This is a genomic window from Paenibacillus sp. FSL H8-0332, from assembly GCF_037963835.1.
Lineage (GTDB): Bacteria > Bacillota > Bacilli > Paenibacillales > Paenibacillaceae > Paenibacillus_AQ > Paenibacillus_AQ rhizoplanae.
On sequence record NZ_CP150145.1, the window covers coordinates 1728832 to 2190204 of the forward strand.

Consider the following 461373-nt stretch of genomic DNA (forward strand, 5'->3'; position numbering starts at 1 on the left):
AGAAGCAGCATTCGTATCAGGATTGGTTGTCATGGGATGGGGTATGGGAATTAATTAACGGCAAAGCCTATAATATGTCTCCAGCGCCTACAGCCCTGTACCAGTATGTTGTAGGAGAGCTATATTTTGCATTGCGTACGCACCTGGAAAATAAGAGCTGTCATGTGTTTGTCGCTCCGTTCGATGTGTTCTTCAGCGAGGATGATTCTGCTGCAATGCCCGATCATGTCGTCCAGCCCGATCTGTCGGTGGTCTGCTCTAAGGATCAGATTACGAAGAATGGCTGTCACGGCGCGCCCACAATGATTATCGAAGTGTTATCTCCGTCAACGGCTCTTAAGGATTTCAATGAGAAGTTCAATCTGTATCAGAGATATGAGGTTCAGGAATATTGGATCGTCGATCCCGGCAATCGGACGGTTCATGTGTATGCGCTGCAGGATGGCGTATATCAGGTGAGGGACTTATATTCGGAGCAGGATACCGTGCGGTCAAATGTGTTTAAGGATTTCCAGCTGCCGCTGGGCAAACTGTTTGACATGGAAATCTGATACGACAAGTAGAAACGGCTTCGTCGTCCTCTTAAAGGACGGTACCGTTTCATAAATTCTATATTTTCAAACAAGCCGCAGCGTAATTGCACATAGCAACTACACTGCGGCTTATTGTGCGAACCCATACTTTCCTTTACATAAACTTCCGCTGCACCTTCTTACCGTCATAGGTAAAGAGGGCTTTTTTGTCTTCGACAACAGTCTGGAGATGCACGGTACGGCCCCAGAGGGCGTAGATATGCGGGAGGGTACGCTCCAGATATTTCAGATCCAGCTCGATACTCTCATAACGGTGGGCGATCAAGAGTTCGCCGTTCCGCTCATAATCGGCATCCTGGATGACGAGGTAAGGGGAACCCCCGTTGACCCGGGCCAGCACCAGCTGGTCGCGCACATTCTCCCACGCTTTATCGGTAATTTTCCACTCCGGGCCTTTTTTCTCGAATACATAGAGGTCCAGGTCGTTCACCAGCTCCTTCGACAGATAGCTGCGGATGAAGGAGAGGTCGGAATCCAGCTCGCGCACCTCGAACATTTTGTCCCGGTCCCAGCGCTTCTCAATGTCCTCGAAGATCTTCAGCCCCAGGTAATACGGGTTCAGGCTCTGGCGGGAAGGCTGCACCACGGACGAATTCAGCTTTGCGTACTCGACCGTCTCCTCAGACGTCAGGTCCAGCTCGCGCATGATCCGCTGATGCCAGTAGGAGGCCCAGCCTTCGTATTGATAAGGTGCTTGCTGATTTGAGGTTTTTCGGTGTAAAAAAAGGAAAAAAGTCCTAATATGTCGAATGGTTACCTGTGAAATCTAAAAAAGGTGGGCAAATAGATGCAATATTACGGTGCAAAATGGTGGAAATTTGACTTTCACACGCATACTCCAATTTCAATTGACTATGGGAAGGGGCCTGAGCAGATATTATTGAAAGCTCGAACTCCTCGGGAATGGTTAATGGACCATATGACAAAGGAAATTGATTGTGTTGCTGTAACTGACCATAATTCAGGTGAATGGGTTGATACACTGAAGCATGAATTAATTTGTATGAGAGAAGAACAAGTAATAGGGTTTAGAGAAATTGTTATTTTTCCTGGTGTAGAAATAACAGTTCATGGAAATATTCATCTTTTAGCAATATTCGATCCTTCTGAGTCTTCGACGCACATTAGTAATTTGTTAAGCAGATCTGGATATAATGGAACCTTAGGCGATTCGGATGATTGCACGGAGAAGTCCTTTAATGAAGTAGTTGACATTATACACAATATGAAAGGTCTTGCAATTCCAGCTCATGTTGATATTGTTCGTGGATTATTTCACGAGCAAGAAGGAAACTCGTTGAAGAAATGCCTATCCGTAGATGGGTTACTTGCTATCCAAGTATGTGATTTGAATTATCAAAAACCCCAGATTTACATTGACACAAAAATAAATCTTTCAGAAATAGCAGGTTCAGATAGTCACTGCCCTGCACATGTTGGATCAAGCTTTACCTGGGTTAAAATGGAGTATCCAAATTTAGAGGCGTTACGTCTAGCATTGCATGACGGAGAAGATGGTGTAATTCATAGTCAAAAAGGCATAGTTAATCCTAATGATCTCCAACAGAGATTTTTTATTCAGTCAATTGAAGTAATTCACGGTTCTAAAGCAGGGAGATCACAACCTTTAAAAGTTAATTTTAGCCCATGGCTCAACACTGTAATAGGTGGGCGTGGTTCTGGGAAATCAAGTATTATAGAATACATGAGGCTTCCACTTAATAAAATTACAGGTTTGCCAAATAAAGTTAATGAGGAGTTCAAAGAGTTTAATCAAGTTCCTAAGGAACGTGGCAAAACAGGAATGCTAACTGCAAATACAAGAATAAGAATTGAAATGCAAAAAGATGGTCGTAGTATAGCCTTAACTTGGCATAACAATAATATCATAGAGGAACATAGGGATGATTCTGGAGAATGGGTACAAAAATACGAAAGTAGTAATATTGATGCACGGTTTCCGATACGAATCTTTAGTCAAAAGCATCTTTATTCTTTAACTGAAGACCCTAATCATATTCTAAGTATCGTCGACCAGCAGTTTAATAAGTCTGCATGGCTTGAAAAGAAAGAAGAATTAACTCAACAGTTTCTACAGGCTAGAAATAAACAAAGAGAATTAACATCAAAAATTAGTACAAAGGGAAATTTGAAGTCGGAGTTAGATGATGTTCTTGCGAAAATGAAAATCTTTGAGGATTCAGGTCATAAGCAACTACTTGAAGAATATCAACAAACACAATCTCTGAACGAAAAAATTAAATTGGAATTAACTAAAGTAGATAAATCCATAAAGGCTATTGAAGTTGCTCTGAATGACATTTCTGAAGAAATATTTATTTCTGAAGACTTTCAAGCACTGGGAAACGATTTAAGTCCTCTTTTAATAAAAGCAAATGATTATAAAAAATTAGTGTCACAGATCAAAATCGATTTAGCTAACTTAAAAGAATTAAAAATTACATTGACTCAAACATCGGAAACTATTCCTTGGCAAGCTAGCCGAATTGAACAAGAAGAAAAATATAATCAGTTTGTAAAGCGATTAGAGGAAAGTGGGGAAAAGAACCCTAATGCTTACAGGCTACTTGTGTTAAGACAAGGAGAACTTAAGGAAAAGATTGATGAGATAGCAAAAATTGAAGAACAACTAGGTTTACAAAATGAAGAAATAAAAGCTATATATAATAATATTGAGTTACATGAAAAAAACCTAAGGGCTGATAGAGAGCTAGCAATTAAAAAATGGCAAGGAGCGAATCAGAATATTCGAATTCACTTGAGTATTATGGGGAATTCTAATAACGCTGAACAACAGTTTAGAAGTATTATAAGGAAGTCAGGAACTGAGTTTACAAAAGATATTTTAGAAAGAGATGATGAAGGTAATTCAATAGGTGGACTAGTGTATGAGCTTCATAAAAGTGATAAACCTTGGGAAAAACGTCGTCAAATCATCACGAATGTAGTTAGCGTATCAGATCAAGATAATAAGGGCTTTGGGAAACCCTTCGTGAAACATTTGCTTGGTCAGATTAGTACTACTCCAGAAGATACTGACAGAATGTTTTTATGGTATCCTGAAGATAAAATAATCTTAAAATTAGTGGATAATCGAAAAGAAGAGGATATTGAAACGGGATCTGCTGGGCAAAGAACCGCAGCAATGTTGTCATTAATGTTACTTCTTGATGATTCTCCAATAGTAATTGATCAGCCTGAGGAAGATCTTGATACAAAACGCATTACTGATCTTGTTGTAACTAGTTTACGACAATTCAAGAAGAAACAACAAGTTATCGTTATAACTCATAATCCTAATATTCCTGTAAACGGGGCAGCTGAAAATATAATTCAAATGAATTTTGCAGGTGGTCAAATTCAAAAGCAAATAAGTGGTGCTTTGCAGAAAAATGATATACGGGAAGCGGTTTGTGAGGTAATGGAGGGTGGTAAAGATGCATTGGATAAAAGATATTATAGAATTTCTAGAGCTCTAAAAAGGTAATACATAATTAACTGCCGATAAGCTTATCGGCAGTTAATTTAATTTGAATACAATAACTGGTGTGGAATAGGCAGATTTTAGAATTGAAGTGTTTTTTTCATGATATGCATAATAGGTCCCTATTTTATCAGAGTAAAATTGATTTGCTTTACCATGATTTTCCCATCGAGAGATTTGTTGAATAAGCTTTTTTTCAAGTAGTTCTTTAATTTCGTTTTCTAATAAATCTATATACATAAATACTCACTCCTTGTGAAATATTTTTTATTCATTTGAATTCTGATCTCTAATATGGAATTGATTTTAATTTTATTAAATGAGTTTAGTAATACATTATTTACCCATTTTTTATACATATGCTATTAAATTATCAATCAGCACCAATTCTATATCGCCCCCCCCCCAATACCGTTACCTTCGAAACCAACGTCCATAGCAGTACCTTAGCCTCCTCAACAGTTAGCACATTTATCGCATCAAGTACCGTCTTTATTTTGCTCTCAAGCATTTCCTTCAGCTCTTCCACGTGTATTTTCTCTACCTGTTCATTCGAACTCTGATTCTCCTGAATAATCCTCTCCATCCGCTGCTTCTCCTCGTTTAAATCCTACAACTCGATCAATCCAGCAGTATAAGCTTCGACCTTTCGCTAATAACGGTTTTTAGCAGCGGTGAATTGTTGATCTCTACGGCTGCTCTGGTTGCTGCGGGCTTTCTCAACAAGATGAGGAACCAGGTCAAGGCTAAGTGAATCAGACAAACCTGCTAACCCCTGCAAAAACCAGGACTCCACTTCGTCAGCCTTGTACTGCTTGCTCGTGTATGTTCCTTTGTTCTTATTCGTAGAACAGCGGTAGACGCGATAACGTCGATCTCGTTAACCTGACCAGCCAATGCTCAACCCCGATCCGCATTTTGAGCATTTCAGTATGCCTCCGAGAAATGGGAGCTGGTCGGGGCGCGGGGGCAATGCTCGGTCTGTTCATTTTGTTCTGCACTCTTTCCCAAGTGTTTTTGTCGATAATTACGGGTAAGCAATCATCAATGACAATCCAATCTTTATTGTCCTTTATGGTTCTTTTCTTCATGCTTGAATCCACACGATTCCATACAAAAGTACCTTTATAGACAGGGTTGGTAAGCAGTAGTTTAACGGAACGAATCGACCATTCTTTATTGTGCCTGGAAGGGATAGCCTCTTCGTTCAGTTGTCTGGCAATAGCGAAGAATCCCATTCCTTGATTGAGGTATAGATCATACATTTGCCGCACAGTTTTTGCCTCAGGCTCATGGATGACAAGTGTTTTCTCTTCAAGACGATATCCATATGGACTCTGGGTCAGCCATTTGCCCTGGTTGGCAGCATGGAACATATTATCCAGTACACGCTCTCGAATGCGTTCATGTTCAAATTCCGCGACAGCACCAAGCACCTGAAGTGTTAAACGGCCTGATGGCGTGTTTGTATCGAACGATTCACTGATCGAAATGAACGCGACTTGTTGCTGCTGGAACATATCGATCAACGTAAGCAAATCGAGCAGTCGGCAGCTCATCCGATCCAGTTTGGTGACCATAACTTTTGAGATTTCGCTATTCTTATGTCATCAACTGCTTGAGCTGAGGGCAGTATTTGCTTTTTGTGGAGTAGCCATAGTCAATCAGTAATAGGATTTCGCTGTAGATCACTCATAAAAATAGAGTCTAGCCTCTGTGAGGCATAGACTCTCTAAGAAATATTTTATTATCACTAACTCAACTTTCGCAGAGTCAAAATTGAGTTGACCCCAAGCCGGTGTTAAGGTGAAGCTGGTTTAAGTAGCGATCTTGCCAACATAGAAAAACACCGCTTCCTTTGGTAAAGTGAGATTGTCGAGATCCACTAAACCACAGAAGAGGTGTCCCTTCCATGATAAAACAAAAGTCGTCCCTAGATCAACTCCCACCTGAAATGAGACCTGCTTTTCAGGAACTCGGTGTCTTGAAGCACTTGAGAAAAGCAGGATTCAAAAAGACGTTTGGTTATACCTGTTCCCATCTATTTATGCTCGTTTTTGTCTTGCTTTTTCATCAGAAGAACTGGTTTCGTCTGCTCGAAAGTTCCAAAGGTGAAGCGTTTCCTGGCAAAGATGCCGTCTACCGGTTTCTGAATCACAGCCAATTTGCTTGGCGGCGTTTCTTGACTTCACTCAGCAGCGACACCGTTCAGCGAGTCGAAACCTTGACCTCCGTCACGCGAACTTCCGTGTTCATCGTCGACGATTCCATGTTTGAACGAAATCGCAGCAAAGCCGTAGAACTTCTGGCTCGGTTCAAGGATCACGCCACCGGTGCTTATTATAAGGGATTTCGTATGCTGACTTTAGGCTGGTCGGACGGCCATACGTTTCTCCCTTTGGACTTCGCCTTGCTCAGTTCCGTGAAGGCTGGACTAACCGGTATTCATCCGGAAATCGATAAGCGATCCTCTGGGTACAAACGCCGAAAAGAAGCTCTTCTTTCGGCCCCACATCTGGTTTCTGAACTGCTGGATCGGGCCATCGCCTCGGGTGTTTCTGCGACTTACGTACTCATGGATAGCTGGTTCACTCATGCGCCCTTAATCGGGCGAGTGGTGGAACGAGGTCTTCATGTCATTGGCATGGTGAAAAACGACAACAAGCGATATCTCGTTCATGGCAAGCGGGTCGATCTCAAAGGTCTTTACCGATCCGCTACACAAGTGCAAGGGAAGCAGCGGAATATTTTGCGTCAGATTCATACGGAACTGGTTCCTGGTATTCCGGTCGTTGTGGTCTTTGTTCGCCATCGCTCCAAGAAAAACGAGTGGCTCGCGATTCTATCGACGGATCTCACACTGACGGCACCGGAAATCATTCAAATCTACGCTTTACGCTGGGATATCGAAGTCTTTTTTAAATGCACGAAATCCTTGCTACGCCTGCAAAAAGAGTTCCAAGGTCGTTCGTACGATCTGCTCATTAGCCATACCACCATTGTCTTTTCCCGTTATATACTGCTGGCTTGGCAGCATCGGCAAAGTACCGATCAACGGACGCTCGGTGGACTGTTTTATTTGCTTTGCGATGAAGTGGGTACCTTGGATTGGGCAGTAGCTTTACAACAACTGGTGGAATTGATGAACGAGATCGCCAATCAAGTCGGCAAAAAGCTATCCGCTATGATTAAAAGTCAACTCCAGCACTGGATCGCCGCTCTGCCCAATTACATCAAGGCGTACTTGCCGATTTCAGGCTGCGAAAGTTGAGTCACTAAAAACTACCCTTTACATAAACTTCCGCTGCACCTTCTTGCCGTCATAGGTAAAGAGGGCTTTTTTGTCTTCTACGACAGTTTGCAGATGTACGGTACGGCCCCAGAGGGCGTAGATATGCGGGAGCGTCCGCTCCAGATATTTCAGATCCAGCTCGATGCTCTCATATCGGTGGGCAATCAAAAGTTCGCCGTTCCGCTCATAATCGGCATCCTGGATGACGAGGTACGGGGAGCCGCCGTTCACCCGGGCCAGCACCAGCTGGTCGCGCACATTCTCCCACGCTTTATCGGTAATTTTCCATTCCGGGCCCTTTTTCTCGAATACATAGAGGTCCAGGTCGTTCACCAGTTCCTTCGACAGATAGCTGCGGATGAAGGAGAGGTCGGAATCCAGCTCGCGCACCTCGAACATTTTGTCCCGGTCCCAGCGCTTCTCAATATCCTCGAAGATCTTCAGCCCCAGGTAATACGGGTTCAGGCTCTGGCGGGAAGGCTGCACCACGGACGAATTCAGCTTTGCGTACTCGACCGTCTCCTCAGACGTCAGGTCCAGCTCGCGCATGATCCGCTGATGCCAGTAGGAGGCCCAGCCCTCATTCATGATCTTGGTCTCCATCTGCGGCCAGAAATAGAGCATTTCATCATGCAGCATAGTCATAATATCGCGCTGCCAGTCCTCCAGGGCGGTGGAATACTGCTGGATGAACCAGACGATATCCTTTTCCGGCTCCGGGGGGAAGGTGCGTTTGCCGGCGGTTTCCGGCACTGGCGGGACGTCAGTACTCTTCTCCAGATCCCACAGCTCACTGTAAGCATTAGCCGGTCCAGGCCCGCCGGGAGGGGAGTCCTTACGCTCCTTCATCTTGGCTTCGAGCAGATGGGTCTTGCCCAGCTTGCGCGGCTGAATCAGGCTGGGATCGATATGCTCCTGGATGGCGAGCACCGAATCTATGAAGCCCTCGACCGTATCAGTGCCGTAGGTGACTGAATAATCATTGATCCGGTCGGCAGTGGCTGCCATGCTCTCGACCATATCCCGGTTGGACATGGAGAAGCGCATATTGTTCTTGAAGAAATCGCAGTGCGCCAGCACATGTGCAACAATCAGCTTGTTCTGCACCAGGGAGTTGCCGTCGAGCAGGAAGGCGTAGCACGGATTAGAGTTGATCACCAGCTCATAAATTTTGCTCAGGCCGAAATCGTATTGTGACTTCATCTTGTGAAACGTCTTGCCGAAGCTCCAGTGTCCGAACCGGGTAGGCATCCCGTAGGCACCGAAGGTATAAATAATATCCGCAGGACATATCTCATAACGCATCGGATAAAAATCGAGGCCGAACCCGGTAGCGATCTCCGTAATCTCGGCAATCGCCCGTTCCAGCGCCTTTATCTCATCATCACCGGGCATGCATCCATCTCTCCTTCCAGCTTGTGAACCGTTCTTCCTATGTATATGGGCGGAGGGGAGGGAGTATGATGGGGGATGCGTGGAGCGTGAGAGGCAGAAGAGTTATTGTACAAAAAATAGCCTAACCCACAGCGAATACGCTAAGAAGTTAGGCTATTTATTCGTTCTGGATATTGTTCAGTAACTGGGCGAACTCCTCTTCGCTGTCACTGTAAGTGGAAATTCCATCTCTGCGATCCTTTTGAGCTTGTTGAAGTTGAGAGAGAACACCTTCATCTTTGAAGATAACCGAAGTTAGCTTCTTTTGTTCATCTGTAAGTATTCTGGTCATTCGAGCCACTCTTAGTCTACTAAAATCACGAATCTCAACCTTCAATTCTTCACTTCCGGTATGTGACACAATCACGCCGTCCTTAGATTGTAGCAGCTCCTTAGTCGCTTCTTGGGGGTCTTGAATAGCACGGATCAGTGCGACTTCATCAACAAATTTAGTGTTACCTTCGGTATGTGATGCAAGGATTTGCAGCTTGACGTATTGATCGGGATAAATCTTACGAACCTCTTCCCATTGCATGGCTGGCACCTCCAATTTGGTTTGTCCTTATATTGTATCAGAATATTATCCATACAAAGCTCTCCAAAACGATGTACATCGTTCATGGAGAGCCTTTTTGCGTAAGCCCCTTGGGAGATTCGAAGCCATAAGAAGCACTAAAGAAAAAAACAAAAAGCAAAAGAAGCGGAGGGGAAATTTGGAACTGTAGGAGCGGTAGCGACCGCCTTTGTCACCGGATTTCACCCGCGAACAGCGGCTTAAATCAAGAAATCTGGGGGCAACAGCGGCCGGAAGTCCAAATGTTCACCGCAGTGACGATGAAGCTTCAAGTTCAAGTCTTAAGTGCGTCTTATAGCCTAAATCTTCATTATTCCGCTTCAGTGTAGAATATTTTAAGCAGCATATTCTGCGGATAATTTCCAAAGTGCTCCCCGAAAATAGTAAGTCCACCTTTGTTCTTAGAGTGATCATCAATACCAATCTTCAACCGGATGAAGGGGGAATCTTCGATCTTTAGTTGGGCAAGGGTAACCGATGATATTTTTTGACCGTCTATTCCCGTATCTTTCTTGGTGACTCTTAAATGCTTCAAAAGGCCATACTGGCTTAGTTCGTTATCCCACCAGTTTGGTGTTAATTTCCCGCGCACATCTGAGAAATTCCCCGGAGCCGTCCAGGTGCCTAAAAAAACGTCGTTGATATAAAAAGCGATATCACTGGGCCAATTATTGTTGGAACCAGGAAACTCGGAAGAGAGCTCTAAGGATAACTCTAATAATTCTGCTGTGAAATTTCGGTTGAAATCATTCGGAATCATATATTCAACGAAGCCCTCCGCAAACCAAAGTAAAGAAGCATCAATCCGGTCATTGGAGACGAAGGTTCGTTGATCATCTAACTTTCCGATGACTTTCGCCTGGCTGGCTAATCCACAAGTAGGGGTGACTGAAAAATTAGAATAGTATCCCAGCTTGATTTCATTAGTAATTACATTAAAAGGAAGATGGAGCTTCTTCGGTAAGTTGAGGGCAATATGATCCACAGCAAGAATGAAATTCTTCTTTCGGCTATCTGTAACCTCTAAATTGTCCTGGAGCTTGATGATCTTGGCGTCCTCCAGTAACCGGATATGGCGTGATACGATGGCTTTGCTTAAATTTAGCTTTTTGGCGAGCTCACTGACCGTAAGCGGTGTATGTAACAATAGTTTGAGAATGGAAGCTCTGGTGTCAGAGGCCAGTGCTTTCAAAACAGAAATACCATTCTCATCGAGTTCTAAGAACATAAATACCTCCTCATCGGGATCAATCTAGCTTCTAGCGGCTGCCTAACATTATAACATATTGTTAACTTTTTTGTTAACAATAATAGGTCCAGTTGAGCGCTGATTTATTATTGTATACCACAAAGTTGAAAATCACGAATAACGTTGATTCAGGCTTGAAAGAACGCTTTCATCATGATAGTATTTGCTTGCTTGTAAAGATGGTTTACTGTAAAAAACGCAAAAAAGTTAACTATTATTGTTGCAGACTAATAGGGTAGGAGATGAAGCTGGATGACACACAGGATGGAATATCCGCGTCCACAGTTAGTTAGAGACGCATGGCTTAACTTAAATGGAGCATGGCAATTTGAATTTGATGATAAGAATGTTGGAGCTGCACAGCGCTGGTTTGATCCAAGTGAGAATTTCAGTCAGACCATTCAAGTTCCCTTTGCTTTTCAGACCCCTGCAAGCGGGATACACGATACCACTTTTCATGACTATGTCTGGTATAAGCGCAATTTCACACTCGATCCGGACTGGTATCAGAAGCGTGTGATATTACATTTTGGAGCGGTAGATTATAGAGCCTGGGTGTATGTAAATGGTCATTATATCGGCATGCATGAGGGAGGACATACTTCATTTTCTTTTGATATTACGCATGCCTTAACCGGACAGGAGGAGCAGGTAACGGTTCATGTGGAAGACCCTTCAACGGATGAGACTATCCCCCGGGGCAAACAGTTCTGGGTAGAGAAGCCGGACAGCATCTGGTATACCCGCACGACAGGGATTTGGCAGACCGTGTGGCTGGAGGCGGTGAACCCTGTTTATATTCATCGGGTGAAGTTTGAGCCCGATGTAGATCGGGGGGGCATTGGAATAGAAGTTAAATCTGAGGGATATGGATCAGAGGAATTAGATGTGGATATTCGTATTTCTTTTCGGGGAGTCCCTGTTATTCAGGATCGAGTACGATTGCTGCAGCCCATAACACGTAGAACGGTAGATCTGTTTGGCTTGAAAATCTTCCGGACAAACTTTCATAACGCCGGCTGGACCTGGACTCCGGAAACTCCCAATTTGTTCGATGTTGAAATGAAGCTGTACGATCATGCGGTTGAGGTGGATTGTATACGATCGTATTTTGGCATGCGGAAGGTTCATACAGAGAACGGTATGGTCTATCTGAATAACAAACCTTATTATCAAAAGCTTGTACTCGACCAAGGGTATTGGCAGGAAGGATTGCTTACTGCGCCCACGGATGAACACCTGAAGCAAGATATTGAATTAGCCAAAGAATTAGGGTTCAACGGTTGCCGTAAGCATCAAAAGGTAGAGGACCCGCGGTTTTTATACTGGGCAGATCGTATAGGGTTCCTTGTATGGGGAGAATGTGCTGCCAGCCCCTCCTACAATAGTGATGCTGTAGCCCGGTTAACCAAAGAATGGATTGAAATTATTGACCGTGACTTCAATCATCCGTCTATTGTGGCCTGGGTTCCGCTTAACGAGAGCTGGGGAATTCCGATGGTGAAATCGAATAAGCAGCAGCAGTATCACAGCTTAGCCATGTATAGTCTTATTCATTCCTTGGATGATACCCGGTTAGTGATCTCGAATGATGGCTGGGAAATGACACAAACTGACCTTTGTGCGGTTCATAATTATCAGCATGGCAGAGCAGATGAGACCGATAAGTATGAAGAATTCAAGCGGATTCTGTCCACGAAGGAAACGTTGCTTGCTTCCAAGCCGTCCGCCCGCAGTGTATATGCAGATGGTTATGAGCATCGGGGAGAGCCAATCCTTTTAACTGAATTCGGCGGGATAAGCTATAAGGCTGGCGCTGACGATGGCTGGGGATATACCAGCGCACAATCCTCAGAGGATCTTGTTCTGGAATATGCAAGAATCATGAAGGCGGTATACGCTTCTAAGATTATTTATGGTTATTGTTATACGCAGTTGACCGATGTGGAGCAAGAAATTAACGGTCTATTGGCCTATGATCGGACACCCAAATGCGATACGAAGTTAATTAAAGAAATTAATAATCAATGGCATCTGCGGACCATTTAACCGGAACATATTGAATGACAAGGAGCTTGGGAATCCATGACAAATGAAATTTTGCTTCAAAAAATTGGGCTGGTAGTAGATAAGCTGATGAATCTGGGCGGCAGTGACTATGAAAAGGATAAAACCGTGGTTCAGGCCGATACAAGAGTAGGGATTGTGCAACGGGATTTCGGAATTGAAGAATGGGACTGGCCGCAGGGCGTCGGTCTGTATGGTCTTTACAAGCTGCAGAAGGTTTACGGCGATACGCGTTATATGGAATTCTTTCAGAATTGGTATTTCCGTAATCTGGAGGCGGGACTGCCTTCCAAAAACATTAATACGACAGCTCCTTATTTGCCTTTGGTGCTGCTCCTGGATCAGCTGGAGCCTTCCAGCGAACTGGAAGAGCTATGCCGGGAGCATGCGGATTGGCTCATTCATGAGTTGCCCAAAACCAAAGAAGGCGGCTTTCAGCATACGGTCACTGCCATTGGCAACCGGGATGGAATTCACCTGCACAATGGACAGTTATGGATTGATACGCTTTTTATGGCGGTTCTGTTTCTTAACCAGGCGGGGCGCAAGTTTAACCGGCCGGAGTGGGGGCATGAAGCTGAACACCAGATTTTGCTCCATATCAAGTATTTGTTCGACAAGCATACCGGCCTGTTCTTCCACGGCTGGAGCTTCGAGCGTAATGATAATTTCGGCAGCATCTTCTGGTGCCGCGGCAATTCCTGGTTCACCTATGGGATCGTCGATTACCTGGAAGCCTGCCAGGATTCGATTAGCCCGGGTATCCGGAAGTTTCTGATTGATACGTATACGGCTCAGGTCAATGCCTTGGTATGCCTCCAGGCAGCTTCCGGTCTGTGGCATACAGTCCTGCAGGACCCGTCCAGCTATGAAGAGGTATCCGGGTCGGCCGCTATTGCCGCAGGTATTATCAAAGGCATCAAGGCCGGTATTCTGGATTCTTCCTATCAGGCTGCGGCAGACAAGGCCATTCAATCGGTATGTCAAAATATTAGCGGAGATGGAACCGTGCTGAATGTGTCGGCCGGAACCGGGATGGGAATGGATAAGGATCATTACAAGAACATTAACCTCATGCCGATGGCATACGGACAGTCCCTGGCTCTTATTGCTTTATATGAAGCGTTAAAATAAACTGCAAAAAGCCTAATCCTTGAGCATGTACGCCAAAGGATTAGGCTTTTTTTCACTTGTCTCCTGGAGCCGGTTACCCGTACACCCGCACCCCAATGATCTATGTTAAGATTACATTAATTCATACTTGAATATTTAACAATTATTCGACGAACGGGGAGAGATAAGTAATGACCGACTTTACAGCGATTCGAGAGCTGTTCCGCATTACGGAACCGTGCGGATTCGATAATGAATCGTTAACGCCGTGGATGGAACGCTACGGGCATATTCCGCAGGTGTTGCGGGCGTACTATACGGAGCTTGGGGCCCACTCTGCATTGAACGCGACTCAGGATTTTCTGGTTCAGCCTCACAATTTTCCGCGTTATATGGAAGAAGACTATTGCATCTTTTATACCGAAAATCAAGAAGCCTGCGTGTGGGGAATCCGTGCAGCGGATATGAAGCTCGATAATCCTCCCGTCTATGTGCGCAGCGGAGAGGAATGGGAGCGCCTGCGTTCGTCTGTTAAGGAATTTTTGCTGGCCATGGCCCATTTGCAGGCAGTGCTGGCGATGGAGTATAGCAGCGAAGAATATTGGGATATCGATGAGGCTGTTGCAGAGCGAATTGAGCAGAACTTTCCATCCCGCCTAGCCGATTCAGATTTGTACACGGGCGTGCGCTTTTTTGGCCGGCCGGGTGAATTGATTGTGATTATGAACAACAACGGGGGCCATCTGCTAATGTTCGCGGCCGAAGACGAGGAACGCCTTGATGAATTGTACAACCTCTTTGAGCAGTGGACGGAGCAGTAATCCCCGCCCCCCGGCAAAAGTCCCGTATACGCCAAACAAGGGCCTGACCACAGTCAGGCCCTGCTTAGCATACATCAAACCGTTTCCATTCTATTTGAACTGGAACCAAGTTAAATTGGCAACTGTGGTTGAATCTGATTTCACAAAAGTAACATATACCGTATGAGTTCCTACCGCTGTCCCGGCATTAAGCGGGATATTCTTGAGGGACCATGTCTGCCATCCGCCTGTGCTTTCTGCCGTCCAAGAACCCAGCATAGGGCCTGTAGGACTGTCCAAGTGGAATTCTATCTTTCCGCCGGAGTTAGCGGATGCAACCTTCATATCAATACTTGTTTTAGCTGTACTGCCAAAGTCTACATTTTTAAATGCTATATAGTCGCCATTACTGCCTCCACCCACATCCAGCCCTCCGTCCGTGCTTGACTCATAGGACATAACACCTGAACTAAGGTTATAGCCTTCCGCTTCAAATTTCAATGTGTTGAATTTTGGCTCTGCAGCATAGCTGTTCGTATCTGTTATTTTCAAATCTGTCAAATTATTTACCGCAACTCCACCGACGCGAACATTGTTTAATGTCACTCCGGAGACCGTAGATGTGTCATTCCAACCCTTCATTATTGAAACTTCACCCAAAGCGCGTAAATTGATATTATTATAGACCACATTTTTGATCGGACCAGTTTTTGCAGAAAGATCAAACCATCTGGAGTGAACACCGGATCTTGGCCAGAAACCTTCTACATCTATATTGTCGAATACGATGTTCTGTGCTGCTGGAGTTCCATAGAGATGACCTACCGCTAAAGCGCGCCAGCACCGGTATACATAAGAGTTTTTAACAACGATGCCATCCTGAAGCTGTTTCACTCCATCTCCAACCTTGAATGCTCCACATCTGCTCCAGGCCAAAGCATCATCCACCACTACATTTGACTGGTTTTCAGGAGTTCCCGGCCAGTTTGCAGCGATATCCGTAGTGGCTACATCCCAGGTCTTAAAGGAGTAGGTGTCATCCTCTGATACTGCAACAGTGTGCTTGATGAGTACATTCTGGCTCTCTTGAATGTCTATGGCATCATTCTCATAATCAAGTTCATTGTTGTTGAAGTGCTTGGTATTCTGGAAGGTTACGTTATTAGATCTTGTAACGATTGTAGCCCAGCCACCGCTGTCTCTGATGGTTATGCCGTCAACTGTGAAGTTGCTGCATTGCAAGGGTACAAGAATATTGTTCAGATAATTGTTTGTATTTCTCATATAATGGCCATTGCCGTCAATCGTTCCCCTGCCGTATATCTTAATATTGTTTGCATTGGTTTCGGTATAAATAAACCAGGTTCCATCCTTATTCAGAGAATTCTTATGGAAATGGGTAGTGTAATCGCTTGGATTTCCTGAACCCCTTATAACAGAACCACCCTCCAGATAAATCGAAACATTGCTTTTTAGAACAAGGTTTCCGCTCTTGTACACGCCGGCTGGAACGTATACTATACCGCCGCCTGCTGCGTTAGCCGCATTAATGGCGTTTTGTATGGCAGTTGTAGCCAAAGTGGCACCGGTACTGTCAGCACCGTACCCGGTTTTAACATTGTATATCCCTGTACCGGATGAAGCCGGAACATTGGTTTCAAGAGCATCTGCCGCAATCACCAGATCCTTCAGGTTATTGATTTTAACGATAAGATAGGTTGGTGATGAAAGTGTAAAGGTAAGTGTATTTCCGCTCTTGGCTGCAGTGATTCCCAAAGCTTTGGGGGAAATATTATAGGTATTGATTGGCTCACTTGCTGTTATTGTGATTGTAGTCGTACCTGAAAAAGAGAAATTACAATAATTATAGTTTACAAATACCTCCGAAGTGTCGATTACCGGTATATTGGTAGAGTCTGCTGTTACCGTGTATTGACTGGTCGTGGTATAGACCGACGGTAACGGATAGCTTACAATTGTACCCGCCGCGCTTGCGTTCAAAGGAAAGACAGGTAACAGATTGGCCATACAAAAAATTAATAATGCACTTAATAACCTTAACTTCCTTAACATAAATGAACACCTCTTTCATATTTTTTAGAAAATACTATTTATCCCTCCTGTATTCGCTTACAACCTGATTATAGTTTGATAGGCGCATCCGGATAAGGCGGGTAATCCCACATTAAGGGCAGATTTCTGCAGCAGCTTTATGCAGAAAAGGGAGGCAATCTCCGCCCTGCGGAAATCCCTCCCCTGCTGATTCTTATTCTTTTCCAAGATAATGCCTGAAAGCGATTTAACCGTACACCCGCACCTCAATAATCTCTGCATATTCACTGCCGTTAGTCTCCAGGACCACGACCCGCAAGCGGCCGGTGGCCGCAGCTTCGTTCAGCGTGTGTACCCGCTTGCGCTTGTGGTTGCCCTGAGCTTCTGTAACCACCGTCCATTCCCCGCCGATATGGGCTTCGATCCGGTAATCCTTGACCAATGTAGGCAGGATCTCGGCTTCTGTGATATGGTGATGCAGGTTGATCAGATCCTCGTTGACATCGTCATTGAAGGTGATGTGTACCTGACAGATGGTAACGGGTTCGTTCCAAGTCAGTTCCAGCCACTCCGGCTGGCCGGAGGACATCCGGTCAGAGGACCACTGATGCGGCCCGCCGTAAGGACGGAGGTAGCCATCAATCACTTTGTCTGCGGCGAAGGCGCTCGTAGGAGCAGACAGGCGTAGGCATGGGGCTTTGTGGTCATACTTCTTTTTGTCCCATTGCACTACGGGCTGTGCAGGCGGATTCTCGCCGAAGTCCCGCGAGGCTGCGGGGGTCTCGCTATGCCTGTAGGCGAGTATTCCCGAAGCGGGCTCATCTGCCATATGCAGCGACAGTGAAGGATTGGCCTTGACGATCAGGAATGCGTTGCGCGGTGACTCTGGCTGCCACTGAACCGGGAGCTTCACCCACTGGGCGGCTCCGGCCTGAACGGGAGCTGATACAGACTGGATTAACGAATAAGGAATATAATTCTCGGGCCGTCCGGTCTCCCATAGCTCTACCGTCAGCTCTGCGGCTTCGGCCGCATCGATCAGCAGTTCAATTCCGTCCAGCCCCGGATCGGCCGCAACGGTGATGCCGATGTTTGCTGTGAGCGGGACGCTGAACGCGGATTGCTCCACACAGAACCGGCTCCGCTCGCTGGAAGCGCTGAGCGCGGCCTTCAGCGCCAGATCGGCATCATCCTCGTTGCGTAGCCCGAGGACGGAAGCGTCCTGGCGCAGCATCGTCTGCTGCAGCTCGTTCAGGTGGGCCGCATGCAGTTCGCGCGGCGATATTCCCTTGGCGGCGCAGAGTGCCGCGCCGATACCGGCGGCCTCGCCGATGACCGCGCAGGTAGCCATGACGCGGGTCGTGCCGAACGCGACATGCGAGGCGCTGATGTCGCGGCCGGCCATCAGCAGATTGCTGACGTTCACCGAATACAGCGAACGGAACGGGATGTGATAGCTGCCGTCCGAATACATATGCTTCGAGCCTGACTCTGTAGCGTACACTCCCTGCGGCGGATGCAGGTCAATGGACCAGCCGCCGAACGCCACGCGGTCCGGGAATTCGCGCTGGGCTAGGATGTCGTTCTGATTCAGGACATAATCGCCAATGAACCGGCGGTACTCCCGCTTGCCTGGAGTTGAACCGACCCATTCCAGCGTCATGTTGTCAGCGTCGAATTTGCCGGAGTTCTTAATATAGTCCCAGATCCCGTAGATAACAGACCACAGCTCGTCGCGGATGGCCTCATTGTCATGAACGGTGTCCTGCTCGCCGCCGAATTCGATCCACCAGTAGGCACAGCCGTTGTCGCCGCTGCGGATGATGCGGCGCTCGGCAATAGCGGTTTGTGTAATATCCTTTGCCATGGCTGGAGCGATATATTTGACCGGATGGCCTGCGTCCTTGGTATAGAAGAGCAGTGTGCTGCCGAGCGTAATATCATCTGCGACCAGCGGCGCCCATTCCTCATTATATTCTTCGCGTGCTTCACGGCCCAGCCGGTATGCTGCACCTGCCAGGAAGCCTACCAGGCCATCCCCCGTACAGTCCAGAAAGACCGCGCTCTCAAAAGTAATTCTCCGCTCTGACCCCATCATCCACCCGGTCACGGACCGGATGCTCCGCTGGCCGCTGCCATCCTCGTAAGCATCGACCTCATGTACATCCGTGTTCAGAAACAGCTGAATGTTCGGCTCGGCCTTAACCGCTTCAAGCACAACCATATCCCAGAGATACGGATTGCCGTCTTTGTTGCGGTACTGGTTCTCCACAAATAGCTCCCCCATAATTCCCGTTTCACGGGCATATCGGTGAATGCCGTGCGAGGTTGCGCCGCATACCCATACCCGCACCTCGCTGCTGGAGTTACCGCCGAGTACCGGACGGTTATTAATCAGTGCCACACGCTGGCCCAGCCGGGCTGCTGCAATCGCCGCGCATACTCCTGCCAATCCGCCGCCTACCACTGTTACATCCGTGTTGACCGTTTCACTACGCATTGTTGAATCTCTCCTTTGGTGTATGTTAATATATCCGTAGTTTCATGATAAAATAATCGATAATCAAATGACATGCATATAATTTCTTGATCTATATACTTTATTTCAAATGATAATGCAACCTAAGGAGAGTCAGACATGCGCATGTATTGGTCGGTTCGTCCGGCAGCCCACATCTATTGGGAGCAGAAAAAACAGTTCCTGCTGGAGCACGACACCTATCCCGTGTGGACCTTATTTGCGGTTGAGCAGGGACAATTCGCTTACCGCTTCGGAGACCACGAAGGGGAGGGCGGGTTCGGGGACATCATTGTATGTCCGCCGGGGACAACCTTTTACCGGAGAACGCTTAGTCCGTTGACCTTTCATTTCATACAATTCGAATGGGAGGAAGAGGAGGGACCGGAGGACGCCGCAACGCTTGGAGGCAGATGGACTGTTAGGGATGTGGAGCGTTTGAAATCTACCTACCGCTATATGCGGAGTATCGGAAGAGGGATTCAGGAGGAGCCGGGTTATAGCCGGATGAAGCATATGGTGGAGGATCTCTGGAGGCTGCTTGAAATCGAGCGCAGCAGCGCGGCCGAAGAGCTGATCTCTGGAGAGACAAGCCCGGGTCCGCAGATGCAGCAGGCACGGCAATGGCTGCTGGAGCATGCTTGCACCCCCATGACTCTACAGGAGCTGGCAGGTATCCTTAACATTACACCGGTACAATTAACGCGGCGTTTCAGAGCGGCCTATGGAACAGCCCCCTCAGACTTCGTAACCGGACTCCGGCTCAGACGGGCCTGCCAGCTCTTGGAGGATTCCAAACTGCCCATTGAACTGATCGCCCAGCAGTGCGGTTACGAGAACGGCTTCTATCTGAGCCGGGTGTTCTCGGCGAAGCTGGGATTAACGCCATCCCGGTACCGTAAGCTGCACCGCGTATAATTAATAACGATTGGCGGAGAAATTAAATTTTGCCGCTCCAGAGACCTATTCGCTCTATGTGAGGAAGTAAGGCTGAATCGTTGTAGTAATATATGGGTATGTAGATGGAATAGGGAGGGGGAATTGCATGCTTAAGCATTGGCATAGGCTGTTCTTGCTGGTTGCAGTATTCTTATTGATTGCTGGCTGCGGCCCTACGAAAGCAGATGTCATTGATCAGCTAGTGTCCAAGGAAGAGAATGTACTCCACTTGCATATGTTCTCCAATTCACGGGATTGGGATGATGAAGTAAATGAGGTGCTTAATTCCGAGCCTGCGCTTGTGGAGCATATCCCGCATGTGACTGTGCATACAGAGGAGAAGAAGCTGAAGTGGCTGGAATTACTGGGACTGGAAGCAAAACGGCCCGTAATTGTGATTTTTGATCATGAACAAATGGTGTATCACACAAGTGAGCCTGAACAGTTAAGAGAGTATGCTAAGACGCTTGATTAAAACAATCTGATTCATTCATTTCAGCGAACTACAACGAGAGTGAATTCTACTTCCATAGTGCAGCGACAGTAAGGGATGTTATCCGTCCCCTGCTGTCGCTGTTTCTGTTTGCAGGACAAGGAAGTATAAAAAACAGGAAAAAGAACATAGAAAGCGCAAGAAAATTAAACTTATACGAACTATAATTGGTTATGCTTACCTATCGGAATGTATGCCAGTGCAGGCGGGGCATCATCCTGCGCCATGCCGCAGGTTGAAGCTGGACCGGATCAGGCTGCAGACGCAGGAGGAGCCGCAGGTACAGATGCATAAGTGCAGTGATGTTGAGCTTCTCCGTTCAGGAGAGCTGGCCATCACAGAGCATTAAGCAGAGGTACGGGGCGGACCGGATACTACCCTCCGGACTCCGGTGCAGGCTGCGCCCCCGCTTCTTTACGGTACTGGAGCGGGGTCAGGCCGGTTGATTTTTTGAAAGTTTTATTGAAATGGGACAGATGCTCGAAGCCGACTGCTCCTGCAATCTCCTGGATTCTGGCGGGGGTTCCGGCCAGCAGACGCCGGGCCTCGCGGACCCGGATATGGACGATATATTCCCGGAAATGAAAGCCGGTCAGGCGATGAAATACCCGGCTCAAATAGGAGGGGCTGATGAAAAAGTCCTTAGCGGTCTCCTCCAGCGTAAGCGCTTCCCGATAATGGGCACGGATATAGGTGGCGACCTCGGTTACCAGATGGTGCAGCGGATGGCGGGTGCCGCCGGCCTGGGCCGTGCTCTCCGAACGCTGGAGCAGAATCATCAGCTCGGTCAATAGCGCGGTGACACAGGCTTCGTAGAAGGGCCGCCGGATGCGGGATTCCTCCTGCATGCGGTTCAGCAGGGACTCCGCTTCATTCTGCTCGCGCAGGGTCAGCCTGAACAAGCGGTAGCGGTGGTTCTGGAACCACTGCTGCTCATCCCTCAGTGCCGGAGGCAGCAGCAGCGGGTCATAGTTGATCAGAATCCGCTCGAACTCGGCCTTCTCGGAGCTTGCTGTGGAATGGAGCTCGCGGCTGGGAATCAGAATCAGTTCGCCTTTATGAACCGTAACCACCCGGTCGTCCACAAAATATACACGCTCCCCGTCCGTCAGATAATACAGCTCAGTCTGTTCATGGCTGTGGGGGCGCGGCATCGCAGTGATGCCTTTGCGCTTCATATGCTGGATGCTGAAGCGCCCGTCTTCAAGATAATATTTGGGATTAGGGCCAGATACGCTGTTCATACATCTCCTCTTCTCCTGCAAGCCGTTACGGTTATTATAGAATACATTCAGGTTGCCTTGAAAGGAGCCGTCCATGTTAATTATAGTCTCGAAGAATGCCGGAGAAGGATTCAGCAGTCTGCAGGGGGCGCTGGATTCCATTCCGCCGGGGGAGATGCAAGCCGTAACCATACAGATTAAGCCCGGGATCTATGAGGAAAAGGTTACGGTCGCCCGCGAAGCCCCGCCCATGTCGCCTTCATCCGCACGGTGATGGACGGCTCGGTGACCGGCGAAGGCTGGCATAACTGGGGGCAGCCGGACCGGGAGCAGACCAGCCGCTATGAAGAGTATGGCAGCAGCGGCCCGGGCGCTTGCCCGGAAGGCCGGGTGGTGTGGTCACGCCAGTTAACTGCGGAGGAAGCCGCACAGTACCGGATTCTGTCTGTGCTGGACGGCTGGCATCCTGAGGGCTATTAATCGCTTGGACCGCGGTTCACCCATACCCATTAACAGGATTGGAGGATTTCCCTGATGGAATCACTTGAACAATATATCAATCAACTGACGGCTGCTGCACCGCGAAGCTCTGCCTTCAGCGCAGAGCTTCCATTCGGACAATGGCGGGCTTCTCTTACCGCCGGGTTCATAGAGCGGCTGGGCAGATTTCCCGCTCAGAGGGCGGCGCTAGAACCGGTACAGCTGGAGCGGACAGTCTGCAGCGGATATATCCGCGAACGGGTCGAGATTACCACCTATGAAGGACTGCGAATGGCTATGTATCTTTTGCTCCCGGAGCAGCCGCTGTCAACGCCCTGCCCGGCTGTGCTGGCTATTCACGGGCATGGCTACGGCAGCCGCGAGATCACCGGCTTGAATTCAGACGGGTCGGAGCGGACGGGGGACCCGGGTCTGCATAAGGATTTTGCCGTCTCCCTGGTGAAGCAAGGCTTCGTTGTTGCGGCTCCCGAGGTACTCGGATTCGGAGACAGGCGTCTGGCTGAGGATCTTGCCAGCGGCGAGCCTGGACAGAATTCCTGCTTCCGCCTGTCCGCGGCGCTGCTGATGACAGGGCAGACGATGGCAGGCTATCGCATCTATGAGACGATGCGGGCGCTGGATTATCTTCAGGAGCGGGAAGAGGTTGACGGGGAGCGGATCGGTATTATGGGCATCTCCGGCGGCGGGCTGGTGGCGGGCTTCACGGCTGCACTGGATGAACGGATCAGCAGTGCGGTGGTCAGCGGCTACGCCAATACGTTCGCAGCCAGCATTCTCACCCGGCATCATTGTCTGGATAATTATATTCCGGGCATTCTGCTGGAAGCAGAGATGCCGGATCTGCTGGGCCTGATTGCTCCGCGCGGGCTGTTCCTGGAGGTAGGGGACGCTGATCCGCTGTTTGGTCCCGCCGCCGCGAGGCAGGCGCTGGACCGGCTGGAGCAAATCTATGCGGCAGAGGGCCATGGCGGGCGGCTTGCGGCGGATTTTTTCACAGGGGGTCATGAGATTCATGGGGAACCGGCGTATGCCTGGCTGCTTAAGCAGCTTGCCGGTCCGCAGGAGTAGGGTAACAGGTAGCGTAGACGACAGGAGGAATAGAGATGTCTATATCAGAAGCAGTAAGCACAGGCTTATCCCGCAGAATTGCGGATACCTTCATCGGTCAATGCAATGAACAAGGGGAGCACGAGTATGTAATGGAGCGCTGGGCGTATGTCCCCGGCATGCTGCTGATGTCAGTGGCCCGGGCCGGGGTGCAGCATAGCGAGCCTGAGTACCTCTCCTTCATGCAGCGGCATATGGACAGCTTCATCGGGGAGGACGGGGTCATCCGCTCCTATTCGCTGGAGGAATATAACCTGGATCAGATCAACCAGGGCAAGAATCTGTTCTGGCTGTACCGTCAGACGGGTGAGCAGCGCTACGCGGAAGCCGCCCATCTGCTGGCAGCGCAGCTCATCGGACAGCCGCGGACCTCCGAAGGCGGCTTCTGGCATAAGAAAATATATCCCTTCCAGATGTGGCTGGACGGATTATACATGGCTTCGCCGTTCCTGGCCGAATACGGGGCGGTCTTCGGGCGTCCGGAGCTGATCGATGAAGCCGCCCGTCAGCTGCTGCTGATTGAGCGCAGAACCCGTGATCCGCGTACCGGCCTGTTCTATCACGGCTGGGATGAATCCGGGGAGCAGGAGTGGGCGGATTCCTCCACCGGATTGTCCGCACATTTCTGGAGCCGGGCTATGGGGTGGTACGCGATGGCCGCTGTGGACTGTCTGGAGCACTTCCCGCTGACCCATCCGAAGCGGGGAACGGTGATGGGGATTTTTCAACGGATGTGCGGTGCGCTGGTTGAGGTGCAGGATCAGGAGAGCGGCCTCTGGTATCAGGTGCTGGATCAGGCGGGACGCAAAGGCAATTACCTCGAAGCGACAGGCTCCTGCATGTTCGTCTATGCGATGGCCAAAGCCCTGCGGCTGCGTTATCTGGAGCCTTCCTTCAAGGCGGCGATGCTTCGAGGCTACGAGGGAATCCTTAAGCATCTGGTTACCGAAGATGAACAAGGCGTTCATCTGCACAAGATCTGCCACGGGGCAGGGCTCAGCAAAGACCGCAACGGCTCCTACGATTACTACATTTCCGAAGCGGTTGTATCGGATGTACCTATGGGTGTAGCGCCGCTGCTGCTGGCTTCTCTTGAAGTGGAGAGGTATGCTGCCGGGCAATAGGCTGTATGACCTCAAAGTATACCTGCATACGGATGGGGAGACCAAGCTTAGGCGCAGGGGAATCAGGGATGTGGCTGAGCGGGGGACGGATATCCGGTACCTAATGAAGTCTCATGAGCAGCGTAGAATTCAGTATGAATTAAGCATCCTTTATATCCAAAAGAATGATAAAAAGCTGCGGCTCCATCTATCCTGATTTCAGTGGACAGACGGGGCCGCAGTTTTATGCTTTAGTGGCCGCAACCGCTGCTGCATACTTCTCTATCTGCTTCTTGTGATGCTTGTCGTGTGAGATGAAATCTCTCAGATACTTGCAGATGCTGAATTTTTTGCCGTCTCCATCCCGATGATTCTGTTCAAGAGCCGTATCGCTTAATGAGGCTGCAACTTCTATAATCTTGGTCCGGTACAGGACGAATAGGCGGATGGCTTCCTGCCGGGTCACTGTCCTGGCGTATAGAACCGCATTGGCATTGAATGCATTGAAGTCCATATGCGCGGCTGTCAGCGGCAGGCCCTCTTTGATTTTGACCAGAGCCTCCACATAAAAGTATTTGTCCCACAGCATGATGTGGCAGAGGACATCCTTCAGGGACCATTTTCCGGCCTCCAGCGGAGCCTCCCAGTCTGCATCTTCCATGCTGTCCAGCGATTGAATATAGGGGATGAAGGATTCGAATTCAAGAATGAGCTGCTTGTTGGTTTTGGCTGCCATGATCATACCACCTTGTCTGTCAGATTGAATAAGAGTTTATATCATTCATTATAATAGGAGGAACTGGACCACGGCCTGTCAGGTTCATAGAATCCATAGACTGTATGATATGACTAGAACCCGGCACGGACAGAGGGTATAATTTCAAATAGAAGGTAAACATAGATGATTACGGGAGGTTCATTATGCAACAGAGGGTGCTGCTGATCGAGGATGATGAAGCGATCAGCGAAATGGTCCATTCTTATCTGACCAAAGAGGGCTATGAGGTGGAGATCGCATATGACGGGGATGTGGCGGTGAGCAAGTTCATGGGCGGTCATGCTTACGATCTGGTGCTGCTGGATCTGATGCTTCCGAAGCGTAGCGGCACAGATGTGCTGCAGATTATCCGCAGCGGCAGCCTTGTGCCGGTGCTGATCATGTCGGCGAAGGACAGCGATGTGGATAAGGCGCTGGGGCTGGGCTTCGGCGCGGATGATTATATTACCAAGCCATTCTCGATGATTGAGCTGGCGGCCCGGGTGAAGGCAGCGATCCGCCGCGCGGGGTATGCTGCATCTGGAAGCCAGGCTGCTGCCGGGAGCGGAGCGCAGGGCAGCGGGGAGTCGCAGGCAGAGAAGCCGAAGGGTATAGAGCTACGCGGACTGAGTGTGGACCTGGATAATTTCTCCGTGCGGAAGAACGGACAAGAGCTGAAGCTGACCGCCAAGGAGTTCCACATTCTGAAGCTGTTCGTGAGCAGTCCGGGCCGGGTATACACCAAGGCGCAGATCTACAGCCATGTCTGGGATGAGGATTATTTTGGCGATGAGAATGTAATTAATGTACATATGCGCAGATTGCGCGAGAAAATCGAGGATGACCCCTCCCATCCAGAGTATATCAAGACGCTGTGGGGGATCGGCTACAAGCTGGGGGATGTGCTGCTGTGATCATCCTGTTGCTGGTTCTGCTTGTGCTGTTGCTTGTGGTCACTACGCTGCAGTTCCTGAAATCACGGCAGCATGCCCGCCAGTTGGACTACATTCACCATAAACTGGAGAGCATCATAGAAGGCGGATCGCATGAGCGGCTGCTGCTGATGAGCAGCAGTCCGCAGGTGCAGCAGCTCCTGACCGATCTGAACCGGCTGCTGGATGTCAATCATCAGGGAGCGGCCAAGCGGAGCAAGCTGGAGCAATCCATGCGCGGAATGCTGGCGAATGTGTCGCATGATCTGAAGACGCCGCTGACGGTGGTGCTGGGCTATATTGAGACGCTGCTGCATGATGAGATGGTATCCAAGGAAGAGCAGGAACGTATGCTGCGGACGATCCATACCAAGGCCGGTGAGGTCATTGCCCTGATGAACCGGTTCTTCGATCTGGCGAAGCTGGAGTCGGGGGACCGGGATATCCCGCTCTCGCGGGTGGAGCTGGGCGAAATCTGCCGCCGGAATATTCTGGCCTTCTATGATCTGCTTAGTGAGAGCGGCACGGATGTGCAGATCGAGATCCCGGAAGAGCTGCTTCATATCATGGGCAACGATGAGGCGCTGGACCGGATTCTGACGAATCTGCTCTCCAATGCTATTACCTACGGTAATGCAGGGGGAGTGCTGGGGCTGAAGCTCTACCCGGACGACGGACGGGTATGCATAGAAGTGTGGGACCGGGGCAAAGGCATTGCCGAAGGCCACGAGGACCAGGTGTTCGAGCGGCTGTACACCCTGGAGGATTCGCGCAACCGCGACTATCAGGGCAGCGGCCTGGGGCTGACGATTACGAAGCGGCTGACCGAGCAGATGAACGGCACCATTTCCCTGAGCAGCCAGCCGTATGTGCGTACGGCGTTTAGGCTCTCTTTTCCCAGACAGTCCTTCTGAAGCTTCTTAAGAATTAAGTAAGATTTCAGTAAGAAAAAAGCAAATTCCGCCCTGTAGAATAAATACCAGGAAGAACAAGAAGAGGCTAAAGGGGATAACGGAAAATGACAACGATACTCCGGACATGGGAATTGACCAAGGTCTATGAGGATAAGGAAATTGTGAGCAGTGTGAATATGGAGATTAAGCAGGGTGAAATTTACGGATTCCTGGGACCGAACGGCGCCGGCAAAACAACGGTGATGAAAATGATCACGAATCTGGTGAAGCCGACGACGGGCGAGATTGAATTTGCCGGGGAAAAGATGACCCACCGCTCTTACGACATGCTGAAGCGCATGGGCAGCATTATTGAATACCCGGTGTTTTACGACAAGCTGAGTGCCCGCGAGAATCTGGCGCTGCATGGGGAGTATATGGGCTTTTATGATACCAACGCGATAGAGGAAGCACTCGAATTGGTGAAGCTGAGAGGGGTGGACAGCAAGCCGGTGAAGAATTTCTCCCTGGGGATGAAGCAGCGGCTGGGCATTGCCAGAGCGGTCATGACCAAGCCGGAGCTGCTGATCCTCGATGAACCGATCAACGGGCTGGACCCGCTTGGAATCAAGGAGCTGCGCGAGGTATTCCGTATGCTGAGCCGTGATTATGGCATGACCCTGCTGATCTCCAGCCACATTCTGGGTGAAATCGAGCAGATTGCCGACACGATTGGCGTAATTCGTGAAGGGGTGCTGGTGGAGCAGGTGGCAATGGATACCATCCGGAGTCAGCAAACCCAGTATATAGAGCTGGTGACTAGCGAGTGCACGAAGGCTGTCTTCATTCTGGAGGGGAAGCTGGGCCTCCGCAATTACAAGGTGCTTGACCCGCGGACCATTCGTGTCTATGAGGACATCCCGCAGCTTGAGCTGAGCCGGGCCCTGTCCGCAGGAGAGGTGGAGCTGGAGAGTATGAGCAAGAAGCATCATTCGCTGGAGGATCATTTCATGGAACTGATGGGGGGCGTTAACCATGCTTAAGTTAATCCGGCTGGAGCTGCGCAAGAGTAAATTCACTTTTCTTAAGGGTGTGCTGATTGCAAATTTGGCCATTCTGGGCTTCATGATTCTCATTGCTTTTACGGGCATGGATGAAGGAGACTTCGGGACGTATGGCGATTTGTTTCAAGGGGTATCTGTTTTTGTAAAAGCGACCTATATTATCTTCGCCTCCGTTCTAATCAGCAAGCTGGTCATCGACGAGTATAAGAATAATACAATTACAGTGCTGTTCATGTATCCGGTACCGCGTAAAATGCTCATGGCGGCCAAGCTGATTATTGTCTTTCTGTTCACCTTCCTTACTATTTGGCTGTCTAATATAGTGATCAGCGGTATTCTCGCAGGTGTTGGTTATTTCCTGCCTGACCTCATTCAGGGAACGCTGACGATGGATCTGGTCATGACCTACTTTATGCAAGCCGGAATGGATGCGCTCTACGCGGCCGGTATCGGACTGATTCCGTTATACTTCGGGATGCGCCGCAAATCGGTGCCGGCTACAATTGTCTCCGCCGTCCTGATCGTGATGCTGATCTCCTCCGGCTTCGGGAACGGAAGCTTCCGCATGGGTGACCTGCTCGGGATCTCGGTTAGCCTGGCCCTGGCTGGGGCAGCGGTTGCTTACCTCTCCATCCGCAATATCGAGCATAAGGATGTAAGTTGAAGTCGCTGGAATCGAAGCTGATATTCTCTTAGAAATGCAGTGAACAGTGCGGTCCTTCTACAGGACTTGCACTGTTTCTGTCGTTGTGCAGGCAGCCCCATTGCTATGTTTTTCTGGCGACCGCTAACGTTTTTTTTGCTATAATAGTAACTAATTCAGAGAATTCTACATAATCAGAGCGTTTCTGCAGTCTTCGGACGCTAACTATAGCAGGGTTGAAGGAGCAGCGGAGGAGGTGGGCTATGCTTAAAGACTGGGCTTCTATTCTGGACAACGCGCTGTCAGGCGAAAGTGCTTATAGAGCGTTGTTCGATCATCATCCGGACTTCATCATTGTGCTGGACAGGCAGGGCCGGTACAGGGACAGTAACCGGATATTAACTGCTGAGGAGGCAGGCAGACTGAAAGAATGCCGGATGCATCCGCCCGGCGAGGCATATTTCGCATCTGCCCTGGCCGGGATTACATCGAGCTTCGAGCTGGACGCGGAAACAGCGGAAGGACATGAAGGGACGGGCGGCGGTGCTGGCGGGGTTGAGGGTGTGGTAAGTGCTGGTGTTACTGTACGTTATGTGCCGCTTCACACAGACGAAGGCATTGCTGGTTTATTCGCTATCCTCCATGATCCCGGGAACCGTCCGCTTTCTAGTCTGCTGCATAGCTGGGTCAGCATGAGCAGCAGCCATGCGGCAGGCGCTGAGCGGAAGGTGCAGGCAGGAGACGGGAATTTTGCTTATGCGGATGAAGTGGCCGCCACGAAGGATGACGATGAGCTACCGCAGGCTGAATTCGTCTTCGAGATGGCTGAGGACAAACGGCTTAGCCTGATTCTCAATTCGGTCTCTGCCGGAATCTTCGGTCTGGACACGCTGGGCCGGACCATCTTCATTAACCGAGAAGGGGCGGAAATGCTGGGCTATGAACCTTCAGAGCTGAGCGGGCTGCCAATGATGGAGATGATCCATTACATGCATGGAGGCGCGCCCCGCCATTCTCCGCTGGAGTGCCCTATCACGCTTACCCTGCAAGACGGAGTTACCCGCAGTAAGGCGGATGAAGTCTTCTGGCGCAAAGATGGAACCAGCTTCTTCGTGAATTACCGGATCGCGCCGCTGCTGGACAGAGGCATGATCTGCGGTGTGGTCATTTCCTTCAGCGATATTACGAACGAGCGGGAGATTCTCCGCGCCAAGGAATCGGCAGAGCGGGCCGCACAGGCGAAGTCGGATTTCCTGGCGATGATGAGCCATGAGATCCGCACGCCGATGAACGGAATGATTGGTATGGCCGACCTGCTGCTGGAGACCGAGCTTGCGGAGGAGCAGCGCAGTTACGCCGAGATTCTGCGCAGCAGCAGCTACAGCCTTCTGCAGATTCTCAATGACATCCTCGATTTCAGCAAGATGGAGGCCGGCAAGATGCCGCTGCAATCCGAACGCTTCGATCTGCGCGAGATGATTGAGGGCGTCATTGATCTGTTCACTCCGAAGGCGGAGGAGAAGAAGCTCTCCTTGCGTTGGTGGGCAGATACCAGTGTGCCGGACATCGTCACGACCGATCCGAGCAGGCTGCGCCAGATTATCGTCAATCTGGTCGGCAACGCGCTGAAATTCACCGATCGGGGCAGTGTCACCTTGTCCGTCAAAAACATTCCGCTGCCCGCCTCACCGGAATATCTGCTGGAGTTCTCGGTCCGCGATACCGGCGTAGGCATTGCCGACAGCAAGCTGAATCTGCTCTTCCAGTCCTTCTCCCAGCTGCATCCGTCCATTAACCGCAAATATGGCGGGACCGGACTGGGTCTTGCCATCTGCAAGCAGCTCGTAGAGCTGATGGGCGGAACGATCTTCGTGGAGAGCGAGGAGGACCGGGGATCGATCTTCCGGTTCATGCTGCCTTTTATGAAGGAAGAGGCGGAGCTGGAGCCGGAGTTACTCTCCTGAGGGTTAACCGGAGCCGGGGGCGGAAGCTTACTTGTGTTCTCAACTATCGAGCCAGACAACCCGTTCCCAAGATACAGTGGGAACGGGTTATTTCTGTTCGTTGTATCCACTTTATCGCATGGGCTTCGCAAATAATTGGATTTCTGCTTGTTGCATTATAAGCGGAGTATAGTAAATTCAGAAAGTGCCATTTCCAAATTCTTCTTATAAGGGGGAGTAACATGCAAGAGCAGATGTCACGTACGAATAAGGCGGCTTGGGAGACAAAAGCCTATCAGGCTTGGACACAGTACCATGGTTCACCTGAGGAACTTGCAGTACGACTGCAGCAGGACTCCGCACATACGCTGCGGTATTGGCTCAAGTACACGGGCGATCCGTCAGGCTTGAAGGTGCTGAATCTGCTTGGCTCTCACGGCAGGAAGGCTATTTGCTTCGCTTTGCTGGGGGCAGAGGTCACCGTCGTGGATATTTCGGAAGAGAACCGCTTATACGCCTGTGAAGTAGCGGAGGCAGCGGGGGTGAAGCTGAATTACCTCTGTGCAGACGTCATGAATATCCCCGAAGAAGAAGCCTTGGGAACGTTCGATGTGGTGCTGATGGAGTTTGGGATTTTGCATTATTTCACTGATTTGAATGCGGTGTTTGCCTTGGTCCGCAGACGGCTTAAGGCAGGCGGAAGGTTATTACTGACCGACTTCCACCCGTTCGCCAGGGCATGGCTGACCACTGAGACGCTTCAACATCCCACCGGCAATTATTTCGACGATTCGCTTAGAGAAAGTGAAGTTGCATTCGCCAAGCTGCTTCCTGAAGAGGAGCGCTCCGGCCTAGGACAAGTGGTGGTGCGGAGCTGGACGCTGGGGGATATCCTGACCTCTGTCGCTTCTCAAGGGTTATATATTCGTACCTTTGAAGAAATCAAGAGTGCCGAGGACCCGAGATTCCCTGAATTCTACACGCTAGTTGCAGATGCTGCTGAGGCGAAGCTTCGCCCGTTAAATCCCGATACAACAACTTAATACAAACCTATGCAAAAGAAAAACAGCAGGCCCCCGGCAGGAGACTTGCTGTTTCTTGTTGGCACAATGTAACCGAAAAACCGACCACAATGTGCGGCGCGGAGGCACGGGGGCCCACCCACTCTAACGCATATACATGAGACCCACCGTAGCAGGTCCGCAGTGACTCCCGATGACACAGCCGGCATGAATGACGGCGATTTCCTCAACGCCGGTCTGCGCGCGCAGCGCGGTCTCCAGAATCTTGGCATCCTCTTCTGCCAGCGTGTGAGCAATAATGAGCAACTCCTTGTCCATATCGGCAGCATTGGCCAGCGCATGGTGGAGCATCTGCTCTACCGCTTTCTCCTTCTTGCCACGGATGCGGGCAACGGGGACAATGGCTCCGTCCACCAGCCGGAGAACCGGACGGATCTTCAGCAGGCTGCCGATGAAGTTCTGCATCCCTGAGCAGCGGCCGCCCATGTATAAGTAGTCCAGCGTATCGACCACGAATTCCGATTCCACCCGGTTACGGGCTTCGGTAATCATTGCTGCGATGTTGGCAGCGCTCTCGCCTTTGGCTGCGGCACGGGTAGCCTTCATGACCAGCAGCGCGATTCCGCCGCATAAGGTCTCAGAATCTACGACATGCACCCGGCCCTCCGGGAATTCACCCGCTGCCAGCAGTGCATTCTGATATGTAGAGGATAACGAAGAGGACAGACTGATATAGACAATATCATGGCCGCTGCTGATCGCGGGCTGGAACGCGGCGATGAAATCAGCAGGGGAAGGCGCAGCCGTCTTAGGCAGGGCACCGCCCGCAGCAACCCGGCGGTAGACCTCTTCAGGGGTGATTTCGACCCCGTCCTTGAAGGTACCGTTGTCAAAAACAACATATAATGGCACAATGCCGATATCATATGTGTCCTTCCAGCCTTGCGGCAAATCGGAAGTGCTGTCTGAAAAGATTTTTACGATAGACATGAATATCTCCTTCACCGATCTCGGATGAGAATATACTAGATTAAGAAAACTATAATCTGTTTATTATACCAAGCTTGGGAAGAATCTCAAAACAAAAAAACAGCTCCACCGTCCATGCAGACAGCGAAGCTGTTCCAGGATACTACATCCAGCCTTGATTCTTATTTCTTCATCACCGGAATCCATACTTCACAGACATAATCCTCAGCTGACGTATCACCTGGCGGGTATAGCTCGATCTCAGGTCCGCCGGTATGCTCGTAGCCGGTTCCGGGGAACCATTCCTGATAGATCCGCTGCCAAACCCCTTGAATCGCATGCGGCAAAGCACCCTCTGACCGGAAGACCGCCCAGCTGGCGGCCGGCACGATTGCTGTCTCATACCCTTGTGCATCCGTCTCCGGCGTTCCTTCCACTCCGATCCAGTAGGTCAGCATTTCCTTCTCCATATCCATACACATACAGATACCAAGCCATTCGCGGGAAGACGCAAGCTCGATCAGCTTATCGGAAGTGCCGTCCTCATTACATTCGTCCCAGAACTGCGGGATTCTGCGGAAATTCTCCCCGTCACGGGTAGTTACCTCCATTGATTTGCCGATAACGGTAAAAGCTGGTTTATCCACGATTTTGTAGTCCATGTCCTGATCTCCCTTCAATGATAGATGGAACGAGATGCGGGGGAAGGCTTTGAGCTGGACGCCAGACTTACGCGCTGCTGAAGGGGTAATCCCATGGGCTTTGCGGAACGCCTTGGCGAAGGACTCCGGCGAGTCATATCCGTATTTCAGCGCCACATCCAGTACACGGACCTTGGATACGGCCAGTTCCTGGGCGGCCAGCGTCAATCTGCGTTTACGGATATAGTCGGCCACGGTGAAGCCGGTCAGCATGCTGAACATGCGCTGGAAGTGGAACGGTGAGACAAAGGCCACCTCAGCCACTTCCTCGATGCGCAGCGTTTCAGTCATTTTCAGCTCCATATAGTCCAGTGCATTCTTCATTTGGATCAGCCATTCCAAGATCCCCATCTCCTTCTGAGTTCATCCTATCATGCCACCGCACAGATGTTCCTGTTATTCTCTGCTCATTAATGACAGGTCATGCGTTCTATCCACCTATGATGTCATATTTGAAGGGGATTGTCAGCCTTCGTTACACTACCCGATCCGGCAGACTCTGGCCTCGTAAGGGCGGAGGGTACTGCGGTCCATGGCTGCGGGCTCCTCTGAATAATTACCGATGATCGTTCCGGTGACCGCATTCAGCTCGTCCGGCAGATCAACGGTCTGGGGAGTATCGCAGAAGTTGAGCAGAATCAGCCACTTTTCACCTTCCAGGGTGCGGGTATAGGCATAGATATATTCATGCTCCGGCAGCAGCAGCTCATAATCGCCGTAGACCATAATCGGATGCTGCTTGCGCAGTCGAATCAATTCCTGATAATAGTAAAATACCGAGTCCGCATCAGCCAGCGCCTGCTCCACATTGATCTCCGTATAGCGTGGATTGAGCTTCAGCCACGGGGTTCCGGTGGTAAATCCGGCATTCGCTGAAGCGTCCCACTGCATCGGGGTACGGGCATTATCGCGGCCTTTGGTATGAATCGCCTGCAGAATAGTATCGTGATCCTCGCCGCCTTCGGTCACCTTTTCCCGGTACATATTGAGGATCTCGATGTCCTTGTAGTCTTCCAGCACAGGGAATTTCACGTTGGTCATGCCGATTTCCTCACCCTGATAGATGTAGGGCGTGCCTTTGAGCGTGTGCAGCAGGGTAGCCAGCATTTTGGCCGATTGTACGCGGTACTTGCCGTCATCTCCGAACCGTGAGACCATCCGCGGCTGATCATGGTTGTTGAGATATAGACTGTTCCAGCCCTTGTCTGCCAGACCGACCTGCCATTTATGCAAAATATCCCGCAGTCCCTTCAGTGTCCATGGCACCACATTCCATTTGCCGCCCGGGCCGGAATCTACGTCCATATGCTCGAACTGAAACACCATTTGCAGCTCATGGCGGTCTTCGTCTGTATAGAGAATGGCATCCTCTACCGTGGCTCCCGGCGTCTCTCCGACGGTCATTACGTCATATTTAGAGAGAACCTCACGGTTCATCTCCTGCAGATACTCATGGACCCGGGGGCCGTTCATATAGTATTCGCCACCGCCCGCCAGCTCACCCGGGGCCAGGTCCTCATGCTGGACGGAAGGCAGGCCTTCCACCTTGGAAATCAGGTTAATGACATCCATCCGCAGTCCGTCCACGCCTTTATCCAGCCAGAAGGCCATCATCTTGTAGAGCGCCTCCCGCAGCTGGGGGTTCTCCCAGTTCAGATCCGGCTGCTTGCGCGAGAACAGGTGCAGATAATATTCGCCGGTGGCCTCATCCTGCTCCCAGGCCGGGCCGCTGAAGATGGAGCTCCAGTTGTTCGGCAGCGCGCCCTCCGGTCCGCCCGGACGCCAGATGTAATAATCGCGGTAGGGATTATCCTTGGAGGAACGGGATTCCGCGAACCAGGCGTGCTCGTCCGAGGAATGGTTGATCACAAGGTCCATCATCAGCTTCATGCCTCGTTCATGCAGTCCGGCGAGCAACTCTTCCCAGTCCTTCAGCGTGCCGAATTCGTCCATGATATCTTCATAGTCGCTGATGTCATACCCGTTGTCATCGTTCGGTGATTTGTAGACCGGTGACAGCCAGACGACATCGACGCCCAGCTTCTGCAGATAATCCAGCCGGGAGAGGATGCCCTGCAGGTCGCCGATACCGTCTCCGTTGCTGTCCTGGAAGCTGCGCGGGTAGATCTGGTAGACTACGGCTTCTTTCCAAAAGGTTCTTTTCATTTGGGTGGGCTCCTTTGAGTGATATTTGAAATATTTGACCGGAAAATGGGATCAGCGGCAGTCTCAGCTCCGAGAAAATTTGGAGTTCCGGCCGCTGTTGTCCCCAGATTTCCTGATTAAACCGCTGATGGCGGTAGAAATCCGGCGACAAAGGCGGGCGCTATCGCTCCTACACTTCCAAATTTCCTCTCCGCTTTTCCTGCTGATTCCATTTTCAATAATAAATTTCAAAAAAGCCCCGAAGAAGCCAAATATCTTCGGGACTGATAAAATTACACTGTGACGGAAGCGCCCCCGGCACTGACAGTGCCTAGTCCGTTCACCGTATACTCCTTGCCGTGAATGGTGAGGGAGGCTGGAACCTCGGTTTCGTTACTGACGGTAACCTGTACATCGGTAACTGTAACTTTTAGGCGGGAGCCCCGGAACATGATTTTGAAGGAATAAGAGGTCCAGTGTCCCGGGTTAGACGGGTTTAGAACCAGCCGGTCATTCAGCACGCGAAGTCCGCCGAAGCCATGAACAACGGACATCCATGTACCCGCCATGCTGGTTGTATGGCAGCCGTCCTCCGTATCGTTATTGTAATTGTCGAGATCCAGGCGTGAGGTCCGCAGGTACATCTCATACGCCTTCTCCTTGTAGCCCAGCTCACTGGCCAGAATGGAATGGATGCAAGGGGAGAGGGAGGACTCATGCACGGTGATCGGCTCGTAAAAGTCGAAGTTGCGCTTCTTGGTCTCCAGATCATAGCGGTCGCCGAGGAAGTAGAGTCCCTGAAGCACATCTGCCTGCTTGATGAAGCAGGAGCGCAGAATCCGGTCCCATGACCATTTCTGGTTCAGTGGCAGGTTCTCCGGCAGCACATCCTTGACCTGAATGATCTCCTTGTCGAGGAAGCCGTCCTGCTGGAGGAAGATCCCGCGTTCCTCGTCAGCCGGATAGTACATTTTGGCGATAATCTCACTCCACTTGGCCGTTTCGCTCTCCAGCAGCTCTAACTTGTCGGCCAGCTCAGCGTAACGCGAACCCTCATTCTCCTGCACATAGGCCAGAGCCTCAAGCGTGTATTCCATCGTCCAGGCGGCCATCCGGTTCGTGTACCAGTTGTTATTGACGTTATTCTCGTATTCATTCGGGCCGGTGACGCCCAGCATCACGTATTTGTCCTTATGCGCCACATAGTTCACACGCTCCTCCCAGAAGCGCGCAATCTCCACCAGCACCTCCAGGCCGTATTGGCCCAGATAAGCCTTGTCGCCGGTATAATTCACATAGTTATAGATGGCATAGGCAATCGCGCCGTTGCGGTGAATCTCCTCGAACGTAATCTCCCACTCGTTGTGACACTCCTCACCGTTCATCGTGACCATCGGGTAGAGCGCGCCTTTGCGGTAGCCGAGCTTGCGGGCGTTCTCCTTGGCCTTCTCCAGGTGCTTGTAGCGGTAGATCAGCAGATTGCGGGCAATCGCGGAGTCGGCGGTACTGAGATAGAACGGCACACAATAAGCTTCCGTATCCCAGTAGGTGCTGCCGCCGTATTTTTCCCCGGTGAAGCCCTTCGGTCCGATGTTGAGCCGGTCATCCTCGCCCGTATACGTCTGATTCAGCTGGAAAATATTGAACCGGATCGCCTGCTGCGCCGACACATCGCCCTCAATAATAATGTCGCTCTCTTTCCACTTGTCGCCCCAAGCCGCAGCCTGTTCGGTCAAAAGCGCCACAAACCCCGCCTCCCGCGCACTTTGCAGTGCCGACCCGGCGGCATCCACGAGCTGTCCCAGCCCGTAATTGCGGGAGGTAACATTCGCAGCATACTTATAAATAACCAGCTGATCGCCGGATTGTACCGGAACATTCACTGTACTGCCCACATATTTGTCCTGCTCCAGCACCTCTGGTTCGGCCGCAACCGGCTCCCCATTCAGCAGAATGTCGAAGACGAAGGCGGAGGTGACATGGAAATCAAGCTTTTTGGTCTTCAGGGTCAAATGTCCGCCTTCTGGTCCGGCCTTCTTCTCCACCTCGTTCCAGAACTTCTCGTCATAGTTGGAATCCTTGTTCTTGATATCGCCGTCCAGGTAGGGGGTTACGGTAATATTCCCTGCGAAATTGAGCGGAGTGAGCGAATAGCGGATCGCCCCGATCTCATGACGGACCATGCTGACGATCCGGATGCTCTCTACCTTGACTTCTTTGCCGTCCTGGGTGGTTGCGGTGAAGCTGCGGGAGAGGGTGCCTTCCTTCATATTGAGTACCCGGCGGAACTCTGTAACTGTGCAGGCAGCCAGATCCAGCGGGGTTCCGTCCAGCTCGATGTTAATTCCGATCCAGTTGGTGCTGTTGAGCACTTTGGCAAAATACTCCGGGTACCCGTTCTTCCACCAGCCGACCCGTGTCTTGTCAGGATAATAGACTCCGGCCATGTAGCTGCCTTGCAGGCTGGGTCCGCTGTATTGCTCCTCGAAGTTGGCTCTGCCGCCCATGTATCCGTTCCCGATACTAAATACGCTTTCGGAAATCTCCTGGGTCTGCGGATCAAAGGACTCTTCGATAATGGACCATTCATCAATTTTTAGGTATTGTTTCATTGTTTTGGCTCCTTTTAGGTGGGGGATGATGATATAAAATGAACTGAGCCTGTGGCATTAAAATCATGGTGACTCCATCGCCACTGCGCGGAATGTTTGGACTTCCGGCCGCTGTTATAATCAGATTTCTCTATTAGTAAGCGATATACAGCGGATGAAATCTGATTATAAAGGCGGACGCTTCCGCTCCTACAGTTCCAAACTTCCACTCCGCAGCTTCGTCCCCATAATTTTAATGATCATTTTCAGTTCTTTTATAAAGAGTAGGGCAGAAGAGAAGGACTCCTATTACACAGCAGATGTTAATATTCGTTAAACAACGGAAAAAGATTCCCGGAGCGCCGCAACACTGATCTGCTGCAACGAAGGGATGACGAGGGTTGCGGCACCCAGTGTCTCGGGTGAGCCGATGCCTACGCTGCGCATACCGGCACGGGAAGCGGCCAGGATACCGGCTGCGGCATCCTCGAAGACGACGCATTGTGCGGGATCGGTGTCCAGAGCCTTTGCACCCAGCAGGAAGACCTCCGGGTCCGGCTTGGCGGCGCTGGTATGCGTGCCGTCGATGATAGCATCGAAGTATGGGGTCAGGCCGGTATTGTTCAGGATGGTCATCGCGTTCTTACTGGCGGAGCCGAGAGCTACCTTGATACCGGCTGTCCGGCATTCCTGCAGGAATGCCAGGGCGCCGGGCAGAATCTCCGAGCTGTCCATCTTGGCGATATACTCGACATAGCGGTTATTCTTCTGCTCGGCGAGCCGGGCTTTCTCGGCTTCTCCAAGCTCAATGCCGCCGACCTCCAGCAGGATATTCAGGGACGCGGCCCGGCTGACACCTTTGAGCCGTTCATTATCCTGCTCGGTGAAGACGAATCCGAGTTCCTCGGCCAGCTCCCTCCAAGCAATATAATGGTACCGGGCCGTATCTACGAGAACGCCGTCCAGATCGAACAGGCAGGCTTTGATTTCTGACATGTTGAACCTCCTACAATGATTAGTGAACAATTAGATGTGGTTATCGCGCCATGTGGGCAAGAATCCTGCAAAATATGCAACATCTCTCTGTGAATCGTGCCCTGCAGGCGGAAATCCTGCACAAAATGCAACAATCGGTGAAAGCTGTGTGCCAAAGGGGCAAGAATCCTGCAAAATATGCAACATTTCTCTGCGAATCGTGCCCTGCTGGTGGAATTCCTGCAAAATGTGCAACATTTCCTATGCACCCGAGGGCCGAACAGTGAAAACTAAAAAAGTGTGTATCAGCCCCAGCCTCACCGCCAGCAGTCGCAGGCGGGAATCCCCCTACCAGCAACATTCTAAACTTTAGCGCAAACGTTTGTACAAAGCTCCAAAAAATAAATGAAGCGTAAGTCTGCTCCATTCATTTTCTTGTACATGCCTTAATTTCCCGGAGTATGCATAGAGGACTCCCGTACGATTAGACGGTGGGGAATAACAAAACGGTTCGTATACCCGTCCTGATTATCCGGCTTCTGGATGTTCTGGATCAGAACCTGTGAGGCCGTATAGCCAAGATGATAAATTCCGATATCAATACTGCTGATCGGAGGACTGGACAGCTCGGAGAGCGGGATATTGTTGAAGCTGACAATCGCCAGGTCCTCGGGGACCTTGTACTTCAGCTCGTTCAATCCGCGGAGTACGCCGAAAGAGACCATATCATCCACTGCGACAAGCGCTGTCGGACGGTTCGGAAGATTCATGAAGAAGGACATCGCCCTATAGCCGCTATCCTGCAGGAACTCGCCTTCGACGATCCATTCATCCTTCATCGCAAGACCCTTGCCCTGCATGGCTTTGCGGTAACCCTCCAGCCGGTCGCACGAGACGATGAGGTTCGGCGGGCCGCTGACGAAGCCGATGCGTTCATGTCCCATGGAGATGAGATGATTCGTCGCATCATAGGCGGCCATGATATTATCATTGTCCACTGACAGAATATCTTCGTAGCGGTCACTCCGTCCTACCAGGACAAAGGGATAACCGCCTGACTGCAGAAAATCGATCACCGCATCGTCTTTACGGGAATATAGCAGAATAACACCGTCCACGCGGCGTCCCTTGAGCAATCGGGAGACAGCTTCAAGCTCTTCCTTCTCATTCGCCCCGGAGCTGATTAGCACATCATAGCCGGAACGGCTGGACTGAGTGACGATCCCGCGGATTAATTCCATAAAAAACAAATTGGAGAACAGCTCTTCGGCCGGTTTAGGAAGAATGATGCAGATACTGTTAGTGGTCTTGGATACTAAGCTTTTGGCCATCATATTCGGGGTGTAGCCCATTTCTTCCATAATCACTTTGACCTTGCGGGAAGTTTCTAAGCTGATTCTGGGATGGCCTGACAACACCCGGGACACCGTGGAGGGAGAGACCCCCGCTTTCTTGGCAACGTCCTTAATGGTAACTGTCATAGAAACCTCCTAATGGAACCGTTTGCTTTACACTGTAATATTAATCGAAGTGGGGATGATTGTAAATAGTGAAACCTCGCATAGGGCGCAATCCCCGTGGGTTACACGTTCTGAGCATCACGCGGCGATACGGCTTAAGCTATTGTGCATCTGGAAGTGGAGCAGAGGTGTATGCAAATCTGTGCAATTAACAAGGGGATTTTGTGCGAATTTAGTGCAAATAGAGTAGAGTGTGGCTGATCAATCTTTAAAAAGTAAGCAGTTGAACATTACTCTTCCGGAAGATTAGCAAGTTCAAAAAAATCAACAGACCCTATAAATACTCATTATATTAAGGACACAACAGAATTGGTTCTATTGTGTCCAGTACTAAGTAGTAGCTCTGCTTCAAAATACAAACGTTTGCGCCAAAATTTTCTGAATCAGCTTATAAGAGAGCGGGCAGAGTTTAGGACATGCTGGCCTGAAGCACGGCGAAACCGTATGCCGGCAGCCGCAGTGACAGCTTGCCTCGTTCGGCGCGGAGCGCTTCGCCGGTCCACAGATTCTCCCAATTACGTTCCTGGACGTCCAGCCGGAAGGTCTGCACCGTCTCCTCCGTATTGATCAGCACGATGATCAGATCATCGCCCTGACTGCGCTCGTATGCCAGCTTACTGCCTCCGGCTCCGGCTTCTAGGAAGGTGAAGCGTCCGGTACGCAGCGCCGGGTGGCTGCCGCGGATCTCAATCAGCTTACGGTAAAAGTTGAACAAATCGCGGTCCTGCCGCTCCGGGTCCCACTCCATGCATTTCCGGCAGTCGGGGTCGCCTCCGCCATCCATTCCGATCTCGTCCCCGTAGTAAATGCAGGGCGTGCCCATGAAGGTGAACTGGAACAGCGCAGCCAGCTTCATGACATTCTTATCGCCCTCTGCCACTGTCAGCAGACGCGCCGTATCATGGCTGTCGAGCAGATTGAAGGCAACCTCGCTGGCCTGGAGCGGATACCGGGACAGCTGTCTGCCGATCGAATGGGCGAAGCCCTCGGCATCCAGTGTGCCGTAGACGAAGAAGTCGAGCACCGCGTCCGTGAACGGATAGTTCATGACGGCATCGAATTTGTCGCCTTCCAGCCAAGGGGCCGATTCATGCCAGATCTCGCCCAGAATGTAAGCCTCAGGATTGGCACGCTTCACTACTTTGCGGAAATCACGCCAGAATTCATGATCCACCTCGTTGGCCACATCCAGACGCCAGCCGTCAATGCCAACTTCCTTGATCCAGTATTCGGCGACCTTCAGCAGGTATTCCTTGACCTCAGGATGCTCCGTGTTCAGCTTCGGCATTAGCGGCTCGAAGGCGAAGGCGTCATAGGTCGGGATATTGTTCACGACCTGGAGCGGATATTCGCGGATATGGAACCAGTTCTTATATTCCGAATCCTCGCCCTTCTCCAGCACATCCACGAATGGGGCGAAGGTACGTCCCGCATGGTTGAAGACCGCGTCCAGCAGCACGCGGATGCCGCGCTCATGACAAGCATCGACCAATCTTTTCAGCGTGTCCACATCACCGAAATGCGGATCGACCTGCATATAGTCCTCTGTGTCATATTTGTGATTGGTGGTGGCAGTGAAGACCGGTGTGAAATAAATGCCCGTAATGCCCAGCTCCGTCAGATGGTCGAGATGATCTATGACACCCTGCAGATCTCCGCCGAAGAAATTATCCGGCCGGGGGGTTCCGCCCCAAGGCTCTACATTATCAGGACTTATGTCAGGATTGCCGTTAGCGAACCGTTCCGGGAAAATCTGATAAAACACCGCATCCTTGACCCAAGCCGGAGGCGTGAAGACATCACCGCGGCTTATGTAGGGGAATTCAAACAGCCGGTTAGGATTCGCGGGACGCTCCTTCTGGAAATCACTCTCTGTCATCCAGATCCGTTCTTGGCCCTGCTGCAGCAGGAAGCCGTATTTCAGCCTGCGGTAGAGCGGAACCGATTCGCATTCCCAGTAATCGAACATCGCATCGGAAGTGAACAGGGTCATCGGAATCAATTCCTTGGTGGTGTCCCAGGCATATTTATCGCCCGCCCAGGCGAAGACCTCAGTCAGATCCCCCTTCTTGGCCCGCAGACGCAGGTGGATGGTGTTGTGATCATAGGCGTACGACCAGTTCAGACGGGGACGATGATACACGGCTTCTAATAACATATTAATTCCTCCTAGATTTAGTTTGGCTATATAGATTGAACTTAGAAATTTAAATTAAGGGAAAAGTGGCGGAGGGGAATTTTGGAACTGGAGGAGCGGTAGCGACCGCCTTTGTCTGCGGATTTCGACCGCGAACAGCGGTATAAATTATGAAATCTGCAGACAACAGCGGCCGGAAGTCCAAAACTTCTCTGGAGTCACGGCTAATCCCAAAACATAAAACCAGTAGTTCAATTTATATAGATTACGCACCCGATTCAGCACATGGCAAAAAGGCACAACCCCCGGATAATTATGCCGAGGTTGTACCTGAGAAGGAACAGTGCCTTTAGATTGGTGAAGAATGAGGTGTTTCATGATGGTTTGGATTATAGCACGGAACAAAATGAGGTTCAAGAGTTTTGTACAAACAGTTGCACAAAGTTTTAGGAGCGGGAAACCGATTTCCAAAGTCTGTAAATTGATAATATTTAGCAATCATACAACATTATTCGTCTAAATACGACAAAATATGCAGAATTGAATTTTGAAATCGAAGTATATCAAAGTTATTTAAAGAAATCATGCGATAAAGAGAGTGAAGGTAACATTATCCATATATAATGGCGAAATATTAGCGAATATTCTATGTGCAAACGTTTTTACAACTGCAAGTCTGCTGATGTATTATGAATTCAGGAATGAAGCGCTTTCTGAACTGGGCATAACGTATTCGGAAGAGACAATGGGAGGAAATAGAATTATTTTTGAATCCTCTGAAATCGTTTGCGCAAAGAAGGGAGCATTATCGTCAAGTTAAAAGAAGCATCATCGTCAAATTAAGTGATATACACACACAGGAGGGGTTAAAGGAATGGATCTCAAAAAACTTATGGTTCTCACCGCAGCGTGCTCCATGGCAATCTCAATTACGGCGTGCGGCTCAAACAACAATGGGGGAAATGCAGCAGCGACGAATGCTCCTGCGGATAATGCAGCGGCTACAGACAACGCTGGTGCCGGCGGCGCAAACACACCGGCAACCGATGAGATCGTTCCTGAAGAGGGCGCTTCACTGGTCATTTGGGAGAGTAAAGAAGAAAGACAGTTCGCCGAAGAGATCGCCAAGCAGTTCACTGCCAAGTATAACGTCCCTATCAAAATCGAAGAGGTGGCCCCGCCCGATCAAGTCGGTAAGCTTACCCAAGATGGTCCTTCGGGTTTGGCCGCTGACGTTGTCGTCATTCCTCATGATAACCTAGGCAAGGCGGCAAGCGCGAGTCTGGTGCTCCCTAATGATCTTTTCGCGGAGCAGACCAAGGCTGAGAACACGGAGGCTTCCATCGTAGGCTCCTCTTATGATGGTGAATTGTACGGGTATCCGAGAGCGGCAGAGACCTATGCACTGTTCTACAATAAATCTCTGCTGAAGGAAGCTCCTAAATCCTTCGACGACGTCATTGCCTTCAGCAAAACGTTCACCGATAAAGCCAAGAACAGATACGGCATTATGTGGGAAGTCGGCAACATGTACTTCAACTATCCGTTCATCGCCACCACCGGCGGTTACCTGTTCGGCAAAGACGGTACCGACAAGGATGATATTGGTCTGAACAATGAAGGCGCGATCAAAGGCCTGACGGAATTTGCCAAGCTGAAGGAAGTATTGCCGATCAAGAGCGGTGATATTAATCCGGACATCAAGCGCAGCTTGTTCAACTCAGGCGATGTAGCAATGGACATTACAGGACCATGGGAGCTTGCCGGTTACAAAGAAGCGCTGGGCGACAACCTCGGCATCGAGCCGGTTCCTACCATTGACGGTAAAACCGCGATCACCTTCTCCGGAATCAAAATCTTTACAGTCAACGCGTATACGCAATATCCGAATGCCGCTAAACTGTATGCCCGCTTTGCTTCCGGCAAAGATTCGCAGCTTACGCTCAATAAGCTGATCGGTTCTGTGCCGACGAACAATGAAGCGCTGCAGGATGCGCAAATTACTGGTGATCCGTTCGTATCCGCTTTTGCTGAGCAAGCCAAGAATTCACAGCCGATGCCTTCGATTCCTGAAATGGGGAACGTCTGGAGCCCGGTGAACGCAGCACTTCCGGCAATCTGGGATAACAACACTGATCCTAAGACTGCGATGGACAAAGCTGTAGAACAAATCAAGGACCTGAACAACGGGGCTACTGCCCAGTAATTACACAACCATGAGCTTACAGTGGAATTCAAGCCGCCCGCCGCAAAGCCTTGCAGCGGGCAGTTTCCTTGAATTCGGCACGGAGAGGAGAACGGAAGGGAAATGCAGCGACACAAAGCGAAAGCTGGGATACTGTCGGCCATTTTTATGGGACTGGGACAAATATATAACCGCCAATTCATCAAAGGGCTAATGTTCATAGCTGTAGAAGCTGTAGCACTTATTTATTTCATTAGCAATTTGGGAAGAGCCTTCTGGGGAATGACCACACTCGGTGAATCTCCAAGCCGTCTGGAGAAGGTAAAAGGGATTGCCAAGATGGTTCCCGGAGACCATTCCATCGTCATTCTGATTGAAAGCCTGATTACCCTGCTGTTCTTTGTGTTATTCCTGATCGTCTGGTACATGAATATTAGGGATGCCTATAAAATCGGAGCAGAACGCGAAAACGGCCGTCCATCGCATACATTTAAGCAATCCGTACGTTATATACTCGATTACAAATTCGCCCAGAGCTTCTTGCTGCTCCCGGGTATGGGCATTCTGTTCTTCACTATTATGCCGATCTTCTTTATGATCATGCTGGCTTTTACCAACTATGCCGCACCGAATCACATTCCTCCGGCCAAGCTGGTGGATTGGGTGGGCTTTGAGACCTTCCGCAATCTGCTGGTGCTAAAAACCTGGAGCCATACCTTTTACGGTGTACTTACCTGGACCATCATCTGGGCGGTTCTGTCAACCATAACTACTTATTTCGGCGGGATGCTGGTCGCCCTGCTGATCAACCAAAAAGGTATCCGCTTCAAGGGCATGTGGAGAATGCTCCTGATCATTCCTTATGCCATTCCGCAGATGATCTCCCTCCTCTTGATGCGCAACCTGTTCAACGGGCAGTTCGGCCCGATCAACCAGTATCTCGGCTACTTCGGAATGGGTGGATTGCCTTGGCTGACCGATCCGTTCTGGGCCAAGGTTACAGTAATCGTGGTGAACATGTGGGTAGGTATTCCGGTGTCCATGCTGCTGATTATGGGGGTGCTGACCACGATTCCCCGCGATATGTATGAGGCTGCTGAAGTCGACGGGGCAACGAATTATCAGAAATTCCGGATTGTCACGCTGCCGATGATCCTGTTCTCTACCGCCCCTACGCTGATTATGCAGTTCGCCGGCAATATCAATAACTTCAATGCCATCTTCCTGCTGACGGGAGGGAACCCGGTGAACGGGAACTATCAATACGCCGGTTCGACGGACCTGCTCGTCACCTGGCTGTATAAGCTGACGCTGGATCAGAACAAGAATAATATGGCGTCCGCGATAGGGATCATCCTGTTCATTATTGTTGCCGGGTTCTCCCTGTACAACTACCGCCGGACCAAATCATTCCAAGAGGAGGACATGATTCAATGATCATCGGACGCAAAGCTGTCAACTTTATTCGTCTGGGCTTAAGCTACATTGTTCTGGTTGCACTGGCGATTGCTGCAATCTATCCGGCACTCTGGATTCTGCTTGCCTCCTTCCGGCCGGGTAAATCCTTGTACAGCAAGACGCTGATTCCTGAGCAGTTCACACTTGCTCATTATAAGGAGCTATTCACCTCACCGGTGTATATGTTTGGAACCTGGTATGCAAATACGCTCAAAATAGCGGTATTCTCGATGCTGATCGGCGTGGTGCTGACGCTTTTGACCAGCTATGCCTTATCCCGGTTCCGGTTCAAAAGCCGCAAGACAACGATGTCGACGCTGCTGATTCTCGGGATGTTCCCGGGCTTCATGAGCATGATTGCCATCTATCTGCTGCTGAAGGAGTTCAACCTGCTGGATACCCATCTGGCCCTGATTATCGTGTATGCGGCCGGAGCGCCTCTCGGAGGGACACTGATCGCCAAAGGCTTCCTGGACACGATTCCGCGTTCGCTGGATGAAGCGGCACGGATTGACGGGGCGAGCAACTTCGGGATTTTCACCCGGATTATCCTGCCGTTGTCCCGTCCGATGATCACGTATATAGCGCTGACCCTGTTTGTCGGCCCGTGGGTGGACTTTATCTTCGCCAAGCTGATCCTGCGGACCAAGGAGAACTGGACGGTCGCGGTGGGCATGTGGGATATGGTCAATACGATGCAGAATTCCAATTTCACACTGTTTGCGGCGGGTGCAGTGCTGATCTCTGTACCGATTATGATTCTGTTCGGCTTCCTGCAGCGCCTGCTGGTTGACGGTCTGACAGCGGGAGCCAGCAAGGGATAGGAAATAGTATTAGACAATGTATGTACGAATAACGGGTGCGGCCTTGAAGCAGTTCTGAGGGGCTGCACCTTTCTTTTGTGGAGAAATCGTGATCTGGATGATAAGGGGAGAATGTAATGCAACGGCGGCGATTTATTAATTTCAGCTCAGTTGGCGTCAAGTTATTCGTAATTCTGTTCTGTACTATTGTCCTGTTGTCCTCAGTTCTGGGCTTAACCTCCTATTATGCGGCAAAAGGGATCATTACCGATGAGGTGGCAGCTGCCTCCTCACAATCCATTGTCCAGGCGGCGGACAAGCTGGATTTCCTATTCGCTGAATATGAAGCGCTCTCCAGGCAATTTGCTGTAGATCCGGCGCTAAAAGCTGACATGGAGACGGTTAATCTTCCAACCGCCGGTACGGTTGCGCGGGGTGCAGCAGAGGATCGGATACGCCGCAAGCTGGACTCCGTCAGAGGATCGGATGAGCGGCTGCTTGGTGTCCGGCTGGTCTCCAGAAGCATGGTAGACGCCGAATCCTATAAATCTACGGGAATTAGCGGCGTGCGGAGTGATGAAGGTATCCTTGCCCGGATGAAAGAGATTGATAACGGCAAAGGTGAGCCTGTCTGGTTCCCTGTACGTGCCAAGGGTTTTTTTGACGCGTACAGCCAGTCCTCTCTGACAATGGGCCGTCTGCTGCGGAATATTCAGAAACCGGCCGCCGAGTATTATATGCTGATTGAGGTGAAGGGAAGCGCGCTGACGGGTGTGTTGTCTAATCTGCATATCGGGCTTGCCGGGGAGATCCGCATCCTTGATCCTTCGGGCCGGGTGGCATACGGTGCTGACAACGCACTGCTCGGGCAGCCTTCTTATATACATACTCCAGAGATGAAGACCGGGGTACAGGAGCAAGAGCAGCCCGGGGCGTTAAAGGAAGGAGGAAGGGAGCATTCGTTCACTGCCGGGGATGAGCAGGGCAATCCTCAACTGGTAGTCTATCAGCCGCTGGCTACAGCGGACTGGACGCTGCTGGGGTATGCGCCGGTGAGCGACTTCACTAAGTCTGCCGACAGGCTGCTCTATATTACCTTCCTGGTAGTATTGGCAGCAGCGCTTATTGCTCTGGTCATCGGCTATGTTCTGGTGCGGCTCATCGGGCGTCCGCTCGGCAAGCTGGCCCGTCTGATGGAGGAGGGCGAGCAAGGCAACCTGCAGGTGCGGACGGACTTCAAGGGCCGGGATGAGATCGGACGGCTGGGCCACAGCTTCAACCGGATGATGGAGCAGATCTCCCTGCTTGCGGGCCGGAGCAGCAGCTCTGCTGCTGAAGTGCTGGCCACCTCGGAGCAGCTTGTCGCAGCTTCGGGAGCGATCAGCGGCCAGGCCAGCGAGGTAGCCGCTGCGACCGGTGAAATCGCAGGCGGAGCTGCCAGTCTGGCGGCTGAAGCGGAGAGCAGCAACGCCAAGGTGGAGCTAATGAGGGACAAGGCGAACGAAGTGGCCGGGACGAATGCGGTCATGGCTGCTTCGGCAGTGAAGGTCATGGAGGCCAGCGACCAGGGAGCGGAGCGGATGAAGAAGCTGGTTGCACAAAGTGAGAGCGTCCTGAAGATGATGGACTTGATTCAGGAGAATTCAGCCATGCTGCGGGACAGCACAGTGCTGATCCGCAGCATCCTCTCCCCGATGATTGCCATGAACAAGCAGACGAATATCCTGGCACTGAATGCATCCATTGAAGCTGCACGTGCAGGAGCCGCCGGCAGAGGGTTCATTGTCATTGCCGATGAGATCCGGGGGCTGGCCAATCAATCCAGCCAGTCGATCGCCTCCGTCTCCAGAATTACGGAGGAGATCAGCAGCCATATTGAGAACACCGTCCAGGTTGTCAGTGAAGCAGCACCGATGTTTGACAGTCAGCTGGCTTCGGTCCGGGAATCCTCACTAATCTTCGGGAGCGTAAGGGCCGAGATGGAGGTGTTCAGCGGAGTTCTGAACCAGTCCTCGGCGGCTGTCTCCGAGCTGGCCGAATACCAGCAGCAGCTGGGACAATCCATGGCCAGTGTGATCTCGGTGGTGCAGCAGACCAGCGCCTCTACAGAAGAGGTAGCGTCCATGTCCTCACAGCAATTTACGGTCAGCAGAGAGCTGGTCGAGCTGTCGGGCAAGCTGGAGACGCTGGCAGAGAATCTGAAGCAGTCGATGATTTCTTTTCAGGGCTAAAGGGATAACAGGATGAAGGTGGAGCCGGTGAGGAAGCGTATTGCGGGAACCGGCGCTTTTTTATAAGATGGATGAGGTTAGATTGCAGGATATCCTGAATATTGAAGGTGATGTCGTGGACAAGCATTTATTTCTGAACGGCGGAGGTCCGCCATTTACCCGTGGACTGGCACGGAGGTTCGTAAGCACGATGGCAGCAGCCACAGAACCTGTCGCTGTGTTATTTGAAGAAGGAGAAGACTGGCCGGACTATATGGCTGCTTGCATGCAGCCGCTGGCTGACGCGGGGATAGCCGAATTCTGTTATCTGCCGCTGAAGTCTACTGAGGTGAATACGGCTATAGAGTGCCTCCGGGCCTGCGGCGGGATCATCATCGGGGGCGGGGATACGGATCTGTATGCCGACCTCATTGTGGATACCCCTATCGGTGAGGTGATCCGGCAGCGTTATGAGTCAGGAATACCGGTTGCGGGATTCTCGGCAGGAGCCTTAATTAGCCCGGAGCGGTGTGTAATTTCTGCCAAGGATAATGAGAGCAGACAATTCAAACACCGCAAGGGCCTCCATCTGATTCCAGATCTGCTGCTATCCGTCCATTTCACCCAGTGGGATGAGGAGGAGCATTTACGGACGGCGGTCCGTACCCTCGGCGAGCTGCCGAATTACGGAATTGACGAAGAGACCGGCATCTACCTGCTGAATGGCCAGCCCGAAGAGATAGAGGGCGGCGGGGTGTATAGTCTGGTGAATGGAATATTGACAACAATCCACCCAGGATGATGAACGGGAGCAGAGGGCGCGAGCCTTCTGCTCTTGTTTTCTGCGCCGGGAAGTCTGGGCCGAATGTATGCGAAAAACAGGCATGACAAGACAGAGGCCTTGTCACCCCCAGGAATGAAAATAAGTGGGTGGCATCCGTCGCATCCATTCTAAAAGATGCTGTAGTCGTCAACACTACATATACAAATCAAAGGGCGGAAGCGGTTACTGGGACACACCCCGTGCGAAAAACCGTTCTATTGCGCTTTTCGAGCATCGCCTATTGTAACCCCCCAAAAAGTACGTGTATTAAATTACACTCACTCGAGCGCATGATTTGTAAGCTGACGATGGAGGATGATTGGAATGGATGCTGTACGTATGTGTTGCGCCGGTCTGGACGTGCACCAGGAAACCGTTGTGGCCTGCGTGTTAAAAGGACCGATCGAACAGAAACCACAATGTCACCTGAAAACCTTTGGGACGACAACCCGAGAATTGTTAGGACTGCAAGATTGGCTGAGTGAACACGGCTGCCTTGAAGTGGTGATGGAGAGTACCGGCGTGTTTTGGAAACCGGTATGGAACATCTTAGAGGGCAGTTGTGATCTTGTCTTGGCCAACGCCCAGCGGGTAAAGAATATGCCGGGTCGAAAAAGTGACACGCAAGACGCGCGCTGGTTAGCGCAATTGCACCGTTGCGGGCTCATTGAAGGCAGTATGGTGCCAGAACAGGACATCCGGGATTTGCGAGATTTGACCCGTTACCGGAGTAAGATGGTGCAGGCGGTGACGGCGGAGAAAAACCGCATTCACAAAATCCTGCAGGATGCCAACATCAAGCTAACCACCTTTATGTCCGATCTATATGGGGTTTCAGGACGGGGCCTGCTCCAGAAGATCATGGACGGCGAGGTCGTAGACGAAGTGACCGTTAAAAACCTGGTCAAAACCCGTTTGAAAAAGAAAGTTCCGCAGTTGCTAGACGCGCTCAATGGCAAGTTGCGCCGTCATCATCGGGAGATGATTCGAGACCACTGGGACCACTTGGTCTATTTGGAGAAACGGATCACGGAGCTGGAAGCTCGAATCGAGGCGAAGGCAGAACCGTACCTGGAGAGGATTGAACAAATTGACTCCATTCCAGGAATTGAGCGGACGTCTGCCGTGACCATCTTTGCCGAAGTGGGGCCGCATGTCGCGGAAATGTTCCCGAGTGATGCGCAGTTTGCATCATGGGCGGGAGTGTGTCCAGGGAACAACGAAAGCGCGGGAAAGCGAAGAAAGTCAAAAACGATGCAAGGGAACAAGCATCTGAAAGGGGCCTTGTGTCAGGCGGCTTGGGCGAACGCTCGCTCCTCGAACCGGATCGGCCAATTCTTTCGACGAATTCGTAAGAGACGAGGAGATAAAAAAGCAAACGTCGCCACCGCACATTTGCTGATTCGAATCCTCCATGCCCTGATGCGGGAGAAAAGGTCATACCAAGAAATAGACGTCTCACTAGGCGATGAGACGTCCAAGAAAAACCCGTTGGATAGGTACGTGAAATATATCCAGCAGTTAGGATATAGCGTGCAATTAAATCCTATCCAATAGTCTCCCCTTTTTCAAAAAAAACGAAACGTTATTTTGGGGCGGTGGGTCTTTTTTTGTCAAAATCCAGTCTGCGGCGCATTTTCCGATACTTTTATTTTCGTATTAAACCGAACACATTTTGTTGGCTAGAGGCGCGTGGGCTAGTGGACGGGGAGGGGGTTAACCCGCTGCTTGTCCTGCCTGCGCTCACGCGATACACTTGTGCTATCAATACTCAATACTGGCAGAGGGGAGGCGGGCGGAATGCCGGAGATGACCGGGAGTCTTTTTGAGCAGGGATTGCTGGAGCGGGATTATAGCCCGCACTTTCTGGCTTACTATTATAAGCAGTGGAGCAATTATACGATGGCCTATCATCACCATAACTCCACGGAAATTATGTATCTCATCTCAGGCAGCTGTGTGGTGGAGGTGCGGGATGAAGCGGGCGGCGACACGCCCTTCCAGCTGAAGCGGGGAGAGATGATTCTGCTGGATGCGGAGGTGCAGCACCGGCTGATCGTGGAAGAGGGCTCCTCGTGCCGGATGCTGAATGTGGAATTTGCTTTTACCGAATATGGGGGCGTAGTTCCTTCCATCGGCAGCTTGGCCCGGGAGGAGGAGGTGCTGGCAGAGCTGCTGCGGCATCCGTTCGACAGTCTGGTGTTGTCCGATCAGGAGGAGGTCTTCCATGTACTGAAGGCGCTGGTGCTGGAGCTTGATCAACGCGGGCGGAAGGGGAGCAGCATGGTACACCTGCTTTTCGCGGAGCTGCTGCTGCGTCTGGCCAGGCTGCGCATGGAGTCGCTCCCGTCCAGCCAGCAGACCTCACAGCTCTATGTGCGGCGGGCCATCGAGTTCCTGCATCAGAATTATGACCGGAGCATTCAGGTTAAGGAGGTTGCGCTCTCCGTGAATGTCCATCCGGGTTATCTGCACCGCATCTTCAGGACGCACACAGGGCAGACCCTGACTGACTACTTGAACCAGCTGCGTATGGAGAAGGCCCGCATGCTCCTGGGACAGGGCGAAATTCCGGTAGCGGAGATTGCCGACTATGTGGGGATCAGCAGCAGGCAGTATTTTCATCTGCTATTCAAGAAATATTCCGGCTGTACTCCTATCGAATACCGCAACTCTGTTGATCGCCATTACTGGAGTGAAGAATAGCTTCATGTTCAATCCGGGATGGGGATGGTGTGCACAAAGTTAGGATTGTTGACACTATAGCGGCAAAATGGTCATGATATTGGTTACGCTTCCGGCAGCCTCCTTGTTACAATGGACAGGAATCAACAATTCATTGCCGGAGGATGATAACGATGTCTTTTAAAGTAACCTTTATCGGGGCGGGCAGTATCGGGTTCACCCGCGGACTGCTGCGCGACCTGCTGACTGTGCCGGAATTCCGTAATATCGAAGTTTCGTTCATGGATATAAACAGCCATAACCTGGACATGGTCACCGAGCTATGCCAGCGGGATATTAAGGAGAATGGTCTGAATATCACCATCTCTTCCACCACGGACCGCAGGGAAGCGCTCGAAGATGCCAAGTACGTATTTTGTACTATCCGTATGGGGGGCCTGGAGGCCTTCGCTACCGATGTGGATATTCCGCTGAAGTATGGCGTGGATCAGTGTGTGGGAGATACGCTGTGCGCAGGCGGGATTATGTACGGGCAGCGCGGGATCGCGGAGATGCTGGAGATCTGCCGTGATATCCGTGAGACAGCTGCACCGGATGTATTGCTGCTGAATTACTCGAATCCGATGGCTATGCTGACCTGGGCCTGCAATAAATACGGCGGTGTGCGGACGATCGGACTCTGTCATGGCGTACAGCATGGTCATCAGCAGATCGCCCAGGTGTACGGTCTGGAGAAGTCGCAGGTGGACATTATCTGTGCCGGGATCAATCACCAGACCTGGTACATTTCTGCGAAGCATGAAGGCAAGGATCTGACGGCGGGTCTGCTGGAGGCCTTCGAGCAGCATCCCGAATACAGCCGCACCGAGAAGGTACGGATCGATATGCTCCGCCGCTTCGGCTATTACAGCACGGAATCGAATGGTCACCTGAGCGAATATGTACCTTGGTACCGCAAGCGCCCGAGCGAGATCATGGATTGGATCGATCTGGGCGTGTGGATTAATGGGGAGACGGGCGGCTACCTGCGGGTCTGCACGGAAGGCCGCAACTGGTTCGAGACGGACTTCCCGAACTGGATGAAGGACCCGGCGCTGGAGTACATCCCGGAGAAGCGGGGCGAGGAGCATGGCTCGTTTATCATCGAAGGGCTGGAGACAGGACGCGTGTACAGAGGCCACTTCAACATGGTGAATAACGGCGTGATCTCCAATCTGCCGGATGATGCCATTATTGAAGCGCCGGGCTACGTAGACCGCAACGGCATCTCGATGCCGCTGGTCGGCGACCTGCCGCTCGGCCTGGCGGCAGTCTGCAACGTTAGCATCTCCGTGCAGCGCCTGGCGGTGGAAGCGGCTGTGCATGGCGACGACAAGCTGCTGCGCCAGGCATTCATGATGGACCCGCTGGTCGGCGCCGTCTGCAATCCGAAGGAGATCTGGCAGATGGTTGACGAGATGCTGGTGGCTGGGGAACAGTGGCTGCCGCAGTACAGCGCAGCGATTGCTGAAGCGAAGGAACGGCTCGCCTCCGGTGATCTGATCCCGACGAATGCCGGCAACGAAGGCGCCGCCCGTCTCAAGGTGAAGTCAGTAGACGAGATGATGCAGGACCGCGAGGCCGCGAACAAGAACGCCGGAGAGTCTGATAAGGGTAAGGATCGTGAGAAGGTGCAGTAAGCGGAGCCTAGCATAAGCCTAACGAAGCAAAATAATCATGCCATGAGCCTCTCCTGGAAGGGAGGGGCTTAATTTTTGTATAGGTGTAGGTTTGGCGTGAGTACACGTGGACCGGGTGTAAGCGAAAAACCGCTCTTCTTGCCATGATCGGGGAAATAGGTGGATTTTAGGCACTTGCTAACGAACGAATGGACGATATTCCGACAAGAGTTGGAAAAACAACACTTAAATGTTTACATATCTCCCGGTAGCAGCAAAATCGGCGATAGCAGATGCTGATTTTCCACTTAATTCCCTATAATCGTTAGAAGGTGATGAATTAAGCTGCATTTTTCCAATTGTTATCTGCCGTAGCTTTCGGTCTTATTACCCGTAGGGTGATTCTGTTCTGATATTGATGAATGATAAAGGGAATACAATGATCGGAACGAATTATAAATTATAGAAATATAAAATCATCTGTCGAAGGGGAATAAGGAAATTGAAGAAAAAAATACATATGGCAAATGTGCTGTACCTCCTGCTGATTACTCTGCTGGGCGTTGCGATGACCGCTAATACAGTATCCGCAGCAACAGCAAGTGAGACTGCAAAGGGAATTCGTGTATATGTGCAAAATAAGGAAATCCATCCTCTTGCGGCTTCGGTGATTCAAGGAGGAAGTGTGTATGTTGAATTCCGCAGTGTGGTGCAGGCTTTGGGCTTTAAATTCAAGTATGATGCTGCGGGCAAGCAGATTACAGCTACCTCAGAGGATGCTTCCTTTAAAGTTGATCTCAAAACGAAAAAAACATTCGTAAATGGTTCTCTGTACACCTATGATTCGAACATTCCGATGGTTATTGGTTCGGGTGCGGATGCCCTGGTCGCGCTCTCGTTGTATAGTGAGACTGACTATATTAGTGCTGACTATGATAAGACGAACAAAATAGTTAAAGTATACGAGGATCTGCAAGGCAAGCCTAAAAAGGCGGACCTGAAAAAAATGCAGGCACTAATTAAAGCCCATTATCAGACTCTGGATGGCTTTAAGTCGATCGACATGCTTGAAATGAAATCGTGGGGAGAGTATACAGTAATGCTTTCTGATGTTTCCTTTCGTAAGACAGAAACTGAACTTCTGGACCGGATTGAGCATGTAACATTGGAAATGGAGCATAAGCCCGATGCCAGTTGGACGATACATAATATAGAAATCAATAATACAGAATATCTAAACTATACTTCATTGATAAATAAAGAGTTAAGCGTTCCGGCCGCAGATAAAATGGCCATTCGTGAGTTGCTCGCTGCTTATTCTAAAGCTATAAATGATAAAGATGTGGATGCGGAACTGGCACTGCAAGACCCTGCCAAGCTAACGGCCGACTATGAGCAGGGTCTCAGGGATCTCCGGGAATGGTCTACTCGAAAGTTTGATCTGGAATATACTGAAGAACAGGCTGTCATTGTCTCTTATTCGGCAAATCAAGCAGTTGTTTATTGGGTCTGTACACTTCAAGCTAACAACGATCCATCGAAGTTTAAGGAGCGGCTCTACTCACTTACTTCTGTAGTTAAAAATAAGGATAGATGGTATTTTGATTCAAATGAAGAAGTTGCACTCGGTAGGGAGGTTATCAAGTAGTTATTCTGCGCATCCTCTCACTCCCGAATCAGCTTCTCCTGCTGCAGCCGGAGGATCTTGCGGCGGACCGGCAGGCTGAGCCACACGAAGAACAGGCCCAGAATCACAACGGACACTCCCACGGTAAGGTTGATTTTGTAGATGTTAGAGGAAGTATTGAGCATAATCAGCATGATATTTAAGGAGCCGATGATCAGCTCAAGGAATGCGAGGGACAGATAGACTTTGTAGATTCGCTGATAGTGTTTGATTTTGGAATCTGCATCGGTATAGATCTGGAAGGGGCCTTCCGAGGCCTTCCTTCTGAAGAACACCCAGCGTTGGTTCATAAATGCACGACTGGCCTTGGTAGGGGTACCGGATGGCACACGCTCGGCTCCGGTCTCCTCCATGAATTGCAAGTAGCCGGCCGCCTCCTTCGGGTCCTGCTCAAGCAGCTCAATCCGGTAAATATACTCCCCCTTGGCGCTCTCTTCGAACACATAACGGGCCCAAGAATGCTCCACCAGTGCCAATCCCTTAGCCGACATTTCATTCAGCCACGCTTCTTCCTTCTCGAAATCCATGAAAAATTTGCGCACCACCTGACTCATTACACTTCGCCTCCCAGTAGCTTTCTTCCATTTGTGAGCAGCTCGTCAAGCCTTGTCATTTCACTCTGGACTATCAATTTGCCTAGCTCCGTAATCTGGTATTCCTTCTTGCGGGAATCTACTCCGCCTACTAGCAGCTCAATCCAGCCCCGTTCCACAAGCGTACTTAACGCCCCGTATAACGTGCCTGCCCCCAGCTCCACACGCTGATTGCTCAGCAGCTTCACATTCTGCATAATGCCGTAGCCGTGCATCGGGGTGAGCAGGGACAAGAGGATATAATAGACGCCTTCGGTCAGCGCCCCGTATTCATTGTTGCCGGACAATGCCATCACCTTCCTTATCGTGCATCTTTGTGTCTCGTCGTTATACCATCTGACGTTATACCATCTATCGTTATATCGTCAACCGATACATTTATTATATCGTCTGACGATATAAGAGTCAACAGGCTTTTGCAGCCATATCTGATTCCGCGCACCAAAAATCCCCCGCCCGCCGTTCGCACGGTTTGCAGGGGATCGTTCTAACACTATGAAGCTGCGCGCTGTACTCACTCAGGCTTCGATTGCCTTTTTACCGAAAAAAGCCTTCAGCGCCAGATACACTTCCTTCTTATCCTTAATCACATAATGCATGAACTGCTCCTGCTTCAGGTGGCGGTAGGCGGACATCAGGGTGCTGCTGCGGTTGTACTGGTTCACCTCACCGTAGCCGAACATATTGCTGCGCTTCAGCAGCTCGCCGATCAGCTTGACGCAGCGCTCATTGTCGGAGGTCAGATTGTCTCCATCTGAGAAATGGAAGGGATAGATGTTGTATTTGGCAGGCGGATAGCGGCTGTCGATGATCTCAATTGCTTTCTGGTACGCCGAGGAGCAGATCGTCCCCCCGCTCTCGCCCCGGGTGAAGAAGTCATGCTCGCTGACCTCCTTGGCTTCCGTATGATGGGCCAGGAACACAATATCCACCTTCTCATACTGGCGGCGCAGGAAGCGGGTCATCCAGAAGAAGAAGCTGCGGGCGCAGTATTTTTCAAAAGTGCCCATGGAGCCCGAGGTGTCCATCATGGCAATAATCACGGCGTTCGAGTGGGGGATCGTGATGTCATCCCAGGTTTTGTAACGCAGATCATCGGGGCTGATGCTGTGTATTCCAGGATTGCCGCTGCTGGCATTGCGCCGCAGATTCTCAAGCAACGTACGCTTTTTGTCGATGTTCGACATCATGCCTTTTTTGCGGATATCGTTGAAGACAATGGATTTGACCTCAATTTCTTCTTTATCCTTCGGCTTCAGATGGGGCAACTCCATGTCCTGGAACAGAATATCCTCCAGATCCTCCAGATCGACCTCGGCTTCAACGGTATCTGCGCCGGGCTGATCGCCCGCTTTATCTCCTTTGCCCGGCTGGGCCGACTGGGAATCGCGCCCGAGGACATCACCCACCTGGCTCTCCCCGTCCCCCTGGCCGACATGCTTCTGCTTGCGGAAATTATAGATAATCCGGTATTCATCCAGACTGCGGATCGGCACCTTCACAATCTGCTTGCCGCCCGACAAAATAATGTTCTCTTCAGTAACCAGATCGGGCAGATTGCCCTTGATGGCTTCTCTGACCTTTTGCTGGTGACGCTCCTGATCCTGATGGCCTTTGCGGTGAAGGGACCAGTCTTCTTTGGATACGACAAAAGCGTATGGACCGGACGGCTGGAACAAGGATGACCACCTCCCATGAACTGTATTATTCGGTATTGTCACTATTGAGACTGAGACTAATGCAGCAGGTTGTAACTAAAGTATATTCAGGGAGATGGGGGATATGTGAGCTGGATTATTCACTGATTTCTTCAATGAGCAGCTTATAGCTGTTGGAACGGGCTTCACCGGAGTACCGGCGTCCGTCGATGGTGAATAGATACAGGGCGGCCGTAGAGCCTTGAAGATCCTTGCCCATATAATCCGTATTTATTTTGATAAAATAAGTGAGTGTGACGGTCTGCCCCGCTTCCAGCGTTCCTAGAGCAACTGTTCCGCTGTATGGCGTACCGGGTACAGTGATGGCGCTTATCGTAACGATATCGGGATCAATGACGGTACCCTGCGGTACAATTCGGATCACCGAGACCTCAGCCGGGTAATTCCCGCTGTTGGACACGTAAATGTTGAATTCCGCGATGCTGCCAGGCTCGACCACCGGCGGCTCTCCCTCAATCTGAATCGAGATGATGGGCGTGAACAGTAAGGTGGTTACCGCATTGGAGCGGGAGACCTGCCCTACATTGCGTCCGTCCGGCAGGGAGAATGTATACTGGACCACTCCCTGATTCTGAATGGCCGGCGTCTGGCGGATATCGGTGGCACCTGGAATAGATACGAGAAAATCAACCACCCTAACAGCGCCTGCCCGTAAGGTGCCCAGCGGAATTCCGTTCCCGGGGCGGACGCCTCTCTGGGGAACCCCGTCGATACGGACGCTGTCCCAGACGAACAGTACGCCTGCCGGCACGGCGTCCGTCAGCAGCGCGTTCACCGCCATATTACCGCTATTCTGTACAGTGAACTCGTACCGCAAGTTGTCACCGGGCGCCGCGCTGTAGACATCAACCTTCAGCCTTACCGATAATCCGGGCTGGATGACCGTAATCTGAACCGTGTTGCTTGCGGTGGTATTCCCGCTGTCATTAGCCACATAGGATACCTGGGCCTGCGCCTGTAATACCGAGCCTGGTGGACTCGAGCTCACCCGGACACGGTAGCAGACCTCGGAGGCTGCCCCTCCAGGAAGCGAACCAAGCCCGACACCTGAAGCCGGGTCGGCCTCAGGCTGATAGATCCCGCCTGCGATAACACTTCCGGGAAGGAAGGAAGTACCTTCCGGAACGGGAAGCGTAGCAATGACTGCGGTCAGCGGCCGGGTGCCTTCATTCCTGAGCTGTAGGGTATAGGTGACGACATCCCCAATGAAGGTAGTAGGTGTGCTGGCAGAGAGCAGTGTGGACAACTGGTAGGACAGAAGGGAGACACTGACAGGATTGGAGCGGATATCCGAGCTCACCGTTCTCCCTTCCGGAGTGGTGAAGGAATACGTGCCAACCGCTCTGTTGTCCAGGACAAGCGAAGGCGGGAGTGAGACTATAATGACCTGGAAAGCGATGGTGACCCCTGAATGCGGAACAAGAGTCCCCAACGGGATGCCGGAAGACGGTGTAACCCCCGGAAGGGGCACTCCGTCTCTAAGCACACTGTTGGCTATGAAGGATACTCCCGGGGGAAGAACGTCAATAATTGTGAGCACTGCCGGTGTATTGCCGCTATTCCTGGCAGTAACGGTATAGACCAGCGTATCTCCCAGGGAGGCGCTCAAGGGAGCCGCTTGTTTGAGCAGGGATAGAACCGGACCTACAACGGACGTATGGACGGTATTGGAATAGGTAATAGTGTCATTCCCTTCTGCGGAGCTGTACCGTACCATGGACTGATTGCTTACGACAGGCTGAAGCCGTGAGCCGTCTGTCATATGACAATGACCTGAACCTGGAAGGTTACCGTAGAAGAAGCTCCCGGAGCAATGGTTCCGATCACTACACCGGAGGCCGGGTTCGCACCAGGACGCGGAACACCGTCCACAGTCACACTGCCTGCTACGAATTGGCTGCCGGCCGGAATCGGGTCAACCAGCACGACGTTGTTGACAGGAACAATACCGTTGTTCGTCACAACGATGGTATAGGTAATGATGTCGCCGACTACGGCATCAATGGCCGGAGTGCTCTTGAGGGCTGTTACATCCGGGGAAGAGACCGGAATGACCAGCGTGTTGGACAGTGCAGAGCCTGAGAGCAGACGGCCATCCGGCGGAGAGTAGGTGAAGGTGGCGGAGGCCTGGTTCACGAGCTGCTGCGGCGAAGGCAGGGAAGCTACCGTAACCTGCAGAGTAACGGTCATCGTGACAGTGGCGCCAGCTGCTACGGTCCCCAGATTGATACCAGTAGTCGGATCTGCACCCGGAACTGGCTGGCCATTGACCAGTACACTGTTCGGAATGAATACGGCTCCCGCCGGGATAGAGTCGGTTAAGGTGACGTCGGCTGCAAGATTGCCTGTATTGGTCACGCTGAGGGAATAAGTGACGGTATCCCCGACCGTTGCATTGGCGGTATCTGCACTTTTCAAGATGCCGATAATCGGCTGGAAGACCGGAGTAACCAGCGAATTGGAATAGGAGGCGCCGGAGAATGCACCGGAGGTGAAGCTCACCGAAGCCTGGTTGCTGAGCGTGGCCGGATTAGGCAGCGTGTTGACAACAATGCTGAAGGTGACCAGGACCGATGCGCCCGGTGCCACGGTGCCCAGAGCAATACCATTGGCAGGATTCGCCCCCGGCAGCGGAGTGCCGTCAACGACTACGCTGCCGGGGACAAAGGAAGAGCCGGCCGGAATCGGGTCGCTCAGTACAACATTATTGATCGGCGCTATGCCGCTGTTGGTAACGCTTATGCTGTATGGAACGGTATCTCCCACGACTGCATCGGTTACTGTAGAGCTTTTGACAACCAGTACATTGGGCGAGGATACGGTAATCTGATTGATGTTCGAGCTGGCCGACTGGTTGAAGGTCCGTCCGTCCGGCAGTGTGTAAGCAAAGGCGATGATCGCCTGGTTGCTGAGCTGCTGGCTGGCAGGAAGTGTATCTATGACAACAGAGAACACGATTTGCAGTGTGGCACCCGCAGCGACCGAGCCCAGCGGGACACCTGAGGCGGGATCAGCGCCCGGTGCAGGGAAGCCGCCAATCAGCACACTGTTTGGAACCAGCGTTGTACCGGCGGGGATGGTATCGGTCAGAGTGGCGGTTGCCGCATAGTTACCTGAATTGCTGACATTGACAGTATAAGTAATCGCATCCCCGACCGTTGCATTTACCGAGCTTGAGCTCTTGGCGGCAGCGATAATCGGCTGGAAAACCGGAGTGGTCACAATGTTTGAGAAGGCCACGCTGGACAAGGCCCCGGAAGTGAAGCTGACCGAAGATTGATTGTTAAGCACTTCTGAACCCGGGAGGGATGTAACGGTTACGTTGAATGCTACAGTGACAGAAGCGCCCGGAGCGATACTGCCAATCGTCACCCCGGTAGCTGGCGAAGCTGCCGGACGGGGAACACCGTCTACCAGCACACTGCCCGGAACAAAGGCGGTACCGGCAGGCAGTGCATCCGTGAACACCACATTGTTAACGGTAGTGATGCCGTTATTGGTCATCGTTACCGAATACGTAATGGTATCCCCAACATGGGTTGCGGTGGTTGCGGTGGTTTTGACAACCGCCAGGTTGGGGTTCGAGACGGGGATGGTCAGGGTGTTGGTGGGCACTGAACCTCCCAGGGTTCTTCCGTCAGGCAAGGTGAAGCTGTAGGCAACGGTTCCCTGATTCACCAGCGTTTGCGGTGAAGGCAGTGAAGTGATGATTACGGAGAACGATACAGCAACGCTTGCACCCGGGGCGATGGTTCCGGCCGCAATTCCGGCGGCGGGACTCGCCTGTGGCAGAGGCAGCCCGTTAATCAGCACACTGTTCTCTTCAAAGGTAGTCCCGGCAGGAATATTGTCGGTTAAGGTCAGAATTGCTGCGTAGTTGCCTGAATTGCTGACCGTTATCGTGTAGGTTACGGTATCGCCGACTGTTGCATTGGCGGTATTGGCCGTTTTGACCGCAGCGATATTGGGCTGGAAGACAGGCACCGCCACGGGATTGGAGAAGGTGGAGCCTGTAAAGACACCGGAGGTATAGGTTACAGTAGCCTGATTATCTATCGAGGTGTCTGCCGGTACCGAAGTTACCGTAACGCTGTAGGAGACTACGGCGGAAGCGCCGGATGCCAGTGTGCCAATGGCGATCCCTGTTGAAGGATGGGCATTGGGGAACGGCACGCCATTTACAGATACGCTGCCCGGCACGAAGGCTGCCCCATCCGGTGTTGGATCACTGAGCACTACATTATTCACCGGGTCTATTCCGTTGTTCGTGATGTTAACGGAATAGGCAATGGTATCGCCGAGTGCCACTGAGGTGGAAGACGTACTCTTCACGACCGCCAGATTGGGGGCGGAGACAGCGATCGTTACCGTATTGGAGACGGCGCTGCCGCTGAGCAGCCGGCCGTCAGGCGGTGTGAAAGTATAGGTAGAAGCTGCCTGATTGACAAGCTGCTGCGGTGAAGGCAGGGACAAGATGAAGACCGTGAAGCTGACAGACACACTTGCCCCGGGAGCGACGGTTCCGACCGTGATTCCGGTATCCGGTGCAGCCCCTGGCTGAGGAAAACCGCCGACAATGACGCTGTTAGGGTCAAAGGTAGTACCAGCCGGGATATTGTCGGTTAACGTAACATTGGCGGCAAGGTTACCGGTATTACTGACCACAACGGTATAGATGACCGTATCGCCAACTGTGGCGTTCAGGTCACTGGCGCTTTTGACAAGGGAGATTTGCGGCTGTGTGACCGGTGTGGTGGTAACGTTAGACGATGAAGAGCCGGAGAAGACCCCGGAGGTGAAACTGACGGTGGACTGGTTGTTGACCTGTGAAGGAATCGGCATGGTTATTCTCACCTCGAATGTGACGGCAACGGAGGCTCCAGGCCCCAGGCTGCCGATTGGGATACCGGCGGACGGAACTGCCAACGGCTGGGAGATGCCGCCGACAATTACGGTTCCGGGAAGGAACGCTGCATTCTCTGGCAAGGGATCGCTGAGAATGATGCTGCTGACAGAAGTAATGCTGTTATTCGTCAGCACGGATGTGAAGGTAAGAATGTCGCCAGTCACGGCATCAATGGCATCGACGCTTTTGACAACACTGACATTCGGTGCCGAGACGGGAACTGTAAGTGTGTTCGACACTGCATTAGCGCCAAGCTGACGCCCATCCGGCAGGGAGAAAGTGAAGGAAGCCGCTGCGGTATTGGGCAACTGCTGGTTCGGGGGAAGTGCAGTAACCGTAACAAGGAAGCTGACAACGACGCTGTCTCCGGGAGCAAGCGGCCCCACCGGAATGCCGGTTAAGGGGCTGTACCCCGGTAGCGGCGTCCCGCCTATACTTACGCTGTTGGTCTCGAATACCGTCTGCGGCGGCAGGGCATCGGTCAGATTCAGGAGCGCAGCGATATTGCCGGTGTTGCTGGCCAGAATGGAGAAGGAGAGCAAGCTGCCGACAGAGGCCTGCGCAGGGCTTGAGCTTTTAACAAGTCCGATGACTGGAATGAAGACCGGGGTAGACACTGTATTGGACAGGGCTGCTCCGCTGAATGAGCCTGACGTAAAGGACGCGCTGGCCCGGTTGCTCAGTTGAGGCGGGCTTGGAATAGAGTTCGCATTAACCTGGAAGGCAACGATGCTTGTGGCGCCCGCAGCGAGTGTTCCGAGAGCAATCCCGGCATTTGGATTGGCAGAGGGCACGGGAGTCCCGTTGACGGTGACGGTTCCCGCAACAAAGGCACTGCCTGCCGGATCCGGATCAGACAGCACTACATTGTTAACCGCTACGCCGCTGGGGTTGGATACCGAGACCGTGTAGGTGAGATATTCGCCTACAGCCACTGAGGTGAGATTGGCATTTTTGAGAATCGTGATGTTGGGAGCTGAGACTGGAATAGTCACCGTATTGGATACACTTCCGCCGGACAGAGAACGTCCGCTGGGCAACTGGTACGTATAGGTGCTGCTGCCCTGGTCCGTCAAGGTTGCCGGTGACGGCAGGGACTGGACAGTAGTCAGGAAGGTTACGGTCAAGGCGGCTCCCGGTGCTACGGACCCGAGCGGGATTCCGCTCACCGGAGAATCTGACGGACGGACCACGCCGTTCACTGTGACGCTTCCGGCGACGAAGGCAGACCCGGCAGGAATCGTGTCGGTTAAGGTTACCGTTGCAGCGAGATTGCCGGTGTTCTGGACCTGTAGCGTGTATTGAACATTCCCTCCAACCGTGGCACTGCCGGGGCTTGCGCTTTTGACGATGCCGATTACCGGCTGATATACAGGAGTCAGGGTGGTATTGGACTGCGTAAGGGCATTGAATGCCCCTGAGCTGTACGACACCGATGACTGGTTGGCGAGCTGGCCGCTTCCCGGCACAGAGGTGACACTCACCTGGAAGGTTACCGTTACGCTGGCCCCCGGGGCAATGGTGCCCACGGATATCCCCGAAGCCGGATCTGCGGCAGGCCGGGCGGTTCCCGCCACCACCACGCTTCCAGGCACTAGAGTGCTGCCTGTGGGTATCGGATCAGAGAGCACAACGTTCGTGATGGCGACGATTCCGTTATTAGTAACCACAGACGTATACTGCAGGGTATCGCCTACGGCGACATCCGGGAAGCTGGCGCTTTTGACAAGGGCAACATTCGGCAGTCTAACCGGTATGGTGAGCGTATTGGAGGCAGCCGTACCGTTCACGGTTCGCCCGTCAGGAACCTGAAAGGTATAGGCGGCTGTAGCCTGGTCCACCAGCTGTGGGGGAGAAGGCAGACTGTTCACCAGTACACGGAACTGAACGGTAGAGCTTCCTCCCGCCGCGATGGTGCCGATGGCTATCCCGGCGGTGGGATTACCCGCCACAGGCGTGCCGTTTACCGTGAAGCTTCCCGGAATATAGGAGCTGCCGGCAGGAATGTTATCCGTGAGCGTAGTAGTGGCGCCGATATTGCCGGTGTTGGAGATTTGCAGGGTATATAGAACCTGGTCTCCGACGGTTGCGTTGGTAGTATTGGCGCTTTTGACAATGCCGAGAACGGGAGAATATACCGGCAGCGATTGTGTATTGGATGGAATGACTCCGCTGACAATCGGGCCTCCGGCCACACTCTGGAAGGTGAAGGCAGCGTTAGCCGTGTTGGGCACAAATTGCGGATTCGGCAAGGAAGTGACTCTGGCTTGATAAGTAACCGTTATGGAAGTGCCCAGAGTAAGTGAACCCAACGGGATGCCGGAGGTTATATCATAAGTCGGCCTGGCAACACCGGCTACCACCACGCTTCCTATGACAAAAGTAAGACCTGCCGGTAAGATGTCTGACAATACAACACTGGCTGCGCTTGCCGTGCCGGTATTGCTGACTGTTACAGTGTAGGTGACCAGATCACCAACGATGGTACCGGCGACATTTGCGCTTTTGGTCAAGGAGATCTTGGGTGCATTGATGTCAATTTGCAGTCCGTTGGCGTTAACAACATACGCATCACCTGAAGTAGTCAAGGTCAGGAGAGCAGAGGACTGGTTATTGACCAGGCGTGCAGAGACATCCACATTCGTGATATCCCAGCCCTGCCGCCCGCCGACAATGTTGGAGCCCGGACTGCCATTGGTCTGGTTGCGGGTACCGAACGTGCCGGTCGTATTCAGATTGCCGGTATCATTGTTAATCTGCGAGGCGAAGAAGTTGCCCGCAAAATTGTTCGGCCCGGAGAGGGCGGCTTGAGTGGTGGAGGTAGGGCCGAAAAGCGCCTGGTCGCCCGAGCGGTCGGCATCTCCTTCCTGGGCGCTAAACTGGATACGTCCGCCTAGCGCGCCGGTAACAGGTGTGGCGAAGCCGGTAATGGTGGTGACCACCGGCGCCGAGGAGGCTTGGACAAGGACAGCACCTGCGCGCAGAGACATGTTGCGGAAGGGCAGCGACGGATTCTGGTAGATGACGGCAAGTGTCCAGCCGGCATGGTTGGCAGTGGAATCACCGGGAATTACGATAGTCCCGACTACACCGCCAGTGACATAGGTTCCGGCACCGGAAGCTTGAATGATGCTGGTGACATTGGCGGTACGGACATACGCGAGTGCCCCGCCGCCCAGATTCACCGAATTGGCTGTGGCTGAATCAGGGGTTACACTGACCGTGTTCCCGAGCGGTGCAGTGAAGGATACAGGGTTGTTGATTGCCGCAGTGAGATTGACGTTGCCGTTAACATAAGAACCGCCCCAGATTAACTCGGCATACAGAACCGTGCTTCCGGCAGGGAGTACTAGAATTGCTGCTGAACTGTTGCTCTGATATAGACTGGTAGTGCCAGCAGGATAAGTGCCGTATACAGAAGCTGTATTGATCGTAGAGAAGCCTCCGATACTGTCCTGTGTACCCGGTACACCGGCAATTTCAGAGCGGCTTAGTCCAAGCGTGTTGCCTGTGAAAGTGATGGCGCCTGTTGCATTAACCGTAGACCGAACGACTAGAGGAATAATTTTCACCTCCTTTTGAATAGAAGCTCTGACAGCCAAAAAAAAGCAGACCGGCTCCTGTGTGGCCGATATGCCATCTTGCTTGTGCTGTATTAGGCTATGTTCCGTTTTAGGCAATCTTGTATGTCCATTCCGAATTTTATAACATATATTTCCTGTTCTGCAGCCGAAGCCGGCGCTCTAGTAGTGCCCGTGGTTCAGGCAGCACCCTTCGGCTCATCGCCTCCAGTTCTTCATTGGTAATCTCCCGCTTAATGACGGCAAAGTGATACATAATTTCATGAATGACATTGGACTGCAGCATCCTCAGAACCTCCAGCTCCTCCGTATCATACAGATTGTCGTCAAAGGGATATTGATAGAACAGCTCCATCCGCAGCAGTCTGAAGTCAAACGGTGGCACCGGCGCGGGATAATCCGGGATCTCCGGGCACAGCGGGCTCTGATAGGGCTGGAAGAAGCGGCCGGTGAAATACCGGGGGGTATATTCATCGAACTTTTGCTTAAACATAGGGTTGGAGGCATGCGGGAAGCTATGGGCATAGGGTGCGAGAATACACACAACCGCTTGGTGCGTGCTTATTCTATAAATCTCTGACATCGCTGCAAACAGATCGTTCACATAAGGCATCATCCGACTGGCCATCACGAATTCGGCCGTATTGTCGGGCAGGGGGATTCCTTCGCAAATATCGCAGACGATATCCACTCCGGGGTACTGTGTACGGTCGATTCCCAGATACCCGGATTCTTTGCCCGGGCCGCAGCCGATATCAATTCTCAAGGATACCACTCCTTCAAATGCTGAATAAGGCTCTTCACTATTGTATTAGTCCGGCGCTTCTGTGCGTACGGCTGATGCCCAGCCCGTAACGGCAAGTTTACAATACCCGGCTTGCGGGGTAATCCTTAGGTAAGGTAAGCAGCACGCAACAAACAGAGGAGGTACACATCATGAGACTACAACGTACGGTACCCGCTATGGCAGCAACGGCTCTACTAATGCTCAGCCTAACGGCTTGCGGCGGGAACAGCCCGGCTGAAGCCCCTGGAGAATCTTCCTCAGCAGCAGCAGGCTCTCCGGGAATCCCTGTACAGACGGCGGCGGTACCTCTCGCCAGTCCGGTGCTGAAGCCTAGTTCTTCCGCAGCCGCAGAGTCAGAGAAGATTCAGGGCTCAGGCACTTATGTCGGTCAGATGGACACCCATTCCGTAGAGATTATGACAGAAGAAGGGCCGACGGCCTTTGAACTCGGTACAGGCACGGCGGATGCGCCGGAGCTGCTTGAGATGGATGATCCCGTGGTATTTACCTATGTGGAAAAAATAGTCGGAAATGATCCTGTCGTGATTCAGCGGATATTGTCCAGTCTGACCAAAGCGGACTGATTAGGCAGTGTGCCCGGAACCAGGACTGCAATGGCGGAATACCCCATGGGTATCCTCCTGTTGCAGTCTTTTTTGCTGTCTTTGAATCCGGTTCCAAAGGTTATTTTTTTGTAACCGGTTTTGAGAGAAACTTTTTCCGCCCAGCTTGCGTCAAAGAGATAGAAAAATGAGAGATGTTTCCTATCCGGGAGGGTGAGCTTGTGAAAAAGTTATGGATTTCGATTGTAGCAGGATTATTGGTAATTCCCATGTTGTTTCAGGCTCCGGCCCAGGCAGCAGCTCAACCCATCAGAATTATTATTGATGGAGTGACCTTGTCCACAGACCAGCCGCCGGTAATGGTGAACGGACGGACCATGGTACCGCTGCGGGCCATCTTCGAAGCCTTCAATGCCGACATCAAGTGGAATCAGAAGACACAGACAGTAACAGCTTCCCAGAACGATACAACGATTGTACTGAAGATTGGCTCCAAGATCGCAACCATCAACAACAAGGCAGTCAGCCTGGATGTGCCGGGCCAGAATCTGAAGGGCCGCACAATGGTGCCTACCCGCTTCGTAAGTGAAGCGCTCGGCCGCGAGGTCGGCTGGAATCCGGCTGCGCAGATTGTCACGATCACCACTCCGGTTCCGGTAGGCGGGAATGCGGCTCCGGTATCGGGAGTAACCGCTCAGGATATCAGCGATTATGGAGACGGCCGGGATCTGCAGGTCAGCTTCAACCGTGCGGCCGACGAATCGCTGGTGGATCAATACCGAGTGCTTGTCGCCAAGACCGGTACTTCACTGAACCTGTCGTCTGCACTGGCAGTAGGTTCCAATAACTACTCCGTTGTTCTGGTAACAGGAGCCAATCCTGTTGTGAAGCTGAACGCTGCCGCCAGAACGATCGACGGTGACCTGATTAAGAATAATCAGGGATATTCCGCATACGTAGTAACATTCGGCAAAGGCAATAATACCAGTGCCCTGTCCAGTGCGTCTGCGCCCATTACACTGCAGAACAAGACGGTTCCGGCACTGGGCACGGTCCAGGCAAAGGATACCAGTGATTACGGAGACGGCCGCGATCTCTCCGTCAGCTTCAACAAGCTGGCCGATGAGAGCAAGATAAGCACGTACCGGATCTTCGTGGTCAAAGCGTCGAATTCCCAAGTGTTTGATCTGGGCAGAGCAAGTGTAGTCTCCAGCAGCAATTACACGCAGATCAACAAGACGGGGAATAACATCAGCATGAATCTCTCTTCCGGCTCCAGGGATACAGATGGCGCGCTGATCAAGACAGGCGTTGGCTACAGGGTGTATGTGCTCGCGGTTGACAGCAGCAATGCAGCGAATAATGTGCTGTCACCTGCTTCAACGGCCCTTACACTCAGCAATGCAGGGGTATCCAACCTGAATGTAACCGATGTGAATGATTATAATGACGGGCGGGATTTGAAGGTTACCTTCAACCATGCCTCAGACGAGACCAATATCAGCCAATACCGCATTTTGGTTGTGCCTACGAACTATTACAGCAGCTTCAGCTTAAATGATGCGAATAACGTATCCAGTGCGAATTATACGGCGGTAAACACATCAGGAACGTATACCGAACAGATTCTGAACTCCTCCAGCAGAGATGTGCGCGGGTCCCTGATCAGGAACGGGACCAGCTACAAAGTGTATGTGCTCGCGGCAGGTAACTGGAACAATTCAGGCTCGAATGTGCTATCCGCTGCTTCAACGGCGATTACGCTGGTGAATACCTCCGGCCTCAGTGCCATATCGAATCTGAGTGTGAGTGATGTGAACGATTATGGAGACGGCCGTGATCTGAGAGTATCGTTCAATCATGCCGGAGATGAATCCTACATCAGCCATTACCGGATTTTGGTTGTGCCTACGAACTATTACAACAGCTTCAGCTTGTCGGATGCGAATAATGCGGGGAATTATACTACCGCAGGTACATCCGGGGACAGCACCAATCAGGTGCTTGATGCCTCAGCCAAAGACGTACGCGGCACAGCCATCAAGCCGGGAATCAGCTACAGGGTATACGTATTGACTGTCCGAAACGGCAGTTACCAGGGAACTAACGTATTGTCAGAAGGATCAGCAGCCCTTACCTTATCGGCTAAGCTTCCCGTCACCTCCGTGACGAATGTGACCTACGGTATGGATAACGGCAAAGTTGTGGTTAACTTCACCAAGTCCGCCCGTGAGTCGAATATCTCCGAATACCGGGTATTCGTAGTCCCTTCCAAGCAGAGCTTCGGTACGGCAGAAGCCCTTGGTGTGCAGTCTTCCTACTACAGTTCGGCAGTCCCTAATGGAAGCAATCTCTCCATTGCGGCGGCAGCCAGGGATACTAACGGTAACCCGATTGTCAAAGGCACCAAATATAAGGTGTATGTGCTTGCTGTAGCCAACGGTTCAGGAGTGCAAAACGGCGGACTGTCCGATTCGAGCGAAGAATTCGAGATCTAAGGTTCAATCCTGCTTATTAATGTCTGCACAACTAAAAACACAGCATGTCCCGGTTCAAGGGATATGCTGTGTTTGCTGTACACCAGTTATCAGGACGCTCCGGCATTCACCAGAATAACGGATAGGAGAAGCATGAACAGGAGCAGGAAGCCGGCGTTGATGATGGTGCCGATGACAGCGAATACCTTGCGCCGTTTGCGCAGGGTCAGACCGATAATGCCGGTAACCGCCCCGATGACGTTCACCGCAACAAGGATAAGCACGGACAAGCCCAGATACATGATCGTTTCTGATGCATCGGCAATCAGTTTATTATGCTCATTCATGAGCGAAGACGCTTGTGATCCTACATACACGAAGGTAATAGCGTAGCAGATCAAGGTAAGCAGAGCGATTACGAACGAAGCGATACCGGGACCGGAGTGCTTATAATCGCGTTTGTTCTCCTGGTATACATAATCGGGGTTCGTGTCTTGTTCGGGAGGTGAATGATAGTCCATGGGCTGCACTCCTTGGGATGTAATAGGTTACTATTACTTTTCCATAACATGGCTCTAAATGCAAGTCTTCAGGGCATAAGCTATGCAGGACCTGCGGCTGGCAATAGACAGAGCAGATACGTTAAGATAGGAGAAGTTCAACTCAGGGAAGGAGCTGTGTATCCATGCAACGAATATTGATAGGCTGGGGAGCCTTGCTGGGGATGCTGTCCGTTGCCATCGGCGCGTTCGGATCGCATATCCTGAAGCCAGTAATCAGTGAACACTACCTGCAGGTGTACGAGACGGGTGTCCAGTATCATATGTTCCATGCGCTGGCGCTGATACTTATCGGGCTGACGGCAGGCCAGTGGGGCGAAAGTGTACGTCTGCGCTGGGCAGGGCGGCTGATGATTGCCGGGGTGATCCTGTTCTCAGGCAGCCTGTACATCCTAAGTATTTCCGGTATCAAGGTTCTCGGAGCGATCACTCCGCTGGGTGGCGTATGCTTCATTGCGGGCTGGATCTGCTTGGCTGTGGAGGCATTCTCGCGCAAAAAGTGAAATGCGGCAGGAGTAGTGGATTCGCCGCAATAACCTTAAGACAAAGAAGCACCCGCCCCGGGGAACCCGGAGCGGGTGCTTCTTTGTCTTACAGGAATTCATCGATTTCATTAAGCATGAAGGTGTAGACCTGCTTCTCGTCCACATGGTATACACTTAGCGAATTCTCCGTTTCGTCAAAGTTCAGAATACGGCAGGGCATGGATACCTGCTTGCCATGCCGGTTCGCCCGCAGCCGGACGAGCTGGTTATTCTGAATGTATAGCCTGATTTTGCCGAATACATCAGCGGGTGTTTCTACGGGTGCTGCTGGCGGCTTCTTCGCTACAGGCTTCTCCGCAGGCTTGGCTGCTGGAGGGTCTGCCGGCTTGTCCGGCAATTTCACCGCCACCGGAGCGGGTGTGTAGGTGTCGTTCTTCAGAGCCATCTTAGCCGACTTCAGCAGATGGTCAATGGCTCTTCCAAGCTCCAGCCCGGAGTTGATGTTGAAATCAGTGACTTTGTCGCTGGCATTCAACACTTCAAGCAGGAACTGCAGCGCAAGCGGGTTCGTACGGGCATTAATCAGGATGTCGACATTGAAAAGATAGTTGCCGTCGGTGTGTTGTAGTTTCTTATCCATTAATCCCCCAGCGTAATCGTTAGTCACGATTTCTTTAATTAAATTAGTATATAAACTATATCATTTAATTAGCGGAAATTATATACCCCCCTGTATAGAAATAAGGACTTACGGCCCTCTTATTTATCCGGGAACTAGGACCATCGTCCACACGCGGCCAGAACCGGAAGCATAACCTACAACGTAAATGCGAAAAAGGGAGGTGCTGCAAAAATGGTAACGTTAGAGCCCGTACAGGTGGGCGATCATGTTCTTGTAGGTGTGGAGGTCAAGCTGCCCAAAACTACGCTGCTCAGCATCAGCACAAGCAAGGGTTACATCATGTGCGGAGCGCTGGATATAGGGCTGCTGAATGAAGTGCTGAGTGACCGGCAGATTATTGCCGCAAGGGCTGTCGGGGTGCGTACGCTTCCTCAGCTACTGGCCGCGCCGCTGGAGTCTGTAACTATAGAAGCGGAGAAGCTGGGAATTGTGCCGGGCATGAGCGGTGCAGAGGCCTTGCTGCTAATGATGTAAGTGCATAGAGGTGAGATGTCAGGCAAGGAGCCACCGGGCCCCTTGCCTGACTTTATTCTGCCTTTGAACCGTGTATTTTAGCATAACTGGCGCTCGCTTGGTTCATCCTACGGATTAGGACAGAAGCTTGCAATCGGCGGATGGGGAATAAGGCTTGTCCGGCGTCAAGCTTGTTTCGCGCTCCAGGCAAAAGGGTAAATGAAGAATAGACAACTGCAAGGCCGGACAATGGACAAGCAGCCGGCTAAATTCATGGATAAGGAAGGGATCAACTCATGGCTAAAGCATCAAACAAAGTAAACACAAGCTCATTGGAACAGGTACTTAACCGTCAGGTGGCCAACCTGAACGTATTGTATGTGAAAGTGCATAACTATCACTGGTATGTGAAGGGTGAGCAGTTCTTCGCCCTGCATGTGAAGTTCGAAGAGCTGTACGATGATATTACACTCAAAATGGACGAGGTGGCTGAGCGCCTGCTGAGTATCAAAGGCAGCCCTGCAGCAACTATGAAAGAATATCTGGAGCTTTCTACCATTCAGGAAGCTACAGGCAAAGAAGATGCCCGCGGTATGGTTCAGGCACTGATCGAGGATTTCGCTACAGTAGCGGAAGAACTGACAGAAGGCATCGAGCTGGCTGAAGAAATCAGCGACCAGCCGACAGCGGACCTGTTCATCAAGATCCGTACGGACCTGGAGAAGAACCAGTGGATGCTGCGCGCTTTCCTGGGCTGATTGCCGGATAATTAGCAGAATAATTTCAACTATAGGAATAAAGTCTCCCTGGAGGGAGACTTTATTTATTTTCCAATGATAAGGATTTCATTTGGAACGAATGCCGTCCTTTAAAAGGACAGCGTAGCCGTTTCTACTCGAAGTCACTAAGAGTTAGGTGAAGCGTTGTATTCTCATCAATCATCATTTGAATGAATTTCAGTGAAGCCTGCATCTCCGGTTCCGAGAATTCACTCATTTTCTCGATGAACTTTTGCTCCAGGTTCTCGTGCATCCGGGCGTGGAGTTCAAAGAGCTGTCTGCCTTTAGGAGTAAGGCTGAAGTAGATTTCTTTCTTGTTGTCATTCATCCGGCTCCGCTTAATGCAGCCATCCTGGAGAAGCTTGGCGCTGATCTTAGTGATGCTTGCCTTGGACAATTTCATGGCCTCTGCAATGGTAGTGCTGTTCACAGGCTCGTGCTTGCCGATACAGTCGATGACATGAATACTGGTCAAGCTGGTTGAAGTGAGAGTAATTCCGTGCTTCCGTGTGAGATCCGTAAATGCATCCATTTCGGTTGCAAAGGTCTCTTCAACTAAATGGGAGAGGTGGAGAAACCGATCATACAGCAGCCGCTTAAGTCCTTCAGAAGAATGCATAGGGCTTAACATCTCCTTTCTGTAGAAGTATCTTTATTCTAACTCGAAATTATTAACGTGTAAACTAACTGTACAGACAAGTTATTTATAATAGAACACTGGTTTTAAATTAAATGAAACCATTTGACATCGTATTTCATTCAAAATATAGTTAACTGGTAAACAATATTAATTATTGGACACCAAACGATATTTTGGGGGGATGAAGATGAAGGATGTGTTCACTACCGTTAGAGAACGGCGGACTATTAGGAGATTCAGCGCTGCACATGTTGAACAAGAACGGATTGTTGCCCTGCTGAACGAAGCAGCTGGCTTATACGAGGCTGAAGGAACGCCGCACTGGCGCTGTCTTTACTTTGGCACCCCTGAGTCCCGTGAAGAGCTGACTGAATCCATGACCGCGAAGGTGACGGGCAGCCGTCTCGGGAAGCTCCTTCCTGCCCCAATGATAGAGCTTCTGAAAAAGCAAATCACGGGGACTCCCGCTCATGTGATCTTCATTGCCGAGTCCGCCGGCACAGAGCGGGAGCGGGACGAGAATTACGCCGCGGTCTGCAGCATCATGCAGACTTTTCAGCTTCTGGGATGGGAACAAGGACTGGGTATGCTGTGGTACACAGATCCCGTGATTCTAAGCGAATCATTCTATAAGCTCATCGGCTGGCGTGAAGGAGAGAGGTTTGCCGGGATTTTGGAAATAGGCTACTTCGACAAAGTGCCGCGAGGACGAAAAAGAACACCGCCAGAACGGAGCTGGACTACCATCGGTGAAGACAGCAGCCAGCTTGCGGACACCACCCCTTTCTCCGCGTACAACGTCCTGAGGCTGCTGAACGAGGCGGTCTGGGCGCCGAATGACGGCATGAGAGAACCTTGGCGGTTCATCTATGTGACGGGGGATAAGACAGAGGCAACAGGCAAACAGCTGTTCTCTGAAGAGGCACCTTCACCGCCATTCCTTCTGGTCGTAGCCAGAGAAGAGACGGACCCACACAAGCAGAACGAGGATTATGCGGCGGTGTGCAGCTTGATACAGAATTTTCAACTGCTGGCCCAGTCCGAAGGGTGGCACATACGCCGCAGGATTCCAGAATGGAGCTATGACCGGAAGCAGTGTGAGTCCTTCGGGCTTCGTCCACTGGAACGGATCGTCGCAGTGCTTGAAGCAGGGGAACCTAAGCGATATTCAAATTCCGGGTTTCGTTCTCCCGCAGTGAAGATAACCATTTATTAATTTGATTAAAAAGGGCCGATGTAATAAAATTAGTGAGAATCATTGATAATCATCCTGATTCACTTTATAATAATTATAATGTGATATAAAATCTAATTGCTTGTAATCAGGGTTAACCTGTGACAATACAACTTTCTGATTTCGCAAATCGATCAATGGAGGGAATAATAATTATGGCAGCAGATTTTGTCATTGAGGGACTGAAAGCGACGATTGAAGGAAAAGAAATTCTGAAGGGGATCAACCTTCAGATGAAGGGCGGGGAAATTCACGCCGTGATGGGACCGAACGGTACTGGTAAAAGTACACTGGCCTCAGCTCTGATGGGTCATCCCAAGTATGTGGTTACAGAAGGTACAGCTACGCTTGAAGGTGAAGATCTGCTGGAGATGGCAGTGGATGAGCGCGCCCGCGCCGGTCTGTTCCTCGGCATGCAGTATCCAAGTGAAATCAGCGGAGTGACGAACTCCGACTTCCTGCGCAGTGCGATTAACTCGCGCCGTGAAGAAGGCAGTGAGATCTCACTGATCCGCTTCATCCGCCAGATGGAAGCCAAGATGAAAGAACTGGATATGAACCCTGAATTCCTGCACCGTTATCTGAATGAGGGCTTCTCCGGCGGGGAGAAGAAACGTAACGAAATTCTGCAAATGATGATGCTGGACCCTAAGATCGTCATTCTTGACGAAATTGACTCCGGCCTTGATATCGACGCACTCAAAATTGTTGCCGATGGTGTGAACACCATGCGCAGTCCGGAACGCGGATTCCTGATCATTACCCACTATCAGCGTTTGCTTAATTACATCAAACCTGACTATGTGCATGTCATGATGCAGGGACGGATTGTCAAATCCGGCGGCCCTGAGCTGGCCCACAGACTGGAAGCAGATGGTTATGAATGGATTAAGGAAGAACTCGGCATCGAAGACGAAACTGTAGGACAAGAAGCTTAGAAACGCTGGAAGGAGGAAACCACTTATGACGACGCAAACCATTCTTCCCGTGGATGCACAGCAGCTCAGCGCATGGTCGCAGAGCAGCGGCGAACCGGGCTGGCTGAAGGACAGCCGTTTGAAGGCTCTGGAGCTTGCCGCAGGGCTTGACCTGCCGAAGCTGGAGAAGACACGGATTGACCGCTGGAATATCAACAACTATGGAGAATTTAAGACAAGTACGGCTTTTGCATCACTTAGCGAAGCGCCGGCCTCCATTGCGGGACTGATTGAGGGGCAAGAAGAAGGCAGCCTGATTATTCAACGGAATTCAGGGGCAGTATATGCCCGTCTGGCTCCGGAGCTGGCTGCGCAAGGCGTGATTTTCACCGATTTGCAGACTGCAGTCAGAGAGCATGGAGACCTGGTTCAGCGTTATTTGCATAAGGCAGTATTGCCTGAAGAGCATTCTATCGCAGCACTGCATGCAGCCTTATGGAACGGCGGGGTATTCCTCTATGTTCCGAAGAATGTCGTCATCGAGTCTCCGCTGCAGGCGGTCCTGCTCACGGATGACGCTGAAGCTGCCTTCGTACCGCATATTCTGATTGTTGCCGATACTAACAGTTCGTTGACCTACGTGGATAACTACGTATCAGATAAGACTGAAGCGGGTCTGCATAACGGCGCCGTTGAAGTATTCGTAGGTGCAGGTGCCACTGTAAGATACGCTACTGTACATCAGCTGGGGCAGGATACTACGGATGTGACTTACCGCCGCGCCGTTGTGGAGAATGACGGCACCATTGAATGGATTATCGGTGAGATGAACTATGGTGATACGGCCAGCGACACCAAGTCGATCCTGAAGGGCAACGGATCGAGTTCGGATGCGAAGGTAATCGCTGTAGGCTCCGGTTCGCAGAAGCTGAGCTATACTACTCAAGCCCAGCACTTCGGCAGAAACACACCAAGTGACATGATTACCCGTGCTGTGATGCGGGATTCGGCGACTTCGATTATTAACGGAATCACCAAGATCGAGAAAGGCGCCACCAGAGCTGACGGACAGCAGACGGAGAAGGTTCTGATGCTAAGCCCTAAGGCACGCGGTGACGCTAACCCGATTCTTCTTATAGATGAAGATGATGTAACAGCAGGCCATGCCGCTTCCGTAGGACAGGTCAATTACGAGCAAGTCTACTACCTGATGTCCCGGGGAATATCGCGGCATGACGCAGAAACACTGATCATTTACGGCTTCCTTGCTCCTGTAGTGTCGCAAATTCCACTGGAGGGACTGCGCAATCAGCTCCAATCTCTTGTGGAAAGGAAGTTAGGCCAATGATTAGCAGCATAATCCGGGAGCAGTTTCCCATACTGAATCAGGAGATTAACGGCCATCCGCTGGTCTACCTGGACAGTGCGGCAACTTCCCAGAAGCCGCGTCAAGTCATTGACGCGGTCAAGTCTTATTATGAATGGGATAATGCGAACGTGCACCGCGGGGTTCATACCCTGGGAAGCCGGGCAACCGATGCTTATGAAGGCGCCCGGGAGAAGCTGAAGAATTTCATCAATGCCCGCAGCGTGAAAGAGATCATCTTCACACGCGGTACAACGACTGCGCTTAATATTGTAGCTTCCTCGTACGGCCCTTCCGTCCTGAAGGAAGGGGATGAGATCGTGATTACCCAGATGGAGCATCACAGCAATTTCATTCCCTGGCAGCAGCTGGCCAAGAACACCGGGGCAACCCTGAAATTCCTGCCGCTGCAGAAGGACGGGACGATCACACTGGAGGATGCCGAGCAGACGATTACCGCTCAGACCAAGATCGTAGCCATAGCCTATGTATCCAATGTCATGGGGGTTACCCATCCTATCAAAGAGCTTGCAGCGATTGCCCACCGGAACGGCGCAGTAATCGTTGTGGACGGGGCGCAGAGCACACCGCATATGAAGGTGGATGTGCAGGACCTGGACTGCGATTTCTACGCATTGTCCGGGCACAAGATGCTTGCACCTACCGGTATCGGTGCGCTCTATGGCAAGAAGGCACTGCTGGAAGCCATGGAGCCGGTTGAATTCGGTGGCGAGATGATCGATGATGTCGGGCTGTATGAGTCCACCTGGAAGGAGCTGCCGTGGAAGTTCGAAGGCGGAACACCGATTATTGCGGGTGCCGTCGGCTTAGGGGCAGCGATTGATTTTCTCCAGGAGGTCGGTATGGATGAGATCCACCGCCATGAAATGCAGCTTGCCGCTTATGCGGAGCAGCGCCTCTCGGAGATCAGCGATCTGACGATCTACGGTCCCCGCAACCGTCAGGTGGGGGTAGTTACCTTCAACCTTGGGGATGTCCACCCGCATGATGTAGCCACAGTACTTGATGCCGAAGGCGTTGCTGTACGTGCGGGACATCACTGCTGCCAGCCGCTCATGCGCTGGCTGGAGGTTAGTTCCACTGCCCGGGCCAGCTTCTACCTGTACAATACAGAACAGGATGTAGATTTGCTGGTTCAAGCTTTAATCAAGGCAAAGGAGTACTTCAGCTATGAACTTGGATGACTTGTATAGACGCGTAATTATGGATCATTACAAAAATCCCCGGAACCGTGGTTCATTTGAAGATGACGCTCTGAAGATTGAGCTGAACAACCCTACCTGCGGCGACCGCATTACGCTTCAGCTTAAGGTGGAGGACGGCGTCGTCCAGGATGCCCGTTTCAGCGGCGAAGGCTGTTCCATCAGTATGTCGTCGGCTTCGATGATGACGGAAGCGGTCAAAGGCCAGACGATAGCGCATGCGCTTGAGATGGCGGACAGCTTCTCCTCTCTGATGAAGGGTGAAGAAGCGGATTTCGGAGACTACGAAGATATTGAAGCCTTGTCCGGTGTGAACAAATTCCCTGCGCGGATCAAGTGTGCCACTCTGGCCTGGAACGCGCTTCGCAAAGGTATAGATACGAAAGAAGCTCAGCAATAACATTACAAACGAGGAGGCTGACACCATGGCTAAGAAAGCGCCTGATATGGAGGAATACCAGTATGGATTCCGTGACGAGCACAAGTCGATATTTCAGTCTGGTAAAGGACTCACGGAAGAAATCGTCCGGGAAATCTCCGCAATCAAAAACGAACCGGAATGGATGCTGGAATTCAGGCTGAAATCCCTGGAGCAGTTCCGCAAGATGCCAATGCCACAGTGGGGCGGCAATCTGGATGATCTGGATTTCGAAGATATCCAATATTATGTTAGACCTTCAGAGAAGCAGGGCAAGACTTGGGAAGAGGTTCCTTCCGAGATCAAAGAGACCTTCGACAAGCTGGGGATTCCGGAAGCGGAGCAGAAGTTCCTGGCCGGCGTCTCTGCACAGTATGAATCCGAGGTAGTCTATCACAGTATGCAGAAGAACCTTGAGGATCAGGGTGTAATCTTCACGGATACCGATTCTGCACTGCGTGATCATCCTGAGCTGTTCAAGAAGTTCTTCGGTACGATCATTCCGCCGGCTGACAACAAGTTCGCCGCACTTAACAGTGCCGTCTGGTCCGGGGGCAGCTTCATCTATGTTCCGAAGGGCGTGAAATGTGAAGTTCCTTTGCAGGCCTACTTCCGCATCAACTCTGAGAACATGGGACAATTCGAGCGTACGCTGATTCTGGCAGATGAAGACAGCTTCGTGCATTACGTTGAAGGCTGTACTGCCCCGATCTACAGCACGAACTCTCTGCATAGTGCAGTGGTTGAGATTCTCTGCATGAAGAATGCCCGTGTCCGTTATACAACGATTCAGAACTGGGCACCGAATATCTACAACCTGGTAACCAAACGTGCGGTTGCCGAAGAGAATGCCACCATGGAATGGGTAGACGGCAACATCGGCTCCAAGCTGACGATGAAATATCCGGCGGTGGTTCTTAAAGGCCGTGGAGCCAAGGGTTCTGTATTGTCCATCGCAGTAGCGGGCAAGAACCAGCATCAGGATGCCGGCGCCAAAATGATCCACTTAGCACCGGATACCACCTCAACCATCGTATCCAAGTCGATCAGTAAGCACGGCGGGAAGGTCACTTACCGTGGACTCGCCTCCTTCGGCCGTAAGGCAGAAGGCGCGAAATCCAATATCAAATGCGATACGCTCATTCTGGATAACGAGTCCACCTCGGACACGATTCCTTACAATGAGATCATGAACGATAACATTGTGCTTGAGCATGAAGCTACCGTCTCCAAGGTGTCTGAAGAGCAGCTCTTCTACCTCATGAGCCGCGGCCTCTCCGAAGCCGAGGCCACCCAGATGATTATCATGGGCTTCATCGAACCGTTCACCAAAGAGCTGCCGATGGAGTACGCAGTTGAGATGAACAGATTGATCAAATTTGAAATGGAAGGAAGCATCGGGTAACCTGAAGCTTCTTCCATTCATCCAGTAATATCCTGCGCGTGTCCACAGAATCTTGACGCAATCTGGTCGAGGATCTGCGGGCACGTTTTTTTATACGGAGCTTGTGATTATTATACATAATATCCCTTTATACAGGTGGCTTAAGGACTCTTCGCAAGCGCTGAATCTTGCTATATCTTAATTGAGCAGTATTTGCGAGGAAATAGCAGCAATTAAAACGAAGGGCGTCCTTTTCCGCCTGCTTAGGCCCTGTTCTTTCCGAAAAGAGAGGAAAACGGAGGTTTATCCCCTTTGCCGCATTAAATTATGGATGATAAACTGCTTAAAGTCCCTAAATTGAAAGCGTTAAAAAAAGGTGGGTTAAGATGTGGAAGGTTGCTGAATGGGACTAAGTTTATGCTTACGAAGGCTTTACTTCGTAAAGCTTTAAGGAGGAGAGATATGGATGTTCTCAGGCAACTGCGGGGCTTTTATCGGGAGAAGCTGCACTATTTGATTCTATCGATTGTATGTTTGGCGGCCGCAACTGCAGTGGGGCTTATTACCCCCAATTTGTTAAGGAGATTGATCGATGATGTTATTATTCCCCTAAAGTTTACTGAGGTGCCCGTTCTCGCTCTCAGTGTGCTTGCTGTCATTATCGTCAAGGCGTGCCTGCAGTTTGCCCATGGATTTTTCGGCGGACGGCTGGGGAATTTCCTGGCTTACCGGCTGCGCAATGCCTGCTATGAGAAGCTGCAGTTTCTGTCCTTCCGGTATTATGATACGGCGAAGACAGGTGACCTGATGTCCCGGCTGACCGGGGATTTGGAAGCAATCCGGATGTTCATCGGCTTCGGATTTGCCCAATTGCTGAACGTGTTTTTCATGGTTCTGTTCGGCTCCATTATGATGTTTACCATCAACTGGCAGCTGACGCTGGTTACTCTGATCACTATGCCGTTCCTGGCTGGAGTAGCACTCAGATTTGAATCCAAGATTCATCCGGCCTTTCAGGAGATGCGCCTGGCGTTAAGTTCCCTGACAACGGCAGTACAGGAGAATGTCACCGGTGTAAGAACGGTCAAATCGTTTGCCAGAGAGGCCTACGAAGTTGAGAAATTCTCACACCGTAATGAACGTTATAAAGACAATCAGATTTTTGCAGCCGAGCTGTGGAGTAAATTCTTCCCGTTCATGGAGCTGCTGGCTTCGGTCAGTGTAGCGATCCTGCTGGGTGTCGGCGGTACGCTGGTTATCAACAAGCAGATGTCGCTGGGTGAGCTGGTTGCGTTCTTCAGCCTGATCTGGTACATCATCGGCCCGGTCTGGGGACTAGGGTTCCACATCAACAACTATACCCAGTCCAAAGCCTCTGGTGAACGTGTGCTGGAAGTGCTGAATCAGACAATCGATGTCCGGGATCAAGAGAATGCCCGCGAGCTTGTACAGGCAGAAGTGAAAGGTGAGGTGGAGTTCGACCATGTCACCTTCGCTTACGGGAACAAAATGCCGGCGGTCAAGGATATTCATTTCCATGCCGAGCCCGGTGCGGTCATAGGATTCCTTGGCGGAACAGGGTCCGGGAAGTCCACCATCACCCAGCTTATGATGCGGGCTTATGATGTGAATCAAGGAAGTATCAAGCTCGACGGAGTGGATATCCGTGAATTCCAGGTCCGCAGTCTGCGCTCGCAGATATCGACGGTATTCCAGGAGACCTTCCTGTTCTCGTCGTCGATCCGCAATAATATTTCTTATGGACTCAAAAATGTCAGCATGGATGAGATCATCCGTGCCGCCGAGCTGGCGAAGGCGCATGACTTCATTATGGAGATGCCGGAAGGCTACGATACCGTAGTCGGTGAGCGGGGAATGGGTCTCTCGGGCGGCCAAAAGCAGCGGATTGCCATTGCCCGCGCACTGCTGAAGAATCCGCGGATTCTTATTCTGGATGATGCAACCAGTGCGGTTGATATGGAGACGGAGCATGAGATTCAGGCCGGATTCCAGGAGGTTATGCGCGGACGGACGACCCTGATTATTGCCCACCGCATATCTTCTCTGCGTCATGCCGATCAGATCATTGTGATGAATGAAGGGAAAATGGTCCAGCAGGGCACCCATCAGGAACTGATCGCCGTCCCGGGACCTTATCAGGATGTGTACCGGATTCAGTACGCCGATTATTTAGCCAGGGATAATGAACGAGAGGCGGGTGATCCGGCATGAACCTTCAGACCTCCAAGAAGACCGCAGAGGGCGCAGTAGAGACTGACAATAGTAAAGTGGAGGAACAGACGCTTGAAGAACGGTTTATCTATAAAGATGATGATGTGATAGACAAGGCTTTTGACTGGAGGCAGTTCACCCGCTTGTTCGGTTATATGAAGCCATACGCGAAGCAGATGCTTCCGCTTGTCTCCATTATGATGATTCTGGGCACCATTACCAAGCTTACGGTTCCGTTCCTGACCAGTATGGCGATTGATAAAGCCATTGCTCCAAAAGACGGAAACACCAGCTTGACGCTGCTCTATACGTTAACGGCAAGTGTGATCATCCTGTATCTGATCCAATGGATCGCCGGCGTATACCGGATCAAATATACGAATGTGATCGGCCAGCGGGTGATTTATGACCTGCGCTCGGACCTGTTCCGGCATATCCAGAAGCTGTCCTTCAACTTCTTCGATAAACGGCCTGCAGGCTCGGTACTGGTCCGGGTAACGAATGACATCAACTCCCTGCAGGACTTGTTCACGAACGGCGTGGTCAATCTGATGATTGACTGTGTGCAGCTGCTGGGCATCATGGTTATTCTGCTGCTGATCAACTGGAAGCTGGGGCTGGCGGTGATGGTTACCGTTCCCATTATGTTCCTGATCTCGACTAAGCTGCGGCAGAGAATCCGAATCGCCTGGCAGGATGTGCGGATGAAGAATTCCCGGATCAACTCCCATCTTAACGAGTCGATACAAGGGATTCGCGTAACGCAGGCCTACACCCAGGAAGAAGAGAATATGCATTATTTCGATGCCATGAATATGGACAGCCGGAAGTCCTGGAACAAAGCATCCGCTATGAACCAGGGGTTCGGCCCTATTATTGAAGTTACCGGCGGCTTCGGAACGATGATTCTTTTCTGGTTCGGGGCTTACCTGATTCAATCCGGAGAGCTTACCATTGGTACTCTGGTGGCCTTCAGCAGCTATGTCAGCAACTTCTGGGACCCGATCAACCGGCTGGGACAGATGTATAATCAGCTGCTGGTTGCGATGGCTTCCTCCGAGCGGATCTTCGAGTATCTCGATGAGCAGCCTGCGGTTCAGGATAAGCCGGGAGCAACGCCGCTATCCAAGATTCAAGGGGATATTCACTTTAATAATGTAGTGTTTGAATATGAGAAGGGCCGTGCGGCACTCAAAGGCATCAATCTGGATGTCAAAGCAGGCCAGTCCATCGCTCTTGTAGGGCATACCGGCTCCGGCAAAAGCACAATCATCAACCTGATTGGCCGGTTCTATGATATTAAGAGCGGCCACATTACGATTGACGGCCGGGATATCCGCGAGGTTACTCTCCAGAGTCTGCGCGAACAGATCGGGATTGTATTGCAGGATACCTTCATCTTCTCGGGAACGATCCGCGACAACATCCGCTTCGGGCGGCTGGATGCAACCGACGAAGAGATCGAAGAGGTCGCCAAGGCCGTAGATGCTCATGATTTCATCACCAAGCTGCCAGGGGGTTATGATACCGAGGTAGAGGAGCGCGGCAGTGCACTGTCCATGGGGCAGCGTCAACTGCTGTCCTTCGCCCGGGCGCTGCTGGCTGATCCGCGGATTCTGATCCTGGATGAAGCGACAGCCAGTATTGATACCGAGACGGAGATCAAGATTCAGGAAGCGCTGAAGCTGCTGCTTCAGGGCCGGACCTCCTTCATCGTTGCCCACCGGCTCTCCACCATCCGCCATGCGGATAAGATCGTGGTGCTGGATCATGGCGAGATCAAAGAAGAAGGCAACCATGCCGAGCTTACCAAGCACGACGGCATCTATAACGGTTTGATTGAAGCGCAGTTCCGCTTCTTATAGAAGCACATGCAGCAGCCTGTCCCCGATGTGAGGGAGGGGCTGCTTCTTTTTTTATTATTTAAGCGCTACCCCGGCCGTTTGCCGGACCTGCCGCTTACCCGGACCTCCAATAGTTGTGCGCTAATCTCCTGCTGCCAGGCGGTGTCTTGTGTATCAGCTGCCAGCAGCCCTTCCATATGGAGGCGTGCCATCTCCCAGCAATAGACAGTGTTGATATGCAGACAGTGCTGAAGCTCGTCTTGTTCAGCCGGAGCCAGCGGCCGCTTCAGACTCAGAGTGTACAGTTCAGCCAGGCGCTGATGAACCGCAAGCATAATTATCTCCTCCTTGTATTACTGTCTGCTTTTAGCGTGACCCTGAAGATGCGGTTTCAAACCAGAATGATGTCTAATTTGAATATTCAAATCATTAGAATAAATAAAGTTCTTGAAATCGCTTTTATTTATGCTACAATAGCAGTAATACAGGATTGTGACCGGTAACGCGGGCAATGCCTAAGCTGATGCGAGTATCATTTTATGAATGATATTGGGATCAACTTAGGCTTTTTTTGTACAAACTAAGCGTCAGGGGGTGAAATAGAGATGATTATCGAAAAGGTGCTGAACAATAATGTGCTCCTGACCAAGAACCAGAAGGGCAAGGAAGTTATTGTGATGGGCAGAGGAATTTCCTTCAATAAGGTTGCGGGTGATTATGTTGATCCTGCCAAGGTGGACAAGATTTTTCTGCTGAACGAGAATGAATTCACAGCCCGGCTGACCGAGCTGTTGAATGATATTCCGGTGGTTCATCTGGAGCTGGCGAGCGGAATCGTAACCTATGCCAATGAAGTGCTGCGCACGGAACTAAGCGATAATCTCTATCTGACGCTGACGGATCACATTCATTTCGCGCTGCAGCGTTTCGAGAAGGGAATTTTGCTGAAGAATGCGATGCTGTTTGAAATCAAACGTTTTTACAAAAAGGAATTCGGGATCGGGCTGGATGCATTGAAGATGATTGAGGAGACTACGGGTCTTGCGCTTGGTGAAGATGAAGCCGGGTTCATTGCCCTGCATCTGGTCAACGCCAGAATGGATGGCACTGAGGTAAGGTCTACCATTAAGATGACGGAGATCGTTCAGAATATTCTGAACATCGTTACCTATCATTATAAGGTGGTACTGGATGAGAATTCGCTGAATTACTCGCGGTTTCTGACCCATCTGCAGTATTTTTCCATGCGGATTTTGAAGAAGGAGACGAACAACAGCGGTGAGGAGTTTCTGTATAACCAGGTGAGGCAGACCTATGTCAAGGCTTTTGAATGCGTGGGCAAGATCAATGAATATCTGGAGAAGACCCATGGACAGAGCTTAAGCAAGGATGAATACGTCTATCTGACCATTCACATCCAGCGTGTAACGGACCGCAATAGTCTGGAGTAACGCGTAACATCAACAACCATCCTCTATAATTTCATATTTTCATCGGGCAGGGTGTAACTGGTAATGCAGGCAAAACCTGAACTGATGGCAAAATAGCGTGTACGGACGCCTCTTTTGCCTTGAGTTCAGGTTTTTCTTGTTTGCAGAGGGGAAAGATAGAACATTGCTGGCACAAATCGCCTCTGCAGCGATGCTTATAATACAGATTGTCAAAAAGGAGCAAACTCACATGAGTAACAAAGACTTATCCAAACAAATCATTACACTCGTTGGCGGAGAAGGGAATGTGAATTCCGTCTTCCATTGTGCCACACGTTTAAGATTCAAGCTGAAGGATAACAGCAAAGCCAATAAAGCAGCGCTGGAGAAAACTCCGGGAGTCATTACAGTAGTGGAGAACAGCGGGCAATTCCAGGTGGTCATCGGCAACAATGTCAGCCAGGTATTCGAGCAGATTATGAAGGAAACCTCACTTCAGGATGCGGAGAAAAGCGGCAGCGACGAGAGCTCGGAAAGCACCGGAGTTCTGGGCAAAGCGGTGGACATCATTTCGAGCATTTTCTCACCGATTCTGGGTGCACTGGCCGGGGCAGGGATTCTCAAAGGCTTGCTGGCTCTGATTCTGTCCCTGAAGTGGATTGACGCCACCAGCGGAACTTACATGATCCTTAATGCAGCTGCCGACAGCGTATTCTACTTCCTGCCTGTATTCCTGGCTGTTACGGCAGCGCGTAAATTCAAGGCGAATCAGTTCGTGTCCATTGCTATCGCCGGAGCCTTGATCTATCCCGCTGTCGTTGCGGCCGTAGGCTCACCTGACCCGCTGCACTTCCTGGGGATCAAGATTGTTCTCATCAATTATTCCTCCAGTGTAATCCCGATTATTCTGGCGGTATGGGTACAATCCTATGTGGAAAAATGGTTCCGTTCCTTCATTCATGAGTCGGTCCGGAACATTCTGGTTCCCATGTTCGCACTGCTCATTGTTATTCCGCTTACGTTCCTGGCCTTCGGACCTGTAGGTTCACTGATCAGTGACGGACTCGCTTCCGGTTATACTTGGCTCTACAATCTCAGTCCGCTTGTGGCCGGAGCCATTGCCGGGGCGTTCTGGCAGGTATTCGTTATCTTTGGTGTACACTGGGGCTTCGTGCCGATCATGCTCAGCAACATTGCTACAATTGGACACGATACGATGCTGCCGATTCTCAGTGCAGCAGTGCTGTCACAGGCCGGGGCAGTCTTCGGCGTATTCCTGAAATCGAAGAACCCGCAGCTTAAGGCGCTCGCCGGTTCTTCTACACTATCTGCAGTCTTCGGGATTACTGAGCCAACAATTTATGGAGTCACTCTGAAGCTCAAAAAACCGTTCATCTACGCCTGTATCTCCGGCGCTATCGGCGGTGCAATTATTGCAACAGGCGGCGCAAGAGCATTATCCTTCTCGCTGCCGGGTCTGCTGGCCCTGCCGACGTATTTCGGCACAGGATTTGTCTGGGTAGTCATTGGTATACTGGTAGCATTTGTATTGTCCGCTGTACTGGTGTTAGTTCTTGGGTTCAAGGAGCCTGAGACAGAAGCTGCGGCATCGGTTAACCCAGGCGGAACCTCGGGTACGACTACACCGACGCTGATTGATAAAGAACTGGTTGTAAGCCCGCTGGCCGGAACGCTGCAGCCGCTCGACACCCTGCCTGACGAAGCTTTTGCTTCCGGCGCTATGGGCAAGGGCATTGTCATTGAGCCTTCTTCAGGCATCTTGACCAGCCCTGTGAACGGTACGGTAACTACTGTATTCCCGACAGGCCATGCCATAGGCATCACATCGGATAGCGGCGCAGAGCTGCTGATTCATGTCGGTGTTAATACCGTGAAGCTTAAGGGTCAGCATTTTACCAAAAAAGTGAAGGAAGGCGACAAGGTGGTCAAGGGTCAGCTATTGCTTGAATTTGACCTCGAAGCCATCCGTGCAGCCGGATTTGTAACCGCGACACCGGTGATTGTGACCAACTCGGCACAATACCTCGATGTGCTTAAGAGCACAGGAACGGAAGTGCCTAGCGGCGAACTGCTGCTCACACTCATCCGGTAAAATTATTGGGGTTATAACTACTGTCATATTACCCGCGAATAAGGGCTGTCCCGGCTTGGCCAATTAATGGCTCACTCGGGACAGCCCTTTTGTGTGGAAAATGCTCAGGTAAAGCTACTCACTACTCCATATAAATCTCAACGACGGCAATTTTGCGTTCGCGTGACAGGTCAAGGAACTTGCCTTCGCTCTGCACAAGCGGACGGAAGACATCCAGCGGATTGTTCATCACGATGACACCCATATCACCGGTGCTCAGCAGGACGCGCTTTCCGATGAAGTTAGGCATCAGATGATTGATGAAGGCCTGGACCGGTTTGCCGTTCAGCTTGCCGAAGCTGAGGGAGTTGATCTCGCGCAGCACGGAAATCAGCTCCTGCTTGGACTGATAGACCCGGTTAGTGGTCATGGCACTGTAAATATCCGCAACGGCTGCAATCTGGGCGTAAGGGTGAATATCTGTCTTAGTCAGCTGCCGGGGATAACCGGAGCCGTCCTCACGTTCATGATGCTGCAAGGCAACCAGAGCTGTGAAAGGATCATTCATGGAATTCTGTATGATTTCGTACCCGTATACCGTATGTAATTTGATCTCTTCGTATTCAGCAGGCGTTAATTTGCCGGGTTTGTTAAGAATCGCAGGGGAGATGCGGCATTTGCCGATATCAATCAGGTATCCCGCACGCCCGATCTCATAACACTCTGCCTTGGAATAGCCGAGCCACGTAGCCAGATAATACGAAAGCATGCCAACCTGAAGGGAATGGTTATAGGTATAATTATCCTCCCGGTCCAGCAGCAGCAGGAGTGTTACAACATCCTTGTGTTTGTCTAGCGAGGATAAGGTCGGCTGAAGAATATCATCCACTACGGACTGATTGAAGCTGCCCTTGCTGAGCGCTTCCATATATAGAGACTCAAAACCGTCAATCGTGGTATCGAAGCTGCTGGTTGCGGCCTGAATGATTGAGGTGCGGCTGGAAGGGGCGGGCTCTTCCTGTACCGTGTCAATATCCACATAATCAACGCCGTGCTGTATCAGCTTGGCGATTTCCTCCATTTGCAGCCGTGATCCCTTAGGGAGTACATGCAGCCCGCGAGAACTGAAGGTATCCATCCGCAGATGATCACCCGGTTTTAGATCCATTACGTGTACTCTCAATGACTAGGCCACCTTACTATAGCAATTTTTTACAGCATAGCAACAAAGGCCGCAATATTCAATGGTGTAAGAGTACTGATTGTTGCTTGCGGATTGTGCAACCCGCTGGTCCTACCTTGCTCTGAAGCTGTGCAGATTCGCGGAAGGAGAGCGGTGAGGTTAACCGCCGGATACGGGGGGAATGAAGGCCACCTCGGAGCCTTCGGTAATATCCGTATCATCAGGCGCATATTCCTGATCAACGGCAACCAGGGATACAGCGATCTGCGGCGCGGCAGCGGGATAGGAGGCGGAGAGGAGTTCCTTCAATCTGCCGGCTGTCAATGGGGACTCGTGGGCATGGAAGACCAGCGTAGAGGAGCCGATGATTTCGGCCAGCCCGGCGAACAGCCGGATGGATAGATGCATGCTTCATTCACCCTTTCTGGACTTAAGCTAAGGACAGCTAATAATGATTACAATATACCATATTGAGTCTGAAAATGTTATGCTAACTCTAGAACAGCACAAGCCTGCCGCTTACTCTATAAACGGCTGTACAAGTGGGAGGGAAGCCAGCTTATGAAGCCTGGGCCGCAAAGATTAACCATTATTCATACCAATGATATACATAGCCACTTTGAAATGATGAGTCCGCTCGCGGCTGTGATATCAGCCATGAAGACTGCGGCAGGCGAGGAGCCGGTGCTGCTGCTAGATATCGGCGATCATATGGACCGCGCTGCTGTCGAGACGGAAGGCACGATGGGACAGGCCAACATCGATATTATGAATCTGACCGGATACGATGCGGTCACCATCGGTAACAACGAGGGCCTCACCTTCTCCAAAGAGATGCTCTCAGCCATATTCACAGGCATCCAGTGTCCTGTAGTATGCTGTAATTTCCTGGAGTCCGCAACGGGTGAGCCGCCGCACTGGATGCAGCGCCATGCCATTCTGGAAAAGGACGGAATCAAGATTGGGCTGACCGGTGCTACGGCAGCGTTCACCTCCTTCTATTCCCTGCTTGGCTGGGATGTGCTGGACCCGGAAGAAGCGCTGCGTGAGCAGGTTCAGCTACTTGCCCCGCAGGTGGATATCGTGATCATCCTGTCTCATCTGGGGCTGCCCGCAGACCAGAAGCTGGCAGAGAAGCTCGAAGGCGTGCATGCCATTCTGGGCGGGCACACCCACCATATGCTGGAGCAGCCGCAGATGATTAACGGGACAGCCGTCTGCGGCGCCGGCAAATTCGGCCGGTACGCCGGACGGGTGGTCTTCGAGCGGGAGCAGCCGGATGAAACGTTTCGCCTGGCAGAAGGAGGCTGCACGGAAGTCGGTCCTGCCTTGACAGAGGAGATGATTGCTCCGGCGGCAGCAATCCATCTACAGCGCGCCCGGGAGGCCCTGCAGGAGACGGTTGCCATCAGCGACCGCATGCTCCCGCTGGATCTGCAGGGGGAGTCTCCTTTTGGCAACCTGCTGGCACAGGCGGTCCGCCACTTTACAGGCAGCCCCATCTCGCTGGTCAATACAGGCCAGCTGCTCGGGCCGCTGCCGGAGGGCAACATCACCGCAGGCATGCTGCATGCCTTATGTCCTTCACCGATTAATCCTTGTATTGTACAGCTCACAGGCAAGGATATCCGCACCGCACTGGAACAGAGTCTGATGGCAGAGTTCCGGAATAAGGTCATCTACGGATACGGCTTCCGGGGAGAGGTGCTGGGCACTCTGGCCGTGGACGGATTAAAAATCTTGTACGATCCAAGGGTCATGCCTTATGATAACGGTATTGCAATTTTTGCTGGCGGGGAGATGCTGGAGGATACGAAGGTTTATAGTGTGGGTACGTTGGACATGTTTACTTTCCGCACGGGCTATGAGAGTATAGCGAATGGCCGGGAGGCGGTGTATCTGCTGCCTCATTTCCTGCGCGACCTGCTGCGGATGGAGCTTCAGCGGCCGGGGAGTCTGGATGAGAGTGAAGCTGTTCGCTGGGAGAGGGAATCCACCTGATGATCACACCCTGTTTTATCAATATGGATAGTACCCGCTGTACCGATTTCATTGAATAGATCAGGAGGAGTAATATGGATACAATTACAGCCATTATTCTGGCAATTGTGGAAGGAATCACGGAGTTCATTCCGGTTTCTTCGACGGGACACATGATTCTAACAACTAAGCTACTAGGCTTCAACGAGCAGGATTCGATTATGAAGACGTATGAGATCGTGATTCAGCTGGGGGCCATTCTGGCGATTGCGCTGGTCTACCGCCAGCGGATTGTGAACCTGCTCGGATTCGGCCGCAGAGACAGAGGAGGCGTAATGCCGGCATCGCGTCTGAACCTGATTCATGTGCTGCTGGGTATCGTGCCTGCGCTCGCTGTAGCTTTTTTTGCAAGGGACTTTATCAAAAGCCTCTTCGGGGCATCCACCGTCCTCTGGGCGCTGGTAGCAGGCGGTATTCTGATGATCATTGCCGAATGGGTCAACACACGCAAGATCCGCGTGACGGCGCATGATCTGGATGATCTGTCCTACGGGCAGGCATTGTCGATCGGACTGTTTCAGATTATTTCCGTACTGTGGCCCGGATTCTCCCGCTCCGGCTCGACCATTTCCGGGGGGATGTTGAGCGGGGTGAGCTACAAGGCCTCAGCCGACTTCTCCTTCCTCATCGCGATTCCCATTATGTGCGCGGCCTCGGGGTATGAGCTGCTGGATTCGTACAAGAATTTCACAAGTGAGACGATCGGGTATTTTGTCATCGGCTTCATTATTTCCTTCATCGTGGCCTATGTGGTGGTGGTTCTGTTCATGAGAATGATCCAGAAGATCAGACCGACGCATTTTGCTATCTACCGCTTTATCCTTGCAGCCGCCTTTTGGCTGTTTATTATGCGTTGATCCTCAGCTTGGCATCACAGAAAAGCAATTTTACCGTTAAAGGCAGGAGTGAGCCAAGGTGCGTCTAGTATCGATGAATCGGCTTCAGGCGGGAATGAAGCTGGGTAAAAAAATATATAATGATGAAGGGCTGGTTCTGCTTGCGGACGGAGTGGAGCTTACCGATGCCTTGATCAGGCGGCTCGCCAGAATCGATATCGGCTATATCTATATTGAGGATTCGCTCACGGAGGATATTGTGATCCATGGAATGCTGCAGGATGAAACGCGCAATCAGGCGCTCAAGGTGATCCGGAACCAGTTCCAGCAGATGTCGGGCGCCTCGGGGATTACCAAAGGCTTCTATCATCTGGACAAGAAATTCTCCAAGATCATGGACTCGATCCTCGACGACATGTCGCTGCAGGAGGACCCGATGATTATGCTGCTTGACATGCACACGGCTGACAATTACCTGTATGTCCATTCCCTGAACGTATGCTTGTATACGCTAGTGCTGGGCATTGCCCATGGCTACAGCAAAGAAGAGCTGCGGGTCATCGGACTCGGTGCGCTGCTGCACGATATCGGCAAGACGCAGATTCCTGTCAAAATTGTACAGAAGCCCGGCATGCTCAGCGACGAGGAATTTCGCCATATGCAGGCGCATACCGAGATCGGATACCGTATCCTCAAGGAAGAACCGAATATTCCTCTGCTGGCGGCTCACTGTGCCTTGCAGCATCATGAACGGATTGATGGTTCCGGCTACCCGCGCGGCCTGACGGGTCCGCAGATCCATGAATATGCGAAGTGGCTGGGCGTAGCAGATTCCTATGATGCGATGACCTCCAACCGGATCTACAAAAAAGCGATGCTGCCCCATCAGGCGGTAGAAGCATTGTATGTCGGTTCGGGAACCCTGTACGAGCAGAAGCAGCTGGAGTTATTCAGAGACCGCGTGGCCATCTATCCGCTGGGGCTTACGGTGAGGCTCAGCTCCGGCGAGAGCGGTGTGGTGGTCAAGATTGATCCCAGCACGCCGCATCGGCCTGTTGTCCGGGTGCTGAATGGACCCGAAGGCGAAACCGTAACGCCCTATGAGCGTGACCTCAGCAAAGCTCTTTCTGTAGTCATTGTGGATGTGACGGACGGGGGAGAACCTGTAGTGAAAAGTACCGGATAGATGTTCTGTGCAGCGAGGAGAGAATATGGGCACCCTGCAGAAATTGCGGAGCTGTATTCTCCGCCTTGCTGTTTTTTTGAGTAGTCGTGGTATGATATAGCATAAGTTATCGTTCTTTTTCTTTTGTTTTGGGTTAATAATAAGGAATAAGCATTAAAGGAGCATTAAGAAATGAGTATATTAGAGCCATCATCTATAATCCCTGTAAAAGAGCTGTCGCCGGAGTATGATCCGTGGGACCCGATTACTTCGCTCCGTGAGTACGGACAGCATGTGCTGACCAGTGTGGAGATGACGGTTACGAATCTATGCAACATGCGCTGCGAGCATTGTGCTGTCGGCGACAGCCTCACGATGAAAGAGGGGGAATTGCTTCCTTTAACCAATATGCTGAAGCGTCTGGAGGAGGTAGAGCATCTGCAGACTATCAGCATTACAGGCGGGGAGCCGATGTTCCGTGCCGGAACGGTGGAGAATACCATCGTTCCGCTGCTGAAATATGCACGGGGGCGGGGCATCCGTACACAGATTAACTCCAATCTGACCATGCCGTATTCCCGCTATGAGCAGCTGCTCCCTTATCTTGATGTCATGCATATCTCGTTCAATTATGTGAACGGCGATGACTTCCATGAGGTGGGCTTCGCCAACAGCGGGCATCCGGTCTCGAAGGAGGCCGCCTACCGGCTGTATGACACGATGCTGGAGAATTCGCGCCGCCTGAGCAGTGACGGGATGTTGATCTCCGCCGAGTCGATGATCAACTACCGTACACATACTAAGCTTCCCGAGATTCACCGGCTGATCGGGGACATGGGGGCAAGACGGCATGAGGTACACCCGATGTACGCATCCAGCTTCGCCTCGAAGCTGCCTGTGCTGTCGCTCCGGGAGATGAATACTGCCATTCATTCCCTGCTTGATCATCGTGACCCGGAGATGTGGATGCTGTTCGGCACGCTGCCGTTCTTCGCCTGCAGCTTCGTGGAGGAAGACCAGAAGCTGCTGCACAGACTACGCAGCGAGAAGAATGTAACACTGCGCAATGACCCGGACGGAAGAAACCGGGTCAATGTGAACCTGTTCACGGGCGATGTCTTTGTAACGGACTTTGCCGACATATCCGCTTTTGGCAATATCAGCAGCTCGAAGCTGGATGACATTTTCACCGAGTGGCAGACTAAGCATCCCTTGAATCAGCAAGTGAACTGTTACTGTGATGCAGCAGGCTGCTGCGGACCTAACCTGCTTGTAGCCGATATGTATTATCCTGGGGTCGATTTCAAAACAAGAAAAGCGATCACTTTGTAGAAATGGGGCGTTATTATAGTGCATACGGAATTTGACATAGGAAGATTAGTGCTTAATCTTTTGCTCGTTCTGGTGCTCGTATTATTAAATGGGATCTTCGTTGCGGCGGAGTTCTCGCTGGTCAAGGTCAGACAGTCTCGTCTGACCCAACTCGTCAGCGAAGGTAACAAAATGGCCGGATATGCATTGAAGGTCAACAAACGGCTGGATTCGTATCTGTCAGCTACCCAGTTCGGGATTACACTCGCCTCGCTTGGACTCGGCTGGGTCGGAGAGCCGGCCATTTCTGAGCTGCTTGTGGAACCTCTGATGTACCAGCTAGGCGTTACAGATCAGACGTTAATCTCTACGGTATCTGTGATCATTGGTTTTTCCATTATTACCTTTTTACATATTGTGCTGGGGGAGCTCGCACCGAAATCTCTGGCTATCCAAAAAACAGAAGGCTCGGCACTGCTGCTGTCCGCTCCGCTGATGTTCTTCTATAATCTGTTTCTGCCCTTCATCTGGGTGCTGAATGCGTCAGCGAACGCTCTGCTGAGACTATTCGGCGTGGAGCCGGCCAGTGAAGCTGAGGCTGCCCATTCGGAGGAGGAAATTCGCATTCTGATGAATCAGAGCGCGAAGAGCGGGGTCATTGATCAGGATGAGATGAAGCTGATGGATAACATCTTCGAATTCTCGGACCTGCTGGCCCGTGAGGTGATGCTGCCGCGTACCGATATGGATGTACTGTACAGCAATCTTTCGCTGGAAGAGAATATGCGGATTATCACGGAAACGAAGCATTCGCGTTATCCGGTGGCCTTAGAAGATAAGGACCGGATTATCGGCTTCATCCATATCACAGATCTGCTGTTCGCCCCGCCAGAGCAGCAGAATGATCTGACTTCTCTGGTCCGGCCGATTCTGAACGTGCCGGAATCGATGGAGATCAGCCATGCGCTGCGGCTGATGCAGAAGAATAAGGCCCAGCTGACGCTGGTCGTAGATGAGTACGGCGGAACTGCGGGGCTGCTGACCGCTGAAGAGATTCTGGAAGAGATCGTCGGCGATCTGCATGACGAGTTCGAGGATGAACGCCCCAGCGTGGAGCGTAACGGGGATTACATCTCCGTGGAAGGCCGGCTGCTGATTGAAGACGTCAACGATCTCACAGGCGTCGTGATTGAGGATGACGAGGTGGATTCCATCGGCGGGTGGCTGTTCAAGGAGCTGGAAGGCAACCCGTCCAAGGGTAAAAAAGTAGTGGTTGGCGATGTCACCTTCGAGGTGGAGGAGTCCACCCGGCTGCGGATCACCCGGATCAACATCCACCGCGAGCCCGCGCCTGAGCCTGAAGAGGATGCGGAAGGCGGAGAAGAGGAGAAGGAGTAAGTAAAGCGGATGCGGGATATCCCCGCGAATGCACTTTTAAAGATAGCAGGGTACTTCAGAAGCCGGGTAGCAGGGCTTTTGAGGACCCTGTTTTTTGTTGCGCAGGAATGATGATTATCGGCGCTTATAGCTGTACTATTCCCACTCGTTTGCCGCAAGGGGAGCGTTCGCCTGCGCTCCTGAGGGGGATTTTATTCGGCAGCTGTTCTTTTCTACCCTTGGACCGTCATAAGTTAGTTACGAAGGTAACGATCAGAGATATGGACATTCATCAGGCAATGCCGTCAAAACCTTAAGAGGAGGAATGATCATTGAACTCCCAGGACCGCGTATGGACACCGTACAGGGGACCGTTTGATCCTTGTCCGCCGGTGCCGTTCAAGACGTATGTTGTGCCGCCGAACCAATTCGTCACGTTTCAGCCCCCGAATCTCCCGCAGTTCTCTCTGCCGGAAGCGCTCAAGCATGGAACGTTATGGCCATCGCTATACAGCCCTTATGAATCCAAGTTCAAAGGAGGGAGGTAGGCTATGGAAGCTAATCCTTGCGAGCCCCGCTATTACGAGATGCTGGAGCAGCTGCAGGTGCTTGATTTTGCACTGGTAGAGCTGAATCTGTTCCTGGACACTCATCCGCAGGATGTCAAGGCAATCGAGCAGTTCAATCAGCTGACGTATGAGCGCACCAAGTTGGCGAACCAGTTCCAGGAGCTGTACGGACCTCTGCAGAATTTCGGCCGCGCCTATTCCAAGGCTCCATGGCAATGGAGCGAGAGTCCCTGGCCTTGGCAAGTCTAAGGCATGAAGCCGGCAATGAAATAAGCCTTAAGGAGGGGGAAGTTCACGAATGTGGATCTATGAGAAAAAGCTGCAATACCCGGTGCGTGTCGGCAAATGTGATGTGCGGATGGCCCGCTATCTGATGGAGCAATACGGCGGTGCGGATGGCGAGCTGGCTGCGGCGCTGCGCTATATGAACCAGCGGTATGCTATACCCGATAAGGTCATTGGTGTACTAACGGATATTTCCACTGAGGAATTCGCACACTTAGAAATGATTGCCACCATGATCTACAAGCTGACTAAGGACGCTTCTGTACAGGAGCTGGAAGCCGCAGGCTTAGGCCCGAACTATGCGCAGCGGGATCATGCGCTGTTCTACAACAACTCTGCCGGTGTTCCGTTCACAGCTGCCTACATTGCGGCCAAAGGCGATCCGATCGCTGACCTGTATGAGGATATCGCCGCCGAAGAGAAGGCCCGGGCTACATACCAGTGGCTGATTGACATGACCGACGATGTGGATCTGCAAGACAGCCTTAAGTTCCTGCGCGAGCGGGAGATCATTCATGCGATCCGGTTCAAGGAGTCGGTGCAGATCTTGATTGAGGAGAAGGATAAGAAGCGGGTGTTCTGAGGATGATGTATACACAAATTGAATAGATAGTTTGAAAAGAAGAGCCGCAGGAGCAACATCTGCGGCTCTTCTTGCATTGAATGCGAACATGTGTGCCTTTTGTTATATTGAATTCCATTAAAATGGGATATGCTCACAAGAAACAAGCAGGATATAACAGGAGGCGACTAAAATAACCTTACCGCATGATGAAGCTTTTAAGAAGCTGCTGGAGACGTTCTTTCAGGAATTTATTGAGTTGTTTTTTCCTGAGCTGGATTCTATGCTGGACTACAGTGAAACCCGGTTTCTGATGCAGGAATTGCTCGTGGATATTGTTGGCGAGGAAGCGCGGGAGCTGGATCTCCTGCTGGAAATCCGGTACAAAGGACTGGACGGTTATATTTTGATTCATCTGGAGCCGCAGTCGTATCGGGACACAAAGTTTCACGAACGGATGTTTATTTACTTCAGCCGTCTATTTGAGCGCTACCGTAAAGAGCATAAGCTGATTATTCCGATTGCGATCTTCACTTCAGATGAGATCAGAGAAGAGCAGGACACCTTGGAGATGGTTATCCCTGAGCATCAGATCCTGCGCTTTCAGTTTCTCAAGGTAGAATTGCGTAAACAGAACTGGCGAAGATTTATTGATTCAGACAATGCAGTAGCTGCTGCGTTACTAGCCAAGATGGGGTATACTACAAGAGAAGCAAGAGATGTGCGCCGGGAGTTCCTGCGTATGTTCATGAAGCTGAAGACACGGCTCGATCAAGGACGGCTGGCACTTGTGATGTCAGTGGCGGATTTATATTTCCAGCCGGACCGGGTCCAGGATGAAGAGATTATAAAAGAATTGATGATACAATACCCGGAGGAGGGTGAAGCGATTATGGAACTCATGCCAGCCTGGAAGCGTTGGGGATACGAAGAAGGTATAGCTGAAGGAATCGAACAAGGAATAGAAAAGGGCCAAGCCGAGATTATCCGTAAGTTACTGCTTCATGGATTTACTCCGGAAGATGTGTCCAAAGCCGTAGAGTTACCGGTAGACGAGATTAAGAAGCTGATGTAAGCAGGGCTCCTCCAAATAACGGAATAATATGCTAAGAGAGCTGCAAAAAAACGCCTCCAGACCCAAGTAAGGGTCGGAGGCGTTTTAAATATGAACTCTTTTGGTATGTTTTCATGCGTTTTTCTGAAATAACCATTAATAACCAGAATATCAAAGGAAATGATAGCATGACTTCGCTCGGCGAGTGTACAAGGACCTATAGGTATTCATATGTAAAATTATGTAATAATACCAATGTTGAGTTAAAGGGAGTTTAGGCTTACACTAAATATGTAAATAAATACCAAATATTCAGATGGAGGAAGGCGATCAAGACGGCTGAGCCGATCAAGCTAATCAAGCTGATTAAGCCGATCTAAGCCGTAACGCATACTCTCTCATACATCGTGATCATACCCGCACGTAAGTCCAATACCATCAGAAAGGAATGTGAGATTTTGTGAACAGAGTTGCATTGGTTAGTCCATTACGGACTGCAGTTGGTTCATTTAACAACGGACTTTCGACACTAAGTGCTACAGAATTAGGAGCGAATGTGATGACGGCCTGTCTTCAGCAAAGCCATGTAGAGCCTGCGCTAGTGGAGCAGATCTATCTGGGCAATGTCCTACAGGCGGGTGAGGGTCAGAATCCTGCCAGACAGGCGGCGCTGCAAGCCGGTATCCCCATTGAAGTCCCTGCAACAACGATCAACACCGTTTGCGGTTCAGGGCTTCATGCCGTCGCTTTAGCTTACAATTCTATTCGGGCTGAACAAGGGAGTATCCTCATGGCCGGAGGGATGGAGAGTATGTCGAACGCCCCATATGTGCTGAGAAATGCAAGAAACGGCTACAAGCTTGGGAACAGCGAGCTGATAGATACTGTGGTCTCTGATGGCCTGACCTGTCCGATCAATAAATATCATATGGGTATTACTGCCGAGAACATTGCCGAGAAATATCATATTTCACGACTGGAGCAGGATGAATTTGCTTATGACAGCCAGATCAAGGCCGCCGAAGCTAAACGGAAGCAGGTGTTTGCAGAGCAAATTGTGCCCGTGATGACCACCACCCGAAAGGAAAGTGTATGGTTCGCGGAGGACGAGCATGTAAGAGGAGAGGTCAGCAAAGAAAAGCTGGCTCATCTAAAGCCTGCTTTTAAGGAAAACGGATCAGTTACTGCCGGAAATGCCTCGGGGATCAATGATGGAGCAGCGGCTGTACTGGTGATGTCGGAGGACAAATGCAAGGAGCATGAGGTAGAGCCTTTAGCCTATATTAAGGGGTATTCACTGGTTGGTGTAGACCCTGCCTACATGGGAATGGGCCCGGTAAGAGCCATTAATTCCCTGCTTAAGGACCAGGGCATCCCTCTTGAGGCCATCGATTTGTTCGAGATTAATGAAGCCTTCGCGGCACAGGCCATAGCGGTATTGCACGAGCTTGAGATTAACCCGGAGAAGGTGAATGTCAACGGGGGCGCGATTGCGATTGGACATCCTGTCGGGGCAAGCGGAGCCAGGGTACTTGTTACGCTGGTCCATGAAATGGTCCGAAGCTCTAAGCATTACGGCATCGCCAGCTTGTGCATCGGAACGGGGATGGGCATTGCCATGCTGGTTGAGAACGCACGCTATTAACACAACTCTGACAGAAAGGGAGTTTGAGATCATTATGAATGCAAAAGAGGTTCTTGTGCTGCAATCCATGCCTGCGGCCAGTCCGGGTTACGGGCGTCCGCCCTACCGCTTCATTGACCGTGAATTTATGGTCATCACTTATGAATCTGACCCTGCTGTGATCAGACAGGCGGTCCCGGAACCCTTACAGCCGGATGGAAGCAATACCGTGTCTTATGAATGGATCAGGATGCCCGATTCGTCGGGTCTGGGAAGTTATGAGGAGAGCGGGATTGTGATTCCTTGTACCTTTCAGGGGGAGCCCTGCAATTTTGTCGCCCAGATGTATCTGGATAATGCGCCTGCCATTCTGGGAGGACGGGAGATCTGGGGGTTCCCCAAAAAGTGGGCCTCTCCCCGCCTGAGCATTGCAGGCACGGAGACGCTAACCGGTACGTTGCATTATAACGATGTCCTCGTGGCCGCGGGAACCATGCCTTACAAGCATAACCTGCTGGATACAGAGGATACAGCTAGAGCTATCGCCAAAACCCAAGTGAATCTAAAGCTCATTCCCGATGTGGATGGAACACCTAAGATTGCGCAGCTGGTTGCCTACACTCTTGAAGATGTTCATGTAAAAGGCGCTTGGACCGGGCCGGCCCGCTTAAGCCTGATCCCCCATGTGAATGCTCCTGTGGCCGATTTGCCGGTGAAGGCGTACCTCGGGGGAAAGCATTTCATTGCTGATTTAACACTGCCCTATGGACAAGTCATTCATGACTATATCCAGTAGTCCTCTTTTATCCAATAATATATTAGGAGCCTGAAATCTATGATAAACAAATTAATCTCCGCCGAAGATGCCGTGAAGAGGGTGAAGGCTGGAGACACCGTGATGGTCGGCGGTTTTCTGGCTGGAGGCCACCCCGAAGGGCTGGTGCGTGCGCTTGTCGAGACGCAGTCAGCCGGTCAGCTCACGCTTATTTCCAATGATACGGGCACCCCGGAATTATCTATCTACAAGCTGGTCAAAAGCGGCCGGGTCAAGCGGATCTATGCCTCCTACATCGGCTCCAACCCGGAAACGGGAAGGCTGCTGATGACCAAGGAAGCTGAGGTGAATCTCTATCCGCAGGGCACGTTAGCTGAGAAAATCCGGGCTGGTGGAGCGGGGCTGGGTGGTGTGTTAACCCCTGTAGGAGTAGGGACGATTGTAGAGGAAGGTAAAAGGAAGCTCGATATTGACGGGAAAGAGTATCTGCTTGAATTGCCTCTCCATGCAAATGTGGCGCTGATCCGGGCCCATAAGGCAGACGAGGCGGGGAATCTGGTGATCGACGGCTCTTCCCGAAACTTCAATTTCGTCATGGCGATGGCGGCGGATTATGTAGTAGCTGAGGTAGATACTTATGTGAAGCTCGGGGAGATTGATCCCAATCATGTCAACGTCCCGGGGATTTTGATCGATGCTATTGTAAAGGTAGGGGATATACATGAATAACCGGGAATTTATTGTGAGAAGAATCGCCAAGGAATTCAAGGATGGCGATGTAGTGAATCTGGGGATTGGTATGCCGACCCTGGCGGTAGACTATATTCCCGAGCATGTCCAGATTATGCTACAGGCAGAGAACGGGATACTCGGTGTCGGCCCCAAAGCGGCGAAGTCAGAGGAGAGCATCGATTGCATCGATTCGGGCGGAAGCTATGTGACTACGATGGCCGGAGCCTGCTATTTTGACAGCGCGCTCTCCTTCTCAATTATCCGTGGAGGGCATGTGGATATTACCGTGCTGGGTGCGCTTGAAGTCGATGAGCAGGGTAATCTGGCAAGCTGGATGATTCCGGGGAAAAAGGTGCCGGGCATGGGCGGAGCTATGGATCTGGTAGTCGGGGCCAAGCGGGTCATTATCGCCATGGATCATGTGAACAAGGATGGGCAGCCGAAGATAATGAAAGCCTGCAAGCTGCCCCTGACAGCGGTTCATGTCGTAAACACGATTGTCACTGAAATGGCGGTCATCGAGGTGATCCCGGGCCAAGGTCTGATACTGATGGAAATCGCACCGGGTCTGACGGTGGAAGAGGTTCAACGTGCAACCGGGGCTGAGCTATGGATCTCACCGGACCTGAAGGGAATAGCTGTCTAGTACAATAAAATTTAATATGCTTACATTGCGATGATTCTACGAACATATTACGCCGTTATGCTGTCTACTAGAACAGACAACAAGGAGCGTGAAGGTTCGTGAGTAATCATCCATTTGTAAAGAAAGTATTGAGCGGGATCTTGGCTATGACGGTTCTGCTTCCCACCCTTACACCTGCTCTATCTCCGTTACCGACTGCTTTTGGGGAGGCGGCGGAGACCAGCGGGGTTGTGAAGGTAGAGGATTTTGAACAGGTGAGCTTAGCGGACCTAACCTTTGACAGTGCCCGCATTCATAGCGGCAGTCTGGCGCTGGAGACGAATCCGAAATACGTACATAGTGGAGCGAAGTCCCTGCGGATTGATTATGACTTCATTGGCATAACCGATAACCCCTCTCAGGTTGCCGTGGGTCCGGCGACTCAGCTACCATTGACTAACCGAACCCCTAAAAGAATCGGGATGTGGGTATACGCCAATCAGGAAGGTCATGGTCTCACCTCCAAGTTCTACGTTTCTTCCACCGGCAAATCCAAAACGTATGAAATCAGGAGTGAAGAGACCGGGATCGACTGGAGCGGCTGGAAGTATGTGGAGGCTGATATAGGGTCGGATCTGACCATGCCGGGTACTCTGGCCTTCTTCTTCCAGATGAAAGAAAGACAAATGAGCAAAAAGAATAAAGGCTCCATTTGGATTGATGACGTCAGGCTGATCTATGATGAGCCGGTTAATGAAGATATGGATGTGCCTGTGCTAACTCCGGCGGCACCGGCTCCTAATCAAACCTTGAGCGCTCCTGTCTCTGACCTTATTCTGTCAGCGGAGGATGCCAAGTCGGGCATTGATCCGGATTCCATCCGGTTAACAGTGGATGGTCAGGCTGCGGCACCGTCAACTTATACCTATGATCTGAATCTTCAGCAGATTACCTATCACCCGGAGCATCCTCTGGCCGGAGGTTACCATCAAGTGCTGGCAGAAGTGAAGGATAGGGCCGGCAATCCGGCAGCGGCAGAATATGCTTTTCAGATTGAGCATGGGGCCAGATTTACCTTGGAAGCCCCGGAGGAGGCTGTCAGTAATGAGACCTACCGGCTGAAGCTGAAGGCGACGGACGTTGGCGAAGCCAAGAGCTTCCATGCCAGAATCAAGTTCGATCCAGAGACACTACAGGCAAATGTGATTACTGCACGCTCCGGCTTGAGCCAGGTGCAGACCCACCTCGATAATACAGGCGGCTATGTTGAAGTCAGTGCGGAGGGACTGCAAGGGGATCAGGCGGATGCGCTGGCAAGTATTGATTTTGAGGTGAACCGGTCTGCGAAAATGGAACGCGGCGAGACGGCAAAGCAGATGGCCATGGTGGAGGGCAGTTTCGGTTATGAAAGCGGGACGCCAGTTAGTTCCTTAGCCTCCCCTCTTCCTTATAAGATCGGGTTTCCTTACAAGATTAGCATCAAGGGATCAGCGCTGCACACCCAGAGTATCATCACGGTTACCTCTCGTGCAGGAGCGCCGGTGGAAGGAGCCGGGATTGATTTTACCGATACCAGCGGTCCTCAGACTTATGTGAGTGTAACCGCCGATGGGTCTAAAGTATATGCCAAAGCCGATCCATCGTCCGCAGTGCTCCTTAATGTTGAGAAAAACGCGCGGATGTTCGCCACAGCAGGCAGTGCCTCCGGGTTCATCAAGGTATATTTGCCGGATGGCAGCAAGGCGGGGTACATCTCATCCACAGATGTGGAGCAGAGTGATCTTACCACAGGAATGGGCTTGACGGATGCCAAGGGAGAGATCCATACGCCCCTGACGAACCTTGCCATTGGCACTTGGAGCGTGCAGGCTGTCAAGGATGGCGGTACCAGCGAGAGTATCAGTATGAATGTTGTAGCTCCGTTTGGCGGGGCAGATCCGCGATATGTGCAGACCTTTGTGACCGAAGATATGATGACGATAATGAGCGTAGGGTGGCAGAGCGCGCCAAGTGTTCAAGAAGCTTACATCCAGTACATAAAAGATAGTGATTGGGTGGACAGTGACTTGACGAATGCTCCGGCAAAAGCAACTGTGCAGCGTGCGCTCTCCGAGGTGGAGGTCATTCCTGAGGTTGCAGGGGGACCTATGGGCGAAATCAAGTTCCATAACGCATTAGTCACGGGTCTTGAGCCGGGTACGGGCTATCATTACAGAGTTGGCTACGAAGGCCATTGGAGCAATTGGTCCAATTACAAGACGGTGGAGGCTGCGCCGGACAAGCCTGTTTCCTTTGTATTTGTAACCGATTCGCATACCAAAGGGGACAATGGGCAGGAGACCTATCAACAATTGATCAAGAATGCGTTCACTAATTATCCCGATACCCAGTTCGTTATGCATGGCGGTGATATGGTCGATGACGGGGCGGTTTTGAATGAATGGAACCAGTTCTGGCAAGCCTCGTCGATCTATACCTCCTCTGTTCCTTCAGCGTATGCCATGGGGAATCATGATGTAAAAGGGGGAGGAAAGTACATTTTCGCCAAAGGCTTGGGGCTTCCCAATAATGGGCCGGAGCTCCAGAAGGAGTATGCCTATTCGTTCGATTCAGGGGATGTGCATTTCGTGGTGCTGAACTCTGAAGCAGACGAAGTCACGATGGGCAAGCAAGCGGAGTGGCTGCGGGAGGATCTTTTAACGAGTAATAAAAAATGGAAGATTGTGATGTTCCACAAACCTGCTTATCATACCGAAGATGGACGCGGCAATCTGATTGAGTACACCCAGACTTATTTTGCCCCTATTCTCGAAGAATTGAAGGTCGATCTGGTGCTGGAAGGCCATGACCATGTATATGCGCGGACCTATCCGATGAGCAAAGGCAAGCCACTGCTGAACGGAGAGCAAGGAACGGTCTATCTGGACGGCGGGGCGTCTGGCTGGAAGTTCTACGATGGAAGCAAATACGAGTATCTGGATTTCATGTTTGATGAGGATGTTCCGGTCTATTCTGCCATTCAGGTGAGCCATGATAAGATCGTAATCCAAGCCCGCACTACGCAAAGCGCAGAATTAATTGACAACTATACGATTGTGAAAAAGGATGAGCGGACAGTGACCTCCGTGGCCGTAGCCCCGGCTGAATTGAAGCTGAATGTCGGCGATAAGCACGCAACGGTGCTTACAGCTACCTATAGCGATAACTCCACTGCCGATGTCACGAATCAAGCGGTATGGACATCTTCTAATGAGCAGGCAGCTACAGTAGACGCAGAGGGCATCATTCATGCCGTTGAAGTGGGCGAGGCGACCATCCAGGCGAATTACGGTAACCTGCCGCCGGTGAAGCTATCGGTAACGGTTCAGACAGAAGGTACGGTGCCTAAGCTGCTGAAGCTGACCGCCGAGCCTGGCACACACATCTTACAGGTGAACAAGCAAGCAGCTTCCGTGATTACTGCGGTATATGACAATGGAGTAAGTACAGTGGTTACAGATCAGGTCCATTGGACGACTTCAGATCCTGCGGTCGCCTCGGTATCGGACAAGGGGATCATTACGGGTATTGCAGCGGGGGACGGGGTAACGATTACTGCTTCCTTCGGCGGCTTAACCATTGCGATTCCCATCGTGGTTGAGGGCGGAACGGTACCGGTGGCAACGCCGACGCCGACACCAACGCCACAATCGGGAGGAACACCGGCAGTAACGCCAGCACCAAAGCCGGCGGTAACACCGACAGCAACACCGTCACCAACAGCAACGACGACACCGGCACCAACACCAGCTATAACTGCCGGTCCCGCAAAGCCAACGGTAACCAGGCCTGTCCTGAAAGACACCTTGGACTTAGATGCGCTTAAATCTATCGTTGCAAAAGGCCGGACGGCTGCAGTTGTCAAGTTCCAGGATGTACCTGCCGTTCTGTGGAGTGCATCATTCATTGATCGTGCAACCCGGATGGGGATGATAACGGGTTACGCGGATGGTTCATTCCATCCTGGAGCCAAAGTAACACGCGCTGAGTTTGCAGTAATGCTCACAAAAGCTTTTGGCCTCACGGGTGCGCAGGGGACCGGATTCTCTGATACGCAGGGGCATTGGGCTTCTATGGCACTTACGGCGCTTCAAGAGCATGGTGTGATTCAGGGCTACGCCGATGGTTCATTCCACCCTAAGCAGGAGATCACCCGTGCGGAAGCTGTGACTATGCTGGCGCGTCTTACGAACTATGTTCCCGGCACACCGGCACGATTCTCCGACCTCCCGGCAAGCTGGGCGGCAGAGCCAATTAATGCTTTCGCTAATGCAGGGATTGTCACAGGGAAAGGCAACGGCGCCTTTAAACCGAAGGATTCTGCTTCCCGGGCTGAAGCCGTAGTGATGATCGTCCGGCTCATGGATAAGCTTGTTGAAGCGGGTGAGGAGTAGGATAAGTAGACAAAGCTAAAGCTTCTGAGCAGACAAGGGCAGCCCCATTTAATCGGGGCTGCTCTTTTTTTTAGCAAGGAAAAGCGGAGGGTAAGGCAGTTTTCTACGATCAAAAATGAGAACACATGTGCTTTTTATTATATTATATTCCATTTCAATGGAATATAATCACAAGAAACAAGCAGTATATAACAGGAGGCGACTAAAATACCTTTACCACATGATGAGGCTTTTAAGAAGCTGCTGGAGACGTTTTTTCAGGAATTTATTGAGTTGTTTTTCCCTGCGCTTTCAGTTTCTCAAGGTAGAATTGCGTAAACAGAACTGGCGAAGATTTATTGATTCAGACAATGCAGTAGCTGCTGCGTTACTAGCCAAGATGGGGTATACTACAAGAGAAGCAAGAGATGTGCGCCGGGAGTTCCTGCGCATGTTTATGAAGCTGAAGACACGGCTTGATCAAGGACGGCTGGCACTTGTGATGTCAGTGGCGGATTTATATTTCCAGCCGGACCGGGTCCAGGATGAAGAGATTATAAAAGAATTGATGATACAATACCCGGAGGAGGGTGAAGCGATTATGGAACTCATGCCAGCCTGGAAGCGTTGGGGATATGAAGAAGGTATAGCTGAAGGCATAGAACAGGGAATTGAGAAAGGCATAGAACAAGGAATCGAACAAGGAGTAGAAAAAGGCCAGGCGGAGATTATCCGCAAGTTACTGCTTCACGGATTCACTCCGGAAGAGGTCTCCAAAGCGGTGGAGTTACCGGTAGAGAAGATTAAGAAGCTGATGTAAGCGGAGTTCTATCATATTATGCTCACGCCCAAAGAGACGGTCTACCCTAAGACGGTCTCTTTAGTGCGTTTTGATTCAAATCTTTTATTCAATATAGCTCTTCGTGGCCTCATACATCTGGGCTGCATATTGGTCGATCTGGTCCCGTGACATGCGCAGACGGTCCACAGAGGTGCCGTATCCGATCTCCAAGAGTCCTTCAGTGAGTCCCTGGAAGATACCGTCCGTGAATGCATCTAACGGCTCGCCATGGATATGCAGTCCTGATCCGCCGAGATCTGTGTTTACGGCCGGCGGGGCCACCTCGATGACTTCAACGCTGGTCCCGGAGAGCTGGAGTCGCAAACTCAATTCGTATACCGTTCTATTTTCTTATCAATGCCCTGCAAGGCTTCTGTCATGAGCGCGATTTGTACCAGTACAGCCTGTTTGTGTTCTTGAAACATGGCGAGCCGCAGAGTAATCGTGTGGTCCCCTTCCGCCATCCAGTCCACGTATTGCCTGATCCTGCTGATGGGCATTTGTTGTTTGCAGCAATCCATTCTTCTCATAATAACGTATGGTAGATTCCGGGGTGGATTGAACCCAGTTTCTACTTCATCCCGAAGACCGGAGGTGCTGCGGCCCCTGTAGATCTGTACTATGACATTTCTGGGTCGAAGAATAAGATGATTGGGGTTGGCTCTTCCAAGGACAAGCTTAGCTATAGCCGTACTTACTGCCTGGCAGATGGTTTGCGGAATATTGCGGATGGTGAGCTATCCACTTCAGCCAGCTATGAGTATAACTATATAATCACTCAGGAGGAGCGGGAGAAGAAGCCTTGGATCAAATTCTATTCGCAAAATCTGAAGCGCAAAACCAACATTGGAGCAGGCTATAACCTGGAAGTCCTGCCCTACAAATCCCGTATCATGGTGGGTCCAACAGACATCCCGACAGTCGTAGATCCAATCACGGCTGTTCGTAGTGTTCAGCATTGGTATGGAGAGTATAACCTGCCCATTGCCCTGTATATCCTGCCGGGGCGTGATGAGCTGGATAGCGATCCTGTCGTGAAGCAGCTGCGGCTGACCATCCAAGACTCAGGGCCGGGAAGCCTCGGAGCTATTGCTGCTGAGAGCAAGCTAAAGGATATCTTCACAGCGCGCGATCAGATTGCGCAGGCACAAATGGCTTATAAAGTCTACGAGAGCTTTGGGAACAAGCTTACAGATGGACACAGTTCATCTGCAGGCGGAGGAAGCGCGCCAGAAGCTGGCTTCGCTGGGTGTGGAAAAAGTGTACTATGAAGTGGGGAAAGACCTGAGTATGTACTTCAAACAACCGGTACTTCAGGCATGTGACTATGATCCTTCCATCCTAACAAGGAATGTGCTGCTGCCGAAGAATGAATCCTATCTGCTGCTGCTGCGGATGGCCATGGAGCCTGGAGATAAAGGCGGGTGGGCGAAAGGCCAGTTGCAGGCTATTCATGCAGGAGGTATCGACCTTCTATTCATGAATCCAAGCGCGGAGGTTTGGCGGGACATCGTGAACAAGGCTTCGGTAAGGCAAGAGGTCCTAGCAGAACAGGGCAAGCCAGATTTGGCAGATTGGGAGAGACAGCCGGCCAAAAAGGATTTTATAGATAAATATCTGGTGGACCCGTTCATTGAACTAATCACAGGAGAGAAACCGCAGCCTAAGACGCAACTGGAGCAAGTGCTCTCCGCCCAATTCTATGGTATGCAAATCGAGCAGCAATTCGTACTCAGTGATCTATCCAGCGAGTTCGAGTCTACCTTGCGTGGAGTAGCTAGTGCAGACCGGATTAATGAAGTCCTCGGGATGGGGACCGTTAATGTGAAGACCGGAATGCTAAAGAACAGACAAATAGAGCCTGACAGTGGAATAACTGGAAGTCCTTTTGGTAAGATAAAAGCGTTGGATGAGGTAGAGATTAGAAGTGGAATGAAGACTGTACTGGATGATTTCAATCCTGGGGTCAGAGGGGCTACCGACAGTGGTAGTCGTGTGATTTTAAAAACATTAATTAGTCATGAATGAAAGAAAAGATTTTAGAAGGACAAAGAAAGATTCCGAAAAATGATTTAATAGGAGGACATTCGCCAAGCATTAACAATGCTAACGATAATTTCGCAGTTGAAGTTTTATCCACTAATGCTGATGGTACCAAGAATGTAGTTTTTACAAAGAAATTTCCTGACGGAAATCTTTCCAAGCTTAAAAAGAGTACCTTGTTTCCAGATTTTTGGAGTGATGAACAAATTATCATGAGCTTAACGAATGTTGGTAACACTCCTGCTATATCTACAAGATTAAGAGATGGAGCAACTTGGCATAGGGCTACTATAGATGGCGTGGAAATTGATGTAATCAAAGTTGGTGATAATCTTACCAGCGGTTACCCAACACGCAAGATAAACGCATCACGCCCGTCAGGTTTTTAATCTATAAATAAATTGGAGGCATCAAAATGTACAAAGAACTAGATAACCTTTTATCTGCTGATACAACAGTAGATTCTTGGTACGATGATGGCTGTGTCATTGCAAGCGAGATACTCTCGGATTTTGATCCAAGGGATTGGGATGAATTGTCTAATCAAGTGCTTAGTAAACCAATAGATTGGCAGAGGAAATTAGCATACTGTTTGGATAATGAATGCAATGTATATGAACTTAATATTCTAATGTCATTGCTCGGTATAAAAGATGAGGAATTATTCGAGATATGCATTGATACACTGCGGAGTTACACAGATCAAGATAGTAAAAAAAAAGATATTGGATAACCAAGAGTTATTTAAACGGGTAAACGATTTATTACTCACTGCTAACGTACCCGTAAAAAAAATCCTCCAAGATTTTCTTGCGAAAATTTATTTGTGATTTAAAGCTAATCCACCTATTCTTGCTGTCTTTGCAATATTCGTCTCTCTTGATGACTGGGATAAGGAGATTGTGAAAAGAATTGCGGAAGGAATAAAGTGTGGAATTTAAGGTTCGTTATAGAAATATTTTTTCGTTTTAGCTTATCTAAGATCGGAATAACTATCTTAATAATCTGGGGATGCAAGAAGGAGTAGCACTTTATGGATGATTGGGAATATGAAGAGTTATTTGAAGCAATGAATAGAAATTACAATAATTATCTTGAAAAGAATTTAAGTGATCAACTTGCCCTTGCAAGGACATCATATGATTTTGAGACCGTTCGGAAGGAAGGGATATTAGAGAATATTATAGTTTCTACAGCGATGGGTGAGATGATTTTGTCGCACCAAAAAGTTTTTATCGGCAATTTAAATTCTATTGAGGAATTATTAATCAAATATAATCCCAATGAGTTATCAGGACTGATATCATGTGAAAATCTTGCTGATTTGACTACAAGAATTAATAATGTATTAATTTCCCTTAAAGAATTGCCCGTTGATTATAATTCAAAGATTGAGAGTTAAAGATATGCTCGAGAGTAAGATTTTGAGGTGGGAAAATTGAAAACTAATTTTGAACAAGCGAAAAAAAGAATATTAAATATTGACTGGAATCTTGTTTCCATAGATAAACCTTCACATGTGATCTTAGTGACAGAATTTATAAGAAGAGGAAATATATTTTTGGATTTTAATTCCAAAGATAATAATAGACGTGCTATATTTAATGCTTCCGAGATCATTGATTTTAGCATGCCTGAGACTATAAAAGAGGAAAATAGTAGATTTATAAGTGTTAACTTAGATTGGACTACAGAATATCTTTGCGATTTTTACCTTGAATGGTCATATGCAATGGACAACGAAGTACCTATCGCTCTACAATTTCATGATCTTTATGACCCAATTATTAAGTTGTTTGAGAGAGGGGGAAGAATTAGTTATCATCATAATGAGTTAGTATGTGGAAATCATGCATGGGCGCGTAACTCTGGAGCAATAACGAGAGATATTCCTCCACAAGACATAAGTGATGAAGCTTTAGATAGAATTGACCATGATAATGGTGGAAATTAAAATAGCAAGTTCTCTTAGCAGAAAATTCACTATTTGAATAGTATTGTAGTGTGACTTTTTGAAAATCAATTTCGATAGTCCTTTATGGAAAGCAGGTCGACTATGGATATACAATATCATATAGGGCTTGCTTTTTATTTTGTTCCTTTAGATTAGAGGTGAAGTTAAGTGAAGCCTTTAATTTTATCAAAACAATAAGAGAAAGCTCCATTGCGTATCTACGATCGAAACCTTTAAAAATTATTGAGGGAGTGCTCCCCAATACTATGTAATTTTACGGAACTTGAACAGTTTATTGTTGAAGATTTTGAAGGGTTTTTGGAGGAAGGCTTATCATTATCGCAAGTAACAGAAAAATTGCTTGTTGAATATCATCGTGGAATCGTAAGGAGTAACGTTGAAAAACTAGTTGTTTATTTGACAGTTGCTCTTCTTTCTCTTGAAAAAAATTATCTTAGAGTAGATATACAAAGTGAATTAAATAGTATTATTGATATTTCCTCCACAACCTTAAAGCAAGAATTAGCAGACAAGGATGTTAAGAAGGTTTTGCAGGATATTGAATAATATAAGGTGGCTAAAAGTGCTCGTTGAACCCCCATCTTTCCGAAAAATCCCGATTATTCACAGTGAGGTTAAGCTATGTATTTAATGGATGCAAAAGAACGAATCAATAGTATGAACTGGGATTTGGCTGGTAGCAATTCACCAGAAGTAGAAGCTGATTTGGCTTGTGAATTTTTGCGGAGATTAGCTTGTTTTTTTAAAGAGGAGGGGATTAGGCCGATAAAACCTTTGGCTGCAAATATAGCAAAACTATTAGGCGACAAAGACGAAATAGATATTTCGGAGTTTTGTAGCTTGGAAGTGTTGGATTTTTTAGGGGAGAATACATATGTGAAAAATATTGTTCAGTATTATTTACATCTTGCTAGGTATGCTGATAAAAATCCAGATAAATATGAGTATTTAAGAATATATGATCCATTAATTAGAATACTCGAAAGAGGAGGGATGTTCGTGCTTAAAATAAATAGTTTAGATATAGTAAATGGGGTGCATATCCCCTTAAATGGATGGTGTGACAATTTTATAACCATAGAGCCTATTGAGATAGAAGGGTTTGAATGAGTTTGAGGTGGAAGATGGATGAATTGGAATTATTTTAAAACCTCCAAATGGGAACTACAGATATGTAGTATTAGGTATGACTGAATCTCAAGTAAAGGAGTTATGGAGCATATTATCGAGCAGGTATACAGATGGTGCAAGCGGAGCAGTAACGGCTTTTACGAAAAATGTCCCTGATGTATAGAAACCTCGTAGAATTTTTTGGTCTACAGAGCTGCCTAAACTTAGGGGAAATCTGAATGTTGATCATATTGATATAAGGTAGGGATTATTTTGATTAAAGATTATCGCGATTACTTCACCATTGCTTCTGACGGGATAAATCAAGTAAGCTATGAAGACTCTTCATGTAAAGTCTTTATTAGTGTAGCTGATTTTCGGGATGAGATCTGGTGGACAACCATTATAAAAACAGTTAATAAAAAATCTGGTGATGCAGAAAAAATTAACGATCTACAGAAAATAGAGATTTATCGAAGAATATGCGCGCATAAAAAATTGCATAGTACCTTTGGGATTATGACATCTGAGTTTAATCTAATTGAAACAGAAATGAACGGTATAGATTGCAAAATGAATATTCTGGATATTATTTGAGGAAAAATATGGATATTATATATCCTGAATTAAATTGTTATATGAAGAGGTGACCTTGGATGGGGGAACTACTCAATGATGCTGTAAACCGTATATCCTTAATCGATTTTGAAAAGGCAGGAAATGAATTTTGTGAATCGCATCACGCATTAATTAGTGAATATTTCAGAAGGATTAATGTAGTACTAGATACATTATCTATTAGTACTGATAACTACCCATTAATTCGCATTGCTAGTGTTCTTCAGAAAAGCATCCATATCGATATCATAAAAGCTTATCCAGTTCTCGAAGACATTAATAATTTGTACATAAAAGCAATATGTTATTACCATTTAGAAATTTGTTCATTAGTAGATGAGGGTGTTGATGAAGCGAACGAATATAGGGATTTGTACGAGCCGATGATAAAATTGCTGGAACGAGGGGGAAGTTTTTATATCCGACAAGGTGAAATGCTGGTTGGTCCGTCGGCTTATCCTCTAAATTATTGGCGCGAGTTAGAGGTGATGTAAAGTGAAGCCTTTAGTTTTATCTAAAGAAATAAGAGAAGGTAAATTAAACGATCAAGAAATTGTCAATTGTTTAGATATTCAACATAATCAGGTTTTAGTCAGTGCAATAAGTCAGATTATCAGCAGAAAGCTGTGCAATGAAGAGATTATCTCTAAGCTTACTTGTATCAGCAAATTCAGAGACCCAAATGTAAATAAACTTTTTGGAATTGACACTATAGGACATTATAGTATAGCTGCACTGTTTGCTTTGGATACTCTGGAATCAACAAGAAAATATGAGGAATTGATGGCTGATCTTGATGATTGGGATAAGGAGATTGTGAAAAGAATTGCAGAAGGTATAAAAAGGAGTAGCACTTTATGAACGATTGGGAATATGAAGAGTTATTTGAAGCAGTGAATAGAAATTACAATAATTATCTTGAACAAAATTTAACTGATCAACTTGCCCTTGCCAGAACATCCTATGATTTCGAGACAGTTCGAAAAGAAGGCATATTAGAGGATATTATAGTTTCTACGGCGATGGGTGAAATAATTTTGTCGCACCAAATAGTTTTTATCGGCAATTTAAATTCTATTGAGGAATTATTAATCAAATATAATCCCAATGAGTTATCAGGACTGATATCAAGTGAAGATCTGGCTGATTTGACTACAAGAATTAATAATGTGTTAATTTCACTTAAAGAATTACCTGTTGATTATAATTCCTTCATAAGAGATGTTAACAAAGTAGAGGTGAAGTAAAGTGCTCTGGAATTATAAAGAACTTGAACAGTTTATTGCGGAAGATTTTGAAGAATTTTTGGAGGAAGGCTTATCATTATCGCAAGTCACAGAAAAATTGCTTGTTGAATATCATCGTGGAATCGTAAGGAGTAACGTTGAGAAACTAGTTGTTTATTTGACAGTTGCTCTTCTTTCTCTTGAAAAAAATTATCTTAGAGAAGATATACAATTTGAATTAAATAGTATTATTGATATTTCCTCCACAACCTTAAAGCAAGAATTAGCAGCCGAGGATGCTGAGAAGGTTTTGCAGGATATTGAAAAATATAATCAAAAGTTGATGAATGGGGATAAGAGGGGGAATATATGAAAGTTTGGAGTTATAAAGAATTTAGTGAATACATACGTGAAGTTTTTAATACTTCAATAAGTGATGGACTAAATACTCTCCAAGCAGGAGGGAGATGCTTGTACGAGTTATCCAATGCTATAGAGGAGGGGGAAGTTGAGAAAATTATATTTTATGTTTGCTTAGCAGATTTACAAATTGATAAAGGTGTAGTCTCACAACGAATCCTCGATGAAGTGAAAAATATTATTAAGGATTTTAATATTGATAAATTCGCCAATGAGTTAGAGAAGGAAGATATTGAGGATTTGAGCAGACTTGTTCAAAAAGTGAAGGTTAAGCTATGTATTTAATGAATCAAAAAAACGAATAAATAGTATTAACTGGGATTTAGCTAAGGATTGAAATATAATAGTAGTATATTTTGAATTTCCCAAAAATAGGAGGACTACCAAATGACCAAGACTGATCTCGAAACATACCAGTGGATGAATGAGGGGAACATCAGGTTTGAGGATGACAGTATTATATTAGAAGCTACTGCTAACAGTGATTTTTTCTGCAATAACGGGGCGGTTGCGGAAGAAGGGCTGACGCCTGAGAGCCTGACCAATGCGCCGTTCTTCTATACTGAAGTATCCGGGGATTTCGTACTGCGGGTGAAGGTGAGTCATGACTTCCGGGATACGTACGATTCTTCGTCCATTATGATAATGCAGGATCTGTCGGTCTGGGCGAAGGCCTGCTTTGAGCTGACGGATTTCGATACCCATGCTGTGGTCAGCGTAGTTACGAACCAGACCTCGGATGATGCGAATGGCTGCAATATTGAAGGCAATGAGGTATGGCTGCAGGCCGCCAGATCCGGGAATGCTTTTGCTTTTCATTATTCGACCGACGGCGTACGGTTTGACATGATGCGTTTCTTTAACCTACCGGTGGGAGACACGGTCAAGGTCGGGTTGTTGGCGCAGGCCCCTACTGGCGATGGCGGGGATAGAATATACAAGCATTTCTCACTGGAGCAGCGGACGGTGAAAAATATAAGAGCCGGCGAATAGCCGGCTTTTTTGAAAGGCGTGCCCAGAGGCACGCATTATCTAGTTGGTGCAAGTCCAACCAAGAGAGGGGCCAAGCCACTCTTGTAGCTAGGATGCTTGCGCATGGCGAAATCTGTGTGTAAAAGCGCATCGACAAAAGTACCGGTCAGAGACTGGGCGAGCAACAACCCAGGCCGTAACATCAAGTGAATCCTGCCGCGTCGTCAAAAAGGCCCTGCGAAGGGGAAGAGAGGAAGCCGAGTCCCGCTTTCATGGACGAAGGCCAAGGAAGCTGTACAGAACTTGGAACAACAGTGAAGAATCCTCCGGGGTATAGGGATCGGCATGGGTTGAAAGATAATGCAGTGAACTGGGGAGACCCTCCCCCACACGGGGGTTTTTTTTTTTTTAGAAACCCGTAAATAGGCGCTCTATAAGTCCAAAAGACGAAATGAACCGTCTGTGGGAAGGGAGTCCGAGGGGCTCGTAGTACCGAAGAACCTAAGGACAACATAACCTTAGGGAGGGAAGGAGCCCTGCTTTGTTTACGCTTTTGGAGGAGGTACGAGTGAGTGAATGCCAACCGGCTAACGACACCCAAAGAAAAAGTTCAAGAACTCCAAGAAAAGCTAGGTCATGCGGCCAAGGAGAACAACAAGCGTAAATTCCATGCGCTGTACGACAAAGTCTATCGCTGGGATGTGCTGAGTGAAGCCTGGAGACGAGTTAAGGCAAACAAGGGAGCGGCTGGAGTAGATGCCGTGACGCTCGCAGATATTGAAGCACAAGGAGAAATACGGTTCCTGAAGGACTGTGAGCGAGAATTGAAAGCAGGTAGCTACGATCCAGAGCCCGTACGGCGGCACTATATCCCAAAGAAAGACGGGAAACAAAGACCGCTGGGTATCCCGACGGTGCGCGACCGAGTCATACAGATGGCAACGAAACTCGTGATTGAACCGATCTTTGAAGCAGACTTCGAAGAAGTATCCTTCGGATTTCGCCCGAAGCGAAGTGCGAAAGGAGCGCTGGATCGAATCCGGAAAGCCTGCAACCGCAAAGGGAATTGGGTAGTCGACGTCGATATCCAAGGCTACTTCGACAACATTAACCAGGAGAAACTTATGAAATTGGTACAAATGCGTATCAATGACAGGCGAATCCTGAAATTAATACGGAAGTGGCTTCAAGCGGGTGTGATGGAAGAAGGAAACGTAAGGCGTTCCGATTTAGGCACACCGCAAGGTGGGGTGATTTCACCGCTACTGGCGAATATCTATCTGAATTACTTTGACCGACTATGGGAGAAATACGGAAGGGGGTTGGGAGAACTGACAAGGTATGCAGACGACCTGGTGGTGGTCTGTAAAACCAAAAAGGACGCCGAACATGCTTATGAGCTCATAAGCAGGATTATGGAACGTCTAGAGTTAACCTTACACCCGGTCAAAACTCGCATTGTAGGCCTGTGGACAGGAGAGGAAGGATTCGACTTCTTAGGAATGCACCACCGAAAAACGAAAGCAGAAACCTCTCAAGGGAAGGTGTACTATACCACCCAGCAGTGGCTAACGAAGAAGGCAGAGGAACGTATTCGAGGCGTGGTCAAAGATAGATTAGCACCGCCCGGCATGCGATCTAAATCGTTTGCGGAACACGTGAAATGGCTCAATCCGAAGATACAAGGATGGAGAAATTATTACTACACGAACTACAGCCAAAAGAGATTAGCTAAGCTAGACTGGTATATTCTGCAGCGATTAACCCGGTGGTACGCGAAGAAGAGACAGCGCAGAAGATGGATGAGTTCACTATCTGAAGTCAAGTATATAGCCAACATGAATGGACTAAAAACGCTATTGTGATCTGCATGCTCATGAATGACAAACATCGGAAAGCCGTATGAGGGAAAACCTCACGTACGGTTTGATGAGGAGGGGCTGGTTAATCCAGCCCTTTACTCTAGATATATTTTGGCTCCTCCGCAAAGTACCTGAGTCATCATCGAAGCTAAAAGGGGCTAACCCATCGCTCCTTGGGGAATGGTTGGGTGGTACCTCCATTTTACCGGTATGAGCGACTTTTTTAGGATGGACCTATCATTTTCCGCTTAAACAGCGGAGCGTCCACCCAAGTGCTCACGTTGATCCCACTCCGCAATAAAGAGCTGTCCCAAGCAGCCATTTCATGGCTTTCGAGTCAGCCTCTTAATTTTCTGTTCAGCTTGAACCTTTGGCCTGCCTGGGCCAGATGAAATAGGTAACAGTGATGATCAGGTCAATGCCGACCACCACGGACCACACGCTTAGAATACTTAACAGCGCCTCCGTGCGGGCGGCATCGTCGATCCACAATATCAATCCATACAGAATCCCGGCAGCGAGCACAAAAGAGAGCAAGTGCTTCACCCAGCCCTGGAAATAATGCTTGGCATGGTCCATGCCGTAACGCTTGGCCGGCTTCGCCCCTTGCTTGGTAACATAGTAGCGGAAGCGTTCGTCGGCCCAAGCGATCATGCTTTTACCGAATACAATGGACACGGAGATATACACGGCTGCAAGCGCATGTGCTATCGTAGCGGTAGCGCCTCGTGCCAAGTCCACGCCGGAGATCATTAACAGAAGGAGATCGAGGACCGGAGTCATCGCCAGGAAAATCAGCCCCAGTGTTGGCCGTTTGAAGATATAACGTGCTGTAAAGCCTGCAAGAATGACCACCCAGAACAAGACCTCACAGGTAACAATCGCCCATGCAACCAGATTCATATCGCACCCCTTGTTATAGTTGATAGTAGTTATAGCCTAGTCGAAGTATAACAGCGGATTTTAAGTAATACAACTGTATTATTTAAATTGTGCTTATGTTTTCCGGTATGCTACAATATGGGCATGCCAAAAATAGTAGATCATTCCGAACGAAAATCGAATATTGCCGAAGCTACCTGGCGGGTCATTATCCGGCAGGGAATTAAAGGGGCTACGGTGCGTAATATTGCTGCCGAGGCGGGTGTTTCTTTGGGCGCGCTGCGCCATTATTTCTCCACTCAGCATGAACTGCTGGAGTTTGCTATGAATCTGGTGAAGGAGCGCGTAACAGCGAGGATTGTGGATATTATGCAGTCGGAGCTTCCTCCGCGGGAGCAGATTATGAAAGTGCTGCTGGAGCTGCTCCCTACGGACGACAGCAGCATGGCTGAGATGGAGGTATGGTTCGCCTTTACCTTCCATCTCAAGACTGGCGGGGAGAGAGCTACTGAGCTTAATGATGCGATCTATCCGCTGATTGTGCAAATTATTGACTATCTGGATCAGCATGCGCTCTTCAAGCAGGGGCTGGATAAGGATGATGAAGCCGAACGGCTGTATGCCCTGATTGACGGCTTGGCCCTTCATGCCATGCTTGAGCCTGACAGGATGAACAAACAACGTGTGATCCGGGTGCTGAATATTCATCTGGAATCTATCTTGGTATAATGTTCTATCCCTGTTGTCTCAGGATCACTAATTTCCCCCGAACCTTCCTGGTCTCATAATGATTATGTGCTTCTACTATCCCCTGCATAGTAAACGGGAAAATCTCCTCCACATGCACCTTAAGCTTATGTTCGCGGACTTGCTGGATAATGGAAGCCAGATCCCTTGGGTTCGGCTCGATATAGGCAAACTGGGCTTCGATTCCGCGAACCTTGGGGTGGGTGGCGATCAGTGGGTCTACCAGGGAGATCAGCCTGCCGTTGTCCCGCAGAATCTGGAGGTTCTTCTGTTCGGTTGCTCCTATTCCAGTATCCTCATCAACTTCCGTCTCTCTCACCATATCCAGTACAACATCTACTGTGCCGGCTGCTTCTGCAAAATCAGTGGTCGTGTAGTCAATAACCTCATCTGCTCCAAGCTGCCGCACAAATTCATGATTATACGCCCGGGCTGTGGCCAAGACATAGGCGCCGTGCTGCTTGGCCATTTGCACTGCAAGATGTCCCACGCCTCCAGCGCCTGCGTGAATAAGAATCCGCTGGCCGGAATGCAGCTGGCCGTACTGGAATAAGGACTGCCAGGCTGACAAGGCAGCAGCGGGCAGTGCGGCAGCTTCCTGATAGGAAAGCTCGGGCGGAATAACAACCGCTGAGTTCTCTTCCAGGGCTAAGAAGTCTGCATAACCGCCGCCGGATCTGGAGAGCCCCATGACGCGGTCGCCCACCTTCAGCCGTGACACATTTTTCCCCGCCGCCCTCACTATTCCGGCTACTTCTACACCCAGCACATGCGGAAATTGGAGCTGCACCACATCCTTGAATGCGCCAGAGCGCACCAGTTGGTCTGCGGAACTGACAGTTGTGGCGTACATTTCAATGAGCACCTGAGTCTCGGTGATAGAGGGAGTAGGGAGTACTTGTTCTGTGAATACTTCGGGATTACCATAATGCTGAATAGCAATTGCATGCATAGCTAAATCCTCCGATCCGTGTATTTTGAACCTCTGTTGATTTACAGGTAGACGTTCACTATAATGATCCTACCAGTGTGGTATAGCTGCATCAATTGCTAGAATTTCGGAATCTGTTCAGTATTGTACAGAATCTGGAGAAATGTACAATTCAAGGCGAACGGGGCGAAGAAGGGGTTATCTATGGATAGAAGGATACGTAAATCGCAGGAGGCTATTATTGAAGCTTTCATCCAGCTGATTGCAGAGAAGAACTTCGAACAAATCACGATAAACGAAATTGCCGAGCGGGCCAATGTAAGCCGGGGCACCGTTTATTCGCATTTTACCGACAAATACGATCTGCTGGATCAGTGCATCAGGACACATTTTGTCAAGCTGATTGACAGCTGTCTGCCGTGCGGCGAGCAGGCGCTTTTTCCCACTGAGGCGGCTCTGCACTATACGTTCCGTTACCTCGATGAGCATGCCTCCTTCTATGCAGCGGCGCTGGCTAACGAGGGGGTTCCGGCGTTCCGAAATCGTCTGCAGGCGGTACTGATGCGGGGGTTCGACAAACAGATGGATATGAGCAGCATTAACAAGATGATGGACAAGGGAATCCTGGTGCAATTTCTGGCTGTGGCAATGACCGGCATGATCGAACAGCTGGTTACGCGTGCAACGTCCTATTCAGCAGCAGAACTGGCAGGGCAATTGTGGGCGCTGATGGAGCGCAACCAGATGGTCCCGCCGTCCGCTCCGCTTTCAATTTCTACCAAATTGTTCTAAAATGAGTAGGTGCATATAGCAACCGGTTGGCGGGACCCGCCGGATTCAGAGAGGAGCAAGGGATGAATGAAATACCGCAGATTAGGTGGGACCGGACTGAAGGTCAGTGAGATCAGCCTGGGAAGCTGGTTGACCTACGGAGGATATGTGGAGCAGGACAATGCCGTTAAGGCCATTGAAACCGCTTACTCTCTGGGCATTAATTTTTTTGATACCGCGAATGTCTATGAGAAGGGGGCGGCGGAAAAGGTGCTGGGAGCTACCCTAAGCAGCTATCCGCGCGAATCCTACGTGCTGGCGACCAAGGTGTTCGGGGTAATGGGTGACGGTCCCAATGACCGCGGCCTGTCCCGTAAGCATATTACCGAGCAATGCCATGCCAGCCTGAAGCGGCTGGATGCTGAATATGTGGATCTGCTGTACTGCCACCGCTATGATCCGGAGACCCCGATCGAAGAGACACTGCGGGCGCTGGATGATCTGGTCCGTCAGGGCAAGGTGCTCTACGTGGGAGTCAGTGAATGGACAGCGGCGCAGATGACCGAAGCTCTTGCGGTTGCTGACCGGTATCTGCTGGATCATATCGTGGTCAACCAGCCGGTCTATAATATGTTTGAACGTTATATCGAGAAGGAGATTATCCCGCTTGGGTTGCACAAGGGAATCGGACAAGTCGTATTCTCCCCGCTCGCTCAAGGTCTGCTGACCGGCAAATACAGTTCGGTCTCCGATATTCCGGCAGACAGCCGGGCTGCCCGGCTCGACTGGATGCGCAAAGGAATTACGGAGGAGAAGCTTACGAAGGTTCAGGAGCTGGGCAAGGTTGCCGCTGAACTGGATATCTCTGTAGGCAACCTGGCACTGGCCTGGATTCTGCGCCAGTCTAATGTATCCAGTGCCTTGGTGGGCGCGAGCCGCCCTGAGCAGGTGGAGGAGAATGTGAAGGCTTCCGGCATTGAGCTGAATGAGGATATACTGACTCGAATTGAAGAAATTATTGGCTAAGAGAGAGGGAGGATACAGATGAAGGTTCTATTTATCGGAGGTACGGGACTTATCAGTCAGGCGGTTTCCCGGCTGGCAGTGGAACGGGGAATAGAACTGTATCTGTTCAACCGTGGAGAACGCAGCAGCTTCGTGCCGCAGAGCGCACAGGTGATACACGGTGATATCCGTGACAAGGAGCAGGCCGCCGAGGCGCTGAAGGGGTATGACTTCGATGTTGTCGTCGACTGGATTGCCTTCACGCCGGAGCATGTGCAGACGGATATTGACCTGTTCACTGGCAAGACGCGGCAATATATCTATATCAGCTCGGCTTCGGCGTATCAGAAGCCCCAGCGTAATTATTTGATTACCGAAGAGACCCCGCTGGTGAACCCGTACTGGCAGTATTCCCGGGACAAGATTGCTTCTGAGGAGCTGCTTCTGGAAGCGTATCAGAGCAGCGGCTTCCCGGTGACGATTGTCCGTCCTTCCCATACTTACGGAGATACAGCCATTCCGGCGGCGCTGACCAGCTGGAGTCATCCATGGTCCTTAGTGGAACGTATCCGCAAGGGCCAGCCGCTCGTCATTCATGGCGATGGCACCTCTCTATGGACATTGACGCATAATACGGATTTTGCCAAAGGCTTCGTTGGTTTGCTGGGACTCCCTGAGGCGATTGGAGAAGCGGTTCATATTACCTCGGATGAGGTGCTGAACTGGAATCAGATCTATGCGGCCATCGGAGAGGCCGCAGGCCGTGAGCCGAAGGTTGTACACATGTCTACAGATTTCATCGCTGCGAACACCCCGGCGGGAACGGCGGACGGGCTGATCGGGGATCAGGCAGTCAGCAGTGTATTCGACAACAGCAAGATCAAACGTCTGGTGCCTGACTTCCAGGCCACCCTGCCGTTCGCGGAAGGCGTGAAGCGCTCGGTGGCCTGGTTCGAAGCCCAGCCGGAACGCTGCACCTCAGACCATGACTGGTTCAAAATGCTGGACGGATTGATCGCCAGACACGGCGTCGATGCGAAGCTGCTTAGCTATTATGTATAAGTAGATTTTATAGATACAAGTCCTATAGATTACGCTGAGCAGGTGCTGTCCGTTAACGGGTAGCGCCTGTTTTGCTTGCGAAGCCATCCACCCTAATGAAGCTTACAAAATAATCCCCATGTCAGGCTGCTGCGAGGTTATAGCATGAAACCGGGATTCGTGAATATACTCTGACTACCGAAATCCCCACGAGTAAAGGAGTCCTGGCCATGCCGACACATCCTTACGTCTCCCGTTTTTTTGTGAATACCGATGCACGCCGTGACAAGCTGATTTATGATTTGCCGGAAGCCTGGTGGAGCCGTCCGTATGAATACGAATGGTGTACCCATTTCATCTCACCGCATGATGTGGTATTGGATGCAGCCTGCGGAATCTCTCACCCGCTCAAATTCTATCTTGCTGAGCATAGCGCTGAGGTCTATGCCTGTGATAAGGATGCCCGGATTCTGTCGCATGAAGCGATTATGCAGAATATCACCGAGGATATCGGAGCAGCGGCAGCCCGGCAGGTGGAGGCGGGACCGATGAATAGACTGCATCTAGCCCAGGCAGATCTGACCTCGCTGCCTTATGAGGATGAGTGTTTCGATACGGTTTTTTGTATCTCGGTGCTGGAGCATCTGTCGGTACAGGAAACGGTGCTGGCCGTCCGCGAGTTTCATAGAACGCTCAATGGAGAAGGGCTGCTGGTGCTGACCTTTGATCATCCGACCGTCAATCTGCCGCGGATGAATGAGATTCTGCTGCAGGCCGGATTTCAATATTGGGGCGAGACGGATTTCAATCTTCCGGCAGATGCCGTGCGTACAGACCAGTGGGGCGGCTTGAGCTGCTTCCGGGCAGTGCTTAAAAAAGCGCAAATCTAGCAAAGTTCACCCATCATTTGGTTGTTTCCTTCCAGTGTAGTAGAATAGCGTCAAGACATAAGAAAGAAGGAGACAATCTCATGGGGATGATCGGCAATTATCTGGCTGTAAATGCTGAGCTGCTTCAGTCGATCCGGAATGAAGAAGTGAGCCTGCACGGGATCGGGCCGAAGCTTGATATTGATAAGTCCTGGCAAGCTCTACATTATACACTGAATGGCGGACAGGAAGGCAATCAGTCGCCTCTGGGCGCGGCTGTGCCTCTAAGCAGTCATTATATCGGGCACTATTCGGATGCCGAGGTGTTTGCCCTGGAACCGGATGAGGTGAAGCTAACCGCAGAGGCCCTGGAGGGAATAGAAGAAGCCTGGCTCCGGGAACACTATGATTTCCGGCAGATGATGGAGGAAGGAATCTACCCGCTTATCGAGGATGATGAGGCGGAGGAGTTCTTTGATTATATCTTAACTTACTTCAAGGCCATCCGGGAGTTCTACCAGCAGGCAAGCGCGAATGCATCCTGCGTTCTGTTCTATATTTCCTAGTCACAGTCATCATTAGATCACATTAGAAAAAGGAGCTAGAGAACTTTGCGCAGATATGCTGTTATATTCATGATTCTGCTCTTGCTGGTCCCGGCTGCGGGTGTAAGCGCCCAAGGGGCTGCTTCGCAGGAGGAGATTCGCCTTACGTTTGCCGGGGATATTCTGCTGGACGGCTTTGTCGGCGACCAGATTGCCAAGTATGGCGTAGATTTCCCGTTCGCTAAGGTAGCACCTGTGCTGCAGAAGGCCGATCTTGCTTTTGCCAATCTGGAGACTCCGGTCTCGGTGCGCGGGGCTGCGGCCAGCAAGACATTCGCCTTCCGCTCCAAGCCGGCGGCACTCGCGGGATTAAGTACAGCGGGGATCGACGGCGTGACCGTCGCCAATAATCATATTCTCGATTACGGCAGAACCGCGATGCTGGACACGCTGGTCCATCTGGATAAGAACAACATTGGGCACACCGGTGCAGGTGCTAATATCGATGAAGCCTTCAAACCGTATGTTAAGACCGTCAAGGGCAAGCGGATCGCGGTTCTTGGAACAAGCCGTGTACTGTCTGCCCCCTCCTGGTATGCAGGCAAGAACAGCCCGGGTGCAGCCTCCGCCTATACGGCAGAGCCGCTGCTGAGTGCGATTAAGAAGTCTGCCAAGGATAATGATTATACGGTTGTATATATTCACTGGAATCAGGAATTCAAGGATTACCCGGAGGCGTATGCGCGGAAGCTGGCCAAGCAGATGATCGACAGCGGAGCGGATATCATCCTTGGCGCGCACAGTCATTGTCTGATGGGTATTGAATATTACAAGCATAAGCCGATCTATTATTCACTGGGCAATTTTGTGTTCAACCGTTCTACACGGGGCGGAGACAAGACCCTGCATTCCATGCTGGTTAACTTCACCATCAACCCTTCTGGGGTAACCAGCAGTATCACTCCGGTCAAAATCATTGGCGGCCAGCCGAATTTCATGGGGGAAGCCTACAATAAAGAGACCATCCAGAAGCTGAACCAGCTCTCCTTCAATGCGAAGGTTGCAGCGGGCGGGGCAGTCAGCGAGAAGCAGTGAAATAAGCCGTATGAAGCCGCCTGTAGGAAATAGTTCGTACGAAGTCATGTCTTACAAGCCCGGGGAGCTGCTTCCTAATCCTCCCTGGGCTATTTGGCATGTTCCCGGTATTATTCATTTTGTGCTATTCATTCTTAGCATTGTGCTAACCGCGCGGTGTGAATCTACACTACAATATGAATATTAGTTCTGCCAAGGAGGATGACACATAAGTGGGAACGGAAATGGCAAGAAGCAAAGTGAATTTTGACAGGGACTGGGGCTTTTATCAAGGGGAGCTTCATATTCCTTATGCAGTTAAGGGTGGAATGACCGGCGGGATTACAGATACGGACACTCTTAGGGAGGGGGAGTGGCTGGATATCGCTTACCATGATAAAGGAATGAGTGAGCAGCAGCTGGAATGGACGGAAGTTAGCCTGCCGCATGACTGGTGTGTGGAGCAGGAGTATGTCCGGGATGAGGGATTAGGCTCAAGGGACGGCAGCCATGGATATCTGCCCGGCGGGACGGGCTTCTACCGCAAAACCTTCGCGCTTCCGGCAGATGCTGACGGGTCCAAGTGGAATATCCGCTTCGACGGGGTATCAGGCACAAGCACAGTCTGGGTCAACGGGCATCTGATCGGCTCGCATCAGGGCGGTTATATCGGGTACAGTTATGATCTGACAGATGTGCTCCGCTATGGTGAGGAGGGCATGAATGTCATACTCGTCAAGGTGGATGCTACAGAATGTGAGGGCTGGTGGTATGAAGGCTGCGGCATTTACCGGCATGTCTGGCTGGAGTCCACGGACTGCCTGCATGTGGCTGAATACGGCACTTACATTACGACACCGGAGGTGGCAAAAGAACAGGCATCCGTTCATCTCTCTACCCGTATCCGCAATGATTATACCGAAGGAAAGCAGATATCTCTGCACACGGTTATCTATGATGCGGATGGAATACAGGTCGGTGAGGGGACGGCGGAGGCTTATGCAGACTGGTATGCGGAAGTAGAGCTGGAGCAGAGCTTCTGCGTGGAGCAGCCGAATCTCTGGAGCCCTGAATCTCCTTATCTGTATAAGGCGGAGTCGGTCATTAGGGTTGCCGGACAAAAGCTTGACCGGTATGAGACCGTGTTCGGCATCCGCAGCATCCGTTTCGACTCCAAGGAAGGGTTCTTCCTGAACGGGGAACCGCTGCTGATCAAGGGGACCTGCAATCACCAGGATTTCGCCGGGGTCGGCGTAGCGCTGCCTGATAGCCTCATTGAATATAAGCTGAAGCTGCTGCAGGAGATGGGCTCCAATGCCTACCGCAGCGCGCATCATCCGCCAACGCCTGAACTGCTGGATATCTGTGACCGGATTGGCATGCTGGTGATGGATGAGAACCGTAAGCTGGACAGCAGCCCGAACGGCCTGAGCCAGCTGTCGCGGATGCTCTACCGTGACCGCAACCATCCGTGCGTAATCATCTGGAGCCTGGAGAACGAAGAGGTGCTTGAAGGCACCTTGACGGGCGCCCGGGTACTGAAGACACTGGCAGACTGGACGCGCCGTATTGATCCGACCCGTCCGACTTGTGCAGCGATGAACCATGGCTGGCATGAGAATGGCTATAATGACGCTGTCGAGATTACAGGTTATAATTACGGGCACAGACAAGACGTAAGCATTGACCTCCATGATCATGAGCGATACCCGGACCGCCTAATGATCGGCAGTGAATGTGCCAGTTATACCGCTACGCGGGGCATCTATGAGGATGATCCGGTCAAGGGCTATTGCTCTGAATACGGCACGAACATTCCTTCATGGGGCTGTACCCCGCAGCAGGCATGGAGCGATCTGGTGCAGTACCGCTTCCTGACCGGCGTGTTCATGTGGACAGGCTTCGATTACCGGGGAGAGCCAACTCCCCATCTCTGGCCGTGCATCAATTCGCATTTCGGGCTGATGGACACCTGCGGCTTCCCGAAGGACAGCTACTACTATATGCAGTCTGTCTGGAGGGAGGAGCCGATGGTCCATGTGCTTCCGCACTGGAACTGGCCCGGTTCTGAGGGCAAGCCGGTGGAGGTGCGGGTGTTCGCAAATACCGATACCGTTGAGCTGAGTCTGAACGGCAGAAGTCTGGGTGAGCAGCAGGTGGATACGAACGGGTATTTGTCGTGGGAGGTTCTCTATGAACCCGGTGAGCTGCAAGCCGCCGGCAAACGGGGCGGCCATGTTATCGCCGAGAAGACTGTGGTCACCGCCGGTCAGCCGTACCAGATCGCCTTGTTCCCGGACCGGCTGGAGGCGCAGGCGGACGGCTCGGATACGATTCCGGTTCGCGTAGCCGTGCTGGACAAGCAGGGCTACGTTGTTCCGGCGGCGGATCACGAGATCCGCTTTGAAGTGACGGGAGCGGGGGCGCTGCTCGGGGTTGGCAACGGCAATCCAAGCAGCCATGAGCCGGATAAGTCGGTGCTGCGGCGTGCTTTTAACGGATGGTGTCTGGCGCTGATTCAGACTTCTGCCGCAGCGGGCGCCATTCAGGTTCGGGCTGTAGCTCCAGGGCTTGCGTCTGCGGAAGTGGTGCTGCAGTCCGTTTCGGAATAGAATAGCTATAACGAATTCCATGCAGAGGATGTCCAGCGAATGATGCCCAAGCTTAAGAAGTACATGCCGTTCACCTATAAAATGATGATTCCTTATCTGCTGCTGGTTCTCCTCACGGATGTGTTCATCGGCTATATCTCGTATTCCATGCTGACTGATTCCCGGACAGAGATGGCCGAGTCCAACATCCGCACAGGCATGGAGCAGTCGAGGAACAATATCCGCTATCAGATGGATGAAATTCAGCGGATGTCGGACAACCTGTTCGGCAGCCAGCCGTTCCAGCGTGCGCTTGAGATGAAGGGGACACCGTTTGAGATTTATCTGACGATGCTTGACCAAATTGTCCCCCAGATTACCGCGCCGCTGCAGCTGTTCGGGAATAAGATCCGCTTCATACTCTACACCCCGAACCCTGATCTGAACATTGTGTCCGGGGATAATCTGGATGATCCGATCATTGTCAGTGACTACTATATTCTGCCCCTGGACGATATTACAGGCAGCGGGTGGTACCGGTCGCTGAAGGATTCCAAGCGTGATAATTTGTGGCTGCAGATTGATACAGACCAGAAGCTGGGCAACCTCTCACATGTACGCAGACTCGTCAACTTCAGTGATTACAAGTCGCTGATCGGTTATGTGCGGATTACGGTATCGCTGGAGGACCTGTTCGGCGGCTTCGATACCTTCCCGCTGGAGGAAGGCATTACGCTGCGGCTGGTGGAGGAGACTACGGGGGATATTCTATTCCAGCGGGGTCCTGCCAATAATAGCAGCGGACAGGAGAATTTCCTCAGGCTGCAGGAACAGATTCCGGGCAGTAACTTCATAATTGAAGCGATGGTACCGCATAAATATCTGACCCAGGATGCCGGCCGGCTGCGCAGGGTGATTATTGCTGTCTGTAGTCTTAGCTTCCTGGTCATGACTTTGATCGGTTATGTGGTGGCACGGATATCGGGACGCAAAATGAGCCGGATCGTAGGCCTGGTGCGCTCCTTCCAGGACGGGAACTTCCAGAAGCGTATCCGCTTCTCCGGCAATGATGAATTCGTGCAGATCGCGGATTCCTTCAATGATATGGCCTCCAATATCCAGGGGCTGATCAACAGCGTGTACGTGCAGGGAATTCAGAAGAAGCAGGCGGAGCTGGAGGCCCTGCAGGCACAGATCAATCCGCATTTTCTATATAATACGCTCTCTACGATCAGCAGCCTGGCTAATCTCGGGGAGATCGGCAAAGTCACGGAGATGGTCCAGGGGTTGTCCCGGTTCTACCGGCTGACGCTCAATCAGGGCAATGTCTATATTGAACTGGAGAAGGAGCTAGACCAGGTGGCTACGTACTTGGAGATCCAGCGGGTCAAATATGCGGACGCCTTCACGCTGCACGTGGATGTGGACGAGGAGATCATGCATATGCAGGTGATTAAGCTTCTGCTGCAGCCTTTTGTGGAGAATATATTCAAGCACGCCTGGTTCGGTGAGACCATTGCCATCCGGCTGACCGGCAAGCGTGTGGGGGACAATATTGAACTCAAGGTAATTGATAACGGGATTGGCATGCGTCCCGAGGTGGTCAAGCGTATGATGCAGGGGCCGAGCCAGTCGGGCGGTTACGGTGTGAAAAATGTGAATGAGCGGATCAAGCTCAGATACGGTGATGCGTACGGGGTGACGATTGCCAGCTTCTACGGTGGCGGTACAACCGTGCGGCTGCTGCTCCCTGCCGGGCTTCAGGGTCACGAGGAGCTGTAAGACAGGCGCCATAATTCGAATGGCTGAGCGTCATAGGGTCATGTACACATACAGGAGGACAAGATTGCGATGAGTATCAATGTATTACTGGTTGACGATGAAGCGATCGATCTGGAGTGGCTGCGGCGCAGAGTGCTGGCCAGCCCGCTGGATCTGGCAGTGGTAGGGACGGCGAACAGCGGCTTCAATGCGCTTAAGATCATGGAACAGGAACGGGTGGATATCATCCTGTCCGATATACGGATGCCTATTATGACGGGTACAGAATTCGCGCGGCGGGCTAAGGTCATTCATCCGAAGGTCAAAATTGTCTTCATCAGCGGCCACGAGGATTTCAGCTATGCCAAGGAAGCGATTGAGATCAATGCCTCCGGCTATTTATTGAAACCTGTGGAAGACAAGGATCTCTACGACATGCTGGAATCCCTGTCTGCCGCTCTGGAGCAGGAACGGGAACAGAGCCGATCCTTCACCGAAGCGCTATCCCTGGTGAATAAGGAGCTGATTCTGCGCTGGTTCGAGGATACATCGCCTGAACCGGCAGAGCCGCATCTGCGCAGCGCCCTGAATCCGCTGCTCATGAAGGGAGCGGCCGCAGCGATTATCGAGATCGATGATCTGGAATGGAAAATGCGCGACCTGTCCGAGGAGGATGCACGTGTCAAGACGCGGCAGATGGCCGGACTGATCAGAGCCTTCGTGGAGAGCACCAAGCTGGGAACCCTGATTCCCGTCCATCATCACCGGTTCGTGATTCTGTGCAGCCATCCCTCGGATAGCTTCCTCAGTCTGCTGGATGAGCTGATTAAACAGATGGCCGGGAGCTCTCCCTGCACCTTAACCATCGGGGTCGGGCGTTACGCCCAGGATGAAGCGGGGCTGCATGAATCTTACCAGCAGGCAACGGCCGCACTCAGCGCGAAGTGGCTGCTCGGGAAGAACCGGCTGATCCGTGATAACCTGGAGTCTTCCCCGCGCGGTACGCCGGGGGCCCGGATCGAACAGACGGTTGTGCAGCTGCTGGAAGCGATCATCCAGTACGATCTGGTGGCGATTGACGATCATCTGCTGGAGCTGTTCACGAATGCCGGCAAGAAGGACGTCTATGAGCTGATTATCCGTATTACCTCCAAGCTGCATGCTGATCTTCAGCAGCAGAATGAGAATCTGTATGAGCTGCTCCAGTGGGAGTCCCATCAGCCGGACATCCTGTTCCAGTTCGAGACGATTCATGATATTCTGTCGTGGATGAGACGGAGATTCTTCGAGCTGTCGGAGCTGCTGTACGTGAAGCGGCAGCGGCAGAAGCGCAAGCTGATCGACGAGATTATGAATTATGTGGAGGAGAATCTGGAGAAGAAGATCACGCTGAAGGAGGTAGCCGCCCACTTCGACTTCACCCCGAACTACCTGGGCTTCTTGTTCAAGGAAGAATACGGTGTTCCCTTCAGCGAGTACGTCAACGAGCGCAAGACGGGCAGAGTGTTCGAGCTGCTAAGTGATCCGACGCTTAAGATCTATGAGATTGCCGAACGGATGGGCTATAAGAATATTATCTATTTCAACCGGCAGTTCAAGCAGATCACAGGCATGACACCGGGGGAATACCGCAAGAAACAGAAAATCTAAGTTGAAGATTACCAAACGTTGCCAGTCCTGATTTCCAAATCAGAGGCAACGTTTTTTGTGTTTTTGGAAAGCATATATTTTAAACCGATCGTTGAAAAAGTATTACTTTTAGTTGATAGCCCTAATCCACACCGGAAGAACGCTTATTTATAATAAGGCTATAGAGAAATGGGAATGGGAAAGGGGATTCAAGATGAAACAGAAACAACACGGATTCTGGGACGATGTCAAGAAATACAGATCCTTGCTTCTTATGCTGACACCGGCTGTATTGTTCTTTCTGCTCTTTGCTTATCTGCCTATGTCGGGTATTGTGCTGGCATTTAAGCAATTTGATTATACTGGCGGGGTATTCGGCAGTCCGTGGAACGGACTGGATAACTTCAAATTCTTCATTGATTCCGGTGACGCCTGGCGCGTAACCCGAAATACAGCGTTATATAACATCGCATTCATCGTTGTGAACAACGGGCTTCAGATCTTTGCAGCGATCCTGCTGTTCGAGGTAGCGGGCAAATGGTTCCGCAAGCTGACCCAAACGGTATTGTTCCTGCCTTATTTCATTTCCTGGGTTGTAGTTGGAGCCATTGCGTACAACCTGTTCAACTTCGATGTAGGTACCGTTAACGTATTGCTGAAGGGACTCGGTATGCAGCCGGTGGATATCTATAATACGGCAGCCTACTGGCCGTTTATCCTGGTCATTGTCTCCGCCTGGAAGACACTGGGCTACGGAACGATCATGTATCTGGCCGCGATTACCAGCATTGACACCGAGATGTACGAAGCCGCCGAAATTGACGGCGCGAATATTTTCCAGCGCATTATGAAAATTACGATTCCGAACCTGATGCCGACTGTCATCATTCTGGTGCTGCTGGCGATCGGTAATATCTTCCGCGGAGACTTCGGGATGTTCTACAATATGGTCGGCAACAACGGCCTGCTGTTCTCATCCACAGACGTAATCGACACCTTCGTCTTCCGCTCGCTGACCACATCCAATGAAATCGGGATGTCTGCGGCAGCCGGCTTCTACCAATCCCTGCTCGGCTTCGCAACCATCATGCTGGCCAACTATGCTGTACGCCGATACGACAAGGATCGCGCTCTATTCTAGGACAAGGAGGTAATGCCCAATGAGTTCAACCACTGCAAATATTAAATCACCGGAAGTACGCAGAAAGCCTGAGGGCCGGGACAAGATGCTACTATCCATCATCGGATACGTAACCCTTACGGTACTGGCCATCTTCTGTATCTTCCCGTTCATTCTGGTTATCTCTTCCTCTCTGAGTGAAGAGAGCGCGATTATCGAGAAAGGGTTCCAGATCTTCCCGACTGCCTTCTCGACAGAAGCGTACAGCCTGCTGTTCAAGTATCCGGCTGAGATGCTCAGAGCCTATGGGGTGACGATCTCCGTTACGGCCATCGGTACTATTGTCGGATTGTTCCTGACGTCAATGACAGCCTACGTGCTGTCCCGGAGAGATTTCAAATGGCGCAGCCGCTTCTCCTTCTTCTTCTTCTTCACTACATTGTTCAGCGGCGGTCTGGTTCCATGGTACCTGATGATCATCAACTATCTGCATCTGAAGGATACGCTTCTGGTACTGATCCTGCCGATGATGATGAACGTCTTCTATATTATTGTCATGAAGTCCTTCATGAGCAGCATCCCGGATGCCATTACAGAATCCGCCAAAATAGACGGAGCCGGCGATTTCCGGATCTTCATGCAGCTGATTGTGCCGTTGTCCAAGCCCGCCCTGGCGACCATTGGTCTGTTCATTGCCTTGGCTTACTGGAACGACTGGTACAACGCATTGCTCTTCATCTCCAAGTCGGAGCTGATGCCGCTGCAGTATTATCTCTACAAAATGTTAGGCAATATGGATGGAATGCGTAAGGCGATGATGGCTTCCGGTGCGGTGGTCAACACGGACCTGCCAACCGAAAGTCTGAAGATGGCCATGACGATTGTGGCTACGGGACCGATCCTGCTGGCGTATCCGTTCATCCAGAAATATTTTGTAACAGGACTTACGATTGGTGCAGTCAAAGGATGATCACAGGGTAACCTGGTTATCAATATAAGACTTAGGGCAACTATTACTTAAGGGGGAAATACAGGTCATGATGAACAAGAAAAAGAAACTAACAGTTACGCTTGCAACGATGATGGCGCTTGGAACGGTCCTCAGTGCCTGCGGCGGCAATAATAACGCAAATACAGGAGCGGAGGCCACTAAGGCTCCGGCGACATCGGAAGGAGCAACAAATTCCGGTGCTCCGGACACCTCCAAAGAAGTGAAGCTCAAAATGATTCTGCTCGGGCCACAGCCTGGCGATTATGACAAGGTCTTCGGAGAGCTGAACACCAAGCTCAAAGAGAAAATCAATGCCACAGTAGAAACTGAATTCCTCGATTGGTCCGACTGGACCCAGAAATATCCGCTGAAATTCGCAGCGAACGAAGACTTCGATCTCGTATATACAGCGAACTGGGCCTTCTATAACGATCAGGCGCTGAAAGGCGGATTCCTGGAGCTAACAGATGATATGCTGACCAAATACATGCCACAGACCTGGGAAGCGATGCCGAAAGTGAACTGGCAGCAAGCCAAGGTGGACGGCAAGCTCTACATGGTTCCTAATAACAATGTTGAAGTAACCGACAAAGTGGTGCTGTACCGTGAGGATCTGCGCAAAAAACACAATCTGCCTGAAATCAACAGTGCTGAATCATATGCTACTTATCTGAAGGCCATTGCCAAAGATGAGAAAGGCATCACCGCATTCGGTGCCAAGCCTGCAGACGGCTGGAAATTCCATGAGCTGGATCAGACGCTGCTGGAGCAGAACAACAACTTCAACCTGGTAGATGCAAGCCTGCTTCCGCTGGCGTACAAGCTGGATGATGCATCCGGTAAAGTCTTCAATATCTATGACACACCTGAATTCACTTCCCTGCTTCAATATTACAAAGACCTGGCCGATAACGGCGCGTGGTCCAAGAACGTAGTCAGCAACAAAAACGATGTATGGCAGGATGTGAAAGCAGGCAAGGTATCCTCCTATGCGCACAATCTGGGTACTGTAGCGGCTAACCTGGCTGAAATGCGCCGTGACAAACCGGATGTAGAGCTGGGCATTGCTGACCTTACCCCGGACAAAAAGAAAATTGCTGCGATCTCTACACAGAACGGGATGTCCGTCCATGCGACCTCTAAGAACCCAGAGCGCGCCCTGATGCTGCTCGATCTGCTGCAGAATGACAAGGAAATTCACGACTTGACTATGTACGGTATCGCCGGAAGCAACTACAATCCGGAAGGCGACAAGAAGTTCACCGCCGGTCCTGCTGCCGCTAACTACACTGGCTTCTCGAACTGGGGCTGGAACTCCCCGCTGAACCGTCAGGATGCAGCGTATCCTAAAGAAGCGGACGATATGTTCAACACTTGGCAGTCCAGCATCTATCACTTCCCGCTGGAAACCTTCGTCTTCGACACTACGCCAGTGAAGAACGAAGTGGCTAACATCGGCAACGTGATGTTGCGTTATGCGATTCCGCTTGAGTATGGCTTGATCGATGATCTGGCTAAAGGTCAGGCAGACCTGATCAAGCAGCTGAAATCAGCAGGTCTGGATAAAGTACAGACTGAAATGCAGACACAGATCGATGCGTTCCTCGCAGCGCAGAAATAACAGAATAAGCTTACGGGCTGCCCCAAAGCATTAGCTTTGGGGCAGTTTTTATGAAATTATAGGTATAGGTTGTACACGGATCATACATTAGGGCAAAGGAGCGATTCTCATGAAATATACGATACAGGCTGGAGTGTCTCCCAAAAAAATCTACCCGTCCACACTGCGGCTGGGCGGGAGCAACCCCCAAGGGGACGAGCTCAGCTTCACCAATTATTATATGGAGCTGAACGGCAAGCCCTACTTCGCCATCTGCGGGGAATTCCATTATTCACGGTATCCCGAAGCGGACTGGGAGAGCGAGATCCGCAAGCTGAAGCTGTCGGGAATTAACGTGGTTGCGACTTATATTTTCTGGAATCATCATGAAGAGCTGGAAGGGGAGTTCGAATGGGCGGGCAACCGCAACCTCCGGCGATTCGTGGAGCTGTGCCGGGAGAATGGCCTATACGTCATCCTGCGTGTGGGTCCGTTCTGTCATGGCGAGGTCAAGAACGGCGGACTGCCGGACTGGCTGTTCGGGCGTGAATTCGCGGTTCGCTCCAATGACGAGGGCTACCTGAAGTATGTGAACCGACTGTTCCGGGAAATCGGCAATCAGTCTGATGGGCAGATGTTCAAGGATGGCGGCCCGGTGATCGGGATTCAGCTGGAGAATGAGCTGAATGCTGCGGCCGCTCTCTGGGAAGAGACCGCCAAGCAGGGTGACGAATATCTCAGCGGCGGCGCAAGCGGGGAAGCCGGATCGGAGCATATGCGTCTGCTTAAGAAGGTTGCGGTGGATTCCGGTCTGATCGCTCCGATCTATACCAGCACCGGCTGGGGCGAGGCGCCGTTCCTGGAGGATGAGGTGCTTCCGCTGTATGGCGGGTATGCATATACTCCGTGGAGCATCAGTGATCCGAATCAGGTCCAGAAGCCAACGCCGGAATATGTATTCGTGAACTTCCATGATGACAAGGCGCCGGGCGGCGAATTCAATCCGCCGTATGCGCGGACGAAATACCCGTTCGCCTGCTGTGAGATGGGCGGCGGGATGCAGACCTGGTATCTGTCCCGGTTCCAGGTGGAGCCGGAAAGTGTAATTGCCATGACCTTAATGAAGCTTGCCGGGGGCTGCAACTTCATCGGGTATTATATGTTCCACGGCGGAACGAATCCGGTGGGAAGAACGGGATACCTGAACGAGAGCACCACCCCGAAGCTGACCTATGACTTCCAGGCGCCGATTGGCGAATTCGGCCAAATTCGCGAGTCGAATCATCTGCTTCGTCCGCTTCATTATTTCCTGCGCCGGTTCGCAGACCGGCTTGCACCGCTGGCAACTGTGCTTCCCGAGGGGGCAGAAGCAGTTACGCCGGAGGATGCGCATACGCTGCGTTATGCAGTCCGCACGGACGGCAAGTCCGGGTTCCTGTTCGTCAATAATTATCAGGACCATGTGGAGATGGATACGCATGAGGAGGTTGTGTTTACGGTAGAGCTGGGAGAGGAGACGCTAAGCTTCCCGCAGCGGAGTAAGCTGACGGTTCAGCCCAAGGCTTCCTTCCTGCTGCCGTTCAACTTCGCACTGGATGGTCTGAATCTTAAGTCTGCTACAGCCCAGCCTGTAACGGTTGTCGAAAGCGAGGAAGCGGCTACCTACTTCTTCTCCATGCCAGAGGGGGTAGACGGTGAGTTCCAGATCGACGCGGCTGCTGGCATTCTTGATGTGACTGCGGATGCCGGGGACGTAGCAGAGAATGGCGGCTACAATGTGCTGATTCCGCATGACCAATCTTCGATGATTGTGATCCGGCGGGACGAAGCCAGAGAAGTCCGCATCTATGCAATGAGCGCTCGTGAAGCTGCGGCTCTGTGGGAGCTTGAGGAGAACGGTCAGAACCGCATCATCTTCTCACCGGCTCCTCCTGTTCAGACCCCGGACGGGATGGAATTCATCAGCCCGGGACATCATGCGTTCACATTCCGCGAATACACGGGTGGAGCTGAGGCGGCAACGCAGTGGAATACAGCGCAGGCGGATGCAACGGTCAGCGCACATACAGGAGGCTGGTTCCAGGCTTATGAGGTACAGGTACCGCAGAAGGAAGTCGCGGTTACGCTGCGCCGGATTCAGGACCACAAGGTTGTCCTCCAGTTGCCCGAGGATGTCCTCGAGAGCACGGAAGAAGTACTGCTGAGCATCGACTATACCGGAAATGTAGGCTATGCCTTCGCTGCCGGACAACTGTTCCACGACCATTTCTATAACGGCTTGCCGTGGGAAATCGGCCTGTCCCGGTTCCGGGAGGTGCTGCGCCGGGGTGAGATTGTGCTGGAGACCACGCCGCGCCGCACCGGTGCCGTCAAGCTGGCCGACGATGCCGCCATGGCCGTGGAGAAGGTATTCGAGGGCGAAGCCGTTGCCGTGTTCCATAGTGTGACCGCTACGAAGGTGTACCGGATCGCGCTTAGACGGTAAAGAAACGACTTCAACGTCCCTGTGGCCCATCCGCCCCGTGGACCATCGCCCCCTCTTTACCTTCGCTGGGAGGCTGGTGCGGTACTTCGCGGTTCTATGCGGACTGGGAGGCCCTTATAGTCCTGAAAGGGCTGGATTCGCCGAACTTGCGGACTCAGTGGACCTTAAGCTGCTTATTTGCAGTCATTGCGGGCCCGAAATTGCAAAATAAGTGCATCTGAGTCCGCAGGCGCGAAAAACAGGGCAGTATTAGCGAAATAAGGTCATCTGAGTCCGCATCTCCTGGGGGAATCCGGGATGGGTGGCAGGCTGCGCGGAAGGGATTTTGGAACTGGAGGAGCGGCAGCGTCCGCCTGAAAGCTTTCCGTAGGAAAGCTAGCTTCGGAAGCATAGTCTGTTTGGATTTCTACTGCGGCCAGCAATTTGAATCGGGAAATCCAAACCTAACAGCGGCTGGAATTCCAAAATCTCCGCAGTGATGGTTATACCAGGGAATCAAAACAGAAAAAGGCACGGCCCGAGCGAATTCGCTTAGGCCGTGCCTTATTTACCGTTCGGAAGCGGGCAGAGTAGAGGGGAAGTACAGGATCAGCCCTTAACCGCCCCTGCCACAACGCCCTTCACAATGTATTTCTGCAGGAAGATGAAGACCACGATCGAAGGAAGCACCGCCATTACCATAGCGGTCATGGCATACTGCCAGTCCGAGGTATACTGGCCCACGAAGGTGTAAGCGGCCAGCGTTAACGTTTTCGTCTCCGGCGAACCATTGACCATCAGCAGCGGGAGCAGGAAGTCATTCCAGATCCACATGACATCAATGATGACAATGGTCGTGGTGACCGATTTCAGCAGCGGGAAGATCACGCTGAAGAACAGGCGGAAGCCGGAAGCGCCGTCAATCGTCGCGCTCTCATCAATCTCCGTTGGGATTCCCTTCACGAAGCCGTGATAGATGAACACCGCCAGCGGAGCGCCGAAGCCCCAATACAGGAGACCCAGTCCCCAGGTGCTCTCCGACAGGTTCAGGTTCTTGGCGGTCTGGAGGACCGTCAGCATGATCGACTGGAACGGGATCAGCATCGGCATAATGCACAGGAAGTACAGGACACCGCTCCATCTGGTTTTGGTCCGGGCCAGCTTATAGGCGGCGATGGAGGAGATGAATACAATACCGAGCAGGCCGACACCGGTAATGATGAAGTTATTCAGGAACAGCCGCGGATAGTTGATGAACTCCCAGACATAGGCGTAGTTGCTGAAGGTCAGCTTCTGCGGCAGGGCGATGACATCGGTCATGACCTCGCCGAAGCTTTTGAGCGAATTGATAATCGTCAGGAATAGCGGGTACAGGAACAGCAGAGACAAGAGGACCAGAATAACCTCCAGGATGATCTTGCCTGCCTTGTTGTGGTTGGTTGTCATTAGGCCTCTACCTCTCTCCGTTTAAAGACGGTCAGCTGGATGATCGTTACGGCAAGCACGGCAAGGAACAGAATGAGCGCTTTGGCTGTACCGTAGCCGTACAGGTTGTTCTGGAATGTATCCCGGTAGATATCATAAGCGATACTATACGTAGTTCCGCCGGGACCGCCGCCGGTCAGTGACAGGATGACATCGAACACCTTGATCGAATTGGTGAGCGCCATGAACACAGAGATCGTGATCGATGGGGCAAGCAGCGGCAGCGTAATGCTGAAGAATCGTCTCAGCGGTCCGGCACCGTCAACCGTAGCAGCTTCCTTGAGATCCTCAGGCACAGATTGCAGACCGGCAATGTAAATGACTAGATAGAACCCGATGGACTGCCAGATGGATACGCCCAAGATGGAGATGAAGGCCAGACCCGGTGTCCCGAGCCAGCTTAGATCGAAGATCGCCCAGCCTGTGCTCTCGCCCAGCGAGTTGAAGCCCTGCATGAAGATGAATTTCCAGATGAAGCCGACAATGACCAGACTGAGGATATACGGGATGAAGAAGGCCGCTCTCAGCCAGGAGGTGCTTCTCAGCTTCATGTCCAGCAGCACCGCCAGCAGAATCGCCAGCACGTTGACTATGACAATGTAGAGCACCGCATATTTAATCGTGAACCAGGCGGCATCCGAGAAGTTGGTATCGCCTGCGAAGATCTGCTTGAAATTATCCAGGCCGACGAACTTGGGGTGCTTGGAGATCCCGTTCCACTTGGTCATCGAATAGCGGATGGTCATGGCGAAGGGAATATAGAAGGCTACAGCGATACAGATCAGAACCGGGAGAGTAAAGATTCCGAATTCGAATTTCTCGCGCCATCTTTTGCCGAGTGTTTTTAACATGGATGCACCTCTTCTTGAGTTATAGGGTGGGAGTATTAGGCCTGTCTTGCCACACTTAACCATTCCGGTTAGTCTATATTGTGTATTATAGAGCAGACCCGTATCGTCAAAAATGGATTTAAGAGTACAGTTAAGGGTAAAAAGGTGAACGGACTGCGGAGGCCGGAAAAGTCCCCAAAACCGGCAGCGGGGAGAGCGGAGAGCATCATGAGAAAAGTGTGGGTTAAGCTGATCGAGCCTATAATGGCGCGGGTGTCCCGACGCCTGGCTAACAAGCTGATTCTGTTATTTACGATTATCATCATCCTGGTGGTCAGTTCACTCACCTACATATCCTATAGCATGCTGCAGCGGGAATCGGTCGATAACAGCATGGCCAGTACGGGCAATAATTTGCTTCTGGTCGGACGGAATCTGGAGAGCTATCTAAGCGGGATTGAGCAATTGTCTCTGCCGCAGATCTCCTACGATGAGTTCAATTATGCGCTTTTGCATGAATCGGAAGACTACAGCTCCCGGATGTACGTGGAGGATTATCTGCGGAATCTGTATTTTTCGCGCAATGATCTGGAGGCTGTATATCTCTATGTAATTAAGGAGCAGAAGTATTATTATGTCACCAAGGAGAACTATAACATCACCGTCCGGGTATCCGAGCATCCGCCTGTTGATGACCTGCCGTGGTATAAGCGGGCGCTTAAGAGTCCGTACAACCGTTCCTATCAGTCGTTTGTGGAGGAGCAGCCGGCCAGCTTGAACAGCGCCGATTATCCCGTTAACCATAACAAGGTGTTCATGGGCTACCACCGGCTGATCCGCTCCATCGTGTCGCGCGAGCCGCAGGCGGTGTTGTCGCTGTATCTGAATTCCTCCGTGACGGATGAGATTATGCGGGATATCCCGTTCAGCACCGGAGAGCATCTGATGTATATCAGCCCGGACGGGGAGCCTTTCAAGGTGGATGACAAGCAGTTCTACCGGGAGAGCAAGGAGGCGGGATTGGCGAAGCTGCTGACACCGGAGCAGAAGGGGCGCGTAACCTGGTCAGACAAGGAGCAGAAGTACCTGGTAATCTACGATATCAGTCAAAAGGAAGGCTGGAAGCTCGTCAAGCCGATTCCCTACACCCAGATCTATGAGGCGGCGACAACGACACGTACGTTAAGTGTGGGGATTGGCCTGCTGTTCCTGATCGTCTCTGTAGTGCTGGTTAGCTTCACCTCGAACCGGATTACCCATCCGCTGAAGAATCTGTCGCTCCAGATGCAGCGGTTCAGTACCGGGAGCTTCGATGCACAGGCTGCGGTTGCGGGCAAGGATGAGATCGCCTACCTGTCGCGCCATTTCAACAAGATGGTCGAGAAGACGAATGAGCTGATCAATGAACGCTATAAAATGAAAATCGTTGAAAAGAACGCCGTCCTGAAAGCCCTGGAGGCCGAGATTAATCCCCATTTCCTGTACAATGCGCTCCAGGCGATCTCCACCAAGGCGCTCAAGAACAACAACGATGATATTGTCGAGATGGTGGACAACCTGGCCCTAACCCTGCGATACTGCATTAGCGGCAAGGATGTTGTGCTGGCAAGGGAGGAACTGCGGCATATCGAGCGGTATCTGGCCTTGCAGAAGGCGCGGTTCGGGAACCGGATGCAGGTGGTATACGCCTGGGATGAGAGCCTGATGGAGCTGCGAATCCCCAAGCTGTCGATCCAGACGCTGGTGGAGAACTGCATCAAGCATGCGCTGGAAAAGGTATCGAGTACGGTTACCATCACCATTGAGGCGCATATCACCGGCACTCACAGCGTGATCTCCGTGCTGGATGACGGGCCGGGCATCAGCGGAGAACGGCTGGAGCAGGTGCTGAATTCACTTCAGATCCAGTGGGAGGACCGCGCAGCGGACACTGCCGAAGAGGACGGCATGGAGAGTATCGGGCTGAAGAATCTGAATACCCGGCTGAAGCTGTTGTATGGAGAAGAGTCGGGTCTGGTCATTCATAGTACAGAAGAGGGAACACGAATGGATATGCGGTTGCCGCGGGGAGGAGTAGGACAACATGTATAGAGTGCTGATTATTGATGATGAGGAGCCGCTGCGCGAAGCGATCCATATCCTGGGGGATTGGGAGGGCCTCGGTGTCAGTGAGGTGCGGGAGGCGACAGACGGGAAGGCAGGACTTGAGCTGCTGCGCCGTGAGCGGTTCGATCTGGTGCTGGTTGATATGAAAATGCCGGAGCTGAGCGGAGCAGAGCTGCTGCAGATTGCCGAGCAGGAATTCCCGGACCTGCTGCTGATTGTGATCAGCGGCTATAATGATTTCGAGTATACGCGCCAGGCCATCCGTTCGAAGGTGGTGGATTACCTGCTGAAGCCGGTGAACCGCACAGACCTTAACCTTGCGCTGCGCAAGGCGGTGGGGGTGCTGGAGGCCAAGCGGAAGCGGGAGAGCGAGTTCATAACCCGCAATATTACGCTCAATATGTCGCTTCCGAAGCTGAAGGAGAAGATGTATCTGTCCATCATTGACCGGAGCTTCAAGACCCAGTCCAATGAGGCTTTTCTCCCGCTGATCGGGGCGGACGGGGCGGCGAGCCACTTCGCTGTCGGCCTTCTGCGGATGCTTAATCTGGAACAGGTACGTAAGGAAAGATTCCATGGGGACCGGGATCTGCTGCATTTTGCCGTAACGAATGTGATGAACGAGAACACGGACGGGCAGTTCGAGTCGTTCAGCTTCGCCAGCCCCAAGGGGGAGCGCGAGTTCATTGCCATCTTCACTATGAAGGGCGGTTATGAAGCAGATGCGGCCTTCCTGTCGCTGCACCATATGAAGAAAGCAGCCTCCACCTTGAAGGAGCTGTTCGGAATCATCTGTGCCGGGGGAATCGGGCAGCCTTGCAGCGATTCGCTCAGCATTGCCGCTTCTTATGAGCAGGCCAAAGCATCACTAGATACGATCGACCTGCTCAGCCTGAAGGGCAGCCTGATCGCACAGGGCAGAGCAGTGAACCCGGTATCGCGGGATAATCCCTCCCTGACCGGACGGATGCCGCAGATCCGCAGCGCGCTGGAGAGCGGGAATGTGAATCATGCGCGCAGCATCCTCGGCGAATTCATCCGCAAATGCCAGGAGGCGGAAGGTTTCACGCTCGGGGAGGCGGACCGGACCCTGCAAGGGTTCCTGTTGCTGTTAAATGAAATTGCAGCAGGGCTGGATGCCATGCCGCCGGAGATCCGCAGCGGGAAGGACAGCAGCCTGGCATCCCTGGGCATCCTCAGTGATTTTGCCTCCTTCGGGCAGTTTGCGGGCGTGCTTCATGACATCTTCGACCGTTATGCGGGAGAGATCAGCCGGACGGTGGCCGGAGACCGCAGCGGCGTGCTGGAGAATATTAAGGCATACATTGATAACCATTATTTCGAGGACATTAAGATATCGATGTTCACGGAACAATATTTCTTGAGCAGAGAGTATTTGATGAAGCTGTTCAAGGGACAATATGGCTATGGTATTCACGAGTATGTGCAAAAGGTAAGGATGGACAAAGCCAAAGTACTGCTGACCGATCCTGCCCTCAAAATTCAGGATATCTCTGAAATGCTGGGATACAAGGACAAGAACTATTTCAGCAAGGCGTTCCGCAATTACTATGATTGCTCCCCTTCTGAATTCCGGCTGCAGCTGCCAGGGGTAGAAAAGTGAAACGGTTACATGGACACTTTTTTACCCTTATCCGTTCACTTATGTACATTCTTATCCTTTTTCTTTTTATTTAGAATGATGAGCAAGACCACAAGATGCATAAGGAAAAAGGGGGCAACAATATGTTAAAACGATTCATGGCATTATCTGCGAGTCTGCTGCTGGTGGGCGGACTGCTGGCCGGTTGCGGCGGAAATAACAACAATAATGCCGCTAACAACACGGGTGGAGCAGCCGGAGCAGGCAATACGCCTACGGATTCCTCCAAGCCCGTCACGATTAATATGTTCACCGCCTCGCCCGAATACACGGATGCCTTCAATGCTTATATTGCGGAATACAAGAAGGTTAAGCCGAATGTTACGATCAATCTGGAAATCATGCAGGCGGACTACAATACGGTGCTGAAATCCAAAATTGCCGCAGGCAGCACACCGGATGTGTTCCAGACCACGGCGGGCGGGGATATCGATACTTTTGCCGAATACAGCGCTGACTTGACCAATGAGCCACTGGCCGCAGCGATGACGGATGCAGTCCGCTCGAACATGAGCTCTACAGATGGCAAAGTCCTCGGACTGCCGGTGAAGGGCAACCTGTTCGTCCTGATGTACAACAAGAAGCTGCTGGCGGATGCCGGCATCACGGAAGTGCCTAAGACAACAGCTGAAATGGACGATGCGATTACCAAGCTTGAAGCCAAGGGCATCACACCCTTCGCCAACGCCTATAAAGAGTGGTGGGTATGGAAGCATATCTTCCAGCACTTCGTAGACGCCGCAGCCACCGATGCCGGAACCGATGCCAAGACGCTCGTAGCGGACTTCATCGCCGGGAAGACGACCTTCAAGGATCATCCGGTGCTGAAGGACAACTTCTTCAGCTTCATTGACACAACCGTTAAGCATGGCACAGACAAGCCGCTTGAACGCGACAGCAATGCTGAGGTCAGTGATTTCGCCTTGGGCAAAACAGCCTTCATGACCGGTAAAGGCGCGTGGGATGAAGAAGCGATTAAGAAAATCACCCCTGACTTTGACCTCGGCATCGCCGGGTACCCTGTCAGTGACAAGCCGGAGCAATCCCAGATTATCACCGGTGCCGACCAGGCACTGCGGATCAATAAGGATTCTGCGGTAGCAGCGGAAACGATTGAATTCTTCAACTGGCTGTATACTTCCGACTACGGGAAGAGCTGGTTCTCTAACGTAGCGAAGGTCATTCCTCCAATCAAGGATGCCCCGATGCCTGACTTGCAAATGCCTAAGGAAATGGAAGAAATCCTGAAGACGGAGAAATCCGGCGACCTGTCGGTGAACTACTCTCTGGATACGTTCCACCAGAAATTCGGTGAGCTGATGCAGGCTTATATCGGCGGCAGCAAGACGAAGGATCAGGCGATTGACGAAATTCAGAAGGCCTGGATCCAATTCGGGTCTGCGGAATAAAATTTTGATTTGACCTTAACGGCCTCCGAAGTAAGCTTTATTACTGAGGGGGCCTTCTTTCTATGTAACGCAGATTTTTAGGCGGGGGAGGGGGTGTAAGTGGCTGGACGTAACTGCAGTGAATGTTTGGGCCTCCGGCCGCTGTTGTCTCCAGATTTCTTGATTTTACCGCTGGTAGCGGTTGAAATCCGGAGACAAAGGCGGACGCTATCGCTCCTTCAACCCAAACTTCACCTCCGTTACTTCGCCACTTACACGAGCACCGCAGGAAATCAGCAGTTACGAATAGAAGAGAAGACCTTATATTCAGGATGGGCCAGGAAGTGCAAAGAGACCAAAGAGAAACAAAGAGACCAAGATAACAACCTTTGTAAGGAGGCAAATTAGACATGGACAGCAGGCTCATAGACATAGCCGAGAACGGGCTTTATCTTACGATTGAAATTACTGGGGAGCAGGATGTGCGGCTGCTGCATTTTGGCGCAGCGCCGCTGGAAGCAGGGAGCATAGAAGACAAGCAGATGGCAAGCTTCCGGCTGCTGGAGCTGCAGCTGTCGGGGGAAGACCGGGCGGAATATCACGGGCGGACGCACCGCGCGTCTTATCCGGGATTGCGGATGGTGTATGACGGGCATAAGGACACGGTGAATCCGCTGGGGCGGAAGCTGGAACTAACGCTGGCTGACCCGCTGACGGGTGTGAAGGCAGTACAGCATTATCAGTTCTATTCTGGCGTGCAGATTGTGCGCTCATGGACAGTACTGATTAATGAAGGCGACGCAGAAGCGGCTGTGGAGTACCTGTCTTCGTTCGCACTTACAGGAGTGGACAAGGAGGGCAACGGAGACCGGAATGACAAAATCGAAGTGAGTATTGCTCACAGCGGGTGGCAGAGTGAGCTGCAGTGGAAAAGCTACAGCCTGCCCGAGCTGGGTATGTCCCATCTCGCTGACCGTGGCTCGAAACGGATTGCCGCCAGCAATACCGGGTCCTGGTCAGCGGCGGAGCTGCTGCCAATGGCCGTGCTGCGCAATAAGGAGAGCGGGAGCAGCCTGTTCTGGCAGATTGAACATAACGGCTCCTGGCACTGGGAGCTGACGGATCAGGCCGACCAGCTCACGCTGCTGGTCAGCGGTCCTACGGAGCATGACAACCACTGGTGGCTGAAGCTCGCCCCCGGCGAAGCGTTCACCTCCGTGCCGGTGGCCGCAGGTGTAGTAGAGGGCGGGTTCGGAGAGGCGGCAGAGCAGCTTACCGCGTACCGGCGGCTGATCCGCAGACCGAATGAGGATAATGAGCTGTTGCGGGTGATTTTCAACGACTACATGAACTGCCTGTGGGGAAGCCCGACAACGGAGAGGCTATTGCCGCTGATTGATGCTGCTGCCGAGGTCGGCTGTGAATACTTCTGCATCGACGCGGGCTGGTATGCTCCCGGTGAATGGTGGGACGGGGTCGGGGAGTGGGAGCCTTCGGCTGAGCGCTTCCCGGAAGGTATCAAGTACGTGCTGGATGTAATCCGCAGCAAGGGGATGATTCCGGGTCTGTGGCTGGAGCTGGAGGTGATGGGCATCAACAGTCCGAAGCTTGCGGAGACCGACGACAGCTGGTTCTTCATGCGCCATGGCAAGCGGGTCAAGGACCGCAGCCGCTATCAGCTCGATTACCGTAATCCGGCGGTCATCAAGCATGCTGACAGCGTGATTGCCCGGCTGGTCGGGGAATACGGCGTCGGGTATATCAAGATGGACTATAATATCAATGCTGGAATTGGTACGGAGACGGCAGCGGACAGCTTCGGGGACGGTCTATTGCAGCATAACCGTGCCTATCTGGCTTGGCTGGACAGTATCTTCGCCCGTTATCCGCAGCTCGTCATCGAGAACTGCTCCAGCGGCGGGATGCGGATGGACTATGCCATGCTCAGCCGCCACAGCATCCAGTCCACCAGTGACCAGGAGGATTATGTGAAGTATGCTGCCATTGCCGCAGGTTCTCCGGCTGCACTGACTCCCGAGCAATCGGCGGTCTGGTCGTACCCGCTGCGCGAAGGTGACGATGAAGAGGTCATTTTCAATATGGTTAACTCGCTGCTGCTTCGCGTCCACCAGAGTGGTCATCTGGCTGAGTTAACGCCAAGACGCCGGGCGCTGGTGAAGGAGGCACTGGATTATTACAAGTCTATCCGCGCCCACATTCCGCAAGCCTTCGCCTTCTGGCCGCTCGGTCTGCCCGACAGTGGCGGGGAATGGGTCAGCTTCGGCCTGCGTCATGGAGACATCCGCTTTATCGCTGTATGGCGGATTGCCGGAGAAGCGGCGGCGGTCAGGCTGCCTGTTCCTGAGCTGAGGGGACGCGATGCGGAGGCCCGGTGTGCGTATCCTGAGGCGCACGGGTCGCAGTGGAGCTGGGACGCTGTGGAAGGCAGCTTGAGCGTTACGCTGCCCGCAGGCAAGACTGCCAGGCTGTTTGAGCTTCGTTCGTAGGGCGAGCTTCGCATACCAAGAAGAGGCTGAACAGCAGATATGGGGCGTTCTGCACACAAAAAGGGGTATTTCTGCGCCGGAGGATGGCTGCTGAAATACCCCTTTTTGCTACTTGATGAAGCTTAGACTTTTCCGCAACAAACGCCGGGTGTAATAAAAGGACAAGAGAAGGAGGAACGCGAGAACTAAGCTGAAGGGCAAGCTGAGAATGACCGGGACCGAATAGGACGGGGTCAGATTCATCCCTATGGCACTGACTCCGAAGGTCCGCAGCAAGCCCGCTATCGGGGCGATGACGGCACAGATGAAGCTCCCGGCCACCCAGACGCCCAGCACGGGCAATGCAAAGAGGATGACGAAACCTTTTGCCAGATAGTTCAGCAGTAAGGGCATTGCACCAGAGGAAGATTTCATTTCGTGTTACCTCCATCGTTATGTATTCATCTGAATAATCTTGCCTACCTGCGAACGGGGATGAACCGTCAGCGTCTCACGGTAACGGATCTCCCGGATTGAGCATCCCGGTCCGAGTGTAACCTTCTGTCCGCACACAAGGTCTGCCTGCGTCCGGTACAGGGTGATGTCAGCGCCTTCAATGATCTCGCAGCGCAGCTTGCGGAAAGGGCTCAGCGGAATAGGGAGCAGCTTGAAGGAGGGCGATACGATAATATCACCTTCAGAGGTCATGTGCCTGATCTTGCACAGGGACCCCAGCTTGATCCGGATGGTGCTTGTGCAGGATAAGCGGTCTATACGCACGCAGCCCTCAGCCTTGAATTCTTCTGCGGCAGCCTCCCCGGTAACAGACAGGTATCCGTTGGCCGTGATGCTCACGCCCCTGAGTTCAGTAACGCGCAGACTGCCGAAGCTGCTCAGCTCCTGCGCATGGCAAGATAACCCTATGGAGCATTCTCCTCTAAGCTTCAGGCGCGCTGTGCTCAAGCTCCCGCTGACATGCAGGTGGCCCAGCACCTCCACATGGGAGGCGTCCATATCTCCCCGGCAGATCCGGGAGCCGTTGATTTTAAGAGGTTTATTAGCTTCCGGCATCGGGTTCAGTGCAGGCATAGGTTCGTTCACCGCCGTTTTATAATATTTAAGTAACTATAATATATATTAAATGAAATATATAATCAATATATGTTCTCCGACAAAAAAACTGCACTTCCCTAAGGGAAATGCAGTCTGTTCGTAAAGTATAGCCGTTGGTGTTACTCTAACATTCCGCCCATCAGTTCATCGATTCTCTGGAGGGTTGAGGAGATTTTGTCGAGGTCAGTCAATGCAAAGGTGTCGAACAGAGAAAGGATGTGCTGCTTGCCTGATCCGGTGAGAACAATATTGACGACTCGGCGGTCTTCCTTCGTGCGCACTCTCTCGATGTATCCCAGATCCTCCAGCTTATCGCACATGAACGAAGCGGCTCCCGGCGTAATGACTAGACGCTCTGAGATATCCGTAACATTAAGGGAGCCGGTGAGCTGCAGCAGGAACAACAGCATGATCTGATTCTGCGAGAGCGCCCCCTTCTTCGTAATCCGGTCTATGAACGCCTGCGACTTCTGCTGCACGCTGGCCATATGATCCATGACGGTATAGACGGCTTGTTCTTTCTCTGCTTCTTTGCTCATGGAAACACTCCAATATAGTGTGGTAATTAAAATATATAGATTGTATAACTTTTTTGTCAAGTAAGTAAGGGAGAACATAGTTCTTAAGGATCAGCCGTAAGGTAGGAGAAGAATAGCTTCAGCAATATATCTACAGTATTACGGAGGAAAATAGTACGAAAAGAATAAAATGGATATAAAACAGTATTGGTTATATATTTGTCGAAAAAACTCTAAACTTTGTCGAATTATTTGTCGATAAATATCAAAAGATGTAGAAATAAAATTGACAGGAAAGAAATAGCACTTTACAATGCTATTATAGAGTAATCATTTCTACTTATTAGAAGCTTTGATAGCTTTTAACACCGAATGATGATCCAAGTGTTATTTCAAGGGAGGATGCATAATGATGAAAGCAACAGGTATAGTAAGAAAAGTAGATGAACTGGGACGTATTGTGATTCCGATTGAGCTGCGCAGAACAATGGGAATTGACATAAAGGATCCGCTCGAAATTTTTGTGGACGGCGAAAAGATCATTCTCAGAAAATATGAACCTACTTGCATCTTCTCCGGAAGTGCCGAGAACCTGATCAGCTTCAAGGGTAAGATGGTCAGCAAAGATGTGCTCGATGAACTGATCTCAAGCTTCGACAACGTATAAGTTAAGCTTCTGAGGCAGTATGCAGTATGAACAGAAGGGACCACAGTGTAAGCACTCTAAGTGTTTGCAATGCGGTCCCTTTCTGTGATTATGGGTTCGTAGACAACATCTGCTGCTTCCTATATCATTAGGGCGTGTGACCGAAGAACAATTGGGAAGGGATGATTCACCTCATGAGCAACGAAGAACAGACACAGGCGGGGAACAGACCGCTGCCGAACTTAAACCAGCCGGAAGCTATCGTATTCGATATGGATGGTACGCTGTTCCAGACAGAAAGTCTGTTATTGCCCGCCTATCATAAAATGTTCGATATCCTGCGGGAAGAAGGCCTGCATTCCGGCCCGACTCCGCCGGAGGAGCGCATTCTGGGCAGTCTAGGCATGCTGCTTGCGGATATCTGGAAGAACGTAATGCCGGAAGCAGATGAGGCGGTACACCGCCGGGCGGATGAGCTGCTACTGCAGCTGGAGATAGAGGGGCTGGAGGCCGGAGGGACGGTCCTGTACCCCAAGGTAGTCGAAACGCTGCGTGCGCTGCACGCGCGGGGAGTGAAGCTGTTCGTAGCCAGCAACGGGCTGGAGGATTATATCCATAGCATCGTAGTCGTACACGAGCTGAAGGACCTGTTCGAGGGGCTGTACAGCGCGGGCGGATCAGGAACAGCAACCAAGACCGAGCTGCTCGGCCTTCTGCTGGACAATCACAAGATCAGCAGCGCCTGGATGGTCGGGGACCGTTCCTCCGATGTACAGGCGGGCAAGGGCAACGGACAGACGGTCATCGGCTGCGCCTATGCCGGATTCGGGCGGCAGGATGAGCTGAAGGGCTCTGACGTTATTATCTCTTCCTTCGATGAGCTGATTGGGCTATACGACAACAGCGCAGCACCTGTCCTGTAATCCGGCAGAACCGAAGTGAGTATTCACTATTTGTAAAAAATCTTATATTTTAAGCAAAAACCGGGTGTTCTTTCCGCCGTATCTTGGCGTTAAGGGCATCCGGTTTGATGTCTGAAGGAGAAGGTACGGATACATCTCGAAATTTCATACCTTTTCTCGAATGGGGAGCATTTCTTTGCGGCTGCCCAGATTTTATACTGTTACTGTAAGCGTTTCACAAAAGATAAGCCCTTGGGAGCTTGACGGAGCGGTTGCGGTGGCCGGATGCTGTATTTGGAGGGGATGGGGTTGCACAAGCTGTTTCTGGTGGAAGATGAAGCCCTGATCCGTGCGGGCCTTAAGCATTTGATTGAGAAGGTGATCGGCGGCTATCAGGTGGTGGGGGAAGCAGAGAATGGACGGCTTGCGCTGGAGGCGCTCAAGAGTGTGAAGCCCGATGTTCTGATCACGGATATACGGATGAATGAAATGAACGGTCTGGAGCTGATCAAGCGGATTCGTGACCAGTATCCCGACATGTACATCCTGATTCTGAGCGGGTATGCCGACTTCGAATATGCGAAGCAGGCGATCAAATACGGCATCAGCGATTATCTGCTGAAGCCGGTTGACCGCACAGAGCTGGCCCAGGCACTGGGAGATTTCAAACGCAGGCACGGAACGCAGAGTGATGCGGAGGCGCAGCCGGGTGAGGGCGAATCAGACCAGAAGGGCAGGCAGCTGATCCGCAAGGTGAAGGAGCTGGTCGCATTGCGGCTGGATCAGGAAATCTCGCTGCAATATATGGCAGAGCAGGTGCATCTGAATCACCAGTACCTGTCGGTGCTGTTCAAGTCGGAGACCGGACAGAACTTCACGGATTATGTCTCGCAGTGCCGGATGAACCGGGCCAAGCAGCTGCTGAAGGAGACGAATCTCAAAATCTATGAGGTGGCCAAATTGTCAGGCTATTTAAGCTCCAAGCATTTCATGGCGGTATTCAAGGACTATACCGGCAAGACTCCTTCACAGTTCAGGGAACAGCCGGATTGTAATCGCTAACATTAAGCAGGAGGGGAACCAGGATGAGGAATTATGAGGTTATTGTGGCGGGAGGCGGAGTATCCGGCTCCATCGCTGCTATCGCGGCGGCAAGAGCAGGTGCCAGAACATTGATTATCGAGGCAGGAGGCTTCCTCGGCGGAACCCTGACGGCTGCGGGGGTCGGGCCGATGATGACTTTTCATGCCGGGAACAAGCAGGCGATTCAAGGGATTACCGATGAGCTGATTCAGCGGTTACAGGCGCTGGGCAAATCGCCGGGACATATCCCGGATGCGACGAACTACACCTATTCGGTGACACCGTTCGATGCCGAAGCGATGAAATACGAGCTGGATCTGATGCTGCAGGAGAGCGGAGGCGAGGTGCTGTACCATACGATGCTTGCCGGGGCGAAGGTATCGGGCAGACGGATTGAGTCGCTGACCTTATGCAATAAAGCGGGGCTTAGCGAAATCTCGGCGGATGTGTTCATTGATGCTACCGGAGACGGTGATCTCTCCGCATGGTCCGGGGTTCCCTTCACCAAAGGGCGTGAATCCGATGAACAGTCGCAGCCGATGACCCTGAAGATGAAGATGAGGGGAGTGGACACGGAGAAGATCAAGACGTATATCCGGGAGCATCGTGAGGACTTTCCGCGAATGAACCAGGATATCAGCGTAATGGACTCGGCGGCAAGATTATCGGTCGCAGGCTTCGACCGGCAGTTCCGTGAAGCGAAGGCGCGCGGCGAGATCAGTATTCCGAGAGAGGATGTGCTGTTCTTCGAGACCAGTAATCCCGGTGAGATTATTATGAACACGACGCGAATTCTCGGCAAGGACAGCACGGACCCGTGGAGTCTCAGCGAGGCCGAGGTTGAAGGACGCAAGCAGTGCCGGGAGCTGGAGATTTTTCTGAAAAAGGTTATTCCCGGCTTTGAAGATTCTGTAGTCGTCTCCACCGGTCCGTCCATCGGCGTCCGCGGCTCCCGCCAGATCAAGGGTGTGTATACATTGACCGCGCAGGATATTCTGTCGGTGAAGCCCTTCGACGATGTGATCGCCCATTCCGGCTACCCGATAGATATCCACAGCCCGGACGGCGAGGGAACCGCAACGGATCATCTGGAATGGGGAGCGATGTACAGCATCCCTTACCGTTGCCTGATCACCAGCGAGATCGACAACCTGATTGTCGTCGGAAGATGCCTCTCGGCCACCTTTGAAGCCCAGGCAGCTGTGCGGACAACGCCAACGGTAGGGGCTATCGGTCAAGCGGGCGGCACAGCGGCGGCACTGGCGGTACAAGCAGGAGTTCCAGTGCAGCAGGTGGACTATAAGAGACTGCAGGAGACGCTTATGGCACACGGCGCTTATCTGGAAGTGTAATTTAGTTCTTATAACAACGTATATTACTCATAAAACTTTAGGAGGAATAGGTTTGGAAACCGTTCAAATTATCGGAATTCTACTTGTATTCATTGTGTTTGTGGGCCTGATGATGACCCGCAAGCTGACCACGCTGCTGGCATTGCCGATGATGGCGATTCTGCTGGCCGCCATTGCGGGCATCCCGCTCCTGTCGGATAACCCGGACACCTTCACCATCACGAAGGGTGTGCTTGCAGGCGGAGCCATGAAGCTGTCTACCGCCATCGCCGGACTGATCTTCGGCGCCTGGTTCGGCCAGATTCTCAGCAAGGTCGGCATCACCAAGACCATTATCCGCAAGGCAGCGGAGCTGGCGGGTGACAAGCCGCTGGCGATTGCTATTATCTTTTTCCTCGCCGCCTCTGTAATCTTCTCGGCCGCGAACGGCCTGGGTATGGTTATTCTGGTCGGGACCATCGCTATTCCTATTATGCTGACAGCCGGGCTTAAGCCCTTTGTAAGCGGTCTGGTAGTATTGCTGGCGAATGCGGTCGGCGTGGTATTCAACGTCTCCACCTGGGCGATCTATACCGATGTGCTGAAGGTGCCGACGAACACGATTGCTTCTTATTCGCTGGTCTGTGCCGTCCCGCTGATCGTGATTGCCCTGATTATGATCGTCTATTATACCCGCAAAGACGGCAAGGTCCGCCGCGCCTGGGCGATGCCGCTCAAGCCGGAATTCCAGGCTCAGGACAGCAAGAACGTAAGAGCGATTGCGCTCATCAGTCCGCTTGTTCCGGTGCTGCTCGTGTTTTTCCTGAAGGTGGATATTGTCTCGGCGGTCTTCATGGGGGCTCTGGTCACCCTGCTGCTGGCCACCCCTAAGCGTCCATTCCATGTGTTGTCGAGTGCGCTGGTGGAAGGCATTCAGGATGTAGCCGGTGCGCTGGGTCTGATGATCGGAATCGGGATGCTGCTCAGTGCGGTAACTGCGCCCCAGGTGGCCTCGTTAATCCAGCCGCTGATCGAAGTCATTATTCCGACCAGCCCGCTGATGTACATTCTCGTCTTCACACTGCTGTCTCCGCTCGCAATCTACCGTGGACCGCTCAATGTATGGGGGCTCGGCAGCGGAATCGCGGCACTGATCGTGGCCGGAGGCATGGCACCTGTAGCAGCGATGCTCGCCCTGCGTATCGTGAGCAATCTGCAGGCTGTCAGCGATCCGACCAACTCGCATAATGTCTGGATCGCCGATTACACGAAGACAGATATTATTGAGACGCTGCGCAAGACGCTGCCGTGGATGTTCGTTGCGGTGATGATCTCGATGATTATCGCGGGTATGATTGCCTTTTAGCCTGCGGCAAGTGAACCACGGATTGTAGAGACCTAAGCTTCATGAAGAGGAGAACCTGCTATGAACCATAAACAGATCAGAATCGGCATTGATGTCGGAGGAACCTTCACGGATGCAGTTGCGATAGACAATGAGACCTTTGAGGTGCTGTCCAAAGTCAAAATGCCCACCACGCACCACGACAAACGCGGAGTCGCCAGCGGGATTGTCCAGATCATTCAGCGGATTATGAGCGAGAACGGGATTCTTCCCGGTGATATCAAGTTCATCGCCCACGGGACTACGCAGGCTACCAACGCGCTGCTGGAAGGGGATGTTGCCCGTGTAGGCATCGTGGGGATGGGCACGGGGCTGGATGCCCGCAGTGCCCGCTCCGAGACCAATGTGGCGGATATCGAGCTGGCTGCGGGGAAATTCCTGACCACTTATCACAAATTCATTGACTCCAGGGAGCTTACGGCAGAAGCCATTGATGATGCGATTGATCAGCTGCTGGCCCAGGGTGCGGAGGTCATTGTAGCTTCAGAAGCCTACAGTGTCGATGATCCGGCCAATGAGCTGAGGGTGATGGAAGCGGCGCGCAGCCGGGGAGTGTACGCTACCGGCGGACATGAGATCTCCCAGCTCTACGGGCTGAAGACCCGGACCCGCACAGCAGTCGTCAACGCGAGCCTAATCCCCAAGATGATGGAGACGGCCAATATGACCGAGCAGGCTGTCAAAGAAGCGGGAATTACCTCCCAGCTCATGATCATGCGCTGTGACGGAGGGGTCATGAGCATCGACGAGGTACGCAAGCGTCCGATCCTGACCATGCTGTCGGGGCTGGCGGCCGGAGTGGCCGGCGCCCTTATGTATGAGAAGATCTCGGACGGTATTTTCTTCGAGGTCGGAGGTACGAGTGTGGATATTTCCGTGATTAAGAACGGCAAGGTGATGATTGAGAATGCTCAGGTCGGCGGGCATAAGACCTATCTGCGCTCGCTGGATGTGCGGACGCTGGCCGTGGCCGGGGGGAGCATGATCCAGATCGGCGGGGGGAAGATCACGGATGTCGGACCGCGGAGCGCACATATCGCCGGTCTGGAATACGAATGCTTCACCGGCAAGGAGAATCTGGAGCAGCCCGCGATCGGTCTTGTCAGTCCGCGCGAAGGAGACCCGGATTATGTCACGGTTCGTAGCAGGGGAGGACATGAATATGCGCTGACCCTGGCAGGAGCGGCGAATCTGCTGAACCATGTGCCGGAGACGGATTATGCCCGCGGGAATATGGAGAGCACGCGGATCGCCTGGCAGACGCTGGGTGCCCATCTGGGGATGTCTGCCGAGGAGGCGGCAAGGGCCGCGATGGATATTGCTATCCGCAAGGTGATGACGGTGGTGAATCAGATGATCAGCGATTATGAGCTGGACACCGGATTCATTACGCTGGTAGGCGGCGGAGGCAGCGGAGCGGTTCTGGTCCCGGCCATGGCTGCGAAGGAAGGCTTCAAGCACCAGATTGCAAACAATGCGCCGTATATCTCCACGATTGGCGTCGGGATGGCGATGGTCCGCGAGCAGATTGAGAAGACTGTCGTCGGCGCGACGGAGCGGGATATCAAGCTGATCCGGGCAGAGATTATGGACAAAATCGTCCAGTCCGGGGCGAACGAATCCACGGTCGATGTCACGATCGAGATTGACTCCCAGCGCAATATTCTGCGGGCGATTGCCACCGGCTCCACCGAGCTGCGCTCGAAGGATCTGGCCAGCCGCGAGGTGCCGGTGAATGAGCTGATGCGGACGGCGGCGGATGCGCTGGGCCAGCCGGCGGAGCAGACGGAGCTGAAGGCAGCCTCCGGCAGATGGTATCTGTTCGAGTCCAGCGAGATTAAGAAGTCCATGTTCGGGCTGGTCAAGAAGAAGCTCAGCCATGTCGGCGTGCTGGACCGTGAGGGGGTGGTGCGCTTCAAGAAGACGAATGCGTATCATCTGGCTTTTTTGAAGAAAAATATGGCCGACCGGTTCGCCTCGTTCCTGGAAGAGAATACGATCTATTCGGACGCCAATGCCACGATCCCCAAGACCTTCATCTTCTATAAGGAAAAAATGCTCGATCTGACCGGGATGCAGACCAAGGAGCAGCTGTTCTCCATTCTCGAAGTGGAAACACAATTGCTTGAGGACAACAGCGAGATGCTCGCTGTCGTCTATCAGTAGGAGGTGTACCTAAGGATGAAGACCGCAGCGAACACCGTGCCGGACGACCGCGTGCTGGGTTATGCCGAGCTGAAGAATGATCTGCTGTTCCACCGGATACCGCAGGGCAAACGGCGTTATTATGTGGAGCGTCCGCTGGCCATCGGGAAGGAGCAGGCTCTGGCGTTCAAAGCCCGCTATGGCACGGATGTCGGAGCCATCTGCAGGGACAGGGGCATCCGGGTGAATCTCAATGAACGGAAGGGCACCATCGGGCAGATCCGCTTCCGCGCCCAGATTGAGCTGTCGGATAAGGAACGCATCATTACACTGTACCGGTCCTCCATGGAGGAGCTGCGGCAATGTGCCGGTGTGCTGCTTCCCGGCCGTTCCTTCAGCCTGAAGGAAGTTACCGACATTCATCTCGCCCATGAGCTGTTCCACGATCTGGAATTCACGGAGCTGGGATACACCAACAAGCGGCTGGATGACATCAGCAGCCTCTCTCTGGGGCCGCTGCGTATCCGGGCCAGCGTGACCCGGACCTCGGAGATTGCCGCCCATGCGTTCAGCCGTTATCTCCTGGACCTGCCCTGCCTGCCGAATCTGCTGGATTACGCTTATATGATTCACAGCGGCACCCTCACAGCCGCCGAATTCTGGAGGCAGACATACGTTTGGGCGAAGGAGCTTGAGAACGGCTGAGCCGGATGCTCTGAGCGGCTGCCTCCCGCTGGTAAATACACCTGGCGAACGGCTCTGACTTCATCCTCAAATTATGCTATCTTGGTGTAAGGAATCAGAGTCCGGGAGGCTGCCTGACATGCCGTTCAGAAAAGGAACCAATAAAAAAACACTCTATGTGCCGCTGCGCACCAAATTTATCATATTATTCTGCCTGCTGATCACCATTCCGTTTGTGGTTATCGGCACCATCAGCTATAAGAAATACACCGCCGGAGTAGAACGCAGCACGGTGGAGCTGTCCGATCAGGTCGTAAGCCAGATCAGTATTAACCTGGAGCATTATATTAAGGAGCTGGACCGGCTTACCCTTACGCCGCTCTACGATGAGGATATGATGCAGATTCTAAGGAAGCACAGGGGCGCGGGACCCGCCAGCACCTATCTGAGCACGGATGAGACGCTGAAGATGAATCTGTTTATTTCTTCTCTGGCTTTTGACAGGGGGGAGATCGAGAGTATTCTGGTGTTCACCAATGACGGCGGAATCTTCAGCAATCTGGATCAGAGCGTGCGGAAACGGTGGGACCGCAGCATGGCAGAATGGATGGAGACCATTGAGCAGGAGGACGGCGGCCTGGCCATCCTTCCTCCGCATACTGCCGCTTATTATACAGAGCCGAAGCAGGGGGTGATCTCTGTAGCCAGAGTCATCCGTGAGCCATACACTCATGCTATGCTAGGGATCGTCAAGGTGGATCTGATGCCCCGTGGCTTCGGTTCTATTGTCTCGACGGTCCGCTCCAGCGGGAGCGGCCTGCTGCAGATTACAGGCAAGGATCAGGTGGTCCTGTACTCTGGGGCTGGCAAGCTTCCCGACTCACGCGAATCGTATATTACGGCCTCTGCGGAGTCTTCATACACGGGACTCAAGGTCACCTCGCTGATTCCGCGTGCGCAGCTCCGGGAGGATGCCCGTGAGTTAACCAACTCTACGCTGGTGGTGTCCATCGTTGCCTTGATGGCGGCTTATGCGGCAGCCATCCTGTTGTCCAGCCGCCTGATTAAGCCGATTGCCCACCTGCAGTCGAAGATGAGACAGGTGAAGCGGGGGCTGTTCCTGGAACGTGCGACGGTCACCACCAGCGATGAGATCGGGCAACTGACCGAGGGGTTCAATACGATGATCGGCGAGATCGACCGTCTGGTCAAAGAGGTCTATGAGACCCGGCTGAAGGAACGGGAGGCAGAGCTGCTGGCGCTGCAGAGCCAGATTCATCCGCATTTTCTGTACAACACGCTGGAGATGGTGAACATGCTGGCCTTGCAGGGCAATACCCGCGAGCTCTCCGGTGTAGTGACCAGTCTGGGGAAGCTGCTGCGCTACACGGTAGGCCACCGGGAACAGATGGTGTATGTGCTGGATGAAGTGAAATTTGTGGAAGCCTATCTGCGCATTCAGGGCATGCGCCTGGGTGACAAGCTGCAAGCCGTCATTCACATTGATTCTTCCTTCGACTACTGTATGGTGCCGAAGCTGATTCTCCAGCCGCTGATCGAGAATGTCATTGAACATGCGATGGGACAAGACAGGCTGCAGCTCACCTTGACGGCTTCTGCCAGGGAAGAGGACCTGATTCTGTCGGTGAAGGATGATGGCCGGGGCATCACCGCCGGACGGATGCTGGAGCTTGAAGAACAGCTATATGGCCGTCAGCCCCGGGCCGCAGCCGATGCGGAGCAGGGAGGCTTCGGCCGGATACTCAAGGGGTTCGCGCTGCGCAATGTCCATCAGCGGCTGCGGCTGCTCTATGGAGAGCCTTACGGCCTGACACTGGATAACACGGCAGAGCGCGGCGTAACGGTCTCGCTGCGGCTGCCGATGAACTGGGAAGCAATGAACAATACCGGCCCCGCCGGGGACAGACAGGAGGAGGCATAAGGATGCGGACAAGGCTGCTAGGTCTGATGGCTGCGGTGCTGTTGGCTACAGGCTGCTCCTCAGGTGCAGGAAACGGAGCGCTTGAGAGGGCAGCGGGGAACGATGAAGCAGGAAATATGATGGCTGGGGTGCAGGAGCCTGTGAAGCTGAAGTTCAGCATCTGGGGCAATGATGCACAGAAAGCGATGGTTGAGGGGTTGGTGGATGAATTTGAACAGCTTCATTCCGGGATAGAGGTAGAGATCATGACGATTCCTTTTGCCGACTACCAGCAAAAGCTGTCGATTATGCTGGCCTCCCGTACGGCCCCGGATGCCGGTTGGCTGGCGGAACGGATGATTCCACAGTTACTGGAATCGGGCCAGCTGGTGGATATCGCAGCAGAGGTCGAGGATGACGCCGAGTACAACTACGCTGATATTTATCCGTCTACACTCGATATCTTCAGGCGGGAGGACCGATTGTACGGAATTCCGTTCTCTACGCCCCCGGTACTGATCTATTACAATAAGGACCTGTTCCTTGCCAAAGGCCTGAAGACGCCAACGGAGCTGTATGAGGAAGGGAAATGGAACTACGAGGAGTTCCTTAAGGCGGCGCGAAGCATCACCGACCCGCAGCGCGGCATCTACGGTGTGAAGCTGGTCCGCGACTGGAACAACTGGTCGGATGCGCTGCTGCCGCTGTTCTGGTCGCATGGGGCAGAGCTGTTTGACAGCGGGGGAGCATCGTTTGCGCTGAATTCCCCCGCAGGGAAGGAAGCGCTGCAGCTATACAGCGATATGATGTTCAAGAACAAGGTGCACCCGCTGCCCGGGGATGAGCTGACGTTCGACAGCGGCCGGATCGGTATGTATACGGACCGTTACAGCTATACCTCCAAAGCCCGGGCGGTCACCGATTTTGCCTGGGATATCGCCCCGATGCCGGCGGGCATTAAGGGGGCAGGGACTTCCCTCGGTTATGCGGGAGTGTCCGTATTCGAGACGGAGCATCCGGCTGAAGCGGCGGAATTTCTCAAGTTCATTACCAGCGCCGGGTCCATGAGCATCTCCGCGCAGTATTTTGTCCCGTCACGCAAGTCTGTGCTGGAATCCGATGTCTTCCTGCGGGTAGCCTCCAAGCCTTCACCGGAGAGCATTCAGCGGGCGGTTCTCGACCAGATCGCCACTGCCCGCATCGCACCGGGGCATAAGAATTGGCAGCAGATTGATACGAAGATCCAGCTGCTGATGGACGGGCTCTACACACAAACTTCTACTGTAGAGAAGCTGCTCGCACAAATGGAACAGGAGGTTAACCCGCTTATGAAATAGGCGGGTTGTTCTTCTGTGCGTGAGCGTGCATGCGTTGAGCCATGCGCTGAGGCACCCCTTGAGCCATCTGCTGAGCTATTCATTGAGCTATCCGCAGGCCATGCGCTGAACCGTCCGTTGTGCCGTCCCCTGCTGATTTGGAAGTGGAGGCGGCAGCACAATTACAATTCCTGCACATAATGCAACATTGCCTCTCATTAAGGGGCCATAATCAGAAAATGTTGCACAAAAAGCAGGAATACTCCGCATCTAAGTAACTTCACGTTAAGATTCCTGCATTTCCTGCAACAATTCTCCCGCACACCCCAGTATCTAGATAGCCAAGTTGCAATATCTGCAACATTATTAAGGCTGTTGGACTGTCAAACCGCTACAATCCCCGCCAAATTGCATACTGAGGATTTACTCATGAAGCTTACCTATGTTCAGAGCGGTTCACCCAAGGCGAGTCATCAGCACTTACTGATACATATAGGGCACCCCCTGCACAGGCTCATAATAACAAATATACGTATTTTGCATGACAGGGCGCAGCAGCCCTTTGTGGACCAGCTCCTGCAGTTGTTTACGCGCCGTACGGAAGCTCACATTGTATTGCAGCATCACATCTCTGGGACGTAATCCCTTCTTTTGACTCCAGGATAGTCTAACGATCTCCCGTTCGAGCGGTGAAAGAGACGGGCCGGACGGAATCCGCAGCAATGCAGGGGCAATGACCATTTGCAGCAGCATACGGCAGATCTCCGGGCGATTCTGCACATCATCGAAGGAGAAGTGTATAATCCTCCAGCCCAATCCATTCAGAAAAGTATCCCGGTTCAGCGAATAGCTGAACTTCTCCCGGTCCATATCCTTCACATGGCTCTGATATCCGTCACATTCCAGACCGAATTTCCCGTATGGCGGGAGAAATGCAACATCCAGAAACTGTGATTTGCGGTTCCAGTCGTAGACTTCATACTCCGGATGCAGGTCATCCAGGTTTCCAAATAGCGGCCACCAGACATTGCGCAGCATCAGCTTCTCAGCATACTGGTGCCCCCGTGACAGCCGGCCTCTTCGCTCCCCTGATCGGATTGACAAATGCCGTTCTAATAGAAGCTGATGCGCTTTTTCAAACTCCATATGTATTTCCTCCTTCATGTTAACAAAAAAAGAACGCCCCTCTGCCAGTGATGGCTTGGGACGTTCTTCGTCTGAGCTCATTATACGCTGGCACATGGGCGAGCGGCAATAGATGCTTTATAGTCCACCACCCAGAGGATATTTCCTCCCAGATCGTTTATACTGAGTTTACATACATAACGTAATTTAGTACCTGCACACGCAAGTGCAGAGATGGAGGTTTGTTCGTTTGGAGTTATTTGAGTATATTTTGTTGATGCTGGCAGCCGTATCGCTGTCTAATCTGGTGAACCGGTTTATCCCCTCGCTCTCCGTGCCGATCATTCAGATTGTGCTGGGTATGGCCTTGACTTGGTTGCCTCTACATTTCGAGCTGGAGCTGAACCCGGAGCTGTTCCTCTTATTATTCATTGCCCCCTTACTGTTCAATGACGGCAGGCTTGCCGATAAAGTGGCCTTATGGAAGCTGAAAAAGCCGATATTGCTGCTGGCGCTGGGACTGGTTTTTCTAACGGTAGGAGTGCTGGGATATTTCCTGCACTGGCTGCTGCCGGTATTGCCCCTGGCTGCTGCGTTTGCGCTGGCTGCGGCACTGGCCCCTACGGATGCGATCGCTGTAGGCGCATTGGAGCAAAAAGTGAAAATCCCCCATCAGACGATGCAGATTCTTGAAGGAGAATCGTTGATTAACGACGCGTCGGGTCTGGTGTCCTTTCAATTTGCAGTCGCGGCTATGGTAACAGGAGCATTCTCTTTCAAAACGGCCAGTCTGAGCTTTATTGGCATCTCGCTAGGCGGTGTGGTGCTGGGCCTTGTGCTCACGCTCATTAAATACGGGATCGTCCGGTGGCTGCGCAGGCTCGGGATGGAGAATGTCACGTTACATATGCTGATTGAGATCCTGACGCCGTTTGCTATTTTTATGGCCGCTGAGGAGCTTGGGGTCAATGGAATTCTAGCGGTGGTAAGTGCAGGGATCGCCCATTCCTTCGGATACAAGCAGATGAATCCTGAGGTAGCCAAGCTAAGCGTCGTGTCCAAAAGCACCTGGTCCGTCATTATCTTTGTTTTGAACGGCCTCGTCTTCCTGCTGCTGGGTACCCAGCTGCCGGAGATTATTCAGACCGTCTGGAACAACCCGGATATAGGGAATATCCAGGTTATCCTGTATACCCTGCTATTAACCGCTGCTGTCCTCGGTCTGAGGCTGGTCTGGATGCTGGTCATGGATATTCCCGAAGGGGAGGAGCCGCGGGGACCCTGGAAGCTGGAGTTCAGGAAGGCGCTCATTCTCACGCTGTCGGGGGTCCGCGGTACGATTACTCTGGCGAGTACGATGTCACTGCCGTTTTTCCTGGATGACGGTTCCTACTTTCCGGCCAGGGACCTGATTATTTTCCTGGCAGCGGGTGTCATTCTGTGGACCCTGCTGGCGTCTAACTTTCTGCTGCCGCTGCTGCTTGGCTCCGATCATGAAGCGGAGCATAATGCCGAAGAGGTGGAGGCCAAAATTGAAATCCTGCGCAGCGTGGTTGCCGGTCTAAATGAGCAGGCTACGGATCAGTCCCGCATGGCTTTGAATCATCTGACCGGCACTTATAATGCCCGAATCCGCCTGCTGAAGAAGAATGAAGACGCTGAGGAAATGGAACGGAAGCTTGGGGTGACAGCACTCAAGTGGCAGCGGGAATACACCATGCATGCGCTCAAGCAGCACGAGGTGAATCCGTACACGGCATACCGCTATCTGAACCGCCTGAACCGGCAGCTGTTCATATACACCCGTGATCCGCAGTACAAGAATGACCTGATTCCGTTCAAAAGCTGGGAAGAAATCACAGGTGTCATTCAGCAGGTCCGCTTAAACGCGCAGGAGCGGCGAGAGGAATCGAACCGGCTACAGTCCGGGATTTTCGCTTACGTTCTTGAACAGCTGAGAGAGCTGCAGAATACGGGGGAGATGGAGCCTGAGGTAATTAGCTCCCTGATTCTTCGTTATGAGCGGGGGCGGCTCAGACTGACCCGGCAGGAGTCTATCTCTGCTACGAAGCGGGAGTTCGAAGAGTCGCTGCACGAGTTGTCCCGCGCGGGGATTCAGCTAGAACGTGATAACATTCAACTTATGTTCGAGGCCGGACGGATCTCCAGAGCTAGCATGAAGGAAATGAAACGTGATATTCTGTTCATGGAGCATGATTTGCGGGAAGAAATGGGCTGAATTCCATCTACAAGGAGATGAATCTATATCATGAATAATAAATTGGTCGCAGGTACCTGTGCGGTGATTGCTGCGCTAGGAATCTATCTGTACGCGGGAAGCGGGGGAGCGAAGACAACGGAAGTTGCCACAACTCCGGGCAGCAGTCAAAACATCAAGCAAATGGTGGCTGACTTCAGCTCGCGCACCTTGACGGCAGAGTCCGCTTCGATTACCTCTACCCAGCTTATTGTAGATAGCGGCGGTTCTAACGAAGCAGTCTACGGGCTGCCGGAGAAAGAGTTCTTCCTGTCGGTTGCCCCTTATGTGCAAAATACACATCCCTGTGCCACGCACAGCCTGACCGGCTGCCAGGGAGAGATGGTCGGCCAATCCTTCGGGGTAACGATCGAAGACGCGGACGGTAAGGAGATCATGAACCAGACCGTCAAGTCACAGCCGAACGGCTTCATCGACCTATGGCTGCCGCGTGATCAGAACTATAAGATGACCATTACGCATGAGGGAAAGAAGGCCCAGTCTGAGATTTCCACGTTTGAGAGTGATGATACTTGCCTGACTACTATGCAGTTAAGTTAAAGTAGAGCAATCCTGGTTCTGCCTGTGAGGTCTTCTCAATAGATGAACAATATAAATATTGAATTAGTTGGGGCCGTATTTGTACGTGGCTCCTTTTTTGTCGTTATTTAATATACATAAATCAAGAGCCAAATCCGATATTCGGTGTAAAAGGAAAATATATATAATCTCGGGGGAGATAAGTTGAGTGAGCGGACGATTATTAGGATTAAAGGACTAGCGCAGGTTGTAGTGGTGGTTATTATTCATTTGGTAATTATTTTCTTTTTGGATTTAAAAAAGGGTGAATGGGAGGAAGTAGGGGGTCTGCAAATTGCATTGACATATTGCGCTCCGGTTTTTTTGTTGTATGCAACTTGTATGAGGTCGTTGAAAACGAAGAAGATCAGGTATAATCTGATTTGGCTATTGACCAGTTTGCTTCCCAGTGCGGCCATCCTTTTTAAAATAAAAGAAATTGCGGGCGCGGAGCCGAGCGAACCCGTATTTATTGAATTGCATTTTGAACAAGGTTATTTAGAACTGATGCTTTTTTTCCCCTTTATCTATTCGGTCATCCAGTTAGTCTTGTGGGTTTCAATGTGGATCATGATATTATCCAAAGAATAATCATTTTGCCTCATACAATGTTAGCAAGGAGAAAAGACAATGGGGAAATTCATAAAGCCAATATACCAAGCCGTTCTTTATATGTTAGCAGCAATTGCAGTACATCTGATTTTAATCTATTTTCTTGAGATAAGAATTGAGGGATGGGCAACAGGAATAATAATATTACTTTGCAAAACCTACTTCCTGCCCTTCTGCATGTGTTTTATTAATTCTTTATTGTTTATTAGGGCTAATAGGAGAGGCGACCAAATCACCTGGTTTTTATTTACGGTCATTCCAAGCAGTTTACTTCTGTTTCTTTTCGTGGAGTTACAAGGTGTTGAACCTAGAGGATATGCTGTAGTATCTTTTGAGCTTTTCCAAAAATATCAGGCTGAAATGCTCTATGTACTTCCGCTGGGTATTTTAGTAATTCAATCCCTTATGACTTTATATTATCTAATCAATGTGAGAGTGTGGAAAAGAAATTAATCGTTTAAAATTATACCGAAGCTGAATGATGTCTGGCGATCAAGAAGACATTTAATTCCCTGTACATAAGACGAAGAACGTCCCAAGCTGCCGCCCGGCAGAGCGGGCGTTCTTTTTTGCGCACTCCTTTTTCCACTGAATCCTGGCAGCAACGAAGTAAGTATGTTAAGTTCTCAGTTTTATAGGCATAATTGTTGTAAGAAACCTTATCCTTCGATCAATGAAAATTCTTGGCTAATGAACCTGCTCTTGAAGCATTTATAGTCTTGTTAACGTTCCATTCACACTACTCTGATAATCTCTATAAGTGTTAGGCGGATGAAGTTCAACCTTAAATAGACAGATGATGCGGAGGGTAATAATGTTAATATTCATGAAAAAGAAGCTGATCGTCGGTATGGCTATGCTGGCTGTACTGGGGTTAGGCGCAGGCCTTATATTTCCCGGGAAACATGCCAATGCGGAGACGGGGCAAGCCGCTTCACCGGGGTCCCGGATTGAAGCACCTGCCAATCTTGAGGATACGGCGGGTCTGACTGCCTTTGTGGATGGAATGATGGAAGAGTATATGAACCGGCTGCAAATTCCCGGAGCGGTGGTCTCTATCGTCAAGGACGGGAAGATCATTTTGGGCAAAGGGTATGGAAGTTCCAATCTGAAGCAAGCGGCTCCGGTTGACCCTGCCACCAGCATGTTCCGAATCGCTTCAACGACCAAGCTGTTCACTTGGACAGCCGTGATGCAACTGGTGGAACAGGGGAAGATTGATCTGGACACGGACATTAACACCTATCTGAAATCCGTGAAGATTCCTGCCACTTATCCTGAACCGATCACCATGCGTCATTTGATGACCCATACAGCAGGCTTTGAAGAGGGCGGGGTCGGTTATCAGATCGTCACTGATCCTGCCGGATTGCCCGGTTCCATCTCGGAGACACTCAATAAACATATGCTCGCCCGGATCAGACCGCCCGGTGAGATGAGTGCCTATTCTAACTATGGAGCCACGCTTGCCGGGATGATCGTGGAGGACGTCAGCGGTATTCCTTATAATGATTATATTCAGAAGAATATCTTCGATCCGCTGGACATGAAGCATTCGACGGTCGTGGAGCCATTGCCGGAGTCATTCATCCCTAACCAGGTGGTAGGGTATAACAGCGAGAACGGCAGCTTTATTCCAGGCACACCTACCTTCGAGGGCGGATTTCGTCCTGCCGGCTCGGGTACCGTATCTGCATTAGACATGGCCCATTTCATGATCGCGCATCTGCAGAACGGTAAATATGGCGGCGGGCAGATTCTGAAGCCTGAGACTGCCGCATTCATGCATTCAACGGCATTTCAGCTCGATAAGCGCCTGCCGGGAGTCGCTCTCGGATTCGCAGAGAAGCGGGTGAACGGGGTGAGAATAATCTCTCATGGCGGCTCCGATCCCATGTTCAATACGGAATTATATCTCGCGCCTGCCAAGCAACTGGGGATTTTCTTATCCTACAATGGCGGTCAAGGCAGCGAAGCTGCGGCTAATCTGGTCCAGGCCTTGTTCAACCGGTATTATCCCGCTTCCGAAGTGAAGCAGCCGGAGTTCTCCGCTTCCGCGGAATCTGTGCAGAAATATGCCGGCTCCTATCAATTTACACGCCGCAACATAAGTGATATTGACAAGTTCTTTAACTTTTTTGCCCAGCTGAATGTTACGGTTGTGGATAACAAGATATCCTTGGGAAGCGGCAGTGAACAACAGCTGTACAGAGCAATTGCCCCTAACCTGTTCCAGCTGGAGGAAGGGACTGATCAGATCGGCTTCCTTACGGATGAGTCTGGCACAGTGACACATATGCTTCTGGACATGGCTCCGGAGATGCCGCTGGAGCGTACGCCGCTTTTGGATCAGAGTGAGTTTTGGCTCATACTGCTTGGTGTCGTCGGATTCATTTTCCTCACGGCCTTGCCTGGACCTATCTTCTTCAGACGCAGGTTCAAGGCGATGACGCTCCCCGAAAAGCGGGCCATCCGGTTATCTGCGGGAACTTCCGTTTGGGCGCTGTTGTCTTTTATTACTCTGTTTATGATTATTATGTCCATGGACATTATGCAGAAGCTCAGCGGTATCTGTCCTTTGCTATCTGTCAGTCTGGTTATGCCAATCATTATGGCGGGCTTGACCTTGGCAATGTTGATCTCGGCTGTACTGGTTTGGAAGAATAAGTATTGGACCGCCCTGAAGCGGGTGCATTACACGTTAGTGACGCTTTCGGCTATCGTACTGACGATCTTCTTCTACTATTGGAATCTGCTCGGCTGGCAGTTTGGATAACGCTTAAGAGAGAAGGATGACCGTGGCTACAATACTTATCGCGGATGATGATGACAATATCCGGAAGCTGATGTCTTTATATCTGCGCAAAGAAGGGTTCCACCTCGAAGAAGCCGGGGACGGCACCAAGGCCTTGTCGATCATAGAGGACTCACAGATTGATCTTGTCATTCTGGATATTATGATGCCGGGACTGAACGGCTGGGAGCTGTGCAGGGAAATCAGGCGTTCGGATGCGAATCTCCCTCTTCTCATGGTGACGGCCAAAGCGGAATCCGCCCACAAAATCAAAGGGTTTCGGCTCGGAACGGATGATTACCTGACCAAGCCGTTTGATCCGGTGGAGCTGGTGATGCGGGTAAAAGCGCTGCTCAAACGCTCACTGGTAGTTACTTCCCAGTCTGTGCAGCTCGGCAATGTGGTGCTGAACCGCCGGACCTTTCAGGTTACACGCGGCGGGGCACCGGTCATGCTGCCTTTGAAGGAATTTGATCTTCTGTTTCTGCTGGTCAGCCACCCCAGGCAGATCTTCACCAGAGAACAACTCATTCAGCAAGTCTGGGGACTCCATTATGAAGGGGACGGGCGGACGGTAGATGTGCATATCAGCCGGCTGAGGGAGAAGTTCAGCGGCAATGGCGAGGGTTTTCAGATTGAAACTGCCCGCGGTCTGGGATACCGGCTGATCCCTGAGCCATGATCAAGACATTGTATGTCCGGATCATTCTCACGTTTCTTGGCATTATTGTCTTTAGTCTGATCTGTTCCTTTTTCATCGGCTTGTATGTATTTCAGAAGCAGATAAGCTATGAGGGACAGAACGAGATGATCACAGTGGGCAGGGAGATTATTCACCGCTATGATGACGCCAAGCCTACAGATATGGATGAGTTCCTGCATAGTATGGTTAAAATATCGGCGCATCCTATCCACATGTACCATCCCTCGGGGGAACATAGCTTTTACGGTCTCTCGGATAGTCCGGCTGTGACCATCACCCCCGGCGCTGTCCGGCAAGTGTTGCAGGGAAAGGTCTATCGTTCCTCCACGGAAGATGATGATACGTTCATCGGAATGCCCTTCATGCTCAAGGGGGAGTGGCGTGCGATGTTGCTGCAGTATTCTGCCGAGAACGAACATCTTGTCAACCGGCTGGTACTCTTTGTGCTGCTGCTCGTGCTTGTGCTGGGAAGTGTATGTATTGTTGTCGCTGCCAGATATCTGGTGGAGCCGATCAAGGCTTTGACGAATGCCACCAGAAGATTGGCCAAGGGTGATTTCGAAGTGGATCTCAGAATGAACCGTGTGGACGAGATAGGGGAGCTGACCCAGAGCTATGTGGAAATGGCGGGGGAACTGAAGCAGCTGGAGCAGATGAGGCAGGATTTCGTCTCCAATGTCTCCCATGAAATCCAGACACCGCTTACCTCCATATCCGGTTTTGCCAGGGCGCTGCAGAGCAATGATCTGATTGCCGAAGAGGAACGTAAGGACTATCTGGATATCATCATTGCGGAGAGCGGACGTCTGTCCCGGCTAAGTGATAATCTGCTGAAGCTGGCTTCCCTGGATTCCGAGCATCACCCCTTCACGGCAGTCCCCTTCCGTCTGGACGAGCAGATCAGAACTATCGTGGTGACCTGTGAGCCGCAATGGTCAGCCCGAAGAATCGTTATCGATCTGGAGCTGCCGGAAGCTGTTCATATCACAGGGGATGAAGATCAGCTGAAGCAGGTATGGATGAATCTGCTCAGTAACAGCATCAAGTTCACGCCGGAAGGCGGGAGGATCAGCATCCGTATAGACCGCAGTACAGCGGAAGTTGCGGTCACGATCAGCGATAATGGCATCGGGATCTCCCCGGAGGAGTGGGGCGCCGTGTTCCAAAGATTCTATACCGTAGACAAGTCACGGAATGGAAGTAATAGCGGGAACGGTCTGGGACTGGCCATTGTCTCAAAAATCGTCTCCCTGCATCAGGGCAGTATCGAGGTAGACGGTGCGGCAGGAGTAGGCACGACGATTATCGTCAGGTTGCCCTTACGCCAGACATAATGAAATCCTTAAATTGACGGTCTGTTGCCCTGTCTTCCCCGGTAACTGAACCGCCCCGCTGGCGGGTAAGAATAACCGCTTTTTGTAAATACATGAAATACAGGTGGGTGGACTTCTGAAGAAGGTCCAGCCACTTTTTTTGATGCTCTGGAGCCACCGAGGCGCTCTCCAGGCTGATATACCGGGAATACCAGACTTCCATGGCCTTCTTGAAGTCAGGGAGTTCAGCCGGATTCTTGGAGAGAGTACTGTAGTAGACTCCAAAAAGGGCATCATAGTAGATCAGTGACTCCTGATGCTCTCTCAGCTCCAGGTATTGATCCAGAATCTTTTCCAGAGACTGTACTGGCTGTGCAAAATCAAAATCAAACAGCAGCTGTCCAAACATCTGCTCCAGATTATCGACATAGAGTTCAGCGGCTAAATCTTCCTTGTCCTTATAATGAAGGTACAATGTGCGGCGGGAGACACCGGCTTGTCCGGCGATCTGTGTCATATCCGTGCGCTCAATCCCCTGAGTACAGAACAGGCCCAGCGCGGCCTCCTTAATGAGCTCTTTGGTCATTTGCATTTGCTTTTCACGTAAATTCAATGATCTTCTCTCCTGTCTTCCTGCGAAAATACCGCTGCTGCAGGAGCTACTCCTGAGCAGGTGCTGACGCCCCCAAGAACTTGCTGCCTACCGAATAGCGCTTCTGCTGATTGACCACATCCCCCAGCCACTTCACAAGCTTCACACCATCCTGCTCCGCCTGATAGAAGGTCTCCCGGGTGGAAAAAGTGTGCGGGGTGGTCCCGTTCTCAGCATTCAGCCCGTAATCCGTCAAATAGTAATAATAATTAGGAACCGTTGCCGCTAGAGCAGCTACCGATTGCCGCATTTCCTCTGACCATTCCTTAATGAGCTTCTGGTCCCGTGGACCATTATGATCGTTAATCTTGTTCTGGAAGTGGATCAGAATCTCATCATATACCGAGTAGGCTTGTAAAAGCACCGTACCAACAGGCAGCAGCCGGCCATTCGCGCGAAAAGCAGCCCCGATAATATCTGCCTCCGGCGCATACCCGAAGTTTGCAGTGAAATCCGAGTCCCATTCCTGCTCCATCACCTGCGGCCACTTGTCTGACTTCAGGAAGGAGCTGTCCGCATATTGGAAAATCTCAGAATCCTGGTAATGTGATGCAATCTCGGGCGCCCAGAAGGCTGACCCGAATCCCCCCGCGCTCTCGCCTGCAATCAGCAGCTTATCTGGCTTAGCCACGTTCGCATAGATCCAGTCAAGGCTGCTGCGCACATTATTACGCCCGTTATACCGCATGGTGAAGGTGCTGCCGTCCTCTCGCGGATACGTAGCGGTGCGGTTACCAATGTGGAAGTCACCTGTTGAATAAGGGAGGTAGACCACATTCCAGCCGTGAAAAGGATTGTCCGTGTTGTCCGTATCCATCATCCCGCCGAGCAAAGTCAGCATATAGAACGGAATGTCAGCGAAATAGTTGCCTGTATCTCCGCCTTTAATAAAGTTCATGAGCTTAATAGGATGTGCAGCGCTCTGGGCATCCCAGCTGACCCCGCCGCCGGAAAAGAAGATGATCCAGTTGTTGCTCTCACCGGTTTTGGTCCAGATGAAATACTCTGATCCATCGCTCGAAAGGGTATTCCCGCCCAGCTTGACCTTGTTCCACTCGTAAGGCTTCACTTCCGTGATTACGGGAGTAGAGGTCACCGGCCGTTGGATTACGAAGGCGTAGACCGCAACAATGGCAATGACAACAACGCTCAACAATCCAATACCCGTGAATAACGTGATTTTCTTCATTCTGCTCATCTCATCGCCCCCTTACTAGAAGTATACGCATAGTTAACTCATTGCACAAGGTGTATACTTAAATCTTATGAGACAAGCTGAAAATAAGCTTTTGGCGGCCTGTTAAATCTATGATTATCAATATAAAAGCTTTAATTTAGATATTCCAAATATAGTATTTTATGATAGTATTATCTACAGTTCTGTCGGCCGATGGATCAATACTCCAAGAGGGATTTGAAAAAAGTGAAAAAAATGAAATTGAAACCGCTGTCAATTCTGTTTAGTTCGATGATCTCCGCTTCTCTATTTGCAGGCAGCGTATACGCCGCTTCTGGAGCCCGTATTCATGACGTAACCTCCCAAGTACAACAGGGCAGCTATCTGTGCTGGGCGGCTGTATCCAGCATGGCTGGACAATATCTGGGGAAATCCAGCGCCACCCAGCAAAATATAGTGAAGGCTGCAAAGGGCATATACATGGACACGGCCGGGACGGTCTACGATGCCCAGGCAGGACTTGCCGCCTATGGCGTAAGCTCATCTGCATCACTAAGTGTGCCGTCGTACAATAGTTTAGTCAGCAATATAGATAATTACTCCAATGTTCTTGCGTTCACGAGCAAGGCTGGCTCGAGTATTGGCCATGCCTTTGTAGTTAAAGGGTATTACTACAATACCACTAACAATATTCAGAACTTATATTATATTGATCCGGCAGATGGTTCGAGCAACGTTCAAGGCTATTCTACGTTCAAGAGCAATTCCACTTATAAGTGGGTTAATACAGTAAACAATATTAATTGAAATTAATGACCTAATACAAACAACAATTGGAGGGCTTTTTTTGAAAATTCGTGCGTTGCTATTAACCGCTGTCCTGGCTCTGTCACTGGCTGGAAATGCTGCATATGCCGATTCTGGTCTTGAGAAGGCTGGGGCAGAGATCAAAGGAGCCATTGAGCAGGAATATAAAGAGTATTATGCGGATAGCCTTGAAGCCCAGAAGGATAACTTTCATGGTACGGGCAAAACAAGCTTTCATGAGGCCACTCTAGGGGAAGGAATCCCCTATTACCAGTTGAATGTCCAGGACAACTCCATTTCACATGAAATGGCGGGTTATAAATTTCCTCTTTATCTGGAAGAGGCCCAGGTTGGAGTGATCGAAGCTACACTGGAGTCAGGGGCATGGACCATCTATAACATCAGCAATCATAATGATTTTGACAACACCGTGAAGCGGCTGGAAGCAGAGTATGCCGGAAAGGGCACTGTAGAGCTTATTGACGACAAACGCTACGAGCTGGATTATCTCTATATAAACAATGAGGTTAACGAGACCTATATTGATTTAACGAATGAGCAGAATATCAGTCCTTCAGAGGTTAGGGATGCGGTTAGCGAATCGGCAGATGCCTTGAATTCTATGAACCGCAATTCCAATGACGGGGCAATCCTGGTGGGTGGTGGCCATCATGCCGATTCTTCTGACGGTGGGCATAACTCTTTAATTACAGCTATCGTCCTGTTCGGACTATCTCTTGTCTTTGCTGTCCCGGTTGTAATCTCCGCTGTCCAGAGAAGAAGAGCCTCAGACGTATTGCAATGAGATTGGGACGAAACGAATGAACCGGCTCATAGGATTATTCCTAATGCTTAGCCTGGCACTGCTGGCCATAATGGGATGCAGCAACAAGGGGAGCGCCGCCGAAGGTGAGACTGACGAGCAAATCGCCGCCAGATATGTTGAGACTCTTGGTTACAGGATCGTTGACCCTACAGGAGAAGTTGCCCAATACACATTGGATCAGACCATGCTTGAGAATCTGGATTACATGCAGCTCTGGTCGGTGCAGAAGCAAGAACCTGATGCCTATTTCGGCAAAAAAATCATAACTTACCGATTCCTCGTAGAGAATCATCCCCTGGAACAGCAATATCCCCCGGACGAATACAGGATTGCCGTAAATGTCATGCTTGCAGATCATGAGGTCATAGGCGGCACCTCGGGTCCGCTAAGCACAATCAAGAATCTCGTCGTGACCGGCGGAGAGTACTCCATCGAAGGGAAGACGCTGAAGGAGATCAAAGGGCTGGATTATTCGCAGTGGATGGAGCATTGGAAGGAGAGGTATGGGGCTGAAGTGAAGCTAAGATAGTAAAAAGGATGCTAAGAGTGTGCATACACTCTTAGCATCCTTTTTAAGTTGATGGTTATAAATCTTAAAACAGCGAATCCTGCGTCTCCGGTAATAGAAATGTATCCAGATTCATCACACGAATTTGGCCAAATGGATCAATAAAATCCTTAAGATTATAAGTTACAATGATGTCGGCGTTATGTATAATGGCTGCAGCCATTACCGGATAATCATCCATGTCCTTCAGCGGCTTTTTACGTCCCCGTTCCTGCTTTGCTTCCTCCTGTAACATGGCAATTGTCTTCCCTAGATATTGTTCAATCACATCCTGGCCTTTATGTCTCCAGCCATACTCCTCTTGCATAATTTCTTCCACAATTAGTTTATAATCGTCTGAAAATTCAGGCCAGTTTATTTGCCCCAATGAATCCAGAAATTCCACATTAAAAATCCCCTTGAACATTTCGAAGAGTGGCATAAGTTTGTCATGTTCGAAAGCAACGGGTCTCATCGGCCCATCCTTTTCTGTACGGATAGCTATGCCTCCCGAGCGCAATAAACCATAGAATTCTGCCTGAACAGCTTTGGGCAGGCAGAATTCTACAAGGCCGTTGATATGCAAATCATATAACCGGTCGAATTCCTTGCGAACCCTGTGATTTCGGTAAATAAACCGATCAGCAAGTATGCAGCCATCCCAGATGACAATTTTAGTCTTCATCACGGTATAGATCCTTACGGTTAACGAGTTCCATCTCAGCAGCGTTATTAAAAATGAATTTTTCGAGGGCTGTAACTTCCGCTTCTGCGGGAGGATTTTTAAATTGCTTCTTGGGTATTCGAATATCCCTGCTATGCTGGCTGGTACGTTCCCATTCAATTTTATTTTGTTTAATCCATTTATATACTGCTTTATCCGACACATTAAAGCGCTCAGCAACCTCTTGAACGGTATAGAAATCATTTGATTGAAAAGCTTTGCTCAAGGAAGGAGTGAATTTAATGCGGCGGTTTTTATGACTTCCCTGTCTTCCCTTACGTAGCACACCTTTTGAAGAAATAATTACAGAAGACTCTAAAAGAGTCTGTGCATTGTAAATATCTTGAGCAGTAACATTGCCTGACTCCACTTTCTCCAGAAATTGAAGCAAATTTTCTTTTACCGTTGACACAAGTACCACCTCCTTCGTTCAGTATATCACAATAGAACGTAATTCAACCACAATTCAACTTACTCCTTAATTTTTGGTTTTGCATAAATTACGATATAATTATCCCTGAGATTACCAGTGGAATGATAAGAACTTGGAGGGATTGTATGACACTATCCAAATGCCTCAAGCTTTCAATGACATTGTTATTTGTCTTAATGATCTGTACAGCCTGCCAAAGTCATAAGGAGCAAGGAACGAGCGGCTATATTTCGTTAAATGAATTAGAGAGCTTAGCGGACAAGGGAGCCGCACTGAGTTGGAGCGATTTTGACAAGTATCCGTATGAGGATATCGGTTCAGGAGTGTATATAAGAAGGTACCCTATCGAAGGGGAACAACAGCTGTTAGTTAGAGGGAAAAGCCTGGAAAAACCGCCTGAGCAAATTTCTATTGTGGATCAAAAGGGTGAGGAGCAGGACATTCTGCTATGTGTTAATCTAACGTGCAGGTAAGTGAAACGACAACGTCAATCTAACGTATGATCCTTATTCAACTTTATCCGATATGGCTCATACGGAGGTGAACCTGGCTGGAGCATTTTTATGACTTAGTTCAATTGGCGTTCTCGATCGCTCTTATCTATTCCTTAGTATCATTTCCATTTGCTCATTTTTCTGTACGAGAGATTCACTGGGATCATGATATTGCTGCAGCGGGTTCCACTTGGTATGTGGCTGTCAGACTGTCGCAACCGAGCAGCATACAGCGTTGGATCATACGTACTGCCAGACGAAGAGAAGCACCGGATGAAGAGGACAATGTCCTTCCCCACATTGATAATCATACTTTCAATTAGGGAGGACAACGATGAAAAAGATCATGCGGCTTCAACCATGGGCCAAGCCCATTCTCGTATTGTTGACGGCAGTTATTCCGGTTATTGTGCTTAGCGGGTGTTCGACAGCAGTTCAAGAAAACTCGATCACAGCCGATTCAACAGGGATATTCAACCACTTTTTTATATATCCATTATCGTTCCTGATCAAATTCTTCGCCGATGCATTTCACGGAAACTACGGATTATCTATCGTGCTGATGACGTTCATCATTAGACTTGCGATCATGCCGCTCATGATGAATCAAACCAAGAAACAAATGGACATGAAAGAGAAGATGACCGTCCTCCAGCCGGAGTTAACTGCACTTCAGGAGAAGTACAAGAACGACGTTAGTACGGATGCCAAAAAGCAACAGCAAGCCGAGATGATGCAGCTCTACCAAAAGCATCAATTCAACCCCTTAAGTATGGGCTGTTTACCGATGCTTCTCCAATGGCCGCTCACGATTTTTTGTGGTTTAGCTTGGGGCAGACCGATATGATTTTGCCGCTTATTGCCGCTGCAGTGTATTTCGTTCAGTTCCGCTTGTCGCAATCCGCTTCCGGACAGAATCAGCACAACGTAAATAACCAAATGGCTTTCATCGGATTGTTGTCACCGGTTATGATGGGTGTATTTTCTTTTGGGATGCCTGCTGCGCTACCCTTATATTGGGTGGTTGGCGGTATCTTCATTATCGTGCAGACGATCCTACTGAAAAAAATGTACACGAAGCCAAATGCAGCAGGTAAAAACCTGCCTACAGGTGTAGAAGAATAATAAAATTCGATAAATCAACAGCAGTCTGGAGCTTTTAGTTCAAGACTGCCGTTGGTTTTTATATTGCCTTCAGGAGGGGTTGGAGAAAATATGGAGAAAAAAAGCTGGATTTTAGTGATTCTAGTAGTCTCTTTATTCGGAAATGCTGCATTATTTATGGATCGTCTACGAGTCAACAGAATTGAAGATTTGAAATATGAATTATTGAATGCTTACATTCAACGAGATCTAGTTCAACTTGAAGAAACTATACAGTATCAACAAGATAATCAATGGAAAAATGAAACGCTTGTTACACAGAAACTAGATGATGCCATCGATTCAATTATCTTACACAGTGGAATGGAAACAGATAAGGATAAAGAAGCTATTCTTATGAAATTGTACGATTACATGAATGAGTTCAGGGTTGGTGACGGTACTTTTGATGTTAGCCTAAACGATAAGCAGCGTGCTGATTACATCCATTTAGCTCAAAAGCTGCGTTCTAACGGATGGAATTCTAGAGTTGGATATGATACAAGCTGGGATTTTTTTGCATCAAAAGTCAATGAGTTTGTCCCTCAATCGCCTGAACAGCCAGCCTCAAAGCCTTAATTCTCCGCTCCAAAAGCGTTCTTTGTGGACTGCCCGCCTTTGACTTGGCATAACTGTTCTCAACTGAAGGGGTTAAACCAGTGAGAACCTTGCCGGCCTCTGCTAAATCTTCAGGTGTATATGGATGAGGCTTTTGATTCCAGACATTTTCCAGAACCGCTAAGCCGATGGATACCGCATGGAGGCGTTTGGTTACCAGGGTAGTATTGGCGCCACTTTGAGTCATTTGGGACAAAGCGCTCTCAAGTTTTTTGACTGTGGATTGCATAGAGGTTATGGATTCCAATTGATCTGCATTTGATACATTTTCCATATTCACTGTCCTTTCTTTGCTTCTGAATTTATACTTCATGCCAGTTTTATTCATAAGCTCTACAGGATACTCCGGATCAGGAGTATTTTTAAGCTCTGTTTCTGTTCCGACAAAAAACTCCTGGACCGTAGGTCCCTCTATTTTACCGGAACTATTAACAGACTCGCCGTCGCCTATATGGTGACCGTGGATCATTTGGTCTACATCTATTTTTTGCTGCTTATTTTGTTCATCATAGTAGTAAAATTCATCGAAAGATACTCCATATTCAACTGGAGTGGAAGTTTTTAAAATTCCTGATTCAGGAATGGTATAAATGTTTTTCCCATTAACCTGCTTGATAGGGTCAAGTCCCTCTTGATTATAGATAATCTGCACCCAGCCGACATAATTTTCTGGAATAAGATAAGTGTTTAGATTGCTTTTATTAGAGCTGCAAGCGACGAGGATCAGTGCTAACAGTATTAAAGGAATGAATAGCGGTAATAACGTTGTTCCGGTTAAGCGAAATGAATTCAATCAGAAAATGTATACCAGGGATGAATTGAAGAGTTTCTTCAATATCCAGCTGCTCAAAAGCTTAAACATGCCTTTAGACGAAATTAAACAAAGGCGTACAGAGAGAATTAAAAGAACTGTTAGAAAGGGTACCTGTACCCATAGATGAGCTGTCTGATTCCAATCAGTACCTGGAACAACAGCTGGAAATTTATAAAGGCTTATTACCTGTTGATATGGCAGAGTTTGTAGGGCAAGTGATCCAAGTCTTTTATAAAAATGTTAATGAATTAAAGGGAGAATAAATATATGAGTCCATTAAGTTCCAGACGGCATTCTAAGCTGTTGCTGCAAATTTTGTTAGGCTTAACGCCGTTTTTAATCTTAGGACTGATCCTTGTAGGGATTTTTAGGTGGGGAGAGATCATGCCCTTTATGGTTTCGCTGTTTGTCCCGGATGGGTTCTCTTATCTTTCAGTTGCCTTACTGGGCTTGAGTGTAGGTACAATTGTAGTACTTATTAGTTTGGGTCTCATCATAAAAACAAACACAGAGCTTCCTCAATCAGGAGGCGCAGAAATGATAAAAAAATCATAAGGACTCCAAGCGGTATTGCTGTTAGTTCACTGGGGGGAGGCTTGTTTGAAGAGTTTTTCTTCAGGGGTGTGTTAATCGGATTGTTTATCGGCTATAGCCCGATCATGGACTAGGTTGTAATTCTAACAAGCTCCTTTTTGTTCTGGATCATTCATGTACCACAGTATAAAGGTGTTTATGTAGCCTACCTGATCGTATTTATGAACGGGCTGATCTTCGCCTTATTATTTTATTCTACAGGTTCCTTGATTCCGGCCATTCTGGGCCCATGCGATTTACAATGTTGGCATAGGGATTTACTTTGCTCATAAGCATATAAAAGAACAAAATCACCCTAACAGGTGAAGGTGTGTTGGTTTCTCATTGCCGGGTAACTTTGATATGTGAGTTTTTCTCTCTCACGGACCGCTTGTATGGAGCCGTAAGTTGCACTTTTTGCAGGATTTCTCTATTAAAAGTTACCGGCTGAAGTATATTGTTGCATTATTTGCACAAAATTTCGGTGCAGAGAGTAAGTTAGCACTGGCTTTGTTGCATTTCGTGCAGGATTTCAGCATAGGCGGGTTTTATTGGGCAGTATTGCTGCATTTCTTGCAGGATTTCTGTAAAAATGTTACTGGCTGTGGGCAGGGGAAGCATCCTTTATCGCAGCAGCCCCAATGTGTTCGGCTTTCCGCATACATCTGGCCTGTGTACTTTCATGGTAGTGAACTGTATTCGTTTTTCATATACATCTGTTCTACAGAAAAAATCAGCCGTTCTCCGCAATCGCAGGGAACGGCTGTCTATATTACTCCTCAACCACCTTAGACGAACTAGGCGTATTCTTGTTCTTATACACCCACATCGCATATTCCAGCGGGCGGACCAGCGCTTTGTGGTAGGTGCTGTTGTCGCCGGAGCGGGCGAAGACCTCGCGGGCGGGCTTGGGGTTGACCTCCAGCACGTAGATTTTGCCCTCGCGGTCGATGGCAAGATCCAGGGCCAGCTCGCAGAGGGCGCCGAAGCTGTCTTCGAGATAGGCGGCAGCCTCGATCCCCAGCTTCTCGGCAGCGAGCATGGCCTTGTCGGCACGCTCTTCGCTGCCAAGCCACTGCTTCAGCAGCGTCTCGGCCTTCATCGCATGCCCGCCGCCATGGAGGTTCGAGGTGACACTGCGGGCGGCGCCCACCCGGCCGGCCATGCCGGTGAACTCCCAGTCGCCCTGGCCGTTCTTCTGCACCAGCATCCGGTAATCGTGAAACCGGCCGCTGGGCAGCCGTAGCGGGATACCCTGCTGCACGAGGAATTTACCGCTGATGCACCACTGGCGGACGATGGTCTCCAGCCGGCTCAGGGACACCTTGCGCGGGGCGATGATCTGGCGGCTCTGGCGGCGTCCCTGAATATCGAAGAGAGACTTGCCTTCACGCTGGCGTTCTATCCGCAGGATGCCGCGCCCCCCGGTGCCGTTAATCGGTTTGACATAGACGACGGGGCTGGATTTCAGCATCCGTTGCAGATCGGCAGAGGACTGGTAGAGCAGCGTCTCCGGCATATGGGCCCGGAAGCGGCTCCGCTGGGAGAAGGTCTGGTGCACCGTCCATTTATTACGCAGCGGGCGGTTCAGGAAGGTCAGATGGTCGTACCGCGCGCGGAAGCGCAGCAGCTGCTGGAAGCGCTGGCTGCGCTGAATCCGGCAGCGGTCATAGATCATATTCGGGAAGGAGCGCCATTTCCGCGACCATACTCCGCTTTTGACATCATAGACCATCGCATTGATCAGGTCCTTGCTGACATGCACATCTGCCGGGGTGAATACAAAGACATCCAATCCTATCCGGCTGCCTTCAATAATCATCCTCCGGTATACGCTCTTCTCTTCAAGCTGCTTGGCGTCGTTCAGATACAGGGTAAGGATGCCTAAGACGGGCTCTGACACAGGAGTTCACCTCCTTGCGGAAGAGTGGCGGGATCAACTGCGCTCAGGGGGGAACGCAAGAGCAGGGTGGGCTTGCCTGTAGGTCCGTTAATGAGGTCTACTGCGGCAAGCCCGCTGTTGAAACACATCTTGAGGCTGGCTGCATTGTCGCAGGCCACATGGCATTCCAGCTGCCCAAGGCGCTCCAGCTGTGCAGTAAGCAGGGCTGTGCCTGTGTGCTTGTTCCGGTACAGGGGATGGACGGCGACTACACAGGCCTCCTTGCCGAAACCGGACACGAAGCTGACGCCTGCAAGCTGGCGGCCGTTCTGACCCCGTAATGTGGCAACGAGCAGGGAGACCCCCGGCAGGGCAAGCTGATCCGGTGTCAGCCGGGCCAGCCTCCTGCATCCGCGAAGTGTAATCCGCTGCTCCCCATACTCACTCAGGAACTCAAGCAATCCGCTTCGCCTGGATTCCCACTGTGCGGGATTGCTGTCGTAGAGCGAGGATATCTGCATGGTGTCACTTCCTTTGACGAATAATGGATTATTTGGATTGGCGGGACAGATGATTGCCGTATTGGAAGATGCGTTCGAGCGACAGCTTGCGGATCGCCGGCTCGTCGAATTTCATCGGGCGGGAATTGGCTTCAAAAAACCATACTGCGCCTTCTTCATCGACCCCGAGGTCCATTGACATCTCGCCCAGCATGTTGCTGGAAGCCCGCTCAATCTGCCGGGCGACCAGTAGCGCAGTGGTAGAGACATCCTTCAGGATAAGCGCTGCCTGCTCTGCTCCGAAGGTTCCCTCCAGCATGCTGGAGGGATCTTCGATGCTGCCGCCGCGCGGCACATGGGTGGTGATGCTGCGGGCCCCGGCCAGCCGGGCACCGATGCCGGTTACTGCCCAGGCGCCCCGGCCGTTCTTCTGCAGCAGCACCCGCAGGTCGAAGGGGCGGCCCCGGTATCCGGCAAGCACGATGGCTTGCTGGACAATGTAGCGGGCGGATCCTTTTTCCCGGCCGATCCGGGCCCAGAGCCGTTCGACAGACGCGGCCTTATAGGTCGTGTTCTTTTTGCCGCTCTGAATCTGCAGCCGGTAGGGAAGGAGAGTGTCCGGCCGGTATCTCAGCCGCATGATGCCTTTGCCCGCCTTGCCCTTCTCCGGCTTGAGATAGAGACTCTCGTGATTCTTCAGCATCGCGGTAAGGGTCGCTGCGCTGCGCATGCGGCGGGTCTTGGGCACATGCCTCGAGGTTGCCTTGGATTCCTTGAGCCACTCGAAGAGGTTCCACTTATTGAAGAAGCTCGGATTGTACAGCGAGATTTCGGGATGCTCCAGACACTCGGCAATTTTGCGCGCGACCGGTGCCTTCTCCTCCTCCTCGCGGTTGGGAATCCGGTTATAAATGACCTGCGGCAGCGGAACCGGAATGGCATACCAGAGCTTCCCGCTGGCGGAAGGCACATAGCCGCTCACGATTTGTTCATTCAGCTTCAGGTCGCGGACGGTGATGACATAGACCATATAGCCCATTTCTCTGCCGGTACGGATAATGTCGCGGAAGTTACTGCGGTTGCCGCGGAACTGCTGAAGCCGGTCACTGGTGGTGAGAATGGCGATTACGGGCTTACTGGGATCGGGTATCCGGCTGTTCACAAGTCATCCCTCCTGCGGAATTTGCTGAGATACAGACAATGCTCCAGGATGTGCTCAATGGAAGCTTTGCCCTCAGCGCGCAGGGAGGGGTGGCGGAAGATAGAGCGTCCCGGTTTGGCATTGGCCTCGAACATCCAGATATCCTCATCCTGGTCAATGCCGAGATCGAACCCGATCTCGCCGAGCAGATGGCGGTGCTGGATCTCCAGAGATTCTGCCAGTTTGACGGCAGTAGTTTTGGCGCGCTGGAGCACTTCATCTGATCTGGCCCCGAACACACGGCCGAGGGCCTGCTGCGGGGTCAGTAGCGCTCCGCCATTCTTCAGATGGGTGGTGACACTGCCCCGTCCGGCTTTTTTGGCCCCGATTCCGACGACGACCCATTGATTGCTGCCGTTCTTGTGCATATGGAAGCGGAAATCAATCGGGCAGTTGTCAATCTCGATAAGGCGGATACCCTGCTGGACCACATAGTTCTGCATGCTCTGCCCATGGCGGCCCCGCAGCATACGCATCAGGCTGTCGAAGCTGGTGAAGCGCAGCAGCACGTTCTTGCCACTCCTGCGGTACCGGGCGAAGTACCCTTTCTTCGGCAGGTAGGTCAGGCGGTAGATGCCGTGTCCCAGGCTGCCGGCGGAAGGTTTGTAATAGACGAAGTGGTGACGGTCCAGCATATCCCGCATTTGTTCGGAGCTTGGGTTACTGTGCGTTTCAGGCACGAAGCGGTTCGCCGCCCCGTCGTTCTCCAGCAGCCGGTAAATATCCGATTTATTGAAAAAACTCCAGTTGAAATAAGGAATTTTCTTACGTCCGAAGCGCTCGCGCAGCTGGTTGATGTAAGGGGAGGTCTCAGCTCTGCGGCTGGGCAGGCGGTTATAGACTACATCCGGCAGGGGCACGAGCTTGCGCTCGAAGCGGCCGCTTGCCGTCAGGAAATATCCGTTGACCTGCTCCTGCTGCCAGTCGATATCCCGCGGCATGAAGGCGAAAATGTAGCATTTGTTGCTGCCTTCACGCAGCAGCTGCTTGATGAAGCCGGTACGGGAGCCGAAGGGCTGCGCTGCAGAAGCGGGTCCGTCTGAGAGCACACCGACCAGCGGCCCGAGCTGCACCTCGTCATTCTGCAGATTCCGCAGGTAGATGCCGCCAGCCTTCGGGACCTTGATGGCGCTTTTGACGCCCGAGGCCAGGAAGAGGTGCTTGCCGGCACGCTTGATCGGCTTGATCGTGGCCGGGATGGCATCTTTTCCAAGGCGCAGGCGGATGTTCTTCTTGCCGGATAATTTCAGGCTTCTCATCAGTTCACCCGAGACATATACTACTCGATCAGGCTGCTTGGTGAAATGGACATTGCAAAAAGTGAGACCCATTTATGAATCCTCCTTTGGAACCATAGATATCATTCTCCCGTGTGTACGGAGCTGCCCGGGAGGCAGCTTGTGGTAGCTGCTTGAGGTAAGCAGCAGATGGCGCGCATAGCGCAGCGGGTTCTCGGCAGCGAGTCTAGCAGCCCGGCGGTCGCCCGTCAGCCGGAACACCGTGCGCCCTGGCTTGGAATTAGCTTCCAGCAGATAGATTCTCCCTCCGGCATCGATGCCAAAATCAAGGCCCAGCTCTCCGAGTCTGCCGCAGGATTCTTCCAGCAGCGGAGGCAGGAGTGCAGACGCCAGGGTCAGCTCCTCCAGCAGGTCTCTTCCTCCCGCGCCGTATTCGTCCAGCAGGAAGGGGAGGGCGGGAACGGCTGTGCCTCCGCCGTGCAGATTGGAGGTCAGTGATCCCCGGGTGCCGAGCCGGACGGCCATGCCGGTCAGTGTCCAGGCACCGGTGCCGTTCTTCTGCATCAGCACACGTACATCGAACGGCTGTCCTCCGCTGCCGGTGAGATGCAGGTAAGGCTGTATGATATAGCGGTGCTGGCCGATGAAGCGGCCGATCCAGTCCAGACCTTCGTCCAGCGTACCGAAAACATATTGAAAAGGTTCGTTATTCCTGTCTCTGCCCCGCACCTTTACTCCGCCGCCCTCGCGTCTGCCGAGCATTACAGCGTGTACGGTACGCTTGCCGTGGGAGCCGGTTCTGGGCTTCAGAAAAACGCCGTATTCCCTTCCGGCGAGCATATTGCCAAGCGCTTCGCTGCTGCTGTATAGCTCAGTCTCCGGCAGCAGGACGCTGGCAGAAGGGCTGCGCCGCAGAATCTCATAGACTCCCCATTTATCTGGAAGTCCGCGTGACCAGGGCAGACAGCGGGTCAATACAGACAGGGCGGCCGCTGCTGCTCTTTTCTCCTCAGGTGTCCTGTAGAAGCAACGGTTATAGAGAATGTCAGGCGGCGGAGAATGCACAGGCTCCCATTGTCCGTTCTGCCATTGATATCCGCTGACATAGGAGCCGTCCGCAGCTACACCGTCCGGATGAAAGATCAGGACCTTCAGATCATACAGCGGGGCCGCACGGCAGAGATGACTGCAGAACTCCGGCTCTGCGATGGGAGGAATCCCGTGGCGACGGTCTGTCATAATGCCAAGGAACCCCATTGCTGTTGTGGTCATGATGTCCTCCTTATAACCCGGCCAGATAACGGCAGTATAGAATCATTTGTTTGACAGAGGGTCTGATTTTTTGGTCATTCAGCGGTGTATTGTCGTTCTTGGATGGCTTGGAGTTGACCTCCAGCAGCCAGATTCGGCCGGACTGGTCAAGCGCGAGGTCGATGCCGAGCTCCCCGAAATGCGCGGGAATGTAAGTCTCAACCCCTCTTGCAATGGCCAGCGCCGCTCTGGGCAGCTGAACCTGGGTGCTTTCTTTGACACCGGACGGAAGACTGCTTTTGCCGACGGCCTCCTTGACCGTACTGAGCGTGCCGCCGCGGGCAAGATTGGAGACGAAATGATTACTTCCGGCGGTCCGGGCCACAATGGAGGTGACGCCCCATTTGCCGGTGCCGTTCTTCTGCACCAGTGCCCGGAAATCGACCGGCCGCCGTCCAAGCTCCATCAGGGAGAGACCCTGCTGGATCTGGAAGCGGGTGGTTTTCATCTTGGGGGCAATGGTCTGAAATAGCTTCGCCAGACTGGTATAGCTCTGCTTTCGTGTGCCCATCGGAGTGGTGGACAGCAGCCGGTAGCCTCCGCCTTCCTCTTTGGAAATGCGCAGAATGCCTTTGCCCAGGCTGCCGCGTACCGGCTTCAGGAACACGCTGGGATAGCTGCTGCACATTTTTTTGAGTATGGCTAAGCCGGTCAGGGCATGCGATTCTGGCAAGTACCGCTGCAGGGCGGGGTCTAGAGCCAGCGCCTCGAATACCTCTGTCTTGTCTAGGAACTTTTCGTTGAAGAAGTGGGTTCCGTAGCGGGATTTTACATCTGTCAAAAAATGCTGTACGCTAGGTTTATTCTCTACCTTTCGCGTGGTCAGCCGATTGTTGATCACATCGGCAACAGGAAGACTCAGCTTCCGCCAGCCCTCATCGTAGACCCAGCCCTGGATGGTAGTGGTGCGTGATTCCAGCGCTTCCGGGGTGAAGAAATAGACATAGGTGCCTTGTGCATGGCAGGCATGGGTCAGCTCCCGGCAGAACATGGTGATCTGGCCGAAGACTCGCTCCGGCTGTTCGGGATGGTCCCGGCTCACCAGGACGCCAATCATCGGCCCCAGACGCAGAATGCGGCTGCCGGTGCTGTAGGAAGCGTTAAGCGTCAGGTGCTGTCTTAAGCCAAGCCGCCGGGCGAGTGCCTCACTAACGCGCAGACTGTCGGATTTGGGAACAGGAATTACGGTAACCTCCTGCCGGAAAGAGCCGAAGTTCAGCTGAATAGTTCCGTGCGCCGGTATTTTGAGCCTCTTCATGGATTTTTCGCCTAGCATTACAGCATTTTCCTGCAGGATGCCCGAGTGGACCGTTTGAACCGGGATCTTTAGCTTAGACATCGTGGATCTCCTTCCGGTAGGCAAGCATGGTGCCGGCAATATGAATCTTGAGGGTTACATATCATTCATCATATGGAGACATCTGACCCTTGGTGATTGACCTATTCCCGAAAAAGCCGTGCCGGGCGGATTAATATCGCCGGCAGCCAGGGGGCTGGCAGGCGCGCCCTGGACCGGAGGGCGGGAGCACAGAAGGAAGTAGGCGTGCCCGGGCGTAACTTACGCAGCTGCCAAATTTGGGCGCGGACAGCCCCCGGGGCCGCCAGGTGGACGGGCATAGGGCCGCTACCCGCTGAATGAGCGGGGCTTCGCAGCGAAGCAGAGACGAACATAACTTGGAGGAGGAATTAGAATGAACGTGATTGATAAGGCGCATGAATTGGCGCGTGCTATTAAGGACAGCAGTGAGGTATCGGATATTACCAGTGCAATGAAGGTGATCGAAGCAGATCCGGAGAGCAAGCAGATGCTCGACAACTTCCGCCAGAGCCAGATTGAGCTGCAGCAGCGGATGATGAGCGGGGACATGCCTCCGCAGGAGGACATGGAGAAGATGGAGAAGCTCTTCGAGGTGCTTAACCTGAACCTGGGCATCCGCCGTCTGTTCGACGCAGAGCGCCGCCTCAGTGTGGTCATCGAAGATGTGAACAAAATCATCACAGACAGCCTGTCCCAAATGTACGGCGCACAATAAACACCGGCAGCGCATCGGGGATTCGCTTTGATACAGTAAAAGGGTGATTTCAGGGCCATGTGGCTCTGGGATCACCCTTTTTGTCTAGTACAGCATCAGCTTTAAAACTGTAAGAATGAACCGCAGGGGTGTTAAAGACTGAGCATGAATATCGAGCTAATAGAGGCTGCTTCTGCACCTGTTGCTGACTTCTAGCCCGGCTGAAAAATTACGCAGCTTGTCTCATATTTCAGGACGCAGGTTCATAGAATAGAGATATAGATTCATTCTAACAATCTTCTAGAGCGAAGGAGCGGTCCTGCAATGAGAAAAAAAAGTAAATTCAAGCACTCTGTGTATCTGCTGGTTGCCCTGGCCATGCTGTTATACGCGCTGCCGAAGCTGTCTTTTCAGAATGGTTCCGGCTGGGTGCTGGGCTTCGGTCTTGTCTGGTGTGTCTTCGCGTTCCTGGTTATTGCCTCACATCTGCATTTTATTATCGGAGTGGATGAAGAGAAGCAGAAGCGTCTGGATGCCGTCCGTAAGGCCAAGCTGGCGCAGTGGCAGGGCAAGTGGAACGAAGAAGGCCGGGTGTCGCAGAGATCATAGTCCAGGTATAGAGCTAGTGGTGTAAAACTACCCCCTGTGTGCCCTTGCGGCGGACCGGGGGTTATCTGTGCGTGCCTCGCCTGACGGGAGTAAGTTACCCGGTGTTATATATATATTCCTAGCTGTATTCATTGATGTGTTTTTCCCGGAAAGGCCTGTTGTTTCGGCATACCTGCCATACATACCTGATGGCTTGTCATAGAGCTGTCATAACTTTTGAAAGATACAGTGTAACCTGTTGTACTCCGGTGTGGCCAGCATGTATAATGGGTACAGAATAGTACAGATCGGGGTATGGGGGTGTAACAGTTGGAAGGTCAAGGCGATAATATCACAAAGCATGAACAACTGCTGCAGCACATTGAAAGTCTGAAGGTAGGAACCAAGATCTCCGTCCGCAAGCTGGCGAAGGAGATGGGGGTCAGCGAAGGTACGGCTTACCGTGCGGTGAAGGAAGCGGAGAACCTGGGAATCGTCATCACCAAGGAACGGATCGGTACGGTCCGGGTGGAGAAGAAGCCGCGGAATATTTCCGAACAACTGACCTTCGGGGATGTCGTAGATATTGTTGAGGGGCATGTGCTTGGCGGAGCAGAGGGTCTGAACAAGCATCTTCATAAATATGTGATCGGTGCGATGAAGGTCGATGCCATGATCCGGTACATCGATGCCGACAGCCTGCTGATCGTAGGGAACCGCGATGATGTGCATTCGCTTGCGCTGGAGCAGGGGGCAGGGGTTCTTGTAACGGGGGGCTTCGGCACCAGCCGTGAGGTCAAAACGCTGGCCGATGAGCTTGACCTGCCGGTAATCTCGTCCAGACATGATACGTTTACGGTGGCTTCGATGATTAACCGTGCGATTTTTGACCGGCTGATCAAGAAGAAGATTATGCTGGTCGAGGATATCGTGGAGGGCAAGCTGCGGCTGAACACGCTCAAAATCTCCAGCACCGTAGGAGAGCTGCGTGAACTGGCACAGGCCAGCGGCGAGCAGCGGTTCCCGGTCACGGATGAGTGGCACCGGGTTATCGGGATTATAGGCCGGCGTGATGTGGAGGATCTCAGCGAAGGGCAGAGCATCGAGAAGGCGATGGTGCGCAGTCCGGTCACCGCTGCACTCCAGACCTCGCTGGCTTCGGCGGCGCAGATTATGATGTGGGAGGGGATCGATTTTCTGCCCATTGTGGACCGTAACCGCAAGCTCGTGGGGTCGGTCACCCGGCGTGAAGTGCTGCAGAGCCTGCGCGACGCCAGCAATCAGCCGCAGCTGGGAGAGACATTTGATCATCTGATCTGGAACGGGTTCGCGGATGAGCGGGATGAGGAGGGCAGGCTGTTCTTCCACGGCTTCATTACCCCGCAGATGGCGACCGATCTGGGGACGATCTCGGAGGGAGTTCTGTCCACCCTAATGACCCTGTCCGCCTGCAAAGCAGCCAAGGACATTACCGGGAACGACTATGTACTGGACAATATGTCAACCTATTTCATACGTCCGGTACAGATTGAGCATTCCATCACCGTCATGCCGAAGCTGCTGGAGATCAGCCGCCGTACCTGTAAGCTGGAGATTGAAATCAGCTATATGGATACCATTGTAGCCAAGGCCGTTCTGATGCTGCAGTCGATTGACCACGGGTAGCGGGGATGAGCGAGTAATGATGAATAAGGATTCATTTACGGAAAAATTTCAAAATAGACCAGGGCTGTCCTGCAGGTGAGCAGGATGGCAACTGGTCTATTTGTATGGGTGGGGGCTGAACCCTCAGCTTCTGCTGCGCATCCGGCTGTAGTAGCTGTAGCTGCGCAGTCCCGAGAAGACATTGAACAGGCCCAGCAGCAGAAAAGCAGTCTCAATGACCACGTTAAGCGTCGAGCCGCGGAACATGAACATCGACATGAGTGAAAGCGTGACCAGCATTCCGCCCAGCAGCATGTTCATGATTGAGCGCTTGGTTCCTTGAACGAGCGGGTCGGTGCTTCTGCGGGAAGAGATGCTGTACGCAGCGGCGCATACCATGAAGATAACGAGCAGGGCAAACAGCAGATACTTAATGAACATAATCATGAACAGCAGCTCCTTTGTGGAAGACCGGGCAGTCAGCGTAGCCTCAGCCGGGCACTCTGTATCCTGTGATTGTAATTTGTCCACTATTGTATCATGATTCGCGGCTCAGCTGCGTTTATACGGACTGATTTCCACCCAGATTTGCAGCACGCCCTCCATTACCAGCATGGTGCGGATTTTGACGGTGTATTCCTTCTCGCGGGCCAGATAGATTTTGCTGTCCAGCAGCAGGCGCGCCAGCTTGCCGTCGGAATCGATATCGAACATGCTGCGCCCGCGCAGCGGCTCCAGATCGCCCGCCAGCTTGCTGAGGACCTCCTTGGCTGTCACCGGGTCCAGCGCCGCCGCACCGTCCTTGACCTTGCTGTCCTCGGTGCGCACCTTAATCTCACGGATGACGGTGGAGGTGTTGTTGTATTTTTTGAGCGTCAGAATGTCTTTCCGGTATTGTTCAATCTCCAGCCGCAGATCCTGGTTATTGACCCAGAGCATGTTATAGCCCATATGATAAATCGCGTTATACAGGGCGGCTCCCACTATCATCCCCAGCACAAATACAGCAGCAATCTGCGAGAAACGGCGGTAGCGGTCAAACGGCGGAAGTCGCATGTATCTTTTCACCCCTTCGCTTCTACTTGCCGCAGACCCACTTGACCAGCTCACTGCCCATATGAGCGCCCAGGAAGGCGAACACGAGGTAGAGAATCTGCTTGATGGCCGGAGAGAGATTGCCTCCCAGCATATTGCTCTCAATGACCCGCATCGGGTCGATGGTTCCGCCTACAGCGGCAGCTAGTGCCCATATCTTAATCCGGTCTGCGATTTCCAGCATGGTATCGGTTGGCGGTTGAAGAGAGACGACGGCTCCGATTCCGCCCAGCATCGCTCCACCCAGCACTATGCCGAACGCGATGAAGAAGTCGAGGACGGCCTTGCTTAAGAAAATATCCATAAAAAGCTCCCTCCTTAGATCAGGCGGCGGCCTGGCTTTTGCCTGTCCATATGCGCTTAATCCATTCTATGGGCGGCTCCCCCTCTAATATGATAAAATAGTTTCATCTTATGTTTTGATTTGGAGCTGAAGGGAAGTGGGGAATATGAGCCCATTCGTGCATTTGCATGTGCACAGCGAATACAGTTTACTGGACGGGGCGGCGCGCATTACAGATCTCGTGCGCCGGGCCGGCGAATACGGCATGACATCGCTGGCGCTGACGGATCATGGTGTGATGTACGGGGCCATCCCTTTCTATAAAGCCTGCCAGGCGCAGGGAATCAAGCCGATTATCGGCTGTGAAGCTTATTTGACCGCAGGCTCCCGCCGTGAGCGGGGAAGCCGCAAGGATCAGCCGATCTACCATCTGATTCTGCTGGTGAAGAATATGACCGGCTACCGGAATCTGATGAAGCTGATCTCCATCGGCCATCTGGAGGGCCAGCATTACAAGCCGCGCATCGATATGGAGGCGCTGGCAGCACATGCCGAAGGCATCATCTGCCTCAGCGCCTGTCTGGGCGGAGAAGTACCGCAGCATTTGCTGCACGGCCGGGAGGATGAGGCGCGTAAGGCGGCGCTGCGGTATAAGGAGATTTTTGGAAGCGACTTCTATCTGGAGCTGCAGGATCACGGGATACCGGAACAGAAGCGGGTGAATCCGCAGCTGACTGCGCTTGCTGAAGAGCTCCATATTCCGCTGGTGGCGACCAATGATGTCCACTATATGGACAAGGAGGATGCGGAGGTTCAGGATGTGCTGATCTGCATCGGCACGGGCAAATCCGTGGACGATGAGGACCGGCTGAAGATCGGGACGGACCAGCTGTTCTTCAAAAGCGGGGAGCAGATGGCAGCGCTGTTTCCGCATGTGCCGCAGGCGATAGAGAACACGCAGCGGATCGCTGAAGCGTGCAATCTGGAGCTGACGTTCGGCAATCATATTCTCCCGGAATTCTCACCTCTGCCGGAAGGGCTGGATGCCGCTGCTTATCTGCGCGAGCTGTGCCGCAGCGGGCTGGAGCAGCGCTATGCGGATACTCCGCTCTGGGAATCGCCGGAGCAGAAGGAGACGGCCGAGAAGCGGCTAGACTACGAGCTGGGAGTCATTGAGAGCATGGGGTTCAGCGATTATTTCCTGATCGTGTGGGATTTTATCGCTTTTTGCCATCGAAATGGAATTGTAACCGGTCCGGGCCGTGGTTCCTCCGCAGGGAGTCTTACCGCATACACGCTGAAGATTACCGATGTGGACCCGCTGAAATATAATCTGCTGTTCGAGCGGTTCCTGAATCCTGAGCGGATCACGATGCCCGATATTGATATCGACTTCAGCGACGAACGCCGCGATGAGGTTATTGCGTATGTGGTGGATAAGTACGGCAAGGAGCATGTGGCGCAGATCATCACCTTCGGTACGATGGCGGCAAGGGCTGCTGTCCGGGATGTGGGCCGGGCGCTGAATCTGCCGTATAACGAGGTGGACAAGGCGGCGAAGCTGATTCCGGGCCAGCTTGGCATCAGCATCACCCGGGCGCTGGAGAGTACGCCTGAGTTGAAGGCGCTGTATGAGACGAATCCGAAGACCAGAGGCCTGCTCGACATGGCGATGAAGGTGGAGGGAATGCCGCGTCATGCCTCTACACATGCTGCCGGTGTGATCATCTCCAAGGGTCTGCTGACGGATGCCGTTCCGCTCCAGGCGGGCAATGAGAGTACGGCACTGACCCAGTATTCCATGGAGCATCTGGAGAGCGTCGGGCTGCTCAAGATGGACTTCCTGGGTCTGCGGACTTTGTCGATTATTGAAAGGTGCATGAAGTGGGTGAAGGAGATGACCGGGAGCGTGCCGGATTTCCGCTTCATCCCGGATCATGATCCGCTTACCTATGAGATGCTGGGAGCAGGCGAGACTACTGGCGTATTCCAGCTAGAATCGGCTGGCGTGCGGCGGGTGCTGAAGGACCTGAAGCCGAGTGGATTCGAGGATATTGTCTCGGTGGTGGCGCTGTACCGGCCGGGTCCGATGGAATTTATCCCGAAATTCATCGGGGGCAAGCATGGGGAGTTCGAGGTCGTCTATCCTCATGCGGATCTGAAGCCGATTCTGGCTGATACGTACGGCATTATCGTCTATCAGGAGCAGATCATGCAGATTGCTTCGCTGATGGCCGGCTTCTCGCTTGGCGAAGCAGACCTGCTGCGCCGTGCAGTGTCCAAGAAGAAGCGGGAGACACTGGATCAGGAGCGCAGCCACTTCGTGGAGGGCAGTCTGAAGCAGGGCTACAGCGAAGCGGATGCCCATGCCGTCTACGATATGATCGTGCGGTTCGCCAACTACGGCTTCCCGCGCGCCCATGCGGCCGCTTACGGGGTGCTGGCCTTCCAGACCGCTTATCTTAAGGCGCATTATCCGGTACAGTTCATGGCCGCTATGCTTACCGCCGTGATGGGTAACCACCGCAAGGTGGCGGAGTACGTACTGGAATGCCGCCGCTCCGGGATTGGCGTGCTGCCGCCTGATGTCAACGAGAGCGGTGTGCTGTTCACGCCGGTGCCGGGCCAGGGGAGCGGGCATATCCGCTTCGGGCTGGGAGCGGTCAAGAATGTGGGGACGCAGGCTGTGGAGAATATTATAACCGTCCGCAAGGAGCGGCCGTTCGACAGCCTGCTCGATTTCTGCCGCCGGGTTGACTTACGTGTCTGCAACAAGCGGGTCATCGAATCGCTGCTGCAGACCGGTGCCTTCGATGCTCTGCCCGGACACCGGGCGCAGCTGCTGGCGATGCTGGATGAGACGGTGGACGCGGCGGCCAAATGGCGCAAGGAGCGCGATGAGCTGCAGATCCAGCTGTTCGACGACCTCATTGAGACGCCGAACTGGGAGATCCGCTACCCGGATATACCGAGGTTCAGCGGAACCCAGCAGCTGGAGCTGGAGCGCGAGCTGCTCGGGCTCTATCTCTCCGGCCATCCGCTGGATGATCATGCGGGGCTGCTGGAAGAGCCGGGAATGCAGAAGCTGATGGATCTTGGCGAAGCAGCGGATGAGAGTATGACCGTGACGGCCGGTATGGTCGTGTCGCTGAAGGAGATCACGACCAAAGCCGGTAAGGCGATGGCTTTTGTGGAGTGGGAAGATCAGATCGAGCGCTGCGAGGTCGTACTCTTCCCTGAGGTGTGGAAACGCAGCCGCGCCCTGATCGAGAAGGGCGCGCTGCTGGCCCTGCGCGCCAAGGTGCAGCAGGAGGACGAGGGCTTCAAGCTGCTGGCCGAGGAGGTAGCTCCGCTCACCTCGGACAGCGTGCGCGCGCTGCTGCAGCGCCGCAGCGCCGGGGGCCGGCCCGCCTTCGGCGCGGGCCGCAGTGCCCCCGCAGGAGCGCCTGCGGCCGCTCCTGCCGCCCGCACGGGCGCCGGTGGCCCCGGCGCCCGGCCCGGTGGTGCAGCTGGCGCCGCCGCTGCACCGGGCACGCGCACACCGGCGGCCCAGCCGCCCGGTGCGCGCGCTTCCGCGGCCGCGTCAGACGCGCGGCCGGGCAGCCCTGCCCCGCTGCGCACGGGGCAGGCCCCGGCTGCTGAGCGCTTCGCAGACTCAGCGCAGAGCGCCCAGCGTGTCTTCATCAAGATCACGCCGGGCGCTGAGCTGAAGGGTCTGCTGCCGCGCCTCCAGGCGCTGCTGCAGAACCATCCGGGACCCGCAGCGACGCTGCTGTTCTACGAGCGCAACCAGAAGGTGCTTGCGCTCAGCGACAGTTACCGGATCGAGCCCTCGGAGGAGCTGTTCGCAGCCATTGAGGAGATGCTGGGTGCCGGAACTGTCCGCCTCAGATAGGAGCAGCCAAGCCATCCTTGGAGCATGTTCGAAGCGAACATGCAGACAGGTGTAATAATGAGCATACCCAATGCACCATAATCGGGGCATGGCAACCCTGATCTTTTTAGCACATTTGCCCCCTCTTCCGCATACATTAGGGAACCAATAGAGTGAACTTATGAATCTGTCAGGCTTCACTCTCAAGTTCAGCTAAATCATAGCGGGGCATTGTCCCGTGCGGAAGGGGAATGACATCATGTCCTATCAAATGGCGGAGGATCTGCTGGGGCGCCGGGGAGTATCGCTGAGCTCGATCGCGGAGATCGTCTATATTCTGCAATCGGTCTACTATCCGACTCTAACAGAGGAAGAATGTCTGGTAAGTGTCAAGTCGGTCCTGAGCAAAAGAGAGGTCCAGTATACGCTCATGACCGGGATTGCGCTGGATGAGCTGGCCGAGAAGAAGCTGCTGCCCCAGCCGTTTCAGGCGGTAATGGAAGCGGATGAATCGCTCTACGGGGCGGACGAGACTCTGGCGCTGGGCATCACGAGCGTGTATGGAATGATCGGTCTGACCAGCTTCGGCTACCTCGATAAAATAAAGCTTGGAATTATCGGCAAATTGAATGATGATAAGGGGAGCATTCACGTATTTCTGGATGATCTTGTGGCCGGAATTGCGGCTGCAGCTTCAGCCCGGATTGCCCACCGGCATGAGGGTGCGAAGGTATATCCCCATGTGACCGGGACCGAATAACGGCTGCTCCTGATACGTTGTGTGCGGCCTCCCGGACCTGAGTCCTTCCTGCCAGACTTGCTTGCGGGAAAAAAGAAAACTGTGTTATCATAATTTCATTATATTCAGGATACGGCTGGATTCGAGATTAGGGAGGCCTTGCAGGGCATGTGGACGGTAATCTATATAGCGCCGACCGCCAAAGTGGCGGAGATGATCCAGAGGAAGCTTACGGAAGAAGGATTTCTGATTAAATGCCGTCCCATCAATATGTCCAAGCAGCAGTTTGAGATTCTGGTTCCTTCGGGAGAGCTTGAAGAAGTGCAGGAGGTTCTCAATCTGATTCTGCATCCCTGAAGAGTATGGCGTAGAGATTCAAGAGCATTCATGACAGCGGCAAGCTGCTATTTACGCAAATAAACGGCTGAAGAGGTGCGACCCTTGTTCAAAGATTTATTTCAGAAAAAACGGAAGTACGCCACTATTCCTTCAGAACGTCTGGAGCGAAGCGGCGGACCGGCAGAAGGCGAGCGCCCCAAGCGGGAGATTCCCGAAGGCCTCATGAGCAAGTGTGCCAAATGCGGAACGATCCAGTACAGCAAGGAACTGGAGAAGAATTTGAAAATATGCCCGTCCTGCGGCTATCATATGCGCCTGAATGCGGCGGAACGGATTGCCATGACGCTTGACCCCGAAGGGTTCATTGAGTTCGACAGCGAGATGGCGTCCATTGATCCGCTGAAGTTCCCCGGCTATGCCTCCAAACTGGAGCAGCAGCAGTCCAAAACCGGACAGGTTGAAGCCGTAATCACCGGCCAGGGCAGCATCGGCGGACATCCTGTTATTGTAGCTGTGATGAACTTTGAGTTCTTCACCGGCAGCATGGGGTCCGTGGTCGGCGAGAAGATTACGAGAGCGGTTGAAGAAGCGACAGAGCGGGAATTACCGATGCTGATCTTCTCCACCTCCGGCGGGGCCAGAATGCAGGAGAGCATTCTAAGTCTCATGCAGATGGCGAAGACAAGTGCCGCGCTGGCCCGGTTCAGTGAAGCGGGCGGCCTCTATATCTCCATCATTACCGATCCGACCACCGGCGGGGTATCCGCTAGCTTTGCCAGCCTGGGCGACATTATTATTGCCGAGCCTGGAGCGGTATTCGGCTTTGCCGGACGGATTGTCATCGAGCAGACGATCCGCCAGAAGCTGCCCGAGGATTTCCAGACGGCAGAGTTCAATCTGCAGCATGGACAGCTGGATATGGTCGTGCACCGTAAGGAAATGCGCTCCACACTCACCAAGCTGCTGGAGCTGCATGATGTGAAAGGGGGATTTTAGGTTGGCAGGAGAGTTGCCTTTTGAAATGCCTCTGGTAGAAATGCGCAAAAAAATCGCCGAACTCAAGCAGTTTGGCGAAGAGAAGGGCATTGATTTCAGCGATGAGGTAGCCCGGCTTGAAGAGCGCTACAGCGAACTGGAGAATGAGATCTATTCCAATATATCCCCGGCCCAGAAGATGCATCTGGCCCGGCATCACGTACGCCCGACCTCGCTGGATCTGATCGGGCTTATCTTCACGGATTTCATCGAGTTGCATGGTGACCGCCTATACGGTGACGATCTCGCTGTAGTCGGCGGAATCGCCAAGCTGAACGGCCGGCCGGTGACCGTCATCGGGCAGCAGCGCGGCAAGGATACGAAGGAGAATATTCTGCGCTTCTTCGGCAGTGCCCATCCGGAGGGCTTCCGCAAGTCACTGCGGCTGATGAAGCAGGCGGAGAAGTTCGGCCGCCCGATCATCACCTTTGTCGATACCAAAGGGGCTTACCCCGGCAACACCGCCGAGGAACGCGGACAATCGGGAGCGATTGCCCGCAATTTGTTCGAGATGTCTCAGCTGGCCGTACCGGTGATCTGCGTGATCATAGGCGAGGGCGGCAGCGGCGGAGCCTTGGCCATGGCTGTGGGCAACCGTGTGCTGATGCTGGAGAATGCGATCTATTCTGCGATCTCTCCTAACGGTGCAGCGTCGATTCTGTGGAAGGATGCAACCAAGGCGGAGCAAGCGGCAGAGGCCATGAAGATTACGGCCACCGATCTGCTGGAGATGGAAGTGATCGAGGAGATTATTGCTGAGCCCAGAGGCGGTGCGCACCGGGATTACGAAGCTGCGGCTGAGGCGGTTAAGGACACGGTCTGGCGTCACCTGCAAGAGCTGTCTGGTATGGATGCAGCGGCGCTGAAGGAAGACCGTTACCTGAAATTCCGCAAAATCGGCGAGTTTTCCGAGTCGCTACTAGAGCAGGATTCCGATCAGGAAGAAGTGCAGATTGTGGAGTAAGCGGGGAGATTCTCTCCGGGGAATGAGCGGCATGGCCGATACCTCCGGTTTGCACTTTTTAACATATTCCAGCTTATTCCAGCCCGTAATCGGGACAAGACCAATTATACAATTAATCCCATTCCGATCATCCTGTTCTTCTTGCAGGATGATTTTTCTTTTATCGGCCATCCTATATTATTCGACTTTAATTTACAGCAAAAACAGGCACTAACATTGATTTTGTGTTCAACATGCAGTAATATTCATAAGGGCGCAATAAAACGTGCATGTCTTTACATGTGATAAAGTTCCTATACAGAGAGCGAACCTTATAGTAGATTTTGTAGTTGGAAAAGACGAGACAGAGAGAACGAAAAAACGGAGGAAAACCTAATGCGGAAAAGTAAAATTGTATGTACGATCGGACCTGCAAGTGAATCGTTGGAGAATATCAAAAAATTGATTTTGGCTGGTATGAATGTGGCCCGTCTGAACTTCTCCCACGGCGATTTTGATGAGCATGGAGCCCGGATCAACACGATCCGTCAAGCATCCAAGGAACTTGGCAAGACCGTTGCCATCCTGCTCGACACCAAAGGACCTGAGATTCGTACAGGCAAGCTGGAAGTAGAACCGATTGAACTGGTTCAGGATGAGTATCTGACATTGACTACGGAAGAGATCCTTGGCGACCACAACCGTATCTCCATCACTTACAACAACCTGCCTAACGATGTTCAAGTAGGATCGACGATCCTGATCGACGACGGCCTGATCGGCCTTACGGTTGTCGACATTCAAGGCACTGAAATCAAGACCCGTATTGTTAACGGCGGTACGATCAAGAGCAAGAAGGGTGTTAACGTACCAGGAGTATCTATCTCCTTGCCGGGTATTACGGAAAAAGATACCAATGATATCATTTTCGGGATCGGACAGGACATTGATTTTATTGCCGCTTCTTTCGTACGCAAAGCCAGCGACGTTCTGGAAATCCGTGAACTGCTTGCGAAGCATGATGCTTCCCACATCCAGATCATTTCCAAGATCGAGAACCAGGAAGGTGTCGATAACCTGGATGAAATCCTGGCAGTATCCGACGGCCTGATGGTTGCCCGTGGCGACCTTGGTGTAGAAATCCCTGCTGAAGATGTACCTTTGGCTCAGAAGCTGATGATTCAGAAATGTAACATCGCCGGCAAACCGGTAATCACAGCTACCCAAATGCTGGATTCCATGCAGCGCAACCCGCGCCCAACCCGCGCTGAAGCAAGTGACGTAGCGAACGCAATCTTCGACGGAACCGATGCAATCATGCTGTCCGGTGAGACTGCTGCCGGGAAATATCCGGTAGAATCCGTACTGACTATGTCCCGTATTGCTGAGAAAGCAGAATCTGCTCTGAACCATCGTGAGATCTTCATGAAGCAGCAGATTGCTCAAGAAACTACTGTAACTGAAGCGATCAGCCAATCCGTAGCGATCTCCGCTCTGGATCTGAATGCCAAGGCGATCATTTCTTCGACTGTAACTGGCCACACTGCACGCGTGGTTTCCAAATATCGTCCTAAATCACAGATCATTGCTGTGACTACCCAGGAAAGAACCATGCGTCAGCTGGCGCTGGTATGGGGCGTAACTCCTGTATTCGGTCCTGAAGCTCATTCTACTGACGAATTGCTGGAAACAGCTCTTAACGGCGGTAAAGCTTCCGGTCTGGTTAAAGCCGGCGATCTTGTAGTCATCACTGCAGGTATCCCGCTTGGACGTTCCGGTTCCACTAACCTGGTGAAGGTAGATACGATTCCAGCCGACTAGGATTTGGAAGAGCATCTGCAGCACGAATAAGATATAATAAAAAGAGCAGTGGCGCTTGATTGCCGCTGCTCTTTTTTGATATCGATGATGCAAATGGATATATTGGACCTGAGTGTGTGGAGCAGGACGGCAGGTCAGGGAGTCGTATAAATAGGGTTCCTGGAATACACGGCAGGGGGACTTTTATGATAAATTCGTCTGACCGAAAAGGCGCTTCCGCAAGAGCGCGGAGGAGAAGGCACGGCCAGCAGCTTCTTATTCTGGATCATAATGCCGCCGTCTGAGACCTTTAGTCTGGGGCTACGTCCATTGACTTGGCAACAGGTGAAGCAAACTGTGGATAACTTGGACAGCGGCGCGATATCGAACCCTACCTGCGGTGCTTCGACAATCCATTCGGCAGAGCTTTGCGGTCCGTTATAGCGCTGTACGGTGCGGAAAACCCAGCATTTGCTGAGATTGCGCAGGGTGATGCACCATTTGCCGGGACTTATCTTGACAATGGAAGCGCGCATATGGTTGCCGGGAGAGACGGGGAGAGGAATTACGGTCTCGGAGGCGGGGAGAATCTCCCACCAGGCATAATACCGGACTTTTCCGTTCACCGACTCATGGCCGGTGCCCGTCTGAATAAGGCTGCTGTTCTTGAAGCCGTCGATGCCGATCCAGGCCGAGGAGAACGTAGGTTTTACCGTAGGCTTTACATAAGGGACGATCCAGTCGGCGGATATCTGCCGGTAGCTGCCTTTTTTGCCGGAAATGGCATAACCGCTCCAGTTGCTTGACGTCCAGCCGAAGCCTGAACTGGCGGCTCTGCCCGTATTGAGTTTATCCTTCAGACAGGGTTTGCTTCGTGTTAATCTATTGACTTGGCCCACTTGTCCACCGCCTCATAATAGGTTGTGCTCTATTTAATGCAGCAGGCGGCTATGAAGGTTGGGTATTCTGTTAAAAAGAATGAGAGAGGACTTGTAATCCCCATGGAAAAAATAACAAAGCTGCGCGGGTTCTATCTGTTTCTGGGACTGGCCGGGGGCTCCTTCGGATCTTACCTGTCGCTGCTGCTGAAATCGAATGGACTTGAGGTCAGCCAGATCGGCGTGCTGATGGCTATGGGTACGCTGATCGCCATCTGTGTCCAGCCTTTATGGGGAGTGGTCTCCGACCGGTATAACCAGGCGCGGCTGGTGCTGATTCTGAGCGTGGCGGTTCCGGCAGTGCTTGCGGTCCTATACCGGTCGGAATATTTTATCGTGCTGATGCTGGTGTATACCGTGTCCACGATCTTCTCCTCTACACAGGCGCCTATAGCCGACTCCTACGCCATAGTGGCCGCGAACAGGGCTGGAGCCACTTACGGCAGCATCCGCATGATGATGAGCATAGGCGCCGCCGTAGGGGCCATTGCGGGGGGACAGTATGTATCCAAGTTCTCCGTATCAAGCATCTGGCTGCCGTTTCTGCTGCTGAATAGCGTCGCTGTAGTGATTGCCTTCACCCTTCCCAAGCAGGCGGAGGAGAATCATATGATGAGCCAGTCCTTCTCCCAGGGGATCAAAAAACTGCTTGGCAACCGCATATTCCTGGCCTTCCTTGGCGGCAGCTTTCTGGTCAATCAGACCATGACGGCGTTCGGGACCTATTTCGTCATTGCCTTCCAGTCGGTCGGAGGGTCCACCAGCTCTGCGGGGATCGCTCTGTTCCTGGCGTCGATTACCAATGTTCCGTCCATGTTCTTCGCTTCCCGTGTGATCCGCAGGCTGGGCATGGAGCGGACGCTGCTGCTCGGTGCGCTGATCTATGTGCTGCGCTGGGGAATTCAGGTGGCCTTCCCGTACCCTTCGGTTATGATCGGCGTACAGGTGCTTCACGGCCTCTCGTTCGGGTTCTTTTATATCGCGGCGGTTGAATATGTATCGAAGATTACCTCAGCGGAGATGCAGGCGACCGGGCAAAGTGTCTTTAACATCGTATTCTCCGGGTTAGCCGGCATTCTGGGCAATCTGTTGAACGGGATGCTGCTGAATCAGGGCGGGGTCGAGCTGATGAACCTCTCCTGTATGCTTAGTGCGGCTGCGGGCGCGGCCCTTCTGTTCTATGTCGCCCGAAGCTCACGCCGCAAACTGCCGCTGAAGTCTGCATCCGGCGGGATCGGCGCTTAGCGGGCTGATGGCTGCCGGATAGGCTGTATTTTAGAAAGGAGCATGAATATGAATCCGCATCAACCGGGATGGGCCAGCCGCTGGCACAGTACCTCCATCCGCGTACGTTATCAGGAGACCGACCAGATGGGCGTCGTCTACCATGCCAACTATTTGATCTGGTTTGAGTGCGGCCGCACGGAGATGTTCCGTGAGCTGGGCTTCGACTACCGGAGGCTGGAGGGCCTCGGTCTGCTGCTGCCGGTGACCTCTGCAGATTTGCAATTTAAAAGCCCCGCGCGATATGATGATCTTATTACCGTGTATGCGCGGTTAACCACCTTCTCGGCTCTGAGGGTTGTGTATGAATATGAAATCCGCCGGATGGCGGCGGGTCAGGAAGGGCAGGAGCGGACCGCAGGCGAGCTTCTGGTCAGCGGCTCGACGAGCCATGTCTGGCTGAACGGGGAATGGCGGCCGGTGCGGATCGACAGGGCACAGCCTGAGCTGTTCCATGCCATCCTGGCTGCGCTGAAGGAAGAAGAATAGCGTTAATGGAAGAAGAAGGAGGAGCAGTATGATCAGGAACAAATGGCTGTGGGCCGCCCTATTTGCAGTCCCGGCCGTGGAATTATTCGGTTTCATCTATGTCTCAAGTTTTCTTGGAGCGCCCAAGACGCTGCTGATCATGCTGGCTACTTCGGTCATCGGTTTGCTAATGATGCGGTTCGAAGGCAAGAAAGTGCTGCAGGACAGCAGAACACATATGCAGGAAGGCCGGGTGCCCGGACGGACCATGCTGGACGGCTTATGTATTTTCTTCGGCGGTCTGCTGCTGATTCTGCCGGGATTTGTCACGGATCTGATCGGCTTTACTCTGGTATTTCCGCTGACCCGGCCGCTTTACCGGGTTTTTCTGCTGAAATGGATCGAGAAGAAGATGAAGAACGGCACGTTCACCTTCTACCGCAGGTAAGTGGGTAATAAGGAAGTAATCGGGTTTGTCAGAAGGTGTTCAGTTGCAGGGTGCTGCGGCCGGATGCCTTTTTGGCGTTAGGGAGGGGTGCTATAGGCAGTTTCCCGGCGGCGGAGGGCCACCGCTAGTTTCGAGCGCCGCCCTAATGCAGCCTGCCGCTGAGGATATAGCTGCGCAGGGCGCGGAATACGCCGGCGCGGGCGAATGCGTCGAGAATAACGAGCAGCACCGGGCCGAGGATCAGGCCGAGCATGCCCATTAGCTGAAGGCCGGCGAACATGCCGATCAGCATGGCGAGCGGATCGACGCCGATACTGCTGGCGAGTACCTTAGGCTCAAGCACCTGGCGGGTGATCAGGATGACGCCGTAGAGCACCAGCAGCCCGATGGCCAGCGCCATGTTACCGGTCATGTATGAATACAAGGCCCACGGCAGAATGACGATGCCGACGCCCAGATAAGGAATCAGATCGACGATACCGATGGTCAGGCCGATGGCAAAGGCTGAGCTGACGCCCAGCAACAGCAGGCCGATGATCACAATCACCGCTGTTACGGAGATCAGCACCAGCTGGGCGCGGATGTAGCCGAACAGCGCCTTGCGCAGATCCTTCCAGATCTCCGACACCGGTCTTAGCAGCGGGGCTGGGAGCAGGGCGGTCAGCTTGGCATTATGCCGTTCCCATCCGGTGCTGAGGAAGAAGGCAGCCAGCACGATCACAATTAGAATGGTGCCAAGGCTCGGCAGCGAAGAGATCAGCTTCAGGATGAGATTGAAGAACCCGGTAATCATCTGCGTCACGGCTTGGCCGACAGTTTCAGTGGTCCGGTTGATATTGCTGTCAATGGTGGCGTGATAGCCGGGGTTGTCGTGGTAAAACTGGTTGATTTGGTTAATAATATTCTGAATGCTGGCATTGCGGCTCAGGGACAGCAGCAGCTCCCGCCACTGGTCGGTATGAAGATCGAAGGTCTGAATCAGCCCGATCAGCTCTTTGACCAGTCTTGTGATGAGGGCGGTCAGTACAAGAGCGGTGCCTCCGATGTAGAATAGCAGCGAGAGGGATACAGCGAGCCAGCCGGGGAGCTTCAGCCCTTTAAGCACCAGGACAAGGGGATGCATAAGGTAAGCCAGCAGCCAGGCGACCAGCAGGGGATACAGGAGCGGCAGCAGTACATAGACAGCCAGCAGAATCAGGGCGGCGGCAAGCACGACCCAGAGGCCGCGCAGCAATCTTTTAAGCACAAGTGTATCGATCTTCGGTCCCTCCCACTCTGGCGGATTCCAGGAATAACGGCTCGTCTTATGTATATTCATAGGGGGTGTGAAAAGACTAGCAACGATAGAAAAGGGCAGAATGCAGCCATAACCCTAACCTGGAAGCGCAATCATGAAACATTCCTTGCATTCGTTTTTTTCTATCCCTCCGATAAAATCATTTGATGTGCTGTAAAGCTTCCACGTTGTTCACATAACCGTCAAAATCCGGTATGATAATTAAAGGTTAAAGAGCAGAAAATTAGTTGCAATCTTCTGAGCCGGTCCTGAAGCTTTTTTTCAGAGAGTTGAAATACTAACAAATGTAAATGTTTACATGAGGTTTGAAGCGGCACTATACACTCTTGTTGGCAAAGGAGAGAGATACTATGACAGCTACCAAAGGACTTGAAGGCATTGTTGCAACGACCTCCTCGATCAGCTCTATCGTAGATGGAGTGCTCACTTACCGCGGCTATGATATTGACGATCTTGCAGATCATGCCACATTTGAGGAGACTGCTTATTTGCTGTGGTTCGGCAGTCTGCCGACGGTGCCGGAGCTTGAAGCTCTGCGGCGCGACCTCAGCGCTTATGCTCAGATCCCGGAGCAGGTGCTCACTCAAATGAAGCTGTATCCCAAGGAAGCCAACACCATGGCCGCTTTGCGCTCAGCCGTATCGAGTCTGGCGCTGTACGATGAAGCAGCCGATGATATGAGCAAGGAAGCGAACCAGATCAAGGCGCTGAAGCTGCAGGCGCAGATTCCGACTGTAGTTGCCACACTGGCACGCATCCGCAAAGGCCTGGAGCCGGTAGCGCCCAAAGAGGGCCTGACCATCGCCGAGAACTTCCTCTATATGCTGTGGGGAAAAGAGCCGGATGCGGTGTCGGTTAAGGCGCTGGATACGGCGCTTGTGCTGCATGCCGACCATGAGCTGAATGCTTCGACTTTTGCAGGACGGGTGACGGTTGCGACCTTGTCCGACATCTATTCCGGTGTGACCTCGGCGATCGGTGCGCTTAAGGGGCCGCTGCACGGCGGGGCGAATGAAGCCGTAATGAAGATGCTCGAGGAGATCGGCAGCCTGGACGCGGTGGAGCCGTATATTCAGGGCAAGCTGGAGCGCCGCGAGAAGATTATGGGCTTCGGACACCGCGTCTATAAGAACGGCGACCCGCGCGCCAAGCACCTGATGAAGATGTCCAGCGAGCTGGGGACGATGAAGAATGACACCAGTCTCTATGACATGTCGGTCAAGGTGGAAGAGCTGATCACCAGCCAAAAGGGGCTGAAACCGAACGTGGACTTCTATTCGGCTTCGGTCTACACACAGCTGGGGATTGAACGGGAGCTGTTCACCCCTATCTTCGCGATCAGCCGGACCTCGGGCTGGACGGCCCACATTCTGGAGCAGTACGAAGACAACCGTATCATCCGTCCGCGTGCGGAATATACGGGCATGTCCGATATGAAATACGTCCCTGTAGACGAGCGATAACAGGACGGCAGGCAGGGCGGCCCTTGCGGGCTGCTCTACCCCTTTAGTACAATGAATGATATGAATGCTTGTACATCATACTTTTAGGAGGAATATCTACAAATGTTGAAACTGGAACAATACGATCTGCCCACAGAAGGCGAACAAATTACAATCGAAGACGGCAAGCTGCTGGTTCCGGATCAGCCGATCATTCCATTCATCGAGGGTGACGGGACAGGCCGTGACATTTGGAAAGCCTCCAAGCGGGTGCTGGATGCAGCTGTAGAGAAAGCCTACGGCGGTGAGAAGAAGATTGCGTGGTACGAAGTGTTTGCCGGCGAGAAGGCCTTCAATACATATGGTGAATGGCTGCCGAATGACACGCTGGAAGCGATCCGCGAGTACATTGTGGCGATCAAGGGCCCGCTGACCACTCCGATCGGAGGAGGAATCCGCTCCCTGAACGTGGCGCTGCGCCAGGAGCTTGACCTGTATGTATGTCTTCGCCCGGTGCGTTACTTCGACGGCGTTCCTTCTCCGGTGAAGCATCCTGAGCTGGTCGATATGGTTATTTTCCGGGAGAACACTGAGGATATCTATGCCGGTATTGAGTATCAGGAAGGCTCCGCTGAAGTGAAGAAGGTTATCGAATTCCTGCAGAAGGAAATGGGCGTGAACAAAATCCGCTTCCCGGAAACCTCCGGTATCGGCATCAAGCCTGTATCCGAAGAAGGTTCGAAGCGCCTTGTTCGTGCGGCAGTGGAATATGCGATCAAGCACGGACGTAAGAGCGTGACCCTGGTTCACAAAGGCAACATCATGAAATTCACGGAAGGCGCATTTAAGAACTGGGGCTACGAAGTGGCTGAACAGGAGTTCGGCGACAAGGTCTTCACCTGGAACCAGTATGATGTCATCAAGGAACGCGACGGTGAAGCGGCTGCGAACGCTGCCCAGAAGGAAGCTGAAGCAGCAGGCAAGGTCATCGTCAAGGATGCCATTGCAGACATTGCACTCCAGCAGGTATTGACACGCCCGACAGACTTCGATGTCATTGCGACGCTGAACCTGAACGGGGACTATCTCTCCGACGCACTGGCTGCCCAGATCGGCGGCATCGGTATTGCTCCAGGAGCGAACATCAACTATCTTACGGGACATGCCATTTTTGAAGCTACTCATGGTACTGCACCTAAGTATGCAGACAAGGATGTAGTGAATCCGGGCTCTGTCATTCTCTCCGGCGTTATGCTGCTTGAGCATCTGGGCTGGCAGGAAGCGGCTGACCTGATCTACAAGGGAATGACTGCGGCGATTAACAATAAGACGGTTACTTATGACTTTGCCCGCCAAATGGAAGGCGCGACGGAGCTGAAATGCTCTGCTTTTGCCGACGAAATCATCAACCATCTGTAATTAGGCCAGGACGGATAGTACGACAAGTATAAGCTGCACATCTGTGTAGCTTATACTTGCGTCAGGCCGCTTCAAGGTCAACATCATATTCGGAGGGAGGGGTACTATGGCCATCAGACGTTCTAAAATCACTATCGTAGGTGCCGGATTCACCGGCGCGACTACGGCGCTTATGCTTGCCCAGAAGGAGCTTGGCAATGTAGTGCTGCTTGACATTCCTCAGCTTGAGAATCAGACCAAGGGCAAGGTGCTGGATATGCTTCAAGCGGGACCCGTGCAGAACTTCGATGCTCAAATTACCGGAACCTCCAGCTATGAGGATGCAGCAGGCTCGGATATTGTCATCATTACGGCAGGAATCGCACGGAAGCCCGGCATGAGCCGTGATGATCTGGTCAACACGAATGCGGGTATCGTGAAGTCGGTCTGTGAGAATGTGAAGCGTGTGGCTCCAGAGTCCATTGTGATCATTCTGAGTAATCCGGTGGATGCCATGACCTATGTGGCGTATCATGCGCTCGGTTTTCCCAAGAACCGCGTAATTGGACAATCCGGTGTACTGGACACGGCCCGCTATTGCACCTTCATCGCTCAGGAGCTTAATGTATCGGTGGAGGATGTACGCGGATTCGTGCTGGGCGGCCATGGGGATGATATGGTGCCGTTAGTGCGTTATTCCAGCGTGGGCGGTATTCCGATCGACACCCTGATCCCGGCAGAGCGCATTGCGGAGATTGTGCAGCGTACCCGTGTCGGCGGCGGTGAGATTGTCAGCCTGCTGGGGAACGGCAGCGCGTATTATGCTCCGGCTGCCTCGCTGGTTCATATGACGGAGGCTATTCTCAAGGACAAGAAACGGATCATACCGGTAATCGCTCTGCTTGAGGGTGAATACGGCTATGAGAACCTGTTCATGGGAGTTCCTGCGCTTTTGGGAGCGGAGGGCATTGAGCGGATTTTTGAACTGGAGCTTACGGCGGAGGAACAGGCGGCACTCGATCAGTCCGCTGATTCGGTCCGAGCGGTGACTTCTTCGGTAACTATGTAACCCCGGCAATCTGCCGGAGCCCCTCAAATTGAAATTGGAGGAGATTATGATGGGTCATGTTTTCTTTTTTCTGCATATGATCGGGACGCTGGCACTTGGCTTCTATCTGGTGCTGCCGTTTATCTTAAGCGGGACGGCTAAGCTGTCCTCCCCGGCGAAGGAAGGCACCTTGAGTGCTATTGGCGGATTCAACCGTTTTGCCCAATACGGCCTTGTGATCCAGCTGCTGACCGGCGGCTATATGATGACCAAGGGCGAGTATTCTGTACCTTGGATGATCATTGTTACGGTGCTTCTGCTGGCTATGTTCGCGTTCGGCGGGATTATGACCAAGCCTCTGCGCCTTGCTGCGGCAGGCATGAGAGAGAACCGTGATGTTTCTGCGGAGACTGCCAAGATCCGTACTATGAGTCTGCTGCTGATGGTTTCGCTGGTGATCATGATTTTCTTCATGGTCTACAATACGATTATCTAAATAGCCTGCTGCCGGATTGGCAGTGTGGTGCTAACAGCTCTGGAAGCCTCGGCCTCCAGGGCTGTTTCGCATGTCTGGATGCACATGGTTGGATATTGTTCCCAACGGCTATGTATTCCGATACACTGTGATTAGGTGCTTGGTTCATTTGGCATCACATACATACTTAGGAGTGAGCGCAGTAATGATAGGAAGAAAATTAGTAACGGTCGGGCTGAGTCTGGGCTTGCTGCTGGGTTCAGCCGGGCATATGTCTGCGGCAGCCGATTATGAAGGACACTGGGCGCAGAAGCAGATGAGCCGCTGGCTGGAACAGGGATGGCTGAAGGGATTCGCGGACGGGTCAGTCCGGCCGGATCAGGCGATCACTAGAGCGGAATTTATCGCGTTAATCAACCAGTTGGCCGGGCTGACGGCTGAGAGCAAGGTGAAGGCTGATTTCAGCGATCTGCCTAAGACGAGCTGGGCATACGAAGAAATCTCGAAAGCGCTGGAAGTGGGCATCATCAAGGGTTACGGAGGCACGATTCGTCCGGGCGATCCCGTTATGCGCCAGGAGGCGGCGATTATGGTGAGCAGAATGATGTATTTTGAGACGGGAAGCACGGAGGTATTATCCATGCTCAGCGATAAGGATCAGATTGCAGGCTGGAGCCAAGCCGATGTCGCTGCAATGATCAATGCCGGAGGAATGAAGGGGTACCCGGACGGGCGGTTTGCTCCAGAACAGGCGATGACCCGGGCCGAAGCGGTTGCACTGCTGGATTACTACAATGTCACAAGCGGCGGCTTGCAGAGTGTAACTATAAGCCGTTCTGAGGGGCTTGGAAGCTTTGAACCAGGAGCCATCAAATACTATAACAATGTCACTGTATCCGGCTATGATGTGCTGCTGCAGAATCTGAAAATTTTTGGAGACCTGGTCCTGGAGGAAGGGATCGGCAACGGAGAGGTGAACTTGGACAGTGTTGAAGTACTAGGCAAGGTCATCATACAGGGCAGCGGAGATCCCTCAGTGCAGCTCAAGAACACAACCATGAACCAAGTGATTGTGCAGAAGAATAGTGGAACTGCCCGCCTGGTCACCGAAGGTACAACCTGGGTGAAGGCATTGTCGGTACAGTCCGGTGTAAATCTGGAAGAGGGGGAGGGTACCGGAGAAGGGTTCACAGATATTGATCTGCCATCCGGTCTTGCGGCCGGGATCGCAGTAACGCTTAACGGTAATTTCGTAGACGTGAATATTGAAGGCCAAGGACCAGTCCTCCACCTGCAAAAAGGCTCCATACGCACGCTTAAGACTGCTGCCTCTGCATCAGGGGTTAAGATAGAGCTGGATGAAGGGACAACGGTGACGCAGGCGATTCTGAATATGTCAACGAAGGTTACGGGTGCGGGTAAGGTTCAGGATGCAATTGTGAAGGAAGATGAATAGAGTTCTGAATAAAAGACTGCTCTTCTAACCGGCGTCATGAGGAGCATAGAAGAATGTATGCAAAAAACCGAATACAATTTGCTGCTGCGAAGACATATTGGCCCATGTATGCGAAAAACCGAATACAATTTAAGCTGCGAAGGCATATGGGCCGAATGTATGTGAAAAACCGAATACATTTAGCATTATGATGATTCTCCTCATCGCTAACGCCGGATGCAGCCAAAATCAGGCAGATGGAGAAGTGTTAGTTAAAGAGCGAGGCACCGCTTAGCGTAGCATTAGGTATCAGCATCGTTACCCTGGTCTATATCCCGTTACTCCCCAGGTACTCCCGGTCCAGTATCGCATAAAAGTATTGGTTGACCCACTGGTTGTTCCAGTGTATTTCTTCCTGGAATACGCCTTCGCGGACCATGCCTAACCTATCCAGCACTTTGATGGATGAGGTATTGTACTCATTGCACATTGCTACGACTCTGTGGGCCTTCCATTCTTCAAAAGCAAGCTTCAAGGCCAGCTGCGCCGCTTCGGTGCAGTAGCCTTGCCCCCGGTATTCAGCGAAAAGGCTGTAGCCCAGCTCCCAGCTCTCGCGCTCTTTTATATACCAGTGTATATGCACTTCCCCTACAGGGGTTGCTTCGGGAGTGGCTAGCCTAATCAGGAATTGTCTGTGCCAGTCGCTATGGATTCGTTCCGCCACAGTCTTCCGGACCGCCTCTTTGTCGGTTGGAAGCATATCCTCGAAGGGCCAGAGTGAGGCGTTGCTCTCCAGATCTGTGATGAAATCGATATCGTCCGGGGTGACCGGAGATAGTGTAATTCTTGCGTTCATTTTTGCAAAACCTCCTGCTAGTGTGATTTCGATACGATCTTGCCGTCTTTCATTACCCATCTGACCTGACGCAAGTTGTTAATATCCGCCAGCGGATCTACCCCGACGACAAACAGGTCGGCTCTCTTGCCTGTTTCAATAGTACCCAGCTCATGAGCAAGCTGACAGATCTTAGCACCGGTTGAAGTGGCAGCCACAATAATCTGCATCGGGGAGAGGCCAGCCTGACCTAACAACTGGATCTCCTTCCACGGCATCCCGGCTCTGTACCACGGAGGAGCTTCTTCGATAAAATCATCCCCCAGTCCAACCTCTCCGCCTGCCTGAATAAATCTCCGGACATTATCCAGGCCTTGCTCCAGCAGCGGCGCTCCGAATTTGTCCTGGAACATCTGGAGTACGGTGAGTGTGGGGACGATATGGATGCTCGCGCTCACCATTTGCCGGATCAGTTGATCGTCCAGCCGATCGTAGACCATATGGGCAGCATCGCTGATCCCTGCATTCACCAGCATCTGAAGATTGCGTGCACTTGTAACATGAGCAGACACGTAAGCACCCATGCTTCGGGCCTCCTGGCAGATCGCTTCGAGAATCTCCTGATTCAGCTGGGGCAGTCCGGCAGTGGCGGGATCGTAGCCGTCTTCCAGCGCTGTTTTGATGAAATGTATTCCTTGTCCCAGGACTTCACGGACCTTAAGCCGCGCCTCCTCCGCACTCCCTACCCCGATAGGCTCCTGACCACCGTACCCGCCTGGAGCCGTGAATACTTTGCCGGACGTAAGAATTCTGGGAAAAGCACCGCCCTCCAGCTGCTGCGTGTGAGTGACCACCTCTTCAATCGATGCTGCCGTAGTCATCCCCTCATCGCGGATCGTAGTAATTCCTTCTGCAAGGCACGCGGCCAAATATTCCGTATGATATCCGTGCAGCGGCTCATTCTGTATGTACTTGAAGCTGGTATGGGCATGGGTGTGAATAAACCCCGGCAAAATGACCATACCCTCAAGGTCGATCACTGTTGTGGCGGAGTCATACCCGGTTCTCCCGTTAATGTCATTATGCTGTGCTATGGTGCCGAAGCGGCCATTAACAATCTCAATGCTTACATGATGCAGCGGCGGCTGTCCGGTTCCATCGATTACAGTTCCGTTCGTCAGCAAGATGCGCTCATTTCCCATGATAGAAGCGTCCCCTCAGTTAAGGTAGTTGTCGTTCCTCACAAAGTATAGGACATTCCTCTTAGCGGATATAGATAATATTCTCTTTGGAAACGTTCCTTACTTACTGGCTATCGTTCCGCTATGGGTGCCGGTGAATGTAGATTGGTTGTTTGGGCGGCTGCCGAGTGTGGTAAGTAACATAACGTAGAGCCAGGCAGGCACACTGCCTGATGCATAAACACCAGGCCTTAAGCCATGCTAACAAGATGTGTTCAACATTATTGTGAACTGCGAAAGGAGAATGGATTATGCCAGACACAAGTAAACAACCTATCAAAACCCTGCCTCCGCAGGTACAGGATCAGCAGCCCGGAATTGAAAGTGAGATGAATCCGCTTCCGGAGTTTGAGACACCGGCGTACAAGGCAGCAGGCAAACTGCTGGGCAAGGCCGCACTCATTACGGGAGGTGATAGCGGGATCGGGCGTGCGGTTGCCGTTCATTTTGCCAAGGAGGGCGCAGATGTGGTGATCTCCTACTTGAACGAGCATGAGGATGCGGAAGAGACCAAGCGCCAGGTGGAGCAGGAGGGCAGAAAGTGTATTCTGATCGCCGGGGACATCGGGGACGAAGCCTTCTGTCAGGACCTGATTCATCAAACGGTTGAAGGACTTGGCAAGCTCGATATTCTAATCAACAATGCGGCGGAGCAGCATCCGCAGGATCATATTGAGGACATCACAGCGGAGCAGCTGGAGCGTACGTTCCGGACGAATATTTTCTCCATGTTCTATCTGACAAAAGCAGCTATGCCTCATCTTAAAAAAGGCGCTACGATCATTAACACCACCTCCATCACGGCGTATCGCGGCAGCCCGCAGCTGCTGGACTATTCGTCCACCAAGGGAGCGATTCTCAGCTTCACCCGTTCGCTGTCGATGAATCTGGCCGATAAGGGCATCCGCGTGAATGCGGTAGCGCCCGGACCGATCTGGACCCCGCTGATTCCGTCAACCTTTGACGCGAAGAAGGTCAGTGAGTTCGGTGGCACCCAGCCGATGAAGCGCCCGGGGCAGCCTGAAGAGCTGGCACCGGCTTATGTATACCTGGCCTCGGACGATTCCTCTTATGTGAGCGGACAGGTTATGCATGTGAACGGCGGCGAGGTCGTCAACGGATGATAGCTCTAACAGGAATTATATGCTAATATACAAAAAGCAAGGCCAAACAATAGCATAGAACGATCACTAGGGGAGCCGCAAGGCTGAGACGGGCGTATCTGCTTGGACCCTTTGAACCTGATCTGGGTTATACCAGCGTAGGGAAGTGGAGAAACGAATAATGCAGCGGGGGTTCCGGCCACCGGTATCCCTGCTTATATTCCAGACTGCTTCCTTATGGGGGCGGTCTTTTTTGTGTTTGTGTGTTTATGGAGAATGGAGCGGAAGAGAGGGGCGAAGGCGTTGCACGAACTTCATGTCATCTCAGACGGGCGGCTGCAGCCTGAAGCGCTGGCCGAATGGGCCGTGGCGGTACATCCCATGGTGGATTATATTCATCTCCGGGAAAAAGCCATGTCCGCCCGCGAACTGCTGGCTACGGCGCAGCAGATGCTTCAGGCCGGGGTTCCGCCTTCGAAGCTGGTCATTAATGACCGGATCGATCTTGCCCTGGCCGCCGGGGCAGGTGGTGTACAGTTAGCCTGGCATAGCCTTCCGCCAGCCGCAGTGCGCGGCTGTGCACCGGGCCTGCGGATCGGCAGGTCCGTGCACTCCCGGGAAGAGGCGGTGGAGGCTGGAAGGCAGGGAGCGGACTTCTGCCTCTACGGGCATGTGTTCCCGACGGCCTGCAAGCCCGGACAGGAGGCACGCGGACTGGAGCAGCTGGCGGAGGCCGTCCGCTGGAGCCGCATACCGCTGATTGCGCTCGGAGGGATTACCCCGGACAATGCCGGAACAGTGCTGGCCCAAGGGGCGGCTGGCATTGCTGTCATGTCGGGGATCTGTGGAGCCCCGGACCCGGTCGCAGCGGCCCGGGCATACAGGGCAGCGGTTCAGAGGGCGGCCGAGCTGGCTGAGACGCCGGATATGGATCAAGCACAGGGCACAGCAGGAGGTGAACAGACGTGGATGTGACCGTTAACGGGAAGAGTCAAAGGATCGAAGAGAGCTGCCGGACACTGGCGGATCTGCTGGCCCGGCCCGAGTGGGCCGGTAAGCTGGTGATTGTCGAGCTGAACGGTGAGCTTGCCGGCAGAGAGGTTTATGGAGAGACACTGCTCAGCGAGGGGGACCGGGTGGAGCTGGTTCATTTTGTAGGCGGAGGTTAGGGATAGGCGGGCAGAGGAGAAGCGAACGAGCAGGCAGATTGGCAGTTTAGATACAGGCGATAACTTATCCCAGGAGGCGGTATAATGCAAGACCCTTTGACGATTGGCGGAGTGACTCTAACCAGCAGACTGTTCATTGGTACCGGAAAATACAGCCGTAACACCCTCATTCCCGAGGTCATTGCACGCTCAGGCTCACAGGTCATTACCGTTGCCCTGCGCCGGGTGGACCCGGAGAGCAAGGACAATATTGTCAGCCATATTCCTTCCCATATGACCTTACTGCCCAATACCTCCGGTGCGCGCACCGCAGAGGAAGCAGTACGGATTGCCCGGCTGGCGAGGTCGGCGGGGCTGGGCAACTGGGTGAAGATTGAGGTCATCAACGACCAAAAATATTTACTGCCGGATAATATGGAGACCATCCGGGCAACCGAGATCCTCGCAGCAGAAGGCTTCGTGGTGCTTCCGTATATGAGTCCTGATCTGTCCGCCGCTCTCCGGTTGAAGGCTGCGGGGGCGGCGGCCGTGATGCCGCTGGGAGCGCCAATCGGGTCCAACCGCGGACTGCAGACCAAGGAGCTGATCCGCATTCTGATCTCCGAGACGGATATGCCAGTCATTGTGGATGCCGGAATCGGCAGACCCTCTGAGGCGGCTGAGGCAATGGAAATGGGAGCCGCAGCGGTGCTGCTTAATACAGCAATTGCCACCGCCAAAGATCCGCTGCTGATGGCAGAGGCCTTCTGCGAGGCGGTATCCGCAGGGCGTAAGGCTTTTCTCGCCGGACTGGGGCCCGTGGAGGAGACGGCGGCAGCCTCTTCACCGTTGACCGGGTTTTTGGCCTGACAGATGTAATAGGGAGGGGGAACGGTTATGAGCTTTTATGAGACGATGACCCGGCTGGAGCAGCTTCCTTACAGGGCGTTATGGAGCCGGTATACGGCAGAGGATGTGAAGCGCGCACTTCGTGCAGAGCAGGTTGATGAAGAGGGGCTGATGGCATTGCTGTCACCGGCAGCGGAGCCTTATCTGGAGGAGATGGCGCAGAAGGCACACCGGTTAACGCGTACGCATTTCGGCCATGTGATGCAATTATTTACACCGATGTATCTCGCTGATTACTGTGTGAATCATTGTACCTATTGCAGCTTCAGCTCCATTTATGATTTTCCGCGTAAAAAACTAACGCTGGAGCAGGTCGCCCGGGAAGCAGAGACCATCGCAGCCACGGGCCTGCGCCACATTCTCATTCTGACCGGAGAATCCCGGAGGGACAGTCCGGCCGGTTATGTGAGGGACTGCGTGAATGTGCTCCGGCGCTATTTTTCCTCCGTCAGCATTGAAGTGAATCCGCTCTCGACAGCAGAATATGCTGAGCTCAGAGACGCCGGTGTGGACGGTCTGACGCTCTATCAGGAGGTCTACCACCAGGAGACTTATCGGGCGCTGCATGTAAAAGGACCCAAACGCGTCTACCGCAACCGTCTGGATGCTCCCGAGCGGGGCTGTGAGGCCGGGTTCCGTTCGGTCAATATCGGAGCCCTGCTCGGCATGTACGAATGGCGCCAGGAGGCTCTGGCCACTGCGCTGCATGCGAGGTACTTGCAGGACAAGTACCCGGAATGCGAAATCGGATTGTCCGTTCCAAGATTTCGGCCATACCTGGGGGAATTCAATCCCGCAAGTGATGTGACCGACCGTGCACTGGTGCAGATTATCCTGGCGTACCGTCTGTTCCTGCCGCGCTCTGGCCTCTCACTGTCCACACGCGAGCCTGCTGCTCTGCGCGATCATCTGGTCCAGCTCGGCATCACGAAGATGTCGGCAGGGGTATCCACCGAAGTGGGCGGACATTCCCTGGAAGGGGGAACGCCGCAGTTTGAAATCTCGGACAACCGCAGCGTGGATGAGATCGCCGTGATGCTGCGCTTGCGAGGGCTGGAGCCGGTGTTCAAGGACTGGGATATCCTGTCCGAGCCGGCCGGCTTGGCTTAGCCGAAAAGAATTGGATGGATGTAGTCTGGAGTAACTGACTGGATTGACCAGACTCACGCAACTGACCAGATTGACTGGACGCAAATAACCCGCCGTGAGGCGGGTTATTTGCATAATCTAAAGATTACAGGGCTTCTCGCGCCAACTTCTCCTTCTATCGTGAAGACGTACGGTCGAATGTAGGCGAAAAACCGAACACAATCGTAATGTGCTGGAGAAACACTACATGGATCGATTGTGTGCTCCTCAGGGCTGACACCGGATGCGGTCAGAAAGCAGTCGACTGGAAAAAATAGGGTTCCGCTTAAAAGCGGCATTCGCATAGCATTGTTAACACGTTAGTGTAACAGCCAACGCTAGGAGCCAACATATACGAATACTGTACTCTATTTACTCTATGGATTCAGGTTGTCCGGCAGACTGTCCCTGACTCGCGCTGGAAGACAGCTCGTCCAGCGACATCTCGAAGCCCGGAGCCATGTGTTTAAGGAAATATTCCATCTCAGGCATCCCCAGCACATGCAGCTTCGCGGCGGTCTGCTCTTTGGCGGCGGCGAATTCTCGGTTACCTGCGGCGACCTCCCAGACGCATTTCAGGTAAGCGTCCAGCACATCCGCTGCCTTGACGTAGCGTAGCAGTCCGGCATCTTCGGAGCCGGGCGGGCTGGTGTGCGGCTGCAGGAGCGGCGCATAGACTGCGCTCAGCTCTGGCGGAATCATGGCCGCCAGCCGGTCGGCGGCCACCTGCTCCATCTCGCGGAAGCTGGACAGCAGACGCGAGTTGTTATGCTTCACCGGCGTGGCGATGTCGCCGGTGAAGACCTCGGTGGCGTCGTGGAACAGCGCCATCGTAGATGCACGGTCGGCGTTCAGCGAGCGGCCGAAATGGGCATTGCCTATGGTGCACAGCATGTGCGCCAGCAGGGCGACCTGGAATGAATGCTGCGCCACGTTCTCCGGGGCGGTGCTGCGCATGAGGCTCCAGCGCTGGATATATTGCAGCCGGTAGAGATAGGCAGAGAAATGGTAGTTCAATTTTGAAGTAACCCCTTTCATGAGCAGCTTAATGTGCTATTATAGTAACTAATTGTACCAGAGATAGGGCCGCTTGAACCAGATGGAGAGGAGACTGAATGAAGATGCAGCATTTTGAAGAGAGCATTTATAATTTGATTGTAGAGACCTCCACGAACTTGCCGGGTGATGTGCGCCGGGCGGTGGCCAGAGGGCGGGCGCTGGAAGACCGGGCGACACGCTCCGGACTGGCACTAACCACGATAGCGCAAAATATCGGGATGGCGGAGCAGCAAATATCGCCGATCTGCCAGGATACGGGGATGCCGACTTTTATAATTCATACGCCGGTGGGCGTGAATCAGATAGAAATGAAGAAGGATATTCACAGCGCGATTATCCGCGCTACGAAGAACGGGAAGCTGCGGCCTAATTCCGTGGATTCGCTAACCGGCGAGAACAGCGGGGATAATCTGGGGGCAGGGACTCCGGTGATTCACTTTGAGCAGTGGGAGGAAGATAGCGTTGACGTCCGGCTGATCCTGAAGGGCGGCGGCTGCGAGAATAAGAACATCCAGTACAGCCTTCCGGCAGAGCTGGAGGGACTCGGCAAAGCCGGACGCGACCTCGACGGTATCCGCAAGTGCATCCTGCATTCCGTATACCAGGCGCAGGGTCAGGGCTGTAGCGCAGGCTTCATTGGCGTAGGCATTGGCGGCGACCGTACCACGGGCTATGAGCTGGCGAAGAAGCAGCTGTTCCGCAAGGTCGAGGATGTGAATCCTATTGAAGATTTGGGCAAGCTGGAGAATTACATTATGGAGAATGCCAATAAGCTCGGAATCGGCACGATGGGCTTCGGCGGTGAAGTGACGCTGCTGGGCTGCAAAATCGGAGTAATGAACCGGCTGCCAGCCAGCTTTTTCGTCTCGGTAGCTTATAACTGCTGGGCCTTCCGCCGTCAAGGCATTCTGGTCCATCCGGCTACCGGTGACATTCAGGAATGGCTGTATGAGAGCGGCACCGGGATATCCGTCGAGGGAGAAGCTGCACCGCAGCCTGTTGCTGAAGCGGTGGGAGTAGCTGCGGCAGATCGGGCAGTTTCCGGCGTGGTGCCAGAGGATGCGACGATTCCTGCGGCACCGGCCATTGTATCCGGTACGGGTGAAGCAGCTTCCGATCCGGTTGTCCCGGTACATGAAGCGGCATCCGAACCGGCTGCGGCAGCTTCTGCCGGATCAGGCGGCTCGCGCGAAGTCCGCCTGACCACACCAATCAGCGAGGAGGACATCCGCAGCCTGCGTGTCGGTGATGTGGTGATCCTCTCCGGCGAGATGCATACCGGCCGCGATGCCCTGCACAAATACCTCATGGATCACGACACCCCTGTCGATCTGAACGGTGCCGTCATCTATCACTGTGGCCCGGTTATGCTGAAGGATGATGAGGGCTGGCATGTGAAGGCGGCCGGACCGACAACCAGCATCCGCGAGGAGCCGTATCAGGGGGATATTATTAAGAAGTTCGGTATCCGTGCCGTAATTGGCAAAGGCGGTATGGGCCCCAAGACCCTCAAGGCATTAGGCGAACACGGCGGCGTCTATCTCAATGCTATTGGCGGAGCGGCGCAGTATTATGCAGAATGTATCAAGAAGGTTAATGCGGTAGACTTCATGGAATTCGGCATTCCTGAGGCGATGTGGCATTTACAGGTGGAAGGGTTCGCAGCAATTGTGACCATGGATGCCCACGGCAACAGCCTGCATGCCGATGTGGAGAAGGATTCCGCCGCCAAGCTGGCCCAGTTCCGGGAGCCGGTGTTTAAGTAACAGGACCTCAATCAAAGAAACAGCGGCAGTCATGGACGAGTAAAGTCCGCAGACTGGCGCTGTTTTTAAATATAAGATGCTTATTGAATTAGCGTATAGCGGAATTTTTCAATATAGGATTCTTTCTTATGCTCGACACGTTGTAAATGGTCATAGAAGCTATGGGTGAATTTAAACACATGACCATAATCCCAATCCTGCCCGCTATAGTCCTTTTCCCAAAACTTAATGTCGGTCGGCAATACGTCCGCACGCTCAGCCGGCTGCAGGGGTAAATGATCGACAGGTGAAACCAGTTTGATGGGTTCTCCAGGTACAAGGTTACGGCTATGGCGCAGAACTTTAATCAGTTTCATTACAGGCGGTAATCCTCTTTGGAAAAAGGAGACATGGCCAAGGTCAAACAGGATGTTTAACGCGTGGGAGAAAGTCAGCATATGACCCATCAGATCATGATGTGCTTCTGCCCGGTAAATGACAGGGAAATCAGCTAATTCTTCCAGGACAAATGAAGAAAGCTCAGCGGGATTCGATATGACCGGAAAGCCGTCCTCGTCTGTAATCTCCATCCTCTTCACCTCGGAAGCAGAGAAACCAATCCATGAACGCCCCGGAATTGTCCGCTCAAACGAGCGGATAAGATCGGTTATTCCTGCAAGATCCTCCGCACTTCCCCAGCCCTTAAGTTCATGAATGGCCAGCAGACACGATGCGCTGTAAATCACATTATGACCGACCCAGTGTAACTGATCAATCGTTGTATCAAGGGCCTCAAGTATGGCATTTACAGCTAGCTGCTCGTCACAGCCGGTACGATGTTGTGTGCCGTTCTCCCCAAGTATCCTTTGGATCATCGCTTCGGTCTGCAAAGCTACAAGTCGGACAAGTTCTGGTGCCGGATTATTCGTTTTAATAAAAAAATGACTGCCAATAGCGGCAGCACCAAAGTGAGCCTGCCAGATATCCCCTGTGTCTTTTTTACATGAAGAGATGAGTCTTAATCCGTCCCGCAGAATGGATGGGTTCAACATAATATCTGTCCCCCCTATATTGCAGCATTTTTATTTATCAGTCTAACACTATATTTTCTGGAGGCAACCGGTTCCTGAAAAGAACTTACAGCTATTCGGCTGTGCCGAATAATATTTTTTTCATGTTTTGCAGAGTCGGCATCCCATATAGGATGGGGCTTGTGGAAGTTATAAATTATATGTCTTGACAGCGCATACAGGGACATGTTAATTTTTATTGGGGAAACCGGTTTCCCTTGCATTAGAAAGATTGGAGTTATTGACGGCAGCTTATTCATTGCTGAAAGTGTGTTGCATCCGTTTTTATGAGAGGGAGATGAGGAATGAAAAGTAAACGTACACGCCTACTTGTTCCCGTACTAATCACATCTATGATACTGTCGATCGCGATGAGCATGTTCGTTCTGCCCCCGGCCAGGGCTGAAGCAGCCAGCATTGGAACAGTAACCGAGAATGACACGATTTATCAGATTATGGTTGACCGTTTCCATGACGGAAACACTTCCAATAATGCCACAGGAGCAGCCATCCGCTACGGGGAGAACTCTGAGGAGGATTTCCGTTACATGAAGGGCGGCGACTGGCAGGGGGTCATTGACAAGCTCCCGTATATTCACAATATGGGCTATACCGCGATCTGGATCTCACCGGTAGCCGAGCCCCAGATGACTAACCGTGAGAACAACGGTACAGGCAAGAACACTGCCTACCACGGCTACAATGTCAAAGATCCGAACAAGGCCAACCCTTACTTCGGCACCAAAGAAAAGCTGAAAGAGCTCGTAGACTCCGCGCATGCGCTCGGAATTAAGGTGATCATTGATGTCGTTCCCAACCACATCGGTGATTACATGCTCGGCACTCAGGCCTATTATGATATCCCGTCCCTGCAGCCGGCTGCTCCGTTCAATAATCCGGCCTGGTATCACCATAACGGGGATATTAACTGGTCACTTGCCGATGGACGGTACGATCAGTGGGCCCAGGATTATCTGGAGAATCATGATCTGGGTGGTCTGGATGATATCGACTTCGATGTTCCTGCCGCCAAGCAGGCCATCTTCAGCTCCATTAAAGGCTGGTTCGACTATACGGGGGCAGACGGTGCCCGTGTCGATGCGGCCAAGCTGATCAAGCCGACAGATATCGGCGAACTTCAGAACCTGCTGGGCGTGAATACCTTCGGAGAGAATTTCGACGGCAATGCCGAATTCGTCTCCCGCTGGGTCGGTACCAATAAGGAGTGGGGGATGCTCGACTTCCCGCTGTTCTTCTCCGTGCTGAACAGCTTCGCGTACGGGCAGTCTTTTGACGCCAATATTAAAGGCACCCTGGCTCAAGACTCCTACTACGGCGGCAATGCCAACCATATGGTTACCTTCATCGACAATCATGACCGCAACCGCTTCCTGACAGAAGCCGGGGGCAGTGTTGAGAAGCTGCAGAATGCTTTGTCCTTTATTTTCACCGTGCGCGGAACGCCTGTGGTCTTCCAGGGAACAGAGCAGAATAAGGGCAACGGCAACGGGCAGATCATGACGGGCGGGATCGCCGATACATGGAACCGCTGGTCAATGGTGAAGCGGGATGCAAACGGCAATGTGCTGGAGAATTATTTCAATGAGAATGCCAGTACCTTCAAGCATGTAGCCAAGCTGAACGAGATCCGCAAAAACAACCCGGCCCTCCGCACCGGCACCCAGCGCGAAATGTGGTCCGCACAGAATCTGTACGCCTTCTCCCGGCGGATTGATACGGGCACGAATGTCGGCCAGGAGGTCATCTCCGCATTCAGTAATGCATCCGGCGGATCACAGACGGTGACGCTGCCGCTGCGCGCCGAAAGCACGCTTACCGCAGGTACAGTTCTGGTGAACCAGTTGAACCCCTCCGATACTGTGACTGTGCAGGCGGGCGGTGCCACCGGTAAGCAAATTACAGTTACCCTGGGTGCCAATTCGGCCAAGATCTACTCCAAGACTCAGTCCATCGTTGATACGAAGGCTCCGACTGTTCCGGAGAATGTAACGGCTACGGTCCAGAATGCCTCCAGTGCGCTAGTGTCCTGGTCGGCCTCCACGGATAATGTCGGAGTTACAGGGTATGAGATTTACCGCAATGGAGTCAAGATCGGAACCTCTGCGACTACATCGTATACCGATAGCGGATTATCCGGCAGCACTAATTATTCTTATACGGTAAAAGCGTATGACGCCGCCGCCAATCTGTCGGCACTTAGCGCAGCGGCACTGATCGTCACACCAGCCGGGAACAGTGTAACGATATACTACAAGCAGGGTTACACCAATCCGTACATTCATTACCGCCCGGTTGGGGGTACCTGGACAGTCTCGCCGGGTGTAGCGATTCCAGCCGCTGAAGTGGCAGGCTATAACAAAATCACCATCAACATCGGCGCAGCCACCCAGCTCGAAGCCTGCTTCAATAACGGCAGCGGGACTTGGGACAGCAACGGCGGCAGCAATTACCTGTTCGGCACCGGCACCTGGACCTACACGCCTACAGGCAATATCCAGGCAGGCGGCCCGGTAACGCCAACGGCATCGCCGACAGCTACGCCAACCGTAGCTCCAACAGCGACACCAACCGTAGCGCCGACCGCGACACCGACCGTAGCACCAACGGTAGCGCCAACGGCAACACCTGTGCCAACCGCCACTCCGGCGGGCAACACTGCGACAATCTATTACAAGAATACGGCGTTCAGCAATTCCTATATCCATTACAAGCTGGATGGGGCGACGGTCTGGACGACTTCACCGGGTGTGCAGATGCAGGCCTCGGACTTCAGCGGCTACAAGTCTATTACCATTCCGCTGGGCAGCGCTACAGGTCTGACCGCAGCTTTCAATAACGGCAGCGGCACCTGGGATAGCAATGGCGGTAACAATTATCATTTTGGTACCGGCAGCTCCAGTCTGGCAGGGGGGAGCTTAACCACAGGTGAACCTCAGGCAGACAGCGTGACCTTCCGGGTCAGCGTTCCGGCCTCGACTCCGGCGAATGCTCAGGTCTATCTTACGGGTTCATTCAACAGCTGGAATGCGGCAGATGCAGCCTACCTGCTGACCCGTGGCAGTGACGGCGTCTATTCCGTCACCTTGAACCTTCCGGCAGGCAGCGCTGTGACGTATAAGCTGACACGCGGAAGCTGGGGCACGGTAGAGACTACATCCAGCGGCGCAGAAATTGCCAACCGGACGCTTACGCCGGCAGGCGGAGCGCAGACAGTGACAATAAGCGTGCAGCGCTGGAAGGATCAATAACGTTCAATATTGTGGCGCAATAAGTCTGAGTAGTATCGGTCAACTGCTGGGGAGCTAGCGGAAGAAAGATGATTTCTAAAGACTCCTCGATGGATGGAATGATGCTGGCAGACTGAAGGAGCTCAAGTACGCCTTCGGCCATAAATGTTGCATTTGTTGCAACTTACCTTTCTAGGTACCTGGGTGTGTGGGAGGATTGTTGCATAAATTGCAGGAATTGTTCCACAGATCCGCCTGAAGATCGTGAAATGCTGCTTTTTCTGCAACACTTTTGGTTTTGGGCTGATCTAATGAGGCGAATGTTGCATTTTGGGCAGGATTTTAGAAGTAACCGGCTCTCTCCCGCGAATAGCGAATAAACCAGTAGATGATACGCTGAAAGTTAGTGGGAGACCAAAGAGTCATTGGTTATAAGTGTATACAGAATTGCTCTTTATTTAAGAGGCATGATACTGCCCTTTAATAAAGGGCGATTTCTTTTTTAATTCATTATATGGACTGGGTTTAAGGGTTTAGGGTTTGCTGTATCTCCCACCTCTTAAACAGCGCAGCGGGCGGACTGATTGTGGAGAAGCGGCAGCGTTCGCCTTTGTGTCCGGATTTTCACCGCTAAGGTAAAAATAATAAAATCTGGACACAACAGCGATCGGAACAACAGTCCGTTTGCGGAGCGTCCATTATAGATCCCACAGCGCTCCATCCTCGGCCCAGGCTCTTGGATCTCAGATATCGCTCCATCCTCGCCCCTCAGTATATTCCAGCCCCGCCCCCCGCTCTCCGCACATTTTACACTCCGTTGATAATCGCCGCCGGAACTGGTATTTTGCCGAAAATGAAGGTAGAGTGTTCTAAAGGACATAATGACAAGGAAGAGGACTACTGCTGATGAAACCATTCCGCATTCGACTTACCATCATACTTATGGCACTGATAGGAATATCAATGACCGGGGCCGGGATCACCATGGCTCAGCTGTTCAAGGATTCGCATATTTCCGTGCTGGAAGAGAACATGTCCCGGGAAATAAAGCTGCTCTCCGGCACCTTTTCATTCATGGATACCAGCAGTCCGGATGCCCTGAACTACTATACAGAACAGGCAGAGAAGATCTCCAGCTTGACCGGATCACGCGTCACCTTCATTACGAAGCAAGGCCGGGTTATCGGCGACTCGGAGAAGAATCCGCGCGAGATGGACAACCACTCTACCCGCGAGGAGGAGCTGCTGGCCGCGAAGGAGGGGATTGGCCGGGCGATCCGTTACAGTGATACATTAGACCGTGAAATGATGTATGTGGCGGGTTCCGTGTCCTCGGATCAGGGCTTTGACGGGTATATCCGGCTGTCGATGGGGCTGGATACCGTAACTGAAGGACTGAACCGGGCGTGGATGATCATGGCAGGGGGGCTGGTGCTGCTGTTCATTGCCGCAACCTTGGTGAGCTACAAAGTGGCTTCCAGTATGACCTCACCGCTGGAGCAGATCACCAGAGTGGCACGGCGGATTACCGATCTCGATTACGATGCCCGTGTGCCCATGAAGCGCAAGGATGAGATCGGCCAGCTGGCAACAGCCATCAACGCGATGGCCGACAGTCTCCAGGCTCAGCTGAAGACCATTCGCGACAATGAGGACCTGCTGCAGAGCGTACTTGATAACATGACCGGCGGCATTGTGATGATTAACGCTGAAGGAGAGATTGCCCTGCTCAACCGGGCCGCCGAACGGCTGCTCGATGTGAAGAACAGCGAGATGACCGGGCATTCCTATAAGGAGATCAAGCATCACTATGAGCTTACCCGGCTGATCGATGATGGAGTATCCGCAGGTGTACCTGTTCACGAGGAGCGCAGCATTTATAATCCGGTGGAGCGGATTGTGCGTCTGGACGGGGTGCCTATGATCCAGGACGGCTGCTCCCGGGGCATGCTGTTCCTGCTTCAGGAGGTTACAGAGATCCGCCGGCTTGAGAAGATGCGCAGCGAATTCGTCGCCAATGTCTCCCACGAGCTGAAGACCCCTGTCGCTGCGGTAAAAGGCTTCGCCGAGACCCTCCTCGGCGGCGGTGTTACGGATGAGAAGACAGCGCGTTCGTTCCTGCAGATTATTTACGATGAGAACGAACGGCTGAACCGCCTGATCGGTGACATCCTGGAGCTGTCCAAAATCGAATCCAAACGCGTTCAGCTGGAATGCTCCCCGATTCATCTGATCGAGTTCTTCGACTCCGTGCTGGAAACGCTCAGCAAGGTAGCGGAGAAGAAAAAGATTACGCTCAGCTCGGATGTGCCTGCGGAGCTATTTATTGAGGGAGATGAAGACAAGCTGCGCCAGATCTTCATGAATCTGCTCTCCAATGCGATCAACTACACCCAGGACGGGGGCAATGTCAGAGTGACGGTGGTGAGTATCCAGAAGAAGGATGGCACCGAGAGCGTGCGCTTTACAGTCAGCGATACGGGGATGGGGATTCCGCGTAAGGATCTGCCCCGGATCTTTGAACGCTTTTACCGGGTGGACAAAGCCCGCTCCAGAAGCTCCGGCGGAACCGGCCTCGGTCTATCCATCGTGAAGCATCTCGTCGAGCTGCATCGCGGGTCTATTAACGTAGAGAGCGATCTGGGCATTGGCAGCTCATTTATCCTGGAATTGCCGCTGCTGCAGGAAGAGAATCAATAACCCTGGGGATCATAGCGGATCCTAATAGAGAATAAATTTATAATTTTACACCAAGTTAACATTGTGGTGCTATGATGTGCATGTGTGCAGTTTTGTAAAATTAATAACCTATGAAAAGACGGGGGAACCTATGGCACAACGATTGCTTGTCATTGAAGACGAACCGACACTGGCCCGGCTGCTGTCTTATAACCTGACACAGGAAGGCTACGAGGTGACGGTGGAGGATCATGGAACGGCAGGATATGACCGTGCGACTAGAGAACCTTTTGACTTGATCGTACTGGATCTGATGCTGCCCGGCATGAACGGCATTGACATTCTGGATAAATTGCGTGGACAAGGCATCCGCACACCGGTTATAGTGCTGACGGCCAAGAATGCGGAAGAGGATGTCGTCCGCGGGCTGAAGTCCGGTGCGGATGACTATATTACGAAGCCCTTCGGCGTATCCGAGCTGCTGGCCCGGGTCAGCGCAGTGCTGCGGCGTATCTCCGGCATTGCCGAAGAAGCTCCGCCCGAGACAGCGGTATCTGCATCGACGATTATTCTCGGACAGCTGGAGATCTATCCCGAGCGTTATGAAGTCTCGCTGGGCGGACAGAGCATCAATCTGCGGCCGAAGGAATTTGAAGTGCTGCTGTATCTGGCCCGGAAGCCGGGCGTCGTTCTGACGCGGGATGATCTGATGAATGCGGTCTGGGGCTTCGACTATATCGGAGGCCAGCGTACCGTAGATGTGCATGTCAGCTCCCTGCGCAAGAAGCTGGAGCTTGACCCTGAATCCGTGCATATCGATTCCATCCGCGGCGTGGGCTACAAGCTGGTCGTCAACAAGAAGAGAACACCGGTCATTTAACATGACGGTGTTCTTTTCTCACAAGATAAGCATCTTCTCCTCCGGCATTGTCTAACTGTACAAGGATTTTTACACTGCGTTAACAATTCTCTGGAGCTCTATTTACACTGAAAGCTTATCATGGGGAACGAAGATGATGAGAAGGAGACAACAGAAACTAATGAAATCCATCATTGACATAGAGAAGCTAGATCTCTACTATGAGTCATTCCATGCCCTGAAGAATGTGGATTTGCAGATTCCGGAGAAGCAGGTGACCGCTTTTATCGGACCCTCCGGCTGCGGGAAATCCACACTGCTGCGTACCCTTAACCGTATGAACGACATGATTCCCGGAACACGTATTGAAGGTAAAGTAAATATCGGCGGCAAAAATATCTACAGCGACGAGATCGAAGTGGAGAGTCTGCGCAAGCAGGTGGGGATGGTGTTCCAGCAGCCCAATCCTTTTCCTAAGTCGATCTATGATAATGTGGCTTATGGCCCGCGTCTGCACGGTGTGAAGAGCAAGGCCGAGCTGGATGTCCTTGTAGAGCAAAGCCTGCGCCAGTCCGCGCTCTGGGAGGAAGTGAAGGATTTCCTCAAGAAGTCTGCCTTAAGTCTGTCCGGAGGCCAGCAGCAGCGTCTTTGTATTGCCAGAGCCCTTGCCGTACAGCCGGATATTCTGCTGATGGATGAGGCGACGTCAGCGCTCGACCCGGTGTCCACACTCAAGATTGAGGAGCTGGTCCAGGAGCTGCGGGATAAGTATACGATTGTAATGGTCACGCATAATATGCATCAGGCCGCCCGGGTATCGGGACGCACTGTATTTTTCCTGAACGGCGTCATTGTGGAGGCTGCGGACACGGAGCTGTTGTTCTCGAATCCGAGAGATTCCCGCACAGAAGATTATATCTCCGGCCGCTTCGGCTAAGGATGACTGACTCGTAAGTCTCAGGTTCACTCCGTTCACCCGATATGACCATATGTTTTTGAGGAGGAGCACTTTCGATATGATTCGCAGAAAAGAATTCGATAAAGATCTGGAAGAACTGCGCACCCTGCTGCAGCAGATGGGCGAGCATGTAACGGATGCCCTGGATGGGGCGATACTGGCCCTGCAGACCCTTGATACGGTACGGGCACAGGAGATTGTCAAAGCCGACCTGCGGCTGAACGCTATGGAAGATCGGATTATGGAGATCGGCTCGCGGCTGATCATCACCCAGCAGCCGGTGGCGAAGGATCTGCGCCGCATTATTGTGGCCTTCAAAATCTCCAGCGATCTGGAGCGTATGGGCGATCTGGCACTGGATGTAGCCAAGGTGACGATGCGCATTCAGGGACAGCAGCTGATCAAGCCGCTTGTGGATATTCCGCGCATGGCTGAGCTTGTCACGATCATGACCACGGAGGCCATTCAGTCTTATCTCGACGAGAACACGGACCTTGCCTACAAAATGGCGCAGGATGACGATCAGGTTGATGGCCTGTACAGCGCGATGATTAACGAACTGTACACTTATATGGTTCAGAAGCCTGAAACAGTGAATCAGGCGATGCTGCTCACACTAGTTGGCCGTTACATTGAGCGGATTGCCGATCATGCCACGAATATTGGCGAAAGTGTAGTGTATCTGGTTACAGGTAAACGTCCGGATTTGAACCAATAATTGCATAATGTCGGCGCACAGACACAGCTTACCAGAGCTCTGTGCCTTGAACGTCAGGCAGCAAGCCTCCTCTCCGGGGCTTGCCTTTTTTTGTTCTAAAGTGAGCATCGCCTGGCAAACCTGTATTCGATACCATCAGCAGCGGCTAAGGGCCGGGACAGGGAGGGATCTTCTTGTCTCAGGTTCTGTTTTGGGCGGAGCATATGGTACTATGTAAGGAGAATGCAAGAAAAAGGCGAGGTGCTAGTGTGGACAAGCTGATACTCATTGATGGAAATAATATCATTTACCGGGCGTTCTTCGCCATGCCGCCGCTGACCAATACAGCGGGACAGCAGACGAATGCGGTATACGGTTTCACGACGATGCTGCTGCGTCTGCTGGAGGAGCATAAACCGACACATATGATTGTGGCCTTCGACGCGGGGAAGATAACCTTCCGCCATGAAGGCTATGAAGATTATAAGGGCGGGCGCCAGAAGACCCCGCCGGAGCTGTCCGAGCAGTTCCCGCTGCTCAAGGAGCTGCTTAAGGGGCTGGGGGTTCCGCAATTCGAGATTGCAGGCTACGAAGCTGACGATATTATCGGTACCATCTCCAGGGAAGCGGATGCCGCCGGCCGTCAGGTGATGATTGTGTCCGGGGATAAGGATATGCTGCAGCTGGCTTCCGAGCATACAACCATAGCAATGGTGCGCAAGGGAGTTACGGAAGTGGAGCTCTACGGACCTAAGCAGATCCGTGACAAATATGATCTCACCCCTGAGCAGATCATTGATCTGAAGGGGCTGATGGGCGATGCCAGCGACAATATTCCCGGGGTGCCGGGAGTCGGGGAGAAGACAGCGCTTAAGCTGCTCCAGCAGTTCGGATCGGTGGAGGGCGTACTGGCCGGAACCGGTGAGCTGAAGGGGAAAATGAAAGAGAAGCTGGAAGAGCACGCGGACAGCGCCATCATGAGCAAAAAATTGGCGACGATCTACCGCGAGGTTCCGCTTGAACATACCTGGGAGGATATGGTGTTCAGCGGAATTGTTGCCGATACGGCGGGTCCTGCCCTGGCGAAGCTGGAGTTCAAGTCTCTGCTGGAACGCCTGTCGCTGAGCGCCTATTCGCATGCGGCGGACGGCAGTCTGTCCGGCCCCGCAGCGGTGGAAGCGGCAGAGCTTACGATTACAATTGTTGACGAAGCCGGAATAGAGAAGCTGGTTCAGGCACTGCCGGGCATTTCCGCTCTACATGTGGAATCTAACGGGGAGAACCCGCACCGTGCCGAAGTGATCGGCCTCGGGCTGTCTTCACCGGAGCAGCATTATTTCGTGCCTTTTGCCCTGCTGAAGAGTAAGGCAGCGGAACCGCTGCGGAACTGGCTTGGCGACGATCAGGCACCGAAGAGCGGGTATGATCTGCACCGTGCCGATCTGGCGCTGCATTGGCAGGGGATTGCTTTTGCCGGAGCCGCTAATGATGTTCAGCTTGCCGCATACCTGCTGGACCCGACCGAAGCGAGCCAGAACTTGAATGACCTGACCACGAAATACGGCCTGCCCCGCTTATCGCCGGATGAAGATGTCTTCGGCAAAGGGGCCAAATATAGAATTCCTGAGCTTAAGATTCTCGGTGAGCATGTCGCCCGCAAGAGTGCAACCGTGCTTGGCATTGTGCAGAAGCAGCAGGTGGAGCTGGACAAGACGGATATGACCGGTCTGTTCCAGGACCTGGAGATGCCGTTGTCGCGGATTCTTGCCGATATGGAGAAACAGGGCATTGCTGTTAACAAGGACGATCTTATCCAGCTCGGCAAGGAATTCGAAGCCCAAATCTCCCGGCTGGTCACTGAGATTTACTCCGCTTGCGGAACCGAATTCAATCTTAATTCTCCGAAGCAACTAGGCGAGGTTCTGTTCGTGAAGCTCGGTCTGCCAGTCGTGAAGAAGACGAAGACCGGATATTCAACGGATGCAGAGGTGCTGGAAAAGCTTGCGCCTTATCATGACGCCGTGCGCCTGATTCTGCAATACCGTTCCATTGCCAAGCTGCAATCCACGTATGTGGAAGGCCTGATGAAGGAAATCTCGCCGGAGACCGGCAAGGTACACACCTTCTACCGGCAGACGATTGCGGCTACGGGCCGGCTGAGCAGCCAGTTCCCGAACCTGCAGAACATTCCGATCCGGCTCGAAGAGGGCCGTAAGATCCGTAAGGTATTCGTGCCCTCTGAGCCGGGCTGGTCGATTCTGGCGGCGGATTACTCGCAGATCGAGCTGCGTGTGCTGGCGCATATCTCGGGCGATGCGCGGATGAAGGAAGCTTTTGTCGAGGATATGGATATTCATACCAAGACCGCGATGGATGTATTCGGCGTCCCTGCGGAGAGTGTGGACAGTAATATGCGCCGCTCGGCCAAAGCGGTTAACTTCGGCATTGTATACGGCATCAGCGATTACGGCCTGTCGCAGAACCTGAACATTCCGCGTAAGGAAGCGGCCCGGTTCATTGAACAGTATTTCGAGGTGTTCCAGGGTGTGCGCCGTTACATGGATGATATTGTGGTCGAGGCCCGGAAGCAGGGATATGTGACTACGCTGCTGGAACGCCGCCGTTATCTGCCGGAGATCAATGCGAAGAACTTCAATCTGCGGTCCTTCGCAGAACGTACGGCGATGAATACGCCGATTCAGGGAACCGCTGCGGATATTATCAAGCTGGCCATGGTTCATATGGATAAGGCGCTGCATGAGCGCGGCCTGAAGAGCCGGATGCTGCTCCAGGTACACGATGAGTTGGTGTTTGAGGTGCCGGAGGAGGAGCTGGAGCAGATGAAGCAGCTGCTGCCAGAGGTGATGGCCGGAGCGCTGGAGCTGTCTGTTCCGCTGAAGGCAGAGGTAAGTTTTGGGAGCAACTGGTACGAAGCGAAATAGGCTCCCCGCACATGGCAGATATCCGGTATAATGGAGTGGAGGTGAGCCATGATGCCGGAATTGCCGGAAGTCGAAACAGTCAGAAGAACACTTAATGAGTTAATTACAGGCAAGCAGATAGAGCATGTCACCGTCCGGCTGCCGCGGATTATTCAGCGCCCGGATGATATTCAGGCCTTTGCCCATATGCTGGCAGGCCATAGTGTGGTTACCGTTGAACGCAGAGGCAAGTTTCTGCGTTTCGTATTTGACGGGCTGGTGATGGTCTCCCATCTGCGGATGGAGGGCCGTTACGGGATGTACCGTAAGGACGAGGTGCTGGACAAGCATACGCATGTTATTTTCCATTTCACAGATGGGACGGAGCTGCGTTATACGGATGTGCGCCAGTTCGGAACGATGCATCTGTTCGGGCCTGGGGAAGATCTGCTGCTGAAACCGCTGAATAAGCTGGGGCAGGAGCCGCTGGATGCGGATTTCACACTGGAACGGTTCAAGGAGATTGTCACGAAGCGGAGCACCAAGATCAAGCCGCTGCTGCTCAATCAGGAATATATAGTAGGGATCGGCAATATTTATGTAGATGAGTCCCTGCACCGCGCAGGCATCCACCCGGAGGAGACCGCGAAGTCCCTCACGGAGGATCAGCTGGCCAGATTGCACCTTGCTATTGTCGCAACACTGACGGAAGCGGTGAATGCCGGAGGCTCCTCTGTGAAGTCGTATGTCAACGGCCAGGGGGAGAGCGGGAGCTACCAGGATCAGCACAAGATCTACGGACGCAAGGATCAGCCGTGTGCCACCTGCGGCACGCTGATTGAGAAGAGTGTGGTCGGCGGACGGGGAACGCATTATTGTCCCAGCTGCCAGCCGGTACCTGTACTGATTCTGTGATTTTTTTATAGTGTCAGCGCTGCATTTACAGCCCGTTTCCGGGCCAGTTACACCTGAATAAGCCAGTTACATCAAAAGATAGGCACTCACTGCCCGTCCCGCCCATATAATGTGTGAAGATTGCTGATTATGGCGAAACGGAGCTCCGGCCAGGATGGCTTAATCCACCGGCTCCGGTTCTTCACGGGAGGGATTGCGGGTGCTGAGCCCATTGTTGTCACTATTGCTGCTTGCGTTTGCTCTTAGTCTGGATGGATTTGGTGTTGGCATTACATATGGACTGCGTAAAATGAAAATTCCTTTGCTCTCGATTGTGATTATCTCGCTCTGTTCTGGAGTGGTCATTTATGGTTCTATGCAGGTCGGCGTGCTGCTGGCCAAGGTGGTCTCGCCGCATGCCGCTTCCAGTGTCGGAGCGGTTATTCTCGTCTTAATGGGCTGCTGGTCCCTGTTCCAGATGCTGACGCAGAAAGAGAAGGAGCAGGAAGTGACTGCCCCAGGGACCGCAGACGAATATTCCGGGCGGGAAGCCAGGCTGGAGACGGCAGCTGCCGTACAAAGCGCGGAGGCAGAGCTGGAACCGCTGAAGCCGGCCGTATTCTCGCTGGAGCTTCGCCATCTAGGCGTGGTTATTCAGATTCTCCGCACACCGTCTTCTGCTGATATGGATGCCTCGGGGAGTATTTCTTCTATGGAAGCCATGATCCTGGGCATAGCGTTGTCGCTGGATGCCTTCGGGGCCGGCCTTGGTGCGGCACTGCTCGGATTCAGCCCGTGGTCCACCTCGCTGATGATCGCTGTATTCAGCGGAACCTTTCTGCTGCTGGGGATGAAGACAGGACTGAGATTATCCGGCAGCTACTGGATGAAGCATGCCGCTGCGCTGCCCGCGATATTATTAATTGTAATGGGTATAATGAAGTTATTATGAGGTGAGTACATGATTATAGGCTTAACCGGAGGCATAGCTTCGGGAAAAAGCACCGTGTCTGCACTGTTTGTCCGCAAGGGAGCTGCACTGGTGGATGCCGATGTCATCGCCCGAGAGGTGATGCTCCCCGGACACCCGGTGCTGGCGGCAGCGGTGGAGGCTTTTGGAGACCGTATCCTGCTGCCTGACGGCTCGCTGGACCGGGCGGGGCTGGGGGAGATCGTCTTCCGGGACCCGGAGGCGCTCCAGACTTTGAATAACCTGACCCATCCGGCCATCCGCAGGGAGATCAAGGCCAGGATGTATGCGCTTGAGCAGGAGAATCCGCAGCGGCTGGTCATTGTGGACATTCCGCTGCTCTACGAATCAGAGCTGGACTCCATGTTCGATCAGATTATTGTAGTCTATGTTCCGAGGAGGGTGCAGTTAGCCCGCCTCATGGAGCGCAGCGGAATGAAGCTGGAACAGGCTGAGGACCGGCTGCGGTCCCAGATGGATATTGAACTGAAACGCAGGAAAGCTAATTATGTGATCGACAATAGCGGTGATCCTGAGTCTGCCGAGCTTCAGGTTGCCCGGCTGTGGGACAGGCTGGGCCTGATATGATGAAGTGGCTGCGCAAAAAAAGAGTCCTGCTGCTGCTGTTCATCGGCTTCACAGCGATCCTGTTTCTCGGCTCCAACTGGATGTCATGGTTTTATCCCATATATTATAAAGAAGAGATCCGCCAGCACAGCCAGACGTATGAGATGGACCCGTTCCTGGTGGCATCCATCATCCGTGTGGAGACCAATTATAAGACCGGCCGCGAATCCAAAAAAGGCGCACTGGGACTCATGCAGCTGATGCCGGATACCGCCAAGTGGGCGCTCGAAAAGGCCAAGCTCCCCGAGGTGTCTCTGGAGCGGCTGAAGGAAGAGCCCTCCTCCAATATTGAATTGGGTACCTGGTATTTGTCTACGCTGTCCAAGCAGTTCGATGGCAACCGTATAGCGGTCATAGCTGCCTACAATGCCGGACCCGGCAAAGTGCAAAGCTGGCTGGATGAAGGGCAGTGGGACGGAACAGAAGCCTCTGTGAAGGACATTCCGTTCGGTGAGACCCGTCACTACGTGCAGCGTGTGATTTATTATTATGATCAATACACCGAGCTCTACAGTGAGTTCTAGGGTGCTTGTTACTTTTGCTGCTGTTATGTAAAAAGAAGCATCAAACGGCCGGAGGCCGTTCGATACTTCTTAGGCAAGCTTATGTCGCGCTTAACAGGTTATTATTTGTACTGACCTGCCAGTTGCTGTTCAGCCAGGGTTACAAGACGTTTAGTGATGTAACCACCGATCGAACCGTTTTCGTAAGAAGTTTTATTGCCTTGGTATCCATCTGGGGAGAGGGTGATACCTAGTTCCTGGGCAACTTCATATTTCAGTTGTTCCAAGGCACCGCGTGAGTTTGGAGCTACCAGGTTATTGGAGTTGTTATTTTGGCTCATTGCTGTTCACCTCCTATCGGTTGGTAACTGTATTATGTGCCGGACATGTCAGATTCATAACAACAAATAAACGGTGTTTTCTGGAAATTAATTTAAGCCCGCATAACCCTGGTGTATCAAAGGACCGGGCCTGACCATTCTAATGATGAGGAAGTGAAGTAGCTTATGAAATGCCCTTACTGTGACCACACCAATACCAAGGTCCTGGACTCGCGTCCGGCCAATGAGAATAAGTCCATCCGCCGCAGGCGGGAATGCGAGCTGTGCAGCCGCCGTTTCACCACCTTCGAGATGATTGAAGAGACCCCTCTGATTGTGATCAAAAAAGACGGCAGCCGTGAAGAGTTCAGCCGCGACAAAATCCTCCGCGGTCTGATCCGCGCCTGCGAGAAACGTCCCGTTCCTGTAGAGCGTCTGGAGGTCATTGTATCCGAGGTGGAGAAAAGCCTGCGCGGCATCGCCCTCGCCGAGATCGAGAGCCGCCAGATCGGCGAGCTGGTCATGGAGCAGCTCTATCCTGTCGACGAGGTAGCTTACGTCCGCTTCGCGTCCGTGTACCGCCAGTTCAAGGACATTAACATGTTCATGAAGGAATTGAAGGGACTGCTCTCGAAGACTGAGGAGCTGGACGGGCTGTAAGCTTCGCCGCTTAGGAGTGAAGGGTTCGATTGGTGTAGTGGGGCTGGCTCTGGGGTTAAGGGCCAGTTCCCGGGTGGGGCGTCTGTCCTCAAAAATAATTTCGAAAAAGTGTTGACACTAACAATGAATTTCTGTATTATATAGAAGTCGCCTACGAAACACATTGATGAATAAGCGGCTTGAACTTATCGGTCAGATCAGATTTTAGAATACATAATGTAATTCTAAATTGGTAAAATTATAAAAATATGGGGCCATAGCTCAGCTGGGAGAGCGCATCGCTGGCAGCGATGAGGTCAGGGGTTCGATCCCCCTTGGCTCCACCAATTTCATACGGACTCTTAGCTCAGTTGGTAGAGCAGTAGACTCTTAATCTATTTGTCCAGGGTTCGAGCCCCTGAGAGTCCATCACATTAAGAACGGCAGAGATGCCGTTCTTTTTGCTGTTTCAGGGAATCCATTCCCGAACCCCGAACCCCGAACCGCGAAATATGGTTTCCATCGATATCCTTCGGTTCTAAATGTGTCTAAAGGACTGCTACGGACCCCACAGCCCTTATGTTCTCTATTCAGCATAATTAAAAGGGCTAACGGACCGTATCGCGCTTATTGCTTCTTCACCACCATATATGAGATGAAATCCAGTAAATAGCGCCATCTGTGTCCGTAAGCTTGGTGAAATTGTGCTTTTTGTAGAAATAGGTGCGCCTCGGTCCGTTACAGCTGATTGATACCTCTACTTCTCACGCTCACAGCCACGGAATTCAAGTGTTTTTAGCATATCAGCTTTATAATTCATGCTCCTAAACATACGTTAAACTCTAAGCTGATATGTCCGATAACGCTGCTGTCCTCCGGCCACATCCAGTAACTGTTGTTCGACCAAATGATGCAGAATTCGTCTGGAGTGCCTATCCGTTACCCTGAGATGCTTAGCAAGCTCCAAAGGTGTGAATGCCCTGAGCAGACGTCTTGCGTAACGAAGGGTCTCCGCTTCCAGCCAAGTTAATGTGGAAGAAACATCCGTCGCAATGAATTTGCCGATAAAAGACAACACCAACTGCTGACATTGCTTGGGTTCTTCGATAATTGAAGGATAAGCGATAGGAAGAAAAGTCCAACTATCAAGTGCCAGTAAGCAATGCCGTCGGCATAGATCCTTGAAGCGTCTGACATCCAGATCTCTGGCGTGAGGTCCATAGCCTTGAATCTCAATCCCGCCTTTTGCACCTCCAGGCATATAAGCCAAGTCCAGATAGCGGTACCCGTTATTGAAATCACGCACTTCCCATTCTGGAAACAAATGATCGAAATTGCCGATTGCCGGAAACCATACCTTGCGGAGAAATTCAACTGTTCCGTGGCCTAATCCTTTGCCAAGTAACTCCTTGCGCCTGTGGTTGCTCTCATTCTTAAGATTGCTAACTAACCATTCCTCGTACTGCTGCTCAAATCGCGGCATCCGTACTCCTCCTCGAACGCTCAACTTAGTGTTTATTTTTCCCGCAAAAAAGCCGCCTCAATACTCAACCCTCTCCAAGAATCTAACTCGGAAGGGGCAGAGCATTAAAAGCGGCGTGTGCTTCACAACCTATGTTTCTTATTATAGCGCTACAAATCCAGGAATCAATAGATTCCACACCTGCTGTTTAATGTTCACCAGGGTCCTCAAAGGACATAACTATGGTTTGAAAATAGGGCTTGAATCCAAGCTTTGTATAAAGCGCATTGGCTTCGTGGCTTGCTCTCAAGGTTGCTGTATGTACACCTTTGTTATGTAAATCATGAAGAGCCTCTAGGCAGAGCGCGCTTGCAGCACCTTGATTTCGATACTGCTGCAGGGTTGATACGAACTCAATGGATGCCTGACTGCCGGTCTGAATGGCAGCGGAGGTAGCAATGGGAACGCCATCCAGGTAAGCAAGATAAAAAGACAACTCGCTGCGCGAAAGCCAAAATTCGTGATATGCCTGATCCAACATAGGCCAGCCATGCAGCGCCTCATTCACCACATCAATCCATAATGCAAATTCAGACGATGACGTAATCCTGTGTATATGTAGTCGCGGATTAGACTGTGGCAAGTTATGAATTTTTGCTAAATCTAGCGCCATACCCCATTCAGGCTTTTCGGGATCGGATAGATCCCTGAATCCTTTAGAGGCTAGAATAGTGGTTAGGCTTGCAGGCTTGGAGCTTGGCGGGATAAACCATATTTTTGGAGTTGCTCCTGATTTTAAGTCAGGCAGCAGCATGTCAATATGCTCGATTGCTGTATCCTCCTCAAGCGATACTTTAAAGACTAGTGAGGGACCGTCGAAACCAGGCAAAGGAGAAATCCATTCCACATCCCCCTGATGATATTGCATATGTTCTGCCAACGCCAGGGTATGCAGATATTTTTCCATTCCATCAATGATGCATTCCACATAATAATCGTGATTCATAAATCTCATCTCCAAATGGAATTTGAGGTAGGCGTCATCCAAGAATATTGCTGAGAAACTCTATAGCGCTTATCTCTTCCCTAAGAGCAGCTTGTTCCGTAAGCGGAGTCCAATGTAATTAAGCAGTACCTGCATCAGCAGGCTGTCTACTTGTGTGCCGGTGCCTTCGTATTGCAGCGACAGGTCAACGATGTTCTCTATACCTTGTAGCCTTACGTGAGCTATAGAGGCAGTCCGAGCACCTTTTTCCTTGGCTCTCTTCAACTGCTGCACCTGATGAAGATTATACTGCGGCATATAAATCAAGCTGATGACGGCCGACTTTTCGTTCACAGCGTCAATGGCTTTGACTTGATAATTGGGATCGATGAACGCATTGGTCTTCTTGCCCAGGAGCACCAGTTCCACCTGCAACCGCCATATCTCGGAATGCAAGGGAATGCCGATGAAGACGATCTCGTCACTGGATTCGATCATGGACAGCAGTGAAGTGATCGCCTGTTCATCCAGTCGGCTGGTGGTTTCCTTAATCTTCTCGGCCAGCATCTCGCCATAGGCTACCGGGTCAATGTCCTCATCCTTGAGTGCAGGATAGTATTTGCCGTCATATTGATATTGCAGAGGAGACTGATCATAGATCATCCGGAAGCTTGAGAAGTTGTCATAATACATCTGCCGCATGAAGCGGCTGACCGTAGAGACAGAGATATGGTTGGACTCAGCGAATTGCTGTATGCTTGAAGTCTGAAGCTGGTTATAGTTCTCCAGCATAGCTTTGGCGACATCAAAATAAATATCATCCTGGTCATAGGTGTTATAGCACTCCAGCAGCGCGAGAATATCTAGCATGATGTACAGACTTCCTTTATAGTTTTACTTCATTATAATCGGATTCGGGTGGAGAACATTCAGCACAAAATCGCCCATACCGGGTAAAGGTAGGGCGATTTTTTGACAATTGTGCGATTCGTTGTCTAATTACTTATGCGAGTACCCCGCAGCATGGATACCGGCCAGCCGACCGGAGGTATAGGCAAAGCCCAGCGTACCGCCTTCAAAATCAACATAAGCCTGTCCGTACATCCCGCCCGCATCAGCTCCGGCGACGTAAAGTCCAGGGATGGCCCGGCCGTCCGAGTCGGTGGCTTCGATCTTCTCATTGATGCGTACGCCGCCCAGCGTTCCGAGGTTGCGTCCGACATACTTAATGGCATAATAAGGACCTTGCTTGAGCGGAACCAGCCGCTTCGTATCGGAGAAGAACATAGGGTCATTGCCCTGGGCAATAGCCGTATTGTACTGCTTGGCGGAAGCGAGGAAGGTATCCTTGTCCACGCCGATCTCCTGAGCCAGCGCTTCCAGTGTACCTGCTCTGTGGACAACACCGGTGCCTTTCATTGAATCCAGCAGCGGAGTATAGTCCGTAGGTGTATTCTCAGCCGCAAGAATCGTATCTGTATCATTCGGTTCATTGAATTCCATGTAGAACTGGCGCTTGCCCTTCCATTTGGAGAAGTGGGGTTCGATGGCTGCCAGGCCCTTCTTCTTGATGGTGTTCAGCATGGCGGAGTCCAGAATCAGGAATTCCGTCTCTTTGGGCTGCATGTGAATCTCAGCGCCGTGTACAGCGAAGAGGGTAACCTTGGTCTCATCGGAGAAGCGTTGCCCAAGTGTATTGACTCTCAGGTTGGGATACTCGCTGAACTTGGTCAGGCTGTACCAATCCTTGTTGATCGGGGCCATCTTAGCGATCTCTTCAGGCGTAAAGATTTGCGCAAAATACTGAGTAGAGGTCATTCCGTATGGATCTGCACCAGCCTTCCAGGCCATCTGAATGCCGTCACCTGTATTTGTAGCAATCTGTCCCGGAGTGAATTTCTTGCCGAAATATTTCTCCATCATCTCGTTATTGCCTCCGAAGCCGCCTGTTGCAATGACGACAGCCTTGGCATTCACCTTCAGATGAGAGCCATCCTCTTTTTTGGCCATTACACCGGTTACCGCACCGTTAGAGTCTGTAAGCAGCTCAGTCACCGGAGTACTGAAGCGAACCTGTCCCGATTTGGCTTCAAAAGACTTGATCAGCTTGGTGATCGCCACCGTGCCGCCTTCCTGGTATCCGTGCAGCGTGGCAGGCATTCCGATATGCTCAAAGGCAAAGCCGGTGCCGGCATCCACCAGGGTCATTTTGGCGCCGTTCGCATTCAGCCAGTCAACTGTTGTCCCTGCTTCATCTATGATGTTGCGGACCAGCAACGAGTTCATGTAGCCATCGGAGGCCGCCATGTACTGGTCATAGAGCCATTGCTTGCTGACTGTAGCCTTCTTGTCCTTCTGCTGCTGAGAATCGGCGGCAAACATCCCTCCGGCCATGGTGCCTGCGCCCATAGGAGTAGCTGTTTTCTCTAGCAGCACAACCCTCGCTCCGCTGTCTTCTGCGGCAAGTGCCGCAGCTGTACCTGCTGCACCGGCGCCCACTACGGCCACATCAACCGTGATCTCTTCCACTTCCTTGTTCTCAGCAGTGGCTTTGGCCTGCTTCAAGACCGTCAGATCCCCGCCTGCCTGCTTGGCGCAATCCTCTACAGCCTCCAGAATCCCCTTGGTGGTCATAGACGCGCCGGAGACGGCATCAATTGCCAGGGTTTGTTCGCTGACGATTTTTTCGGGAACAATCTTGAGCGGCCCTTGAGCGATGCCTTCTGTTTCACTCTGGCTTAACACCTTTACGTTTTTAATAGCGGTATCAGTGAATTCTGTCTCAACCTCGATCGGGCCGTTCTTCCCGTTCCCCTTGGCTGTGTATTTCCCCGGCTTGAAGGAGAGTGCAGCGCTTTTATCGGAAGTGCCTGCCCCCGTGGTCTGGCTTGGGCTTGCCGCCGCTGGCTTCTGATCGTTCTCCACCGCTCCTTCGTCTGCCTTGTTTGACGCGCTGTTACAGCCTACCATCGAGATCAGCAGAATCGTGATCACAACCAGCAGAATCCCTTTGTACCCCCAGTGTTTTTTTTGCATCATGCAGTTACCTCCCTAATGATCTACGAGGAAAAAGTCCTCTGCTTGAAGGTACCATGTAACACATTTCACATGGAGGTCTGACTCAGACCGATTTCAGTCTGATTTAGAATTGTCGGAGAACACATCCGTCCTTGCTCGAATCTCCCGGACTCTTTTTATTGGAAATGGGACTCCAGCTCCTCTTTTACATATTGCATTAAAAGCTTCTTGGATGAGGATTGATACTCAACGTTGCGTGATTGCAGCAGACCTATCGTAATGGCGGCGTCCTTCAGCTCAACATGAAGTCTCACAACATTCGGCGGTAACTGCGTAGATTCGAGGACGGCTCCTACAACAGCGATCTGCTGGACGAAGCCCGCGATGGCTGAGATTTGACTTACTGTATGCAGAAAGGGAGTTTCGGTGTACCGGGAGAAATGCTTCGATAATTGGGAATGATATAGACAGGTAGCTCCCCCGGCCATGATTGGATAATCAAGCAATTCCTCGAAAGCGATCTCATCTTTTGCAGCCAAAGGGTGGTTGTTCCCTGCGATAAAAGATATCCGCTCCTGATACAAGGGTTCGAAGTGATACGAAGCTGGGTCAGCAGGCTCTCCACAGATGGCAAAATCCAATTGATTCTGAAGTAGGGCATGCGAGAGCGAAGCGGTATTTCCGATCACAAAATGGCAGGATACATTAGGTTTATGCTCCATGAACCGCAGAAGCGACCTTGGCAGTACCTCTTTCGTTAACGATTCCAGCCCGCCGATCCTAAGTGTACCGATCTCTTCTTTTTGCAGAGCTTTGGCCTGATCCGCAACATAGGTCCAATGTCGGATCAGACTATCGATTTCAGCAGCAAATATTCGCCCCGAAGCTGTAAGCTCAGAGTCCCAGCCCCGTTTGAACAGCTTGATGCCCAGTTCCTTCTCCAGACGTTGAACCTGATTGGTGATTGTGGACTGCGCGTAGTTCAGTTTGGCGGCCGCTTTAGAGAAGTTTCCTTCTTGCAGGATGGTTTGAAATGTAGTTAGTTCTTTTAGGTCCATAGCAGATATCTCCATCGGGTAATTTGAATTTGTGTATCATTTAATTCAATTATACAGAATGAGAAGCGGGGAGTACAATGAAGTTACACCAGTGAAGGAGTGAAGTGACATGCCTTTTGTCAGAGTCAGTTACTTGGAGAATAAATACGATGCCCAACAGCTGCCTATCATTAGCCGCGAAATTATGAATGCTCTAAGGGAGCATTTTAACGTGCCGCAAGATGATTTCTTTCAGGTCTTTCATGCCCATAAAGCAAGCGAATTTTATTACAGTCCGAGTTATTTAAACATAGAGCGAACGGATGGGCTGCTCTATATTCAGATTACGCTCAAATCCGGGAGAAGCCAGGAGCAGAAAAGGGGCTTTTACAGCAAGCTGGCCGAGACGTTGTCGAGTACACTGGGCATCAGGAAAGAGGACGTCTTCGTCGTGCTGGTCGATACAGAATTCGAGGATTGGACGTTTGGGAATGGCATTACTCAGATGATTGAATGACTGTTCATTGAAGGAAGAGAGGTACTTGGAATGAAGCATCGGAAAATTGCATCGAATGCCCTTGAAGCTTTTGGAGACATTGCTCCTTCGTTCGCGCGTTATTCGGAGGAAGTGCTCTTTGGGGAGGTATGGAGAAGGGCAGAATTATCGCTTCGGGAACGCAGTCTCCTGACGATATCGGCCCTGGTTGCCGGAGGGCTTACTGAGCAGCTACCCTTTCATATCCGTCTGGCCCTGGAGAACGGTCTATCCGAAGAAGAATTGATCGAGGCAATGACTCACCTCGCCTTCTATGCAGGCTGGCCGCGTGCTGCATCGGCGATACTGGTTGCCAAGGAAATTTTCGAGGAAATATGAACACAATTGCGCATGTGAGCGAAAGCTCCGTGCGCTTTTTTGTTTTAGACAATTTTTATTGAAAAGAGGTTAGAAAATCGCGATTATTTCATTTTTTTAAGAGCTATACCCTGATTAGGTCCTGATGAATCGGTTTTTGTCGAGAATTGTTAAGAGTTTGTTTAGAACTGTCTGCTAAAATGGGCGCAGATATGAAATTTCTACTGCTATGCAGCGGATGAAAAGTGATGATTGAATAAGGGGGAGCGATACATTGTTTATAGGTAAGGGATTGAAAAAATATTTCTCGTTGTTACTCGTGATCAGCTTGGTATGGACCGGAGCCTTTCCGGTATATGCGGGTTCAACGGACAACGGTGAGGCAAGCTGGGAGAATGTCGGTCCGCTGCCAGGCGGCGAAAAAGTAAACGGAGTTGCTATAGGCTCCGAAATATTAGTTGCAGTGGGGGAAGGAGGTAGTATTGTTACGGCAAGCGGCCCTGCATCATGGGCTGTTCGTACTTCTGGGGTAACCGGGGATTTGAACGGCATTGTTTATACAGGGACAGGCGGCAGATTTGCTGCGGTTGGGAACAATGGAGCTGTTTTAACGTCTACAGATAGCGTGAGCTGGTTGCCCGCGCTTTTTACGTCCTCCACTGGTAACTTGAATGCCGTTACCTATGGCAATAGCAGACTGGTGGCAGTCGGCGATGCTGGAAAGATAGTAACGTCTACCGACGGCGGTATCATGTGGACTGCATCATACGTCCCAGACGTTAATGTGAATCTGAACGCTGTTGCCTTTGGCAACAACAAGTTTGTTGCAGTAGGTGATAACGGTATAGTATTAACCTCCGTAAATGGAACGGTATGGGAGAAGGTAACACGTAAAACAACCGATAACTCCAACCTGAACTTGAACGGAATCACCTTTGGCGGCGGGATGTTTGTGGCTGTCGGTGCGTCCGGAATCGTTGTTACCTCTCCGGATAGTTCAAAGGCCGCAGAGAAGATCATTGGATCGAATGTGATCCTGAACGGTGTGGCTTTCGGCAACAGCGTATTTATGGCCGCAGGAGATGGCGGGAAAGTGTTTTCCACTAGTGATTTGGGTAAGACTTGGAAACTTGAGACTACAGGAGCGACCGCTAAACTTAATGGTATCGTATTCAATCCGGGTCAGAACCGCTTTATTGCTGCGGGTGAATCCGGTGAGATCATTATGTCTTATGCCGTTCCCAACATTCCACGAGTTCTTGGTCTGACTCCAGGGAATGATGAGACGGATGTTGGAATAACTGATAATCTGGTTCTGACCTTCAATCAGCCGGTGATTGCAGCCAGTGGAGCCATTACAATTTTTAAGGCCGCGGATCTAGCAACTCCGGTTGAGCTCATTCCGGTGGATGATAGTAGTGTAAAGGTAGATCCAGATACTAATACCGTAACCATTAGTCCGAGTCTGGATTTTGTTGAAAGCACTAAATATGTCGTTACAATTGACGAGAATGCCTTCATCAATGAGAGTGAATATGGAAATTCCGCGATCGCAGCGGGTGAGTGGAGCTTCACGACAATTGCTGGACCAGCAGATGAGACAGCTCCAACCGTAAGCGAGTATTCTCCTGACCAGGGAGAGGCGGGAGTCGCAACTAATGCCAAACTTACGCTCACGTTCAGTGAAGGTGTAACAACAGATAGCGGCAACATTCTGATTTATGACAGTGCGGACGAAGGTAACCTAATGGTAATTCCGGTTAATTCAGAGAATGTTACAGTTAAGGATAACGTGGTAACCATTGTTCCGTATGAAGATTTTAAGTACAGTACTACGTACTTTGTAAACATCGATGACGGAGCTTTCAAAGATCTGGCAGAAAATTCTAACTCTTATACAGGTATCTCGGACAAGGAGACCTGGCAGTTCACAACAGCCGAAGCGCCTGATACTGCACCGCCGGTGGTGAGCAGTTTTTCTCCTAAAGATGGAGCAAAGAATGTAGAGATTGGCACCAACCTGAAGCTTACCTTCAATGAGGATGTAATGAAGAGTGAAGGTGAAATTAAGATATACAACAGCACAAACATCGAAGTTCCGCCTGTGACCATCTCTGCCGATTCTGATGATGTAACCATTGACGGCAAGGTGGTAACGATTAATCCGCAGGCTAACCTGGATTACAGTGCAATCTATTATGTACAGATTGATAATGGTACATTTACGGATATGGCGGGTAACGGCTATGCCGGTATCACGAACAATACAACCTGGCGCTTTAGTACCACCAATGAACCGGATACGACCGCACCAATCGTAAGCACATTCTCACCTGAGAATGGGGCAACGGAAGTAGCTATCGGAGCGAACCTGGAGCTTGCTTTTAGCGAGAATGTGTTAGCAGGGGAAGGCAGTATTGAGATTTACAACAGCACAACTGACAAATTGGAAGCTACGATTGCTGTCCAGGATGTAAGCATCCTGAATCATGTTGTAACGATTAATCCGGCCCACAATCTGGAGTATGGTTCAAGTTACTATGTGTTAATTACTGAAGATGCATTTGCAGATGCATCCGGCAATTTCTTTGCGGGGATCTCGGATAGCAGCACCTGGCAGTTCACCACCCCGGCTGCGCCAGATACAACTGCACCTGTGTTGAACACGTACTCACCTGAGAATGGTGCAACAGGAGTAGCTATTGGAGCGAATCTGGAGCTTACCTTCAGCGAGAATGTTAAAGCTGGAGAGGGCAATATCGTCATTTACAATAGTGTGAATCATGCAACGGCAGCGACGATTCCTGCGGCTTCCGGGAATGTAACTATCCATAGCAATGTAGTGACGATTAATCCTACGGATGATCTGAAGTATGGTGCGAGCTACTATGTACAGATTGGAGCAGGGGCATTTAGTGATCTCGCAGGCAACAGCTACGCCGGTAATGCTGAGAGCACAGTCTGGCAGTTCACAACCACAGATGCACCGGATCGGATCTCGCCAACGGTGATTACGTATTCGCCGGAGCCATGGGCCACCGAAGTGGCAGTGAATGCGAATCTGGTCCTTACCTTCAGCGAAAATGTACGGGCGGCGGCGGGTACCATTGAGATTTTCCGCAGCACCGATGATACGCATCCTGTCTTGATGATTCCAGCCCTTTCAGACAGGGTAACGATCCTGAACAATGTCGTAACCATCAATCCGGCGGCTGACCTCGAGCATGGGACGAGTTACTTTGTACAGGTTACAGAGGGAGCATTCACAGATAACGCTGGCAACGGAAATGCCGGTATTGCAGGCATTAACGCCTGGCGGTTTGTGACCACCAGTGCGCCAGATACAGCAGCGCCTGTAGCGACATCTTACAGTCCGGCAGGCAATGCAACGCACGTACCTGTATCTACTGCGCTCACATTGACCTTCAACGAGAATGTGCTTGCTGGAGAAGGCAATATTGAAATTGTAAATGCAGCGGATAATGAGGTTGTAACGACAATTCAAGCTGGAGATAAGGCACTTGTCGCTATTAAGGACGCAACCGTGAGTATTAATACAAGCGGTCTCCTCAAGCATAGCGGCAGCTATTATGTGCTGATTCAACCGGGTGCTTTTACAGATGAATCAGGTAACGGTTATGCAGGACTTGCGGATAGTAAGGTCTGGAGCTTCTCTACAGTTCCTGTTCCGGTCATGCCAACTGATCCTCCTACACCGGCACCGGGTGGCGGTTCAGGATCAGGAGGGGGAGCCCCGGCTCCGGTACCAACACCAACCCCGCAGACGGAGAGCATTAATGCAAACGTTGAGAACGGGGCTGCTCAAGGCTCCATGGTATCCTCCGTTGTCATTAACCGCACCAAAGATGCGAATGGCGTGAAGAGTGATACCCTTACGTTCACATTGGAGCAGGCTATCCGGGCGGTTAATGAGCTGAAGGCTGCCGGGTCCAGTATTGCCAGAATCATCGTGCCGGATCAGAAGGATGAGGTAGCTGGGACCAGATTGACGATTCCGGCCGCTTCCAGCAAGCAATTTGCTGATAATCAGATCATGCTGGATCTATTCACAGTGAATGCTGAGGTGAAGGTGCCAGGCAGCTCGATGGCTGGATTCGGTACAGATATTTATTTCAATCTCGTTCCACTGAAGACATCGCAGCAGAGCGCAGAGACTGAAGCTCTTGCAAAAGCACAGGTGCAGAGTGTATCCCGCGGTGTAACAGTTACGCTGGTAAGCCGTCCGGTAACGATTGAGACCAATCTGCAGAGCCGTCCGGTTACGCTGGTATTGCCGCTTAACAACTCTTCGTTAACGGCGGAGCAGCTGAAGGCACTGGCGGTCTTCATCGAGCACAGCGACGGCACCAAAGAATTGGTCAAGGGTGAGATCGTACCTTTTGGCCAGACCGGAAAGTCAGGAATTCAATTTAGTATCAGCAAATTCAGTACCTTTACCGTTGTACTTGCACAAGATCCTGCGGTACAGGTGAAGGCGTATATGACGGGTTATGCCGATGGTACCTTCAAGCCAGGGAACAGCATCACACGGGCAGAAGCGGCCAGCATCATTGTCCGCACCTTCAGCCAGTCCGCAGTTACTGCTGGTGTAGCGTATTCCGATGTTCCTGCCAGCCACTGGGCAGCAGACGCAATCGGTCAAGTGACGCGAAGCGGCATCATGAAAGGTTATGGCGGTGGCAGCTTCAAGCCTAACCAGACGATTACAAGAGCCGAAATGGCGACCCTCCTGTCGCGCTTAATTACAGGCGCTCAAGACCAAGCGGCCGGCTTCAGTGATATTGCCGGACACTGGGCTCAGGCAGCTATTGAGCGGATGTCCCAGGCTGGCATCATCACCGGCTACGAAGACGGCACATTCCGTCCAGACCAGACGTTAACGCGTGCGGAAGCTGTAACCATCGTTAACCGTGCTCTTGGTATCGCTCCGTTGACCAGCGCAGCCCAGAAATGGACGGATGTCCCGGCGAGCTACTGGGCATTCGGCAGCATCCAGGCAGCATCTGTAGATCATACTGCAGAATAAAATAAATATAGCACAAACAGCCCTTCCATCCGTCTTTGACGGGGAAGGGCTGTTTGTGGTGTGGGCTGAATGCTAAAAGCGGCTACAAGAGAACGTGGGTCCAATGTAATCGAAAAACCGACCACATTGGGCCAGCGTGGAGCGAGTGGGCCCAATGTAATCGAAAAACCGACCACATTGGTCCGGCGTGGAGCGAGTGGGCCCAATGTAATCGAAAAACCGACCACATTGATCCGGCGTGGAGCGAGTGGGCCCGATGTAATCGAAAAACCGACCACATTGGTCCGGCAGAAGGTGGCTCAGCGCTATCGGCGGTATCACCCGCCCGCCAGGGGACGTTGTTCCTGATCATGCTGGCCGCTACTTGCTGCCTACTTACTCCCCGCCTCCCACCGCAGATTCCAGTGGTAACGCTGGTCCAGCTCCTCGTGTCCGCTGAAATACTCTACCAGCCGTTCCACGCTGAAGCTTCCGTCCGGCTGGCTGCGAAGCATGGCGATGGCGCACATCCCCTTATCGTTGTTATGCTCGTCCAGCTGCACCTTGATATTCGGCCCTCCCTGCTGGCTGATGGTTATAACGGCGCCGGCTTGTGACCAGTTCGTAACGCCTTCATAGATAAAAGCAAAGATGACGATCCGGCTGATCTCGGACAGGTGGTGGCCGTTAATCCGCAGATTCTCGCCTGTGGCGATGGAGCCGGTGCGATCATCCCCGTCTAGGAGGATGTAAGGCGGCCGGTTCAAGCTGCCGAATGATTCGCCGAGCGCCTGGACCGTACCCTTAAGGCCGTTCTTCAGCTCGAACAGACAGCCGAGGTCCAGGTCAATGCCTCTGCTTCCGAACCACCCGGAGGATGGAGTCTGAAGCCAGTTAAGATTGATAAGAATCTCTCCTGCAGCTCCTGCTCCCTGCTGGAGACGGAGGGTCTCCCCGTGCCGCTTGAGTACGATGGTGTCCGGGTTCAAGGGCGAAGCGGAAGGAGCGGCTGGTGCTGCGGGAGGCAATGAATCGGCCGGCTTAGGCCGTGACCGCAGCTCCGGGAGAACAAAGGGGGAGTTCCGGGCAGGTTCGGCTGCTCTGGAAGCTTGAACAACGGGCAATATATCCTTGACCTGTATTCCGTAGCTCTGGCAAAGAGCGGCTAAACCTCCGGCATAACCGGAGCCGACCGCGCTGAATTTCCATTCGTTCTGATATCTGTAGATCTCCCCTGCCACAATGGCCGTCTCCACGGAATAACCGTCCCCCAGGCGGTACCGGAGGAGCTCCGTGCCATCCACAGCGTTCATAATGCGCAGATAGGGATCGGAGAGCAGCGAGAAGCTCTGCTGTCTTGATTCCGCTTCATAGATCGTCAGGGCAAAGGCAATCCGCTCAACCTCCGCAGGAATTAGACTAAGCTCTACAGCAATTTGTGTATCGTCAGCGGGTCCGCTATGGATTCGTTGCGCGGGCGGCAATATCACTACAGACTGGTCCGGGGCCGCAGGATTGCCATAGAAAATAAGATCCTTCTCTGTTGCAACCTTCTGCGACGCGGTAAGTAAAAAAACGGAGAAATCAATCTCGACCCCAGCCCTTGCTTCATTCCAGCCCATGCCTACGATAAGGCGGCCGAGGAGAGGATTGTCTTGGGTTAAGCTGCATTTTTGCCCCTTGATAAGCTCAAGTGTCATGAGAACCAGCCTTTCCTATGAGTAGTTCAAGTTTGTATAAGTGCGGGTGGCAGACTCAGAATCTGCCCCGGCTTCCGGCATCCAGATTGGGACCATTCAGATCCGTCAGGCGCTCCAGGGATTGCTCGTAGATCCGTACAATATCCTGTATCTTCTGGAACTCGGGGTCCGAGGGGCCGAGGTTGTCCATGAACATGCGCTGTAGAATTTCTTGGTAAAAGGAGATACGGCTCCCCACCAGCTTGCATTCGTAGTCGATGACCTCTTCAATCGAGTGCCGCTGAACGAATTCCATCAGGTCGTCTGCAGGATTACCGCGCGGCTCGCGTTCATTGCGTGCGGCAACCGGCGCGCTGACATTATCCAGATTGACCGTGGAGCGTATGTCGGTGAACAGAATCCCTTCCTTGGCCAGCATCACCTGAAAAGGCTTGTGCTTGAACAGCTCCTGCGCAACCAGCGTGCACATTGCCTGATTCCTCAGCAGCATCCCGTCAAACGGATGTAGCACCCACCCGCTGTCATCCCGGAACAGGTTGAATGTAAAATATTCACCCCCATACTCATATCTCAAGTTGATAGCTGTCTCAGATGTAAGCTCGTATTGAAATGCATCCATTCTATTGCGCGCCTCCTGCTTCTACTTTGGATTTCTATTAGCATAGCAGAAAATGGGGAATCTTGGAGAGAGGATTTTAGCCTAAATGGAAGAACCTCTTGGGGCGCAAGAGGTTCTTCCATTCGCTGTCAATCCGTCTTCACGCCAAAGGGGGGGAACTGCAGGGTGGCCCGCAGTCCGTGGCCGGTGTTGCTCTCCAGAACAAGCTTGCCCTTATGGGCTTCGGCAATGCGGGCGACCATCGGAAGGCCAAGCCCGTGGCCCTGCCGGACGGGGCGGGTCCGCTTCCCGGAGTAAGGCAGGAGGACCAGCTCCGGCAAGTGCTCCGCCGGAACACCCTGACCATTGTCCGATACGGACAAGGCGAAACAGGAGTCTTCCCCGCTGCGGAGGATGCTAATCTCAATCCCGCACCCATCCGGGTTATGCCGGATGCTGTTCTGGACCAAGTTACTTACCGCACGGTACAGCAACTTCTCATCGCCCATCACTTGCAGGCTCTCATCTGTGAGGCAGAGGTCAATCGTATACCGCTCCTCCAGGCCGTTATTAATAAAGTCGGATACCACGGTCCGGCCCAGAGCGGATAAGCGGATAGGCTTAAGCTGCATGGGCTGCATGTCATATTCGAGCATAGAGACGAGGTTCAAGTCGCTCACCAGCGACCTTAGCTGCTCGCCTTGGCGGCGGATGATGGCAGCCTGCTGGCGTTGCTCTCCGTTCAGGTTGTCCTGCTCCTCCAGATTGCTCGCGTAGCCCAGGATCATCGAGAGCGGGGTGCGGATGTCATGGGAGATCCCGGCGATCCAGTTGGAGCGGGCTTCATCCCGTGATTTCAGCTGCGAGCTCCTGGTCTGCAGGGTAGCGGAAGCCGAATTAATGCTCTCGGACAAATCACTGAAGAGTCCGGCAGTCTCCAGGTTAACCGGCTTGTCTTTGGCCAGGGCATGAATGCTGTTGATCAGGGGCCGGATACTCCGGATCAGCCGGGTGCCAATGAACAAGGAGAGGGCCACGGCCAGTACCACATTGCAGATCAGGAGCAGCAGCACTCTTAAGGGAAGGGAGCGCAGCCAGTCCGTCATGTATCCGAGCTGATATTTTTCATATGAATATTTAGGATAGCCTACGACAATCAGTCCTTCTGGATGCTCCCAGATATACACAGGATATTCCAGCAAGTAGTAGCGTGAGAACTTCGCCACCTCTACGATGTTGTAAGCGTGCGGAATCTCCGGAGGCAGCTGCTCACTCCATGTCACCTTGCCTTCCGCGTTCAGCAGCATAGCCCAGGCCCGGTTCTGCTGAAGCAGGGCATCCCCCTTGGGATTAAGGGAATACTTGCCGTCAGACCCTTGCAGAGCTGAGGATATCTCCCGCACAACCTTTTCCGGTGAAGCCTCCTGATGGGTCTCCTTGAAGATCAGCGAACCGAGCAGAATCAGATTGAACAGGAGCAGAAGCGTAGAGACCAGCAGGGTAGATCCTACGAATTTGCGTAAAATACGGACCGCGCTGTCCATTAGAGCGCCTCCTGCACAACAAGCTTATAACCCAGCCCCCGGACGGTCAGCAGATGCACCGGCTTCGAGGGATCGGCTTCAATCTTCTCGCGGATACGCCGCATATGCACCATTAAGGTATTCTCATACCCGTAGCTGTCATCTCCCCATACCGCCAGGCACAGAGCATCACTGGTCACAATCCGGCCGTGATTCTCATAGAGCTTGACCAGAATGGCGTGCTCTTTAGCCGTCAGAGGCAGCTCATGGCCTTCTCTTCGTACCACAGCGCTGTCCAGATCCACCACCTGTTCACCTGCTCTGAAGACAGGCATCCGTTCTGGAATCGGCGAGGCATATACCCGCTTCAGCACAGCGCTCAGACGCAGCAATAACTCCCTCGGCAGAAATGGCTTAACGATATAATCATCGGCCCCAAGGCCCAGACCCAGCAGCCTGTCCTCATCTTCACCGCGCGCCGACAGGAAGAGTACCGGCATATCAGAGAAGGTTCGTATGGCGGAGAGAAGCGAGAACCCGTCCCCGTCCGGCAGCATCACATCGAGAATGGCGATATCCGGTTTTTCCTGGCGGCACATGGCGAGGGCACTGCTATAATCTCCAGCCGCATAGATGCGGTAATACCCTTCTTTTCGTAAAAAGAGCTCGATCATCTCGCGTATCTTCGGTTCGTCCTCAACGATCATTATTTTGCGGTTCTTCATCGTATTCAATCGTCATCACCCATGAATTAGTATACACGATCAGGCGATGAAGAATGGGAGGGGCCGGTGTATTTAAGGTAGGCGTAAGGTTATCTTCAGCCTGGAGCAAGGGAAGGCCTCTATGCTTGGAAGCAAGAGCCGACATGAGAGAAATGGAGCTGAACTGGAACCTATGAACACTCAACCAATTATCGAGACACAGCAATTGACCAAGACCTATGGGGGAACGCCCCGGGTGGATCAGGTAAATCTGAAGGTGCAGCAGGGAGAGATTTTTGGCTTCCTGGGTCCGAATGGAGCAGGGAAGACGACTACGCTCAAGATGCTGCTGGGACTGGTGCAACCCACCCAAGGAACAGTTAAGCTGTTCGGCCAAGAGCTGCGGAACCACCGGCTGGAGATTCTGAACCGGACGGGTTCGCTGATTGAGTCGCCTTCCTATTACGGACATTTGACGGGCCTTGAGAATCTGAGAGTCATGCAGCGGCTGCGCAGCCTGCCTGCCAAAAATATCGATAAGGTGCTGCAGATTGTCCGGCTGGACAATCACCGGCACAAGCCTGCCGGGCAGTATTCACTCGGAATGAAGCAGCGCCTGGGTCTGGCTATGGCCTTGCTGGCTTTCCCGAGTCTGCTGATTCTGGATGAGCCTACGAATGGGCTCGATCCTGCGGGGATCGGAGAGATCCGGGAGCTGATTAAATCCTTGCCTGCCCAGTATGACATGACGATTGTGGTATCCAGCCACCTGTTGTCGGAGATTGAGCAGACTGCTACATCGGTTGGCATCATCAGTGACGGCAAGCTGCTGTTCCAGGGGGCGATGGCTGCGCTTCAGGCGCAGAACCGGGCGGCGGTTCACTTTCGGATCAATGATTCCGCCCGGGCAGTCCGGATACTGTCGGAGCACGGGTATAGGCCCACAATGCAGGAGCAGCAGCTGGTGTTCAGCGCCATGCCGGACTCTGAGGTGGCCCGGGTCAATGAGATTCTGGTGTCCGGCCAGATTGCTGTGAGCCGGATCGTGGATTCGAGGAAGAGTCTGGAGGATATCTTCCTGGATCTTACCGGAAAGGAGCGGAGCCTGTGATGAAAGCTTTGTTCTTGGAATATTACAAAATCCGGCGGAGAAAAGTATGGGCGATGCTGACGCTTTTCCTGGCTGCCGAGCTGGGGTGGGCGTCGATGTCCATGAGCATCTCGATCTCGCGGAGTGCGGACAATGCCACCTGGGAAGCGCTGATTTTCAGCCTCTCGTCCATGAACGGGCTGTTCCTGCCGATTCTGTCGGCGATTGTGGTGTCAAGAATTTGCGACATGGAGCATAAAGGGGATACCTGGAAAATGCTGATGACTACTTCTGTCGGACGCCAGACGGTGTATGCCGCCAAATTCGTCTGTGCCGGAAGTCTAATCCTCTACGGGATTCTGGCCCAGGTTGTTTTTATTGCCGGCTTCGGCATGTTCCATAGACTCGCAGAACCGCTTCCGGCAGGCCTGCTGCTGCAGTTCACTGCGGGTACTCTGATTGCCAGTCTCCTGATTATTGCCATGCAGCAATGGATATCGCTGGCGGTGAAGAATCAGGCGTTTGCCCTGTGCCTTGGCATGCTGGGCGGGTTCCTGGGGACGACCGCAAGCTTGTTTCCTGCCGCTGTCCGGCAGTTGGTCGTCTGGTCTTATTATTTGGATCTCAGTCCAGTGACTTATGTGTATAAGGCTTCTTCAGGAACTTATGTTACCGGAAGCATGCCTCTGATTCAGTTAAGTGCAGCTCTGATACTGACACTGGTTCTGTATGTTGCCGGGAATACCCATGTCTCCAAACAATCGGTCTAAGGAGGAGAACTTATGCTTAGAAGTGTTGCGGCCGAATGGCCCAAGCTGCGCCGTTCGCGGATGGGGCTGGTGCTGGTCAGTCTGCCTGTGGTCAGCCTGATGATCGGCTGTGCTAATTTTGTGATGAACCGGGAGGCCTTGCAGGGAGAGTGGTATAGTCTATGGACTCAGGTAAGCTTATTTTATGGAGAGTTCTTCCTGCCGATTCTGATTGCCATCTGCTGCGCCTTTGTCTGCAGGCTGGAGCATGTGAACCGGAACTGGAACATGATCCTGGCTGCTCCAGTATCCGTAACCAGTCTCTTTATAGCCAAGCTTGTTATTGTGGGCATGCTGATTGCCGGAGCGCAGGCGCTATTCCTTCTAATGTATTGGGCGGCAGGACAGATGCTGTCTTTGACGGGGGACTTTCCAATGGACATCATCCTGTGGACCCTGCGCGGCTGGGTGGCTTCGCTGAGTATTGCTGCCCTGCAGCTCGGCTTGTCCATCCGTATCCGCAGCTTTGCCACACCGATCGGAATCAGTCTATGTGCGGTTTTTGTCGGGCTGGGCCTGTATGTGCTGAAGCTGGGGCTGCTGTTCCCATATTCGCTGCTGACCATTGGCATGGGCGTGCTTACCCAGCGCGGACTGACGGCTATGGAGAATCTGCTATTCTTCCTGATGAATGGAGTTTACCTCGTAGTTCTGTCAGTCTGCTCGGTCCGCAGATTGAGATATAAGGATGTAGGCTGATGCGTGGCGGGCGGACATAAGCAGCTTTAAGTAGCTTTAAGTAGCATTAAGCAGCAGTAAGCGGAGGCCGGGGGCCTCCGCTTGTCTTTCGTATCCTATTAGGGGATGATGCGGGGAACCCGCTCAAGAAACGAGAGTCTTCCTATTTGCTCATATCGTAATCCGGCATTCCAATGGTAGAGAACCACTGGCGGATCTGCTCCTGGTCCTTGGAGAAGGTAAGGCCCAGCTGAAGCAGGATTCTTGCCTTTTGCGGGAGTAAATCGCCTGCGCCGATGATACCTTTGGCTCCGGTGTCGTATACTGCCCCTGAGCCTGCGCGCGTAGCGCTTACGAATAGAACGCCCTTCTCGATAGCTGCTGTGCGGGCTGCTTGCTGTGCGGTAGAGATCCCGCCGGCACCATGGCCCGCCGTTACAATCCCTCTAACCCCTTCATTAGCCAATGCCGTAATGGGCGTAGCGGAGGCTTCTGTATAACTATACACAACATCGACTTTGGCCAAATCTTCCGGCTGGATGGTGCTGAGATCGAAAGGAGTCTTCCACTTCTCTGTACCGGCATCCTTGACACGGGCTGGAGCACGAACCGCACGAATCCGGTTCTCATCTACAGTTCCCAGAGCGCCGTAGCGGCCCCCGTCGAAGGTATCCAGACGCAGTGCATCCGTCTTGGTGACTTCCCTGGCTGCAAAGAACTCATCATTCATCATCAAAACCGTGCCATAGTAAGTGGTTTTCTGGCTTGCAGCCAGCCGGATCGCATTCAGCAGATTAGCTTCTCCGTCGAAGGAGATCGTATTGGATTGTCTCATGGACCCGGTGAAGATAACAGGCTTGGGACTGCGGACGGTGAGATCGGTCCAGTAGGCCAGCTCTTCCATGATGTTAGTGCCGGTGGTAACCACTACGGCATCGACAGCAGGATTGCTCAGTTCCTTATCAACAGCAATCGTAAGATTATATAAGTCCTTGGAGGTGGTTTGCGCCGAGCTGATATTGCTTAGCTCTGTACTGGTGACATTGGCTATTTTGGATAGCTCGGGTTGTAGTCTTTGAATAATATCATTAATAGGTACCTTTGGCGTGCCGTACGTCTGAAACAGCTCTCTGGAAGGAGAAGTGGAGGTGATGGTTCCTCCGACACCGACCACTACGACATTCGGAATGATTCTCCCGGGTGTGGTGACTTCGGCGGCCTTCGTGATCGAAGGGAAGGATAACATGGTGAAGAGAACCAGCAGAGCGGTAAAGAGACTTAGACTTCTTTTGTGAACAAGATTCATAAGTGACCTCCTCTTAATTTGATTTATGTGTAAGTATATATGACATATTTCATAATTGTCAAAATGATAATTTTACTTTTATGTAAAATAAATTCATAAATATGCATAAAAATTTAATGAAAATTAATTTTATGTGATTATACAATACATATAAATGACATATACATTACATATAACTCCGTAACGATGAGCGATCGCCCATCGGTGTATAGAGGGAACTTCATCTGGAACTGCAATTGCCGCACAAAAAGGCCGCTTTCATGCTCTTCCCCTCCTTAAAGCTGACGCGGATGGGGAGGGCAATAAAAGCGGCCGCTGCTTCACAACCTGCCTGTGGGAATACGGTCAATCGTCCGGATGTCCATTGCTCATCCAGCTATCCACGCGCAGGTTCCCGGCATAGTCTTCACGCGCAGAGATTGCTTCGAGCTTCTGCTCAGCTTCTTCACGGGTGGCGAAACCGCCGATGACAGCAGCGAAATCACCAGAGGCTGTCTTCAGGAAGGTAACATCGTCATCCAGATAGATCTCTTCCAGGATAGCCAGTGATTCTCCCGGAGGCATTCCTTCGCTGCGTACATAGTAGACTTCCTTAGATGCAGCGGCCTTGCCCTCTGCTGTCAGCTTCAGCTCAAGCGTACCCGGATTGCTGTACTCGGTAAGGGTATGGCGGGTGCCTTCCTTCAGTTCGACCACGAACCGCATGGCGGAATCATCCAGGATGATATTTCTGTACACATCACTGACCAGCGGTGAGGCCAGTATATCCTGCTCCAGCGCATCGTAATCGAAGCTGCGGACACCGTTAAAGGTAAAGATCAGACGGTTCGGAGCCTGCCTCTCGTCGACTGTATAGGAAGGTACACTTACGGCTGTACCGCCTTCCTGATTGAATACTATGCGGATGGTATCCTCGGCAGTAACGGTGCTCACGGCAGCTCCGTCGGTACGCTCGCCTCCAGTCCCGAATTGCAGCACCTTCACGATGCTCCCGACTACGGGAACCTTAGACAGGGCGTTTGCTACATCGGGAATATTAACGACAAGCAGGCAGGCAATGATGGCTGCGGCCAGCGAGCTGTATCGTTTCAGCCGGACTGTTCTTCTCCGGGCCACTGCCTTTCTTTGCGCTGCCTCCAGAATGTCTCCAAGCTGTGCGGGAATTTCAATCTTTGCATAGCGGTCTTTTCCTGTCATATTCCCTCGACCTCCCCATCCTTTAAGTGAGCCTTCAGTTTGCCGATTATCTTGTAGAACCTGGTCTTGACGGTGTTCTCCGGCAGCTCCAGAATGTCCGCCATGTCCCTGAAGCGCAGATCCTCAAAAAATTTCAGGATAATATACGCCTTCTCTTCCGGCAGTAGTCTGTCAAGAGCCTGGTACAGATCCAGCTTCTCTTCCAGTGGAACTGCATGCTCACCCCCGGTATAGCTCTGCGAGTGATCCTCCATGTAAGTCACCCGTTTGTTTCGGTTAAGATGGTCAATAGCGGTGTTGATGACAATCCGGGTCATCCAGGTCTCGAAATACTGCGGTGTCTTCATTCGTCCGAACGCAAGATACCCCTTATAGGTAGCCTCCGAGACAATTTCTAGCGCTTCATGTTCGTTTTTTACATAACAGTATGCCTTGCGGAACAGGTTGTTCCGGCAGTCTTGAAGTTGTTCAGCGAATGGTTGGTATACTTGCGGCTGGGCTTTCAGTTCTTTCACTCCTTTATTGGCTTCTTGAAGCATTTGATTGACCATTAGACCGTCAAGGGGTGAAAATAGTTTCAACATCCTGCAAAAAGAATAAACCTGCGGGCAAAGAGCCGCAGGCTGTAGATGATTCTCGCTGAAACGGTAACGTCTTTTAGAAGGAAGGCAAAGCCGTTTCCATTTATCCCGAAGGATTACCGCGTCTCCAGATATGCAATTCCCAGCGCCCCGGTGACCGGATTGCGGTAGGTTTCGCATTCCACATCGAAGACCTCGCCGATTAATTCCTTGGTCAGGATATCCTCAGGCACTCCGCTGGCCGCGACCCGGCCTTCCTTCATGACATACAGATAGTCGCAGTATTCGGCGGCCAGGGTGAGATCATGGAGGGCGGCGAGAATGCCGATATCCAGCTTTTTGACAATATTCAGAATCTGCAGTTGGTATTTAATATCCAGATGGTTGGTGGGTTCGTCCAGAATCATGAATTCCGGTTGCTGAGCCAGCACACGCGCTAGTATGACCCGCTGCTTCTCGCCGCCGGATAAGGAGTTATAGCTGCGGCTTGAATGCCCCTCCAGATTGACCTTGCGGAGTGCGGCCGAGACAATGTCAGCGTCGTGCTGGCTGTCGGTTTCCAGCATCCCCTTGTGAGGCGTCCGGCCCATCGCCACCATCTCACGAACGGTAAAGTCGAAGCTCAGCTCGTTGAACTGGCCGACTACGCCCAGCTTCCGGGCGACAAGCTTCGGGCTGGCCTTGATCACATTAAGCTCAGAGAGGAAGACCTCTCCCTGACGGGGCTTGATGACCTTGTAGATGCTTTTGAGCAGCGTCGATTTGCCGCAGCCGTTCGGGCCGATCAGGCCGACGAATTGCTTGTTTTGCACCCTCAGCGAGACCTCCTGCACAATCTTCGCCTCACCGAAAGAGACACTTAGCCGTTCAACATTAAGATTCATCAGCTTTTCCCTCCGAAGGCATAGCCCTTTCTAATTAGCATGTACATGAACATCGGCGCTCCAATCAGGGCGGTAATAATCCCAATTGGCAGCTCCACATTCGGGACGATGGTCCGGGCAATGACATCTGTCCAGATCAGGAAGATCGCCCCGAACAGAATGGACGCCGGCAGCAGCCTGCGGTGGTCCGAGCCCACCAGTCCCCGCACCAGATGGGGGATAATCAGTCCCACGAAGCCGATCATGCCGCAGCTTGCGACCATAACTCCGGTAATCAGCGCCGTGAGGATCATGTAGACTCTGCGGTAGGCACCCAGATGAATGCCCAGCGTAACCGCCGCCTCATCTCCGAGCAGCATCGCATTCAGCACACGGAACTGCGAGAGGAACAGGATAACGGCGAGCAGGACGGTAATCGAGATCAGCGGCAGCTTGTCCCAGCTTGCGGCGGCCAGGCTGCCCATCGTCCAGAAGGTAACCGTCTTGATGCCTTCGGCATTGTTCGCGAAATAGACAATGAAGTTGGCAAAAGCGGTACATAAAGCGTTAATGACCATCCCGGCCAGCACCAGCTTGACGGAGGTCATTTTGCCGCCCGAACTGGCAAGTGTGAGGACCAGCAGAGATGCGCCAACCGCCCCTGCAAAAGCCCAAAAAGCGACTCCCGACTGGCCGAGCAGCCCCATCGAGCCGAAGCCGATCAGGATGGCGAAGGTTGCGCCCAGTGAAGCGCCGGAGGAAATGCCGAGTATGTATGGATCAGCCAGGGGATTCTGTACCGCCGCCTGCATGATCGTCCCGCACAGCGTAAGTCCGGCGCCGATGAACATCGCCATCAGGACACGCGGGAAGCGGATTTTCCAGATAATATCCACGAAAGAACCGTTCGTCAGCTCCTGCATATCGCCAATCTGGATGCCTGTGATGTGATGCAGCAGAATCCGGTAGGATTGCGAGACAGGAATGTCCACCTGGCCGAAGGAGACTGCAGCTCCGGCAGACAGCAGGGTGATAATGAAAAGGATGCCTATAACAGCCATGAAGCCGTAACGGGAATGAATGAGAGATTGCTTAGGCTGTGAGGGTACGGCTATATCGGTATGCATGACAATGGGAAGGCTCCTTTACATTAGAAGATTTAGTATGGACTGACTCATCAGACGGGACTGTGAGCAGGATATGGTAACTTGTCCTTAAATATAAGGCACATTGAGAATGATTGTCAATGATAATAATTCTCATTGACATGTTGTCCAACTTTCTATATTCTACGGAGGTATCCCCTGCAAGGCTATAGGCTTAATGCCCTTCCCGGAGGATAAATAACGTACATACAGAAAAGGGGACCTAAGAGAATGAAGAAAATATTCAAAAGATATGTACCGCTGCTGGCGGTTCTGGTGATGGCAGTTATGCTGGCGGCTTGTTCTTCTGCTGCAGGCAATGAGAAGGACGCGGCAGCAACGGCTGCACCTGCATCAGCCAGTCCCGCACAGGCGGCCAAGACGGTATATCCGCTTACCATCCAGAACCACACGAATAACGGGGAAGGCACCGAATGGAAGGCGAATTCGCAGACCTTCGATAAGGCGCCTGAGAAGGTAGTAGCGAATACGCAAGGTGCGGCTGAGCTGCTGATTAAGCTGGGGCTTACCGACAAAATGGTCGGGGTTGCGGCTCTCTATGGTGCAGGTGATCCAGCGGTTCAGGAAGAATTCAAGAAGATTCCTGTGATCTCACAGGACTATGCCAGCAAAGAACTGGTTGTGGGCAGGGGCCCGGATCTGGTGATGGGGCGCGGCGGCCTGTTCGCAGATGCGGATTGGGGAGTAGGGACGGTAGGCGGACTCAATGAGCTGGGCATCAAGACCTTCGTGCAGAGCACGAGTCTGCAAGGGGCAACGCTTGACAGCCTGTACAAGGATATTGAACAGCTCGGCCAGATCTTCGATGTGCAGGAGAAGGCTGCTGCATACATTGCAGAGCTGAAGGAGCGTGCTGCGAAGCTGAAGGAGGGAGCGGCGGCCACAGGCGCCAAGACCTTCGCTTATGTATCTGACGGAGGCAATGGCGCAATTGCTGTCTATAGCGGGAACGTGGATACTTTTGCGGGAGATGTGCTGGGACTGCTTGGACTGACCAACAGCTACGCGGATGTGACCGGTGAGATCAGCAAGGAGCAATTGATCGCGACCAACCCGGATGTCATGCTGATCTCGGTGTACACAGGCGGTATTGATGCTGACCAGTCGATAAAAGCGTTCTATGCCGATCCGTCACTACAGAGTCTGAAGGCGATCCAGAACAAAGCGATCTATAAGATTGACTTCAACCAGTTCTGGGGCTACAGCTATTCCATCTTTGACGGGGCGGAGAAGCTTGCGTCTGAGCTGGCTGCTGCGAAGTAAGCCGATTTTATTTTGACAAAAAAAGCAGCCTGAGCTGTCACTCCAACGGGTGACGGTTCAGGCTGCTTTTGGCATTCTCATAGATATTCATAACCACCTGCTGGATCGGCAGCTCCTTGACGGAAATATCCGAGAAGGCATGCCTCCGGGAGATATTCTCCAGGAAATCGCTGATTGAGATCCGGGCGGTGTCTACCTCAAGCGTAATCTGTAAGTCGGAGGGGCGTTCCATAACCTTGGTCCAGTCGTTGTCGAAAAGGGTGTCCCGTACAGACTCGTTAAACGTAAAGCTCACGTGCTTCTTCTCTCCGAGGAACAGCTTCAGCCGCTGCAGCGAGTCATCAAACACCTTCTCGCCATGGTTAATGACAATCACCCGGTGGGCTAACTCCTCCACATCCTCCAGATCATGGGTGGTGAGAATACAGGTCATGTTCTGCTGCTTGTTCATCTGGCGGATGAATTCACGGATTTTGAGCTTGGCGATCACATCCAGCCCGATGGTCGGCTCATCCAGGAACAGGATGTCCGGCCGGTGCAGCATCGCCATGACGAATTCGCATTTCATGCGTTCGCCAAGCGACAGCACCCGGGTGGGCTTCTCCATCACTCCGGCGATATCCAGCAGCGATGCCAGCTCGTCCAGACGGTTGCTGAAATCCGTGGCCGAGATACCATAGATCGCTTTGTTCATCTTGAAGCTGTCAATGGGCGGGATATCCCAGATGAGCTGGGATTTCTGGCCGAAGACGGCCCCGATGGTGCGGACATAATGCTTCCGGTCCCGGGCCGGGGAATAACCGAGTACTTCGATCTCCCCGCTGGTCGGGTAGAGTGCGCCGCAGAGCATTTTGATCGCAGTGGATTTGCCTGCCCCGTTCGGACCCAGCATTCCGCAGATTTCGCCCTGCTCAATGGCGAAGCTGATATCGTTCACGGCCTGGACAGAGACTGCTTCACGCCGGAAAAAGCTCGTGAAGGTCTGCCCCATGCCTGCGCCCCGCTTATAGGTGGTATAGGACTTCGTTAAATGCTTGACATCGATCACCGGCATCAGCCGCCAACCCCCTCATATAATCTGATCATGTGCCGGTATACCCAAATGCCTGCCCCCATAAAGACAAAGCAAGGCAGAATAGCGATAAAATCAGCGGCCTGTACCCGGCCAAGCAGCGCGGAGGCCGGGAGGTAGCCAACCATCCCCACGGGAATGATCAGCGTAGCTGCCGCCTGCACCGCCTTCGGGAAGATCGGCAGCGGATATTTGCCGACATGCAGCACACTGTCCGCCAGCTCGGATATCCGCGAATTGCCGACCCATTTGAAGGACATCGCCGCCATCATCAGCGATAATCCGGCCAATACAGCCGTCCCGGCCAGGAACATTCCGGTGAATTGCAGCCAGGCGAGGGCGGAGATAGCGCCGATATGCATAGCGGAGAAGATGAATAATGCAGCCCCGCCAAGGAATAATCCGACACTCTCTACTGAGAAGGTAGTTGCAACAATGTAGAACAGCGGATTCAGCGGCTTGAGCAGAATGACCTCGAAGCTCCCCTCCCGCACATGCGACATCGTTGTCCACAACAATCCTCCGAAGACCAGACTGGAGAGACCGCTGGACATGGTGAATATAGACTGGATCAACAGCACCTCGTATAAGCTCCAGCCGGGAAAGCTGGTGCCCGCCCGGTAGATTAACAGCGTCACCAGCGGAAACAGAATGTTGCCGACGAGTGTAATCAGACTGCTGACGATGAAGTTCATCCGGTAGGCCGAAGCGGTCTGGATAGCAGAGTACATGCACTGCTTGTATACATCTACATATTTTTTCATAACAGGAATGTTCCTTTCCCTCCGGGTATTCATGCGCCAACCGCCGTGAACTGCTTCATGGCCCGGCGGCGGACCAGCTCATTGCAGCCGAACATCACCAATACAGCTGCCCCCTGCATGCCTACGGCTTCGGGAAGGGATAGCTCAAGGCCGCCAAGTGAATAATGTCCGGTGAACACCATGGCAGGCATATAAGCAATGTACTGGAAAGGCAAGAACAGCTGGGTGACCTGAAGCCAGTGCGGGAAGAAATCAAGCGGAATCAGCGCCCCCGAGAAAATACCCGACACCAGCAGGAAGGCGCTGCGAATCCCGCCGGATTGCACCAGCCAGAAGGAGGTCAGGCCAATCGTATAATTGACATAGAAATTCATGAGAAAGGCAAGCAGCACAGACACCAGTGTCCACGGGAGGCTTGCCGGCCGCATATCGATCCCGAAGATAAAGATAAAGATCAGCAGACACGGCAGGAACTCAAACAAGAAGCCGAGCATCCGGTGCCCGAGCTTCTGGTACAAGGCAAAGGAACGGTGATGCACCGGACGCAGATGGAAGGTAAGGAATTTGCCGGTGCGTACCAGCATCGACAGATTCCAGTCGGCAAAATCCATAATCAGATACCCGATCAGCGCCGTGGCCCCGAAATAGCGGATCATTTGCTGGAGATCAAGCCCGCCGAGCGTAGTCTGTCCGCCATAGACTGCGGTCCAGATGAAATATTGCACCATGAAATACACCGGGCCGACAATAACAGAGACCAAGGAATGGGTGCGGTAGGCACTCCATTCCTTGTAGGTAACCTCTGCAACGGCCCGGCAGATGAGCCAGTTATGCTTGAGACGGTTCATTACATCAGTCCTGACCAGATTACATTCGTTACATTGAACAGGGCTTCCGCATACCAGTTATCATCCGTGAAGGGCACGAACCATACCGCGGTGAGCTGCTCCACCGGATCGATTACCATACAGCAGGCGCCGGCGCCTTCATGAAAATAACTGCCCTCGGAATAGAGGAATGCTGGGCCTCTCCGCATATCCAGCCCAATGCCGTAGCTCCGGTCTTTGACATTGTTGCCCCAGCAGTAATCAGGCGTGCCATAGAGCGTGCGGGTGGTGAGCTTCTCTACGGCTTTCCGGCCGACAATCCGCGTATCCCCCAAGGTTCCCATGCCCAGGAGCATATTGGCGAAGCGGGTGATGTCCGCAGTAGTAGAGACCAGCCCCCCGCCTGTATGGGATACGTTCTCCCACAGCTTCTCTGCTGGAGGTTCTTCCGGCTGTACGCCATGGATCAGGTCATGGAGCTGCTTTTCCTTGCGTTCATTTCTTATAATGAAGCGCCTAGCCAATTCGGGAGTCGGTTCCCACATCGTGTCCTTCATGCCGAGCGGCTGCAGAATCTGCTCCTCTATGTACTGTTCAGCGGAAATACCTGTGACCTTCTTAATGATTTCACCAAGAATACAGAAGCCGAAGGAGCAGTATTGCCATTCCTCACCGACCGGTTTGTCGATCCCGCAGCTCAGTGCAGCTGTGATCCAGTCTAACTCGCCGTCCTCCGGCTTATACTTGTCGAAATATTCGCCAATCAGCTGCCAGTAAGACTTGTGATAAGGAATCATGCTGCCCGCACAGTCAGGGAACAGACCTGAGGTATGCGTGAGCAGGCTGTAGATGTCGATTTTATTGAACGGTTCTACGTTAAACGGTTCCAGAAAGGCACCAACGGGAAGGTCAAACCGGAGAAGACCATCCTCCACCAGCTTGGCTATAGCAACAGAGGTAACCGCCTTGGTGATGGATGCGATGTGATGAACAGTTGTCGGCAACAGCGGGTCCGTCCGGTCTTCGCGGTAGGAAAGGGGGCCGAGGGCACCATTCATGAACGTCTTGCCGTACCGGGAGACGCTGTAAGCGGCTGCCTGGATTTTGTTCTCGTCGATCAGTTTCTGAAAGAGGGTATGGAGTACCCCGATTCTTGAAGCGTCATAATGAACCTCTGCGGGTGAGCAGTCGGTAATGCCAGGAGTGTGCAGCATAAAAGTATATGCCTCCTCGAAGGTTGTGGCGCTGAGCGAACCAGCTATGCCCAGGGAAATACGCCCAGGCTTCAGTATATCTTCCATATAGTGTTAGTTACAATGGAAAGTTTGGTTTATAACCAATTTCTCCGGCTCTAAAAGAGGGGTGAACAGGTTAAATAGAGAAATAAAAGTATGATAAATATTTCACAGAACGGAAGGACAATGAATCACATCATGAAAACAAAGCCGTTAACGAAAAGCATTACGTTCATGCAAGCGCTGGCCCTGGTGGTCGGGATGATTATCGGATCGGGGATTTTTTTGAAGCCCGGAATTGTATTGAATAATGCGGGTAGCCCGTGGATGAGTATTCTGGCCTGGGGTGTTGGGGGGATCATTACCCTGGCTTCGGCGCTGAGTGTGGCGGAGATTGCGGCCGCCATTCCGAAGTCGGGAGGTCTATATACTTATTTAAGTGAATTGTACGGCGGAGTGTTCGGTTATCTGCTCGGCTGGGTTCAGGCGGTAATCTCCTATCCGGCTTCTGTAGCGGCGCTGGCTATTGCTTTTGCTACCTATTCCGGTTACTTCCTGCCGCTGAGTGCATGGCAGCAGAAGCTGCTTGCGGTGGGCATTCTGGCCTTCATACTGCTGATGAATGTCATCGCGACGAAGTTCGGCGGGATCATTCAGACGGTGGCCACGGTAGGCAAGCTGATTCCGGTAGCAGGCATTGTGGGCGTCGGGCTGTTCTCGGATCTGGCTCCCGGATTCGGCGGCATCGGTACAGCGGCTGCGGGTGCAGGCTTTGGAGCTGCGGTGCTCGGCACACTCTGGGCCTATGACGGCTGGATCAGCGTCACCAATATGGCGGGAGAGATCAAGGACCCGGCCAGGACGCTGCCGAAAGTCATTTCGATCGGTGTTATTTTTGTTATCGCTGTGTATGTGTTGTTCAATATTGCGGTGTTTCAGGCGCTGCCCTATGACCAGATTGTGTCGTCCCCGACTCCGGGAGCCGATGCGGCTGAGGCTTTGTTCGGTAGCGGCGGCGGAGCCTTTATTACGGCAGGCATTATCGTCTCTGTACTGGGTGCGCTGAACGGTTATCTCATGACCGCAGCACGGGTGCCGCAGGCGATGGGGGAGCGGGGACAAATTCCGTTTTCCCGGGTGCTAAGCAGCATTCATCCGAAGTTTCAGACACCGGCGAATGCGCTTGTTTTTCAGAGTGTGCTGGCGGTGGTCTACATCTTCTCGGGCACCTTCAATACGCTGACGGATCTGCTGGTGTTCGTGCTCTGGATCTTCTTCACTATGGGCGTGTTCGGTGTGTTCCTCCTGCGCAGGAAGTTGCCGCCCGTACAAGGCCGCTATCGTGTGCCGCTCTATCCGTTCACCCCGATTCTTGGCGTAGCAGGGGGTCTCTATATCCTGGCCAGCACGATCATCAGTGATCCGCTGCGCTCACTTATAGGGATTGGCATCACGCTTGCCGGACTCCCGGTGTATGTGGTGATGATGCGGAAGAATCGCGTGTAGACAGCAGTTTATAGCCGGGTGTGAGAAAGTTTCAATAAAACAGTTGACAGCGCCCGTTCAAAAAAGTATACTATGAAAGTACTTTTGATCGGACGCAGTCAGCTTAGAGATCATCGTCTAGAAGAAACATACATAGACACCATACGGACTCTTAGCTCAGTTGGTAGAGCAGTAGACTCTTAATCTATTTGTCCAGGGTTCGAGCCCCTGAGAGTCCATCCCTTAAGAAACGGCAGAAATGCCGTTTTTTTGCTGTTTTGAGAGATGTGTGCGGTAAACCGAATACATTGGGACCGGGGATGGCGCGTGGGCCGAATGTAATCGAAAAAGCGGATACATTATGCATCCGCAAATTCCGGAAGTAGTTTTACCCCTACATATGCTCTGCAAGCTGTACCTCGAAGCCATCAGGGTCCAGGATATAGAAGAAACGCAGGCTGGTATTCGGCGCTATGGGGCCGCGTGCTACCGGGATTCCTTCCTTACCAAGCTCCGCCATAGCCTCGTCCAGCGATGCGACCTCGAACCCTACAGACACTCCGCACTCCGGCTTCAATGGCGGGTCGCTACCCTCTATCAACTCAAGCTTCGGCTGCCCCTCTATCCCCAGCATGACGATCTGCTTCCCTCTGCTCTCGAATCTGCGCTCCACAGGAAGCCCTAGAATTCGGTGATAGAAGTCAAGGGAAGCCTCCAGATTACGTACCCTGAGTGTCATCCAATTCATACTAAGCTTCATCAATATCCATCCTTTGCTGTACAATTCAGTTGCTGCTGTTATAAGCTATCCGCATATTCTACCATATTCGATCAGGAGGTTGTAACCATGAACATAACAACTATAGAAGCAGGCGGCAGAGTCATCGCTATAGTGAGCGGCAACGAGGCCGTGGTCGGGAATGTCCAGAGCGCGCTCGATCTAATGGCAACGGTACGCTATGAGACAGATTGCGACCGGATCGTGATCCATAAAGGGCTGCTGAGCGAGGAGTTCTTCGACCTCAAGACTCGGCTGGCCGGTGAGATTCTGCAGAAGTTCATTAACTATCAGGTGAAGGCAGCCGTGGTGGGTGATTTCAGCAGCTATACCAGCCGCAGTCTGCGTGATTTCATCTATGAATGCAACCAGGGGAAGGATGTATTTTTCGTAGCGGATGAGCAGCAGGCAGTTGAGCGGTTGAGCCGGGTCTAGAATTTCGTAGCGTCAGAGCAGTAGACTGCAATTCGTTAGTCCGGCCTCTATGCAGCCGGTAGTGGAACCGGAAACCCCGGATATGATAAGCTCATGGAATCAGGGCAGCCCTGAACTAAGGAGGGGAAAGATATGAGCAGCTTAATAGCAGGTGAGGTCTATTCCGGGTTTCAAGTGATACGCAAGGAGTACATACGGGAAATCGAATCCTCCGTATACACGCTGGAGCATCAGCAGAGCGGCGCACGGCTGCTCTATGTACAGAATCAGGATGACAATAAGGTGTTCAGTGTTACGTTCCGGACTCCGCCTGCGGACAGCACGGGAGTGTTTCACATTCTGGAGCATTCGGTCCTCTGCGGCTCCGACAAATTCCCGGTAAAGGAACCGTTCGTGGAGCTGCTGAAGGGCTCGATGAAGACGTTCCTGAACGCTTTTACCTTTGGCGACAAAACGATGTATCCGGTAGCCAGCCAGAATGACCAGGATTTCGCCAATCTGATGGAGGTCTATCTGGACAGCGTCTTTCAGCCGAATATTTACAGTCAGCCGGAGATCTTCGAGCAGGAGGGCTGGCATTATGAGCTGCCGCATTCCGGGGATGAGCTGATCTACAAGGGCGTCGTCTACAATGAGATGAAGGGTTCGTATTCCTCGCCAGTGACAGTGCTGATTGACCGAATCAAAAAATCGCTCTACCCGGGTACGATCTACCGTCACTCTTCCGGCGGTGACCCGCAGCATATTCCTGCCCTGACCTATGAGCAGTTTCTGGAGGCGCACCGGAATTATTATCACCCGTCGAATAGTTATTTTTATCTCTATGGCGACCTGAATATCGAAGCACGGCTGCAGTTTATCCATGAGGAATACCTCAGCCGCTATACCCGCAAGGCTATAGATACTTCGATTGCACTACAGGCACCGGCCGGCATGACCCAGCTTACGGCGGAGTATCCCATTCTGGAGACGGAAACGGCTGCCGACAAGACATACCTGAGCTTGAATTATGTAATTGGGACCTCTCTGGACCGGGAGCTGAATCTGGCCTTTGCCATTCTGAAAAGCATGCTGATGGACAGCAATGCGGCCCCGCTGAAGCAAGCGCTGCTGGAGAGCGGCCTGGGCAAGGATGTGGTTGCTTTTTATTCAGATAGTATGGTTCAGCCTATGCTGGGTATTGCCTTGACACATTCTAATCCTGAAGCCAAGGAGGAGTTCGTGAATCTGGTCAGAGCAACTCTGAGCCGCCTTGCTGCGGACGGTCTGGATGAGAAGCTGGTGCTCGCTGCGGTGAACAGCAAGGAATTTGAACTGCGTGAAGCCGATTTCAGCCAATATCCGAAGGGTCTCACCTACAACATGGAAGTGATGAAGGCCTGGCTGTATGACGGCTTGCCGTCCACGTATCTGGAATATGAAGCGGCGCTTGCGGCGATCCGTGAACAAAGTGCCAACCGTTATTTCGAGCGCCTGATTGAGACCTACCTGCTGAACAGTGACCACTGTAGTGTCGTTGTCCTCCATCCCTCTCAGACCCTGGCGGGGGAAAAGGATGCGGCGGTCCGCAGCCGTCTGGCGTCATACAAAGCGTCTTTGGCCCCGGCCCAACTGGATGAACTGGTGCTTAGCACGCAGAAGCTGCTGGCCCGGCAGAACACTCCTGACCCCTCAGAGGAGCTGGAGAAGCTGCCGAAGCTGACTCTCCAGGACATTAACCCTATAGCCCCGGCCGGGGTACCCACAGTGGAGTATGCTCTGGATGGGATTAAGGTGCTGCATCATGAAGTGGCTGCCGGTACAATTGCCTATATCAAGTTGTACTGGGACACCTGCGTGCTTGCTGCGCAGCAGATTCCTTATCTGGAGCTGCTGGCGAGAGTGCTTGGACAACTGGAGACGGAAGCCTACAGTATTGAGGAGCTGACCAGTGAAATCGGAATTTCGACCGGGGGCATCCGTTTTCAGAATGAAGTGTTCGGAGCCGGGAAATCTGCGGAAGGCAGCTATCAGGCCAAATTCAGCGCGCGGATCAAGGTCATGCAGGGCAACATCGGCGGTTCTCTGAAGCTGCTGCATGAGCTGCTCTACGGCAGCAATCTGGATAACCTGTCCAAGCTGCAGGAGATTGTCCGCCGGGAAGCCTCCGGCATGGAGGCGATGCTGACCCAGAAAGGCAATGAGATTGCAGCCAGCCGGGTGCTGTCCTACTTCTCGGACCGGGGGATGTACGAGGAGCAGCTTGGCGGCGTGGCGTATTACCGCTTCATTAAGGAGCTGGCCCGCACCATTGACCAGCAGGCGGAGGGGCTTGCGGATACCTTGAAGGAAATCTGCGGGTTGTTGTTCAATACGCAGAATCTGACGCTCTCCCTCACCGGTACGGCGGATTCGTATGCGGAATTCGCTGCACATGTGCAGGAGCTGGACCTGGGCAGCCGGGCGGTGGATTCTCAGCCTCTCTTGTCTGCACAGGGCCAGGGGGTAAACGAAGGCTTCATGTCCGCGAGCCAGGTACAGTATGTAGTTAAAGGCTATGATTACAAGAAGCTGGGCTTCGCCTATTCCGGCAAGCTGCAGGTGCTTAAGAAGATCCTCAGCCTGACCTACCTGTGGAATACGGTCCGGGTCAAGGGCGGTGCGTATGGCGGCAATCTGCTCCTGCGCCGCGACGGGGTACTTCTATTCACTTCCTACCGTGATCCGAACCTGCTGGAGACGCTGGAGGTCTATGACCGTGCTTCTCTGTTTGCAGATGAATATGCAGCAGATGAAGCGGAGATGGAGAGGGCGATTATAGGGACCCTGGCCATGCTGGACCAGCCGCTGAGTCCCGGCGCTACAGGCCGTCAGGCGGACCGGCATTATTTCGAGCAGATTACTGCGGAAGATCTTCAGCAGGAGCGTAATGAAATTCTGTCGGCCACTGCCGGGGATATCAGGAGCTATGCCAGTCTGCTTGAGGCGGTAACACAGCAGAATTACTTCTGTGTGGTCGGAGGCGAATCCAAGCTGAAATCTGCCTCCGGTGCCTTTGGCAGCCTGGAGGAGCTGGTGAAATAAGGAGGGGACAGGTGTGCAGATAACCATTCATCAATTTAACAAGGTTGCGGAAGAATATGATTTTGTGAACACGTTACTCAATGACTATTCTTTTTTCATGAACAACCTTCCCGTGCAAACCGGGCGAGCCCTTGATGTCGGCTGCGGTTCCGGAATATTAGTGAATGAATTGTCAGCTCAATTCGGTGAGGTAATCGGTATTGATATTTCAGATGAGATGCTGGAGATCGCCACAGCGAAGCGTCAGCATTCCAATACAAGCTATTTGAATATGGATGCTGAAAACCTCGTGTTGGATGGAAAGTTCGACTTCATCGTGAGCAGAACCACCTTCCATCATCTGAATGATATTCCAAAAGTGATCCGCCAGCTGCAAAGCTTGCTGAATGACGGGGGGAAGCTTGTAATTCTGGATAATGTATCGGAAAGAGAAACTCCGCCGGCATACGTGTACATTGCGGGTGCGGTAATTGAGTTCATTCCTCATATCCGCAAATTCGGATTCAGGAATGCTGTCCGCATATTCAACCACCAAACCTCCAGATCTTGGCTCGAACATGTAACATCCGATAAGTATAAATCAGAACAACAATATCACGAGTTGTACGGAAATCTATTGCCTGATTGTCGTTTGCAAAAAATGGGCTGGGCTATGGGCATCGTTTGGGAAAAATAGTAGAATTACTGACTTCTAGGAGGAACAATGCGTGGAACTTGGAATAAGCACCTTTGTCGAGACAACGCCTGATGTGAATACCGGAGTGACTCTAAGCCATGCGGAGCGGCTGCGCGAAGTGGTGGAGGAGATCGTGCTTGCGGATCAGGTGGGACTGGATGTATACGGCGTGGGTGAGCATCACCGGCCTGATTTTGCAGCTTCATCGCCTGCTGTGCTAATGGCGGCGGCTGTACCGCTGACGACCCGAATCCGCCTGACCAGTGCAGTCATGATTCTGTCCTCAGCCGATCCGGTGCGGGTATTTCAGGATTTCGCAACACTGGACGGAATATCGGGCGGCCGTGCCGAGATTATGGTGGGCCGGGGCTCGTTCGTCGAGTCGTTTCCTCTGTTCGGCTATGATCTGAAGGACTACGAAGAGCTGTTTGACGAGAAGCTCGACCTGCTGCTCAAGCTGCGGGAGCCCGGCAAGGTGAGCTGGAGCGGCAAACACCGTCCGGCTATAACGAATCTGGAGATCTATCCGCGTCCGGAGCAGAATCCGCTGCCCGTATGGATTGCGAGTGCGGGAACTCCGGAGTCTGCGGTCCGTGCGGGTACCCTGGGTCTGCCCTTTGCTCTGGCGATTATCGGTAATGTGAACCCCTCCGATTATGCCATGCATGTACGGCTCTACAAGGAGGCAGCAGCCAAGGCTGGTCATGATGTGTCCAAGCTTCCGATTGCAACGCACTCTCATGGTTATGTTGCGGAGACGGACGAGCTTGCGGTAGAGGGCTTCTTCCCGTCTACACATGCGCGGACGAATGTCCGGGCGGTGGAGAAAGGGCTGCCTTCGTATCACCGTGCGGATTACGATGCTGCCCGCAGCTTTGACGGTGCTCTATATGTGGGCGACCCGGACACAGTTGCCCGCAAAATCATCCACCTCTACGAGCATGTAGGGATCACACGCTTCCTGCTGCATGTCCCGCACGGCTCCATGCCGCATGCTCAGGTGATGCAGGCCATCCGCCTCTTCGGGACAGAGGTAGCGCCTAGGGTGCATGAGGGAATTAAGCGGTTGAAGCAAGTCTAATGATGTTACAAGCTTAGACAACAGTTAATAGCCCCCGGGCCTAATGGCCTGGGGGCTTAGTCTGTCAATCAAACCAACAAGAGAACAGACGGACAGGCAGCGGGCTTAAGTAATCGAAGCCTCATAGATGGCCTGGATCGACGCAGCGAGGGTGCGGCCGAATTCCTCCTCCGTCTGCTGATCGCTGAGACCCTGGGACAAGGCGCGGGAGAAGCTGGCAATCACTCCATGCTGCCGGGCGAGCTTCTCGTTGGCTTCAGCCTGGGTATACCCTCCTGAGAGTGCTACGATCCGAACCACATGGGGATCTGCGGCGAGCTCGCTGTATAAATTATCCTCTGTCGGGATCGACAGCTTGAGCATGACCTTCACGCCATCTGCCAGCTCAGACAAGCGTGCGGCCAGTTCACCTTTCAGCAATTGCTCTGACTTCTGCTTGTCCTTGCTGAGGATATCTACTTCCGGTTCAATAATCGGAACGAGTCCGAAGGCGGCGATCTGCCGGGCCAGCTCGAACTGCTGCTGAACGACCTGCCGGATACCCTCCGGGTTCGCCTCATGGATCACGGAGCGCATTTTGGTGCCGAAGATATGCTTGCTGACTGCCCGCTTCAGCAGGTCATCAAGGGCGGGAATAGGCTTCATGAGCTGGACTCCTTGCTGAGGAGCGGCCAGTCCCTGGTCTATTTTGAGAAAAGGCACGACGCCCTTCTGCTCCCACAGGTAATCGGCGGTATATTGCCCGTCTATGAGGCGGTCCATCGTGTTCTCGAACAGAATTGCACCGAGAATATGCTCGCTTGTAAAGGCGGGGCTCTGAATAATGCGTGTTCTCATGCTGTGAACCATGGTGTACATCTCTTCGTCCCCTGAATAACGGTCTTCCTTAATACCGTATTGCAGCAGTGCTTTGGGGGTGCTTCCTCCGCTCTGATCCAGAGCAGCTATAAAGCCTTGGCCAGTGTGAATCCGGTCCAATTGTTCGGTATTCATGGTTAGGGTCATTCCCTTCTGCAAGATGATATGGTTTCTGTACCCTGTCTAGTATAGCACTTGCGCATAAGGACATACATCCGGGTCCGGCAGAGCTTTCCATTTGAGTTGAGAGATATGGTATGTTACCTTGTTCAATAGGATGGTATGATAGAAAGTGGGGTGAATTTAATTATGACAAACGAAACAACCAATGAGACCACCAATGAGCCGGTGAACGGGGAAGCGGAAGCTGCCGAGAAGGCCATGACTGAAGAGAACTGGAATGAGCTGCTCAAGGCTGTTTTTCATAACGGCATTGTAGCTCTCAAAATGAGCTTCAGCGATGTGGAAGGACAGGTGCTGAACCTGGACAACTACGGCCCGGTATTTGTATTCCGTGTGAAGGATAAAGATAACGCTGATTATTACTGCGGCTTCTTCCTTCGTGAGCTGGCTGGCCGCTTCCAGTCCGGTAACAGTCCGGAGATCTGGATGGCCTCCTTCTTCCACGAGCTGATGAAGACCAAGGGAGGCAACTCCATGCCTAAGCCGCTTGCCAGTGAAGAGGAAGCCAAGGCTGCTGTCGACAATGTGCTGGTTCCGATGTGTATCGCTGCTGTAACGGAGGAGTTCGCACCGGAGCAAGTACATGCCGGTCTGGCCTGGAACGAGGAGCATGGACCGGTCTTTGAAGCAGGCTTCCCTGCCATCACGGACGGAAATAACGTATGCGCTATTCCGCTCCATCTGTTACTGACGCATATGCAGCTTAACCGTGATCCTTCGGAGCTGCTCGTGCAAGGGATGTATAAGATCCGCGAAGAGCACGGACTCGAGTAGTACGGCACGGCAATAACGGCATAACCTTTGCAAAAGCATGAACCGTCTCCGTTGGAGAGCGGTTTTTTGCTGTGGTTGGGCTTGATGAGGCCGTCTCTTCCGAAAGGACGGCCCCTCCTTTTCCACCGGGGTTCGCTGAATTGTCAAATTTCTGGTTCTTCCGGGAAGCAAAAGCGATATATATGGGATGTAGCAGAAGAAGGCGCTGCCAATGATCATGTCCGAAACCGGTTGGGTAAGGTTTCAACTGCACGAACGTACGCGTGCATTGAAATAAGGCGGGCAACTTTGAAACGCAAAAGAGGAGGACGAAGATGTTTAGAAGAGGTAAAGTTTTAAGTTTGTTCATGCTGTTCACATTATTAATCGCGCTGATCCCAGCGGGGAGCGCAAGCGCAGCAAGCTGGAATCTGGCCTGGAGCGATGAGTTCGACGGCTCCTCCCTGAACACCGCTAACTGGACGGCTGAGATCGGCACAGGAACCGGCGGTTGGGGCAACAATGAATTGCAATACTATACGAACCGTTCACAGAACCTGAAGGTAACCGGCGGCAACCTGGTCATCACGGCGCAGAAAGAATCCTATGAAGGCATGAATTATACCTCGGCACGGATTAAGACACAGGGACTCAAGAATTTCACCTATGGCAAAATCGAGGCCAGAATCAAGCTGCCCTCCGGCCAGGGATTATGGCCTGCGTTCTGGATGCTCGGCTCCAATATCAACACCCCGCCCGGCTGGCCTGCCTGCGGCGAGATCGATATTATGGAGCGGGTGAATAATAATGCCTCCGTCAACGGTACGGTGCACTGGGATGCAGGCGGCCATGCCGAATTCGGAAGGGTATCCGGTAATCTGGACTTCTCTCAATATCATGTGTACAGCGTAGAGTGGGATTCGAAGTACATCAGATGGTTCGTGGACGGCAACCAGTTCAATGAATTCTATATTGAGAACGGAACCGGCAATACGGAGGAATTCCAGAAACCGTTCTTCCTGCTGCTGAACCTCGCGGTGGGCGGCAACTGGCCGGGCGCTCCTAATGGGGCAACCCCCTTCCCGGCACAGATGCTCGTGGATTATGTGCGGGTGTATCAGGCGGGTGCTCCTTCGAGCGGCATTGTCAGCGGCGGAGTCTACACCTTGATGAACAAGGTGAGCGGCAAGGTACTGGATGTGACGGATGTCTCTACGGCAGACGGAGCCAAAATGCATCAGTGGACTAATTACACCGCGGCCAATCAGCAATTCAGAGTGGAGAGTACGGGGGACGGCTTTTACAAGCTCACAGCGATGCATAGCGGCAAACTGCTGGATGTGCCGAACGCCTCCACGGCAAGCGGAGTCCAGCTTCAGCAGGCGAATGATAACGGAAGCAACGCCCAGCGGTGGAGCATCGTCGATGTGGGCGGCGGATATTACAAGCTGATCTCCAAAGCCAGCGGGCTGGCCATGGATGTCTCGAACTCCTCCACCGCAGACGGAGCGGTCGTGCAGCAATGGACCGACAACGGAACCGATGCCCAGAAATGGCAGCTTACCAAAATTAATTAGGGAACGGACGAAGCAGCGGAATGCTTATACTGCAGCTATAGGGATTAAGTAAGGGAGAAGCCCCGCCAGCCTGTCGGCTTGGGCGGGGCTTCTTACTGTATTCTATTTCTTCGCGAATAGCTCGATACTGTGCGTCTCCACAATTGGATTCCAGATACGCTCTACCGATAGGGTAAGCGGCTGCGGATAATCTGCAGCTTGACTGTCAAAAGATAAACTTATCTCACTGCTTCCCGTACCATCTCTAGAGATCATGGTGCCGCCGAAGTCGATTAGTGGCGTTTCCCGATTCGTTCTATTATGCACCTGGCCGTTCGCATCGGTGAATTTGTCAGCCAGTTGTGCGCCGATGTTCTCCGCCTGTACCGCCCCTTGCGAATCGGTGAAATAAGACAGATGGGTCACCTTACGCCGGAGCAGAATCTCTGCCGCTGTTGCATGATGTTCTTCCTTGGATGTGACCATTTCCCAATCGTTTGCCGGTGCTTCAATCACTTGCTGCTTGTTCAGATCGACCACAAATTTCATACGGTCCGGCTCCAGCGCCGAGATACCGGCAATCTTTAGCGTGGTGGAGTCCGGCTGGTTAAGCTCGGTATACCTGAACACCAGTGTTGCCTGCGAGGTGTCTTTGTACACCTCGGAATTATCGGCCGTGATTCTGCCCGGATAAACTAATTTCTCGGTTTGACTCCCGGTTGTTGCGGTCAGAACAGGATTCAGCAGGCTGAAAATCTGTTTGGTGTTCGCCTTGTCATACTCCAGATCGACATAAGTATTGAACGGAGTATACTGTACTTGGCGCACTTTGATCTTTTGCCCGTCCACGGTAAGCGTGCGATTCACAGGCAGCGTGTGCTCCTGGTCTTTGAACCTGCCCGGATCAAGCTGAAACGATACCTCCAGGCCGGTCCGATACTTGCTGCTGCTGGAAGCGAGAGCCTGGTCGGACGTTCCGGTGAGAATTACAGTGAACTTAACCTCCTTGGAATCAGTGAAGGAAGCCGGATAGTTAGTGGAATAAATAAAATCCTTGCTCTCGCCGGGCTGAATCCGGGAGTCGCTGGCGTACGCCATTTCCAGGGCTGCGCCCCGATGTGGATCTGGAACCTCGAAATCACCGAATTGAAATTTCGTATGCCTAGGATTAACTTCTTTATCCGTATCGTTGTGCACGCTGAACAGGATATACACTTTACGGCCATCCGTGACGGCGCCATCCACATCCATACGGTACCCATTGTTTGTTGCGCTTTGACGGACCGGCTTTACCAGATTTCGTTCCAGGATGTCGCCAACCAGCGCGTTATTTAAGCGATGCTTACGATAGTCCGCAAAATTATTCCAGCTTTTGGTGCTGGCCGCCTGCACTGAACCGCTGAGGCCGGAATCGTCTATACCTCCAGATGGCAAGCCGATGGATGAGACAATCACAAAAATGGCTGCGGCAGCGGCTAATACGGCGCCGGCCCCATAGGAATAGAAACGCCGTTTGCTGCGTTTTTTCCCTTGCGTCATTCCACTGCGCATAGCATTATAAATTTTCAATTCCTGAATCTCCTCTGCATGAAGATGGATCTCCTGGGCATCCTGTTTCAGGACACGCTCTTCTTTTTCCAACATTTCTGTCACCTCCCATATGCTCACAAATAGTTCCGTAACAGCCTAAGTCCTTCACGCAGCCAGGTTTTGACCGTGCCTTCGGGCTTATTCAGTACCTTGGCAATTTCAGTGGTCGTCATATCCTGGTAATACTTGAGCATCACGGCATGCCGGTATTTCGGCTTGATCCGGCTCATCGCCCGCTCCAGATCGAGACGGTCGCTGCTCCTCATCTCCTGGGGCTCCTCCTCCAGCTTCTCTGTCAGCACAACGCGTTTTTTACGCCTTAGCTCATCCATGCAGCAGTTGATGGTAATCCGGAGCAGCCATGGTGTGAAGGCCTGCTCGTTCTTAAGCTGTTTGCGCTTCATCCAGGCCCGGCACGAGGCTTCCTGCACCGCTTCCAGGGCATCCGCTTCGGAACGCAGGTAGCTGTACGCGAGCGTATACAGTTTACGGTGCTCACTTGCAAGCCGCTCATAGAACACCTCTTCATCCATCAGCGCCAGATCTGCTGTATTGGCTTTGTTCATTGTCTTCCCCCCATTCACCATCCCCTCTTCCTTGTTGTGTTGGTCTATGGAAGAAGTCGTCCTTAAAATATGTTTTCATAAGTAAGACGGAGCTGACCGGAAAAACGATTGATTTTTATTAAAACACATATATGATAGGCCAACCAGTCCTACTATAAATATCCAGATTTGTGGTACTGTTAATTGTAAGCGCTGCGATTGTGGCGGAGAACGGGAGGCGGTCGATATGAAAGGTTCTCGAGGCTTCAGGCTGTATCTGTTTCTGATCATACTGAGTATAGTGTTGGGAGGTTGTTCACGGAACTCAGGCGAAGACTCTCAAGGAGAGGCAAACAAGGTTGAGACGGCACTGCTGCAAAGCCCTGGCGTTCAGAATCTGGTTTTTCACAGTGAGGCCCTGGACCGGGAAATGCGGCTTAGTGTCTATCTTCCCACAGGGTACAATGCCTCTCAGCGTTATCCGGTCCTCTATTTCATCCATGGCTACGGCAGCCGGGAGACGGATATGTGGGGTGGGCTGGAGCTTCAGCAGAATGCAGACCGACTGATTGAGGCCGGTCAAATAGAGCCGCTCATTATCGTTGCTCCCCAGATGGACAACAGCTATGGGCTGAATGCTGTAGCTACTCCGGGTGATCCCGCAGAGCTCAAAGGTGAACGGTATGAGGATTATTTGGTCAAGGATGTTGTAGAGTATACAGATACGCATTTCAATACTCTGGCTGAGCGCGGTTCCCGCTATATTGGCGGTATATCGATGGGCGGTTTTATCAGCCTGTATTCGGCGTTTTTGCATAGCGATGTCTATAGCAGGGTTGGCGGGCATAGCCCGGCGCTGTTCCTGGATGACTGGTCTCTTGCCGGAGGCGAGAACGGCCTGGTCCAGTTTCTCTATCCGACGGAAGCGCTGCGGCAGGAGCGTGACCCGCTTCTTTTGGCGCAGAACAGGGACTTATCGAAGTTGAGTATCTACCTGGACTGCGGGGAGGGGGACAGCTACCGGTTCTATGAAGGCACAGAGCAGCTGTACACTTTGCTTAAGGGGAAGGGCGTGCCGGTGGAATATCACCTCAGAGCAGGCCAGCATGACGGGGACTATTGGAAGAGCCATATGGACGAATATTTGAAGTTCTACGCCGGGAGGACGAATGGATCATGACGCTTACGAATTACAATTTGAATTTTGAAAAGCTGTGTGCTACATATAGGTTGGGCTTGCTGAGAGGTGTGCCGGAGCAAATCTCCGGCGGTTTCCTCCACCGGATGTATCGTGTGACCACGAATCAGGCAGAGTATGCAGTGAAGGCGCTGAGCCCGCAGCTGATGTGGAAGAAAGCTGTGATGAACAACATGATAGCAGCCGAGAAGGTAGCCGCGCTGGCCCGCAGCCAGGGAGTGAACGCACTTCCTGCATTGCTGCATGAGGGGAGCTCTATACATGAAGCGGACGGACAGTATTATCTGCTGTTCCCATGGATAGAAGGCCGTTCTGTCTCTGCGGCTGAAGCGGGGCGGGAGCATTGTATTCTGATCGGACAAGCTCTGGCTGACATCCATGCGGCGGACTTCGCTCCCCTTCACAACGAGCTTCAAAGGGATAGCACAGCGGAGGAATTGCGGACAGATTGGCAAGGGTATGCCTTGCAAGGAGAAGCTATGGGCCTACCGTGGGCTGCACCCCTTAAGGCTAATCTGGACAACCTAAGCTGCTATGGCAAGCAGGTCAATGCCGCTATGGCGGTCCTTGGCGGGAACAGAGTCATCAGCCACCGGGATCTGGACCCGAAGAATGTAATGTGGAGCTCTGAAGGTGAGCCTATAATCATTGACTGGGAGGCCGCAGGCTGGGTTAACCCGGCGCAGGAGCTGATGGAAGTGGCGCTCTATTGGTCAGACTTTGAGAGTGGTCACATCCGCAAGGCGGATTTCTGTGCAGTAATCCATGCTTACCGTAGTCAAGGGGGAGAGATTACTGATCCCTGGCCAGAAGTGCTGAGCAGCGGCTTCCACGGTAAAATAGGCTGGCTGGAGTATAGCATTCGGCGGTCTCTGGGACTGGAAGGGCCGGATATTTCCGAGCGGGAGCTTGGAACGAGCCAAGTACTGCCTACCCTGCAAGCACTCAATGGCTATGCCGGATTCATTCCGGTATGTCTGCAATGGATTGAAGATCTATGAACTAACCCAAGGGAGATGAAGCCTGAGTGGAAAAGAACAAAGTTACCTATGAATCGGTTGACCAGTATATTGCCGCCTTTGCACCGGAGATCCAGGAGCTTCTGCAGAGCTTGCGTAAGGTCATTTCGGAAGCTGCGCCGGAGGCAGTGGAGAAGATCAGCTACCAGATGCCGACCTGGTTCCTGCATAAGAATCTGGTGCATTTTGCCGCCTTCAACACGCACATTGGGTTCTACCCGGCACCCAGTGGAATCGAAGCCTTTAAGGAGGAGCTGGCGCAGTACAAAGGAGCCAAGGGTTCGGTGCAGTTCCCGATCAAGGAGCCGCTACCCTATGATCTCATTGCCAGAATCGTCAAATTTAGAGTAGAGGAGAATCAGCAGCAGGCCGCAGAGAAGCGAAAGAAGAAATAAGAGAGCGTGCTCATGTCGATCCAACTTAAAATTAGGGGCTGTCCCGAAGCCATGAAGTGGCTACTTGGGACAGCCCCTAATAGTTGACGCTGTGTATGAATCCCAGTCCCTACAGCGCCTTATCGTCTATGCTGTTCAGCCAGCCCTCAATCTCACCGATGACGGAGCCGATGCAGCCATCCTCGAACGGGGAGGTTAATCCGGCAAGCTTCACAAGCTCCGTGAAGGAGCGGCTGCCTCCGGCCTGGCAGAGCTTCAGATAATCCGGCCAGGCCGAGGTGAAGTCCCCGTTCGAGCGTTTCCAGAACTGGAAGGCGCAGAGCTGGGCCAGGGTATAGTCGATATAGTAGAACGGGGAACGGAAGATATGAGCCTGCTTGTGCCAGAAGCCGCCTTGTTCCAGATAAGCATTACCGTCATAATCACGGTGCGGCAGGTATTTTCGTTCAATGTCCCGCCAAGCCTGTTTGCGTTCCTGCGGCGTAGCTTCCGGATGCTCGTACACAAAATGCTGGAATTCATCAACAGATACGCCGTAAGGAATGAACTCCAGACTGTCCGCCAGGTGGTTAAAGCGGTACTTGTCCGCCTCCTCCTTGAAGAACAGGTCCATCCATGGCCAGGCGAAGAACTCCATACTCATCGAATGAATCTCAGCGGCTTCGGAAGTCGGGAACGTATATTCAGGAACCTTCATATTCCGGCTGGAATAGGCTTGGAACGCGTGCCCGACCTCATGGGTCAGCACATCGATATCCCCGGAGGTTCCATTGAAGTTGGAGAAAATAAACGGAGCACGGTAGTCGCTGAAGAAGGTGCAGTAGCCGCCGAATTCCTTACCTTTTTTGCTGACCAGATCCATCAGCCCGTTCTCCTGCATGAAGGTGAAGAATTCACCGGTCTCCGGGGACATCTCCTGGTACATCTTCGCACCATTCGCCACGATCCAGTCCGGGTCTCCCTTAGGGGTAGCGTTGCCGGAATTGAACTTAATGCCCTCATCATAAAATTTCAGTCCGTCCAGCTGAAGGCGTTCGCGCTGGCGCTGCTTCAGCTTCCCCGCAACCGGCACGATATGCTCATGCACCTGCTTGCGGAAGCCCGCCACCATCTCAGCATTATAATCGGTACGTCCCATCCGGTCATACCCGAGCTCCACGAAGCTCTTATATCCCAGCTTGGCTGCGATTCCTGCCCGGACCTTCACCAGCTCGTCATAGATCCGGTCGAATTCGGGTTCATGTTCTGCCATGAAGGCATTACGGGCCTCGAATACGGCTTTGCGAACTTCACGGTCCGTGGAAGAATCGAACGGAATCAGCTGTGCCAGCGTGCGTTCTTCGCCCTGAAACATGATTTTGGCGGACGCGATCAATTGGGAGTATTCGGAGGACAGCTTATTCTCCAGTTGCAGATCCTCAATTACTTCAGGGCTGAAGGTACGCAGTGAGATCTCGGCCAGGCTTAGGAGCTGTGTTCCCCATTCCTGCTCGAACTCGGCTCTGTACTTGGAGTTGACGAGCGCTCTGTAATAATCTGTGATGTACTCCTGGATCACCGGTCCGGTCTCGTCCATATAATCCTGCTCTGCCTTGTAGAATGCATCCTCCGTATCGATAGAGTGGCGGACACTCACGAGGGTCTCCATCGTATCGAAGCGGCTGCGCAGCTTATTGATTGCTGCCACGGCAGCCTTTTGCTCCTCCAGATTGCCTGTCTCCAGGTCCTTCAGCAGAGTGGTGAACTCCTGCTTGAATTGCTCCACATCCGGTCGTTCATATACATATTCTGTGAATTTCATTTGCTGCATCGCATCCTTTCTTTACCATATAAATTCTATTATATAATCGGCGCCCGCAAAAAACTAATGTTCAGGCAGTAAAGTTTGATTATAGCTAAACGTTGTTGAACCCATATGGATATTATTCTAGAATAGAGTTAATCTGCACCAATTCCAGAATCCCGGGAGGTGATGACCCATGTTTCGAATGAGTCAGTATGTGAACGGCACGCTCCATGCAAAGCCTGTGAAATAACTAAGGCGAAAGCTTGGCATGGAGCGGATTTATTCGCCTGAAGTATGTTTTAAGAAATACAGTTATTTATACACAGGCTTTGCCCTTAAAAGATTAATATATTTTAAGGAGCGAGCCAGATATGCAATGTATAAATGCAGCAAAGCTGTTGCCAGACCACCTGCTGAAGGAGATTCAGCAATATATTCAAGGGGAAGCCCTGTATATCCCAACCTGCAAGAGCAAACGCAGAAAATGGGGCGAAAGCTCAGGGGCAGCCGATTACTATAAAGTCCGCAATGCTGAGATCCGTAGCCGCTTCCAAGAAGGTGCAGAGATGGACCAATTGTGCGAGCAATACGGGTTATCGATCGACAGCATCCGTAAAATTGTATATTCCAAAAACCCGCAGAGCTGATCTGCGGGTTTTTGCGGTGTACGCCCAGCATGGGCGTTATCTTTAGGGTGAAAGTCCCGAACGGGGGCTGGCGAGCGCCTACCGTTAGCCAAGGGCTAGGGTGTCCATCGTGAGGTGGAATCTGAAGGAAGCCGGAGGCAAAAGCACGGGCCAAGTTACGCAAACTGGGTTCGAGGCTGTGCCAGCCGGATGAGTCACCACACCATGACGAAATCCAAAGCCGCCAAGGGCTGGCGGGGTAAACTCCAGTGGTCGCGGGCGGAAAGATGACGTTCTTATCTGGGGAGGCCTGCCGGATACGGTGGTGTGAGAGGACGGGGGCTTGCCGCCCCCTCCTACTCGATTAGTGGTGGGGTGTGCGGACTGAGATTCCGCTATTGTGGAATTTCAGGGCCATATGGACCTTTGGCGGACTGACAATCCGTTATTGCTGCTCAAACAGGCCGTGTGGGCGATTTCAAAGGCGGATAGCGGAAACTCAGTCCGCGGACAAGCGAATAAGTAGCAATTTCGGCAAAATAGCGGAATCTCAGTCCGCGCCATCAGGCTCGTGCACATCCGCGCCATCAGGCTCGTGCACATCCGCGCTATCAGGCTCGTGCACATCCGTGCTATCAGGCTCGTGCACATCCGCGCCATTAGACTCGTATCCCCCCGCCACATCAGGCTCACACACTTCCGAGTCAGCCCCCCGGCTACACAGGCTTACTTCTCCCGCCCGCAAGGCTCAGCGCCTACTAGACCCGGAGTTTATACGTGCGAACCCGTTCAGAACCACTGGCAACCTCCAGAATCTGCAACTCAACGAGATGATGAAGAATGCGCCTCGCTTGACGGTCACATACCCTTAGGTGCGCGGCAAGCTCCAGCGGAGTCAGCGGACGCAGAACGCGCCGGGCCAGGCGTACGGTTTCTGCTTCCAGCCAGGATAAGGATGCAGCTACATCAGTAGCAGCGAATCTGCCAATAAAGGCAAGCACAAGCTGCTGACAGAGCTGAGGTTCTTCAGTAATAGATGGATAGGCAATGGGCAAAAAGGTCCAGCCGTCCAACGCCAAAAGACAATGCCGTCTGCATAAGTCTTTGAACCGCCTGACATCAAGGTCCCGTGCATGCGGACCAAAGCCTTGAATCTCAATGCCGCCCTTGGCACCGCCTGGCATATACGCCAGATCTAAATAACGGTAACCGTTGTTGAAGTCACGGACCTCCCACTCCGCATACAGAGACTTGAAATTGCCGACTGCGGGAAACCAGACGGAGCGCAGAAATTCAATGGTCCCGTGCCCCAACCCCTTATTAAGAAACTCCAACCGTATTGAACCTTTCTCCGCATGAATCTGTTCCTGTAGCCATTCCTCAACATGCTGCTCGAACCTTGACAATAGAGCTTCCCCTTTACAGTAAATTGGCCATGAATTCAGAGTGAACCCGAACATAAGAAAAGCCGCCTCCATAGAGACGTATCCAGAGTCAGCTCCAGATAAACGTTCTATTGAGACGGCGTGTTCTTCACGACCTATACCGTTTATTATACTATATTTCATTTTCCTGCCAAACCTGCAGCTTGAAGCCGCTGGAGCGCACCTTGCGCAAAGGCCATTGTATAAGTCATTTTACAAAAATATACTGTATCTGTAGGGAGAGAAGGCAGGAGGCGGTGGCGGTGAAAATCACAATTGAACAGGTTCCGGAGGGCGGTGAGCCTGAAATTATTCTCAGGTGCAATGACCCGGATGAAGCCTTGCTGGCGCGAATCTACTCGGTGAACGCAGGCGCAAGGAAGCTGATTGGTATGATCGGGCTGCAAATGCACACCATCCATCCGCGTGACGTCTACTACTTCGAGGCGGTCGATCATAAGGTGTTCATCAACTGCCAGGAGAAGGTGTACGAGTCGAGACTGAAGCTGTATGAGCTGGAGACGGAGTATGAGTCTGCGATTTTTTCAGGGCATCCAAATCCACTATTCTGAATGTGACCAAGATCGAGTCGCTCCGCCCGGTGCTCTACGGAAGATACGAGGCGCTGCTGCACAACGGTGAGAAGGTCTATATCTCCAGACAATACGTCCCGGTGCTCAAACGGAAGTTAGGGTTATAGCCGCGTCATCAAGACTCAAATAGGAGGAAAACTCATGATTACAACCAGAAAGTATGTGTCTTTGTTCGTGAAGGATCTGCTGGTGGCTTGCGGGGGTCTGATGGTGCTCGCGGCGGTTGTGCTGGCTCTGAACTCAACGGAGATGATCCGGGGCTCGCTGCTGGTGCAGCTGTTCCTGGGGGCTTCGGCATTTACCTGCTTCCGCTATGCGCTGGTGAATACGTATGAGGTTGATCCCAAAGTGCAGACGATCAGCTTCTATCTCTGCTTCATCCTCGCTGATGTACTGGTGATTCTCTGGCTGTGGCTGTTCGCGGATGGCCCGCTGATGGATAAGGGAGTGCTGGTGCCGTTCGTCATTGTCATTCTGGTGGTCAAAAGTATGGTGTACGCGATGATGCACATCGACGGGAAACGGGAAGCCAAGCAGCTTAATCAGAAGCTGAATGAGTATAAGCAGGGCGGAGATCAAGGAGACGAAGAGCTTTAGGAAGCTCTTGTGATAGGGAGCATGAAAGCCATTTTGGAGGGAAGCGGCCCGAGTGGCTTTTTTTGGTGCAGAGAAAGGTTGGGGATTTCTGTTACCTTTTGCAGCCTGAACCGTAATAAGCCAAATGCTATACATAATCTTCCATGGAGATGATCTTATGCTGCTTCACAAGGTATCCCTGACAGAAATGATGAGCCGGATTCATGAACCCGGATATTCACCCGAAACTGTGCTTGACCCGTACTTGGAGCGTTACAGACAGCTTGAGCCGCATATCCATGCGTTTGTCCCTGAGGGTGAGGTTGAAGGGCGTCTGGATTCGGAAAAAGCTTTGCTGCAAAGTATTTACAGCGCAGAAGAACGAAAACCGGCCTTATACGGCATTCCTGTAGCGATTAAGGATCTGCTGCATGTGGACGGCTTGCCGACCCGGGCGGGGTCGCAGCTATCCGCTGAGCTGTTAGCCGGTGCCCAGGGGTCTCTGGTCACTAAGCTGCGTGCCCTCGGGGCCGTGATTGCAGGCAAGACGGTGACCGAGGAATTTGCTTACAACGGACCCATTGCTACGCGTAATCCGCATAACCTTGCGCATACTCCCGGCGGTTCCAGTGCAGGCTCCGCCGCAGCGGTGGCTGCGGGGCTCTGTCCGCTGGCAGTAGGAACACAGACGCTGCGTTCGGTGATCGCTCCGGCATCCTTTTGCGGAGTGGTCGGGTTCAAGCCCAGCTATGGCCGGGTTCCGCTGGATGGAGTGCTGCTGTTCTCGCCTTCTTTTGACACGATGGGCTTCTTCACACAGAACTTGCCTGATATGGAGGCTGCGGCAGCCTTGCTTGTCCCGGACTGGGAAGCTCCTGCTGTCACAATTCCCCGTAAGCCGGTTCTGGGTATCCCCAAGGGAGTCTATATGGAGCTGATGAGCGCGGAAGTCAAAGGGGTGTTCGAGGCTAATATCACAGGGCTTAAGCAGCTTGGATATGAAATCCGTGATGTCCAAATGCCGTGGGAAGATGAACTCATCTACGGAAATGCCATGCTGCGCTTCATTGAGGGTGAGCTGGCACGGGAGCATGAAGATAGATTCGCGGAGCATAGAGTAGAATACGGCCTTCCCGTGCAGGAAGCGATCCTTAGAGGACAGCAGATTCCGGAGGAGGAGCTGGAGCAGTACCGCACCCGGCAACGGGAGCTGCGGCGTGATCTGATGGAGCTTATGGACCAAGAGGGACTCGACCTGTGGGTCTCTCCGGCCCAAGGGGGGACTGCGCCGAAGATCGAGGAGCGGAATACGGGCTGGGCAGGGATGCCTGCGGTCTGGGGCTTCGCGGGAGTGCCCACGGTTACTCTGCCTGCGGCAACGCTTGAAGGCCTGCCGCTTGGTTTTCAGTGCATAGGAAGATATGGAGAAGACGAGACGCTGTTAGCCTGGGCGCGCCAGCTATGGCCGCATCTGGCTGATAAGCAACCGCTCCCTGCCAAATAAGGAGCGGTTACGTTGCCGGTTATTTTGTTTTGGGGTCCCCGCAAAGTACCTGAATATCCATCGAGGCTAAAGTCTCACTTTGCGGGGTTTCTTGGCGGAGCAGCGCCGCTTCAGGAACCGTACGTCGATCTCCCCGCTGCCGCCGGTATTCGGCTTCAGGCGGAGAGGGAAGGCATTCCGTTTCAGCAAGAGCTTCACCTGGCGCGGTGTGAGACAAGGCGCAAGCTGGAGCAGCTGCGCGGCGGCACCGGACACGATGGGTGTGGAGATGCTGGTGCCGGACAGCTTGAAATACCGCTTGCCGACCTTATTGTGCGGCAATTCACGAACCAGCTGGGAGCCGGGAGCACGCAGCGAGATCACTGAATCGCCGGGTGCGACCAGATCCGGCTTCACCTTGCCGCCGGGAGCGGGCCCGCGGCTGGAATAGACGGCGATCCGGTCATCCTTCTGCGTCAGCGTCCGGCGGTCATTGACGGCTCCGACGGTGATCGCGGAGGGACTGATCCCGGGGGACTCGACGGTCCGGCGCCTAGGGCCGGCATTTCCGGCGGCGATGACTACGGTGAGGCCGGCTTTGACGGCTTTTTCCACCGCCTGGACAAGCAGATCATCCTCGGCTAACGGGCTTACCGGTCCGCCGAAGGACATGGAGAGGATGCGCAGGTTTAGCTTTTTGCGGTGAGTGATGCAGTATTCAATCGCCTTGATAATGGTAGAGTCATAGCCGTCCCCATACTTATCGAGCACCTTGATTCCGACAATCCCCGCTTCCGGCGCGGGTCCCCGGTACTTGCCCCGGCTGGACCAGCCGTTACCGGCGGCATCTCCGGTGATATGCGTGCCGTGTCCGTTGTCATCATACGGGCATTTCCGGTGATTGATATAATCCTTGAACGCCAGGATACGGTTCACCGGCCGGGTGAGGTCGGGATGCGGATAGACTCCGGTATCGAGTACAGCGATGTTGATGCCTTTGCCGGTAAGCCCTCTAGAGCGTCTAACCGCTGTAGCGCCTATGGATGGAGTTGCAATGTTGAGTGTAGCCTTCTTGATTCCATCCAGATAGACTTTATGGACTCCGTTCCAGCGGCATACATGCTCCAGACATTTCAGGGATACCTGTGAAGCCACGGCCTGATGGAGCCGCAGATGATGTTTGACCGGGAGGACATGCCGTCCCAGATGCTTCCTTAATTCGCGGAGCCGCGCCGGAGTAAGCGGTTGTCTGAACTGTATGATCACCGGTATAGCAGCTTTTGTAGCAGCAGTGGAATAGGCTCTGCGGATCTTATACTTCAGGGGCCGGTTGAGCTTGGCGGCGTGACGCCTGGCCCATGATGGTACACTCTTCATAATGTAATCACCTCTATGAAGCAGTGTATGCGGCCAGCTGCCTCGTGGGTACGAAACCAAGAATGAGTATAGCGATACATTTATGTGAATAACAGGCAATAGCGCGTTTCGGCTGATTCTCCTTTTGCATTTACTACTGTATTCCAATAGAAAGTGGTGAAGCAAATGAAAGAATCAGAGAAGAAGGCATTGCTGGCAAAACGTCAACTGATGGCTAAAAAAGCAAGAGCAGCGGCGGTAGTAAGACCCAAGAGACGGCGGATCAGACAGGTGCTTAATAATTTCATCGTGCTTGCCGTGAACAATAACAATGTCCCTTACGAAACACAGGGCTGGACGGCTACACTGACCCGGAGCTCCGGTACTGTGATCACGGCACAGTTCGATGAATTCGGAGTAGCCCAATTCAATACCATCAGCACTCTGACCAGTGTGAGCTATACGCTTAGAATTATTGATGCGGATAACAACCAGCGTACGCAGAAATTTGTGCCTTCCAACCGTGAGTTTTTTGTAGCACGCTTCTAAACTAGCAGGGCAGCGCGTTCTTTATCATCCGGGGCGCGCTGCGTCATTACATATATCTATTGGAAAGTATCTATTAGAAAGTACCTATTAGATTAGAAAGTAGAAAGGTTGCCTTGTCCACCTGGAAGAAGTGTGAAATTATAGAATAAATGAGATTGGACTATCCGGATAATAGGTCCGCTGAATGGAGGCAACTCGATGTATAACTGGATTCAGAATTATACGAAGCTGGAATACCTTACGGAGGAAGAACCCTATGACTTCGGCTTCGCGGCGGAGAACCGGCCGCGAATTCACAGGCTGGAGCCACAGCCGCAGCCTGCTATAATGTCAGCGCTGGCCCAATATTTCATTGCTGCCAGCGCTTTGCTGTCAGAGAATACGTATACTTCGATCCCTATGCGCAATAGGAAAGCCGCGGAGCGGGTGCTGGAAGAAGTAAGTCCGCATTTCGCCGAAGCCCGGCAGCATACCGGTGCCGGAGGGGAAAGTGAGCTGGTTCTGCAGAAGCTGAAGCCAAGCTCGGGTGAACTGTTCCGGGTCACAACTACCTGTGTGATGCCGTTGATCGACGATTTGTACCGGCATCAGGATACAGGCGGATGGCAGAATGCCAGGAAGCGTACAGTGGTGAAGTATCCGGTTAACGTTCAGGCGTTAGCTCCCTATGAGGCTGAGGGGATAGCGGAGTTGCAGGCGTTGCTGCGGAAGCTGTATTTTGAACCGCCGGGTGATGACTTTGGACTGATGCCTCTAGGGTGGCAGTTCGATGATCAGCTTCAGCATTCCGTTGTGCTGCGCTTCCTGGCTGGATTCGCCCCGTACCTGACGCTAGGAGTAAATGAAGAGACTCTGGAAGTGATTAGCATAGACCTCTCCACGCAGGAATTCACGCATCCGGTTCTGCTATACGATGAAGAGCCGCTGCCGCCGCGGAGAAATGGCAATGTTCTCTATCTGGACCTGGGCAGCAAGCTCGTTTATGTGATCGATCTGAGCAAGCAGGGCAGACTTGAGCGCTGGGCAGATCTGCATGAAGAGGCACAGGTGTACCTGATGCCGCCAGAAGGGGCGTTCGCGGACTTTGATCATCTTACCGCCAGGCCGATACCAGCCGGGGTGAGCTTATTCTATGATACCGATACACTCACAAGGATGCTGGAGACCGTCAATAGGGAGCTGGAGACCTTTAAAGAGTAAATATGAGCGATACTGTTCCAGGGACATACGGGGAAATCGGAGGGATAAATCCCATTGATGCGGCTGAAAGTCGGGTGAAAGGGGAAATCGGAGGGATAAATCCCACTAATGCGGCTGAAAGTCGGGTGAAAGGGGAAAGCGGAGGGATAATGCTGTTAGTGTTAACCGTGGACACCCGTTAAGAGAATAGAGATAATAAGTTTAACGAGGAGGTGTCCCCATGAGTGGAACACGGAGAAGCTACAATGAAGAATACAAAAGACAGACCGTCAAGTACATCCAGGAGCAGACGAAAACGGTGGCGGAACTGGCCCTGGAACTGGATGTCCCCGCCAAAACGTTGCATAAATGGCTAGGACAGTACCGGCAGTTTGAGAATGAGCCCATCGTTACTCCAGACAAATACAGAGAGCTGGAACGTCAACTGAAGGAGCGGGAGCAACAACTCGCAGAGCTGACAGAGGAGATGGCAATCCTAAAAAAAGCCGTGCACATCTTCAGCAATCCAAAGAACTGAGATTTCAGTTTATTGAAGATCATCGCTCCGAGTTCCGCGTGGAGAAGATGTGCAATGTCTTTCAGGTGTCCCGGAGCGGGTACTACAAATGGAGAACAGCAAAGCCCAGCCCTCAAGCCAGCCGCAAAGCCTTGTTGCTGAAGCGGATTGCCTATCATTTTCATGACTCTAAGGGTCGCTATGGCAGCCCCAAAATCAAGGTTCTCCTAGAGCGTGAAGGGCACCAGGTCAGTGAACGCACTGTAGGCAAGTATATGAAAGAACTGGGTCTGCGCTCTTGTGTCGCAAAGAGATTTCGCGTATGCACCACCGACTCCAACCATCCGTTACCCATTGCCCCCAACCTGTTAAACCAGCAATTTCACACGGAAAAGCCGAACCAGACGTGGGTGGCGGATATCACCTACATTCCCTGCCGGGAAGGACGAATGTACTTGGCGAGTGTGCTGGACCTGTGTACCCGGGAGATTGTCGGCTGGCGGCTTAGCGACCGGATGACCACTGACCTCGTACAAGGCGCTCTGGACGCTGCCTACAAGGCCAAACGCCCCGGGAAGGGCTTAATTCACCATTCGGATCGAGGCTCCCAGTACGCCTCTGAAGACTACCGGGAACGCCTAAAGACGTACCAGATGACCGCAAGCATGAGCCGCAAAGGGAACTGTTATGATAACGCCTGTATCGAATCTTTTCACAGCCTCTTAAAAAAAGAGTTGGTGTACTGGAATCGATTTAAAACGAAGCAACAGGCGTATGATGCCATTTTCCAGTACATTGAATTTTTCTACAACCGCAAACGAATCCATGGGGCGCTCGGTTACGTTTCTCCGGTTCAGTTTGCAGCCACATTTAAGCGAAAAACGATGTAGTTGCTGTCTACTTTCTTGACAGGAGTCCATAAATCCCATTGATGCGGCTGAAAGTCGGGTGAAAGGGGAAATCAGAGGGATAAATCCCACTAATATTACAGGAAGCGGCCAAATGAGCGCATGAGGAGCATTAGTGCACCTGAATTCACCGGACATGGGCCATATGAGGGAATGAGGAGCATAAGTGCACCTGAAATCACCGGATACGGGCCATATGAGGGAATAAGGAGCAGAAGTGCACCTGAATTCCCTGGGTACGAGCCGTATGAGGGAATAAGGGGCAGAAGTGCACCTGAATACCAGCCGACACGGCCCATCTATCAGGGTGAATACATCTCTCATGAAAGACAACCTCCCTCAATTGAGCTATCTTAGACTGATCCCCTCATCATCAACCCTTCATTAGTCAACAGTTTAGGCTGGATTTAGATGAAATGTAGGTGGAATGTACAATCTAATCCGCAGATTTTAGCGATAATGACAATAAACCTTCCATGGATATTCAAAAGCAGGCACATCCCAGATATAATATGGCTATATATATGGAATGGACTGTGGAACAGAATGTGTGCTGCAGCCTTAAGACGCCATCCGAAAGGTCTGAGGAATGATGAGCCTGGAAGCCTTGAATGAACGTGTGAATACGGATCTTTCTTACCTCGCCTATGGCAGCGCGGACTGGGTTCGCCCTGTGGAGCATGACGAAGGCCATGTCTATGATGTTGTTATTGTGGGCGGGGGGCAAAGTGGCCTTGGAGCGGCCTTCGGCTTGTTGCGCGAACGGATCTCGAATCTGCTGATTATCGACGAGAATCGTGACGGGCTGGAGGGGCCTTGGGAGACTTATGCCCGAATGGTGACGTTGCGTACGCCCAAGCATCTGACCTCGATTGATCTCGGAATCCCGTCGCTGACCTTCCGCTCCTGGTGGGAGGCTCAGCATGGGGCGGAGGCCTGGAGTGAGGTGGACAAAATCCCGCGCGGGCAGTGGATGGAGTATCTGCGCTGGTACCGGCAGATTCTGAAGCTGCCGGTACGTAACGAGGTGCGGCTAATGCTGGTTGAACCTGGTGACGATGGAATCTACCGTCTGCGGGTTACAGGAGCGGGTGCGAAGGCCGGAACACTGCTGGCCCGTAAGGTGGTGCTGGCTACCGGCATTCAAGGCGGAGGACAGTGGCATGTTCCGCCGATGATTGCAGAGCATCTGCCGGAGCGGCTGTACGCGCATACCTCCCGGCAGATTGACTTCGCTGCCCTTCGCGGTAAGCGGGTGGGGATTCTCGGCGGCGGGGCGTCGGCCTTCGACAATGCGAATTACGCGCTTCAGGAGGGCGCTGCTGAGGCTCAGGTCTTCGTCCGCCGGACGCAGCTTCCGGGGGTGAACCCGATCCGCCAGATGGAGGGCTCGGGAATGATTGAGCGGTTCCATACCTTGGCGGATGCGGACAAATACGCGGTCATCTCGCATTTCTTCCATTATAATCAGCCGCCCACGAGCGATACTTTCCGCCGCGCAGCGGCGTGGCCCGGCTTCCGGCTGCACCTCGGCTCGCCGTGGCTGAAGGTGGAGGCTTCGGGGGAGCAGGCGGTGGTGACTACGCCCGCCGGAGAGTTCAGCTTCGACTATTTGATCGTCAGCACGGGCCTGCTCAGCGATCCTGCCCTGCGGCCAGAGCTGCGGCAGGTGGAGGCTTATATTGCCCGCTGGAGCGACCGGTACACCGCGCCTGCGGGATCAGCGAATCCGCTACTGGATGCGCATCCGTATCTTAGCCCCGGCTTTGCGCTTCAGAGCCGGGATGAAGCAGGCCGCAAGCTGCTGCATGGCTTATTCGTGTTCAACTATTCCGCTCTGGCCAGCTGCGGGTTATCGGCATCGGCCATCTCGGGCCTGCGGAATGCGATTCCGAGACTGGTCAGTGGTGTGGCCGACCAGCTGTTCCTGGATGACCGGCAGCAGATCCTGCAGGCTTATTATGACTACGATGAGATTGAATTTACAGGCCAGTAAGACGGCCCGAAGAGGCTGTACCTGAGGCGGGCAATGACCTCTGGTGCAGCCTCTTAGCGTGCAGGGAGAATAATTGGCAGTGCCTGAGAGCAGACTGGCAGCCGGATCAGGCAGTAATCCTGGCGTACAGCGCGAAGAACAACGCCAGCTCACCCATGATCAGGACATTCGGTACATGGACTACAAGATTCAGTACATAGAAGCAGGCCAGAATGGCGGTAAGCAGCACCAGAGTCTTCATTCCCAGCCGGTGCTGCTTCTGTCTGTAAACATGGAAGACAAGTGTAGTAGAAGCGAAGTAGAGCAGCGCCGAGCCGAACAGCAGATTCAGCATCAGGTCATAATGAAGGGTATTCAGGAAGAGCAGCTGGATCGACGCTGCAAGCATACATAGCGACAGATAGATGAACAGATGCCCGTAGATAATCGTCTGTCCGGCTGTCTGGATATGCATATCGACCTTCTTCTCCAGGTTGTCATAATACTGCCACCATATAGCAATGATCAGCACAAAGGTGAGCGCAGCGAAGCCGACAGATGTTCCGGTCCAGCTGCTGGATTGCAGCACGGCGAGAATGCTGACCACGGATTCGCCGAGCAGGATCAACGCGAACAAGGAGAACCGCTCCAGCAGATGATGTGTATTGGCGGGCGTCTTCACCAGAATCCTCCGTCCCGTCAGCGGGAGAATGATGTCAAGGATAATCCCGGCGTATAGTACCGCATAACGGAGCCAAGAATCGAAGAACAGGGAGCAGGCCGAAATCGTAAGCCCGATCCAGAAGCGTGATCCCAAATAACGGGCGGTGCTCCGCAGATGACCGCTTTCTCTGGCGTGGCTGTAATGGTACTGGACAGCGGTCATGATCCGTAGTCCGAGGTAGCCGATCAGAAACGGCAGATAGTTGGCATCGAAATCTACAGACAGGCTGGCGGTCATAATTAAGACGAAGAACAACTGGATAATCAGAAAAATCCGGTGCATCACCGTATCCTGACCATAGCGGTTAACGAAGAGCGTCTGGCCGACCCAGGCCCACCAGATCGGAATGAAGATCAGGACGAATTTGCCCAGTGTCTCAAGAGACAGGGTCTCGTGTTCTACATGCAGCAGCACATGGCTGGCTTTGGAGACCGCAGCGACAAATAGCAGATCGTAGAAGAGCTCCAGCCAGGTTACCTTTTTGATGATCATTGCGTTAGTCTCCTTTGCTTGCCGAATATTTGCCCGGAGCCGTCGGGTTTACAAGTATAATAATGGCTCTCCACAGAAGAAGGCAAGAATATCTGTGAAAACTGAAGAGGTTGCCCTGGCGGCAATTGACCTGACGGACACACTCATTGATAATAAAGAGGTTCATATTCTTGAGAGAATGGGAGTAGAAGCATGTCATATCGTAATATGGAAGAATGTATAATTGACCTGGAGAAGCATGGGCATTTAATTCGCATACATGAAGAGGTGGACCCGCATCTGGAGATGGCGGCGATACATATGAAGGTCTATGAGGCAGGCGGTCCCGCTCTGCTGTTCGAGAAGGTCCGGGGCTCGAAGTACCGTGCGGTCTCGAATCTGTTCGGAACGATCGAGCGCAGCAAGTTCATCTTCCGCGACACGTGGGAATCGTCGCAGGCGGTCATCGCCCTGCGCAGCAATCCCATGAAGGCGCTCAAGCAGCCTTTGCGGTATATCGGGACAGGCCTTGCTGCCCGCAAAGCGCTGCCGATCAAGAAGGGCAGCGGTGTACCGGCCGGGTTCGAGGAGATCCAAATCTCCGATCTTCCGCAGATAAAGCACTGGCAGGGCGACGGCGGGGCGTTCGTCACGCTTCCGCAGGTGTACTCCGAAGATCCTGATAAGCCGGGCATCATGAACTCCAATCTGGGGATGTACCGTATCCAGCTTAGCGGCAATGAATATGAGCTGAATAAGGAAGTGGGCGTCCATTACCAGATTCACCGCGGCATCGGCATTCATCAGGCCCACGCGAACCGGCGCGGCGAGCCGCTCAAGGTTAGCTGCTTCATCGGCGGCCCTCCTGCGCATACGCTCTCGGCGGTGATGCCGCTGCCGGAGGGCTTAAGTGAAATGACCTTTGCCGGGCTGCTCTCGGGGCGTCATTTCCGCTATAGCTATGTAGACGGCTTCTGCGTCAGCAGCGATGCCGACTTCGTGATTACCGGAGAGATTCATCCCGGGGAGACGAAGCCGGAGGGGCCGTTCGGCGATCATCTGGGCTATTATAGCCTGACTCACCCGTTTCCGGTGATGAGAGTACACAAGGTTTACGCCAAAAAAGGGGCCATCTTCCCCTTCACAGTGGTCGGCCGTCCGCCGCAGGAGGACACTGCCTTCGGAGAGCTCATCCATGAGCTGACCGGCGGGGCGATCCGCTCGGAGATTCCCGGCGTGAAGGAGGTACATGCGATAGATGCTGCGGGAGTCCACCCGCTGTTGTTCGCGATCGGCAGTGAACGGTATACCCCGTATCAGCAGCTTAAGCAGCCCGCAGAGCTGCTGACCATCAGCAACCGGATTCTCGGAACCGGCCAGCTCAGTCTGGCGAAATATCTGTTCATCACGGCAGAAGAGGACAAGCCGGTCAGTACGCATGATATCGCCGGGTTCCTGACCTACATTCTGGAGCGGATCAACCTGCGGCGCGATATTCACTTCCAGACGAATACAACGATCGATACGCTGGATTATTCCGGCACCGGGATCAACAGCGGAAGCAAGGTAATATTCGCAGCCGTAGGGGAACAGAAGCGGAGCCTGTGTACGGAGGTGCCTGAGGTTCTTCTGCGGGTGGAGCAGGGCTGGGGTCCGGCGGCCATGATTATACCGGGGATCGTCGCCATGCAGGGGAAGCCGTTCCGGGATTACTCCTCGGCGGCAGAGGAAATCTCCGGCCTGAGTGCTGCCATTGCAGCGCAGGGGGCGCTTGATTCCTGCCCGATGATTATTCTGTGCGATGACAGCAGCTTTATGTCGGAGTCGCTGAACAACTTCCTGTGGGCGACCTTCACCCGCAGCAATCCTTCCCATGACATCCATGGGGTGAACAGTACGGTGGAGCATAAGCACTGGGCCTGTGATAATGTGATTATCGACGCCCGGGTGAAGCCGCACCAGGCGCCGCCGTTAATTCCTGACCCTGAGGTGCAGCGGAGGATTGAGCGGGTATTTAGTGAGGGAGCAAGCTTGGGCGGGCTGCGGAGACCGTAAGGGGTGAAGCAGCACTTCGATAACCGCTGAAACCGCTGAAAAGAGGGACTGTATGGCTGAGCTATTCGGGGTGCTTTTCGAAGTTATGCTGGATCTCCTGCTCTACCGTAAGGACCGTAAACGGAGAAGAGAACGAAGAAGAGAGAGAAGAATAGCGCGGAGAATGAAAAAGGAGGGGCGTTTGTAGACGCCTTATCTTTCATTTTGCGGATGTTAGGCGTATAAACGTCATTTTATATTTAAATGACGTTTATGCGTTTTTTGTCGTAGCTGAAAATGTATGCAGAAAACCGAACTCAATCGAATGAGAAATGCAGTTGCTCAGTTCTGGCTGCCAGGCCATGTGTAGGTCTTGATGATGTCTTGGCTGCCGTCCATTCGGTGAAGGTTGAAGGAGAAGACATTGTCTGTACGTCCGGTGAAATAGATGTAGTCTCCCGGGGCCATGAAGTCGGTTTGCTCTACCTCGCGCTGGCGCTCTGTACTGAGCAGTTGCTTGTATAACAAAGTCTGCTCACCGGTAGCACGGTCAACGAGGGTCAGGAAGGCGGTGTTTGTAGGGCGGACCAGCAGAACATCCGGGTAGACGGCCTCGACATTATAGTAGACATCCCGGGCAACGGTGGTGCCTAGCATTTTCGGTATATCTACCGTCTCGCTGACCACTCCGGTTCCATCCTCAATGAGCCTTAGCATGCGGCCGTCATTAAATACCAGCTTGCCTTCGGCCCAGACCGGGGCTGTGCCGAAGGAGGTATGGACATTCGTATGCCCCTGGCGGATCACACTGTTGTTCTTCACTAGATAGGTGTAATACTCTGCATGTACATGAGGCTCGCCATACGAATTCACGACCTGAAGCAGAGTCAGAGCGGCGGGTGTGCGCTCGAAGGTAAAGTGCACTGCATCCAATCCTTTGCCGAGAACAGCCAGCCTATGCCTGGTGTTCTGCTTCGTGGTCAGATACAGCTCGCCGCTGTCCAGCGACAGGGAGTATTCTCCGCCGTCAAACACTTCTGAATAACTACGGTACATATGCAGACCGTTGGCCCGTATCGTATTCGTGGCGGCATCCCATCTTACGGGTCCGCCTTCAAGGGCCGCTACCACAAACTTGACGGGCACATGCAGCTGCTTATCGGCCATATAAGGTGTGCCTCCAAGGGAGATATTCTTCCCGTCCAGTACGCCGGTGGATTGACCAAGCTTCATGCTGAAGTTTTTGTTCCACCCGCTGAAGGTGGCAGTTTTGTTCGCATTATTCCATTTGACCTCAAGACCCATGATGGTCACCAGATTAGCCGGCATGTAAGAGACGCCGTTCTTGATCTGCGCGGTGCCTCCGGTCATGCCCGATATCCCGCTTCCGCTGCTGTAGGTTAATTGAAGCTGCACGACCGGGGCGGGCTTGGCCGAAGCCGGAACAGCTTCAGCTCCTCCCGCCAGGGCCAGTGCAAGTACGGGGAGGAGTAACATCCTCCGGGTGATCTTCATGTTCCTCATCCTTTCTGCGGGTACGGCCGCTGCTGAATCAGCCGTCCCCCGTCCCGTGACCCATAGGCTGAACCACGGATTGTACAGTAGCCTCTGTTACAGATTCATACCCCCCCAGGGGGTGAATAGCTATAACTGCCAAGCTACACGAAACTAGAAGCATAATCATTTTTCTTATCATTGGATTCTTGCACCTCTCCAATCAGAAGTCTGTATTGCTCTGTCTGTTCCTCAGTGGCTTGATGCCGGAATTGTTCAAACAGATTCACACATTTAATGATTATGCTATCACTCTTTATTTTAGCAGAAGATTCCAGACTTTGGAGCAGGAAGCCCATTCCTTCGGGGCGGTGATTGCGTAAATAATAGTTGGCTAATTCCGCTAGAAAGGTAGAGTACTGGTCGGCCAGGATCTGCTGGTTGTGAAGCTCGCCGAAGTCCTTCAGATTGGTCCGGTAAGGGATATAGGAAGGGAACTGTTCAAGCACCTCATCGACATTCCAGGAGAAGCGGTTGGCTGAGATTACAATATGATACAGGGCAACGAAGATCTCACTGGCATGCGGAGCAATATAGGCCACATATTCAGGCAGCACTTCATGGTCGCCGGACATCATCCGGTAGAGGAGGGTATTGGCCGTGCCCCACTCCTGAAATTGGTCCAGGATGTGCCGTATGTCTTCCCCTTTTTCAAGTATCCAGCTCCTATCCATGTATAGAGCTACGTATTTCAGCGCCGATTCATAGTCCCGGAATTCTTCGCACACACTTGCCCGCATCAGATACGAATACAGCGCATAGAAGAAAACCGGCTTCTCCGGAGATTTATCCTGGCGTTCCCTGCGCTGCGATTGGTGCAGATGGTGGTAGCTGAGCATGGCAAGACGGTGCATCTCCTGGGCCAGCGCGTCCACCTTGTCCCACTTGTGCAGCGAGTAATAGACATGCATCAGAGCTTTCAGCCCATCGAGCTGATCCGGCACCTCAAGCCGTTCAATATAACATTCGAACAAAAGAGCAGCCTGGAGGTTGAGTGTCTGGCTGTCTCCGAGGGCAATGCGGAACAACCGGTACTGGCAGAGGGCCAGACGCTCGGAATGCTGATATTTCTCGCTTGCGCTGATATTCTTGTACAGCACTGCTGCCGCCTGCCAGTGATGCTCCTGGAACAAGTCCTCGGCCACTTCAAAAAGCATCGGAGCGTAGGTCAGGTTGTCCAGCAGATTTTTGACTATAAGCTCAATACAGTCCAGCCGCCCCAGCTCTGCCGAATTCAGGATGAAGGGGCGCAGCCGCCGCCAGGTGGGTGCCGAATATAAGAAACACTCATCGACATACATGCTATAGAAATGATCCTCGGGCAATTCCATGCCCCGGGTGATCAATTTCAGGTGATTCATGGCAATCGGCTGCTGGCCGCTAAGGATACGGCTTAAGGTGCCGGAATTAATACCGGACTGAATGGAGAACTGGTTGATGGACAACTGCTGGGAATAGAGATAAGCCTCAAGATGACTGCGAATCGTTGTGAGAGGCTTCAAGGGATCACCGCCTGACTGAATTCCATATTTTGGATTATTGTATATGTGTATAATATAAGTCATTATTCCAATGGTCAATAGAGTGATGGGGAGAAACCGTGAACAATGGAAAAAAGCACTCCCGTGGTCCCAGGAATGCTTAGTCTTCATAGGCGGGCAGACAGCGGATCAGGCGGTGTAAATCCCTGCTTCATTCTTGATACTGCGGCGCTCGATGACCTCTTCATAATCCTTAATCAGTCTGTCAAAAGTCTGCTCCCAGGAACGCTGGAGAGCTTGGCGCCTACCTTCGCGGCCCATTGCACTCCGCAGCAGGTGCCCGGCGGCGGCAGTACAGATCTGCTCTGCCATGGCTGCCGGGCTGCGCGGCTCAAACAACATGCCGGTGACACCGGGTGCGATCAGCTCCCGCGTTCCGCCTGCATCAGCGGCGATCACGGGAAGCCCCGACGCCATGGCTTCAAGCACGACGTTGCCGAAGGTCTCCGTGCAGGAGGGGAAGACGAACAGATCGGCGGAGGCGTACAGCTCTGCCAGCTCTTCGCCGTGTCTGGCACCGGTGAAGGTGACATTCTCCTGTGCCTGCGATTTAAGCTCAGGCAGCAGCGGGCCATCGCCGACAATTACCAGCTGAACCTTTGAACACACGGACTCCGGCAGGAGCTGCATAGCCTGAAGGAGTGTAGTGAGATCTTTTTCCGGGGCAATCCGTCCAACATAGAGCATCATCAGCGCTGCACCCTTGCCGTAACGCTCCCTGGTCTCTTCGCTTCGTCTCTCCGGCGAGTAGAGTGTGCAGTCCACGCCTCTGGACCACAGACGCAGCCGGGTGAAGCCCTCCATGCGCAAGCTGGTTAGGGTCTCGCGGGAAGGGGCCAGGACGGCATCGCAGGACCGGTGATACCACTTCATGTATTTCCAGTAGAGCGGGAGGATTCTTCTCATTTTGTAATATTCGAGGTAACGGTCGAAGTGGGTGTGATAGGAGGCGACATGGGGGAGCTGCTGCTTGCGGGCATACCGGAGGCCGGTTAAGCCGATATTGAACGGGGTGGCGAGATGGAGCAGGTCAGGGGCGAACGCAGTCAGTTCACTCTGCATGGAGGACATGCCGGGCAGAGCCAGCCTGCACTCGGGATAGAGGAAAAAGGGGATGCTGGCCACGGGTCTGACAGGATCGGGGTAGCTGCTCTCCGGGGCGGATTTTGGTGTGAACAGCAGATGATCGATTCCCCGGCGGTGCAGGTGGCCGGTCAGCCGGCCGAGTGTACGGGCAACGCCATTGGTCTGCGGAAGAAAGGTGTCCGTGAATAGAGCCAGACGCATCGGTATCCCTCCCAGTAATCTTGTTGCCTTGATCTTAACAACCAACTATTACTTGGAGATCAACCGCAGGTTAAATATCTTGCATGAAGAGGGAAATTTGCTGGGAGGACCAGAGAGAATCAGGGAGGACAAGGGCAACAAGGTTAAGGGAGGAGCGGAACGGGTATACATGAGGTATCAGGAATGAAGGAGGTATAAGGATATGAGCAAAGATCTGCCGCCAGAGGTTCCGCCGAAGGTTGTCCCCGATGTGAAGCCGGATATCCTCCCGGAGCCGGTTGTGATCCCGCCGGAGATTGTGCCGGAGAAGCATCCCGAGATCGTCCCGCCGGAGAAGCCGGATATGGTGCCGCCGGCCCCGCCGGAGATTCTTCCGAATGATCCGCTGTAAGCTGGAATGCTGTCTGACAGAAGGATAATGTATGGATTATGCTGAGCGCCCGGGCAACCGGGCGTTTTTGTGATTAGCTGCATGGAGGAGTAGCCGTGGGGAGGTGGACCAGCAGTTGGATTTTCTACACTTATTAGGGAGCGAAAGGCCCCTGCGGTAACAGCAGTTGGAGAAACAGCACTTAAATAAGCAGATTTCATCCCAAGTAGCAAAAACCAATGTGAGTAGATGCCATTTTTCCACTTGTTGCCGTACATCGGACAGAAATCGCAGGATTAAGATACATAATTCCACTTACTGATTGCTGGCTGCTGGGCGCTGTCTACTAGCTACTAGAAACTGGCTGCTAGCGTTGGCCTCCAATCGGATAGATCCATCCAGCGGATTCAGCCGGAAAAAGAGGTGAGGCGTGAAGCGAGACTCCAGATTGGCTGCCGGTTCACCGCGTTCAACCGCTCGGGATACTTGTCCAAATGGGCTCAGCGTATTGGTTCTGCAGGTTCATGCTGCAGTCCTTGCCGGTATCGTAAGAACGGTTGCCCAGTGCCAGTGTGAACTGCCCGAGCTTGCGGCTTGGCGCAGCGGAGTCCTCCGTACAGTCCAGCCAATCGGCAAGCGCGCCGAGTACAGCCCGCCCTTCTGCAAGAGCCTCGTCCCACAGCTCCCACACAGATTCCGTCCGCACCTCGGAATATAGCGCCGGATGCCGCCACCGGGAGTGCCGCTCATTGAGATAATCCAGCCGTTCCTCACGGGCAGTGAGCTTCCGTGAGAACAGCCGGCGGGTCCTGCCCCAGGTAATAGCCTTCTTCCAGCCCTTCGGATCATAGAGGCATTTCTGAGCCAGCACCATATCGCGGTATGAGCTCTGCCAGATCTCTGCGGGCAACCGGGCCATCGCCTCCGGGTAATGCTTAAGGGCCGTAGCGTGAAGAATGCGATGAACCGGCTCAGGCAGCCGGGCACCTGTGTCGATTGTGGCCCAGGCAGCGTGCTGCCAGGTGTTCATCCCGTGCAGCCGCTTCATATACAAAGTATCCAGGTCAATCTCAAACCGCTGATGGGCACGGTACTTATAGCCTGCCTTCCAGTTAATATAGGGATGCAGGTTACGGTCCAGCAGATGATGGGTCAGGAAACCGAGGAAATAGAGCTGGGCCTGAGCCGCTTCACTTCCTTCAAGTCTCCGGGCAGCCTCCCAGAAATCAACAAGTACAGGCCCGCAGCTCTGCGTATGCATCTGGTCTCCGAGATGAAGTGCCCCGGTATCTATTCTCCATGGAAGAAAGCTGTGATACAGCAGGAAATCCGGACCCTGACAGCCGAGATTATAGAGCCGCTGCTGTTGTTCCAGCAGCTGGAGACACGGGAAACGGCTGCTGAATTCTACGGCCAGCTGCTGGCCGAATTCAATATGCATCCAGATATTAGGCATGATTGATCCTCCTACTAGTTATGATGAACACCGTGCAGTGATGATCTGAATCCATTAATCCCTATATGTTAAAACAAAATAAGAAATATGTGTGAAATTAGGCAGAGAAGTACCATTGCTGTACATTAAGGTAGACATGATTACGGGCACAAGAGTATTCTTATAAGGCCTTAAGACAACCATAACACTGTAATATGCAACTGGCAAAAGGAGGCCCACCTATGAAGTCCCGTCCCTCTGAACGCGTTAAAATGCCTCCGGGATTCTGGACAGGAATAAGCCGCCTGGGGATTGCTGCAACCGACGTAGCCCGCATGGCACAGCTCCCTGTAACCATAACAACAGAAGCCACAGTTACCACTGCCCAATATTTCGCCATCTGGCAGGCGTATTCCGAGCTCGCCGGGGACCTTGCACCAGGCATCACCAGGCTTGCGGCTGCCTTTGACACCGCACAGTATCCTCCCGCCGTATTGGCGACTTATCACGCCCGCGACTACCGCGATGCCCTGCACCGCATGGTCAGGTACAAACAGATGTGTCCGCCCGAAAGCCTGCGGATGACGGAAGAGAACGGGCAGTGCACCATTGAACTGGAGTGGGGGGATACAGGGCAGCCCGGTCCGCCGGTGCTGGCGGGGATCACGCTGGCTTTTCTCTTGGAGCTGGGAAGAAAGGGGACCGGGCGGCCCTTGCAGGCGCAGGCAGCCGAATTTGTCCACTCCATGGGCGATGAACAAGTGCTCGAAGCTTATTTCGGCTGCGCGATCCAAACAGGCGGGAAGTATAACCGGTTGACGCTGCTGTCAAGCCAGCTGGACCTTCCCTTTGTTTCGTATAACGAAGAACTGCTGGAGATCCTTGCTCCCGCACTGGACCGCTCACTCGATGAACAGCTTGGCAGCTTCTCTGTATCCGGGAGGGTCAGGGTGATTATTGCACACAGTCTCGCAGGCGGAAGCCCCGACCTCCAGACGGTTGCGAAGGAGCTTGCTATGAGCGGGCGGACCTTGCAGCGCCGGCTGACTGGCGAGAATACGACCTTCAAGCAGCTTTTGACACAAGTCAGACATGAGCAGGCACGAAGGTACTTGGCCAATCCTTCGCTTGAGCTTAACGAGGTGGCATATCTCATCGGGTATGATGATCAGAACTCTTTCTTCCGTGGCTTCCGCCACTGGGAAGGGGTTACGCCTTCACAGTGGCGTGCGGAACACCTGAATAGTTGAACACCGGAATGCTGCTGAGGGGAGCTGTATTTTTTGGCGTGTCCGGCAAGAAGCTTGGCGTAAGGTGCTAGTTACTAAACGATCCCAACGAGATAATATAATCACTATCCGCAACACAACAAGGAATGAATAAGGAGAAGTGCATTATGGAGATGGGATTACACAACACAACAGCACTAGTTACAGGATCAACGAAGGGTATAGGAAAAGCTATCGCCATAGAGCTTGCCAAAGAAGGCGTCAACGTCTTGGTCAATGGACGGAATAGGGAAGAGGTAGAACAGACTGTCCGTGAATTGAAGCTGAATTACCCGGCCACCACTCCTCAGAATGCTGCCGCCGATATGGCTGACCCTGAACAAAGACAAGCCGTATTCGCCCAATTCCCCAGCGTCGATATTCTGATCAACAGTATGGGCATTTATGAATTGATGCAGTATGAGGAAGTGGACGATGATATCTGGGAGAAGTATTTCCGCACGAATGTGCTTGCTGCAAACGGATTGACGAAATTATATTTACCTGGAATGTTGAGCAGGAATTATGGCCGTGTGATCTTCATTGCGAGCGAAGAGGCGGTCATGCCCTCAGGACAAATGCCACAATATGCGATGACCAAATCCATGCTGCTGTCCCTGTCCAAAAGTATCTCTAAAGGGACAGCAGGAACAGAAGTTACTGTGAATACCATCATGCCCGGGCCTACACTCTCAGAAAAAGTGCATCACATCATTGAGGGTATGTATCCTGACGAAAATTTAACTTTTGCAGAAAAAGAGCAGAAATTCATGGCGGCCAATCTGCCGCAATCTGAATTACAGCGCTTCATTAAGCCGGTGGAAATCGGCAGGCTGGCTGCCTTTGTATGCAGTCCTTATGCGGCGGCCTTTAAAGGTTCTCCTATCCGCATGGATGGAGGGATGGTGCCGACTATATATTGATGGGTATATGCTCAACAAAAACAGCGGCACCCCGGGACGGTTAAGCCCCGGGGTGCCGCTGTTGTGCTGTATCGGGGCCGGATTCAGCCCAGTTTGATCAAGTCGCGGAATACCCCGGGAAAAGAGTCAGGGATCGCTATCGCACCGACGGTCTTCTCATAGAAGGCCAGTGCGTCCTCGACCCAGCCTATGATGGCGTAGCCGTAGCCGTTCTGGTGCATCGCGGACAGGCATTCCAGCAGCAGGGCCTTCCCGATGCCCAGCCCCCGGTACTCGTCCAGTACACCGGTCGGGCCGAAGAAGTTCTTCACTACAACCTCGTGACAGGCGAAGCCGATCACCTCGCCCTGCTTCACGGCGATATAGCAGTGGACGGGCAGATGGGCGAAGGCTACCTCGCATTCATTCCGCCAGCTCTCCGTGAAATGGCGGCCGACAAAATCGACAATGGCCTGCTTATCTCCGGTCATCGCCCGTTTAATAACAATGCCTTGTCCCCGCAGACGCTCCAGCAGCGACCCGTTGTCCGGCAGATCATATAGCTTCACAAGCATATCAGGCATCAGCTATCCCCCGCTTTCTGTTCTATGATCTCAAGATCGGTAATCATGGCATGCAGGTCCGCTTCAAACAGCTCCGGCCGGTAGAACCGGGAGCGGATGAACAGCTCCGCCATCTGCGGCGGAAGCAGTTCGGCAAGCACGGTCTGCATTCTTAGCTTGGCTCTCCGCAGATCTCCGTATCCGCTCCTGTATTTGTCCCGGAGGAAGGTCAGCACTTCCTCACTGCCCGGTGACATTGCGCCCCGGAAGAGGAAGGTATGCAGCGGGGAACGGCGCTGCGCCGGAATCTCATACTGGATCATCGCGTCGATCAGCTCGGCGGTCAAGCGGTTCTTCCTCACCTCCGGCAGCAGCTGAGGGATCAGGGCATAATAGTCGGTTACCGCATAATCCGCCCATTCTTCCCCGCTAAGGGGAGCGGCGGGCAGTCCGTGGAAGCGGTGCAGAAACCGGACCAGGAAGGTAGAGAGATCTGCCCCGGCATTCCAGCTCTGCTCTGCGGCCAGGAAGGCCGGATAACGCGAGGTCTCGAACAGCCCGTAAGGACTGCCCAGCGAGAACGGGCAGCCCCAATTCGTATGAATAATACCGCCGAGCTGCTCGGAGCGGGCGAGCTCAATCCAGTCCAGCACATTCTTGACCCGGTTATGGATGACCGGATAATTCTGGTCCCCGTTATCATCCCAGCAGCGGACAGAGGAAGCGCCGAGGGTCTCAATGCCCGCATCCCGCAGCTTATGGAGAATCAGCCGGGCATCGGCCTTCATCCGGTGACCGCCATAGATCCAGACGACGACCACAATCCGTTTGTCTAGCGCCGCAATCTCTTCCGCAGTAGCGTGCATGATCATATCATGCCAGATCATCGGCTGCTTGCCAAGGCTGACCGTCTTCTCCGCCAATTGATTGACGAAGCGGATGAACGAAGCCTCCGGGGTAAGCCCGGACCGCTTGCAGTCCTCGCAGGTGCCAAGGGTCCAGACCTCATCACAGCCCAGGTGAAGATAGTCGCTGTGGGGATGAAGGGCAGCCACTTCTTCCAGAATGCCGGCCATCATCTCGAAGGAGCCTGGGCGGTGCGGACACAGCTCCGAGACCGTCTCCGGGACCTCGCGCAGGCCGATATAAGCCGGATGCTTCAGAATATATTCCAGATGGCCGAAGGACTGCTGCTTCGGAATCACGGTGACGAAGTGGTCATGAGCGGTCTTCAGCAGCCGCTGGTGTTCTTCTTCTGTGAAGGCAAGCTCAGGATGGCGCAGGAAGCCCAGCTTACGGAAGGGCAGCTTGTCTTCATATTCGATGACCAGTGTATTGATCTTATAATCGGCCAGCTCCGCGATATACTCCAGGATATGCTCATAGGTCGGATAGACCGTGCGCAGATCGAGATAATCGCTGCGCAGCTTCAGCTCCGCCCAGTCTGCAACCGTAAGTGCAGGCACCGTGCCTTCGCCGGAGGTTAACAGCTGCTCCAGCGTCTTCAGCCCGTAGAACAGTCCGGACGCGCTGAGCGCATACAGCTCGATCCGGTCCGTGTCTGTAATCAGCACGTAGCCGTCATGCTTGCCCTCAACCCGCCGGGCCAGCAGCGGGTTGAGCGGGGTTCCCTCCGTGACCAGAGAGAATACACCGCTGCCGTCATGCACAGTACGCACCGTCACCTCTGCGAATATCCTTTGCGCGGCCGTGAGCAGCCGGACATCCTTCATGGGAAGCTGAAGCTGCACCGTCCAGCCGCGAATACCGCTGACCGGTTCCGGTCCCCGGCTCTGCACCACCTGAGGCTCTGGAATCAGCTGAAGGTTCATAGCCAGCGGACCCGGCCCTTGAAGCGTTCAATGAAGCGGTTATTCCACTCATCCCCGCCGGGAGCGTTGCCGCTGCGCCAGACCGGCACCTCGATCCCTTTCGCTCCGAGACAGGCCGCTGTAGTCATCATCAGGGAATTGAGCAGAAAAGCGTTGGCGAAGGTGGAGGTTGAACCCATCTTCGGTTCAATCCCGTCAATATGCAGGGCAGCGTCACCGGGCTTCACCTTGCTGTCCAGGACGTAGTCGCACAGCTCATACAGATTCTGCCCTGACGGGTGGCGGGCAATATGCCCCTTGGGCGTAGCTTCGGCATGGCCGACCGAAGTAACGGCAATCGTGGTCACTCCCCGGCGCCGTGCTTCCAGGGCAGCATCGACACAGGCCGTGTTAATGCCGTAAGCATTGGCAAGGATCAGAATATCGCCTTGTCCCAGCCGGTTGTCTTCAATAACAAGCGTTCCGTAGCCGGGAGTGCGTTCCACCGCCATCGAGCGCAGGGCGCCGTTCGAGATCATCGTGCCTTCATCTAATATGGCGCTGATATGCATCAGCCCCCCGGCGCGGAAGAAAACCTCGGTTGCATTCATATTGGAATGGCCGCCCGGACCGTAGAGGTAGACCAGCTTGTCCTGCGCAATATGATCCGCGAGCAGCTCCGCTACCTGCTGCAGCTTGTCCTTGGGTTCGCTCCGTATCTCATTCAGCAGCTCTACAATACTTTCCATATAAGCGGACATAATATCTGACTTAACGTTCATCTGGGTTCCTCCTAAAAGTTTATAAGTATAAGCCCGTGTGTGCTTGCCTAGAAGATAACAAAGCGGGCAAACCAAGTAAATCAACTATTTTGCGCAAATCCGCACCGTTTTTGACTGATTTGGCAAGCAGGATGTCATAGAGCCTACAGATCGTAAATTGGAGCAGCGGCAGGTAAAAATTTTTCTGAACGGGTCAGGATCGTAGCTTATGTAAAATTCTTTGCTTTTCTATAATGAGAGATAAGATCACGCAAGAGGGGGGACAGAGCCTTTGAAGACGTCAGTTACCTTACCGCAGTCCCATAATAAACCAACCGCCGGCAGCAGAAAAAGAAAACGGATCGAAGCGGGGATGGGCTACTTTTTCACAGGTCCCATGCTGCTTGGGGTACTGGTATTCACACTGATTCCGATGATATTCTCCTTCATGCTCAGCTTCACCAAATGGTCGTTTGTCACCGGCTTCGATAAGATCCGCTGGAGCGGCCTGGATAACTTCCGTCAGCTGTTTCAGGATGAGGTGTTCCTGAAGTCACTGGGCAATAACTTCATTATGCTGCTGGCCGTACCCGTCGGGATGGCGATCGCGCTGATCCTTGGGGTAATTATCACGAGTCATGTATATGCGCCGGGTGCCTTCAAGGTCATCTACTTCATGCCCCAGATATCCAGTGTAGTGGCTGTGGCGGTAGTGTGGCAGGTACTCTTCCATCCTTCGTACGGTCCGGTCAACGGATTCCTGTCGGCGCTCGGGGTGGATAATCCGCCCAAATGGCTGGCCGATCCGACGTATGCGCTTCCATCGGTCATGCTGCTGATGATCTGGATTGACCTCGGGGTCTCGCTGATTATCTACATTGCCGGGATCAAGAATATTCCAGCCGATCTGTATGAAGCGGCGACGATAGACGGCGCGTCGAAGTTCGCCCAGTTCCGCTCCATTACCTTTCCGCTGCTGACGCCGACGACCTTTTTCCTGCTCGTGACCGGCATTATCGGCAATTTCAAATCCTTCGCCCTGGTCAAGGTGCTGACGGACGGCGGACCGGCTAACTCTACTTCTGTCGTTGTGTACGACATGTACCAGACCGCATTCGTCGATCTTCAGACCGGTTATGCTTCATCCATGGTCATGATTCTGTTCGTCATCGTGCTTGCCATTACCGGCCTGCAGTGGCTGGGACAGCGTTATTGGGTCAATTACTAGATAAGGGAGGCACATACCTGTGAGAATAGGCAATCTGGACTGGGGAAAAGCCATCATCACCCTGATCATGGCACTGCTGGGCATTGTGTTTCTGCTCCCTTTTATATGGATGCTGTCCGCTTCGCTCAAGCCTGAGGCCGATGTATTTAAGTATCCGATTGAATGGATTCCGCAGACATGGAGGGCGGCGTTCAACTATCATTCCGTCTGGTTCGGCAAAGCCAACTTCACCCTGTATTACTGGAACTCGATTAAAGTCACGGCGCTCACGACACTTCTCTCCGTAGCGGTGTCCAGTATGGCGGCCTACGGCTTCACCAAAATCCGCTTTCCCGGCAGAAATGCACTGTTCGTAGTGGTGCTGGCGACTTATATGATTCCTGCGGAAGCTACGCTGGTGCCGCTGTTCATTATCTTCCGCTCCACCGGCCTGTACGATACGCATCTGGGGCTGATTCTGCTGGGCGGGTTCAGCGTGCTGGGTACCTTTCTGCTCCGCCAGTTTTTCGCCTCACTCTCGAATGAGTACATCGAATCGGCGCAGATCGACGGCGCGGGACATATCCGTATCTTCCTCTCGATTCTGTTCCCGCTGGTCCGGCCCGCGATTGCCACTTATGCGATTCTGCGGTTCATCTGGACCTGGAATGACTTCCAGACGCCGCTGGTCTTCCTGAACAGCAAGACCCTCTATACACTTCAGCTGGGCATGAATGCCTTCGCTGACCGTAACGGGGCCTTCTATTCGCTCATCATGGCGGCTTCGGTCTCGGCGATTGTCCCGCTGCTGGTCGTGTTCATCCTCGGGCAGAAACAGGTGATCGAAGGTATTTCCTTGGGGGGGGTGAAGGGGTGAGGGCTGGCAAGTTCCCGGAAGCTGCATAACCGGAAGGCAGGCGGGCGGATAGGACGGTCAGGATGTGCATGAGAACTGCATGGAACTGTAGACCACATTAGAAGGGGTGTTAGTTATGAAAAAGAATGTGTTCGCTCTGGTATGGATCATCGTGCTTCTGGTAGCTCTGGCGGGCTGCGGCAATTCAAACAACACGAATGGCGCAACTCCGACTTCTGGCAGTACGGCTGCGCCGGAGGCGGGGGAGAGTGCCGCACCTTCCGCAGAAGCGGTAACGATCAAGGTCGCCAACTGGTCGCCTGCGGCCGATATGGAACCGATTCTGCAGGCGTACGAGGATTCCCATCCGGGAGTTACCCTGGAATACGTGGAGCTGGCTGACAACGGTGATTCGGTGGCCGGGATGAAGAAGCTGGATCTGCTCGTCGCATCCGGCGAGAACCTGGATGTGGTCTTCATGCCGGGGGCCACCGACTATTCACAGCGTGCCGGACTCGGACTGCTGGCTCCGCTGAATGACCTGATCAGCAAGGAAGGCATCACGCTGACAGACGAGTATACGGTTGATCCGTCCGTTGACGGTAAAGTGTATGCCCTGCCGGATACGCTGGAGAATTATTTCGTCCTGCTGAACAAGGACAAGCTGGATGCGGCAGGCTTAGCCGTTCCCACCGAATGGAGCTGGGACGATTATCTTGATTACGCAGCCAAGCTGACCAGCGGCACCGGGCCGTCCAAGACCTTCGGTACGTATTTCCATACCTGGGCCATGTACTGGGAGCTGGGAATCATTAACCAGGAGAAGGACAATAATCTGGTCAACAATGGTGTCGTGAATATCGACAGTGCGGGTATCCGTCAATCGCTGGAGCTGCGTAACAAGGCAGAGGCATCGGGAGTAGCGGTGCCGTATGCCGACACCATCTCCCAGAAGCTCGCTTACCGCTCGGAATTCTTCACCGGACATGCCGCGATGATCGTAACGGGCAACTGGATGATCGGCGAAGCAGGCGGCTCGGAAGAATTCCCGGCGACCTTCACCACCGCGTTCGCTCCGATGCCGTCTAACACTGCCGGACAACCTGCGGGAGTCAGCATTGCCAACGGCAACTATGTAGGCATTCTGGAGAAGTCGGGCCATCAGCAGGAAGCCTATGATTTCATCCGCTGGTACTCCACGGAGGGCGAGCAGATGCAGAATGTATATTCCGCATGGAAGAAGCAGGATGTGGACAAGTTCATTGCAGGTGTCAAATCAGGTGCGATCAGCCCCGACAATATTGACGAGACCTCACTGGCCTATGTAATCAAGAATGCCAAGCCCGCACCGCTCAGCGTGCCGCCGACCTATCAGGGCGAGCTGGAGACAGCCTTTACCAAAGAAACCGAGCTGTACATCCTGAAACAGCAGGATCTGGAGACTACGATCAGCAAAGCACAGGCTGAGCTGCAGAAGATTGTAGATGCCAACAAGTAAAAATTGGAAGCTCGGAATAGCCCTTTTTTACCCGAAATAATAGATTGAAATGAGCTGCTGGAGGCGGAAAGCTGATATGATAGAGGCATAGAAAACGATAGTCTGATTGTGAAGGGGGATTGCCATTGCTGCCTAGAGGATGGAGACTCGGTTTTCGCAATAAGCTGCTCGTCGCTTCTCTGCTCTGTCTGCTGCTTCCCGCCTCTATTACTTTGTATATCTCCAATTCCTACACCGAGCATATCCTCCGCTCCCAGGTGATTCAGAATGAACGCCGTTCGCTGGAGCAGGAGAGCCTATATATCTCTAACCTTCTCAGCAATATGGTGCTGGTGGCGAATTATATCCAGTTCGACCCCGGAATCACCCTTATTCTCAAAGAAAACTGGCAGCGCAATAAGCTGCACGAGCCTGATACCGCCAAGCACATTCTCGATTTCAAAGAGGTTACGGACAAGCTGATCAGCGTCACCTCCATGATGGAAAAAACGTTCGTCACCGTCCTCACCTCTGATGGACAATATTATTCAAACTATGCTTACGCCAAGCTGGATGTCGGCGCACTGCTGAAGCAGCCCTGGATGGAACAAGCCCGCCAGCAGCCTGCCTTCGAGCTGTATTGGGCGGGTGTGCTTGCCAACTATATCCCGACCGCTGCCCCAAGCAGCCCGCAGGTGCTGACTATTGCCAGGAATCTCAAGCTGTCCTCCGATTCAACCTATGCAACATTGATCATCAGTATTGCCGAGAGCCGGATCAGCCAGATTTTTAATGACAGCCGGCAGGGGCAGGAGACACTGCTGATTGCGCCTGACGGAACCGTCCTTGCCTCCAGGGACAAGACCCGGCTGGGCCAGCCGTTCGCGCTTATGGATGCTGTGAAGCATTCGGCGGATTCCGGGTTCATGGATTACCGGGGCGAGCAATATCTGCTGAGCAGCCTGGAGATTCCTTACGGGAATTACCGGATTGTCAGCCTGGCGCCATACCGCGAGGCCGTGAGCCAGATCAGTGCGACCCACCGCTGGAGCAGTGCCGTGCAGATCGTATCGGGCGCCTTCTTCCTGCTGATCCTGGTTCTGCTGGTCCGGCAGTTCACGAAGCCGGTGATCCGGCTGGATCAGGTGGCGGCACGGGTGGACCGGGGAGAGCTGGGCATCCGCTCAGGCGTTCGCGGCTATGATGAGATCGGACGGCTGGGCAAGTCCTTCGACCATATGCTGGACCGGGTGGAGCGGATGATTATCCAGATCAAGGTGGAGCAGGCACAGAAGCGCAAGGCCGAGCTGGCGATGCTGCAATCGCAGATCAATCCCCATTTCCTGTTCAATATTCTGAATTCGATCCGCCTGCGCATCATAATGCGCGGTGATGAGGAGAATGCGGAGCTGCTGTTCTCACTCTCCCGGCTGCTGCGGATGACTATTCAACAGCGGGACGAGTACACGACTCTGCATGATGAGCTGCATATTGTCAGGAGTTATGTGGAGCTGCTGAATTTCCGCCAGTCCGAGGAGGTTACGCTGGATACAGACTGCACCTCGGAGAGTCTTGGCGTGAAGATCCCCCGGTTCCTGCTGCAGCCGGTCATCGAGAATGCCTACATTCATGGGCTGCATCAGGAGAGCGGACGTATTCTGATCCGGACCCGGACGCAGGATCACCGGCTGCTGATCGAGATCGAAGACAACGGGCAGGGAATGGATGAGGCGACCCTAGGCCGCCTGCGTGCCGAGTTAAGCTCTGAATGGCAAGAGAAGGAAGCGATGCCGTCCAGCAGACTGGCCCATATCGGAATGTCCAATGTCTATGAGCGGCTGTATCTGACTTACGGTGCTGCCTTCCAGATCACGATTGACAGCCTGCCCGGACAAGGGACAACCTTCCGGTTCGGGCTGCCTGAAGAGATTCCGGATCAAGGCTATGAAAGGGAGCGTGGAAGCGATGTATAGCGTAATGCTGGTGGATGATGATCAGCCGGTACTGGACTTTCTCTCGGCGGTGATCCCTTGGGACGAGCTTGGATTAACGCTGCATTCTGCCTGCAAGAATGGTCTGATTGCCCTGGAGAAAGCGCAGGCCGGTATGCCCGATATTGTCATTACGGATATTGGTATGCCCTATATGGATGGTCTGGAGCTGATCCGTGAGCTGAAGCAGCGCAGCGAAGAGCTGCGTGTGGTGGTACTGTCCTGCATGGATGACTTCACGTACGCCCAGCAGGCGGTGAAGCTGATGGTGAGCGACTATATCCTGAAGGAGATGATCAGCCGCGAGCTGATTACCGGGCTGCTGCGGGAGCTGGGAGATGATCTGCGCCGCCGGGATGCCGACAAAGCCCAGACGCTGAAGTGGAAAAGCATGGCCGAGAACCAGAAGGTGCTGCTGAAGCAAAGTGTGCTGCGGCGCATGGCTGCCCGGGAGCTGCCGGACAGCGAATGGCGGGCGGATGCCGCCGAGCTGGGGATTATGCCGGATCTCACGGCCCATGTAGCCGTGCTCTGCCGGATCAGCGGCAACGCCGGGGAGAACGAAGCGGAGGAGCTCGCGCTAATGTCATGGGTGGAATCCGCCGCCGAAGCTGTGCGGCAAGAGGACACCGCTGCCGTATGCCTGCCCTACAGCGGGCGCGATTGTGTGCTCGTCTTCAGCGGCGGGATGGGCAATGGCGCGGACTCAGGTCATATCTCTATGCTCGGCAGGCTGCGTTCCGCCATTCAAGCGCTGCCGGGGGTTACGGCTTCCTTTCAATATTTGTGTATACCGGCGGGCGGCGGGCATTTCCGGGAAGGGATCATTGAGCTGCTTAGTCAAGGCCGTGAATATGCCTTCTATCTAGAGCCGGGCGAGCTGAGCAGTCTGAAGACGCTCCCGCCGTTCACGGAGGAGGATCTGTTCCTCCATTATGCCGAAGCCTCGCAGGAGATCCGTGAGGCCTTCCTGGAGGAAGCGGCCGACAGGCTTGCGGCCTTGCTGTCGAAATGGATGGATACCATCCGTGCCAGACGGTATGCGCCGCGCCAGGTGAAGGAGTGGATGCTCAAGCTGCTCTACGATAACCAGATGCGGCTGATGGCCCGCCAGCAATTCCAGTCCACCTTTTCCCTGGAGCTGCTGCATGATACCCTGACGGCGATTGATCATATGGATCATCTGGAGGAATGGTCCCTACAATTCTTCAACGAACGCCTGCCGGTGATCCGCGAGATGTATCAGGAGACCCGCCGGGATGAGATCAAGAAGGTGAAGCAGTATGTTGACCGCCATCTGAACCGTAAAATCACCCTGGAGGAGGTGGCGGAATACACGCATTTGAATTCGAGCTATTTCAGCCGGCTGTTCAAAAAAGAAACCGGAATGAGCTTCATCCACTATGTTACCCATACCAAAATGGAGCAGGCCAAGGAATGGCTGGACCAGTCTTCACAGAGTGTGGAGCAGGTTGCCGAGCAGCTTGGATATGAGAATAAAAGCTATTTCACGAAGCTCTTCAAGCTGCATACAGGAACTACACCCGGAGAGTTCCGGGGGGAGGAAGGCAACCGGTCCGCACAGACATCAGGCACAAGGAGGCACTACCCATGCTGAAGATCAAACCGATTCATACAGAACTGTCAGGTGCCATGCTTGTCCGCGTATACGAGAACCGCTCACAGCTCGGAGCTGCTGCCGGGCGTGAGGCGGCGGCGGCCATCCGGGCGCTGCTGGCCTCCAAGGCACAGGTGCGGATCGTGTTCGCCGCTGCACCCTCCCAGAATGAATTCCTTGCGGAGCTTGCTGCTGCGCCGGAGCTGGACTGGAGCCGGATTACCGCATTTCATATGGATGAATATGTCGGCCTGCCGGAAGGCTCGCCGCAGAGCTTCGGCACCTTCCTCCGGGAGGCGCTGTTCGGCAAGGTCTCGCCGGGAACGGTCCATTATCTGAATCCAGCAGCCGGTGCGGAAGCCGAAGCTAAGCGTTACGGACGGCTGCTGGCGGAAGCGCCAATAGATATAGTCTGCCTCGGCATTGGGGAGAATGGCCACCTGGCGTTCAATGATCCGCCCGTGGCCGACTTCAATGACCCGCTTCCTGTGAAGCTGGTGGTGCTGGATGAGGTCTGCCGGAACCAGCAGGTCAATGACGGATGCTTCCCCAGCCTGGCAGAAGTGCCGCGGCAGGCCTTGACGCTGACGATTCCGGTCCTGCTGTCCGCGCAATGGCTGTTCTGCATGGTGCCGGGCGCTTCCAAGCGCGGTGCGGTTACCCGCACACTGCATGAATCTATCTCTACAGCATGTCCGTCCACCATCTTGCGGGAGCATGGGGATTGCCGGATGTTTGTGGACACCGACTCCTTCGGGGCGGTCTTCTCATGAACATTGACGCACTGCATTACCGGACAGGCGAACCGGTCCGGGTTCACGTGGAGGATGGGGCGATCGCTGCCATTGAAGCCTTGGGCATACGGGAGCTGCCGCTGGAGGAACGAGAGGGGCTACCAATTGTTGCACCGGGTCTAGTCGATCTGCAGATCAACGGCTACGGCGGATATGACTTCAACCATCCGGCGCTGAGCGCAGCGGTCGTTAAGGAGGCTGTCCGCGCTGTATGGAAGGAGGGGGTAACCGGCTTCTACCCGACTGTAATTACCGGCGCTCCGTATACCATTCTCGGAGCGATGCGGGCGATTGCCCGGGCCTGTGAGGAGGATGATGCCAGCGCTGCGACGATCAAGGGCATCCATCTGGAAGGCCCGTTTCTCTCGCCGGAAGACGGGCCGCGCGGGGCACATGCGCTGGAGCATATCCGTCCGCCGGACACGGCCTTGTTCGATCAGTGGCAGGCGGCGGCGGGCGGACGCATCTCCATTGTGACGCTGTCCCCCGAATGGGAGGGGAGCGCGGAATTCATCCGCCACTGCGTACGGCAGGGAGTGATGGTCTCCATCGGGCATACGTCAGCGGATGCCGCGCAGATTGCCGGAGCGGTTGCCGCCGGAGCGCGGCTGTCCACGCATCTGGGCAATGGCGCCCATGCCATGCTGCCGCGCCATCCGAACTATCTGTGGACCCAGCTCGCCGAAGAGGCGCTGTGGTGCACGTTGATCGCCGACGGCTTCCACCTCCCGGATGAGGTGCTGAAGGTGGCGATGAAGGTCAAGGGCCAGCGGGCACTGCTGGTCAGCGATGCCGTTGCCCTGGCCGGGCTTGCGCCCGGCAGCTATGACACGCCGGTCGGCGGCCGTGTCGTGCTGACCCCGGCGGGCCGGCTGCATCTCGCCGGCGAGCCCGGGCTGCTGGCGGGTTCGGCGCAGATGCTGCTGCGCCACATCGCGCGCCTTAGCGCCGCGGGCCTGGCCAGCCTGCCGGACGCCTGGGACATGGCGTCCGTGCATCCGGCAGGCTTCATGGCCCTGCCTGCGGCCGCGGGCCTGGCCGCAGGAGCGCCGGCGGATCTGGCGCTGATCCGCCGCACCGGCGCCGCCGGGCTTGCGCTGACGGCGCTGTGCCAGGCCGGCGGCTGGGTGTACCGCCGGGAGTGAGTGAAGCGGCGGCAGAATGAAGACAGGCCCCGGTTACGGGGGCCTGTTATGATATGGAAGTGAATCGCTCAAATTGAGCGATTACAGAGGGCGGGAGCGGCATGGGCTGGGCATGGGTATGGCTGTTGCGCCAGCGTCTGCACCACGCCAGTAACATTAACAGTAAATGTATTCGGTTTTCCGCATACATTTGCCCCGATTACCTTCGCGTAGCATAATGTATTCGGTTTTCCGCATACACCCGCACTAGCATCCACACTATGTCCGCACAAGCGTCAACGTCTGCGCCTAGACCAGTAGCTGCATCAGTATCAACTAACATTTGCAATTAGTCTCAGCGTCAGTGCGAGTATCAGCACCAGCCTCATCTTCAACCTCAGCCCCTTCCTCAGGAAACAGTTGGATTTCAGGCACTTGTTCAGGGGCGGAAGGGGCCACATCCTGTCATAGTTGGAAAAAAGGCACTTAATATGCTGGCATCAGAGCCATAGAGGGAGTTTTCACGAAAATAAATGTCATAAATCCAATTAATTTCCGCAGATGCTCCAAATGACCTTGGAATAAGATACGTTTTTCCAACTAATATCCATTATGTAATCTCCGTCATGTATTATCCATCATGCAGAGCAACCCCCAGTTACTTTCAATGCACCCATCACATATCCCCACACTTATTCCAACCGAACTAATCCTCCAGCAGACGCCCGTTGTCATGCCATTGGCCGTACATTTTGTTAACTCTAGTATTCTCTATGAATTTGTCCAATCTGCGTTCGAACAGCTCAGGCTCATGGATATAGCTCTGAATGGTGTCGATCCGCACCCGCTGATACAGCGCCGGGAAGGCCAGGAAATGGCGATACACCTGCTCGTCCGCCTTCAATCTCTGTTCAATCACGGGATCGATTCGAAAAGCTTCGACATCCATATCAGGCAGGCATCGCCGTCCCTCGTCGCGCATCAGCCCCAGCTTCTCAAGGCGGCGGACACGCTCCTTATTAAGCTCCGTCCATGAACTCCGCTTGCTGCGTGGAGACAGCCGTTGCATCAGCTTGCCTTCAGCGTTCACCTTCTTCACCCCGTCAATCCAGCCGAAGCACAGCGCTTCTTCTACGGCGTCCAGGTACAGCAGTGTATCCGGGAGCGGCTTCATACTTACCTCTACCCAGCAACAACCTTCCGCCGTGCTGTTCACCAGCAGCCAATTTCTCAAATCTTCTCTAGTTGCAGCTGCAAGCCTGTTTTCGTTACTCATAGATACGGTTCATTCCCCTCTGTCTTCTGCTTCCGGTTCTCTGTCAGCTCTCTGCCGATCGAAATCCTGCACATTAAGCAACTTCTCCTTCAATAAAATAACGCCAATCCGGAATTGTTGCACAAATGACAGCATTCCCTCTACTCGAAGTGGCTAGGCGGCGAGAATTCCTGCATTTTATACAACAATCCTGCCATTCCACCAGTATCCATGAATCAAAGTTGCAATTTGTGCAACACTTAAGCTTTGAACTTGAAGCTTCCTCGTCACTGCGGTGAACATTTGGACTTCCGGCCGCTGCCCATCCCCACATTTCTTCATCCAATCCTACGATTTACTTAAATTTTGGCGCTTTGTTAACACTTTCGCAACATATTCTTTACGCTCCGCATACACAACTTGAGAGAGTAATTAATATCCGGCTTTTACAATGAAGTTATTAGCATAATATACCTATTGCATAATCAGGCTTGATATGAAGGGATGATACTTTTGAAGGGGAACCCGCTGCACTTTTCGATGAAATGGAAGCTGATTTTAAGTTTCTCGGCCATTACACTCATTTTTCTGGGGGTGGCTGTGTACCAGGGACATAAGATTAATCAGGTGGAGCGATCCATGGAACGGCAGAAGAGCGAAATGGAGAATAGAATCACCGTCTCAACCATCACCCAGCAGCTCCAGGAGCTGAACCGGGCAGAGACTTCATTCGCTGAGTCCAGCGATCTGGAGCAGGCAGAACCTTTACAGGAGAAGCAGCGGCAGTTGTCTGCCGAGCTCGCCAAGGTGAATTTTGAGCAGGGCACGCCTGCCTTCAAGTTGCTCGGACTTCTGGCTGACCAGACAGAAGCATATGGGGAACTAACGCAGGAACTGGTAACCGTGTTGTCGGACGAGACCCTGGACCCGCTAAGTGTGTTGGAGAGAAGCGATGTTATACATACGAAGGCGCTCGCATTGAATCAGGACATGCTGAAGACGAACGGGGAGCTGTACACCGCTGCTGCCAAAAATGCCGGACAGGCGCAGAATATCTCCTTCGCGCTGCTGGATGATACCGTTTCGGTCGTAACCTATGCCGCTGCCGGGGTGTTCCTGTTCATGCTGGTGCTCGCCTGGCTGCTGATCCGCTCGTTCCTGTCACCAGTGCGCAGGCTCCAGGCGGCGCTCAGACAGATCGCGGAGGGCGATCTCCGGCAGCAGATTAACTCCCCGTATAATGACGAGCTTGGACAGCTGAGCCATCATTTCGACCATATGGTCGGCAGGGTACAGGGGATGCTGCGGCAGACCTTGTCAGCGGCAGGCTCGCTTGCCGATTATGCGCAATCTTTTCAAGAGTCTTCGGCAGTAACAGCGCATACGAACCAGAATATTGTCAGAACCATCCAGGAGATTTCGCTTGGAGCAGACCAGCAGGCTGTCCAGTCGGAGCAGAGCTCACAGCTGCTGGAGGAGCTGGCCTGCGGGGTTCAGGAGATTACCGATTATACGGATGTCATGCTGACTACGAGTGAAGCCGCTAACCGGAACAGGCAGCAGGGCTCGGAGACCGTTACGGCGCTGCGCCAGAGCTCCCAGGATTCTCGGGTGTCCATCAGCAAGGTCTACGGGGCGCTGGACAAGCTGGTGAGCCAGTCCAAGGATATCTCGCGTATTACCCATTCGATCACCGAAATCTCGAAGCAGACGAATATTCTCTCACTGAACGCAGCGATTGAAGCTGCCAGGGCGGGGGCAGCAGGCAAAGGCTTCGCCGTGATTGCCGATGAAGTGCGGCAGTTGTCCATACAGACGAATGATTCCTCGGTGCATATCAGCAGGATTATTCAGGAGCTTGGGGCCGGTATGGCGGATTTCCAGGGACATATGATGGAGACCCGGGACCGTCTGGAGCAGCAGGACCATCAGGTGGAACAGACCCTGGCTTCCTTCGCCGCTATCGACGAATCGATTACAGGCATCAGTACACAGATCGGGCAAATTCACAATAAGGTGGAACAGACCCGGACCCTCAATTCGCAGCTGGCCGAATCTGTACATTCTGTTGCGGCTGTAGCTGAGCAGACGGCGGCCGGGGTTCAGGAGGTTAACGCTTCCAGCACCCAGCAGGATCAGGCCATCGGGGACATCGCAAGACAGGCCGGGGAGATTAATGAAATCTCGCAGCGGCTGTTCCGGGAGATCAATGTGTTCAAAATATCGGAGACTGCTGAGGCCGAATTTGAGCTGGAAGCAGCGTCTGAGCTAGAACCAGACCCAGTTTCAGCTTCAGATTCAAATGCAAGTTTAGCACATGCAGGTACAACGGTTCGCGGGGTGGTGCAGGAATCCGAAAAGAAGCTGTACGCAGAGCCAGAAGGGGAAGTCCAGGTCGAGCTACAGCGGAAGATCCATACCGAGCTGACGGCACAGACAGAAAAAAAGGCAGAAGCCGGAATTCACCGGCCCCTGCCTGTGGGAATACCGGTGCAGGATAAGCCTGCGCCCGGCCTGAGTATACTTGTTAACGAACCGCAGCAAGAAATCTCCAAAGAGCTGGCGGAGGACTTACTGGTCCTGGCGAAGTGAATGGGTCAGCGACGAGACCAGCTCCGGGAACCACTCTGATAAGGATAGGAAGCTGAAGCCCGCGCTGCGGGCTTTTGCCGTATCCATGAACCAGGATGCTCCGATGCCAAAAGGCGATTGGTCTGCTTCCGCCGCCTCACTCTGGACGGTAGCCGTCCTTTCGGTGATCTGCTCGATGATGGAGATAACGGCGCTAATGGTGAGGGTGCCATCAGAGCAGGCGTTCACCGGCCCGGTGACGGCTGAGCCCTCCCGGCCCAGCCAATGCAGGAAATCAGCCGCTTCGTCCGAACGGATGAACGAGATCTCCGCTTGCGGATTAGGGATGCCAATCGGTTGACCCGCCAGAACATGCTTAATGTGAAAATGCAACCGGCGCGTATAATCATCCGGGCCCAGCACAATCGGAAAACGTACCGCAGCCACCGGGAAATCGGCTGTCTGAAGCAGAATCGCTTCGGCTTGCCTTTTGCCTTCCTGGTAACTGATCTCTGCCTTCCCGCCGGACTTCAGCGGATAATGCCAAGGATCGAAGTCCGTTTCAGCCAGCGCCTCCGGCTGTGGATCGTACACCGATAAGCTGGAAGTCAGGATATACCGCTTGGCCCGCCCCGCCCAGATCCGCACAGCCGCCGCAGCCTCATCCGGCGTGTAGCAAATGTTATCGTAGACGATATCCCACACGGTATCCAAGGCAGCCCGCTCAAGCGCCGCTTCATCCGTCCGGTCCACAGCCAGCCGGGTGACACGCTCACCGAAGGTATCCTCGGTTAGGCCCCGGGTGAGAATGGTGACCTCGCTGCCCTGGTCCTGGAGCAGCAGCTCCACCAGTCTTTTGCCGAAAAATCTCGTTCCTCCAAGCACAAGCACCTTCTTCATGGGATCACTCTCCTGTCCTATTGTAAGCCGCCGCTCCAAAAGTAGTCATTAAATCCTTATTAAATCAGCATTAGGCAGCCATCCGCAGCTCATAGGTTGCAGGGCTTCCATAGCTGTTGGAATATCTTACATTGTCTGAATATACGGCCTGTACGGTAAGGGTGCTTACAGCAGCGGTTACCTCCCCTGCATTCTCCTGGCGTAGCAGCTCCAGCAATACTGGAATCTGCCCTTGCTCATAGGCCTCAGCCAGCGCCTGCAGATAACCCTGGTAATCAGCATCCTGCGGAAGAGCCGGACCCTCATGCTCCGCCAGTTCTTCCCTGACCTTCGCTAAGGCCTGGCGTGCACGGTGCAGCGCCGCTTTGACCGCTCCTTCCGTGGTTGCCAGGAGTCCGGCGGACTCAGCGGCTGAATACCCCAGCACATCGCGTAGGACCCAGGCGGTCCGTTGCGGCGGCGAAAGATGGGCAAGCAGCGCCTGAAAGGTCAGCTCCAGCCCGGAAAGCTCCTCTAAAGCTGCCGCGGCAGAAGCTGGATCTGATGCCGCTCCAGACCGTTCCATGGCGCGAATGAACGACCCCTTGCGGCGGGACTCGTCAATCCAGGTATTCTTGGCAATCCGCAGCAGCAGGGCTTCGGGATTGGGACTGATGGTGAATTTGCGGTAGCCCAGCGCTTTGGCCCAGGTCTCCTGCGCCAGATCGTCGGCGTCGAAGCGGGAGCGGGTGAGCGACAGGCAGTAGCGCTGCAGTGTTTTTCCCAGCTCTTGCAGATGTCTTGTATCCATAACTATCGTATCCGGTGTCCGGTGATGTTCAAGAATCGTCATAGCGGCCCTCTCCTTCGATGGGTTGTGTTGCTTCTATTATATAAACGAACGGCACAATGTAAAAGATACGCTCTCCCGCTATTTCCGCACCGCTTCCGCCTTCCGTATCTTTTCGCGCGGGCTGACCGTTTACAGGGTATCCACACTAAACCAGATCCGAGGAGGCATATCAGAATGAGTGTAATTCCATACGTAATTGAACAGACGGCCGGAGGGGAGAGGTCCTATGATATCTATTCACGGCTGCTGAAGGACCGGATTGTATTCGTGGGTGCGGCGATAGATGATGGGCTGGCCAACAGCATTATCGCCCAATTGTTGTTCCTCGCGGCCGATGATCCGCAGAAGGATATCCAGATGTTCATTAACAGCCCTGGAGGTTCGACTACCGCAGGCTTTGGCATTTATGATACGATGCAGGTAATTAAACCTCAAGTCAGCACAATTTGCACCGGTTTTGCCGCCTCGTTCGCTTCTCTGCTGCTGCTGGCGGGAGCTACCGGCAAAAGATCCGCCCTGCCGAACAGCGAAATTATGATCCATCAGCCGCATGGCGGGGTGCAGGGGCAGGCAAGCGACATTGCCATCAGCGCCAGACGTATTCTTCAGATCCGCGAGAAGATTGTCGGGATTACCGCGCTGCGGACCGGACAGCCGCCGGAGAAGGTGAAGAAGGATATGGACCGGGATTACTTCATGTCGGCTGAGGAGGCACTGGAATACGGAATTATTGACACAATCATCACCCATTTGTGAGACGAAGGAGAGGAAGAACATGCTGGAAGCGCTGAAGGGACAGGAAGTTCATATTCATTTTTTGGATGGTACGAGTGTTAAGGGAGGCGTACTGGAGGAACTGGATGAACGGTTCGTGAAATACAGCACGGAATATCAGACCCTCTACATTCCCATCACCTCGATCCGGGCGGTAGAAGTGCAGACCAAGGAACGCGAGCGTCCGCGTGTCGGCTTCGGGCAATAGTAAAAAGCGCGAATGAGGAGCAAAAGTGCCCCTGAAATCGCCGAAAGTGATTGGGGAGCGTGAATGATGCGCTTATAGATCTAAAAAACGGTACTGTCCTTTAAAGCGACGGTACCGTTTCTGTTTGTAAAATAGGTTTATTTAGCAGCATTACTCCACGGATAATGCGTAAGCAGGCTCCAGGCGGTGCACTCCCTTAGGGGAGTAGCTCAGGGCTGAGCTTAACCCGCATAGGTCCGCCAGCAGACAGATAATGCTCAGCCACATCTCGGTTCCTTGCAGGCCGGTCTCCTGCTGCCGCGACAGCTGGAAGGCGAAACCGCGTCCGGGAACCCAGAAGGGCAGAACTTCGCCGAGCAGCTTCTCCGCCCAGGTGCGGATCTCTGCCTGCCGATAATCACTCTGCTTCTGGACGAGCCAGAGCGGGTGGACGACATCCAGCACGTTGCAGGCATTCAGCGCATCCAGGCGGAAGAAGCGGCGGTCCCGGCTGTGAGCCAGCACGGTATCGATGCTGCGCTCCGGGTACGGCAGGGGCATGCCGAATTGGGCATAGGTAGCGCGTGTAAGCCGGTAAAAGCCGTTCACCGGCTGCAGCCAGCCTTCCTTCGCAGTAGGCAGACCCCACAGCCCGGAGTCCCGGCGGCAATGCGTCGCCAGCCAGCCAAATAGATCATCCGGGCGCTTGCCGGAGCCGAAGGACTTCAGGTTGTGATACAGGCCGGTAGCGTAGCAGTCAATCCAGTCGCCAGCGCCCCAGGCATTGTCCGCCCAGGGCAGACTATTAAGCTGCTGATACAGTGTAGCAGTATCCATTTTCTCGGCAACGGCAACGGGATAGGGCAGAGTAGAACCTAACACCTCAAGCGCGTAGCCTACAGCGAGAAGATGATAGCGCGAGAGATGGTCGGTTAACAGCTCCGGCCGGTCTTCCGGTCCGGGCAGCGACCATGGATCGGGCAATAATCCGGTCCGGCTATCCTGGAACGACTTTAGTGTGGCGAGCAACTCCTCCTTCGTCCAGCCGGGCGGCAGACTGCCGAACATCGCAGCAATCTCCACGGCATCGCAGTACGCCCGTACGGTCCGCCCCGCTCCCGGCCGGTCCCGGAACAGCTTCTCTCCCTCTATCGTTGCGGAGTAGAACTCCAGCAGGGGGGTTAGCTGCACCTGCACCTGCTTGCTGAAGTCCGCCAACTGCTCATACATTGTCCTGAAAACGGGGGCATCTCCAGCACGCGGCCCTGCGCCTTGCTTCGAATACTCTGTATCTTCTCCCAAACTTCTCGCCTCACTTTCCATGCTATCCTTAATGCTCACTACTGAATCCTCCTTGGCTGTCATTGGCTCAGCCGTTGCAGCTGCCTCCCCAGCCAGCCGGCTGCGGATCAGCTTGGCCGGATTGCCGCCGACAATGCTGTACGCCGGTACATCGCGGGTTACTATCGCCCCCGCCGCAACAATGCTGTGCGAGCCGATCCGCACTCCGTCAAGAATCACGGCATTAGCCCCGATCCACACATCATCTCCTATGACAATGCCCTTGACTGTCAAAGGCTGGCGGAAGACCGGAACATCCGTCACGGCATAACCGTGATTGAAGCCGTATAGACTTGCATGGGAAGCAATCCGCACGCCATTTCCCATGGTAATATCGCCTGACAATATACTGTAGCTGTTAATAGAGCAGTCGCTGCCTGTGACCAGCCTTGTACTGCGGACAATTGCACCTCCGGCAATGTAGCTCCGGTCGCCGAGGGTCAGCTGATCCGGCAGCACAATGGCTTGCGGCGAGACGAAGCAGGCTTCCCCGAAGGTGCAGGGATAATCGGCAGCAAGCTGCTGCTGGTGCCGGTCCTGCTGAAGCTGTTCTTGTTCGGACAGGCCAATCCAAGGCATGTAATCCACGGCTTGTGCCTTAGTGGACAAGGTTTCAGTCATATGGTTTCTCTCCTTCATCATTCCAGCCGTTAATGTCCTAAGTGTAGCAATGAATGCAGGGGAGTGGCATGGTATAATGAACAGAATTGGCATGTCAAAAACGCTTCAATATCCCATCCCTGGTAAATGGCAGGCCGAGAAACGGAGGAGCTATTAATGGAGGGGATTCCGCAGAATATGGTGATGGATATCCACTGGATTCATGACAAGACCACCTTCCCGCACTGGAGGGATATCCGTCAGAATATACATGTACACAGCCTGTACTGGATTCAGGAGGGGGAGGGAGTGTTCCGGACAGACACAGAGGAGCATCCGGTGTCGCCGCACATGCTGTTCTATCTGCGGCCGGGACTGTCGATGGAGATGAGCAGCGGAGGCGGGGAGCCTTTGCGCATCACCATGATTCTGCTCTCGCTGTATACGCTATCGCCTTCTGCGGACAATCAGGGGAGGGTAGAGCCGCTTCATGAATTGCCCTTGCCGTTTCACCTGAAGCCGGGGAGGGAGCCGGGCAGAGCGCTGAGTCAGCTGTTCCGCCGGATTACTGGCGATTTTGTTCCCGGCAGTTCCGGGAGCCAGCTTAAGACTCAGGCGCTGCTATATGAGCTTTTGTACGAAATATTTCAGGCTAAGGATGGCGGCCATCCAGACCGTGGACAGGGCTATGAACTGTTCATGCGGGTGAAGGAGGAGCTGGAGCGGCGCTACAGTGAACCCTTGCAGATCCATGAGCTGGCGGTGCGCTACGGCATATCCTCCTCGTATGTCCGCAGTCTTTTTCAGCAATATCTGCATCAGAGTCCCAAAGGGTATTTAAGTGAAATCCGCTATGAGCATGCGAAGAAGCAGCTGCTGTACACCAGGCTAACCCTGAAGGAGATTGCGGCCGCCTGCGGATACAGCGATGAGTTTCATTTCAGCAAAGCCTTCAAGCAGCTCAGCGGACAGCCGCCGTCTGCGATGAGGTCGCATTAATCCCGCTACGCTCAAGTATGACCGAGGTATGGGAAAGACAGGGTTACGCATAATAAGCGGATAGAACGGACCGGATCAGTCAACCCTGGGCGAGCTTTACAGTTATCAGTTAACGGTAGCAGAAAACGGGTAAGTTATTATAATGTGCCTCATTTACACTTTTGTCCGGCTGACCTTGCTTAAATTTGAAATAAAAAAGTTGAACAACACCGCCGTTGTGATATAATTATCCGGTTGGCCTGATGGACTGGCATGTGGATGGGACCCTAAGCTGGGTTTCAATTTATTAAGGTTAAAAGCGAAGGAAAACGAAGGATTTCAGTGTAATGAAGTGAATTACAGAGTATTAATGGAGAAAACTGCAGATTTTACACGGAAGATCACAGTTTTTGTCGGATTTTATTGATTTATTGAGAAAGTTTCTGTATAATCAGCGTTGTTGATTTTTCATAGGATGTAGCCTGTTCCAGAGCAGCAAGGCTAATAACTAATAACTTAAGCATAATTAGGGGGTTATTAATTTGGGAAAAGCGTTAATTATTGGCGCTGGCGGTGTAGCGAGCGTTGTTGTTCATAAATGCTGCCAGAACCCGGATGTATTCGAAGAGATCTGCATTGCCAGCCGTACGGTGTCTAAGTGCGATGCGCTCAAAGAGAAGCTGGACGGGGGCCTGACTAAGATTTCTACGGCCAAGCTGGATGCTGACAACACGGAAGAAGTGATTGAGCTGATCAAGAGCTTCCAGCCGGATGTCGTGATTAATGTGGCTCTTCCTTACCAGGATCTGACGATCATGGATGCCTGCCTGGCTACCGGAGTGCACTATGTGGATACAGCGAACTACGAACCGCAGGATACGGCGAAGTTCGAATATTCCTGGCAATGGGCTTACAAGGAAAGATTCGAGAAGGCCGGAATTACAGCGCTGCTCGGCAGCGGCTTTGACCCTGGCGTAACCGGTGTGTTCACGGCTTATGCGCAGAAGCATTATTTTGACGAGATTCATACGATTGATATTGTGGATGCGAATGCGGGCGACCATGGTTATCCGTTCGCGACCAACTTCAATCCTGAGATTAATATCCGCGAGATCACAGCGAACGGACGTTACTTCGAGAATGGCGAGTGGATTGAGACAGCGCCGCTGTCCGAGAAGAAAGTATACGATCTCCCGGAGATCGGCCCGAAGGATATCTACCTTTTGTACCATGAAGAGTTAGAATCCTTGGCAGTTAACATTCCTGGCGTCAAAAAAATCCGCTTCTGGATGACCTTCTCGCAGAACTATCTGACTCACCTGAAGGTGCTTGAGAATGTCGGCATGACTTCTATTGAGCCCATTAATTACGAAGGTAAAGAGATTATTCCTTTGCAGTTCCTGAAGGCCATTCTGCCTGACCCGGCTTCATTGGGACCAAGAACCAAAGGTAAAACCAACATCGGCTGTATCATTCAAGGAACCAAAGACGGCCAGCCTAAAACCTATTATGTCTACAATGTCTGCGATCACGAAGAGTGCTACAGAGAGGTTGGCTCACAGGCCATTTCCTACACTACCGGCGTTCCTGCAATGATCGGGGCTATGATGATTATCAAAGGCATCTGGAACAAGCCGGGCGTACACAATATCGAAGAGTTCGATCCCGATCCATTCATGGATGCCCTTAACAAACACGGCCTGCCTTGGCAAGAAGATTTCTCGCCGACGCTGCTGGATTAAGGCGCATGACCATGAAGAACAAGGACATCGATATTGATATCAGCAATCTGCCGTCCCCTGCGTATCTGGTGGATGAACGGCTGCTGACGAAGAACCTGGAGACCCTGAATTATGTGCAGGAGAAGAGCGGAGCCAAGATTCTTCTTGCGCAAAAAGGCTTCTCCATGCACGCCATGTACCCTCTGGTCGGCAAATACCTGCATGGCGTAACCTCCAGCTCCCTGTTCGAAGCCCGGCTGGGCTTCGAGGAGATGGGCAAAGAGGTCCATGTCTATGCTCCGGCTTATGTGGACCGCGAATTCGATGAGCTGCTTCGATACAGCGACCACATGGTGTTCAACTCGTTCGACCAGTGGAGCCGGTTCAAGCAGCGCGTGCAGAACGCGCCGAAGCAGATTAGCTGCGGCATCCGCGTCAACCCGGAGTATTCCGAGATTGAAGTGCCGCTGTATGACCCTTGCTACAACTACTCCCGCATGGGTGTAACCCTGCCGAACTTCCGGCCGGACGAGCTGGACGGCATTGACGGACTGCATTTCCATACCATGTGCGAACAGAACTCGGATACGCTGGAGCGTACGCTTAAGGTCGTAGAGGAGAAGTTCGGCCAATATCTGCACGGTATGAAATGGCTGAATTTCGGCGGCGGGCATCATATTACCCGTCCTGACTATGATCTGGAGACACTGATCAAGTGCATTCTGCATATGAAAGAGACTTATAATGTAGAGATCTATCTGGAGCCGGGCGAAGCGATTGCCCTCAATACCGGTTACCTGGTGGCGACTGTACTCGACACGATGCATAACGGTATGGATATTGCGATTCTCGATACCTCCGCGGAATGCCATATGCCGGATGTGCTGGCGATGCCTTACCGCCCGGGCATCATCGGTGCCGGAGAACCGGGCGAATTCGCGCATACGTACAGACTTGGCGGCATGACCTGCCTGGCAGGGGATGTCATCGGCGATTATTCCTTCCCGGAGCCGCTGAAATACGGCGACAAGCTGATCTTCACCGACATGGCACATTATTCCATGGTGAAGAACCACATGTTCAACGGCGTCAACCTCCCGGCCATCGCTTCTTATAATGAAGCAGAAGGACTCAAGGTGATCCGCGAGTTCGAATACAGTGACTTCAGCGGCCGGTTGTCTTAATGAATAGCTATTATTAATAGAAGCGCCCCTTCAGCTTTGGCCGAGGGGGCGTTTTTGTGCACAATTTAAACCGGACTAACAATCAGTGCGGGACTGTGTTTAGCGGAAGCTTTTTGCCAAAAAATACGAAAGACTCGATTTCTTTATCATTTATAATATTATCAAACGTTTTTAGTGTAATCAGCTGGTTACTCTGATAATAACTTGCAGACATTCCGGTAAAAATGCGGGTTGTCTCTGAAGTCCCGTCCTTAAAGTTAATTGTGATAGGCAGTTTATCCAAAGATTGGTTTGGACCAATTTCTTCTGATTTGAAGGCGAATTTATTAATCTCTTGTAATGAATCACTCTCAATCTTCAAAGTGATTGAAATTGGCGAGACAGAGATCGTCTTTAAGGTTGCCTTATAACCATACAGTGAAATGCCCTGATTGATCTGATAAAGGGTAGAGTACTCTTTGAAATCTAGCTTAAGTGAGGTTTCCCAGGAACCAGAAACTACGGTTTCAAAAATACCGGGAAACGGAGCAGCAGCTTCTAAATCTCTAAAAATAATATCAACAGTTTGACCAGCTATGGAATTATCGGTCATTATATTCATAACCAAACTAATTTTGTTGTCATAAGGATTCCCGTCATCGAGTACCTCGTATCCTGTACTGTACGAGCTTTGATTAGAGTTGATATGGGCATGAAAACGATAGCGGGCTGCATTCAAAATAGTGCCTTTAGGAGCGGTAAAGTCCATTAAAATGTAAGTTAGATTGCTGTCACCGATCACCTGCTTAATGGCAACAGACCCCTGCTTATTTTTAATTATTTTATTTATTGTATAAGCGCCATTGGACATATGTACAACCTGATTCTTATTGGAGGGTTTAAGAAATTGAATCAGCGCTTCATCAAGTCCTGTATATACTGCTGCAAAAGCTGTAGTGGTTAAACCAACCATCAGTACAGCAGCAATTATAGTATATCTTCTAAGTTTTATGGGAGAAGTTCTTCTTTGACTTCTATGTTCGATCTGGCTACTTGTTAAAAGATTTTGAAAGATTTTTTCTTTTTGATCATTTGTTGGAGTCAAAGCTTCAAAAACCTTACGGATATTTTTAATCTTCAATATAATTCCCTCCCAAATCCATCTTAAGTCGTTTGCGGCCTCTAAATAATTGTGTTTGGACCGTGCTTTCTTTGCGACCTAACATTTCAGCGATTTCCTTTACTGTGTATTCCTCTAAATAATATAGATACAAAACGGTTTTGTATTTTTCGGGGAGTGAAAGAAGTTTTGAAACGACTTTACCCGAAGGCTCAATGCCATTCCAAATGACAATCTCCGGCAAAGGTTCCAATGCCACACGGCGGGTTCTCCACCAATGTTTAAGGATATCTTTGCAGTAATTCCTAGTGGTTACTGTCAACCACGCTTTTTCATGCTCGTGGTCGTTAAAGACCATTGGAGTGTAAATTAATTTGAGAAATACAGATTGAACAGCATCTTCAACATCAACAGGATTTTTTAAATATATATAGCAAAGCCGGTAGACCATATCTGCATGTCGTTGATAGAGTTCAGCGAATTCTTTATCTGTGTCTAACAAAGAGCTGGATTTCATTATTTCGCCTCCTATTAAACAACACGATTGAAGGTTTCAAAATATCTCAAAAGGCGAATTTTAGATTAAAAAAAGACCATTCTCCATTTGAGAATAGCCCGCTAATATTCTTGTGTCAGGAGAGAATTCCCTTACTTCATACTAATCGCAATTCTGCTCTCCTGCGGCAGCCAGTCAACCTTCGCCCCAAGCTGTTCGCTGATGAAGCGCAGCGGCAGGTAGACGGTGCCATTAACTACAAACGGCGGTGTTGCCAGAGTGACGCTTTTATTATTTACGGTGGTGGCTCCGTTCACGGTGTTAATGACGATGGCTAGCGGAGTTTTGTCGGCAGCGGTACCGGTGATCGTTACTACTTTGTCCATGGAATAACCGATAGTAGCTCCCATCTTGGTGAACAGCGAACGCAGCGGAATGAAATTCTGTCCGTTACGGGTGATGACACCGTTGGTGAAGGCAATGGATTCGCTATTCAGGCTAACGGAGATTGGTTTCTGCATCGGAACAGGCTCTTTGTAGCTGAATTCATAGGTGCCGTAACCGAGTTCAGCATTTTTGTTCACGCCCCAGCCCCAGAGGGTGCCGTCATTCTTCTGCATAATGACATGTCTTCCGCCGCCTTTTATCGACTGGATACCCGAAGCAAGCAAGGTGAACTTTGCATTCGGCGACATAAGCTCTGCGGCAATCGAAGCCGCATAGACCTTGCCGTCTGAGGTCAGGGCGACAATAGATTGTTCAACGATGTAGGCATCGGTCACCTTGCTGATTCCTGAGAAGACAACCGGAACGGGTTCATCCTGATACGTGGTTCCATCCGAATATCCGGTGACCGTGGAGCCCCAGAACCATAGACGGGATTGCTTGTCAATCGCGAGCCGGCTGCGCCCATTGTTGTACAGCGCCCGAATATCTTTTAAGCCGGAAAAAGGGGTTGCAGTTATCTGCGCCGGGTCACTATAGGTTTCCGGTAAATAACTATCCTGGTCCGGCCAGGTCCAGACGCTGCCATCCTTGCTGAGCGCATAATTCTGTTCGAGCTGCACAATATCTTTCAGATTGGCGACAGGTGTAAAAGTGGCAAGTTCGTCAATGCTGGTCCAGACCGTCCCGTCTGTCTTCAGGAACAGATAACGATCCCAGCTGCTAACCTTATTGTTAAGCTTGTTGCTCTCGGAATATTGGGAGATAGCTGCAACGTGATCCAGGCCCGGAACAGGCGCAAACGGAGGGGTCGTATTATCATCAGTTGATGTAACTGAAGTATATACCGTACCCTCTCCAGTGACTGCCAAATGACGGGGGTATACTCTTTGGAAACTGGTTATATTCTTCAATTCCGGCACTGGCGTAACTTCGATGGCCATAGTGCGGGCGTTGCTCTCCCACTTCCAGACCGAGCCATCCTTGGTGGCTACCATTGCACTGTAATATAGCGGGAAAGAAGCCTGTACATCACTTAGTCCGTGTACTTGCGTAGGTACGGATTTCGTCTCACCCCAGACCCACAGGGTCCCGTCATCCTTGATCAGATAATCGGGTCCGTAGGAAGCGATGCCGGAGCCACCGCCACTAGCTGCTGCTGTTGCAGCCTCGGGAGTCCCAACAGTCAGACACGCCGTCAAACCCATCACCATGCTCACAAGCAAATTTCTTTTTTTCATCAAGATATCCTCTACTCTCTATAGGAAATTACTGAATTAGGTAAATAAATGAATATATTACCTTGAATATAGACGCTGCACAGGTGCGAAAAGTTTCTTTGAAAATTAACCGTTGCTGGCGGTGCTCCTGTGGTACAATAATTTAGTCTGTTTTTTTGGAATTGTCCGTATTTGAGGAGGAAATCAGCGTTAATGAAACATGCACCTTTTATAGCCGTGGAAGGCCCGATTGGAGCCGGTAAAACCACCCTCGCCACGATGCTCGCCACCGAACTGCAGCTTCCGGTCATTAAAGAAATTGTCGACGAGAATCCGTTTCTGGACAAGTTCTATCAGAATATGGACGACTGGAGCTTCCAGCTGGAGATGTTCTTTCTCTGCAACCGGTTCAAGCAGCTTGAAGATACTACGACGCAGTACATAGATCAAGGGAAGCCAGTCATTTCGGATTATCATATCTATAAGAATCTGATCTTCGGGGAACGGACGCTGAAGGGATCGAAACGGGACAAATACCGGGAGATCTATCATATTTTGACCGACGATTTCCCCAAGCCGAACATCATTCTGTATATCCGGGCAGATCTGGATACGCTGCTGGCCCGGATTGCCAAGCGTGCGCGTACCTTCGAAGAGATCATTGCCCCTGCCTACCTCCAGCAGTTAATTGAGGATTATGACGATGCGATGGCCTCACTGGCCCTCCGCGAACCGTCCACCGTAATTATCACCATCGACGGCAAAGAGGTGGATTTCGTGGAGAAGCCCGAAGATTTCACCGCCATCGCCGAACAAGTAAAGGAGCTTATGAAATGAATAGTTACAACATCCCGGATAACGCAATTATCACTGTAGCGGGCACAGTAGGTGTCGGCAAGTCGACGCTAACCGCTGCACTGGCGCAGCGCCTGAATTTCCAGACTTCGCTGGAGCAGGTGGATCATAACCCGTACCTGGAGAAGTTCTATCACGATTTCGAGCGGTGGAGCTTCCACTTGCAGATCTATTTCCTGGCGGAACGCTTCAAGGAGCAGAAGAAGATGTTCGAGCTGGGCGGCGGTTTCGTGCAGGACCGTTCGATCTATGAGGATACCGGGATTTTTGCCAAAATGCACGCCGATCAAGGCACCATGTCCCCGACCGATTATGCCACATACACCAGCCTCTATGAGGCCATGGTGATGACGCCATACTTCCCGCATCCCGATGTGCTGATCTATATTGAAGGCAGTCTGCCTTCGATCCTGACCCGGATCAATGAGCGCGGACGCGAGATGGAGATCCAGACTGACGTCTCCTACTGGGAGCATATGCATGGCCGCTATTCCCAGTGGATCAACGAATTCAGCGCCTGCCCGGTGCTGCGGCTGAATATTGATGAGTATGATGTGAAGGACCCGGCTTCCATGTCGGAGATTTTGACCCGGGTCAGCGCGGTAATTCACCGGAGTGCGGCGGGGAAATAAAGAGATAGAGTGAAAAAGCAGCACCAGGGGTTAATCCTGGAGCTGCTTTTTTGCGTCCATCACAGAATGTTAAAATACAATGGTTTCGGGGGTTACACCCTTGGGATATTCTTCCTCCCATACAGTTTTGTCCATATAGGCTTGATACCACATGTCGCCAATCACATCCGGATCATTGATTGTACCAGTACCCGACTCCTTAATCAACAAGCCTAAAGAACGGTGACCAACAAAAATGCCTTGAGCAGCCAATGAAGTATGAAGATTAGCTGCATAATTGCGCAGCCCTGAAAGAGCAATACCGATATTCCCCATCATTGGGACGGGGTACATGGCAGATAATCCTGTGGTAAAGAGTATGGAACCTTCTTTCTTAGCGAGCATATCAGGGAGAACAGCATTGACAACTTGGATGGCACTGACCACATTGGCCTCAAATGCGTCCCGTACATTCTCTACGGTTAACTCCAATACAGAGGTGGGAGGATAGTTGCCTGCTGTAGGACTGAATTCCAGTACATCAATCTGGCCATACTGTGCTTTAATGTCACTGATCGCCTGTTCAATTTGTTCTTTACTGAAAATATCCGCTATGAAAGAAGAGGCCTCAATACCCTCCGCTTTCAATTCATCCACCATTTCTTGCAGCTTTGCGGCGTTTCTTGCGACTAATGCGACTTGGAAGCCATTTTTTCCAAAGCTCTTCGCAATAGACATTCCTAATCCCTTACCTGCACCAATGATCGCTAGTGTTTTCATATCTGATTCTCCTTTTATGCATACGTGAGTGTAATTGACAATTTTAATTGTAAAATCTACAATTAAAACGTTCAATGGTTGATATGAGTCAACATGACATTTAAACATCATTTTATATATATTTGACTATTATTTATGAAGGAGTGGCTTATTATTGGGCAAGGATAAGGTGGATCTGCGTATTCTTAAAACGCGAAAAGCGATTAAGGAAGCCTTCTTGCGACTAGTGCAAACCAAAGGTTACGAACGAATTACTGTACAAGACATTGCCGACGAAGCGATGATAAATCGAAACACATTTTATTTACATTATGTAGATAAACCTGAATTCATGGACAAGTTATTTCAGGAGAACGTACAGAATTTGAATGCTTGCTTGAGCCTGGAGGTGAGCTCGATCCATGAGATGGACAAGGATATGTTCGGTACGATGATAAAAACGATTTTCGACAATATCGATGCAAACATGATATTCTTTAAAACCATGCTGACTCAAAACATTCACCCAAACTTCCCCATCTACTTAAAAGACGCTTTTAAAACGTTTATCTTCGCCGGAATCAGCGATTTCCGCCACGATGAACGGATGGAAATTGGCCTCGAGTACATGATATCGGGATTGGTAGGTGCGATTTGTCTATGGATTGTTGAACGTGAGAATTATAAGATGGATGACTTTATCAACCATCTGAGTGAAATTCATTATCATAACATGGTTGACTTGCTGAAGAATACTAGATAGCAAAATAACTAATCCACACCAATAAACCGCAACTGAGCCGTTCTCAGTGCGGTTTATTTTGCTTTTCAGACATTTTCTCTTAAAAATTCAGGACTTTTTTCGTTTTCCGAGTGTATTAACCCTATTTTGGGGCATTTGACGCAGCTTTTGTCGAGATTTGTTAAGAGTTTGTTTAGAGCCGCCTGATAGAATAAACGCAGATATGAAAAAATAGGCAGCGAATCTTGCTGCACGCCGGACAGGAAATGATGAACGAATAAGGGGGAGCATCAATTGTTAATGAGCAGGAGATTGAAGAGATATACCTCGCTAAGCTTAATTCTTAGTATGTTGCTATCGTTAATACCCAGTTCCTTTAGCGGACTGGCAGAGGCAGCGGGTGATGATTTTGAAGTCAAGTTTCTAAACGGACAACATGTTGGGAACCTAAGCTACCCTGCGGATAATACATTCCTCAACTTTTATACCGAGGAGCAAGGCTTCAAACAGACAGAGAAAGACAAAGATGCCAAATATGATTGGGTCAAGGGAGATATCTTTGCCGGTGTCGATGATAATGAGGCCACGGTTCAATTCCAGGTGAAGGTAGCCGACAATACGCTTCTGAAAAATATGGCGGAGAGCGGACATGCGGAGATGCTTACAGGGTTCTCTGTACTGCGCCGTCACTCCGGGTTCTTATGGACGCGTCATTCGTCTATTACAGTAAACATTGACGGAAAAGATATTATTAATGAACGAACCGGCAGCAGCCAGCGGTATAACAAATCTGCCAAGGCCATCATCAAACCTGATTCTGTTATTAACATTAGGGTCTGGGGCGAAGGCGATGACGACGGTGAAGCAGCCGGTGTACGCGGATTCTACCTCAAGTTCCAGGACCTCAAGCGTCCGGTGATTGATAACTATACCTTTACCGGCAATGGTGCAGAACGGCTCAATGAGAATATTAACCAGAAAGAGCTGTATGTCAAAAGAGACGAGAATATCACGCTCAGCTACAACTTCAGCGAGCCGGTCAGACCGACTTCGGTCGTGGAAGCAAACTCCGATTATTTCCTGCGGCATAAGTTGTTTGTTAGTGATCCGGGCACTGGACTTCCGGCAGCCGGAGAGCAGCAGTATCTGCAGAATATTAGCTTTACCAAGAATAGTTTAACTTCCTACCAGAAAAAGATTGCCTATAAATATACGGGAGTTCCTTTCCATAACAGCGGCAACCTTCCATTGAGACCCTTAATTACCGGCGGGACCACCGGCGGTGCGCAGATGGATCTGTCGCTGGATAATAAATTGAAAGAAGCCGTGCTCAGTGATGCGGCAGGTAATAAAGCGGTTGTCAATCTCAACACTGTACCTAGCAGCGGCAGCAATGCTTGGCTGGACCGGAAAAGCGGGAATCCGTTTGACTTTGACCGGGGCGGCTTCCGCGTCATTGTAGATGCCGTACGTCCGAAGTATTCGAAGACCAAGAATGGCATTCAGCCGGAGATCCTGACCGGGGTTACGCTCAATAAGGGAGATGTCATTGACTTCACTCTGCAGATGACGGAAGAAGCGATTGCCAAAACCGGCTGGGAGGAGAAGAAGACCTTCATCCTCTTCAATAACGGAATGAAAGCCTATTATGTTATAGGCAGAAATACACCGAATTGGACGTTCCGTATGACCGTGCCTGACGGGCTGACTGTGGAAACTCCGCTGCTCAAGGCCGTAGCCATATCCAATGATGCCAAGGGCGGCAGCGAGCCTATCCAGATGGATACCGATGTTATCCAGGATTACGCAGGTAACTTGCTGATTCAGCCTGCGAACTTTGATGGAATCCATGAAGAGAAGTTCCCTAATATTGAAGGCGGTGACTTTTCACTCGCCAACTCCAAGATTGACTGGGCGAACCTGTTCATCGACAACACGGAGCCGGTGATCGGTTACCGGTTCGAGACAGGCGGTGCGACGGATACAACCTATGCCAAAAAAGGTAAGGTGACCATCGACGCCAACGATCCTTCCATTAAAGTACCGCATCTTGATCCTACTGTAGCTGACCGTGGAACAGAGCGGCCGAGCCGCGGGATCTACCGCCCTTCCAATCTGAGTGCGGAAGCCTCACCTTCGGTAGGTCTGGTGTACTACTGGTGGAGCCAGGATAAGGCTGATCCATTCGCTGGCGTAGCCGGAGATCATTATGCAGCGCTTAAGCGTTACGCACTCTCCGCCAAGCAGCCGTCGGAAGAGCTGTATCCGGGAGAATTCGAGAATGTAGAGCTGTCGGTAGTGAATAACAAGACGAACCTGCTCGCTCCTCCGGCGGAAGCCTTCGAGGAAGGGAACAGCGGCGAGTGGTATCTGCACACCTGGACTGCCGATATGTCCTGGGATTCAGCCAGGGAATTGATGCAGCATGAGAAGAAAGACGTCTACAAGAAAACCCATGAGGAACAGTATAAAGCTTGGAAAGCAGAGGCACCGGGATCAGAGACAGATAAAATCTTCTATGCCGATAATCAGGCGCTGGCCGCTGTTGGACAATACGGCGATAAGAGTGTCTGGCCGCTTGAAGATTTCAAGAAGGACGATTCTAACTGGAAGCATGAAGTAGGCGTTCTTAAGCTGGACAACCAGGGGCCTGCCATTACGCTAGCCGCCGAGGATACCGCTACGGTACAGGCTCTGGTGAAGGACCCGCATAGCGGAGTCAGCAGCGTGCAGTATCAATGGGTGAAGGACGGGGATTCCCCGGCGAGCGGAAAATGGGCAGATACACCATATTCCGGCACGACCGTAACCCGGTCTACCTATGAGGATATTGATGAGGACGGCTCCTACTGGCTCTATCTGAAGGCGCTGGATAAAGCGGGCAATGAGACGATCAAGACGCCGCAGGAAAGAGCAGTGGTTGTGAGTTCGGAGGCTGCGATTCCAACGCAGTTCACACCGGAAGCTAATCCAAACTATGTGAAGAGTCATGATGTTACGTTCCAGATCAGCGGTGTGCATCCCGATTATGTGGGCTATGCCATCAGCGACAGCTCTCTTCGTCCAGGGGATAGTGAATTCACCGGGCTGGAGGTTTCTGAGTCATCCGGTATATCTCCACTGTCTGAGAAAAGTTTGATTGAAGACGGATTGGAACCGGAAGCGTCTGGTGCTCCTACAGAGCCAAGTCCTCCGGCTGAGCCGGAAGTTATAGCAAGCATCGGGCCGGTAGCCATTATGAAGTTCCTGTCGTCCGGGCCAACAGCGCCTTCGTTGACGCCGCTTGAATCGGAAGAGACTCCGGCACCGGATAACAGTGCCGAGCCGGTAGCGACAGCTGCTGCTTCGGCAGAACCAACTGAACCGGCAGCGGCACCTGCTGCTTCACCGGAAGCCTCCGAACCGGCGGCAGGAAGCACCGATGCCAAGCTGGCAGCCAAGGGCCTTGGCTCTTCTGTAAGTGAAGCCACTTACAGCTATGTCGTTCCTGCTGAAAAATTAAAGCTGAACGGAACGCAATACATTCATCTTATGGTGAAGCACAGCGACAAAACGTACTACTACTCGAAGGCTTATTATTTTGATAATGAAGCACCGGTAGTATATTTCAGCCCTGATAGTATTGCTTACCCGCTGCCGCTACAGAAGACTCGGATTAGCGTGTCGGAATTCTACAGCAAAACAGGACTTGTCAGCAAATATAAATGGGTCAGACAACAAGCGGGTGCAGAAGTACCTACAGAGTCTTCTACAGAATGGAAGGACGTACCGGCAGGCGGTTCGGTGTCCATTGACGACAAATCGCTGAAAGCGGGAGAGATTGCCGAATACCGGTTATATGTACTCGCGGTTGACGGGGCGGGCAACAGCTCTGTGACTGCAAGCGCAGGAACCTTCAAAGTATCGGCAACCACACAACCGGAGGCACCTGTGTCCAATGCCAAGTCTTCTCTGATCTATCTGTCCGGGGATACAGCGGACGGCTACACAGCCATTGTGAAGCTGAGTCTCGAAACGGAGGACAAGACCGGTTATGAATATTCGGTCTCACCGGATAACGGGGTGAGCTGGCTGAACTGGAAGCCTTACACCAACTTCGTAGCTGTGAAGGTTCCGACGAGTAAGCCTGAGGAGCTTCAGGTGTGGGTGAAGTACAGAACGCCGGGCGGTCTGATCAGCAAACCGGCCAAGCTTGATGTCGATGGAGCTTCTACCAGCGTACAGCCGGTCTATGCGCTTGCTTCACTCAGCGTGAACAGCCCGGTCAATGCCAAGGTTGGCGCAGATATTGAGATCGCGCTCCCGCCGGGTATCCGCGTAATGCCATCGAAGATTAACCCTTCGGTGCCTGTGCGGACCGGGAATTCATTCAAGATCTACGAGAATGGTTACTACAGCTTCGATCTGACCGATCTCAGTGATCCGGACCGGACAGATACGCTGTATCTGGTCGTGAAGAATATTGACGGTACGCCTCCTGAAGGAACCGTTGAATATTCATACATGGAGAGTACGAACGGTAATGTGGTTGCCCTTCTCCAGAGCACCTCTGAGCCGGTCACGGTTGTGAACAATGGCGGCAAGACGGCCTATACCTTCACGGAGAACGGCAAGTTCGAATTCGAAATTAAGGATGCAGCCGGAAATGTCAATAAGGTTGAAGCAACGGTTGCGAACATTAACAAGGAAGTCCCTAGGGTAAAAGTAGTCCGTTCCTACCAATATGGCGAGAATGGAAGCCAGACCTTCGGCACCCTGAAGGATAACAGCGGCAATGTGCTGTTCTCTACTGGGGTTACGGTTACGGTAGAGAAGGCGGATGCTTCGGCTAAAGCGTTCAACATCATCAGTCCGGATAAGAGCATTACACTCATGGAGAATGGAACGGCTTCATTCACTGTGGTGGATGTATACGGCAATACGACAGTTATCAAAGAGAAGGTAAACAATATTCTCTCTGCGCCGCCAGTACCGGACAAAGTGGCCTATACCTTTGTAGATGCCGAAGGCAAAGCGGTTCCGGCCGATCAGATTGTGACCATCGGCGGACAGAAATATGCCAAAGGCAAAGTGAAGATTACGCTTAGCGGCACAGTAGCTGCCCCTAACCACATGTTCTCGGGCGTAAGACCTATTCAGGGCGGAGCCGCGTATACGAACCAGATCAGTAAAGCGGATGGAACGTACAGCTACTCGCGTGCTTTTGAGAGCAGCGGTTCAGCGGTCATTGCCATCTCGGATCTGCTGGGCAATGTGAACAAGGTTCCGGTGACCATTGCAGGACTTGATAACACAGCGCCTGAGCTGATACTGAACAAGGAAACAGTAGGGATTGTTCAGAACAAGAAAGACTTTAACTTCCGTACGGATCTCGGTGGCTTTACTGTTTCTGATAATGTATCGGCTGAAGCTAACGTGAAAGTATCGGTCAGCGGGCTGGATCTGAGCAAGCTTGGACGCCAGCGCGTAGCGTACACAGCAGTTGATCAGGTAGGCAATAAGTCGGTGGTCTATCAGGATGTGGTGGTCGTGAAGGACGGCGGATTGCTGGTCTTCGGTAACGATACCTTAATCTCAGCTTCATCCGGCGAATCTGCATTGTTCAATACCAACACCATTACCTTCAAGGTATCCGGCTTCAACCTGATGAAGGTAGGCGGAGTAGACAAGGTCAATCAGGCAGGAACGTTCGATATTCTGTATTACCCTGGTCTGTACCGCGAAGGACAGCTGAAGCTGGTGAAGCAGAAGCTAAGCTACGCTGAACTGGTCAGCAGTAATTTCAAGGTCACCTTCCCGAAAACAGGCTGGTACACCATTGTGGTGAGAACCCAGGAGCGTGACCGTGAATTTGCTACCTTCTTTGTCGGCAATCTGAAATAGTTGAAACAAGAACAGGGGGAATACTTGGTGAAGTTGTTGAAACGCATAGTAGCGGTGATGCTCACCTTAATCATGGTATTTCTGTCCACCTCCGAGAGCTTCCATGCTCTCGTTGAGGCGGCCAGCAGTACCAAGACAACCATGATCCAGAATGACTTTATTAAGGTCACTGTTGATAACGAAACGGGCCGCTACGGCATTCGCACTGTAGAGGGTCAACCGATCCGCAAGAACGACAATAATGTAAACCTGCTGTTCCAGGGAGATGATCCGGAGACGTCGTTCACAACTTTCCGGATTGACGGAACAGATTATATTTACGGCAATAAATACAAGTTCGATAACAGCCATTATTCAGAGACTACGGCACCTAAAGTAGTAGAGAATTCGAATGGAACCAAGCAATTGGAGATGATCTGGAAGATTAAAGGCGTAGAGATCAAGCAGATTCTGATGCTCTACACCGACAGCAAGGATGCTGTGAATTCCGGGAATGTCAACATCCGCTATGAAGTGAATAACAAGAGCGGTGCGCAGGTGCAGATCGGCAGCCGGATTCTGCTGGATACGATGGTCGGCGGAAACGACGGACCGCAGTTCCAGATTGGCACAGCGTACAAGTCACCGCTACAGGTAGAGCGGAAGCTGGTGCATAACCCGGAGGATGATGCCGGAATCCCGGAAGAGGATAGAGCATACTTCAAGATTCCATCTTACTGGGTTATGCGCGACAAGCTGGATTTGACGAATCCTCAGGCAACCAATGTGGTGGCCTATGGCTTCAATAACTTTGCCGAGCAGAACATTAATATTGTGGATGAGATGATTGTCGGGCACTGGAACGGCCTGGCGAATACGAAATGGGATTATAAAATCCATCCGAATCTGGACTTCACTAGAGACACCAATGATTTCGGCACGGCGGATTCCGCGGTTGCCTTCTATTGGAACCCCGAGAAGCTGGCACCGGGAGGCTTCCAGAGCTTCGAGACTGTGTACGGACTCGGTGAACTTACTGCACCGGATAAAGTGTTCTCGATCCGATATGTGGATCAGATTCAGCAGTTAGCCACGGCTCCCCTGGAACCAGGCGAGTCGGTGGCATCGAAGTACGCGGACAACGGGGTCTTTACCATCACCACTGAGGTGGAGAACCTGCAAGCCTATAATATGGAGCACTCCAAGATCGAAGTGGAGATGACGCTGGAGAGCGGCCTCAGCTTCGTCAGGCAGGATGAGAAGGGCCAGGATGTTAAGGATGCCAACGGCAATCCTGTCCTGGAGAATTCCCGCAGCAAAATGCTGGAGTTCAAAAAGTCAGCCACACCTGATGAAGCGGCGATGGGCATTGAGCCGAAGTACAAGCCGGGTGACGCGATTACCGCGACCTTCCGTGTTCAAGCCAAAGGCAGACCTTGGCCGGTCACCCGGGAGTATATGGTTTCCGCGAGAAGCCCGGAAACGCAGGGCAAAATCGAAGGCGTTAAGGATGAGGGCATCAAGGCCCAATACGAATCAACACGCAGCAACTTCATTCTGCTGCCGCCGGTCGGGGAAGCAACCGCTACGTATTCCTATGCACTTGCACCGGCAGAGCTGTATAGCACAGATGTGAAATATCTGACGGTGAATCTGTCCAATATTGAAGCCTATAATACGGGCAATGCGACTACAGCGCCTAACTTTGATCTGTACCTCAAGGATAAAGCGAGCGGAAGCCGCTACAAAGTCAATGTTCAGGATGCAGTGGTGATGCAACCGACCGATGATGGATACTCCGGCGCAATGCGGATTACGTACCGCGGCGGGGACAGCGTGGACGAAGGCGGCAATGTGCTGGAAGCCGGGCTTGGGCCTGAATTGCCGCTCGGTGAATACCAGGTGGAGATCGATTACAAAGGCGATGCCGGCGGGGATGAGGAAGTAGCGGCTCTCTATGATATGACGACTCCGCAATCTTTCCTGGTCACTGATAACAATGACACACGAATCCGTGAAGCCGGAGTGATGGCCGTATACAGGGAAGCTGTCGATATCAGCGGTCTTGCGAACGGCGCTTCAGTGAAGGAGGAGTTGCTGGATCAGCTGAATTCGTTGTTCCCGGGTGAGCCGTTCAAGAATGGTTCGTTCCTCTACTCTGCTGTAACTGATTATAAGAAAACCAAGGCTGTATTCGGCGCAGCCAGCAAGGCCGTTGATCCTGAATTCGATATCAGCGAATTCATGGATGACGAAGCGCTCAAAGAAACGCCTATGTATGCCTACAAATTGTTTGCAACAGAGGAGGACTTTGAAGCCTTCCAGGAGGAAGCAGAATCCGAGGACCCTGAATTCGACCGTGAGATTCTGGTTACGGTCCGCGGAATGATCAAGCAGGTAGGCACGGGTGATGAAGAGCAGGTCATCGTGGATACCAAGACAGAACCAGCCATTATTAATGATGCTGTTGCTTATACAGGTAAGGATCTGGCTTTTGTACGAGGTAAGCTTGATATATTCGGAAATACTCTTCCGGGCGATCTGCCCTTCCTGGATACCTTGTTCATCAAGGGTGACGGGACGCTAAGTGTTGCGAGCAGCGGGTTCGTCTTCCATAAGGGCGAATGGACGCTGGATTTCTTCAACGGCTTCTCCAAATCGCTTGGGGATGAGAACTATAATCCGTCCAAGGTGGAGACACCAGAGGATGAGGAGGAAGAGGAAGAAGGCAGCAAGGAGGATAAAGGCAATGACGGCAATCCGGAAGACGACAGCCAGAACGGCAGTCTGAAGTGGGCCATCGGCGGCGTGGGTGACAGATTGAACCCGCTGCGCCAGATCATGATCGGGGATGTGTACTTCAACAAGCAGTCCTTGTTCGGGGCTCCAAGCTTCGCAATTGACGGCTTTGGCTTCTCTTTCAATGATTTCATTCTGCGGGAGAATGGTATTTCCTTCGGCGGTTCCCTGTCGCTGAAGATCATCAACTCCGAAATCAAGAATGTTATTTTCAACAGTGCAGGCTTCTATGGTGTGGATGCCTCACTCGGCTTCGATCTGAATCAGGAGATGGGCCTGTTCGGACCGGATAAGAAGAAGGATGCTGATAAGAAGAAAGGCCCGGATAAACCAAGCGGCAAGGTTACCATTAAGCACGCCGTGCAGGGTAAGGGAATTGGCAATGAATACGGTCTGGAATTCGCTGCACAGCTGAAGAATATGATGGGTGTGGAGATTGAATTCTCACTTAAAAAAGTCAAGGACGGCCGGATTCTTCCGGATGTGATTGCCTTCGGGGCAGAGCTTCCGCAGCCGGGTATCCTGGTGACGGGTGCAACGTACCTGACAGCAATACGGGGAGCAGTACGTGAACTGGCGGACACCATTGCCGGCGGCACGGCACAAGATCCGTTCCCGTTGACGATTCAAGCAGGCGTAGGCATGCGGTTCGGGATTGCTCCGGCGTACTTCTTCGGAGATGTAGACCTGACCGTGAAGCGCACGGGCCTTAAGGTGGAAGGCAAGCTGGATTTCGCTGCCAAAGCCGATGCGGAGAAAGACGACCGGCTTCCAATGCTGACCAAAGCGCTGCTCGAGGCGCAGTGGGTAACGCCATGGTTCGTGCGCGTTGAAGCAGAGATGGATATCGGCGGTTGGGACATCATCATCGGGAAGGCGGGCATCTTCGTCGGACAGAATCTGGAGAAGAACCGCACTGATTTTGAAGGCTATATTAGCTCGAAGGTGCAGATTCCGAACGATGTACCGATTGTCGGCGGCATGCCGCTGTCGAGTATGTTCCTCGGCGTCAACAATGATAAGGTCTGGGGCAGCATCGGTATTCTGCTGATCTCCTTAGGCATTACTTACTACTGGAGCGGCGGCATTGAATTCGGTACTTCGACCGATCAGCTGCCGGAGGGAATGATCCATCTGGTGGTGGATGATCCTGAGCTTGGACCTCGTCTCATGGTGATTGGTGCAGGCGTGCAGACGCTGGCCACCTCCAAGGTAGCTTCCGAGGAAGAGAATCAGGAAATTATCTACCGTAAGGTAGATGAGGGAGTCAAATATGTAGAGAATGGATCAATCAATGTCGGCGTAGGCGGCATTACGGTCAAGAACGGCGGCAGAATCCATGAGATTCCGATGGACGGCGTAGCCGGCAATGCAATCATTGAGATGGAGTACAGCAGCAAGGAGTTGCCGGAATTCAAGCTGCAGGATGCATCAGGCAAAATGTATCCGGTGAAATTCGATAACACGAACACTGATCCTACGGCAAATGCTTTTACACAATATATTCCTGCAAGCTTCAAATCTGAAGATCCATCCAGGCTGAGCGATGAAGTGGACATTCGCAGAGCTTATATCATTATTCCTGAGAATGAAGCCACCAAAGGCGGCACTTGGAAGCTGACAGCCGTCTCGGCTGTTGACACCAAGCTGTTGAATGTTCCTACCCTGCCTACTCTGGGTGAAGTTAACCTGGCGAAGGACAGCGCGGATGCGAATAAATTCACAGCCTCCTGGAAAGTTGCCAACGCAGCCGAAGGCGATACAGTGAACCTGTATCTGGCTGAGGATGCGGTGACAAGCCGCAAGGAAATGCTGAATGGTCAAGAGATTCTGCAGACGGGTGATCCGGGTATGCTGATCGCCAAGGATGTACCGGTCGGAGCTGGCGGCTCGGTTAGCGGCGGAATCACGAGCGGCAGCAAAGTGATCGATGTCACCAATGTAACATTGATGGGCAATCCCGAGGATATCCGCGGGCTGCTCAGACAAGGCAACTATTACCTGCGGGCAGAGCTGAAATCCAGCGCGAACTTCGGGACGAAGACTTCGCCGCAGCGCTTTGAAATCATTGATCCGCTGGCACCGCAGAGTGTCAGTGATGTCAAGGTTGAGCCTGCCGGCAACGGATTGTTCTCCCTCTCCTTCAAGCCGGGAGCGAAGAAATCGGGACACAGCGGCTTCGAGCACAGCTACGTGGTCGATGCGAAGCTGGATGCTGAAGGCAAACTGAGTGAATATGCTCCGTTTGGAGAGCTTTTGTATACCGAACAGGAGCTTAAGCCTTACTGGAATGCATCCACAGGCAAATACGAAGGTCTGTTGATTGGCGGCTGGAAGGCTGTATCTACAACAGATGAAGTCTATAAGGGCAGCCTTGAAGGCTCAGTGATTGACTTGAGCAAGGTGAAATATGTCGGCCTGGAAGTGAAGAAGAATTACGTCATCGGCGTCACTTCAGCAACGGTTCCGACCGAGGATGCCGACAAGCATCAGAACTATCATTATGCCGAGCGGCGGGACAGCAGCAGCACCTTGCTGCCGGTTCCGAATCTGCCGGATCTGACGGTATTGAGTTCATCGGGGACGGTAGATGCCTCCTCCGGGAACTACGTTAACCTGTTAACGAATGAAACGAAGCAGAAGCTGACGCTCTCTTCCAAACAGTCCAATGTGAGGGTGGAAGCATTCTATGCTGACAAATCCATTGCGACAGTAGCTCTGACGAACAAGGCCGGCGGCGGAAGCGAAGGCATCCTGAATCTCGACCAGTTCCAGACAGACGGCCCGTTCGCTATTGAACTGAGAGCCAGAAATACGGTGACCAAGGATATCTCAGTGACCATGCTCTATCTGACGGTAGATACGATCGCACCGGTCCTGTATCTGACGGAGCCGGTAACGGGCGAACGTACCGCACAGGGCGCCGTTCGTGTAGCCGGAACAACAACTACAGGAACGAAGCTGGCCGCAGTTTATACCGTGAGTCAGTTACAGTCTGACGGCAAATACAAAGACAAGGTCATCTCCAAGGAGCTTACGGTAGATCCGAAGACGGGAGATTTCAATGGAATGGTGGAAGTGAATTCTGAGGAGCCTTCAGTGGCGCTAAGCATTGTCGCAACTGACGATGCGACCAATCAGAACACAGCCATTGTGGATATAACGAATGCCGGCTTCAAAGTACCGGTTGCCCTGATTCTGAAGGGAGCGGAGACGCTGACGCCGGGTGCGGCAGGCCAAATCCAGGCTTATCTCAAGGTCTCGGATGGCAAGGACGGGAACGGCAAGCCGAAATTCAAGGAAGAGCCTATTACCGGTAAGGATCTGGATAACCTGACTTATGAAGTTGCTGTAGGTGATGCGGTATCCCTGTCAGCCAAAGGCAATGTTACGGCACTTGCCATCGGCTCCAGCCTGATTGAGGCAGAGTATAAGGTGTCCGAAGGTATAACGCTTAAGGGCATGCTTGCAGCAACCGTAGCTGTTCCGGATACGAAAGAATTAGGTACTGTGCAAGCCGTATCTTCTCCTATTAGCGGAGACAGCAACAACACGAAGATTACGGTGACTTCCGCCGGAGATATGACCGGACAGCAGATTGCTTACAAGGTCTTCTCGTCGAGTCCGGCAGAACTGAAAAAGGATGACAATGTAAGCTCATGGAGTCTGCTTCCGCTCGATGGTATCGTTACAGCCCATCCGGGTGCCATCGTTGTGCTGGCCAAGCGTACCTCCCTGGACAAGCTCGTTAGGGCATCCGGCAGTGTTCCTGCATCGGTCTGGACCAGCAGCGGTTCAGGCGGAGGCGGCGGTGCTGGCGGAGGCGGTGGCGGCGGTGGTGCCGTACCGGGAGTTGTTGAAGAACAAGCACCGGAGCAGGCAGCCCAGATTACCGTCAACGGCCAGGCCGTGACAGCGGAGTGGGATGGACTTACGGCTATCGTCCGGATTACGGATAAAGAAGCTGTTGCAGGCAGTGACCTCACCGTAAGCTCCACTGATCCGAATGCCAAAGCATTCAGTATCCGTGTAGACCAGAGTGTGGTTCAGCAGCAGCTGAGCGCGAAGAAGAAGATTGTGATTGAAGTTCCTATGGGCCAATTGGCCATTGATCCTGAGAATCTTGCAAGTGTGACCGCCGGACTTACTATCGGCATTGGCGGTAATAGCACTGCTGACCAGCAGGCGATGAAGGCAATTGCGGATCAACAAGGATTCACGCTGATGGCGGCAGGGCAAGGCGTAACGGTGAACGTTAATCTGCCGAAGGGCAGCTGGACGCCGGCGCTTGCAGCCAAGATTGCCATTCCTGCGCCGCTTGCGGCCAAGGAAATTACGGCTATGGTGCTTAAGGATAAAGACGGTAACTGGACAACGGTACCGTGGAAGCTGGACAGCAGTGGTACGGCAGTGAATGTACAGCTGACCGGCGAAGGCAGCCTCTTCTTCATCCGCAACCTGAAGACCTTCAAGGATATGCCTTCAGGCTGGGGCAAGGAAGGCATCGCAGCGGCATCCTCCAAGCTGTTCGTGCTAGGGAAATCTGCGGAACTGTTCGATCCGGCAGGCCAAGTGACCCGGGCAGAATATCCAACCATTCTGCTGCGCGTTGCAGGTCTCATGAACAAGCAGGCAGCTTCGGCAGGCTTCAGTGATGTCATCGGCAGCAGCTGGTATAACCGCAGCGTCTCCATTGCAGCCGAACTGGGCATTGTTACCGGACTCGAAGGCGGCAAGTATGCGCCTAAGGATACGCTGACAAGAGTTGAAGCGATGACGATGCTGGGCAGATTGCTGAATCAGGTCCATGCAGGCAGTGAACTCAGCGAGACTGAAGTCACTTCGATCCTCAGCGGTTTCATGGACAAGGACAAGGTTCCGGCATGGGCAAGACAAGCGGTAGCAACGAGTATTAAGAACGGCATTATTCTCGGGGAAGGCAACAAGGTGAACCCGTCCACTCCGCTTACGCGTGAGCAGGCGGCAGCCATTGCCATCCGTCTGGATCAATTCATTACAGCCAAGCAATAACAAGAATGTGCCCGTTCCGCTCGCTAGCGGGCGGGCACGCTCTGCTGGGAAATCCTTAAATCACAATACTATTCAGGTGGTGTCAATATGGCTTTGAAGCGAAAATCATGGATAGGTTATCTAATAGCACTGGCGGCAATTGTCGTTGCCGCAGTGGCCGGAGGCATCATGGCCAAGGCTGATCCGCAGACCTGGGACAGCGCGGCTAGGACCGAGTGGTACGTGCCAACGAATGATACCTTCAAAATTAAGACTGCTGAAGAGCTGGCAGGTGTAGCCAAGCTCGTCAATGAAGGTACCGTAAACGGTCTAAGCGGTAAAATTCTGGAGATTACGGACAATCTGAATCTCTCAGCTTACCAATGGGTGCCAATCGGTACGGCCGAGCATCCCTTCCGGGGAACATTAATCACAGAAGGCGGATTAATGAAGAAGATTAACGGTTTGAATGTAGTAGCGAACCGTTCCTACCAGGGCTTAGTAGGGAATATGCAAGGCGGTACAGTAGGCGGCCTGATTTTTGAATCAGGCACCATCTCTGTGACCGGAGTAACCTATGATGTCTATGCAGGCTCTGCTGTAGGTAAAATGAGCGGCAGCAGCATTGTGTTTGACATTACCAATGATATTAATATCACTTCGGACGCTTCTCCGTACCACTCCTACACTGGCGGTATCGTCGGGATGGGCGAAGGGATGATTTCGAACTCTGTCAATAATGGAACGGTGACAGCGTATGGTTCAGCCGATGTTGGCGGAATTATGGGCTATGGCGATTCCCGAGGCATCATCATCAAAAAAGTGGTCAATAATGGAGCGATTCTTGCCCAAGGAACGGACAGCTCCGTGCTTACCGCAGGCGGGATTGCAGGTCACACCACAGGACCGCTTCGTCTAAATGATGAAGACACTCCAATCATCAATACGGCGGCTGTTACTATTGCTGGCGGAAGTCAGGTTGCGGCAGGCGGGGTTGCCGGTAAAGTAGACAACACCGTCGTGTTCTCCAACATGACTACCAATAATGGCGCAATTACCGTTAATGCAGCAGCGGCAGTGAACTCGGCAGCCGGGGCGCTGGTTGGTGCAACAGGTACGGTAGCAAGCGAAGCAGTTTCCATTACGTTTGTGAATACAGCGCCGGTTATCAATAACGGCGGCAAAAATGTATATACTGGCGGTATTGCCGGATATACCGGCAGTACATTCACCTGGACGAATCCTTATGTGAATACACAGAAGGTAACTGCAACAGGATCAGAAAATGTAGCTACCGGCGGATTCGTCGGATATGCCGCAGGCGGGCTGGTAACCAGCAACGCTACGGCAGGGGTATTTAAGAATGCAGAACTGATCTCAGTTAACGGCGGCACAGGAGTCTACACTGGCGGGATTGCCGGTTATGATGCAGGCGGGAACATCACCCAGACCTCTTCCACAGGCGAACTGAAGGTTAAAGGTACTGCGAATGTATATACCGGCGGTACCGTGGGTTACGAAATTGGCGGAACCATTGCATCGTCAGTGACCGGCAAGACTGCAGCGGGTCATCTGAATATCACTTCCGATGGTACCATCGGCGGAATCGTTGGTTATCTGGAAGGAACCTTGACTAATTCTTCTATTAAATATGCAACCTTGCAGGTCACTTCCGCAGGCGGCGTTGTCGGCGGAATCGCCGGTAACGCACAGGGTACGGTAAGCGGAGTTACTGCCGGAGATGCTGAATCGGCAGGCTACAGCACTTTGGTGCTTCAAGCTGTGGTAGCGGACGCGGCAGACGGGCAGGACAATATCACGTTCGGCGGACTCGTGGGTGTGAACACGAAGCCGCTGACGCTGACGGGCAGTAAGGCCTCGCGGATCAGCTTCTTGAATGAAGCCGGAAGAAGCGGGTATATCATCGGCGGCGCAGCAGGTAAGCTGAATGCTGATGCGGTAATCGGGTCTACCGCTGTGCCTGTGCAAGTACAGGATATCCGCACAGAGCTGAAGGCCGACAAGGTGAGCTTCGGCGGCGGCGCAGGGCATAACTCAGCTGCCCAGTTCAACGGGCACACGAATCGTATTGAGATTAAGGCTACAGGCGCTTCGGTAAAAGCCGGCGGTATGTTCGGCGAGAACCATTCGGCCGCAGCCACTCCGTTCAATCATGCGGAGAATGTAGTTATCACTGCAAGCGGTGCGGATAACCAGCTTGGCGGGAATACCGGCTTCAATGCCGGACAGCTGGTTAACGCTACAGTGACTCAGTTGTCTATTCAAGCAAAGGGTGTACGCGCTGAAGCGGGCGGAACCGCCGGACATTCCGAAGGTTCAGCGACGCCTGAAGCACGTGCAGGCATTGCATCCGCTGTACTGAATGTTCCCGGTGCTGAACCGATGATTACGCTGACAGCGGCGGATGCCAAAGCGGGCGCGATCGTAGGTGCGGCTGTGACAACGGATATCACAGCACCGGAAGTGAATGCGCAAGATGGTGCGCTGATGCTCATCCAGGCGCAAGCAGCGAAGCCGTCTGTCGGAGGCCTGGCAGGTACCCTTACGAACAGTACCATCAGCAGTGACAGCAAAGTCGTCAATGTAGAGAATATGCTCATTCTGGCAGGGCCAGCGGCTACAGATGCCTATGTTGGCGGTATTGTAGGCTACAATGAGTCCTCCAGGCTGGACCGTCTGGTAGGATCAGCGATTAGTCTGACGCTTAACGCACCGCGTGCTACTGCAGGCGGGGTGGCCGGATATAACCACGGCAGTGCTACAGGTATTATTGTGGACACTTATATCAGTGGTCTGAATCTGAAGGCTAATGACGGTGCGATGTCCTCTTATGTAGGGGGAATTGTGGGCCTCAATGCGGCTCAGAGTGTTGATCCGGTGCTGAGTCCTGCAACCTCGGTCAGTACAATTCAGAATACCCGGACACTGGGTACGGTCTCAGCGACTTCCGCAAATGCCATTGTGGGCGGTATGGTTGGTGAGAACCGTACGCTGATTGCCAACAACAGTATTACCGATAAAATCTCAGTCATTTCCAGAGGCAATTCCTCCATCATCGGCGGTCTGGCCGGTGTCAATACGGCATCAGGAACACTCTACTACACGTACTCCAATGCGAACCTGACCATTGAAGGGACAGGCACACATGCCGGAGGATTAGTAGGCAGCAATGCCGGTGCAGTCATTGGCTCTTATGTAGATATTGATGTGACGGGCGATGCACAAGGAACATCAAGCGGTTCGGTCTACTTAGGCGGACTGATCGGCAGAAACACAGCCGGTACGGTGGAGCAATCGTATTCTGCTTCCAAGGTTACGGCGAAAAACGTTTATACCATTGTCGGCGGTCTGATCGGAGAGCTGTCCGGCGGAACGGTCAAGAATTCCTATGTAGCGAAAAGTGTTAACGCTGCGAACAATAATTCTTACGCCGGCGGCTTCGTTGGCAGAATTACAAACGGTAAAATAAGCAACGTCTACTCAGCAGCAGAAGTTAATGTAGCGGAGAAAAAGACCGCTTATGCCGGCGGCTTCGCTGGACGTTATGATAATGCAAGTAAAGAACTGCTCTACAAGTCTTACTATATTAAAGACGAAGGACTGAATATCAACCGGGATCTGCCTGATTTCGCAGAGGGCAATCACCGCTGGCTGAATGTGCATGTCCGGCTGACCACCATTCTGTCGGAGACACTGAAGGACAGAACGGTATTCCCGGGCTTGTCGGGCTGGGATTTCGAGGGAGCCTGGAAATACGGCTCGCTCAGCGCGGCATACCGCTATCCTGAAGTCAACCGCACTGCCAATACCGGCGGCGGAGACAACGGCAATAATGTGAATGCCAATATCAACTGGTACACGAAGGATAAGGATGCGATCGGCTTCGAGATCACCTCGGAGGCTGAGCTTGCCGGTCTGGCGGGAATTGTCAACGGCACGATTGCCGGTGTGGAGCCATTCGGCTTTAAGGACAGAACCGTGACCGTGCTTAATCCGATCCATATCCAATCCAAGCAGTGGGTGCCTATCGGCGACAAGGAGGCTAGTCCGTTTGAAGGAATGTTCGACGGGAAAAGCCTGCTAATCGACGGCCTGACCCTGCAGCCGGTATACACACATTCCGGGCTGTTCGGAATCATTGGAGCGAATGCTACAGTGCAGAATATGAATCTTGAGCCGCTCGCGGTTGGCGGCAACGGCTACACCGGCGTACTGGCCGGGACGAATCTGGGTACAGTCAAGAATGTCGACCTTAAGCTGCTTGGCGGTGTGAAGGTCAGCGGCAGCTTTGTCGGCGGCATCATCGGCCAGAACTCAGGCAGTGTTGCCGGTCTGCAGCTTACGCTGGACGGCGGAAGCCGGATTGAGACGGTAGCTGAAGGCGGCATCGCCGGCGGTCTTATCGGCGACAACACAGCGGATATTACAGCTGAGACTTATGTCATTCACGATAAGGACGGCAGCATAGGCAGCGCGGCTGACCATGCCGTTATCGGCGGGGTTATCGGGGTTCAGAATGGTAATGTGACAGGTCTGGCCCATGAAGTGAATTCCAGATACCGTATTTCCTCTACGGGAATGGAAGCCACGGTTGGCGGACTGGTTGGACATTATCAGACCGGTCACGCTGAAGGACTGACCGTGAGCTTTGCAGACGGTACGCTGGAAGCACGGGGCCTTGGCTCTATCCTTGGCGGTATGATCGGTCAATCCGATCAAGGGAACAGCATCCGCAATATAATAGTAACCGGCTCCGGAAGCGGCATACATCTGACAGCTAATGGTACGGCTGGCGGTGTTGTGGGCGCGAAGGTAGGCAGACTCGGCGGAATGCTGACCCGTTCTGTGGATAACGGCAGCAGCTTCGATATTGAACATGCAGCAGTATCAGGCGTGAAGCTGGCTACAACAGGCGACAGCTTGAAGGCTGTGCTCGGCGGGATTGCCGGAACAGCTTCCCGGACGGCAATCAATGACGCCCGGTTCAAGGCTTCTCTTACGGCCGCAGGTGAAGTAATCACTGCCGGAGGTATTGTGGGAGAGAGTGATAACTCCATCATCTACAATGCAGATTCGTCACCTGAGCTTCAGGCAGCGGCGAAGAGCGGCGAGGTTGCTGTCGGCGGGATCGCCGGAACGATCTCAGCGGACGATATCAATCAAGGCTTTGATTTTGGCAAGGCATATCCGCTGTATAAAGGGATCTATATTGCCAAGGTTCATGATGGCCAGATCACAGTTACTGGAACAGACCATCGTGCTGATCTCTATGCAGGTGGTTTGACAGGCAAGAATAAGGATGCTTCCATCTATAGCTCTGAGGTTGCCTCCGGTCTGAAGGTAAGCGGCGGTAATACTGTGAGTGCAGGCGGAGTAGCCGGATACAGCAATGGTATCATTGTGGATACCCTTGTCAGAAGCGGTGTGAACGCAGACAACAGCAGAGTGATCAATGCCGGCGGGCTTGTCGGCTGGGGAGACGGCGGCGAGATTCATTACAGCAAGGTCATCTCCGGCTCCGGCCAGTCCATCACTGCCGGATCGGCGGTTACCCTGGGTGAATCAGTACCGGCGACACGCGTCGGCGGGGTGATCGGTATGGCCGATCATGTACTCATTACGAATACCCATACGGATATTCCGGTAGTGATCACAGATACCAATCAGGATAATACGCTGTATGCCGGCGGCTTTGCCGGACTCCTGGGTGAGAACGGAACGCTTGCCGGACAAATTCAGAAGTCTTATGCCACAGGCAAGCTGAATGTCAGCGGCAGATTAGGCTCTTATGTCGGCGGTTTCGCGGGTTCTGTAGATCATTACTCGATCACAGATTCCTATGCTTCCGGTGACGTAAGCAATACCGGCTTCGATACACGCAGCGGCGGCTTCGCAGCAGCAGTGGAGAGAAGTGGAAGTATCAGCAAGTCTTACGCACTTCAGAGCAAGATTGCTACCGTTGGAGTGAAGTCTTCGACCCGCTCCTATAACGGCGGCTTCGCCGGATATAATGACGGAACGCTAACCAGCGTGTATGCCAATGTGCCGCAGATCACTGCCGCAGTTGCAGGAGACAATGTCTATATAGGCGCACTGGTCGGCTACAACTTCCGGGACGGCAAAATTCTTAGCTCATCCTATACAGGCACACTGGATGCTGTAGGCCGTAATTCGGGTGCAGCCGCAGCTGCCGTAAGTACAGCAGCAGTTGATCCGCTGGCTTCAGGACTCTGGAGTATCGACTATGATACTACCTTCCTGAACGACCTGACGGATGGGGCCATTACAGTGCAGACTCCGCTGCAGCTCGCAGGGGCAGTCATGTTCTATAACGAGACAGGACTGAATTATTACAAGCTGTTCAACAGAACGGCTGAGAACAAGCCGGAGCTGGCAACGATCCTGCTTGGGGCAGATATCGATCTTGCCGGACGCTACTGGACGGCATTTGACAGCTTCACGGGTGTGTTCAACGGCCAAGGCCATACTCTAAACGGACTTTCTCTGAAAGCCTCCGGCCAGCAGACTGCCGGATTCATCAAGGATAACCGTGGACAGCTCCTGAATGTGAGCTTCACCGGAGCCGATATCTCCGGTGCAGTGAACGCAGGTGTTGCTGCCGGGATCAACCACAAGGGTGCAGTCATCCAGAATGTGAAGGTCAGCGGTTCCGTGACTGCCAGTGCTGCCGCAGGCGGGGCAGTGGGCGCGAATCAGGGTACCCTGGAGAAGGTCACGAATGAAGGTGTGACCCTTGCCGGAGCGGGCCGGATTGGCGGCATTGCCGGAAGCAACGCCGGTGTGATTCACCAGGCTGTATCCAAGGGCAACATTGATGTATCATCTGCACTGGCCGCAGGCGGAATTGCCAGTGAGAACAGTGCAGAAGGCTCCATCACTGAATCAATGGCCTATGGCGATATCCGTGTAGCTTCGGCTCAGGCAATCGCTGGCGGGATCAGCGGACTGAATGCGGGAGAGATCAAGAACAGCTACTCTGCCGCCACGGTTATCGCCGAAGGCATGTCTACTGCATGGGCAGGCGGAATTGCCGGTCTGGCAGAGAGCGGCTCCATTACTTCTTCCCTGAACACCGGAGAAGTGAAGGCTGGAGTGAAGGGCAAGATTCAACCGCTGCAGGCTTTCTTCGGCGGGATTGCCGGACAGAAATCGGACAATGCCACGATCAGCGGCTCCTTGTTCAACAGACAAATGCTGAAGAATAATATTGCTTACTACAATCTGAATGGTCAGGCAGTGGCCGGGGGCAGCAGCGGTGCAACTGGGCTTCTCGGCACAGAGCTTACTGGCGCGAATCTGCCGGCAGGCCTGGATGCAGGAATCTGGACAGCACGCAACACCTTCTATCCAGTGCTTGTAGCCTTTAACGGAACAGACGAAGGGACTCTGGCTTCTGCCGCTGTTATTCTGAACCCGCAGGATCTGGTAAACCGCGTGGGTTCGGCATTCCACATGAGCAGCGGCGGAGCACTCTCCTGGAGCGCTGATCCGTCCAAGGCTGTAGTGAACGGTACAACCGGCAGCCTGATATCAGGCGGCAGTGCAGTGCTGAAGGCAACCGCTGGAGGACAGAGCAGAAGTATTGCTATTAATACAGCTGCATTCCAGTATCCGAGCGCGGCAGTAGCACCAACTGCAACTCCTGCAGATAAGAACTTCACCACTGAAGTGAAGGTGGAGCTGGTAACAGGTGAGCAGGGAGGAAGCATCTACTATACACTGGACGGTACAACACCTACTGAGACCTCCCAGGTGTACAGCGGACCTATCGTTCTGAAGAGCACAACAACGGTTAAAGCTGTTACCATTGCTCCTGGAAAAGAGTACAGCCCGGTTGCAGCCTGGACCTGGACGCTTGTAGTCCCTAATCCCGGCACGGGTTCCGGCCCTGGCGGAGGCGGTGGTGGCGGTGGCCTGGCAGCTCCGCTTCCGAGCCCGACACCTGCAGCGGCAGCTCCTGCGATTACCGCGGTCGCTGGAACATCGACAGTAACTGGTGACAGTGAAGCTCCGGTCAAGATTGCCAAGAACAGCAAGCTGGAGCTGAAGGCTCCAGAAGGGCAGACGATCTATTACACAACGGACGGCAGCATTCCGACTACTAAGAGCACGAAATACACCAGTGAGCTGCTGATTACCAAGACTATGACGGTCAAAGCGATCACGGACAAAGACGATAAAGTCATTACCATCGAGTATGTGGTGGAGAATGCGAAGTACAGCCTGAAGAGTAACAGCAGTGAGATCAAGTATATGGCAGCCTATCCGAATGGTCTATTCATGCCAAACGCAGCCATTACCCGGTATGAGCTGATCCAGTCTCTTGCGCCGCTGCTCGACATGGAAGAAGTGAATGTAGGCAATCTGTTTAAGGATGTCAATGCCGAGAATGAAGGCCTGACCGGATTCTTCGCATCGGCCGGCATTATTGAAGGCTTCCCGGATGGCGGATTCGGCGGAACCAAGGGCTTGACCCGAGCCGAATTCTCCAAAATCATGACTACCGTGCTGAAGCTCGATGTAACCGGGGCAGGTGTGACGAAGCAGAAGGATCTGCGCGGACACTGGGCAGAGAAATACGTGAATGCCCTGTCGCAGGCGGGATATGTGCAAGGCTTCCCTGACGGAACCTTCAAGCCGGGAACACCGATTACCCGTGCGCAGGCCGTAGTGCTGATCAACCGGATTGCCGGCACGAAGAAGCTGACGGTAACCTCTGTACAGTTCAAGGATCTTCCGGCTACCCATTGGGCTTACAAAGACATCATGTCGGTTGTGAAATAACAGAAATTCATAAGTGAAGGAGATCGGCGGATGAAAACAAAGCTGCTTGCCGTAAGCCTGGTCCTCTCATTGATCTCGGCGATACTCTTCTATTCGGACACCACCAGTGCGGATACACCTGAGGCGTACAATGCTGAACAAAGCTATGGAATAGCGGGTAAGGCGATCTTTTATCTGCGTGTGCTGAAAAGCGACGGTACGGCAAGCTCCACCGGAACAGGAATCATCCTGTCCCCGGCGGGTACCGCAGCAACGGCGTATCATGTGGTCAAAAGCGCACAGCGCATTGAAGGAGTCATGGCGGATGGAACGGTGATCAGTCCGATTAAAGTCACGAAGTCCGACGAGCTGAAGGATGTGGCCATCCTTGAACTGCCAAGTCCTGCTGCGATGAAGCAAAAGGATAATGCCTATGCTTATCTGCCGTTGCGGGGGGACAAGCTGAGACATGGTGAAGCCGTGTATGCCCTGGGCTATCCGCTCAAGAACACAGCGATCATCACGGAGGGGATAGTCAACACTCCGGCAGCTGACATTAACGGCAGAAGCCGGATTCTAACCTCGGCCCAGGTGGCAAGCGGAATGTCCGGGGGGCCTCTGCTGGATACGCACGGCGAGCTGGCGGGTATTATCTCCGGTTCCCTGCGGACGATGAATAACATTCATTTGGTTGTGAATACGGAGGATCTGCGCAGCCTGCTGCCAGCTTCCTTCAACTAAGAAGCAATACAAGAAGCAGCTTACACTTGAAGCTGCAATATAATACCGACTATGGCTGTCCTCAGGCGTTTCTTAGCAAACGCGGGGACAGCACTTTTTTTAAAATAAGCTGTTTAGTGATCATAATTCATCCCTATGGAAGGAGGAGAAACCCGGGTGATTAAGGCCTATTTGCTGGATGTGAATCAGAAGGATCTCTATAAGCTGTCAACGATGCTTCAGCATACAGGCAAGGTGAATGTGATCGGCATGTCTGCTTATCCCGAGAATGTTGTGGACCGGATTGTTCAGCTGCAGCCCGATGTGCTGTTTCTGGATCTTCAGCTGCCCGGCCACCAAGGAGTCGTCGTAGCCGAGCTGGTGAAGAAAAAGCTGCCGGATATTCAGATTGTGGTGGTCACAGAGACGAAGCAGCATGCCCTGTGGGCCTTCGACCAGGACATTGTGGATTATGTGCTGAAGCCGCTGGAGGAGGTCCGGTTGGGCCAGTCTCTGGAGCGGCTGCGCAAAGGAAGCTGAAGCAGGCTGGTTCACGGAATCAAGATGCCGGATGTCTCTGCCCATGGTACAATGTACGGATAAGCAGAAAGGATGGGTGATTTTAGTTGAAGTACGATTTTAACCGGATTATTGACCGCCGCAATACCCGTTCCTACAAATGGGACCAGTCCGAAAAGCTGTTCGGAGACAAGGAGATTCTTCCGCTATGGGTGGCAGATATGGACTTTGCAAGCCCTCCTGCGGTACAGGAAGCGATTCTGCGCCGCGTACAGTCAGGAGTATACGGCTATAGCGTGACAGGCGACTCCTACAAAGTGGCGATTACCGGCTGGTACCGCAGACGCCATGACTGGGAGATTCAGGAGGAGTGGATCTCGGATTCTCCGGGAATTGTAACCTCACTGAGCCTGTCTGTGGAGCTGTTCAGCCAGCCGGGAGATCAGGTGATTCTGCAATCGCCGGTCTATTATCCTTTCTATGATGTGATCCGGATGAATGACCGCAAGGTGGCGGTGAATCCGCTGAAGCTGGAAGCAGGCCGGTATGTCATGGATTACGTTCAGCTGGAAGAGCTGATGGCCGGCGGCGCGAAGCTGCTACTGCTGTGTAACCCGCATAATCCGGGCGGCAGAGTATGGGAACGGGAGGAATTGCTGCGTCTGGGCGAGCTATGCCTGCGGTACGGGGTAACGGTCATCTCGGATGAGATTCATTGCGACATGATCATGCCCGGACACAAGCATATTCCGTTTGCTTCCCTGTCCCCAGAATTGTCAGACATTACGCTGACTACACTAGCGGCTACCAAGACCTTCAATCTGCCGGGACTGCAGACCTCATATATCGTCACCTCTAATCCGGAGCTGAAACGGAAATTCGATTATAAGCTGAAGACGCTCAGCCTGCATATGTCGGCGTTCTTCTCGCCGGAGGCTGTGGAAGCGGCGTATAACGAAGGCGAAGAATGGCTGGATGAGCTGATCCTGCACATTAACGGCAATGCTGACTACGCCATCTCCTACCTGGCCGAGCATCTTCCGCAGGTGAAGCCGATGCAGCTGGAAGCCACCTATCTGCTGTGGATCGACTGCCGGGCGCTCGGACTCGATGCGGACGGGCTCAAGCAGCTGATGTACCGTGAGGCTAAGGTAGCCTTCAATGAAGGGTCTGTGTTCGGTACAGAAGGCCAGGGTCATCTGCGGATCAATCTCGCCTGCCCGCGCTCCCTGCTGGCTGAAGCGCTGGAGCGGTTCGTCAAGGCTGCGGCGGCTTATGTAACTCGATAATCTGTAATGAAGAATCCGTCGCCTGATGAGGCTGGCGGATTTTTTAGTTTGTGAACAACCGAATACATTGTACCTTTCGCCAGTCTGACACTTCTGTACTAGACTCTATTTTCTCCTTAAACTCCATATTGAGCCGAAGATAACCCCATGTTAAGATGAGCAGTGCGGCTAGGCAGAGAGAGCAAAGCTACTATAAGGAGTGGAGAGATAGAGATGAGTAACAGCACAACTAGAATCATCATCGATTGTGACACAGGAATAGACGATGCACTGGCCATATTATATGCGCTCCGGGCGCCGGGTGTAGTGGTTGAGGGAATTACGACCGTGTTCGGCAACATAGATGTGCAGCAGGCCGCGGATAACACGCTGCGGCTGCTTGAGCTTGCGGCTCCGGGCTATGAAATTCCGGTAGCGCTGGGGGCTTCCCGGGCGCTGGTGCGCGAGCTAACCGGCTTCTCCACCCATGTTCACGGGGAGAACGGCATTGGCGGCGTTCAGTTGCCTCCTTCCCGGCAGGTACCGGTTCAAGAGACGGCAGCGGAATTCATAACGCGGATGGCGGATGAGCATCCGGGAGAGCTGGTGCTGGTGACGCTTGGGCGGCTGACGAACCTGTCGCTTGCCCTGGATCTGGACCCGCAGCTGACCTCCAAGCTGAAGAAGGTAGTGGTCATGGGCGGTACAGTCTTTAAGCCGGGTAACGTCACACCGGTGGCTGAAGCCAATCTGTGGGGCGACCCGGAAGCGGCTGACCGCGTGTTCACCTCAGGGCTGCCTATAATGATGATCGGGCTGGATGTGACACTTCAGACGCGGATTACTTCTGAGCATGTTGAGCTGCTGAAGCGGCATGGACGGGAAGAGAATAAGGCGCTCATAGACTTCATGGAAGAGTCGCTGGCGTATTATTTTAAATTTTACCGTGAGGCGAACTATCTCATTAACAGCGCTCCGCTGCATGATCCGCTGGCCCTGATGGCTGCCTTGCAGCCGGATCTAGTAGCCTGCCGCCGGATGAAGGTCCGTGTAGAGCATCAGGGGGCGTTCACCTCCGGTATGGTCGTAGCAGACTTGCGGGCCCAGCCCAAAGAAGGAGAATTCATCGAAGTGGCTGTAGAGGTGGATGCTGAACGGGCTGTCGGTGTCTTTTTGAGCGTGTTCATGTAAGTGTAAGGAGAACCCCGGACGGGTGAGTCTGCAATGGTTACAATCTCTTCATTTGCTATATTTATCTAGTTTGCTAGAATAGTAGGGGATGTAAGGTTGAGAGATTCATAATCTATTTAAGAGAATGGGGAACCTACTTATATGAAGCATTTGGCCAAAATAGTATTATGCGCAGCGATCTCACTCGGCAGCCTCTCGGCACTTCCGGCAAGTGCGGTCCATGCTGCACCTGCGGGTGTCAATATCATGCTGGACGGTTATCCGCTGCCATTCCCGGTGGAGCCGGTGATGATGAACGGAACGACCATGGTGCCCTTCCGCGCCATCTCTGAAGCCCTGGGAATTCAAGTGGAATGGAATCAGAAGGCCCGCATAATCACAGCCACCCGGAAGGACGCCGCTAGTGCTGCACCAACCGTAGTGGTCCTGACCCTCGGCAGCAAAAATGCAGTCGTGAACGGGACGGTAGTGAAGCTGGAGGTAGCGCCGCAGGATATCCGCGGGACGACGATGCTTCCGCTCAAATTCTTCAGCCAGCAGTTTGGGGCGGCAGCCTCCTGGGATCAGGCGTCCAAGACCGTATCCATAACCTCCCCGAAACGGGACATGTATACCTTGGGCTTCTACGCACAGAAGGCCTACAGTGAGGTCTCGCTCATTCCAAGCTTCGATGCGGTTGCTTTTGGCTGGGCGCGGATTGACAAGAACGGCCAGTTCACCACCACCGGTAAGGATTTCTGGTGGCCGGAGGCGGCAGGCGAGGTAACGCCGGAATCGATTGTGCAGAATGCGGCGGCGGGAGGGACCGCTCCCTACCTGATGATCTATTCCAGTGACTCGTCACTGGAGCTGAGCAAGAATCTGGAGGACGCGCAGCTCCAGCAGCAGACGATTGCCAGTATTGTTGAACTTGCTTCCAGCAAGGGCTTCAAGGGCATCGGACTGGATCTTGAAGGCCTGGGGCTGACCGGGGATAAGGCGCAGGTACAGAGCCAATATAACGCTTTTGTCAAAAATCTCTCCACAGCCGCCCGCGCCGCCAGCCTCAAGCTGACTGTCATTCTGCATCCGCTGAACAGCTCCTATAAGGGCTATGACTACAAGACGCTGGGGACACTTGCGGACGATCTGGTTATCATGGCTTACGCCTATGAAGGGGAGACCGGGCCGGAGCCGATGAATAAGGTCGATGAGAGCATCCGGCTGGCGCTTGATCAGGTCAGCAAGGACAAGCTGATTCTCGGGATATCGGTCTACAGTGAGAACGAAGCCTCCGTCAATGCCAAGATCGGCCTGGCTAAGCGTTACGGCCTCAAGGGAATTGCGATCTGGCGTCTGGGGATCATCGGCCAGCCGGTGCTGAACCGGATGGGAGAAGCTATCGAGCTGTAGGTTAATCTATCTTAATGAAGACTGCTGTATGGTGAGCCTATAACCGTGCAGCAGTCTTTTTGCAAAGTTCAAATATCAAATGTCACATTAACCTCGCGGGCTTACCTGTATAATTCTATAGTTAACTTTATTGCGAATGTGCCAACATCCAAGGAGGACTATAGAATATGAGTACGAAATATAAAGCACTGGAACTGGATAAGCCGATGACGTATGAGCTGGAAGGGCTGGAAGTCGGCGTGACCTCGAACTGCAATTTCCGCTGTGATTACTGCTGCGCTTACAATAGAAATGACGGCCAGACCCTTGACGGTAAGGAGGTCATCCGCATTCTGGAGGAGCTGCCTAATCTTAAGCGTGTGCGCCTGTCGGGCGGAGAGGTTACACTGAAGTTTCAGGATTGCGTGGAGATTGTCGCCTATTGCACTTCCCGGGGCATTCAGACCCAGCTCAACTCGAACGGCAGTCTGCTGAATGAGCAGCGGATCGGGCAGCTGGTGGACGCAGGTCTGACCACGATTCATATTTCTTTTAATTTCACCACGGCTGAGGGCTTCTCGCGGTATTACAACATTCACACCAGCGTCTATCACAAAATCAGAGAGAATATCACCATGTTCGCCAAAACAAACGTGAATGTCGTTCTGGAGACACTGCTGTTCAATGAAACACAGGATCATATGCAGGAAATCAGCGAGCATGTCTATTCTATGGGCGTAAGAACGCATGAAATCCAGAATAGTATTATCATGGGACATACCGGCTGGAAGGCCATTGCTGCCCGGGAACAGCTGAAGAATGCCGTCAATGAGCTGATTGCGCGGAAGCCGGAGGATACCACTCTCTACTTCACCTGTATGGACCGGTTCATGGACGCGATGGGCTTCGAGGAGCAGCCGGGCGTCTATTTCCCGCATTGCATTGAAGGCATGAAGCAGCTTCATCTGCACGGCAACGGCGACATTCTGATCTCCGAGCTGTGCCACCCGGTCATTATCGGCAATATCTATAACGGAACGAAACTGAAGGACTTGTACAACAATATGCCGGCACCGCTGTCGGACTATCTGGAGAAACGGCCTTGCCCGGCACTGGACGCCTTGTTCCCGCAAGGAGTATAGATCCGTTAACGGACTTGAAGCAGAGATAGTCAGTGCAGCGGCTTATGATGGCAAAGTTAACATGGGGGATGAGATACATGCTAGGTGCAATAAGACGCGGATTAATATCATCCAACCGTGTGCTGGAGCGGATTATGCCGCTGCTTACACCCGCAGCCATCGTGGTTGGCGTGCTCAATGAGGGGTCCCTGCTTCCGTTAACCTGGCTGGTGCCATGGATCTTCGCCGGTATGACGCTGATTGGCAGTCTAAAATCCAATTTCCGCGATCTGCTTGCTGTGCTGGTCAAGCCGCAAAAGCTGATTATTCTGCTGGTCATCCTTCATGTGGTAATGCCTCTGATCGGCTGGCTGGCCGCGATGCTGTTTTTCCCGGGCGATCCTTATACGGTTACAGGGTATGTGCTGCTGTTTGCAATTCCAACCGGGGTGGTCAGTGTAGTCTGGGTATCCATGCATGGCGGGAATATCGCGCTTACGCTGGCCCTGATTCTGATCGATACGCTGTTATCGCCTTTGATTGTACCCGCTACCCTCTATGTGCTGATGGGCGCAAGCGTACAGATGGACGCCGGTGAGATGATGCGGGGCCTGCTGTGGATGGTGGTGCTGCCTTCCGTAGCTGGGATGCTGCTGAATCAATTCAGCAAAGGCAAGATTAGTGCTGTCTGCGGCCCGCCGCTTGCCCCGTTCGTCAAGGTGGGCTTGTTCATCGTGGTCTCGATTAATGGGGCCAGCATTGCCCGGTATCTGAAGCATCCGGACGGCAAACTTTTTCTAATTATCGCGGTTACCTTCGTTACGGTTGCGCTCGGCTACGTTATTGGAGCATTCGTCTCACGCCGCCTGCACTATGATCATGAGAGCTCCGTGGCCGTACAGTTCAACTCCGGCATGCGTAATCTCAGTGCAGGCGCAGTGTTGGCTGTGCGCTATTTCCCGCCATCTGTGGCGTTACCCGTAATCTCCGGTATGCTGTTCCAGCAGATTCTGGCCGCCTGCTCCGGCATGTTCATCCGCAGCAGGGTGAGACGGCGGCAGCTGGCTGATCCATTGGCTGACCGGCTGGCTGCTCCAGCTTCATCCCACAATTCGTAGCACTCTTACTGAATAGAACCTGTGTATGCGAACCCGCTGTTCCTGTTCATGCCGTAGTCTGCGGCGTTACAGGAAGAGCGGGTTTCGTAGTATTTGGAATGAAGTGTAATTTTCATGCTACCATTCGACAAAAATCGATAATATTTCTGAAAATACTACAAGGAATATTCATTATTTTCGAGGAAAATCCGATAATAATTGTAATAAAGTAAGCATTTTGGCTGATTAGAAGCGAGTGGATAAGAAAAGGGCGGAAGGAAGTAGAAAATCATGAAGATTCGTATGAAGCTATCCGTTATGATGATTGTCGTTACACTTATTTCTACAGCATTAATGGGGATTTTTACGTATACCAAATCCACGGGCACCATCATGAATCTGACCGAATCTTCCATGGCACAGGCGGGCAGCAACAAAGCGCAGACCATTGCCGCCATGATTGATAAAGAGAAGCGGAGTATGCAGCTGGTAGCCGGGGACAGCGAGATTGTGCAGCTTTTGACGCAGGCTGGTAATAACGGCTTGAGCGGCGGGAATCCCCTCCAGAATCAAGTGAATGTGAAGCTTCAGGGTCTGGTGAAGGATGCAGGCAATCTGGAGCATATGTTTGTGGTTGATCTGAAGGGAACGGCGGTAGCGGATAGCGATACCAAGCTGGTGGGCGACAACTTCAGCGATAGAAATTATACGAAGAATGTCTTGAAGACCGGGATGCCTGTAATCAGCGAGACGCTGAAATCCAAGTCAACAGGGGCTTATATTCTGGCTTTTGTCCATCCTGTGGTTAGCGGAGAGAAGATGATCGGGTTCGTCGCTTCGGCGGTTAGGGCGGACAGTCTGGTGACCTATCTGGCCGATGCCAAGGTGGCGGGTGCCCCTTCCTCGTATGCCTATCTAGTGGATGAAACGGGGAATACGCTGTACCACCCCGACGAGAAGAAGATAGGTTCACTAGTGGAGAACGAATCCATCAAAGCCGTGGTCGAGCAGGTGAAGGCGGGGCAGACGGTACCGGACGGGAATGTAGAATACACTTTCAACGGAGCCAAGAAAAAAGCTACTTACACCGTGCTCCCGGAGACGCAGTGGACCTTGGTGCTGACCGGAGATGTGGACGAGGTGCTGCAGCCGGTGAGCGAGATGACGAACTTCATTATGCTGCTCGGCCTGGGAAGCCTGCTGCTAACCCTGCTGATCGGGACTACGGTGGCTACCCGGATCTCCTCGCCAATCATCAAGCTCACGGAGCTGGTGAACCGCACGGCAGAGCTTGATCTCAAGTATGATAATCAATATGAATATTTGACTAAAAATAAAGACGAGACAGGAACCATTGCTAAGGCCATGTTCAGCACCCGCGCGGCGCTGCGTGAGATGGCGGGCAGTCTGATTGCGATCTCCTCCAAGGTGCTGGACAATGCCGAGACGCTGGAGAAGCTGTCGAACGAGGTCAGAGAGAATGCGCATGATAATTCAGCCACGACTGAGGAGCTGTCCGCAGGGATGGAGGAGACGGCGGCTTCTACCGAGGAGATGACGGCGGCGATTCACGAGACCCTGAGCAATGTCAGAATGATCAGCGCTAAGGTAAAAGAAGGCTCCGGGGTATCGGGCCAGATTACGCAGCGGGCCCTGGAGCTTCAGCATGATGCAGTAACGTCCACCGAGAACGCGAAGCAGATCTACAGCTCGGTCCGCAGTGAGATGCAGAAGGCGATCGAAGAGTCGGGAGCGATCCACGAGATCAACGTATTGGCTGATACGATTCTTTCCATAACAAGCCAGACCAACCTTCTGGCCCTGAATGCAGCGATTGAAGCCGCACGTGCAGGCGAGGCGGGCCGGGGCTTCGCCGTGGTGGCCGGGGAGATCCGCAAGCTCGCGGAGAAGTCCTCCGAGACGGCGTCAGGCATTCAAGAGGTGGTCAAAAATGTCTATGCCTCCGTGGAGCAGATGACCCAGCATTCCGAGGCCGTACTGAACTTCATCGACCGCAATGTGCTGGGCGATTATGAGCGTCTGACCGAGGTCAGCCAGCAGTACAATGATGATGCTGCCACGATTAACGGGCTGATGAACCAGTTCGAGGAAGCGGCCGATCACCTGAACGAGACCGTCTCCAGCATTGCTATCGCTGTCAATGAAGTGGCGGCTACCGTGAACGAGGGAGCCATCGGGGTGCAGGATATCGCCGAGAAGACGGCGGATATTGTGGAGAAGACCTTCCATGAAGCCACAATGGCCGACGAGAATACGCAGAGCGCTAAGGAAATGCAGCAGCTGGTTGAGAAATTCAAAATCTAAACTCGTTTCAGCAGATCTTTACCTGGGCTTCATCTGTTTTTAAGCTTGAGGGGGTATAGTACTCACATACCCCCCTTTAATATAACTTTTGACCCCGCCGGACGCCGGCGGGGTCCCTTTTTGTCTGATCATACTAGATTCGAGATTTGTGCGGGAACCCTGTGCCTGGTATGCTATAGTCAATATAAGCTAAGTCAGATACTGGAAGGAGGACGCATCATGACAAGATTAATGCTCAGCTCTACGCAAAGTCTATGGATCGGCAGACAGCGGTTATTGTGTAGAGCGGACAGCTATTCTCCGCTGCAACGTTTGGCCGGATAAGGTTCTGTGCTATAGACTTTGCTGCCTTTATAAGTTGAACAACTTAAGAGGAGCGGAGCTATATGAAATATGTAAATGCAGACCTGGTATTACCGCAGCAGCTGCTGCAGGAGGTTCAGAAATATATGCAGGGCGGGATGCTCTATATCCCGAAGCCCGAGGGACAGCGCAAGCGGTGGGGGGAGAATTCAGGCGGAAGATCCTATCTGAGCGCCCGGAACCAGTCCATTCGTGAGCATTATGCCAGCGGATTGAGCGTAACCGAACTGGCGGAGCAATTCTGCCTGTCGGGCGACAGCATTAAGAAGATTGTATATGGAAGCAAGCAGAGAGGGTAGTGGTCTAAGGGCGAGTAACTTAGCCAATTCTCCTTGTGAGATTCAGCCTAAGCTGGCTTCGATTGTACTATGTACACTAGATTCCTCTGCTAAAACCCCTCGAAAAATAGCATCTGCTGCACTCTGTACAGTAGAATTTTGCGCAGGCGGCCTTTTGGAGCATAAATGCAGAAATCTAGTGTATGAAATACAGGAAATACAATCGCAGCGTTCACACACAAGTGCTAACACACAAGCGCCCATACACAAGCGCCCATACACAAGCGCTCACGCCTAGAACTCAATCTGATCCACCTTGAACAATGAGGCTGTCCCAAGAAGTCGCGTTATGACTCTTGGAGCAGCCTCTTTATTTTGTGCAAAAGTCAGGTTATACCTGTCTATTATCTATGTCTGCCGCCTCCGCCAACCCTATAATGAATGCAGACATCCATATTAGGGGGCAGGAAGATGAAAATAGAACCGGCAACAAGGGATATAGTACTGCAGGCGCTTAAGGCATATGACTTGAATTGGACAAAAGTTGAATATATTAAACAGTCCGACAGTATCACGTTCAAGGTAGAGACGGAAACAGCGGGGAAGCTGCTGCTGCGGATACATGGCGAACGGTGCAGCCGGGCAGAGATTCTGTCGGAGCTGGAGTGGCTCAGCCATCTCAGCGGGGCAGCGGAGCTGGTTGTCCCCGTGGGGCTGCGCGATTCAAGCGGCAGTTATATCCTGGAGACTGGCAATGAAGCGGGCGGTGTAGCGCAGCAGCTTAACTATGTTACCCTGATGCGCTGGGTCGAAGGGGAGCATTCAGAGGGTAATCTGCCGGATGAGCAGCTCTACGCTGTAGGCGTTATGCTGGCGAGGATGCATGAAGCAGGTGCGCAGTTTGTTCCATCTGCGGAGTTTACCCGTCCGGTGTGGGGAGCGGACAGCTTCCGTAAGGAGTGGGAGAAGCTGGAGAAGCATCATTCGGCTATGGTCCCGGAATCGGGGTGGAGGCTGTATCAGGCTGCCGCCGTGAGAATCCTTGGGGAACTCGAAGCCATGACGCTGGACCCCGGCAGCTACGGCCTGATCCATGGTGACCTGCACTTTGGGAATGTGGTATTCACGGAGGGTCAGCCCCGGGCGATCGATTTCGGCCTCTGCGGCTACGGCTTCTACCTCCATGATCTGGCCGCTGCTCTGCTGGAGCTCTCCACGGAGCAGCGCAGGAGCCTAATTCGAGGCTATAGCAGCGTCCGTGCGCTGGAGCCAGATTATGAACGGAAGCTGGAATGCTTCTTTGTCAAGATCATGATTGGGAACTACAGCCACCACATCTCTAATCCCGACGAACTCCCCGGCTTGCGCGAAGAACAGCCTTATGCGCTGGCCTATCTTAGAGAGTATCTGGCAGACTCCAGGTTTCTGTTCAAGAGGATTGAACCTGTGGTGATAGAGTAAGGTGCGGCGTGCTGTATTCCAGTTCATCAAGCTCCATAATGAGGAACAGTCCTGCATAAAATGCAACATTGCACATTCCCCGGGGCTGAGCTGACGGAATTCCTGCCCAAATTGCAACAATGTGTGTTCCTCAAGTGCTAATTGGATGGGATTCCTGCAAAAAGTGCAACAATGTGCGTGACCCGGGGCCAAACTGACGAAACATCCTGCAAAAAGTACAACAATTAGCTATCGGCATCAATAATTTGAGACTGGCGGGGCGCGGCATGAACACACTCGCCTGTCTGGCGGGATATATGGGGCTGGGGCCAGCACATTTCCCGGGGGCCGCGCTGATGGAATCCTGCCCGAATTGCAACAATGTGTGTTCCTGAGGTGCTAACTGGATGGAATTCCTGCCCAAAGTGCAACAATGCGCGCTCCACGGGTACTAACCTGATGAGATTCGGAGTCACCCCGTAATCAACTGAACCGCCTCCGCCACTGTAACCAGCCTCTCGCTCTGCGAATCCATGTCCTTCAGCCGCAGCTTCTCCTCAGCGGCCTCGCTCTCGCCAACCATGATGACATAGCGGATGCCCTTGGCTGCGGCTGCGGCCAGTGTTTTTTTGAGCTTGCGCGTGCCGGTGTCCACGCCTGTGCGGATGCCTGCGGCCCGCAGGGCAGCGGCAGCAACCAGAGCCTGCGGCAGATATCCGCCGATGGGAATGATCAGGACACCGGAACGGTCCGCCGTATCCGCCGGGCGTTCGTCCAGCAGGGCCATGATCGACTCCATCCCGAAGGAGATGCCGACTGTAGGATACTCTATATCGTCGCGCCCGACGAGCTTCCCGATAATGGCGTCATACCTGCCCCCGCCGCCGAGGCTTGCGGTATAGCTGCCGGAAGCATCGAAGATCTCATAGACGGTGCCGGTATAGAAGGAGAGTCCGCGCGAGAGAAAAGGATCGAAGACGCACACATCCGCAAGTCCAACCGCATCAATCAGCTGCTGCAAGGCTACTACCTCAAGCGTACCGGGATGCCCGTCCAGCTTATATCTCTCCACCAGTTGCCCGAACCCCGGATTCTCCAGCTCCAGCAGCTCCGAAATCAGCCGGACCGTCTCAGCAGTCAGTTGCTTGTCCGTCAGCTCTGCCAGCACACCGCCGCTGCCGATTTTGGCCAGCTTGTCGAGCGTCAGCATCACGGACAGCTGCTCCTGTGGCGGAACGCCGACCGCTCCGAGAATCTCGCCCAGGAAGCGGCGGTTGTTCCACTTCAGCACCACCGGGATATCCAGTCTGCGGAAGACTTCCGCGGCCAGCTGCATCAGCTCGGCTTCGGCCTGCGGACCGGCGATGCCGACCACATCAGCGTCACATTGCAGGAACTCGCGCAGGCGGCCTTTTTTGACCGGACCATCGCGGAACACCTTGCCGATCTCGTAGCGCCGGTATGGGAACACAATACCCGGATTCATAGCAATCACCTTGGCAAAAGGGATCGTCAGATCGTAACGCAGCCCCAGTCTGCGCCCGCCCTGATCCGTAAGCTGGTACATCTCGCGCAGAATCTCATCGCCCCCGGCGTATTTGGAGGTCAGCAGCTCCAGCTCATTCAGCAGGGTCGTATCCATCGACTCGAAGCTGTACAGCTCGAACAGCTCCTGAAGCGTAGTCCGCACCTTCTGGCGGATGGCCTGCTCCCGGCCGAAATAATCATAGGTTCCTTTAATATTTTGCATAATTAGCAGCTCCCTTGTATGTGGATTCGGTGAAAATAAAAAACGCGCCGGACCCCGTGGTCCCGCGCGCTTCAATATGCCGCAGGGAGGTCAAACGCGAAATGCGCTAGCCCTCCCTGAATGAAATCAGGTGTGCTAACGCCGCTTGTGATGATGAAGTTGATTCGGTATGATGGACAGGCGGTTCATGTGAATCAATTCCCTTCAGCTTTTGATTACAGCACATTATAGCGGATCAGGAGCAGCAGCGCAAGACCTGCATTATTAGTCATAAAGGAGCAATTATAATGGATTATATACATCTCATAACGGCGGCAGAGAATTTCGCCAAAGAGCAATTAGGCCAGGATACCACCGGCCACGACTGGTTTCATACCGACCGGGTACGGAATACAGCCGCTCTAATCGCAAGAATGGAAGGGGCGAGTGTGGTCATCTGCACGATCGCCGCCCTGCTGCATGATGTAGCAGACGAGAAGCTGAATCCCTCCAAGGAAGCAGGCCTGCTCAAAGTACAAACTTGGCTCACCGCACATCTGCCGGATGAAGCTGCGTGCGAGCAGATCATGGAGATCATCGAGACGATGTCCTTCAGAGGCGGCGGGGGAGCTCTGATGTCTACACTGGAAGGACAAATCGTGCAGGATGCGGACCGTCTGGATGCGCTGGGGGCGATTGGCATTACGCGGACGATGGTTTTCTCCGGAGCGAAGGGACGTCCGGTCTATGATCCCAAGATCCCTCCCCGGGACGAGTCGCTGAAGGAGGAATACCGTGATTATTCCAAAGGGACGGCGGTCAATCATTTTTATGAGAAGCTGCTGAAGCTGAAGGATCTGATGAACACTTCGTACGGGAAGCAATTGGCGGAGGAGCGCCATCAGTTTATGCTGGTTTTTTTGGAGCAATTTTATAAGGAATGGAATCAAGGGGCAGAGTAGGTGTTATAATGGAATAATGCGTAAGATGGATGGAACGCGGGAGACCCCGCCTGAACCGGAACAATCGGCATAGAAGAGGTAGAATATAATATGAGTGAAGTACAAGTACAGTTTAGTGATTATGGTCTGAGTGAGGAGATTACCCGTGCGCTGGAGGTTCTGAAGTACGTGGACCCTACGGAGGTGCAGCGGAAGGTGATTCCGGTGGCGCTGAAGGCGCAGGATCTGATCGTCAAGTCGCAGACCGGCAGCGGCAAAACCGCAGCATTCGCCATCCCGCTCTGCGAGCTGGCCGATTGGGCGGAGAACAAACCCCAGGCGCTGGTGCTGACACCGACCCGGGAGCTGGCCCAGCAGGTGCGGGAGGATATTACGAACATCGGGCGCTTCAAGCGGATTAAGGCGGTAGCGCTGTTCGGCAAGCAGCCTTTTGCCCCGCAGAAGATCGAGTTAACACAGAAGACGCATGTGGTTGTAGGCACGCCGGGCCGTGTCTTCGACCATATCGAGCGCGGTACGCTGAACCTGAGCCGGATACAATATCTGGTGATCGACGAAGCGGACGAGATGCTCAGCATGGGCTTCATCGAGCAGATTGAGAAGATCATCAAGCAGCTGCCCAAGGAGCGTGTAACGATGCTGTTCTCGGCAACTCTGCCGGAAGTGATCAAGAATCTGTGCCGGAAGTATATGACGGACCCGGTGGATATTGAGATTGAAGCCAGCGGAATTACGACAGCGTCGATTGAACATGCTCTGATTGAAGTTGTACAAGCGGCCAAGTTCGGGCTGCTCAGCGATCTGCTGACGGTGGAGAATCCGGATAGCTGCATTATTTTTTGCCGGACCCAGGAGCAGGTGAATGCCCTCTTCCGCGGGATGGCCGACCTCGAATATCCGGTGGACAAGATCCACGGCGGCATGGAGCAGGACGAGCGGTTTGAGGTGATGAATGCTTTTAAGCGGGGCCAGTTCCGTTATCTGATCGCCACCGACGTTGCTGCCAGAGGGATTGATATCGAGAACATCACCCATGTCATTAATTACGATATCCCGCTGGAAAAAGAGAGCTACGTCCACCGCACCGGCCGGACCGCCCGTGCCGGCAAAAGCGGCAAAGCGATCACCTTCGTTACGCCGAATGAACACAAATGGGTCAGGGAGATCGAAGGCTATATCGGCTTCAGCCTGCCAATCATGAAGGCTCCTTCGGATGATGCGGTGGCTTATGCCAAACCGGCGTTCGATCTGAAGCTGGGCAAGCAGCAGGTCCGCAAAGCCGGCAAAACCGAGGTCATGAACCAGGACATCATGAAGCTCTATTTCAACGGCGGCAAGAAAAAGAAGCTCCGCGCAGTTGATTTCGTCGGCACCATTGCCAAGCTTGAGGGCATTACGGCGGCGGACATCGGAATCATCACGATCCAGGATAACGTCACCTACGTCGATATTCTGAACGGCAAGGGATCACTTGTGTTACAGACGATGAAGGAGACAACCGTGAAGGGCAAGCTGCTGAAGTGCCATATCGCCAAAAAATAAGCCGGAGCTGCTGCTAGTGCAGCCGGGTTTCGAACGCTGTCACACTGGGCAATAAGGCCGGGGTGACAGCGTTTTTTGAAATAGTGATGTATGATACAATAATATGAACTCTTTTTAAAGGATGGGCTTCTAATGAAAAAGGCAGACAAGTCAGCCTCCTAAATTCAGTTTACACAAACATTTAGGAGGCACAACCAATGAAATTTAATCCGATTGACAGGGATAACTGGAAGAGACAAGAGATCTTTACTCATTATCTGAACCAGGGTACGACCTTTAGCCTGACAGCAGAAATTGAGATTAGCGGTTTGTACCGAAAGATAAAACAACAGGAATATAAGCTGTATCCGGCCCTTCTATTCTTACTGACCCGTGTGGTCAACTCCAATACTGCATTCAGAACGGGGTATAATAGTTCAGGGGAATTAGGGTATTGGGACAAGGTAGACCCGCTGTATACGATTGCCGACAGGGTCTCGGAATCCTTCTCGGCGATTTGGACGGCTAGCACGAAGGATTTCAAAGCGTTCCACGATTCTTACCTGTCTGATGTGGAGCATTATAAGGATTCCGGGAGATTGTTCCCCAAGACACCTATACCTGAGCATACCTTTTCTGTATCTATGATTCCGTGGACTTCCTTTACCGGATTCAACCTGAATATCAGCAATAACGGGAATTACCTTCTGCCCATTATTACCGCAGGGAAATTCACGACCACAGGCGGTTCCATATACCTGCCTCTGTCATTGCAGGTCCATCACGCTGTCTGTGACGGCTATCATGCAGGATGGTTCATGAACGAGGTCCAGGCAATGGCAGACCGTGCTGAGGAATGGATTGGTGGAGGTTGATAATTTGGCTACATTACAAGACCATTATGAGAATGATAAATCTTTGAATATGGAATTTGTCTATCGTGATGAGAGACCTGACCAGGGCTGTAGGTTTATCGTTACTAATACAGAGAATAGAAGCATAGTTGTGAGTGATGTAGGATGGACGAATTTTACATTAAGTAAATTCGTTGAAATGCTTAATCATTTCCCGATGGATGTATATAATGGTTATTTTTCGCATTATGACGAATCCTTTGAATGGACATGGACCCGACAATCTGATCCAGCGTTGTTCCTAATTACTGTTTTTACTGCGGGCAGTGAATTTTCTTACACCAGCAGTATTCAAGAGATTAAAACCTTTGGTGCTGCGATTATTGAGGAAATTAAGAGAGCACCACAATTTGAATCTAAATAAAGAAACCTTCCGGGATGCGCCCTTGGCCGCATTCCGGAAGGTTTTTCATTTGAGTCTGCCAGACTTGTTCACTCCGGCATTAATAGAAACACCTAAGCATTATACTGCGCCTGATACAGGCGGCTGTAAGTGCCTCCGGCATTGACCAGCTCCTCGTGGCGGCCCTCCTCGGAGATGCCGTCCTCGCTTACAACAACGATCCGGTCAGCGTTCTTGATCGTCGTCAGGCGGTGCGCGATGACGAGTGTAGTCCGGCCCACGGACAGGTCGGCCAGTGATTGCTGAATCGCCGCTTCCGTCTCGGTATCGAGCGCCGAGGTGGCTTCATCCAGAATCAGAATCGGCGGATTCTTCAGGAACATCCGGGCAATTGCCAGGCGCTGCTTCTGTCCGCCGGACAGCTTGACGCCGCGTTCGCCGATCACAGTGTCCATACCATTCGGCAGGCTGTTAATCAGCTCCTCCAGCCGGGCCTGACGGGCAGCCTGCCAGATCTCCGGCAGCTCTGCATCAAGCTTGCCGTAGGCAATATTCTCGCGGATCGTGCCGGAGAAGAGGAATACATCCTGCTGCACGATCCCGATCTGCTTGCGCAGCGAGCTGAGCTTCATATCGCGGATGTCGATCCCGTCGATGGAGATCGCGCCGCCGGTCACATCGTAGAACCGGGGGAGCAGGCTGCAGATGGTTGTTTTCCCCGCACCGGAAGGTCCGACGAAGGCAATCGTCTCACCGGCGTTAACGTTCAGGCTAATATCCTCCAGCACCTTGCGGTTGTCTTCATAGCCGAAGCTGACCTTGCTGAAGCTGATATCCCCGCGAAGCGGGCCAACCTCTACGGCATCCGGTTTGTCGGCGATATCCGGCTCGGTATCAATGACTTCCAGATAACGTTTGAAGCCGGCAATCCCCTTCGGATAACTCTCAATAACCGCATTGATCTTCTCAATCGGGCGGAAGAAGACATTAGACAGCAGAATGAAAGCGACAAATTCCCCGATTTCCAGCTCTCCCTTGATGAAGAACCACGCTCCGCAGACCATCACTACGATGGTGATCAGACGGGTCATCATATAGCTGACCGACGAGCTTTTGGCCATCAATTTGTACGCCATCAGCTTGGTCTCACGGAACTTCTGGTTGTCCACGGCGAATAGCTCTTTCTCGAATTCTTCATTGGCAAAAGACTGAACCACGCGGATTCCGCCGACATTATCTTCAATCCGGGCATTGAAGTTCCCGACGTTGCCGAACAGACGGTGATAGGTCTCAGTCATGCTGCGTCCGAAGTGGATAATGACCCAGGCCATAATCGGCACGATGATGAACGTGATCACGGCCAGCTGGAGATTGATATCGGCCATCAGCACAAATGCGCCGACCAGCGTCATGACGGCAATGAACACATCCTCCGGCCCGTGATGCGCGACTTCCCCGATATCGTTCAGGTCATTGGTAATTCTGCCGAGCAGATGACCTGTTTTGTTGTTGTCGAAGAACCGGAAGCTGAGCTTCTGGATATGATCGAACATTTTTTTGCGCATATTGGTTTCAATATTAATGCCCAGCATATGCCCCCAGTAGGTAACCACATAGTTCATGGCTGTATTAAGCGCATAAATCCCGAGCAGAACCACGCAGGCAATCAGAATCAGCGGCCAGTCCTGACCCGGCAGGAGATCATCAATAAATTTATTGACAGCCACCGGAAAAGCAAGCTCCAGCAGACCGGCACCCACCGCACAGGTGAAATCAAGGATAAACAGCTTCTTGTAGGGACGGTAATAGGAGAAAAAACGACGCAGCATCTCTTGTTCACTCTTTTCTGTAATATGTTATGTATCTGGTTATTGAGATTGATTCTCAACAGAACCTATGTTTAGGATACTAAAGCGGGTCACACGTTTTGTCAACGGTGAGAACATTTAAATTAGAAATATACTGGGGAATTCATTGCCATTTAACCCATACCAAGAACATTTTTAATACATATTTTAACAGAATCCAGACATAAAGGAGGAGTTAACATGAGCGAAAATATTGGGGGATACGGCGGAGCTTTCACTTCGACTGGAGCGATTCTGGTTCTGTTCATCCTGCTCGTAATCATCACTAAATCCTTCTGTCTCTAATTCTGTTTCACCTGCTGCCCTGCCGCCGGCCCTGAGACCGGCGGTTTTCTTCTGCCTAGGAGGCTGCTCCGGCAAGCGATATGGTATAATGAAATAATGCGCCTTGGTTGAAGGGCGTAATACATATAGCGGCTGTATCGCCTGACAAGCTCGTGGCTTGACAGGTGTTTTGCTGCGACCTGGAGGTACAACATGAAGCTCGGCCGTGAAAATCATAGGAAAAGCCCAGCCTTATCCTCATCTGCTGCGGATGTCCGCAGCCGCTGGATGCTCGTCACCGGAATCATCTGTGTGGCCGCCGCGCTGCGCGCCCCGTTCACCTCCGTCGGACCTCTGCTGGAGATGATCCGTGATGACCTCGGCTTATCGAATACCCTGGCCGGAGCCATCACGACCTTGCCGTTGTTGGCCTTTGCGCTTCTGTCCCCCTTCGCTCCGCAGCTTGCCCGCAGGCTGGGACTTCCCAATATCCTGATGCTGGCCATGCTGACGCTGTCGATGGGGATTCTGGTCCGTTCGGCTTCCGGGACGGTCACTTTCTTTGCGGGTACGGCAATGATCGGCCTGTCGATTGCCGTCTGCAATGTGCTGCTCCCGGGATTGATCAAGGGGAAGTTCCCGCACCGCATCGGCCTGATGACCGGAGTGTATACCGTTTCCATGAATATATGCGCAGCGGCAGCTTCCGGGGTAAGTGTTCCCTTGGCAACCTCTGCGGGTCTGGGGTGGAGGGGAACCCTGGCCCTTTGGTTTGTGATCGCTGCTCTGGCAACGATCTTCTGGATTCCGCAGATGAAGAGTCTCGGCCAGAGCAGTGCAGGCGCCGTCCGCTCTTCGGCCGTGCGGATCTGGCGCTCCCCGCTCGCTTGGCAGGTCACGCTGTTCATGGGGCTTCAGTCGTTGCTCTATTATGTTCTGATCTCCTGGTTTTCGGTGATTCTCGGTGAGCGGGGGATGACACCGGGCCATGCGGGGTGGATTCTTTCGCTGATGCAGCTGGCCCAGCTGCCGTTCACTTTCTTCGTACCGCTCTGGGCCGGACGGATGAAAAATCAACGCCTGCTGGTAGTCATTACTTTCGTTCTGTTCATCATCGGTATCCTTGGGGTCTGGCTGGGCCGCACAGAATTAATGGCGTTATGGGCCATCTGTATTGGAATAGGCGGCGGTTTTGCTTTTGGCTTGGCGATGATGTTCTTCAGCCTGCGCACCCGGACAGTGCAGGAAGCAAGCGAGCTGTCAGGCATGGCCCAGTCAGCCGGATATTTGCTGGCAGCGGCGGGACCCGCATTGTTCGGCCTGCTGCATGATGCTGCGGGCAGCTGGAATGCACCGCTGGCGCTGCTTGCGGGAGCATGCGTGCTGCTGTTCGTGGCCGGCATGGGGGCGGGACGCGACAGATATGTGGGAGACCGGTTGTGAACGAGGGGCCCCGTCAGCTTGACGGGGCCCACTATACGTTTGTATAAGATTTTTGCAGAGAAAGTGCATTGAAAGCTGGTCAGAACATGCTACGATGTGATTAAGTCATTGAGAATGATAATCAATGAAATTAGACACAGGAGTGAAGCGGAAATGACAAGCTGGGGTCGGAAATGTATTGGGACAGTCGTACTTATAGTGGCAATGTCAGCTGTAGTGGCTTGCGGAAATAATAAGGCTGCGGACGGCAACGCCGTGCAGACAGGGAATAAGACGGAGCAGGCGGCAGCAGCCAGTGCAGCTCCTGCGGAGACTGGGAAGAAGCCATCCTCAGAAGGGGCAACCCGTACGATTGCCGGGGAATTCGGCGAGGTCGAAATTCCCGTGAACCCCCAGCGGGTGGCAGCGATCTATCTGGAAGACTATCTGAAGGCACTGGGCGTTACTCCGGTGGTGCAGTGGTACCATCCAAGCTGGGGCAAGCAGGATTATCTGAATCTGGATGTGCCTGAATTTGATATCAGCGGCAGTATAGAAGCGCTTCTGGACAAGAATCCGGATCTGATCATTGCCGATGGCGGTGTGGATGCCGCTAAGTATGAGCAGTATTCCCTGGTCGCCCCAACCTACCGCCTGCCGGAGAGCGTATTGCAGGATTCAAGGCTAATCCTTACAGCGGTCGCAGACGCGCTGGGTATTCCTGAGAAGGGAAAGGCTGTACTGGCCGAATATGACCAGAAGGTGGCAGATGGAAAGGCCGCGCTGCAGCAGGCACTGGGACAGGAGAAGGTGGCTGTGATCCGGCTTAATGTGGCGGACAAAACCGTTGCTCTTTTTGGAGTCAAAAACCGCTTTACCGGTGTACTCTATAATCAATTCGGTCTGACACCTGTTCCCATGGCTGCTGAGATGACGGAATTCCAGTCGATTATCTCAGAAGAAGTAATCCCGGAGCTTCAAGCGGATCATATTATTGTATTCCCTGACAACGGGGAGTGGGATACTGCGGCCAACCAGGAGGCGATTCGGATTCTCGATGGCCCATTGTGGAAGAACCTGCCTGCGGTGAAGAACGGAAACATCTACAGAATGGAGCGTTCCCACTGGCAGTCCGGTGCCATTACGGCCAATTTGATGAAGCTGGATGATCTGTTGAAGGCCTTCGTGAAATAGTATTCCGTACAAGCTGCTGTTTATAGGGTAAAAGCGAAAAGAGGATCTATCAGCAGGTTGATAGATCCTCTTTTTTGTTTTACACTTAGAACTGATGATAATGATTCTCAATCAGGAGGGGTAGAATGGCGGAACATATGCAGGCAAGCACCGGAAGAACGCTGCTCTACAGCTTGATTAACATAGAAGAGGTTACCCGGTCACCCGGGGGAAATGAACCGGTCGCTGTATATCAAGAGCATGTATTAATCATTGTGTCGGCAGGAGCGGGCTGGCTCAAGGCAGATCATTGGCGTTATCCTTTGGAGAAAGGTGCCGGATTTCTGATCGAAGCCGGGTTGGTAAACAGAATCCAGGCCGGAGAGCAGGGGATCAGCTTTTACCAGCTCTCCTTTGAAGTCATCCGCAGAGGACACAGCAATCATGGCGGATTGGACAAGCTGTCTGGAGAGGGCCTGCTCGTGCCGGGACTTCTTAACTGCAGGCCCTACTCACAGTGTGCCCTGCTGCTGGATTCCATATATTATAGCTGCCGGCGCCCGGAGGATATGGAATGGTTTGCGGCCCAGACCCGTTTTCAGGAGCTGCTGCTGCTGATTATACGGGCGAATTCCCCGGCGATGAAGACCAAGGATGACCGCGAGGCGGTAGAGCGTTCGATCCGTTATATGGAGGAGCATTTCAGTGAGGCCTTATCCGTCGAACAGCTGGCGGAGATTGCCGGGATTGGCCGTGTGCGTTATACGCAGCTGTTCAAAGAAATTACCGGCCAGATTCCCCTGGAGCACTTGAACAGTCTGCGGATTGAGCAGGCGCAGCAGCAATTGCTGCTGACCGGGGACCGTCTACATGAGGTTGCACTGGCTGCCGGGTACAGCAACGAATACTATTTCAACCGGAGGTTCAAGGCAACGGTTGGGGTCACTCCGGGTCAATACAGAAGTCTTCATCAGGAAGGAGTCCGTGTATTTGCGCCATTTCTGGAGGATTACCTGGTGGCCTTAGGGGTAATGCCAGTGGCGCAGTATTGTCATGCCCAGTGGGGCAAGCAGGAGTACCTGGGTCTCGATCAGGTTCCGGCGTTTGATATTTCGGGCGGAGACTGGCAGGGGCTCACCCGGTATAGACCGGACCTGATTATGCTGGATGACGGCTTCCAGCGCTGGCAACTGGGAGAATGCCGCCAGGTGGCTCCATTGTTCCGGCTGCCGTTCCATCAGGAGGACTGGCGGGCCACATTGCGCTCGGCGGCAGCGGTCTTCGGCAGGACCGGCCGTGTGCAGGAGGTCATCAGCGATTATGAGCAGCTGGCCCGGCAGGCCAAACGTCAGCTCAGCCGCAGCATCCGGGGACAGACGGTGGCACTGCTGCGGATTTCTGCCCATGGCGTTGCCCTGTATGGCAGTGAGAATCTGGGATACTCCGCCCATGTTCTGCACGAGGATCTGGGGCTGCAGCGGCATCCCGCCGTCCAGCATCTTACCCGGGGACAGAAGCGGGTCAATCTGACCCATGACGAGCTTGCAGGCTTGACCGCAGATCATTTGTTCATTACGTTTGACCTTCAGGAAGGGGAGAGCCGGGAACTGCTGGAGACACAGCTCTGGAGAAGTCTGCCTGCTGTACGCAACCACTGTGTGTACGAGGTCGATTTCATGGCCTGGATGAATTACGGTGTCCTGTCGCATCAGCGGAAGATTGCGGATGTGCTGAAGGTACTGGCTTGAAAATTAAAGCTTGCAATTCCGCTCCAAAGAGAGTATATTCTTAATTACGGTGATTGAATCACTGCAATACATAATATGCGGTCATGGCGGAATTGGCAGACGCGCTGGCTTCAGGTGCCAGTGATAGCAATATCGTGGAGGTTCGAGTCCTCTTGACCGCATCATATTTTACAATACAGGTTCTTGCTTGGCATTTATGCCGCAGGGACCTGTTTTTCTTTTGTTGTGGATGAGTGCTCTTTAATTGCTTCTTGAATGTATGCGGAAAACAGCATACATTTGCTGGTACGCAGGCGTGTGGCCCGAATGTATGTGGAAAACAGCATACATTGTGCCGGCACGCAGGCATGTGGCTCGAATGTATGAGGAAAACAGCATACATTGTGCCGGCACGCAGGCATGTGACTCGAATGTATGAGGAAAACAACATACATTGTGCCGGCACGCAGGCATGTGGCTCGAATGTATGAGGAAAACAGCATACATTTTGTTTATTTCTTTAGTGCTTTTTATGTATTTTAAAGCCTGTAGTTCGTTCCCCCGCTTAAACAGCGGAGAGGACGGAACGAATGTGGAAAAGCGGCAGCGGTCGCCTTGGTCTCCGGATTTTCACCGCTAAGGGGAATTCAAAAAATCTGGAGACCACAGCGATTGGAACATCGGTCCGTTCGCGGAGCGTCCACCCATGCTCCCACCCAAGTGTCCAAGCTGATCTACTCAAACTGAACCTCTCAGCTCTGATCAATTCCAATAAAAATCCTATACAAATCATAAAAATGTGAGTTAGAAGCCGGAACTCTGAGGTTGTATCATAACTAGTAAGCAATGCTGCTTATTTAAAATTCATGATGCGAGGAGAACGGTGATATGCAGGATACCATTGTGCGGATCTTGAGTGAAATTAAGAACAATCCAGAGCTGTTGCTCACTGCCACTGAAGCCACCGATATTGTGAATGAGGTAGGTCTGGATTCCCTGCAGATGATTAATTTCATTCTCCGGATCGAAGACGAATTTGAAATTGAATTTGATTTTGATCACTTTGCCTATGAGGATTTCCAGTCGATCGGGGATTTCATGGGGTTCATCACAGCCACGCAAACCGCTTCTTAAGGAGGCTTCATGGATGAAGTCAACCGTGGTTCTAGGTACCTTTGATTCCGAGGCGTGGTGGCGGAGTCCGCATGGATCTATGCTTCCTTCAATGAACAGCAGCCAAGCTGTGACGATGGGCATGGATGAATTGTTGTTTCCGTTATGCAAGGAGCAGGATATTCTGTTCACCCGGCAGCCCATGGACGAGCATCTTAGAAGCTATTTATCGCGGCTCGGCTATACCTTCACCCCTATTCATTGCAGAAATCCCGTTCATGCGGATGACTACAGGCTGCATGTGTTTGATCTTCTAATGGCTGATGCAGGCTACTACCAGCAGCTGCTCCCGCAAGATGCTATAGTCTCTCCCTATTCTATTCTTTCTGATGCCAATGAGGTAGTACGCAGGTTCAGTTTTGGTAATCATTTTCCCTCCTTAGATACAGTTCGAGCAGTAAATTCAAAGACCTATTCTCATGAACTAAGACAAAGATTGGGCATTCGCAATAGTTCCTCGATAGCGGAAAGTGCTGAGGAACTGCTGACCTATGGCCTTCTGCTGCTACGGACCGGACAAGTGCTGGTGAAGGACCCGCTGGGTGTCTCAGGCAAAGGCAATATGTTAATTTCAAGCGAGAGAATGCTGAAGAGAATTGCCGCCTATCTGCTAGAGCAAGAGAGTAAGGGCAAACAAACACAGTTCATTATCGAACCCCTGCTTGATAAAACGGAGGATTTCTCCTGTCAGCTGTTCATTACAGAGCAGGGGGATGTGCAGTACATCTCTGTTCAACAAATGGTAAACGAATCCTTCTCCTATTCAGGCTCTTATCCCGCCGATCCCGGGTTCATTGAGATGCTCTGGAAAAACAATTATTTCAGCATCATGGAAGAAGCCTGCAAGGACTTGTTCGAGACAGGCTATCACGGCGAGGTATGTATAGATTCCATGCTGCTGGCAAGCGGTGAGCTGGTGCCCATCGTTGAGATTAATGCCAGAAAGTCCATGGGGCTGATTAATCATCATCTCAATAACGATTTACAGCAGTATTCCTTGTCCAGCTTTTTGACCTTTATCCCGGCAGGCTGCGCTGCGGAAGTGACCATGCTGCACGTACTGGAGGTTCTCCAAGCCAACGAATTGTTGTTTACGCAAGAGAACAGGCAAGGAATTATACCGCTGGGTGCAAACACGCTGTTCGGCTCCGGCAATACCGCATTTGCTGACGCGGAGTCTGAATGGAGGAAGGGGAAGCTTTATGTAGCTGCTCCCTATGCCTCTGATGTGAGTGAAGCATTCACGCTAATCCAGCGGGTGAAGGACGTCTTGAAGTCTCTAACCATTAAGGTTTATAACTGACCAGTCTTGATCGTAAAAAGAGGGAGCTGACAAATGATTACCATTTTATGCTCATCTGTCGCATTGGGAGTCTATACGCCCGCAGTCCTGTTACGTGACGAGCTAAGCAGGTCATATGAGGCCGATCTGGAAGTGCTGGAGAGCCTGTATCCGCCCGAAACGAGACTGAAATTAATCGAAAATAAGAAGGTTTTCTCTACCAGGTTTGATGTAGCCAAGCTGGGTCACAGAATGATTAGGGATATCACACCGAATCTGGACCCGCAGCTGGTAACCCGGCTTTTAGGCAAGTGGGCAGAAGAGAACCGGAGGGTGTTTATGGTTTTCTCGGGATTCTGGATGCCCGTTCTGGAAGAGTACGCGAAGAGTTACCGCAAGGATGTGCATGTCGAGCTGATTCATATGGACGCGGTCATATCTCCATCGTGGAAGCTGTATTCCAACAGTATCCGGAATGATCTGTTTACGGTGAACGATGTCTGGTTTTTTGACGGGGCGGCTGGGCGGGTGAATTACAGTATTTCCATGGGTCATGCTGCCCCTAAAGACTATAAGGAACGTGACAACCGGTTCGTCATCCATGGCGGCGGCTGGGGAATGGGGACCTACAAGGAGACGGCAGCAGAGCTGAATCACTCCCTGGATTTGAACATCGTCATTCATGAGTTGACGGATGATCAGGCTTATGGACCCGACCACCGTTACTACATGGTGAAGCCGGGCTGGTCGCCCTGGATGAAGAACGACGAGAATGAATATACCCTGCCGCCATTCGGTGAAGTTATCAATCATTGTTTTAGCGAGGATACCGGGGTGAAGCATAGCTTCTATCAGCTGATCTGTAACTCGAAGGCTATTATCAGCAAGCCGGGGGGAGGAACCCTGCTGGATTCGCTGGAATCCTTCACGCCGGTTATTTTCCTGGAGCCGCTGGGTGAGCATGAAGCCTGCAACGCGGAGCTATGGGAGCGGCTGGGTTTTGGCATAAGGGATGAGCACTGGATGAGTATGGGGTGTCCGCTTGAGGTGCTGGAGACATGCAGTGAGAACCTCAAAAGCTATAAAACTCAAGTATTACATTACGGGAGGTGTTTTGATGAGACAGCCGCAAACATCCGTAGTTCTGGACCGGGATTCCTTTGAGCGCCTGAAAAAAACCATTAAACATATGTCGGTCACGCATAAGCAGGTTCATCTCAATCCTGCGTATTCCACGAATCTTCCGGTCGAGGTCGGGCTTAAATTAACCAATGGCTGTAATCTGCGCTGCAAGCATTGCTTTGAATGGAACGCTGAGGGGTACCACCGGGATTTGGGCAGAGCCGAGCAACGGGAAGAGCTTGATTTCGCTGTGATTGAAAAAGTGTTCCGGCAAACCAAAGAAACGAACGCCAATATGTTCCTTTGGGGAGGAGAACCTCTGTATTACAGCCGGTTCAATGAGCTGGCCGACCTGCTGGAGCAGGACCCCAGATGGACGGTGTTATGTACCAACGGTATTCAAATCATCGAGAAGCTGGATTCCATCCTCAAAATGTCCAAAAGTCTGGTCTGTCTGATCAGCCTGGAAGGCTTCGAAGCGGAGAATGATGCGATCCGGGGAAAAGGCACCTTCAAGAAGGTGATGGCGGGCATTGATAAGCTGCTGGAGCTGGAGAAGGAGGGTATCTACCAGGGGAAAATCTCCATCCATCTGACGATCAGCGATGTCATGATTGATAAGCTGTATGATTTTGTGGAGTTTTTTGAGAATAAGGGAATTGACTCGGTGTATATTACTTTCCCGTGGTATTTGCCGGATGAGGTATCGAGCAATATGGACCGCTATTTCAACGAGCATTTCAAGTGGCTGGCGGATGACCTGGAGGAAGGGCACCGCAATAGCTGGCATTCGTTCAAATATCGCATCTCGCCTGAAAGGATTGATTCGCTGCTTGCGCAGATGGAGAGGATTAACCAGCGAACCTGGAATTTAAGAACACGTTATCAGCCAGCGCTTGAACTACATGAGGTACGGGACTTTGTACTCGGTTCAGAGAAGCCTGCCCAGAATAAAACGCAATGCCTGTCGATCCGCACCAGACTGGATGTGCTGGCTGACGGTGAAGTCAGTGCCTGCAAGTTGTTTCCGGAGTTCTCCCTGGGGAATCTGGCGGATCAGGATCTTAAAGATATTTGGGACGGCGATAATTTCGAAAGGGTCCGGGAAACCCTGAAATGCGGCCTGATGCCGGTATGCTCCAAATGCATTCTGCTGTATCTTCACGGAAAATAAGAATGGAGGCTATCACGAAGAATTCCGCTGTGAGCCGCAAACTGCTGGATTGGACGGTTCCCTTTGGTCCTTATGATTGTTTGTTGAATGCGGTTACATTATGGCTGTCTGTTCATCATGCCGATCTGAATCCGCTGTACAGGTATAATTTCACCATTAATTATTATGCAGGCTATGACTGGTTCGACAGTACGGTGCCGGTGAAGGAGCTGTTCAGCTTCATCCGGCACGCTTATGGGGTTGAAGAGAAGCCTTGCCGTTTAGACTCGGTGGATCGCGGAGAGATGTATCTGCTGCCGGTGGATGCCTATTATGTGCCTTACATGAAGGAATTCTACGGGAAGGGCCATATGCTGCATTATGTGCTGGCTGAAGCGGCAGACGATCAGAGCCTGAGAGTTACAGATCCTTATTTCGCAACAAGCCTATTGGCAGACCGGACTTGGGTGGAGCAGGCTTGGCGCACCTTCAGCGAACCGGTTATGGAAATCAGCCCGCCCCTCAGCCTGAATCCTGACTTGAACTCTATCCGGCCTTATCTAACTACACAGCCATATGCAGAGCTGCTCCCCGTCACCTTTGCCCGGATTTCGGAACGGATCATGGATGTTGGAGCTTACAGGGGGCCGGAGAATGTAATGGAACATCCGGTGTTCAAACAACAGTTCGGCTGCATCCGCACGATTGCTCTATCGCGGTTAAGGCATTTCGGCACCTGCAGTACGATGGATGTTGCTCACCTCGGATCAGCCTGGAGGAAGCTTGAAGTGAGCTTTATGAAGATGACTATAAGCGTGGACAGAGGGGTAACGGCTACCGTGAAGCAGCTGAAGCAGCTTGCGGAGGATGAGCTGGCTTATTTACATTCCTATGCAACAGGAGGCCGATGATGCCGGAAGAAACCAGGTACGAGCAGATCCAGCGGATGTTCTGGGAGAAGAGGGTCGAGGCGGTCCAATTGCTTAGACGGGCGCTTAAAGAGCAGGTGGAGCAGATTGAAATTCATCAAGCGGAGACCCGGATCAGGCTGACGGACGGGAGACGGTTTATGTGGGATGCCGGGCACTTGAACAGTCTTGGTTTTCTCATGCGGGATGGATTTGTGGAGCGCGAAGAGAGCCGGTTATTGTCCGTACTGATTCGTGAAGGATTTGAAGTACTGGATATCGGGGCGAATTATGGGTGGTATTCCACGCTATTCGCACAAGCGGTAGGGCAGAGCGGCAGGGTTCATAGCTTCGAGCCGGTAAGCCCCACCTTCGCTGAACTGTCAAGAAACATCCAATTAAACAACCTGCAGAATGTAATTCTCAATCAGGTTGCGCTGTCTGACTATAACGGGGAAGCAGATATCTATCTGCCTGTACGAAGCGGATCTGAGGATGCTGCGTTAATCATTGACCCGGCCTTACAGCATGAGACCTACCGTTGCCGGGTGCAAACGCTGGATACGTACATTGAGCAGCAGCAGATCAGCCATATTGACCTGATTAAAATAGACATTGAAGGCGGCGAATTAAAAGCATTAAAGGGAATGGAGCAGTATTTGGAGCAGCATGATGAGAAGCCCCTGCTCATGCTGGAAGCGACGGAGGTTTTGGCTTTGCGGTTCGGTAATTCGATCAGTGATCTCTTCCGGTTTTTGAAGGGATATCAGTATCAGCTCTTTCAACTGGCCGCAGAGGAGCTTGTTGAGCTGGATAGCACTGCGGAGCTTACGGCACAGAATATATTTGGCCTGCAGCCGGAGCATATCCGGAGGTACAGCCCGTTCATCAGATTGATAACCATTGCAAAGTAGGGATGCCGGTATGGTCATTCATGTAGATCAATTGAGCAAGTCCTTTGACTACTACAAAAAAGAAACGGGAATCCGAAACTCCGTCAAGAATCTGTTCCACAGGGAGAAATTAACCAAGGATGCCGTGAACCAGGTCTCGTTTGATATTCATGAAGGGGAGATGGTTGCGTTTCTGGGTCCGAACGGAGCAGGCAAAACCACCACTTTGAAAATGCTCTCCGGCATCCTGTATCCGAGCGGCGGCAGTGCGGAGGTGCTGGGCTACACGCCCTGGGACAGGAAAAATGACTTCAAGAAGCAATTTTCCATTGTTATGGGCCAGAAAAACCAGCTATGGCTGGATTTGCCGGCAAGCGATTCCCTTTACTTAAACAAATGTATTTATGAAATCAGCGATCAGAAGTATAAGGATACACTTGACGAGTTAGTGACGCTGATGGATGTGAAGCACCTGCTGCATGTACAGGTCCGAAGGCTGTCCCTGGGTGAGCGGATGAAGATGGAGCTGATCGCTGCTTTGCTGCACCGGCCCCGGATTATTTTCCTGGATGAGCCGACGATTGGCCTGGATCTGGTGTCACAGAAGAACATCCGCGAGTTCCTCAAGGCTTATAATCATGAATTCCGCACAACCCTGCTGCTTACGAGCCACTATATGAAGGATATTGAAGACCTGTGTAAGCGGACCATCGTGATCAATCAGGGCAAGCTGGTGTATGACGGGGAGATCCGCAAGATCAACGAGGTCATGAATGAGAAAAAACGGATGAAGCTGACCTTCTCGGCCATCGTCGAGCGGAAGGATCTGGCCGTTATGGGTTCTATCAAAGAATATAGCGGACATGAGGTCATTCTCGAAGTGGAGCGTACGAAGTTCAAGGAGTATTCCAGAATGGCCATGGATCACTTTCCCGTCATTGATCTGAATCTGGAGGATATTCCCCTGGAGGAAGCCATTGCACGTTTATATGAACAGCCGGAGCCGCAGGGATGAACAATAAATTTGCCGTCAGCTTCTCGCTGGGAATCCAGAACTCCATGGAATACCGCTTCAACTTTTTTATGGGCTTTGCCAGTCTCTTTTTCCCGATCTTCATTCAGCTCTTCCTGTGGAAGGCGGTCTACAGCCATGCCTCCAATATGAACTTATATGGCTATACCTACCGCCAGATGATCGTCTATACCATCGTAGCTGCCCTGATCTCGCGGCTGGTGGCTACGGGTCTGGAATATGACATTAACCATGATATCAAGAGCGGGGGGCTCAATAAATATCTGGTGCGGCCGATCGGTTATTTTCCTTATAAAATATGTGTCTACCTTGGCGGGAAGGTCCTCTCGTTTGCCATTACGTTAATCCTGCTGCTGGGCGTGGTACTGTTCATGGTTTATTACTTCAAGGCGCCAATCAGCGTATCGCGTATCCTGGTTTTTGGTGTCGTGCTTATACTGGCGGTTGTGCTTAATTTCATGATCTCCTTCTCGGTCAGCGCGATTGCCTTCTGGTTAACCGATGTCTCTTATTTTTTTCATGTTACAGCGTTATTAATTCAGATTTTTAGCGGCGGGATCTTCCCGCTCGATATTTTTGGGGCGACATGGCTGGCCGTCTTCGACTACCTGCCGTTCAAGTATACGATCTACATGCCGGTGAATGTAATCAACGGCAAGCTGACCCTGCTTCAGGCGCTGCACGTAATCGAACTGCAACTGCTATGGATTGGCCTCCTTCTGTTGCTTACGCGCTATATTTGGACAGTGGCGATCAAGAAATATATTGCCGTAGGGGGTTAAGGGAACCCGATGCTCAGATCACTCCGGAAGTACGGTTTCATATACAGCTTGTTCATCAAAAATTCCCTGATGTCCCAAATGGAGTATCGGGTGAATTTCCTGATGGGCCTGCTGGTGGAGACCTCCTATCTGTTCGCCAAATTCCTGTATGTGATTATTGTCTATGAGGCCGGCTTAACGCTGGATGGCGTGCCCATTGATGCGATATTGCTGTTTATTGGCACCTACACCTTGATGACGGGGTTATATTGGGGACTGTTTGCCATCAACTTCGTGCAGATCCCGGAGCATGTAAGAACGGGGTCACTCGATCTTTTGTTAACCAAGCCGATTTCCCTGCAATTTATGATGACGTTACGGAATGTTGACTTCGGCCTGGCGATTCCGAATGTGCTGGGCGGCGTGACCATGATTGTGGTGGGCTGGAGAAGACTGGGGCTTCCGGCCGATGCCGCTTCAATAGGCGGGTTCATCTTCTTCCTCGTGCTGGGGCTGTTCGTCACCTACACCCTGTTCCTGATCCCGCAGTTATTATCGTTCTGGTTCATTCAGATTGCTGCTGTCAATGACATCTCAAACGGCCTGTTCGAGCTGAATAACATGCCAATGATGATCTACTCCAAATGGATTCAGCGTATAGGGGTATTTGTTGTCCCTGTTCTATTGATTACTAACTTCTCACCCTTATTCGTGCTGGACCGGTTACATCCGGGCCTTTTCCTCTGGGCCATTCTGTCTCCCATTCTACTGCTGGGAATCACGAGATGGATCTGGTCCAAAGCGATTCGTAATTACAACAGCTCAGGCGGCTAGATATCCGGGATCACAGGAGGTAAGGATATGAATAATCACAATACTCAGAAGCCATACCGTATAGGGATTTTGGGCTGCTCCACAATCGCTCCGTTCTCGATCATTAACCCCGTCAGGGAGCTTGATCAATTTGTAACGTATGGTGTGGCGTCGCGTGATTTGGACAGATCGAAGGCTTATGCGCTGAAGCATGAGATTCCGCATGTTTTTGAAAGCTACGACAGGCTGCTGGCGTCGGCGGACATTGATGTGGTCTATATTCCGTTATCCAATTTCCTGCATAAGGAATGGACGCTGAAGGCGATTGAGGCTGGCAAGCATGTCTTGATTGAGAAACCGATGGCCCTACATGCCGATGAGGTGCTGCTCATCAATGAACGGGCCAAGGAGCAGGGTGTGCATGTCCTTGAAGCGCTAATGGTCCAGCATCATTCGTGGCAGCAGGATATAACGGACATGATAGCAGCTGAAACCTACGGCAAGCTCAAGAAGATCAAAACCCGGATTTCCTTTGAAATTCTGCAAAGCAACTACAGCGCGGATAATTACCGGTTCAAGCCGGAGTACGGCGGCGGCTGCTTCATCGACGAATGCTCGTACTGGCTGCAGTTTATTCAAAAGGTCATCGGCCTAATGCCGCAGACACTGGACGGATTCTCGACCTTCTCAGGCATCAATCAATGCGACTGGACCTTTCATGCGGCGCTGCAATATGAGGGGGGCGTCGAGGCAGAGTTCCTGGGTTCGTTTGAAATGCCGAACAATGCCACCCACTGGCTGGAGTTTGAGCGGGCCAGGGTAAGGATCAGCGGCTTTTTCAAGCCTTGCTATGGGGATTACAAGATCATCATTCAGGTTGAACATACGGAAGAGGGAACAACTGACAAGCTTGTGTACTCCCCGCAGAATTACTATGTGAACCAGCTCCGGTTCTTGGCTGAGGTTCTTGAAGGCACCAAAGAGAATATCACCTTATCCGAATCCTATGAACGAGTGGCAACTATGAACGCCATCTATGAGATGGCCAGGAACAAGCATGCCGGGCAGCCTACCCTGGAAGATAGACCGGACGGGGAGGTAGTGAATGTTGGATGACAGAGAACAGGAGCTGCGTAAGCTGCTCGCTCAATTGCCCGGCGGTCCTTCCCGGGTGAAGGATGCAGATATGGACGCGGATTTGCGAAGCTATGGCATGGATTCTTTGTTGTTTATTCATTTTGCGGTGGTCCTGGAAGAGCATTTCTCAATAGAGGTAAGCCCGGAATTTCTCGATATAGATAAACTGTACAGTCTTCAGAAGTGGAGAGAATATATTGATTCACAGGATCTTGTATGCTAGTAGCCCTGGAGATGGACTATTTCAGCGAGGGCTACCGGACCATGCACTCCAATTGTGTGGATTTGCCTATGGCGGGTGCTGCGGGCTTTCATCAGTATGAGAATTATTTCTACTATACCTTCCTGTATGCCGTCATGATGAATTGGGGAGAGGCAGCGGACGGGGACTGGGTGGCTTCCAGACGCAGCATTCTTAACAAGCTCGGCTTGACCCTTAAGGTGACTGAGGTCCTGGATACTGCGGAGCTGCTGTCTGCCATTCGCATGAACATTGATCAGCAGTGCCCGGTCGTGATGATTGCCAACTACAACTATCTGTTTTTTTTGAGCCAATACGGGACGGTCATTGATGATCATGCCGTGTTAATCACGGAATATGATGCAGCCAGAGAGCTGATCGTGATCCGGGAGAATCAGCTGAACAAGGAGGTAACCCTGAATGTGATGAAGGGGGAGCCTTTCTTCAAGCTGCAGCTGACCGAGGAGATGATAGCGGATATCTGGAATAAATCCAATGCTTCTTTTAAGGAAATCAGGAATTATTGTTATAACAAGCTGTTCAGCGTAGCGAAAATAGGCGAACCGGAGGTTCACAGCTATCTGGAGCTGGTTGAGGATTTCCTGAAGTGCTATAAGGACCGTTCCAGCCATTTAATAGAAGCCGTGGAACGGTTCAATCACAATGTCTCTCATATGGAGGGGCTTAATGACGCAAATGCCATTGCGGTTGAATTTGAAACCATGCGCAGGAGTTATCATGGCTCGGCGATCATTATGTTTGATATCTTCGAGAAGGCGCTGCCCTGGTTATCCGCTCATGAAGAATGGGGGCAGATAATCGGCGGGTTCCGGGATCAATATATCAAATTCAGATACCATCTGATCTCCAGTCTCCATGCGGATACGCTGAGACGGAAGCTGATGCCGCCGGATAGAATTCTTCAGCTTACAGAGGAGATTAGACATCTGGATACGGAGCTGTTCTCTCTGCTCGGTAAGCTGCTCGCCCATCATCATAAGGAGCAGGAATCTCACAATGCCGCACAGGCTTGGACGAATTATGCGGCTTGCGCTGAGGTATCGGCGGATAGTGAGTATAGCCTTGACCCGGAGACCGTCTGTCATGCCAGCCAGGCGGTGAATGGCAGGGGGGAGAATTGGGTCACGGATTCCTGGCATTCGGACACCGCCCAGCCCGTCCATTGGCTGCTGCTGGATCTGCTGAAGCGCAGAGATCTTCTGAGAATTGTGATCAGGCATTCGCCTGCCCCCGGCTATATCACGATGGATTATGAGCTGCAGGGCAGCAACGACAAAGAGAAATGGGAGCAGATAGCGGCTGTACGGAATAATGAGTCTGTTTTAACCGCGCATGAGGCTGACGGCTGTTCGTTCAGATACATCAGATTATATATTACTTATCCGGCCCAGAATGATTTTCAGGCGCGGATCTATGAGCTTGAAGTGTGGGGACTGCCTGATATCACTCAAGCCTCAAAAATCTGATATGATTCAAAAAAAAGTAGGATATCCTTCCATTTGGCCTGCTGGATATAATAAAACTGTAAAAATAAAATGCCAAATTGATTGGAGAATCAAACATGAACAACAAGAAGAAATGGACGATTTATGTGATTCATCATTCTCATACGGATATTGGCTACACCGAGCGGCAAGAGAAGATTGAGCAATATCACGTGGACTTTATCAGGCAGGCCATTGCGATCTGCGAGGCGGCTCAGACGGAAGAGCGTAAGGAATGGGCGGGCTTCAAATGGACCTGCGAAACCTTCTGGGCCGTGGAGAAGTTTCTGGAGGAAGCCACGGAAGCAGAGAAGGAACAATTTGCAGCCGCGCTCAGACGCGGGGATATTGAGTTATCGGGCACTTACTTGAATATGACGGAACTGATTAATTTCGAGCTGCTAAGCAGTATGCTTGCACGGGCAGGGCAATTCGCTAGGCCGCTGGGGCTTCAGGTGAAGTCGGCCATGACTGCGGATGTTAATGGATACAGCTGGGGTTATGCACAGGCTTTGGCAGACGCAGGAGTCGAGAATTTGCTGTCCAGTATCCACACGCATCACGGGATGTTTGCCATCGGACGCAAGCAATTCCCCTTCTATTGGGAGACACCCAAAGGCAACCGCCTGCTGGTATGGAGCGGCGAGCATTACATGATGGGGAATGATCTGGGGATCAATCCGGATGGGGCATTATCCTATACCATCAAAGACGAAGACCCTGTATGGGGAATCTCTAAAGATCACTGGAAGCTGGCTGAGACCCGGATTGCCCGCTATCTGGATCAGCTGGAGAAGGAGCAGTATCCCTACGATTTCGTATTGGTGAATGTCATGGGGCTGCTGCGGGATAACTCGGCGCCGAATCCAGGAATCATGACCTTCATCAAGGAATGGAATCAGAAGCACGGGGACCGTGTTGAGATTGAAATGACAACGCTTAACCGGTACTTCGAGCTGTTGCGGCAGCAGGAGGCCGAGATCCCTGTCTATAGCGGGGACTGGCCGGACTGGTGGTCCGATGGCGTAGCTTCAACGGCGATGCACACCCAGATCTTCAGGAATGCCCAGCGGACCCTGGACGTAGTCAAGCGGCTGGACCCGGAGCGCAAGCTGGCGGCGTCAAGCGATATGGCCCAGGCAGAGCAGCAGTTAATGATGTATGCCGAGCATACCTGGGGCTATCACTCCTCCATCTCTGAGCCCTGGCACATCATGGTGCAGGAGCTGGCCGTCCGCAAAGAGGCGTATGCCGCCAATGCCAGCAGACGGGTTCATGCCTCGCTGGATGCGGTGCTGAAGGCGCGGGGCGATGTGCTGCTGCGGGCAGACCGGGCATTCACCTATAAAGTAATCAATTCCTTCGATTACCCCGTAGAGGATCTGGCTCATTTCTATCTGGAGGAGCAGTGGGAAGCGGATTATTTCCGGCAGGGGCTCGAGGTGGTCGATGAGCAGAGCGGAGAAGTGGTCCACCATCAGCAGGAGAAGGTAAGCAGAGGATACCAGATTGCCGTCTTGGTCAAGCTGGGCGCGAAGGAAGAGAAGCGGTTCCGTATCCGGGAAGCCTCGAAGACCGTCCCGGTGACGACAAGCAGCACCCGTTTGCGGGGAGCCGACCGGATTCATGATATCCGGGATATCTTCCCTCCTGTGCAGGAGGAGAGCCCCCGGCTATTCATCACGGAGAATCATATTGAATCGCCTTATGTACGTATTGCGTGGAGAGCCGGAGAAGGCATCGTCTCCTGGATCGATAAGCAAACCGGCCAGGAATTCATTGATCCCCGCCAGACGCATGGAGCCTTCACACCGGTGTATGAAGTGACCCCCGGCGGCGGTGACGACCAGATGACCGTGCGGAGAATCATGGGCAGGAACCGCAAAGGCATGAATGTTCAGCGTTCGGAGGGTATCCTCTCAGGCGTGAAGGAAATAACGAACGGGCCGGTGTACGGCATCATTGAATTGAAATATCAGGTTCAAGGAATGAGCCACTATTCGTTATTCCTGAAGGTGTTCAAGGACCGGAAGAGAGTCGATGTCTCCGTCCGTATCCACAAGGATAGTGTGTGGGACCCGGAGAATGTGTACGTCGCCCTCCCCTTTAATATAGGCGGCAGCAGTGAGCTGTGGTTCGAGAAGGCCGGGGCTGTCCTGAGGCCGGGAGTAGATCAGATCCCGGGCACCTGTACGGATTTCTATTGTATTCAGGAAGGGCTTGCGGTGATATCCCCTCAAGGCGGGCTGTCCATTGCCACCCCGGATACGCCGCTGATGCAGACAGGACCTTTGGAATACGGCCCAAGACTGGTGCAGGGCCAGCAGGAGGAGAACCGCCATACCTCGTTATATGCCTGGGTGCTGACCAATTACTGGGAGACGAACTTCAAGGCGACCCTCGGGGGATTCTATGAATTCCGGTATATGCTGCAATGGGGAAGCGAAGCGGATACGGCAGAACAAGCTATTCAGTTGTGCCACAGTGCCAATGCAGGCACGGTTGCATTCAGAACCACATAAATTCCGGTGGGTATAAGAAGGGCTGAAGCTTTTATAGAGAAGCCCTTTTTTTGTGTAATTTATAGGCTTCAAGCTGTATAGATTGAACTTGGAAAAAATACAGACAGGGAAAAGTGACGGAGGAGAATTTTGGAACTGTAGGAGCGACAGCGTCCGCCTTTGTCACCGGATTTCCACCGCGAACAGCGGTATTAATCAAGAAATCTGGGGACAACAGCGGCCGGAGGGCCAAACATTCTCTGGAGTCACGGCAATCCCGGAATAGTAGAAATACAAGTTCACTCTATTTAGAAATGAGCCTTGAGTAAAAAGGGAGGCGTGCGCTGTGTACCGTATTCTGATTGTGGATGACGAACGCATTGAGAGAGAGGGCATTCAGCAATTGATACAGGAGCACCATCTGGAGCTGGAGACACTCCTTGCGGCGAATGGCGAGATTGCGCTGGAGATCCTACAGAAGCACAAAATTGATATTCTGATTACGGATATCAAGATGCCCTTTATGGACGGGCTGGAATTGTCGGAGAAGGTCAGCAGCCTGGGCCTGGATATCGAAATGATCATTTTCAGCGCTTACCATGAGTTTGAATATGCAAGAAGAGCCTTGCGGACCAATATATCGAATTATTTGCTGAAGCCGGTTCATATCCCGGAGTTTCTCAGTGTGGTGAGCGAGGCGATCCAGGCCTGTGAAGACAAAGCGGCCGAGAAAATGCGGAACGAACAACTGGTGGAGGGCTATAACCGGGGACTTCTGTACGAGAAGGAAAAAATGCTGCTGGACTCCCTAAACGGCGTGAAAATAAATACGGAGGCATGGATGTCCCCGGAACTGCTGGAATATGTCCAACACAAGCATTGGCTGCATATGATTCTGGTGGATTGCCGCCGGAAGTTTTTTGATATTCACAATGATGAATTCATTAGGCTGTTACACGATAACCTCAGCTACGCCTTCGATTATGTGAACTTGAGCGAGCATCAAAGCATGCTGTTCGTCAAGCACCCCCGCCCCATCCCCAAAGAGACGCTGCGTATGCTTGGAGATCAGATCATCCGCGCCGCCGCCGGGAGTCTGGAGCTGAATGTGGGTCTGGTGATCGGGAGAGCGGTGAATCAGCCGGAACAGCTATATGATGCCTATACCGAGATGGAGCAGATGCTGGAATTCAAATTTTTCATGGATGAGTATACCCTTCTATTTGCCGATGAACCCTTTGAGCAAGCGGGCTTTGACGAGATCGAATTGAATCCGATTCTGGATAAGGTCTACCAGTGTCTGGAGTATAACGATTTTACCGGTGCGAAATACAGTATAGAGCTGCTGTTTACCTACCTGAGAACCAAGGGGCAATTCTCGTCCCTGTACACCAAGTTCATCTGTTCGGAAATTATGAAAAAGGTGGTGACGCGCGAGAAAAACCGTGAGACTGCGGAGATGAATCATTACCTGGAGCAAATTCATAAGACCGTTTCTCTTCAGGATCTGAAGGATCATATGTTTGCGATCCTATCCCTCATGGAATCCGTCAGCGGAGCGAGCCCCAAGAAGGCCGCCAATCTTAAGCTGATCCGGACCATTACAGATGTAATCGACAAGGAATACGATCAGGACCTCTCTTTGGAAGGCATCGCGGAGAGGGTCTATTTGACCCCAAGTTATCTAAGCTATTTGTTCAAGAAGGAGACGGGCCAGAGTCTCATCCGTTACATCACGCAGGTGAGAATGGACAAAGCCGTTGAGCTGCTGAATACAACGAATATGAAGATCGTCGATATCTATAAGAAGCTGGGCTACAGAAGCTCGACCTATTTTATCCAGACCTTTCGTAATTACCATGGAGTCACTCCGGCCAAGTTCAGGGAAGGCTCTCCGTAGGGTAGATAAGAATTGATTATATTTATTAATTACCAGGCAGATGATCCGAAAAATTATAAAATATAGATTGAACTTGAAAAATATACAGACAGGGAAAAGTGACGGAGGAGAATTGGAGGAATGACAATGATTGAACATAACAATCTTGAAGAATATCAGGATCCGGTAAATTACGATCTTGAGTTCGGCGGTGAAGAGGACAAATATGAGTTCTACCTTGAGCTTGCCAGATCGAATCCCGGGGAAGTGCTGGAGCTGGCTTGCGGTACAGGCTTAACAACAATCCCGCTGGCGAAAGCCGGCATTAAGATGACGGGGGTAGATATCTCTTCAGCGATGCTGGCCCATGCGCGGCTGAAGGCGGAAGGGTTGCCGGTTACTTTCATAGAAAGTGATGCCCGGACCTTTGAATCGGACAAGCGGTTTGCGATGATCTATTTGACCGGGAATGCCTTTCAGGCATTTTTAAGTGATCAAGACCAGATCGGGTTACTGGCGACCGTTTACAGGCATCTGCAGCCCGGCGGAATCTTTGCCTTCGAGACCCGTAATCCCAAGGGCACGGAGTTAGCTGATGAAGAGGAGACCGGGTGGGGATCGTTCATAGATAAGGACGGGAATAACGTCAAGGTGTCAGGCACTCAATGCTATGATGCCAGCCGGCAGATCATGCATTGGGTAACTTTTCGGGATTGGGGGAATAAGCGGACCACCTCACGGATTTCTTGCCGGTTTACGGATCAGGATACGCTGCATTCTGTATTAACCCGTCAGGGCTTCCGCATCGAGCATCAATATGCGGACTGGCATAAAACACCCTTCACTCCGACAGCTTCATCAATCATTAGCGTTTGCCGCAAATGATCCAACTATTTCACACTGTAACGATACCGGAAATAGTTGGATTTTGTACACTTGCTGATGGACGATGGGACCCTGCGGCGGAAGCAGTTGTATAAACAGCACTTAAATTCTCCGATTTCAACCCAAGCAGCGAAAACGCACAATAGCAGATGTACTTTATCCACTTGCTTCCGTACATCCCCCGGAAATGGGCAAATTAAGATACGTTTTTCCACTTGTGATCCTGAGTGGGACGGGTGCAACGACGAAACGCCCGGCGAAAGCGCACGGTGAAGCTCGCCGCGAAGCGCCCGGCGAAAGCGCATGGAGAAGCTCGCCGCGAAACGCTCAGCGAAAGCGCATGGAGAAGCTCGGCGAGAAACGCTCAGCGAAAGCGCATGGTGAAGCTCGCCGCGAAGCGCCCGGCGAAAGCGCATGGCGACGCTCCCAGCGAAACGCATGGCGACGCCCTCGCCTATCCCCCGCTGAACATCCGGGCAATGCCCCGGAAGGTATAGGCGAGCACATGCTCCGCCTTGCGGACCGTCAGGGCGGGGGAGCATGACCTCTGCAAGCGGTCCAGCAAGGCAGGACCGAACAGGTCATGGCTTTTGGAGATTTGCCCGCCCAGCATGATGAAGTCCGGCCGGTAGCCGTCCACGTAAGGCTGGAGCATCTCCCCGAGCCGGGCTCCGAATTCGGCGAATACTCCGTGCGCGGCAGCATTCCCCTCTCTGGCTTCAAGAGCAAGCTCCTTCACATCCAACTCTGCTCCCAGAATCCCCGCCTCCCCAAGCCCTGCTTCACGTGCCAGCTTCAGGATGCCTCTGCGGGAGAACCAATCATCCGCCCTGCCGTCAAGATAAGGCTGGTCATACAGCCAGCCGTTCGGCGGGATGCCCGGACCGTATTCCATGATCCGCGAGCTGTCGATGAAGGCGGAGCCGAGCCCGGTTCCGAGCGTCAAGGCCATGAACCGCTCGCGCGGGAATTCCGCGCTGACTCCCAGCGCAAACAGGCGGGCGTCATTCTCGAAGCGGATATCCATGTCTGGCAGCGGGCCGGACTCCCCGGAGCTGCCAGCGGGCCAGCGTGCGCGTAAGGCTTGGCCCAGATTCAGCCCGTAGATCGCCTCGAATTTGCCAAGCCCCCGGATCAGACAGATCCCCTGCCTGTAATCGAACGGGCCGGGAAAAGCCATCCCGATATGATAGCGGCAGTCCGTTACAGCGTCCCGGTACCTATGCTGATACAGATCGTACTGGGCCTGAAAGATAGACATGAAATGGTCAAGGATCGTCTCCCGGTCCCGGTCAGCCAGGGCGGGGAATTCCATGTCACTGCCTTGCAGCGGAAGGCCGTCCTCCAGCACACAGGTCTTAATAAAGGTTCCGCCCACATCCAGCGCGAGTACAATATCACGGCTCAAGGAGACTCACATCCCATGCTGCGGAGACACCGGCCTTGATCAGCTTGCAGGGGCCGGAACCGGTATTGACGATGGTGTATTCCCCTAGTACAGCCGGGAGAATATACGATTCCGCATAATGCAGCTCCACAAACACCGCCTCGTCCGCAGCAGACACAATCCGTACCGCCTCTCCTTCAACGAGGTTATACATGGTCATTTCGCCGCGTGTATCGTCTTTCCAGGTATCCTTCAGGTGAACACGGTGGACATAGAACAGCAGATCGCTGCGCTGTCCCAGCACATACTCTTCATTCTCCCCTTGCTGCTGCACAAGCACCGGCGAAGGCATGAGCTGCTCTTCAACCCGGGCAGTCTTCTGCGTGAAGTCAATATTGTCGAAGGCGAAGTCGATGTTGATCGGCCGGGGTTTGCCGTCCAGATCCTTGCGCAGAAAATCATAGATTTTGAAGGTGAACCACCAGGTGGTAGAGGAGATCTCCAGCACCAGATTGTCTTTGCCTGCGGAATGAACGGTTCCGGGCGGGATCAGGTACAGCTCGCCCTTCCGGGACTCATAACGGTTGACATAATCGGTCAGCGGCAGCGGAATGCCTGTCTCCTGGGCCTTCTGCACCTCATGGCGGAACTGCTCCGGTGTGCAGTCTTCAGTCAGTCCGAGATAGACCCCGGAATCCCCCTGCTGCTCCATGATGTAATACGATTCCTGCTGGGCCATGAATTCATTGAACCGGCTGCGGATATAGTCCTGGGTAGGGTGGACCTGACAGGAGAGATTGTCTCCGTCCATCGTGTCCAGATAGTTGAAGCGGATCGGGAAATAATCTCCGAATAAGCCGGTCAGACGTTCCCCCAGAATCGCCGGATGCTCCTGCTGCATGACCAGCAGAAACGGAATTTCCATCTCTTTGCCTTCATACCCTACAAGGATGGAATTCTCGGGGGCAATCGGCTCGAAGCTCCAGGCACAGTTCACCCAATCCTCCGGCAGATCAGCCAGCTGTTTGAGGAATTGCCCGCCCCACACCCCCGGTGCATAAAAAGGCTTCACCCGCAGCGGCGCCCCGGCAATATCTGAGATCATCCGGCGCAGGGACGGCACGGCAGTCATGACCGGCTGCTTCGGCTGATTCAGGTCGAGGTAGTAGTCCATTTGATCCAGGATTTGTTTACGGTAGGTTTCGAGAATGGGCCATTCCACGAACAGGGCGATTTTATATTTCTCCACGGCATCCCGGTTCCAGTTAAGGCCGAAACTCAGCAACTCCTGCCGGTGGCCGGCCTGCTGGTATTCACGCGAGACATCCAGATATAAGGACAGATCGAACCGCCCCTCTCCAAGCCAGTAGGCCCCCGGGCCAAAAACCAGACAGAATGCAGCCGAGTCCGTACCCGACTCCATCTCATCCAGCCTGCGGGCGGCTTCTTCCCTGGCCCCGTCCCGGAAATAATCCTCTATACTTCCGTCAGTGAAATAGCCGAAGGCGCGGTTATCCGTAATATTGGCGGCAAAAAATTCCCGCAGCTCTTCGCCTGACTTGAGATAGCTGCCCGAACCGATGAGGGACACGGAATGACCCGCTTGCTCGAGCGCCTCCATTGTTTTTTGCAGAACAGTTTGAAACGGGGCACCGTGGGTTCCGTCCAAGGCAACATACAGCTTGCCGCTTCCCTTCCCGCTGGCGAGCTGAAGCAGGGTAGCGGTAATCGCTGAATAGCCTTCCCGGAGCACTGCGGGAGGAGCAGCCGAGGGTATGTCATCCTGAGGAACAGGAATGGGGCTGCGTACAAGGTTGACTGGTCGTTTAACAAACATGGGGAACTCACTCCTTCTAAGGGTTTACAACCATTGTAAGGAGTCCTTGCGGGATTATCTTTGAATACGGCGTCTGATTTTTTGTACAATCCGGACATTTGCTGATGATTAGCTCTGGTTCTGTCTTCCGTCTGCAAATTGCGATCTGCGGAACCGGGCGGGGGAGACACCAAGCTGTTTGGTGAATACGCGGGTGAAATAGTGCACAGACTCGAAGCCGCAGCGCTCGGCGATGTCTTTGATGGGCAAGTCGGTGTGCAGCAGCCAATCCTTGGCTTGTTGGATTCTTCGTTCCTGAATATAATGGACGAAAGTCTGGCCCAGGCATGCCTGGAAGATCCTCGACAGATGGCGTGGAGAGATATCCAGTTCCAGGGCTACCTGGGCCATATGCAGCGGGGAGGACAGATTGTCGCGGATATAGCGCCTGGCCCGCTCCAAATGGCGGTGCTCCCCGCTGTCCTCCTTCATCGCCCCGGCCTGCAGATGGGGTTCGGGGGAGAACGCCTGCGGGAAGGAATGCAGCAGAGCAAGCGCCAGATGGTTCATCGGCAGCCGGGACACCGCCGCTTCGCTCTCGGCCAGGCTGAAGAGGGTCCGCCAGATTCGGGCAGAGAGTGCGGCAGCTTCTTGCGGGGCTATGGCCTGCCCTCCGGCGGCGAGTTCCTGAAACGGCTTGCGGCCGTCCGCAGAGCTTAAGGCTTCGTCGATTTCAAAGGCAATGAAGAACAGGACCAGCCCCTGCTCACTAAGGATCTGGTGCCAGATGCCCGGACGCGAGCAGAACAGGGTCCCCGGCTCCAGGGGGAAGAGCACATCGTCATCCTGGTAAGAGCCGGTGCCTTGCTGGACATAACAGACTTCAAAAAAAGAATGGCGGTGCAGGGAATTATTATAATGATTCGGCATGAAGCCCCAGTAATGAATATGAAATGAGGTTTGTCCGTCACTGATATTTGAGATATGCTGATTCAAAAGTGCATTGGCTTTGCGGTACGCCAGGCGCATGGCGGGACCTCCTCATGGTGTAGGCTTCAATGAAATGATAACGTTTGCTTATGATTCTATCAGACATCAGGAGGGAACTCTATGTTTACCATATTGATCGTGGATGATGAGAAAATTGAACGGGACGGCATCCGGGGGCTGATCGCTGACATGAACTACGAGCTGCGGGTTGCCGAAGCGGAGAACGGGGAGAAGGCGCTGGAGTATCTTCGTCTGAACCCGGTGGACATCCTGCTCACAGATATCAAAATGCCCTTCATGGGCGGACTGGAGCTGGCTGAGCAGGCAAGCCTGGCGCAGCCCTCCCTGGAAATTATTATCTACAGTGCTTACGGGGAATTTGACTATGCCCGCCGGGCGCTCTATACCAATGCTTCCAGTTATCTGCTGAAGCCGATTGATATCGAGGAGTTCGCCGGGGTGATGTCAGGCGTGATACAGAAATGCGCAGATAAGGCCACCCAGCAGCGCCGCACTGCAGAGATGATGCAGGGGTATCAAAAGGGCCTGGAGTATGAAAGGGAGAAGTGGCTGACCGATGTACTGAACGGGGTTCAGGTGATCGCGGATGATGCCGCTCTGCCGTTCGGAGGGCAGCCGGCCGCTCTGCTGCTGATTGATTTCAAGGAGCGTTTCTTTGACCGCAGCTATGAGGCATTTGAGCAGGCGGCGGAGCAGCTCACAGCCGGTGAATATGAGCTGCTGAACCTGAATGAATATCAAAGTGTGCTTATATTCCCTTGCTCAGGCAGCGGCGGACAGAAAAGGATCAGGGACATGAGTGAAGCGCTGGCGGAGCGGATCGCGGAACGCTTTTACCGGCATTGCTGCATCGTATACAGCCGCGTGATCTCCGATTGGCAGGAGGTTTCGGCGTGTTATGAGCAGATGGAGCAGACGCTGGACTACAAATTCTTTTTTGAGGATACGGTGGTGCTGTTTGCCGGAGATGACCTTGCTGGCCGTGTCCCTGAGCTTGTCAGCACAGAGACGCTGATGGCGGATATTAACCAATTTATTACCCATGGAGAATATGCAGGCGCTGCCAAAAGCATTGAGCTGCTGTTCAGCCATTTGAGCCGGAACGGCGGTTCTTCTGCGATATATGTCAAGTATCTGTGTTCGGACCTGGTGCGGAATGCGTTTGAACAGTCGGCCCGCAGGCAGAAGGCGGATTTCCAGCAAACGGTAGAGCGTATCTTCAAAAGCGATTCGATTCTCGGGGTGAAGCAAGTGCTGCTGCAGGCGCTATCGGAAATAGAACCGGACAACGGCCCTCCCGATGAGAGCAAACGCCATATTGTCCAGCAGGTCATCCGGATTGTGGAGAAGGATTTCAGGGAGGATATCAGTCTGGAGGTTATCGCCGGGCGCGTATCGCTTAATCCCAGCTACCTGAGCCATTTGTTCAAGAAAGAAACCGGGCAGAGCCTGATCAAATTCATCACTCAGCAGCGTCTGGAACGGGCAAGGCATCTACTGGACAGCACCAATATGAAAATCGTCGATATCGCTGAACATGCCGGCTACTGGAGCTCCTCCTACTTCTGCCAGACCTTTAAAAAATATTACGGCATCAGTCCGCAGAAATATCGTGAAATACTGAACGAATAATAGTACGACTTCTTGAAGAGCACCTGCGGGTGCTTTTTACTTCCAAATTAATTGACGCGTATCCAAAGAATTTGGGATTTCGCTCCCTTCCAGGCTAATTTACAATTTAACTGTAAGCATGAAAGCGTTTTATAACAAAGTTTGGGAGGGGCATCTATGAGATTGAAGAGAATTCGTGTTATGGCTTTGCTGCTGTCCATGGTATTGGTGCTGGGAGTGCTGGCGGCTTGCGGCAGCAGTCCAAAGGAGGAGAAGGTAGCTGCGCCCGCCGGCAGTGAGTCCACGAATGCCGGAGGCAATGAACCATCCGCCACCGCCAAAGAGGACGATGGACCCTTCAGCAAATATGAAGAACCCGTTACCGTGTCTCTGGGGAGACAGGGCGTATCGGGGAATAACCTGCCGGCAGGAGATACGCTGGAGAATAACAAGTATCTGAAATATGTCGAGGACCGCTTGAACGTAAAGGTGAAATACGATTTCTCGGTGGAAGACCAGGATGCGTATAACCAGAAGGTTACCCTGGCAATCTCAAGCAATTCCCTGCCTGACATTCTGGTGGTGGATGAGCAGCAGTTCAAGAGAATGGCCAAAGCGGGTATGCTGGCCGATCTGACCGAATTATACGATCAATATGCCTCGCCGCTGATTAAGGATTATTACAACTCCTATACGGGAGACCGGGTACTGAACACCGGAAGAATCGACGGCAAGCTGATGGCGCTGCCCAATACCAACATCGACGGCAATTATCAGCTCCTGTGGATACGCCAGGACTGGCTGAACAAGCTGAAGCTTGAGACGCCCAGTACTATGGATGAGCTGAAGACTGTGATCAAAGCGTTCAAGGAGCAGGACCCTGACGGTAACGGAAAAGCGGATACCGTTGGTCTGCTTGGCGATAAATCAGTGGTCGCAGACGGCGGCTTCTTCACCTTCGATCCGATCTTCAATGCCAATCATGCCTATCCGAAGAACTGGTTCAAGGATGAGGGAGGAAACATCATCTACGGCTCCACGACTCCAGAGACCAAGCAGGCGCTCTCTGAGCTGAGAGAGATGTATGCGGACGGGTTGATTGACAAAGAGTTCCTGACCCGGAAGTACGAGGATAATGCCGGGCTGGTATCAGGAGGCCGGGCCGGTATCCTGTTCGCCCCCTGGTTCGGAGGCTGGGCATTGTCTGATGCGGTGAAGGCCAACCCGGAAGCAGATTGGGTGCCGCTGGCTGTGCCGCTGGACGGGGAAGGCAAACGGAATATCGTGCCATCCACGCCGTCGGGAACCTTCATGGTGGTGAACAAGAAGGCGGAACACCCCGAAGCTGCCTTGAAAATGCTCAGCGTGGAGTATGAAGGCATCCGCCTCCTTGATTCTACAGCGCAGGAGCTGTATAAGGATCTGGGTGTAGGCTGGCTCAATTATCCGATTAATGTGCAGCTGGATTATCAGGATTCCCTGGCACGCGATGTTCCGATCTATGAGAAGGCGATTAAGGATAAGAATCTGGACGGCCTGCCGGCCCGCATCCTGCCGAGAGTCAAGGCGGTCTTGAAGAATAATGAGAATCCGAAAAAGGATATTCCCGCTTATGCCGATTCACTGGCCTTCTATACTGCCGCCTCCATCACCGGAGCGAAAGAAATTGTGAAGGTGGAGCCTGTGTTCTACGGCAAGACCGAAGCGATGCTTAAAAAGGGAGCCAATCTGGAAAAACTCGAAAACGAGACCTTTTTGAAAATCATCACCGGCACTTCTCCCCTTGAAGAATTCGACAAGTTCGTGAAGACCTGGAAGAGCATCGGAGGGGATGAAATCACCAAAGAGGTTGCTGAGGCAGTTGAGTCACCATGAGAAGCAGGGCTTCCATCTGGAATTACCACCTGATGCTGCTCCCCGGCATATTGCTGCTCATAGCATTCAGCGTAGTTCCGATGTTCGGAATTGTGATTGCCTTCCAGGACTTTCAGCCTACGCTGGGCATCTTCCACTCGGATTGGGTGGGCTGGGAGAATTTCGAGTATATGTTCAGCCTGCCGGACAGCAGGCTGATTCTCGGAAACACCCTGAGCATTGCACTGATGAAGATCATTGCCGGATTGACCGTTCCCTTTGTCTTTGCCCTGCTGTTCCATGAAGTAGCGAATATTAAATTCAAGCGCACCATCCAAACGATTGTCTACCTGCCGCATTTCATGTCCTGGGTTATTCTATCAGGAGTGCTGATTAACCTGCTCAGTCTGGACGGCATTATCAATCAGATGATCCAGTGGTTCGGCGGTGATCCGATTATGTTCCTTCAGAGCAATCACTGGTTCCGCTTCGTGATCGTGTCGAGCGATGTGTGGAAGGAATTCGGCTTCAATACGATCATCTACATCGCTGCCCTGACTTCCATTAACACCAATCTGTACGAAGCAGCCGCCATTGATGGAGCGAACCGGTTCCAGCGGTTAACCAATATTACGATTCCGGGTCTGATGACCACGGTGATTCTGCTGGCGACCTTAAGCCTCGGCAATGTGCTGAATGCGGGCTTCGAGCAGATTCTCAACCTGTATAATCCGATTGTCTATGAGTCGGGGGATATCATTGATACTTATGTATACCGTTCAGGATTGCTTGAAATCCAGTATGGACTGGCAACAGCGGTAGGCCTGCTCAAATCGGTCGTAAGCTTTGTGCTGATTGCCGCTTCCTATGGTCTGGCTGCCCGGTTTGCCAACTACCGTATTTTCTGACAGAGGTGATTTGCTGTGATCCGCGGAACCAACCGGACTGTTGATATTGTGATTTATTGTATTCTAACCGTGATTGCTTTTCTCTCCTTGGCCCCCGTACTGAATACCTTGGCTATTTCGTTCAGCGGCAAGGTGGCGGCCATGTCGGGTCAGGTCTTCTTCTGGCCGGTTGATTTCAATCTGGAAGCCTATAAGTCGGTCATCAGTGACCGCAGCTTCTTCACTTCCTTTGGCGTATCTGTGAAAAGAGTGCTGCTCGGAGGAGCCATCAATCTGCTGGTTACCGTGCTGATGGCCTATCCTTTATCGAAATCGAACAAACATTTTCCGGGCAGAAATATCTATATGTGGTTCGTTATCTTCTGTATGCTGTTCAACGGCGGGCTGATCCCGTGGTATATGACGATCAATACGTACGGGCTGCTCGATTCCATCTGGGCGCTTGTGCTGCCTACCGCCGTTCCGGTATTTAATGTGATTCTGCTGATGAACTTCTTCAAAGGCGTTCCGAAGGAGTTGGAGGAGGCTGCCGGGATGGATGGGGCGGGGGCGTGGAGAACGCTGGTGACGATTTATATCCCCATCTCCCTGCCCTCACTCGCAACAGTCACCCTGTTCTCGGTCGTCGGTCACTGGAATGCGTTTTTTGACGGGATGATCCTGATGAACCACAAGGAGAATTGGCCGCTGCAAACGTATATCCAGCAATTGATTATCAGCGTGAATTCGATCATGAACACCACCGACCCGGAAGAGGTCAAGCGTCTGTCGAATATGTCGAGCCAACTGCTCAATGCGGCCAAGGTGATGGTCTCGATGATTCCGATCATGCTGATCTATCCGTTTCTGCAGCGGTATTTCGTCAGCGGAATCGTGCTCGGCGCCGTCAAAGAGTAAGCGTAAACTGCATGGAAGCAAGCGGGTGTCCCGAAAGCCGGAAACGGCTGGGGACACCCCTTTCTTATTTGAGGCAGGGCTTATGCGGCGGGCCGCTGCTTTTACAGATTGTTATTTGACAGGGTCAATGCTACGTTATAAGGACAAGAGGCTTAAGACAGGAGGGGTAGATCTGGAGCGTCCAGGCCGGTTCATCAGGAATTTAAGAATTAAGCATAAGCTGTTTGTCTCTTATTTGCTCGTTATCATTATTCCGCTCAGTGTGCTTGGCTGGTATTCGTATGACCAATCCAGGAATCTGCTCGTTCAGCAGGCCCGGCTGACCTTAACCGACAATGTGTCGGAGATCGCCGCCAATCTGGATTATAAGTTCGGCAAGCTCAATGCCGCGCTGGACTCGTTCACCTTCAACTCCAGTGTGGTGTCCGTCTTCAACAATGATTACTCCGATAATTACTATTATATGTACAATGATCTGAACACCATCGTGGAGCCGCTGTTCAATACGCTTCTGTTCCTGAACGAAGAGATCCGCCAGCTGACGGTGTATACAGGGAACAACATCACGGAACGGAAGAATACGATTCTGCCGATTAGCAGCGTATCCGGGAAGCCCTGGTATGAAGCGGCGATGGCCAGCGGCCAGACGCATTGGATCAAGGAGGGCACGGCCTTGTCTGCGGTGCGGAGAATGGTGGGCGGCTCGGGAACGCAATATGACAACCTGATCTACTTAGGCTTTGACAGCAAGGAGATTTTTGCGGGTCTGACCAATGTGGTCTCCGGTGAGTACGGCGTTCTGGTCGAGAATGGAGCGGGGGAGCCTGTGTATGACTATCACAGCGGGCTGCCTTCCTTTGCATCGGCCCAAGCAGCGGAAGAGCGCGCAAGCGATTTCATTGTGATCTCTCAGGCGCTGGACGTGACGGGCTGGAAGCTTGTCTTTTATATGCCCAAGAACTTGATCGGTGTCGATGCCAAGACGATTCTCCGCGCCACCATGCTCACGGTCGGGATTTGCCTGCTGATTCTGGTGCCTGCGGTCTGGCTGTTGTCGAACGCTTTTGTGAGAAGGATCTACCGTCTGAACCGCACGATGAAAAGGGTGACCCGCGGGGACCTGCATGTGGATATTGTGGTCGATTCCAATGACGAGATCGGCGAGCTGACCTCGCGGTTCAAGGATATGCTGCAAAGTTTGAATGAACTGTTCAATGAAGTCTACCGCAGCAAGGTTGTGCAGAAGGACGCGGAGCTGAAAGCGCTGCAGGCCCAGATCAATCCGCATTTTCTCTATAACTCCCTGTCGCTGATCAACTGGAAGGCTATAAGCATTAAAGCGTATGACATCAGTAAAATTACCACAACCCTCTCGAAGTTCTACCGTACGACCCTGAACAGGGGGCAGGATGTTATCAGCGTTCAGGATGAACTGGAGAATACGAAGTCTTATATTGATCTGCAGCTGATTATGCATGACCACAGCTTCGATGTAGTGTATGAGGTGGACCCGGAGGTGCTGGGCTATCATATGATCAAGCTGATTATGCAGCCGATTGTAGAGAATGCGATTGAGCACGGCGTAGACAACAAGCGGGAGGGGCGCGGCAGGATCAGCCTGCGGGCTTGCTTCGAGGAAGATACGATTGTATTCAGCATTGAAGACAACGGTCCGGGAATGACTCAGGAGACCATGGATACGGTATTAAGCAGGCAATCCAAATCGTATGGACTGTTCAACGCCCAGGAGAGAATCCGGATTTATTTTGGCGAGGCGTACGGGATCACGATCCACAGCGAAATCGGCCAGGGTACGGCCGTGACGGTGAGAATTCCCAAGAGGACCACGTGAAGGATGGAACATTTTGTCCGCAAGACTGTAACCTTTTGCCTTACTTGAACGAATAAGCAGTAGACGGCTGGGCAGGAGAGGAGGCGTGTGAGACGAACGGGAGCGAAAGTGAGCGAGGAGAAGGTCCGGTCACGGCGGATGAGGTAGCGGCTTCTCTGCTGTATGAAGAGGCGGTGCTAATCAGGTTCAGGGAAGGGAGCCGGGAGGCGTTTGAATGGCTGGTCCGGCAATACCGGGAGCCTGCTGTGCGGTTTGCGTACCACTTGACCGGGGATTATCATACCGCCGAGGATCTGGCGCAGGACTGCTTCGCCTATCTGCTGGTGTACCCGGAGAAATATGATTACCGGGCATCCTTCAAAACCTATCTGTTTACCATTCTCCGCAACAAGAGCATAGACTCGGTTCGTAAGCGTGCAAGGCAGCAGAGCTTGCCGTATACGGCGGAGAGCAGCAGCGTACATAACCCGGATGAGGGGAATCCTGAACGGCTGGCCATCATCCGGGAAGAGGATGTGGAATGGCGCAGAAGATTGCATCAGATGAAGCCGGACTACGGGCAGGCGGTATATCTGGTGGATGTGGGACAGATGTCTTATGAACAGGCAGCCGCAGTAATGAGCCGGAATCAAGTGAGCTTCAAGGTGCTGCTGCACCGGGCGCGCAAGAAGCTGAGGCAGATCTACGAGAAGGAGGAGTGGGATTGTGAAGTCAACGGAACAGGAGCAGCTATTTCTGGATGAGGTCTACCGCAAGGCCCGGCTGCTGGAATACGACAAGCGTGAAGCGCAGAAAGTGCTGTATAACCGCAGAGTGCTGGCCAGACGCAAGATTCTGACAGTCTCAGGCATCACAATCGTTACAGCCATATTCGCCCTGATGATTTGGATCGGCAAGGTGGATCAGGGGCTTTGTGTTGCGCTGTCACTCCTTCTGATTACAGCAGGTCTGCTGATCGAGAGGTTTGAATTACTGTGGGGTCTGGAGAACGAAGGATGAACGGGAGTTGCAGGAAAGGGAGAAAACTGAAATGGAGCTAATCATTAATCATTTGACCAAGACTTACGGAAGCAAGACGGCACTGCAGGATATCAGCTTTCGGGTAGGCGAGGGCATTCACGGCCTGCTGGGGCCGAACGGGGCAGGCAAAACTACGCTGATGCGACTGCTTGCCACCCTGCTAACGCCAAGCTCAGGAACGGTAGAGATAGGCGGGGTCCCTTTGCAGGATAAAGCCCGGGTGCGCGAACTGGTTGGCTATCTGCCGCAGGAGTTCGCCTTCTATCCCGGAATGACCGTCTATGAGGCTATGGATTATCTTGCGCTGCTGTCCGGGATTGGCGGCCGTTCCGAGCGGAAGCGGAGAATAGATGATCTGCTGGAGCAAGTGAACCTTATGGAGCAGCGCCGTACCAAGGTCAAGGCGCTGTCCGGCGGGATGAAGCGGCGGCTGGGCGTAGCCCAGGCCATGGTGCATGAGCCGAAGCTGCTGATTGTCGATGAGCCGACAGCGGGGCTGGACCCTGAGGAACGGATACGCTTCCGGCGGCTGCTGGGCCGGTTTGCGGAAAGGCGGATTGTTCTCTTGTCCACGCATGTGGTCGAGGATGTGGAATCCACCTGCGAGCAGATGACTGTGCTGCATCAGGGAAGTCTGCGTTATCACGGCCGGATAGGCGATCTGACCGCCGCCGCTGCCGGGCAGGTCTGGATCGCTGAGCTGGACCGGGCGGAATGGGAGCGTGACCGTGACCGGTTCCCGGTACTGTCTGCCGTGCCGGAAGGTACAGGCATGCGGGTCCGAGTGTTGGCGGAGGAGCAGCCCTTCGCAGGGGCACAGCAAGCCGCGCCATCGATTGAAGATGCGTACCTCCACCTGATGCGCAGGGAGGAATCCTACGTATGATGGCATTGATTGGCAAGGAGATGCGCATGACTCTGCGCAGCCTGGTATTCTATCTGTTTGTGATTGCCAGCGTGTTCTTCTATTTCACTTCTTATGCTACGGAGGAGACCTGGGGAGAGCTCGGTCCTCCTGTAATAAATACGCCGCAGAATATGGGGATTGCGGAACAGTCTTATTACGGCTGGACGTTCCCGGGGGATACCCGCAGCTTGGCTGAACAGATGAAGATTCATATGCAGCGGGATCTGAATGCGGGAGCCGGTGAGAAGCTCAGACTGGGCTTCCCGATGGAGGTGGAGCTGGATGCGGGAGAGAAGGCGGCCTTCACTGCTGCAATCTCGCAGCTGGATAAAGTCCTGAAGGACCCCGGCCAATATACCATGGATGAGGTTTACCAGATCGCTGAGGCATTGAACAGCGAATTGGGCGGAAGCAGTATGTATCAGCAAGGGGTGAGTAACTACGGTTATGCTATAACGTCTGTAGACGAAGCCATGAAGGCACAGCAAGCGCAGCTTGCGGAGTATAATGCGAAGGTGGACGGGGGGGAGCTGCTGCCAGGAGCCGCACGTTACTTCAGTGACTATATGTCACTGCCGGCAGGGATCTTCCCGGTCTTTCTGTCCGCCTTCCTGCTGCTCCGGGACCGCTCCAGCCGGATGAATGAATTGATCTACAGCCGCAGGGTCTCCCCGTGGGTGTATGTCGGGTCCAAGTTTATCGCCCAAGGGATTATGCTCTCTATGGTCTATCTCATTCTGGCTGTCATCGGGGGCTGGCAGACGGTGGATACCCTTGGGTTTACAGGTCAGACGGGGCAGGCCATAAGGACCTTTCTCAGCTATACGGCCTGGTGGCTGCTGCCCACCCTATGGATCTCGGTAGCCTTCGGGATGTTCGGCTCCATGCTGTTCCGCCGGGGCATTGTGCCTATTGCCCTGCAGATCGTCTGGTGGTTCGTATCCGTACTGCCGCTAATGGGCTCCTATGGGCTGAACCGGCTGTTCATCCGTTTCAATTCGCCTAATGACTATAACCTGTACAGAGGGTGGGCAGATGAGATTGCGCTTAACCGCAGCTTCTACCTGCTGCTGGCAATTCTTCTGACCGCCGGGGCAGCCTGGCTCTGGGAGCGAAACCGCAGCCGTCTGGATTCTGCACAGTCAATTGGCAAAAAAAAGACGAAGCGGACTCCGGCGGTCCCCGCACCCGGAGCACTGAGATGAGCCGGCAGATCATCGCTCCGCTCGCCCGCTACAACCTCAAGCTGACAGTACATTATTCCTGGTTGTTGTCAGCAGCACTTCTGGTTGCTATACCGATATTCATTGAGCCTGTGCTAATGGACAGGCTTCAGGTGGCTAAGCTGGGAGAACTGCTCCTCAGCCTGCTGGGACTGATAGTCTACCCGCAACTGGGTCTGTTGGAGGATGGAGGCATCCAGGAGGTGCTCTATGCCAAGCGGGTACGTCATCTTCCGTTATTTCTGTTCCGCTGGCTGCTTACCGCTCTCTATATCTTCCTCGCAGCTGCTGCTTTGTTCACCTGGATACATGGACACGGCGCGGATTTTGAGCTATGGCCGATGGTGGGAGGGACGGCAATCACCGCCCTTATGATCGGGTCAGCCGGGCTGACCGCCACTCTTCTGGCCGGCAACCTCTCGGCTGGATATATTGCCGGCTTCGCTTGGTATCTGCTGGATTTCACCACCAAGGGTAAACTGACCGGGCCCTTTTACCTGTTCGGCCTGCTTAAGGAACCATGGGATAACGGCAAGTGGCTGCTTGCCGGTCTATCGCTGACGCTTGCACTCTTCTGTGCCTTCTGGCTGCCGCGCAGGAGACTGGACTAACCTATAACCACCGCCTTGATGTCATGAAAGTGACCAGGGCGGTTTTTTTGATAGAATTTATATGTTTCACGCGATAAATTATCCTTCTATTTCTCGCTGAAACGAATGCCGTCCTTTAAAAGGACGGCATTCGTTTCTACTTGTGTGTGGATATGCACGTTTCCAGCGGCAAGCTTGCTCTGCGCATCTTCATTAGCGGGACTTTAGGTCTGGAGCATATTTTCCGAAAAAAAGGTATAATGTTACTAAATTATGTCCCCCATTTTCTCAGAGGAGGCTCTAGCTTTGTCCGACACTCTATTTAAGCACTTGTACTTGCGGTCCTCAATAGGATATGCGGCAGTATCCATTACGGATGGTACTATGCTCATGGCCAACCCTGCGCTTTGCGGGATGTTTGGATACACCGAGACCGAACTCAAGGAGCTGCGTTACCAGGATATCGTCTTTCCGGATGAAGGGGATGTCCTGGATCACGGGCAGATGATGAACGATTTAATAAGCAGCCCAGATAGGGCTATAGATACCGAAAAGCGGTTCTTACATAAGAATGGAGAGATGATCTGGGTTGCCCTGCATCTCTTTCTGATCATTGATGAACAGACCGGCCGTCCCTCCCATCTGATTGCGGAGCTGACGGAGCACACCCCGGATAGGATTTCATTCGCCGTTCCCGTCGGAACGCTGCCCGGCAATGTGGCAAGCGACCACGAAGCGGATGCGCTGGAAGTGACCGGGCACCGCCGGATGGAAGAGCAGCTCCGCGAGAGCGAGAGCCGCTACAAGTCGCTTTTCGAATACAATCCGTCTGCCATCAGTGCCATGGATCTGCAGGGGTACATACAGTCAATGAATGCCAGTCTGGAGCAGCTGACCGGATACAGCAGGGAGACCCTGATGCATTCCAGTTACTGTGAGATCATTGAAGAGGATGAGCTGGAGCATGTGAATATGCGGTTTCTGGCGGCAGCCGGAGGCATGGCCCAGACCTTCGACACCCGGGTGATCCGTCACGACGGGGAGAGAGTGGAGGTGGGGATGATTTATGTCCCTATGCTGATTGATCATGAGGTGGTCGGCGTATTCGCCATTATCAGTGATATTACAGAGCCTAAGCGTTATCTGGAGCAGATTGAGAAGCTTAGCTATGAGCATGCGCTGATCCTGAACTCCGTGTCTGAGGGGATTTTTGGCATGAATCTGGAGGGGGAGACCGTATTTATCAATCCCGCTGCGTCTGTCATGCTCGGATATAACCCTGGGGAGCTTGCCGGCAATATTAAGCTGCATACGATAGCGCAGACCTGGATGGACGGCGTGCTGTATCCCGGAGGACACCGAACGCTGGCGGAGCTGCTCAAGACCAACCTCTCTTATGAGCAGGAGCAGGAAGGGATCTTCTGGCGTCAGGACGGCTCCAGCTTCCTGGTCAAATACCGGATGACGGCACTATATGATAACGGCGAGCACAAGGGTGCGGTGGTGGTCTTCCGGGATATCACCGAGGAGAAGGCCGTGGAGCGTGCCAAGGATTCTGCGGAGAAGGCCGACCGGACCAAGTCGGAGTTTCTGGCGATTATGAGCCACGAGCTGCGCACGCCAATGAATGGAATTATCGGGATGGCCGATCTTTTGTCGGGAACAGAGCTTACGGAGGAGCAGCAATATTATACCCAGATTATTATTAAAAGCGGCGGCGCGCTTGTACATATTCTCAACGAGGTTCTGGATTTCAGCAAGATTGAATCCGGTATGATGACGCTGGATCTGCAGCCGGTCGATATCCGGCAGGTGGTCCAGAACGTATGCGAGCTTTTTTATCCGCGTATCCAGGAGAAGGGGCTGATTCTGCGCAGCGATATTGAGCGCAACGTTCCGGCGGTTGTCATCACCGACGAAACCAGGCTGAGGCAGGTTCTGGTGAACCTCGTCGGCAATGCGGTCAAGTTCACGGAAGAAGGCGAGGTCGGCGTCTGCGTGAAGCTGGAGGCTGCCGGGGAGCCGGGCACACTGATTCTGAGGTTCTCGGTGACCGATACCGGGATTGGCATTCCGCAGGGCAGCCAGAACCTGTTATTCCAGTCCTTTTCCCAGCTTGACCCTTCGATCAACCGCAAATACGGCGGGACAGGACTGGGGCTGGCGATCAGCAAGAAGCTGGTCGAGCTGCTGGATGGTGCGATTGGTGTGAACAGCGTCGAAGGGGAAGGCTCGGAGTTCTACTTCACCATCGGCGTGATGTATTCGGCAGAGGAGCCGGGCCAAGCGCTGCTGGCAGGAGCTGCCGGTGCGGAAGAGTATAAGGGCGGGATCTTCAATCTGGATCATCCCGAGGGTCGATACGGCCCCCTGTCCATTCTTGTCGCTGAGGATCATCTGGTGAATCAGCAGATCCTGCAGGCTTTTCTCAAAAAACGCGGCTACGCCTCGGACCTGGCAGTGAACGGGGAGCAGGCGGTAGAAGCTGTGCGGTCCCGGCATTACGATCTGGTGTTCATGGATATTCAAATGCCGGTAATGGACGGAATTGAAGCCACCCGGCAGATCCGCGAGGCAATGGGCCTGTCCCCGGTAATTATTGCCGCCACCGCCTTTGCCCGGAAGGAAGATGAAGAGATGTGCCTCCGGGCAGGTATGCAGGACTTTATTCCCAAGCCGATCCGTGGCGAAGAGCTGGACAGAGTGCTGAGGGAATGGTCCGGCAGCATCCGCAGATAATCTTGTAACATAAAAGGCCAAATAGCTGGCAGGCAAAGCAAGTGTTTTTCACGTTGACAGCTTTACCTTGTCTGCATTACTATTATATAAATCGTAAACATTACGAATATATAACGGTAAGCGAAAGGGTCAACAGAGTGAAAACGATGAAGCGCGGAGATTTCCTGCTGATTCTCATTGTCTTGCTGGCCGCCGGCTCCATCTACGGCTACAAGTGGTTCTCTAACCACAATCATCCGTATAAGCAAGGGGAGCTGGAGGCAGTAATCACAGTGAACGGCAAAGCCTACAAGACTGTACAGCTGACCAAGGAAGAGCAGATTATTGATATCCGCACTACATATGGTCATAACACGCTGAAGGTATACGATTATGGTATTCAAATGACCTATTCCGATGCTCCGCTGACCATTGCGCTGGACATGGGATTCATCTCCAGGCCGAAGCAGCAGATCATCTGCATTCCGGCCCGTCTCCTGGTGGAAATCTCGAACCCGGAGTCTTCGCTGGAGGATGACGATGCGCTGGACGCAGTCATCTAGTTAAGGCTGCAGCTCTTTCCATGCCGCTGCGGCATCGGCATTCGTATACACATAAGGCGTGGACGGCACTGCCACTGCGGTTATACTCTGCGGAGCGATCTGCAGGGTCTCCATTCCCTCACGGAGCGTCACATGAAGCTTGCCCCGAACCTCAATCCAGGTATCGGCGGGCAGGCTTATTTGTGTACCCGGCGCAAGAAGAATGCCGAAGGGGGTGGCATCTGCCGTACAGCATTGAACCAGGAAGCGGCTGACTGCATAGCCGGATTGGCCGGACCCCTGCGGCTCGCGGTACAGGAAGCCGGATACGGAGATTTCCTTGCCCTCGAACTGCGATTTGTAGAGATTAAGGGCGCCCAGCGTTTCCGAGAAAATCTCAGGGAACACAGGGATGACGGGCTGCCGGTACAGCTGACCGGCCAGCTCTGCAAATTCGGCCTCATAAGGGTTGGCCGGAGTGAATCTGTCCCCGGTGGCGGACTCTACAGCAGTGTATGACAGGGCAAGGCCTTTCTTGGCCGCTGCGGCACTGCCGAGTGCCCGGTCGGGCAGCAGGAAGCCGAGCAGCAGCGGAAGCAGGAACAGGCTGTACAGCGCGGAGCTGCCCAGGATGGAGCGGGGCAGGCGGTGCTCACAGTCGCAGAGGGCGGAGCTTCTGCCCAGCACAGCTTGAAGCCCCAGGCTGAGCGCCATCAGGGAGAGCGGAACCGGGCATAACCTGATCCAGCGGGCCAGCTTGGGCGCAACATAATAATGGAGCGCGTCCTGCTGGACCAGATGTCCTATATAGAGGGCGAAGGCGAGCAGAATAACCGCCCTGAGTACATAGTGAAACCGGATGCTCCCGGAATTATTCATGCAGATCCTCCTCCAGATATTCGGAATTTCAGTGCAGCTACAGCCAGAATGAAGCCAGCACGGAGCCGGTGAAGACGGCCGCGGCAATGAGGAAGAACAGGTACAGGGCGAATCTGGTTTTGAACAGCGAGAGCAACATCAATGCGTTCTTGACATCGAGCATCGGTCCCAGCACCATGAAGGCGAGCAGCGCCCCGGCCGGGAAGGTATGCAGGAAGGTGGACGCAACGAAGGCGTCGGAGGTGGAGCAGAGCGAGAGTGCGAAGGCCAGTCCCATCATGAACACGTAGGAGCCGAGCGGACGGTCACCAATGGCGGACAGGCTGCTCTGATTCATGAAGGTCTGGATGCCCGCAGTCAGCAGACAGCCGATAATCAGGAATTTGCCCATCTCAAAAAATTCATCCGACGTATGCACCAGGACCGCCGCCGCCCGGCCGCCGCGCAGAGTCCCATGCTGTTCTTCCCTTTCCTCCCGGCGGATGGATAAGCGCAGCGGTGACCTGCGGACGGTCCCGTAGATGATCAGGCCAATACATGCCGCCACAGCAAAAGCCAGTCCCATTCGGCTGTAGGCCAGCTCCGGATGGGAGCGGAAGGCCGTCAGGGTTGCCCCGTAGACGACCGGATTGAGGATCGGACCGGACAGAATGAACACGATGGCGACGTAGAGCGGCATACCCTTGTGCATGAGGCGGCGGACCAGCGGAATCATCCCGCATTCACAGACGGGGAAGAGTATTCCGAGCAGGCAGCCGAAGAGTATCGCCGGAACCGCGCGGCGCGGAATCCAGCGTGAGATCAGCTCGTCCGGCACGAAGACGCGGAGCAGGGAGGAGAGCAGTGCGCCCAGCAGGACAAACGGCAAGGCTTCCAGCAGAATGCCGAGGAATGCGGTTTTGAATGTCTCGACATAGCCGTTGTCGAGCAGGCCCAGATAGCCGGGGAGCCACAGGCTGCCCGCTGTGAGCAGAAAAGCGGCGGAAAAGAGCAGCGGGAATATTTTAATCGGATTAAGGGTTGTCAAGGGTTCATCGGCTCCTTCCCGCACAGGGGTCTTAGCTGAACAAGGCCGCCCAGCTGCGGCTGATCGCCTTCTCGTCCAGATTCAGGCCAATGCAGACGATATAAGGCTGGCCCGGGTAGCTTGAAGCCTCCCAGGAGATGCGGTTACCCGCGAGCTGCACCAGTTGCACGGAATCCTCGCCTGCAAGCCGCACATGACCCTTGGCCCGGAGCAGACTGTAGCCCCATTGCTGCAAAAATTGCTCCAGCTCCTCCCGCCGGAGGCTTCCGGCCCATGCCGGGGGAACGGTTAACGTTACTGCCGCCACTTGGGAAAAAGAGCCGTCCGTCCCGGATACCGGCTCATGTACTGCCGTTGCACTGCTGCCGCTGCTACTGCCCGTGTTCATCCGCTGGAGGGCGGCACCGCTGACATTGCCGGGGCCGCGCCGGGGAGCAGAATCCTTCAGTCCGCGCACGGCGATGCCTGTCAGCAGCGGCGCGAGATTAATCTGACTGTAGTGGGTGAAGACAATTTCGGATTCCGAGTTTTGCTTGTAGACCATTTTCTCGATCTTCCACAGGGTCTCCGGTTCAACCAAATCGCTTTTGTTGACGATGATGAGATCGGCGGTGGTGATCTGCTGGCGCAGCGTGCGGACGAGCTGCTTGTCGGATGAGAAGCGGCTGCTGTACTCCAGGACATTCTCCGCATCCAGCAGCGTGATGGCGTGGTGCAGCTGCAGCCGGTCTGCCAGCGGCGGTGTAAGCAGTGACCTCACGATCTCGTCAGGATCGGCTACTCCTGTAAGCTCGATGTAGATAATGTCCGGGCGGCGTGCCAGCAGGGCGGTCAGGCTGCGCGGCAGCTCCTCCTTGCGGCTGCAGCAGATGCAGCCGTCCAGCAGCTTTTCCACACGGGTGCCGGTACTCTCCTGCAGGATATAGCCGTCCACATCCTTTGCGCCCAGCTCATTCATGATTATCCCCGGGTTCAGGCCCCTCCGCTTGCTCTCCTTCAGCAGACTCAGCAGCAGGGTCGTCTTTCCGCTCCCCAGAAATCCGCTCAGCATAATCACAGGTATCTTCATGGCTCACTCTCCCGCTCCAATAGTACCGTCCCCATAAGAAGGCGGCCAAGCCGTTTTCACTTGTAATTTCATCTATACGTCAAGCTTCTTCAGGAAAGACCACTAATCTAAGAGAGCCCGAATGTTCCGGGACAGCTGTTGACAGCGGGGGGCCGGAGCATGTAGAATGTGTAAATCGTAATAATTACGATTAAACAGAAGGGAGCTTGATTGAAATGAGAGTAATCGTTACCTTGGCCTGTACGGAGACGGGCGACCGCAACTATACCACCACGAAGAATAAGAGAACGACACCGGAACGTCTGGAGATGAGAAAATATTGCCCGCGCCTGAAGCGCATCACGCTGCACCGGGAGACCCGCTAAGCTGCTTAGCCGCGCTATTGTGAAAATATAATGTACAAGGAGACTACTATGGACAAAATTCCTGTAACGGTGCTAAGCGGATACCTTGGTTCCGGCAAGACGACACTGCTCAATCATATTCTGCATAACCGTGAGGGCCTGAAGGTGGCCGTTATCGTCAATGATATGAGTGAAGTGAATGTGGATGCGAATCTGGTGAAATCCGGCAGTAGCCTCTCCCGCACAGAGGAGAAGCTGGTGGAGATGTCCAATGGCTGCATCTGCTGCACCCTCCGCGATGACCTGCTGCGCGAAGTGAATCATCTCGCCTTGGAGGGGCGCTTCGATTACATTCTGATCGAATCCTCCGGCATCAGCGAGCCGGTCCCGGTGGCCCAGACCTTCACTTACCCGAACCCGGAGCTGGATATCGACCTGACGGAGCTGGCCCGGCTGGACACGATGGTAACGGTGGTCGATGCCAACCGCTTCTGGCATGATTTCGCCTCAGGCGACAGTCTGCTGGACCGCAATATGACGGCGGGCGAAGGCGACTTCCGGGATATCGTTGATCTGCTGATCGATCAGATCGAGACCTGTGATGTGCTGCTGCTCAACAAGTGCGATCTGGTGGAGGAGCAGGAGCTGAACAGGCTGGAGGCGGTTCTGCGCAGACTTCAGCCGCGGGCGAAGATCATCCGTACGGTAAATGCACAAGTGGAGCTGTCCGAGATTCTGAATACGCGGCGGTTCGATTTCGAACAGACCAGCCAGTCGTCCGGCTGGATCGCTGAGCTTGCCAAGGAGGAGCACACACCAGAGACTGAGGAATACGGCATTACCTCCTTCGTCTACCGCCGGAGAGCACCGTTCCACCCGCAGCGGCTGAGCTTCTTCTTCAGCAACTGGCCCTCTGAGGTCGTCCGGGCAAAAGGACTGGTCTGGCTGGCAGCCAGCGGTGATCTGGCAGCGACCATCAGCCAGGCGGGGCCGTCCATCCAGTTCGGTCCCGCCGGTTACTGGCTGGCTACCCTACCGGAGGAACAGCAGCAGGAGGTGCTGGCTGCGGAACCGGATGTGCTGGCGAAATGGGACGAGCAGTGGGGAGACCGGCTGAATGAGATCGTCTTCATCGGAGTCCAGATGAACCGTGAGGATATCGAAGCCCGCTTGGACCGCTGCCTGCTGACCGCAGAGGAGATGAAGCAGGACTGGACGATATTCAACAACCCGCTTCCTTGGCAAGTAGAGGAGCTGCTTGCTGCGGGACAGGAATAGCGGCTTCTGTAAATGAGAGTCTGGAAAGCCGGAATCCTTTGTGCGGATTCCGGCTTTTTGCTGATTAGGGATTAGGTGCCGCGAAGGCACGTGGGGCAAATTTGAGTGTATGCGAAAAAGCGAACACAATGTGCTGATGCGAAGCTAGTGGGGCGAATGTATGCGGAAAACCGAACACAATTTGTAGTGCGAAGGCTAGTGGGGCATTCATGCTGGCGCGGGTGGACATAGATCGAGTCGGTGCGGCCTCAGTTACTTGGAGTTTGATGTTTGCCGCACACAGGCTTGGATCGAATAAGGTTAATCAGTGTGATTACGATTAATTTGTTGTTTTGGGTTTACAAATCGTAATGATTACGATAATATCAATGAAGTTGAAACATAATCGTAAATATTACGAATAGATAAGAATAATTTAGTTAAGTTAGTGCCGTGGAACATACTTGGACCAAACCAACAAGTGTCAAACAGAAGACGCGGCAGTAACTACGGCAGCAGCCGTAGGACCAAGCACGGGATCGAGCACAGAATCATGCACGGGAGCGTGGTGGCAGTGCCACTGCGGGCAGAAAGAAAGGGGGAGGAACGATGATTTTGTCATCCATCAGGGATGTGGTGTTTGGTTACGGGGATGAGCCGGTCATTGACCGCTTGTCGCTGGATCTGGAGGCCGGACAGTTCATTGGGATTACCGGACCGAACGGAGCAGCGAAGACCACGCTGCTGAAGCTGATGCTGGGCTTGCTGAAGCCTTGGAGCGGAACGGTTACTCTGAACCGGGAAATTACCGGAGGGAGCAGGCTGGAAATCGGCTATGTACCGCAGCAGGTAGCCTCCTTCAATGCCGGATTTCCGAGCAAGGTGATTGAGCTGGTCCGTTCCGGCTGTTATTCCAGGCTGGGGTTGTTCCGCCGCTTCACTAAGGAGCAGGAGGCACTCGTAGAGAGCAGCCTGCGGCAGGTGGAGATGTGGGAGTACCGTAACCGGAGAATCGGCGAGCTGTCCGGCGGGCAGAAGCAGCGGATCTGCATCGCCCGCGCGCTGGCCCAGCAGCCGCAGGTGCTGGTGCTGGATGAGCCGGTAACGGGGATGGATGCTGCCAGCCGCACCGGATTCTATGAGCTGATGCGGCATTATGTCAGCCGCCACGGCCGGACTGTCATTATGGTTACACACGGCCTGGAAGAGACAAGTTCCTATCTGGATACCGTGATTACACTGGAACGCAAGGAGCAGGAGGGTTGGACATGCTTGGTTACGAATTCATGCAACGCGCATTTTGGGCAGGAGGCCTGATCGGGCTGATCGGACCACTGCTGGGAGTCTACCTGATGCTGCGCAGGCAGGTGCTGATGGCCGATACGCTGTCTCATGTCTCCCTTGCCGGAGTTGCACTGGGTTCCGTGCTGGGATGGAATCCAGCTCTGAGCGGCTTCGTTGTAGCTGTAGCAGGAGGATTGATCATTGAACAGCTGCGCCGCTCTTACCGTACATACAGCGAGCTTCCGGTAGCCATTATTATGACCTCCGGCCTGGCGCTGGCCGTCGTGCTGATGAGCTTGAAGCAGAATTTGACCAAGAGCTTCAGCTCTTATCTGTTCGGCTCCATCGTTGCTGTAAGTGATACTCAGCTTAAGCTGATAGCCGTGGTGGCCGCAGCCGGTCTACTCTACTTCATTATTCTGCGCCGCCCGCTGTACAGCCTGACCTTCGACGAAGAGACCGCCGCTATCAGCGGTGTCCATACCGGATGGTTGTCCTTCTCGTTCGCTGTACTAACCGGCATGACCGTTGCCGCAGCCATGCCGGTGGTGGGAGTGCTGCTCGTATCCGCTCTGATTGTGCTGCCCGCTTCCATCGCGCTGCGGATGGCCTCAGGCTTCACGGCAGCTATCATAATCTCCGTCAGCGTGGGGCTGACCGGTGTGTTCAGCGGGCTTACAGCTTCCTACTATATCAACACGCCTCCAGGAGGCACGATTGCACTCATTCTGCTGGTATTTCTGCTGCTGGCCATTGCGGTGCAGAAGCTGATCAGGCTGCGCAGCCGCAGCCAGTATTCATCTCAAGCCAATGAAGAAAAGGGGTCTCACAACATATGTTGAAATTCAAATCCATAGCAATATCCAATTCAAGCGCACAGTCCACATTCACATTCAGAATCCGTCATCTTGCCGCCTTGTCCCTGACCGCCATGCTGGTGATCTCCGGCTGCGGCAACAACACTGCAACCCAAGCCGCTTCAACCAGCAGTCCGGGGGCTTCACCATCGGCTGCGGCCGAAGCTTCATCTGTACCCGCAGCGGATAAATTGAATATTAAGGTTAGCTTTTACCCGATGTACGAATTCACGAAAAGCATTACCGGCGACCTTGCCAATGTGGAGGTGCTGGTCCCGCCCGGAGTCGAGCCGCATGACTGGGAACCGACTGCGAAGGATATGGCCGATATTTCGGATGCAGATGTGCTTGTCTATAATGGCGCAGGCATGGAGGGCTGGGCGCAGCAGATTGTGGACGGTGCTGCCGGAAGTGATCTGATTACGATAGAGGCGAGTAAAGGACTCCAGATTATTGAAGGAACAGAGCACGAACATGAACATGAACATGAACACAGCCATGAAGAGGAAGCTGCGGCTGAAGCAGATCACGATCATGACCATTCCCATAATGATTCCGCTACCGGTGAAGCAGACCATGACCACGATCACGACCACGATCATGGCGGTCTCGATCCGCATGTCTGGCTGGACCCGGTGATGGCTATCAAGGAGGTCCGCACCATTGAAGCAGCACTCTCCGCAGCTTTTCCCGGAAATGCAGCCGCCTTCCATGCTAACAGCGATGCTTATATCACCAAGCTGGAGAAGCTGGATCAGGATTTCAGAGCCGGGCTTCAGAACACGAAGCGTAAGGATTTTATTACCCAGCATGCCGCCTTTGGTTATCTGGCACAGCAATATGGCTTGACTCAGGTGCCGATTGCCGGGTTGTCGCCGGAGCAGGAGCCGTCTGCTGCACAGATGGCCAAGATTGTGGAGTTCGCCAAGGCGAATAAGGTGACTACGATCTTTTTCGAGACCTTGGTCTCCTCTAGTGTCGCCGATACTATTGCCCAGGAAATAGGAGCCAAGACCGCCGTGCTGAATCCAATCGAAGGATTAACAGAGGAAGACGCTGCTCAGAATCTCGATTACCTGAGTCTGATGCGGCAGAATCTTGCAGCGCTAATCCAGGCGTTGAACGAATAAGAACGAAGGAGCTGATCTATAGTGGCCAAGAAATCAAAGGTTGTGAAGGAACAGAAGCGGCAGGAGCTGGTGGCGAAGTACGCTGACAAGCGCAGAGAGCTGAAGGCGGCGGGCGATGTGATGGCACTGCAGAAGCTGCCCCGGGATTCCTCAGCCACCCGTCAAAAGAACAGATGCAGCGTGTCGGGCAGACCGCGTGGCTATCTGAGTACATTCAAGATATCCCGGATCGTCTTCCGGGAGCTGGCGCATAAGGGGCAAATTCCCGGCGTTACCAAATCCAGCTGGTAGGCTGTTAACTTCATAGATGCTATAACGGCAAGACGGCTGATCTCTCTGTGCTTCAGGAGACAGCCGTTTTGCTGTGTCCATAGACTTTGCCGGATCGGGCAGAGTGGATTATGATAGGAGAATAGTATTGTCCTACTGAAGGAGGCTTACCTATGAGCTATACCGATACTTTTATCCGGATTGCTGAAGATTGCCCAGTGGAGACCGGCACCATCCCTGTATCTGATCGTCTGCTCCCGCCTGCTCATGTCATCCAGTATCATCTGCTGGCGGGCTCGCCTTACCGTTATAACCATGAAGAACTGCTATACCAGGTGTATGTGCGGCACAAGGTAATTCCAGAAGCGGAGCATGAATCACGCCGGGAGGAGATCTGGACGGCGCTGTTCTCGAAGAATCATCCGTGCCTGCGGGCCTCCATGCTGCCCAAGAAATACGGCTGGGGTGTCCATTACGATGCTGAGGGGAAGATCGCACTCTATGCCAAAGAGTCTCCAAAGTATGATTATTACACTACCAAGGATGAAGCCGGAGTGAAGCTGCTGAATGCCATGCGGAATAAGCGGAGTTAATCTTAGGACCGCGCAGGATCATATTCTGAACCATAGAAAGAAGGAGCTGCATGAACGGGTACTGGAGTAAAAGATTTGCGCAGGAGGGGATGATCTGGGGGAGTGAGCCAAGCACGTCCGCAGCATGGGCGAAGCGAAAATTCCAGGAGTCAGGAGTATCCACTGTGCTCGTTCCGGGTGCCGGGTATGGGCGGAATACCAAGGTATTCTCTGCTGATTTTACAGTATACGGCATAGAATTAAGTGAACCAGCGCTTGAGCTTGGCGCAGCATGGGACCCTGGAACTAGCTTTATTGCAGGCTCGGCACTGGAGCCGCAGCTGGGGCAGCCTGTGGATGCCGTTTACTGCTACGATGTTCTGCATTTATTCCTCGCGGGGGACCGCCGCAGGCTGATTGAGGCCAGTCTCAGTCAGGTCAGAACTGGAGGACTGCTCTACTTCACCAGCTTCTCCGATGAAGACCGCCATAACGGCTGCGGACGAGAGCTGGAGCCGGGTACTTTTGAATATAAAGAGAATAAATATGCCCACTTCTTCAGCGATGCCGATTTGCGGGAGCATTTTGCCGGGACAGAGATTCTGGAGACAGGTTCGTTTACCGAATCACTACAGAGCCCGCAGGGCGGGACTCATCAATACATACTAAGAACGATCCTTGTGCTCAAACGGTAACTGCCTTCTGCTAAAGAAACGCCAACATGGCCCCTCCCTGCGGCGAGAAGGACCTTACTGTGAACCTGATGCTGTACGTGATCCCTCTTCATCCTGCGGCTTCCTATTAATGAAGTTAATGCAGCTCGCAGTCGGCGAACAGGATATGCCGCGGAATGCGGAAGAAATTCTCGGCCTTCTCCTGTAGAGCCAGGGTAGGCAGATGGCAGTGGTGCAGCCACTTGCGGAAGGTACCGGGATGGACGCCGATCCAGATGCTGACATCGGTTACAGAGAAATCATAAACCATGCAGAGTCCGGTCAGAATCGCGTTGTGCTGCGGTGAATGGGCGAGCGTTCTTTTCATGAAACGGGATGGGGTCGGCTGGCACACAATCGGACTTTGCCGCAGAAGAGCTTCATTGAACAGGATATGGGGCGGATAGCCTAAATGGCGGCAGACCTTGTCCAGATTGGTTCTGGAGGGAATGCGTCCTTCATAGACCCATGCGCTTACACTGCGTGAGGAGACGGAGAGCTCTTCTGCGAGCCGGGAGAGCTTCATGTCCTTGGCCATCAGGATGGCCAGCAGAACGCGGTTGCGGATCTGGCTGCGTTTGGGGCGGCGAAATCTTTTGACCCGTACGCCTTGTCCAAGATATTTGCGGTTGATCAGAGACCAGGCCTGAATTTTATGTGTTTCTTGCTGATTTTTAGCCATAATACCTCCGGGTGTACTGATTTAATGAAGTGACGTATCATCTAGTTTAACTGTTATGACTTTACCATTTCATTACGGCATTCGTCCAGAGTGCAAAGCTCCTGTTTTGGTCATGAACCAAGATTGTTTCAGTAATGCAGCGGTTTATGATATATTTTGAGTAATCCATTTCACATTAATCAGGCTGGGAGCGGGATAGATGATCAAGCATATTGTTTTCTTCAAATTAAAGGACCGGTCCCCGGACAAGGTCGCAGAGACGGTTGCAGTCCTCCGTAATATGGAAGGAAGAATTCCGCAGCTGCTGTCCATTGAAGTCGGGGCCGATCTGATTCACTCGGAGCGTTCGTTCGATATCGCCCTGGTCACGGTTGTTGCCTCGATGGAGGATTTGCAGGCGTATCAGGTGCATCCGGCCCACAAGGAAGTCATTGCCCATATCAACGAGGTCAAGGAGCTGTCAATAGCGGTCGATTACGAGATCTGAGACTGCACGTACTTGCAAGGCCGGAACCCATTAATCACGGAAAGCGGTGAGCGGAATGCGCGAGCTTGAGTATCCGATGGAAGCTTTGACGTATTTGATTGTTTTTATGGCGGCATGTGTCGTGATGGTGTTCTGGCTGAAGCGCCGGGGCAGGCGGGGGAAATAACGGCAGTTCATGTTAGGGAAGGTCAATAAATACCGCAGGGTGGAGGGTCAGCTGTGTATTATGTCAACCGGAAGCAAATAGAAGTTATACTTGAACAGATCCCTGATCTTAAGCGAGGTCTAGCACATGCAGCTTCTTCCTGGGACGGCAGTACGCTGCTGGGTCTGGTGCAGGAACGGTGTCTACATCTGGCCGTTGAAGTCGTGACGGATGTGGGCAGCTGTCTGATTGACGGGTTCATTATGCGTGATGCCGGAAGCTACGAGGATATTATATCTATTATTCATGAGGAAAAGGTGCTGGGAGACAGCGGGATCTACGAGGATCTGACTTCACTTGTAGCCTTGCGCAAGCCGCTGGTTCAAGATTATTTTGTGTGGGAACGTAAGAAGCTGCACCCCATGACTCTGACGCTGCCGGATATTCTGGAGAAGTTCGCCTGCGAGGTGCGCAGGTATCTGGATCAGGAGCTGGGCAGCGGGGTCACGGGCTAGCTGAAGCTGGAGCCGTGTGCATATAGACAGAAAGGAGGTCCTTTATGGCGAAGAAGAGTCAGGAGAGCGGTTCAACCCGGCGGATGATTATGACCCTGCTGAAGAAGAGGGGGCCGCTGACCATTGGCGCTCTGGCGGAAGAGCTGGGCATTACCGAGATGGGTGTCCGCCGCCATGTGCTTCAGCTGGAGCAGGAGTCGCTTGTAAGGACCAAGGTCGTGCGCCAGGCGATGGGACGTCCGATGCATGTATATTCGCTTACTGAGCGGGCGGAGGATCATTTTCCCAAAAGCTATCACAATCTGGCGCTGGAGCTGCTGCGGGAGCTGGACCACGGGAGCGGGGTGGATGCGGTCAATATGCTGTTTGAAGGCCGCAAGCGGCGGATGCTTGCCCAGTACAGTAAGGTGATGGAGAGCCGTGAGCTGGAGGAGCGGGTTGCCGAGCTGTCAACGATTCAGAATGCCGGGGGCTACATGGCGGAGTGGAGCAAGGAAGAAGACGGTTCATATACGCTGCGGGAATATAACTGTCCGATCCGCCAGGTGGCAGCGGAATACCGCAAGGCTTGTGAGTGTGAGCAGCATTTGTTCGAGGAGCTGCTGGAGGCGAAGGTGACCCGCAGCGAGTGTATGGCGGAGGGCGGCCAATGCTGCCGGTATGCAATCACGCCGAATCCCAAGCAGAAAACTTCCGAAATCAAGGGCTGAGCAGTCACAGGACATCCTCTCTATGCTTATGATATAGCAGAAATAGGCGATCGCCCGGGTGGCCGGGCAGAGGCACAATAGAATCCAAAGGAGAGATTGATGATGAAAAAAGATAACAAAGGCTTGCTCTGGGGCGTACTTGCCGGAAGTATTGTAGGATCGGTGACAGCGCTGCTGTTCGCCCCTAAGCCGGGTAAGGAGCTGCGCAAGGATATTGCCGAAGGTACAACGGAAGCGGTGGATAAGGTTCAGGTGATTGCCGGCCAGGCTGGCGAGAAGACTACAGAGATCTACGGTAAGGCCAAAGAAGCAGTAGTCACAGTGGTAAGCGAAGTCAAGGAATGGAGCAAATCCGTCAAGGATGCGGTGGAAGAAGCAGATGTGGCTACCATAAGTGGCATTGCGGAGCAGGCTGTGGAAGTTACCGATGCAGTGGAAGCCGTACGCGATGAGGTGGCTGCATATGAGGCTGCTGAGGAAGCGGCAGTGGTGGAGGCTGAAATCGAAGCTGTGACTGGTACAGATGCTGCTGTAGCTGAAGCTATCGAGGACGGCAAGACGGCAGGGAAGCTGTCCTAAGCTTGATGTAAAAGGTATGGAGCCGTTTTCCGCTGCACTGGCGGGAGGCGGCTTTTGCGTGTTACGGCAGGCTTCGGATGGGTCCGTATTGTGGCTCCGCTAGCTCCCTACTTGAACTGAACCGGCAAATGGGGTATTATCTGCAATTGGGGCTGAATTTCTGGTACACATTATTCCAGCCTTACATAAGCTACACAAAACGAGTTAAAGGATGCGGTGTGTTCGTGCAGCAAGCCATAGCTATATTAGACTCAGGAGTGGGAGGATTGACCGTTGTCAAGGAAGTGATGCGACAGCTCCCGAGGGAGAAAATCATCTATTTCGGCGATACGGCGAGAGCCCCGTACGGACCCCGTTCAACTGAGGAAGTGAAACTGTTCACCGAACAAATCGTGGACTATTTAATTCAATTCAATCCTAAAATGATCGTCATTGCTTGCAACACGGCAACTGCGGCAGCTCTTGATTATATCTCCAGCAAGGTAGCCATTCCTGTGATCGGTGTGATTCACCCCGGTGCCCGCGCTGCTATCAGCGCGTCCAAGAGCGGTCAGGTCGGTGTGATCGGTACCGTCGGTACGATTACAAGCGGTGCCTATACGGCGGCGCTGAAGCAGCTGTCCCCTTTTGTACAGGTGGTCAGCCAGGCCTGTCCGGCACTGGTTCCCTATGTGGAGCAGGGCTTGTTCCGCTCGGAGGAGAGTCACCTCGCCGTGGCAGAGTCGCTGAACGGTATCAAATACGAGCCGATCGACACGCTGATTCTGGGCTGCACGCATTATCCGTTCCTGATGGAGCCAATCAGCAAGGTGATGGGACCCGGCGTCAAGCTGATCAGTTCGGCGGATGAGACGGCACGGGAGATCAGCACCATTCTCTATGATAAAGGCCAGCTGGCGCGCGGGGATGAGAGTCCGATTCACCAGTTCTTCTGCAGCGGAGATGCAGAGATCTTCCAGCGGATTGCCCGGGACTGGCTGGGCGAACAGATCAGCCGGACACCTGTCGTATGGCAAGTATCCTCTATGTAGCACGTAAGATTAGAGCGGTGAATTGAATAGGGACAAACCCTCAGCGGTGACAATCCTGCGACCAAGGCGGAGGCTACCGCTTTACAGCAAGCCGCATATGACCGACAGCACAGAGCAGCGATCTTCCAGTAACAGGAGGATCGCTGCTCTCTTGCCATTTTAAGCTTCTGAGAAGATAGAGCGGGTGTAGTTGGAAAAAAGGCAATTCCTTTTGCTGAAATGGTTAATCCTCCGAATCCTATGGATTTCGTTGAACTTGGACGGAGTAAGTGTTGTTTTTCCAACTATTTCTTATAATTGTATCTTAAGTGCTAAATTAGATGTAAAAATTCCAACTAAAAATATCCGCCGTGCTCCGAGCTTAAGTAGTAACGGCTACGCAGTCATTTTTAAGAACGGCAAAGTCGTTTCCGCTTGACGCAATTCCTCATGACCCGTCGCTGCTGCTCATATACTAGGCTTGAGGGCTGTGTCCCGCATATCTTCGCGTAAGATGCACAGGGACGGCGGCACCAGAGGGCCGGGAGGATGAGACATATGCAGCAATATATTGCCCGCAGGGGAGATACCGTAAGCCGTATAGCCGCAAGACACGGATTGACACCGGAGCATGTCATACAGGGGAATCCATGGGCTGGAAGCCAGCCTTATCTATATCCGGGGCAGGTGCTGCAACTGCCGTCTGCACCGCGCAAGCGTTATGCCGTGCAGAGGGGGGACGATGTATACAGCATTGCGGCCTTGTTCGGTGTGGGCGTAGAGGAGCTGGAGATGCTGAATCCCGGTGTAAGCTCGGGGCGCAGCTGCCTGCCGGGCAAGGTGCTGGTGCTTCCGGCCGCAGCCCGCAAGGCAGAGGTTTATCTGCGCGGGGAATACGGGCCGGCAGAGCTGGAGGCGGATGCTGCCGGACTTGCAGAGCGTTATTCTTGTGTCAGCAGCGAAATTATAGGCCACAGCGTGCTGGGCAAGCCGCTCTGCCTGCTGCGGATCGGCAGCGGCCCGCGCCAGCTCCATGTGAATGCCGCGCTGCATGCCAACGAATGGCTGACCGCGCCGTGCTTGATGCGGTTCCTCGAAGAATATGCAGCCGCGTTCGCTTCAGGCACGGACTGGCACGGCCACCGGCCTGCGGACTGGCACCGGGACTGGACGCTCTGGGCCGTACCGATGGCGAACCCCGACGGTGTCGAGCTGGTGCAGGAAGGGGCGATGAAGGACCATCCCTTCTATGAGGAGCTTATGAAGTGGAACTGCGGCAGGCGCAGCTTCCGGCACTGGAAGGCCAACATCCGCGGTGTGGATCTTGGGGACCAGTTCCCCGCGCACTGGGAAGAGGAGCGCGACCGGCGGCAGGTTCCCGGCCCGGCCCCGCGAGATTACAGCGGCAGTGCGCCGCTCAGTGAGCCGGAGGCTGCGGCACTGGCGGCGCTGGCCGAGCGGATTCCGGGCGACGCCGCTGTGTCCCTGCATAGCCAAGGGGCAGAGATCTACTGGAACTACCGGGGCTATGAGCCGCCGGAGAGTAAGCAGTGGGCAGCTAAGCTTGCGGCGGCCAGCGGCTACCAGGCAGTGGAGCTGACCGGCAGCGACGCCGGCTACAAGGACTGGTTCATCCAGCGCTTCCGTAAGCCGGGATTCACGGTCGAGCTGGGTGCAGGCAAGAATCCGCTGCCTGCGGCTGATTTTGAGGATATGGCGCTGGAGACAGGACTCATCCTGGGGGCAATACTCTCCAATGTGCCAATATAATAATGCACACCAAGAAATCTTTCTTCATAAGCGGCGGAGGGGTACCTCCGGCTTTTGAGGGAAGGTTTCTTTCGTGTACCATTCGCTTACCTCAACGCTGATAGATCCTCATCTCCAAATCCTTGAAATAATGCTTCGCCAGCTTGCCCGTGTTGTCTCTGAATAACTGGCCTTTCGCATTCAATTTATAGACATAGGGTTTCACCGTTATGGATTGGGGGACCGTTACGAAAGAGCGGTAGCCCAGTTCTTCCTTCCCTGGCTTCGCAGGAAATCCGCCATTGTTAACTCCTAAGAACACGTTCCCTTTTTCATCTGCAAGGTCATACAACAGCCTGCCCGGTTTTTGGACTGGGGCAGGGAAATCCCCTTTATAGCTTAGCTGAAGCTGCATCGTTAAGGGTGTCATCTTGAAGGAGGTGACGGTGTAGCTGAATGTACCGCTCTTCTTGGTAGTGCCCGGAGTGATGCTTAGGAGACCGGCAATCTTGGTAACTGGGGCGGTGAAGATGAACGGCTCTTTGACTCCGATGACATAAGCCTTCACCGTCAGCTCGAATGAATCCGGAAGCTGCTGCTTAATGGCTCCTTTTGTCAGTCCGATCAAGACGGCGTTCGGGTCACTTGGCATACTGCTAACGGACGTATTGTAATACATTTTTTTCCCGTTTGCGGAAATGTTCAGCTTGTCGAGATCCAGGAAAGTTTTATCTGTCTTCACAGTACTGCCTTCCTGCCGGATGCCCATCCTTTGCAGCATTACTGGCTGCCGCAGCATGAACAGGCCGGGCTGATTCTCCGCTTATCATTGTAAAGCCCAGCGTGGCTGACAATGCGGTTATGGCCATTATTTTTACAAGCGTCTTGGATTTGTTAATGTTCAATGTTCATTCGCTCCTCGTTGTGCGATATCCATTTATGCCTATATAACGTCTCCCGGCATCTGTATTGTGACAAGCATAGAGTGCTTCCGCGTGTTCGGGGTCAAAATAATACACATCAAGGCGTATGAAAGCTATACCGTACTCGTCAAGGTCTATTGCTAAAATTAGCGTATAGAAGAGCGGCGGACGGCTTCCGGGACAAAAGGAGCGTCTGCCGGGAAAGCGAGGGCGAGATGGGGCAAGATACGTATACGCTGAGAAGTAAACAAATCCCGCTGAATTCCTCCTACGACGTCATCGTAGTCGGAGGCGGACCGGCAGGCTGCACAGCCGCAGCCGCTGCGGCAAGAGAAGGGGCGCGGACGCTGCTGGTCGAGGCGACCGGGAGCCTGGGCGGAATGGGAACCTCCGGCCTGGTACCGGCCTGGTGCCCGTTCTCGGATAAAGAGAAGATGGTCTACCGTGGTCTCGCGGCCAAGGTGTTCAATACCTTAAAGGCGCAAATGCCGCATGTGCAGGAGGATGCCATGGACTGGGTGCCGATCGAACCGGAGAAGCTGAAGCAGGTCTATGACGATCTCGTAACGGAGTCGGGTGCACATATCCTGTTCCTGACCGCGCTTGCGGATGTGGACAGAGACGACCAAGGCAACATCACCACCCTCCTCCTCTTGAACAAAGGCGGACTGCAAGCCTTCCGCGCAGCTGTCTATGTCGATTGCACAGGGGATGGCGATGTCGCTGCCTGGGCGGGAGCCGAGTACCAGATGGGGGACGAGGAGACCGGCGAGCTTCAGCCTGCCACCCATTGCTTCATCCTCGGCAATGTAGATGAGTATGCTTATTTGAACGGGCCAAAGCTGCATGCAGATAACCCGCACAGTCCGATCCATGAGGTGGTCCGGTCCGGAGAATACCCGGGCATTCCGGATACGCATCTGTGCAACAACATGGTAGCTCCGCGTGCCGTAGGCTTCAACGCCGGGCATCTATGGGGAGTCGATAACACCAATCCCTTCTCCGTATCCGGGGCGCTGGTAGAGGGACGCAAGATGGCAGCCGCCTACCGGGACATGCTTGCCGCTGTCCACCCCGCGGCCTTCGGCAACGCGGTGGTCATGAGTACAGGCACGCTGATCGGAACGCGGGAATCCCGGCGGATTACCGGTGATTACGTCCTGACGGCGGAGGATTACATCTCACGCAGAAGCTTCAGCGATGAGATCTGCCGTAACAGCTACTTCATTGATGTACACGGCACGCAGAAGGAGCAGCAGAGCGGGGATGGATCAAGCCTGGCCATCACGCTCTACGGGCCGGGCGAATCGCACGGCATTCCGTACCGCTGCCTTACGCCGCGCGGACTCCGCAACGTTCTGGTCGCCGGGCGTTCCATCTCCTGCGACCGCAGAGTGCTGGGCAGTGTCCGGGTCATGCCGGTCTGCCTGGCGATGGGCGAAGCCGCCGGGCTGGCTGCGGCTCTGGCTGCCGCTCAGAACGGCGGCAACGTACATGCCGTTAATGTCGCTCATCTTCGCACTAGGCTGCGGGAAGAGGGCGGCTATCTGCCGGACAACCAAGCTGAAACTGCAGGGGAGAGAATGGAATGAGTCAATCTGCCGTTACCCGCAAGACCGCTAAGCCATCTGCCGGAACCTACTGGACGCGCAAAAGACGGGAGCAGCTCGCCGGATGGCTGTTCATTGCTCCAGAAGTCATCGGAATGCTCGTAATCGCGGTGTTCCCGCTCTTGTTCAGCCTGTTCCTCAGCCTGACAGAATGGAATCTGGTCGGAGGCTTGTCGGCAATCAACTTTGTCGGCCTGGATAACTTCGTCGAGCTGTTCAAGGATAACCGCTTTCTGCTGGCCCTGAAGAACAATGTGCTGTTTACAGTGGGCACAGTGCCCGTTACCATGCTGCTCGGAGTAGTGCTCTCGGCGCTGATCCATAAGAAGCTGTATGCCAAGACCTTCTTCAAAGTAGCCTTTTTCGTACCCTATATCTGCTCCACGGTAGCAATTGCCGCCGTCTGGCAGGCACTCTATCACCCGTCCAAAGGACCGATCAACCAGATTCTGATGCAGATCGGGTTATCTGAGCCGCCGCGCTGGCTGGTCGATACCAGCTTCTCGCTGATTGCCATTATGATCATCTATGTCTGGCAGCTGCTGGGCTACCAGATTATTATTTTCCTGGCAGGGATGACGAATATTCCTGAGGAGCTGTATGAGGCGGCTACCATTGACGGGGCCAGCGGGATCGGACAGTTCCGGCGGATTACGCTGCCGCTGCTGGGCCCGACCACTTTTTTCCTGGCGATTACCAGCACGATTTCCTCCTTCAAAATATTCGACATGATCAAGTTCCTGACGAACGGCGGTCCCAACTATTCGAGTACGGTTATCGTGTACCAGATTTATGAGGAAGGCTTCGAGCGCTTCAAAATGGGCTATGCCTCGGCGATGTCCTGGGTGCTGTTCCTCATCATCATGCTGGTCACCTCGATTACCTGGATGACACAGAACCGCAAAGTCCATTATTAGTCCACGGCGAAAGGAACGAAAGGCAATGACAAAGAGAAAATTCAAGACCGGCAATCTGATCTTTACGGCCCTGTTCGCCCTGCTCTCGGTATTCTTCTTGATGCCGCTGGTGTGGATGCTGTCCGCCGCCTCCAAGACGGAGAAGGAGGTCTGGACCTTCCCGATTCAGTGGATTCCCACCGACTGGAATCTGGTCGCCAACTTCAAGGCGGTGTGGATGGGCGATGTGGCGTTTGGATTGTTCTATATGAACTCGCTCAAAATCGCCCTGATCTCCACCCTGGCGACCATTGTAATCTCGGCTATGGCCGGGTATGCGCTCGCCAAGCTTGATTTCAAGGGCAGAACCGTGGTCTTCACCCTGATGCTGGCCTTCATGATGATCCCGGAGCAGGCGACACTGGTTCCGCGCTATATTATGATTAAGGAGCTGGGACTCTACGACTCCCATGCAGCGCTCATCCTGATGGGGATGTTCTCCAGCTACTTCACCTTCCTGCTGCGCCAGTTCATGATCGGCATTCACAATGATATGCTGGAAGCTGCCGAGCTGGACGGTGCCGGATTCTTCAGGATCTTCTGGAGTGTAGCGCTGCCGCTGAGCCGGCCGATTCTGGCTACCGTAGGGATTATCAAGTTCATCTGGACCTGGAATGATTACCAGGGGCCGCTGATTATGCTGAATTCGACCAAGCTGTACACCATTCCGCTCGGGATGCAGTTCTTCAAGGAGGAATTCGGCACGCAAATCTCCGTCATGATGATGGCTTCTGTGGCGGCAATCCTGCCGCTGCTGGTGCTCTTCCTGGCGCTGCAAAAGCAGGTCATCGACGGAATTGCCATCGGCGGGGTTAAAGGATAAAGGTCAAAAAAGTGTACGCGTACACCGCATAGCTGTACACGGTGTGCGCGGAGCTTAGATTGTATAATGAGCCTGCAGACCACAAATCAAGGGGGAATTGCTTTGAAAAAACTACCGTTAATGCTAGCCAGTATGCTCCTCATGCTCTCCGTCACCGCGTGCGGCGGGAATGGAGGCAACTCATCAGCGGCAACCGATGCACCGGCCTCGGCTGATCCGGCTACCGGAGGCAGCAGCACAGCCCAGCCCGCAGGCAAAGCGAAGATCAAATTCTACACCTTCAAGGCGGATAAGCCGGAAGAGCCGATCTACCAGGCCGTGCAGGCGTATAACGCAGCTCAGGATAAAGTGGAGGTTGAATACGAATCCCTGGTTCAGAACAGCGACAGCACCGATTTCATGAAGAAGCTGGATATTCTGGTAGCCGGCGGAGAAGTGGTCGATGTGTTCATGACCGGGAATGAGGATGAACTGCTGGAGCGTGCCTCGCGCGGTGTTGTGGAACCGCTTAACTCCTTTTTTGAACAGGAGAGCATCAAGCCTGAGGATGAATATTCCAAGCTGCTGAAGCTGGAGGATAAGGTATACGGCATTCTGCCAAGCTCGACGCAGTGGCTGACCGTCTTCAATAAGGATCATCTGGAAGCCGCAGGGCTGTCCCTGCCTGAGATGGGATGGACCTGGGATGATTTCCGCGATTATGCCAAAAAGCTGACGACACCCGAACACTTCGGAACGTACTTCCACACTTGGGGAGAATATCCGAACGTTATCGCTTACACCGAGAAGCCGCATCCGCAGCTGAGTGCAGACCTGAAGCCGATTTTTGATGATCCGTCCTTCGAGTACTTCTTCAATCTCCGCCGCGTGATGGAGAAGGAAGACAAGAGTGTTGAGCCGTATGCCGATGTGCTGGCCTCGAACTATCATGTGCTGCAGCAGTTTTTTGCCGGAAATGCCAGTATGCTGGCTGTACCAAGCTATGCGGTCAGAGCGGCGCTGAATCTGGAGAAATTCCCGCATGAGTTCCAGAGCATGTACGCACCGCTGCCGCGCTCCGTGGACAGCAAAGAACTGGGCATGACGAATATCTCCGGCGGCGGGCTGGCCATGGGTGCGAAATCAGCGAACAAGGAAGCCTCGTATGACTTCATCCGCTGGATGTCCAAGGAAGCCTATAAGTTCACCAAGGAAATTCCGGCCTTCAAGGGTGTGGACGGAGCAGAGCTGATTAACGGATTTTTCGGTGAAAATACAGACCTGATCGATACCGCCTCCTTATCCAAAACACTGTTCGATCCTAACCTTAAAATGCCCGATACCTTCAGCGTGCCTTACGGCAGTGAGCTGAAAGCGATTGTGGAGAACGGCTTCGCCAGCTACATCCTGGATAACCGCAGCTTCGAGGAGATCAAGGGTGAGATGACAGCCGAGGTGGAAAAGGTAGTTCAGGCCAACCAGAAATAACGAATGAAGCATAAGGCAGCAGAGACTATGGATTATAATAGGGACGAATGAATCTTTTATACTACAGTACAAGGTGGAATGCTTATGAAATGGGTAAGCCGTTTTTCTTTCCATCGCCGGCTGCAGTTCACGTTCCTGATCCTGATCCTGCTGCCTTTTATTGTCGTTACCTTCTGGTCGTACACCTCCGTGAGAGAGAATGTGAGTGATAAGATCGCCCGTTCCAATGAGGAGACCCTGAAGGTGATCGGAAGTCAAATAGAGAAAACCGTAGACAGCATCTCGTTTGTCTCGGTTTATTTCTCTGAGGCGTATGATCCGGCCGTGCTGGAAAGTCTGCGTTATCTCAAAAACACCGGGAACTTCGGGAACTACGGAGTGTATACCCACTACAATAAACTCAAGACTACGGCCAATATCCTGTCCGTGCAGTCGCTGGATGCCGATCTGCAGATTATGCTGGTCAACCGGGAGAACCGGATTCTGATCGGCAACCAGGAGATCCCGGTCTTCTCGGAATTGCCGGAGCGTCTTCTGCAGGAGAGCGGCAGGCTGAATGAGCAGGAAAAAATATCGCTGCAATGGTTCCCCTACGGCGGCACCCCCGCTGCACCGGATTATTATTATGCGGTACGCTTCATTACCGACCCGCTGAACCAGAACAAGCTGGCAACGCTGTATGTGGGCATTCCGAGTCATTATTTCCGCAACCTGCTGGATACGGGCAATCCGGAGAGCAGGCTCTCGCTGGCGGACCAGAAGGGGAGAAGCATCGCTGTCACGGGTGAAGCGGATAATGACAACGAAGGCTCATTGCTGATTAGTGAGGTCCGCATCCCCAAGGTAGGCTGGCTGCTCACCAGCAAGACGCCCCGCGATTCTATCGACAGTCATATCAACCGCGAATTTCTGGTCTCGATATCGGTGGTCGGTCTGTTCTTCCTGGCATTTCTGATCCTGTCGATGCTGTGGGCCGGATATATGAACAAGCCGATCAGCCTGCTGCGGACCAGCGTCAAGCAGTATGTCGGCGGCAACCGCGCAGTGCGGATACCAGTCCGGGGGAAGGATGAGGTGGCGGTGCTGTCAGCCGCTTTTAATCAGATGCTGGACGATATGAATCAGCTTCTGCAGCAGGTCGAGAGTGAGCAGGAGGAGAAAAGGCTGCTGGAGCTTCAGGCGCTGGCGGCGCAGATCCGGCCCCATTTCCTGCTCAATACGCTCAATTCGATCAAGGTGGATCTGCTGCTAAGCGGGGATGAGCCGCACGGTGCCATGATTGATGCACTGATGAAGCTGCTGCGCGTGTATGTCCATGTGGACAAGCCGCTGGAGCTGGCGGAAGAGTGCAGGGTGCTTGGCAGCTACGTGCAGGTGATGCAGATCCGCAACCGTTTGGATATTGCTTTTGAATGTGTGCTGGACGGGGAGGCTGGAGCGGTGATGCTTCCGAGGCTGCTGCTGCAGCCCATTGTCGAGAATGCCATCAGTCACGGCTTCTCGGCCCGTCCGCAGAATCCGGCGATCCGGCTCGAAGCAGAGATGGAACAGGATCTGCTGAAGATCAGCATCAGCGATAATGGCCGGGGGATGCCGGAGGATAAGCTCCAGCGCCTGAACCGGCGTCTGCAAGGCAGTGAAGACACGGCGCTGTGGCCGGAAAAAGGGGTCGGGCTGGTGAACACGGCACGCCGGCTGGAGGTATTGTACGGATACCGTGCGCGGTTGAGCGCGCAGGCAGGCACAGAGGAAGGCATGACGTTTACCCTATATATCCCTATAACCAGTGAGAAGGAGGCGGTTCCCCTTGATGACCCTGATGCTGATAGATGATGATGTCCCGATGCTGGAGTATGTAGAATATCTGCTTGGGTCTCTGGGGCTGGACCTGCAGCTTGTAGCTTCGGCTTACAGCAGTGAGGATGCGCTGGAGCAGTTCCATGACGTTTTGCCTGATCTCGTTATTATCGACATCGGCCTGCCGGGCATGGACGGGCTGGAGCTTGCGGCTGCCTTCCGGATCACGAAGCCGGAGGTGCGGCTGATCTTCCTGACCTGCTATGAGGACTTCCATTACTCGAAGCGGGCTATCCAATTGGAGGCGGATGATTATCTGATTAAGGATGAACTATCGCCCGAGCAGCTTAAGGGCAGTCTGGGCAAAGCGATGAGCCGCTTCAAAAGCCGGGAGGAGCTGCTGGAGCGCTACTCCTTCCGCCAGGCTATTGAGCGCAATAAGGAAGTGCTGAAGCAGAGCTTCCTGAAACAGCTGTTGTCCGGTGCGGCAGACCAGGAGAGTACCCTGGAGTTCGGTGAACGGCTGGGCATCTCCTGGAAGCTGCCTTATCTGCGCCATGGATTCCTTCATATGGATGCCGCTTCGGTAACGGAACGTTACCGGTACAAGGATATTCCGTTGATTCATTTTGCCGTGAACAATATCGCACTGGAGCTGTCCGCCGGAGAGCCTTCCATTACACCTATCATGAGCAGGGAGGCCGACCTCTATCTGGTCTGGAATGTGGCGGACCCCGGGGTTGCGGAGAATACGCTGACTGTCTTCATGCAAGCGGTCATGGACAAGGTGGAGCAGTATCTGAAGATTACCCTGCGGGGCTTCTACTCCGGGGCTTCCGTACCGTTGCGCAACTTCGACTCGCTGTATAAGACGCTCATGGACAGCCGCGATTATAACTTCTATAAGGCGGTTACGCCTATTGCTGCCCTTGATGAACAGGCGGATTTCGGGCAGACCGCTGAATGGCGCGGAGAGAAGGAACGCGGGATGCTGTCGCTGGCGCTGGAGGAGGGGCAGGCCGCCTGGATTGATCTGGCGGTGAATCAGTGGACACAGCAGGCAGCGGCGGAGCGGCTGCTGCCCCGGCTGGTGAAGGAGGCCTGCGGCAATTTTGTGCGGCAGCTGGCCTTTGAGGCCGGGGGGCTGGCTGAGGAGGAGTTCTTCACGCAGCTGGAGCAGACGGTTCATATCCGGGAGGCAGCGGGCTTGACCAAGCGGGAGCTGAGGAATCTGTGGAGACAGCATACGCTGGCCCCGGCTGCCGCAGAAGCGAAGGACATCCGGCTTCAGGCCGTCGACCAGTTCCTGGAGGAGCATGTGGACCAGATGGTGACCTCAACCGATATGGCGGAGCATCTGCATCTGAACGCCAGCTACTTCTCCCGTTATTTCAAGAAGCTGTCCGGCGTTAATTTCACCGACTACGTCAATCAGTACAAAATGAACATGGCGATCACGATGCTGGCACGTCCGCATGAAACCGTGGAGAATGTGGCCTACACGCTCGGCTTCTCCGACCGGGCGTATTTCTCCAAGGTCTTCAAGAAATACAGCGGCCGAAATCCCAGTGAATTCAAGGCTGTGCCGCCGGAAGAGGACGGCAGAGAGCCATCCACGGATGACGCCAAGCCATAAAAGTCAAAACTGTTCACCGGAACAGGCAATCAGTCTGCACGCTATAGCCCCCTCCGCCTCACTATAATGGTGAGGAGTCTAAGTATAGCTTCAAGGAGGAAGAACGATGAATAGAACTGTATTTACCTTGCCTGCAGAGGATATTGCCGTCTCCCATGAGGTGGATGTACTCGTTGCGGGCGGCGGGCCTGCCGGGGTGGCGGCGGCGATATCGGCGGCCCGGAGCGGGGCCCGGACCCTGCTGATTGAGCAGCGCGGCTTCCTGGGCGGCATGGGGACCGTTGCGCTGGTTCCGGCCTTCTGCCCTTACAGCGACGGGGAGAAGGCTGTGGTGCGCGGCATCGGCCTGGAACTGCTGGAGCGGATGAAGGCGGAATGTGAGCCGGAATTCCGCGAACGCTTCGGAGCCGAGCTGGATTGGGTGCCAATCGACCCGGAGGTGCTGAAGCGCGTGTATGACGAGGCTGTTACGGAGAGCGGTGCAGAGGTACTGCTCCATACCGTCGCCAGCCAGACGGTTATGGATACGGACGGAGGCAGAATTGACGGTGTAGTGATCGTCAACAAGTCCGGCCGGAGCCTCATCCGGGCCAAAACAGTCATTGATACGACCGGCGATGCCGATCTGGCCGCCTTGGCGGGTGCACCGTTCCACAAAGGCGGGGAAGCAGGCGAGCTTCAAGCCGCGACCATGTGTTACCTGCTGGCCAATGTGGACCGCAGGCGTTTTGAGCAATACCGGAATGAAAGCGGTGACACGGATCAGATTCATGCAGCCGTACAGCGGGCGCAAGCGGACGGGAAGCTGCCGCAGGGCCGGGACTCTGTCTCGGGGCTGTCCTGGGTGGCCGATTATCTGGTCGGTGTGAATTTCGGTCATGTGTTTGGTATTGACGGCGTAAGAGCCGAGGACTTGACCCGGGGAGCCATAGAGGGGCGTAAGCTGGTCCGCCGCCAGCTGGAATTCTTCCGGGCGTATGTTCCCGGATTTGAACAGGCCCATCTGGTGTCTACTGGTGAGCAGATCGGCATCCGCGAGACGCGGCGGATTGTGGGCGACTACGTCCTGACCCAGGAGGATTTCATGAATATGGCCTCCTTCCCGGATGATATTGCCCGTAACAGCTACTTCATTGATATCCATATGGCGCGCAGCAGCGGGGCGATGCATATTCACCATCTGCCGCCCGGTAAATCCCACGGTGTTCCCTACCGCTGTATGCTGCCGGTTGGCCTGGAGAATGTATGGGTGGCAGGGCGCGCAGCCTCCTCGGACCGTGTGGTGCAAGGCTCGCTGCGTGTGATGCCCAACTGCTTCGCTATGGGGCAGGCGGCAGGAATGGCGGCGGCGATGGCCGCCGGAACGGACAGCTTGAGCCGGAAGGTAGATATTACTGCGCTTCAGCAGGGGCTGGTCGGGCAGGGAGCCTGGCTGGGTGAGGCGATCACAGCGTTATAACTAATTGCGGGAGAGTGATTAGAATGACAAGTAACCATGTGAGACATAATTCAAGGCAAGGCAGGCCGCGCAGGTTGACCCTGCTGGGCATGATTGCATTTTTACTGTTCAGTCTCCTATCCGGCTTATCGGGTCCTGTTGCAGAGGCGGCAGGCAACACATATTACGTCGATTCTGCCCAGGGCAGCGACAGCAATTCCGGCACCAGTGAAGCTGCAGCCTGGAAAACGCTGGGCCAAGTGAACAGCGTGACCTTCAGCCCGGGAGACCGGATTCTGCTTAAGGCGGGCAGTGTATGGAATGACCAGTATCTGGATCTTAAGGGCTCAGGCTCTGAGGGGAATCCGATAACAGTTGACCGCTACGGGAGCGGAGCCAAGCCGCTGATTCATTTCGGCAACACCGCTGTAGGCGGAGAAGGCTTCGGTGTCCGGCTGCGCAATGTCTCGTATTGGGAGATTAATAATCTAGAGATTACAAGCGGACAGCAGCCCACGGATATGCGGAGGAACGGCGTGCTGGTGGTGGGGGATGGAGCAGGAGCGGGGAACTTCCGGCATATTTATATCCGCAATCTCGACATTCACGATATCTTCGGCACAGACCGCCGCACAGGCGGCATCAACTTCCATGCGCGCGGAGCAAATACTGCACCGGAGAGCACCTGGGAAGATATTCTGATCGAGAATAACACCGTGATCAACGTGGCGGATACAGGGATTCAGACGATGACGGATGCTTTTTTCAACAGTGCCTGGACGCATAAGTTCGACGCCTTCCGGGGTGTGGTGATCCGCGGCAATGTGGTGGAGAAGATCCACCGGGACGGCATCCTGGTCAGAGCCAGTGCCTCGCCGCTGATCGAATACAATAAGACGAAGTCCATCGGAGAAGCCTGCGAGGTGAATACATCCATCGTCAATTACCTTGAGGATATCACTGTCGTTGCGGCGCAGTGGGCTTATTATACGAAGGGTGCTATTTTCCAGTACAACGAGGCCTCCGATACCCGGATGCTGGGCGGAGACGGTCAGCCGTGGGACTTCGATATCGAGGTGCACGACAGCATCTACCAGTACAATTTCAGCTATAACAACGAAGGCGGCACGCTGCTGGTCATGAACAACACGAACAATAATATTTTCCGCTACAATATCAGCCAGAACGACAAGGATGCGAACGGGGTGTTCCATCTGGTGAACGGCGGCGGTAATCTTTATGTCTACAACAACATCATCTACCGTTCGGGCACGCAGAATAAGGCGCTGACCCATGCGAGCAACACAGGAATGGCCTATTACACGAACAATATCTTTTATAATGGGGCCAGCGGCCAGTACACGAACAGCCCGAGAATGACGTATGATCACAACAGCTTCTACGGGCTGAATTCAAGTGTTCCGAACGATCCCCATAAAATCACCAGCAATCCCGGATTCGTAAGTCCCGGAACAGCCACCGGCCTCCATTCAGCAGACGGCTATAAGCTGGCTCTGACCTCTCCGCTGCTTAATACAGGGGTGGTAGTTGCCGATAACGGAGGACAGGACTATTTCGGAAATACGCTGTATAACGGCGTGCCGGATATCGGAGCTTTTGAATTCCAGGGTACGATAACACCTCCGGTTACGCTGTTTCAGGATGATTTTGAGGATGGCAATTCCAGCGGATGGACGACTTCCGGCGGGGTCTGGAGTATAGAGGATGACGGTACGAAGGCTCTATCACAGAACTCCGGGACAGGAGAAGCGCTTGCCTATACGGGCGACGCCTCCTGGAGGGAGTACACGTATTCGGCCAAAGTTAAGCTGATGAATACCTTCGCCAACGCGGGACTGCTGTTCCGGTATGCGAATGCTTCCAATTATTACTTGTTCCGGCTGAACGATTCCGGCGACAAGGCAGAGCTGTTCAAAAAAACAGCCGGAACGCTCACGATGGTCAGCAGCGCCAGCTTTGCCGTTACGCCCGGCCAGTGGACTGAGCTGAAGGTGACGGTCAGCGGCAGTACGATTACAGCATCTGCCGGAGGTAACCAGCTGATCCAGTGGACCGATACGGCGGCGCAGCCGGCCGGAGGGAAGATTGGCCTGCGGATGCATTCCAGTACTGCACGGATGGATGACGTCAAGGTGACGGAGTGAACGTTGGCACAGTTCGGGAGGATTCGATTAAATTTTATTTGAAAATGAAACGATTTCTGCAAATTTGCGTAAGATAACAGCAAAGGGTACGGCCGCAATCCTTCCATTAGGTGCTCAGCGGCTGTGCCCTTTTCTATTTCAAGGAATCTTAAGCAAATGAAGCAGGGAGGACTACTTATGAAATTCAGAAAACTGTTGTCGCTCAAACAATGGTCTCATATATTCCGCAGCTCCTGGAAGTATATTGTTTCACCGAATGTCGCTATGGGAGATAAGCTGCTGTTCACTATTCCGGCACTGCTATACTGGGTACTGCCCGATTTCATGCCGTTTGTACCGATTGACGATATCGGGGTAACGATGCTGCTGATGGGCTGGTTCGTGACACGGATGGACCGCAAATATGCGGCGCTAAGCAGCGGAAGATGACGTTTTAGCGAAAAATACTGGTGCAACTGCGGATGAATGTCAGCTAATGGTTGCTTTATCCGCCTGTATTCCTTAAAATGAATTATTGAGTATTTAAACTATAGATGCCTGGGAGATGGAATCGAATGAACGTCAAAATTACCCGCAATGCGGCTAAAGTGATAAAAAAAACCATGGAGCTTGAAGGCAACAGCGAGCTTAAGCTGCGTGTAGCCATTACACATGCCCACGGCGACCATGCCCACTACGGGCTGGATCTGGACACGCCCAAGGAGAACGATGTAGTGGTCTCCACTGACAAGGATATTGATGTCATTCTTGATCCGAGCCAGCCGCTGCTGGACGGAGTGAAGATTGATTATCTCTACTTGCCCGAAGAAGGTTTCGTTATTACTAATCCGTCTAAAGGAAATCATGGCGATCACTAGTTGATCCGCCCGTATTTTACGGACATAAAGAAGGGTTGCTTCATGGCTAACGATATAAGATTATGTGACGAGTGCAATCATATCAAAATGAAGAGCATCGTGCCCAAGCTGCTGAAGATGGCACCTGATGCCGAGATCAAGACAGGCTGCATCTCCTACTGCGGACCTTGCGGCAAACGCCCGTTCGTCTACATCAACGGCCGTTACATCAGCGGTCCGACAGAAGACGAGGTGCTGGCCAAAGCAGAAGCTTTCGTTAAGCAGCCGGCAGTGAAGAAATAGACAAGGTGCTGGAATAGATTCTGGTGAAGGAATAGATTCAGAATCAGGTGAAGGAATAGTACTTGGTGAATGAATAGGTTAGTGTAGTGCAGCTCCCGCACAGGTTGGCGGGGGCTGTTTCTGTTGTCGGCGGAGGATTGTTTCTATTGCTCGAAGTGTTAGGGTAACCGGAGAATAGGTGGATTTTCTCCATTTGCTGAGGGATGATGGGGCCTGGTGGCGGGAGTAGTTGGAAATATGGCACTTAAATTCTGCGACTTCACCCCAAGTAGCGAAAACGAACAAAATTAGCTGCTATTTATCCACTTGTTTCCGTCCATCTTCCGGAAATAAGGAAATTAAGATACATTTATCCACTTGCTTGCTACGGGAGGAGATGTCTTGGGCATCTTCCCCAGTAATCCTCAGTCTCTTCATAGCATTCCCTCTGGACTTCCACAGCAATATCCGCAATCCTACACTATTTGCAACAATCGTAATTCCTATGGGTCCCTGTGCCGGAAATCCTGCCTGAAATGCAACATTCCAAGCTGCTGCGGATTCATTTCGGCACAAAATCCTGCAAAATGTGCAACAATGGAGTTTATGTGGCCGCCATCAAAGGGGGATCATGCCTTTTGTGCAACAATTTTGAGGAACGGTTGGCCTTAACCCAACCCCCAAACAACAAGAAGCCTTAAGTCCGCAGCGCGAAATAGCTGCAAAGACATAAGGCTTGTTAAGAGTTACTTCATATCCCTTAAAGCTAATTCCACGAGTCTAGCTACCCAGCTAAGCTGGGGCTCCCGCTAAATCACGGGTCTCGCTACTGAGCCACGCTGGTGCTCCCTCTATTTCCGTGGAGGCAGCGGTCCCAGGTATTGATAGTATTGGCATTCGATCCGGCCGTTATAGAGCTTGCGGCGCTTGTCCGACTTGCGTCCGTAGTATTGCTCGAACTCCTTGTACGGGCTGATGGCGAAGAAGGACCAGGTGGGCAGATAGAGCATCATCTCGCCGAACTGGCGGGTCAGCTTCTCCACTTCCTTGTCATTGCTGATGCGCTCGCCGTAAGGCGGGTTGGTAATGATGCAGCCATATTCGCCTTCCGGCCGGGCCTTCGCAGCCGCCATATGCTTGAATGTGATCTCACCGGAGAGTCCGGCGCTCTTCGCCGCCGCTTCGGCGATCTCAATCGCGGCCGGATCAATATCCGTTCCGGTCAGCTGCAGCGGGTAATCGTCACGCACCGCATCGAAAGCTTCTTCGCGGGCTTCTTCCCACAGGCGCCGGGGAATCTCCGGCCAGTGCTCGGACGGAAAGGAGCGGCGCAGGCCCGGCGCGATATTCCAGGCGATCATCGCGGCTTCGATCAGAATCGTGCCTGATCCGCAGCATGGATCATAGAGCGGACGATGGCCGTTCCAGCGGCTGAGCTGGATCAGAGCCGCAGCCATAGTCTCTTTCAGCGGCGCTTCCGTAGCCTGTCGGCGGTAGCCGCGTTTGTGCAGGGCCGGGCCGGTGGTGTCCAGGGTGATCAGCGCGATATCATTCAGCAGGATCACTTCTACCACATACCGGGGTCCGTTTTCCGGGAACCATTCGGTGTGGTACGACAGCTTCAGCTTCTCGACAATGGCCTTCTTAACAATCCCTTGGCAGGCAGGTACACTGGTCAGCTGAGATTTATGCGAACGGCCCTCTACCGGGAATTCGCCGTTCTCGGGAATCCAGTCCTCCCAATTAATCGCCTTCACTCCTTCGAACAGCTCATCGAAGGTTTTGGCCGGGAACTGGCCCATCTTAACCAGTACACGGTCCGAGGTACGCAGCCACAGATTGCAGCGGCAGATGTCGATGTAATCCCCGCTGAACAGGACCCGTCCGTTCTCGATCGTGGTCTCATAACCCAGCTCGTTTAATTCGCGTGCTACTACAGCCTCCAGCCCCATAGGGGCGGTGGCGATCAATTGTAATTTGCCCAAGTGCGCTCAACTCCGTTTAACTTGTGGATAAATACGTATAGCCAGTACAATAAGAGTAACTGGTTTATCATCTGAACCTGTAGAACGTTCAGCTTACAGTATAGGGTAAGGAAGAGTTCTGCACAATGCCTGTCCGCAGGTACACACACCCATTCAAGAGGAGAATACATATGCAGAATCAGGAAGAATACAGTGAACAGCTATATACAGAAGATGAATTATTGCTCCAAGTCAAAGCAGCCATCGCTGCGGGCGGCATGCCGGAGGTGTCGATTGCCCCGGGCTACGGCAGATTGCTGACGATGCTGGTGACCCTCTCCCGCTCCGCAAACCTGCTGGAGATCGGGGCGCTTGGCGGCTACAGCGGAATCTGTCTGTGCCGGGGATTGGCGCAGGAAGGCCGTCTGACGTCTCTGGAGCTTAAGGCCGACTATGCTGAGCTGGCACAGAGCCATCTAGAGCAGGCGGGCTTCGGTGACCGGGTAGAATACCGGATCGGCCCCGCGCTGGATAGCCTGAAGCTGCTCGAAGCACAGGGACACAGGTATGATTTCTTCTTCATCGATGCCGATAAGGAGAATTATCCGAATTATCTGGAATATGCAATCCGGCTTGCTACGCCGGGGGCGATTATTGCCGGGGACAATATTTTTCTGCGCGGCCGCACGCTCAATACGGAGAAGAACGGACCGGCCGTCCAGGCCATGCGCCGCTTCAATGAGATGATTGCGGGCGATCCCCGCCTGACCAGCACGCTGCTGCCTGCCTATGATGGCCTGGCGCTGGCAATGGTGAAATAGCTTATGCCACACCAGCCTCTTAACGGAATAGCCGGGGTTCAGTCTTCTTGTACAGCTTGATCCGCACCCAGACCGTATTGATCAGCAGGAAGGCGCCGGAGACAATGAACAGGCCTTCAATGCCGATATAACCGGACAGGAATCCGCCGATCACCGCACCGAGCATATTGCCGAGCGCAAGCGTGCTGCTGTTGAAGCCAAACGCCCGGCTCTCCTTGCCGTCAGGCGTATAGGAGCGGATCAGGGCGTTGACGCTCGGCAGCAGCCCACCCATGAAGACGCCCATCAGGAAGCGGACGAGAATCAGCTGCCAGACGCTGGTCACGAACGCCTGCGGAATCAGGAACAGAGCAGCGCCGATCAGCGCAAAGGTCAGTATCCGGTGCGCCCCCACCTTGTCGCTGAGCTTGCCGAGCAGCGGTGAAGCGAGCATGTTCGAGATACCGGTGACGGCACTGACCATGCCTGCCCAGAAAGCGATATTCACAGCGGAGCCGTGCAGCTTCTCAACATAGAGCGGCAGCAGCGTCATCGGGCTGATCATGGCGAATTGCAGCAGGAAGGTCACGCCGAACAGGGCGGGAAGCTGCGGCACCTTCGCCAGCTCCTTGAAGCCTTGAAGCACGGAAACCTGAGGGACCTGCGCGGCTTCCACCCGGTCGAATTTCTCTTTGACCAGGAATAAGGCCAGCAGTGACGCAACGAATAGCAGCGCGCCGACCACATAAAAGATCGGACGGAACCCGATCCAGTCCGCCAGCAAGCCGCCCATCAGCGGCCCGAGAATCGTTCCGGCCACCGCGCCGGACTGCATCAGGCCCATCGCGAAGCCCATCCGCGGTTTCGGCGTTGTTCCCGAGACGAGCGCGATAGACGCGGGGTTGAAGCCGGAGATGGTTCCGTTCAGCAGCCGGAGCAGCAGCAGCTGCATCGGGGACTGGGCGAAGCCCATCAGGACGATAACAATCGCCATGCCGAAGCTGGAGCGCAGGAGCATGATTTTGCGTCCGTATTTGTCGGCAAGCTTGCCCCATAGCGGCTGGAAGATGAACGAGGTCAAGAAGTTGGCGGCAAAAATAAGCCCGGCCCACATGCCGATCGCATGGTCGCCGGTCACTCCCAAATCTTTGGCGAGATAAAGCGACAGAAACGGGGTAATCATAGTCATACCTGCATTTACCAGAAACTGGCCGAACCAAAGCACCATGAGGTTGACTTTCCAGGTCTCCCAATTCTTCAAAGTGCTTTCACTTCCTTTCAAGGGATTTCAATGTTACATTGTTCACGAAAAATTGACATTATATCAGTATATCATAGTTTTTCAGCCGGACAATGCAACACATGTCATAGTAATGTCATGGGATTGTCATTCCCTTTCGGGTGAGGCGGTTGTTAGCCGCTTACAAAAGGGGCATAATAATGATATGTGTTTTTCACAGTAATCTATCAAATCTAATGGAGATCTTATCATGACCTACAACGACACTTTTATCCGCGCCTGCAGACAGCAGAACACGGAGTACACCCCCGTATGGTACATGCGGCAGGCTGGCCGGTATGATCCCGACTACCGTACAATTAAGGAGAAATATTCGCTGCTGGAGATCTGCAAGCAACCGGAGCTTGCGGCTGAGGTGACCCTGATGCCTGTGCGCAAGCTGGGCGTGGACGCAGCCATTCTGTATTCTGACATCATGAATCCGGTGGCCTCCCTCGGTGTGGATTTTGACATTGTAAAGAACATCGGGCCGGTTATCGATAATCCGCTCCGCTCCGCAAGTGATGTGGAACGGCTGAAGCCAATTGATGTGGAGGGCGATCTGGGCCATATTCTGGAGACCATCGCCATACTGGACAAGGAGCTGGACGTTCCGCTGATCACCTTTGCCGGGGCTCCGTTCACCATCGCCAGTTATCTGATCGAAGGCAGACCGTCCAAGACCTATCACCGCACCAAGGAGCTGATGTTCAGCCAGCCTCAGGTGTGGGAGAAGCTGATGGAGAAGCTGGGCGATATGGTTATCACCTATCTGCGCGCTCATGTGGCAAGCGGCGGGAAGGCGTTCCAGCTGTTCGACAGCTGGGTCGGGGCGCTGGCTCCGCGTGATTTCGAGCAGTATGTGCTGCCGACGATCACCCGGATTTTTGCCGAGTTGTCCGATCTGGAGGTTCCCAAGATCTACTTCCCCGGTGTCAGCTCAGGGGAGCTGCTCCCCAGCTTGACCAAGCTGCAGGCCGATGTGATCGGACTGGACTGGCGGGTAAGCATCACCGAAGGACGGCGCAGACTAGGCGGAGGCTATGCGGTTCAGGGCAATCTTGATCCATACCTGCTGACCGCGCCGATGGATATGCTCAAAGCCCGGGCCAAGGAACTGATCGATGAAGGCATCACGCGGCCGGGGTATATTTTTAACCTGGGACATGGATTATTCCCTGAAGCTTCACTGGACACACTCAAGGAATTGACGGATTATGTGCATGAGTATTCAGCAGCGGCAATGAAACAGGCGGCACCGCCGCTGGCATAGTTGAAGAAATAGCATCAAGATGGCAGCAGCCTTTGCTGCTCTCTTTGCTGTATAGGACGTTAATTATTCGTAAAAGGGGATGGAAACCGTGGCCAACAAAATTGGAGTACTCGTGATGTCGTACGGCACGCCTGAGAGTCTTGAGGATGTAGAGGCTTATTATACGCATATCCGGCGGGGGAACGCTCCTTCTGCTGAGCAGCTCAAAGAGCTGAAGGGCCGCTATAAGGCGATTGTCGGCGGGGTTTTTCCGCTAAGAGAGAATACCGACCGTCAGGTGGAAGCCTTGCAGGCCAAGCTGAACAGCGGGCAGATCCAGTATGTCTGCTACCAGGGGCTCAAGCATGCCAGACCGTTCATCGAGGATGGTGTCGAGGCTATGGTCCGGGACGGAATTACCCAGGCGATAGGCATTGTGCTGGCCCCGCATTACTCTGTGATGAGTGTAGGAACCTATATCAAGCGCGCCAAGGAAAAAGCCGAAGCCTGCGGCATTCATATGGAGTTCGTAGAGAACTACCATATGCACCCCGAGCTGATCGATGTGCTTAGCCGGAGAGTGACTGCCAAGCTCGATGAGTTCGAAGAGACAGGTGCAGTGCGGGAGGATGTCCGCGTGCTGTTCAGTGCACATAGTCTTCCTGAACGCATTCTGGCGATGGGCGATCCGTACCGTGACCAGCTGCTGGAGACCTCTCAGGCGATTGCCGCTCAGGCAGGGGTTGAATCCTGGCAGTTCACTTGGCAAAGTGCAGGCCGGACGGCGGAGCCTTGGCTGGGACCGGATATTCTCGACACACTGCGTGAGCTGGCCGAGAGCCAGGTGAAATACGTGCTGTCAGCCCCGATCGGCTTCGTCTCCGACCATCTGGAGGTGCTGTACGATCTGGATATTGAAGCGCAGCAGCTTGCCTCTGAGCTGGATCTGCGTCTCTTGCGGATTGACTCGCTGAACAGTGATCCGGCTTATATGTCGGTGCTCAGCGATGTGGTGCGTACGAAGGCAAACCAGTTGAAGGTGAATCTGTCATGACCGCATCTCCCCGCAAGGTAGTCATTATCGGTGGAGGCCTTAGCGGGCTCAGCGCCGCTTATTATATCCGCAAGTTCTACCGTGAGGCCGGAACACAGCCGGAGATTACCTTAATCGAGAAGGACAAGGTCCTTGGCGGCAAAATCGAGACACTGCATCGTGACGGCTTCGTGATTGAGAAGGGCCCGGATTCCTTCCTGGCCCGTAAGACGGCGATGGTCGATCTGGCCAGGGAGCTGGAGCTGGACCATGAGCTGGTAAGCACGAATCCGAACGCCAAGAAGACCTACATCCTGCAGCGGGGCAAGCTTCATCCTATGCCTGCGGGTCTTGTGCTGGGCATTCCGACAGAGCTGAAGCCCTTCCTGAAGAGCGGACTGGTCTCCTTTGGCGGCAAAATGCGGGCGATGATGGATTTCGTAATCCCGCCCCGCCGTAGCTCCGAGGATGAGTCGCTTGGCGATCTGATTGAGCGCCGTCTTGGTACAGAGGTGCTGGAGAATATGACGGAGCCGCTCCTGGCAGGAATCTATGCAGGGGATATGCGCAAGATCAGCCTTCAGGCGACCTTTCCGCAGTTCGGTGAGGTCGAGCGCCAGTACGGCAGCCTGATCCGTGGAATGACGACCGGCAGGAAGCCGGTGGAGACCCATACTGGAACGAAGAAAAGCGCCTTTCTCACCTTCCGGCAAGGATTGCAAAGTCTCGTGCATGCGCTCATCCATGAGCTGCAGGATGTCCGCCAGCTCACGGGGACTGGAGCAAAATCCATCCGGGTTCTGGGAGGTGCGGGTTCTTCCGGCACTCTCCGCTATGAAGTCGAGCTGGACAACGGTGAGCTGCTGCAAGCAGACGATATCTATGTTACGGTGCAGAACTTCGCAGCCGCAGAGCTGCTGCGTCCCCATGTGGATGTATCGGCGCTGGATGCAGTGAACTATGTATCAGTTGCCAATGTGGTTCTGGCGTTCACCCGGCAAGATATCGTTACCGAGTATGACGGATCGGGCTTCCTTGTTCCGCGTAAGGAAGGGCGGAACATCACAGCCTGCACCTGGACCTCTACGAAATGGCTGCATACCAGCCCTGACGATAAGGTGCTGCTGCGCTGTTACGTAGGACGTTCGGGGGACGAACAGAATGTAGAGCTGCCGGATGAAGCGCTGGCGGAGCTGGTGCGCAAGGACCTGAAGGAGATTATGGGGATCACCGCAGCACCGCTGTTCACAGAGATCACCCGGCTGAGGTCGTCCATGCCGCAGTATCCGGTCGGCCATCCTGGCCGCATTGCCGGCCTGCGCAGTGAGCTGGCTCAGCAGCTGCCCGGCGTCTATGCCTTTGGCGCAGGATATGACGGCATCGGGATGCCGGACTGCATCAAGCAGGCGAAGCTTACGGCTGAGACTGCCGCAGCCAGCCTCCAGAAGCTGCCGGAACCGGCGGGAGCTACAGTATAAAAGAAACGGTGGAGCGGAGCAGTGGCGCTCCACCGTTTTTTATAACTGGCACCGCCGCTCCCCGCTTGGAGCGCCAGCTGATAGATATGCTATAATAGAAACACTTTAAGGGTAAAGGAGATTACTTGCACTCATGTATCCGCCGAGATCAGGCAATAGACAAGGCAAGAGACAACATAGCAGGCGACGGCGCAGAAGGGTATGGGCGTGGGTCAATGTGGCGTTGCTGCTGCTGATTACCGCTGCGCTCGCTTATTCATTCATGGACGGCAAGGACCCGCAGGGCTCTGCTGCTCCGCCAGCGGCGCTCGTTACTTCACCTTCACCGGAAGCTGCTGCAACGGCGGCAGTCCCTACAGAAGCCGTTCCTACAGAGGAAGCGCCTGGGACGGAGGCTACAGCCACTGCGGAGCCTGCTCCGGAGGGAACACCGGAGGCTTCTCCCGTGCCTACGGAGACGGCGGCAGCCGCTACGACCGCTACGGCAGCTCCTACCCCTTCACCAGCGAAACAGACGGAAGCTACGAATGCGCCGCAGGCCACAACGGGGAGCAGCAGCGGGCTGGTCGCAGGCTTGCCGGAGAATACCTCCGGCGGGACGGTGAAGCTGAGCTTTGCCGGAGATATCATCTTCAGCGGAAAAGCAGGTGCGCTGCTGGAGCAGAAGGGCTACGATTATTCCTACAGCGCGCTGGATGGAATGTTCAAGAAGGATGACCTCACGGTAGTCAATCTGGAAACTCCGATTACTACACGCGGGGTTGGGGCCAAGAACAAGCAGTTTGTGTTCAAGGGCCCGCCGAAAGCACTGGATGCGCTCAAGGCCGCCGGTGTGGATGCCGTCAATCTGGCTAACAACCACACGCTGGATCAGGGGGAGGAAGGTCTGCTGGACACCCTGAAGCATCTGGGCGAGCGCGGAATCCCTCATGTGGGGGCAGGGAGGAATAGCCAGGAGGCTTATGCTGCGCAGTATTTTGAACGTAATGGAATTAAGATTGCCCTGCTGGGCGTCACACGGGTGATGCCTGTGATTGAATGGAAGGCGGAAGCCGGCAAGCCTGGCCTTGCCTCGGTGTACGACAGTGCAGAAGCGCTCAAGGCAATTGCCGCAGCCAAGCAAAAGGCCGATGTTGTCGTTGTCGTCGTCCATTGGGGGCGGGAGCGGATGGAGCAGTATGACAAGACCCAGCAGGCGCTCGGACATAGCTTCATTGATGCCGGAGCGGATCTGGTGATGGGCGGTCATCCGCATGTGCTGCAGGGAATTGAGCCGTACAAAGGCAAATGGATTGCCTACAGCACAGGCAACTTTATTTTCACACGCGGCTCCATCCCGGCTACTTGGGAGACGGCGGTATTCCAGGCGGAATGCAGCAAGCAGGGGCAATGCGCTCTTAAGCTGAAGCCGATGGATGCTGAGCTGGCGCAGCCGGTGCCGATGAATGAAGCCGACGGGCAGCTTCTGCTGCACAGAATACAGTCAATTTCTTCAGGTCTGATCAAGGTCCGCAATGACGGTACTGTGACCCAAGCGGTGAAATAGCCGGAGGTGCGTATCAATGATGAACAATATGTGTGTAGCACACCGTGGTTTTTCCGGTAAAGCTCCTGAGAACACATTGGCCGCCGTGCGGCTGGCACTTGCGCTGCCTTATGTACGCTGGATGGAGATCGATGTGCAGCTGACGAAGGACGGGGTTCCCGTGGTCATCCATGATTATTCCCTGGACCGTACGACCAACGGACACGGCAAGGTGAAAAATATGGAGTACGAGCCGCTGCGGCGGCTGGATGCGGGGAGCTGGAAAGGGCGTGCTTTTCGCGGAGAGCGGGTGCCTTCTCTGGAAGAGGTGCTCGCTCTGGCGTCAGGACGGCTGCGGTTAAACATCGAACTGAAGACGGTGGGCGAGATGTACCCCGGTCTTGCGCAGGCGGTGATTGATCTGGTGAATGCCAGGGGAATGCGCGAGGAAGTGGTGCTGACCTCGTTCGATGCCGGTGTATTGCGGCGGATCAAGGAGCTGGACGCGCGGTTCCATACAGGGCTTATCTATGACTCCAGATCCGGTGATCCGGCGGGTAAGCTTGATGAGCTGGGCTGCTCCTTCTTATCCATCAGCTACGACCGGCTTAGCCCGGTTTTGGCCAAATCCCTGATTGAACGCGGGGTGCAGGTGATGGCCTGGACCTTGAACAAGGGCAAGGAAATGCGCCGCCTGTCGGAGATACATTCCGATATTATGATCTGTACGAACCGTCCGGATATTTGGGGCGATATATTTTTGAAGGCTTGATCAGGCTGCTGTAAGCACACCAATTCATAGAGGAAGAGAGCTGAAGGAACAATGAGCAGTGCGATCAATAATGTATACTGTGTAGGACGTAACTATCAATTACATGCGGAGGAGCTGGGCAATCAGGTGCCGGCCGAACCGCTGATCTTCCTGAAGCCGTCTCATGCTGCCGTGGCCCTGGATAAAGCGATCATCTATCTGCCCAAGGACGCCGGACTGATTCATTACGAGGGGGAGCTGGTGCTGCGCATTGCGCGTGATTACGTGCCGGGGATGAGTGTGCAGGAGCTGGTGGATGTCATGGCGCTGGGCCTCGACTTCACACTCCGTGATGTGCATAATGATCTGCAGCGCAAGGGCTTGCCTTGGACTGCTGCCAAAGGCTTCAAGAACGCGGCTCCGCTCACCCCTTATATAGCATTGCCTGAGCAGGAGGAGCTGGAGGCCACAGACTTCACTGTCCGCAAGAACGGAATTGAGGTTCAGCGCGGGAACGTGAAGAACATGATTTTTTCCCTGCAAAAAATCGTTGAATTCATTGCCGCCCGCTACGGGCTGGGCAAAGACGATATTATCTTCACTGGAACCCCCGCTGGGGTAGGTCCGGTAGTGGCGGGCGATTCGTTCGAGCTGTTCTGGGGCGCGCGCCTCATGGGCACCTGCCTGATCGGTTAAGGCGATGCTCTCAGGACTTGAACTACTCCAATGGCTGATCGGGGCCTGCGGTGCGCTGCTGGTTGCCGGAGCCGCTTACTGGAAGCAGTCGCTTAGCTTCTCAGGAATGGTGGCGGCAGTGGTCATGGGGACGATCTATTTCGGTGCGGGGAATCTGTTCTGGTTCGGTATCCTGCTCGTGTTTTTCACCTCCTCAACCCTGCTCTCGAAGCTTCATCATGAGAATAAGGCAGAGCTGGAGTCCACGTATGATAAAACCGGACGCCGCGACGCGGGACAGGTCTTCGCCAACGGCGGACTCGGGATGCTGGCCGTTCTGCTGAACGCGGTCTATCCGCTGGAGCTCTGGGGCTTCCTGTTCATCGGGGTGATGGCTACCGTGACCTCGGATACATGGGCGACAGAGATCGGTACGCTGGCCCGGAAGCCTCCCCGGTCGGTGCTGACCGGTAAGGTGCTGCAGGCAGGCACCTCCGGCGGCGTATCCCTGCCCGGGACGCTGGCCGCAGCGGCAGGAGGGGCGCTTATCGGCGCGGCCTCCTGGCTGCTGCGGGCGGCCTCAGGCATGACGCCCCATGCCTTCTGGCTGCTGGTGCTGGCCGGATTGCTGGGCGGGCTTGCGGGAGCTTTTGCCGACTCGGTTCTGGGTGCTACCGTGCAACGGATGAACCGCTGCACGGTCTGCAGCCGCGAGGTCGAAGCCTCCAAGCACTGCGGGAAGCCTACGGTATACGCCAGGGGCTGGCGCTGGATGGACAATGATACTGTAAATGCTGTAAGTTCTATAATAGGCGGTGCTGTAGCGCTGCTGGTCAGTTATATCAGTTACATAGGATAAGGACGGATCTGAGGGTTAAGCCGGCCGTTGCGTTATCCGGTAACATGCTGGATTTTATGGGTTGGGAGGTGAACCGTTGAGCAGTGCATCCGTAGACAAACATGCAGCTATTCTGGATGCCGCTTATGAGCTTTTCGGTTCAGGCGGCTTTTATGAGACGAAGATGTCGGAAGTGGCCGAACGTGCAGGCATTGCCAAGGGTACGGTCTATTTGTATTTTAAAAGCAAAGAGGAACTCTTCATGGCGGTTACCCGCCGCGATTGCGAAGGCTTCCTTGAGCAGCTTGAGGGCAAGCTGAGGACCCGCTCCACATTGACAGACAAGCTCTCCGTTATTGCAGAGCATCATCTGTTCTATTACTATGAGCGCAAGCAGCATACGAAGCTGTTCTTCCGTGCGCCTAACAATAACCCTGAGCTGGTGGCTTATATGGCACAGTTTATGGAAGCCTATATGCAGGCTGTGGTGAAGGTGCTGCTGGAAGGCGGGGCTACCGAGCCGGAGCTGATGGCACAGTCGTATATCGGGATTCTGGATCGTCTGAAGATGGACATCCTGTTCGACCCTGAATTTGCCGAGGCAGATGCGGATAAGCGGGCGAAGTTTGCGGCGAGGCTCTTTATCACGGGGGCACTGGGCAGCCTGGATTCGGCGCTGGGGGACTTCCCTGCTGAAGCTGAATCTTAAGTGAATACAGCCAATTCCGGTTTCAAAATATAAGGCAAGCGAGGACAACTGATGAATATTATGACAGTGGAACATCTCTCCAAGAGCTACGGGGAGAAAACCCTGTTTCGTGATGCCTCCTTTGGCATGGACGACAGGGATAAGATAGGCGTAATTGGCGTAAACGGCACGGGAAAATCAACCTTTTTGAAGATTATCGCCGGGCTCGATACAGCAGATGAAGGGCAGATTGCCATCGGCAATGATGTACGGGTGCAGTTCCTGGCCCAGAATCCGCCTTACGAGCCTGGAAATACAGTCTTGCAGCAGGTATTTGCCGGAGAGGACCCGGAGCTTGCGACGATGCGTGAATATATGGAGGTGATGTCTCTTCTGGAGCAGAATCCGGGAGATTCAGGGCTGGAGGGCAGGCTTGTCCGAATTGGACAGGCCATCGACGCGGCCGGCACCTGGCAGCTGGAAAGTGAGGCTAAGACGGTCCTTACGAAGCTGGGGATTACCCAGTTCGATGCCCGGATGGAGAGCTTGTCGGGCGGACAGCGCAAGCGTGTCGCGCTGGCGGCAGCGTTGATTACACCATCCGAGCTGCTGATTCTGGATGAGCCTACCAACCATATTGATACGGATTCCGTAGCCTGGCTGGAGCAGTATTTGCAGAAGCGGCGCGGGGCGCTGCTGATGGTGACGCATGACCGTTATTTCCTGGAACGGGTAGCCAGTGTAATGCTTGAGCTGGACGGCGGGAATCTGTACCGGTATGAAGCGAACTATTCGCGGTTCCTGGAGCTGAAGGCAGACCGTGAAGAACGTGAGGCTTCGGCCGAGCAGAAGCGCAAGAATCTGCTGCGCACCGAGCTGGCCTGGATTCGGCGCGGGGCCAAGGCCCGCTCCACGAAGCAGAAGGCGCGGATCGACCGCTTCGAGAAGCTTAAGGAGAGCACGGGAGGGGCTTCGGCCTCATCTATGGATATCTCTGTAGCTTCCACAAGACTGGGCCGAAAAATCATTGAGCTTCAGGAGCTCACCAAATCACTGGACGGCCGGACCTTAATCAAGGATTTGAATTATATTGCTGTGCCGCAGGACCGCGTGGGGATTGTAGGCAAGAACGGCAGCGGCAAGTCTACGCTGCTTAACCTGATTGCCGGTAGGCTGACACCGGACAGCGGCGAGGTACAGCTCGGGACAACCGTGAAGCTGGGCTATTTCACCCAGGAGCATCAGGACATGGATCTCAGCCTGCGGGCGATCGAGTACGTGAAGGAAGAAGCCGAGATCATCAAGACCGCAGACGGCAGTGTCATCACCGCCGGGCAAATGCTGGAGCGCTTTCTGTTCCCACCCGCGATGCAGTGGACGCCAATCTCCAAGCTGTCCGGCGGCGAGAAAAGACGTCTCTATCTGTTGCGTGTCCTCATGGGAGCGCCCAACGTGCTGCTGCTGGATGAGCCGACGAATGATCTGGATATCGGAACACTCGCTGTGCTGGAGGATTACCTCGATGAATTCCCTGGCGTAGTCTTCACGGTATCGCATGACCGCTACTTCCTGGACCGCACCGTGGATAAGCTGATTGCCTTCGAGGATGGGGGC

Annotated in this window: 391 protein-coding genes, 4 tRNA genes, 5 pseudogenes and 1 riboswitch (2 of these 401 cut by a window edge); of the genes and pseudogenes, 285 read left to right on the forward strand and 115 right to left on the reverse strand. The window is 52.6% G+C overall.

Annotated features, from left to right (window positions below):
* Nucleotides 1-551, forward strand: the 3' portion of a protein-coding gene (locus NST43_RS07415; protein ID WP_339223473.1) for a Uma2 family endonuclease. 19 nt of this gene lie to the left of the window's left edge; only the last 551 of its 570 coding nucleotides appear in the window; the start codon falls outside the window, past its left edge; the stop codon is at nt 549-551.
* Between the two features lie 136 nt (nt 552-687).
* Here the strand turns inward: NST43_RS07415 and NST43_RS07420 are convergent.
* A pseudogene (locus NST43_RS07420) lies at nt 688-1272 on the reverse strand (SpoVR family protein); the annotation flags it as partial.
* Nucleotides 1273-1380: 108 nt separating this feature from the next.
* Here NST43_RS07420 and NST43_RS07425 point away from each other — a divergent pair.
* Nucleotides 1381-4101 (forward strand): TrlF family AAA-like ATPase, encoded by a 2721-nt coding sequence (locus NST43_RS07425; protein ID WP_339223475.1) that lies wholly within the window; start codon nt 1381-1383, stop codon nt 4099-4101.
* Nucleotides 4102-4134: 33 nt separating this feature from the next.
* Here the strand turns inward: NST43_RS07425 and NST43_RS07430 are convergent, their stop codons facing one another.
* The 3 genes from NST43_RS07430 to NST43_RS07440 all read right to left on the reverse strand — a co-directional run bounded on the left by NST43_RS07430 (nt 4135) and on the right by NST43_RS07440 (nt 5678).
* On the reverse strand, nt 4135-4338 hold the full coding sequence (locus NST43_RS07430; protein WP_339223477.1) for a hypothetical protein: 204 nt from the start codon (nt 4336-4338) through the stop codon (nt 4135-4137).
* Between the two features lie 133 nt (nt 4339-4471).
* The gene (locus NST43_RS07435; protein WP_339223479.1) at nt 4472-4684 is read right to left on the reverse strand and encodes a hypothetical protein; all 213 of its coding nucleotides are present in this window, start codon (nt 4682-4684) and stop codon (nt 4472-4474) included.
* A 253-nt stretch (nt 4685-4937) separates the two neighbouring features.
* Complete coding sequence (locus tag NST43_RS07440; protein ID WP_339223481.1) at nt 4938-5678, reverse strand: recombinase family protein; 741 nt, start codon at nt 5676-5678, stop codon at nt 4938-4940.
* 332 nt (nt 5679-6010) lie between these two features.
* Between NST43_RS07440 and NST43_RS07445 the strand changes: the two genes are divergently transcribed.
* Nucleotides 6011-7369 (forward strand): transposase, encoded by a 1359-nt coding sequence (locus NST43_RS07445; RefSeq protein ID WP_339219482.1) that lies wholly within the window; start codon nt 6011-6013, stop codon nt 7367-7369.
* 18 nt (nt 7370-7387) lie between these two features.
* On the opposite strand, the gene NST43_RS07450 is transcribed toward NST43_RS07445, so the two are convergent.
* The 3 genes from NST43_RS07450 to NST43_RS07460 form a co-directional block, all read right to left on the reverse strand.
* The gene (locus tag NST43_RS07450) at nt 7388-8785 is read right to left on the reverse strand and encodes a SpoVR family protein (RefSeq protein ID WP_339223483.1); all 1398 of its coding nucleotides are present in this window, start codon (nt 8783-8785) and stop codon (nt 7388-7390) included.
* Nucleotides 8786-8942: 157 nt separating this feature from the next.
* Nucleotides 8943-9359 (reverse strand): hypothetical protein, encoded by a 417-nt coding sequence (locus NST43_RS07455; RefSeq protein ID WP_339223484.1) that lies wholly within the window; start codon nt 9357-9359, stop codon nt 8943-8945.
* Between the two features lie 349 nt (nt 9360-9708).
* Nucleotides 9709-10626, reverse strand: a complete 918-nt coding sequence (locus NST43_RS07460; protein ID WP_339223486.1) for a helix-turn-helix domain-containing protein — start codon at nt 10624-10626, stop codon at nt 9709-9711.
* A 273-nt stretch (nt 10627-10899) separates the two neighbouring features.
* On the opposite strand from NST43_RS07460, the gene NST43_RS07465 reads away from it, so the two are divergent.
* The 3 genes from NST43_RS07465 (at nt 10900) to NST43_RS07475 (ending at nt 14648) form a co-directional block, all read left to right on the forward strand.
* Nucleotides 10900-12696, forward strand: a complete 1797-nt coding sequence (locus NST43_RS07465) for a sugar-binding domain-containing protein (RefSeq protein ID WP_339223488.1) — start codon at nt 10900-10902, stop codon at nt 12694-12696.
* A 36-nt stretch (nt 12697-12732) separates the two neighbouring features.
* Entirely contained in the window at nt 12733-13848 is a 1116-nt protein-coding gene (locus NST43_RS07470; RefSeq protein ID WP_339223490.1) for a glycoside hydrolase family 88 protein, read from the forward strand.
* 170 nt (nt 13849-14018) lie between these two features.
* Complete coding sequence (locus NST43_RS07475) at nt 14019-14648, forward strand: hypothetical protein (RefSeq protein ID WP_339223492.1); 630 nt, start codon at nt 14019-14021, stop codon at nt 14646-14648.
* A 90-nt stretch (nt 14649-14738) separates the two neighbouring features.
* Here NST43_RS07475 and NST43_RS07480 read toward each other — a convergent pair whose 3' ends face one another.
* On the reverse strand, nt 14739-16700 hold the full coding sequence (locus NST43_RS07480) for a carbohydrate-binding protein (protein ID WP_339223494.1): 1962 nt from the start codon (nt 16698-16700) through the stop codon (nt 14739-14741).
* Between the two features lie 226 nt (nt 16701-16926).
* Entirely contained in the window at nt 16927-19179 is a 2253-nt protein-coding gene (locus tag NST43_RS07485; RefSeq protein ID WP_339223495.1) for an FAD-dependent oxidoreductase, read from the reverse strand.
* 138 nt (nt 19180-19317) lie between these two features.
* Here NST43_RS07485 and NST43_RS07490 point away from each other — a divergent pair, with 138 nt between their 5' ends.
* The 3 genes from NST43_RS07490 to NST43_RS07500 all read left to right on the forward strand — a co-directional run bounded on the left by NST43_RS07490 (nt 19318) and on the right by NST43_RS07500 (nt 20978).
* The gene (locus NST43_RS07490) at nt 19318-20115 is read left to right on the forward strand and encodes an AraC family transcriptional regulator (RefSeq protein WP_339223497.1); all 798 of its coding nucleotides are present in this window, start codon (nt 19318-19320) and stop codon (nt 20113-20115) included.
* A gap of 127 nt (nt 20116-20242) precedes the next feature.
* Complete coding sequence (locus NST43_RS07495) at nt 20243-20611, forward strand: hypothetical protein (RefSeq protein ID WP_209991376.1); 369 nt, start codon at nt 20243-20245, stop codon at nt 20609-20611.
* A gap of 211 nt (nt 20612-20822) precedes the next feature.
* A complete protein-coding gene (locus NST43_RS07500) occupies nt 20823-20978 on the forward strand; it encodes a hypothetical protein (protein ID WP_339223499.1) in 156 nt (51 codons plus the stop codon).
* 25 nt (nt 20979-21003) lie between these two features.
* Here NST43_RS07500 and NST43_RS07505 read toward each other — a convergent pair whose 3' ends face one another.
* The gene (locus tag NST43_RS07505) at nt 21004-21873 is read right to left on the reverse strand and encodes an AraC family transcriptional regulator (protein ID WP_209991373.1); all 870 of its coding nucleotides are present in this window, start codon (nt 21871-21873) and stop codon (nt 21004-21006) included.
* Between the two features lie 73 nt (nt 21874-21946).
* Between NST43_RS07505 and NST43_RS07510 the strand changes: the two genes are divergently transcribed.
* The 5 genes and pseudogenes from NST43_RS07510 to NST43_RS07530 all read left to right on the forward strand — a co-directional run.
* Complete coding sequence (locus NST43_RS07510) at nt 21947-22126, forward strand: pectinesterase family protein (protein WP_209991371.1); 180 nt, start codon at nt 21947-21949, stop codon at nt 22124-22126.
* The gene (locus NST43_RS07515) at nt 22126-22332 is read left to right on the forward strand and encodes a pectinesterase family protein (protein ID WP_209991509.1); all 207 of its coding nucleotides are present in this window, start codon (nt 22126-22128) and stop codon (nt 22330-22332) included. Before NST43_RS07510 ends, NST43_RS07515 begins: the two co-directional genes overlap by 1 nt.
* A gap of 54 nt (nt 22333-22386) precedes the next feature.
* Nucleotides 22387-23421 (forward strand): alpha/beta hydrolase family protein, encoded by a 1035-nt coding sequence (locus tag NST43_RS07520; RefSeq protein ID WP_209991369.1) that lies wholly within the window; start codon nt 22387-22389, stop codon nt 23419-23421.
* Between the two features lie 35 nt (nt 23422-23456).
* Nucleotides 23457-24584: a glycoside hydrolase family 88 protein gene (locus NST43_RS07525; RefSeq protein ID WP_209991367.1), complete on the forward strand. Its 1128-nt coding sequence runs from the start codon at nt 23457-23459 to the stop codon at nt 24582-24584.
* A 1-nt stretch (nt 24585) separates the two neighbouring features.
* Nucleotides 24586-24726 (forward strand): annotated as a pseudogene (locus NST43_RS07530) (uridine kinase); the annotation flags it as partial.
* A gap of 81 nt (nt 24727-24807) precedes the next feature.
* On the opposite strand, the gene NST43_RS07535 reads toward NST43_RS07530, so the two are convergent.
* Entirely contained in the window at nt 24808-25299 is a 492-nt protein-coding gene (locus NST43_RS07535) for a DinB family protein (protein WP_339223502.1), read from the reverse strand.
* Nucleotides 25300-25484: 185 nt separating this feature from the next.
* Between NST43_RS07535 and NST43_RS07540 the strand changes: the two genes are divergently transcribed.
* The 6 genes from NST43_RS07540 (at nt 25485) to NST43_RS07565 (ending at nt 31838) form a co-directional block, all read left to right on the forward strand.
* A complete protein-coding gene (locus tag NST43_RS07540) occupies nt 25485-26234 on the forward strand; it encodes a response regulator transcription factor (RefSeq protein WP_339223504.1) in 750 nt (249 codons plus the stop codon).
* Nucleotides 26231-27166, forward strand: a complete 936-nt coding sequence (locus NST43_RS07545; RefSeq protein ID WP_209991362.1) for a sensor histidine kinase — start codon at nt 26231-26233, stop codon at nt 27164-27166. Before NST43_RS07540 ends, NST43_RS07545 begins: the two co-directional genes overlap by 4 nt.
* 104 nt (nt 27167-27270) lie before the next feature.
* On the forward strand, nt 27271-28188 hold the full coding sequence (locus NST43_RS07550) for an ABC transporter ATP-binding protein (protein WP_209991361.1): 918 nt from the start codon (nt 27271-27273) through the stop codon (nt 28186-28188).
* Nucleotides 28181-28873, forward strand: coding sequence for an ABC transporter permease (locus tag NST43_RS07555; protein WP_209991359.1), 693 nt, complete (start codon nt 28181-28183; stop codon nt 28871-28873). The genes NST43_RS07550 and NST43_RS07555 overlap by 8 nt, the downstream gene beginning before the upstream one ends.
* A gap of 242 nt (nt 28874-29115) precedes the next feature.
* Nucleotides 29116-30816 (forward strand): ATP-binding protein, encoded by a 1701-nt coding sequence (locus NST43_RS07560; RefSeq protein WP_339223507.1) that lies wholly within the window; start codon nt 29116-29118, stop codon nt 30814-30816.
* A gap of 221 nt (nt 30817-31037) precedes the next feature.
* Entirely contained in the window at nt 31038-31838 is an 801-nt protein-coding gene (locus NST43_RS07565; RefSeq protein ID WP_209991355.1) for a methyltransferase domain-containing protein, read from the forward strand.
* A 123-nt stretch (nt 31839-31961) separates the two neighbouring features.
* On the opposite strand, the gene NST43_RS07570 is transcribed toward NST43_RS07565, so the two are convergent.
* The 7 genes from NST43_RS07570 to NST43_RS07600 all read right to left on the reverse strand — a co-directional run bounded on the left by NST43_RS07570 (nt 31962) and on the right by NST43_RS07600 (nt 42876).
* The gene (locus NST43_RS07570) at nt 31962-32807 is read right to left on the reverse strand and encodes a DegV family protein (protein WP_339223509.1); all 846 of its coding nucleotides are present in this window, start codon (nt 32805-32807) and stop codon (nt 31962-31964) included.
* 161 nt (nt 32808-32968) lie between these two features.
* The gene (locus NST43_RS07575) at nt 32969-33829 is read right to left on the reverse strand and encodes an AraC family transcriptional regulator (protein ID WP_209991350.1); all 861 of its coding nucleotides are present in this window, start codon (nt 33827-33829) and stop codon (nt 32969-32971) included.
* 138 nt (nt 33830-33967) lie between these two features.
* The gene (locus NST43_RS07580; protein WP_339223512.1) at nt 33968-35653 is read right to left on the reverse strand and encodes an alpha-glucosidase; all 1686 of its coding nucleotides are present in this window, start codon (nt 35651-35653) and stop codon (nt 33968-33970) included.
* Between the two features lie 272 nt (nt 35654-35925).
* On the reverse strand, nt 35926-38244 hold the full coding sequence (locus tag NST43_RS07585) for a glycoside hydrolase family 65 protein (protein ID WP_339223514.1): 2319 nt from the start codon (nt 38242-38244) through the stop codon (nt 35926-35928).
* Between the two features lie 312 nt (nt 38245-38556).
* On the reverse strand, nt 38557-39219 hold the full coding sequence (gene pgmB / locus NST43_RS07590; protein WP_209991344.1) for a beta-phosphoglucomutase: 663 nt from the start codon (nt 39217-39219) through the stop codon (nt 38557-38559).
* Nucleotides 39220-39644: 425 nt separating this feature from the next.
* A complete protein-coding gene (locus NST43_RS07595) occupies nt 39645-40679 on the reverse strand; it encodes a LacI family DNA-binding transcriptional regulator (RefSeq protein ID WP_209991342.1) in 1035 nt (344 codons plus the stop codon).
* A 448-nt stretch (nt 40680-41127) separates the two neighbouring features.
* On the reverse strand, nt 41128-42876 hold the full coding sequence (locus tag NST43_RS07600) for a glycoside hydrolase family 13 protein (RefSeq protein WP_209991340.1): 1749 nt from the start codon (nt 42874-42876) through the stop codon (nt 41128-41130).
* Nucleotides 42877-43729: 853 nt separating this feature from the next.
* Between NST43_RS07600 and NST43_RS07605 the strand changes: the two genes are divergently transcribed.
* The 9 genes from NST43_RS07605 (at nt 43730) to NST43_RS07645 (ending at nt 56325) form a co-directional block, all read left to right on the forward strand.
* Nucleotides 43730-45061: a maltose ABC transporter substrate-binding protein gene (locus NST43_RS07605; RefSeq protein WP_209991338.1), complete on the forward strand. Its 1332-nt coding sequence runs from the start codon at nt 43730-43732 to the stop codon at nt 45059-45061.
* 102 nt (nt 45062-45163) lie between these two features.
* Nucleotides 45164-46477, forward strand: a complete 1314-nt coding sequence (locus NST43_RS07610; protein ID WP_339223517.1) for an ABC transporter permease subunit — start codon at nt 45164-45166, stop codon at nt 46475-46477.
* A complete protein-coding gene (locus tag NST43_RS07615; RefSeq protein WP_173138663.1) occupies nt 46474-47322 on the forward strand; it encodes a sugar ABC transporter permease in 849 nt (282 codons plus the stop codon). The genes NST43_RS07610 and NST43_RS07615 overlap by 4 nt, the downstream gene beginning before the upstream one ends.
* A 116-nt stretch (nt 47323-47438) precedes the next feature.
* Entirely contained in the window at nt 47439-49532 is a 2094-nt protein-coding gene (locus NST43_RS07620; RefSeq protein ID WP_339223519.1) for a methyl-accepting chemotaxis protein, read from the forward strand.
* Nucleotides 49533-49599: 67 nt separating this feature from the next.
* Entirely contained in the window at nt 49600-50313 is a 714-nt protein-coding gene (locus NST43_RS07625; protein ID WP_339223521.1) for a Type 1 glutamine amidotransferase-like domain-containing protein, read from the forward strand.
* A gap of 345 nt (nt 50314-50658) precedes the next feature.
* A complete protein-coding gene (locus NST43_RS07630) occupies nt 50659-51891 on the forward strand; it encodes an IS110 family transposase (protein ID WP_339223523.1) in 1233 nt (410 codons plus the stop codon).
* 252 nt (nt 51892-52143) lie between these two features.
* The gene (locus NST43_RS07635; protein WP_339225364.1) at nt 52144-53040 is read left to right on the forward strand and encodes an AraC family transcriptional regulator; all 897 of its coding nucleotides are present in this window, start codon (nt 52144-52146) and stop codon (nt 53038-53040) included.
* Between the two features lie 152 nt (nt 53041-53192).
* Complete coding sequence (locus NST43_RS07640) at nt 53193-54698, forward strand: alpha-glucosidase/alpha-galactosidase (protein WP_209991331.1); 1506 nt, start codon at nt 53193-53195, stop codon at nt 54696-54698.
* Nucleotides 54699-55179: 481 nt separating this feature from the next.
* Nucleotides 55180-56325: a stalk domain-containing protein gene (locus tag NST43_RS07645; RefSeq protein WP_339223524.1), complete on the forward strand. Its 1146-nt coding sequence runs from the start codon at nt 55180-55182 to the stop codon at nt 56323-56325.
* A 17-nt stretch (nt 56326-56342) separates the two neighbouring features.
* Here the strand turns inward: NST43_RS07645 and NST43_RS07650 are convergent, their stop codons facing one another.
* The 6 genes from NST43_RS07650 to NST43_RS07675 form a co-directional block, all read right to left on the reverse strand.
* Nucleotides 56343-56918, reverse strand: coding sequence for a DUF2812 domain-containing protein (locus tag NST43_RS07650; RefSeq protein WP_339223526.1), 576 nt, complete (start codon nt 56916-56918; stop codon nt 56343-56345).
* Nucleotides 56918-57250, reverse strand: a complete 333-nt coding sequence (locus NST43_RS07655) for a PadR family transcriptional regulator (RefSeq protein WP_339225365.1) — start codon at nt 57248-57250, stop codon at nt 56918-56920. Before NST43_RS07655 ends, NST43_RS07650 begins: the two co-directional genes overlap by 1 nt.
* Before the next feature lie 225 nt (nt 57251-57475).
* Nucleotides 57476-58636, reverse strand: coding sequence for a sporulation protein YhbH (yhbH, locus tag NST43_RS07660; protein WP_339223527.1), 1161 nt, complete (start codon nt 58634-58636; stop codon nt 57476-57478).
* Between the two features lie 115 nt (nt 58637-58751).
* A complete protein-coding gene (locus NST43_RS07665) occupies nt 58752-60437 on the reverse strand; it encodes a DUF11 domain-containing protein (protein ID WP_339223529.1) in 1686 nt (561 codons plus the stop codon).
* Nucleotides 60434-67183 (reverse strand): hypothetical protein, encoded by a 6750-nt coding sequence (locus NST43_RS07670; RefSeq protein WP_339223530.1) that lies wholly within the window; start codon nt 67181-67183, stop codon nt 60434-60436. Before NST43_RS07670 ends, NST43_RS07665 begins: the two co-directional genes overlap by 4 nt.
* Before the next feature lie 100 nt (nt 67184-67283).
* Nucleotides 67284-67928, reverse strand: coding sequence for a methyltransferase domain-containing protein (locus NST43_RS07675; RefSeq protein ID WP_209991321.1), 645 nt, complete (start codon nt 67926-67928; stop codon nt 67284-67286).
* Between the two features lie 170 nt (nt 67929-68098).
* Here NST43_RS07675 and NST43_RS07680 point away from each other — a divergent pair, with 170 nt between their 5' ends.
* Nucleotides 68099-68533 (forward strand): hypothetical protein, encoded by a 435-nt coding sequence (locus NST43_RS07680; RefSeq protein ID WP_339223533.1) that lies wholly within the window; start codon nt 68099-68101, stop codon nt 68531-68533.
* A gap of 200 nt (nt 68534-68733) precedes the next feature.
* Nucleotides 68734-71010 (forward strand): copper amine oxidase N-terminal domain-containing protein, encoded by a 2277-nt coding sequence (locus tag NST43_RS07685; protein WP_339223535.1) that lies wholly within the window; start codon nt 68734-68736, stop codon nt 71008-71010.
* Between the two features lie 89 nt (nt 71011-71099).
* Here the strand turns inward: NST43_RS07685 and NST43_RS07690 are convergent, their stop codons facing one another.
* Nucleotides 71100-71510, reverse strand: coding sequence for a hypothetical protein (locus NST43_RS07690; protein WP_339223537.1), 411 nt, complete (start codon nt 71508-71510; stop codon nt 71100-71102).
* Nucleotides 71511-71674: 164 nt separating this feature from the next.
* Here NST43_RS07690 and NST43_RS07695 point away from each other — a divergent pair, with 164 nt between their 5' ends.
* On the forward strand, nt 71675-72052 hold the full coding sequence (locus NST43_RS07695; protein WP_339223539.1) for a DUF423 domain-containing protein: 378 nt from the start codon (nt 71675-71677) through the stop codon (nt 72050-72052).
* Nucleotides 72053-72140: 88 nt separating this feature from the next.
* On the opposite strand, the gene NST43_RS07700 is transcribed toward NST43_RS07695, so the two are convergent.
* On the reverse strand, nt 72141-72674 hold the full coding sequence (locus NST43_RS07700; RefSeq protein ID WP_339223541.1) for a hypothetical protein: 534 nt from the start codon (nt 72672-72674) through the stop codon (nt 72141-72143).
* A gap of 213 nt (nt 72675-72887) precedes the next feature.
* Here NST43_RS07700 and NST43_RS07705 point away from each other — a divergent pair, with 213 nt between their 5' ends.
* Both NST43_RS07705 and NST43_RS07710 read left to right on the forward strand, forming a co-directional pair.
* Nucleotides 72888-73190: a DUF1805 domain-containing protein gene (locus NST43_RS07705; RefSeq protein ID WP_209991309.1), complete on the forward strand. Its 303-nt coding sequence runs from the start codon at nt 72888-72890 to the stop codon at nt 73188-73190.
* Nucleotides 73191-73465: 275 nt separating this feature from the next.
* Nucleotides 73466-73927: a Dps family protein gene (locus NST43_RS07710; RefSeq protein WP_339223543.1), complete on the forward strand. Its 462-nt coding sequence runs from the start codon at nt 73466-73468 to the stop codon at nt 73925-73927.
* Between the two features lie 133 nt (nt 73928-74060).
* Here NST43_RS07710 and NST43_RS07715 read toward each other — a convergent pair whose 3' ends face one another.
* Nucleotides 74061-74567: a MarR family transcriptional regulator gene (locus tag NST43_RS07715; protein ID WP_173138607.1), complete on the reverse strand. Its 507-nt coding sequence runs from the start codon at nt 74565-74567 to the stop codon at nt 74061-74063.
* A 208-nt stretch (nt 74568-74775) separates the two neighbouring features.
* On the opposite strand from NST43_RS07715, the gene NST43_RS07720 reads away from it, so the two are divergent.
* From NST43_RS07720 to NST43_RS07755, 8 genes are all read left to right on the forward strand, one after another.
* Nucleotides 74776-75804 (forward strand): nitroreductase family protein, encoded by a 1029-nt coding sequence (locus NST43_RS07720; protein WP_339223545.1) that lies wholly within the window; start codon nt 74776-74778, stop codon nt 75802-75804.
* Between the two features lie 173 nt (nt 75805-75977).
* Entirely contained in the window at nt 75978-76760 is a 783-nt protein-coding gene (gene sufC / locus NST43_RS07725) for a Fe-S cluster assembly ATPase SufC (protein WP_173138603.1), read from the forward strand.
* A gap of 25 nt (nt 76761-76785) precedes the next feature.
* Entirely contained in the window at nt 76786-78087 is a 1302-nt protein-coding gene (gene sufD / locus NST43_RS07730; protein ID WP_339223547.1) for a Fe-S cluster assembly protein SufD, read from the forward strand.
* Nucleotides 78084-79310: a cysteine desulfurase gene (locus tag NST43_RS07735; RefSeq protein ID WP_339223549.1), complete on the forward strand. Its 1227-nt coding sequence runs from the start codon at nt 78084-78086 to the stop codon at nt 79308-79310. Before sufD ends, NST43_RS07735 begins: the two co-directional genes overlap by 4 nt.
* Nucleotides 79297-79728 carry a Fe-S cluster assembly sulfur transfer protein SufU gene (gene sufU / locus NST43_RS07740; RefSeq protein ID WP_173138597.1) on the forward strand — a complete coding sequence of 144 codons (432 nt, stop codon included), beginning with the start codon at nt 79297-79299 and terminating at the stop codon, nt 79726-79728. The genes NST43_RS07735 and sufU overlap by 14 nt, the downstream gene beginning before the upstream one ends.
* A gap of 25 nt (nt 79729-79753) precedes the next feature.
* Nucleotides 79754-81151 carry a Fe-S cluster assembly protein SufB gene (gene sufB, locus NST43_RS07745; RefSeq protein WP_209991295.1) on the forward strand — a complete coding sequence of 466 codons (1398 nt, stop codon included), beginning with the start codon at nt 79754-79756 and terminating at the stop codon, nt 81149-81151.
* Nucleotides 81152-81592: 441 nt separating this feature from the next.
* Nucleotides 81593-83362 (forward strand): ABC transporter ATP-binding protein, encoded by a 1770-nt coding sequence (locus tag NST43_RS07750; protein WP_209991293.1) that lies wholly within the window; start codon nt 81593-81595, stop codon nt 83360-83362.
* The gene (locus tag NST43_RS07755; RefSeq protein ID WP_339223553.1) at nt 83359-85227 is read left to right on the forward strand and encodes an ABC transporter ATP-binding protein; all 1869 of its coding nucleotides are present in this window, start codon (nt 83359-83361) and stop codon (nt 85225-85227) included. Before NST43_RS07750 ends, NST43_RS07755 begins: the two co-directional genes overlap by 4 nt.
* A gap of 65 nt (nt 85228-85292) precedes the next feature.
* Here NST43_RS07755 and NST43_RS07760 read toward each other — a convergent pair whose 3' ends face one another.
* Complete coding sequence (locus tag NST43_RS07760) at nt 85293-85541, reverse strand: hypothetical protein (RefSeq protein ID WP_173138591.1); 249 nt, start codon at nt 85539-85541, stop codon at nt 85293-85295.
* A gap of 270 nt (nt 85542-85811) precedes the next feature.
* On the opposite strand from NST43_RS07760, the gene NST43_RS07765 reads away from it, so the two are divergent.
* On the forward strand, nt 85812-86657 hold the full coding sequence (locus NST43_RS07765; protein ID WP_209991291.1) for a PRD domain-containing protein: 846 nt from the start codon (nt 85812-85814) through the stop codon (nt 86655-86657).
* Nucleotides 86658-86886: 229 nt separating this feature from the next.
* Nucleotides 86887-88749: a beta-glucoside-specific PTS transporter subunit IIABC gene (locus NST43_RS07770; protein ID WP_339223555.1), complete on the forward strand. Its 1863-nt coding sequence runs from the start codon at nt 86887-86889 to the stop codon at nt 88747-88749.
* Between the two features lie 121 nt (nt 88750-88870).
* Here NST43_RS07770 and NST43_RS07775 read toward each other — a convergent pair whose 3' ends face one another.
* The gene (locus NST43_RS07775) at nt 88871-89911 is read right to left on the reverse strand and encodes an HD-GYP domain-containing protein (protein ID WP_209991288.1); all 1041 of its coding nucleotides are present in this window, start codon (nt 89909-89911) and stop codon (nt 88871-88873) included.
* A gap of 159 nt (nt 89912-90070) precedes the next feature.
* Entirely contained in the window at nt 90071-90319 is a 249-nt protein-coding gene (locus NST43_RS07780; protein WP_209991286.1) for a MoaD/ThiS family protein, read from the reverse strand.
* A 153-nt stretch (nt 90320-90472) separates the two neighbouring features.
* Here NST43_RS07780 and NST43_RS07785 point away from each other — a divergent pair, with 153 nt between their 5' ends.
* The 15 genes from NST43_RS07785 (at nt 90473) to NST43_RS07855 (ending at nt 108098) form a co-directional block, all read left to right on the forward strand.
* Nucleotides 90473-91912: a bifunctional UDP-sugar hydrolase/5'-nucleotidase gene (locus NST43_RS07785; RefSeq protein WP_209991284.1), complete on the forward strand. Its 1440-nt coding sequence runs from the start codon at nt 90473-90475 to the stop codon at nt 91910-91912.
* A 74-nt stretch (nt 91913-91986) separates the two neighbouring features.
* Nucleotides 91987-92808, forward strand: coding sequence for an undecaprenyl-diphosphate phosphatase (locus NST43_RS07790; RefSeq protein WP_339223559.1), 822 nt, complete (start codon nt 91987-91989; stop codon nt 92806-92808).
* Nucleotides 92809-92866: 58 nt separating this feature from the next.
* Nucleotides 92867-93973: an HD-GYP domain-containing protein gene (locus NST43_RS07795; protein ID WP_209991280.1), complete on the forward strand. Its 1107-nt coding sequence runs from the start codon at nt 92867-92869 to the stop codon at nt 93971-93973.
* Nucleotides 93974-94144: 171 nt separating this feature from the next.
* Nucleotides 94145-95284 carry a radical SAM/CxCxxxxC motif protein YfkAB gene (gene yfkAB, locus NST43_RS07800; protein WP_339223561.1) on the forward strand — a complete coding sequence of 380 codons (1140 nt, stop codon included), beginning with the start codon at nt 94145-94147 and terminating at the stop codon, nt 95282-95284.
* Nucleotides 95285-95296: 12 nt separating this feature from the next.
* The gene (locus NST43_RS07805; protein WP_339225366.1) at nt 95297-96661 is read left to right on the forward strand and encodes a hemolysin family protein; all 1365 of its coding nucleotides are present in this window, start codon (nt 95297-95299) and stop codon (nt 96659-96661) included.
* A 311-nt stretch (nt 96662-96972) separates the two neighbouring features.
* Nucleotides 96973-97188, forward strand: coding sequence for a spore coat associated protein CotJA (locus tag NST43_RS07810; RefSeq protein ID WP_209991276.1), 216 nt, complete (start codon nt 96973-96975; stop codon nt 97186-97188).
* Nucleotides 97189-97191: 3 nt separating this feature from the next.
* A complete protein-coding gene (locus tag NST43_RS07815) occupies nt 97192-97458 on the forward strand; it encodes a spore coat protein CotJB (protein WP_209991274.1) in 267 nt (88 codons plus the stop codon).
* 49 nt (nt 97459-97507) lie between these two features.
* The gene (locus NST43_RS07820; protein ID WP_036692823.1) at nt 97508-98077 is read left to right on the forward strand and encodes a manganese catalase family protein; all 570 of its coding nucleotides are present in this window, start codon (nt 97508-97510) and stop codon (nt 98075-98077) included.
* A 172-nt stretch (nt 98078-98249) separates the two neighbouring features.
* Nucleotides 98250-99131: an Rpn family recombination-promoting nuclease/putative transposase gene (locus NST43_RS07825; protein ID WP_339225367.1), complete on the forward strand. Its 882-nt coding sequence runs from the start codon at nt 98250-98252 to the stop codon at nt 99129-99131.
* A 439-nt stretch (nt 99132-99570) separates the two neighbouring features.
* A complete protein-coding gene (locus tag NST43_RS07830) occupies nt 99571-100755 on the forward strand; it encodes an acetyl-CoA C-acetyltransferase (RefSeq protein WP_339223564.1) in 1185 nt (394 codons plus the stop codon).
* 34 nt (nt 100756-100789) lie between these two features.
* Nucleotides 100790-101530: an acetoacetate decarboxylase gene (locus NST43_RS07835; RefSeq protein WP_339223566.1), complete on the forward strand. Its 741-nt coding sequence runs from the start codon at nt 100790-100792 to the stop codon at nt 101528-101530.
* Between the two features lie 39 nt (nt 101531-101569).
* Entirely contained in the window at nt 101570-102238 is a 669-nt protein-coding gene (locus tag NST43_RS07840; protein ID WP_339223567.1) for a CoA transferase subunit A, read from the forward strand.
* The gene (locus tag NST43_RS07845) at nt 102231-102887 is read left to right on the forward strand and encodes a 3-oxoacid CoA-transferase subunit B (RefSeq protein WP_339223569.1); all 657 of its coding nucleotides are present in this window, start codon (nt 102231-102233) and stop codon (nt 102885-102887) included. The genes NST43_RS07840 and NST43_RS07845 overlap by 8 nt, the downstream gene beginning before the upstream one ends.
* Before the next feature lie 98 nt (nt 102888-102985).
* Nucleotides 102986-107299: an S-layer homology domain-containing protein gene (locus tag NST43_RS07850; RefSeq protein ID WP_339223571.1), complete on the forward strand. Its 4314-nt coding sequence runs from the start codon at nt 102986-102988 to the stop codon at nt 107297-107299.
* 379 nt (nt 107300-107678) lie between these two features.
* Nucleotides 107679-108098 (forward strand): hypothetical protein, encoded by a 420-nt coding sequence (locus NST43_RS07855; RefSeq protein ID WP_339223573.1) that lies wholly within the window; start codon nt 107679-107681, stop codon nt 108096-108098.
* Nucleotides 108099-108182: 84 nt separating this feature from the next.
* On the opposite strand, the pseudogene NST43_RS07860 reads toward NST43_RS07855, so the two are convergent.
* Together NST43_RS07860 and NST43_RS07865 are read right to left on the reverse strand one after the other, a co-directional pair.
* Nucleotides 108183-108455, reverse strand: a pseudogene (locus NST43_RS07860) (short-chain dehydrogenase); the annotation flags it as partial.
* Nucleotides 108446-108619 (reverse strand): hypothetical protein, encoded by a 174-nt coding sequence (locus tag NST43_RS07865; RefSeq protein ID WP_339223575.1) that lies wholly within the window; start codon nt 108617-108619, stop codon nt 108446-108448. The pseudogene NST43_RS07860 and the gene NST43_RS07865, both read right to left, overlap by 10 nt.
* 147 nt (nt 108620-108766) lie before the next feature.
* Between NST43_RS07865 and NST43_RS07870 the strand changes: the two genes are divergently transcribed.
* The 16 genes from NST43_RS07870 (at nt 108767) to ltrA (ending at nt 118348) form a co-directional block, all read left to right on the forward strand.
* Nucleotides 108767-109390, forward strand: coding sequence for a hypothetical protein (locus NST43_RS07870; RefSeq protein WP_209991258.1), 624 nt, complete (start codon nt 108767-108769; stop codon nt 109388-109390).
* Complete coding sequence (locus NST43_RS07875) at nt 109314-110147, forward strand: hypothetical protein (protein WP_339223578.1); 834 nt, start codon at nt 109314-109316, stop codon at nt 110145-110147. Before NST43_RS07870 ends, NST43_RS07875 begins: the two co-directional genes overlap by 77 nt.
* Nucleotides 110144-110551: an EndoU domain-containing protein gene (locus tag NST43_RS07880; RefSeq protein ID WP_339223579.1), complete on the forward strand. Its 408-nt coding sequence runs from the start codon at nt 110144-110146 to the stop codon at nt 110549-110551. Before NST43_RS07875 ends, NST43_RS07880 begins: the two co-directional genes overlap by 4 nt.
* 26 nt (nt 110552-110577) lie before the next feature.
* Complete coding sequence (locus tag NST43_RS07885; protein WP_339223581.1) at nt 110578-110895, forward strand: hypothetical protein; 318 nt, start codon at nt 110578-110580, stop codon at nt 110893-110895.
* A gap of 300 nt (nt 110896-111195) precedes the next feature.
* A complete protein-coding gene (locus tag NST43_RS07890) occupies nt 111196-111564 on the forward strand; it encodes an Imm3 family immunity protein (protein WP_209991255.1) in 369 nt (122 codons plus the stop codon).
* A 36-nt stretch (nt 111565-111600) separates the two neighbouring features.
* Entirely contained in the window at nt 111601-112116 is a 516-nt protein-coding gene (locus tag NST43_RS07895) for a hypothetical protein (protein ID WP_209991253.1), read from the forward strand.
* 318 nt (nt 112117-112434) lie between these two features.
* A complete protein-coding gene (locus tag NST43_RS07900) occupies nt 112435-112683 on the forward strand; it encodes a hypothetical protein (protein WP_209991251.1) in 249 nt (82 codons plus the stop codon).
* Nucleotides 112684-112758: 75 nt separating this feature from the next.
* On the forward strand, nt 112759-113247 hold the full coding sequence (locus NST43_RS07905) for a hypothetical protein (protein WP_339223584.1): 489 nt from the start codon (nt 112759-112761) through the stop codon (nt 113245-113247).
* 273 nt (nt 113248-113520) lie between these two features.
* Nucleotides 113521-113844, forward strand: a complete 324-nt coding sequence (locus tag NST43_RS07910) for a hypothetical protein (protein ID WP_209991247.1) — start codon at nt 113521-113523, stop codon at nt 113842-113844.
* A gap of 59 nt (nt 113845-113903) precedes the next feature.
* On the forward strand, nt 113904-114359 hold the full coding sequence (locus NST43_RS07915; RefSeq protein ID WP_339223586.1) for a hypothetical protein: 456 nt from the start codon (nt 113904-113906) through the stop codon (nt 114357-114359).
* A gap of 1 nt (nt 114360) precedes the next feature.
* Nucleotides 114361-114726 (forward strand): hypothetical protein, encoded by a 366-nt coding sequence (locus NST43_RS07920; RefSeq protein WP_209991244.1) that lies wholly within the window; start codon nt 114361-114363, stop codon nt 114724-114726.
* Nucleotides 114723-115112 (forward strand): Imm3 family immunity protein, encoded by a 390-nt coding sequence (locus NST43_RS07925; RefSeq protein WP_339223588.1) that lies wholly within the window; start codon nt 114723-114725, stop codon nt 115110-115112. The genes NST43_RS07920 and NST43_RS07925 overlap by 4 nt, the downstream gene beginning before the upstream one ends.
* Nucleotide 115113: 1 nt before the next feature.
* Nucleotides 115114-115464 (forward strand): hypothetical protein, encoded by a 351-nt coding sequence (locus NST43_RS07930; RefSeq protein ID WP_209993475.1) that lies wholly within the window; start codon nt 115114-115116, stop codon nt 115462-115464.
* A complete protein-coding gene (locus NST43_RS07935; protein WP_339223591.1) occupies nt 115461-115796 on the forward strand; it encodes an Imm3 family immunity protein in 336 nt (111 codons plus the stop codon). Before NST43_RS07930 ends, NST43_RS07935 begins: the two co-directional genes overlap by 4 nt.
* 102 nt (nt 115797-115898) lie before the next feature.
* Nucleotides 115899-116504 (forward strand): DUF1349 domain-containing protein, encoded by a 606-nt coding sequence (locus tag NST43_RS07940; RefSeq protein WP_209993474.1) that lies wholly within the window; start codon nt 115899-115901, stop codon nt 116502-116504.
* Nucleotides 116505-117055: 551 nt separating this feature from the next.
* Nucleotides 117056-118348 (forward strand): group II intron reverse transcriptase/maturase, encoded by a 1293-nt coding sequence (ltrA, locus tag NST43_RS07945; RefSeq protein WP_339221615.1) that lies wholly within the window; start codon nt 117056-117058, stop codon nt 118346-118348.
* Between the two features lie 354 nt (nt 118349-118702).
* Here the strand turns inward: ltrA and NST43_RS07950 are convergent, their stop codons facing one another.
* Nucleotides 118703-119248 (reverse strand): hypothetical protein, encoded by a 546-nt coding sequence (locus NST43_RS07950; RefSeq protein WP_339223593.1) that lies wholly within the window; start codon nt 119246-119248, stop codon nt 118703-118705.
* A 123-nt stretch (nt 119249-119371) separates the two neighbouring features.
* On the opposite strand from NST43_RS07950, the gene NST43_RS07955 reads away from it, so the two are divergent.
* The gene (locus NST43_RS07955) at nt 119372-119956 is read left to right on the forward strand and encodes a TetR family transcriptional regulator C-terminal domain-containing protein (RefSeq protein WP_339223595.1); all 585 of its coding nucleotides are present in this window, start codon (nt 119372-119374) and stop codon (nt 119954-119956) included.
* Between the two features lie 4 nt (nt 119957-119960).
* Here the strand turns inward: NST43_RS07955 and NST43_RS07960 are convergent, their stop codons facing one another.
* Entirely contained in the window at nt 119961-120926 is a 966-nt protein-coding gene (locus tag NST43_RS07960; protein WP_339223597.1) for an NADP-dependent oxidoreductase, read from the reverse strand.
* Between the two features lie 183 nt (nt 120927-121109).
* Between NST43_RS07960 and NST43_RS07965 the strand changes: the two genes are divergently transcribed.
* The 13 genes from NST43_RS07965 to NST43_RS08025 all read left to right on the forward strand — a co-directional run bounded on the left by NST43_RS07965 (nt 121110) and on the right by NST43_RS08025 (nt 138387).
* Nucleotides 121110-121697 (forward strand): TetR/AcrR family transcriptional regulator, encoded by a 588-nt coding sequence (locus tag NST43_RS07965; RefSeq protein WP_339223599.1) that lies wholly within the window; start codon nt 121110-121112, stop codon nt 121695-121697.
* Between the two features lie 66 nt (nt 121698-121763).
* Complete coding sequence (locus tag NST43_RS07970) at nt 121764-122702, forward strand: aldo/keto reductase family protein (RefSeq protein WP_339223601.1); 939 nt, start codon at nt 121764-121766, stop codon at nt 122700-122702.
* 18 nt (nt 122703-122720) lie between these two features.
* Nucleotides 122721-123743, forward strand: coding sequence for an SDR family oxidoreductase (locus tag NST43_RS07975; protein ID WP_339223603.1), 1023 nt, complete (start codon nt 122721-122723; stop codon nt 123741-123743).
* Between the two features lie 209 nt (nt 123744-123952).
* Nucleotides 123953-124612, forward strand: a complete 660-nt coding sequence (locus NST43_RS07980) for a class I SAM-dependent methyltransferase (RefSeq protein ID WP_209993466.1) — start codon at nt 123953-123955, stop codon at nt 124610-124612.
* Nucleotides 124613-124692: 80 nt separating this feature from the next.
* Nucleotides 124693-125157, forward strand: coding sequence for a YfbM family protein (locus NST43_RS07985; protein ID WP_339223606.1), 465 nt, complete (start codon nt 124693-124695; stop codon nt 125155-125157).
* A gap of 69 nt (nt 125158-125226) precedes the next feature.
* Entirely contained in the window at nt 125227-126231 is a 1005-nt protein-coding gene (locus tag NST43_RS07990) for a CapA family protein (RefSeq protein ID WP_339223608.1), read from the forward strand.
* Between the two features lie 224 nt (nt 126232-126455).
* Nucleotides 126456-128822 (forward strand): beta-galactosidase GalA, encoded by a 2367-nt coding sequence (gene galA / locus NST43_RS07995; RefSeq protein ID WP_339223610.1) that lies wholly within the window; start codon nt 126456-126458, stop codon nt 128820-128822.
* A 39-nt stretch (nt 128823-128861) separates the two neighbouring features.
* Nucleotides 128862-130583 carry a sensor histidine kinase gene (locus tag NST43_RS08000; protein WP_339223612.1) on the forward strand — a complete coding sequence of 574 codons (1722 nt, stop codon included), beginning with the start codon at nt 128862-128864 and terminating at the stop codon, nt 130581-130583.
* Between the two features lie 69 nt (nt 130584-130652).
* Complete coding sequence (locus NST43_RS08005) at nt 130653-132212, forward strand: response regulator (RefSeq protein ID WP_339223614.1); 1560 nt, start codon at nt 130653-130655, stop codon at nt 132210-132212.
* Nucleotides 132213-132405: 193 nt separating this feature from the next.
* Complete coding sequence (locus NST43_RS08010) at nt 132406-133332, forward strand: ABC transporter permease subunit (protein WP_036721498.1); 927 nt, start codon at nt 132406-132408, stop codon at nt 133330-133332.
* A 19-nt stretch (nt 133333-133351) separates the two neighbouring features.
* Nucleotides 133352-134281 carry a carbohydrate ABC transporter permease gene (locus NST43_RS08015; protein WP_209993461.1) on the forward strand — a complete coding sequence of 310 codons (930 nt, stop codon included), beginning with the start codon at nt 133352-133354 and terminating at the stop codon, nt 134279-134281.
* Between the two features lie 67 nt (nt 134282-134348).
* On the forward strand, nt 134349-135923 hold the full coding sequence (locus tag NST43_RS08020) for a DUF3502 domain-containing protein (protein ID WP_209993460.1): 1575 nt from the start codon (nt 134349-134351) through the stop codon (nt 135921-135923).
* Nucleotides 135924-136032: 109 nt separating this feature from the next.
* The gene (locus NST43_RS08025) at nt 136033-138387 is read left to right on the forward strand and encodes a beta-galactosidase (RefSeq protein ID WP_339223618.1); all 2355 of its coding nucleotides are present in this window, start codon (nt 136033-136035) and stop codon (nt 138385-138387) included.
* Between the two features lie 588 nt (nt 138388-138975).
* Here the strand turns inward: NST43_RS08025 and NST43_RS08030 are convergent.
* The gene (locus NST43_RS08030) at nt 138976-139812 is read right to left on the reverse strand and encodes a carbohydrate ABC transporter permease (RefSeq protein WP_209993458.1); all 837 of its coding nucleotides are present in this window, start codon (nt 139810-139812) and stop codon (nt 138976-138978) included.
* Nucleotides 139812-140702 (reverse strand): sugar ABC transporter permease, encoded by an 891-nt coding sequence (locus NST43_RS08035; RefSeq protein WP_209993457.1) that lies wholly within the window; start codon nt 140700-140702, stop codon nt 139812-139814. Before NST43_RS08035 ends, NST43_RS08030 begins: the two co-directional genes overlap by 1 nt.
* A 207-nt stretch (nt 140703-140909) precedes the next feature.
* Between NST43_RS08035 and NST43_RS08040 the strand changes: the two genes are divergently transcribed.
* The 4 genes from NST43_RS08040 to NST43_RS08055 all read left to right on the forward strand — a co-directional run bounded on the left by NST43_RS08040 (nt 140910) and on the right by NST43_RS08055 (nt 148345).
* Nucleotides 140910-142772 carry a histidine kinase gene (locus NST43_RS08040; protein ID WP_209993456.1) on the forward strand — a complete coding sequence of 621 codons (1863 nt, stop codon included), beginning with the start codon at nt 140910-140912 and terminating at the stop codon, nt 142770-142772.
* Nucleotides 142765-144411 (forward strand): response regulator, encoded by a 1647-nt coding sequence (locus NST43_RS08045; RefSeq protein ID WP_209993455.1) that lies wholly within the window; start codon nt 142765-142767, stop codon nt 144409-144411. Before NST43_RS08040 ends, NST43_RS08045 begins: the two co-directional genes overlap by 8 nt.
* A gap of 122 nt (nt 144412-144533) precedes the next feature.
* On the forward strand, nt 144534-145859 hold the full coding sequence (locus NST43_RS08050) for a sugar ABC transporter substrate-binding protein (RefSeq protein WP_339223619.1): 1326 nt from the start codon (nt 144534-144536) through the stop codon (nt 145857-145859).
* A gap of 389 nt (nt 145860-146248) precedes the next feature.
* Nucleotides 146249-148345, forward strand: a complete 2097-nt coding sequence (locus tag NST43_RS08055) for an alpha-galactosidase (RefSeq protein WP_339223621.1) — start codon at nt 146249-146251, stop codon at nt 148343-148345.
* Nucleotides 148346-148453: 108 nt separating this feature from the next.
* On the opposite strand, the gene NST43_RS08060 is transcribed toward NST43_RS08055, so the two are convergent.
* The 3 genes from NST43_RS08060 to NST43_RS08070 all read right to left on the reverse strand — a co-directional run bounded on the left by NST43_RS08060 (nt 148454) and on the right by NST43_RS08070 (nt 149976).
* Nucleotides 148454-148759, reverse strand: coding sequence for a hypothetical protein (locus tag NST43_RS08060; protein ID WP_209993452.1), 306 nt, complete (start codon nt 148757-148759; stop codon nt 148454-148456).
* A gap of 18 nt (nt 148760-148777) precedes the next feature.
* Entirely contained in the window at nt 148778-149425 is a 648-nt protein-coding gene (locus NST43_RS08065; RefSeq protein WP_339223624.1) for a hypothetical protein, read from the reverse strand.
* Between the two features lie 131 nt (nt 149426-149556).
* Nucleotides 149557-149976: a MarR family transcriptional regulator gene (locus NST43_RS08070; RefSeq protein ID WP_339223626.1), complete on the reverse strand. Its 420-nt coding sequence runs from the start codon at nt 149974-149976 to the stop codon at nt 149557-149559.
* A 388-nt stretch (nt 149977-150364) separates the two neighbouring features.
* Here NST43_RS08070 and NST43_RS08075 point away from each other — a divergent pair, with 388 nt between their 5' ends.
* The 9 genes from NST43_RS08075 to NST43_RS08115 all read left to right on the forward strand — a co-directional run bounded on the left by NST43_RS08075 (nt 150365) and on the right by NST43_RS08115 (nt 161409).
* Nucleotides 150365-150622: an AbrB/MazE/SpoVT family DNA-binding domain-containing protein gene (locus NST43_RS08075; protein ID WP_339223628.1), complete on the forward strand. Its 258-nt coding sequence runs from the start codon at nt 150365-150367 to the stop codon at nt 150620-150622.
* 173 nt (nt 150623-150795) lie between these two features.
* On the forward strand, nt 150796-151524 hold the full coding sequence (locus tag NST43_RS08080; protein ID WP_339223630.1) for an HAD family hydrolase: 729 nt from the start codon (nt 150796-150798) through the stop codon (nt 151522-151524).
* Nucleotides 151525-151812: 288 nt separating this feature from the next.
* Nucleotides 151813-152565: a response regulator gene (locus NST43_RS08085; protein ID WP_339223631.1), complete on the forward strand. Its 753-nt coding sequence runs from the start codon at nt 151813-151815 to the stop codon at nt 152563-152565.
* A gap of 23 nt (nt 152566-152588) precedes the next feature.
* Nucleotides 152589-153938 (forward strand): FAD-dependent oxidoreductase, encoded by a 1350-nt coding sequence (locus NST43_RS08090; RefSeq protein ID WP_339223632.1) that lies wholly within the window; start codon nt 152589-152591, stop codon nt 153936-153938.
* Nucleotides 153939-153990: 52 nt separating this feature from the next.
* Entirely contained in the window at nt 153991-155283 is a 1293-nt protein-coding gene (locus NST43_RS08095) for a citrate transporter (protein WP_339223634.1), read from the forward strand.
* Between the two features lie 60 nt (nt 155284-155343).
* A complete protein-coding gene (locus NST43_RS08100) occupies nt 155344-157488 on the forward strand; it encodes a hydantoinase/oxoprolinase family protein (protein ID WP_339223636.1) in 2145 nt (714 codons plus the stop codon).
* 15 nt (nt 157489-157503) lie between these two features.
* Nucleotides 157504-158172, forward strand: coding sequence for a hypothetical protein (locus NST43_RS08105; RefSeq protein ID WP_339223638.1), 669 nt, complete (start codon nt 157504-157506; stop codon nt 158170-158172).
* Nucleotides 158173-158290: 118 nt separating this feature from the next.
* Entirely contained in the window at nt 158291-160093 is a 1803-nt protein-coding gene (locus tag NST43_RS08110; protein WP_339223639.1) for a histidine kinase, read from the forward strand.
* Nucleotides 160094-160095: 2 nt separating this feature from the next.
* Nucleotides 160096-161409: a sugar ABC transporter substrate-binding protein gene (locus NST43_RS08115; protein WP_339223641.1), complete on the forward strand. Its 1314-nt coding sequence runs from the start codon at nt 160096-160098 to the stop codon at nt 161407-161409.
* A 459-nt stretch (nt 161410-161868) separates the two neighbouring features.
* Here NST43_RS08115 and NST43_RS08120 read toward each other — a convergent pair whose 3' ends face one another.
* Entirely contained in the window at nt 161869-162534 is a 666-nt protein-coding gene (locus tag NST43_RS08120) for a hypothetical protein (protein WP_339223643.1), read from the reverse strand.
* Between the two features lie 229 nt (nt 162535-162763).
* On the opposite strand from NST43_RS08120, the gene NST43_RS08125 reads away from it, so the two are divergent.
* From NST43_RS08125 to NST43_RS08155, 7 genes are all read left to right on the forward strand, one after another.
* Complete coding sequence (locus NST43_RS08125) at nt 162764-164752, forward strand: Na+/H+ antiporter (protein ID WP_209993441.1); 1989 nt, start codon at nt 162764-162766, stop codon at nt 164750-164752.
* 30 nt (nt 164753-164782) lie between these two features.
* Nucleotides 164783-165331: a CueP family metal-binding protein gene (locus NST43_RS08130; RefSeq protein WP_339223645.1), complete on the forward strand. Its 549-nt coding sequence runs from the start codon at nt 164783-164785 to the stop codon at nt 165329-165331.
* Nucleotides 165332-165514: 183 nt separating this feature from the next.
* On the forward strand, nt 165515-165940 hold the full coding sequence (locus NST43_RS08135; RefSeq protein WP_339223647.1) for a hypothetical protein: 426 nt from the start codon (nt 165515-165517) through the stop codon (nt 165938-165940).
* Between the two features lie 39 nt (nt 165941-165979).
* The gene (locus NST43_RS08140) at nt 165980-166414 is read left to right on the forward strand and encodes a hypothetical protein (RefSeq protein WP_339223649.1); all 435 of its coding nucleotides are present in this window, start codon (nt 165980-165982) and stop codon (nt 166412-166414) included.
* Between the two features lie 373 nt (nt 166415-166787).
* Complete coding sequence (locus NST43_RS08145; protein WP_339223651.1) at nt 166788-168737, forward strand: serine hydrolase domain-containing protein; 1950 nt, start codon at nt 166788-166790, stop codon at nt 168735-168737.
* A 22-nt stretch (nt 168738-168759) separates the two neighbouring features.
* Complete coding sequence (locus tag NST43_RS08150) at nt 168760-169437, forward strand: response regulator transcription factor (RefSeq protein ID WP_339223653.1); 678 nt, start codon at nt 168760-168762, stop codon at nt 169435-169437.
* Nucleotides 169434-170792, forward strand: a complete 1359-nt coding sequence (locus NST43_RS08155) for a HAMP domain-containing sensor histidine kinase (protein ID WP_339223655.1) — start codon at nt 169434-169436, stop codon at nt 170790-170792. Before NST43_RS08150 ends, NST43_RS08155 begins: the two co-directional genes overlap by 4 nt.
* Here the strand turns inward: NST43_RS08155 and NST43_RS08160 are convergent.
* A complete protein-coding gene (locus NST43_RS08160; protein ID WP_339223656.1) occupies nt 170767-171384 on the reverse strand; it encodes a TetR/AcrR family transcriptional regulator in 618 nt (205 codons plus the stop codon). The two genes, NST43_RS08155 and NST43_RS08160, sit on opposite strands and share 26 nt — an antisense overlap.
* Nucleotides 171385-171430: 46 nt before the next feature.
* Nucleotides 171431-172621: a pectin acetylesterase-family hydrolase gene (locus NST43_RS08165; RefSeq protein WP_339223658.1), complete on the reverse strand. Its 1191-nt coding sequence runs from the start codon at nt 172619-172621 to the stop codon at nt 171431-171433.
* Between the two features lie 225 nt (nt 172622-172846).
* Here NST43_RS08165 and NST43_RS08170 point away from each other — a divergent pair, with 225 nt between their 5' ends.
* Genes NST43_RS08170 through NST43_RS08180 form a run of 3 tightly spaced genes read left to right on the forward strand, consistent with a single transcriptional unit; the run spans nt 172847 to nt 174762 of the window.
* A complete protein-coding gene (locus NST43_RS08170; RefSeq protein WP_339225368.1) occupies nt 172847-173407 on the forward strand; it encodes a papain-like cysteine protease family protein in 561 nt (186 codons plus the stop codon).
* 40 nt (nt 173408-173447) lie between these two features.
* Complete coding sequence (locus NST43_RS08175; RefSeq protein ID WP_339223661.1) at nt 173448-174212, forward strand: hypothetical protein; 765 nt, start codon at nt 173448-173450, stop codon at nt 174210-174212.
* Between the two features lie 43 nt (nt 174213-174255).
* The gene (locus NST43_RS08180; RefSeq protein ID WP_339223663.1) at nt 174256-174762 is read left to right on the forward strand and encodes a hypothetical protein; all 507 of its coding nucleotides are present in this window, start codon (nt 174256-174258) and stop codon (nt 174760-174762) included.
* Nucleotides 174763-174826: 64 nt separating this feature from the next.
* Here the strand turns inward: NST43_RS08180 and NST43_RS08185 are convergent, their stop codons facing one another.
* Both NST43_RS08185 and NST43_RS08190 read right to left on the reverse strand, forming a co-directional pair.
* A complete protein-coding gene (locus NST43_RS08185; protein WP_339223665.1) occupies nt 174827-175465 on the reverse strand; it encodes a hypothetical protein in 639 nt (212 codons plus the stop codon).
* Nucleotides 175455-175916: a helix-turn-helix domain-containing protein gene (locus NST43_RS08190; protein ID WP_209993429.1), complete on the reverse strand. Its 462-nt coding sequence runs from the start codon at nt 175914-175916 to the stop codon at nt 175455-175457. Before NST43_RS08190 ends, NST43_RS08185 begins: the two co-directional genes overlap by 11 nt.
* A 146-nt stretch (nt 175917-176062) precedes the next feature.
* Between NST43_RS08190 and NST43_RS08195 the strand changes: the two genes are divergently transcribed.
* From NST43_RS08195 to NST43_RS08205, 3 genes and pseudogenes are all read left to right on the forward strand, one after another.
* Nucleotides 176063-176410 carry a hypothetical protein gene (locus tag NST43_RS08195; RefSeq protein WP_209993428.1) on the forward strand — a complete coding sequence of 116 codons (348 nt, stop codon included), beginning with the start codon at nt 176063-176065 and terminating at the stop codon, nt 176408-176410.
* A 619-nt stretch (nt 176411-177029) separates the two neighbouring features.
* Nucleotides 177030-177556 (forward strand): annotated as a pseudogene (locus NST43_RS08200) (YidC/Oxa1 family membrane protein insertase).
* 90 nt (nt 177557-177646) lie between these two features.
* On the forward strand, nt 177647-178153 hold the full coding sequence (locus NST43_RS08205) for a hypothetical protein (protein WP_339223667.1): 507 nt from the start codon (nt 177647-177649) through the stop codon (nt 178151-178153).
* On the opposite strand, the gene NST43_RS08210 is transcribed toward NST43_RS08205, so the two are convergent.
* Both NST43_RS08210 and NST43_RS08215 read right to left on the reverse strand, forming a co-directional pair.
* Nucleotides 178104-178466 carry a hypothetical protein gene (locus NST43_RS08210; RefSeq protein WP_339225369.1) on the reverse strand — a complete coding sequence of 121 codons (363 nt, stop codon included), beginning with the start codon at nt 178464-178466 and terminating at the stop codon, nt 178104-178106. The genes NST43_RS08205 and NST43_RS08210 overlap by 50 nt on opposite strands.
* A 156-nt stretch (nt 178467-178622) precedes the next feature.
* Nucleotides 178623-178985: pseudogene (locus NST43_RS08215) on the reverse strand (hypothetical protein); the annotation flags it as partial.
* A gap of 288 nt (nt 178986-179273) precedes the next feature.
* Between NST43_RS08215 and NST43_RS08220 the strand changes: the two are divergent.
* Nucleotides 179274-179561, forward strand: a complete 288-nt coding sequence (locus tag NST43_RS08220; RefSeq protein WP_339223669.1) for a hypothetical protein — start codon at nt 179274-179276, stop codon at nt 179559-179561.
* A gap of 790 nt (nt 179562-180351) precedes the next feature.
* Here the strand turns inward: NST43_RS08220 and NST43_RS08225 are convergent.
* Genes NST43_RS08225 through NST43_RS08250 form a run of 6 tightly spaced genes read right to left on the reverse strand, consistent with a single transcriptional unit; the run spans nt 180352 to nt 187050 of the window.
* Nucleotides 180352-181482, reverse strand: a complete 1131-nt coding sequence (locus NST43_RS08225; RefSeq protein ID WP_339223671.1) for a YheC/YheD family protein — start codon at nt 181480-181482, stop codon at nt 180352-180354.
* Complete coding sequence (locus NST43_RS08230; RefSeq protein WP_209993419.1) at nt 181464-181982, reverse strand: GNAT family N-acetyltransferase; 519 nt, start codon at nt 181980-181982, stop codon at nt 181464-181466. The genes NST43_RS08225 and NST43_RS08230 overlap by 19 nt, the downstream gene beginning before the upstream one ends.
* Nucleotides 181983-182010: 28 nt before the next feature.
* Nucleotides 182011-183123, reverse strand: a complete 1113-nt coding sequence (locus tag NST43_RS08235; protein ID WP_209993418.1) for a YheC/YheD family protein — start codon at nt 183121-183123, stop codon at nt 182011-182013.
* Nucleotides 183120-184493: a YheC/YheD family protein gene (locus tag NST43_RS08240; RefSeq protein WP_209993417.1), complete on the reverse strand. Its 1374-nt coding sequence runs from the start codon at nt 184491-184493 to the stop codon at nt 183120-183122. The genes NST43_RS08235 and NST43_RS08240 overlap by 4 nt, the downstream gene beginning before the upstream one ends.
* Entirely contained in the window at nt 184494-185672 is a 1179-nt protein-coding gene (locus tag NST43_RS08245) for a YheC/YheD family protein (RefSeq protein ID WP_339223675.1), read from the reverse strand.
* Nucleotides 185673-185682: 10 nt separating this feature from the next.
* Nucleotides 185683-187050 carry a YheC/YheD family protein gene (locus NST43_RS08250; protein WP_339223677.1) on the reverse strand — a complete coding sequence of 456 codons (1368 nt, stop codon included), beginning with the start codon at nt 187048-187050 and terminating at the stop codon, nt 185683-185685.
* 352 nt (nt 187051-187402) lie between these two features.
* Here NST43_RS08250 and NST43_RS08255 point away from each other — a divergent pair, with 352 nt between their 5' ends.
* From NST43_RS08255 to NST43_RS08265, 3 genes are all read left to right on the forward strand, one after another.
* Nucleotides 187403-187744, forward strand: coding sequence for a YlbF family regulator (locus NST43_RS08255; protein ID WP_036691219.1), 342 nt, complete (start codon nt 187403-187405; stop codon nt 187742-187744).
* A 303-nt stretch (nt 187745-188047) separates the two neighbouring features.
* Nucleotides 188048-188332, forward strand: a complete 285-nt coding sequence (locus tag NST43_RS08260; protein ID WP_339223679.1) for a hypothetical protein — start codon at nt 188048-188050, stop codon at nt 188330-188332.
* Nucleotides 188333-188641: 309 nt separating this feature from the next.
* Nucleotides 188642-189976 (forward strand): DRTGG domain-containing protein, encoded by a 1335-nt coding sequence (locus tag NST43_RS08265; RefSeq protein ID WP_209993413.1) that lies wholly within the window; start codon nt 188642-188644, stop codon nt 189974-189976.
* A 123-nt stretch (nt 189977-190099) separates the two neighbouring features.
* Here NST43_RS08265 and NST43_RS08270 read toward each other — a convergent pair whose 3' ends face one another.
* The 3 genes from NST43_RS08270 to NST43_RS08280 are packed head-to-tail and all read right to left on the reverse strand — an operon-like array spanning nt 190100 to nt 191354.
* Entirely contained in the window at nt 190100-190486 is a 387-nt protein-coding gene (locus NST43_RS08270; protein WP_339223681.1) for a YtpI family protein, read from the reverse strand.
* Between the two features lie 21 nt (nt 190487-190507).
* Nucleotides 190508-191011, reverse strand: a complete 504-nt coding sequence (locus NST43_RS08275; RefSeq protein WP_339223683.1) for a hypothetical protein — start codon at nt 191009-191011, stop codon at nt 190508-190510.
* Between the two features lie 22 nt (nt 191012-191033).
* Entirely contained in the window at nt 191034-191354 is a 321-nt protein-coding gene (locus tag NST43_RS08280) for a YtrH family sporulation protein (RefSeq protein ID WP_209993411.1), read from the reverse strand.
* A 145-nt stretch (nt 191355-191499) separates the two neighbouring features.
* Here NST43_RS08280 and NST43_RS08285 point away from each other — a divergent pair, with 145 nt between their 5' ends.
* The 6 genes from NST43_RS08285 (at nt 191500) to pyk (ending at nt 200084) form a co-directional block, all read left to right on the forward strand.
* Entirely contained in the window at nt 191500-195228 is a 3729-nt protein-coding gene (locus tag NST43_RS08285; protein ID WP_339223685.1) for a DNA polymerase III subunit alpha, read from the forward strand.
* A 238-nt stretch (nt 195229-195466) separates the two neighbouring features.
* Nucleotides 195467-195967, forward strand: a complete 501-nt coding sequence (locus NST43_RS08290) for a phosphatidylglycerophosphatase A (protein WP_209993409.1) — start codon at nt 195467-195469, stop codon at nt 195965-195967.
* 147 nt (nt 195968-196114) lie between these two features.
* The gene (locus NST43_RS08295) at nt 196115-196303 is read left to right on the forward strand and encodes a hypothetical protein (RefSeq protein WP_036700684.1); all 189 of its coding nucleotides are present in this window, start codon (nt 196115-196117) and stop codon (nt 196301-196303) included.
* Nucleotides 196304-196387: 84 nt separating this feature from the next.
* Nucleotides 196388-197281, forward strand: coding sequence for an acetyl-CoA carboxylase, carboxyltransferase subunit beta (gene accD / locus NST43_RS08300; RefSeq protein WP_339223688.1), 894 nt, complete (start codon nt 196388-196390; stop codon nt 197279-197281).
* A 1-nt stretch (nt 197282) separates the two neighbouring features.
* A complete protein-coding gene (locus tag NST43_RS08305; RefSeq protein WP_339223689.1) occupies nt 197283-198284 on the forward strand; it encodes an acetyl-CoA carboxylase carboxyltransferase subunit alpha in 1002 nt (333 codons plus the stop codon).
* A 375-nt stretch (nt 198285-198659) separates the two neighbouring features.
* The gene (gene pyk / locus NST43_RS08310) at nt 198660-200084 is read left to right on the forward strand and encodes a pyruvate kinase (protein WP_036725599.1); all 1425 of its coding nucleotides are present in this window, start codon (nt 198660-198662) and stop codon (nt 200082-200084) included.
* A gap of 134 nt (nt 200085-200218) precedes the next feature.
* Here the strand turns inward: pyk and NST43_RS08315 are convergent, their stop codons facing one another.
* Nucleotides 200219-200962: a G1 family glutamic endopeptidase gene (locus tag NST43_RS08315; RefSeq protein WP_209993406.1), complete on the reverse strand. Its 744-nt coding sequence runs from the start codon at nt 200960-200962 to the stop codon at nt 200219-200221.
* Nucleotides 200963-201064: 102 nt separating this feature from the next.
* Between NST43_RS08315 and NST43_RS08320 the strand changes: the two genes are divergently transcribed.
* Genes NST43_RS08320 through NST43_RS08330 form a run of 3 tightly spaced genes read left to right on the forward strand, consistent with a single transcriptional unit; the run spans nt 201065 to nt 203201 of the window.
* Nucleotides 201065-202246, forward strand: a complete 1182-nt coding sequence (locus NST43_RS08320; protein ID WP_209993405.1) for an MFS transporter — start codon at nt 201065-201067, stop codon at nt 202244-202246.
* A 48-nt stretch (nt 202247-202294) separates the two neighbouring features.
* Nucleotides 202295-202774 carry a thioesterase family protein gene (locus tag NST43_RS08325; protein WP_209993404.1) on the forward strand — a complete coding sequence of 160 codons (480 nt, stop codon included), beginning with the start codon at nt 202295-202297 and terminating at the stop codon, nt 202772-202774.
* A gap of 28 nt (nt 202775-202802) precedes the next feature.
* Complete coding sequence (locus tag NST43_RS08330; RefSeq protein ID WP_036695825.1) at nt 202803-203201, forward strand: FxsA family protein; 399 nt, start codon at nt 202803-202805, stop codon at nt 203199-203201.
* 142 nt (nt 203202-203343) lie between these two features.
* Here NST43_RS08330 and ytvI read toward each other — a convergent pair whose 3' ends face one another.
* Complete coding sequence (ytvI, locus tag NST43_RS08335; protein WP_209993483.1) at nt 203344-204459, reverse strand: sporulation integral membrane protein YtvI; 1116 nt, start codon at nt 204457-204459, stop codon at nt 203344-203346.
* 389 nt (nt 204460-204848) lie between these two features.
* Between ytvI and citZ the strand changes: the two genes are divergently transcribed.
* From citZ to NST43_RS08360, 5 genes are all read left to right on the forward strand, one after another.
* Entirely contained in the window at nt 204849-205961 is a 1113-nt protein-coding gene (gene citZ / locus NST43_RS08340; RefSeq protein ID WP_339223693.1) for a citrate synthase, read from the forward strand.
* A gap of 102 nt (nt 205962-206063) precedes the next feature.
* A complete protein-coding gene (gene icd / locus NST43_RS08345; protein WP_209993402.1) occupies nt 206064-207359 on the forward strand; it encodes an NADP-dependent isocitrate dehydrogenase in 1296 nt (431 codons plus the stop codon).
* Between the two features lie 106 nt (nt 207360-207465).
* Complete coding sequence (mdh, locus tag NST43_RS08350) at nt 207466-208407, forward strand: malate dehydrogenase (protein WP_339223695.1); 942 nt, start codon at nt 207466-207468, stop codon at nt 208405-208407.
* Between the two features lie 49 nt (nt 208408-208456).
* Complete coding sequence (locus NST43_RS08355; RefSeq protein ID WP_209993482.1) at nt 208457-208882, forward strand: hypothetical protein; 426 nt, start codon at nt 208457-208459, stop codon at nt 208880-208882.
* Between the two features lie 184 nt (nt 208883-209066).
* Nucleotides 209067-210317 carry an S-layer homology domain-containing protein gene (locus NST43_RS08360; protein ID WP_339223696.1) on the forward strand — a complete coding sequence of 417 codons (1251 nt, stop codon included), beginning with the start codon at nt 209067-209069 and terminating at the stop codon, nt 210315-210317.
* Nucleotides 210318-210624: 307 nt separating this feature from the next.
* Here the strand turns inward: NST43_RS08360 and NST43_RS08365 are convergent, their stop codons facing one another.
* Together NST43_RS08365 and NST43_RS08370 are read right to left on the reverse strand one after the other, a co-directional pair.
* Complete coding sequence (locus tag NST43_RS08365; protein ID WP_339223698.1) at nt 210625-211152, reverse strand: GNAT family protein; 528 nt, start codon at nt 211150-211152, stop codon at nt 210625-210627.
* Nucleotides 211153-211169: 17 nt separating this feature from the next.
* The gene (locus NST43_RS08370) at nt 211170-212333 is read right to left on the reverse strand and encodes an amidohydrolase family protein (RefSeq protein WP_339223700.1); all 1164 of its coding nucleotides are present in this window, start codon (nt 212331-212333) and stop codon (nt 211170-211172) included.
* Between the two features lie 290 nt (nt 212334-212623).
* Here NST43_RS08370 and NST43_RS08375 point away from each other — a divergent pair, with 290 nt between their 5' ends.
* From NST43_RS08375 to thiH, 5 genes are all read left to right on the forward strand, one after another.
* Nucleotides 212624-213496 (forward strand): SDR family oxidoreductase, encoded by an 873-nt coding sequence (locus NST43_RS08375; protein ID WP_339223702.1) that lies wholly within the window; start codon nt 212624-212626, stop codon nt 213494-213496.
* Between the two features lie 58 nt (nt 213497-213554).
* Nucleotides 213555-213657, forward strand: a riboswitch (TPP riboswitch).
* A gap of 94 nt (nt 213658-213751) precedes the next feature.
* A complete protein-coding gene (locus NST43_RS08380; RefSeq protein ID WP_339223704.1) occupies nt 213752-214450 on the forward strand; it encodes a thiamine phosphate synthase in 699 nt (232 codons plus the stop codon).
* On the forward strand, nt 214441-214644 hold the full coding sequence (gene thiS, locus NST43_RS08385) for a sulfur carrier protein ThiS (protein ID WP_339223706.1): 204 nt from the start codon (nt 214441-214443) through the stop codon (nt 214642-214644). Before NST43_RS08380 ends, thiS begins: the two co-directional genes overlap by 10 nt.
* 84 nt (nt 214645-214728) lie before the next feature.
* Nucleotides 214729-215493 carry a thiazole synthase gene (locus NST43_RS08390; RefSeq protein WP_339223708.1) on the forward strand — a complete coding sequence of 255 codons (765 nt, stop codon included), beginning with the start codon at nt 214729-214731 and terminating at the stop codon, nt 215491-215493.
* Between the two features lie 27 nt (nt 215494-215520).
* Nucleotides 215521-216642 carry a 2-iminoacetate synthase ThiH gene (thiH, locus tag NST43_RS08395; RefSeq protein ID WP_339223710.1) on the forward strand — a complete coding sequence of 374 codons (1122 nt, stop codon included), beginning with the start codon at nt 215521-215523 and terminating at the stop codon, nt 216640-216642.
* 390 nt (nt 216643-217032) lie between these two features.
* Here the strand turns inward: thiH and yfbR are convergent, their stop codons facing one another.
* The gene (yfbR, locus tag NST43_RS08400; RefSeq protein WP_339223712.1) at nt 217033-217677 is read right to left on the reverse strand and encodes a 5'-deoxynucleotidase; all 645 of its coding nucleotides are present in this window, start codon (nt 217675-217677) and stop codon (nt 217033-217035) included.
* 104 nt (nt 217678-217781) lie between these two features.
* Here yfbR and NST43_RS08405 point away from each other — a divergent pair, with 104 nt between their 5' ends.
* A complete protein-coding gene (locus NST43_RS08405; protein WP_339223714.1) occupies nt 217782-219485 on the forward strand; it encodes a fumarate hydratase in 1704 nt (567 codons plus the stop codon).
* Nucleotides 219486-219565: 80 nt separating this feature from the next.
* On the opposite strand, the gene NST43_RS08410 is transcribed toward NST43_RS08405, so the two are convergent.
* Nucleotides 219566-220516 carry a hypothetical protein gene (locus NST43_RS08410; protein WP_339223716.1) on the reverse strand — a complete coding sequence of 317 codons (951 nt, stop codon included), beginning with the start codon at nt 220514-220516 and terminating at the stop codon, nt 219566-219568.
* Between the two features lie 323 nt (nt 220517-220839).
* Here NST43_RS08410 and NST43_RS08415 point away from each other — a divergent pair, with 323 nt between their 5' ends.
* The 10 genes from NST43_RS08415 to NST43_RS08460 all read left to right on the forward strand — a co-directional run bounded on the left by NST43_RS08415 (nt 220840) and on the right by NST43_RS08460 (nt 234911).
* Complete coding sequence (locus NST43_RS08415; RefSeq protein WP_339223718.1) at nt 220840-223803, forward strand: carbohydrate binding domain-containing protein; 2964 nt, start codon at nt 220840-220842, stop codon at nt 223801-223803.
* 885 nt (nt 223804-224688) lie between these two features.
* Entirely contained in the window at nt 224689-226482 is a 1794-nt protein-coding gene (locus tag NST43_RS08420; protein WP_339223720.1) for an ATP-binding protein, read from the forward strand.
* 130 nt (nt 226483-226612) lie between these two features.
* Nucleotides 226613-227341, forward strand: coding sequence for a response regulator transcription factor (locus tag NST43_RS08425; RefSeq protein ID WP_076082862.1), 729 nt, complete (start codon nt 226613-226615; stop codon nt 227339-227341).
* A gap of 160 nt (nt 227342-227501) precedes the next feature.
* Nucleotides 227502-228257: a phosphate ABC transporter ATP-binding protein PstB gene (pstB, locus tag NST43_RS08430; protein WP_339223724.1), complete on the forward strand. Its 756-nt coding sequence runs from the start codon at nt 227502-227504 to the stop codon at nt 228255-228257.
* Between the two features lie 79 nt (nt 228258-228336).
* Nucleotides 228337-228996 carry a phosphate signaling complex protein PhoU gene (phoU, locus tag NST43_RS08435; RefSeq protein WP_036725564.1) on the forward strand — a complete coding sequence of 220 codons (660 nt, stop codon included), beginning with the start codon at nt 228337-228339 and terminating at the stop codon, nt 228994-228996.
* Between the two features lie 248 nt (nt 228997-229244).
* Entirely contained in the window at nt 229245-231917 is a 2673-nt protein-coding gene (gene polA, locus NST43_RS08440; RefSeq protein ID WP_339223726.1) for a DNA polymerase I, read from the forward strand.
* Nucleotides 231918-231968: 51 nt separating this feature from the next.
* Nucleotides 231969-232811, forward strand: coding sequence for a DNA-formamidopyrimidine glycosylase (gene mutM, locus NST43_RS08445; RefSeq protein WP_339225370.1), 843 nt, complete (start codon nt 231969-231971; stop codon nt 232809-232811).
* A gap of 199 nt (nt 232812-233010) precedes the next feature.
* Nucleotides 233011-233742 (forward strand): manganese efflux pump, encoded by a 732-nt coding sequence (locus tag NST43_RS08450; protein WP_209993385.1) that lies wholly within the window; start codon nt 233011-233013, stop codon nt 233740-233742.
* A gap of 9 nt (nt 233743-233751) precedes the next feature.
* Nucleotides 233752-234348: a dephospho-CoA kinase gene (coaE, locus tag NST43_RS08455; protein WP_209993384.1), complete on the forward strand. Its 597-nt coding sequence runs from the start codon at nt 233752-233754 to the stop codon at nt 234346-234348.
* Complete coding sequence (locus NST43_RS08460; RefSeq protein ID WP_209993477.1) at nt 234348-234911, forward strand: lytic transglycosylase domain-containing protein; 564 nt, start codon at nt 234348-234350, stop codon at nt 234909-234911. The genes coaE and NST43_RS08460 overlap by 1 nt, the downstream gene beginning before the upstream one ends.
* A 101-nt stretch (nt 234912-235012) precedes the next feature.
* On the opposite strand, the gene NST43_RS08465 is transcribed toward NST43_RS08460, so the two are convergent.
* On the reverse strand, nt 235013-235231 hold the full coding sequence (locus tag NST43_RS08465) for an alpha/beta-type small acid-soluble spore protein (RefSeq protein WP_036695868.1): 219 nt from the start codon (nt 235229-235231) through the stop codon (nt 235013-235015).
* 165 nt (nt 235232-235396) lie between these two features.
* Here NST43_RS08465 and nrdR point away from each other — a divergent pair, with 165 nt between their 5' ends.
* From nrdR to NST43_RS08480, 3 genes are all read left to right on the forward strand, one after another.
* Nucleotides 235397-235870 (forward strand): transcriptional regulator NrdR, encoded by a 474-nt coding sequence (gene nrdR, locus NST43_RS08470; protein ID WP_209993383.1) that lies wholly within the window; start codon nt 235397-235399, stop codon nt 235868-235870.
* A gap of 250 nt (nt 235871-236120) precedes the next feature.
* Nucleotides 236121-236196, forward strand: a tRNA-Ala gene (locus NST43_RS08475).
* Nucleotides 236197-236205: 9 nt separating this feature from the next.
* A tRNA-Lys gene (locus NST43_RS08480) sits at nt 236206-236278 on the forward strand.
* Nucleotides 236279-236684: 406 nt separating this feature from the next.
* On the opposite strand, the gene NST43_RS08485 is transcribed toward NST43_RS08480, so the two are convergent.
* From NST43_RS08485 to NST43_RS08505, 5 genes are all read right to left on the reverse strand, one after another.
* Nucleotides 236685-237332 (reverse strand): transcriptional regulator, encoded by a 648-nt coding sequence (locus NST43_RS08485; RefSeq protein WP_209874685.1) that lies wholly within the window; start codon nt 237330-237332, stop codon nt 236685-236687.
* A 187-nt stretch (nt 237333-237519) separates the two neighbouring features.
* Nucleotides 237520-238317 carry a GNAT family N-acetyltransferase gene (locus NST43_RS08490; protein ID WP_339223729.1) on the reverse strand — a complete coding sequence of 266 codons (798 nt, stop codon included), beginning with the start codon at nt 238315-238317 and terminating at the stop codon, nt 237520-237522.
* 69 nt (nt 238318-238386) lie between these two features.
* Entirely contained in the window at nt 238387-239166 is a 780-nt protein-coding gene (locus NST43_RS08495; protein ID WP_339223731.1) for a hypothetical protein, read from the reverse strand.
* A 129-nt stretch (nt 239167-239295) separates the two neighbouring features.
* Nucleotides 239296-241335, reverse strand: a complete 2040-nt coding sequence (locus tag NST43_RS08500) for an FAD-dependent oxidoreductase (RefSeq protein ID WP_339223733.1) — start codon at nt 241333-241335, stop codon at nt 239296-239298.
* 155 nt (nt 241336-241490) lie between these two features.
* On the reverse strand, nt 241491-242372 hold the full coding sequence (locus NST43_RS08505; protein ID WP_339223735.1) for a LysR family transcriptional regulator: 882 nt from the start codon (nt 242370-242372) through the stop codon (nt 241491-241493).
* A gap of 109 nt (nt 242373-242481) precedes the next feature.
* Here NST43_RS08505 and NST43_RS08510 point away from each other — a divergent pair, with 109 nt between their 5' ends.
* The 3 genes from NST43_RS08510 (at nt 242482) to NST43_RS08520 (ending at nt 248251) form a co-directional block, all read left to right on the forward strand.
* On the forward strand, nt 242482-242868 hold the full coding sequence (locus NST43_RS08510) for a tautomerase family protein (RefSeq protein ID WP_339223737.1): 387 nt from the start codon (nt 242482-242484) through the stop codon (nt 242866-242868).
* Between the two features lie 30 nt (nt 242869-242898).
* Nucleotides 242899-243225, forward strand: a complete 327-nt coding sequence (locus tag NST43_RS08515) for a carboxymuconolactone decarboxylase family protein (RefSeq protein WP_339223738.1) — start codon at nt 242899-242901, stop codon at nt 243223-243225.
* Between the two features lie 253 nt (nt 243226-243478).
* A complete protein-coding gene (locus tag NST43_RS08520; protein WP_339223740.1) occupies nt 243479-248251 on the forward strand; it encodes an Ig-like domain-containing protein in 4773 nt (1590 codons plus the stop codon).
* A gap of 371 nt (nt 248252-248622) precedes the next feature.
* On the opposite strand, the gene NST43_RS08525 is transcribed toward NST43_RS08520, so the two are convergent.
* The 4 genes from NST43_RS08525 to NST43_RS08540 form a co-directional block, all read right to left on the reverse strand.
* Nucleotides 248623-249930, reverse strand: coding sequence for a TerD family protein (locus NST43_RS08525; RefSeq protein WP_339223742.1), 1308 nt, complete (start codon nt 249928-249930; stop codon nt 248623-248625).
* 55 nt (nt 249931-249985) lie between these two features.
* Nucleotides 249986-250549, reverse strand: a complete 564-nt coding sequence (locus NST43_RS08530) for a hypothetical protein (protein WP_339223744.1) — start codon at nt 250547-250549, stop codon at nt 249986-249988.
* 128 nt (nt 250550-250677) lie between these two features.
* Nucleotides 250678-252072, reverse strand: coding sequence for a HAMP domain-containing sensor histidine kinase (locus NST43_RS08535; RefSeq protein ID WP_339223746.1), 1395 nt, complete (start codon nt 252070-252072; stop codon nt 250678-250680).
* Complete coding sequence (locus NST43_RS08540) at nt 252072-252785, reverse strand: response regulator transcription factor (RefSeq protein ID WP_339223748.1); 714 nt, start codon at nt 252783-252785, stop codon at nt 252072-252074. The genes NST43_RS08535 and NST43_RS08540 overlap by 1 nt, the downstream gene beginning before the upstream one ends.
* Nucleotides 252786-252948: 163 nt before the next feature.
* Between NST43_RS08540 and NST43_RS08545 the strand changes: the two genes are divergently transcribed.
* Genes NST43_RS08545 through NST43_RS08555 form a run of 3 tightly spaced genes read left to right on the forward strand, consistent with a single transcriptional unit; the run spans nt 252949 to nt 255353 of the window.
* Nucleotides 252949-253866, forward strand: coding sequence for an ABC transporter ATP-binding protein (locus NST43_RS08545; protein WP_339223750.1), 918 nt, complete (start codon nt 252949-252951; stop codon nt 253864-253866).
* A complete protein-coding gene (locus tag NST43_RS08550) occupies nt 253866-254615 on the forward strand; it encodes an ABC transporter permease (protein WP_339225373.1) in 750 nt (249 codons plus the stop codon). The genes NST43_RS08545 and NST43_RS08550 overlap by 1 nt, the downstream gene beginning before the upstream one ends.
* Before the next feature lie 12 nt (nt 254616-254627).
* Nucleotides 254628-255353 carry an ABC transporter permease gene (locus tag NST43_RS08555; RefSeq protein WP_339223752.1) on the forward strand — a complete coding sequence of 242 codons (726 nt, stop codon included), beginning with the start codon at nt 254628-254630 and terminating at the stop codon, nt 255351-255353.
* A 142-nt stretch (nt 255354-255495) separates the two neighbouring features.
* On the opposite strand, the gene NST43_RS08560 is transcribed toward NST43_RS08555, so the two are convergent.
* From NST43_RS08560 to NST43_RS08580, 5 genes are all read right to left on the reverse strand, one after another.
* Entirely contained in the window at nt 255496-256638 is a 1143-nt protein-coding gene (locus NST43_RS08560) for an asparaginase (protein WP_339223754.1), read from the reverse strand.
* A gap of 345 nt (nt 256639-256983) precedes the next feature.
* On the reverse strand, nt 256984-257835 hold the full coding sequence (locus tag NST43_RS08565) for a hypothetical protein (RefSeq protein WP_339223756.1): 852 nt from the start codon (nt 257833-257835) through the stop codon (nt 256984-256986).
* Nucleotides 257832-258350 carry a sigma-70 family RNA polymerase sigma factor gene (locus tag NST43_RS08570; protein ID WP_339225374.1) on the reverse strand — a complete coding sequence of 173 codons (519 nt, stop codon included), beginning with the start codon at nt 258348-258350 and terminating at the stop codon, nt 257832-257834. Before NST43_RS08570 ends, NST43_RS08565 begins: the two co-directional genes overlap by 4 nt.
* Nucleotides 258351-258532: 182 nt before the next feature.
* Nucleotides 258533-259300, reverse strand: a complete 768-nt coding sequence (locus NST43_RS08575) for an ABC transporter ATP-binding protein (protein WP_339223758.1) — start codon at nt 259298-259300, stop codon at nt 258533-258535.
* Nucleotides 259300-260406 carry an iron ABC transporter permease gene (locus tag NST43_RS08580; RefSeq protein ID WP_339223760.1) on the reverse strand — a complete coding sequence of 369 codons (1107 nt, stop codon included), beginning with the start codon at nt 260404-260406 and terminating at the stop codon, nt 259300-259302. Before NST43_RS08580 ends, NST43_RS08575 begins: the two co-directional genes overlap by 1 nt.
* A 249-nt stretch (nt 260407-260655) precedes the next feature.
* Here NST43_RS08580 and NST43_RS08585 point away from each other — a divergent pair, with 249 nt between their 5' ends.
* Nucleotides 260656-261708, forward strand: a complete 1053-nt coding sequence (locus NST43_RS08585) for an ABC transporter substrate-binding protein (protein WP_339223762.1) — start codon at nt 260656-260658, stop codon at nt 261706-261708.
* Nucleotides 261709-261745: 37 nt separating this feature from the next.
* On the opposite strand, the gene NST43_RS08590 is transcribed toward NST43_RS08585, so the two are convergent.
* The 4 genes from NST43_RS08590 to NST43_RS08605 are packed head-to-tail and all read right to left on the reverse strand — an operon-like array spanning nt 261746 to nt 265585.
* Nucleotides 261746-262762, reverse strand: coding sequence for an ATP-binding cassette domain-containing protein (locus tag NST43_RS08590; RefSeq protein ID WP_339223764.1), 1017 nt, complete (start codon nt 262760-262762; stop codon nt 261746-261748).
* Complete coding sequence (locus NST43_RS08595) at nt 262762-263544, reverse strand: ABC-2 family transporter protein (protein WP_339223766.1); 783 nt, start codon at nt 263542-263544, stop codon at nt 262762-262764. The genes NST43_RS08590 and NST43_RS08595 overlap by 1 nt, the downstream gene beginning before the upstream one ends.
* 29 nt (nt 263545-263573) lie before the next feature.
* The gene (locus tag NST43_RS08600; RefSeq protein WP_339223768.1) at nt 263574-264392 is read right to left on the reverse strand and encodes an ABC-2 family transporter protein; all 819 of its coding nucleotides are present in this window, start codon (nt 264390-264392) and stop codon (nt 263574-263576) included.
* Complete coding sequence (locus tag NST43_RS08605; RefSeq protein ID WP_339223770.1) at nt 264392-265585, reverse strand: serine hydrolase domain-containing protein; 1194 nt, start codon at nt 265583-265585, stop codon at nt 264392-264394. Before NST43_RS08605 ends, NST43_RS08600 begins: the two co-directional genes overlap by 1 nt.
* Nucleotides 265586-265804: 219 nt before the next feature.
* Between NST43_RS08605 and NST43_RS08610 the strand changes: the two genes are divergently transcribed.
* Together NST43_RS08610 and NST43_RS08615 are read left to right on the forward strand one after the other, a co-directional pair.
* Nucleotides 265805-267112: an amino acid permease gene (locus NST43_RS08610; RefSeq protein ID WP_339223771.1), complete on the forward strand. Its 1308-nt coding sequence runs from the start codon at nt 265805-265807 to the stop codon at nt 267110-267112.
* A gap of 145 nt (nt 267113-267257) precedes the next feature.
* Nucleotides 267258-267330 (forward strand) — tRNA-Lys (locus tag NST43_RS08615).
* Between the two features lie 155 nt (nt 267331-267485).
* Here NST43_RS08615 and NST43_RS08620 read toward each other — a convergent pair.
* Nucleotides 267486-267851, reverse strand: coding sequence for a VOC family protein (locus NST43_RS08620; RefSeq protein ID WP_209994271.1), 366 nt, complete (start codon nt 267849-267851; stop codon nt 267486-267488).
* Between the two features lie 87 nt (nt 267852-267938).
* Between NST43_RS08620 and NST43_RS08625 the strand changes: the two genes are divergently transcribed.
* The 4 genes from NST43_RS08625 (at nt 267939) to NST43_RS08640 (ending at nt 273124) form a co-directional block, all read left to right on the forward strand.
* A complete protein-coding gene (locus NST43_RS08625) occupies nt 267939-268304 on the forward strand; it encodes a DUF4180 domain-containing protein (protein ID WP_339223773.1) in 366 nt (121 codons plus the stop codon).
* A 132-nt stretch (nt 268305-268436) separates the two neighbouring features.
* The gene (locus NST43_RS08630) at nt 268437-271367 is read left to right on the forward strand and encodes an insulinase family protein (RefSeq protein WP_339223775.1); all 2931 of its coding nucleotides are present in this window, start codon (nt 268437-268439) and stop codon (nt 271365-271367) included.
* A gap of 13 nt (nt 271368-271380) precedes the next feature.
* Complete coding sequence (locus NST43_RS08635) at nt 271381-272043, forward strand: class I SAM-dependent methyltransferase (RefSeq protein ID WP_339223777.1); 663 nt, start codon at nt 271381-271383, stop codon at nt 272041-272043.
* Between the two features lie 31 nt (nt 272044-272074).
* A complete protein-coding gene (locus NST43_RS08640; protein ID WP_339223779.1) occupies nt 272075-273124 on the forward strand; it encodes an Atu2307/SP_0267 family LLM class monooxygenase in 1050 nt (349 codons plus the stop codon).
* Nucleotides 273125-273229: 105 nt separating this feature from the next.
* Here the strand turns inward: NST43_RS08640 and NST43_RS08645 are convergent, their stop codons facing one another.
* On the reverse strand, nt 273230-274117 hold the full coding sequence (locus tag NST43_RS08645; RefSeq protein ID WP_209994267.1) for a fructose bisphosphate aldolase: 888 nt from the start codon (nt 274115-274117) through the stop codon (nt 273230-273232).
* Between the two features lie 174 nt (nt 274118-274291).
* Here NST43_RS08645 and NST43_RS08650 point away from each other — a divergent pair, with 174 nt between their 5' ends.
* Both NST43_RS08650 and NST43_RS08655 read left to right on the forward strand, forming a co-directional pair.
* Nucleotides 274292-274939 (forward strand): hypothetical protein, encoded by a 648-nt coding sequence (locus NST43_RS08650; RefSeq protein ID WP_209994266.1) that lies wholly within the window; start codon nt 274292-274294, stop codon nt 274937-274939.
* A gap of 314 nt (nt 274940-275253) precedes the next feature.
* Complete coding sequence (locus NST43_RS08655; RefSeq protein ID WP_209994265.1) at nt 275254-276495, forward strand: RICIN domain-containing protein; 1242 nt, start codon at nt 275254-275256, stop codon at nt 276493-276495.
* 102 nt (nt 276496-276597) lie between these two features.
* On the opposite strand, the gene NST43_RS08660 is transcribed toward NST43_RS08655, so the two are convergent.
* Together NST43_RS08660 and NST43_RS08665 are read right to left on the reverse strand one after the other, a co-directional pair.
* Nucleotides 276598-278118, reverse strand: coding sequence for a DUF4179 domain-containing protein (locus NST43_RS08660; protein WP_339223782.1), 1521 nt, complete (start codon nt 278116-278118; stop codon nt 276598-276600).
* A gap of 20 nt (nt 278119-278138) precedes the next feature.
* Nucleotides 278139-278630 (reverse strand): sigma-70 family RNA polymerase sigma factor, encoded by a 492-nt coding sequence (locus tag NST43_RS08665; RefSeq protein ID WP_339223783.1) that lies wholly within the window; start codon nt 278628-278630, stop codon nt 278139-278141.
* 226 nt (nt 278631-278856) lie between these two features.
* On the opposite strand from NST43_RS08665, the gene NST43_RS08670 reads away from it, so the two are divergent.
* The 3 genes from NST43_RS08670 to NST43_RS08680 all read left to right on the forward strand — a co-directional run bounded on the left by NST43_RS08670 (nt 278857) and on the right by NST43_RS08680 (nt 281221).
* Entirely contained in the window at nt 278857-279789 is a 933-nt protein-coding gene (locus tag NST43_RS08670) for an alpha/beta hydrolase-fold protein (protein WP_339223785.1), read from the forward strand.
* Nucleotides 279790-279857: 68 nt separating this feature from the next.
* Nucleotides 279858-280808: an aminoglycoside phosphotransferase family protein gene (locus NST43_RS08675; protein WP_339223787.1), complete on the forward strand. Its 951-nt coding sequence runs from the start codon at nt 279858-279860 to the stop codon at nt 280806-280808.
* Between the two features lie 26 nt (nt 280809-280834).
* Complete coding sequence (locus NST43_RS08680; RefSeq protein WP_209994260.1) at nt 280835-281221, forward strand: DUF1801 domain-containing protein; 387 nt, start codon at nt 280835-280837, stop codon at nt 281219-281221.
* Nucleotides 281222-281330: 109 nt separating this feature from the next.
* Here the strand turns inward: NST43_RS08680 and NST43_RS08685 are convergent, their stop codons facing one another.
* The gene (locus NST43_RS08685) at nt 281331-283022 is read right to left on the reverse strand and encodes a M3 family oligoendopeptidase (protein ID WP_339223790.1); all 1692 of its coding nucleotides are present in this window, start codon (nt 283020-283022) and stop codon (nt 281331-281333) included.
* Nucleotides 283023-283378: 356 nt separating this feature from the next.
* On the opposite strand from NST43_RS08685, the gene NST43_RS08690 reads away from it, so the two are divergent.
* The gene (locus NST43_RS08690) at nt 283379-283654 is read left to right on the forward strand and encodes a CD3324 family protein (RefSeq protein WP_209994258.1); all 276 of its coding nucleotides are present in this window, start codon (nt 283379-283381) and stop codon (nt 283652-283654) included.
* 737 nt (nt 283655-284391) lie between these two features.
* Here the strand turns inward: NST43_RS08690 and NST43_RS08695 are convergent.
* The gene (locus NST43_RS08695; RefSeq protein ID WP_209994257.1) at nt 284392-285039 is read right to left on the reverse strand and encodes a transcriptional regulator; all 648 of its coding nucleotides are present in this window, start codon (nt 285037-285039) and stop codon (nt 284392-284394) included.
* A 281-nt stretch (nt 285040-285320) separates the two neighbouring features.
* Here NST43_RS08695 and NST43_RS08700 point away from each other — a divergent pair, with 281 nt between their 5' ends.
* From NST43_RS08700 to NST43_RS08715, 4 genes are all read left to right on the forward strand, one after another.
* Nucleotides 285321-285629, forward strand: a complete 309-nt coding sequence (locus tag NST43_RS08700; protein ID WP_339223792.1) for a LytTR family DNA-binding domain-containing protein — start codon at nt 285321-285323, stop codon at nt 285627-285629.
* Between the two features lie 2 nt (nt 285630-285631).
* Nucleotides 285632-285757, forward strand: a complete 126-nt coding sequence (locus NST43_RS08705) for a LytTR family transcriptional regulator DNA-binding domain-containing protein (protein WP_339223794.1) — start codon at nt 285632-285634, stop codon at nt 285755-285757.
* 34 nt (nt 285758-285791) lie between these two features.
* Entirely contained in the window at nt 285792-286247 is a 456-nt protein-coding gene (locus NST43_RS08710) for a hypothetical protein (RefSeq protein ID WP_339223796.1), read from the forward strand.
* A 157-nt stretch (nt 286248-286404) separates the two neighbouring features.
* On the forward strand, nt 286405-287730 hold the full coding sequence (locus NST43_RS08715) for an amidase (protein ID WP_339223798.1): 1326 nt from the start codon (nt 286405-286407) through the stop codon (nt 287728-287730).
* A gap of 66 nt (nt 287731-287796) precedes the next feature.
* Here NST43_RS08715 and NST43_RS08720 read toward each other — a convergent pair whose 3' ends face one another.
* Nucleotides 287797-289086: a S8 family peptidase gene (locus NST43_RS08720; protein ID WP_339223800.1), complete on the reverse strand. Its 1290-nt coding sequence runs from the start codon at nt 289084-289086 to the stop codon at nt 287797-287799.
* Between the two features lie 165 nt (nt 289087-289251).
* On the opposite strand from NST43_RS08720, the gene NST43_RS08725 reads away from it, so the two are divergent.
* The 5 genes from NST43_RS08725 to NST43_RS08745 all read left to right on the forward strand — a co-directional run bounded on the left by NST43_RS08725 (nt 289252) and on the right by NST43_RS08745 (nt 294214).
* Nucleotides 289252-289614, forward strand: a complete 363-nt coding sequence (locus NST43_RS08725) for a hypothetical protein (protein WP_209994252.1) — start codon at nt 289252-289254, stop codon at nt 289612-289614.
* Between the two features lie 198 nt (nt 289615-289812).
* A complete protein-coding gene (locus NST43_RS08730) occupies nt 289813-290814 on the forward strand; it encodes a hypothetical protein (protein ID WP_209994251.1) in 1002 nt (333 codons plus the stop codon).
* A 220-nt stretch (nt 290815-291034) separates the two neighbouring features.
* On the forward strand, nt 291035-291331 hold the full coding sequence (locus NST43_RS08735) for a transposase (RefSeq protein WP_339223802.1): 297 nt from the start codon (nt 291035-291037) through the stop codon (nt 291329-291331).
* Between the two features lie 11 nt (nt 291332-291342).
* Nucleotides 291343-292200, forward strand: a complete 858-nt coding sequence (locus tag NST43_RS08740; protein WP_339225375.1) for an IS3 family transposase — start codon at nt 291343-291345, stop codon at nt 292198-292200.
* 610 nt (nt 292201-292810) lie between these two features.
* Complete coding sequence (locus NST43_RS08745) at nt 292811-294214, forward strand: NAD(P)/FAD-dependent oxidoreductase (protein WP_339225376.1); 1404 nt, start codon at nt 292811-292813, stop codon at nt 294212-294214.
* A 106-nt stretch (nt 294215-294320) separates the two neighbouring features.
* Here the strand turns inward: NST43_RS08745 and NST43_RS08750 are convergent, their stop codons facing one another.
* Nucleotides 294321-295409 carry a low temperature requirement protein A gene (locus NST43_RS08750; RefSeq protein WP_209994250.1) on the reverse strand — a complete coding sequence of 363 codons (1089 nt, stop codon included), beginning with the start codon at nt 295407-295409 and terminating at the stop codon, nt 294321-294323.
* A gap of 192 nt (nt 295410-295601) precedes the next feature.
* Here NST43_RS08750 and NST43_RS08755 point away from each other — a divergent pair, with 192 nt between their 5' ends.
* Complete coding sequence (locus NST43_RS08755) at nt 295602-297443, forward strand: UbiD family decarboxylase (protein WP_339223804.1); 1842 nt, start codon at nt 295602-295604, stop codon at nt 297441-297443.
* Between the two features lie 321 nt (nt 297444-297764).
* On the opposite strand, the gene NST43_RS08760 is transcribed toward NST43_RS08755, so the two are convergent.
* The 3 genes from NST43_RS08760 to NST43_RS08770 form a co-directional block, all read right to left on the reverse strand.
* Complete coding sequence (locus NST43_RS08760; protein WP_339223805.1) at nt 297765-298937, reverse strand: copper amine oxidase N-terminal domain-containing protein; 1173 nt, start codon at nt 298935-298937, stop codon at nt 297765-297767.
* A 143-nt stretch (nt 298938-299080) separates the two neighbouring features.
* Nucleotides 299081-300478: a transcriptional regulator gene (locus NST43_RS08765; RefSeq protein ID WP_339223807.1), complete on the reverse strand. Its 1398-nt coding sequence runs from the start codon at nt 300476-300478 to the stop codon at nt 299081-299083.
* A gap of 168 nt (nt 300479-300646) precedes the next feature.
* On the reverse strand, nt 300647-301804 hold the full coding sequence (locus NST43_RS08770; protein WP_339223809.1) for a glycosyltransferase family 1 protein: 1158 nt from the start codon (nt 301802-301804) through the stop codon (nt 300647-300649).
* Between the two features lie 202 nt (nt 301805-302006).
* Between NST43_RS08770 and NST43_RS08775 the strand changes: the two genes are divergently transcribed.
* Nucleotides 302007-302195: a hypothetical protein gene (locus NST43_RS08775; RefSeq protein ID WP_339223811.1), complete on the forward strand. Its 189-nt coding sequence runs from the start codon at nt 302007-302009 to the stop codon at nt 302193-302195.
* 448 nt (nt 302196-302643) lie between these two features.
* On the opposite strand, the gene NST43_RS08780 is transcribed toward NST43_RS08775, so the two are convergent.
* A complete protein-coding gene (locus NST43_RS08780; protein ID WP_339223813.1) occupies nt 302644-303630 on the reverse strand; it encodes a zinc dependent phospholipase C family protein in 987 nt (328 codons plus the stop codon).
* A 221-nt stretch (nt 303631-303851) separates the two neighbouring features.
* On the opposite strand from NST43_RS08780, the gene NST43_RS08785 reads away from it, so the two are divergent.
* Together NST43_RS08785 and NST43_RS08790 are read left to right on the forward strand one after the other, a co-directional pair.
* The gene (locus tag NST43_RS08785; protein ID WP_339223814.1) at nt 303852-304859 is read left to right on the forward strand and encodes a helix-turn-helix domain-containing protein; all 1008 of its coding nucleotides are present in this window, start codon (nt 303852-303854) and stop codon (nt 304857-304859) included.
* 146 nt (nt 304860-305005) lie between these two features.
* Nucleotides 305006-305800, forward strand: coding sequence for an SDR family oxidoreductase (locus NST43_RS08790; RefSeq protein WP_173139028.1), 795 nt, complete (start codon nt 305006-305008; stop codon nt 305798-305800).
* 83 nt (nt 305801-305883) lie between these two features.
* Here the strand turns inward: NST43_RS08790 and NST43_RS08795 are convergent, their stop codons facing one another.
* From NST43_RS08795 to NST43_RS08805, 3 genes are read right to left on the reverse strand one after another with little or no spacing between them, the layout of a single operon-like run.
* Nucleotides 305884-306363 (reverse strand): GNAT family N-acetyltransferase, encoded by a 480-nt coding sequence (locus NST43_RS08795; protein WP_339223817.1) that lies wholly within the window; start codon nt 306361-306363, stop codon nt 305884-305886.
* Complete coding sequence (locus NST43_RS08800) at nt 306363-308174, reverse strand: family 20 glycosylhydrolase (protein WP_339223819.1); 1812 nt, start codon at nt 308172-308174, stop codon at nt 306363-306365. The genes NST43_RS08795 and NST43_RS08800 overlap by 1 nt, the downstream gene beginning before the upstream one ends.
* A complete protein-coding gene (locus NST43_RS08805; protein WP_339223821.1) occupies nt 308171-308935 on the reverse strand; it encodes an SIS domain-containing protein in 765 nt (254 codons plus the stop codon). The genes NST43_RS08800 and NST43_RS08805 overlap by 4 nt, the downstream gene beginning before the upstream one ends.
* A 271-nt stretch (nt 308936-309206) precedes the next feature.
* On the opposite strand from NST43_RS08805, the gene NST43_RS08810 reads away from it, so the two are divergent.
* The 7 genes from NST43_RS08810 (at nt 309207) to NST43_RS08840 (ending at nt 318002) form a co-directional block, all read left to right on the forward strand.
* The gene (locus NST43_RS08810; protein WP_339223823.1) at nt 309207-310142 is read left to right on the forward strand and encodes a sugar ABC transporter permease; all 936 of its coding nucleotides are present in this window, start codon (nt 309207-309209) and stop codon (nt 310140-310142) included.
* 67 nt (nt 310143-310209) lie between these two features.
* Nucleotides 310210-310998, forward strand: a complete 789-nt coding sequence (locus tag NST43_RS08815; protein WP_173139144.1) for a carbohydrate ABC transporter permease — start codon at nt 310210-310212, stop codon at nt 310996-310998.
* A gap of 115 nt (nt 310999-311113) precedes the next feature.
* A complete protein-coding gene (locus tag NST43_RS08820) occupies nt 311114-312475 on the forward strand; it encodes an extracellular solute-binding protein (RefSeq protein WP_339223825.1) in 1362 nt (453 codons plus the stop codon).
* Nucleotides 312476-312600: 125 nt separating this feature from the next.
* Nucleotides 312601-314427: a histidine kinase gene (locus NST43_RS08825; RefSeq protein WP_339223827.1), complete on the forward strand. Its 1827-nt coding sequence runs from the start codon at nt 312601-312603 to the stop codon at nt 314425-314427.
* Entirely contained in the window at nt 314420-316063 is a 1644-nt protein-coding gene (locus tag NST43_RS08830) for a helix-turn-helix domain-containing protein (RefSeq protein WP_339223829.1), read from the forward strand. The genes NST43_RS08825 and NST43_RS08830 overlap by 8 nt, the downstream gene beginning before the upstream one ends.
* Nucleotides 316057-316836 carry a glucosamine-6-phosphate deaminase gene (locus tag NST43_RS08835; RefSeq protein WP_339223831.1) on the forward strand — a complete coding sequence of 260 codons (780 nt, stop codon included), beginning with the start codon at nt 316057-316059 and terminating at the stop codon, nt 316834-316836. Before NST43_RS08830 ends, NST43_RS08835 begins: the two co-directional genes overlap by 7 nt.
* On the forward strand, nt 316833-318002 hold the full coding sequence (locus NST43_RS08840; protein ID WP_339223832.1) for an amidohydrolase family protein: 1170 nt from the start codon (nt 316833-316835) through the stop codon (nt 318000-318002). The genes NST43_RS08835 and NST43_RS08840 overlap by 4 nt, the downstream gene beginning before the upstream one ends.
* 685 nt (nt 318003-318687) lie before the next feature.
* Here the strand turns inward: NST43_RS08840 and NST43_RS08845 are convergent.
* Nucleotides 318688-319257: a YdeI/OmpD-associated family protein gene (locus NST43_RS08845; protein WP_339223834.1), complete on the reverse strand. Its 570-nt coding sequence runs from the start codon at nt 319255-319257 to the stop codon at nt 318688-318690.
* A gap of 519 nt (nt 319258-319776) precedes the next feature.
* Here NST43_RS08845 and NST43_RS08850 point away from each other — a divergent pair.
* Complete coding sequence (locus tag NST43_RS08850; RefSeq protein WP_339223836.1) at nt 319777-321828, forward strand: methyl-accepting chemotaxis protein; 2052 nt, start codon at nt 319777-319779, stop codon at nt 321826-321828.
* Here the strand turns inward: NST43_RS08850 and NST43_RS08855 are convergent.
* Together NST43_RS08855 and NST43_RS08860 are read right to left on the reverse strand one after the other, a co-directional pair.
* On the reverse strand, nt 321808-322707 hold the full coding sequence (locus NST43_RS08855; RefSeq protein ID WP_339223838.1) for an NAD-dependent epimerase/dehydratase family protein: 900 nt from the start codon (nt 322705-322707) through the stop codon (nt 321808-321810). The genes NST43_RS08850 and NST43_RS08855 overlap by 21 nt on opposite strands.
* A gap of 70 nt (nt 322708-322777) precedes the next feature.
* Nucleotides 322778-323539, reverse strand: a complete 762-nt coding sequence (locus tag NST43_RS08860) for an RNA polymerase sigma factor (protein ID WP_339223839.1) — start codon at nt 323537-323539, stop codon at nt 322778-322780.
* Between the two features lie 174 nt (nt 323540-323713).
* Between NST43_RS08860 and NST43_RS08865 the strand changes: the two genes are divergently transcribed.
* Complete coding sequence (locus NST43_RS08865; RefSeq protein ID WP_339223841.1) at nt 323714-324295, forward strand: ATP-dependent Clp protease proteolytic subunit; 582 nt, start codon at nt 323714-323716, stop codon at nt 324293-324295.
* Nucleotides 324296-324314: 19 nt separating this feature from the next.
* Nucleotides 324315-324521, forward strand: coding sequence for a hypothetical protein (locus tag NST43_RS08870; protein ID WP_339223843.1), 207 nt, complete (start codon nt 324315-324317; stop codon nt 324519-324521).
* 150 nt (nt 324522-324671) lie between these two features.
* Here NST43_RS08870 and NST43_RS08875 read toward each other — a convergent pair whose 3' ends face one another.
* Nucleotides 324672-326462, reverse strand: a complete 1791-nt coding sequence (locus NST43_RS08875) for an acyltransferase (protein ID WP_339223845.1) — start codon at nt 326460-326462, stop codon at nt 324672-324674.
* A 156-nt stretch (nt 326463-326618) separates the two neighbouring features.
* On the opposite strand from NST43_RS08875, the gene NST43_RS08880 reads away from it, so the two are divergent.
* From NST43_RS08880 to nspC, 3 genes are all read left to right on the forward strand, one after another.
* A complete protein-coding gene (locus NST43_RS08880) occupies nt 326619-327440 on the forward strand; it encodes an AraC family transcriptional regulator (protein ID WP_339223846.1) in 822 nt (273 codons plus the stop codon).
* Nucleotides 327441-327961: 521 nt separating this feature from the next.
* A complete protein-coding gene (locus NST43_RS08885; protein ID WP_036702452.1) occupies nt 327962-329161 on the forward strand; it encodes a saccharopine dehydrogenase family protein in 1200 nt (399 codons plus the stop codon).
* 26 nt (nt 329162-329187) lie between these two features.
* The gene (nspC, locus tag NST43_RS08890; RefSeq protein ID WP_339225377.1) at nt 329188-330324 is read left to right on the forward strand and encodes a carboxynorspermidine decarboxylase; all 1137 of its coding nucleotides are present in this window, start codon (nt 329188-329190) and stop codon (nt 330322-330324) included.
* An 82-nt stretch (nt 330325-330406) separates the two neighbouring features.
* Here nspC and NST43_RS08895 read toward each other — a convergent pair whose 3' ends face one another.
* From NST43_RS08895 to NST43_RS08905, 3 genes are all read right to left on the reverse strand, one after another.
* Nucleotides 330407-331444 carry a hypothetical protein gene (locus NST43_RS08895; RefSeq protein WP_339223850.1) on the reverse strand — a complete coding sequence of 346 codons (1038 nt, stop codon included), beginning with the start codon at nt 331442-331444 and terminating at the stop codon, nt 330407-330409.
* On the reverse strand, nt 331434-331940 hold the full coding sequence (locus NST43_RS08900; RefSeq protein ID WP_339223852.1) for an RNA polymerase sigma factor: 507 nt from the start codon (nt 331938-331940) through the stop codon (nt 331434-331436). Before NST43_RS08900 ends, NST43_RS08895 begins: the two co-directional genes overlap by 11 nt.
* Nucleotides 331941-332071: 131 nt before the next feature.
* A complete protein-coding gene (locus NST43_RS08905) occupies nt 332072-333604 on the reverse strand; it encodes a stalk domain-containing protein (protein ID WP_339223854.1) in 1533 nt (510 codons plus the stop codon).
* Nucleotides 333605-333796: 192 nt separating this feature from the next.
* Here NST43_RS08905 and NST43_RS08910 point away from each other — a divergent pair, with 192 nt between their 5' ends.
* Both NST43_RS08910 and NST43_RS08915 read left to right on the forward strand, forming a co-directional pair.
* On the forward strand, nt 333797-334420 hold the full coding sequence (locus NST43_RS08910; protein WP_339223855.1) for a deoxynucleoside kinase: 624 nt from the start codon (nt 333797-333799) through the stop codon (nt 334418-334420).
* Nucleotides 334417-335070, forward strand: coding sequence for a deoxynucleoside kinase (locus tag NST43_RS08915; RefSeq protein ID WP_339223857.1), 654 nt, complete (start codon nt 334417-334419; stop codon nt 335068-335070). Before NST43_RS08910 ends, NST43_RS08915 begins: the two co-directional genes overlap by 4 nt.
* A gap of 69 nt (nt 335071-335139) precedes the next feature.
* Here NST43_RS08915 and NST43_RS08920 read toward each other — a convergent pair whose 3' ends face one another.
* Complete coding sequence (locus NST43_RS08920) at nt 335140-335829, reverse strand: SDR family NAD(P)-dependent oxidoreductase (protein ID WP_339223859.1); 690 nt, start codon at nt 335827-335829, stop codon at nt 335140-335142.
* 154 nt (nt 335830-335983) lie between these two features.
* Between NST43_RS08920 and NST43_RS08925 the strand changes: the two genes are divergently transcribed.
* The 14 genes from NST43_RS08925 to NST43_RS08990 all read left to right on the forward strand — a co-directional run bounded on the left by NST43_RS08925 (nt 335984) and on the right by NST43_RS08990 (nt 370740).
* The gene (locus NST43_RS08925) at nt 335984-336571 is read left to right on the forward strand and encodes a TetR/AcrR family transcriptional regulator (protein ID WP_339223861.1); all 588 of its coding nucleotides are present in this window, start codon (nt 335984-335986) and stop codon (nt 336569-336571) included.
* 327 nt (nt 336572-336898) lie between these two features.
* Entirely contained in the window at nt 336899-342433 is a 5535-nt protein-coding gene (locus NST43_RS08930; RefSeq protein ID WP_339223862.1) for a hypothetical protein, read from the forward strand.
* Nucleotides 342434-342460: 27 nt separating this feature from the next.
* Complete coding sequence (locus NST43_RS08935) at nt 342461-350242, forward strand: S-layer homology domain-containing protein (protein WP_339223864.1); 7782 nt, start codon at nt 342461-342463, stop codon at nt 350240-350242.
* Nucleotides 350243-350329: 87 nt separating this feature from the next.
* The gene (locus tag NST43_RS08940; protein WP_339223866.1) at nt 350330-359047 is read left to right on the forward strand and encodes a chitobiase/beta-hexosaminidase C-terminal domain-containing protein; all 8718 of its coding nucleotides are present in this window, start codon (nt 350330-350332) and stop codon (nt 359045-359047) included.
* Between the two features lie 30 nt (nt 359048-359077).
* Nucleotides 359078-359767 (forward strand): serine protease, encoded by a 690-nt coding sequence (locus NST43_RS08945; RefSeq protein WP_339223868.1) that lies wholly within the window; start codon nt 359078-359080, stop codon nt 359765-359767.
* Between the two features lie 156 nt (nt 359768-359923).
* A complete protein-coding gene (locus NST43_RS08950; protein ID WP_209991136.1) occupies nt 359924-360286 on the forward strand; it encodes a response regulator in 363 nt (120 codons plus the stop codon).
* An 86-nt stretch (nt 360287-360372) separates the two neighbouring features.
* Nucleotides 360373-361554, forward strand: coding sequence for a MalY/PatB family protein (locus NST43_RS08955; RefSeq protein WP_339223871.1), 1182 nt, complete (start codon nt 360373-360375; stop codon nt 361552-361554).
* 213 nt (nt 361555-361767) lie between these two features.
* Nucleotides 361768-362724 carry a nucleoside hydrolase gene (locus tag NST43_RS08960; protein ID WP_339223873.1) on the forward strand — a complete coding sequence of 319 codons (957 nt, stop codon included), beginning with the start codon at nt 361768-361770 and terminating at the stop codon, nt 362722-362724.
* A 141-nt stretch (nt 362725-362865) separates the two neighbouring features.
* The gene (locus NST43_RS08965) at nt 362866-364116 is read left to right on the forward strand and encodes a stalk domain-containing protein (RefSeq protein ID WP_339223875.1); all 1251 of its coding nucleotides are present in this window, start codon (nt 362866-362868) and stop codon (nt 364114-364116) included.
* A gap of 167 nt (nt 364117-364283) precedes the next feature.
* Complete coding sequence (locus tag NST43_RS08970; RefSeq protein ID WP_339223877.1) at nt 364284-365237, forward strand: radical SAM protein; 954 nt, start codon at nt 364284-364286, stop codon at nt 365235-365237.
* Nucleotides 365238-365314: 77 nt separating this feature from the next.
* On the forward strand, nt 365315-366334 hold the full coding sequence (locus tag NST43_RS08975) for a bile acid:sodium symporter family protein (protein ID WP_339223879.1): 1020 nt from the start codon (nt 365315-365317) through the stop codon (nt 366332-366334).
* A gap of 270 nt (nt 366335-366604) precedes the next feature.
* A complete protein-coding gene (locus tag NST43_RS08980) occupies nt 366605-368638 on the forward strand; it encodes a methyl-accepting chemotaxis protein (RefSeq protein ID WP_339223881.1) in 2034 nt (677 codons plus the stop codon).
* A gap of 386 nt (nt 368639-369024) precedes the next feature.
* Nucleotides 369025-369300, forward strand: coding sequence for a CD3324 family protein (locus NST43_RS08985; RefSeq protein WP_209991123.1), 276 nt, complete (start codon nt 369025-369027; stop codon nt 369298-369300).
* Nucleotides 369301-369750: 450 nt separating this feature from the next.
* Nucleotides 369751-370740, forward strand: coding sequence for a phosphotransferase (locus NST43_RS08990; protein WP_339223883.1), 990 nt, complete (start codon nt 369751-369753; stop codon nt 370738-370740).
* A 451-nt stretch (nt 370741-371191) separates the two neighbouring features.
* On the opposite strand, the gene NST43_RS08995 is transcribed toward NST43_RS08990, so the two are convergent.
* Entirely contained in the window at nt 371192-372469 is a 1278-nt protein-coding gene (locus NST43_RS08995; RefSeq protein WP_339223884.1) for a histidine--tRNA ligase, read from the reverse strand.
* Nucleotides 372470-372756: 287 nt separating this feature from the next.
* On the opposite strand from NST43_RS08995, the gene NST43_RS09000 reads away from it, so the two are divergent.
* The 4 genes from NST43_RS09000 (at nt 372757) to NST43_RS09015 (ending at nt 376209) form a co-directional block, all read left to right on the forward strand.
* Complete coding sequence (locus tag NST43_RS09000; RefSeq protein ID WP_339223886.1) at nt 372757-373410, forward strand: HD domain-containing protein; 654 nt, start codon at nt 372757-372759, stop codon at nt 373408-373410.
* A 90-nt stretch (nt 373411-373500) separates the two neighbouring features.
* The gene (locus tag NST43_RS09005; RefSeq protein WP_339223887.1) at nt 373501-374952 is read left to right on the forward strand and encodes a DEAD/DEAH box helicase; all 1452 of its coding nucleotides are present in this window, start codon (nt 373501-373503) and stop codon (nt 374950-374952) included.
* Between the two features lie 197 nt (nt 374953-375149).
* Nucleotides 375150-375806, forward strand: a complete 657-nt coding sequence (gene catA / locus NST43_RS09010; RefSeq protein WP_339223888.1) for a type A chloramphenicol O-acetyltransferase — start codon at nt 375150-375152, stop codon at nt 375804-375806.
* A 4-nt stretch (nt 375807-375810) separates the two neighbouring features.
* Complete coding sequence (locus tag NST43_RS09015) at nt 375811-376209, forward strand: hypothetical protein (RefSeq protein WP_339223890.1); 399 nt, start codon at nt 375811-375813, stop codon at nt 376207-376209.
* A 92-nt stretch (nt 376210-376301) separates the two neighbouring features.
* Here NST43_RS09015 and NST43_RS09020 read toward each other — a convergent pair whose 3' ends face one another.
* Complete coding sequence (locus NST43_RS09020; protein ID WP_209991114.1) at nt 376302-378017, reverse strand: ABC transporter ATP-binding protein; 1716 nt, start codon at nt 378015-378017, stop codon at nt 376302-376304.
* A 219-nt stretch (nt 378018-378236) separates the two neighbouring features.
* Here NST43_RS09020 and NST43_RS09025 point away from each other — a divergent pair, with 219 nt between their 5' ends.
* The 20 genes from NST43_RS09025 to NST43_RS09120 all read left to right on the forward strand — a co-directional run bounded on the left by NST43_RS09025 (nt 378237) and on the right by NST43_RS09120 (nt 399928).
* Entirely contained in the window at nt 378237-378341 is a 105-nt protein-coding gene (locus tag NST43_RS09025; protein ID WP_209991112.1) for a YjcZ family sporulation protein, read from the forward strand.
* Nucleotides 378342-378533: 192 nt separating this feature from the next.
* The gene (locus NST43_RS09030) at nt 378534-379763 is read left to right on the forward strand and encodes an MFS transporter (RefSeq protein ID WP_209991110.1); all 1230 of its coding nucleotides are present in this window, start codon (nt 378534-378536) and stop codon (nt 379761-379763) included.
* Nucleotides 379764-379916: 153 nt separating this feature from the next.
* The gene (locus NST43_RS09035; protein ID WP_209991108.1) at nt 379917-380936 is read left to right on the forward strand and encodes an ABC transporter substrate-binding protein; all 1020 of its coding nucleotides are present in this window, start codon (nt 379917-379919) and stop codon (nt 380934-380936) included.
* Between the two features lie 125 nt (nt 380937-381061).
* A complete protein-coding gene (locus NST43_RS09040) occupies nt 381062-382663 on the forward strand; it encodes a helix-turn-helix domain-containing protein (protein WP_339223892.1) in 1602 nt (533 codons plus the stop codon).
* Nucleotides 382664-382740: 77 nt separating this feature from the next.
* Nucleotides 382741-382824: transfer RNA gene (locus NST43_RS09045), tRNA-Leu, on the forward strand.
* 706 nt (nt 382825-383530) lie between these two features.
* On the forward strand, nt 383531-383776 hold the full coding sequence (locus tag NST43_RS09050; RefSeq protein ID WP_076078321.1) for a phosphopantetheine-binding protein: 246 nt from the start codon (nt 383531-383533) through the stop codon (nt 383774-383776).
* 13 nt (nt 383777-383789) lie between these two features.
* Entirely contained in the window at nt 383790-385118 is a 1329-nt protein-coding gene (locus NST43_RS09055) for a hypothetical protein (RefSeq protein WP_339223896.1), read from the forward strand.
* Between the two features lie 33 nt (nt 385119-385151).
* Entirely contained in the window at nt 385152-386261 is a 1110-nt protein-coding gene (locus NST43_RS09060; RefSeq protein ID WP_339223898.1) for a hypothetical protein, read from the forward strand.
* A complete protein-coding gene (locus NST43_RS09065; protein ID WP_339223900.1) occupies nt 386215-387393 on the forward strand; it encodes a radical SAM protein in 1179 nt (392 codons plus the stop codon). The genes NST43_RS09060 and NST43_RS09065 overlap by 47 nt, the downstream gene beginning before the upstream one ends.
* Before the next feature lie 2 nt (nt 387394-387395).
* Nucleotides 387396-388283: a hypothetical protein gene (locus tag NST43_RS09070; protein WP_339223902.1), complete on the forward strand. Its 888-nt coding sequence runs from the start codon at nt 387396-387398 to the stop codon at nt 388281-388283.
* Nucleotides 388280-389194 carry an FkbM family methyltransferase gene (locus NST43_RS09075; protein WP_339223904.1) on the forward strand — a complete coding sequence of 305 codons (915 nt, stop codon included), beginning with the start codon at nt 388280-388282 and terminating at the stop codon, nt 389192-389194. Before NST43_RS09070 ends, NST43_RS09075 begins: the two co-directional genes overlap by 4 nt.
* A 10-nt stretch (nt 389195-389204) precedes the next feature.
* On the forward strand, nt 389205-390188 hold the full coding sequence (locus tag NST43_RS09080) for an ATP-binding cassette domain-containing protein (protein ID WP_339223906.1): 984 nt from the start codon (nt 389205-389207) through the stop codon (nt 390186-390188).
* On the forward strand, nt 390185-390988 hold the full coding sequence (locus NST43_RS09085) for an ABC-2 family transporter protein (RefSeq protein ID WP_339223908.1): 804 nt from the start codon (nt 390185-390187) through the stop codon (nt 390986-390988). Before NST43_RS09080 ends, NST43_RS09085 begins: the two co-directional genes overlap by 4 nt.
* 78 nt (nt 390989-391066) lie before the next feature.
* Nucleotides 391067-391801: an ABC-2 family transporter protein gene (locus tag NST43_RS09090; protein ID WP_339223910.1), complete on the forward strand. Its 735-nt coding sequence runs from the start codon at nt 391067-391069 to the stop codon at nt 391799-391801.
* A gap of 27 nt (nt 391802-391828) precedes the next feature.
* Entirely contained in the window at nt 391829-392896 is a 1068-nt protein-coding gene (locus NST43_RS09095) for a Gfo/Idh/MocA family oxidoreductase (RefSeq protein ID WP_339223912.1), read from the forward strand.
* Entirely contained in the window at nt 392886-393140 is a 255-nt protein-coding gene (locus NST43_RS09100) for an acyl carrier protein (RefSeq protein ID WP_339223913.1), read from the forward strand. The genes NST43_RS09095 and NST43_RS09100 overlap by 11 nt, the downstream gene beginning before the upstream one ends.
* Nucleotides 393134-394645: a discoidin domain-containing protein gene (locus NST43_RS09105; protein WP_339223915.1), complete on the forward strand. Its 1512-nt coding sequence runs from the start codon at nt 393134-393136 to the stop codon at nt 394643-394645. The genes NST43_RS09100 and NST43_RS09105 overlap by 7 nt, the downstream gene beginning before the upstream one ends.
* A 95-nt stretch (nt 394646-394740) precedes the next feature.
* Nucleotides 394741-397185 carry a glycoside hydrolase gene (locus tag NST43_RS09110; protein WP_339223917.1) on the forward strand — a complete coding sequence of 815 codons (2445 nt, stop codon included), beginning with the start codon at nt 394741-394743 and terminating at the stop codon, nt 397183-397185.
* A 325-nt stretch (nt 397186-397510) separates the two neighbouring features.
* Nucleotides 397511-399064, forward strand: coding sequence for a response regulator (locus tag NST43_RS09115; protein WP_339223918.1), 1554 nt, complete (start codon nt 397511-397513; stop codon nt 399062-399064).
* Nucleotides 399065-399184: 120 nt separating this feature from the next.
* A complete protein-coding gene (locus NST43_RS09120; RefSeq protein WP_339223920.1) occupies nt 399185-399928 on the forward strand; it encodes a class I SAM-dependent methyltransferase in 744 nt (247 codons plus the stop codon).
* 454 nt (nt 399929-400382) lie between these two features.
* On the opposite strand, the gene NST43_RS09125 is transcribed toward NST43_RS09120, so the two are convergent.
* The 3 genes from NST43_RS09125 to NST43_RS09135 all read right to left on the reverse strand — a co-directional run bounded on the left by NST43_RS09125 (nt 400383) and on the right by NST43_RS09135 (nt 404160).
* On the reverse strand, nt 400383-401336 hold the full coding sequence (locus tag NST43_RS09125) for an ROK family protein (RefSeq protein WP_339223922.1): 954 nt from the start codon (nt 401334-401336) through the stop codon (nt 400383-400385).
* Entirely contained in the window at nt 401326-403152 is a 1827-nt protein-coding gene (locus NST43_RS09130) for a class I mannose-6-phosphate isomerase (protein WP_339223923.1), read from the reverse strand. Before NST43_RS09130 ends, NST43_RS09125 begins: the two co-directional genes overlap by 11 nt.
* A 108-nt stretch (nt 403153-403260) precedes the next feature.
* The gene (locus NST43_RS09135; RefSeq protein WP_339223925.1) at nt 403261-404160 is read right to left on the reverse strand and encodes an AraC family transcriptional regulator; all 900 of its coding nucleotides are present in this window, start codon (nt 404158-404160) and stop codon (nt 403261-403263) included.
* Nucleotides 404161-404241: 81 nt separating this feature from the next.
* Between NST43_RS09135 and NST43_RS09140 the strand changes: the two genes are divergently transcribed.
* The 12 genes from NST43_RS09140 (at nt 404242) to NST43_RS09195 (ending at nt 418285) form a co-directional block, all read left to right on the forward strand.
* The gene (locus NST43_RS09140; protein ID WP_339223926.1) at nt 404242-405774 is read left to right on the forward strand and encodes a helix-turn-helix domain-containing protein; all 1533 of its coding nucleotides are present in this window, start codon (nt 404242-404244) and stop codon (nt 405772-405774) included.
* Between the two features lie 156 nt (nt 405775-405930).
* Nucleotides 405931-407628 carry an extracellular solute-binding protein gene (locus NST43_RS09145; protein ID WP_339223928.1) on the forward strand — a complete coding sequence of 566 codons (1698 nt, stop codon included), beginning with the start codon at nt 405931-405933 and terminating at the stop codon, nt 407626-407628.
* The gene (locus tag NST43_RS09150) at nt 407625-408515 is read left to right on the forward strand and encodes an ABC transporter permease subunit (protein ID WP_039297518.1); all 891 of its coding nucleotides are present in this window, start codon (nt 407625-407627) and stop codon (nt 408513-408515) included. Before NST43_RS09145 ends, NST43_RS09150 begins: the two co-directional genes overlap by 4 nt.
* Nucleotides 408516-408530: 15 nt before the next feature.
* Nucleotides 408531-409412: a carbohydrate ABC transporter permease gene (locus tag NST43_RS09155; protein WP_339223933.1), complete on the forward strand. Its 882-nt coding sequence runs from the start codon at nt 408531-408533 to the stop codon at nt 409410-409412.
* 127 nt (nt 409413-409539) lie between these two features.
* The gene (locus NST43_RS09160) at nt 409540-411264 is read left to right on the forward strand and encodes a sensor histidine kinase (RefSeq protein ID WP_339223935.1); all 1725 of its coding nucleotides are present in this window, start codon (nt 409540-409542) and stop codon (nt 411262-411264) included.
* Nucleotides 411265-411437: 173 nt separating this feature from the next.
* Entirely contained in the window at nt 411438-412007 is a 570-nt protein-coding gene (locus NST43_RS09165) for an RNA polymerase sigma factor (RefSeq protein ID WP_339223937.1), read from the forward strand.
* Nucleotides 411970-412263 (forward strand): hypothetical protein, encoded by a 294-nt coding sequence (locus NST43_RS09170; protein WP_339223938.1) that lies wholly within the window; start codon nt 411970-411972, stop codon nt 412261-412263. The genes NST43_RS09165 and NST43_RS09170 overlap by 38 nt, the downstream gene beginning before the upstream one ends.
* Nucleotides 412264-412294: 31 nt before the next feature.
* A complete protein-coding gene (locus NST43_RS09175; protein WP_339223940.1) occupies nt 412295-413170 on the forward strand; it encodes an ABC transporter ATP-binding protein in 876 nt (291 codons plus the stop codon).
* Complete coding sequence (locus NST43_RS09180) at nt 413167-414396, forward strand: ABC transporter permease (RefSeq protein WP_339223942.1); 1230 nt, start codon at nt 413167-413169, stop codon at nt 414394-414396. Before NST43_RS09175 ends, NST43_RS09180 begins: the two co-directional genes overlap by 4 nt.
* Nucleotides 414393-415025, forward strand: a complete 633-nt coding sequence (locus NST43_RS09185; protein WP_339223944.1) for a hypothetical protein — start codon at nt 414393-414395, stop codon at nt 415023-415025. Before NST43_RS09180 ends, NST43_RS09185 begins: the two co-directional genes overlap by 4 nt.
* 285 nt (nt 415026-415310) lie before the next feature.
* The gene (locus NST43_RS09190) at nt 415311-417743 is read left to right on the forward strand and encodes a PAS domain S-box protein (RefSeq protein ID WP_339223945.1); all 2433 of its coding nucleotides are present in this window, start codon (nt 415311-415313) and stop codon (nt 417741-417743) included.
* Nucleotides 417744-417889: 146 nt separating this feature from the next.
* Nucleotides 417890-418285 carry a NusG domain II-containing protein gene (locus tag NST43_RS09195; protein ID WP_339225378.1) on the forward strand — a complete coding sequence of 132 codons (396 nt, stop codon included), beginning with the start codon at nt 417890-417892 and terminating at the stop codon, nt 418283-418285.
* Here the strand turns inward: NST43_RS09195 and NST43_RS09200 are convergent, their stop codons facing one another.
* Genes NST43_RS09200 through NST43_RS09210 form a run of 3 tightly spaced genes read right to left on the reverse strand, consistent with a single transcriptional unit; the run spans nt 418286 to nt 421239 of the window.
* Nucleotides 418286-419143 carry a TIGR03943 family protein gene (locus NST43_RS09200; RefSeq protein ID WP_339223947.1) on the reverse strand — a complete coding sequence of 286 codons (858 nt, stop codon included), beginning with the start codon at nt 419141-419143 and terminating at the stop codon, nt 418286-418288. It lies immediately after the preceding gene.
* A 37-nt stretch (nt 419144-419180) separates the two neighbouring features.
* Nucleotides 419181-420170, reverse strand: coding sequence for a permease (locus tag NST43_RS09205; protein ID WP_339223949.1), 990 nt, complete (start codon nt 420168-420170; stop codon nt 419181-419183).
* A gap of 31 nt (nt 420171-420201) precedes the next feature.
* On the reverse strand, nt 420202-421239 hold the full coding sequence (locus NST43_RS09210; protein ID WP_339223951.1) for a GTP-binding protein: 1038 nt from the start codon (nt 421237-421239) through the stop codon (nt 420202-420204).
* A gap of 215 nt (nt 421240-421454) precedes the next feature.
* Between NST43_RS09210 and rpmG the strand changes: the two genes are divergently transcribed.
* The 8 genes from rpmG (at nt 421455) to NST43_RS09250 (ending at nt 427648) form a co-directional block, all read left to right on the forward strand.
* Nucleotides 421455-421604 (forward strand): 50S ribosomal protein L33, encoded by a 150-nt coding sequence (rpmG, locus tag NST43_RS09215; protein WP_036702285.1) that lies wholly within the window; start codon nt 421455-421457, stop codon nt 421602-421604.
* A 48-nt stretch (nt 421605-421652) separates the two neighbouring features.
* Nucleotides 421653-422861: a GTP-binding protein gene (locus NST43_RS09220; RefSeq protein ID WP_339223952.1), complete on the forward strand. Its 1209-nt coding sequence runs from the start codon at nt 421653-421655 to the stop codon at nt 422859-422861.
* Nucleotides 422862-423449: 588 nt separating this feature from the next.
* Nucleotides 423450-424157 carry a metal ABC transporter ATP-binding protein gene (locus NST43_RS09225; protein ID WP_209991047.1) on the forward strand — a complete coding sequence of 236 codons (708 nt, stop codon included), beginning with the start codon at nt 423450-423452 and terminating at the stop codon, nt 424155-424157.
* A complete protein-coding gene (locus NST43_RS09230) occupies nt 424103-424966 on the forward strand; it encodes a metal ABC transporter permease (RefSeq protein WP_339223955.1) in 864 nt (287 codons plus the stop codon). Before NST43_RS09225 ends, NST43_RS09230 begins: the two co-directional genes overlap by 55 nt.
* Nucleotides 424960-426111 carry a metal ABC transporter substrate-binding protein gene (locus tag NST43_RS09235; protein WP_339223956.1) on the forward strand — a complete coding sequence of 384 codons (1152 nt, stop codon included), beginning with the start codon at nt 424960-424962 and terminating at the stop codon, nt 426109-426111. The genes NST43_RS09230 and NST43_RS09235 overlap by 7 nt, the downstream gene beginning before the upstream one ends.
* A 21-nt stretch (nt 426112-426132) precedes the next feature.
* Nucleotides 426133-426402 (forward strand): 30S ribosomal protein S14, encoded by a 270-nt coding sequence (gene rpsN, locus NST43_RS09240; RefSeq protein WP_076078385.1) that lies wholly within the window; start codon nt 426133-426135, stop codon nt 426400-426402.
* A 152-nt stretch (nt 426403-426554) separates the two neighbouring features.
* Nucleotides 426555-426974, forward strand: coding sequence for a DUF6157 family protein (locus tag NST43_RS09245; protein ID WP_339223958.1), 420 nt, complete (start codon nt 426555-426557; stop codon nt 426972-426974).
* A gap of 50 nt (nt 426975-427024) precedes the next feature.
* On the forward strand, nt 427025-427648 hold the full coding sequence (locus NST43_RS09250) for a class I SAM-dependent methyltransferase (RefSeq protein WP_339223959.1): 624 nt from the start codon (nt 427025-427027) through the stop codon (nt 427646-427648).
* A gap of 115 nt (nt 427649-427763) precedes the next feature.
* Here NST43_RS09250 and NST43_RS09255 read toward each other — a convergent pair whose 3' ends face one another.
* Entirely contained in the window at nt 427764-428348 is a 585-nt protein-coding gene (locus NST43_RS09255; RefSeq protein WP_036702276.1) for a helix-turn-helix transcriptional regulator, read from the reverse strand.
* A 199-nt stretch (nt 428349-428547) separates the two neighbouring features.
* On the opposite strand from NST43_RS09255, the gene NST43_RS09260 reads away from it, so the two are divergent.
* From NST43_RS09260 to NST43_RS09290, 7 genes are all read left to right on the forward strand, one after another.
* The gene (locus tag NST43_RS09260; protein ID WP_339223962.1) at nt 428548-428835 is read left to right on the forward strand and encodes a Dabb family protein; all 288 of its coding nucleotides are present in this window, start codon (nt 428548-428550) and stop codon (nt 428833-428835) included.
* A 219-nt stretch (nt 428836-429054) separates the two neighbouring features.
* Nucleotides 429055-429495 carry a HepT-like ribonuclease domain-containing protein gene (locus NST43_RS09265; RefSeq protein WP_209991035.1) on the forward strand — a complete coding sequence of 147 codons (441 nt, stop codon included), beginning with the start codon at nt 429055-429057 and terminating at the stop codon, nt 429493-429495.
* 44 nt (nt 429496-429539) lie between these two features.
* On the forward strand, nt 429540-430205 hold the full coding sequence (locus NST43_RS09270) for a metalloregulator ArsR/SmtB family transcription factor (RefSeq protein WP_339223965.1): 666 nt from the start codon (nt 429540-429542) through the stop codon (nt 430203-430205).
* A gap of 99 nt (nt 430206-430304) precedes the next feature.
* Nucleotides 430305-430784 (forward strand): YtxH domain-containing protein, encoded by a 480-nt coding sequence (locus NST43_RS09275; RefSeq protein ID WP_339223967.1) that lies wholly within the window; start codon nt 430305-430307, stop codon nt 430782-430784.
* Nucleotides 430785-431008: 224 nt separating this feature from the next.
* Nucleotides 431009-431815 (forward strand): glutamate racemase, encoded by an 807-nt coding sequence (gene racE / locus NST43_RS09280; RefSeq protein ID WP_339223969.1) that lies wholly within the window; start codon nt 431009-431011, stop codon nt 431813-431815.
* 256 nt (nt 431816-432071) lie between these two features.
* Nucleotides 432072-432233: a hypothetical protein gene (locus tag NST43_RS09285; protein ID WP_339223971.1), complete on the forward strand. Its 162-nt coding sequence runs from the start codon at nt 432072-432074 to the stop codon at nt 432231-432233.
* A gap of 119 nt (nt 432234-432352) precedes the next feature.
* A complete protein-coding gene (locus NST43_RS09290; RefSeq protein WP_339223972.1) occupies nt 432353-433564 on the forward strand; it encodes a M14 family zinc carboxypeptidase in 1212 nt (403 codons plus the stop codon).
* Between the two features lie 91 nt (nt 433565-433655).
* On the opposite strand, the gene NST43_RS09295 is transcribed toward NST43_RS09290, so the two are convergent.
* Nucleotides 433656-434324, reverse strand: coding sequence for a DUF5643 domain-containing protein (locus NST43_RS09295; protein WP_339223974.1), 669 nt, complete (start codon nt 434322-434324; stop codon nt 433656-433658).
* Nucleotides 434325-434603: 279 nt separating this feature from the next.
* On the opposite strand from NST43_RS09295, the gene NST43_RS09300 reads away from it, so the two are divergent.
* The 11 genes from NST43_RS09300 (at nt 434604) to NST43_RS09350 (ending at nt 447497) form a co-directional block, all read left to right on the forward strand.
* Nucleotides 434604-436058 carry an FAD-dependent oxidoreductase gene (locus NST43_RS09300; protein WP_339223975.1) on the forward strand — a complete coding sequence of 485 codons (1455 nt, stop codon included), beginning with the start codon at nt 434604-434606 and terminating at the stop codon, nt 436056-436058.
* Nucleotides 436055-436993, forward strand: coding sequence for a sugar ABC transporter permease (locus NST43_RS09305; protein WP_173137846.1), 939 nt, complete (start codon nt 436055-436057; stop codon nt 436991-436993). Before NST43_RS09300 ends, NST43_RS09305 begins: the two co-directional genes overlap by 4 nt.
* 25 nt (nt 436994-437018) lie before the next feature.
* Nucleotides 437019-437855, forward strand: coding sequence for a carbohydrate ABC transporter permease (locus NST43_RS09310; protein WP_211723038.1), 837 nt, complete (start codon nt 437019-437021; stop codon nt 437853-437855).
* 102 nt (nt 437856-437957) lie between these two features.
* Nucleotides 437958-439322, forward strand: coding sequence for an extracellular solute-binding protein (locus NST43_RS09315; RefSeq protein WP_339223979.1), 1365 nt, complete (start codon nt 437958-437960; stop codon nt 439320-439322).
* A gap of 84 nt (nt 439323-439406) precedes the next feature.
* Complete coding sequence (locus tag NST43_RS09320; RefSeq protein ID WP_339223981.1) at nt 439407-441155, forward strand: histidine kinase; 1749 nt, start codon at nt 439407-439409, stop codon at nt 441153-441155.
* Nucleotides 441133-442755, forward strand: coding sequence for a helix-turn-helix domain-containing protein (locus NST43_RS09325; RefSeq protein WP_339225379.1), 1623 nt, complete (start codon nt 441133-441135; stop codon nt 442753-442755). Before NST43_RS09320 ends, NST43_RS09325 begins: the two co-directional genes overlap by 23 nt.
* A gap of 106 nt (nt 442756-442861) precedes the next feature.
* Nucleotides 442862-444214 carry an FAD-dependent oxidoreductase gene (locus tag NST43_RS09330; RefSeq protein WP_339223983.1) on the forward strand — a complete coding sequence of 451 codons (1353 nt, stop codon included), beginning with the start codon at nt 442862-442864 and terminating at the stop codon, nt 444212-444214.
* Nucleotides 444215-444237: 23 nt separating this feature from the next.
* Complete coding sequence (locus NST43_RS09335; protein WP_339223985.1) at nt 444238-446358, forward strand: family 16 glycoside hydrolase; 2121 nt, start codon at nt 444238-444240, stop codon at nt 446356-446358.
* 177 nt (nt 446359-446535) lie between these two features.
* On the forward strand, nt 446536-446787 hold the full coding sequence (locus tag NST43_RS09340) for a hypothetical protein (protein WP_339223987.1): 252 nt from the start codon (nt 446536-446538) through the stop codon (nt 446785-446787).
* A 125-nt stretch (nt 446788-446912) separates the two neighbouring features.
* Nucleotides 446913-447215 (forward strand): iron-sulfur cluster assembly accessory protein, encoded by a 303-nt coding sequence (locus NST43_RS09345; RefSeq protein ID WP_173137830.1) that lies wholly within the window; start codon nt 446913-446915, stop codon nt 447213-447215.
* Between the two features lie 42 nt (nt 447216-447257).
* On the forward strand, nt 447258-447497 hold the full coding sequence (locus NST43_RS09350; RefSeq protein WP_042211965.1) for a DUF1450 domain-containing protein: 240 nt from the start codon (nt 447258-447260) through the stop codon (nt 447495-447497).
* An 830-nt stretch (nt 447498-448327) separates the two neighbouring features.
* Here NST43_RS09350 and NST43_RS09355 read toward each other — a convergent pair.
* Complete coding sequence (locus NST43_RS09355) at nt 448328-449461, reverse strand: class I SAM-dependent RNA methyltransferase (protein WP_339223990.1); 1134 nt, start codon at nt 449459-449461, stop codon at nt 448328-448330.
* Nucleotides 449462-449631: 170 nt separating this feature from the next.
* Here NST43_RS09355 and NST43_RS09360 point away from each other — a divergent pair, with 170 nt between their 5' ends.
* Nucleotides 449632-450261 (forward strand): O-methyltransferase, encoded by a 630-nt coding sequence (locus NST43_RS09360; RefSeq protein WP_339223992.1) that lies wholly within the window; start codon nt 449632-449634, stop codon nt 450259-450261.
* 19 nt (nt 450262-450280) lie between these two features.
* Here NST43_RS09360 and NST43_RS09365 read toward each other — a convergent pair whose 3' ends face one another.
* Nucleotides 450281-451501, reverse strand: coding sequence for an MFS transporter (locus tag NST43_RS09365; RefSeq protein ID WP_209991006.1), 1221 nt, complete (start codon nt 451499-451501; stop codon nt 450281-450283).
* Between the two features lie 229 nt (nt 451502-451730).
* On the opposite strand from NST43_RS09365, the gene hemE reads away from it, so the two are divergent.
* From hemE to NST43_RS09410, 9 genes are all read left to right on the forward strand, one after another.
* Entirely contained in the window at nt 451731-452792 is a 1062-nt protein-coding gene (gene hemE / locus NST43_RS09370) for a uroporphyrinogen decarboxylase (protein WP_339223994.1), read from the forward strand.
* Nucleotides 452793-452880: 88 nt separating this feature from the next.
* The gene (gene hemH, locus NST43_RS09375) at nt 452881-453825 is read left to right on the forward strand and encodes a ferrochelatase (RefSeq protein WP_209991002.1); all 945 of its coding nucleotides are present in this window, start codon (nt 452881-452883) and stop codon (nt 453823-453825) included.
* Entirely contained in the window at nt 453822-455282 is a 1461-nt protein-coding gene (gene hemG, locus NST43_RS09380) for a protoporphyrinogen oxidase (protein ID WP_339223997.1), read from the forward strand. Before hemH ends, hemG begins: the two co-directional genes overlap by 4 nt.
* Nucleotides 455283-455415: 133 nt before the next feature.
* Entirely contained in the window at nt 455416-456828 is a 1413-nt protein-coding gene (locus NST43_RS09385; protein WP_339223999.1) for a CapA family protein, read from the forward strand.
* Nucleotides 456829-456847: 19 nt separating this feature from the next.
* Nucleotides 456848-457579, forward strand: a complete 732-nt coding sequence (locus NST43_RS09390) for a glycerophosphodiester phosphodiesterase family protein (RefSeq protein ID WP_339225380.1) — start codon at nt 456848-456850, stop codon at nt 457577-457579.
* A 51-nt stretch (nt 457580-457630) separates the two neighbouring features.
* Complete coding sequence (locus NST43_RS09395) at nt 457631-458254, forward strand: fumarylacetoacetate hydrolase family protein (RefSeq protein ID WP_339224001.1); 624 nt, start codon at nt 457631-457633, stop codon at nt 458252-458254.
* A gap of 4 nt (nt 458255-458258) precedes the next feature.
* Entirely contained in the window at nt 458259-459092 is an 834-nt protein-coding gene (locus tag NST43_RS09400; protein WP_339224004.1) for a DUF92 domain-containing protein, read from the forward strand.
* Between the two features lie 76 nt (nt 459093-459168).
* Complete coding sequence (locus tag NST43_RS09405) at nt 459169-459780, forward strand: TetR/AcrR family transcriptional regulator (RefSeq protein ID WP_209990993.1); 612 nt, start codon at nt 459169-459171, stop codon at nt 459778-459780.
* Nucleotides 459781-459831: 51 nt separating this feature from the next.
* Nucleotides 459832-461373: the 5' portion of an ABC-F family ATP-binding cassette domain-containing protein gene (locus NST43_RS09410; protein ID WP_339224006.1), read on the forward strand. Its footprint extends 411 nt past the window's final position; 1542 of the gene's 1953 nt are visible here — the first part of the coding sequence; the start codon lies at nt 459832-459834; the stop codon falls past the right edge of the window.

Excerpts from the sequence above, each read along its gene's own strand:
- NST43_RS08880 (WP_339223846.1), top strand. The coding sequence starts at position 326,619 with ATGGAGGGGATTCCGCAGAATATGGTGATGGATATCCACTGGATTCAT.
- NST43_RS08240 (WP_209993417.1), bottom strand. The coding sequence starts at position 184,493 with ATGGGTCTCACTTTTTGCAATGTCCATTTCACCAAGCAGCCTGATCGA.
- NST43_RS07460 (WP_339223486.1), bottom strand. The coding sequence starts at position 10,626 with ATGTTCTTAGAACTCGATGAGAATGGTATTTCTGTTTTGAAAGCACTG.
- NST43_RS08630 (WP_339223775.1), top strand. The coding sequence starts at position 268,437 with ATGAGCAGCTTAATAGCAGGTGAGGTCTATTCCGGGTTTCAAGTGATA.
- NST43_RS07870 (WP_209991258.1), top strand. The coding sequence starts at position 108,767 with ATGATTGGGGTTGGCTCTTCCAAGGACAAGCTTAGCTATAGCCGTACT.
- NST43_RS08830 (WP_339223829.1), top strand. The coding sequence starts at position 314,420 with ATGTATAGCGTAATGCTGGTGGATGATGATCAGCCGGTACTGGACTTT.
- NST43_RS09140 (WP_339223926.1), top strand. The coding sequence starts at position 404,242 with ATGTTTACCATATTGATCGTGGATGATGAGAAAATTGAACGGGACGGC.
- NST43_RS09295 (WP_339223974.1), bottom strand. The coding sequence starts at position 434,324 with ATGCTGCAAAGGATGGGCATCCGGCAGGAAGGCAGTACTGTGAAGACA.
- NST43_RS08360 (WP_339223696.1), top strand. The coding sequence starts at position 209,067 with ATGATAGGAAGAAAATTAGTAACGGTCGGGCTGAGTCTGGGCTTGCTG.
- NST43_RS08500 (WP_339223733.1), bottom strand. The coding sequence starts at position 241,335 with ATGATGCAAAAAAAACACTGGGGGTACAAAGGGATTCTGCTGGTTGTG.
- NST43_RS08860 (WP_339223839.1), bottom strand. The coding sequence starts at position 323,539 with ATGACGATTCTTGAACATCACCGGACACCGGATACGATAGTTATGGAT.
- NST43_RS08060 (WP_209993452.1), bottom strand. The coding sequence starts at position 148,759 with ATGAAATCTTCCTCTGGTGCAATGCCCTTACTGCTGAACTATCTGGCA.
- NST43_RS07500 (WP_339223499.1), top strand. The coding sequence starts at position 20,823 with ATGCCAGTGCAGGCGGGGCATCATCCTGCGCCATGCCGCAGGTTGAAG.
- NST43_RS07650 (WP_339223526.1), bottom strand. The coding sequence starts at position 56,918 with ATGAGTCAGGTGGTGCGCAAATTTTTCATGGATTTCGAGAAGGAAGAA.
- NST43_RS09275 (WP_339223967.1), top strand. The coding sequence starts at position 430,305 with ATGATGAAAAAAGATAACAAAGGCTTGCTCTGGGGCGTACTTGCCGGA.
- NST43_RS09220 (WP_339223952.1), top strand. The coding sequence starts at position 421,653 with ATGGACAAAATTCCTGTAACGGTGCTAAGCGGATACCTTGGTTCCGGC.
- NST43_RS09210 (WP_339223951.1), bottom strand. The coding sequence starts at position 421,239 with ATGAAGATACCTGTGATTATGCTGAGCGGATTTCTGGGGAGCGGAAAG.
- NST43_RS08505 (WP_339223735.1), bottom strand. The coding sequence starts at position 242,372 with ATGGACCTAAAAGAACTAACTACATTTCAAACCATCCTGCAAGAAGGA.
- NST43_RS07475 (WP_339223492.1), top strand. The coding sequence starts at position 14,019 with ATGACCGACTTTACAGCGATTCGAGAGCTGTTCCGCATTACGGAACCG.
- NST43_RS09310 (WP_211723038.1), top strand. The coding sequence starts at position 437,019 with ATGACAAAGAGAAAATTCAAGACCGGCAATCTGATCTTTACGGCCCTG.
- NST43_RS08820 (WP_339223825.1), top strand. The coding sequence starts at position 311,114 with ATGAAAAAGAATGTGTTCGCTCTGGTATGGATCATCGTGCTTCTGGTA.
- NST43_RS07855 (WP_339223573.1), top strand. The coding sequence starts at position 107,679 with ATGGGGTATACTACAAGAGAAGCAAGAGATGTGCGCCGGGAGTTCCTG.
- NST43_RS09325 (WP_339225379.1), top strand. The coding sequence starts at position 441,133 with ATGACCCTGATGCTGATAGATGATGATGTCCCGATGCTGGAGTATGTA.
- NST43_RS08015 (WP_209993461.1), top strand. The coding sequence starts at position 133,352 with ATGAGTTCAACCACTGCAAATATTAAATCACCGGAAGTACGCAGAAAG.
- NST43_RS07465 (WP_339223488.1), top strand. The coding sequence starts at position 10,900 with ATGACACACAGGATGGAATATCCGCGTCCACAGTTAGTTAGAGACGCA.
- NST43_RS09235 (WP_339223956.1), top strand. The coding sequence starts at position 424,960 with ATGTTGAAATTCAAATCCATAGCAATATCCAATTCAAGCGCACAGTCC.
- NST43_RS08965 (WP_339223875.1), top strand. The coding sequence starts at position 362,866 with ATGAAGCATTTGGCCAAAATAGTATTATGCGCAGCGATCTCACTCGGC.
- NST43_RS07470 (WP_339223490.1), top strand. The coding sequence starts at position 12,733 with ATGACAAATGAAATTTTGCTTCAAAAAATTGGGCTGGTAGTAGATAAG.
- NST43_RS07705 (WP_209991309.1), top strand. The coding sequence starts at position 72,888 with ATGGTAACGTTAGAGCCCGTACAGGTGGGCGATCATGTTCTTGTAGGT.
- NST43_RS08185 (WP_339223665.1), bottom strand. The coding sequence starts at position 175,465 with ATGAAGACTAAAATTGTCATCTGGGATGGCTGCATACTTGCTGATCGG.
- NST43_RS08055 (WP_339223621.1), top strand. The coding sequence starts at position 146,249 with ATGGACAGCAGGCTCATAGACATAGCCGAGAACGGGCTTTATCTTACG.
- NST43_RS09080 (WP_339223906.1), top strand. The coding sequence starts at position 389,205 with ATGGTCATTCATGTAGATCAATTGAGCAAGTCCTTTGACTACTACAAA.
- NST43_RS08535 (WP_339223746.1), bottom strand. The coding sequence starts at position 252,072 with ATGGACAGCGCGGTCCGTATTTTACGCAAATTCGTAGGATCTACCCTG.
- NST43_RS08975 (WP_339223879.1), top strand. The coding sequence starts at position 365,315 with ATGCTAGGTGCAATAAGACGCGGATTAATATCATCCAACCGTGTGCTG.
- NST43_RS08260 (WP_339223679.1), top strand. The coding sequence starts at position 188,048 with ATGAGAAAAAAAAGTAAATTCAAGCACTCTGTGTATCTGCTGGTTGCC.
- NST43_RS07600 (WP_209991340.1), bottom strand. The coding sequence starts at position 42,876 with ATGTTATTAGAAGCCGTGTATCATCGTCCCCGTCTGAACTGGTCGTAC.
- NST43_RS08295 (WP_036700684.1), top strand. The coding sequence starts at position 196,115 with ATGTGGACGGTAATCTATATAGCGCCGACCGCCAAAGTGGCGGAGATG.
- NST43_RS09120 (WP_339223920.1), top strand. The coding sequence starts at position 399,185 with ATGACAATGATTGAACATAACAATCTTGAAGAATATCAGGATCCGGTA.
- NST43_RS09385 (WP_339223999.1), top strand. The coding sequence starts at position 455,416 with ATGTATCCGCCGAGATCAGGCAATAGACAAGGCAAGAGACAACATAGC.
- NST43_RS07595 (WP_209991342.1), bottom strand. The coding sequence starts at position 40,679 with ATGACAGTTACCATTAAGGACGTTGCCAAGAAAGCGGGGGTCTCTCCC.
- NST43_RS08035 (WP_209993457.1), bottom strand. The coding sequence starts at position 140,702 with ATGTTAAAAACACTCGGCAAAAGATGGCGCGAGAAATTCGAATTCGGA.
- pyk (WP_036725599.1), top strand. The coding sequence starts at position 198,660 with ATGCGGAAAAGTAAAATTGTATGTACGATCGGACCTGCAAGTGAATCG.
- NST43_RS08080 (WP_339223630.1), top strand. The coding sequence starts at position 150,796 with ATGAGCAACGAAGAACAGACACAGGCGGGGAACAGACCGCTGCCGAAC.
- NST43_RS08650 (WP_209994266.1), top strand. The coding sequence starts at position 274,292 with ATGACAAACGAAACAACCAATGAGACCACCAATGAGCCGGTGAACGGG.
- NST43_RS08550 (WP_339225373.1), top strand. The coding sequence starts at position 253,866 with ATGAAAGCTTTGTTCTTGGAATATTACAAAATCCGGCGGAGAAAAGTA.
- NST43_RS08230 (WP_209993419.1), bottom strand. The coding sequence starts at position 181,982 with ATGCAGATATCCTCGCTCTACGACAGCAATCCCGCACAGTGGGAATCC.
- NST43_RS08155 (WP_339223655.1), top strand. The coding sequence starts at position 169,434 with ATGATCAAGACATTGTATGTCCGGATCATTCTCACGTTTCTTGGCATT.
- NST43_RS08855 (WP_339223838.1), bottom strand. The coding sequence starts at position 322,707 with ATGAAGAAGGTGCTTGTGCTTGGAGGAACGAGATTTTTCGGCAAAAGA.
- NST43_RS07515 (WP_209991509.1), top strand. The coding sequence starts at position 22,126 with ATGGACGGCTCGGTGACCGGCGAAGGCTGGCATAACTGGGGGCAGCCG.
- NST43_RS07560 (WP_339223507.1), top strand. The coding sequence starts at position 29,116 with ATGCTTAAAGACTGGGCTTCTATTCTGGACAACGCGCTGTCAGGCGAA.
- NST43_RS08915 (WP_339223857.1), top strand. The coding sequence starts at position 334,417 with ATGAATAGTTACAACATCCCGGATAACGCAATTATCACTGTAGCGGGC.
- NST43_RS09095 (WP_339223912.1), top strand. The coding sequence starts at position 391,829 with ATGAATAATCACAATACTCAGAAGCCATACCGTATAGGGATTTTGGGC.
- NST43_RS09390 (WP_339225380.1), top strand. The coding sequence starts at position 456,848 with ATGAACAATATGTGTGTAGCACACCGTGGTTTTTCCGGTAAAGCTCCT.
- NST43_RS07845 (WP_339223569.1), top strand. The coding sequence starts at position 102,231 with ATGAATAACCGGGAATTTATTGTGAGAAGAATCGCCAAGGAATTCAAG.
- pstB (WP_339223724.1), top strand. The coding sequence starts at position 227,502 with ATGAAATCCATCATTGACATAGAGAAGCTAGATCTCTACTATGAGTCA.
- NST43_RS08840 (WP_339223832.1), top strand. The coding sequence starts at position 316,833 with ATGAACATTGACGCACTGCATTACCGGACAGGCGAACCGGTCCGGGTT.
- NST43_RS07980 (WP_209993466.1), top strand. The coding sequence starts at position 123,953 with ATGCCGACACATCCTTACGTCTCCCGTTTTTTTGTGAATACCGATGCA.
- NST43_RS09090 (WP_339223910.1), top strand. The coding sequence starts at position 391,067 with ATGGAGTATCGGGTGAATTTCCTGATGGGCCTGCTGGTGGAGACCTCC.
- NST43_RS07580 (WP_339223512.1), bottom strand. The coding sequence starts at position 35,653 with ATGAAAAGAACCTTTTGGAAAGAAGCCGTAGTCTACCAGATCTACCCG.
- NST43_RS09060 (WP_339223898.1), top strand. The coding sequence starts at position 385,152 with ATGATTACCATTTTATGCTCATCTGTCGCATTGGGAGTCTATACGCCC.
- NST43_RS08555 (WP_339223752.1), top strand. The coding sequence starts at position 254,628 with ATGCTTAGAAGTGTTGCGGCCGAATGGCCCAAGCTGCGCCGTTCGCGG.
- sufB (WP_209991295.1), top strand. The coding sequence starts at position 79,754 with ATGGCTAAGAAAGCGCCTGATATGGAGGAATACCAGTATGGATTCCGT.
- NST43_RS07700 (WP_339223541.1), bottom strand. The coding sequence starts at position 72,674 with ATGGATAAGAAACTACAACACACCGACGGCAACTATCTTTTCAATGTC.
- NST43_RS07785 (WP_209991284.1), top strand. The coding sequence starts at position 90,473 with ATGAAGCCTGGGCCGCAAAGATTAACCATTATTCATACCAATGATATA.
- NST43_RS08625 (WP_339223773.1), top strand. The coding sequence starts at position 267,939 with ATGAACATAACAACTATAGAAGCAGGCGGCAGAGTCATCGCTATAGTG.
- NST43_RS09305 (WP_173137846.1), top strand. The coding sequence starts at position 436,055 with ATGAGTCAATCTGCCGTTACCCGCAAGACCGCTAAGCCATCTGCCGGA.
- NST43_RS08645 (WP_209994267.1), bottom strand. The coding sequence starts at position 274,117 with ATGAATACCGAACAATTGGACCGGATTCACACTGGCCAAGGCTTTATA.
- NST43_RS07550 (WP_209991361.1), top strand. The coding sequence starts at position 27,271 with ATGACAACGATACTCCGGACATGGGAATTGACCAAGGTCTATGAGGAT.
- NST43_RS08670 (WP_339223785.1), top strand. The coding sequence starts at position 278,857 with ATGAAAGGTTCTCGAGGCTTCAGGCTGTATCTGTTTCTGATCATACTG.
- NST43_RS08850 (WP_339223836.1), top strand. The coding sequence starts at position 319,777 with ATGAAATGGAAGCTGATTTTAAGTTTCTCGGCCATTACACTCATTTTT.
- NST43_RS08515 (WP_339223738.1), top strand. The coding sequence starts at position 242,899 with ATGAAGCATCGGAAAATTGCATCGAATGCCCTTGAAGCTTTTGGAGAC.
- NST43_RS08020 (WP_209993460.1), top strand. The coding sequence starts at position 134,349 with ATGATGAACAAGAAAAAGAAACTAACAGTTACGCTTGCAACGATGATG.
- NST43_RS07630 (WP_339223523.1), top strand. The coding sequence starts at position 50,659 with ATGGATGCTGTACGTATGTGTTGCGCCGGTCTGGACGTGCACCAGGAA.
- NST43_RS09075 (WP_339223904.1), top strand. The coding sequence starts at position 388,280 with ATGATGCCGGAAGAAACCAGGTACGAGCAGATCCAGCGGATGTTCTGG.
- NST43_RS08525 (WP_339223742.1), bottom strand. The coding sequence starts at position 249,930 with ATGACACTTGAGCTTATCAAGGGGCAAAAATGCAGCTTAACCCAAGAC.
- NST43_RS08610 (WP_339223771.1), top strand. The coding sequence starts at position 265,805 with ATGAAAACAAAGCCGTTAACGAAAAGCATTACGTTCATGCAAGCGCTG.
- NST43_RS08970 (WP_339223877.1), top strand. The coding sequence starts at position 364,284 with ATGAGTACGAAATATAAAGCACTGGAACTGGATAAGCCGATGACGTAT.
- NST43_RS09150 (WP_039297518.1), top strand. The coding sequence starts at position 407,625 with ATGAGAAGCAGGGCTTCCATCTGGAATTACCACCTGATGCTGCTCCCC.
- NST43_RS07440 (WP_339223481.1), bottom strand. The coding sequence starts at position 5,678 with ATGGTCACCAAACTGGATCGGATGAGCTGCCGACTGCTCGATTTGCTT.
- NST43_RS07770 (WP_339223555.1), top strand. The coding sequence starts at position 86,887 with ATGAGTAACAAAGACTTATCCAAACAAATCATTACACTCGTTGGCGGA.
- NST43_RS08775 (WP_339223811.1), top strand. The coding sequence starts at position 302,007 with ATGAGCAAAGATCTGCCGCCAGAGGTTCCGCCGAAGGTTGTCCCCGAT.
- hemE (WP_339223994.1), top strand. The coding sequence starts at position 451,731 with ATGACCTACAACGACACTTTTATCCGCGCCTGCAGACAGCAGAACACG.
- phoU (WP_036725564.1), top strand. The coding sequence starts at position 228,337 with ATGATTCGCAGAAAAGAATTCGATAAAGATCTGGAAGAACTGCGCACC.
- NST43_RS07925 (WP_339223588.1), top strand. The coding sequence starts at position 114,723 with ATGAACGATTGGGAATATGAAGAGTTATTTGAAGCAGTGAATAGAAAT.
- NST43_RS08560 (WP_339223754.1), bottom strand. The coding sequence starts at position 256,638 with ATGAATCTTGTTCACAAAAGAAGTCTAAGTCTCTTTACCGCTCTGCTG.
- NST43_RS09200 (WP_339223947.1), bottom strand. The coding sequence starts at position 419,143 with ATGAATAATTCCGGGAGCATCCGGTTTCACTATGTACTCAGGGCGGTT.
- NST43_RS07690 (WP_339223537.1), bottom strand. The coding sequence starts at position 71,510 with ATGGACTATCATTCACCTCCCGAACAAGACACGAACCCCGATTATGTA.
- NST43_RS08115 (WP_339223641.1), top strand. The coding sequence starts at position 160,096 with ATGCGGACAAGGCTGCTAGGTCTGATGGCTGCGGTGCTGTTGGCTACA.
- NST43_RS08130 (WP_339223645.1), top strand. The coding sequence starts at position 164,783 with ATGAATAATAAATTGGTCGCAGGTACCTGTGCGGTGATTGCTGCGCTA.
- NST43_RS08005 (WP_339223614.1), top strand. The coding sequence starts at position 130,653 with ATGAGTATCAATGTATTACTGGTTGACGATGAAGCGATCGATCTGGAG.
- NST43_RS08865 (WP_339223841.1), top strand. The coding sequence starts at position 323,714 with ATGAGTGTAATTCCATACGTAATTGAACAGACGGCCGGAGGGGAGAGG.
- NST43_RS07865 (WP_339223575.1), bottom strand. The coding sequence starts at position 108,619 with ATGCCCATCAGCAGGATCAGGCAATACGTGGACTGGATGGCGGAAGGG.
- NST43_RS09255 (WP_036702276.1), bottom strand. The coding sequence starts at position 428,348 with ATGGCTAAAAATCAGCAAGAAACACATAAAATTCAGGCCTGGTCTCTG.
- NST43_RS07885 (WP_339223581.1), top strand. The coding sequence starts at position 110,578 with ATGTACAAAGAACTAGATAACCTTTTATCTGCTGATACAACAGTAGAT.
- NST43_RS07955 (WP_339223595.1), top strand. The coding sequence starts at position 119,372 with ATGCCAAAAATAGTAGATCATTCCGAACGAAAATCGAATATTGCCGAA.
- NST43_RS08580 (WP_339223760.1), bottom strand. The coding sequence starts at position 260,406 with ATGCATACCGATATAGCCGTACCCTCACAGCCTAAGCAATCTCTCATT.
- NST43_RS08390 (WP_339223708.1), top strand. The coding sequence starts at position 214,729 with ATGCAAGACCCTTTGACGATTGGCGGAGTGACTCTAACCAGCAGACTG.
- NST43_RS09130 (WP_339223923.1), bottom strand. The coding sequence starts at position 403,152 with ATGTTTGTTAAACGACCAGTCAACCTTGTACGCAGCCCCATTCCTGTT.
- NST43_RS09105 (WP_339223915.1), top strand. The coding sequence starts at position 393,134 with ATGCTAGTAGCCCTGGAGATGGACTATTTCAGCGAGGGCTACCGGACC.
- NST43_RS08835 (WP_339223831.1), top strand. The coding sequence starts at position 316,057 with ATGCTGAAGATCAAACCGATTCATACAGAACTGTCAGGTGCCATGCTT.
- NST43_RS09335 (WP_339223985.1), top strand. The coding sequence starts at position 444,238 with ATGACAAGTAACCATGTGAGACATAATTCAAGGCAAGGCAGGCCGCGC.
- thiH (WP_339223710.1), top strand. The coding sequence starts at position 215,521 with ATGAGCTTTTATGAGACGATGACCCGGCTGGAGCAGCTTCCTTACAGG.
- NST43_RS09005 (WP_339223887.1), top strand. The coding sequence starts at position 373,501 with ATGAGTGAAGTACAAGTACAGTTTAGTGATTATGGTCTGAGTGAGGAG.
- NST43_RS07655 (WP_339225365.1), bottom strand. The coding sequence starts at position 57,250 with ATGGCATTGTCCGGCAACAATGAATACGGGGCGCTGACCGAAGGCGTC.
- NST43_RS09245 (WP_339223958.1), top strand. The coding sequence starts at position 426,555 with ATGAGCTATACCGATACTTTTATCCGGATTGCTGAAGATTGCCCAGTG.
- NST43_RS09160 (WP_339223935.1), top strand. The coding sequence starts at position 409,540 with ATGCTACGTTATAAGGACAAGAGGCTTAAGACAGGAGGGGTAGATCTG.
- NST43_RS08605 (WP_339223770.1), bottom strand. The coding sequence starts at position 265,585 with ATGCTGCACACTCCTGGCATTACCGACTGCTCACCCGCAGAGGTTCAT.
- NST43_RS08205 (WP_339223667.1), top strand. The coding sequence starts at position 177,647 with ATGGAGAAAAAAAGCTGGATTTTAGTGATTCTAGTAGTCTCTTTATTC.
- NST43_RS09195 (WP_339225378.1), top strand. The coding sequence starts at position 417,890 with ATGAAGCGCGGAGATTTCCTGCTGATTCTCATTGTCTTGCTGGCCGCC.
- NST43_RS08460 (WP_209993477.1), top strand. The coding sequence starts at position 234,348 with ATGAAGTGGCTGCGCAAAAAAAGAGTCCTGCTGCTGCTGTTCATCGGC.
- NST43_RS08050 (WP_339223619.1), top strand. The coding sequence starts at position 144,534 with ATGTTAAAACGATTCATGGCATTATCTGCGAGTCTGCTGCTGGTGGGC.
- NST43_RS07760 (WP_173138591.1), bottom strand. The coding sequence starts at position 85,541 with ATGCTTGCGGTTCATCAGCGCCTGGCTGAACTGTACACTCTGAGTCTG.
- NST43_RS09070 (WP_339223902.1), top strand. The coding sequence starts at position 387,396 with ATGGAGGCTATCACGAAGAATTCCGCTGTGAGCCGCAAACTGCTGGAT.
- NST43_RS07620 (WP_339223519.1), top strand. The coding sequence starts at position 47,439 with ATGCAACGGCGGCGATTTATTAATTTCAGCTCAGTTGGCGTCAAGTTA.
- NST43_RS08075 (WP_339223628.1), top strand. The coding sequence starts at position 150,365 with ATGATGAAAGCAACAGGTATAGTAAGAAAAGTAGATGAACTGGGACGT.
- NST43_RS08070 (WP_339223626.1), bottom strand. The coding sequence starts at position 149,976 with ATGAGCAAAGAAGCAGAGAAAGAACAAGCCGTCTATACCGTCATGGAT.
- NST43_RS07915 (WP_339223586.1), top strand. The coding sequence starts at position 113,904 with ATGGGGGAACTACTCAATGATGCTGTAAACCGTATATCCTTAATCGAT.
- NST43_RS08800 (WP_339223819.1), bottom strand. The coding sequence starts at position 308,174 with ATGAACCTTCAGCTGATTCCAGAGCCTCAGGTGGTGCAGAGCCGGGGA.
- NST43_RS07435 (WP_339223479.1), bottom strand. The coding sequence starts at position 4,684 with ATGGAGAGGATTATTCAGGAGAATCAGAGTTCGAATGAACAGGTAGAG.
- NST43_RS08930 (WP_339223862.1), top strand. The coding sequence starts at position 336,899 with ATGTTGCTATCGTTAATACCCAGTTCCTTTAGCGGACTGGCAGAGGCA.
- NST43_RS07505 (WP_209991373.1), bottom strand. The coding sequence starts at position 21,873 with ATGAACAGCGTATCTGGCCCTAATCCCAAATATTATCTTGAAGACGGG.
- NST43_RS07975 (WP_339223603.1), top strand. The coding sequence starts at position 122,721 with ATGAAGGTTCTATTTATCGGAGGTACGGGACTTATCAGTCAGGCGGTT.
- NST43_RS07835 (WP_339223566.1), top strand. The coding sequence starts at position 100,790 with ATGAATGCAAAAGAGGTTCTTGTGCTGCAATCCATGCCTGCGGCCAGT.
- NST43_RS08325 (WP_209993404.1), top strand. The coding sequence starts at position 202,295 with ATGAATCCGCATCAACCGGGATGGGCCAGCCGCTGGCACAGTACCTCC.
- NST43_RS08690 (WP_209994258.1), top strand. The coding sequence starts at position 283,379 with ATGCAATGTATAAATGCAGCAAAGCTGTTGCCAGACCACCTGCTGAAG.
- NST43_RS08565 (WP_339223756.1), bottom strand. The coding sequence starts at position 257,835 with ATGACAGGAAAAGACCGCTATGCAAAGATTGAAATTCCCGCACAGCTT.
- NST43_RS07765 (WP_209991291.1), top strand. The coding sequence starts at position 85,812 with ATGATTATCGAAAAGGTGCTGAACAATAATGTGCTCCTGACCAAGAAC.
- NST43_RS07525 (WP_209991367.1), top strand. The coding sequence starts at position 23,457 with ATGTCTATATCAGAAGCAGTAAGCACAGGCTTATCCCGCAGAATTGCG.
- NST43_RS09110 (WP_339223917.1), top strand. The coding sequence starts at position 394,741 with ATGAACAACAAGAAGAAATGGACGATTTATGTGATTCATCATTCTCAT.
- NST43_RS09350 (WP_042211965.1), top strand. The coding sequence starts at position 447,258 with ATGGCTAACGATATAAGATTATGTGACGAGTGCAATCATATCAAAATG.
- NST43_RS08140 (WP_339223649.1), top strand. The coding sequence starts at position 165,980 with ATGGGGAAATTCATAAAGCCAATATACCAAGCCGTTCTTTATATGTTA.
- NST43_RS07565 (WP_209991355.1), top strand. The coding sequence starts at position 31,038 with ATGCAAGAGCAGATGTCACGTACGAATAAGGCGGCTTGGGAGACAAAA.
- NST43_RS08745 (WP_339225376.1), top strand. The coding sequence starts at position 292,811 with ATGAGCCTGGAAGCCTTGAATGAACGTGTGAATACGGATCTTTCTTAC.
- NST43_RS07840 (WP_339223567.1), top strand. The coding sequence starts at position 101,570 with ATGATAAACAAATTAATCTCCGCCGAAGATGCCGTGAAGAGGGTGAAG.
- NST43_RS08380 (WP_339223704.1), top strand. The coding sequence starts at position 213,752 with ATGGAGCGGAAGAGAGGGGCGAAGGCGTTGCACGAACTTCATGTCATC.
- NST43_RS08100 (WP_339223636.1), top strand. The coding sequence starts at position 155,344 with ATGAACCATAAACAGATCAGAATCGGCATTGATGTCGGAGGAACCTTC.
- NST43_RS08770 (WP_339223809.1), bottom strand. The coding sequence starts at position 301,804 with ATGCGTCTGGCTCTATTCACGGACACCTTTCTTCCGCAGACCAATGGC.
- NST43_RS09055 (WP_339223896.1), top strand. The coding sequence starts at position 383,790 with ATGAAGTCAACCGTGGTTCTAGGTACCTTTGATTCCGAGGCGTGGTGG.
- NST43_RS07535 (WP_339223502.1), bottom strand. The coding sequence starts at position 25,299 with ATGGCAGCCAAAACCAACAAGCAGCTCATTCTTGAATTCGAATCCTTC.
- NST43_RS09225 (WP_209991047.1), top strand. The coding sequence starts at position 423,450 with ATGATTTTGTCATCCATCAGGGATGTGGTGTTTGGTTACGGGGATGAG.
- rpmG (WP_036702285.1), top strand. The coding sequence starts at position 421,455 with ATGAGAGTAATCGTTACCTTGGCCTGTACGGAGACGGGCGACCGCAAC.
- NST43_RS09085 (WP_339223908.1), top strand. The coding sequence starts at position 390,185 with ATGAACAATAAATTTGCCGTCAGCTTCTCGCTGGGAATCCAGAACTCC.
- NST43_RS08805 (WP_339223821.1), bottom strand. The coding sequence starts at position 308,935 with ATGAACGTTAAGTCAGATATTATGTCCGCTTATATGGAAAGTATTGTA.
- NST43_RS08000 (WP_339223612.1), top strand. The coding sequence starts at position 128,862 with ATGATGCCCAAGCTTAAGAAGTACATGCCGTTCACCTATAAAATGATG.
- NST43_RS07695 (WP_339223539.1), top strand. The coding sequence starts at position 71,675 with ATGCAACGAATATTGATAGGCTGGGGAGCCTTGCTGGGGATGCTGTCC.
- galA (WP_339223610.1), top strand. The coding sequence starts at position 126,456 with ATGGCAAGAAGCAAAGTGAATTTTGACAGGGACTGGGGCTTTTATCAA.
- NST43_RS08725 (WP_209994252.1), top strand. The coding sequence starts at position 289,252 with ATGAAAGAATCAGAGAAGAAGGCATTGCTGGCAAAACGTCAACTGATG.
- NST43_RS09360 (WP_339223992.1), top strand. The coding sequence starts at position 449,632 with ATGCAGAATCAGGAAGAATACAGTGAACAGCTATATACAGAAGATGAA.
- NST43_RS07510 (WP_209991371.1), top strand. The coding sequence starts at position 21,947 with ATGTTAATTATAGTCTCGAAGAATGCCGGAGAAGGATTCAGCAGTCTG.
- NST43_RS08425 (WP_076082862.1), top strand. The coding sequence starts at position 226,613 with ATGGCACAACGATTGCTTGTCATTGAAGACGAACCGACACTGGCCCGG.
- NST43_RS07445 (WP_339219482.1), top strand. The coding sequence starts at position 6,011 with ATGATAAAACAAAAGTCGTCCCTAGATCAACTCCCACCTGAAATGAGA.
- NST43_RS08285 (WP_339223685.1), top strand. The coding sequence starts at position 191,500 with ATGAGCCCATTCGTGCATTTGCATGTGCACAGCGAATACAGTTTACTG.
- NST43_RS09000 (WP_339223886.1), top strand. The coding sequence starts at position 372,757 with ATGGATTATATACATCTCATAACGGCGGCAGAGAATTTCGCCAAAGAG.
- NST43_RS08045 (WP_209993455.1), top strand. The coding sequence starts at position 142,765 with ATGTATAGAGTGCTGATTATTGATGATGAGGAGCCGCTGCGCGAAGCG.
- citZ (WP_339223693.1), top strand. The coding sequence starts at position 204,849 with ATGACAGCTACCAAAGGACTTGAAGGCATTGTTGCAACGACCTCCTCG.
- NST43_RS09145 (WP_339223928.1), top strand. The coding sequence starts at position 405,931 with ATGAGATTGAAGAGAATTCGTGTTATGGCTTTGCTGCTGTCCATGGTA.
- NST43_RS07520 (WP_209991369.1), top strand. The coding sequence starts at position 22,387 with ATGGAATCACTTGAACAATATATCAATCAACTGACGGCTGCTGCACCG.
- NST43_RS07495 (WP_209991376.1), top strand. The coding sequence starts at position 20,243 with ATGCTTAAGCATTGGCATAGGCTGTTCTTGCTGGTTGCAGTATTCTTA.
- sufU (WP_173138597.1), top strand. The coding sequence starts at position 79,297 with ATGAACTTGGATGACTTGTATAGACGCGTAATTATGGATCATTACAAA.
- NST43_RS08280 (WP_209993411.1), bottom strand. The coding sequence starts at position 191,354 with ATGGATATTTTCTTAAGCAAGGCCGTCCTCGACTTCTTCATCGCGTTC.
- NST43_RS08040 (WP_209993456.1), top strand. The coding sequence starts at position 140,910 with ATGAGAAAAGTGTGGGTTAAGCTGATCGAGCCTATAATGGCGCGGGTG.
- NST43_RS07815 (WP_209991274.1), top strand. The coding sequence starts at position 97,192 with ATGGAAGCTAATCCTTGCGAGCCCCGCTATTACGAGATGCTGGAGCAG.
- NST43_RS08275 (WP_339223683.1), bottom strand. The coding sequence starts at position 191,011 with ATGCGACTTCCGCCGTTTGACCGCTACCGCCGTTTCTCGCAGATTGCT.
- sufC (WP_173138603.1), top strand. The coding sequence starts at position 75,978 with ATGGCAGCAGATTTTGTCATTGAGGGACTGAAAGCGACGATTGAAGGA.
- NST43_RS09290 (WP_339223972.1), top strand. The coding sequence starts at position 432,353 with ATGCAGCAATATATTGCCCGCAGGGGAGATACCGTAAGCCGTATAGCC.
- NST43_RS08600 (WP_339223768.1), bottom strand. The coding sequence starts at position 264,392 with ATGAACCGTCTCAAGCATAACTGGCTCATCTGCCGGGCCGTTGCAGAG.
- sufD (WP_339223547.1), top strand. The coding sequence starts at position 76,786 with ATGACGACGCAAACCATTCTTCCCGTGGATGCACAGCAGCTCAGCGCA.
- NST43_RS08575 (WP_339223758.1), bottom strand. The coding sequence starts at position 259,300 with ATGAATCTTAATGTTGAACGGCTAAGTGTCTCTTTCGGTGAGGCGAAG.
- NST43_RS08355 (WP_209993482.1), top strand. The coding sequence starts at position 208,457 with ATGGGTCATGTTTTCTTTTTTCTGCATATGATCGGGACGCTGGCACTT.
- NST43_RS07880 (WP_339223579.1), top strand. The coding sequence starts at position 110,144 with ATGAAAGAAAAGATTTTAGAAGGACAAAGAAAGATTCCGAAAAATGAT.
- NST43_RS08405 (WP_339223714.1), top strand. The coding sequence starts at position 217,782 with ATGCAGCATTTTGAAGAGAGCATTTATAATTTGATTGTAGAGACCTCC.
- NST43_RS07490 (WP_339223497.1), top strand. The coding sequence starts at position 19,318 with ATGCGCATGTATTGGTCGGTTCGTCCGGCAGCCCACATCTATTGGGAG.
- catA (WP_339223888.1), top strand. The coding sequence starts at position 375,150 with ATGAAATTTAATCCGATTGACAGGGATAACTGGAAGAGACAAGAGATC.
- NST43_RS07940 (WP_209993474.1), top strand. The coding sequence starts at position 115,899 with ATGACCAAGACTGATCTCGAAACATACCAGTGGATGAATGAGGGGAAC.
- NST43_RS07820 (WP_036692823.1), top strand. The coding sequence starts at position 97,508 with ATGTGGATCTATGAGAAAAAGCTGCAATACCCGGTGCGTGTCGGCAAA.
- NST43_RS07635 (WP_339225364.1), top strand. The coding sequence starts at position 52,144 with ATGACCGGGAGTCTTTTTGAGCAGGGATTGCTGGAGCGGGATTATAGC.
- NST43_RS08025 (WP_339223618.1), top strand. The coding sequence starts at position 136,033 with ATGAAATATACGATACAGGCTGGAGTGTCTCCCAAAAAAATCTACCCG.
- NST43_RS08785 (WP_339223814.1), top strand. The coding sequence starts at position 303,852 with ATGAAGTCCCGTCCCTCTGAACGCGTTAAAATGCCTCCGGGATTCTGG.
- NST43_RS08410 (WP_339223716.1), bottom strand. The coding sequence starts at position 220,516 with ATGTTGAACCCATCCATTCTGCGGGACGGATTAAGACTCATCTCTTCA.
- NST43_RS08780 (WP_339223813.1), bottom strand. The coding sequence starts at position 303,630 with ATGCCTAATATCTGGATGCATATTGAATTCGGCCAGCAGCTGGCCGTA.
- NST43_RS08960 (WP_339223873.1), top strand. The coding sequence starts at position 361,768 with ATGAGTAACAGCACAACTAGAATCATCATCGATTGTGACACAGGAATA.
- NST43_RS08590 (WP_339223764.1), bottom strand. The coding sequence starts at position 262,762 with ATGCCGGTGATCGATGTCAAGCATTTAACGAAGTCCTATACCACCTAT.
- hemG (WP_339223997.1), top strand. The coding sequence starts at position 453,822 with ATGACCGCATCTCCCCGCAAGGTAGTCATTATCGGTGGAGGCCTTAGC.
- NST43_RS07965 (WP_339223599.1), top strand. The coding sequence starts at position 121,110 with ATGGATAGAAGGATACGTAAATCGCAGGAGGCTATTATTGAAGCTTTC.
- NST43_RS08985 (WP_209991123.1), top strand. The coding sequence starts at position 369,025 with ATGAAATATGTAAATGCAGACCTGGTATTACCGCAGCAGCTGCTGCAG.
- NST43_RS08290 (WP_209993409.1), top strand. The coding sequence starts at position 195,467 with ATGTCCTATCAAATGGCGGAGGATCTGCTGGGGCGCCGGGGAGTATCG.
- NST43_RS08220 (WP_339223669.1), top strand. The coding sequence starts at position 179,274 with ATGAGTCCATTAAGTTCCAGACGGCATTCTAAGCTGTTGCTGCAAATT.
- pgmB (WP_209991344.1), bottom strand. The coding sequence starts at position 39,219 with ATGTCAGAAATCAAAGCCTGCCTGTTCGATCTGGACGGCGTTCTCGTA.
- NST43_RS08585 (WP_339223762.1), top strand. The coding sequence starts at position 260,656 with ATGAAGAAAATATTCAAAAGATATGTACCGCTGCTGGCGGTTCTGGTG.
- NST43_RS09345 (WP_173137830.1), top strand. The coding sequence starts at position 446,913 with ATGAACGTCAAAATTACCCGCAATGCGGCTAAAGTGATAAAAAAAACC.
- NST43_RS08510 (WP_339223737.1), top strand. The coding sequence starts at position 242,482 with ATGCCTTTTGTCAGAGTCAGTTACTTGGAGAATAAATACGATGCCCAA.
- NST43_RS07430 (WP_339223477.1), bottom strand. The coding sequence starts at position 4,338 with ATGTATATAGATTTATTAGAAAACGAAATTAAAGAACTACTTGAAAAA.
- NST43_RS07735 (WP_339223549.1), top strand. The coding sequence starts at position 78,084 with ATGATTAGCAGCATAATCCGGGAGCAGTTTCCCATACTGAATCAGGAG.
- NST43_RS08195 (WP_209993428.1), top strand. The coding sequence starts at position 176,063 with ATGACACTATCCAAATGCCTCAAGCTTTCAATGACATTGTTATTTGTC.
- NST43_RS07970 (WP_339223601.1), top strand. The coding sequence starts at position 121,764 with ATGAAATACCGCAGATTAGGTGGGACCGGACTGAAGGTCAGTGAGATC.
- NST43_RS08595 (WP_339223766.1), bottom strand. The coding sequence starts at position 263,544 with ATGAAAAAATATGTAGATGTATACAAGCAGTGCATGTACTCTGCTATC.
- NST43_RS08980 (WP_339223881.1), top strand. The coding sequence starts at position 366,605 with ATGAAGATTCGTATGAAGCTATCCGTTATGATGATTGTCGTTACACTT.
- NST43_RS07615 (WP_173138663.1), top strand. The coding sequence starts at position 46,474 with ATGATCATCGGACGCAAAGCTGTCAACTTTATTCGTCTGGGCTTAAGC.
- nrdR (WP_209993383.1), top strand. The coding sequence starts at position 235,397 with ATGAAATGCCCTTACTGTGACCACACCAATACCAAGGTCCTGGACTCG.
- icd (WP_209993402.1), top strand. The coding sequence starts at position 206,064 with ATGTTGAAACTGGAACAATACGATCTGCCCACAGAAGGCGAACAAATT.
- NST43_RS07425 (WP_339223475.1), top strand. The coding sequence starts at position 1,381 with ATGCAATATTACGGTGCAAAATGGTGGAAATTTGACTTTCACACGCAT.
- NST43_RS08875 (WP_339223845.1), bottom strand. The coding sequence starts at position 326,462 with ATGACTGAAACCTTGTCCACTAAGGCACAAGCCGTGGATTACATGCCT.
- NST43_RS08145 (WP_339223651.1), top strand. The coding sequence starts at position 166,788 with ATGAAAAAGAAGCTGATCGTCGGTATGGCTATGCTGGCTGTACTGGGG.
- NST43_RS07950 (WP_339223593.1), bottom strand. The coding sequence starts at position 119,248 with ATGAATCTGGTTGCATGGGCGATTGTTACCTGTGAGGTCTTGTTCTGG.
- NST43_RS08910 (WP_339223855.1), top strand. The coding sequence starts at position 333,797 with ATGAAACATGCACCTTTTATAGCCGTGGAAGGCCCGATTGGAGCCGGT.
- NST43_RS07640 (WP_209991331.1), top strand. The coding sequence starts at position 53,193 with ATGTCTTTTAAAGTAACCTTTATCGGGGCGGGCAGTATCGGGTTCACC.
- NST43_RS08105 (WP_339223638.1), top strand. The coding sequence starts at position 157,504 with ATGAAGACCGCAGCGAACACCGTGCCGGACGACCGCGTGCTGGGTTAT.
- NST43_RS08735 (WP_339223802.1), top strand. The coding sequence starts at position 291,035 with ATGAGTGGAACACGGAGAAGCTACAATGAAGAATACAAAAGACAGACC.
- NST43_RS08110 (WP_339223639.1), top strand. The coding sequence starts at position 158,291 with ATGCCGTTCAGAAAAGGAACCAATAAAAAAACACTCTATGTGCCGCTG.
- NST43_RS08330 (WP_036695825.1), top strand. The coding sequence starts at position 202,803 with ATGATCAGGAACAAATGGCTGTGGGCCGCCCTATTTGCAGTCCCGGCC.
- NST43_RS08750 (WP_209994250.1), bottom strand. The coding sequence starts at position 295,409 with ATGATCATCAAAAAGGTAACCTGGCTGGAGCTCTTCTACGATCTGCTA.
- NST43_RS08415 (WP_339223718.1), top strand. The coding sequence starts at position 220,840 with ATGAAAAGTAAACGTACACGCCTACTTGTTCCCGTACTAATCACATCT.
- NST43_RS09260 (WP_339223962.1), top strand. The coding sequence starts at position 428,548 with ATGATCAAGCATATTGTTTTCTTCAAATTAAAGGACCGGTCCCCGGAC.
- NST43_RS08685 (WP_339223790.1), bottom strand. The coding sequence starts at position 283,022 with ATGAAATTCACAGAATATGTATATGAACGACCGGATGTGGAGCAATTC.
- NST43_RS09040 (WP_339223892.1), top strand. The coding sequence starts at position 381,062 with ATGGCGGAACATATGCAGGCAAGCACCGGAAGAACGCTGCTCTACAGC.
- NST43_RS09320 (WP_339223981.1), top strand. The coding sequence starts at position 439,407 with ATGAAATGGGTAAGCCGTTTTTCTTTCCATCGCCGGCTGCAGTTCACG.
- NST43_RS07610 (WP_339223517.1), top strand. The coding sequence starts at position 45,164 with ATGCAGCGACACAAAGCGAAAGCTGGGATACTGTCGGCCATTTTTATG.
- NST43_RS08660 (WP_339223782.1), bottom strand. The coding sequence starts at position 278,118 with ATGTTGGAAAAAGAAGAGCGTGTCCTGAAACAGGATGCCCAGGAGATC.
- NST43_RS08845 (WP_339223834.1), bottom strand. The coding sequence starts at position 319,257 with ATGAGTAACGAAAACAGGCTTGCAGCTGCAACTAGAGAAGATTTGAGA.
- NST43_RS08905 (WP_339223854.1), bottom strand. The coding sequence starts at position 333,604 with ATGAAAAAAAGAAATTTGCTTGTGAGCATGGTGATGGGTTTGACGGCG.
- NST43_RS09330 (WP_339223983.1), top strand. The coding sequence starts at position 442,862 with ATGAATAGAACTGTATTTACCTTGCCTGCAGAGGATATTGCCGTCTCC.
- NST43_RS08730 (WP_209994251.1), top strand. The coding sequence starts at position 289,813 with ATGTATAACTGGATTCAGAATTATACGAAGCTGGAATACCTTACGGAG.
- NST43_RS08245 (WP_339223675.1), bottom strand. The coding sequence starts at position 185,672 with ATGACCACAACAGCAATGGGGTTCCTTGGCATTATGACAGACCGTCGC.
- NST43_RS08320 (WP_209993405.1), top strand. The coding sequence starts at position 201,065 with ATGGAAAAAATAACAAAGCTGCGCGGGTTCTATCTGTTTCTGGGACTG.
- yfkAB (WP_339223561.1), top strand. The coding sequence starts at position 94,145 with ATGAGTATATTAGAGCCATCATCTATAATCCCTGTAAAAGAGCTGTCG.
- NST43_RS07990 (WP_339223608.1), top strand. The coding sequence starts at position 125,227 with ATGATTCTGCTCTTGCTGGTCCCGGCTGCGGGTGTAAGCGCCCAAGGG.
- NST43_RS08945 (WP_339223868.1), top strand. The coding sequence starts at position 359,078 with ATGAAAACAAAGCTGCTTGCCGTAAGCCTGGTCCTCTCATTGATCTCG.
- NST43_RS09180 (WP_339223942.1), top strand. The coding sequence starts at position 413,167 with ATGATGGCATTGATTGGCAAGGAGATGCGCATGACTCTGCGCAGCCTG.
- NST43_RS09400 (WP_339224004.1), top strand. The coding sequence starts at position 458,259 with ATGCTCTCAGGACTTGAACTACTCCAATGGCTGATCGGGGCCTGCGGT.
- NST43_RS08250 (WP_339223677.1), bottom strand. The coding sequence starts at position 187,050 with ATGTCTAAGCTAAAGATCCCGGTTCAAACGGTCCACTCGGGCATCCTG.
- NST43_RS08010 (WP_036721498.1), top strand. The coding sequence starts at position 132,406 with ATGAAACAGAAACAACACGGATTCTGGGACGATGTCAAGAAATACAGA.
- NST43_RS07570 (WP_339223509.1), bottom strand. The coding sequence starts at position 32,807 with ATGTCTATCGTAAAAATCTTTTCAGACAGCACTTCCGATTTGCCGCAA.
- NST43_RS08090 (WP_339223632.1), top strand. The coding sequence starts at position 152,589 with ATGAGGAATTATGAGGTTATTGTGGCGGGAGGCGGAGTATCCGGCTCC.
- NST43_RS07790 (WP_339223559.1), top strand. The coding sequence starts at position 91,987 with ATGGATACAATTACAGCCATTATTCTGGCAATTGTGGAAGGAATCACG.
- NST43_RS07720 (WP_339223545.1), top strand. The coding sequence starts at position 74,776 with ATGAAGGATGTGTTCACTACCGTTAGAGAACGGCGGACTATTAGGAGA.
- NST43_RS07750 (WP_209991293.1), top strand. The coding sequence starts at position 81,593 with ATGGATGTTCTCAGGCAACTGCGGGGCTTTTATCGGGAGAAGCTGCAC.
- NST43_RS08720 (WP_339223800.1), bottom strand. The coding sequence starts at position 289,086 with ATGAAGAGTGTACCATCATGGGCCAGGCGTCACGCCGCCAAGCTCAAC.
- NST43_RS08545 (WP_339223750.1), top strand. The coding sequence starts at position 252,949 with ATGAACACTCAACCAATTATCGAGACACAGCAATTGACCAAGACCTAT.
- NST43_RS08710 (WP_339223796.1), top strand. The coding sequence starts at position 285,792 with ATGATTACAACCAGAAAGTATGTGTCTTTGTTCGTGAAGGATCTGCTG.
- NST43_RS09030 (WP_209991110.1), top strand. The coding sequence starts at position 378,534 with ATGAAGCTCGGCCGTGAAAATCATAGGAAAAGCCCAGCCTTATCCTCA.
- NST43_RS07585 (WP_339223514.1), bottom strand. The coding sequence starts at position 38,244 with ATGAAACAATACCTAAAAATTGATGAATGGTCCATTATCGAAGAGTCC.
- NST43_RS07780 (WP_209991286.1), bottom strand. The coding sequence starts at position 90,319 with ATGCATCTATCCATCCGGCTGTTCGCCGGGCTGGCCGAAATCATCGGC.
- NST43_RS09035 (WP_209991108.1), top strand. The coding sequence starts at position 379,917 with ATGACAAGCTGGGGTCGGAAATGTATTGGGACAGTCGTACTTATAGTG.
- NST43_RS08760 (WP_339223805.1), bottom strand. The coding sequence starts at position 298,937 with ATGAAGATCACCCGGAGGATGTTACTCCTCCCCGTACTTGCACTGGCC.
- NST43_RS08795 (WP_339223817.1), bottom strand. The coding sequence starts at position 306,363 with ATGCCTGATATGCTTGTGAAGCTATATGATCTGCCGGACAACGGGTCG.
- NST43_RS08900 (WP_339223852.1), bottom strand. The coding sequence starts at position 331,940 with ATGAAATCCAGCTCTTTGTTAGACACAGATAAAGAATTCGCTGAACTC.
- NST43_RS08165 (WP_339223658.1), bottom strand. The coding sequence starts at position 172,621 with ATGAGCAGAATGAAGAAAATCACGTTATTCACGGGTATTGGATTGTTG.
- NST43_RS07680 (WP_339223533.1), top strand. The coding sequence starts at position 68,099 with ATGAGACTACAACGTACGGTACCCGCTATGGCAGCAACGGCTCTACTA.
- NST43_RS07935 (WP_339223591.1), top strand. The coding sequence starts at position 115,461 with ATGAAAGTTTGGAGTTATAAAGAATTTAGTGAATACATACGTGAAGTT.
- mdh (WP_339223695.1), top strand. The coding sequence starts at position 207,466 with ATGGCCATCAGACGTTCTAAAATCACTATCGTAGGTGCCGGATTCACC.
- NST43_RS08465 (WP_036695868.1), bottom strand. The coding sequence starts at position 235,231 with ATGAGCCAAAATAACAACTCCAATAACCTGGTAGCTCCAAACTCACGC.
- NST43_RS09175 (WP_339223940.1), top strand. The coding sequence starts at position 412,295 with ATGGAGCTAATCATTAATCATTTGACCAAGACTTACGGAAGCAAGACG.
- NST43_RS09270 (WP_339223965.1), top strand. The coding sequence starts at position 429,540 with ATGGCGAAGAAGAGTCAGGAGAGCGGTTCAACCCGGCGGATGATTATG.
- NST43_RS08940 (WP_339223866.1), top strand. The coding sequence starts at position 350,330 with ATGGCTTTGAAGCGAAAATCATGGATAGGTTATCTAATAGCACTGGCG.
- NST43_RS08180 (WP_339223663.1), top strand. The coding sequence starts at position 174,256 with ATGCTTAGCCTGGCACTGCTGGCCATAATGGGATGCAGCAACAAGGGG.
- NST43_RS08790 (WP_173139028.1), top strand. The coding sequence starts at position 305,006 with ATGGAGATGGGATTACACAACACAACAGCACTAGTTACAGGATCAACG.
- NST43_RS07540 (WP_339223504.1), top strand. The coding sequence starts at position 25,485 with ATGCAACAGAGGGTGCTGCTGATCGAGGATGATGAAGCGATCAGCGAA.
- NST43_RS07890 (WP_209991255.1), top strand. The coding sequence starts at position 111,196 with ATGGATGATTGGGAATATGAAGAGTTATTTGAAGCAATGAATAGAAAT.
- NST43_RS09250 (WP_339223959.1), top strand. The coding sequence starts at position 427,025 with ATGAACGGGTACTGGAGTAAAAGATTTGCGCAGGAGGGGATGATCTGG.
- NST43_RS07665 (WP_339223529.1), bottom strand. The coding sequence starts at position 60,437 with ATGACAGACGGCTCACGGCTTCAGCCTGTCGTAAGCAATCAGTCCATG.
- NST43_RS08870 (WP_339223843.1), top strand. The coding sequence starts at position 324,315 with ATGCTGGAAGCGCTGAAGGGACAGGAAGTTCATATTCATTTTTTGGAT.
- NST43_RS08995 (WP_339223884.1), bottom strand. The coding sequence starts at position 372,469 with ATGCAAAATATTAAAGGAACCTATGATTATTTCGGCCGGGAGCAGGCC.
- NST43_RS07555 (WP_209991359.1), top strand. The coding sequence starts at position 28,181 with ATGCTTAAGTTAATCCGGCTGGAGCTGCGCAAGAGTAAATTCACTTTT.
- NST43_RS08620 (WP_209994271.1), bottom strand. The coding sequence starts at position 267,851 with ATGAAGCTTAGTATGAATTGGATGACACTCAGGGTACGTAATCTGGAG.
- NST43_RS07715 (WP_173138607.1), bottom strand. The coding sequence starts at position 74,567 with ATGCATTCTTCTGAAGGACTTAAGCGGCTGCTGTATGATCGGTTTCTC.
- NST43_RS07485 (WP_339223495.1), bottom strand. The coding sequence starts at position 19,179 with ATGCGTAGTGAAACGGTCAACACGGATGTAACAGTGGTAGGCGGCGGA.
- NST43_RS08715 (WP_339223798.1), top strand. The coding sequence starts at position 286,405 with ATGCTGCTTCACAAGGTATCCCTGACAGAAATGATGAGCCGGATTCAT.
- NST43_RS07625 (WP_339223521.1), top strand. The coding sequence starts at position 49,600 with ATGGATGAGGTTAGATTGCAGGATATCCTGAATATTGAAGGTGATGTC.
- NST43_RS07605 (WP_209991338.1), top strand. The coding sequence starts at position 43,730 with ATGGATCTCAAAAAACTTATGGTTCTCACCGCAGCGTGCTCCATGGCA.
- NST43_RS08120 (WP_339223643.1), bottom strand. The coding sequence starts at position 162,534 with ATGGAGTTTGAAAAAGCGCATCAGCTTCTATTAGAACGGCATTTGTCA.
- NST43_RS09025 (WP_209991112.1), top strand. The coding sequence starts at position 378,237 with ATGAGCGAAAATATTGGGGGATACGGCGGAGCTTTCACTTCGACTGGA.
- NST43_RS09100 (WP_339223913.1), top strand. The coding sequence starts at position 392,886 with ATGTTGGATGACAGAGAACAGGAGCTGCGTAAGCTGCTCGCTCAATTG.
- NST43_RS09135 (WP_339223925.1), bottom strand. The coding sequence starts at position 404,160 with ATGCGCCTGGCGTACCGCAAAGCCAATGCACTTTTGAATCAGCATATC.
- NST43_RS08920 (WP_339223859.1), bottom strand. The coding sequence starts at position 335,829 with ATGAAAACACTAGCGATCATTGGTGCAGGTAAGGGATTAGGAATGTCT.
- NST43_RS09050 (WP_076078321.1), top strand. The coding sequence starts at position 383,531 with ATGCAGGATACCATTGTGCGGATCTTGAGTGAAATTAAGAACAATCCA.
- NST43_RS09065 (WP_339223900.1), top strand. The coding sequence starts at position 386,215 with ATGAGACAGCCGCAAACATCCGTAGTTCTGGACCGGGATTCCTTTGAG.
- NST43_RS07755 (WP_339223553.1), top strand. The coding sequence starts at position 83,359 with ATGAACCTTCAGACCTCCAAGAAGACCGCAGAGGGCGCAGTAGAGACT.
- NST43_RS07960 (WP_339223597.1), bottom strand. The coding sequence starts at position 120,926 with ATGCATGCAATTGCTATTCAGCATTATGGTAATCCCGAAGTATTCACA.
- NST43_RS08490 (WP_339223729.1), bottom strand. The coding sequence starts at position 238,317 with ATGAATCACGATTATTATGTGGAATGCATCATTGATGGAATGGAAAAA.
- NST43_RS07450 (WP_339223483.1), bottom strand. The coding sequence starts at position 8,785 with ATGCCCGGTGATGATGAGATAAAGGCGCTGGAACGGGCGATTGCCGAG.
- NST43_RS08255 (WP_036691219.1), top strand. The coding sequence starts at position 187,403 with ATGAACGTGATTGATAAGGCGCATGAATTGGCGCGTGCTATTAAGGAC.
- NST43_RS07985 (WP_339223606.1), top strand. The coding sequence starts at position 124,693 with ATGGGGATGATCGGCAATTATCTGGCTGTAAATGCTGAGCTGCTTCAG.
- NST43_RS07480 (WP_339223494.1), bottom strand. The coding sequence starts at position 16,700 with ATGTTAAGGAAGTTAAGGTTATTAAGTGCATTATTAATTTTTTGTATG.
- NST43_RS08375 (WP_339223702.1), top strand. The coding sequence starts at position 212,624 with ATGCCAGACACAAGTAAACAACCTATCAAAACCCTGCCTCCGCAGGTA.
- coaE (WP_209993384.1), top strand. The coding sequence starts at position 233,752 with ATGATTATAGGCTTAACCGGAGGCATAGCTTCGGGAAAAAGCACCGTG.
- NST43_RS07875 (WP_339223578.1), top strand. The coding sequence starts at position 109,314 with ATGGACACAGTTCATCTGCAGGCGGAGGAAGCGCGCCAGAAGCTGGCT.
- NST43_RS09395 (WP_339224001.1), top strand. The coding sequence starts at position 457,631 with ATGAGCAGTGCGATCAATAATGTATACTGTGTAGGACGTAACTATCAA.
- NST43_RS08755 (WP_339223804.1), top strand. The coding sequence starts at position 295,602 with ATGTCATATCGTAATATGGAAGAATGTATAATTGACCTGGAGAAGCAT.
- NST43_RS08210 (WP_339225369.1), bottom strand. The coding sequence starts at position 178,466 with ATGGAAAATGTATCAAATGCAGATCAATTGGAATCCATAACCTCTATG.
- NST43_RS08495 (WP_339223731.1), bottom strand. The coding sequence starts at position 239,166 with ATGCTAGATATTCTCGCGCTGCTGGAGTGCTATAACACCTATGACCAG.
- NST43_RS09020 (WP_209991114.1), bottom strand. The coding sequence starts at position 378,017 with ATGCTGCGTCGTTTTTTCTCCTATTACCGTCCCTACAAGAAGCTGTTT.
- NST43_RS07455 (WP_339223484.1), bottom strand. The coding sequence starts at position 9,359 with ATGCAATGGGAAGAGGTTCGTAAGATTTATCCCGATCAATACGTCAAG.
- NST43_RS08990 (WP_339223883.1), top strand. The coding sequence starts at position 369,751 with ATGAAAATAGAACCGGCAACAAGGGATATAGTACTGCAGGCGCTTAAG.
- NST43_RS08030 (WP_209993458.1), bottom strand. The coding sequence starts at position 139,812 with ATGACAACCAACCACAACAAGGCAGGCAAGATCATCCTGGAGGTTATT.
- NST43_RS09340 (WP_339223987.1), top strand. The coding sequence starts at position 446,536 with ATGAAATTCAGAAAACTGTTGTCGCTCAAACAATGGTCTCATATATTC.
- NST43_RS08370 (WP_339223700.1), bottom strand. The coding sequence starts at position 212,333 with ATGGGAAATGAGCGCATCTTGCTGACGAACGGAACTGTAATCGATGGA.
- NST43_RS07710 (WP_339223543.1), top strand. The coding sequence starts at position 73,466 with ATGGCTAAAGCATCAAACAAAGTAAACACAAGCTCATTGGAACAGGTA.
- NST43_RS08420 (WP_339223720.1), top strand. The coding sequence starts at position 224,689 with ATGAAACCATTCCGCATTCGACTTACCATCATACTTATGGCACTGATA.
- NST43_RS08815 (WP_173139144.1), top strand. The coding sequence starts at position 310,210 with ATGGCACTGCTGGGCATTGTGTTTCTGCTCCCTTTTATATGGATGCTG.
- NST43_RS08655 (WP_209994265.1), top strand. The coding sequence starts at position 275,254 with ATGTTTAGAAGAGGTAAAGTTTTAAGTTTGTTCATGCTGTTCACATTA.
- NST43_RS08530 (WP_339223744.1), bottom strand. The coding sequence starts at position 250,549 with ATGGATGCATTTCAATACGAGCTTACATCTGAGACAGCTATCAACTTG.
- NST43_RS07905 (WP_339223584.1), top strand. The coding sequence starts at position 112,759 with ATGTATTTAATGGATGCAAAAGAACGAATCAATAGTATGAACTGGGAT.
- NST43_RS08365 (WP_339223698.1), bottom strand. The coding sequence starts at position 211,152 with ATGAACGCAAGAATTACACTATCTCCGGTCACCCCGGACGATATCGAT.
- NST43_RS08665 (WP_339223783.1), bottom strand. The coding sequence starts at position 278,630 with ATGAACAAAGCCAATACAGCAGATCTGGCGCTGATGGATGAAGAGGTG.
- NST43_RS08485 (WP_209874685.1), bottom strand. The coding sequence starts at position 237,332 with ATGCCGCGATTTGAGCAGCAGTACGAGGAATGGTTAGTTAGCAATCTT.
- NST43_RS09185 (WP_339223944.1), top strand. The coding sequence starts at position 414,393 with ATGAGCCGGCAGATCATCGCTCCGCTCGCCCGCTACAACCTCAAGCTG.
- mutM (WP_339225370.1), top strand. The coding sequence starts at position 231,969 with ATGCCGGAATTGCCGGAAGTCGAAACAGTCAGAAGAACACTTAATGAG.